Genomic DNA, 424,819 nt, shown 5'->3' on the forward strand with positions numbered 1-424,819 from the left:
TGATCCGCTATATCGACCGGTACCTCATGTTCTACGTCCGCACCGCCGACCGGCTGCAGCGCACCGCGCCGTGGCAGGAGGCCCTGGAAGGCGGCCTCGACTACCTGAAACAGGTCATCTGCGAGGACAGCCTCGGCATTGCCGCGGACCTGGAGGAAGCCATGGAGCGCCATGTCGCCGGGTACAAGGACGAGTGGGCCGCCGTGCTCGAGGACGAGGGCAAGCTGTCGCGCTTCGTGTCCTTCGTGAACGCGCCGGAGGAGGCGGATCCGACCATCGGATTCGACGAGAGCGGTGCGCGCAAGGTGCCCGTGCTGCTCGGAATTCCGGAGATTCCGGTCGGCGCCGCGGCGGTGAGCACCGACGCCGCGTCCGCCACGCACGGGAAATGACTGCTTAACCGCTTGGAAACAGGACGCCGGTACCAATAGGTAAGGCGTTCGGAGGAGAGTTACCGATGACCGTGATCGACACACCCGGCACCGCGACCAGCATCAGCGGTTGGACCCAGGCTTGCCGGTTGGACTATCTGATTCCCGGCCGCGGCGTAGCGGTACTGCTCAAGGGTGGCCGTCAGGCAGCCCTCTTCCTACTCACCGACGGCAGCCTGTACGCCGTCGGCAATATCGATCCGTTCGGTCGGGCGGCGGTCATGTCGCGCGGCATCGTCGGTGATCGCGGCGGGGTGCCCGTGATGGCGTCCCCGCTGCTCAAGCATGCTTTCTCGCTCATGGACGGGCACTGCCTCGACGACGGGACCATGTCGCTGCCGGTGTACGCCGTGCGGGTGGCGGACGGTGTGGTCGCGGTGGCCAACGAGCCCATGGTCTTCCCCGGCGGTTCGGCATGACCGAGATCGACGCGGGCACACCGCTTGCCGGATTCACCATCGGAATCACCGCCGCGCGCCGGGCCGACGAGCTCGGCACCCTGCTGGCGCGCCGCGGTGCGAATATCGTCTCCGCTCCGGCCATCCGGATCATTCCGCTGGCCGACGACACCGAACTGGAGCGGGTCACCCGCCAGCTGGTGGTCGATCCGCCGCAGCTCACCGTCGCCACCACCGGTATCGGTTTCCGCGGCTGGATGGAGGCCGCCGAGGGCTGGGGGCTGGCCGAGGACCTGCGCAATACCCTCGGATCGACCCGGATGCTGGCCCGCGGCCCGAAGGCCAAGGGCGCCATCCGCGCCGCCGAACTGCGCGAGGAATGGTCGCCCGCTTCGGAATCCAGCGCCGAGGTGCTCGATCACCTGCTCGCCCAGGGCGTCGAGGGCGTCCGCATCGCGGTCCAGTTGCACGGCGCCACCACCGAATGGGAGCCCGTCCCGGACTTCTGCGAGGTATTGCGCTGCGCCGGAGCCGATGTCGTGCCGGTGCCGGTGTACCGCTGGATCCCGCCGGAGGACCGCACTCCCATGGACCGGCTCATCGAGGCCATTGTGACCGCCGGAATCGACTGCGTCACTTTCACTTCCGCGCCCGCCGTGGCGTCGTTGCTGATGCGCGCCAAGGAGACCGGCCTGCTGGAAGCGGTGCTGCACGCGCTGCGCGGCCGGGTGCTCCCCGCCTGCGTCGGGCCGATCACCGCGGCTCCGCTGGAGGAGCTGGGCGTGGCCACCACTATGCCCGGCCGGGCCCGGCTGGGTGCGCTGGCCCGCCATGTCGCGGAGGAACTGCCGCGGCGCGCCAACCGGATTCAGGCCGCCGGTCACATTCTGAGCGTGCGCGGCGCGTGCGTCGTGGTCGACGGTCAGGTGCGGCAGCTCGCGCCCGCGCCCATGGCGCTCATGCGGTCGCTGGCCCGCCAGCCCGGCCGGGTGGTCTCCCGTGAGGACCTGCTCGCGGCGCTGCCCGGCGGTGGCGACGACACCCACGCCGTCGAGACCGCCATTGCCCGCCTGCGGGCGGGGCTGGGTACGCCGAAGGCGATCCAGACCGTGGTCAAGCGCGGCTACCGGCTCGCGCTGGACCCGGCGGAATGCATCGACAATCCGCATCCCGAACCGGCGCCCGCCCGGCAGCCGACGTCTCGTTCCGCGGGATTCGGTCCGCGCCAGGATCTCCCGGCTCGTCCGCAGTCCCCGTCGCGTCCGGTCTTCCCGCCGCGCAGTTCCGCCGATCTGCCCGCCGTGAACGCGCAGGCCCGCCCGGCCTTCCCGGCGAGCGCACAGCATGCGGCCGAGCTGCCCCCGGTCACCGGTTCCGGCGCGCCGGTGCGGCCGGTGCGCCCGGCTCCCGTCGCGGGGGCGTGGTGAGCGCCCCGGCCCTGGTTCTGGTCGCCCACGGCACCAGGAGCACCCGGGGCGTGCAGATGATCGCCTCCCTGGCGGAGGCCGTGGCGCGCGAACTCGGCGCCGCAGAGACAGGTGCCGGTGCCGCTTTCGGGGCCGCATCGACACCGTTGCGTGGATCCGCGGCAGCGGACGCCCCGCGCGTCCGCACCGCGTTCGTCGACGTCCTCGGACCGTCGCCGTCCGAGGTGCTGGGTGATCTGGATCCCGTTCCCGCCGTGGTGGTTCCGGCCTTCCTGGCCTCCGGCTTCCACGTCTATCAGGATGTGCCCCGAGAGGTGGCCGCGAGTGCCCATCCGGCGGTCGCGGTCACCCAGGCCATGGGGCCGGATCCGGCGCTGGCGGCCATTATGCGTATGCGCCTGCGCGCCGCGGGCTGGCGTCCCGGCGACGCCGTCGTGTTCGCGGCCGCCGGTTCCTCCGATCCCCGCGCCCGCCAGGATGTGCAACGCGCCACCGGCATGCTGGCCGAGCAGATCGGCGCGCCGGTCCGCCTGGCCTATATCGCCACCGGCGAGCCGCGCGTCCCGGAAGTCGTTGCCGCCGCCCGCGAGTCCGGCGCCGAATGCGTCTTCATCGCCTCGTATCTGCTGGCCCACGGCCTCTTCTACGAGCGCCTGCACGAGGCGGGAGCGGACGGCGTCGCCGAACCCATCGGCGTCCACCCGGCGGTCGTCCGCCTGATCGCCGACCGCTACCGCACCGCGGCCCGCACCCTCACCGAGGTCCGCGTGGCCTGACGACGCCCCGAAATTCGGTGGCGTGAACCACCGCTCGTTCGCCATGCTCGGGCGATGCAACCGAACATTCGAGAGCGATCGGCGGTGGTCCGAAGCCGTCTGACCCGCCTGCGCGCCACCGACTCCGCGCGGCCGGGCCGTTCGCGCCGCAACCATGACACCATCCAGCCCACCGACCGGTACCTGTTGTCCGGCACCGATCCTCACATGTACCGCAACTGGCCGCGATGACGCTGCCGATCAGGGCCGTAGCGTCGTGATGGCGATGTCGAGGAATTCGCGCACCAGTTTGTCGGGCTGATCGGCGGCGACGGCCAGGCAAGTCTCGGCCGTGGGGGCGTCGGTGACGGGGCGGTGGACGAGGTCTGGGCGGACGTAGGCGCGGGCCACGCTGAGCGGGGCGAGGATCAGGCCGTGGCCGGAGGCGATGAGTTCGAACTTCTCCTCCAGTGACAATGCGCGCCTGCCGTGGACGTCGAGCATGGGCTCGTCCTCGAGATCGGCGAGGGTGAGCTCGCGGCGCGCGGCCAGCGGATGGGTCGCGGGCATACAGGCCACCCGGGGTTCGAGACCGACGGGGATGATGCGCAATCCGGTGTCATCGAAAGGTTTTCTCAGGTAACCGATTTGAGCGCGGCCGTCGCGCAGCGGCGTGTCCCGCTCCCACCAGCGCGCCGGGACGACATCGGTTTCGACCTCCGGGTGGCGCCTGGTGAATTCCCGGATCGCCTCGGAGACATGCAATCCGGTGGAGAAGGCGATCACCAACCGGCGTACGCCGCGGTCGGCGTCGTGCACGCGCCGCACTGCCGCGTCGACGGCCGCGAGAATCCCCCGCGCCTCCTCGTAGAGCTGTTTCCCGGCTGCGGTCAGCTCCACGGTCCGGGTGGTCCGCTCGAACAGCACGCAATCCAATTCCCGCTCGAATGCCTTGATCTGACGGCTGAGCACGGGCTGGGCGATATAGAGCTTCTCCGCCGCCCGGCCGAAGTGCCGGTGCTCGGCCACTGCGGCGAAGTAGCGGAGCTTGCGCAGATCCAGATCCATACCCTCACGGTATCAATCTCCGGAAAGGGTCTTGGACGCCGCGAACATCCGTCCCGAGACTCGAAGCATGATCGTTCTCACCGCTCCCACCGGCCACATCGGCAGCCAACTCCTCGACATCCTTCTCGAAACCCCCACGCGCAGTGAGGAATTGCGCGTCATCGTGCGCGACCCCGCAAAACTCCCGGAAGAGATCCGCTCCCGCGTCGACATCGTCACCGGATCGCACGGCGATCCGGATGTCGTGGACCGCGCCTTCACCGGAGCGGACGCCGTCTTCTGGCTGGTCCCGCCCGACCTGCAAGCGCCGAACCTGGACACCGCGTTCTCCGGCTTCACCCGCGCCGCCGCCAAGGCCCTGACCACCCACGCCGTCGAACACGTAGTCAACGTCTCGGCCCTCGGCCGCGGCACTCCCGTCGCGGGCCGCGCCGGGCACGTGACGGCCTCCCTGGCCATGGACGACCTCCTCGCGAGCACGGGCGTCGCCTACCGCGCTCTGACGAACCCGTCGTTCATGGACAACCTGCTCTGGCAAGCGATCCCGATCCGCGACCACGGCGTGTTCACCGGCACCGCCCCCGCCGACCACGCCGCCCCCCTGGTCGCCACCCGCGACATCGCCGCAGCCGCCGCCCGTCTCCTGCTCGACCGCACCTGGTCGGGAACAGCCGAGGTCCCCGTCCTGGGACCGCAGGACCTCACTCCGAACGACATGGCGCACACCATGTCCCAAGTCCTGAACCGCCCCATCCACTACCGGCAGCAGTCCCTCGCCGACTTCCGAGCCGGACTGACCGCCCGAGGCGTCAGCGACGCCGTGGCGACCGCCTACGTCGATATGATGACCGCCAAGAACAACGGCCTCGACAACGCCATCCCGCGCACCCCGGCAACCACGAGCCTAACCACCTTCCGCGAGTGGTGCGAACAGACCCTCGCCCCGGCAGTCGGGGCCTAGTACCTCGACATCGCACTCGGCGCCGGTGGCACGGCGGACATCACCGGACCCGCCGTGCCCCGACCGGCGAGCGCCCCGCCCGTCAGGGCCGATCCGCCGACGAAGAGAGCGCCACCGATCAACACGACATTGCTGATCAGTTCGCCCGTGCGCTCCCGGACCGCCAGGGTGTCCTCACCGCGGGTGAATTCGCTCCCGTCCCATCTACCCCAACGGCATTCCTCCCGCGCGGGGTTGTCCCGATCCGCCTCACAGAACCAACCCAGATTCATTGCCTTTCGCGCAGAATCGTCACGCAAATCCTTCTGAGCCATGAAGCCGAAACACATCATCACAGCCCCGGCAACAACAACCAGAAGCCCGAATATCCCTGCGGCAACCCGCACGCGCAACCCCTCCCGAAACGATCTACGAACGCCGACATAGTAACGGCCACAGCGATGGCTATGCCCCATCCGCCTCGACACTCACCGGCGAACCTGTCACCGATGCGGAAGTGCTGGCTTGCATGGACATTCCGCCTCACGAACGCGGGGCGGCGGCCGGAGCGGCGTTCACGACGGACCCCGCCCTTGTGCGGCGCTGCGCCGAGGTTCGCGATGCCGTGTGGCAGCGAGCGCGCTGTCGTCGAGGGCATCAGCCCGCCAGCTTGGCCAGGTTGGGGAAATTGGAGAGTTCCCAGCCGCCGTCTATGACCATGTCTATGCCGGTGATGTAGGACGCGTCCTCGGAGGCCAGGAACAGGCAGGGGGCCGCTATCTGTTCGGGGGTGGCGGCGGCTCCTAACGGGATGCGGTCGAGGAACATTTGTTTGGCGGGTTCGTAGCCCATGATGGCGGCTACCAGGGGGGTGTCGACCAGGCCGGGGAGGACGGCATTGACGCGGATGCGGTGTTGGGCCAGTTCCAGGGCGGCGTTCTTGGTGAACATGACGACGCCCGCTTTGCCGGTGGCATAGGGGCTGCCGACGGGCATGGGGATGCGGCCGTCCAGGGAGGAGATGTTCACTATCGCACCGCCGCCTGTGTCGCGCATGAGGCGGGACTCGTGTTTGGTGCAGAGGAAGACGCTCTTCTGGACCAGGTCCACGGTGAAGTCCCAGTCGGCTTCGGCCAGGTCGGTGATAGCGCCTATGCGAGAGCCGCCCGCTACGTTGAAGGCAATATCCAAACGGCTGAAACGAGTTGCGGCGGTGGCGATTCCGGACTCGACCTGGGACTCGACGGTGACGTCTGCGACGACGGGAACGAAGGAATCGCCCAGTTCGGCCGACTTCTTCTGCAATCCGGGTTCGTCGATGTCCAGGCCGACAACCTGTGCACCCTCGGCGATCAGGGCGGTGGCTATGGCGGAACCTATGCCGGAGGCGGCACCGGTGACGACGGCTACTTTGCCGTCGAATCTGGCTGTGGTCATGGGAGTTCCTTGGAGATACGGGTCAGCGGTGACCGGCACGGAGGAAGCGGCCGGTGCGCTCCTTGCCGAGGACGGGGGCCTTCTCGCCGCGGCCGAAGACGTATTCGCCGTTCACCAGGACCGCGGTGACAGTCGCGTCATTGCGGTTGACCATGCGGGAGAGGTTGTCGAACACCGGAATCGGATTCTCGGCGTAGGCGTCGAGGCTCTCGTCGAGACGAGCCGGGTCGATGATGACCACGTCGGCGCGGTCGCCTTCGCGAAGATGACCGGCGTCGAGGTCATACCAGTCGGCCAGTTCGCCGGTGACGCGGTGCACGGCGTGTTCGACGGTCATGAAGGGGCGGCCGGATTGCTGGGCGCCGTGGACTCGCTTCAGCAGGCGCAGGCCGAAGTTGTAAAAGGCCATATTGCGCAGGTGCGCACCGGAATCCGAGAAGCCCAGTTGCACACTGGGATCGGCGGCCAGCCGATCCAGGACCTCGGGGCGATGGTTGGAAATGGTGGTGCGCCAGCGGACTTTCGAGCCGTGTTCTACGACCAGGTCCAGGAAGGCGTCCACGGGGTGGACGCCGCCGCGGTCCACGCCGACCTGGCCGAAGGTCTTGCCGATGACGGATTCTTCGGGGCATTCGGTGATTTCGGCATCGAAGAAGTCGCGGTGCCAGACGCGCGGGCCCCACTTCTTGTCGTAGTCCTTGCGGAACCAGAGGCGGTAGTTCTCGTCGGTGAGCAGCTCGCGGCGATCCTCGAGCTGATTGGACAGGTGCAGAGCGGCCGCGCCGGAACCGAACTCCTCGAATACGGGCAGATCGATGCCGTCGGAGTAGACCTCGAACGGGACGGGCAGGTGCTGCCAGCGGAAGTCGCCGCCCAGGCCATTGAGGATCTTGGCGATGAACGGGAATATCTTCACGATGCCCGGAATGGCCTTGATATCGGCCGCCGACAGCAGGCTCACCTTCAGATTCGGGCGGAAGATGCCGAGGCTGGAGGCGGCCATGGCGATCAGGCTCTGCGGGCGCGCCACATTCGGACCGCCCTGCAATGCCCGTTTGCGGTCGCGCAGAATCCGATTGAGGCGGCGGCGCTCCCGCGTGGTGGCATAGGTCGAGGGCAGCGTGCGCGAACGGCACACCTCGCCGTCCAGCTTGTCGAAGAGCAGCTGCTGGGAGGACATGCCGACGAAACCGGCATCGAGGGCCTCGGACAGCTTGTGCTCCATGGCTTTCAGCTCGGCCTCGGTGGGCTTGACATCCGGGCGGGTGGCGCGTTCCAGGCCCAGCTGGGACGCGCGAATATCCGAATGGCCGATGAACGCGGCGAGATTCGCGCCCAGCGGCAGGGACTCCAGCGCACTCACATAGCTGTGCGCGCTGTTCCAGGTCTTGAGATCGTCGACCGCCGCCACCACATGCTTGCGCGGAATGGCCTCCACCCGGCCGAACAGATCACCGGCATCCGACCCGCCCACATGCACGGTCGACAGCGAACAGGATCCGAGCAGGATGGTGGTGACGCCGTGCCGCACCGACTCCGACAGGGTCGGATCCAGCAGCACTTCCACGTCGTAGTGGGTGTGGATGTCGATCATGCCGGGCAGCACCCACTGCCCGGTGGCATCGATGACCCGGCTGCCGGATTCATCGAGCGGTTCGGCGCTGACGGTCACCACCCGCCCGTCCCGAATCCCGATATGCTGCATGGCCGATGGCGCGCCGGTGCCGTCGAACCAGCGCCCGTTCTTGATAATGGTGTCGTACATGGGTTTTCAGTCCCCTATGGAGAGTTCGCGGCGCAGCACCTTGCCGGTGGCATTGCGCGGCAGGGCATCTGCGGTGATCAGCCAGCGCGCGGGCACCTTGAAATAGGCGAGCCGCTGCGCCACGTGATCGCGCAACTCGTCCGCGGTCAGCGATTCCGGATCGGCGACCACGACAATGGCGGCCACCTCCTGACCGAGATCCTCGTGCGGCACGCCGATCACGGCGGATTCCAGAACGGCGGGATGCTCGTCGAGGGCGTTCTCGATCTCGGTTGGATAGACGTTCTCGCCACCCCGCAGAATGAGATCCGATCGGCGACCGGCCATGTAGAGCCGCCCCTCGGAGACGAACCCGAAATCGCCGGTGCGCAGCCAGCGATCCGGGTCGATGCTCGCGGCGGTGGCGGCCTCGTCGTTCCAGTAGCCGAGCATGACGTACGGGCTGCGGATACAGATCTCGCCTTCGGTGCCGTCCGCTACCATGGTGCCGTCCGGATCCCGGACCTCGACGGCGACGCCGATAATGGCGCGGCCCACCGTCTCTGGATCGGCGGCCAGCTCCATGGGCGTGGCGACGGTCGCCGCGGTGCCGCTCTCGGTGCAGCCGTAGCTGGTGGTCAGCGCCACCTGAGCGACCGGCAGCCGTTCCCGCAGCCGCTGTTGCAAGGCGGGTGAGGACGGTGCGGCATTGAGCGAGAAGGCGGCCAGCGAGCTCAGGTCGTACTGCGTCAGATCGGCGGACAGCAGGCGGCTGGCCATGGTCGGCACCGCGGCCCAGTTGGTAATGCGCTCGGATTCGATGAGCCACAGTACCTTGTCGGTCTCGAACGCGCCGGTCTGGAAGACGACGGTATCGCCGGTGACAATGCGCGGCACGGCCAGATTGTGCAGGCTCGCGATATGGAACAGCGGCGAGGTGGTGAGGTAGCGACGGCCCGCGGGCGAGCCGTCCCAGGGCAGGCCCCGGAATCCTGCCGCCAGCGCATCGGTGAAACGGTGATAGTCGCTGACCGCCACCATGTTCCGGTGCGTGTGTACCACGCCCTTGGGGCGGCCGGTGGTGCCGCTGGTGTAGAGAATGCAGGCCGGATCATCCTCGGCCAGTGCGGTTTCCGGATACTCGCCCGCGTATTCCGCGACCAGCGTGTGCAGATCGTGTTCCATGGTGAGCACCGGGATGCGCGTACCCGTCCGCTCGAGCAGCTCGGCGCGCTTGGCGTCGGCGATCACCACCACCGGCTGGGTGTGATCGAGTCCGTACACGATCTCCTGCGGCGCCCACCACGCGTTGTAGCCCACCGGAATCGCGCCCAGGCGCTGCGCGGCCCAGAAGGTCAGCACCCATTCGGGCGTATTGGCGGCCAGAATGCCGACCCGATCGCCCTTCCCGATCCCGTAGCGCTGCGCCAAGGACGCCGCCAGCGCACCCGCCGCCTCGTAGTGCTCGGCGAAGGTCATGCGCCGCTCGGCCGAGACCAGATAGTCGCGGTCACCGAGTTCGCGCGAGGCCTCCAGCAGTTCCAGCAGCGAGCGGCGCCGGTTGCGGAAGACCGGGATCTTCGCGCCCAGCACCTCGTCCACCGTCATCTCGAACGGTCCGCCCGGACCGGTGAGCTTTTCGGCGATCTGCGCGGCGAGGGCTTGGAGGTCAACAGCTTTCGTCATGATCAGATCCTTGATGATTAGTGGTGCTGCCGTACTGCTTTTTCGCCGAAGACGGCCTTCAGGTAGGCGTCGCAGCGTTCGGATCCGATCAAGCCGGGCGCCATATTGTTCATGGCGTAGGCGAAGGTGATCCGCCGATCCAGGTCATTGACGACCATGGATCCGCCCAGCCCGCCCCACCAGCACACCCGGCCGCCCGGAATGTGCGGGGCGGTCTGCGGCTGCGGCAGGCCGTAGCCCAGCCCGAAGCGCAGCGGCAGGAAGATGGCCAGATCCACGCCGTCGGACTGCTGCTCGAAGATGAGCTCGATGGTCTTGTCCGACAGGAACTTCCGCCCACTGAGCTCGCCGACATTGCTCACGATCGACTGGACGCGAGCAATGGAGCGAGCGTTCCCGTGGCCGTTGATGCCACCCAGTTCGGCCTGCCGCCAGCCGGGCGTGGCGCAGAACTCGAAGTCCAGCAGCGGCTGGAACAGCGTCTTGTAGAGCACGCTGTCCTTGGGGATCGCCGACTGATCGAACTGCGCGAACTCCGGCGGCACCAGGGTCGCGATGCGATCGAAATCCTCTGGGCCGGTGCCGATGTGGAAATCCGCGCCGAGCGGACCGGCGAGCTCCGCGCGGAAGAACTCGGCCAGTGTGCGGCCGGTGATGCGGCGGACGATCTCGCCGACCAGATGCCCGTAGTTGAGCGCGTGATAGCCCGATGCCGTGCCCGGCTCCCACCACGGTTCCTGCCCGGCCAGGCGCGCGGTGGACGCCTGAACATCGTAGATATCCGGAATCTCGATCGGCGCCTCCCAGCCCGAGACCCCGGAGGTGTGCGAAAGGAGATGGCGCACTTCGATATCGGCCTTGCCATTGGCGGCGAACTCCGGCCAGTAGTGCGCGACCTTCTCCCGCACGTCCAGTTCACCGCGATCGACCAGCAGCAGCGCGCACAGCGCCGTCATGGTCTTGGTGATGGAGAAGGTATTGACCAGGGTGTCCGCGCCCCAGCGAGTGGTCCGGGCGGGATCGGCCCAGCCGCCCCACAGATCCACCACCGGATCGCCGTCCACGGTCACGCACAGCGAAGCGCCCAGTTCGGTCCCGGACTCCACCTGTTCGGTGAAAGCCACACGGAGATCGGCGAATTTATCGGTACGGAAGCCTGCCACATTGCTGCGCCCACCCGTCGCCCGGCCACCACCCCTCACCGAATCGCTGCGCGATGCTGTATCCATCTGTTCCGCCTCACTTTCAAACGCTGGCCGCCGCGCGCGCCGGGACCGGCAGCGCATGGCCGTAGGTGGCGGCGCGCTTGGCGCCCTGCGCCAGCTCGCGCTGCAGATCTCGCACGTAGGGCTCGAATTCGATCTGGATGGTGTGCCGGGGCGAGTCGTAGTAGCGGCCGGTGCGGGTCCGCTCGGCCTGTTCGACGGTCTCGAGCATCTCCGTCTGCGAGGGCAGCCGGTAGTTGCCGGTCAGATAGGCGGCGACCAGCTTGGACTGCTGTTCGGCGAAGTTCACCAGCGTCGGGAGCGGCTGGGCCAGACCCAGATAGAAGAGGTTGTCGATGCCCGGCTTGACCATCTGCTTGAACAGCGGCAACCGGTTCTGGGCATCGGGCACCAGTTCCGAATCGGTGAAGAACGGGAAGCTGATGTGATAGCCGGTGGCGCACAGCACCACATCGACCTCTTCGTCGCTGCCGTCGGCGAAATACACGGTATTGCCGTCGAGCCGGGTAATGGCCGGTTTGAACGTGATATCGCCGCAGCCCGCTCGGTGCAGGAACTCCTCGCTGGCCGAGGGATGCGCCTCGAACGGCAGATGATCCGGCTTCGGCAGCCCGTAATCCTCCATATGGCCGCGATTCTTGACCACGAAGCGCTGCTTGAGTTTCAGGCCGAGTTTCGGCGGCATCCAGGCGGGCATGGACTGCTTGTCGCCGACCTTGCCGTTGACATACTTGGGCAGCACCCACACCCCGCGCCGCGCGGACAGATAGAACTTCGAGGCGATGAATCGCTGCGACGGCTCGGTCGCGATATCCAGGCCCGAATTGCCCATGCCCACCACGACAATTCGCTTGCCGCGCATATCGATCGGATCGAACGGATCGTTGTAGGCGTGCGAATGCATGAGCACGCCGTCGAATTCGCCCGGATAGTCGGGCAGCCGGGGATCCCAGTGGTGGCCGTTGCAGACCAGCAGCACATCGTAGGTCTCGGTGCGGCCGGTGTCGGTGGTGATCACCCACAGTCCGGCGTCATCGCGCTTGGCGCCGATCACCTTGGTATTGAAGATGATTCGATCGCGAATGCCGAAGTGCTCGACATAGTCGCGGAAGTACTCGTGCAGTTGTGAGTGATGCGGGAAGTCCGGCCACTCGTCCGGGGCCGGATAGTCCTCGAAGGCCAGGCGGAACTTCGACGTGTCGATATGCAGACTCTGATAGCAGGCCGACATCCCATTGGGATTCTTGAAGTACCAGTTGCCGCCCACCTCGTCGGAGGCTTCGTAGCAATCGAAGGGAATGCCGTATTCGGCGAGCCGTTTTGCGGCGGTGATGCCGGAGGGTCCCGCCCCGATGACGCACACCCGGGGCAACTCACGTGTATCCAATTCACTCTCCCTGTTCGGCGCCGGGAATCGATTCCCCGCCGGACGTGATCTGGCACACACGCTAACATTCACTAGACACAGTGTCTAGTGAATGAACGTACGTCTATTATCTAGCTCATGCAGACCGAACAGGCCCCCGACGCCGGGCGGCGCACCTCCCTGCGGGACGAGCAGAAGCGACTCACCCGCAGCCGCCTCATCGAGGCCGCCAAACAGCTGTTCACCACCCAGGGCTACGCGCCCGTCCGCGTCGACGACATCGCTGCCGCCGTCGGTTGCAGCCGCGCCACATTCTATCTGCACTTCACCGGCAAACCGGATGTGCTGCGCGCCATTGCCGAACAAGGCACGCTGCCCAGCGTCCAGCACTTCTACGAAGACCTGGACCACGTCCTCGATACCGGATCGCGCGAGGAATTCGCCGCCTGGATGCGCCGGGCCATCGAATGGTTCCAGGAGTACAAGGACCTGCTCCCGGCCTGGGACGAGGCCACCGCCCTCGAACCCGAATTCCGCGAGGTCGCACGCGAGGGCATCATGTCCCTCCCCAATGTGATGACCTCGTACCTGTCCCGCTGGCCCGCCGACCGCCAGGAGGAAGCCCGCCTGCGCATCGAGCTACTGGTAGCTCAGTTGGAACGCTTCTTCACCCGCTGGGCCATGCAGGGCACCATCGACGTCTCCGCCGAAGAGGCCGCAACCGTCCTCACCGATATCTGGTTCCCCGCCCTGCAAACCCCCGGAACCTGACGCCGCCGCGCGACGCCCCTCACCCGAGGGGCGTCGCCCGAGCCCGCCCCAACTCCCAGAACGCCCGCAACGCAACGATTTTGCCCTCCGCATTCACCCGATACGTGGCAACCAGATCCACCTCGACGGCAACCTCGCCCCGCACACTGCGAATCGACCCCGTGAACGCCACCTCGTCCCCGCACGCGAACGAGTCCGTCCACCGGAATTCGATCGCGCTCGCCGCAATGGCCTTGTCCCAGAACGCCGCAATGGCCTCCCGCCCGCAATGCCCTTCCCCCACCGGGTCATACGGCGAAACCCCGATCGGGTCCTCCACCCGGGCATCCGGGGCGAACAGCGCCAGCCACTCGTCCCTGTGCTTCCCGCGCACCGCGGCCTGCGAAGCGAGCCCGGCAATACGGGCAGGATGAGCGGCCGAAGTCATCCCGCCATCCTGACCCCCCGCCCGCCGCGCACCGGACCGGATTCCGGCTACCGGATGCCGGATTCGACTCACCGGCACCCGATCTTGCGGCCGATCAGAGGTCGAGCTCGGACCACGGAATATCGATGGGGAAAGGGAATTCGATCCGGATGCCGGTGGTGTCATTCGGTGACCACTCGTCGATGAGCACGTAGTTGGTCGGATGGAGGGGGTGCACCCCCTCCGGAAGTCCGCTCGATCCGGACATGAGGCCGTAGGCGCGAACCGTGTCGATGCCGTGTACCGGATCCGGTTGGCGAGACAGACTTACTTCCCAATACCACTGGATGCCCGCGGTGGCGTACTTGGCCTTCTTCGCCTCGATATCGGGTGGGCGATTGCTGGGTGACAGCACCTCACCCACGAGCAGTACGTCATCGGCGCGGATGTCCTGGTATCGGTCGGCGAGGCAGCGGTGGATCAGGAAGTCGGGCGTTACAAAGTCGGACTTTCCCGCGCGGCCGAAGAAGACGTCGGTTTCGGTCGAGACCCACCAGCACTGATCGGGGCGTTCGGAAATGAACTGCCGGGCGGAGCTCCGCAATGTGTTGCGGAGCTCGGTGGAGTAATCCTGATGTGCCGCCGGACCACGCCGGACCCACACCACGCGCCCCTCCCAGAGCTCGATCTCACCCGCGATCTCGTCGGGTAGCTGTTCGAGCTCCTCCCAAGTCATGTACTCGGGAAGGTTCGGACGTTCGGGATGCCACACGGACATGCGGTCATCGTAGGCGTGCTCGCCACCCGGCTGCCGGAGGTTCGCTGAAAACGGCTCAGATCGCGGAGCGAATATCGGTGTGGATGAAGTCGTTTCCCTGGTAGAGCAACGGCTGGTCGGTGAGAGTTGCCAGGGCGTAGGCGAAGCAGTCGGCGAAGTTCAGTTGGGCCGGGTGTCCGCTGCCCTTGCCGAAGTCGCGGTAGGCGGCGCGGGCGACGGCGGCTTGTTCGACCGAGACCGGCTGGAGAGAGATTTCCAGCTTCCGAACGAGTTCGTCGGCGCGGTGGGCGATGACCGGATCGGGGTGGCGGTCCGCTCTGATGGCCACTTCCAGATGGTTGACCAAGGACATGAATGGTGTCTCGGCTGCGCTTATGGCAGCGATGAAGTCGTTGCGCTCCGGCTCGCCGAGCACGATGGCGAGCAGAGCAGATGCATCGATGATCACGCAGGCATGCCTTCCTCGTCCCAAAGATCATCGGTGGACAGGAGTTTGCGAGTCTCGGGGGTCAGTCGGGCGTCGATGTCGGCGAGAATGGTCTGGATCTCCTGATATCGGATGTCGATCCTGATCTCGGGCCGTTCGTCGAGGTCCCGCAGCATTCGTTTCAACGCCTCCTCCACCACGCTGGTCTGGGACATGCCCGTACGTCGTGCCGCTTCGCGCACCAGGGCGTGTACTCGTTCGTTCTTGATGTTCAGGCTCATGGCGACTCCCCTTCAGCCGTTGCGACGGGCTTTCTACCATTCTAGTAGCATTGGGTAGAACATCTACCGGATCCGGCGAACATGCGCTCTACCGGGTGGAGTTCACCCGTTGTTCGCTTTCTCGCAAGATCCCGGCGGTTACCTGGATAGGTAGGTGCGTCCGCGCGCCGCCTGGAAACGAATCACCGAGTTCATCGGAGTCCGCGATGACCGAATCGCCTGTGGACAATGCCCGGAACGTTCGGGGGGAGCCGCCGCTCGATCAGAAGTTGGCCCTGGATGCGGCCGCTGCTCGACTCGAGCAGGAGTTCTCCGATCTGGCCGATCGGGCCACCATCGAACGGCTGGTGAAGTCGGCGTACGCGCACTTCTCCAGGGACGCGAAGGTGGAGACCTTCCTACCGCTGCTGGCGGAGCGGTCGGCTCGGGATCATCTCAAGGAGATGGCCGAGACCCGGACCTAGCGCAGGACCGGGAACGGGGAGACGGCGCTGCGGCCGGTGGCCGCCTCCAGCAGCGGCAGGGGATCGGCTGCGGCCAGGACGATTTCATTGGCGCGGGTGACGGCCGCGAGGGGAGCGGGAGCGCCGCCCACCGCGGCGATCAGGTCGAGCAGATGCACTGTCGCCTCGACCACCGCCACCTCGAGCACGGCGCCGATGCTGACCGGGCCGATGACGTAATCGATGGTGCCGTCGGTGATGTCGATGAACTCGAAGCCGTCGGCGAGCATGGCGCGCATATTGTCCAGCAGGTCGCCGGGGGGTGTGGGCGGCGGCTTCCGCGCGGGCGCGTTCGGCGACGGCGGGAGCGAGGGTTTCGGCGGGGCCGCCGGGCACATTGAGGGCGCGCAGGACCTCCCCGCCGCTGGTGGCGACCGGCGGTTTGTCGCCGTGGGTGGCGAGCAGTTTGCGGAAGGCGGTGCGGTCGGCCGCCATATGGGCGTAGAGGTCGGTGACCGTCCAGTCGCCCAGGCGGGTGGGGGCGGTCCACTGCTGCACGGAGAGGTTCTCCCCGCGCTCGACCCATGACTCGAACAACTCGCGAAGCAGCGTGCGGTCAGCCATGTTTCGAGCCTACCGCCGGTGCGGCGGCTAGCGGGGCGGCACCACCGGGGCGTCCCAGGCGCGGGCGAAGCGGCGCTTGTCGGCGGCGTTGTGCTCCTTGCTCCGGTAGACGACGTAGGGGCGCACGAAGTAACCGATGGGCGCGCTGAACATGTGGACCAGGCGGGTGTAGGGCCAGACGCCGATGAGGGCCAGCACGATGAGGCCGTGCGCCTGGAAGGTCCAGGGCGTGCCCACCATCAGCTCGGGTTCGGGGTGCAGGGTGAAAAGGCTACGGAACCACGGGGATACGGTCTCGCGGTAGTTGTAGGTGCCCCACAGCAGGTTGCTGCCGACGGTATTGAGCAGCCCGGTGATCAGCGCCTCGGCCAGCAGCGTGTACATGAACTTGTCATTGGTGGTGGTGGCCTTGCGGACCGCCGCCACCGTGATGCGGCGGTACAGCAGAATCGCGATGCCCACGATGACGGCGACGCCCGCCACCGTTCCGGCGGACACCGCGATCAGGTGATACAGGTGGTCGGAGATCCCGATGGCCGCCGTCCAAGAGGCCGGAATCAGCACGCCCAGTACATGTCCGCCGATGACGCCCAGCATGCCGAAGTGGAACAGCGGGCTGCCCAGGCGCAGCAGCCGGGATTCGTAGACCTGCGAGGACCGGGTGGTCCAGCCGAACTGGTCGTTGCGGTAGCGCCACAGGTGGCCGAGCAGGAACGAGGTGAACGCGATGTAGGGCAGCGTCATCCACAGCGTGGTGGTCACGGGGCAGCCATCCTTTCTGCATGCCCGGGAAGGGAATTCGTCATCGGCGGCCTTCGGATCCGGCGAAGGCCAGCGGATCCATGGCGAAGGGCTCCAGGCCGACCTCCTCCTCGGGCGGGCCCTGGGCGGCGAGTTCGGCAATGCGGCGGCGGTCGGCGGTGGTGACCGGCGGCAGCGTGGCGGTGACGGCGGCGAGCACGCCCGCATACGGAGAAGCGCTGTCGGACAGCGAGAGTCGCAGCAGCTCCAGCACCGGCACATGTTCGCCGAGCAGTCGTTCCCCGCCGATGGGATCGACGGTGGCGGCGAATTCCAGCAGCACCGCGAGGTGGTCGGGCAGTTCGCTGTCGTCGAGCTCGACCCCGGCGTGCCGGTAGGCGTGCTTGAAACGCAGCAGCGCCATACCGCGTTTGCGAGTGTCGCCGTAGGCGTAGAAGGTCAGGTGCAGGCTGGCCCGGCGGCGCATATCGAAGGTTTCGACGTACTGCTGGGCCAGCGCGATGGAGCCGGTGGCGCGCAGGTGGTCGAGGAAACCCTCCAGGTAGCCGCGCACCGGTTCGGGCAGTTCGGCGACCGCGCTGCTCAGCTCGTCGAGCATGGCGAGGGTCTGCTCGCCGGGATAGTCGAGCAGCAGTGCGGAGATCCGCCAGACCAGCCGCCGGTCGCGATCGTCCAGTGCGACAACGGGTTCGGGTCGGCGGCGCAGTTTCAACAGTCTCATCGCGCCGCCCCGGTGGGTTCGGGCGCTATCTCGACGGGCGCGCCGTCGCCCCCGGACCCGTTGTGCCCGTACGCGCTATTGCCGTGGTGGCCGTTGGCTCCGTTGGCTCCGTTGCCATTGGTAGGCAGCAGCCCCTTGGTGCTCTTGCCGTCCCAGTTCAACAGGTTGACCCGATTCGACTTCTCCTCCGGCGCCGCGCCATTGGCATCGGTCAGATGGAACTTGTCGGCCATGTAGTCGAAGGCCGTCATGCCCGGCCCGCCATCGGTGTCGAGGCTACATCCGGTGGCCAGCGAATCCAGTTCGTGCGCACGCGAAGTCGCTCCGGACGGAATCACGTACCGATGCTCGTACTTGGCGATGGCGAGCTGCCGGTACATGGCCTCGATCTCTTCCGGTTCCAGCCGCACCGACTCCGGAATCGACATATCCGGTTCCTGCCCGAGATTGATCGACCGCATGCCCGCCAGCCGCTGCAGCGACGCCCGCACGGGCCCGAGCTCACCGGCGGTGAACAGTTCGGCCAAGTACTCCAAGGGAATTCGCAGCGCGTCGATGGCCCCGAACAGGTTCGACACATTCTCGCCATCGTGCCCGGTCTCGGTGAGCACATCCACCACCGGCGACAGCGGCGGCACGTACCAGACCATCGGCATGGTCCGGTACTCCGGATGCAGCGGCAAGGCGATCTGGTAGTCGACGATCAGCTTGTAGACCGGCGAATCCTGCGCCGCCTGAATCCATTCCGGCGAGATTCCGGCGCGCTCGGCCTCGGCGATCACGCGCGGATCGTGCGGGTTGAGGAATACCCCGAGTTGCGCCGGATACAAATCCTTGTCGTCTCGGACCGATGCCGCCTCCAGCACCTTGTCCGCGTCGTAGAGCATGACGCCGATATAGCGCAGCCGCCCGACGCAGGTCTCCGAGCACACCGTCGGAATACCGACCTCCACGCGCGGGTACCAGAAGGTGCATTTCTCCGCCTTGCCCGTCTTGTGGTTGAAGTAGATCTTCTTGTACGGGCAGCCGGTCACGCACTGCCGCCAGCCGCGGCACTTGTCCTGGTCGACCAGCACGATGCCGTCCTCGGCCCGCTTGTAGATGGCCCCGGACGGACAGGACGCCGCGCACGACGGATTGAGGCAGTGCTCGCAGATGCGCGGCAGGTAGAACATGAAGGTCTCCTCGAATTCGAGTTTGACCTTGTCCGACAGCTTGGCCAGCAGCGGATCCTTGCCGACCTGCTCCGGGCCGGAACCCAGCGAGTCGTCCCAGTTGGCGCCCCAGGTGACCTTGGTGTCCTCGCCGGTGATGAGCGACTTCGGCTTGGCCACCGGGGTGGTGTCCATCTGCGGGGCTGACAGCAGATTGTCGTAGTCGTAGCTCCACGGGTCGTAATAGCCCGACACGGTGGGCAGATCCGGATTGGCGAAGATATTGAGCAGCCGCTTCATCCGGGACCCGGACTTCAGGGTGAGCCGCCCCTTCTTGTCGAGGGTCCAGCCGCCCTTCCACTTCTCCTGATCCTCGTAGCGCCGCGGATATCCCTGTCCCGGAAGGGTTTCCACATTGTTGAACCAGACGTATTCGGTGCCCGCGCGATTGGTCCACGCCTGTTTGCAGGTGACGCTGCAGGTGTGGCAGCCGATGCACTTGTCGAGGTTCATGACCATCGCCAGTTGCGCCATGACTCTCATATCAGTACTCCACTTCCTGCGAGCGCTTGCGAATGGTGGTGACCTCGTCGCGCTGATTTCCGTTGGGCCCGTGTTAATTCAGGGCGAAAGACTGCTGGGCGTAGCCGCCGATGAGACGTGAGGGCTTGATCATGATGCGGGTGAGCGCATTGTGGATACCGCCGCGCTTGCCCTTGCCCGCTGTGGTATCCGCGGCGCCTTCGATGCGCGGCACGTTCACGGCGCGGTCCTGCGCGTGGTACATGAACACGGTGCCCTCGGGCATGCGGTGCGACACGATGGCGCGGGCGACCACGATGCCGTTGCGGTTGATGGCCTCGATCCAATCGTTGTCGGCCACAACGATCTTGGCGGCGGCCACCTCCGACATCCAGATGGCCTGCCCGCCGCGCGAGAGCGTCAGCATGTGCAGGTTGTCCTGGTAGGCCGAGTGAATCGACCACTTGGAGTGCGGCGTCAGATAGCGCACGGTCACGCCGTTCTCGTTCACCGACCCGATGCCGGGCTCACTGAACAGCGCCGTCATATCCAGCGGCGGCCGGTAGATCGGCAGCTGTTCGCCGAGCTCGATCATCCAGTCGTGGTCGAGATAGAAGTGCTGCCGCCCGGTGAGCGTATGCCAGGGCTTGAGCCGCTCGGTATTGATGGTGAACGGCGAATACCGCCGCCCGCCGTTCTCACTGCCCGACCACTCCGGTGAGGTGATCACCGGCACCGGCCGGGCCTGGGTGTCGGCGAAGGTGATTCGCTTGCCCTCGTGCTCGGCGGCCAGATCGGCGAGCTGGGTTCCGGTGCGCTTTTCCAGGGCGTGGAAGCCCTCTACCGCCAGGCGGCCGTTGGTGGTGCCCGACAGCGCCAGAATGGCCTCGGCCGCGTGAACATCCTTGGCCAGCGACGGACGGCCCTGTGCGACACCGGAAACCACGGTCCCGTTGACGCCCTTCAGATACTCGACCTCGGCATCGGGCAGTGTGGTGACGCCCTTGGTGGTCACGCCCAAGGTATCGACGAGCGGCCCGAGTGCCGCCATCTTCTCGCCCACGCTCGGGTAATCACGCTCGACCACAACGAGTTTCGGCATGGTCTTACCCGGAATGGGCTCGCGTTCGCCCTTCTTCCAATCCAGCACCCGGCCACCGGCCTGGGCGAGCGCATCGGCCGTATCGTGCTGCAAGGGCACCGCGACAATGTCCTTGCGCTTGCCGAGATGCTTCTCCGCCATCCAGGAGAATCCGCGCGCGATCCGATGGAAGGCCTCGAAGTCGGTGCGCGCCTCCCACGGCGGGGAGATGGCCGAGGTGAAGGCGTGCACGAACGGGTGCATATCGGTGGAGGACAGATCGTGCTTCTCGTACCAGGTGGCGGCGGGCAGCACGATATCGGAGAAGAGCGTGGTGCTGGTCATCCGGAAGTCCAGGGAGAGCAGCAGATCCAGCTTTCCGGTGGCGGCCTCGTCCCGCCATTCCAGTTCCTGCGGCCGTACGCCGGTGGCCTCGGCGGTCTGCAGATTCGAGTCCGCGCCGAGCAGGTGTTTGTGGAAGTACTCGTTGCCCTTACCGGAGGAGCCGAGCAGATTGGCGCGCCAGACGGTGAGCACGCGCGGAAAGTTCTCCGGCGCGTCCGGATCCTCGCAGGCGAACCGCAGGTCGCCGGACTTCAGCCCGTCCACCACGTAATCGGCCGCCGATCGGCCCGATCGCTCAACCTCGTCGGCCAGATCCAGGGGATTGCGGTTGAGCGTCGGATACGACGGCATCCAGCCCAGCCGGGTGGCCAGCGCGATATTGTCCGCGGCGGTGCGCCCCGTGAAGCTGCCCTCGCCCAGCGGCGAGGCGAATGCCTCGGAGGTGAACGGGTCGTAGCGCCACTGGTCATTGGTGAGGTACCAGAACACGGTGTCCTGCATCTGGCGCGGCGGCCGCTGCCAGTCCAGGCCGAAAGCCAGTGTGGCCCAGACGGTTACCGGACGGCACTTCTCCTGTCCGACGTAATGCGCCCAGCCGCCGCCGTTCACGCCCTGGCAGCCGGTGAGCAGTGTGAGGGTGAAGAACGACCGGTAGATCTGATCGGAGTGGAACCAGTGGTTGGTGCCCGTGCCCATGAGGATCATGGACCGGCCCTTGGAATGCTCTGCATTGGCGGCGAATTCGCGCGCGATGCGTTCGGCCTGCTGGGCCGGGACGCCGGTGATGGCCTCCTGCCAGGCGGGCGTGTACGGCTCGCTCGCATCGTCATAGCCGGTCGGCCAGCTGCCCGGCAGCCCGGGCCGCGCCACCCCGTACTGGGCGAGCAGCAGATCGAACACCGTGGTCACCCGCTTGCCCGCGACCACGGTGGTCGGCACGCCGCGGGTGAGCACAGCTGCGCTTGCGCCCTCGGACCCGTCCACTCCGTCGAAACGGGGAAGCTGCACGGCCGTAGCAGCATCGGTGCGGCCGTGCAGGGTCAGCAGGGGGTCGACGCCCCCCCAGGTCCAGATTCCAGCGTCCCTTGCCCGCTTCGGTGAAGCGGTGTCCCAGTGAGCCATTGGGCACCCGCGGTTCGCCGAAGGCGTCCAGCAGCACGGTCTGGAATTCGACGCCCTCACCGGTGTGGCCGAGATCGGCCGCGGTGAGGAACTTGCCGGGCACGCAGACGCCGTCCTTCTCCTCGAGGGTGATGAGGTACGGCAGATCGGTGTACTTCTTGATGTAGTCGTCGAAGTACGCGGTGTGGCGGTCGACGAAGAACTCCTTGAGCACCACGTGCCCCATGGCCATGGCGAGCGCGGCATCGGTACCGGGGCGCGCGGGCACCCATTCGTCGGCGAATTTGGTGTTGTCGGCGTAGTCGGGGGAGACCACCACGACCTTCTGGCCGCGATAGCGGGCCTCGGTCATGTAGTGCGCGTCCGGGGTCCGGGTGACCGGCACATTGGAGCCCCACATGATCAGGTATCCGGCGTCGAACCAGTCCGCGGATTCGGGCACGTCGGTCTGATCGCCGAAGACCTGCGGCGAGGCCACCGGGAGGTCGGCGTACCAGTCGTAGAACGACAGCATGGAGCCGCCGATGAGCGAGATGAATCGCGCGCCAACGGCATGGCTGACCATGGACATGGCGGGAATGGGGGAGAACCCGGCCACCCGGTCGGGTCCGTACTTCTTGATGGTGCGCACGTGCGCCGCGGCCGCGATCTCGGCGGCCTCCCACCATTCGGCCCGGACGAATCCGCCCTTACCGCGCGCGGATTTGTACGTCTTCGCCTTGTCGGCGTCCTCGACAATGGACTCCCACGCCAGCACCGGATCCTTGAGCCGGGTCTTGGCCTCGCGGTAGAGCTCCAGCAGGGCGCCGCGCACGTACGGATACCGGATGCGCGCGGGCGAATAGGTGTACCAGGAGAACGACGCTCCGCGCGGGCAGCCGCGCGGTTCGTACTCCGGCTTGTCCGCGCCCACCGACGGATAGTCGGTCTGCTGCGATTCCCAGGTGATCACACCGTCGGAGACGTAGATCTTCCACGAGCACGATCCGGTGCAGTTGACCCCGTGCGTGGAGCGCACCACCTTGTCGTGCGCCCAGCGGTCGCGGTAGAACTCGTCCGCGCCGCGCCCGCCCACCTTGTGCAGGGTGCGCAGATCGGCCGACACCTCACCGCGGTGGAAATATTTGCCCAGTCGGAGCAGAGCCTCTGCGGACGAAGACCCGGTCTGCGAGTTAGCCATGACGCCCCAATCGAGTGCGGAAAACGGGCTGCTGCGTCGACTGTAAGGACGTCGTTGCGGGCGTCAAAACGATTCTCTCACAGTGCGCTTGCAATGACTGTGAGTTGTGAGATCGCCGCAACCTGCCGGTCACTACGGGATTGCGGCACCCGACCGGAGGTTCCCGACCGACCTGCGGTTACGCATTCCGATCGCGCGAAACAGGCCCTCGCCCGGAGGTTTCGGCGGGGTTCCGGTGATGCTTTGGAAACAACCGGTTCTCCGGCGCTTTACATTTGTTAACACGTTTCGGAAGGTTGGCTGTACGCGCTTATCCGCCAAACCGGCAAACCTGTGATGCGCGCCGCAAACACCTTCGTACCGTACTTATCCGGCATTAGCCAGGCGTTCGCGGGTGCAAATCCCCGGCTCAGTCGGGCGCGCCGAATATGGTGCTGTCATGCAGCGATTCGGGGGCGCGATCCACGCTGTGAACGGCGTCGGCGCGTATATCCCCATTCCGCTCCGGCCGCGAAAATGTGATCCATTTCATGTCCGTTTTGTCCGATTGCCGGGGGTTCGGGGACCGGCATGATGCCCAGCGCAAGGTCTCGATCACGAGGAAGGCTGGGTATGGACGACGGACGTGAGGTAGGGTCGTGGCGGGCCCTGGGGGGTTATTGGGGAGCGGTGGTCGTGCTGGCGGGCGGCGTGCTCGTCGGGGCGGTGAATATCTATCTGGCGGCCAGTCTGCTGCCGACCGCGGTCGAGGAGATCGGCGGTGAGCGGGTCTATGCCTGGGCCACGACGGTTTTCCTCGTGGCTCAGGTGATCGCGACGCTCTCGGTGGGCCGGGTGTTGTCCGCCCGGGGTGGCGTGGGCGCGTATCTGGTCGGCTTCGGGGTGTTCGCACTGGGGTCGGTGGTCTGCGCGGTGAGTCCGGCAATGCCGATATTGCTGGTGGGGCGCGGTATTCAGGGCTTGGGGGCGGGTCTGCTGATCGGCCTGGGGTTCGCGCTGATCTATTCGGCCCTGCCGCAGGCGCTGTGGGTGCGGGGGAGCGCGGTGATCTCGGCGATGTTCGGTGCGGGCAATTTCGCGGGGCCCGCGCTCGGTGGGCTGTTCGCGCAATTCGGTTCGTGGCGTGCGGCTTTCGCGGTGCTCGCGGTCGCGGCCCTGGCCATGGCGGTATTCGTGCCGCGGGCGCTTCCGGCCGGTGAAAGGCAAGCGGCGCAGCCGATTCCGGTGGCGTCACTGCTCCTGCTGGTGGCGGCCGCGGCCGGAGTGAGTGTGGCCGGGGTGCTGTCGGATCCGGTGGCGATGGCGGCCGCGCTGGCGGTATCGGCGGGGGCCGTGGTGGCCTTCGTCGCCGTGGAACGGCGGGCGCGGCAGCGGGTTCTGCCGCGCGCCACCTACCTGGGCGGGTCGCCGCTGCGGTGGGTCTATCTGAGCATCGTGCTGCTGGCCTCCGGCGTCGCGGTGGAGATCTTCCTGCCGCTGTTCGGCCAGCGGATGGCCGGGCTCGCGCCGCTGGTGGCAGGATTCCTCGGCGCGGCACTGTCTTTCGGCTGGTCGGTCAGTCAGATCGTGGTGTCGTCGGTGCGGTCGGAGCGGGTGATCGGCCGGTTGCGGATGGCCGGGCCGATACTGCTGGCGGGCGGATTCGCGGGGCTTGGCCTGCTCCAGTGGCAGGACCCGTCACTCGCGGTGGTCATTGCCTGGGCGGTGATTCTGATCGCCGCCGGTGCGGGGATCGGTATTGCCATGCCGCACTTGTCGGTTGGGGCCATGACCTGTGCGGGCGACCCGGAGGAGGGGCGGCGGGCGGCCGCGTCCGTGGCCACGGTGCTCACCATGTCGACGGCCTTCGGGGCGGCGATCGCCGGACTGCTGGTCAATCTCGGTGACGCCTCGATCGTTACCTCGGCGCGCTATCTGCTGTTCGGGTTCGCGGGCATTGCCGCCCTCGGGGTGTGGACCGCGGTGCGCGTCGATCGGTCGACGCGCACCGCGCCACCGGAGGCAGCCTACTCGGCGACCAGCTCGGCCTCCGAATCCAATGCTCGCTGAACCTCTTCCGGGACGCCGACGGCGCCGGGGGAGTAGGTGACCGCGCGCAGCGGGCCGGTGTAGTGGAAGACGCCTCGGCGCTCGCGCAGTTCCCAGGAGACGGGACCGCGGGCGTCGAGGCCGACCGAGATGCCGGTCCACGGGGCCATGCCGACGAGCTGGACCTGATCGGGGAGGTCGGCCGCGCGCACGCCGTCGATGCCGAGGGCGAAGTCCCAGCGCAGCCGCGGCCGGACCGTGGCGGAGAGGGTGAGATGGCGTGCGCCGGGCGGGATTTCGCCCGCATCGACGGTCGTGTAGCGGCCGTAGGCGTTGTAGCCGAAGAACAAACGGCCGTTCTCGACGTAGAGCAGATATCCGGCGAGGGTGTCACCGTGGGCGACCAGGACGCCTTCGTCGCCGCTTCGGTATTCGTCCAGTTCCACGGCAATCGTGAAGTCGCGGTAGCCGATGAGGCGTTGCGAGCGGTAACGCTCCAGTACGGGAGTGCCGGGCAGAATGCGGACGCGTTCGGTGAAGCGAGCCTCCTCCGGGCGGCGTCGCGCCAGATCCTGGCGGGTGATCAGCGGGAAAAACGTATTGCGCCAGGCGGCTTCGTCCCAGGCCGCCGCCAACTCGGCGACCTTCTCCGGGAACCGCTCCGACAGGTCGTGCAGTTCGGTGGGATCGGTGCGGACGTCGAAGAGCTGCCAGCGCGGATCGTCGACAGGGCGGCCGGGCTCGTGCAGGGCCAGCAGCTTCCAGCCGTCGCGGTAGAAGCCGCGGTGGCCGGTCATCTCGGAGTACTGCTCGGTGTGGCGGGAGACCGCCTGTGGGTCGCGCAGCACCTCGGCGGCGGATATCCCGTCGAAATCCTTGGCGGGCAAGCCGTTGCGGATGCTCGGCCGCTGTAGTCCGGCTAGTTCGAGCAGCGTCGGAGTCAGATCGGTTACATAGGTGTACTCCCGGCGGAGGCCGGTATCGGAATCGGTGCGGGGCAACCCCTTCGGCCAGGACAGGATGAAGGGGACCCGCACCCCGCCCGCGAAGGTCTGGCCCTTGTAGAAGCGGAATGGCGTATTGGAGGCTTGGCCCCAGCCGCGCGGATAGTGCACGCCGAGTCTGGCGGTGCCGATGAGCTTGTCGTCGTGCGGGACATCGCGTTCCCAGTCCGGCTCGTCGACCTGCGCGAACTGGGCGAAGTAGCTGCGGGTGCCCTCCGGGCCGCCCTCGGCGGTGCCGCCGTTGTCGGAGGTGAAAACGATAATGGTGTTGTCGAGTTCGCCGAACTGTTCCAGTGTGTCGACAAGGCGGCCCAGGCTCTGGTCGATGCTGTCGACCATGCCCGCGTAGACCTCCATATACCGCTCGAAGCGAGACTGCTGCTCGGGGGTGAGCGAATCCCATTCCTGCGCTTCATAACCCGGCTCGGTATTGCGCGGCTTCTGCTGCGTTCCCTCGGGGAACAAACCCTGGGCGAGCTGCGAGGCGAATCGGCTCTGCCGCAGTCGATCCCAGCCCCGCTCGTACTTTCCGCGATACTTGTCCCGATCCGCGGGCTTGGCCTGCAAGGGCCCGTGCATGGCGGTGTGCGCGAAGTAGAGGAAGAACGGCTTCGACGCGTCGTGGGCGCGCAGCTCCTTGATATAGCCGATCGCCCGATCGGTGTAATCGTCGGTGAGGTAGTAGCCCTCCGGATACTCCTCGGTATTCACCGGTGAGCTGTCGGAGATCAGCTGATTCGGATGGTAGAAGGAGTTCAGCCCCTCCAGCGACCCGTAATAGCGGTCGAATCCGCGCTGCGTCGGCCAGGAATCACGGGTGGCCGCCGGGTGCAGCGTGGCATCGCGCACCAGATGCCAATTGCCGACGGCATAGGTCGCATACCCATTGGCGCGCAGGATCTCCGGCAGCGTCAGCACATCGTCCGCCAACTCCAGCCGCAGCCCTGGATAGCCCGGATCCGCATTGGCCACGAACCCGAAACCCGCACGATGGGAATTGATCCCGGTCAGCAGCGCCGCCCGAGACGGCGAGCACAGTGGCGTGGTGTGAAAGTTGTTGAGCCGCAACCCGTTCGCCGCCAGTCGATCCAGCGTCGGCGTCTCGATCTCCGACCCGAACGGCCCGATATCGCTGAATCCCATGTCGTCGACCAGCACCACGATGATGTTGGGCGCGCCGTCCGGTGCGGTCGGCGGGTAGATCCATTCCGGCGACGACGCCGCGGTGGTGCGGCCGATATCGCCGGTGAAGTTCTCGTATCCACGAGCATGAGCGGGAACTGGCATCGTCTCAGCAAAGCGCCGGAAACGGCTGTCGGCGAGATTTTCACGCACGCTGCGGGAAATAGGTGCCCTCGGCGGCGACCCTGATTACCGTCCAGGCCCATGCACAATCTGGATCGTCGTCGCTTTCTCCGCAGCTCCGGCCTGGCCGCGCTCGCCATCTTCGGCGGGGGTGCGCTGGCCGCCTGCACCTCGGCGGTGAACCAGCAAAAGAGCGGCGGTGACGACAATGCGCAGCCGGTGCGCGGGGGCACCCTGAAGTACGGCGTGCTGAGTGATCTGGTGCCCGCGAATATCCTCACCAATACCGGCACCACTCCCTATGTGGTCGGGCTCGTCTTCGAAACGCTGGTCCGGTATCCGCACGACAAGCTGGAACCGCAACCGCTGCTGGCGAACAAGTGGACGCTGGCGCCGGACGGGCAGTCGATCACCCTCGAGTTGCGCGTTGACGTGAAGTTCCACAGCGGGCGGGCGTTCACGTCCAAGGATGTCGAGTTCTCGCTGCGGACCTACGCCGATCCCAAGTGGTCGGTGCAGCTCAAGAGCACGGCCGCGGCCATTACCGGATTCGACACCAGCGATCCGCATCGGATCACGCTGACCTTCGCCCATCCGCTGGGCAATATCTTCGACCTGCTGGATACCGCGCCGATCCTGGACAGCGAGTCCATCGAGCGGCTGGGCAGCGGTGAGAAGATCATCGGCACCGGGCCGTTCCGGTTCGTGCAGCGTATTCCCAACTCGCAGTTGATATTCGAGAGGAGTCCGGACTACCGGGTGCCCGAGCGCCCGTATCTGGACCGGGTCGAGTTCACGGTTATTCCGGATAACAACGCGCAGCTCAATGCCCTCAAGTCCGGTCAGATCCACTTCGCGGACGGGATCACCTATCGGGATATCGAGAACCTCGCCAAGACCGACGGCCATCGCGCCATCACCTTCGAGGGCTCCGAGTTGCAGGTGTACGTCGGTGCGAACGTGCAGGATCCGGCGCTGGCCGAGGTGCGGCTGCGACAAGCCATCGCCTACGCCATCGACCGTGAGCGCATCATCACCGAGGTCTTCCGCGGCTCGGGCTATCCGGCGAATCTGCCGTGGCCCAAGACCTCTCCCGCTTTCGACGCATCGCGCAACAGCCGCTACGCCCGGGATATCGCCAAGGCCGGGCAGATTCTGGCCCAGCTGCCGAAACCGCCGAAGCTGCCGCTGGCCTACAGCTCGAATACCGCCACCCACGAGGCCACGGCGCAGATCGTCCAGGCCAATCTCGCCGAGATCGGTATCGAGGTCGAGTTGGTGCCGACCGAGAGCGCGACCTTCGTCAAACAGCTGATCGGCGCGCAGTTCCCGGGCCTGTGGATCACCGATCACTCGTGGGCGCAGTTCGTGCCGTCCACGCTCACCGTCAGCGCCTACCCCTTCAATGCGCGCAAGAACGCCTCGCGCTACGAGTCGCCCGCCTATGTGGCGGCCGCCGATGCCGCCTGGAAGCTGCCGCAGGGCACCGGCCCGGATGCGGTGCGGGCCTATCAGGCGGTCAGTGATCAGCTCCTGGACGGCCTGTTCCTCATCGAGATCGGCGTCCGCTTCCCGCAGGGCGCGGCCAGCCGCGCCCTGCACGGCCTCACCTGGACCAAGCGCCGCGAAATCCAGCTCACCGAGGCCTTCCTGGCATGACCGCGTATCTGCTGCGCCGGGTGCCGTCCGCGCTGGCGGTGCTGTTCGGCGCGTCGCTGCTCATCTTCCTGCTGCTGCGGCTGGTGCCGGGCGATCCGGCCACCACGCTGGCCGGGCCCGACGCCACCCCGGAGACGATTGCCGCCATCCGCCATCAGCTCGGGCTGGACGCGTCGGTTCCCGCGCAATACCTGAGCTGGCTCCAGGGCGTGCTCACCGGAGATCTCGGGCGCTCTTACGTGATCGGCGGGCAGATCGCCGACCTCATCGGGCGCGGGCTCACCAATACGCTGGTGCTAACCTCCTCCGCGCTGCTGCTGGCCGTGACGGTGAGCCTGGCGGTGAGCGTGGCCGCCGTACTGTGGAACAAGCGGTGGTTGAACGCCCTTGTCGCCGCGGCCAATACGGTGGCCGTCTCGCTGCCGGTCTTCGTGACCGGCGTGCTGCTGGTGCTGGTGTTCGCCGTCGCGATTCCGATCCTGCCCGCGGGCGGGGTGCCGCCGGACGGGTTCATCGCCCATCCGGATATCGCGGTGCAGTATCTGCTGCTGCCCTCGATCTGCCTGGCGCTGCCGGTGACGGCGGCGCTCACCCGCTTCCTCACCGAAGCGCTGCGCACCGAATTGGGCAAGCCGTATGTGCTGACCGCGCGGGCGCTGGGGATCTCGCACCGGCAGATCGTCACGCGCGGGGCGCTGCGCAACGCACTGCCGACCATGCTGACGGTGACCGGCATTCAGACCGGGCAGCTGCTGGGCGGCGCGGTGCTGGTGGAGGCCGCGTTCGCGTGGCCCGGGATCGGGCAGCTCATCGAGCAGGGCATCAATCGGCGCGACTATCCGGTGGTGCAGGCGCTGCTGCTGTTCTCGGTGGCGGTCTTCGTGGCGATCCAGCTGACCACCGATGTGGTGCACGCCTACCTCGATCCGCGCATCCGGATCGGAGGCCGGTCGTGAGCGTCTCGGTACTGCGCAGGGGGCAGGGACTGGCCGGGATCGTGCTGGTCGGCGTGATCGCGCTGGCCGGGCTCACCGCCGGATTGCTCGCGAAATACGATCCGCTGGTTCAGATTCCGAACGCCAATCTGCTCGGGCCCAGCGCCGAGCACTGGCTGGGGACCGACAATGTGAACCGGGATCTGTTCTCGCGGGTGCTCAACGGCATCCGCGTCAACCTGCTCATCGCCTTCGTGGCGGTGCCCATCGGGGCGCTGCTCGGCTCGCTGGCCGGACTGCTGGCCAGCGTGAACACCATCGCGGATGTGCTCACTCAGCGGCTGTTCGACCTGATCCTGGCCTTCCCCGCGCTGATCTTCGCCATTGCGCTGGCCGCCATCACCGGGCCGGGCGCGCACGCGCTGGTCATCGTGATCATCGCGGCGGAGATCCCCATCTTCGGCAGGCAGATCCGCACCGCGGTCCTGGCGGTGCGGGAGCAGCCGTTCGTGGAGGCGTCCGAGGTGATCGGCGCGGGCACCTGGTGGACGCTGCGCAAACACGTGCTGCCCCATGTGCTCGAACCGCTGTCGGTGCAGCTGGCGCTGTCCCTGTCCATTGCCGTATTCGTCGAGGCCGCCATGAGTTTCATCGGTATCGGGGTGCGGCCGCCGGAGCCCTCGCTGGGCTCTATCATCGCCGAATCCACCGCCAATCTGGACGCCAATCCGGCCTTCGCGGTGGGCCCGCTGCTGGTCGTCTCCGGGCTGACCCTCGGATTCCTGTTGATCGCCCAGGCATTGGGCCGCGCCCGGAGGATCGGATGAGCGAGAACGACACCGCCGCGTTGCTGGATATTCGGGACCTGGCGGTGAGCTTCGGCGACCACACCGTGGTCGACCGGGTGACCGTGCGGGTGCGGGCGGGGGAAACCGTTGCGCTGGTGGGTGAATCGGGCTCGGGTAAATCGCTGACGGCGCGCGCGGTGCTGGGACTGCTGCCGGACGGGGCCGCGGCCACGGGATCCATTCGGCTCGGCGATACCGAAATCGTGGGCGCGCCGGAGGCGGAGTTGCGTCCGCTGCGCGGCGCCCGCGCGGCCATGGTGTTCCAGGAACCGCAGACCGCGCTGAATCCGGTGCAGAAGATCGGCACGCAGCTCGTCCAGGCGCTGCGGGCGCACGGCCCGATCGGCAAGGCACAGGCGCGGGCGCGCGCCGTCGAACTGCTTGCCCTGGTGGATATTCCGGAGCCGGAACAGCGCGTGGATTGGTATCTGCATCAACTTTCCGGCGGCCAGAAACAACGCGTCGTGATCGCGCTGGCGCTGTCGGGCGAACCGGATCTGCTGATTGCCGATGAACCCACCACCGCGCTCGATGTCACCGTGCAGGCGGAGATTCTTGAACTGCTGCGAGACCTACAGCGAAACAAGGGAACAGCCATTCTCTTCATTACCCACAACCTGGGCGTGGTGGCCGCCATAGCCGATCGGGTGGTGGTCATGCGTTCCGGGCGGGTGGTGGAAACGCGTCCGGTACACGACCTTTTCGCGAAGCCGCGGGATTCCTATACTCGGGCACTGCTCGATACCGTTCCGGTGCTGCCGGATTCGAGCGCGGCGACCACCCGTGCCGTGACCGAGCCCGAAGCGATTGCTGAACCGGTGCTGCGGATTACCGATCTCACCGTGGTTTATCGCCGCCACCGCAAGGAATTCCAGGCCCTGCGGCAGGTGTCGCTGACAGTTGGCCCGCGTGAGGTGATCGGCCTGGTCGGTGAATCCGGTTCGGGCAAGAGCACACTCGGGCGCACGGCGCTGGGGCTGGTCCCGGCCGCGGCCGGGGAGGTCGAGTTGCAGGGGCTGTCGCTGCGCGGGCTGGGCGCGCGCGAGCTGCGCGGTCTGCGCAGGCATGTGGCGCTGGTCCATCAGGATGTGACCGCCTCGCTGGATCCGCGCCGGACGCTGGCGGATTCGATCGGTGAGCCGCTGCTAGTGCACCGTGCCGCCTCCGGTGCGCTGCTCCGCGCCAAGGTCGGTGACCTGCTCGAATCCGTGCGCCTGCCGCGCGAATACGCCGAGCGGCGGCCCGGTGAGCTGTCCGGCGGACAGCGGCAGCGGGTGGCGCTGGCCCGGGCGCTCGCGCTGGCGCCGCGGCTGCTGGTGGCCGACGAACCCACCAGCGCGCTGGATGTCTCCGTCCAGGCGCAGGTGCTCGACCTGTTCGCCGACCTGCGCGCGGAGTACGGCTTCACCTGCCTGTTCATCAGTCACGATCTCGCCGTGATCAATCAGGTCGCCGACCGGGTGGTGGTGCTGCGGCAGGGCAGCGTGGTCGAGACCGGCCCGGCGGGCGAGGTCTTCCGCACCCCGCGCGCGGAGTACACCCGACGGTTGCTGGCTGCCGTACCGGCGCCTTCTCCCGTCCCGCGACCCCTGGCGCTGGGTGCGTGAGAGACTCCTGATCGGAGCCTTCACCAGCGAAAAGGATGCGATAGCCCCGGAAAAACTCGGCATGCATACCACTTGGTCTTATGGGACGATTTCTTGTACAGATACCGACAGGAGCATTCGGTGATACAGATAGGGACAGTCTTCGAGACCGGTCCTTCCTGTGCGTTGTGGAAGTATCCACCTCGAGTGTGAATGCGGCGGAGTCTCCAGGGGAGTTCGGGACTCGTTGCCGGAAATCTGAAGAAGGAGGACGGCGGTGGTCGCACATGCTGCGTACGGGCGTGATTCTCGGGGGCTGGAAGCGCCCACGTTCGGTAATCTGCTCCGCCGCCTGCGCGATGATCGCGGGGTATCGCGGGAACGGCTGGCCTTCAATGCCGGTGTAAGCGCAAGCTACATCACGCATTTGGAGAAAGGCGACCGTGGCAACCCGACCCGGGAAGTGGTCGAGGCCCTCACCCGATACCTGGATCGCCTGGATTCGCTCACCGGAGCCGATCGTCGGCAATTGAACGATCTGGCCGGTCTCGGGGTGGACGATCTGCCGTCGGTCGATCAACTGCGCGCCGCGATCACCCCCGATATGGCGCAGGCGCTCACCCTGCACCGGCCGAATCCGGCCGCGTATATCGATATCCGCGCGAATGTCCTGGCCTGCAACGACAGCTGGGAGGACACCTTTCCGGGCGCGGCCGACGACGGCAATCTGCTGCGCTGGTTCTTCAGCGGCGACACCGCCCGGCGCGTCATGGTGAACTGGGATTCCGATGTGCGGCAGGTGGTGCGCTGGATGCGCGGGCTGATGGGCCGCTCCGGCAATACCGCCGTATTCACCGATCTGATTCACGACCTCGGCCAGTTCCCCAGCTTCCGCCAGGCCTGGGCCGAGGGCGGGGTCGAATTCGCACCGCACGTGTGGACCCTGCACATGCGCAATCCGGTGACCGGACTGCGGCGCAAGATCTACGCCCAGGCCGGACGGCTGGACGGCATCGACTATCCCGGACAGCTGCTCGCGGTGCTGGGACTGCCCGCCTGAGCGAACTCGTCCGCGAGGGCTGTGCCCCCTTCGCGCAGCCCTCGCGGGAAGCAATCACAACATTCGGCGTTCGCGGGGGTAAAGATTCCGGACGCACGCCGTGCAGAGGGACCTCTGGCAGGTGGTGGATCGGCGAAGCGGCGGGATCCGCGCTCCCACTTGGGTTTCCGGGTGTCCGGCGTCACACTCGCCCGCGCCCCGGCAGGCCGCGGAGGGTATCGTGCAGGCCGTGAACGCTGGCCACTCTGCACCGGGGGAAATAGCGGCCGACCGATTGCTGGCCCCCAATCTCGCGGATTTCGTCCGCACCCACCGCACCGCCGCGCGGCCGGACCACCCCCGGGGCCTGAGCCGCCCGGCTCTGGCCGGTATCAGCGACGTCAGCGCCAGCTATATCTCCCAGATCGAACAGCGCGAGAAGACCGCGCCCAGCCCCGAAGTGGTGGACGCCCTGGCCCGCGCGCTGGCGCTCACGCCCGCCGAGCGGCAGCACATGCACAATCTGTCCGCCCCGAAGACGCCCGGCCCGCGCACCCACGCCCCGCTGCCGGTGGCCGGGATGCGCGAACTCGTCACCGCCGACCTGCGAGCCGCCGCCGACGATCTGAGCCCGCATCTGTCGGGATACGTGGACGAGCGCTGGAATGTGCTGTGGGCCAATCCCGTCTACGACCACGCCTACCCGCGACTACTCGAGGTCGTGAACATCCTGGTGTGGTTCTTCCTGGTCCCCGAGTCCCGCCGGGTGATGATCGAATGGGAGGACGAGGCCCGGCTCACGGTGAACTGGTTCCGCTGGCACATGGGCCGCTACCAGAATCCGCAGTGGGCCCTGGATCTGCGCGACCGGCTCAGCTCCTGCGCGGCGTTCCGCACCATGTACCTGGCCGAACGCGTCGATTTCGAGCGGCATCAGCCGCTCATGCATCTGCGGGATCCCGATACCCGCGAGCCCTACAGCGTGCGGGTGCGGATCACCGACGTGCCCGGCGTGGATGCGCCGTTCCAGTGGTTCATCGGCATCCGGCAGCCGTTCAGCGGGCCGCCGGGCTTGTCAGCCGGGTGAGGAATCCGCCGATCGCCTCATTGACGAGATCGGGATCGGTCCAGTTCGCGGCATGCCCGCTGCCCGGAATCGTCACCACCGGACCGGAGCCCGCCAGCCCCGCCGCCAGCGCCTCGGATTTCTCCGCTGTGCTAGCCGGATCGAATTCGCCGCGCAGCACGAGTGCGGGACAGGTGATCTCGGACAGCCGATCCTGCACCGACTCCCGCGCCATCAGGCAGTCGGTGGCCGCGGCGATGGCGTCGCGATCGCCCGCCGCCCATTTCGCCCGCCACGGCGCCTGATCGGGCGCTCCCGATCGGTGACGGTGGTGCCGCCGTGCCCGCGGGCATCCCAGCACAGCACCCGGAAACCCGTGGCCTCCAGGTATTCCGCCTGCGGTGCGAACATGGACAGATCCATGAAGAAGCCGTGGCCCAGCACCACGGCAGGCCGTGCCCGATCACCGGAATCGGTATAGAACACGCGGGCCCCATCGGTACTGACGTACGGCATGGGCCGTAGCGTAGCCGTGCCCTCACTCGGTTGTCGCGGCCCGGAGCACACTCTGTCCAGAGGTCGTCCGGGCCGGACGGCGCAATGCCCTAGTCGTATTCGGGATGGATCCAATGCGGGTGTGCCGCAGCGAGATGCGCGTCGGTCGCCGCCTCGACCCGCTGTCGCCAATCCGGATTCTCGAGCGTGGTGTTCTCATCGTGAAACCAACCGCATCCGGGTGTCGGGCACCGGAACCGGTAGGTGCCGAAATTGTCGATCCGGCCGCCGAGGCCGATGCGTTCGCGGCGGGCGCCACCGACGTCGCCATGTCCGGCGAAAGCTGAAAGTTCGTCTGCCACGCGAATACTCGATCACAATTCACCGCCCGCACGAAAATTACAATCCGCGTGGTACATGATCTTGTGACCGGCGCCACTATTTGCGGAGAGTCGTTCTTCATTGTGTTTCAGCGGATTTCATTGTTTTCACCAGCATCGGAAGTTGCGCGATGGCGGGGGTTTGGCCGTAAGATTCAGCCGGGCCCGCCCGTATACCCCCCCCCACGGCGCAGGCCCGTTGCGCGGTGGCCTGTTCCGGCTCAGCTGGTTTGCCGGTCGCCGATGGTGTCGATGTCGCCGGGCCAACTCCCCCCCCTTCGCCCGGCGGCATCGCTCATTTCCGGCGATCAGCCACGCAGCGGTACGAATTCGACATTCGCGCCATCGGCGGCGCCCGGGGGCACGATGACCAGTCCGTCCCGATCGAGCAGCCCGGCCAGGTGTGCCGTGCGCAGCTGCGGATCGCCGATCCAGCCGCCGCCGGGATGCGTGCGGGCCGGGACGATTCGCGGTGCGGGACCGGAGATTTCGGCGGCATTGTGCAGCGGGCCGGTGAGGGAGCGGGCGGGTGCGCCGCCGGTGAGGCCCGCCACCAGGGCGGGCGCCAGCGCCAGCAGGGTGGCGACGGCGGCGTAGGGATTGCCGGGCAGGCCGAGAACCACTGGGCCGGAGGACAGTTGGGCGGCGACCGTGGAGCCGCCGGGCCGCAGCCACAACCGGCCGATCAGGGGCCGGGCATCGGCGCGGTCGAGCGCGCCGCGCAGTTGATCGGCCGCGCCGCCGCCGGTGGCGCCCACGATGACCAGCAGATCGCAGTCGGTGGCGGCGGTGAACACCTCGTCGAAGGAATTGTCGGTATCGCGTAGATGCACCCGGTCGACCGTGGCCACGCCGTACCAGGCCAGCAGATCGGGCAGGATCGGGCCGAGGGAATCGCGGGTCTGCCCGGCGTGCAGCGGGCCCTCGCTGCGAATTTCGTCGCCGGTCATGACGATTCGCGCCCGCACCGGGCCGCGCACGGCCGCGGTGGCGGCCTCGGCGCTGGCGGCCACGGAGATGAGGGCGGCGGTCACGGGGGCGCCCGCGGGCGCCAGATCGCGGCCCGGCGGCCAATCCTCGCCTCGGCGGCGGACATCGTCGCGAACGGGGGTGTCCGGCAGGCGATACAGGCGGCCGTCGGCGCCGATCTCGACGAACTCGTCGCGAACGACGGTGCCGGTGCCGTCGGGCACGTGTGCGCCGGTGGCGATGCGCACCGCCTCCCCGGCCAGCAGGCCCACCGGGCGCTGCCCGCCCGCGAAGCCGATATCGCGGCGCAGCTGCCAGGGGCCGTCGCCGCTCACGGCATAGCCGTCCATGGCGGAGACATCGAAGCGCGGCAGGGCCTCGGCGGCGATGAGCGGCTCGGCCAGGGCCGCACCGCGCGCCGCCGCGAGCCGCAGGTGCTGGACCGATAGTCGGGAAATACTGCGGCGCAGGATGTCCCGGGCCTCGTCGAGCGGCAGCGGGGCCGCCGCCCGGCCCGCGGCCGCGCGGGCGTGCCGGACGTCGTCGGGGGTATCGCAATCGTCCACGCCCGCCAGCGGGACCATGACCGTATCGACCGGCACCAGCGCCTTCATCGGACGGTTCACCAGGGAGTCCAGATTGTTCAGCGCGGCGGTGAGCGCGCTGCGCCGCCAGACGCCGACCAGATACTGCGGGCGACCCGAGGCATCCGCGGAGAACACCGCGTCGCTACCGGATTCCTTTGCGTGCAGCAGCAATTCGCCGACGGTCCGGGCAGTGAGAAATGGCATATCGGCGGCCAGCACCACGATCAGCCCGGCCGGGAATTCGCAGCCGGACAACGTGTGCAGCCCCGCGGCAATCGCCGCCACCGGACCCGCGCCGGACGGTATCTCCTGTGCCTGACGAATTTCCGGCGGCAGCTCCGGCCGGTGCGGTCCGACCACCACCGTGCGGGCGCATTCGGCGACCGCGGTCAGTGCCGCATCCAGCATCGATTGCCCGCCGACCATGATGGCGGGCTTGTCCACGCCGCCCATCCGGCTGGCCCGGCCGCCGGCGAGGACGATCGCGTCGACAGTCGTCACGAGGTGGAAACAGCAGCGGGACAGTTCATGCTCGAAGATCGTAGTGGTGGATGTCCGGCAACCGTTCAGCTGGGCGCGCCGGAGCTGAATCCATGGCTTGCTAAGCAATTGCTCGCCTATGTGTCGTTATGACATGTGTCGCGACACATAGTAGAAATGATCATGTTTTGGACTTAGCTGCAAACACATATGGCAGTATCCGGAGCCAGAGACAGGCGTTCCAGCGTGTTCCACTGTCCGGTACCGGATGTACTGGATCGATGAAGGTTGGTTAGCTGAATGTTTGTGGAGAGGGAACGGCGTGGTGCTGATCGTGCAGCCTAATCGAGACTCGGATGAGCTCCAGCCACCCACATTCGGCCTGCTGCTGCGTCGGCTGCGGGATGCTTGGGGAGTATCGCGCGAAAGGCTGGCGTTCAATGCCGGAGTCAGCGCCAGCTACATCAGTCATTTGGAGAAGGGCGATCGCGGACACCCGACCCGCGAAGTGGTCGATGCGCTGGTTCGGTATCTGGACCGAATAGATCCGCTCTCCGCGGTCGAACGCAGGCATCTGCTCGATCTCGCCGGGCTCGGTGTGAGCGAATTCCCCACCGTCGAGCAACTGCGCGCAGAAATCACCGACGACATGCGCCGCGCACTGGATCTGCACGAACCCAATCTGGCCGCCTATGCCGATACCAGATGGAATGTGCTGGCCTGTAATGCCAGCTATCGGAAGGCCTTCCCCGGACTGGAGGAGGATGTCAATATCCTGCGCTGGTTGCTGGGTAACCCGCTGTCGCGCGAGGTCGTGCCGGAGTGGGACGAAGAGGTCCGGTTGACCGTGCATTGGCTGCGCGGACTCATCGCCGGATCCGGCGATACCACCTGGTCATTGGATTTCCTGTCCGAACTCGGGCAGTTCGCCTTGTTTCGCGAATTGTGGGACGAGGGCATCGCACTCTACGGCAGGCCCAATCCGACCATGCACGTGCGCGATACGGTCAGCGGTCGGTGCAGCGCCATCGCCGTGCAGATGTTCAGCGTGTTCTGCGCCGCCTACCCCACCCAGATCCAGATCTTCCTCGGCATTCCGACCTGGTGCGACGATGTGCACGGGCCCGGATCGCGGCGCCCGCCCCGGGACGCATAGGCCGCGCCCGACCGGGCACGGCCTGCCTACCGTGAACTACCGGGCGGCCTGGATGCCGCGTGCCGCGCGCGCCTCGAGCCACGGGGCCGACAGGGCCCGCGTCAGGCCGCTCGGGCGCGCCGTGGCCTGCCGCACCAGCTGGATCAGCAAGGGCGCCACCACGTCCGGATGCGTCCACGCCGCGGCGTGCCCGGCGCCCGGAATGGTGACCACGCCGTCCGCGCCGCTGAGGCCCGCGGCCAGGGCGTCGGATTTCTGGGCGGTGCTGGAACCGTCGTAGCTGCCCCGCGCCACCAGTGCGGGCGCGGTGATCTCGCCCAGTCGGTCCAGGACGGAACGGCGCTCCATCAGACATTGCGCTGCGGCCCGGATCCCCTGGCGGTCCGAGGAATACCAGCGGCTGGTCCAGGCGCGCCACTGGCGCGGATCGGTGCCGCCGATCAGTTGCGGGGCCAATTCGGCGACCAGCGGGGCCATCGGCTCCGAACCGCACCAGCGCTCGAAGAATTCGCGATACCACGCCAATTCCCCCGGTGTGCAATCGCCCGCCTCGGTATCCAGCAGGGCCAGGCCCTGCACTCGTTCGGGGGGCCAGCAGCGCCATTCGCAGTGCGGTGTAACCGCCTTGGCTCATTCCGCCGATGACGGCTTTCTCGACGCCGATCTCGTTCAGTACGGCCAAGCAGTCCGTGGCCATATCCCAATAGCTGAACTGTTCCCGATCCGGCGATCGAGTGCGTCCGTGGCCGCGCGCATCGACTGTTACGAGATTGATACCGGCCGCTGCCAGAGGTTCGCGCATCGGTTCGAACATGGATTCTTCCAGGAGAAATCCGTGGGCGAGGAGCAGGGTCGGACCGGCGGTTTCTCCGGTTACGAAATGAACTGTGGCTGAGCCGGATCGCACATAGGGCATGGTCAGACCGTAAAGGGTGGAACTGCTTGCTCCCTAACATTTGCCGCATCGGTGCCGGACACCCTTCCGTGCTGTTCCCGACGGGTACCAACACTGGCCAGTGTCAGTACTGCTAGGGGTTTGCTCCAGATTGCCTGAGAGCTGGACAACCCGATGGTTCGGCATTTGTAATCAGGTCGTGGCGCTATTGCGACCAGCGCAATTCCACAGGGAGGAAACAATTTTCGACGTCACCGCTGCGACCCGACCCAACGACATCCGAGTCGATCAAGGAGCCGTACTGCGAGATTCGCTGGAAGGGCTCTTACTGCACGACGGCGTCGGCCTGGATGCGCGTATGCGGCATGCCATCGCGGCGGTCGTTCATCTCGCCGTCGACGCTCCGCTCGGCCCGCCCGAAGATGCCGAGGAATTTCTCGGCCGACTCGACGCCTCGTGGCTTTTCGCCGCCTGGAACGACAGCGATACCGAATTGTCACTGCTCAACACTCTGGCATGCGGTGAGGTTCCCGCACTGTCGTGGTGCGAGCTCATGTTCACCACGGCATTGGCGCCGTGGTCCTCCACTCCCGCCGCGGTGCACGCGCGCCGCGTTTTCGTCTCCGGCGATCAGGCCCGGCTGGCCGCCGTCGGCAGTGATTGCTCGATGCTCGGCCGCGCTTAGTCCCTATTGCTACGTAGTGAAGAGGTGGACGACGTGAAACTGCTATTCACCAATTTCGACGCGATGTTCGAATCTCTCGCTCGCCCGGAGAGTTTCGAGCCGGAAGCCTGGCATCAGCGGGCGTTGTGCACCCAGACCGATCCGGAGGCGTTCTTCCCCGACAAGGGCGGTTCCACCCGTGAGGCCAAGCGGATCTGCGGGACCTGCGAGGTCAAGAAGGAATGCCTGGATTACGCGCTCACCCACGATCAACGCTTCGGCATCTGGGGCGGGCTCTCGCCGCGGGAACGGCGGCGAGAGCCCGATCCACTTGCAGGCGTTGATGATCCAGCGACCGGCTGGCCAAGTCCAGATGAATCCGATTCTTCGCGGACTTGGCCCGCCGGGAGGGTAGGAAGGTGAGCGCCACATCCAGGCCGTCCGGATCGGGCGCGGCCACGTCGACCTCGCCGGGCCGATCCACGGTGACCTCCCAGCCGAGCAATTCGGCCCAGAATCGGGCCACACTCCTGGGGGCGACCGCATCGAACACCACGCATGCCAGCCGGGTGGACATCCATCCACGGTAGCCGCCGTCCCGGTACCCGCGTGCCAGGTTTCGCGATCCCGGTCCGTGTCGGCCCTTCATCCGAAACGTGTGAGTCCGTGCTCGCCCGCGACTTCTACGGTCTGCGCTGATATCGATTCATTCGACGGACACGCTAGGAGAATCCGATGGCTGGGACCTTGACCGTGTGGAAATTCCCGACCGCATCCGGCGCCGACTCCGCGATCGCGACGCTGGAGGAACTACAGCGGGAAGAATTGATCACCGTGCGCGACGGCGCCGTCGTCAGCTGGCCCGAAGGCGCGAAGAAACCCAAGACCCGGCAATTGCGCACCCTCACCGGTGTCGGGGCGCTCGGCGGCGCCTTCTGGGGACTGCTGTTCGGGTTGCTGTTCTTCATTCCGCTGCTCGGTGTGGCGCTCGGCGCGGGCCTCGGCGCGCTGACCGGCGCCATGGCCAATGTGGGTATCGACGACGGCTTCATCAACCGGGTCAAGGAGCAGATCACCCCGGGTACCTCGGCTCTGTTCGCGCTCACCTCGGACGAGGTGACCGATCGGGTCAAGGAGCGCTTTCCGGGCGAGGAGGCGGAGTTGATCGCCACCAACCTTTCGCACGAGGAAGAGGAAACCCTGCGCGAGATATTCGCCGAGTAATGCCCACGGCGGCGCGGAAGGGGTTGCCGGAATGTCATTCTGGGAAGTGCTGTGGTCGGTGTTCCTGATTTTCTTGTTCGTCGCGTATCTGCTGCTGTTGTTCACGATCCTGAGCGATCTGTTCCGTGACCCCGATATGCGCGGGCTGGTGAAGGTGCTCTGGGTGATCTGCCTGCTGTTCCTGCCGTTCGTGACCGCACTGCTCTATGTGCTGGTGCACGGCCGGGCCATGGCCGAGCGGTCCGCCGACCGGCAACTGCGCGCCCGCTACGCGCGCGAGGACTACATCCGGGACGTGGCGCGCGTCGACGCGGCCTCGCAGATCGCGGCGGCGAAGCAACTGCTCGACCAGGGCGCCATCACCCGGTCCGAGTTCGAGCAGATCAAGCACACGGCCCTGCCTTGATCGCCGGGAAGGCACGGCCGTGACCACCGCGAAGCCGCGCGGCGACGCCCGGGTGGTGCTCACCGCGCTGGCCGCCGGGCAGTTCCTCATGACCCTGGACAGTTCGGTCATGAACGTGTCGATGGCGCACGTGGCCGCCGATCTCGGCACCACCATCACCGGAATCCAAACGGCCATAACGCTGTACACGCTCGTCATGGCCTCGACCATGATCACCGGCGGCCGCATCGGCATGCTGTGCGGGCAGCGCCGGGCCCTGGCCATCGGCCTGATCGTCTACGGCGCCGGATCGTTCACCACCGCCCTCGCGCCGAATCTCGCGATCCTGCTGCTGGGCTGGTCGGTGCTGGAGGGACTGGGCGAGGCGCTCATCCTGCCCGCCATCGTGGCCTTGGTGGCGGGCAACTTCCCGGCCGAGAAGCGGCCCGCCGCATACGGTTCGATCGCCGCGGCCGGTGCGACCGCGGTGGCGGCGGGCCCGCTCATCGGCGGGGCGGTCACCACCTACGCGTCCTGGCGCTACGTATTCCTCGGCGAGGTGGCGCTGGTGGTGATCATCCTGCTGGTGGTGCGCCGGATCGTGCCGGTCGCCGCCGCGCCTGGTCGGCTGGATCCGCTGGGATCACTGCTGTCGATGCTGGGACTGGGCACGATCGTGTTCGGTGTGCTGCGCTCCAGCGAATGGGGCTGGGTGCAGGCGAAACCCGGCGGACCGGCGTGGTTCGGGCTGTCACCGGTGATCTGGCTGCTGCTGACCGGACTGCTCACGCTCTACGGATTCCTGCGCTGGGAGACCCGGCTGACCATCGCCGGGCGGGCGCCGCTGCTGGACGTGCGGCTGCTGCGCAACCGGCAGCTCACCGGCGGGCTCGGAATGTTCTTCGCACAGTTCCTGATTCAGGCCGGAGTCTTCTTCGCGGTGCCGCTGTACCTGTCGGTGGTGCTGGAACTTAGCGCGCTGGAAACCGGCCTGCGGGTGCTACCGCTGTCCGTGGCGCTGGTGCTGGCGGCGCTCGGCATTCCCAAGGCGTGGCCGCACGCCGGTCCCCGGCGGGTGGTGCGAGTCGGCCTGACCCTGATGAGCGCCGGCATCGCGGTGCTGGTGGCCGGTCTCGATCCCGCGTCCGACGCACGGGTGGTGGCCGTCCCGATGGTGCTGCTCGGGCTCGGCCTGGGTGCGCTGTCCGCGCAGCTCGGCGCGATCACGGTGGGCGCGGTGCCCGACGACCGCAGCCCGGAGGTGGGCGGATTGCAGAACACGGCAACCTATCTGGGCGCCTCGCTGGGCACGGCGCTGATCGGATCGGTGCTGATCGCCACGCTGACCTCGGCCGTGCTATCCGGTATCGAGAACAATCCGGCGGTGCCCGATTCGGTGCGGCAACAGGCCACCACCCAACTCGCCCAAGGGGTTCCGTTCATCTCCACTACCGAGCTGAATCGGTCGCTGGCCGCCGCCGGGGTACCCGACGCCACCGCGACCGCCATCGTGGCGATCAATACCGACGCCCGCGTCGACGCCCTGCGCACGGCCCTGGCGGTCACCGCGCTGCTGTCGGTGTCGGCCCTGTTCGGGACGGGGCGGCTGCCGCGATTCACCCCGCACGGATGACGCCCGGGCGTACCGCCGGTGTCATCGTATTCCCAGTTCCGGCCCGAGGAAAGGACTTTGCTCGTGGACCATTACCCCGACCACTATCCGCCCATCGCCGACCACGGACTCATCGGCGATCTGCACACCGCCGCGCTGGTCGCCACCGACGGCACCGTCGACTGGATGTGCCTGCCCCGCTTCGACGGACCCAGCGTCTTCGGCGCCCTGCTGGACCACGACCGGGGCGGGCACTGCCGCATCCGGCCCGCCGAGCGCTATCGCAGTACGCAGATGTACTTTCCCGACACCGCCGTTCTCATCACGCGATTCATGACCGAATCCGGGACGGGCGAGATCGTCGACTTCATGCCGACCATTACCGCGCGCACCCCCACCGACACCCATCGGCTGGTGCGCATGCTGCGCTGCGTGCGCGGGCAGATCAGCTTCGAACTCGACCTGTTCCCCCGATTCGATTACGGCCGCAGGCCGCACACCACCCACATCGTGGAAGACGGCGCGGTCTTCGACGGCGGCGAGGGTTTCATGCTCACCATGCACGCCGTGCGCGAGCCCGAGGACACCCGGCTGGCCCATATCCAGGCGGTGGCCGGTGGACATCTGCGGGGCTCGATCACCTTGACATCCGGGCAGGTTCGCGGCCTGGTGCTGGAATCGGGCGCGGCAACGGCGCCGCGCTCGATCCGGGTGAGCGAGATCGAGGAGATGTTCGCCGAGACGGTGCGGTTCTGGCATTCGTGGCTGGCGCAGTCCACCTATCGGGGCCGCTGGCGCGAGATGGTGCACCGCTCGGCGATCACGCTCAAGCTCATGACCTACGCGCCCACCGGCGGTATCGTCGCGGCGCCCACCGCCGGACTGCCCGAGCAGATCGGCGGGACGCGCAACTGGGACTATCGCTACACCTGGATCCGGGATGCGTCCTTCTCGGTGTATTCGCTACTGGCCCTGGGGTTCACCGAGGAGGCCGCGGACTTCGCCGGGTGGCTGCGCGACCGCTACCGCTCGCACGGCGGGCCGCTGAAGATCATGTACCGGGTGGACGGCTCCTGGGAGCTGCCCGAGCAGACCCTCGGCCATTGGCAGGGCTATCGGGGCTCGGCCCCGGTGCGGATCGGCAACGACGCCTCCGGGCAGCTCCAGCTCGACATCTACGGCGAAATGCTGGACAGCATCTATCAGGCGGATCGGCGCGGGCTGCGCATCGGCCATCAGGGCTGGCACGATGTGGTCGAACTGCTCGGCTGGCTGGGCGAGAACTGGGACCGGCCCGAGGAGGGCATCTGGGAAACCCGCGGCGGCCGTGCCGATTTCACCTACGGCCGGTTGATGAGCTGGGTGGCCTTCGACCGCGCCGTGCGGCTCGCGGCCGAGCACAGCCTGCCCGGCCCGGTGGAGCAGTGGCAGCGCCATCGCAACCGGATCTACGACCAGCTGTGGGAGCGCGGCTGGAATCCGCACCGGCAGGCCTTCGTCCAGCAGTACGACTCGGATGTACTGGACTCCTCGCTGCTGCGCATGGCGCAGGTGGGATTCGTGGCCCCGCGCGATCCCATGTGGCTGTCCACCTTCGACGGGATCGCCGACGAACTGGTGACCGACAGCCTGGTGTACCGCTACGACCCGCTCGCCTCGCCCGACGGGCTGCGCGGTACCGAGGGCACCTTCTCGCTGTGCACGTTCAGCTATGTGAACGCGCTGGCCCGCGCCGGGAAGCTGACCCGGGCCCGGCTGGTCTTCTAGAAGATGCTGACCTACGCCAATCACGTCGGGCTCTACGCCGAGGAGATCGACCTCACCGGTGAGCAACTCGGCAATTTCCCGCAGGCGTTCACCCACCTGTCGCTCATCGACGCGGCCATCGCGCTCGATCACGCCATGGACAGCGGATCGGCGGCCGATGAGGGGCTGCTGGTCGGCGCCGGGTCGCCGCTGCGGGGCTGACGGGAGATCACGGCACGGCGAGCGCTCAGAGCAGGCCCAGGCGGCGCGCCCGATCCAGCGCCGCCGTCCGGGAATTCACGCCGAGCTTGCCGTAGATGCCGCGCAGATGGGTCTTGACGGTATTGACCGACACCCCGAGATCCGAGGCGATCTGCGCGGCCGTCCGCCCCGACGGAAGGCGTTGCAGCACGGTCGTTTCGGTGGCGGTCAGCGGTTGCTCCAGGCCGCCGTCCCGGCGCGCGCCTGGATGGTGCCGGATCCGCTCCACGAAATCGTCGTGGCGGCCGAAACTTCCGGCCCCGCCGTCCAGCAGTCCGATGGCCTCCGGGACGTTCAGGAACGGCCGGACCAGCTGATGCGGTGCGGCATGGGCGAGCGCCCGTTCCAGCGCCAGCCGTTGCCGGTGCGGGTTGTGGCCGGTATTGCGGGCCGCGTGCAACAACCACATGGTCACCCGGTCGACCGTCCCGAGGGTCGGCTCCCGCGCCAGCAGCGGCGCCAGCAGCGTGTCCAGCGCCGCCGCCCTACAGGTGCCGAGAGCCAGTGCCGCCCTAGACAATTCGACCTCCGGCGCGAAACCGAGCACGGTGCGGGCCCGCTCGATCAGCAGCTGCGCGGTGCGTGGTTCCCGCACCGCCAGCAGCGCCCACACCACATGCGGGAGCAGGGCGGCGACGGTCACCGGGAACGGGCCGCCCTGCTCCAGCGCCGCGAGCATGCCGTGCCGCAGCGCCTCCGCGGCCCGATAGCGGTCGGCGGCGGTGTCGAAGTCCAGCAACCGGCCGATGACGTAGGCGGGCTAGCCCGCGGTCGGCCGGATCGAACCATCGCCCTGTTCATCGGTGGTCAGCAGCGCCTCGGCTTGCTCGGGTCGCCAGCGCTCGCCGCGCAGATACGCGCCGAAGACCGCCAGGGCGGTGGCCTGACCGGTATCCGCGGAATCGGGCAGATCATGCTCGGCGGCAATGCCGAGAGCCTTGGCGGCGCGATCGTGCATGGCCGTCACATCGCCCGCCAGCCCCGCGGCCACCGCCAGCCGGGTCACCGACCGCAGGGTGAGCTGCGGCTGCCGCGTGGTCGCGGCCAGGGCCAGGCCGCGGTGCAGCTGCCGCTCGCCGCCCGCGCGGTCACCGCGCAACAGCAGTGCGGTGGCGCGCTGGGTGGCCAGATAGCAGTCGATATCGGGCTGCCCCGCCGGGACCGCCGGTGCGGGCACGGGCGGGTCAGGAATCGCATTGGAGAGCACCGACGCGTCCACCAGGGCGGCGCGCGTGAGCGGGGTGAGCCAGGAGGCGGGCACGATGTGATCACCGCCGTCGGTGTCGCCCTCGCGGCGGTGCGCCAGGCTCAGGTAGGTCATGGCATCCACGGTGTCGCCGCGGGTCAGCGCATCGATGGCGCGCAACAGCCAGACGTACGGGTCGTCGGCCAATGTCGTACGGGCGCTGTCGATCTGGTCGAACAGGGCCGCGCCGTCACCGCCCAGCACGATCGCCATCCCGTGCCGTCGCAGGAATTGCGCCAGCCGGTCGCGGTCGGAGGCGCCGAGCAGATGCGGCAGCGCCGCCAGCGGCAGCCGCGCGGCGTCGTACCAGGCGGCCGCCCGCAGATTCAGATCGTCGACCAATTCTGCTCCGGCGTACTGTATTTCGCCGCGGAAGTGGGAGCGCGGCAGCGGGTGGTAGCTGAGCCAGAGCTGATCGTCGCGCACCGAGCGGGTGATCGGGAAATTGAGGCGCTCGAGTTCGCGCAGCTGATGCCGCGCCCCGGGCCCGGCCAGCGCCTCGGCCAGCTGCGTGGTGAACGACTCCGGAATGCAGGTGTAGAGCAGGAATTGGCGCAATGGCGGGGCTAGCGCCCCGATCAGCTCACCGGCCAGGAAATCCGAGACCGCGTTCGACGGCCCGGCCAGCGTCGCCAGCGCGGCGGCCCCGTCGCCATTGTGGGCCGCCAGGTGGATGGCGGTGCTGCGGACCGCGCCCGCCCAGCCGCGGGTGAGCCGCACCACCTCCGCCAATGCGGCGCCGTCGAGCCGACATTCGTGCTGTTCGCAGAGTTGGCGCACCTGGGCGTCGGTCAGAGCCAGCTGATCGGGGCCGAGCCGCACGACCCGGCCGTTCAGCTCCAGCGCATGCCAGCGCACCGGGGGATCGGCGCGGGCGCACACGATCACCGTGACCGCGGCGGGCAGATGCCGCAGCAGATATTCCAGCGCGGCCAGTGCGAACGGATCGGTGATCTCGTGCGCGTCGTCGAGCACCAGCAGTACGGGTGCTGTCGTGGACCCCAGGGCGGCAATGAGATTCGCCGCGTGGGCGTCCGGCGCGAGGAGATCGCCCGGCCCGGCGGCAGCGGCGGCGGGCAGCCGCAGACTGTCGCGCACCGCGGCGCAGAATGCCGCCGCATCGTCGAATGCGGCTGTCACGGTGAGCCATCCGACCGTGGTGTCCGGCGGGCGCGGGCGCCGCCGGATCCAGTCGGCGACGGCCACGGTCTTACCGCTCCCGGCGGCCGCGCAGAGCAGCAGCACCCGCCCGCCGCCGCGCGCGGCGGCGTCGAGCCGGTCGTAGAGTTCCGGCCGATCGATCGGCGGAAACGACAATTCCGGAATTCCCAATGTCGACCTCTCCTGGGTTGGGCACCGGGCGCGGAGTAATCCGCTATGGGTGAGGCGCGCCGACGCTGGGCGGAGCACATTCGAACCCGGCTCCACCATCACCGAACAGATCATGAGTTGACAATGACCGAACATCCCGTGCGACAAGGTATTGCGGCCGGCACTTCGATCGGGGCGGCGATCCTGCTGATCACCGTGGGCGCGCTATCGGTGCTTTCGGGCATTTCCGCGGTGGTCGAGGACACGATGTATGTCGTCGGCTACGAATACGTCTACCAGTTCGACATCACCACCTGGGGCTGGATTCATATCGGGCTCGGCGCGCTGCTCATACTCGCGGGCGGCGGTTTGGTGGCCGGGACGACCTGGGGCCGGATCGCCGCCATCGGCATCGCGGCGCTGTCGATCGTCGCGAATTTTCTTTTCCTGCCGTACTACCCGTGGTGGTCGGTGCTCATCATCGCGCTCGACGTCATTGTCATCTGGGCCGTGACCACCTGGCGGAGCGGTCCAGCAGCAGCGGCGTGAACGGTGCGAAACTCTGCACGTAGCTGTCGATTCCGCTCCTGGCCCGACCGGCGTGCACCGCCGCCCCGGAGCGCAGCCACAGCCGCCAGCCGAACAGCGTCTTCTCCCACAGATTGCCGAAACGATCCCGGTAGAGGCCGTTCGCCAGGGGCTGGGTCGCCTCCGGATCGAGGACCTGATCCGGACTACAGGCGAGCACTGCATGATCGATCAGCCGGGCTATCGATTCCGCCAATTCCGCGAGTTGGCGTACGAGAACTGCGGTGATATCCCTGACGGTCACGGTGTCTCCTTTCGCGTGCGGGACTTTCCGGTCATCGGGCTGTTTCAGCAGCATCCGCGCCGCGACTTCTCGGTGACTTTCTCGCCCGCCGCGCCCACGACACGCAACACGCAAGTTCACCAAATATCCGGCAGATGGCTAATACTCAGCAATTGAATGGGTGGGTGGGCCCCGAAAAGCTGCGAGAGAGCGCATGAGCGAGCCGGTGTGGTGATGAGGAAGCGACAAGTGCGGATTTTGGGGCCGTTGCAGGTCGAGATCGACGGCGCCCCCGTCGAAATCCGGGGCCGGATTCAGCGCGCGCTGTTGGGGCGCCTGGCGATCGCGCAGGGACAGGTGGACTCCACCGGGCGGCTGGTGGACGATATCTGGGAGGGCGAGCCGCCGCCCAGCGCCGTGAGCGTGCTGCAGGTCCAGATCCATAATCTGCGAAGGGTTTTCGAACCGCAGCGGGCCCGCCGGGCGCCCGCCGCCGTACTGGTGTCCGAGCCGCACGGCTATGCCCTGCGGCTGGCGGCCGAGGATGTGGACGCCTGGCATTTCGAGGCGCTGCTCGCCGAGTACGAGAAGCGCGTTCGCGAACTGGCCGATGAGTTCGACGCCGTGCGGCGGTGCGATCTGCTCGATGTGGCCCTGGCCTGCTGGCGGGGCCCGGCGCTGGAATCGTTCCCGGATGCCCGCTGGGGGGAGGCGGAAGTGGCCAGACTGACCGATTTGCGCCTGCTGGCAGCCGAATTGCGGGCTCGGGCGGCCTTGGAGCTGGATCGGTCCACCGAAGTGGTGACCGGCCTGCGCCCGCAGGTGGAGCAGTATCCGCAGCGGGAGGAGAGCGCGCGGCTGCTGGCGACCGCCCAGTACCGGCTGGGGCAGCAGACCGATGCACTGGCGACGCTGCGGCGGGCGCGCGAATTCCTCATCCGGGAGATGGGCGTGAATCCGGGACGGCGGCTGCAGGAGCTCGAGACGGCCATCCTCACCCAATCCGATGCGCTGGAGCGCTGATCGAGCTCCCGGATTCCTCGGGGGTTCAGAAATGGAAGCGCGCGCCGCGCAGATCGACCCGGCCGTCGGTGATGGGGCAGCCTTCCTCGGCCAGCTTGCGCAGCTGCTTGCCCGCCAGATGCGGTGCGGGCGTGCCGTTCGCGCGCAGCACCCGGTGCCAGGGCAGGTCGGCGGCATCGGTGCGCATGATCCAGCCGACCGTGCGCGGGGTGGACAGGCCTGCGGCGGCCGCGATATCGCCGTAGGTGGCGACGCGGCCGGGCGGGATGGATGCCACCAGTTCGCGGACGCGCTCGATATCGGCTTCGGAGGTGGGCATGGCCGGAATCTCCCGGAATCGTCAGAGCGCGGAACGGACGAGGGCGGCGGCTTCGGCCGGGCGGGCCTGGGCCACCATGTGGTCGCAGTCGAATTCGTGCACGGTCAGATTGTCGCCGAGACGGGCGGCCAGCGCGGCCCGGAACGCGGGCGTGACGAAGGGCGGCTGCACCTTCATGGCCTGCACCAGGGTGACCGGCAGACCGGCGGGCGGGAGCACGAACGCGCGGGCGAGCTGGCCCCAGTAGGCGATGATCGCCGGGAAGGTCAGCCGCCACGCCATGCGCCCGTTCGGGGTGGGGATCAGGTGTTCGGCGAGTTCGGCTTCCAGGATCTCGAGGGCGACATCGGCCCAGGCCGTTTCCAGCTTGTCGAAGCGGGCCGCGTCGATATCGGCGTAGTCCGGGTGGTCCACCGTCGCCTGGGCGATGCGCAGCAGCAGGTCCGGATCCAGCGCGATGGCCGGATCCAGCAGGACCAGGCCGCGCACCAGCTCCGGATGCCGGTCGGTCAGGTGCAGCGCCGCGGCCGCGCCGAAGGAATGCCCGAGCGCCACCACCGGTTCGCTGGTCTCGGCGCGCAGCAGCGCCGCGAGATCATCGACGATGGTTTCGAAATCCCACGGCGGCGCGCCGGTCGACCTCCCGTGCCCCCGCAGATCCGGCGCAATAATCCGCACATCGGGCAGATGCTGCTCGGCCAGTGCGCGCCAGCGCCCGCCGTGACCCGTCAGCCCGTGCAGGGCCAGCACCACCGGACCGGTCGAAGGACCGAAATGATGAATATGAAGATCGGACACCCCGCCCATTCTGCTCATGCGCGCCGACAGCCGCGCGGCGCGTGCGGTGAGAGTCGTGTGCTCCGCACAGTGATCGGCGGCACGGTGAACTCATGGCAAACAAAGACTGTCGGGGCGGTCTGTTGAAATAGCTCCCGTGATGCGATCGGATAGCTCGGTGCAGCTGGTGCGCCGGGTCGAGGTGGTCTCCCGTCCGCGGGAGTGGGATGCCGCCATCGCACCGCTGCTCACCGACTTCGAGATCGATCCCGGCTGGCGGCCGTGGCAGGTGCTCGGCGGGCCGGGGACGGGCAAGACGGCGCTGCTGATCGATATCGCGGCGAACCGGATATTGGCGGGGGACGATCCGGAGTCGGTGCTCGTGCTCACCTACTCCAAGCGCGCGGCGAGCACGGTCCGCACCGCCATCACCGCCCGGATCGCGGAGGCCGATCCGGAACTCGGGGGCGTGCCCGGAGCCACCCGGGGTCCGCTGGTGCGCACCCTGCACTCCTATGCGTTCGGGCTGCTGCGCACCCTCGCCGCCACCCACGGCAATCCGCCGCCGCGCCTGCTGACCGGTTCCGAGCAGGACATCGTGGTCCGCGAGATGCTGCGCGGCGAGCTCGCCGACGGCGCGCCCGGCTGGCCCGAGCGCTTGCATCCGGCGCTGGGCGCGGCCGGATTCGCCGAACAGTTGCGCGATCTCATGCTCCGCGCCACCGAACGCGGTCTCGGCCCCGAGCACCTCATCGATCTGGGCCGCACCCACGGCCATGCGGAATGGGTCGCCGCGGGCCGCTTCTTCGAACGCTACGAGCAGATCATGCTGCTGCGCTGGTCGGTCGGCATGGACGTCCCCGAGGCCACCGCCCCCGCCCTGGACGCCGCCGAACTCATCGGCGCCGCCATCGACGCCCTGATCATGGACGCGGACCTGCTCACCGCCGAACGCACCCGCCTGCACAGCATCCTCGTCGACGACGCCCAACACCTGGATCCCCATGCCGCCCAACTGATCCGAGCCATCGGCAGCGGCCTGGCCACCACCGTCGTCGCCGCCGACCCGGACCAGTCCATCTTCACCTTCCGCGGCGCGGACTCCCGCTTCGCCATCGACCCGGACGCCCCGGCCGATCGCCGAATCATGCTGCGCCACAACCATAGATCCGCCCCGGTCATCCAGGAGGTCGCCGACCGCATAACCGCCCGCCTCCCCGGCACGAGCGCCCACCGCACTCCGGTCGGCGCCCGGTTCCTCGACGATGTCGAGCCCGGCGACGAAGCGGCTCGGCCCGGTGCGCAGTCCGAGGGTGAGGTGCGTGTGCAGGTGCTCACCACCCCGGCCAAGGAAGCGGCGCTCATCGCGGACCACCTGCGCCGTGCCCATCTCACGCACGGCGTGCCATGGTCGCGCATGGCGGTAATCCTGCGCTCCGTACCGCTTTCGCTCGCGCCCCTGCGCCGCGCATTGCTCGCCGCCGGTGTTCCGGTACGGCAGCCCCCGGCCGATGTTCCGCTGGCCCGCCGCCGCGGCGCGGCCTGGATGCTGCTCGCACTGCGGGCCGTCACCGCGGGCGACCCGACGCGGGTCCGCAACCCGCGGCCGATTCCGTTCACGGCCGACGATGCCCTGGATCTGCTGGCGGGTCCGCTCGGAGGAGCGGACCAGATCAGCCTGCGCCGCCTGCGTCGCGGTATTCGCCGCACCGTCATCGAATTCGGCTATCCGGACAACGCCTCGGACGAGGATGTCGACGAGCGCGCCGATGTGATTGTCGGAGAACAGGATACGGCGGATCGGTTCGCGGATCTGGATCGGTCGTCGGCGGAGATTTTGCGGGATCTGCTTGTGGGGGAGGGTAATCGGGCGATTCTGGGGCGGCTGACGGATGTGGAGGCCGCGCCCTTGCATCGGGTGTTGAAGGCGCTGGGGCGGGGGTGGAAGGCGCGGCGGGACGGGGGCGGGCTCGAGGATGTGCTGTGGGGGGTGTGGACCGGGTCGAATCTGGAGCGGCGGTGGGTGGGGCAGTCCGAGCGCGGGGGCGCGGTCGGGATGCAGGCCGACAAGGACTTGGACGCGGTGGTGGGGTTGTTCGAGGCGGCGGCCTCCTATGTGGATCGGCTGCCGCACGCCACCGTCGAGGGATTCGTGGAATACCTGGAGCAGCAGGAGATTCCGCAGGACAACGCGCCGCAGACCGATCCGGGGGAGGCGGTGACCATCTGCAGTGCGCACGCGGCGGCGGGGCGGGAGTGGGACACCGTGGCGGTGGCGGCGGTGCAGGAGGGGATCTGGCCGAATCTGCGGCCGCGCGGCACCCTGCTGGGCGTCGAGGATCTGGTGGATCTGGTCGCGGGCGTGCGGGGTGCGGGGGAGAAGGTGAGCCGGGCCGCGCCGCTGCTGGCCGAGGAGCGGCGGCTGCTGCTGGTGGCGTGCAGCCGGGCGCGGCGGTCGCTGCTGGTGACGGCCGTCGAATCCGTCACGGGGGACCAGGATCTGGTGCCGTCGCGCTTCCTGGCCGAGCTCGACGCCGACGCCGAGGACGGGCAGGCGGGGCGGATTCTGCCCGCCGTCGATCCGGGCCGAGCGCTGGCCATGCATGCGCTCATCGCCGAATTGCGCGGTGCGGCCTGCGATCCCGATTCGACGGCGGAGCGGCGGGCGCGGGCAGCGCACGAGCTGGCGCGCCTGGCCAAGGCCGGGGTGCGCGGCGCGCATCCCGCCGACTGGTACGGCACCGCCGAATTGTCCTCCGCCAGTCCGCTGTTCGACAGCGAGGACGGCACCATCAACCTGTCGCCGTCCACGGTGGAACAGCTCAAGACCTGCCCGCTGCGCTGGGCGTTGGAGCGGCACGGCGGCGGTGACGGCGAGAACCCGCACGCGCTCAAGGGAAATCTCGTCCACACCCTGGTGCAGGCCCTCGCCGGTCAGGTTGACGAGGAGCAGGTCAAACACGCCCTCGCCAAGGCGTGGAAGAAGGTCGATCCGAGCGCCCAGCACGGCGAGAACTGGCACTCCCGCGCCGAATTGCGCCGCACCGAGACCATGGTCGACACCTTCCTGGCCTGGCTGCGCAATACCCGCGACGAACTCACCGCCCTCGGCGTCGAGGTCCCCGTGGACTGCATCCTGCCCGCCCGGACGCCGGGCGAACTGCCGGTGCGGATCAGCGGCCGCATGGACCGCCTGGAACGAGATGCCCTGGGCCGCTTCGTCATTGTCGACGTGAAGACCGGCAAGACGCCCATCTCCAAACAGGCCGCGGAGGACCACGCCCAGCTCGCGACCTACCAGGTCGCCGCCGCGGCGGGCGCGCTCGGCGACGGCAAGCCCGGCGGCGCTCGCCTGGTCTACGTGGCCAAACCCTCCACCAAGGAGGGTGCGACCCAGCGCCTGCAGCACGCGCTCGACGACGACGGCATCGACGAATGGCGCGGCGTCATCCACGATGCCGCCGCGGCCTCCAAGGGCCCCAGCTATCTGGCCATGCGCAATGACGGCTGCCGCCACTGCAAGGTCTCCGGCAGCTGCCCCGTGCAGGACACCGGGCGGCAGGTGACCGACGAGTGAACGCCCCACCGCCCAGCGATTCCGAACCCGGGGGCGGCGAGGCGGCGGGTGGCCGCGTCACCCCGCGTCAGCTCGCCGACGCCCTGGGCTTGCCGCCGCCGACCGACGAACAGGCCGCGGTCATCGCCGCCCCCGCCGGACCGACCCTGGTCGTGGCCGGTGCTGGCGCGGGCAAGACCGAGACCATGGCCGCCCGCGTGGTCTGGATGGTCGCCAATGGCCTGGTCGAACCCGACCAGGTGCTGGGCCTCACCTTCACCCGAAAAGCCGCCCAGCAGTTGACCACCCGCATCAGCACCCGCCTGGCGCGGCTGGCGGGCGCGCCCCTGCTCCGGGACATCGACCCCACCGGCCGCCTGCGCGCCCTGCTCACCGGCTCGGAACCGGAGATCAGCACCTACCACTCCTATGCGGGCCGCCTGCTGTCCGAATACGGCCTGCTGCTCCCGGTCGAACCCACCGCCACCCTCCTCACGGAAACCCAGCTCTGGCAGTTGGCCTACCGGGTCGTCTCCACCTGGGACGGCGACCTCGACACCGACCGCACCCCGGTCTCGGTGACCGAAGCCGTCCTCGCCCTCTCCGGACAGCTCGCCGAACACCTGGTGGAACCCCGCCAGTTGGCCACGGCGCACCTGGAATTGGAGCGCCTGATCACCACGCTCCCGGCCGGTCCGCGCCAACGCGGCGGCCCCAAGAAGGCCCTGTTCGACATTATCGAGACCCAGCACGAGCGAGTCGCGTTGCTGCCCTTGGTGAACCGCCTCGCCGAAGAACTCAGCCGCCGCGGCGCTCTCGACTTCGGCGCCCAGATGTCCCTCGCCGCCCGCCTGGCCGCCCGCCACCCCGAGGTCGCCACTGCCGAACAAGCCCGCTTCCGCCTGGTCCTGCTCGACGAATACCAGGACACTGGCCACTCCCAGCGCATCCTGCTCTCCGCCCTCTTCGGCGCGGCCCGCCCGGTCGCGGACGACTCCCCGGCCGACACCGCCGGACAGCCGCTGGCGGTGACCGCGGTCGGTGATCCGATGCAGTCCATCTACGGCTGGCGTGGTGCGTCGGCGGCGAATCTGCCGCGGTTCGCCACCGACTTCCCCGAGGCGCCAGGGGTTCCCGCGCCGATTCTGCCGCTGCTCACCAGCTGGCGGAATCCGCCGGAGGCGCTCGATCTGGCGAATCTGGTGGCGGATCCGCTACGGCTTCGGGCGGCCGAGGGCGGCGGGGTGACGGTGGACGCGCTGCGGCCGCGGCCGGATGCGACGGCCGGGGTGGTGGCCTTGGCGCTGGCGGAAACGGTTGCGGCCGAGCGGGAGTGGCTGGCGGAGCGGATCGCCGCCGAATGGGAGGCCAAGGCAGACGCGGGGGAGTCGCCGCCCACGTCGGCGGTGCTGGTGCGGCGGAACGCCGATGCGGCCCCCCTGGCGGAAGCCTTGCGGGAGCGCGGGTTACCGGTGGAGATCGTGGGTCTCGGCGGGCTGCTGCACACGCCCGAAGTGGCCGATATCGTCGCGACGTTGCGATTGATCGCGGATCCGTCGGCGGGGAGCGCGGCGGTGCGGATTCTGACCGGGGCGCGCTGGCGGATCGGGGTGGCCGATATCGCGGCGCTGTCGAAACGGGCTCGGGAGCTGTCGATTTCGCGGCCCGGCGGGAGGAATCCGGAGATCGCGGATGCGGCCGGACTGGACGAGGCCCTGCGGGAGGTCGCGCCGGAACCGGCGGAGCGGGCGGGGCTCGGCGATGCCATCGCGGATCCCGGTGGGGCGGACCAGTATTCGGAGAACGGGTTCGCGCGGATCACCGCGCTCGGTGCGGAGCTGGGCGCCCTGCGGGAACGCGCCGGGCAGTCCCTGCCGGAGTTGGTGGCGGATGTGGAGCGGACCATCGGCGTGGGCGTGGAGACCCAGACGCGGCGGGCCATGGCCGCCGCCGGGCGCGAGCATCTGGACGCCTTCGCCGACGTGGTGGCCGGATACGCCGCCGACCATCGCTCCTCGCTGGCCGGTCTGCTCGACTTCCTCACTGCAGCGGAGGAAGTCGAGGGCGGTCTGGAACCGGGCGAGGTGGAGGTCGCGCACGATCGCGTGCAGGTACTGACCGTGCACGCGGCCAAGGGACTGGAATGGGAGGTGGTGGCCGTCCCGCACGTGGTGGACGGCACCTTCCCGTCCGGCACCGGAACCACTACCTGGATGGGCGCGCTCGCCGAACTGCCCACCACCCTGCGCGGCGACCGGCAGCAGGACGACGCGGGCGACGGCGTCCCCGTGCTCGATCTGTCCGAGGTGTACGACCGCGCCGACCTCGAACACGTTCTCGACGAACACAAGAAGGCCCTCGCCCGCCGCCGCCTCGACGAGGAACGGCGGCTGTTCTATGTCGCCCTCACCCGCACCGAGCGGGTGCTCTACGTCTGCGCGCACCACTGGGCGGAGACCGGGTCGAAACCCAAGGGGCCCTCGGACTTCCTGCTCGAGCTGAAGCAGGCCACCGAGATTCCGGGCACGGCGCTGTCGCGGGCGGTGCGCATCGACCGCTGGGACGATCCGCCGCCCCCCGACGCCGTGAACCCGTTCACCGACAATCCGCCGACGGCGTACTGGCCGCGCGATCCGCTCGGCGCGCGGCGCGAATCCGTCGAGCAGGGTGCGGCATTGGTGAACGCGGCCCTGCTGGCCCTGCGCGCCGCCGACCGGCCGCAACAGGCCGCATTCGACTTCGGCCCCGAATTCGGCGATCCGGCAGCGGATTCCGCCGAAGAGACGGATCCCGAGGGCTGGACCACCGACGTGGATGCCCTCATCGCCGAACACCTCGCCGCCGAACAGGCCGTCCGGGAGGTCGAACTGCCCGGCCAGCTCGCCGCCACCGCGCTCGTCGACCTGCGCTCGGATCCGGCGAAACTCGCCGCGCGCCTGCGCCGCCCGCTGCCGTACCCGCCCAGCCCGTTCACCCGCCGCGGCACCGCCTTCCACGCCTGGGTGCAGCGCTGGTTCGGCGCGGGCCGGTTGCTCGGCTTCGAGGAACTGCCCGGTGCGGCCGACACCAGCGATACCGACGCCGAACTCATGCGCCTGCAGGATGCGTTCCTGTCCTCCCCGTGGGCCGACCGCAATCCGATCGAGGTCGAGGTCTCCTTCGAAACCACCCTGGCGGGCACCGTGATTCGCGGCCGCATGGACGCCGTCTTCCAGGAGCCCGACGGCCGCTGGATCATCGTGGACTGGAAGACCGGCGGCGAACCCACACCCGCCGAAGAGGAATCGGTGGCCGTCCAGCTGGCCGTCTACCGCCTGGCCTGGGCCCGCCTGGAGGCCGCCCGCACCGGCCGCCCCGAGGTCGAACTGCTGGCCCGCACCGGCGCGGCCTTCCACTATGTCCGCACCGGCCGCACCATCGCCCCCGACCATCTCCCGGGTCCCGATGAACTGGCCCAACTCATTACGGCCGCCGCACCGCAGAGCCCGCCCGCGCCGGAACCGGAGGCGGACGAGACCGAGCCGCCACCGGATTTCGAGCCGCCACCGGATCCGGAATTACTGCCCCCGGATTCGTTCGAGTAGGGCGACGCGCCCTCGCCGAACTCCCGTTGCCGCGCGTCGCCGGGTACGCTCCGTGCCTGTGCCGCAGGTAGAAATCCCCGAAATGGCTGGTGATTCGCGTGTTCGGTGAACCATCGCGCCGACTGGGCCGGATCACCGACCGCCCGGACTTCGCGCTCGTCGGTATTCTGCGGATTCCGGCGCACGAGGCCAGCCCGTGGCGGCTACTGGTGCGCCGGGTGCTGCTGGCGGTCATGCTGCTGGTGCTGGCCACGCTGGTGGTGTTCGTGGGCCGCGACGGCTACCACGACAATGCGGGCGGCGAATTGTCGCTGCTGGACTCGGCCTACTACGCCACGGTGTCGCTGTCGACCACCGGCTACGGCGACATCACGCCGTTCACCCCGCGGGCGCGCCTGGTCAATATCTTCGTCATCACCCCGCTGCGGGTGCTCTTTCTCATCGTCCTGGTCGGCACCACCCTGTCGGTGCTGACCGAACGGTCCCGGCAGGCTCTCAAGATTCAGCGATGGAGGCGCAGCGTGCGCAATCACACCGTGGTCATCGGCTACGGCACCAAGGGCCGCACCGCCGTCGACGCCATGCTCGGCGACGGCGTGAAACCGGCCGACATCGTGGTGGTGGACACCGATCCGCAGGTGCTGGAGGCGGCGGCCAATGCCGGTCTGGTGACCGTGCACGGTTCGGCCACCCGCTCCGATGTGCTGCGGCTGGCGGGCGTGCAGCACGCGTCCTCCATCGTGGTCGCCGCCAATCGCGACGACACGGCCGTCCTGGTGACTCTCACCGCCCGCGAAATCAATCCCAAGGCAAAGATTTCCGCCGCCGTGCGCGAGGCCGAGAACACCCACCTGCTGCGCCAGTCCGGCGCCGATTCGGTGGTGGTCTCCTCCGAGACCGCCGGGCGCCTGCTCGGCATTGCCACCACCACACCCAGCGTGGTGGAAATGGTCGAGGACCTGCTCACCCCCGAAGCCGGATTCGCCATCGCCGAACGCGACGTGGAACCGGAGGAAGTGGGCGGTTCCCCCCGCCACCTGCGCGATATCGTGCTGGGCGTGGTCCGCAACGGCACCCTCGTCCGCGTCGGCGAGGAAGAGGTCGACGCCCTCGAATCCGGCGACAAGCTGCTCTACATCCGCCGCGTCCACGTCTGACCCGTCACCCGGCACGGCTAGTCTCGAACCGTGTCAGGTTTTCAGCTGAATGCGGTTCCGGTCCTTTCGCGTACGACTCTGGATCGGGCGGAGCATCTTCGCAGCGATGAGCAGGCCCTCAAAGAGGGCTGGGGGCAAGCCAAACTCGTGCGTATGACCAAGCGCGGGCAGGTGCGGATCGCGAACGGCACGGTCGTGCTGGACGCCGCCACCAGCCTCGCCGCGGAACCGGCCCCGGAAGCCGTATTCCTGGGTGTCGACGGTGCGACCCACCTGTGGGCGGTGCGGGACAACGACATCGACGGCGACCTGGCCGATCTGCGGGCCGTGGGCGTCACCCTGGACCTCGACGATTTCGGCACCGGCCTGCTCTCGACCGTCATCGCCCTGCTGAACTGGCACGACAAGGCCCGCTTCAGCGCCGCCGACGGCACCCCCACCGTGCCCAGCTCCGCCGGGTGGTCGCGCACCAGCGAATCCGGGTACGAGGAATTCCCGCGCATCGATCCGGCCGTCATCTGCCTCGTCCACGACGGCGGCGATCGGGTGCTGCTGGCCCGTCAGCACACCTGGCCGCAGGGCTTGTTCTCGCTGCTGGCCGGTTTCGTGGAGACTGGTGAATCCCTGGAACGCTGTGTGGAACGCGAGATTCGCGAGGAGGTCGGCGTCGATGTCGGCGAGATCCGCTATCTCGGCAGCCAGCCCTGGCCGTTCCCGCGCTCGCTCATGCTCGGCTTCACCGCGGTCGCGGATCCCGCGCAGCCGTTGACCTTTCACGACGGCGAGATCACCGAGGCGCACTGGTTCACCCGCGCCGAGGTGCGCGAAGCGCTGGCGGCGGGCTCCTGGGGCCGCGATGCCGCGGGCGAACTGGACGCGAATACCGAACGCCGCCTGTTGCTTCCGGGGTCCATTTCGATTGCGCGCACCATCGTCGAATCCTGGGCTGCCACTGATTGATTGATTCTTATTGGACAATTCGGGTTCTCTCGAGCAAGATCATGCATGGCTTCGTATTCGGAAGCCTTTTCTTGATGGGGAGATTCTCGATGTCTGTATGGCGTAAGGCCGCCGTCGTCGTCGCTTCTGCGGCGGCGCTCATGTCCCTGGGTTCGGCGGCGGCGAATGCCGAGCGCGGGCCCGACGGCCGCCTCTACGGCGCAATTGCCGTGAGCACCTTGAACAATGACAACAGCTGGGGCGCGGCCTGGAACTACCCGAACCAGGGTGAGGCCAATGGCAGCGCGCTCGACGAATGCGGCGGCAGCTGCAAGGTCCTCGTGGAATTCAACGAAGGCTGCGGTTCGGTCGCCTAGAGCGAGGACGGCCTGCGCTTCTACGGCGGCTACGGCAGCACCCCCGCCGCCGCCGAGCAGATGGCGCTGAACAGCCTGGCAGGCATCAAGCCGCAGCTGCCGTTCCCGTTCACCGGGTCCAGCCAGCCGGAGCGCGGCACCATCCTGGTGACCAAGTGCACCGACGGACACTGATCCGCTAGCAGTCGAAGAAGCCGCATCCGTCATGGGTGCGGCTTCTGTCGTTTCCGGACGCGAGGTCCCGGGGCTCAGCCGATGGCGGCGAGCGCTTCCTTCACCTGAACCAGGCTCGGATTGGTGGCGGTGGACCCATCCCGGTATTTCACCGTCGGCACCACATGATTGCCGTTGTTGACGCTGCCCACGAATTCGGCGGCATCGGGATGGTCTTCGATATCGATCACCTCGTACGTGATCCCGGCCTCATCGAGCTGCTTCTTGAGCCGTCGGCAATAGCCGCACCAGGTGGTCGAGTACATCGTCAGGTCCGTTGCAGTCACGGAGGGTGCAACGAGATCACCCGGGATCATGTTCCCGCCTTCGCCCGGATCTGCCACAGCAGCGCCCAGCCGACCAACGCGGCAATGGCGTATACCAGGATCACCGGGGCGATGCGGGGCGCGAAGAATCCGAGGGCGACCGCGATGAGCGCACAGGGGAGAAGATAGAGCGCGAATGGCGCGCAGATCGGCGCGTGCGTGCAGACCGGCCACGGCGGTGACGGCGAAATAGGCCGCCGCCCCACCGCACAACAGCCAGCCGATGCCCGCCGACAGATGGTGCGGCGCGTGGCTGATGGTCAGGCCCAGGGCGGCCGCCATGGTGACGATCGCGCCGGTAATGGCGCAGTGCGCGGCCATCACATGCTGCCAGGGGACGCGGTCACCGGAGTGGGTGTTCTCCAGGAGACGCGGGATGAAGCCGCAGGTCAGCGTCGATGCCCACAGCCCGGCCAGTAGTAGAAAGGCGCCGATGCCGAGGAGCACCACCGTGGCGGTCCAGGCGACCGCGCCCACCGCGCCGATGGCCGTGATGAAGCCCTCGCCGAGCACGATGATCACGTACAGGCCCAGCCGCTCGCCCAGGTGTTCCGGATCGGCGTGCAGCGCTACGAGTTTCGGGGTCTCCATACCGTCGAATCGCCGCCACCGCGGTCCCTGTCGCTCCTGCCGCCCCCGGCGCAACCTGCCTTCCAATGCCTGCTGCGCTCCGGCCAGCATGCGCTCGCCGCTGACCGCGAACATGAGCCACAGGTCCACCACCAGGCCCGCGGTCCACAGCCAGTACTTCCACGGCTCGGGCACCCAGAGCGAGACGATCCACGGCAGCACGCCCACGGTCAGCTGCGCGACCGGCCAGTCTACCACAATGCGCCCGCGCCCCCACACCTGCGCCGTGCCGATCCGCAGCAGCACATAGGCGGCCGCGAACGTGGTCGAGTGCCGGTCCGGAATCCCGGCCACGGCCGCGCCCATGACGCCCAGCCCGAACATGGCCGCCAGCATGAGCGGCTGCCGAGTCCGGTCTCGGGCAATATTGCTGTACAGCGTGATACATGCCCAAGCCGTCCAAAAGGCCAAGTAGAGCACCAGATAGAGCGCGAAATCCGGCAGCCCGGGCTCATCGTGCAGCAGATGGGCGAGCTGATTGATGCCCGCCACCGCCACCAGATCGAAGAACAGCTCCATCCACGTCGCGCGGCGGTCGTGGTTCGCGGGTGCTTCGTCGGCCACCGTCGCACGCTAACCGGTCCTGAACTCCGGATATGCGAGCGACGGCGAGTGTCGCCCGGTCGCGCCCAACTGGTTCGGCCACGGCGTGGCACTCGCGGCCGAATCGGCCAGCCGCACGGCCGTGCCGCGGTGGGGGCAGAGCTTCGCACTCGGGTCGATTGTTGTGGGCTCGAGGGGGTTGACCCGCCACCGACCCGCCGCGCACGGCAAGTACCTGTCCGGGCCGTCGCTGTCGGAGGTGGCTGTCATGATGGTGCGCGTGACTGCCGCGCCGACTGAGCCGAAGCTCGCGCTCGACGAACTCGATGCCGAGCAGGCGGCGGCCGTGCGCGCGCCGCGCGGGCCGGTCTGTGTGCTGGCGGGCGCGGGGACGGGCAAGACCCGCACCATTACTCATCGCATCGCGTATTTGGTGTCGGCCGGGCATGTGAAGGCCGATCAGGTGCTGTCGGTGACATTCACGGCGCGGGCGGCGGGGGAGTTGCGGAACCGGCTGCGGGCGCTGGGACTCGGCGGGGAGGCCGGGCAGGTGCAGGCGCGCACGTTTCACGCGGCGGCGCTGCGGCAGCTCAAATACTTCTGGCCGCAGGTCGTGGGGGATGTGCCATGGCGGTTGATCGACAGCAAGTTCCCCATCGTGGCGCAGGCCGCGAATCGGGCGGGTCTGTCCACCGATACCGAGACCCTGCGCGATCTGTCGAGTGAGATCGAATGGGCCAAGGGCTCGCTCATCGCGCCGGAGGATTACGCCGCCACGGTGGCCCGGCTCCAGCGTGACGCGCCGTACGAGGCGTCGAAGGTCGCGGCGGTGTACGCCGGGTACGAATCGCTGAAGACCAGCGCGGACGGACTGCTGCTGGATTTCGACGATCTGCTGCTGCACACCGCCGCCGCGCTCGAGGACTATCCGTCGGTGGCCGAGGAGTTCCGCGGGCGCTACCGGTGTTTCGTGGTCGACGAATATCAGGACGTCACGCCGCTGCAACAGCGCGTGCTCGACGCCTGGCTCGGCGATCGCGACGATCTGACCGTGGTCGGCGACGCCAACCAGACCATCTACTCATTCACCGGGGCCAGTCCCGCCTTCCTGCTGGATTTCTCGCGCCGCTTCCCGGAGGCGGCGGTGGTGCGGCTGGAACGCGACTACCGGTCGACCCCGCAGGTGGTGTCCCTGGCCAACCGGGTGATCGGGGCGGCGCGCGGGCGCATCGCCGGGACCCGGCTGCAGCTGATCGGCCAGCGCGCGGACGGTCCGGAACCGGTCTTCGCCGAATACGACGACGAGCCCGCCGAGGCCACCGCGGTCGCCAAGGCCATTGCCGAACTCCTGGGCCAGGGCGCGCCCGCCGCGGAGATCGCCGTGCTCTACCGCATCAATGCCCAGTCCGAGGCCTACGAGCAGGCGCTGACCGAGGCCGGGATTCCGTGCCAGGTGCGCGGCGGCGAAGGCTTCTTCGCGCGGCCCGAGGTCCGCCAGGCCGTCCAGGCCCTGCGGCAGGCGGCCGCCCGCGACGATCTGCCCGATGCGCGCGGCGCCGATCTGGTCACCCTGGTCCGCGCGGTACTGGCCAAGCTCGGTCTCACCAAGGAGGAGCCCGCGGGCGTGCAGGCCCGCGAACGCTGGTCCTCGCTGGTCGCGCTGGTGCAGCTGACCGAGGAGCTCACCGGCCACGATGCCGATCTCGAACTCACCGGACTGCTGAGCGAACTCGCCGCCCGCGCGGAGGCCCGGCACCCACCGACCGTGCAGGGCGTCACCCTGGCCTCGCTGCACGCGGCCAAGGGCCTGGAGTGGGATGCGGTATTCCTGGTCGGGCTGGCCGACGGGACGCTGCCCATCCAGCATGTGCTCGGCCCCGACGGCTCGGTGGCCGACGAGGCATCCCTCGAGGAGGAGCGCCGACTCCTCTATGTAGGCGTCACGCGCGCCCGCGAGCATCTGCACCTGTCCTGGGTGCTGGCCCGCTCCGAGGGCGGCCGCAAGGTCCGCCGCCGGTCGCGTTTCCTCATCGGCCTGGTGCCCGACGACTCCCCGGCCTCGCGCATCGCCCAGCACACCACCGATCGGCGCGGCCCCAAACGGGTGCATCCGACCTGCCGGGTGTGCGGCCGTCCGCTGCTGAACACCCAGGCCACCATGCTCGGCCGCTGCTCGCGCTGCCCGGCCGATGTGGATCCGGAACTGCTGACCGCGCTGCAGGAGTGGCGCAAGGACAAGGCCGACGAGCTGAAGCTGCCGCACTTCGTGGTCTTCAGCGATACGACGCTGACCGCCATTGCCGAGCAGCGTCCCGCCGATGACAGGGCGCTGGTCGCCATTCCGGGCATCGGCGCCAAGAAGCTACAGACCTACGGTGCAGACGTTTTGGCCATCGTCCGTTCTCGCATACGGGACCGGTAGTGCGCAAGACCGCAAAACTGCTGGTCAAAAATAGGTTGTGCGCATTCGTATGACTCCCTAGGGTGGTTGGCATGCACCCGGGAGGGTTCCCGGTGCGCATTTGACATAACGGCAAACGAGTACAGGAGGGAGGCAGACCCGTGTTGAACATTACGAGCACCGTATCGACGCACGCTATCCAGAGCGTTGTGGCGATGTCGCGCGCACTGTGCGATATGTCCGCCTCCCGGGGGATCCTCGCTTCGCAGCAGGGGATTCGTCTGTCCAGCGGTAGCGATCTGGGCGTTCAGGTCTTTGCAAGCAAAGTGCAAGCGCCCGAGCACAAGATCGTGATCAAGCAGGACGAGCCCATGGGGGCATGGCATCTGGCCGACGCATATCGCGCCGCCGGCGTCTCCGCAGCGGAATCCGGAACCAACCCGGCAGATCTGCTGACAGTCCGCCTCCGTAACACCCACCTAGCGACCGTGAACAGGAGTCGACACCGAAGTCGACTCAGGTAGGGACCTACTCCCAGGACCTCTGGCCACGGATCGCCCGAAAGCGAAACCGTGGCCATATTTGTATCGGCCTCCAGCCACCGGCAGCGGTTTCGCCAAACCGAAGTAACGACCGCTGCACGAGCTGAAGGAGACCGACGTGTCCACCACGGTTACCCGTGACCGCGTGACATGCCGCACCACCGTGGCCCCCGCTACCCGCGTTCGCCGGGGAGTCACCATGACCCTGCCTTGCCGAGTCGGCAACCCCGACCTGTGGTTCGCAGAGTCCCCGGCCCAGCTGGAAGAGGCTAAGGCGCTGTGCGCCAGCTGCCCGATCCGGCAGGGCTGCCTGTCGGCCGCCATCGATCGTGGCGAGCCCTGGGGTGTTTGGGGCGGTGAGATCTTCGACCAGGGTGTCGTGATCGCCCGCAAGCGTCCCCGTGGTCGCCCGCGCAAGATCGCGGCGGCATGAGAACCCCCGTAACGGGGGGATATGAAAAGAAGTACGAACCGGAACAACCCGCTTGCCTGACGGCAAGCGGGTTGTTTGCGTTATGGTGCGGTATGTTTCAGCTCGCGGTGCGGTATTCCTTGTAGCCGGGCACCCAGTCCTGCATGAGCTTCATGAACGGCAGTTCGGCATTGAGCTGGGCGCAGATGCCGATGGAGCCGCCCAGGACGCGGAAGATCATGACGTGCTCGGCCGGAAGCTGGAGCGCCCGAGCGGTTTTCATCATGTCCTGATTGGTGATGTCGGTGGCCTTGCCCGCCACGCGCTGCATCCACTTACGGGTGAAGTGGAAGGTCTCGGTGCGGATCGGATCGGTGAAGGGCCGCAGGTAGTCCTCGATCTCCTTGTGGCTCACCGCCTTACCGGGAATGACCCAGCCGTTGTCGTACATGAGCTTGGTCAGCTCGTCGTAGCGCTCCTCGACGCCGAGGGCCACCATCTGGCCGAGAATGGGTGGGAAACCATTCGGCAGTGGGGCGCAGGCGCCGTAGTCGATGACGGCGAGGCGGCCGTCCTCCAGATACATGAAGTTGCCCGGATGCGGATCGGCGTGCAACAGACCCGCGATGGCCGGTGAGCTGAAATGGAATTCGCCCATCAGCGCGGCCACCGCATTGCGTAGCTCGAAGGTGCCCTCCGGATCCTCCATACCGCGCTGGATGATCTTCGAGACCGGGGTGGCCTTGTCCAGCCATTCGGTCACGATGACCTTGGGCGCGCTGGCAACGACTTTCGGCACCAGGAAGCGCGGATGCCCGTCGAAGGCCTTGGCGAACTGACGCTGATGCCCGCCCTCGATGCGGTAGTCGAGCTCCTCCTCGGTGCGCTCGCTGATCTCGGCCAGAATCGGTTTGACGTCCGCGCTGGGAATCAGGGCGCCGATCATGCTCGCCATGCGATTGAGCGTCTTGAGATCGGCGCGCAGCGCCTCGTCCGCGCCCGGGTACTGCACCTTCACCGCGACAATGCGGCCGTCGGACCATTCCGCCTTGTGCACCTGCCCGATACTGGCCGAGGCGGTGGGCTCGTCGTCGAAATGCCGGAACCGTTGCCGGCAGCCGGTTCCCAGCTGCTGGTCGAGCTGGCGATGCACGGAGGCGGCGGGCATGGGCGGGGCCGCGGCCTGCAGTTTGGTCAGGGCCTCGCGGTAGTGCTCGCCGAACTCCTCGGGGACCGCCGCCTCCATGACCGACAGGGCCTGCCCGAACTTCATGGCGCCGCCCTTGAGCTCACCGAGGACCGCGAACAGTTGTTCCGCGGCCTTCTGATTGAGCTCCGCATTGATTTCCTGTTTGTCGCCCCCGGCAAGTTTGCGGCCGAACCCGACGGCCGCCCGCCCTGCGATGCCGAGTGGAATCTTGGCCAACTTGGCATTGCGGGAGGAGCGCTTGCTCACAATCTCTGACACGTTCCCATCATGCCGATGTCCCAGACGGTGCGGTAGGGGAATCGGGTGTTCTACCGGGTCAGGAGTGTGAGTGGGATCGGTCACAGTGGCCGGGTTCCGGCTATCTTCCGGCGCAATCGCAGCGCGGGTGCGGCATCCAGGGGCGGCGCTCGAGCTGGTGTGAATCGAGATTCAGCTCCAAGGTCGCGTTCAGGGTGGCGGGCGGTAGCGCGGCGCGGCCGTGGGCAATGCGCTCGATTTCGGTGAGCGCCAAGGCCGCAACGGTCGCGATGGCGGCGGGGGAGGCGTGGCCGACGCGGTCCAGCAGTTGCACGCTCAACTGTGGCCACGCCGGATCCCGATCGCAGCGGTGCAGATCGGCGCAGCGCAGGCAGCTGGTTTCGCCGGGCAGCACCAGCGGGCCGATGAGGCCGCGGCCGTCGCGCAGCCGGACCGATAGATGGGGGCGACGATCGCGCACGAGTTCGGCGACGAGGACCGGATCGGGCACCAGGGTATCGGCGAGGACGGTGAGCTCGGCCTGGGAACGGGTGGGGCGCAGCCCGATTCGGCGCAGGCCCGCGCCGAGCGCATCCGCGAGCGGACCGCGGCCGTGCACGCGCACCGTGCGCAGCAGCGGGTCCGGATCCGCGCTCGCCAGCAGGCCGGTGGCCGCCAGCTCGTCGAGCAGGTCGCCCGCCATATCGGCGCCGAAACCCAATTTCCGGGCCTGCCACAGGATTTGCGGGCGGGTCCGGCTACCGTCCAGCAGGCGCAGGAAGGCGGAGACCGGACCGGGTGCGGTGAGGATCCGCGCGTGCCCGGAGTTCCAGCCGAGCTGGACCGTGCCATCGGGGCGCAGCAGCACCGTGATTCGCGGATCGAGCAGCGGGCCGCGCGTGGACGCGAGTGTGGTCATTACCGCAGTATGCGTGCTCCCGACAATGCGAAAACCCGCGAAAACGCTGACTGATCAGCGCTTTCGCGGGTTGTCCACAAGCCGCACAGCGGGCTTGCCCGCAGCTCTGCTCGGAGGGTTCGCCCGAGGTCTTACGCGGAGGGCTTGTCCTCGTCGTCGCCCGGTTCCTCGGCCTTCTCCTTCTCCAGCCGCTCGCGCTCCACGGTCTCGGCGAGCTGCGCCAGCGGATCGTCGAAGGAGCTCGCGCCGCCGCCCAGCACCCCGTCGATGAAACCGGCGGGCGAATCCAGATCGGAGGAATCGGGCAGCAGATCCGGGTGCGCCCAGACGCCGTCGCGCTGCTCCGCCCCGGCGTCGGTGGTGAGTCGCCGCCACAGTGCCGCGGCCTCGCGCACCTTGCGCGGCCGCAGTTCCAGGCCGACCAGGGTGGCGAAGGTCTGCTCGGCCGGACCGCCGGTGGCGCGGCGGCGGCGCAGCGTCTCGGCCAGCGCGCCCGCACCGGGCAGCCGGTCGCCGACGGCGTCGGCCACCACGGTCTCCACCCAGCCCTCGATCAGGGCCAGCAGTGTCTCCAGGCGCTCCAGCGCGGCCTTCTGCTCCGGTGTGGTCTGCGGTTCGAAAGTGCCCTGGGAGAGCAGCTCTTCCAGCTTGGACGGATCCGCCAGCGCCATCGGGTCCAGGCCCTGGGCGGCCTGTTCGATGGCGGAGAAGTCCATCTTGATACCGCGCGCGTAATCCTCCACCGCGCCCAGCATCTGCGGCCGCAGCCACGGCACATGCGCGAACAGCCGCTGATGCGCGGCCTCGCGGGCGGCCAGGAAGACCATGATCTCGCTCTCGGGCTGCTCCAGGCCCTCGCTGAATTCGGAGATGGCCGTGGGCAAGAGCGCCGCGGTACCGGCCGGACCCAGCGGGAGACCGATATCGGTGGAGGTCAGCACCTCCTTGGCGAGCTGGCCCAGCGCCTGGCCCAGCTGCGAACCGAAGGCGAGCCCGCCCATCTGGCTCAGCATGCCCATCATCGGGGCCGCGAACTCCTTGGCCTCCTCGGGCAGGGTGGCGGTCCACATGCCCGAAACCTGCTGCGCCACCGGATCGCAGAGCCGCTTCCAGGTGGGCAGCGTCTCCTCGATCCAGTTATTGGCGGTCCAGGCCACGGTCTTGGTCGCACCGGCCGGGAAGGTGGTGGCGGCGTCCAGCCAGAGTTCGGCCAGGTGCGCGGCATCGGTGACGGCGCGCTGCGCGCCCTGGCTCACCGGCGTGACGCTGGCGCCGAGCTGCTGGCGGGCCAGTCGCTTGGCAATGTCGTAATTGACCGGACCGGCGGATGCGCCCGGCTGGCTCATGCTGGTGAACATCTGACCCAGCTGGGTCAGCATCTGACCCAGCTGCGAGGGATCGAATCCGCCACCGCCCGGACCACCCAGCCCGAACGGGTTGTTCGCACCGGAACCGCTGGACTGATCGCCGGGCTTGCGCTCCGGATCGTCGTCGCGATTCGAGAATCCGAACGGAAAGTCACTCATGTCATCTACGGTACTGGAGCCGCGCACCCAGCCCACCGGCGAGCGGAGCGCGGCAATCACGCACATCACCAGTACCCTTGCTGCCGTGACTCGCCGCATATTCACCCTGCTCGCCGCGCTGATCCCGATTCTGGTGCTCGGTCTCGTGGGCAGTGTCGTGACCGTTCCGTTCGTGGCGCTCGGACCTGGGCCGACCTTCAATACGCTGGGCGAAGTCAATGGAAAACAGGTGGTCGAGGTGCGGGATGTGCCGGTCGATCCGACCTCCGGCAATCTCAATATGACGACGGTCTCCGTTCGCGATCAGCTGAATATTTTCGAGGCATTGGGCTTGTGGCTGGACGGTGAGAACGGCCTCGTCCCGCGCGCCGAGGTGTATCCGCCCGGGGTTTCGCGTGACGAGATCGACAAATCCAATCAGCAGGAGTTCAAGGATTCCGAAGACAATGCGGAATTGGCGGCGCTGCATTATCTGAAGATGCCGACGGTGGTGCGCCTGCGCGCGGTCACCGAGGACGGTCCGGCCAAGGATGTGCTGCGGCAAGGCGACGAGCTCATCACCGTGGACGGCAAGCCCGTCACGACCACCAAGGATGTGGTGACGGCGGTGTCCTCGGCCAAACCGGGGGCCACGATTCCGGTGACGTTCCGCCGTGACGGCGTGGAACAGACCGCGGAGATCACCCTCGGCGCCCGCCCGGACGACGCCGAGAAGGGCTATCTGGGCATCACCCCGGGCGAATTTGCGGTGGGGCCGATTCAGGTCGACTTCAACCTGGCCGAAATCGGCGGTCCCTCGGCCGGACTCATGTTCACCCTGGCGCTGATCGACAAGCTGAGCCCCGGTGAACTGAGCGGCGGCAAGTTCGTGGCGGGCACCGGAACCATCGATCCCGACGGCAAGGTCGGCCCGATCGGCGGCATCCAGTACAAGATGATCGCCGCGCGCGAGGCGGGCGCCCAGACCTTCCTGATCCCGGCCGCCAACTGCAACGAGGCCAAGGCGCGCACCCCCGACGGCCTGCGCCTGGTGAAGGTCGAGAACCTCACCGGCGCAGTCGAAGCCCTGGACAACATCAATGCCGGTGAGGACGCGCCGTGCTGCGGTTAGAACTCGTCCGGATCGTTTTCCAGGGTGTGGCGCAGCGCCTCGACCAGATTGGGCGCGAGGTTCGGGGCGGTGCGCAGTTCCAGATCACCCCAGGGATCTTCCTCGTCCTCGGAGGGCCGAACCTGTAGCAGCGACAGCGAGGTGCCGTCGCGCAGCACGCCGACGAACAGCCGGGCATCGCGCCGCCCCGGATGAGTGACCGCGGCGCGGCGAGCGGCGCGATCGGCGGCCTCGCGATCGGCGAGCAAGGGCGCGATGGCATCGTCGAGGGCCGACTCGGCGGCGGGCGGCAGCACCACGATCTGCTGCACCAGCACGCAGCCCTCCACCGACGGCGGCCAACTGGTGGTAGCCAGGAATTCGTCGAGCGCCCTGGCATCGGCCTCACCGGCGATGTCCTCCGGGAACGGCTCCTGCGCAATGGGAGTCAGCGCGTCCCCGGCATCCACCTGATCCAGCAGCGACGGCTCCGCCGCGACCAGATCCGCGGTCGGGACCAGCGCGAACATCTGTGGCGGGCGATTCCAGCCCTCACCGTCGACATACTCCGCGACTTCGCGAATACAGCGATACAGGGCGGACGCGGCCCACTGCTCAGGGTTCACCGCTCAATCCTCGCACCGCCGCCGCGAGCAACCGATCGCGGGTGTTGGGCCCGACTCCGGGCGTTTTACGTAGAGTGGGGCGCGAACGGTCCAATGGGACCAACTCATCATCGGACTGCGGCGCGCCGGTCACTCCGGCAGCGCCGCCGGACCCTGGGAGAGTGGCATTGTGGGCATGCGCCCGTCGACAGGCTTACCTTCGCTGTCCCGCCGCAGTCGTGTGCTGTTGGTGACGGCCCTGGTGCTTGCGGCTCTATTACTCGTCGGGCCGCGTCTCGCCGACGCCTATACGAACTGGTTGTGGTTCGGGGAAGTGGGATTCCGCGGCGTCTACCACACGGTGTTGCTGACGCGGATCGTGCTGTTCCTCGTCGTCACGCTGGTGGTGGCGGCCATTATCTGGCTGGCGCTGCTGCTGGCGTATCGCTCGCGGCCGGTATTCGTGCCGGTGTCCGGGCCGGGCGATCCCATTGCCCGCTACCGCACCACCGCCATGAGCCACCTGCGGCTGTTCGGGCTCGGCATCCCGCTGCTCATCGGCGTGCTGTCCGGGCTGGTGGCGCAGTCGAGCTGGGTGACGGTGCAGCTGTTCCTGCACGGCGGCTCGTTCGGGGTGCAGGATCCGCAGTTCAATCTGGACGTCGGCTTCTACGCCTTCGATCTGCCCTTCTACCGCATGGTGCTGAACTGGCTGTTCGTCGCCGTCGTGATCGCGTTCTTCGCGAATCTGGTGACGCACTACGTCTTCGGCGGCGTGCGGCTGACCGGCCGCGAGGGCACGCTGAGCACCGCGGCGCGGGTGCAGCTGGCGGTGCTGGCCGGACTGTTCGTGCTGCTCAAGGCGATCGCGTACTGGTTCGACCGGTACGCGCTGCTGTCGAGCACGCGCAAGGAGCCGACCTTCACCGGCGGTTCCTACACCGATATCAACGCGGTGCTGCCCGCCAAGCTGATCCTGCTGTCCATCGCGGTCATCTGCGCGCTGGCGTTCTTCGCCGGAGTCGTACTGCGCGACTTGCGGATTCCGGCCATGGCGGCGGCGCTGCTGGTGCTGTCCTCGGTGCTGGTGGGCGCGGTGTGGCCGCTGCTGGTGGAGCAGTTCTCGGTGCGGCCCAACGCGGCCGACAAGGAGAGCGCGTACATCGAGCGCAATATCGAGGCGACTCGGGCGGCGTACGGGATCACCACCGACAAGGTGGAGTACATCGACTATCCGGGCACGGCGACCAAGGATCCGGTCACGCTGCCCGCGGACCGGTCGACCATCGAGAACATCCGCCTGCTCGACCCGAATCTGCTGCAGCCCACCTTCATTCAGCGCAACCTGCAGCTACGCAACTTCTACGGGTTCCCGGATCCGCTGGATATCGACCGGTACACCATCAATGGTGAGACCACCGATTTCATCGTGGCGGCACGCGAGCTCCAGCCGCAGAACCTGGCCGAGAACCAGAAGGACTGGATCAACCAGCACACCGTCTTCACCCACGGCAACGGGTTCGTCGCCTCCCCGGCGAACAAGGTGAACGTGGCCCCGCCCAAGGATCCGTCCAAGGCGCAGGAGACCGCGGGCACCGATACCGGCGGCGGCTACGGCTACCCGGTCTTCGAGGTGCCGGGCCCGAACAATACGACGCTGAGCACGGTCAGTGATCTGGGCACTCCGGCGGACAAGCAGGCCATCAAGGTCACCCAGCCGCGCATCTACTACGGCGAGCTCATCTCCAAGTCGGACTCCGACTACGCCATTGTCGGCGGCAACAACCAGGCGCCGCGCGAATACGACACCGACACTTCGCAGTACACCTACACGGGTGCGGGCGGCGTGCCGATCGGCAACTGGTTCAACCGGTTCGCGTTCGCGGCCAAGTACGCCGAGCGGAACATCCTGTTCTCCGGCGCCATCGGACCCGATTCGAAGATCATCTTCAATCGCAATCCGCGCGAACGCGTCGAGCATGTGGCCCCGTGGCTGACCCCCGACGGCGATACCTACCCGGCCGTGGTGGACGGGCGCATCGTGTGGATCGTGGACGCCTACACCACCCTCGACAACTTCCCGTACGCCCAGCACACCTCGCTGGACGGCGTGATCGAGGACAGCATCGACCAGACCACCGGGCGGCTGCTGCCGCGCAAGGAGGTCTCCTACATCCGAAACTCGGTGAAGGCCATCGTCGATGCCTACGACGGCTCCGTGAAGCTGTACGAGGTCGACAAGAACGATCCGGTGCTGCAGGCCTGGATGGGCGTGTTCCCGGATGCGGTCGAGCCGGAGAGCGAGATCAGCCCGGATCTGCGCGCGCACTTCCGCTACCCGGAGGATCTGTTCAAGGTGCAGCGCGAGATGCTGGCGAAGTACCACGTGGACGATCCGCGAGAGTTCTTCACCAACAACGCCTTCTGGTCGGTCTCCAACGACCCGACCCAGGAGGGCGCGGCCGCCGGGGCGCATCAGCCGCCGTACTACGTGCTGCTGGGCGATCCCAAGACCGGTAAGCCGTCGTTCAATCTGACCAGCGTCATGGTCGGCTACAAGCGGAACTTCCTGTCGGCCTACATCCAGGCCGCCTCGGATCCGGAGAACTACGGCAAGATCACCGTCTACAAACTGCCCGCCGATTCGCAAACGCCGGGTCCCGGCCAGACACAGACATCGATGACCACCTCCGATGAAGTGTCCCGCGACCGGAACCTGCTCACCGGCGGCAATGTCAACAAGATCAGGTACGGCAACTTGCTGACCCTCCCGGTCGGCGACGGCGGCATCCTCTATATCGAGCCCTGGTATCTGGAACGCAATACCGGCGGCACCAATGCCCCGTCCTACCCGCAGCTGGTCAAGGTCCTGGCCAGCTACCGCGACAAGGTCGGCTACGGCTCCACCGTCGAGGAAGCCCTGAACAAGGTCCTCCCCGGCAGCGGCAGCGCCGCCACCACCCAGCCCAACCAGCAGGGCACCACCCCGCCGAACCAGGGCACGACCCCACCCGAACAAGGCACGGTCACCCCGCCCACCATCGGCCGGGACGCCGCGGTCAAACAGATCGACGACGCCCTGCGCGCGGTCACGGACGCCCAGAAGTCCGGTGACCTGGGCGCACTGGGCAAGGCGCTCGAACAGCTCCAAGTAGCCGTCGACGCCTACGAGAAGGCAGGCGGCTGACGCCCCTTGAAACCAAAAGGCGCTGCCGTCTCCGTTGACGGCAGCGCCTTTTGCTTCTCCCGGTATGAGGAAGGAGTCTGTGGTGGGTCAGCGACCCCAGGATTCGATGAGCGCGGCGTTCTGCTCCAGCACCTGCTGGTACTGCGCCTGCACGCCGAACTGCTCGGCGTAATCCCCGGCCACCTGCTTGGCCTGGTCGATGAGCGCCTGGCGCTCGTTGGGCAGCGGGGCGGGCGCCACGGGAACGACCTCGGGCTCGGGCGCGGGTTCGGGCTCGGAAACGCCCGCGCGCAGGTACTGTCCGCAGTGCGGCCAGGCGCCGACGCCCTGGGTGGCGAGCACATTCTCGGCCACGCGGATCTGCTCTTCCTTGCTGGCATTGCTGGCCAGCCCGGTGCCGCCATTGGCGGTCCAGGTGCCGTGCGAGAACTGCAGCCCGCCGTAGTAGCCATTGCCGGTGTTGATGCCCCAGTTGCCGCCGCTCTCACACTGGGCGACGCCGTCCCAGTCGTGCGTCGGCGCGGCCGAAGCGGTCGCTGTGAAGCCGAACGGGACGGCAACAAGGGCGCCGGTGACGGCCGCGAGGCCGAGGACGCGGGTGTTGATCTTCCGGTTCTGTTTCATGTGGTGTCCCTCCCTGCACCCACCGGCCCCGGCGCCGATTGCTGCGCCGTGTCCCTGTCCTCAGGACTCGGGGTACCCGACCGCGGGACAGGGTCTCCGGTGCGCGGCGGTTCAGGTCGGAGCCCATCACAGGTTTGATCCGGGCCGCTCCTGACGATAACGATCAAATCTCGGCAGATCACGTCTTGATAACTTCGTAATTGCATGAAGCGCATAACCGTAAAAATACCGTTGATGCAGGTTGGCTATGCTGCATTTCGAAATTTTAAATGGTCTGTTATGCACTCGTGATGTGACCCAACTCACCATTAATTTGTGAGGTGGGTCACGTTTTCAATCCCCATGGACGGTCAACGCGCGCGCTAGCCCCTCGATCCGGGCCTCGCACCCCGCCTGACTCGCCCCACGCCCCGCCCGCCCACTCCCCAATGCGGGCATTAACACCCTCGAATACGCATCTGAACTGCCGATTTGGTGCATCTACGCAGCCGTGTGTAGTGTTGTCTTCACCGACGCGGGGTGGAGCAGCTCGGTAGCTCGCTGGGCTCATAACCCAGAGGTCGCAGGTTCAAATCCTGTCCCCGCTACTACGGGAAGTGGCCCGGAATCATCTGATTCCGGGCCACTTTCGCATTGATGGGGTGAGTTCACCGGATCCGGCTAGGCTGAGCGGCTATGCGCTTGGCGAAGGCTCTCGATCCCACCGAGTGCTGGATCGCCGCCGAGCGGTACCTGGGTGGGGGTACCCGTGGCTACAGTCGGTTCGCCGGGGTGTCCGAGGTCTCGGCGGAATACGATCCGCAGGGCGACTCGGAGTTGTTTCGGGTGCGGAGCGTGTGTGTGCCCGCGTCGCTGGGGCGAATGCTGAGAAGCGGGATCGCGTCGGAATTGCCGGAGTTGTACCTGGATGGCGATCGCTTGGTCCTGCCCGTTCATCCGGACACGACGACGCTGCCGGGGCTGGTCGGGCGCGAAGAACTACTGGCATGTGCGCCGGGGCCGACCTTCGACGTGGTGCCGTTGGCGAATGCGCGGACCGTGTTCGTGCGGGCCATCGACGGGGTTCCGGTGCGACCGCACCAACTCAAACTGCACTACCCGCGCCGTATTTCCCGCTTCACCCGGCGCATGCGCGCGCCCAGGATCGAGCTGGAGCTGTGGGTGGCGGGTGAACTCGCCGCGACCGGCGCCCCGATGCTCGCCGATGTGTGCGGCGGGATATTCGGATCGGGCAGTGACGCATGGGGATTCATCGTCCGGGAGGCGCCGGAACTGTGCGCTGACCGCTATACGGTTCCGCTTTTCGCCCTGTACGGCACCGACATTCACGCACCCGACGACCCGACTCTGCTCGAGCAGCTGGTCGATATCAGCGGCGAGCCCGCGCAGGACTTCATTATCGACCGCATCATCGTGCCGATGATCGACCTGTGGGTGCGCGCGGCCCTCGAATCGGGCTGCCTGCTGGAACCGCACGGCCAGAACACCCTCTTCCGCTTCACCGCGGACGGCTCCCAAACCGAACTGCGCTACCGCGATTGCGATGTGTTCATCGACCCCGCCGTCCGCGCGCGGCGCGGGCTGAACCGCGCACTGCCGCCCGTCAACGTCATCGGCAGCGACGTGGACATGCCCGCATCACACCTCGCCAGCCTGGTCTATGACAGCTCGATGGGCCATCACGCCCTCGACTACCTCGCGGCACTCGCCGAACGGCGCTGGCACGTGGATCCCGAGGCGCTGCGCAAGGCCGCGCGGTCGGCCTTCCACACCGCGATCGGCACCGACCCGTACGTCCTGTTACCCGCCACCACTTACTACTACGACGATCATGCCGCGCCTGGCACGTGGGCGCTGGTCGACACCGGTAACCCGCCACGCTGGCGATGAGGAGGCGGGATCGCGGTTACGGGGGGTTCGGGCGGGTACTCGCGCCGTGAAACCGTATGCGGGTTAGGCGATCGAGGGATTCGCTATGACGGAAAGCCAATGGAAGTTACGGATCGATGCGCGCCGAGCCATCAAGGAAGGGGCCGGTGGGATCTTCCGCAGGCAGCGGGATCGGCTGGGGGAGCAGGTGGCGTTCGCGCGGGCTCATTCGCCGTATTACCGGGAGGCCTATCGGGATGTGCCGGGGCGGGTGCGGGATTCGGCGGTATTGCCGGTGACGGACAAGAAGGGGTTGATGGCTCGGTTCGATGACTGGGCCACGGATCGGGAGGTCACGCTGGCGGCGGTGCAGGCGTTCGTCGATGATCCCGCGCTGGTCGGGCAGCGGTTCCTCGGGCGGTATCTCGTGGGCACCACCAGCGGGGCCAGTGGCAATCGGGGTTTGTTCGTTCAGGATGATCGGGAGTTGAACGTGCAGACCGTCATCGCCGGGCGCGGATATGCGGCTTCGCTGCGGCCGGGGGATTATTTTCGGATCCTGGCGAAGGGTGTTCGTGTCGCGCAGTTGGTGGCGACCGGCGGGCATTACATCGGGAACGCCGGATTCGTGCGTGTGACGGCGGACAGCTGGTGGCGGCGCAAGGTGATCCGATCGATGTCGGTGCATCGGCCGCTGCCCGAATTGGTCGCCGCCCTACAGGAATTCGACCCCGCCATGATGGTCGGCTACGCCAGCATGATCAAGGTGCTCGCCGACGAGCAGGCCGACGGGCGGCTGCGCATTCATCCCGTGCTCGTCGCGCCCGCCGGTGAAACCATGACGAGCGGCGACCTCGAACGGATGGCCTCGGCATTCCACGCCAAGGTCCACACCGTCTACGCCGCAACCGAATGCACCTACCTGACCTACGGCTGCTCGCACGGCTGGTACCACGTGAACAGCGACTGGGCGATCGCCGAACCGGTGGATGCCGACTACCGGCCGACCCCGCCCGGCGAGTGGTCGCATACGGTCCTGATCACCGATCTCGCCAATCGGGTCCAGCCGATCCTGCGCTACGACATCCAGGACCGGGTACTGTTCAATCCCGACCCGTGCCCGTGCGGCAGTCCCCTTCCGGCGCTCCGGGTGCAGGGCCGCTCCGGCGACACGCTCACGGTCCCGACAGCCACGGGCGAACAGCGCACCCTCACACCCCTGGCCGTGGCCACCCTGTTCGACCGCACACCGGGCATCGAGCTGTTCCAAGTCGTGCAAACCAAACCGGACACGCTTCGAGTGCGCTTGCGCGCGACCGGAGCCGTCGACTCCGACCACGTATGGCGGATGGTACGTGCGGAGCTCACGCACTTGCTGGTCGACGACGACCTCGCCAACGTCACCGTCGAACGCGCCGAGGAACCGCCGGAACGAGCGCCCGGCGGCAAGTACCGCACGGTTATCCCATTGCCCGCGTAGCGCTCTCGCCCACGGAGGGTTCCTCGGCGGTCAGCCGGGCGGCATTGGCGGCTCGGTCGTCGGCGGCTTGCTGGGCGGCGCGTTCGGCCTCGACTCGACGGGTGTAGTGGCGGACCTCCGCCTGCTCGCGCTCGGCGTCCCAGCCGAGGAGCGGCGCTGCCAGCGCGGCCGTCTCCGCCGCGGCCGCGAGTCCGCGGTCGGGTTGGTCGATGGAGATCCTGGTTCGGCGGACCAGGATGTCGCCCAGGCGAAGTGCGCCCTCGCGGGTGACCGCGTAGACCACCTCGGCCCGCAGGTAGTCGGGTGCTCCGGTGAGCGGTTCGGCCAGGTCCGGGCGCTCGGCAATGAGGTCGAACAGTTCGGTGACCAGCGCGCCGTAACGGCGTAGCAGGTGCTCGAGGGGCGCCGGGGCGAGCCCGGTGCGGGCCGCGAGACCGGCGCGGTCGAGCCACATTTCGTGATATCCGAGCACCCCGAGGAGCGGGATGTGTTCGGTCAGGGATTTCGGGGCGGCGCGGCCGAAGCCGCGGACTGCGGCGTCGACGACGTCGGCGGCCATGACCCGGTAGGTGGTGTACTTGCCGCCCGCGATGACGAACAGTCCGGGGGCGGGCTCGGCAACCGCGTGTTCCCTGGAGAGCTGGGCGGTTTCGGCGGATTCTCCGGCCAGCAGGGGACGCAGGCCCGCGTAGACGCCCTCGATATCGGCGGGGGTCAGGGGGTCCGCGAGGAAGGTGTTGACGCGGGCGAGCAGATAGTCGATATCGGCGCGGCTCACGGCGGGGTGGGCGCGGTCGAGAGACCAGTCGGTATCGGTGGTGCCGATGATCCAGTGCCGGTCCCACGGAATGACGAACAGGACGCTCTTCTCGGTACGCATGATCAGCCCGGTCCCGAGGTCGAGCCGGGCGCGGGGGACGAGCAGATGGACGCCCTTGGACATGCGGACGGTGAATGGTGCGGGCACACCGGCGATTTCGTGCATCTCGTCGGTCCACACGCCGGTCGCGCCGATCACCCGCCGGGCTGCCACGGTGAGTTCTGCGCCGGTCTCCGCGTCGCGCACCACGGCACCCGTGACCCGCCCCTCACTGCGGGTCAGTTCGATGACTCGCGCTCCGGTGAGCACGGTGGCTCCGTACCGGGCGGCGGTGCGGGCCAGTGTCATGGTGTGGCGTGCGTCGTCGACCTGCGCCTCGTGGAACGAGATTCCGCCGACCAAGGATCGGGGGTCCAGTCCGGGAGCCGTGCGCAGGACGCCCGCGCGGGACAGATGACGGTGCGGCGGCAGCTGTTTGGTCCGGCCGATCAGGTCGTAGAGCAGGACCCCGGCCCCGGCGTAGCCGCGCTCCCAGACCCGGTGCCGCAGCGGGAAGAGCAGCGGCACCGGGCGCACCAGGTGCGGAGCGAGCTTGTTCAGCAGCAGTTTTCGTTCCTTCAGGGCCTCGAAGACCAGCTTGAAGTCGAGCTGCTCCAGATATCGCAGGCCACCGTGGATCAATTTGCTGGACCTGCTGGAGGTGCCCGCGCCCCAATCCCGCGCCTCCACCAGGGCTACCGAGAATCCGCGCGACGCGGCATCGAGCGCGGCGCCCGCCCCGACCACGCCACCGCCGATGACCAGCACATCGAACTCCTCGGTGGCGAGCTTCCGCAGCGCGGTCCGGCGATAGTCCGGGCCGAGACGTGGGGCGGGCATTGCGTGTTCTCCTTAGGTAGCCGGGATGGGGTGCTCGGGGCGGAAGGTCAGTCCTCGACCCAGTCGAAGGTCTTGGTGACGGCCTTCTTCCAGTTGTGGAACTCGAGTTCCCGGCGGGCCTCGTCCAGGTCCGGCTGCCAGCGCTTGTCCTCGGCCCAGTTGGTCCGGATGGCGTCCTCGTTCTCCCAGAAGCCGACGGCCAGACCGGCCGCGTAGGCCGCGCCGAGCGCGGTGGTCTCCGCGACGACCGGGCGAATGACCTCGACGCCGAGGATGTCGGCCTGGAACTGCATGAGCAGTTCGTTGACGACCATGCCGCCGTCCACCTTGAGCGAGGTCAGTGCGACACCGGAGTCGGCGTTCATGGCCTCGATGACCTCGCGGGTCTGGAAGGCGGTGGCCTCCAGGACGGCTCGCGCGAGATGGCCCTTGTTCACGAAGCGGGTCAGCCCGAGAATCGCGCCGCGGGCATCGGAGCGCCAGTACGGTGCGAACAGTCCCGAGAAGGCGGGCACGAAGTACGCGCCGCCATTGTCCTCGACGGACCGCGCATGCTCCTCGATCTCGGCCGCCGAGCCGATCATGCCGAGATTGTCACGCAGCCACTGCACCAGTGAACCGGTCACGGCGATGGCGCCCTCCAGTGCGTAGACCGGCTTGGCGTCGCCGAGCTTGTAGCACACCGTGGTCAGCAGGCCGTTATTGGAGAGCACCTTGTCGGTACCGGTATTGAGCAGCACGAAATTGCCGGTGCCGTAGGTGTTCTTGGCTTCACCGGGCGACAGACAGGCCTGGCCGAAGGTGGCGGCCTGCTGATCGCCGAGAATGCCCGAGATGGGCACACCGGCCAGCGCGCCGCGGGCGCGCACCGAGCCGTAAACCTCGGAGGACGAACGGATATCGGGGAGCAGGGACAGCGGCACCGTCATCTCCGCCGCGATCTCGGCATCCCACTGCAGCGTCTCCAGGTCCATGAGCAGCGTGCGCGAGGCATTGGTCGGATCGGTGGCGTGCACGCCGCCGTCCGTGCCGCCGGTCATATTCCACAGGATCCAGGTGTCCATATTGCCGAAGGCCAGCTCGCCCGCCTCGGCGCGCTCCCGGGCGCCCTCGACATTGTCGAGGATCCACTTGATCTTCGGACCGGAGAAGTACGTCGCCAGAGGCAATCCGGTCTTGTCCCGATAGCGCTCCTGCCCGCCGCCGAGCTGACCCAGCTCGTCGGCGATGCGGTCGGTCCGGGTGTCCTGCCACACGATGGCGTTGTAGACCGGCTCCCCGGTGGCGCGATCCCAGACGACGGTGGTCTCACGCTGGTTGGTGATGCCGACCGCGGCGATATCGGCGGCGGTGAGATCGCCCTTGGCCAGTGCGCCCGCGACCACCGCGCGGGTGTTCTCCCAGATCTCGGCCGGATCGTGTTCCACCCATCCGGCGCGCGGGAAGATCTGGGTGTGCTCGCGCTGGTCGACCGCGATGACCGTGCCCGCGTGGTCGAAGATCATGGCGCGGGTCGAGGTGGTGCCCTGGTCGATCGCTGCGACGTATCGTGACATGGGGAGTTGCTCCTTTGGCGAAACTTGTTGGTGCTGGCCGTGATTCGATCAGAAAATAAGCTGTGAGACGAGACCGGCCGCCACGCCGCCGATAATCGGGCCCACCACCGGGACCCAGGAGTAGGCCCAGTCGCTGGATGCGGCCTCGGGCTCGGGGGCCGGTTCGGCGGCCGTGCCCAGGCTCGCGGAGTACGCGCGCGCCGGTTGGGTGCGGCGCAGCGGCAGTACCGCGTGCGCGATGCGCGGGCCGAGGTCGCGGGCCGGGTTGATGGCATAGCCAGTCGGGCCGCCGATCGAGGCGCCGAGGCCGACCACCAGCAGCGCGACCGCGAGCGGGCCGAGTCCGGAGGGCGTCTTGCCGAACGAGAGCACCACCAGGACCAGGACGAAGGTGGCGATCGCCTCGGTGGTCAGATTCCAGCCGTAGTTGCGAATGGCCGGACCGGTCGCGAAGACGGCCAGTTTCTTACCGGCGTCCGTCTCGGCGTCGAAATGCGTCTTGTACGTCAGGTAGGTCAGGCACGCGCCCAGGAAGGCGCCGAGTAGCTGCCCGGCCACGTAGACCACGGTCGATCCGAACGAGATCGCGACGCCCGGCGCGTACTCGTCGGCTCCGCTGGCCAGAATCCCCAGCGTCACCGCGGGATTGAGGTGGGCGCCGGATTTGAAGGCGACGTAGACGCCCGCCATCACGGCGAATCCCCAGCCGAAATTGATCAGGAGCCAGCCTCCGTCGGCTCCCTTGGACTTCACCAGCAGCACATTGGCCACCACTCCGCCGCCGAGCAGGATCAGCACGCCCGTGCCGAACACCTCGCTGACGAAAACCTCTGCGAGACCCACGATTTCTCCCATCGTTCCGTGGGGCGGTCCGCGCGGTTGCACCGGGGACCTCGGAAAGTGACCGGGACATTACGGTGACGTTTCACACACCCTCAATCACCCGCGTTCGACAATGCCGAACACCCCTCGTGGCGGGGCCTCTATACCGCGCGTACGCTCCGACGCACTATGGCCCAGATCACACTCGAGAAAACGCAGGTCACGACGACGGCGCAGGTCGGGCGGCGAAAGCCGTTTCGCGTTCGACATTGTCGGACCCGCTCGGTGAAATACGTTGTCCGCTATGCCAGGCCCGGTGCAGTCGATCGAGCGTGCGGGCGCGATCCTCCAGCTGATCGCCCGCAGCTCCACAGGTCTCGGCATCGGCGATATCGCCAATTCGCTCGACCTCGCCAAGGGCACCGCGCACGGCATTCTGCGGACATTGCAGGCCATGGGCTTCGTCGAACAGGACCGCACCGGCGGTAAATACCGGCTCGGCCCCGCCCTGCGGCAGTTGGGCACGGGGTACCTCGACGCCAACGAACTCCGTTCCCGGGCGATCAACTGGGCTGACGGGCTCGCGGCGCGCAGCGGTGAGGCCGTCCGGATCGGCACGGCCCTCGGGGACCGGGTTCTCGTGGTGCACCACGTATTCCGGCCGGACGACACCCCGCAGACCCTCGATGTCGGTGCGTCGCTGCCGCTGCACGCCACCGCGCTCGGCAAGATCCTGCTGGCGTACGACAGTGCGCTGGCGGCCCGCATCCACACTGTGAAACTCAAGTCGCTGACCCGCCTGACCGTGACCGATCCGGCACTGCTCACCCGGTCGCTGGCCGAGGTCCGCGAGAACGCGTGGGCCGGTGAGTACGGCGAGCTGGCGCCCGGCGAGGCGAGCATCGCGGCCTCGATCCGCTCGCACGGCGGCCTCGTGGTCGGTGCGATCGGCATCTCCGGAGCCGCCGAGAGGCTCTTCCCGACCGGCAGGCAACCCGACCCGGCGCTGCTGGGGTACGTGCGCGACGCCGCCCGCGCCGTATCGCGAGACCTGGTCGAAGACAGGTAATTCCGGGGTCCCGGCCGACCCCGACACGCTCTACCGCTCTACAGCTCTACCGCAGAAAGGCGCGCCCGATGACGCAGCGCTTTGTCATGGCCATCGATCAGGGAACAACCTCGACCCGCTGCATAGTGTTCGACTCCGCCGGACGGCTGGTCTCGGTGGCGCAGCGCGAACACCAGCACTATTTCCCCAAACCGGGCTGGGCCGAGCAGGACGCCATGGAGATCTGGCGCAATGTCGATCGCATCATTCCCCGCGCGCTGCGCGACGGGGGTATCGCCCGCGAGCAGATCGTGGCGCTCGGCATCACCAATCAACGCGAGACCAGCGTCGTCTGGGACCGGCCCACCGGAATCCCGGTGGGCAAGGCCATTGTGTGGCAGGACGTGCGCACCGCGGACCTGGTGCGCACCCTGAGTGATCGGCCCGACGCCCACCGCGTGCTCGAGCTGAGCGGGCTGCCCCTGGGCACCTACTTCTCCGCGCCCAAACTGCGCTGGCTGCTCGACTCCGTCCCCGGATTGCGGGCCCGCGCCGAACGCGGCGATGTCCTGTTCGGCACCATGGAGACCTGGTTGATCTGGAATCTGACCGGCGGTGTGGACGGCGGCATTCACCTCACCGATGTCACCAATGCCAGCCGGACGCTGCTGATGAACCTCGAGACGCTCGACTGGGACCGGGAGCTGTTGTCCTTCTTCGATATTCCCGCGGCCATGCTCCTGGAGATTCGCTCGTCCAGTGAAATCTACGGCGTCACCCGCCGCGTGGCGCCCGGTATCACCATTGCCGCGGCGCTCGGCGATCAGCAGGCCGCGCTGTTCGGGCAGACCTGCTTCTCCCGCGGGGACACCAAATGCACCTATGGCACGGGCGGTTTCCTGCTCATGAATACCGGCCGGACGCCGGTCCGATCAACACACGGACTGCTCACGACCGTCGGCTATCGCATCGGCGATGCCCCGGCCATGTACGCGCTGGAAGGATCCATCGCCGTCACGGGCTCGCTGGTGCAGTGGTTCCGCGACGGTCTCGGATTGATCTCCAGCGCACCGGAAATCGAAACCCTCGCGCGCACCGTGGACGACAATGGCGGCTGCTATATCGTGCCCGCGTTCTCCGGGCTGTTCGCGCCGCACTGGCGCAGCGAGGCCCGGGGCATCATTGTCGGGCTCACCTCCTATGTCACCAAGGGCCATCTGGCCCGGGCCGTGCTGGAGGCCACCGCGTGGCAGACCCGCGAGGTCGTCGACGCCATGAACGCCGACTCCCGGCTCCAGGCCACGGCACTCAAGGTGGACGGCGGTATGACCACCGACCATCTGCTCATGCAGTTCGTCGCCGATGTCCTCGACGTTCCGGTCAAGCGCCCCATGGTCGTCGAGACCGTCTCCCTCGGCGCCGCCTACGCCGCCGGACTGGCCGTGGGCTACTGGGCCGACCTCGAGGTCCTGCGCCGCAACTGGCACCGCGCGGCCGAATGGCAGCCGCAGGCCGATGCCGAACACGTGAAGGCCGAGTACATCAACTGGAAGCGCGCGGTGGAACTCACCTTCGGCTGGTCTCAGCCTCCGGGGTAGGCCGCCGGTCTTACAGCGCCTGAATCCCTTTCAGGACCGCGCGGAGCACCGACAGGTCATCGGCGGAACTCGCATCGGTGGCGGGAGAGCGGAAGTCGAGGACGCCGTCACCGATGAGATCCCCGACCAGGATCTTGGTCGCGGTGATCGGCAGGCGGAGCCGAGCGGCGATCTCGGCCACCGAGAGCGGCGAGCGAGTCAGCTCCACAATGGCCGCGTATTCGGGTTCGTGACGGCGCAGCCTGCCGAAGCTCGAGGTCACGACCCGGGTGACCATGTCCACATCGGTGCGGCGGGTTCCGGAACGGCCACGCGTCACCGCGTAGAGCCGCACCACCGGGCCCGCGTCCTCGTCGTACCACGACTCTGGTGAATCGTTCATGAGTACTCGGGTTGGGCCGGAATTCGGTTATGCCGCACGGGATCCGCCATACCCGCCTCAAGGGCGGCGGTGGTGAGAGCTCGCGGGATCAGCACGATGGCCTTCACGCCGCCGTAGTCGGACTCCGTGAGCCGCACCGTAATGCCGTGGCGGGCCGCCAGTTTCGCGACCACGAACAACCCGAGCCGGATATCTCCGGACAGGGTCGCGACGCTGAAATCCGGTGGCTGCGCCAGTAGTGCGTTGCGGGCGGCCATATCCTCCTCCGTCATGCCGAGGCCCTGATCGGAGATCTCGAGGGCGATGCCCTTGCCGACCGGACCGCCGGTGACCTCGACGGGTGATTCCGGCGGGGAGAACGCGGAGGCATTGTCGGCCAGTTCCGCCAGGAGATGGATGATATCGGTGACGGCGGATCCGACGATCTGCGTCTCCGGCAGCTTCCGGACGTGAATTCTGGTGTAGTCCAGTGATTCCGCGGCCGCACCGCGCACCACATCGACCAGCGGCACCGGATTGCGCCACTTCCGTCCCGGCTGTTCGCCGCCGAGCACGATGAGGTTCTCGGAATTGCGCCGGGCCCGGGTCGCCAGGTGGTCGAGCTGGAACAGCAGTTTCAGCCGCTCCGGTTCCGGTTCCTCCCGCTCGGCCTTGTCGAGCAGGGCCAGCTGGCGGTGCACCACGCCCTGGGACCGGTGGGCGATCTTCACGAATACGGCGTTCACGCCCGCCCGGGTCTTGGCCTCGGCCACCGCCGCATCCACCGCGGCCCGGTGCGCGCGGTTGAAAGCGTCGGCGACGTGGCCGATTTCGTCGGCTCCGAAATCCAATTGGTCGGCGTCCTGATCCAATTCCTCGCCCGCCGAGAGCCTGCGAATGGTGTCCGGCAGTCGTTCATCGGCCAGTTCGAGGGTTTCCCGGCGGAGTCGGCGCAGGCGTGCGATGAACTTGTTGGCCAGCACCAGCGCACCGAGGAAGGCCAGCAGTGCGAGCGTGAGAATGCCCGCTCCGGCGGTCAGCGAGTTCCGGTTCAGCCGATTGCCCTGTGCGGTCGCCTCGAAATGCGCGTCGACGCTCTGGGCCTCCCACAGGCCCAGCAGATCGCCCCGGACCTTTCCCGCGACCTGCTGCCATTCGGTAAGCGTCAGGGGCAGCGGATCGGCGGATTCGCCGGAAGCCCGACTGCCGGTGGCGGTTGCGGCGACCGGGCCGCGCTTGATGATCGCGTTCTCCATGGCGCGCAGCCGCTGCCACTCCGAGCTGGTGGTGATCGCCTTCCATTGCTCGAGGTGCTCACCCTGCAGCGCCGATCCGATGTAGGCCACCTCACCGCGTCCGTCGCCGATGTATCCGGCCAGCTCCACCAGCAGTTCCGGTGACAGCTGCCCGGTGAGCATGACCAGTGAACCCAAACCGCTGGTCCGCGAGATGGATTCGGCGGCCCGCAGCGCGTGGACCGACTTGTACAGCTCGACCGCGATATGGTAATCCGGCGCGACGTCCGCCGAGATCAGCCAGCCGTTGATAATGGCCGCGACCGCCATGCTGTAGGCGGTGAACGCGTCCGCCGCCGGAATCGTGCGGGCATCGATGGCGGCCCGCAGCGCGGGCACCTTCTGACCGACGCCGACCCGGAAGAAGCCTTCCTTCAGATCGGGTCGCAGTTCCGACAGTGCGTTGGCCTGGGCCACCACCGCCGCGTATCCGGCATCGGATTGCTTGCGCGCCGCGGGCAAGGCGAACCCCGCCGAATCGTCACCGGCCAGGAACAACAGGGAGAGCCTGCGCTCCTCCTGGAACGCCTCGATCATCATGATGGACGGCCCGGAGGTGCCGCGCGCCAGTTCGGCGAACCGATTGGCCTCGCGCCCGCTCTGCACCAGATAGGTGGATCCGCCGACCCCGATCGCGAGCAACACGATACTCGGAATGAGCACGATGACCAGCACTCTGGTCCGGACGCTGACAACCCGCCGCCACCGTGCCGAGGTCATATGGAGTAATTTGCTGCCGATCACCGAATTCTCGCCTACTCACAGATCTGGCTACCCGCCAGCGGTTCTCGCAAAGCTAGTCACTGAAACGCCACCCCCGCAACACTTTCGCAGATTACGGTCGTGAGCCCGGCCGGACCGGGTTCGCGAATCTCGGCTCGAGAAACGTTACTGAGTGCTATGTAATGTATGTGGATGCTCATGAAATTCCGGCTCGATTGCCGGAGGGATTCGATGTGACAGATCCGGGGCTGTGGGCGCGGCGGATACCGGACCGGGAGCTGGCGGAGCTGCGGGCGGTCGCACCGGTGTGGTGGAACCCGCAGTCGACGGCGGTCGGCGGGTTCGCGGATACGGGATTCTGGGTGGTGAGCAGGCATGCCGACGTCAAGGAGGTCTCGCGGCGCAACGATCTGTTCTCCAGTTACGAGAACACGGCTATTCCACGGTATTCCGACGATATGACGCGCGAATAGGTTGAGCTGCAGCGGCTGTCGATGATCAATATGGATGATCCGGAGCACGGGCGGATGCGGAGGGTGATCTCGAAGGGGTTCACGCCGCGGGCCGTGAACGGGTTGCGGGAGCGACTTTCCGAGCGCGCCAAGGACATTGTCGAGCGTGCGGCGGCGGCCGGGTCGAGGGACTTCGTCACCCAGGTGGCGTGTGAGTTGCCATTGCAGGCCATTGCGGAACTGCTCGGGGTGCCGCAGGACGATCGGCGGCGGTTGTTCCGGTGGTCGAACGAGGTGACCGGATACGACGATCCGGAGTACGCGCACATCGATCCCGTCGCCGCGGCGACCGAGATTCTCGGGTACGCCTGGAATATGGCCGAGCAGCGGCGGGCGTGCCCGGCGGGGGACATCGTGACCGAGTTGGTGCATGCCGATATCGACGGGGAGGCACTGACTTCGGAGGAGTTCGGGTTCTTCGTCATGCTGCTGGCGGTGGCGGGCAACGAGACCACCCGCAATGCCATCACCCACGGGATGATCGCGTTCCTGGATCATCCCGAGCAGTGGGAGCTGTTCAAGCGCGAGCGGCCGCGGACCGCGGCGGACGAGATCATCCGGTGGGCGACGCCGGTCAGCGCGTTCCAGCGGACCGCCGTGGCCGATACCGAACTCGGCGGGGTGACCATCCGCACGGGGGATCGGGTGGTCATGGCGTATCGGTCGGCGAACTTCGACGAAGAGGTCTTCGCCGATCCGTTCACCTTCGACATCCGGCGCGACCCCAATCCGCATCTGTCCTTCGGCGGTACGGGCGCGCATTACTGCGTCGGCGCGAATCTGGCGCGGCTGGAGGTCGAATTGATCTTCGATGCGATTGCCGACCACCTGCCCGATATGGCCCGGCTGGGTGATCCGCGGCGGCTACGATCCGGATGGCTCAATGGCATCAAGGAGTTTCGGGTGGATTACCGGACCGGGCGATGAAGGTCGACCTGCAACTGGACGAACGGCTGGAGGACGCCGCCGAGCGGGCCCGCGCCCTGGTCGGGCTCGGCGCCGACGGGCTGTTCACCTTCGAGGGGCCCAATGACGTATTCCTGCCGCTGGCGCTGGCATCCCAGGCGGTCACGGCGGATCTGATGACCAATATCGCCGTCGCGCTGCCGCGCAGTCCGCTGCATCTGGCGCATCTCGCCCACGATCTGCACACCCTCAGCCGGGAGCGGTTCCGGCTCGGCCTGGGGTCACAGGTCAAGGCGCACATCGAAAGACGGTACGGCAGTGCGTGGTCCGACCCGGTCGGCCGGATGCGCGAGACCGTGCTGGCGGTCAATGCCATCTTCGATACGTGGGAAGGCCGCGCCCCCTTGCGATTCGAGGGCCGGTACACGGAACACACCTTGATGCCGAAGATGTTCGACCCGGGCCCGAATCCGTACGGGCGGCCCGAGATCTGTCTGGGCGCGCTGGGGCCGCGCATGACGCGCATGGCCGCCGAAGTCGCCGACGGACTGCTGGTGATGCCGTTCAACAGCGCCGAGCATTTTCGTGAACGGACTCTTCCGGCCGTGGCGGACGGGCTGGCGCGCGCCGGTCGGGAACCCGCGCGGCTACGGATCTATCCGCAGGTCATCGTCGGCGTCGGCCGGACGCCGGAGGAATTGGAATCCGCCGCGCGCGGGGTGCGGGGGCTGCTGGCGTTCTACGGCTCGACCGCGGCGTACCGGCCCGTACTGGAGGTCGAAGGCCGCGCCGAGCTGCAACCCGAACTCGCCGCACTGGCCCGGCGCGGCGCCTACGCCGAGATGACCGCGCTGATCGACGACAAATTATTGGATACGCTGGCGGTGTACGGCACACCCGAGCAGTGCGCCGCAACGATTCTCGACCGTTTCTGCGAGCATGCGGATCGGGTGTGCTGCTACTTCCCGGGATACGACGTGCGCGATGAGCACATCGCGGACCTGATCCGGTTACTGCATGCGGCACAACCGATGTCGCCGCAGCGCCCCTGATTCGCGCGGTCTCAGGCTCGGGGGTGCAGCGCCATGGCGTGGAGTGCGTCCGCCAGCTTCTCGGCGAAGCCGTCGCGTACATCACCGCCACGGGCAAGTGCATGGAAAGTCGTTGTACCGGAGAGGATTTCGAACATCACCTCGGGATCGGCCCCGGCCGGGATCTGCCCGTCGGCGACCGCGTCGGCGAGCAGCGCGGCGAATGCCTCGCGGATCGGCGCGCCGATGGCCAGCAGCCGCTGGCGGGCCTCCTCGGTCTGGGAATCCGCCAGCAGGCCCGGGACGCCCGCGCGGGCGGCGGGGCTGGCCGCGCGCGCCAGGAAGATCTGCGCCCAGGTGCGCAGATCCGCGCGCAGATCGCCGGTCGGCTCCGGTAGCTCGTGCCCGCCCGGACCGTGCACCGCCTCTTCGAGCGGGGCCTCGCGGGTGGGCCAGCGGCGGTAGATGGCGGGGGTGTTGACCCCGGCCCGCCGGGCGATGGCGACCACGGTGGCCTGTCGATATCCGACCTCGGCCAGTAGCTTTCGCGCCGCCACGAGCACCGCCAGGTCCTTGTCGCCGTCACGAGGGCGTCCGGGCCGGGGTCGTTGGGCTGCGGTCATCGCTGCATCGTACGACCGTGCGCGGGGATCGACGGTTCCCGCCATTCGGTGCTCAATCGCGCCGACCATCGCGGCGGCCGCCGTTCGAGGAATGCCCGAACCCCTTCCGCGGCATCCGGACTTCCCATCACCAGCCGGTGCAGTTCGGTCTCGAGTTCCTCGACCTCCTCCGGGCCGAGATTGTGGCGCGCGGTATCCCACAACGCGCGCTTGCACAGGGCAGCGGACATCGGTGCCACATGCGTGGCCATATCGCGCGCCAGCTCCAGCGCGGCCGGGAGCACCTCCGCGGCGGGCAGTGCGAGGCTCGCCAATCCGAGCTGGACCGCCCGCGCCGCATCGAAAGTGCGTCCGGTCAGCATGATTTCGGCGGCGGCCGCCATCCCGGCCACCCGCGGCAGCGTCCAATGCGACATCGCGTCGGGTAACACCCCGAGCCGCACTTGCCGGACGGCGTAGTCGGACTCGGTGGCCATGATCCGAATATCGGCTTGCAGCGCCAGGGTCAGTCCGATGCCGATGGCGTGCCCATTGATGGCGGCGATCACCGGCTTGCGCAGCGCGAAGGCAGGCGGATGCACGGGGGAGGCGCTGAACCCGGGACTGTCCGCGGCTCGGAAGGTTTCGTCCCGGCCGGACAGGTCGGCGCCCGCGCAGAACGCCGGTGGCGCCCCGGTCAGCACGATCACCCGGACCGCGTCGTCGCTGTCCAAGGTGCGATAGTGCTCACCCAGCGCCCTGCCCATATCCGCGGTGAACGCATTGCGCCGCTCCGGCCGATTGAGCGTCAGCACCGCGACTCCGCGATCCACCTCGAGCAGCACCGCGCTCATGGAGCGCCTCCCCATCACCGAGAACAATTACGTTATGCAGTGTAATGAAATAGCGAGCGCGCCAGTGCCGCAACTCGATCGACGGCACGCTGTTACAAGGTCATGATCAGTGACGCCGTGGCAGAGTGAGGGCCGTGGTGGCTCGGCGATTGGCAGCGGCGAATGTGGTTCTGGCCGGAGTTCTGCTCACCGTCGATCTCGTCGCGGTGATTCTGGTGTGGCGCGGTGGCATGGCGGTCGCGTTTCCCGGTGCGGGGCACTCCGCCGTGCGGGTGCGGTTCGTGTGGGCCTCCGGTGGCGGGGCGTTGGGGGTGGCGGCGTATGTCGGCGCGCTGGCGGCGGTCGTGGCTCCGAGTGTGTTGTTGGCCAGGCGGTTCGATGACATTCGGGGCGTCACGCTGATCTGGCTCGGAGTGGTCGCGGTGCCTCTCGCCGGGGCGCTCGCACTGCTGAATTGGGTGCTGTATCCGTTGGTTCTGGACACCACGTGCGGCAGCTGCGATGCCATTGTCTACGAGGCCGCGCCCGGGCCGATCTGGTACCGGCCCGCGCGCACGGCCGTGCTCGCGTTGCTGGCGATCTGCCTGGCGGCCGCGGTGGCGCTGGCGTGCTCGCCCACCATGACCCGGCGGTTGCGCGCCGGGACCACGCCGGTGCCGCGCCGCCCGGGCGCCGCCACGGTGGCCGCGGCCGGACTGGCGGTGCTCGCGGTCTGCGCGACGCTGTTGGCGGCGACCGTCGTCCCGATCGCCACCTCGGCACAGGAGTACGAGCGCACCGGGGAACTCGTCCCGGTCGACGACGGCACCCAGGTGATGGCCTATGTCGTCGCGGTGCTGGCCGTCGTGTTCGCCATGGGGACCTTCCGGCAGGCGCAGGCCCTGTGGCGGGGCCGCGCCGCCGCCGCGCCGATGCTGACGCTCTCGGGGCTGAGCCTGCTGCTCTGGGCGGGCCTGCTGGGGATGCTGTTGTTGCTCACGCCCAAAGGCGGGATTCTGCCCACCGGTTGGCGGGTCGAGGTCGATCCGTCCTGGTTGCCGGAGGTGCACGGGGTGACGGTGTGCGCCGCCTTGGCCGCGCTGGCCGTCGCGGGGGTGGCCCTGCTCTGGCCCACCACATTGAGCTGGATCACCCGCCCGGATTCGCGCTGATCGCACCGCCCGCCACCGGCATTCGAACGATCATGTTCACGTCATGGTCGGCGGCGCGTCGCTCATGTGTCCATCAGGGCCCCTTGCCACGTTCATGAGACTGCCCTAGCCTCCGGTCTTCGTGAGGACTAGCGCGGAGATCGAATCGCGAAGAGACATACGCGTGTGGGGGGCGGTCACCGCGCTCGGAGTCGTCGCCGGATATCTGGCGGTGCTGCTGGCCGACGCTCGGCACTTCTACACCGATGACACCGAGGCGCAGTACGCGCCGATGTGGGTGCTGCTCGGGACGGAGTTGCGCGAGGGGCGATTCCCGGCGCTGGTGCCGTGGGAGTGGATGGCGGGCAACTACTCGCTCGAAGAGGCGGCGCTGCTGAATCCGCCGCAGCTGCTGGTCTATCTGATCGCGCCGTCGGTGGACGATCTGGCCGTCTACGCCACCGTCGTGAAGCTGGTCTTCTCGATGATCGCCGGGCTCGGGGTGTATCGGATCTGCCTCGCATACGGTGCGAAACCGGCATTCGGAGCGGTTGCGGGCGTGGCGTTTCCGCTGAGCGGCTGGTTCCTGTTCTTCGATCAGGCGAGCTGGTTCACCTCGCAGACCGGGACCACGTGGCTGCTGCACGCGTGGGCCTCGGCGGTGCTCTATGCGCGCGGCAAGAGCGGGCCGATTCCCGTTTTCGTCTTCCTCTGGCTCACGCTGACGATCCAGTACGTGTTTCCGGGAGTGGAAGCCGCGCTGATGATTCTGGCGGTGGTGGCCGGGGAGGTCATCCATCAGAAGGGCTGGGCGGGGCCGCTGCGGCTGGCGCTGGTGGCGCGCAATGGCACCGGCATCGACTCCATTGCCGGGCTGCGCGGTAAGCGCGTGGCCACGGCCTTCGCCTCGACCGCGCACTACAGCCTGCTTGCCGCCTTGGATCGGAACGGGTTGCGCGCCACTGACGTTCAGCTCGTCGATCTGCAACCGCAGGCCTCCCTGGCGGCCTGGGAGCGCGGCGACGTCGATGCCGTCTACACCTGGCTGCCCACCCTGGACCAGTTGCGCGCCACCGGCAAGACGCTGATCACCAGCCGGGAGCTCGCCACCGCCGGTAAGCCGACGCTCGATCTGGGCGTGGTGTCCAAGCGGTTCGCGCAGGACCATCCGGAGGTGGTCGACACCTGGCGCCGGATTCAAGCGCGCGCCCTCGACATCATCCACAACACCCCCGATGCGGCTGCCAAGGCTGTCGCGGCCGAAATCGGCATCACCCCCGATGTGGCCGCCCAGCAACTGAAGCAGGGCGTATTCCTCACGAAAACCCAACTGACATCGTCCGATTGGCTCGGCAGCGAAGGTTCCGTCGGCAATATCGCCGCCAACTTGCGCAGCGCCGCCGAATTCCTGGCCGCGCAGCAGCAGATCGACGCCGCCCCACCCGCACAGACCTTCCAGGACGCCATCTACGTGAAGGGCCTGCCCGGTGTCCTTGACCAGTGAGCTCGGCGCGAAACCCGCCAGCCGCGCCGGAAGCATTCGGCTGCACGATGTTTCGCACCGCTACGGGCGCGGCGCTGCCGCCGTGACCGCCCTGGGTCCACTGGATCTCGAAGTGCCGCCGGGTGAGTTCCTGGTCCTCGTAGGCGCCTCCGGCTGCGGCAAGAGCACCTTGCTCCGCCTGATCGCCGGATTCGAATCCGCCACCGAGGGCAGCATCGAGATATCCGGCGCCGCACCCCGCCCCGGTGATACCGCGGGCGTGGTCTTCCAACAGCCCCGCCTGTTCCCCTGGCAGACCGTAGGCGGCAATATCGACCTGGCCCTGAAATACGCGGGCGTTCCCCGGGATCAGCGCCCCGACCGCCGCGCCGAACTGCTCGCCAGAGTCGGCCTGGAGGGCACCGCGGCCCGCCGCATCTGGGAGATCTCCGGCGGCCAGCAACAACGCGTGGCCATAGCGCGCGCCCTGGCCGCCGAAACCTCCCTGCTCCTGCTCGACGAACCTTTCGCCGCGCTCGACGCCCTCACCCGGGAGCGCCTGCAAGACGACCTGCGCCAGGTCAGCGCCGAATCGGGCCGAACCAGCGTCTTCGTCACCCACAGCGCCGAGGAAGCCGCCTTCCTCGGCTCTCGAATTGTGGTCCTGACCCAGCGCCCGGGCCGCATCGCCCTCGACCTCCCCGTCGAATTACCCAGGGCCGGAGTGGATCCCGACGACCTCCGCGCCTCGAGCGAATTCCTGGACCTGCGCCGCGAAGTCGCCCGCGCCGTCAAGGCCGCAGCCGCCGCCTGAGAGCTGCCGCGTGGACGGCTAGTGCCAGTTCTGCCGCTGTGCCCATTCGGCGATGGTGGTCTTGCCGGGATGGAGGAGCTCGGCCGGTGGGGCCGGGGGAGGGGTGGTGGCCTGCTGGTCGTACATGGCGGCAATGGCCGCGGCGGAGGGGGCCCCGATCACGGGGGTGAGTAGTTCGCCGTAGGCGGCCGGGGTGATGGGGGTCCAGTGGACGTCGCGGCCGGTGGCGGTGGTGAACGCGGCGGCAATGTCGTGGCCGGTGAGCGGGGTTGGGCCGGTGACGAGGGAAAGCGGATTCGGTGACACGGACCCTCGACCTGGTCGGCAGTCGCTGGACGCCGTTGGTCGTCTATCACCTGCACACCGGAACCAAGCGGTACAGGGAGTTGCAGCGCGCGCTGCCGGGGATCAGTCCGAAGACCCTGGCGGAACGGCTGCGCTCCCTCGAACAGCACAATCTGGTGGTGCGGGAGGTGTATCCGGACAAGCCGCCGCGTGTCGAATACACCCTCACCGAGAAGGGCCGCCAGCTCGGCGACATCCTCCATTCGATCGCCGATTGGGCCGAAACCGCGGACGTCTAGTTCAGCGCGGCGGCGGACGGGACGACGACGCCGTAGAGGTCGGCGATCGTCGCGAGGGCGCTGTCGTGCAGTTGTCCGGCGGAGACCTCGGCGACGGCCGAGCGCAGCGGACGGGTCGCGGAGGCGTCCGCGACCACCGTCGGCCGGTTGCCGCGCAGGAACGCTCCCTCGCTGGTGAACAGCACGCACATGTGGGTCATGAATCCGGCGATGATCACGTTCTTGTTGCCCGCCTCGTCGACGCGCTCGGCGAGGTCGGTATTCACGAAACCATTGGGGACGGTTTTGATTACGACCGGTTCGCCCTCGATCGGGGCCACGCGCGGGTGGATCTGCCCGATCTCGGCGGTGATGTCGTACGGGGTCCCGGCCCCACCGTCGTTCTGCACGTGGATGATCTTCGTCCCGGCGGCGCGCGCCGCGGCGAGCAGCTCGGCGGCGGCATCGAGAGCGTGTTCCCACCCGGTCAGCTCCATCACGCCGCGGGTGTAGGTGTTCTGGTAGTCGATCAAGATCAGCGTCGCATCGGCCAGAGCCGCCGGGGTCTGATCGAATTCGCTGAGCTCGCGCAAGGTCTTCGTTGTCATGTTCTCCACGCTATGGTCCGCCAGCCGTGTCGGAAATGTCATATAGCATGCAGATTCGGACATCCCGGCGATACGGAGGCGCGGTGGGCGTGATCGAACGGCTCGTGGTCGTCGTGCTCTTCGATCGAGTGGACAGCCTGGACGTCGCGGGCCCGCCCGAGGTGTTCTCGCTGCTGGAACGTGAAATGGACGAGCCGACCGGCTATCGCGTGGTGCTGGCGGCGCGGACCATGGATCCGGTGACCACCTCGGCCGGGGTTCGCGTCCTGCCGGATGCGACTTTCGAGGAGATGGCCGCGCGCGGTATCGACACCCTTGTGGTGCCCGGCGCGGTCGAGGTCGACGAGCAGCGCCGGGTGCGTGCGGTCACCGATCCCGTGGTGGTCGACTGGGTGCGGCGGCTGTCCGCCACCGCGCGCCGCGTCGCCTCGGTGTGCGTGGGTGCCCATACGCTCGCGGCGGCGGGACTGCTGGACGGTAAGCGCGCCACCACCCACTGGTCGACGGCGCGGCAGTTGGCGGGCGACCATCCCGCCGTCGAGGTGGACGCCGACCCCATCTTCATTCGTGACGGCGACGTGTGGACCGGCGCGGGAATCAGCGCCGTGCTCGATCTCATGCTGGCGCTCGTCGCCGACGATTTCGGCGACGCGGCCGCCCTGCGCGTGGCCCGCCAGCTCGTCGTCTACCTCAAAAGGCCCAGTGGCCAAAGCCAATTCAGCGTTTCGCTGGAACCGGTGTCGACCACGCGGCGCATGGACGAGCTGCGTCACCACATCATGCGCAATATCGCCGCACCGCTCACCGTCGCCGATCTCGCGGCCAGCGCCCATGTGAGCGAGCGGCAACTGGCCCGCATCTTCAAGACCGAACTCGGCACGACCCCGGCCGCCTATATCGAAGCGGCCCGGGTCGAGGTGGCGCGCAATCGGCTGGAGACCACCGACGACACGCTCGAACGTATCTCCGCCGCAAGCGGTTTCGGTACGACCGACACCCTCACCCGGGCCTTCCGCCGTCAGCTCGACATCACGCCGACCGAATACCGCAACCGCTTCCGGATCAGGTGAGCGGCTCCGGGACCGGCTGCCGGTACTCCTCGTGAATCTCCTTGGGCCCGAACGGCCACACCTTCTCGAAGCGCGCCCAGATCAGGAAGGCCACAATGCCGAGCCCGACCCATGCCAGCGACCATTCGATCGGGTGCACACCGGGATTCGCCTTGTCGGCATAGCCGTAGATGATCAGCCAGCCGACCGCGGCCACAATACTGGGCAGCGGATACAGGAACATCCGGTACGGCCGCGGCAGATCGGGCTGCCGACGCCGCAGCACGGTCATCGCCGCGATCTGGGCGAAGGCCTGCACGATCACCATGACCGTGGTCAGCAGCGAAATCAGCACGGCCAGTGGCGGATGCGCGGCATCGGTGCCGATGTGCCGGGCCAGCAGGAACCCGGCCGCGGTGACCGCGCCCATGGCGGCCAGGCCCAGCATCGGGAACTGATGCCGCGGATGCAGCCGCGCGAACGACTTGAAGAACACCCCGTCCTTGGCGGCATTGAGCGGAACCCGCGAGCCGCCGAGCAATCCGGCCAGCACGGAGGCGAACGCGGTGATCAGGATGAGCACCGTCACGATCTTGGCCGCCGTGGCGCCCCAGGTGCTTTCGAGCACCGCCGAGGCCACCGAGCTGGCGGCGATATTGTCCGGGTCGAGCATGTCCTGCGATGGAATCACGCCCAGCACACCGGTTTGCATGAGCAGGTACACCGCCATGACCGCCAGAATCGAGGTCACGATGGCGCGCGGCAGCACCCGCCCCGGATTGCAGACCGCACCGCCCAGATAGGCGGCGGTGTTGTAGCCAAGATAGTCGTAGATGCCGATGGTCAGACCGGAGGCGAAGCCCAGCCAGAACGCGCCGGTCCCGATATCTAAAGCGCCCTCCGGCCAGGTGAATGCCATATCGGCGTCGAAGCTGGTGAAGGCGGCCAGGATGACGGCGGTCACCGACACGATCATGACCGACCACATGACGACCGCCAGCTTGCCGATGCTCTCCACCCGCCGCCACAGCAGCACCACGATGAGCGCGACCACCGCCACGCCGACGATATCTCCTTGTCCGCGTGTCATATTCGGCCACAGATAGCCCAGGTACTGCACCAGCCCCTGCACTCCGGTCGACATGATGAGCGGAATGAAAAGCATTGCGGTCCAGACGAACAGGAATGGCATGAGCCGTCCGGTGCGGTACTGGAACGCCTCGCGCAGATAGATGTAGGTGCCGCCCGCGCCGGGTAGCCCGGCGCCGAGCTCGGCCCAGATGAGGCCGTCGGCCAGGGCCAGCACCGCCCCGGCGAGGAATCCGATGGTGGCGTGCGGCCCGCCGAAGGCCGCGATCATGAGCGGAATGGTGACGAAGGGCCCGATGCCGACCATCTGGCTCATATTGATGGCGGTGGCCTGGAACGGGCCGATCTTGCGCGGGAGTTGCGTACTCGGGGGAAGGGGTTGAGCGCCGGACATGGCAGCCTCCGGGTGGAGCGGGCATGCGGGGCACGAGGTGGTTTAGTTAAGTTAAATTCCTTTACTATGTCCGTCAAGCGATCGGCGGAATCCGACTGCCTAGAGTTGGCGGCAGCACCCACCCGAGAACGGAAGGCGATGGACGAACCCACCTGGAATCGGCAACGCCTGCGCAGCAATAACGAATGGCTGCTGCTGGAACAGCTGCGCACCGCCGGACCCGCCAGCCGGGCCCAATTGGCCCGGGATACCGGACTTTCCAAGCCGACCGTGTCCAGTGCCCTTGCCGCCCTGCAACAGCACGGCCTGGTGCGTGAGGTGGGGACCATCGTGCCCGAGCGCGGGCGCACGGCGGTGCTGTACGAGCCGGACCCGACCGCCGGATACGCGCTCGGCGTCGATATCGGCCGGGCCCGCCTGCGGGTGGCCGTTGCGGATCTGTCGGGAAAGATCCTGGCGCGCAACGATATCGCCAACAAGGCGCGCACCGCCACGGCCGTCGCGGATATCGCCGCCGATACGGCGCGGGTGCTGGCCGACGCCGGGATTCCGATCGACCGGGTGGTGCACGCGGCGCTGGGCAGTCCGGGCGTCTTCGATCCCGAGGACGGGCGGGTGCATTTCGCGGTGAACCTGCCCGGCTGGGGTCGCACCGGGCTGCTCGACCATATTCGGCAGCGGCTCGGCGGCCTGGAGTTGTCGGTGCACAACGATGCCAATCTCGCCGCCCTGGGCGAGTACGCCTTCGGGGTCGGCCGCGGCAGCCGCCTGTTCGTCTATGTGCTCATCGGCACCGGCCTGGGCGTCGGAATCGTCTCTCAGGGTGAGCTTTTCACCGGTGCGCACGGCGCGGCCGGTGAAGTGGGCTTCCTGCCCGCCACCTTCGGCGCACCGGAGCCCTCGCGGCGCGGCGCGCTCGAGGAGGCGGTCTCCGCCGACGCGGTCGTACGCGCCGCCCGCGATCGCGGCATGGCGGGCAGACTCACCGCCAAGGGCATCTTCGACCGGGCGCGCGAGGGCGATCCCATCGCCGCGGAGGTGGTGCGTCAAGAGGGGGATCGAGTGGCGCTGGTGGTGGCGGCCGTGACGGCCGTCCTCGATCCGGATCTGATCGTGCTGGGCGGCGGCCTGGGGCGCAGCGCCGATCTGCTGCTGGAGCCGGTGCGCGCGGCCCTGGAACGCTCGACCCCGCTGCGACCCTCCGTCGCCTCCAGCGCATTGGGTGACGACGCGGTCCTGCTCGGCGCGATCGCCACCGCCCTGCGAATCGCCCGCCCGCAGGTCTTCGACCGCCGGACGCCGATCCGGCCCCCGCCGCCGAGTCCAATCTGAAGCAACGTCGACCGGGAACTGGTGGCGGCATTTCGCGAGAAGCCCCCGCCACCAGTTCCCGGTCGACGGCGTTCCACTCCCCGATTCACGGCTCGCCGGGGGGAGCGGCAAACTGGGCGGCAATGAAACTGCCTGAACTGCCCGATCTCCCGGTGCGCGCCGCCCTCGATGAGGTGTGCCAGACGCTGGCCGCGAACGGTACCGCGGTGCTGGTCGCGCCGCCGGGGACCGGGAAGACGACCCTCGTTCCGCTGGCCTTGGCTGCCGCGACGAATGGGCGGGTGGTGGTGGCCGAGCCGCGGCGGTTGGCTGCTCGCGCGGCGGCCGCGCGGATGGCCGCGCTGCTCGGTGAGCGGGTCGGGGAGACCGTGGGCTATGCGGTGCGCGGGGATCGGCGGGTGAGTGCGTGCACGCGGATCGAGGTGGTCACCTCGGGGCTGCTGGTGCGGCGGTTGCAGGGTGATCCGGAATTGGCCGGGGTCGATGTGGTGGTGCTCGACGAGTGTCATGAACGGCATCTGGATGCCGACTTGCTGCTCGCCCTGCTGCTGGACGCGCGGGGTGGGCTGCGACCGGATCTGCGAGTGCTCGCCACCTCCGCCACGGTGGCGGCCGAACGGTTGGCGGACCTGCTCGGCGATGGTGGTCCCGCACCGGTGTCGACCGTCGAAGGCCGTGCCTACCCGGTCGACATCAACTATCTCGCCCCGATCAAAGCCGAGCGAACCGAGGCGCATGTCGCCCGCGCGGTCCGGGCCGCACTGCACGGCGGCGACGGTGACGTCCTGGTGTTCCTCCCGGGCGCGGCGGAGATTCGCCTTACCGCGCAACAGCTTTCGGATCTCCGCGACGTGGACGTGCTGCCGCTGCACGGCCGTCTCTCGGCCGCGGCACAGGACACCGCCCTGGCTGCGGGCGCCCGCCGTCGCGTCGTATTGTCCACCGCCGTAGCCGAATCCAGCCTCACGGTCCCGGGCGTCCGCGCGGTGGTCGACTCCGGCCTGGCCCGAATCCCGCGCACCGACCACCGCCGCGGTCTCTCCGGCCTGGCGACGGTCCGGGTCTCGTCCGCCGTCGCCGACCAGCGCGCCGGTCGCGCCGGTCGCGAAGCGCCGGGCCGAGTGTGGCGCTGCTGGCCGGAATACGAGCACGCCACCCTTCCCGCCTACCCCGACCCGGAGATCCGCACCGCGGACCTGACCCGCCTGGAACTCGAACTCGCCTGCTGGGGCACCCCCGACGGCGAGGGCCTCACCTGGTGGGACGCCCCGCCCGCCGGTGCGCTGGCCGCGGCCCGGGAAGTACTCCGCGCCCTGGGCGCCATCTCCGAAGACGGCGCCGTCACCCGCCGCGGCAGACAAATGGCCGCCCTGGGCCTGCACCCCCGACTCGCCCGAGCCCTACTCGACGGCGCGACCGTGGTCGGCCCGAGAACAGCCGCGGAGGTGGTAGCCCTCCTCGACGACGACACCCTCGCCCCCGGAGTCGATGTCGTCGCCGCCATCCGCACCCTGCGCCGCGAACGCCCCCCCCGCGCTGGAAGCGAGAAGCGGACCGCCTCACCCGCCTGGTCGACACTGCTCCGCCGGGAGTCGGCACTACACCGACCACGACGGCCACGTCGCGGGACAGGGGAATTCCGCCGAGCACCGATACTCCGCCAGGCGTCGGCACTACATGGGATGACGATCCGGCTTTCGTTGTGGCGCTGGCACATCCGGAACGGATTGCTCGTCGGCGCGCACCGGGATCGGCGAGTTATCTCATGGCTGGAGGTACCGCGGTGACGTTGCCGCCCGGATTCGGCCTGGCCGATTCGGAATGGCTGGCTGTGGCGGTCGCGACGCGTGATCCGGGGCGCGCCGAGGGCCGAATCCGCTTGGCCGCCAATGCCGATCTCGAACTGGCTCGCCGTGCCGCCCCGCCCTGCTGGCCACCGCCGACGAGGTCGATTGGGTCAACGGGGATGTGGTGGCCCGCCGGGTCGAGCGCCTCGGCTCGATCGTGCTGTCGGAGAAGCCTTTACGTGACCCGGAACCGGAGCGGATCGCCGCCGCCCTGCGCACCGGCCTGGCCTCGACGGGCCTCGGTCTGCTGCGCTGGGATGCCGACGCCACCGCGCTCCGGCAGCGCCTCGATTTCCTGCACCGCAATCTCGGCGCGCCCTGGCCCGCCGTCGGAGACGAGGCTCTGCTCGCCGACCTCGACGCCTGGCTCGGCCCCGAATTGGCCACCGCCAGAAGACGAGCCGACCTGGAGCGCGTCGACGCCGGTCAAGCCCTCCGCCGCCTGCTGCCCTGGCCCGAGGCCGCCCGCCTCGAAGAACTGGCCCCCGAACGCCTGGAAGTCCCCTCCGGCAGCAAGATTCGCGTCGACTACACGGCCGAGCGCCCGGTACTCGCGGTCAAGGTCCAGGAAGTCTTCGGCTGGTCCGACACCCCCGCCCTGGCCGACGGCAAAATCCCCATCCTCCTGCACCTGCTCTCCCCAGCCCAACGTCCGATAGCCGTCACCGGTGACCTCGCCTCCTTCTGGCGCACCGGCTGGCCCCAGGTCCGCGCCGACCTCCGCGGCCGCTACCCCAAACACGCCTGGCCGGAAGACCCTGCCACCGTCCCAGCGCATCGCGGCACCGCCCGCCGCGCAACGCGCGGCTGACCGCGCAGTCGCTCGCCGGAAGGCCGATGGCCGATCATGGCGGGTATGAAGAGCACGGTGTTGCGGGTGACCACGGGTCGGACCGAGGTTGTGTACGACCTCACGCGGGAGTGCGCGGCCTTCGCGCGGGAGGTGGGCGGCGACGGGTTGCTGCACGTCTTCGTGCCGCACGCCACGGCCGGGATCGCGATCATCGAACTCGGTGCGGGCAGTGACGACGACTTGCTTGCCGCACTGCGCGATCTGCTGCCCCCCGACGATCGCTGGCGACACGCGCACGGCTCGCGCGGCCACGGCCGATCCCACGTCATGCCCGCCCTGATTCCGCCCTATGCCACCGTGCCGGTCCTCGACGGCGCCCTGGCACTCGGCACCTGGCAGTCGATCGCCCTGGTCGATCTCAACGTAGACAATCCCGACCGCGAGGTGCGCCTGTCACTCCTGGGTGCGTGAGGGTTCACACCCTTTCCACCCGGTTCACACCACCTTTTGGCGGCCGATATCGGGTGTGTACCGGGCCGAAAGGGTGTGGACGCTGGGTGAGCTAGTGGGGGAGCATCCGGTGCCAGGTGTCGCGGATGATGGATTCGATGGCGGGTGCTGTGGGGTCCAACCGGTTTCGGTGGTGATGCGGGTGGGGCCGCTGATCAGGGCGGCGGGTTCGGGGGCGGCGGGCTTGTGGCGCAGGGGGACTGGGCGACCGGTTACGTGTTCGACTGCGGCGACGATGTCCAGAATGCTTGTGCCGCACCCTGTTCCGAGATTGAAGCGGGTTGCGGCGCCGGGGGACGGGGTGTGATCGAGGCAGGCGGGGAAGGCGGTGGCGGCGTCGGTGACGTGGAGGTAGTCGCGGACCGCGGTGCCGTCACCGTTGACTTCGAGGGTGGTGCCGTTGGCGGCGGCGGTGAGGGTGCGGGGGATCAGACGGGTGGGGTCCGGGTCGTCGCCGCTCGCGATATTGGGTAGGCGCAGGATCGTCGCGGACAGCGCGCCGGTGCGGGCCTGGGCCGCGATGGCGAGCTCGGCGGCCAGTTTGCTGCTGGCGTAGGGGCGGGGCGTCGGGGAGGTCTTCGGTCATCGGTTGGCGATCGGGGGTGCCGTAGATGGCGCAGGTGGAGGCGAAGACCAGGCGCCGCACGCTCGCCTCGGCCATTGCGGAGAGGAGGCGCAGGGTGCCGGTGGCGTTGACCTCGAAGTAGCGCAGTGGATCGGTAAGCGATTCGCGGACCCGGGTCAGACCCGCCAGGTGGCACACGGCGTCGACACCGGTGAGGGCGTGGCGGAGAGTCCCGGTGTCGAGGAGATCGGCCGCACGGGTTTCGGCTGAGCCGGGAATCGGCCCGGAGCGATTGTGCGCCATGGCGATCGGGGTGTGACCCGCCGCGGCCAGGGCGGTGACGACCGCGCGGCCGAGATAGCCGCCCGCGCCGGTGACCAGTACTCGCACGAGTGCCCATGCTGCCAGGCGGGAATGGCGCACCGCCGCATCGGGTTCGACCTGGTGGATTCGGTGGCTTCGGTGCGGCGTCGGGGTGACAGTGGCGCTACTGCGCCGGGGTGGCTCGAGGCGGCGGGGGGCGGGGTGTCACAGGTGTGACATACGCTCCCGGGAGATCGGGATATGTGTGGCGGGACGGCGGGGTGCGGGGATGAGTAGGCGCGGGTGGGCGCTGTTCCTGGCGATGGGGGTTATCTGGGGTGTGCCGTACGCGATGATTCGTGTGGCGGTGGAGGATTTCGATCCGTTGTTCGTGGCGTTCGGGCGGACTCTGCTCGGGGCGCTGGTGTTGTTGCCGATTGCGCTGTACACCAAGGTTTTCACGGTGGCGCTGCGGCATTGGCGGTGGGTGCTGGTGTACACGCTGGTGGAGATCACCGTGCCGTGGCTCATGATCGGCATGGCCGAGACGAGGCTGAACAGTTCGACGGTCGGGCTGTTGATCGCGGCGGTGCCGCTGGTGGCCATGGTCATCGTGACGCGGATCGGGCACGAGCGCTTGGACACCCGCCGGATCATCGGCCTGTTCGTCGGGTTCGCGGGGGTGGCGGCGCTGGTGGGGCTGGATATCGACACCTCGAACGTCTGGGCGCTCGCCGCCATCGGCGTGACCGTGGTGGGGTACGCGATCGGGGCGATCATCATCGATCGCAAATTGTCGGACCTGCCGCCCATCGGCGTGGTGACAGCCTCACTGGTCATCGCGACCGCGATCTATCTGCCGTTCGCGGTCTTCCGCACCCCGGCGCACCTTCCGGCGGATGCCACCTGGTCGGTGGTCGGGCTCGGGCTCATCTGCACCGCACTGGCCTTCGTGGTGTTCTTCGCGCTCATCGGCGAGGTCGGCGCCGCGCGCGCCACGGTGATCACCTACATCAATCCGGCGGTCGCGCTCGCGGTGGGCGTCTCGCTGCTGGGTGAACCGCTCACCGCCGGTATGGCCATCGGCTTCCCGCTGGTCATCATCGGCTCCATTCTGGGCACCGCCAAGGCCAAGGCGGCGGTGAAGGAACCCACGCCCGCCTGATTCCGGCCACGCTCTCGCGTAATCCGGTTCAGCCCTGGCGTTTGGCCCGGGCCCGGCGCTTGCCCTCGTGCATGGCCTGGACCCGGGCCACCGGAATGGTGTGGCCCTCGGCCAGCAGATCCTCGGGAAGTCGTTGCGGCGCGGGCATTTCCTCCGCCCACGGGTCGCGGTCGCCGAGTAGTTTCGCGGCATTGCGAATGGTGAAATCACCGGGCGCGGCCGCCGCCAGATCGGCCCAGCCGACCGGAAACGACGCCGGGGCGCCCGGCCGGATGCGCGGACTGTACGCCGCGACCACGGTCGCCCCGCCCGCCCGGGTGGAGTCGATGAACACCTTGCCGCCGCGATCCTCGCGGATGAACGCGGTGGTGGCGAGTGCGGGATCGAGCCGTTCGGCGCGCACCGCGATGGCCCGGTTGGCCGCCGCCGCGTCCTCCATCGAAATTCCGGGCTCGACCGGCACGAATACGTGAACACCCTTGGCCCCACTGGTTTTCACCGCCCCCGCCAGCCCGTCGTCCGCCAGCGCCGCCCGCACCAGTTCGGCCGCGCGCACCGCCGCCCGAAAGTTCTCCCCGGGCGGCGGATCGAGATCGAGCACCAGATGCGTCGGCCCCGATTCGTAATCGCCCCGCAGCAGCCAGGTGTGGTACTCGATGGCCCGCTGATTCCCGAACCACAGCAGCGTGCGCACGTCATCGCAGACCGCGTAGGTCACTTCGCGTTTGGAGCTGTCGGCCCAGATGGTCACCCGCGGCACCCAGTCCGGGGTGTACTTGGGCAGATTCTTCTGCATGAACGGCTCCTGCCCGGGCCGCACCCGGATGACCGACAGCGGCCGCCCCCGCAGATTCCGCACCAGCCGATCGCCCACCGCCTCGAAGTAGCCGATCAGATCCCGTTTGGTGGCGTCGGCCCCGTCGAACAGCGGTGAGTCCAGACTGGTGAGCTTGACGCCGTCGCGAACCTCTTCGGTGCCCATCGCACCACCTTGCGCCGCACCCGGGACATGGTCAAGAACCGGGGGCGGCGGGCGGGCTCTCGGCCTCGGTCTCGGCCTCGCCCTTGTTCTTTCGATCGCGCCGGTCGATGCGCGGATCCTCGGTCACCTCGTAGCGCCTGACGTACTCGCCGAGGAAGGCCTGCAGCGTGGCGGTGGCCGGAATGGCGAGCACCGCGCCGACCGCGCCAAGCAGCGCCGCGCCGATCATGACGGCGAGCAGCGCCACCGCCGGATTCACGTCCACGGTGCGCGCGGTAATGCGCGGTTGCAGCACATAGTCCTGAATCCACTGGTACACCACCACGAAGATCAGGATCCACACCGCGTCGAGGGGATCGACGGTGAGCGCCACCAGAATCGGCAGAATGCCCGCGATATAGGTGCCCACCGTCGGCACGAACGAGGCGACCACGCCGAACCAGATGCCCAGGTCTAGCGCATTGGGTATGCCCAGCAGCGCCAGGAACGCGCCGTGCGCAATGGCGGAGATGACCGCCAGCAGCGCCCGGGAGTACAGATAGCCGCCGGTCTTATCGATGGCCAGATCCCAGGCGTGCAGGACCGCGCCCTGTTTGGCGGGCGGCAGCAGCGAGCACAGCGAGCGCCGCAGCTTCGGCCTGTCGGCGGTCATGTAGACGCTGAACAGCGCGATGGTCAGCACCCGCGCCAGCCCGCCGAGCACACTGCTGGACAGGCCCCAGGCATTGTCGGCGGCGCGTTCGGCGTATTCGGTGACCACATCGGAGTCCTTGAACAGCCGATCGCGCAGCTGGTGCACGGTGAAATCCTGGTGGAAGGTGTTGTTGACCCACACGATGAGCTCGTCGAGCAGCCGGGGGAGTTCGGCGGCGATATTGCCGACCGTCTCCACCGCGAGCACGCCCAGCGTGGCGATGAATCCGACCGTGCAGACGAACACGATGATGAAGACGGCGGCGACGGCGAGACCGCGGTGCATGCCCCGCGCGGCCAGCGCGTCCACCGCGGGTTCCATGGCCAGTGAGATGAAGAAGGCCACCGTGAGAATGATGCCGATATCGATGAGCCGGTAGGCCGCCCAGTTCGCGACCTCGAAGACGCCGATCAGGACCAGCGCCAGGATCATGGCGCGCGGCAGCCAGGACGGCATGCGGCCGCTGGCGGAGGTGCTCGCCGGGCTCTGCTCGGGTGCCGGGTTGTCGGGGGCCACGGGGTCAGTCTGCGCCACCGCCGGGAGTTTGCCCGTAATCGACGCACCGGTCGGTCTTTTGTTCCGAATTGTTCATCAGGCTGGGCGGTCGGTTAATTTCACGCGGACAGGCCGAGAAGCATTCAGGGATAAAGGTTTTGCCGCGATATTGTGCAGGTGTGGTGTCGGGCGGACAAGATATGCGGGTGCGGACGAAATTCTCCATCGAGCTCATGGCGTTGACCGATGAGCTGGCACATATGGCGCGGTTGACCCATGAGGCGGCCGAGCGCGCTGCGGCGGCCTTGGTGGGCAGTGATCTCACCGCCGCCTACGAGGTGTTCGCGCTCGAGGAACAGGTGCAGGTCGAGCACGCCAAGTGCGAGGACCGCTCGGTGATCCTGCTCGCACTCGAGGCTCCGGTGGCCCGTGATCTCCGGCACGTGGTGACCGCCATCCAGATTGCCGACGACTTGCTGGACATTGGCACCTCGCTCAGCCGGATTGCCGATATCGTCGTGCGCCGGTACCCGGAACCGGTTGCGCCGCAGCACGTCATCGAGCAACTCGACGGGATATCGACCGCCATAGCCGATTTGACCGACGATGTGGTGAAAGTGATTGCCGCGCAGAATCCTCCGCGCGACAAGGTGCTGATACCTCGGGACACGGCCGTGGATCGCCTGCGCGCCCAGGTCTCCGACGCCGTGGCCGATCCGGACTGGACACATGGTTCGGCCATGGCCACCGATATCGCCATGCTCGTGCACCACTACGGCCGCTGCACCGACCATTGTGTCCGCATCGGCCAGCTCATCCGGTTCTTCCACACCGGTATTCCGCTGTACGCGCAAGTGGAGGGGTAACCGCCACAAACGGGGATGTGCTGTCAGGGGTCCTGATCGGCACGGGTAAGCTGCCCGAATTGCTTCATGGTGAGGGTTTTTCGAGTAGCACCGCGTGTCCGGACAGCCGAAATCCGACAAGGGCCCCAAACATGACGAATGCCACCACATCTGCGCCGTCTGCCGCTTCGCCTTTCGACGAGGCCGGAAATGTGTTGTCGCACCGGCAAATCATGATCATCTTGTCGGGCCTGCTACTCGGGGTATTCCTGGCGGCCCTGGATCAGAACATCGTGAGCGTGGCGATCGTGCGGATCGCCAACAGCCTGCACGGATTCGACGATCAGGCGTGGGCGGCCACGGCGTACCTCATCACCGCGACCATATCCACCCCGCTATACGGGAAGCTGGCCGATATCCACGGGCGCAAACCGTGCTATCTCATTGCCATCGGGGTCTTCGTGATCGGGTCGGTCGCGTGCACCTTCGCCACCGATATGACGCAGCTCGCGGTCTTCCGAGCCATTCAGGGCATCGGCGCGGGCGGGCTCATGTCGCTGGCGTTCACGATTATCGGCGATATCGTGCCGCCGCGCGAAAGAGTGCGCTATCAGGGCTATTTCATGATGGTCTTCGGCATTGCCACGGTGCTGGGTCCGGTGCTGGGCGGGTTCTTCTCCAATGCAGACCGACTGGTCGGACTCGAGGGTTGGTGCTGGGTCTTCCTCGTCAATGTGCCCATCGGCCTGCTCGCCTTCCTGGTCGTCGCCAAGGTGCTGGACTTCCCCTTCCAGCGGCAGCCGCAGCGCACCGACTGGCCGGGCGCCATCACCTTCACCATCGGCACCGTGCCGCTGCTGCTGGTCGCCCAGCAGGGCCGCGAATGGGGCTGGCAGTCCGACCGCGCCATCATCTGCTACGGCGTCGCGGCGGCCGGGCTGGTGCTGTTCCTGCTCGCCGAATTCCTCATGAAGGACGCGGCGCTGATTCCCCTGCGGCTGTTCGGCAGCGGCAGTTTCAGCATGGCGATCCTGGGCGGAACCATTGTCGGCGTGGCCATGTTCGGCGCGATCATCCTGGTTCCGCTGTATTTCCAAGTGGTGCGCGGCTATTCGCCCACCAAGGCCGGGCTCATGATGCTGCCGTTGGTGGCGGGCATCATGATCGGGGCCCAATTGGCCGGGCTGGTAACCAAATTCACCGGCCGGTACAAGGTGCTGCCCATTCTGGGCTCGCTGGTCATCGCCGCCGGGTCGGTGCTGTTCGCCCTCGTCGAGTACGACAGCCCGATGTGGCAGCCGCTGTTGTACTGCGGCGTCATCGGATTCGGCCTGGGCGGCTGCATGCAGACGCTCATCATCGCCGCCCAGAACGCGAGCCCGCACACGGATATGGGCGTCTCGACGGCCGCGGCCATCTTCTTCCGGCAGATGGGCGGCACACTGGGCGTGGAGGTCTTCCTGACCGTGCTGTTCAACCTGTTGCCCGGCCGGATCATCGACGCCTTCGGCGGCGCGCTGCCACCGGAGTTCTCGCCCACCCAGCTCGCACAGGTCCAGAGCAATACCGGTGCTGTCGGGGAGCTGCCACCGCACCTGCAGACGCCCATCCTGATCGGCTTCACCGACGCCATGAGCGGGGTCTTCTACGTGGCCGCCGCGGTCGCCGTGCTGGCGGCGATCGTGCTCATGTTCATGAAAGAGCTTCCGCTACAGGAAATGCCGATGCCGGTCCTGGCCGAGGCGCCGGAGATCGGTTACGAACCCGAGCCGGAGCCCGACCCCGAGCCGGAGCCGGAGCCGGAGCCGGAACCGGAACCGATCGCCGACGACGCCCTGCGCGTGGTCTCGCCGCGCGGCCTGTCCATCGCCGGGTGGGTGCACCGCGAGGACGGGCATGCGGTCGCCGATGCCGTGCTCACCCTCATCGACCAACGCGGACGCCAGGTTTCGCGCGCCATCGGCGACGACGAGGGCGTCTACATCATCGGCGCGCCCCGCTCGGGCACCTACGTCCTCATCGTCTCGGCGGGCGGCTATCAGCCCAGCGCCGTCACCATCACCGTCGGGAGGCGACCGCATCAGCTGGATATCGTCATGACCGGCGCCGGGGAGATCACGGGCACGGTGCGCTCGGCGGTCCGCGGCATGCCGCTGCCGGAGGCCACCGTGACCCTCACCGATATGCACGGCGATGTGATCGCCGCCGCCACCACGACGCCGGACGGCGCCTACTCCTGCCGCGGCGTGCTGGCGGGCACCTACACCCTGGTGGCCGTCGCGGAACACATGCGCCCGTGCGCCACCACCCTGGTCGTGCCCGACAGCGGAATGCTGCGCCACGATATCGAATTGGCCCCGCGCGCAGTGCTGGCCGGATCGGCGTGCACCGATGCGGGACGGGTGATTCCGGATGCCCAGATCACCGTCCTGGACGAGGACGGCGATCTGGTCGCCATCACCCGCACCGACGACGCCGGTCGCTACCAGGTGCCGGATCTGGCGGAGGGCCGCTACACGGTCATGGCGCGCGGCTACCCGCCGGTCTTCAGCCGCGTCACGGTGTCCGACGGCGAGCTGTATCACGATGTGCTGCTCGGCTACGAGCGCGTCGAATCCGGGGACCGGGTGTGAGGCGGAGCCTGTCCGGGCTCCGGTGGACGGCCCGGTGGACGGCTGTTAGCTTGACCACCCGGAACTGGACTCGAGACCAGTTCTCGAATCCGGGGAGGGTCCACATGAGAATTTCACCTGCGCTACTGATGTCTGTGGCCATGGCGGCGGTCCTGCCTGCCGGGATCGCACCCGCCGAACCGGCCACCGGCCCGGCGTTCACCGAGTATGTGGCACTGGGTGATTCGTGGGCCGCCGATGCCACCATCATGCAGATCACCACCGAGTTCGCGCCGGTGAACTGCGTCCAGAGCGCCGGGAACTTCGCGCGCCAGGTCGCGGCGGCACTGGCCGTGCCCACCTTCCGCGATGCCTCCTGCGGTGGCGCGACCACGGCGAACATGACCGCGGAACAGCGCGGCAACGCACCGCAGTTCGACCGGCTCACGCCCGCCACCGATCTGGTGACCATCAGCATCGGCGGCAATGACGCGGGCCTGGCCGAGACCGTCATGGACTGCGTCACGGTCGATCCGGCGGTCAACCCCTGCCTGAGCAAGCTGGTGGCCGGTGACGTCGATCAGATGTCGGCCAATATCGCGAGCGCGGAATCGCGCGTGGTGGCCGTCGTGCAGGGCATCCGGGACCGCGCACCCAACGCCCGCATCCTGCTGCTCGACTACTTCGAAGCCGTCGACCTCGACGGCGGCTGCTATCCGGAGATTCCCATCTCCGACGCCGACGCCGTATGGCTCGGCGCCAAACTCCTAGAGCTGCACCATATGCTGGCCCGCGCGGCCGCCCGCACCGGCGCGACCTTCGTCGACACCTACAGCGGCAGCCATGGGCACGACGCCTGTCAGCCCGTCGGCACCCGCTGGGTGGAGGGCCTGATCCCGTTCTCCGGCAACCCGATCGGCCCGGCGGTGCCCTTCCATCCCAATCAGCTCGGGGCGGACTATCAGGCCCGGCGCGTGCTCGAAACGCTGGGAGTGCGCTGAGATTCGCTGTGCTGCGGCCGATTACTGGCCTTGGTACAGTTCTGTCAATTTCAGCCGGGGGAAATGGAGACGGCCCATGGTGCATATTCATCACCGCGGGGAAGCGGCGGTACCGGTCGAGTTCGCGTTCGAATACATGGCGGACATGGCGAACTGGACGGATTTCGTCTACGGCCTGCAGAGCTTCACGCTCGTCGGAGATGTGCCGCATCGGACGGTCGGCGCGCTGTACGAGGGCGCGATGAAGCTGGGGGTGGTGCTGAAGGCCACCGTCAAGCTGACCGAATACGTGGAGAACCAGGTGTTCGCCAGTGAGTCGGTGTCCGGATTCAGCAATCAATCCCGTTGGCAGTTCGAGTCTCTCGGGCCCGAGCGCGGCGCGGTCACCGTGGACGTGCACTACCAGCTGCCCGGCGGGCTGGCGGGGAAGGCGCTGGGCAAGGCCATCGAGCCGTTCGTCGCCATTGCCATCAAGCACACCGAGACCAAGCTGACGCACATTCTGGAGGAGCTGTACCGGCAATCGAAAGTCGACGTCTAACGGCGTGTCACGCGACACGCGCGTCGTGTCATGTGACGACACGCGGTCAAGGTGGGGTACTCTGCGCGCAGCTAACGAATGGCAACGGTGTTGCGGGGGGCGGAAGTGCGCGGTGGAAAGGGAGATTCGTGATCGCCCCCTACCTGAGGCTTGTCGTAGTGCTCGGCGGGGCCCTCGCCTGCGCGGCCGCGGCCGTGCTGTCCGGCTGTACCCGCGCGGATGACCCGGTGTCCGAGTACGAGGCCGCGGAGGCCCCGGAGATGCAGCGCAGCGCCTTCGTCACCGCCTGTGGCGGCACCTCGGCGGGCTGGCAGGCCGCCGGGGTGGTGAGCAATCGGGACGCCGTCGAACATCGCTATCTGGTCGTGGTGAGCTTCCTGACGCCGGAATCGGCGGTGCTGGAGCGCACCAGCACCGAAGTGGTGGTACCACCGGGCGCGACACAGGGCTTCACCACCGAGACTCGCCTCGATCCGGTGACCAGGCCGGAGACCGTGCAGTGCGTGCTGCGCGGGGTGGAGCAACTGTGAAAGTTGCGCGAGAGTGGCGGTGTGGGCCTACGATCGGAGCCGCCGGCCATGCTCCGTGGGCCGCACGAATCGAATGGCTGAGCGTTCGCTGACCTGTGCGGCGAGGGTGGTGCGCAATCTCCGGATGTGGATTTGTCGGTGCCATGGGGCATGCTCTGTGCACGCAGATGTCCAACCGTCCGCTCGGAGAGCCCCATGTCGTCCCGTACCACCAAGCCACAGCCGTTGTCGGAGACCGAGATTCGGCATATCGCCGCGGAAATCGACGCGGGCAAACCGCCGATGGTGTGGTTCACGGCGGCGGCGGTCGGCGTACCGGAAGGCCGTTCCGGCAAGGTGATCTCGCTCGGTGATCCGTCCGAGGGCGATTTCCTGCAGGTGAAGCCGACCGGTTCGAAGGACGTGCTGTCGTTCGGACCCACCGAGGTGACCTTGACCAAACCGGCCCGGAAAGACGCGGCCGGTGCGACGAAACAGAAAACGGCAACCAGGAAGGACTCCACAGTGACGATGCCGTCGCCCGTGACCGCCCCGCCGAGTGTCCCGATCGCGCCGCCCGCTCCGGCGGCGGCGCCGAAAGCCGAGGCGCCTCAGGCGCCCAGCGTTTCCGAGCCCGCGAGCCCCGACAAGGCCGCGGCCAAGAGCGCCTCGCGCCCCGCGCGCAATGCCGCCGCCGCGGGCGCCGCGGCTCGCAAGCCCAAGGCGCCCGAGGTCACCGTCACGCTCAGCGGCACCGCCGACGGCGAGTGGACCCTCGATGTGGTGAACGGCAAGAAGCGCACCATCAAGGGCCTGTCCGTGCCGAGCTCGGCGGTCTCGCAGGCCGCCAAGATCCTGCACCCCGAGGTCGCCGAGGTGGTGGACTCGATTCTGGATTCGGTGCGGGAACAGCAGCGCGCCAAGGTCGAGCAGCTCCAGGCGGAGCTCGAGAATGCCCGTCGGCTACTCGACGACTTGGCGGGCTGAACCCTAGATTCGCTCAGCGGCAGGCGATTCCGTCACCGGTGCGCTCCAGCCCCTCCGGGCAGGCCGGGAGTGGGCCGGGACGGAATCCCAGCGCGCGCATGAGCTGATCGATGCCATTGGCAATGGCGGGACCCATCTGGGAAATCTTGTTGCCGAGGCTGGCCGAGCCGGAGCCGGGCACCCCGCCGCCGGAACCGCTTCCACCCGAACCGGTTCCGCCGGAACCGGAGGACGAGCCGGTGACCGCGGCCTGCGCCGAGCCCGGATCGGCGGACAGCGAGGCCGAACCGGTACCACCCACGCCGACGATATCGTCCGTGCCCGCGGGCGCGGTGACATCGGTGGTGATGGCGGGTTCCAGGGGAATGGCGAGGGCCGTACCGGCCGACCCGAGAGTGAATGCGGCCGCGCAAGCAATGGTGGCGGCAGCGGTACGCGATGACACAGAGAACTGCATATTTACCCGAATATCCGTGCGGTGACAGAGATTATGACGTCAGACCGCGAACTCCCGGTGCCACGTGCGCGGTCCGGACTCCGGGTGGCCATGCCTGACATCGGCATGGAAAACGTACCCCAGGGAATATTCCTTCGCATGGTACATAGCCGAATTCGCCTCGCGCAGAAGCTCATAGACGGTCGTATCCGCGCCCCGCGGTCCGCTGCAGGCGATTCCGATACTGGCAGCAATGCGCACCTCGGCGGCGCTGAGTTCGAAGGGTTCGCCCAGCGCCGCGAGTAGCCGTTCGGCCAGCAGCAGGGCCTGCTGGCGGCCCAGCGGGGCGAGCACCACGAATTCGTCCCCGCCGTAGCGGGCGGCCGCATCGTCGCGGCGGATGATGCGGCGAATGCGGGCCGCGGCATTGGCGATGAGCTCATCGCCCACGGCGTGCCCGTAGTTGTCGTTGACCCGCTTGAAGCCGTCCAGATCGATGAACAGCAGCGCCAGTTGCTGATCATCCCAGCGGTCCCGATTGCGATGCAGCGCCCGCAGCAGGGCGGCGCGGTTCAGCAGTCCGGTGAGCATGTCGTGGTCTGCCTGATACTGCGCGCGCCGTTCGCTGCGGGCGCTGCGTTCGATGGCGCGTTCGGAGCGTAGGAGCACCCCGCCCAATAGCAGTGCGAACAGTGAGGACACCACGATCCGGTCCATCAGGTCCAGGCTGGAGCCCACCACCGGCACCAGCGCGGCCACGATCATGACAATGGCGATGATGCTGGCCCGCTGCCGGGAGCGGTGCGCGTGGATATCGCGCAGGCCGCCGAGCACCACCATGCTCGGATGCAGCGCCGCCGCGCCGATCAGCGTGTAGGCCAGTTGCAGTGGCATGAGCAGGATCTGGCGGCCCAGTTCGGCCGAGCCCGCGGTTTCGAGGGAATAGCCGAGATCACCGGCCAGGATGACCAGCATGGCCAGATACACCAGTCGCAACGAGGTTTCCGAGCGGGCGGAGGTCACCACCGAATGCGCGATCACGGTGAGCAGCAGCGCGTCCGCGACGGGGTAGGTGACGGCGGTGGCGGTGGTGAAGTTCAGGCCCGGGGCCTTGTGCAGAATCGGTGAGATGAGGAAGGTCCAGGACAGCAGGAGCGCGCCCAGGCCGATGAGGCCGGAATCGAGCAGTAGATCGTGGTCGGTGCTGTTCTGCCGCGGCCGCAGCCAGAGCACGGCGGCGGCGCCGATACAGCAGTAGCCGCTGAGGGTGAACAGATCGTCGAAGGGGTGGCGCTGCCAGTCGGTGATATCGCGCAGTACGGTGCCGATGGTGAATTGCACCGCCGAGGCGGAGAGTAGATACCAGGGCAGCGGATGGCGGGGTTTGTAGCGGTGCACGCCCGCGCCGATCATGACCAGGCTGATGGTGACCGACCCGAAGAGGGTGAACAAGGCCAGCGCGCGGGAGTCGATGACCAGCGGCAGCGCGAGGATCAGTATGCCGCAGCCGAACAACAGGCTGCGCCAGCAGGTTCTGCGCCGCCGCCAGGACCGACCGGCCGGTTGTACGTCTGTATCCACCCGCCCCCCCTTTGTCCGCTCCGTCCCCACTGACCGTGCCGCCTTCTTCGCTACCTCATCAACCACGAATACACGACCGCCGGCTCACCGAGCTGAGCTCGACGGGCACCGGTGATCGTGCACCGAGTATTGCTGTACGAGCATAGGTCCCGGCCCCGACAGCTCCGTCATCGAAGAGCACCGTCATCGAAGAGCACCGCCATAGAAAAGCGCCGCCATCGAAGAACGCCGTCACAGGAACGCCAACGCAAGAACGCTGCCAATCAGATAACGCGCCGTCGAGATCAGGGCAACCGAGTCGATCATGACACGAAATGCCGCCGTTCGTAGGGGAGTTGAGCGAACCCGCAGGATCGCTGTTTGCGAGACTCGCTATGCTCCCTGCGAATCGAACCGAACGGCCTGCACGACTCTTTCGGACAGGGGATACCAAAGCCGGTCGCTGGTTCGCCCCCGGGCGGGTCAATCTCATCGGTGAGCACACCGATTACAACGATGGATATGTGCTCCCGATGGCCGTGCCACTGGGTGTGACCTGCACGGCTGCGGTGCGGCCGGACGGCAAGGTGCGGTTGCGATCTCGGCAGGCGCCCTGTGACGAGGTCGAGGCGACGCTGTGCGCGCTGGGCGCTTCCGGATGGAAGGAGCTGCCCGGGTGGGCGCACTATCCGCTCGGCGTGATCCGCGAATTCGAGCGGCGCGGCTACGAGATTCCCGGCGTGGAGTTCGAGCTCGACGGCACCGTGCCCATGGGCGCGGGCCTGTCCAGCTCGGCGGCGCTGTCGTGTTCGGTGGCCATCGCCCTGCGTGACCTGTTCGCGCCCAGTGTGTCCGCGGCCGAGATCATCGAGATCGCGCGCCGGGCCGAGAACGTCTATGTGGGCGTACCGAGCGGTGTGCTCGACCAGTCGGCGGCCATGCTCTGCACAGCCGGGCACGTGCTGTTCCTGGACGTGCGCACCGGCGCGACCGAGCAGATTCCCTTCGACCTGCCGCGATTCGGTCTGGAGCTGCTGGTTTTCGATACCGGCAGCCCGCATCGGCTGGTGGACGGCGAATACGCGCTGCGGCGCGCCGAATGTGCCGCCGCCGCGGAAGAACTGGACGTTCCGTATCTGCGCGATATCGGCTCGGTCGACGCGCTGGACCGGTTGGCCGATCCCATCCTGCGCCGCCGCGCCCGGCATGTCGTCACCGAAAACGCCCGGGTGCTGGCGGTTACCGAACAATTGCGGACGGGCGCGGATCCCCGCGCCATCGGCCCGATTCTCACCGCCGGGCACCTGTCCCTGCGCGATGATTACGAGGTATCCGCGCCGCCCTTGGATACCGCCGTGGACGCCGCGGTGGCGGGCGGGGCCTACGGCGCGCGCATGGTGGGCGGCGGATTCGGCGGCAGCGTGATCGCGCTCGTCGATCACGACCGCGCACCCGCGATCACCGCCGCGGTGCGAGATGCCTTCGCCCACAGTGGCTTCGACGCGCCGCGCACCTTCACCGTCACACCCGCGGCGGGCGCGCATCGGCTCGAATGACCTCCGGCGGGGGCCGTCCGCGGTTAGCCTGGTACGGCAACGATCACCGCACCTCAGGAACGAGCGAGCCATGGTGAGTCTGTACGAGTTCGCCGGCGGCAATGACGCCCTGCACACACTCGAGGAAATCTTCTACGACAAGGCGCTGGCCGATCCCGTACTGCGGGAGCTGTTTCCGGTGCGCGTCCCCACCCATGTCGACCATATCACCTGGTTCACCGCCGAATCATTCGGCGGCCCAGCGCGTTTCACCCGAGAGCTCGGGTTCCCCTATCTGATCGACGCCCATCGCGGTCTGCGCATCACCGATGAGCAGCGGCAGCGGTTCGTCGACGTGTACCTGGAGTCGCTCGATGCGGCGGGGCTCCCGGCGGACGAGAAATTCCGGGCGGCCGTGCGCGAGCATATCGAGTTCGGCGCACAGGTCGCGCAGCAGAACTCGCATGCCGAAACCGATGAGCAACTGCATCCGCTGCGGGAAGTACCACACTGGACCTGGTGATCATCGGACACGCGTGAACCGCCGCGCCGAGCCTCCCGGACCGGAGCGAACTCGCGGCTAGTATTGCGCGTCACAGTCGTGCCCGACAGTCGTGCCCGCGTCATCTCGTGATCGCTTCGACAGGAGATCCGTATGCCGTTCGACTTCAGCATGCCTGCGGTCGATGTGACGGCCGCGGGGGAGATGCTGCGACTGGATGCCGATCCGATCGACTATGCGCTGGTGGCACTGTATTTCGCCGTCGTGCTCGGCATCGGCTGGCTGGCCCGCCTGCGGGTGTCCACCAGCGTCGACTTCTTCCTCTCGGGACGCTCGCTGCCCGCCTGGGTGACCGGCCATGTTGTTCCTGGGCATTGTCATGATGCCGTTCTACTACGGCTCCAAGGTGCGCAGCGTCCCGGAATTCATGCTGCGCCGCTTCGGGCCGGGCGCGCATCTGGTGAACGCGCTCAGCTTCGCGGTGGCGCAGGTGCTCATTGCCGGGGTGAACCTGTATCTGCTCGGCACCATCCTGAATGTGCTGCTGGGCTGGCCGCTGTGGGTGTCGGTGGTGGTGGCCGCAGTGATCGTGCTGTCCTACATCACCCTGGGCGGGCTGTCCGCGGCCATCTACAACGAGGTGCTCCAGTTCTTCATCATTGTCGCGGCGCTGCTACCGCTTACGCTCGTCGGTCTGCACAAGGTAGGCGGCTGGGACGGCCTGCGCGCCAAGGTCATGGCGGGGCCCGGCGGGGGCGAGCAACTGCACGCCTGGCCCGGCACGCAGCTCACCGGTTTCACCAGCAATGTCGCCTCGGTCATCGGCATCGTGTTCGGTCTCGGCTTCGTGCTGTCCTTCGGCTATTGGACGACCAACTTCGTGGAGGTGCAGCGCGCGCTGGCCACGCATTCCATCTCGGCCGCGCGGCGCACCCCGATCATCGGCGCGTACCCGAAGATGTTCATCCCGTTCATCGTGGTGATTCCGGGCATGATCAGCGCGGTGCTGGTGCCCCAGATCGCCGACTACAAGGCGCAACTGGCGGTGGATCCGGATTTCAAGGGTGATGTCACCTACAACCAGGCGCTGTTGTACCTGATGAAGGACGCGCTGCCCAACGGCCTGCTCGGCGTCGGCCTGGCGGGGCTGCTGGCGGCCTTCATGGCCGGTATGGCCGCCAATGTCTCGGCCTTCAACACCGTCTTCAGTTACGACCTGTGGCAGCGCTACGCGGTCCGTGATCGCGAGGACGGCTACTACCTGCGCGTGGGTCGCCTGGCCACCCTCGGCGCGACCCTGGCCGCCATCGGAACCGCTTTCATCGCAGGCAATTTCGGCAATATGATGGATTACCTGCAGACGTTGTTCAGCTTCTTCAACGCCCCGCTGTTCGCGACCTTCATCCTGGGCATGTTCTGGAAGCGCATGACTCCGGCGGCGGGCTGGGCCGGTCTGGTGGCCGGAACCGCTTCCGCCGTCCTGGTTTTCGTGCTGGGTGAGACCAAGGTCTTCGAATTGTCGGGCCAGGGTACGAGTTTCGTCGCCGCCGGAGCCGCGTTCGTGGTCGATATCGCGGTCAGCGTGGCCGTCACCCGGATATCGCGACCCAAACCGGCCGCCGAACTGGTGGGCCTGGTCTATTCGGAGACCCCGAAGGAGCAGCTCACCGATCCGGACGCCGCGGCCCTGCCCTGGTACCAGCGGCCCGCGCTGCTCGCCGGAATCGCCCTGATCCTCGTTATCGCTCTCAATGTATTTATCGGATAAGGAAGGGATGCCATGCTTTTCGATATTCGCACCATCGTCGGCGGGCTGCTCGCCTGCTACGGGGCGATCCTCATCGTGGTGTCGGTGACCTACGACCCGGGCATCCAGCGCGCCAAAACCGGTGGCATGGACGTGAATCTGTGGGCCGGTATCGGCATGGTGGTGGTCGCGGCCATCTTCTTCGCCTGGGTCCTACTACGCCCGGTCCGTGCCGACTCTCCCACGGACAAATCCGCGGGAGAGTAGCGGCGCGGATCGCCTACTTGGCGGCCGGTGTGAACGGCTGGTTGATGGTGGAGAAGTATTGTGCCGCGGCCAGAATGGCGACCGGGGCGGTGAAGAAGACCTGTCCGGCGAGGGTGCCCAGGAAGCCGAGGGAGGAGGCGCCGATGAGGCATCCGGCGAGGGGCCCGGCGCCGAACATGAGCGCCAGAGGACCGGTCAGCGCGGCTCCGGCGATGCCGCCGACGACGCAGCCGACGGCCGCGCCGCCGATGCCGCCGACCAGGGTGGCGATGGAGGCGCCCAGGGCGATGGTGCTGGTCATGCGGGACCAGGCGGCGACCTCACGGTCGTATTCGGACTTCCAGGGGGCCTTGTCCTAGTAGGGCAGGGCGACCGGCTTGTAGACGGCCTTGTCGATGTCGAGTTGCGGGGTCAGGGTCGCGGTCCGGCCGGAGATGTCGGCGGCGATCGGGAACTCGAACTCGTCGACGCGGAACTTCAGCTCGGTGCCCGCGACGGTGGTGCCGTTGGCGGCCTTGACCTTGAAGACGCCGTCCTCGACCACCAGGGAACCGGCATCGGTGCGGATGACGGTGTTGGTCTCACTGTTGGTGAGGGTGTAGTTGATCGCGCCCGCCTCCTCTGCCGGTGCGGCAATGGCGGTTCCGCCGGTCATGACGAGCGCGCTCGACACGAGAGCGACGGACAGGGCGATCTTGTTGATCTTCATCAGGGAGGGGTTCTTTCGTCGAAGGGCGGGATGGCAAAAGGGTAGAGGAGGTCGGCGGCACGGCCATTTGCCGTGTCGCTCAAAGGATTCGGGATCAGGCGGCGGTCTTCGTGCGGGTGTACAAACCCACCAGCACATCAACGATCAGGAAGCCCAGCAACGGGATTCCGAGCATCGGCGCGAACCAGCCGACCACCACCGCGACCAGCGCCAGCGGCACGATGATGTAGATCGGGCTCTGCGCCAGCGCGCGGCGAGGAGCCTTGCCGCCCACCGTCATCCGGCCCGCGTCCTTGGTCGGACGCCGCCGCCACCACATGAGGTAGCCGCGCACGATCACCGTGATCAGCCCGATCATGATGGCCAGCAGCACGATCTGGTTGATCCAGCCGAAGGTCACGCCCATGTGGAGGCCGATGCCGAGATTGGTGGCCTGGGCCATGAGCGGCCAATCGGAGAACCGCAGGATATCGGTGACGACGCCGGTCTGGCCGTTCACCGCAATGGCGTCCTGGGTGTAGACGAACGGGCGGCGCAGTTCCTTCGCCACGAAGGCGACGCCGTCCTTGGCCGGAATGGTGATCTCCAGCGGGCCTTCCAGGCCATTGGCGCGGGCCACGGCATAGACGGTGTCGACCCGCACACCCGCATTGGCGGCATCGGGCGCCGCCGCCGGGGCCGCCGCGCCACCGTGCCCGGCGTGCTCACCGGTCGCGGGGGCGGGTCCGGTCGCGCCGGGCAGCTTGGCGCTCACCGCGGGTGTGGTCCAGCTCATGGCCTTGTGCAGGTAGGAGACATTCTCACCGGCGTACTTCGACCAGGTCATACCGGTGGCCGACAGCAGCAGGATGACCGGCAGGATCCAGATGCTCACCACCGCATGCCAATTCAGCGTGCGCGCGCGGGGTCGGGAACGGTCCGGGCGCAACAGCCAGCCCGCCGAGCGCTTCTCGCGCCGTGCCCGCACGCGGCGGAACCACAGCACCAGCCCGGCCAGGGCGATCACCCACAGCCAGGAGGCGGCGAACTCGCTGTAGTAGCGGCCGATATCGCCGAGGTGCAGATCCCGGTGCAGCTTGTCGATCCAGGTGCGGGTGGGCAGCTGGCCCGAACTGCCGTAGACCACGCTCTCGCCCACGGGCTGCGCGGTGACCGGATCGACGAAGACCGCGCGCCGCTCCGACTCGCCGAGCGAGCTGTCGGCGAAGATCACGCGGGTGGTGTCGCCCGGATTCTGGCCCGGCGCGACGGCATTGAGCGGCAGGTCCGGCCGCAGCGCGGTGGCCGCAGCGATCTGCTCCGACAGCGGCTTGGCCGGACCGGTCGAATCGGTGTGCAGGATGCCGCGATCGACAATGTTCTCCAGCGTCGGGGAGACGGCGTAGAGCGCACCGGTGACGGCCGCGATGAGGATGAACGGCGCCACGAAGACACCGGCATAGAAATGCAGTCGCAGCATCAGCGCCTGAAAGGCATTGCCCGCACTGCGTTTGGTCGAAGCGGCCGACGGCGTGGATTCCGTCGATTGGGTAGCGGAGGGAGGCGACGCCGTCGTTTCGGCGCCGCTTTCTGTGATTGTCACGAGCGGTCTTTCTGATGTTCGAGGAAACCCCGGGTACGCCGAATACGCGAACTGGCACGGACATGAAAATCCGTGCGCGGGGTGTGGGATGAATTCAGCCTCGAACGAAGACGGGTGGACCGCGCGTGCGGAAGGCATCGGCCGCGAGAATGCGCAGCACCACCCGATCGCGATGCGCGATGGGCAGCTGCGGCGGCCCGGCGAGCACCGGGACAGCAACCGGCGCGGGCAGCACCCAGGCCAGCGCGGTGCTGGTGATCCGGTAGGCGGCCTCCGCGCCGAGAATGACAATGGCGGCCGCGACGGCCGCGGTGAGGTGCGCGGCCAGCATGGCCGGACTCCACATGGATGCCTGGTGATGGTGGTGGTGGCTGCTGCCCGGCGAACCCCACATCATGCTGAAGTGCCCGAGCAACTGGCCGCCGACCAGGGCGAGGACCAGCCCCAGCCCGGTGCTGCGCAGCGCGCCGATGCGGGGGACCAGCGCCCCCACGCCCATGGAGGCGAGCACCAGCAGGGTCAGCGGACCCGATTCCAGCGGCGCCGCTCCGGAGATCCAGCCGTGCGCGGCGACCGCCAGCGCGCCGGAAACCGAACCGGCCGCCCCACCGCGCAACACCGCAGCATCACTGCGGGCAGGCGCCGTGGACCGGCCGGACTCGAAACTCACGCGCTGATGATAACCGAGGGCCGTGGTCCGTTTTCACGGCCGCGGATTCCGGTTTCCATTCGGAATTATTCGGCGGGGACCGACATTTCGATCAGCGGCTTGCGCAGCAGCTTTCCGGTGGCATTGCGCGGCAGCTCGTCGAGGAAGATCACTTCGCGCGGCACCTTGTAGCGGGCCAGGTTCTCCTTGACGTAATCCTTGATCTCCTGCACGTCGCGCTTGGAATCCGGGCCCGGAACCACGATGGCGCGCAGCCGCTTGCCGAAATCGCGATCGTCCACGCCGACCACGGCCGCCTCCAGCACATCGGGGCGGTTCGACAGCAGGTTCTCGACCTCCTGCGGGAAGACGTTCTCGCCGCCGGAGACGATCATGTCGTCGTCGCGGCCGTCGATGAACAGCAGCCCGTCGGTATCGAAGTGGCCGACATCGCCGCTGGACATGAGACCGTCCACGTACTCCTTGGTGCGACCGTCGGTGTACTGCTTGAACGAGTGCCCGTTCTCGATGAATATCGTGCCCGTCGTATTCGCGCCGGTAATGCGCTTGCGGTTCTCGTCGTAGAGCGCGATGCGAATGCCGACCGGCGGCTTGCCCGCGGTGGTCGGGGCCTTGCGCAGCTCCGCCGGGGTGGCGACGGTCATGACGGCGCACTCGGTGGAGCCGTACACGTTGTAGAGGGAGTCGCCGAAGTAGTCGAGGGTGCGGGTGACCACGTCCGGCGGGATGGCCGAACCGGCGGCGAAGACGACCTTCAGGGTTTCGCCCGGCTTGTACTTGGCCAGGGTCTCCGGCGGCAGGTCGAGAATGCGCTGCAGTATGGTGGGCACCACGGTCAGGCCCTGCGCCCGGTACTTCTGGATATTGGCGAGGGTCTGCTCCGGATCGAAGCGGCGCTGCTGGAAGACGACGCGATTGCCCAGGGCCACCGAGATGGTGAACTGGGACAGGCCGGTGGCGTGGAAGATCGGCGCGGCCATGACCACGGTGCTGTTGCGCGGCAACGGGATCCGGTCCATGAACTGGGCCGTGATGAAGGGGCTGACCTTGTCGCGGGGCGCGCCCTTGGGGGTGCCGGTGGTGCCGCTGGTCAGGATGACCATGCCGCCCGGCTTCTCCGGCGGGCTCAGCGGGGCGGTGTCCTGCCCGGCCGCGACGGATTCGATGGTCGGGATGGACGGGTCGGCATTGTCCTGCTCGTCGACCCAGGTGAGGATGCGCGGGATCTCGGCCGGGATGGCCGACATGAGATCGAAGAACTCGCTGTCGTGCAGCACCGCCTTGACGTGCTCGCGGGCGGTCACGTCCGCGAACTGCGGCTTGGCGAAACCGGTGTTCATGAGCACCGCGCGCACGCCCAGCTTGCCCGCGGCCACGATGGTGAGCACCATGCCGCGGTGGACGCGGGCCAGGATGCCGATCACGTCGCCGGGCCGCAGGCCGCGCTCGGCCAGTCCCCGGGCCAGCGCGCTGGACTGCTGATCCAGCTGTTCGAAGGTCATCTCGCCGCGCTCGTCGACAATGGCGGCGGCCTTCGGATGCGTGCTCGCGGCATGTACGAGCGCACCCGCGAAGGGGCCGAACTTGAGCACATTGAGCGCCGACCGCACCGCGTGATCCGGGCGCAGCGGATTGAACAGACCCCCGCGAACCATGGCGTTGACGCTGAGCGCCGCATCGCCGGCCTTGCGCAGGACCGTGCCTGCCTTTGGAAGGGCTAGTGACATGGGTACAACCTTCCGCGATCCCCTGCCTGACGAGTCGGCTGTCGGACCGCAACCTCGAGATCCAGTGCGGTGCTAACCCTAGCAAGCAGGCGGCTTGCGGTTGTGGTGGGGGTCTCTGTTACCTGCGGTAGCGCATAGGGGGCCCACGTCGTGGTGGGGGTCGCACGTCAGGCTTCGTACTCGACCAGGACGCGGCGCAGGAGTTTGCCGGTGGCGTTGCGGGGGAGTTCGTCGAGGAAGAAGACGTCGCGGGGGACCTTGTAGCGGGCGAGGTTGTTCTTGACGTAGGACTTGATCTCGTCGGGGTCGAGGGTTTCGCCGGGTTCGGGGACTATGAAGGCGCGGAGGCGTTTTCCGAATTCGATGTCGTCGGCGCCCACTACGGCGGCGTCGAAGATGTCGGGGCGTTCGAGGAGGAGGTTCTCCACTTCTTGGGTGAAGACGTTCTCGCCGCCGGAGACGATCATGTCGTCGTCGCGGCCGTCCACGAAGAGCAGGCCGCGGTCGTCGAAGTGGCCGACATCGCCGCTGGAAATGTAGCCGTCGATGATCTGTTTGTGGCGGCCGTCGGTGTAGCCCTTGAAGGGTGCGCCGGAGCGGATGAAGATGCGGCCGGTGAAGTTCTTGGCGTGGATGCGTTTGCCGTCGTCGTCGAAGAGGGCCACCTCGCAGGTGATGGGGGAGCGGCCCGCGGTGCCGGGGGCGATGGCGAGGTCCTCGGGGCGGGCCACCGTGGCGACCGCGCATTCGGTGGAGCCGTAGAGGTTGTAGAGGACGGGACCGAAGACCTCGGCGGTGCGGATCGAGAGTTCCGGGGACAGCGCGGAACCGGCGATCACAATGGTCTTCAGGCTCGAGATGTCGTACTTCTCCCGGATATCCGGGGCCAGCTCCACCATGCGGTGCAGCATGGTCGGCACCGCCACCAGCATCTGGGCGCGATGATCGGCGATCAGGCGCAGCGTCTGCTCGGCATCGAAGCGGCGGGCCATCGCCACCTTGTTGCCCAGTCCGACGCCGACCAGCCAGGTGCCCATACCGGTGCTGTGGAAGATCGGCGAGACGATGACCATGGTGCCCTGGCGCGGAAAGTCGATGCGGTCCACCATCTGTGCGGTGGCCAAGGGCGAAACCTTCTCGCGGGGAGCGTCTTTGGGCAGACCGGTGGTACCGCTGGTGAGGATGATGACCCCGCCCGGCTGCTTCGGCGCGGGCAGCGGGGCCTTGGCGTTCGCGGCAATGAGGGTATCGAGAGTGGTTGTGCCCTCGAGCAGTTCGACACCCTCGTCCACCCAGGTGAGCACGCGCGGGAGGTCGGCGGGCAGGGCGTCGAGCAGGCCGAAGAATTCGCTGTCGTGCAGCACCGCCTTCACGCTCTCGCGCTCACAGACCTGCGCGAACTGCGGTTTGGCGAAGCCGGTGTTCATCAAGGCCAGCCGTGCGCCCAGTTTTCCGGCCGCGACCGTGGCCAGCAGCAGCCCGCGATGATCGCGGGCGAGCAGGCCGACCACCGTGCCCGGGGTCACGCCCATCCGCTGTAGCCCGCGCGCCACCGCATTGGAGCCCTCGTCGAGCTCCCGGTAGGTGAGCTCGCCGCGCTCATCGCTGACGGCGACATTGTCCGGCCAGCTGCGCGCGGCATGCCGGACGGCCGTGGCCGGTGGCCCGAAGACCCGGGAATCCCGGACCGATCGCAATGTCTCCATAGGATCGCGAGGATCGCTGATCCCCTTCTCCCGCAAGGTGCCGAGCGCCTTGAAGGCCTCGCCGGTGAGCGTCAGCTTCCGCTGCACGGTATGAAGAATCGAGGCCATCGCGCTACCTCCGAAAGAAAATACGCCGCGCCGCCCGGACCTACGGCTGGTCCCGCCACCGTAGCAGCGCGGTGTGATCCGCGTTACATAAATTCGGTCAGACCGGGCATTTGCCCGGCGTGTGCGACACGATCGGGCCGCATCCCGGCGCGCGCCGCCGCCACCAGCCCCTCCGGCGTCAGCTCGTCCAGCCGCAGACGCATGCGCGCCAGCAGATCCGCGGCGGTGGTATGCAGGCTCGCATCGTCCAAGGGACGCGGAGGTAACTCCAACTCCTCGGTCAGGACCGAATCGAGCAGTGCGTACAGATGCGCGGTCCCGGCCTCCCGAATGGTCAGCGACAGATGCACCGACGGCGCATCGCCGACCGCCGTGGCCGCATGCGCGTGACCGCGCGGCACGTACAGCACCTCGCCGGGCCGCACCACGACTTCCAGCAGCACCGGCCCGGGGTCCGCCACCCGGCTCGGCTCCCACGCGCCGTCGTCCGGACCGGCATGGATACGCCACAGCTTCGCGCCCGCGATCTGCACGACCAGCACATCGGCATCGTCGCGGTGCACGGGCCGGCCGCTCGTCCCGGGCGGAGTCACGAAGTAGAACGCCTCCACCTGCCGATCCAATTGCCGCGCAATCGATTCGGTGAGATCACGGACGCCCCGGTGCCAGTGGTCGACATAGCGCAGCAGCAGCGTGCACCCCTGTTCGCCGACCAGCCGCCGCACCTGAGGGGCGTCCGCATGGCCGGTCAGCACCCGGTCGAGAAAGATCCGTGGCGGGCAGAACCGCTCGGCCGGAACCGGACCCTCGTGGCGGACCACTTGCAGATAGGGGTGGGTGAGCAGACCGTCGTCGAGCCGGGCGAGCACCGTCGCCAAGGGCAACACGTCGACGGGCGGGTGCGGTGGCCGCAGCATGGCGGGAACTCGCCGCCTGAGCGTGTCCCGGAAGACGTCCGGATCGCCGACACAGCGGGTGAGACCGTCCATGTTCACGCCTCCCTGCTCGGCCGGGCGATGGCGCGCGCCGCGGCGACCACGGCCTCGGGAGTTATCGCGTTCAGTCGATCGCTCATATGCCCGATCAGGGCGCGCGCCGCCGCGGTCAGCGCCGTATCGGTCAGCGGCCGCGCGGGCAGCTGGATGCCGGTCGCCAGCATGCCGCGGGTCGCCGTCAGCAGGTGCTCGGTCCCCGCCTCCCGGATGGCCAGGGCCAGATGGGCCGACGGTGCGGCCGATTCGGTGGTGGCGTCGTGCGCGAAACCTCGTGGGACATAGAGCACTTCGCCGCGGTGCAGCACGGCGTCGAGAATGGGTGCACCGAGATCGCCGCCGGTCGGGCCGGGAACCCAGTGCCCGTCGGCGGGGCCCGGGTAGATGCGCCAGCGTTTCGCGCCGCTCACCTGAACGACCAGGAGATCGGCATCGTCGCGGTGGGCCGCGGTGGGTTGGCGGCTCGACAGCACGAAGAAGGCCTCGACCCGACGGTGTAGGCGCACGCTCAGGCCACCGATGAAATCCCGGATGCCGCGGTGCCATTGGCCGATATGCCGGAGCAGAACCGTCGCGCCGTGCATGTGCAGTAATTCGTGCACCGCGGCGGGATCGATGTAGCCCGGTACCGGTTCGCCCGACACCCAGCGCGCCAGGCAGTACCGGTCGGCGGGCACCCGGCCGTCCGCGGTGAACAGCCGCACGTACGGGCCGCCCAGCAGGCCATCGTCGAGTATGGCGAGAACATCTGCCACGGAGAGCAATTCGACCGGTGGGGCGGCCGGGCGCAGTACCGCGGGGGCCTGCCGCCAAAGGGTGCTCAGGAATGCCTCCGCACTACCGACACACTGCTCGAGTTCATCCACTGCGATCCTCCATATGGGGGACCCGATCTCTGCCCGGATCGGATCCCGGGTTCCCTCACCTGATGGGCGGGATGGGATCCGGCGTCAGATGACGTCCGGTTCGCAGTCGCCGCAGCCCGTCTTCACGGTGTTCGCGGCGGCCGCCGTCGGGGCGGAGAGGCCGACGACGGCCTGGGTGACGGGCGCGAATACCGCGCCGCCGCTGAGGGCGGCGACGGTCACGGCGTAGGCGGCGCTCTTGGTGAACTTCATTGGGGTCTCCTTTGTTTCGCCGATCGCGGATGCGATCGGTGCAGCAGAGTCCACTCCGGAGTCGACAGCGCCGGTAGCTCCGTTGACGGGGCCTTTACGGGCGGCCTCCCGATCTTGATGAAATCGGTCGCGGCAATTATGTGTCTTGACCTGGACTTTATGCAGAAATTATTGGTGCACAGTACCTTTCACGCTTCGTCGACACCGGTGGCGAGCCCCAGATGCGCGGTGGCGTCCAGATCGGCGGTGACGGCGGCCAGCTTGCCGCGAATCGCATCGACGGCGTCCGAGCCGAGCGCCAGCCGCAGGGGCGGGTTCGGCTGTCCGACCACGGCGAGCACGGCCGCGGCAGCCTTGTCCGTATCGCCCGCCTGCTGCTGATCGGAGGCGGGCAGCCCATCGCGAATGGCGCCGACGGTCGCGGTGTAGTCGGGGATCTCGGAGCTGATGCTCAGCGCGGCCGGTTTGGCGAAACCGGTTCGGAACGCGCCGGGTTCGACGATCAGCACCTGGATGCCCAGCGGATTCACCTCGGCGGCGAGGGCCTCGCTGGCCAGTTCCAGCGCGCCCTGGCCGCGCTGTAGATGCCGACACCGGCGAAGGACATGAAACCGCCCATGCTGCTCACCTGGACGATCGCGCCGCTGCGGCGTTCGCGCATCTGCGGCAGCACCAGCTGGGTCAGCCGCAGCGGGCCGTGGAACATGACCTGCATGGCATCGCGCACATCCGCCTCGGTGGTCTCCTCGATCGCGCCGACAATGCCGTACCCGGCATTGTTCACCAGCACGTCCACGTGACCCGCTTCCTTGACGGCCCGCTCGGCGGCCGCCGCGTCACGCACGTCCAGCTGTACCACCTGCACCCGATACGGTTGCGCGGCAACGATTTCCGCCATGGACTCCGGCTTGCGCACGGCGGCGACGACCTCGTCTCCGGCGGCGAGGGCGGCGCGGGTGAAGGCTGTGCCGAAGCCGCTGTTGGCGCCGGTGATGAGCCAGCGGCGCGGGGTCTTGTCTGCACTCATGGTCGATCCTTCTCGCTGTACCCCGGACGTTCTGTCCGGGCTCACGAATCAGCCTGCCGTCCGAGCGCCTGGCCCGGTATGGCCCGAAGGTGGAAGATTGATTCGTGACCGGCGCGCTGACCAACCCCTCCCGTCGACCCCGCCCGCTCCCGCCGGACGATCCGCTCTCGGCCGAGGATCATCGGCGGCTGGTCGGCGTGCTGGAGGCGGTCGATCAGGCCGCCGATCTGCCGGAATTCCGGGAGCGGCTGGTGCGCGCGCTACAGAGCTGGTTCGGATTCACCGGAGTGGCTGTGCTGCACGGCGATACGCTCGCCGATGCCGTACAGCAGGGCTGTGGCGTACAGGGCGGGTACTCCCGGGACTTCCTCGCCGACTACGCCGAACGCTGGGCCGAGAGCGATCCCTTCCGCGGCGCCGCCATGATCGAGGCGATACTGTCGCGCGGCGTCGTGCGCCTCGGCGAGATCGCGCCCGATTCCCGTTTCGTCCGAGAGTTTCTGCACCCCAACGGCATCAATGACAAGGCCGCCCTCGCGGTCGACGCCTGCCCGTCCGGTGTGCTGTTCGTCGGCATGGCCGTGGCCGATGCGCCCCGCGTCTCCGAGCGGGATATGGCTGTCCTGCAGGCACTCCGGCGGCTGCTCACGCCCCTGGTCGTGGAACAACTCGACCGCGACCGCGAACGCCGTGCCGCCACCGCGAATTGGCGTCTCACACCGCGGGAATGGGATGTCGCCGATCTGGCCGCGCAAGGCCTGACCAATCGGCAGATCGCCGAGCGCCTGTTCATCGGCATCGATACCGTCAAGAAGCACCTCACCCGCGTGCTCGCCGAAACCGGTTGCAGCACGCGCACCCAGTTGGCGCTGCGCTTCACCGCCGCCTGAGCATGGTTGTATCGAGGGGTGACTTCCTCGAACGGAATGACCTTCGGTATCTACGCGTCGGGACAGGTGAGCACGGTGATCGGTCCGCCCGATGATCGGATCGCCATCGACAGCCTGGTCCGGTTGCTCCAAGGCGACGCGCCGTTCCTCGTGCGCGAATACCTGCACTTCCTCGGCGATCCGCCGGATCCGGAGCGGGCGGCGGTACTGCACCCGGACCGTGTCGCCCGCGAACTGACCATGCCCGACGGGTGGTATCGCGAGCAGGGCAGGCAATTGGATCTGGTGCTGTGCTATCTGCCGGTGACGGCGGATATCGACGGCTGGCTCGCCTTCATCGACCGCGCCGTCGAACGCTACGGCGCCAGTGCCCGCTACCTGCAGATCACCCTGGAACCCAATTTCGACATCCCGTGGATCGACGGCAGCTCGCCCGGCATCATGGAGGCGCTGATTCGCGGTGTGCCCCATGCCCGTAAGTCCCTGGACGCCGCCGGATACGGTGACGTCGAGATCGGCTTCTCGGTGGCCGAACCGCAGGAGTGGAACGGCGGGGACGCCGCCTTCTGGAATCGCCTCGCCGAGGTTCCCCGGGCCGAATTCGCCGATTTCATAGACTATGTCGGGCTGGCATTGTATCCGGACGCCTTCTCGCCGGTCGCCCCGCACGGCGTGGCGGGCGATATCGATTCGCTCGTCGAGCACGGCATCCGGCATCTGCGTGAAAAGAGCTTGCCCGCAGTGTATCTCGGCGATGTGCCGATTCAAATCGCCGAGAACGGCAGTCCCACCGGGCCGGAACGCACTCCGGAGCATCAGGCCGACAGCATCGACCGCATCCTCCGCCGCATCATCGCGCTGGGCGAGGAGCTCCAGGTGACGCACTGTGAACTCTTCGGCCTGCGTGACGCGGATTCGAGTCGTCCGGAACCCACTGCGCAGCTTGGCATCACCACCAGCGATTACCATCCCAAACCCGCCTTCGAGGCGTATCGGGTGCTGATCGCCGAGCACGGATAGCGACTACGCCGGGACCGCGAAACGCTCGCCGGAGCGCGGGACGCCGATACCCGTCCAGGTGAACGGAATGCCGCGGGCACTGGTCGGATCGAGCGAATCCATGAGCTGGAAATGCAGATGCGGTTCGGTGCTGTTGCCGGAGTTGCCGACCCGTGCGATCGGCTGCCCGGCGCGCACGCGGTCGCCGGGCCGGACCAGGATGGAGTCCTCGCGCAGATGGCACAGCTCGGCGAAGACCCCGTCGGCGAGTTCGATGACGACGTGATTGCCGAAGACAAAGCTGTCCGGTGCGAAGGAGCGGACGATCTGCTCGACGACGAAGAAGTAGAGCAGGCCCAGCAGACTGGTGCGCGCGCGGTGATCGCGGCGCAGGTCGACGACCTTCACGACGGTGCCGTCGGCCGGGGCCAGCACCGGGCTGTCGAAGGCCGGGAACTCCTCGGGTCGGCGCAGTCGCCAGTAGCTGAAACTCGGTGCGGCGTCCGGGTTTCCGGTCAGATCGATGGCGTGGCTCTGGCCGCCCCAGTGCGTGCCGTGGCTGGGCACGCGGTCGGCCGGGCTGTTCACGGCGGTCCACTCGCCGGAGATCGGCGCGGCGAGCGGAACCGTCGCCCGCGGGGCCCCGCTGCGGTCGCCGGTGAGCGGAACGGCGGCCGCCGTCTCCTCGGCCTTCGCGCGGCGGCGGCCCGTCACGACGTTGTAGACCCATTCGATCAGGTAGGTCAGGAACAGCAGGGTGGCGGCCTCCCGAACCCAGCGCCACACTCCCGTCGGTTCGCCCCAGAAGGCCCAGGACCAGTCCAGCGGTGATATCCACAGGGCCAGATCCACGAGCACGACGGCGACGGCCGCCAGCCGGGTCCAGTGGAAGATTTGCAGTGCGATGATGCGGATCATTTATCCTCCCCAGGTTGTGATCCTTCAGCGCCGGGTCGTCGCCAGCGCTATGAGCAGCGGCACCACCCGCCCGCCGGGCACCGCGTAGCGCCCGCGTCCGGCGGCGTGCAGCCAACCGGCAGCGCTGAGCTGCCGGAGATGGTGGTAGATCTGACCGGAGGTGCCGAGCCCGTCGAGCTCGGTGAGCTCCGCGGCGGTGCGGCGGCCGCCGAGAATTTCGCGCAGTAGCCGTAGTCGCACCGGATTGCCCAGGGCAACCAGTGATTCCGCCGCCTCGGCAATATCGCCGTCGAGCAGGGTGTCGGTGGTGAAGGCCATCTGCCAGCCGTACTGCTCCTCGGTCGGCAGCCGCACCGAGCCGGTGAACAGGACGCCGCCATTGGCTACCCCGTCGACCGCGAGGTCCGACTGGAGCCGATTCAGCGCCCAGAAGTCGTCGTCGCCCGCCGCGGCCGGGATGTCACGCGGGGTGCGCGCATTCTCCAGTGCGGCGAGTCTCCGATCGATCTCTTCGAACCGCTGGTCAAGATCCACATTTCCGATAGTACGTAATTACGTAAATATTGACAACACGGTATCGGGGTCGGCGCGCTGTAGTGTGCGGTGGGTGGAGCTGGATCTGATCAAGACGTTCACCGCGGAGGAATACGCGAGCGGTCTGGAGTCCTGGGCCTGGCTCGGCCTGGAGGGGAAGACCCCCATGTGCTCCTCACTGTTCGGCGACGTCTTCTTCCTCGCCGACGACGGCGTGTGGTGGCTGGACACCATTACCGGCGAGCTGACCCACGAATGGGGCAGCGTCGACGAGGTCGAGGCCGCGCTCAACAGCGAGGAGGGCCAGGACAAATACCTGCTGGCCGGTCTGGCCCTCGCCGTCGCCGAAAGCGGTCTGGTCCCGGCCGAGAACCAGATCTACGATTTCTCGCACCCGCCGGTGCTCGGCGGCGAGCTCGAGGTCGCGAACATCGACGTCGCGAGCATGGACATGAGCCTCAATATGCTCGGCCAGATCCACGACCAGGTGCGTGGCCTGCCTCCGGGCACCGAGATCTCGGGCATCGAATTCGGTTAGTCAGCAGTCCCGCCGCCACGAGCGCCATCCAGAGGAAAGCCGTGGTGGCGGTGACGCGTTCGAAGAATCCGGCCCAGCGGCCCAGGCCATCCAGGCGTCCGAAACCGCGAAAAGACACCTGAGCGGCCACCACGAAAAGTGCTGCGGCCGCCGCCGATACCGCCGCCCACCCGCGTTCCCCACGTGCGAGGAACAGCCGGACGCACACACAACACCCGAGCACGAACCCCGGGAATCCGAATCGCACCGAAAGATTGTGCAGGAACCCGGCGGTCGTGGCCGCGGCCTCCGGAAACGGCACCGGACTGCCGGGCGGGTACCCGCTCTCCGGATCGGTCGCGAACACCCCCGCGACAATCACCCCCACCGCGAAAAGGCCGACCCCCGCCGGTCCCCACACGCCACCCGGACTGCCCCGGAACACCTTCCGCAATCCGATCGCGAAACCGAGCGTGAGCACCCCGCACACCAGGAAGTTCACCGACTGAACCCACCCCGACGGTCCGAGCGCCAGCGAGCTGACGGAATTGCGCATGGCACTGTAGTGCTCGCGCATCGCCCCCTCGACCGTGTACACGAGAGTGAACAGCGGTCCCGCGATCAGCCCGCCCGCCAGCAGCGCGGACGTCGCATTGAGCCGGGCGGCCGGAGGATTCGCACCCGCCCTCGATTCGATCGTCATGCCTGACAAGCATTCTCGGCGGCAGCCGTGCCAGGCATCCGCCGGTCGCGGTGTCCCGACTACGCAAATTCGCGTACGTCCGATCCGACCACGGACCGATCCGCCCCGCCCGCACCGGTCCTATCGTGGGGGAATGGCGGTGTGGCGGCGACGAGCGCTCCCGATCGGTGCGGTGGTCGCGGTGGGTGTGAACGTGTATCTGGCGCTGGGGTTTCCCTTGGGGCCGTTGCTGCTCGCCGAGGCGGTGGCCGTCTTCGCGGTGGTCTGTGCCGAGCCTGCTCGGCGCGCGCTGCCCGCGGTAGGGGCCGTGCTCGTGGTGGCGGCGGCCGCGCTGGTAGTTCGGATGGTTGCGCAGCCGGATCAGGGGCCGGACGCGATATGGACGGTCTTCGCTCGGATGGCCGGATTCCTGCTCGTCCCGGCGGTGTGCGGGATTCTGCTGCGCTTGTGGCGTGATGCGGCGGCGCGGGCGCGGGTGGCGGCGGCGCGGGTGGCGGCGGCCCAGGAGCGGTTGCGGGTGGCGCAGGATGTGCACGATATCGTCGGGCACGGGCTGGCGGTGATCGCGATGCAGTCGGGGATCGCGCTGCACGGACTCGATCGGGATCCCGGCAATGCGGGTGCGGCGCGCCGTGCGCTGGAGGCGGTGCGCACGGTGAGCACCCGCGCGCTCGGTGATCTCCGGGCCGAACTCGACCTGCTGCGAACACCTTCCGCGGACGGGCCGGACGGGCTGGACGGATTGCTCGAGCGGGTCCGATCCTCCGGACTCGCGGTGACACTGCATGCCGATCCGGAGTTCTATACCCTGCCCGGCGAGCTGGCTCGGGTCGTGAATCGGATCGTTCAGGAAGCCTTGACGAATGTGCGGCGCCACGCGGGACCCGACGTGACCGCGTCCGTCGAAATACGGTGCGATACAACGACGGTACGGATCCAGGTCTTGGATTCCGGTGCGGTGAACGATGATTCGGGAGATCGGGAAGCCGTGGGGAGCGCGCCGGTCCCGGGTGGCGCGCCCATCGCGGGCAATGGTCTGCGCGGTGTGCGGCGGCGGGTGGAGGCGCTCGGCGGCCGCTTCTCCGCGGGTGCGCAGCCCACCGGCGGGTTCGGTGTGCACGCCGACATCCCGATCATGCCCGCCGCGTCATGATCCGCGTCGTGCTGGTCGACGATCAACCCCTGGTGCGGACCGGTCTGCGCGCGCTGCTGGACCCGGAGGCGGATATGGGCGTCGTCGGGGAGGCCGGGGACGAGCGCGGGGGACTGGACATCATCCGGCGCACCGTCCCCGATGTCGTGCTCATGGATATCCGCATGCCCGAGGGTGACGGCCGGTCCGCTCTCCGAGCCATCACCGCGGATCCCGCCCTCACCGCCGTGCGCGTGATCATGCTGACCACCTTCGAGCACGACGACTACATCTTCGATTCGCTGCGCGACGGGGCGAGCGGATTCCTGCTCAAGGACGCCGAACCGGCCGATATGTTGCGCGCCATCCGCGTGGTCGCCGCCGGTGGCTCGATACTCTCGCCCGCGGTCACCCGCCGGGTCATCGAATGGTTCGCCGCGCGCCGCGCCGCCGACCCGCCCCCCGATCTGGCCGTGCTCACCGATCGGGAGCGCGAAATCCTGGCCTGGGTCGGCACCGGACGCTCCAATGAACAGATCGCCGCCGCCCTCGTCCTCAGCCCGGCCACGGTGCGCACCCATATCGGCCGCGCCATGATCAAACTGCGGGCCCGCGATCGCGCGCAACTGGTCGTCTTCGCGCTGCATGCGGGATTGCCCGGGCCTGGGACTCCGCTGCGGCCGGGCACGCCCTCGGGATGATCCGTCCAGCCGGACAACCCGCGATGCGGGAACAATCACCGTCGCTCGGACGCTGTTATATTCGATGTAGTCCAGTGCGCCGGGCGTAGACCGTGCGCTCACCCCGCACTCGCGAGGACGAACCCGTTGAAATACATTCCCCGTTTGATCCTGTTCCTGGCCATACCGGCCGTGCTGTTCCTGCTGCCGTGGTGGACGCTGATCGCGGCGCCCACCGACGGAACCGGTCCATTGTTCTGGGCGGGGTCGGCGCTGTTCGTGCTTGGCTATCTGACCTTGCCCGCCACCATGTTCCTGGGTCACGGTCCCCGGCAGTCCGATGCCGCGACGATCGTCGGCGACACCCTGCTCGGTGTGATGTGGGTGCTTTTCAGTTGGTCGGTCATCGGCAATATCGGCCGGTTGGCGCTCCTGGGTGTGGACGATCCGGCGCGCTCCCGCATTATCGCGGCCGCGGTCGTGACGGTATCGGCGATCCTGGTGGCGTACGGCATATTCGAAGCGCGCCGGTTGCCCCGGGTCCGCACCGTGGATGTCGGGATTCGCGGTCTCGCACCCGGTTTGGACGGGCTGCGCATGGTCGTCGTCACCGATACCCACTTCGCGGCGCTGGATCGGCTGCGCTGGTCGGAGCGGGTCGTCGATATCGTCAATGCGCAGAAGCCCGATATCGCCTGCCACGCAGGGGATCTCGCGGACGGTTCGGTGGCCGCGCGGCATCCGCAGGTGGATCCGCTCGGCAAGGTGGAGGCGCTGCTGGGCAAGTTCTACATCACCGGCAATCACGAGTATTTCGGCGACGCCCCGGGCTGGATCGAGCATATGACCTCGATCGGCTGGCAGCCCCTGCGCAATCAGCACGAGACGCTCGAGCGCGACGGCGACCGCCTGGTGATCGCGGGTATCGACGATCCGACCGGGACCGCGCTGCCCGGCCACGGGCCGGATCTCCCCGCGGCCCTCGCGGGCGCCGACCCGGAACTGCCGGTCATCCTGCTGGCGCATCAGCCCAAGCAGATCGCCGATGCCGTGAAAGGCGGTGTCGCCCTGCAGATCTCCGGTCACACGCACGGCGGCCAGATCTGGCCCTTCCACTACCTGGTGCGGCTCGACCAGCCGGTGGTCGCGGGCCTGAGCCGCCACGGTGAGCACACCCAGCTCTACACCAGCCGGGGCACCGGCTTCTGGGGTCCGCAGCTACGCGTGTTCGCGCCCAGCGAGATCACCGTCCTGGTCCTGCATCCGGAGTAGCTACCCGAGGATGCCGCCCAGCATCCCGCCGCTCTGCCCGGCCTGCTGACCGCCGCCGGTGCCGCCGAGGAAACCGCCCGGCGGCAGCTCGGAGGGCTGCACGATGACGAATCCGCGCCCCGAGAACGCCAGCGTGATGCCCTCCCCGGTGCTGCGGCCCATGAGACGGCCGAGCCCGAACGAGTCATTGCGCTTGATCCAGGTCTGCAGGCTCGACGACCAGGCCACCGCCGCCTGCGGATCGGCGTAGGTGGGCTGGTCGACATTGAGCACCACGGGCGCGCCGTGCGTCGTGATGGCAATGCGCCCGCGCCCGGTGAACACGCAGTTGAACAGTCCGGCATTGCTGGCGTATCCGGCCGCGCCCTGCACCCGCTTGATGCTGTAGGTGAGCGTCGGATCGAAGGCCAGCACATTGGAGCCGTTGATGGTCAGCCCATCGGTGCCGTCCAGATCGATGGTGTGCACATCGGCGGCCCCATTGGCCAGGAACAGATCACCGCGCCCGGTGACCTTCATGAGCGGCACGCCCTCACCGGTCAGGTGCTGCTGGATCGCGCGGCCGATGCCGCCGGAACCGAGCGCCTTGAACTGCATATCGCCCTGATAGGCGACCATCGATCCGGCCCGGGCCATCACCTCGCCATTGACGGCGACCTTGATCATCTTGCTGCCCTGCTTCTGAATCCCCATCCCGCTCACTTCGGCATGGCGGGGATCGAACAAATCGCTTTGCATGGGCTGGGCTCCTTGGTGCGCGGATGGCATGGGCGCGGGCGGCGAGTACGCGGGCGGCGGCGCGTAATTGGGCTGCGGCGGGGGCGCGGAATACGCGGGTGGAGGCGGTGCGGAATAGGCGGGTGGCGGCGCGGAGTACGGGGCCGGTGGCGGTGCCGCGCGCCCGGCCGGTGGCGAATACGACTGGGTGGCAGGGGTGCTCGTCGCCCCGGGCGACGGCGCCACCGGCTCCTCCGGCTCATCGTCGATATTCACGCCGAAGGCGCTGGCGATCCCCGCCAGCCCGTCGTCGTAGCCTTGGCCGACCGCGCGCACCTTCCACGCCCCGGACCGCCGATAGATCTCGACGCACACCACGCCGGTCTCGGTGGTCAGCCCGCTCATGGGAAAGGTGAGGGTCCCCGCATCGGATCCGATGGTCGCGGTCAGCGATCCCACCCCCGCGAAGGTGGCGGGTCCGCTCCCATCGAGGCTCGCGGTCACCACCACTTTGTCCACGGCGCCCGGCAGCGCGCTGGTCTGCACGTCCACCATGTCCCCGCTGCCGCGTCCCACCGTGATCGTCATCCGATCCCCGGGCGCGGGCCGGTTCTCCCCCCGAGCAAGCGAACTCACGCCTGATCACCCCCAGCGCAGAACATCATCCGATCCACCCTGTCGAGTCTGCCCCGCCACCGCCCGACACGCCACGACTACCCCGGCCGTGCCGGAATCAGCCGCGTGGATACGGGCTCTGCATCGACAGATAGTGAATCCCGAGATCCTCGGCGAGGTAGTCCATCCGCCGCTCCCAGAAATCCCGCATATGCGGTAGTTCCAGGTGCCGATCCAGGTCCTCCGCGGACCGCCACACCTCGTAGAACACGAATGTGGAGGGGTCGTCGGCCTCCTGGTGGAAGTGGTATTCGAGCGAACCCTCCTCGTCCCGGGTCGGCGCCACGAACGACAGGAGCAGCTCCCGGAGTTCGTCGGCGCGCTCGGGTTTGGGCCGGGCGAACCCCATCAGCGCGAAGGGGATCCGGTCGTTAGGTACGAAATCTGTCATACCTACGGACCGTAGCCACCGCTCAGGTACGATGCAAACCGTACCTAATGAAGGGATGGTGTGCTGTGTCCGCAGACGACGAACCGACCGTCGACGACCTGGACCTCGGCATCGTCCTCGCCGCGCTCGCGGACAAGCATCGCCTGGAAGTGGTGCTGGCGCTGGTAGCCGACCCCGCGGACACCGAGCGCACCTGCGTCTCCTTCGGCCTCCCCGTCTCGAAAGCCACTCGCACCCACCACTTCCGGGTGCTGCGCCGAGCGGGCCTGATCCGCCAGGTGAACCGCGGCAACAGCAATATGGCCCAGCTCCGCCGTGCGGACCTGCGGGCCCGCTTTCCCGCCCTGCTGGAACTACTCCGCGCCGAGAACGGCCGCCGCCTCGTCGAGTAATGCGAGGTGCACGCGGTTGTCGTGGAAGACCGCGCCGCCGCCGAAGTCGGAGTCGCGTTCGGCAATGGTGGCATTGACGGTGGCGCCGCCGGAGAGTTTGGCCCAGCGGCCCTTGGTGGTGGCGGCGACGCCGGGGCGCACTTTGTCGGAGACCTCGGCCAGGGCTTCGAAGGAACCGCGGGCGTTGTAGACGGAAACCTTTGCGCCATCGGGGATGCCGAGGGCGGCGGCATCCTTCGGGTGAATGGTGATGCGGGGTTCCCCGGCCCGGCGCAGGAGTTCCGGGTTCGCGCCGAAGGTGGTGTTGAGGAAGTAGTGGGAGGCGGCCGAGATCAGGACTAGGCCGTCACCCGGATCGCTGGGCGGGGTGTAGCCCGCGATCGGATCGTGCCCGGCGCGCGCGGCGCGCTCGGAGACGAACTGGAGCTTCCCGTTGGGCACGGGGCCCGGAGTGATCTTCAGGAAGCCCTCGGTACGCAGTCGCTCGACGTCGTAGGCCTTCAGCAGTTGTTCCACCAGTTGTTCGTCGGACTCGTGGAGCGCCGGGTCGGTGAGTCCCATGCGCAGCGCCAACCGGCGGAAAGTCTCCGTGGTGGAAAGACATTCGCCGGGCGGCTGCACCGCCGGTTCGTTCCACACCAGGTACAGATTCCCGTAGGCGGCCAGGACGTCCAGGTGTTCGGGCTGCATGGTGGCGGGCAGCACGATATCGGCGTAGTCGACGGTATCTGTCGGAAAGTGTTCCAGGACAACGGTGAACAGGTCCTCGCGGGCGAGCCCCCGGATCACGTTCGCCTGATCGGGATTGGAGCCGACCGGATTCGCGGCAATCACGAAGAGCGCCTTGACCGGTGGATCGTTCACCTCCAGCAGGCCCTCGCCGAGCCGGGTCATCGACAGCGTGCGCACCGGATGCGGCAGCAGGTCCGACCGCATCAGGGCGGGCAGATCGAGATCGAAGTGCCCGCTGGTCGAATAGTGCAGTCCGCCACCGGGAATCGCCCAATCGCCGGTGACGCCCGGCAGGCAGGCGAGGGTGCGCAAGGCCATCCCGCCGCCGTCGTGGCGCTGAATGCCCTGGGACACCCGGATGGCGGTGGGCCGGGTCCTGGCGATCCGTTCCCCGAGCGCCACGATCCGCTCCACCGGCAGTCCGGTGATCTCGGCGGTGCGCTCCGGGGTGTATTCCGCGACCCGCGCGCGGAACTCTTTCCAGCCCTCGGTGTGCTCGGCCAGATACGCCGTGTCCTCGGCCCCCATCGACACGATGACGTGCATCAACCCCAGCGCCAGCGCCGCATCGGTGCCCGGCAGCGGCGCCAGATGCTCATCGCACCGCTCGGCCGTGCGCGTCCGCACCGGATCGATGGCCACGGTGTACGCGCCACTGTCCTGAACGAACTTCCACCCGTGATGCCCCGACGTCAGCGGATTCGTCCCCCACAGCAGAATCAGCTTCGACTTGGCGAAATCCTCCGGATCCATCCCACCCGAGGTCCCGAGCGTGTACTTCAGCCCCGTAGTCCCCGCCACCGAGCAGATCGTCGGATCATGCAGTGAGGCCCCCAGCGCATTGAAGAACCTTCTCCCCGAAAACCCTTCCAGCCCTTGGATATACCCGAGGCTCCCGGTCCCGTGAAACGGCCACACCGCCTCCCCGCCGAACTCCTCGACAATCCCGCCCACCCGCTCCGCGATCTCCCCGAGCGCCTCCTCCCAGCTGATCCGCTCGAACCGCCCTTCCCCCTTCCGCCCCACCCGCCGCATCGGATACAAAATCCGCTCATCCGACCCCACCTGCTCCAAATACCGATTCACCTTCACACACAAGGCCCCCCGCGTAACCGGATGCTCCTTATTCCCCCGCAACCCCATCCTCCACAGTCACCACCCACGAGCAACCATCAGGACAATCCAGCGGGCAAGCACCCAGTACCTTCATCCCAGCAATCCTAATAGGCACGAAAAAAACCGGTACGGATCCTGCGGTCCGCACCGGTTTCCGTCGCCTGACGACCCTACTTCAGCTTGTCACTGCTCAGGTTGAGCACGCGGCGGGCCACGATGAGCTGCTGGATCTGCTGGGTGCCTTCGAAGATGTCGAGGATCTTCGAGTCGCGGCCCCACTTCTCCAGGAGGGTGCGCTGGGAGTAGCCGGTGGCGCCTGCCAGTTCGACGGCCTTGAGGGTGACGTCGGTGCCCATGCGACCGGCCTTGGCCTTGGACATGGAGGCTTCCAGGGAGTTCGGCTTCTTGTTGTCGGCCATCCAGGCGGCGCGCAGCGACAGCAGGTAGGCGGACTCGAAGTCGGCTTCCATGCGGAGGAATTCCGCGGCGGCGGCGTGCTGGTTGTTGGCGGGCTTGTCGTAGCTGATCTCGATGCCCGCGTCGGTGAGGACCTTGCGGAGCTCCTCGAGGGCGGCGCGGCCGACGCCGACGGCCATGGCGGCCACCAGGGGGCGGGTGTTGTCGAACGTCTGCATGACGCCCGCGAAACCCTTCTCCACATTGACCTCGGGACTGCCGAGGATGTTGTCCTTGGGGATGCGGCAGTCCTCGAAGCGGATCTCGGCGGTGTCGGAGGCCTTGATGCCCAGCTTGTGCTCGAGGCGGGAAACCGTGAGGCCCTTGGCATCCCGCGGCACCACGAAGGACTTGATGGCCGCGCGGCCCAGCGACTTGTCGACCGAGGCCCACACCACGATGTGGGTGGCGCGCGAACCGGCGGTGACGAAGATCTTGGTGCCATTGAGGACCCACTCGTCACCGTCGAGGGTGGCGGTGGTGGTGACGGCGGCCGAATCGGAACCGAAGGACGGTTCGGTAATGGCCATGGCGGCCCACACCTTGCCGAAACGCTCCAGCTGCTCATCGGTGGCCACCGCGGCGATGGCGGCATTGCCCAGGCCCTGGTACGGGATGGAGAGCATGAGGCCGACATCGCCCCACGAGGTCTCCAGGGCGTTCATGAGCGCGGACATATTGCCGCCATTGCTGTTTCCGAGCAGCTCGGTGGCGTGTTCGTCCTTCTCGCCCTCGGTCTTGCGACCGCCGGTGGCGCCGGAGACGTCACCGCCGGAGTCGGACAGGCCCTCCACCATGGCGGCCATGGTGTCCAGCTCGATGGGGTACTCGTGCTCGGCCAGGTCGTACTTGCGCGACGCCGGGCGGAAGATCTCCGCGGCGACCTGGTGGGCCTGGTTGGCGCTGGCCCGCAGCTTCTTGGGGAGTTCGAGATTGATCATTGTTGTCTCTCCGTTGAGAAGTCGGGTCAGAGGAGAACGACGCCCTCGGCAATGCCGATGGCACGTAGGTCGCGGTACCAGCGCTCCACCGGGTGCTCCTTGGTGAAGCCGTGGCCGCCGAGCAGCTGCACACCGTCCAGGCCGATCTGCATGCCCTTGTCGGTGGCCAGCTTCTTGGCCAGCGCCGCCTCGCGAGCGAAGGACAGCCCCTGTTCGGCGCGTGACGCACCCCGCAGGGTCACGAGCCGGAGACCGTCGAGCTCGATGGCCATATTGGCGACCATGAAGGCGACCGCCTGGCGGTGGGCGATGGGCTCGCCGAACGCCTCGCGTTCCTTCACGTACGGAATCACGTAGTCCAGCACGGCCTGACCGGTGCCGACCGCCAGCGCCGACCAGCCCAGGCGGGCGAGACGGACCGCATCGGCGTAATCCTCGGCGCGCTGCGCGGTCTCGGCATCGCCCAGCAGGGCGGTGGCGGGCACGGCGACATTGTCGAGAATCAGGCGACCCAGGCCCGCGGCGCGCAGACCCATGGACGGATCGGCCTCCACGACCAGACCCTTGGTGTCGGACTCGATAATGAAGAACGCCGGGCGGCCGTCCAGCTCGGCGGCCACGATGAACAGCTCGGCATCACCCGCGGCCGGAACCAGGCTCTTCACGCCATTGATGCGGTAACCGCTGGGGGAGCGGGTCGCCTTGGTCTTCAGCGCGAACGGATCGAACAGCGCCTGCGGCTCGGAGATCACGACCGAGGCCTGCGGCACGTTCTCACCCGTGAAAGCGCCCAGGTAGGTCTTCTGCTGCGCGTCGGTGCCCCACTGCGACAGCGCCACCGCGACACCGCTCGGCGCCAGGATCGGCAGCGCCAGGCCCATATCGCCGTGCGCGAGCGCCTCGGCGACCAGCGCGTTGGTGACCGCGCCGCGCTCGGAGGCCGCGCCGTCCAGCTCCTCGGGCACATTGATGAGCGTGATGCCCAGCTCCGCGGCCCGCTCCAGCAGATCGCGCGGGGCCTTGGTGGCATTGTCGGCGTCGCAGGCGGCCGGGCGCAGGATCTCGGCGGCGAACTCGCGGACCGTCTCGACGATCATCTGCTGCTCGTCGGTCGGGGTCAGGTCGAAGTAGTCCTTGCCCCGGGGCTCGTTGGCGGGCAGCCGCTTCGGCGCGCCGCCACCGGCGACCTTCTCGAACACCCGGGTGGCCGCGCCGAGAGTGCGGAAACCGGTCTTGGTGCCCTCGTAAGTGATCCGGTCGATCGGCTTGCGAAGGTTGTACTTCTCGGCGAGTTCCGACCCGGTAATGGTCGTCATGACCCGCATGGCAGCGCCCATCCAGTCGCGCTTGACCGGGTTCAGGCCCACGGCGGAAGTATCCGGACGTCGCGTCTTTGCGGTGTCTCGAGTGCTCATAATCACCAGTTTTCTTGAGTGTGGAGGGTGATCCTGCCCAGCAATATTACTCCAGAGTAAGAATATCTTACTTCAGAGTAATAACAGTAGTCGAGGGTTGTCGAATCAGCAGGTCAGGGCGGTGGTTCCTGTGGCGGGCGCGGGAGATCGCGGATAAGTGAAACAAATGCCCTTCAGATAAGGCTGAGGTGGGCTAGTTTGGCGGCACCATCCGCCCCCCGAATGGAGGTCTTGCATATGAAAACACTGGTTGGTACAACCGGCGCGTTGGCCGTCGCACTGTTCCTCGCGAGCGCACCGCACGCCGCGGCGCAAGGGATTCCGCTGCGGCCCGCACAACCCATCGAACTCGAGATCGGCACCGAGAGCGCCGCGCCCCAGGGCGGGATCAACCTGGGCTCCGGGCAAGCGGGCTCCAGCGGCGACACCGGATCGGGCGAGACCGGCTCCGGAATCGGCACCGGCTCGGCGCAGACCGGATCCACGCTCCCGATTCCCTTCTAGACCAGCACCGGCCGGGGACCGCAGCCCCGCGCCGGACCGCGCGCCTACATCCCGCGGGGTAGGCCCGGGTAGTCCCGGCGATGTATTTCGCCGCCAAAGCGATGCGCGCACACTGCGAGAATGCGAGGATTCGTGAGGAAGGGGAGGCACGAATACCCGGCGTTCACCGGAGTTCGACAGGGTGGCGAAATGTACTGGGTGGCAGCGGTCTTCGCAGTGGTAATGCTGGCCTTCTCCAATCGTTACGGCTATCACCGCGACAAGTTCTACTTCCTGGCCGCCGGGAGGCGGCTCGACTGGGGCTATCCGGATCAACCGCCGCTGGTGCCCCTGATCGCGCGCGCCATGTCCGCCATCGACGCGGATTCGCTGGTCCTGCTGCGCATTCCCGCCCTCGCGGCCGCCACGCTCGTGGTGATCTGCGCCGGGCTCATGGCGCGCGAACTGGGCGGCGGGCGATTGGCGCAGACCCTCGCCGCCGCGGCCGTGGCGTCCGCCGCGGTGCTCATGGGCGGGGGACATCAGCACGGCACCACCATCTTCGATCTGGCGGCCTGGTCGGTGATCGTCCTGACCGTCCTGCGCCTGCTCCGCCCCGACAGCGATCGCCGCTGGTGGCTGGTGGTCGGGCTCGCGGCCGGAGTCGGCTTGCAGAACAAGGCGCTGCTGGTCATCCCGATTCTCGTGCTCGCCCTGGTCCTGGCGGCGCTCGGTCCGCGAGAGATATTCGCGACCAAGTACTTTCCGCTGGCGATCGGTCTCGCCGCGCTCATCTGGGCGCCCTATCTGTGGTGGCAGGCGGCCAATGGCTGGCCGGTGTGGGAGCACAGCCGCGCCATTGCCTCCGGATCCTCCGGCACCTCCGACACCCCGCTCACCTTCGTCCTGCTGCAATTCGGTCTGATCGGCCCACTTCTGGTGCCGCTGTGGATCTTCGGTCTCTGGCGCCTGTGGCGGGAACGGCGATATCGCGCCTTCGCGGTCGCCTACGCCGTGCTGTTCCTGGTCTTCCTGGTCACCGGGGGCAAGGCCTACTACCTCGCCGGGATGTATCCGATCCTGTTGGCCGCCGGTGCGGTCGGACTCGAACCGCGTCTGGCCGAGAGCCGAGCATGGCGTGCCGCGGTGGCATCGGTCGTGGCGGTGAGCGCGGTCGTCTCGGCGCTGTTGTTCCTGCCGGTGCTACCGGTCGGCACACTGCGCGACTCTCCGGTGCTGGCGGTCAATTACGATGCGGGCGAGATGGTGGCCTGGCCGGAGTTCGTGGCTCAGGTGGCCGCCACCCGCGCCCGCGTCGCCCCCGACGCCGAGCTGCTGACCGCGAATTACGGTGAGGCCGGGGCGATCGAGTTCTACGGCGCACGGTACGGTCTCCCGGCTCCGCACAGCGTGCACAACTCCTACTGGTGGTGGGGCCCGCCCGCGGACGGCAAACCGGTGCTGCTGATCGGGATCGGCCCCGAGGATGCGGCGCGCGGTTGTATTGACGCAGAAACGGTGGGCCGCATCGACAATGGGCTCGACATCGACAACGAAGAGCAGGACCGGCCGCTGATCCTGTGCCGCACACCGCGTGCGCCATGGGCGGAAATGTGGCCTACGCTGCGGCGGCTCTGATGATCTTGTCGCTCAATGAGATTGCGTATGGAATGCGCGAAAGTGCTTGTGCGCACAGTGATTCGCTGCGTAGTGGATCTTGAAAATACGGGACTTGACTACTGTTATTTCGTTCCGATCACGCCAGCTGTCGAGGGTGCATACGGTTCTCGATGGAGACGAAAGGAGGAATGGTTATGTTGTCAGGACTCGTCTCGGTAGTAACAAGCCTGCTCAGTGGTCTCGTCGGGGTGCTCATCGGCACCCCCGGTGGCGGGGGCGGTGGCGGCGGCTCCGCCGGGTAATCGCGAAGCCTCTCGAAACCAGAACACCCCCCGTCGTCAACACGGGGGGTGTTCGTTGTTCGTGAGACCGTGATGTCGGACCGCGAACACTACGAGTATGTCAGGCCGCGAGCGCGGCGAGGACCTGATCCTGCAGATGACCATTGGTGGCCACGGCGCTGCCGCCGTGCGGTCCGGGCTCGCCGTCGAGCGAGGTGAAAGTGCCGCCCGCCTCCCGGATCAGAATGTCCAGCGCCGCCATATCCCACAGCGACAGTTCGGGTTCGGTGACGATATCCACCGCGCCCTCGGCGAGCAGCGTGTATCCGAAGAAGTCGCCGTATCCGCGCACCCGCCACACCTCATCGGTGAGCGTGAGCAGCTTGTGCCGCCGCCCCAGGGCCCGCCATCCGGACAGGCTCGAGATGGCCAGGCTGGCCGCACCCAGCTCCGCGACGGCCGATACCGAGATCGACCGCGCCTCGCCCCGCTCGAAACGGGTCCACGCGCCCGCCCCCGTCGCCGCCCACCAGCGCCGCGACAGCGCGGGCGCGCTCACCACGCCCACCACCGACACACCGTCCTCCAGCAGCGAGATGAGCGAGGCCCACACCGGCACGCCGCGCACGAAATTCTTGGTCCCGTCGATCGGATCGATCACCCACTGCCGCCCGGTGAATTCGGCATCCCCGCCGAACTCCTCACCGAGCACCAGATCCCCCGGCCGCTCCGTGCCCAGGATGGCCCGGATCTCCCGCTCCACCGCCAGATCCGCATCCGACACCGGCGTCAGATCCGGCTTCGAATCGATCTTCAAATCGAGCGCGAGAAACCGTTCCCGGGTAATGGCGTCGGCCGCATCGGCCAGCTTCAGTGCGAGTTCGAGATCAGCGGTGTATGCGGTCACCCGCAAAACGTTAGCCGTTCCCGATCACCATCGCGCGTCGGCAGCGAACTTCCGGCATTCCCCGCGCTGGTCAGGCGATCACCGGGAATCCGTGGCGGCATCGTACGAGTAGCTCCCGCCACCAGTTCCCGGTCGATGGGTTTTCGGATTTCAGGCGGATGCGGGAAGGGCGCGGGCGGCGGACAGGGCGGTCGCCCACCAGTGCAGCTGGTCGAGCATCTCCTGGGCGGCCTGTTCGAAAGCGGCCGGGTCGAGGAGGCTGCCGTCGGGGGCGAAGTGCAGGTAGAAGCGGGGGAAGGAGACGTATTCGCGGACGGTGTGGGCGTGCAGTTCGTTGAAGACCTGACGCAGGTGCTCGATGGCGAGCAGGCCGCCGCTATTGCCGCTGTAGCCGACGAAGCCGATCGCCTTGTGCTTCCACTGGGTGTAGTGCCAGTCGATGGCGGTCTTCAGCGAGGCCGGGTAGGAGCGGTTGATATCGGGCGTCACGACGACCATGGCATCGGCCGCGGCGAGCCGCTCGGCCAGCTCCTCGGTCCCGGCCGGGCGCACCGGATTCGGCTCCATGAGCGGGGACACCGCGGGCAGGGCGTGCGGCAGGGGGTAGTCGGCCAGATCGATCAGATCGATCTCGAACGCGTCGTGCGCGCGGGCCTGTTCGGCGTACCAGTTCGCGACCACCGGACCGAAGCGTCCCTCCCGGACGCTGCCGATGATCACCGCGAGGCGCAGAGGCGTGCTGGTCATGGGGGTCTCCTTCGAGTTCCGGGCGACCGGTTCGGCCGCTGTCGTCGACTCTGCTGTGTCCGGAAGGCGGTAGGGAGACCACGCTGAGCCTGGTAGTGGGAGGGCCACCCTAGATTCGCCGCCCCGCGTATTTCGGGTCATGGAAAGGTCATGATCCCTTCGGTAGCAATGGTTTTCATGTATAAACTGACCGGGTGCATTATCGCGGTGGCGACCCTGCTGACGGCGTGCACCGGCGGCGGGGCGCAACCGCCCGAAGAGCCGCCCACGACCGGAGCCATGTCATCGGATCAGGTCTTCGTCCAGGTGATGAAGGCCAAACGATTCCGCGTTCCCGTCGATGCGACCACACTGCTCGACGACACCTGCCGGGCGGTGGTGGAGGGGAAATCCATGGACTCGCTGGTCGAGCTGTTCACCGAGGCCGGTTTCCCATTGCCGCAGATCGCGGATTCCATTCGGATTGCCGTCGAATCGCATTGCCCGTCGCTGCGTGAGGACATCCCCCGCTAGCGAGCCGAAACGAGGCTGCGTTCATGAGGTGATCCTTGCTACGGTCGAATCGTGAGCGATAACGAGCTGGGTCTGTTCTTGCGCGTCCGGCGCGAGGCGGTCTCGCCCGCGCAGGTGGGCCTGCCCGCCGGTCCGCGTCGGCGCACCCCGGGTCTGCGTCGCTCCGAGCTCGCCACTCTGGCCGGGGTGAGCGTCGAATACATCACCCGGCTGGAGCAGGGCCGCGATCGGCATCCTTCTTCCGCGGTGCTGAGCGCGTTGGCCACGGCACTCCAGATGGCGCCGAGCGAACGCGTTCATCTGCATCGCCTGACCAAGGCCCAGTCGCCTGGATTCACCTGTACCGGCAGCCTGTCGCCCACGCGTGTGGTGCGCCCGGCCGTGCTGGCCATTCTCGAACAGCTCGAACCCGCGCCCGCCGCGGTGATCAACCGGCTCAGCGAGATCATCGCGTGCACCGACGGCTACCGCGCGGTCATGGGACCGACCGGCCTGTTCGACGAGGGCATGCCCGCCAACTACGCCCGCTACATCTTCACCGACCCCCGTGCCCGCGTGACCCACCCCGACTGGGACCACGCCGCCGACAAAATGGTCGCCACCCTCAAATTCGGCCCGTACCGCGCCGACCCGGTGGTCTCGCACCTCATCGACGAACTGTCCCTCACCGCCGGTGAGGAGTTCACCGGCCGCATCGAGCGCATCCCGGGCCTGCCCGAAACCAACGGCATCACCCGCATCCACCACCCCGAGGCGGGACCCCTGCGCCTGGCCCAGGAAACCCTCGAACTCTCCGCCGACGACGACCAGCACCTGATCGTCAAGCTCCCGGCGGACGAAGCCACCGCCACGGCCCTCGATCGCCTGATCGGCCGCAAGCCGGGCAGTCTCCGTGCCGTGGCTGGTTGAAGACCTGGCGGTCTGCTAGAACCGCCTGCCGCAGTCCCTCTCCGCGCCGCGCCCACCTGAGTGTGGCGGCATTGCCGCGTGTTCGATTTCCCCTTATTTCACCGACCTGGAGAGGAGCGGTAGCCTTGAACATCGTGCATCCTGACGTATCCGCTGATCTGGCCGAACTCGACACGACTCTGAAGACCATCGAGTCCGTGCTCGATATCGATGAGCTGGCTCGTCGCATCGACGAGCTGGAGCATCAGGCGGCGGATCCGGAGCTCTGGAACAACCAGGAGCATGCGCAGCAGGTGACCAGTGAGTTGTCGCATGCGCAGAGTGAGCTGCGCAAGGTCCAGGACCTGCGGCAGCGCTTGGAAGACCTGCCCGTGCTCTATGAATTGGCCGAGGCCGAGGAGGGCGAGGACCGCACCGCGGCGCTGGCCGACGCCGATGCCGAGCGGTCCGCGCTCCACGCGGACGTGGAGGCCATGGAAGTGCGCACCCTGCTGTCGGGTGAATACGACAAGCGTGAGGCGCTGGTCAATATTCGCTCCGGCGCGGGTGGCGTGGACGCCGCGGACTGGGCGCAGATGCTCATGCGCATGTACGTGCGCTGGGCCGAGCGGCACAAGTACCCGGTCGAAATCTACGACACCTCCTACGCGGAAGAGGCGGGCATCAAGTCCGCGACCTTCGCGGTGAAGTCGCCGTACGCCTACGGCACTCTGTCCGTGGAAATGGGTACGCACCGACTGGTCCGTATCAGCCCATTCGACAACCAGGGCCGCCGCCAGACCTCCTTCGCCGAGGTCGAGGTGCTCCCGGTCGTCGAGACCACCGACCACATCGAGATTCCGGAGAACGAGGTGCGCGTCGACGTGTACCGCTCGTCGGGTCCCGGCGGCCAGTCCGTCAACACCACCGACTCCGCGGTCCGCCTCACGCACATCCCGACCGGCATCGTGGTCACCTGCCAGAACGAGAAATCCCAGCTGCAGAACAAGATTTCGGCCATGCGCGTGCTCCAGGCCAAGCTGCTGGAGCGCAAGCGCCAGGAGGAGCGCGCCCAGATGGACGCGCTCAAGACCAATGAAGGCGCCTCCTGGGGCAACCAGATGCGTTCGTACGTGCTGCACCCCTACCAGATGGTCAAGGATCTGCGGACCTCGTACGAAGTGAACAACCCCTCGGCCGTGCTCGACGGCGATATCGATGCCTTCATCGAATCCGGAATCCGTTGGCGCATGCGGGAGAATACCAACTGATCCGCCGCTGGTACCGGGCGCGGACTCTTGATCTCGATACGGACTGCTGGGGTAACACGATATGACCTCGATCCTCGCCGCAAGCACGGGTTCGGAGCTCGGTAACTGGTTCCGGTCCAGCGGCCTCGAGATCGTTCTGCTGATCATCAGCGCGATGCTGTTCAGTCGCGCGGTGACCTATGTGCGCGACCGCATTACGCGCAGGATCGACGCCGGATTCCGCAGCAGCGACGCACTGGTGCGGACCGAGGCGGCCAAGCATCGGCACGCGCTCGCCCAGGTGGTCACCTGGGTGGTGCTGTCGCTGGTGTACTTCCTGGTCGGTTTGGAAGTCTTGAAGCGCTTGGGATTTCAGATCTCCGGCCTGGTCGCCCCGGCGGCCGTGCTCGGCGCCGCGCTCGGTTTCGGCGCCCAGCGCATCGTCCAGGATCTGCTCGCCGGATTCTTCCTGATCACCGAAAGGCAGTACGGCTACGGCGATGTCGTGCGCATCTCGGTGACTGGTTCCGCGGCCGAGGCCGAGGGTACCGTTGAGGACGTCACGCTTCGCATTACGACCTTGCGTAGCGCGGATGGAGAAGTCATCACGGTTCCGAACGGTCAGATCGTTAAAGTTACCAACCTGTCGAAGGATTGGGCTCGCGCAGCCATCGACGTGCCCGTGCCCGCGAGCGCCAATATCAACAGGGTCAACGAGATCCTGCACGATGTGGGCGCCCGGGCATTCGCCGATCGCAAGCTGAAATCGCTGCTGCTGGACGAGCCCACCGTCATGGGTGTCGAAGATCTCACCGTCGACCAGATGAATATCAAGATGGTGGCCCGGACGCTTCCGGGCAAACAGTTCGAAGTCGGACGTGAGCTGCGCGTGCGAGTCGCCGCGGCGCTCCGCCGGGAGGGTTTGAGTGAAACTGAGTCTGCGTAAGTCGACGGCTAAACCGCGTAAGTCCACGGCGATCCTGATCACAGTCTGGCTCGCCACGTTCGTTCTCTACTCGCTCGTCAAGCCGGAGACACCGAATGCCCCGGGCTATACGCCCGTTGCGAATACGGTGCTCAGCAACCTGGTTCCCGATGCCAAGGAGCCTGAACCGCGCTGACGTGCCACCGCGCGGTGCGATGGAGCGCCGCGCGGTCGTGGCTACACTGGCTCCCCGTGATTACCCTGCGGAACGTCACCAAGTCCTACAAGACCTCGACGCGACCCGCCCTGGACAACATCTCCGTCGATATCGGCAAGGGCGAGTTCGTCTTCGTCATCGGACCCTCGGGCTCCGGGAAGTCGACGTTCATGCGGCTGCTGCTCAAGGACGAGAAGCCCAGCACCGGCGAGGTGTGGGTGGCCGATTTCCGGGTGGACCGGCTCCCCGGGCGCAAGGTGCCCAAGCTGCGCCAGCGCATCGGCTGTGTCTTCCAGGACTTCCGGCTGCTGCAGCAGAAGACGGTCGAACAGAATGTGGCGTTCGCGCTCGAAGTGATCGGCAAGCCACGGCGGTTCATCGATCGGGCGGTGCCCGAGGCCCTCGACATGGTCGGGCTGGCGGGTAAGGCCGATCGGCTGCCGGGTGAGCTGTCCGGCGGTGAACAGCAGCGGGTGGCGCTGGCGCGCGCATTCGTGAACCGGCCGCTGGTGCTGCTCGCCGACGAGCCCACCGGCAATCTGGATCCCGACACCAGCCAGGACATCATGACGCTGCTGGAACGGATCAATCGCACGGGAACCACGGTGGTGATGGCCACCCACGACAACACCATTGTCGACGCCATGCGGCGGCGGGTGGTGGAGCTCGATCGCGGCCGGTTGGTCCGCGATGAGGAAATGGGTGTGTACGGGGTGGGCCGCTAATGCGATTCGGATTCCTCTTCGGTGAGGTCGCGCGCGGCCTCTACCGCAATGTCACCATGACCATCGCCATGATCCTCACCACCGCGGTGTCGCTGACCATGCTGGGCGGCGGTCTGCTGGCGGTGCGCATGGCGGACAAGATCCAGGACTACTACGTCCAGCGGGTCGAGATCCGGCTGTACCTCGACGACAATGTCTCGCGCACGGATCTGGACTGCACGCAGGAGCCGTGCAAAGCGCTGCTGGCGGATCTGAAGAAGCACGACCATGTGGCGAGCGTGCAGTTCGTCAACAGCCAGGAGGCGGTGCAGGAGGTCAAGGAGACGACCTTCAAGGATCAGCCGGGGCTGGCGGACGAGGTCAGCAAGGATGGGCTGCCCGCGTCGTTCCGGGTGAAGCTCGACGATGTGACGCAGTACAAGTCCATTTATGACGACTTCGCCAAGCGGGAGGGCGTCATGACTGTGCTCAATGACATGGACATCGTGGGCCGGCTGGTCAGTTTCTTCGTTGGATTGCGCAATGCGGCATTCGGTCTCGCGGCCTTGCAGGCGCTGGCGGCCCTGCTGCTGATCGCGAATATGGTGCAGGTCGCGGCTTTGGCGCGGAAGACCGAGGTGGGGATCATGCGCCTGGTCGGTGCGACGCGGTGGTACACGCAGTTGCCGTTCCTGCTGGAGGCGGTGCTGGCCGCACTGGTCGGTTCGGTGCTGGCGGTGGCCGGACTGTTCGTGGCGCAGCCGCTGGTGATCAATCGGGCGCTGGGCAGTCTGTTCAATGATCAGATTCTGCCCCGGATCACGAACGACGATATTGCGACGGTCGCGCTGATCGTCACTCCCGTCGGTGTCGGCTTCGCGGCGCTCGCCGCTTATGTCGCGCTGCGGTATTACGTCCGCGAATGAGATCGCGCGTGCCCGTTCGGCTCTCGCATCCCGCGTGTCGGGGTGCGAAGTTCGCGGGGAGGCTTGGAAGAGAGGACCGGTGTCGGGTGGTGTCCGTAGGATTGCCGTCGTGAGTGCACCGGAGGTGGAGACCGTCAGCGTCAACGAGTCCGTCGGCGATCCGGGAAGTGCTGCGGCACACCAGGTTCTGCGGAAGACCTTCGGGTACGACAGTTTCCGCGGGCCGCAGCGCGAGATTGTCGAACAGGTCATCTCCGGCGGGGATGCGCTGGTGCTCATGCCCACCGGCGGCGGTAAATCGCTGTGCTATCAGATTCCGGCGCTGGTGCGGCCCGGGGTGGGCGTGGTCATCTCGCCGCTCATCGCGCTCATGCAGGATCAGGTCGACGCGCTCAATGCCGTCGGGGTGCGCGCGGGCTTCCTCAACTCCACGCAGTTCCCCGATGAACGGCGCACCGTCGAGGCGCAATTCGTGGCCGGTGAGCTGGATGTGCTCTATCTCGCGCCGGAGCGATTGCGCCTGGAGTCCACGGCGCAACTGCTCGACCGCGGCAAGATCTCGGTCTTCGCCATCGACGAGGCGCACTGCGTCTCGCAGTGGGGCCACGATTTCCGGCCCGACTATCTGGCGCTGTCCATGCTGCACGAGCGCTGGCCGGACGTGCCGCGCATCGCGCTCACCGCGACCGCCACGGAGGCGACCCGCAAGGAGATCGCCGAACGCCTGGATCTGACCAAGGCCCGGCACTTCGTGGCCAGCTTCGACCGGCCCAATATCCAGTACCGCATCGAGGCCAAGAACCGGCCCGAACATCAGCTGCTGGCCTTCATTCAGAACGAGCACGCCGGTGACGCGGGCATCGTCTACTGCCTGTCCCGCAATTCGGTGGAGAAGACCGCGGCCTTCCTCACCGCCAATGGCATCGAGGCCGTGCCGTATCACGCGGGCCTGGACAATCGCACGCGTGCCCGCAACCAGTCTCGGTTCCTGCGGGAGGACGGCCTGGTGGTGTGCGCCACCATCGCCTTCGGCATGGGCATCGACAAACCCGATGTCCGCTTCGTGGCCCACCTGGACCTGCCCAAGTCCGTCGAGGGCTACTACCAGGAAACGGGCCGCGCGGGCCGCGACGGTCTCCCGTCCACCGCCTGGATGGTCTACGGCCTCAGCGATGTTGTGCAGCAACGCAAAATGATCGACTCCTCCGACGGTGACGCCGCCCACCGCCGCCAGCTGCAACTGCACCTCGACGCCATGCTGGCCCTGTGCGAAACCGTCCAATGCCGCCGCACCCAGCTCCTGGCCTACTTCGGCCAATCCGGCAAGCCCTGCGGAAATTGCGACACCTGCCTCAATGCCCCCGAGGCCTGGGACGGCACCGTCCCCGCCCAAAAGCTGCTGTCCACCGTCCTGCGCCTGAAACGCGAACGCGGCCAGAGTTTCGGCGCGGGCCATCTCGTCGACATCCTGTTGGGCAAGCGCAACCCCAAGGTCGAACAGCACGCCCACCACGAACTCAAAACTTTCGGCGTAGGCACCGAACTCCGCGATATCGAATGGCGCGGCGTGGTCCGCCAACTCCTCGCCCAGGGCCTGCTCGCGGTCCACGGCGACTACGGCGTCCTCACCCTCACCGAATCCAGCAACGAAGTCCTCTTCGACGGCCGCCAGGTCATGCTCCGCCGCGAACAGGAGCGCGCCAAGGCAGCCCGAACCCCCAAGCCCGCCAAGTCCTCCCGCCTCGCCGCCGCCGATATGGCCCCCGGCGATACGGACCTCTTCGAAAAACTCCGCGCCTGGCGCGCCGCCACCGCCAAGGAACAAGGCGTCCCCGCCTACGTCGTCTTCCACGACGCCACCCTCCGCGAAATCGCCTCCCGCAAACCCGCCACCATCGCCGACCTCGGCACCATCTCCGGCATCGGCGAAGCGAAGCGCGCCAAATACGGCGAAGGCGTCCTCGAAGTCATCGCCGGTGCGGCAACGGCGGAAAGTCCAGCCACTGCACCACCGTCGCCAGTTCGCCCGAAATCCACGGCGGCCACTCGCGAACCCGCAAGGCGGGCCCCGCCTCGCGCGTCAACAGCCGCACGGGGCGGAGACACATCTTCCGCCCAGCTCCACGATGTCCGCCCCCGCTCCACCCCTCCCCGGAATTCGAGATTCGAGGCCACTCCCGTCCCGTCGGCGTCGGCCGATGACATCCCGTGGCCGGACGAGGCCCCACCGGACTTCGACGAGCTACCGCCCGACTACGCCTGACGTCGGCCGAGCTGTGCCGACCTTCGACGAGCTGCCTCGACCCGAGAACTGATCTCGGGGCTGCTGGCAGCGGATTTGGTTGCTGGGCGTCGGCAGGATAAGCTTTCGGAGCTGCCGCGGTCCACGGATCGCAGCGAGTTCCTGGTCCCGTCGTCTAGCGGCCTAGGACGCCGCCCTCTCAAGGCGGTAGCGCGGGTTCAAATCCCGTCGGGACTACTGTGAAGGCCCTTCAACCACTGGTTGGAGGGCCTTTCTCGTGTTCGGGGCCATCTTGTCGGGGGCGGAAATTCGTTGGCGGGCGGGGGATGCGGTCGTTACCGTTGATCTCGGCCGTTACCAAGGGGCGCACCGGAATCTCCGGATCGCGTACCCCGTGTCGGGGCGGCACTTTCAACTGGTGACACGGAGCAATCCGTTGAGGTTCGAATCCTTGTAGCGATACGCCCTGCCCGGTCGCATGCAATGCCGTGGCTCTGCGGGCTCTCCGTCTTCGGGCGGCGGAGGCCCCCGCCGCGCCGTCGTGGCCGGGCAGGGCGTATCCGTTCGGGCCGGATGCCAAGCGGGGGAAGGAGATCGGGAATGTTCACGAAGACTTTGTTCACGAAGACCTACACGACGGTCATGGATTGGCAGCGCACCCTGCTGTACCGCGACGGCGCCTTGGAGAAGGTGCTGGCGCCGGGGCGGCACCGCTACGACGAGGAGCGCTGCATGCTGGTCTGCGTCGATATGCGGCCGCGACTGCTGCAGGTCACCGGCCAGGAACTGCTGACCAAGGACGGCTTGTCGCTGCGGGTGAGCTTCGCGGTGGACTGGGTCGTGACCGATCCGGTCGCCTTCACCACCGGCGCGCAGTACGCCGACAATGTGCTTTACGGCGCGGTGCAGGAGGCCGGGCGTGACATGGTCGCCGCGCACACCCTCGACGAGCTCGTCACCGATCGCGCACTGCTGGCCGGTGGGACCGCGCAGGTGGCGGCGGCCGTCGAGAATCTCGGTATTCGCGTGAACGGAATGCGAGCCAAGGACCTCATGCTCCCGGGCGAGCTGCGCAAGGCCGCCCTGGAGACGGTCCTCGCTCGTGAGCGCGGCCGCGCCGAGCTGGAGCGGGCGCGCGCCGAGGCCGCGGCCCTGCGCTCGCTGGCCAATACCGCCAAGCTGCTCGACGACAACCCGGTCCTGCTGCGCCTGCGCACCCTGCAGGTCGCCGCCACGCCGGGCACCCAGGTGGTCCTGGACCCGCGTGAGCGGGCGTGACCGGGGCCGCGATCGCCCGGAGGTAGCGGCCTCCGGGCGACTCCCGGAATATTCGGTTGGCACGGGCCATTAATGTTGAGCGTTATGAAGGCGGTGTCTGTATGAAAGAGAAGGGTCGCAAGGTTATCGCGACCAACCGCAAGGCGCGGCACCACTACGCGATCATCGACACCTATGAGGCGGGGATCGCGCTGGTGGGTACCGAGGTGAAGAGCCTGCGCGAGGGTAAAGCCTCACTGGTGGATGCGCACGCCAGCATCGACGACGGCGAGGTCTGGCTGCGCAACCTGCACGTCCCCGAGTTCTCGCACGGGTCGTGGACCAACCACTCGCCGCGCCGCACCCGCAAGCTACTGCTGCATCGCCGCGAGATCGACAAGCTGCTCGGCAAGACCAAGGAGTCGAGCTTGACCCTGGTCCCGCTGTCGATGTACTTCTCCGACGGCAAGGTCAAGGTCGAACTGGCCCTCGCCCGAGGTAAGCAGGACTACGACAAGCGGCAGGATCAGCTGCGCCGCACCGTCGAGCGTGAGGTCACCCGCGAGGTCGGCCGCCGCATCAAGGGCATGAGCGGCTGAGGTGTTTGCCCTGGTAGCGGATCCGCCGGTCGACCCGCGAATATTGGGATGATCCGACGTTTGCGCAGTGTTACCATTGGTGTCCCGGTGAAAGCCGGGATCGTTCTGAATCAGTGAACGAAGACGGGGCTGAACGGTTTCGACTGCGTACGTTGATTCAGGGGAAGCGTGTTGGTGCAGGCAGGAGACCACCGTATAAGCGTCGCTGTAACCCTATAAGCGCCGATTCTCATCAGCGCGACTACGCTCTCGCTGCCTAAGCAACGGAGCGTGTCTGTCAGCCCGGGTTCGCCCTCGACCCGGTCCCTGGCATCAGCTAGAGGGCTCCACTGTCCGTCGCGGCCGCGGCGGCGGACAGGACACCCAACAGCGGCTGGGATCGTCATCTCGGCTTGTTCGCGTGACCGAGAGATCCGAGCAGAGGCATAGCGAACTGCACACGGAGAAGCCCTGAAGATGCGGCGGAGGACCCGGGTTCGATTCCCGGCAGCTCCACTGAGGAGAGGCCCACACCCATCCAAGGTGTGGGCCTCTCCTCATTCTGCGGTATCTCCGGGTTTCGGAACCCGCCAAACGATCGTCGGCTGTGAATCGATCGGCTGGCCTGGAGCGCCCACAACAATGTGGTCCACAAGGTAGAGCAGTACAAGCTTCTGGGCGTGGTCGGACATATTCCGCCAAGTTTGGTCGGACACGCCCAGAACCTCTTGTACGACATTCTGCTGCTGCTCCAGGAAGTCGATCTCGTCCCGCAGCGAAGGATCTACTGTTGTTTCCGGAGCGCCTCGGAGCGCGTTGATCGACCGTGCAAGGATCGCTGGCTCCGAACGCAGACGCTGCAGGACCTGCTGGGACACAAACTCGTCGGCGAGGTCAGTGTCGATGCCATCGTGGGTATCCTCGTCGTCCATCCCTGCAATGTAGTTGCCGCGCAATGTATCCAACAATGTTCGCAAGAAGGTTTCGGGGCCAATCTCGGCGAGGGTTCGTAGATTGACCGCGATCCACTCCTCATCCGAAATGAGAGGTTCGTGCGGAAGCGCGAGGGACGGATCGATTTCGATGGCATAAATTGGGTTGATCATCAGCCGCGTGATGTCGTCCGGAACCCACTGGGTGCCATCGCCGCGGGTGCATTCGGGAGCGCCTGGATGGAGGATCAGCTCAGACAGGCCGTAGGTGCCGGTGTTGGCTGCCCGCCATAACGCTCGAAACCGATCGACCTCGATCTCTGGATGCCTCGGGTATACGCCGCAGACGGATACGAGTGCGCGCACCAGTGTCTCGAGAACCTGCCATCGGGGAATGGCCTTGCCATGAAGGATCTTTCGGACCTGTTCGTGACTGAGGGTACCTGGACCATCCACGTCGAGGCTGCTCAATCCCCGCAGTGATGGTGAGCCGGCTCGGCCATAAAGCTCATGGATGGCGACCAGTAGATCCCGGTGCGGCCCAGGAGGGACCGAAGCTTCCCCCGGAAGCGGTATCGGCGCCATTCCGAACACCTTTCGAAGTCAACTAACGTCAACCGGCGTGTCCCAACCAGGGATTTGCACCTGGCATTACGGGTAGCTCGTCATCAACTGTCTTCCTCGAGGCGCCAGCACTGACTATAGATCCATGCAAACAAACCCTCGGCTGGCGGTGAAGGCCAGTCGCTCCGTGCCGTCCGGCGGTCTGCGATGAGGCGCCCGAAGAACGTGCCAGCCAACCGCTTACGCCCTCGCATGATGCGAAGCAAGGTGAAACCGGAAGCAGCGTCGGCCGAGACCCGCTACGCCGATCGCGCACCGAACTCTCGGCTTGGGCTACTCGACACGGTGTTGACCGACCCTTGCCGGTTTCGCAGGGCTGCGCTATTGATCGTGCTCGTGGGCGTACTCGTGCTCGGGCTGATCGTCGTAGCGGGTCCGTTGGTTGTGGCTGCCGCAGCGGGTGCGATTGGTTCAGGCGCTGCGGTTGGGTCTCTCAAACGTGTGAGCAGAGGATGAGTCCTGGAACAAGGCTGCGAACACCAATGCGACGTCGATTAGCCCGCGCAGGTATTTATCGTTTCTTCTTTTTTCTTGATTTTGTTTTCGACTTGCCGCTCTTTTTTGACTTGCGAGTAGTTCTGCCTTGCTCTATCCATTCTATCTTCCCCTCTCCGATGGTTGCTGTCAGGCCGGTGCACAGCCATATCATTCCCGGAGCCAGGTCGATGTCGAAGAGTTCGTGCAGGTCGTTAAGGGTGAATTTCTTCCATGGCTTTCCGATCTTTTCCTCGAGTGTGGAGATCCCGGGGAGGCCCCAGATGGCCACTGCTACTGCGGCTGTAATGCCGCAGTAGTCGTCCTCGCCGAATTCTGCGTGTAACCAATGAATGGCCTGGGTTAGTTCGACTTCAGAGATTCCCCTTTGCTTCATCGAATTTAGCCAGATCAGAGGCTTTGTAACCAGCGTTTGTAGAATGACGGTCGTCTCTGGGTTGGCTTCGTCGATGTTGACCAAATTCTCAATGATTCTGCGCGGCGCTTCCGATTCCGCTGATCCGTCGAGTAACTCCTTGATTATGTGACGCCAGGTAAATGAGGCAAGTTCGACCGGGTTCATTTCTTGCAGCGCTCTGTGGTGCTCGACGGAAGCGTAAAATGCATCTTTCTCACTTTGGCTAAATAATTCTTGATTATCTTCCGTGACAAGGTATCCAACCTCGCTGGCCGCAAAGGCGAAAGATGATATCCGCGGGTCGGAGGCGTTCTCTGCGATAGATTGCAACATTTTGGACCAAGTGGTTTCCGCCATGGGGGTTGGAATCTCTTCGTCTGGGTCAAACAGTATCGGATCATCTGGATTTGGATCCCTTCCGAATTTTTCTCGGAAGAGTCTCCTAAGTTCTCGAAGGGCCTCTCTGGTTTCCGAATCCATTTGGACCATGCGTCCTGACCGGGTTCTCACCTGCTTGTGACCGAACTCGAAGGCGAGGGGTACGAGGTCGGTCCCAGGCTCGCTGTGCCAGCGTTTTGATTCGTCATCGACGCCAGTCATGAATTGGGGGAGTGCAAATAGGTGACTCAATGTCGTCGCAGGTTCGAGATCGTGCTCTGAAGCCAGCAGGATTGTATCTACAACGGCGGCAAATGGGGACTCCTGTTCGAGCCCGAGCGCCCATGCGTGGGCGCGGCCACCCAGATCATCGACGGGCTCCTCATCCGAGGCGCAAAGGGATACGAACAGCGCTATGAGAAACGTCCAGCTATCTGTTCGAACCGGCAATCCGATCAAGTCGAGAAGGTACAGCCCGTCGCGCAGCTGTTCGGCGCAGGTGTCGTCGCTCACGGTCGTGGCATCGAGCGTGTTCATGAAATCGATTGCCAGGTTCTGGGAGTGCTCTGAAATCTCCGGCAGCGAGTGGCTCGCCGGAGGACAGCCACGGACGAAGCGAGCTTCGGCGAGCGCGTTCTCTGGCCGAAGCTCGACGGGGATTTGTAGGTCGTCGAGGTGTGCGTCCTTCAGTGTGGAACACAGCGCGAGGAGAATTGAGCCGTCGTCTATCGGCATCCCATGGTGGTTGCTGAGATTCACCGCCGCGTCCACCAGTTCTCGGATCCCAGCCCAGAGCAATGTGTCACGGATGTGTCGTAACCAGGCCGTTCGGGCATTGCCGAACTCGCCGGCATCTCTGAACTCTTTCGGATATGTACACCCCAGGACAACGAGATCGACCGGGTCTGTGTCGTGGAACCACTCTGGTCCATCATCGTTGACCTGGGCCAGTCCGATCGTTGCGTATCCGGTAGCGTAAGCGCCCGCGATGGTCGTCCGAGCTGACGGATCTGAAATCAGCTGTGTCAGATCTCTCGCCGCCGCGTCCTGGTCCAGTCCGCGTGGGCCGTTGAACGTAACGTCGTACTCGGGTGTGTGTGCCTTCGCGCGCCTGCTGCGTCCATGGCGTGAGTTACCCACCGGCGAGACCCCTTGTGTCGAACCTGCTGAACAATGGCGTAGACGGCAGCTATCGTATTCCCTACGGGCACTGGGTAAGTCGGAGCTTCAGAAAAAAGGAGCTGAGGGGTTGGAGCTGCCGAGCGCGGATGATCGCGTTGAGCGTGATGCGGTCCGCAACACCGTCGACGGGCTTGTGCAGGGGTCAGTGGTGCAGGCCAACCACGTTGCAGGGTCGATCTATGTTGGCAATGATGAGTCGAGATCCGCTGCCTACTTGGGAGAGCCGGACAATTGGCCGCTGACGGCGGAGTGGGACCCTATCCAGGCTGGTGTGCTGCGATCACGTCCTGGCGCTGACGACCGAGGTATCCCGCCCTACGTCCGCCGGGATATCGATGAGCAGCTGCGTTCAAGAATGACGGCCGCTTGCGATCATGGGGGCTTGGTCTATCTAGTAGGTTGTTCGGCGTCGGGGAAAACTCGGACTGCCTTCGAAGCGATGCTTGCAACCATGCCGGACTACCGGGTTGCTGCCCCGGTCACCGGGGCCGATCTTCCGGCGGTTCTCGAAACGATCTTGCAGAGGCAGATTCACTGCGTGCTGTGGCTGGATGATCTCGAAAGGTTCTTTGGTCCAGGAGAGTTGGACGCTACGATGCTGGCCGCATTTGTCCGGCTCCGGGTGCCGATTGTTGGGACGATACGTACGCCTCAATACGACCTCCTCAACCCGGGCTCGCGCAGCTCCCTTGATACAGCTGTAGATTCTTCGCCTGGACCGCGAGCGGGCATCGGGGCGCGAGTGCTCGCCATGGTGGAGCCGATTCTGCTTCCGAGGCTCTGGACCCAGAACGAGGTCGACGGTGCTGTCGGTGAGGTCGACGAACGCATTGCCGACGCAGTCGAGCATCACCGGTCGTACGGCATACCCGAGTACCTTGTGGCCGGCCCTTCGATTTGGTCTGAATGGCGGCGAGCATTTGAAATCGGTGGGCTTCCGAGAGGTGCGGCCCTAGTGTCTGCAGCTGTCGAGCTGGAACGTGCCGGGTTGCCTGGGACATATTCTCAATCGTTGCTCGTCGACCTGCATGAAGCCTACCTAGAAGAGCAAGGTGGTTCACTGCTCCGCGCCGAGTCACTGCCGGATGCCTTCATGTGGGCGGCCGAGGAGAGATTCGGTATCACAAGTCCACTACTTCCCATCGAAGATGGCCGGTGGCTCGTGTTCCAGTATCTGGTGGACCGCACGGAACAATCGTCCCCACGGTCTCCCGTCAAGGATCTGGTTTGGCAGCGGGCCGTAGAGCATGCAGCGAACGATCACGATGCGATGGGTGTGGCAGTGCGCGCAGCGACAGCTGCCACGGTCGTGTCTCTTCAAGTGGCCGAGCAGATTTGGCTTTCGAAGACCAGACATCCTGCTGTCGAGATAGCCACAATCGCTGCATACAATCTAGGTGTTCTCTTGCTGGAGACCGATCGACCGACCGAAGCTCGGGCAATGTTTCTGCAATCCGCTGAGGGTGGAGAGCCCAGGGCTGCCTTCAATCTCAGCATTCTGCTCGATGAAGCGGGTGAGAAGGTCGAGGCGCTGGAATGGTGCCGGACGGCTGCGGAGGCAGGGTATACACAGGCTTGTTTCAGGCTTGGTTTCGAACTGGAGAGTCAGGGCGAAATCGAAGAGGCGGAGGCCTGGTATCGGCGAGGCGCTGAGCTGGGGGAGTACAGATGCGCAACCAACCTCGGAAATATCATGAGCGCCAGTGGGCGTCGTGACGAGGCGCAAACCTGGTATTCACGAGCGAACGAGCTCGGTGATTCTTATGCAACCTTCAATATCGGTCTCTTCCACCATGACTCGGGACGGCTGGACCTCGCCACCCAGTGGTACACACGCGCCTCTGAACAAGGTTCGGCTGAAGCCGCACTGAATCTCGGCGTAATGAGGAGTATGGGTGGTGACCTGCTCGAGGCTGAGAAGTGGTACAGGCTGGCAGCAGACCGAGGATTGGCGGGAGCTGCGTTCACCTGGGGAACCTGTTCAGCGGCCTGGGGCGGGACAGAGACGCTGAAGAGTGGCATCGAAGGTCAGCAGAGGGTGGCCACTTCATCTCCATGCGCATTCTGAGTCGGTCGGCTTATCAATCCGGTCGGGTGCCGGACGCTATCGACTGGCTGGAACAGGCTGCCGCACTTGGTGATTGCGATGCAGCGACGACGCTGGGTGAGATGTACATCGAGTTGGACAGGCTCGATGACGCGATACAACCCCTGACGATGGCCGCTGAGAGAGGCGCTCGTGACGCTATCTTCAACCTCGCGGTCTTGTATGCCAATCGCGGTGATGCTGAACAAGCCCAACGTTGGTTCCGGCAAGCGGCCGAGAATGGAGATATCGACGCAGTGGTTTCGCTTGCCCGCCTTCAGTTCGAGCGCGGCCGCGTGACATCGGCCATGTGGTGGGTTCGACGCGCCCGAACCTTGCGGTCCCGCGCGGCTATGGAGACCCCGTCGGCTAATGGAAGTTGATGTCGCCGTAGATTTTGCCAGTCTGAACGACATTTCCCGTCACCGATCCGGAGATCTCATTCGTGATGATGATCCCATCATCGGCAGACTGGATTGGTCCGGTGGCAGTTGTCTCTTGTGCACTTCGATCGTCTTCCATCCGGCGCTCCCAATCGCGAACCGATGGAGCTGGCTCCCCTGCCCATTGAGCCAATACCCGCCCGATAGCTGACAAGCGATCCAGGTCTCGGGGCAGAGACGCCCCTGTGGACCATGAGCTGATGGTCTGAGTCGGTACTCCGGATTGATCTGCGAGCCGCTTCTGGGAGATGGCTTTGCCCGGTGCATCCTCGTGTGCTGAGTGTGTCCCAGCCTGCTCCCACAGCCGTGCGAGTTCGGCTAGGACCATCGAGTTGATGTGTGGTCCATGTGTTGGTCGGAACGGCCGTCCCATGCGCTGCCTCCAGCTGTTCTACCGGATCCGAGCCGGACTACGTTGGATATGTCTATGACCAGCAGGATAGCGGTGGCGCCGCAGGTCGGATCCGACTTCCGTTGTGTCACATGGCCTTCTTCCCACTAATCGGTGACGTGCTGGTCGCGAGCATGCGACCGGTCTCGAGACACGAGAGGTCACCTATGATCCAGCTGAATGGATTCGTCTTCCACATCGCCCTGGCGAGTTCCTGTGCTGGAGCGCTGTACATCGTGACGGTTGCCGTTGTTTCCTTCGTTGCGGCGCTTTCGAGCGATCACCGACGCCGAGCCGACGCCCGCCGGGTTCTGGAGATCCTGCTGAGACGAACGCGTGGCTAGACGTGCTGGCACGGACCGTCCTTTCCCACAGCTCGGAGAAGTCTTGGAGAAGATCGCGTCCGTTTCGGCATCTTCCCGCGCCGTCCACCCGACCCCTTTAGTTGGGCCCAATTGATCGATTTGGCGTTACGCAACACCGTCGCGACTGTCCGCTTGGCCATCTCGTGCTCGGCTTTGAGCTGAGTCATCGATATGCCACCCTTCGTACTTGGCGATGATGGTTGCGACTTCCTCCGTCGTCAGCCGCTTCTTGGGTCCGCCGGATGCTCTTGAGCGTGATGGCTGTGGCCTGCGTGGTTCGCTAGTGCCAATCCGTTGCCAGAGTTCAGCGAAGTCTTCCAGTAAGCCGGTCCGTTTCGAGTAGGCTCCCGCCAAGTCCACCAAGAAGGCCCGGTCCGCCAGGACCGGGCCTTCGTTTGTCGGGGCTACGTTGGTAGCCGGATTGCCTGGGTGGTTTGGGTTAGCCGCCTGCGCGGCGGCGGAAAGTGCGTTTGCCGCCTGCTTGGGCGTGGGTGCCGCGGACCTTGGCGGTGTTTTGGGCGGCTGCGCTGGTGGAGGCTTGGCCGTTCTTTCGGGTGAGAGCTTCGCGGAACTTTCGTTTGGTTGCCTCTTCCGGTGACTCGGTGGTCTCCTCAGCGGGGTGTGTTGCTGGGGGGGTCTAGTTCATCGGGCATGGGGCCAGCCTGCCATCTCGGAGCCTCGGATGGGGTATTTGACTGATTTGCCGTTATGTTCGGGATCTGCCCGGTGGTGAATTATCATTCCGCTCAGGGAGATTCGAATGCGGGGTGAGTGCCTCTATCGGTGAGCGGGTTCACATTTGCGAGGGGGATGTTTAACTGCGGGTGAATTCGTCTCCAATGGGCGGGTGTTTCGAAATCATGTATATCTGGTATTGCGGCCGGTGAAACTGCCGATTTGAAAGATTCGGTGAGTTGGGGTGATTTATTCATTCGATCGGCCTGTTTGCGCTGTCTTGCGTACCGGGAAATCGGCGGTGATAGCTTTTCGGCGTCCTCAGCAATTCCTCTGCGATACAGGTGGTTTGGAAAATGGTTAGTTTCGTCAGTGGGCTCGGTGCGGGTTCCTCGGTGCTCGACAGCGGATCCGGTGTGCTCGGGAGTGGTCTGGATCTGGGAACCGCGATCATCGGGTTGATCAACACCATTTTCGGGGCATTCGCATAGTCCGACAGTGGGTGATGCGGCGGTGCGTCCTGTTGGGACGCGCCGCCGCATTCGTTTGCGGCGCTGGTCAGGCGAGATTCAGGCGGTGGCTTCGCCGTAGGCGGCGGCTATGTCTTTGGAGCTGCTCCAGCGGCTGTAGGTGGGGGATTGGGGCCAGCCTTCGGGGGAGTCTTGCCATTCTTCCTGGCGGCCGTAGGGGAGTAGGTCGATGAGGGCGAAGGAGTGGCTGAGTTGTTCGGTGCCGCGGCCGTTGGTGTGCCAGGTGCAGTAGACGGTGTTGCCGTCGCGGAGGAAGACGTTGACTGCGAAGCCTTCGCCGGGTGGGGCGCCAACGTCGGTGCCGAAGGGGCTGTTGGCGGTGGAGTACCAGGTCATTTTGTTGCCTACTCGGCGTTTGTAGGCGAGGGCCTCGTCGATGGGGCCCTGGGTGGCGATGACGAAGCGGGCGTCGTAGTTGTTCAGGAATTCGAGGCGGGTGAATTGGGAGGTGAAGCCGGTGCAGCCGCCGCATTGCCACTCTTTGCCGGGGAACCACATGTGGTTGTAGACGATGAGTTGGGTGGCGTCGCCGAAGATTTCGGCCAGGCGGACGGGGCCTTCCTCGCCTTCGAGGGTGTAGTCGGGCATTTCGACCATGGGGAGGCGGCGGCGCTGGGCGGCTATGGCGTCCAGTTCGCGGGTGGCGGCTTTCTCGCGGGTGCGCAGGGCGTCGAGTTCGCGTTGCCAGGTTTCGGCGTCGACGACGGGCGGCAGTGCTGTGGTGCTCATGGATCCTCCAGAACCGTGTTCACAGATTGCGTGCTGTAGGTGTAGACCCCGTCGGCACGCCGAATTCATCGGTGCCGGGCGTGAGGGTTGTGGCGGAGGACGCGGTGGCGCTGGAGGGTGTCGCGGATGGTGGTGTGAGGGACGCCGATTCGGTCGGCTATGCGGGCCAGGGGCTGGCCTTGGCGGTAGAGGGTGACGGCGTGGGCGATTTCGGTGTCGTCGAGGTCGCGGCGGGCGCGGGGGCGGGTGGGCGCGGGAGAGGTGACGGCGGGGTGCAGGGCGTGTAGTTCCGCGCGCAGGGCGGCCAGCTCGGCGAGGATCGCCGCGTGGGCGGCGGCGTCGGTTCGATCGGGCTGCTCGGCGGCGCGGACATCCTCTGCGGCGCTGACCATTACGGCGAGGAAGAGATTGAGGACCACGAAGGTGGAGACGAGGATGTAAAGGAGGAAGAAGATCCATGCGAGCGGCTTCTCGTCCATGACGGTGCGCGCGATATCCGGCCAGGCCTCGCCGGTCATGATCTGGAACAGCGTCCACATCGAGGTGCCGAGGCTGCCGAAGTATTCGGGGGTCACCGCGCCGAACAACTTGGTCGCCATGACCGCCGCCACGTACAGGACCAAGGCGAGCAGCCCCAGAATCGACCCCATCCCCGGCAACGCCGCGAGCAGGTTCGCCACCACCTTGCGCATGCTCGGGGTGGCCGACACCAAGCGAAGGACCCGCAGTATCCGGAATGCCCGCAAAACCGACAATCCGCCCGATGCGGGCAGCAGTGCCACGCCGATGACGAGAAAATCGAAGCAGTTCCACGGATCTCGGAAGTACTCGACACCGTAGGCATACATCTTGAGCAGCATCTCGACGACGAAGATGCCCAGGGCCATCGCATCGACGAGGTTGACCACCCCGCCCGCGACAGCCATGACCGAATCGGAGGTCTCGGCCCCCAGCACCACCGCATTGACCAGAATCACCGCGACGATGAACCGCTGGAATTGGGCCGATTCGACGAGTTTCCGAACACTTTCGCGTGGCAAGACGGACAGCCTCCTGATTCGTCACTGAGCGGTCACCGGTACGGCGCATCGAGCGGGGCGAAAATGGATCTCTGTTCCGCGCGACATCCTACGACGCCCGGTTCGTCAGGGCGGTCCTTTGTGTCCGATGCGGGTGATCGATGCTCCGCCGCTTGGCATTTCGCCGGAGCCGCCGGTCGATCCGACGGCCGCGCCCGGACGTCAGCTGCCCGTCGGGAGCTGGGCGGAACCGGTCGAGGGATTGCCCGGGCCGCCGGATCGCATCGAAACGCCGTCGAAGCCGGAGCTCGCGGGGACGCCGATAATGTCTGCGACGGTGGGGGTTATGTCGACAATGGTGTAGTCGGTGCGGGTGGCGCCGGGCGTGAATCCGGGGCCGCGCGCGATGACGAAATTCTCGGTCTCGGCAGTGGATTGCCCGCCGTGGCCGCCGGTCGGGGTGTGGCCGTGGTCGCTGGTCACGAGGATGGTCCAGCGCTCGGTGGTGTGGGATGCGGCGCGAGCATCCACGGCCGCGACGATCTTGCCGACCTGGGCGTCCACGCGGGTGATGGCATCCAGGTAGGCCGGGGAGGCGGAGCCGGATTTGTGGCCCGCGCCGTCCACCTGGTCGAGGTGGGTGAAGACGAAGTCGTCGCCATCGGCGATGGCGACGACCGCGCCGGAGGCGGTGTTCGCGTCGGTCTTCGATTCGTCGGTGTCACCGGGAACAGCGGGGGTGACGGTGTTGACATCGGCGTGAGGAGTCCCGCTACCCGCAATGGTGGCGATCTTGTTCCAGGTCGCGACCGAAGCCGTTTTCCTTGTGCTGTCGGCCTTTTCGATCTGCGTGAAGACACTCGGATATTTGTCGAACGGCGCCGCGGTGAAGTCGTTGTTCTTGACCCCGTGCTTGGTGTCCCACACCCCGGTCAGCACCGTGGACCATGACGGCCCGGAGACGGTGATATGCCCCTTGATCGAGGACCGGCTCAGCAGCCCCTGCGCCGCGAGGCCGGTGAGATTCGGCGCGGACGCGTCGAGCGCCCGGCTGTACATGAGCCCGTCGAGACCGATGACCACGACCTTGTCGACCACGGGATCACCGTGCGCGGGTGCGCCGATGGCGAATACCGAAGCGGCGACAGCCGTCACCGCAACCGGAAGTAGAGACCTGAATCTTGTCATGCTGGAGCCTTTCAGCAGCAGAAACCGGTTTGCCAGGCAGTCGCCAACCCCGGCGACGCCGGTCTAGACCATTCCACCGCCCCCGCACCCCAGCTACCCCGCCGCGACACCTTTCACCGGCTCTGCACCCGGAATTAATCTGCGCCCTACCGCCGTTCACAACCGCCCCCGGTCCTCCCGTTTGCCCGCAAATGACCATCTACCATCGGCAGATGTCCAACCAGGAGTTCATCGCCGAGTTCCGCGCCAACGCCGGAAAACTCAGCGGCCCGTTCGCGAACATCGACGTCCTACTGCTAACCACCACAACCCCCACCGCCGACCGCCGCACCGTCCCCCTCGGCTACGCCCGCGACGCCGCCCGCCTGATCGTCTTCGCCGCCGACGACGGCCGCGAAAACGGCCCCAACTGGTACCACGATCTCCTCGTCCACCCCCACGCCGAAGTCGAAGTAGGCACCGAAACCCATCAGGTGGTCGCATCGGTGGCCACCGGCGAAGAGCGAACCAGGATCTGGGAAACCCAACTCGAACGCTGGGATTTCCTGAGCGCCCTCCAATCCAAGGTCACGTGGCAGGTCCCGGTCGTGATCCTCGAAAACAACCGCCCCGGAACGTAGTAGAGCTGTAGTTGCGGGAAAGGTGCTCGGAAATAGCAATTTCAGCTCAGCGGCAGTGGAATCCGGCAATATCTTGCGTATTCCCTTGTGTCGTTCCAGTTGGATGGCACAATCCCGGCCGCGATGGCTGCCAGCGGTCGAAGGGCAGCGTAAGAACCTGTTGTGGCAGTGGAGAAGTTGGATTGGACAGTGCTTCGGCTGGTTATCCTCGTCTTATAGCTGAACTTAATCGCCCGCTCAGTCACCTCTCGGTGGAGGGCCTCCGTCGGCTCGAGACTTCGCGCACCGGACCCACCCCTTCGACCAGAGGGGCGCTCCAAGCTCCGAATGTGGATAGAGATGGGGCGATTCGCGACGCGGTTGCGGGCCGATCTGGCGTGGGTGAAGGCCAATGCCGAGGGCACGGTTGCCATTGCCCTTGCGGTAACCATGAGCGTGCTCGGACTGGCGGACCTGGTGCCTGTCGAGCTGGTAAGCAAGGTCATTCCGCTCACGCTCGCCGTCGTCGCCTTTGCGGTGCTGCGTGATCGGTGGCGGCAAGAGACAGCGAATACGCAGATGCTTCAGACCCTTAGCGCAGTCGACGCGGCACTGGTGCAAGTACGCGAGTGTGTCGAACGGGTCGCCCAGCTGGAAAGTCTGATGACGAGTACGCAGCGAGTAATGGAGCGGTTCGCGGCCGTGCGATTCGCCAGTGGATCCGAGGTTTCCATGGCGCTGGAACAGGCGAGAAAGGATACCGATCGCTGGACTTTCAAGGGCGGGACTGGTGCATTCACCCGAGTCGTGACCTTGCCGCATTGCGTTAGGCGGGCGGTTCGCGTCCGTCGGGAACTGCTGGTGCACATGGAGATCCTTGATCCCACCGACCTACAGGCCTGCGAACGATTCGCGAAATTGTACCGGTCGCTGGCCGACGGCGCCGACGACGATGCCCACACCTGGAGCGGTTCGGGCACGCAAATTGAGTCGTATGCAACGATTTTGGCGGCCTGTTGGTACAAGCAGCAATTTGCGCACGTGCTGGATATCGAGATCGGACTGACCTCGGTGGTCTCGATGGTCCGCTGGGATCTGTCCTCCCGATTCTTGATCGTCACCACGCGTGGACTGCGTTTCCCGGCGATGATCGTGGAAAACGGCCAGCCCTACTACGATTCCTGGAGCATCGAGCTGAAAACGAGCTTCGCTGAAGCTCGCAAGGTGCCGATGGATCGTGCCTTGACGGTGCCGATGGGGTCTGAACCTTGCGTCGACGAGGCGCGCAGCCTGTTCGAAGTGCTGGGTCTCCGGCTACCCGATGAATTCACCGATGCGGACGTCGAGATGATCATTGAAAAGGCACTCCACGACAACAATCCGTTCCTGGCCGGTGCCGGTGGTCATCCCAACACCTGAACCGCTCCGGTTCGGTGATCCGGGTTCGGATCGCCCGGGCGAATCGTACGGTCGCCGCTCGGTCGCACCGCATGCGGGGAATGGTGTGCGGAACAACGTCCAGACCGGCCAGCGCCAAGTCGACTATCCCCGGACTTCCGCGCCCGAACGCGAGAGTGGCAGCCGCACCGACCACCTCGGTGGTGTGAAATACTCCCGCCTCGAGACTGTAAGTCTCACCGCCCGAATATGATTCGGTGGTCAGAACGGTGCTGTCCACCAATCTCTCGGTGGGAGTGATGGTATCGATATCCCCGTTGCTGCGGATTTCGGCAATCCGGTATTCGGGTTGGGCCACATTGTCGCTGACTTTGATCGCCTTGTTGCACACCGTCCCGTAGACGACGTACGAGTCCAGATCCCACGAGTGCGAATGGAAAGGCGATGTGGTCAAGCTGGCGCGGGGGAGCCCCTGCCACAGATCCTCATCCCAGGCATGAAGGCACACGCCACTCACGCCATCGCGCTCCAGCGGGAAACAGATGAATCCCAATGGGTGCAGAAGGGCCGTGACCGAGGCAGGTTGTTCAGGGTCCTCCGGGTCCTCGATGATCTCGTCGAGGATGCGGATGGTCGTTTCCCACACGGAGTCTGTCGACATGGGGAGTCGGCTGCGGCCCTCGATGGTCACAAGGCACCCTAAAACAACACGGTTCAATACACCGGCGTACGCGCCGAGATCGCGCCGCGTTGCTCCGGTCGGGTGCGGCGGAAAGCGATCACCGCGGCGGAGGCGAGGGTGATCAGATAGACGAGTGAGTAAACATTCAGCAAAAGTGGGGCGATAGGCCACCAGGGAGGGAAGAGGAACAGGCCGATGGCTACATAGCCCGGGCTGAAGGTGTAGGTCCAGGCTGCGGTGGAGATGAAGAGGGTGAGGGCGGCTAGCCACCAGCGGGGGGCGGATTGGGCTCGGTGGATCAGGTAGACGAGTAAGGGGATGAACCAGACCCAGTGGTGGCCCCAGGAGAAGGGGGAGATGGCGCAGGCGGTTAGGCCGGTGAGGGTTACCGAGAGGAGGCGTTCGCCGTGTTGGTAGAGGCGGGTGGTGACGAACAAGCTCACGATTGTGACGGCAGCGGCGACTAGGGTCCAGAGCCAGATGGGGGCGGCGTTGCCGGTTAGGTGGGCGAGGGCGCCTCGGAGGGATTGGTTGGCGGGGTGGGTGTCGGGGGCTATGCGGCTGGATTCGAAGAAGGTTGAGGTCCAGTATTCGCGGGAGTCGGCGGGGAGGAGGATCCAGGAGCCGAGGACTGTGGATGCGAAGACGGCGGTGGCGGTGGCGGCAGAGCGCCATTGGCGGAGGGCCAGGAATTGGATGATGAAGTAGAGGGGGACGAGTTTTATGCCTGCGGCGAGGCCTGCGCCCATGCCGCGGAGGAGGCTGCGGTCGGCGCGGGAGTAGTCCCAGAGGATGAAGAGCATCAGGAGCAGGTTGATCTGGCCGAAGAAGAGGGTGGTGCGGACCGGCTCGAGGAAGATGCAGGTGGTGGCGAGGAGGACGCTGGCGAGGATCAGGCGGGGGGTGAGGCGGTAGGCGAGGATGCGCCAGCACATGAGGACGCAGGACACCAGGATCGCGAGGTTGATCCAGAGCCAGACGGTGTTCACCCAGGCCCAGGGGATCGCGTAGAAGAAGGTGAAGACGAGGGTGGAGAAGGGGGTGTAGGTGTACTGGAGGCCGCGGAAGGTGGGCTCGGTGTAGAGGGGGATGTCGTGCAGGATGCGGAAGGCGCCGTCGCGGTAGACGTGGACGTCCATACCGCCTACCAGGATGCCGACATTGGGGAGCCAGGGGTCACAGGTGACGGCCGTCAGGATCAGCGCCAGGGGTGCGGTGAAGGCCAGGACGAGAAGCGTTGTGCGACTGAGGGAAGGCTCCGACCGCTGATCGTGCACGCCAGTGGGCTCCCTTCGACCTTCACCATGCCGCGGTACATCGAACTCCAAGCGTGGTCACGGTACCTGCTCACGGGCCGCGTATGCCGAATTGGGGTGCGGTACACACTCGGGCCCCCGGACTCGGTGCAGTGAGTCAGGGGGCCTTCGTGCCGTCGACCGGGACCGGCGAGGTGTTCGGCTGCCCGGCGCGGACGTTGGGGGAGTTACTTGGCGGGGGCGGGGACCGACGGGTCCTTGCAGTAGGCCAGCTCCGGCGGGCAGGGCGCCAGGATGGTGCTGAAGTATTGGAAGGCGGAGAACAAGGCCAGGGGACCGCCGACGGTGACCAGGCCGACCATGGCGCCGACCGCGCCCAGGGTGGCCGCGCCGAGCACACAACCCGTGACGGCCGCGCCGACGAAGGGCAGCAGCAGAGCGATGACGGGGCTGGCGATGGTCGCTCCGGCCGCACCGCCGACCAGGCAGCCGACGCCGCCGCCGAGCACCGCGCCGACAATGGCGCTGATCGCGCTGCTGATGGTCAGCCGCTGGGCGAAGGTGCCCAGCGCCGACTGGTCACGGGGCGTGAAGGATTCGGCGATCGGCTGGGCGGCCTGCTCCACGGTGACGATCTCACTGGCGGCGATATCCGCGAGCGGCGTTCCGCCCTCCCGTGACGGCGTCAGAATCGCTGTGCCGTCCTTGATTTCGGCCGCGATCGGATAGGCGGCATTGTCCATCCGGTAGGTGAGCGGAATGGCCGCCACCGGGGTTCCCGCCGCATCGGTCAGCACGAGCTGGTCGCCGACGGTTCTCAAGGCGCCGTCGGTGGTCTTCAGGACGGCCGAATCCCCTTGGCGGCTCACCTCGAAGTGCACGTCGGTCTGCACGGGTTCGACGGCGGGCGCGGCGGTGCTGACGCCCGCGCCGATGGCGACGGTGAGGGCGGTGAGCGCGGCGGGCACAACGGTATTGCGGAACTTCATGGGTGATCCTCGTTGATCGGGGTTGGAACTCTTGTTATTTGCCGGTGTCGATGACCGCACCGACGTGGGCCCAGCGGTCGTTCTGGAATCGCTGGATCTGCACCGCCTCCATCGGGAAGGCGTCGCCCGCACCGGTTTTCAGCGTGATACCGGGCAGCAGGGTGTCGATGCCGACGCCGGACAGCGACCGCGCCGCATCGCGAAGTCCTTCGCGCGTCGGGCATTTCGCGGCCTCGAGGGTCTTGCGGAAGCTGTCGGCGGCCGCCCAGCCGATCAGGGTGTAGTTATTGGTGGGATCAGCGCCCGGCGCGTACTCGGCCAGCTTCTCCTTGTACAGCTTGATGGCCGGATCCTCGGCCAGCCCCGGATCGGCCGCGTCCTTGGTGAACGCCCCCGACACCACACCCTGCACGTTCTCGAACCCGACCGGCTTCAGCACGCTCACCGAATTGGCCACCATGGACACGATGTGCAGCGGATTCCAGTCCGGATTGCGGGCGTCACCGGCCAGCGCCTGGGAGGCGAACTTGGGCGTCGAGAAGTTCAGCAGCACATCGGCATTGGCATTGGCAAGATTGCGCAGCTGCGGATCGACGGTGGGATCGGTGACCTCGTAGGACTGTTCGGCGACCACCGAGACCCCGCTGCCCTCGACCGCCGTGGTGAAGCTGTCGCGCAGATCCTTGCCGAAGTCGTCGTTCTGGAACAACACCGCCACGGTCGCATTGGGCTTCTCCTTCTTCACGAATTCCGCGAAGGCCCGGCCCTCCGCCTGATAACTCGGCTGCCAGCCGATGGTCCACGGATGATCGGTATCGGACCCCCATTTGGTGGCCCCGCCCAGGACGAAGACCTGCGGCACCCGCCGCTGGTTCAGGTAGTCCCAGACCGCCGAGGAGGTGGAGGTGCCCAGCGTCGGGAAGATGGCGAACACCTGATCCTGCTCGACCAGCCGCCGCACCTCCTCCACCGTCTTGGGCGGCTGGTAGCCGTCGTCGCGCACCAGGTATTCGACTGTGCGGCCGTCGATTCCGCCCTGTTCGGCATTGAGGTAGTCGAAGTAGGCCCGCGCACCCTTGGGAATCTCGCCGAAGGCGGAGGCGGGACCGGACAGCGGATAGACCCCGCCCAGTTTGATACTCGTCTCGGTAATGCCGACGGTCTGCTGACCCTGGCAGTCGCCCTGGGCGACGGAGTCGCCGCTCTCGCCGCGCCCGCCGCAGGCGGTGGCCGTGAGCAGCACGGCCGCCGCGGCTCCGATGACGCGAATGGCCTTAGTGCGCATTGGTTCTCCCTTTCCGAACGAAACTTCCGATCCGGCGCGCCGCCCGCTCGGCCAGTCCGGCCAATCCGGTCGGCGCGAGGTACATGACGGCAATGAGCAGCAGCCCGAAGACCACGCCGGGCGCGGCCTGATTGACGTCCTGGGCGAGGCTGGGGACGTACATGACGAAGAATCCGCCCAGCAGCGGCCCCCACAGCGATCCCATCCCGCCGACCACCAGCCCGGCCAGCAGCGTGATGGACAGCCCGGTGGCGAAGGAGTCGGGTGAGACGTAGGCGATCACCCAGGTGTAGACGCAGCCCGCCGTGCCCGCGAACATGGCGCTCCAGGCGAAGGCGAGAGTCTTGTACCGCGCGGGCCGCACCCCCATGACCTCGGCGGCGGTCTCGTGATCGCGAATGGCATTGAGCGCCCGCCCGACTCGCGACCGCAGGACGCCCGCCACGAACAGGAAGCTCACCACCGCGACGGTCAGCGCCAGGAAGTACAGCCACTGGTCCTCGGCCAGCCCCGTCCACTCCGGCGCCTGCGGTTTCGACACCGTCAGCCCCATGGACCCGCCGGTCAGCGATTCGAAGCGCTTGAGCAGCGGCACCAGGAAGATGGCGATCGCGAGGGTCACCAGCGCCAGGTACAACCCGCGCAGCCGCAGCGCCGGAATCCCCAGTGCCAGAACGAGAACGAAGCTCACCCCCGCCGCGACCGGCAAGGTCATGAGATGCGGTGCGTCCCAGCGCTCCAGCAGGATGGCCGTGGTGTATGCCCCGACCGCGAGAAAGGCCCCGTGGCCCAGCGAGATCTGACCCGTCTGTCCCACCAGCAGATTCAGCCCCAGCAGCGCGGTGGCGTACACCAGCGCCATGGCCAGCTGGAAGGTGTGGAACGGCGCGAGCTGGAATGGCGCGTAGCAGGCCAGCGCCAGCAGTGCGGCAATGGCGATCGAATGCCGGTGATTCATACCCGTTCCACCACCGCTCGCCCGAACAGCCCCTGCGGCCGCAGCAGCAGGACGCCGAGAATGATCACCAGCGGCACTCCGATCTTGAGCTCGGTCCCGATGGCGTCCACGTATGCGCCGGTGAGGGTTTCGTCGACGCCGACAATGAGCCCACCGGCCACCGCGCCGCCCGGACTGTCGAAGCCGCCCAGGGTGGCCGCGGCGAAGGCGTAGATGAGAACCCCTCCCATCATGTTGGGTTCGAGGAAGAGCACGGGCGCGGACAGCACCCCGGACACCGCGCCCACCAGGGCGGACAGCCCCCAGCCGAGCGCCAGCACCAGGCCGACTCGAATGCCGGACAGCCGCGCCGAGGCCGGATTGCTCGCCACCGCCCGCATGGCCAGGCCGATCTTGGTGTAGCGGAACAGCAGATAGATGAGCGCCATCACCAGCGCGACGACCGCGATCACGCCGAGACTGCCATAGCCCGCGGTCAGGCCACCGGCCCGTAAAGCCCCGTCCGGGAACGGATTCGGGAACGATTTCACCTGATACGACCAGATCCACCCGGCCGCGGCATTGATGACGAAGTAGAGGCCGACGGTGACGATCACCAGCGTGAGTTCGGGTGCGCCCTCGACCGGCCGGATAATCACCCGCTCGATGAGCATGCCGCCGAGGAAGGACACCGCGAGCGCGGCGATCAGGGCCTGCCAGAACGGCATTCCCGCCTCGCTGCACTGCCAGGCCAGGAAGGCCGAGAACATGGCCAGCTCGCCCTGTGCGAAATTGACGATTCCGGTGAACCGGTAGATGAGCACCATGGCCAGGGCCAGTCCGGCGTAAATCGCTCCGGCGCTGAGCCCTTCGATGATCTGTTGCAGCAGTCCGGTCACCTCACACCCGGTATCCCAGGTAGGACCGCGCCACCTGCTCATCGGCCCGTATCTGGGCGGCGTTGCCGGACAAGACGATCCGGCCGCTCTCGATCACATGGGCGTGGTGCGCGACGTGCAGCGCCAGGTGCGCATTCTGTTCGACGACTATCACGGTGGTGCGCTCCTCGGCATTGATGGTGTGCACGATCTGGAAGAGCTTCTGGGTGACCAGGGGCGAAAGTCCCAGGGACGGTTCGTCGAGCAGCAGCAGCCGGGGCCGCAGCATGAGCGCGCGGCCGATGGCCAGCATCTGCTGCTGCCCGCCGGACAGGCCGCCCGCGGGTTCGCGCACCTTCTCCCGCAGGATGGGGAAGAAGTCGAAGACCCGGGCCAGATCGGCCTCGACGCGGGTGCGGTCGCGCTGGGTGTAGGCCCCGACTCGCAGGTTCTCCTCCACGGTGAGCGCGGTGAAGGTGCCCCGCCCCTCGGGGACGTGCGCGACGCCGAGCCGGGCCACCGATTCCGGTGTGCGCCCGCTGATTTCGGTGCCGTCGAGGCGAATCTCGCCGCGCGCTTTCACCATTCCGCACAGTGCGCGCAGCAGGGTCGTCTTCCCCGAGCCATTGGGCCCGAGAATGGCGCAGACCTCCCCGCGGCGCACCGCGAAGTCCACCCCGTGCAGGACCCGCGCGCCGCCGTATCCGGCATGCAGATCGTCGATGGTCAGGAACTGCGGTTCGCTCATGCGGCGCTCCCCAGATACGCCGCCACCACGGCCGGATCGCGTTGCACCGCTTCGGGTTCGCCATTGGCGATGACCCGCCCGAATTCGAGGCAGACGACGCGATCACAGGTGCCCATGACGAAGCCCATATGGTGTTCGACCACGATCACGGCGAGCCGGAAGTCGGTCCGCAGCGCCCGCAGCAGCGTCGCGAATTCGTCGACCTCACCGTGGCTGAGACCGTTGACGGGTTCGTCTAGCAGCAGCAGCCGCGGCCGCACGGCCAGCGCTCGCGCCAGTTCGATCCGCTTGAGCGTGCCGAACGGCAGCCCGGCCGCCGGATGGTCGGCCACCTCGGCCAGATCCAGCCGCTCCAGCAGCTGGTCGACCTCCGCCCGCAGTCCCGCCTCCACCCGGCGCACCCGCGGCAGGCGCAGTCCGGTGGACAGGAACCCGCCGCGCGCCCGGTGATGCGCGCCGACCAGCACATTGTCGCGCACCGAAAGCCGTTGGAAGAGACCGAGATTCTGGAAGGTCCGCGCGATGCCGAGGCCCGCCAGGGCATACGGCGGCTGCTCCAGCAGCGATGCGCCCTGGTACGCGGCCGTCCCGGCATCGGGTGTGTAGCTCCGGGTCAGGCAGTTGAACAGCGTGGTCTTGCCCGCGCCGTTGGGCCCGATGAGACCGACCATGTCACCGGCCGCCACATCGAAGCCCACGTCGTGCAGCGCGGTTATGCCCCCGAATCGGAGCGTGAGCTGGGAGATTTCGAGCACGCGCTGAGCGTAAATTCGCAGTTCAGGCCGCACATCGGACGCGAAGGACCAACTTGGCGCGCGGCATTTGTCCCCCGTGGACATGGTCAGCGCCCGCCGGTGCGCCCGCCTCGCGTTGACACGCCGGGGGTGACGTGGATTAATCCCCTCCCATGTATGGCGGATCACAGTCGGTCGCGATCGCGAATTACTCCGAGAGCGTTCTGGCCGCGCGCACCCGCATCGTCACCCGGCTCTTCGATCAGGTGAACGATATGGCCGATATCGGCGTCTCGGCCATCATGGGTCAGATTCCCGCCTATGCCGCGCGCGACGAGTCCTTCTACGCCGATGTGCACGATCAGCTCGCCCAGCTGTGCCGGGCCGGGCTGGGCGCGCTGCTGGAGGAGCGGAAGGTCACGGCGGGCGATTTCGCCCATATCCGGCGGGCGGCGGCGCGCCGGGCCCGGGCCGGGCTCACCCTCATGGACTACATCAATGCCTTCCGGCTGGGCCAGCAGGCACTGTGGAAATCGCTCATGAACTACGCGAGCGACTCCGAGGACGATCGCGAGGCCGCGCTCTCGATGGTGGTGCCGCTGAATCGGTACTGCGATCTGATCAGCACCCAGGCGGCCAATGCCTACCTCGAATTCCAGCAGTACCAGTCCGAAAACGGCACGGGCAGCCGCGAATTGCTGGATGCCCTGCTCACCGGCACACTGCCCGATCGCGGCCCGCAGCTGTCACTGGCGCACGGCTTCGGTATCGGCGTCGAATCCGGCGCACCCCTGGTGGTGATCACCGCCGCCGTCCTCGATCCGCACGGAACCGATACCGACGCACTACATCTCACCTCGGCCGCCTTGGCCCGGGTCGGCGTCAACGGCCTGCGCACCCTGGCCGGACAGCATCGCTCCGAGGTGGTCGCCATCCCGGCGCTGGGCCGCCACGGCAATACCGACGACCTGTGCGAACGCCTGCGCGCCACCCGCGAGAAACTCCTCGGCGCGGGCCTCCGCCTCGCCATCGGCGTCAGCCCCGTCGTACACCGCATCGCCGATCTGCCACGGGCGCACCAGGAATCACGCTCCGCCCTGGACCTGCTCCCCGAGGATGGTGGCGTGCTGTCGCTCCCGCACCTCACCCCCTTCCGCTACCTGATGCTGCGCGCCTACGACACCGCCCGCCACCTCGTCGACCCCCGCATAGCCGCACTGCTCACCGAGGACCGCTCCCGCGGCGGCGTCCTGGCCGCCACCATCCGCGCCTTCGCCGCCGCCGATATGAACCTGCGCGAAGCCGCCGATATCTTGTGCATCCACCACAACACCGCCAAGTACCGGCTGGGCCGCATTCAGGAGATGACCGGCCGGAACCCGCGCAGCATCAGCGATTTGGTCGATCTGCTGGTGGCCATCGAGTTGCAGGGGGAGTGCGCGGCGCGGCGGTGATCGGTAGCGTTCGGGCCGTCGGTGACGATGAAGCGGGAAGATCATCAACCGACGCAAGGGGTTTGCCATGTCCTACCGCAAGTTCGGCACGCTATCCGCCATTGCCACCGTCGGTGTCGCGGCGCTCATCGGGGCGAGTACGCCCGCGGCCGCCTCGAACTACATTCCGGTCAGCCTGCCGCTGACTTCCACCGGCGCCCACGGGCTCGGCTGCGCGGGTGAGGTGTGGGGCGAGGGCAATGTCTATCCCGACGGCGATGTGCCCGGAACCGTCATCTTGCAACTCAAGGGCTGGCTGAAGGTCTTCGGCGTCCCGGCGCCGTGGTGCGGGGTCACCGCGATCGTGGACTGGCACAACAACGACACCGGCGTCTCCGGATCGGAATCGGTCTTCCTGGGCACCGGAAATGGCAGTCCGTTCTGGTGGCTCAGCCCGCAGTTGGGCAACCTGCGCCTGGTCACCGGGCCTGGTCAGGTGACCTTCACGCTGAATACCGACCTACCGCACAGCCCCAGCGTCACCACCTTCACCGTGTACTGACGGCTCAGGGCTTGGTCTTGTCGGTGTAGAGGCTGAGCTGATTGCCGTCCGGATCGGCGAATTCGAAGAAGTCGATCAGGCCCTCGACCACGACGATCTCGCCGAGGGACAGGCCCAGGGTCGTCAGTCGTTCGTGCTCGGCGGCCACATCGGGCACCTCCAGGCGGAAGACCCAGGGCCCGCCGCCCTGCTCGACCTCCATGAGCTGGAGCCATGCCCCGCATACCTGGTACTCGGCCACGCCCGGGACCGGTTCGAGGTCGGGGGCGGGGAGTTCGAAGGTGCGCTCGTACCAGGTGCGGGCGGCCGCCAGGTCGGTCACAGGTACGCCCACGGTCACGCTCGTCGGTTTCATTTCGGGTCCTTTCGAGGAGATGCGACTACTCCTACCGTTCCGACGGATGGGGTGGGCGGAATTCGACAGCGGGTCGGCCGGGATGGGAAAGAACGGACCTGACGTGAGGTTTCTGATATAGAACTTGAAAGTTCGGTCTACCGAATATTAATCTTGGTTGATGAAGGTTTGGCTCCAACGCTCTCTCGGAGCACTGGTCGTGGGCACGCTGGCGTTCGCGATGACCGCGTGCGGGGGGCAGCGCCGGTGGCGACAATGGGAAGCCCACGGTGCTGACCACGTTCACCGTGCTGGCCGATATCGCGCGGAATGTGGCGGGCGATCATCTGACCGTCGAGTCGATCACCAAGGCGGGCGCGGAGATTCACGGCTACGAGCCGACGCCGGGCGATATCAAGAAGGCGTCCAAGGCCGATCTGATCCTGGACAACGGGCTGAACCTGGAGGCGTGGTTCACGCAGTTCCTGTCCGATGTGAAGGTGGACCACGTGGTGGTCAGCGAGGGCGTCACCCCGATCGATATCGGCGAGGACGCCTACCGGGGCAAGCCCAATCCGCACGCGTGGATGTCGCCGCTGAACGTGCAGACCTACGTCGACAATATGGTGCGCGCCTTCGGTGAACTCGCTCCCGAGCACGCCGCCGACTTCCGGGCCAATGGCGAGAAGTACAAGACCGAACTGGGCGCGGTGCAGACCGAACTGGTGAACAAGCTCAGCGGGCTGCCCGCCAATCAGCGGGCGCTGGTGACCTGCGAAGGCGCGTTCTCCTACCTGGCGCGCGATGCGGGGCTGACCGAGAAGTACATCTGGGCGGTGAATGCCGAGCAGCAGGCCACGCCGCAGCAGATCGCCTCCGCCATCGACTTCGTCAAGCAGAACCAGGTGCCCGCGGTCTTCTGTGAGTCCACGGTGTCGGATGCGCCCATGCAGCGGGTGGTCGAGGCGTCCGGCTCGACCTTCGGCGGTGTGCTGTACGTGGATTCGCTGTCGGAGGCCGACGGGCCGGTGCCGACCTATCTGGATCTGATCCGCCACGACGCCAAGACCATCGGCGCGGCGCTGACGGGACAGCGGTCATGACCAAGGCCATCGACGTCAGCGGCGTGAGCGTGCGCTATGGGGACGTGCTCGCGCTCGACAATGTCGATATGGCACTGGATCCCGGCCGCGTCTGCGGTTTGATCGGCATGAACGGCTCGGGCAAGTCGACGCTGTTCAAAACCATTATGGGCCTGGTCGAACCGGGCCGCGGCGCGGTCCGGATCAATGGCGACACGCCGAAATCCGCACGGCGCGCAGGCATTCTGGGCTATGTGCCGCAGGCCGAGGACGTGGACTGGACCTTCCCGCTGTCGGTGCGCGATGTGGTCATGACCGGCCGCTACGGGCAGATGGGCTGGACCCGCCGCCCCCCGCAAGGCCGATCGCGATGCGGTGGCGCACGCCCTCGAACGCGTGGAGCTCACCGATCTGGCCGACCGGCAGATCGGGCAGCTCTCCGGCGGGCAGAAGAAGCGCGCCTTCGTGGCCCGCGGCCTGGCGCAGGGCGCGACCATCCTGCTGCTCGACGAACCGTTCGCGGGCGTCGACAAGCGTTCGGAGGCGACGATCACCACGCTGCTGCGTGAGTTGGCCGCCGACGGCGCGACCATTCTGGTGTCGACGCACGATCTGCACGCCCTGCCCGGGCTGGCCGACGAGGCGGTGTTGCTCATGCAAACCGTGCTCGCCCACGGCGATCCGGACGAGGTCCTGCTCCCCGAGAATCTGGCCCGGGCCTTCGGCCTGGATGTGCTGAACCGGGTCTGAACCCGGCCGAGATAGACAGCGAGTGCGAACAATCCGATGAGCGTCACCGAAATCTTCATCGACCCACTGCGTTACGAGTTCATGGTGCGCGCGCTGGCGACCACCGTGACCGCGGCGGTCGTCTGCGCGGTGCTGTCCTGCTGGCTGGTGCTCATCGGCTGGTCGCTCATGGGCGATGCGGTCTCGCACGCGGTGCTGCCCGGTGTGGTGCTGGCCTACATTCTCGGCGTGCCGTTCGCGGTGGGCGCCATCGTCTTCGGCTTCCTGGCTGTCGCGCTCATCGGCATCGTCCGCGACACCAGCCGCATCAAGGAAGACGCCGCCATCGGCATCGTGTTCACCACGCTGTTCGCCTTCGGTCTGGTGCTGGTCTCGGTGACGCCCAGCCAAACCGACCTCAACCACATCGTTTTCGGCAATCTGCTCGGCGTCAGCCGCGGGGAACTGATCCAGATCGTCATCCTGGCGGCGGTCACCCTGGCCGTGCTGGTGCTCAAGCGCCGCGATTTCACCCTGTACGCCTTCGATCAGACGCATGCGCACGCCATCGGACTCAATCCGCGACTGCTCGGCACCGCCCTGCTCGGACTGCTGGCCTTGACGGCAGTGGTCGCCCTGCAGGCGGTCGGCGTGGTGCTCGTGGTCGCCATGCTCATCATTCCTGGCTCGACCGCGTACCTGCTCACCGACCGTTTCGGCCGCATGCTGGTGATCGCCCCCGTGGTCTCCGTCGCCTGCGCGGTGACCGGCCTGTACGTGAGCTACCACCTCGATACCGCCCCCGGCGGCATGGTGGTCGTCGTGCAGGGCGTGGTGTTCACCCTCGTCTACCTGTTCGCCCCGCGGCAGGGCGTCATCGGGCGTCGCCTCGCCGCCGCCCGGCACCGCCGCACCGGGGCGGCCGCGGCGCTCGCCGGTTAATCCGGCGCGGGCGTGCGCAGGATGGCAATGGCCACGGCGCAGATGTCCGGCGCCAGTCCGGGCAGATCCTCGGGCCCGGATGCGATGAGCTGCTGGCGAATTCGATCGTCGATCCCGCCGATCAGGAAGGCCAGCATGCCCTCGGAGGGCGTGCCGCCGAGTTCACCCTGTTCGACGCCCACGTGGTGCGCGCCGCGCATGCGGTCGACGAACACCCCGTTCATGCGCGCCCGGAAGTGCGCGATCTCCGGTCCGGCGGCGAGCGCCTCGACGTGCAGCGCGCGGGCCACATCGGGTTCGGTGGCGAGCAGTTCGAGATAGACGGTCAGGGAGCGCCGCACCAGCTGCTGCCAGTCGAGCCGGTCGGCCGGTGCGAGCGCCTCGTCCAGATGATGCTGGGCGACCGTGACGCCGCCTTCCAGCCCGGCCAGGGCCAGTCGCCCCCGCTGCGAGGCGAGCACTTCCTCCCGGCTCAAAGCGCTGGGACCCGGGCGAAGTCGCTGGGTGACCGGTGGATCGAGTTGCACCGCTTCACTGTATCGAGGCGCGCCGCCGGATTGGACTGATCGTTCGACCATCGACAAAACATACGACCGACCGTATAGTTTTGGAGCATGGATACACGAGTGCGGGATGTCGCGGGAATCGATACCGAGCTGCTGTTCGATGTGGTCATCGATCTGGAGCCGCCCTTGCCCGTCGGCGGCGGGCGGGTGTTGTTCCGCGCGGCCGGAGGGTCGTTCGAGGGCCCGAAGCTGCGCGGGGAGGTGGTGTCCGGCGGCGGGGACTGGGCTCGGTTCCGGCCGGACGGGAGCATGACCCTGGACGTCCGGCTGACCCTGCGCACCGAGGACGGGGCACTGGTGGAGATGACCTACGGCGGGCGGTGGATCATGCCCGAGGATGTGCGGGCCGAGCTGGGCGATCCCGCGACGCGGCATCTCGTGGATCCGGCCTTCTACTACTTCCGTACTTCGCCGCTGTTCGAAACCGGTGCGCCGCAGTACCTGTGGTTGAACGAGTTGGTTTGTGTAGGAACGGGATATCCGGTGCAAGGCGGGGTCGCCTACCGGGTGTTCGAAGTTCTGTAACCCTATTCGGGGGCGGTGAGCAGGGTGCCCAGAATGCGGTGCACCCTGCTCTCGGCATCCGTATCGTCCAGGCGCAGTGCGGTATTGGTCGCAGTGAGGACGGCCGCCAGCTGAAAGGCGGCGAGATCCGGGTCCAGCGGCGCGATCTCGCCGCCGTCGACCGCCGTGCGCAGTTCCGCCGCGAGCACCGCCACCCAATCCCGATGCTGTTGTGCGAGGGCATCGCGAATGACGCCGGGGCGGCTGTCGAATTCGGCGAGATTGGCCGACCAGAAGCACCCGCCCGGCAGCAGCGGTTCGCCCGCATAGCGGAGCCAGTGCTCGACCAGGGTCCGCACCCGCGCCGCACCCGCGGCCGCCGGGCTCGCCGGGCGGATGACGGCATCGATGAACACCGTGCGCGCCTCGTCCACCGTGGCCAGCTGGAGTTGTTCCTTGGTGCGGAACAGGGTTTGAATGCCCGCCTTGCTGATCCCCAGCTCATCGGCGAGACGGCCGAAGCTCAGACCGTAGAGGCCCTCGGCCGAGGCGATATCGACGGCGCGGCGGGTCACGGCCTTCCGGGAGCGCGCGCCGCGGCGCAGGCGGCGATCGGCGATATCCTCCGGATCGACGGGTTCGGCGGCTGAGCTAACCATACGGCCGATCGTATGCCAGCGTAGGCGCTACTGCGACAACGCCATGGCGGTGCGCACTTGCTCCGGATCGAGCGGCGCGCCGGGCAGCGGATGAGCCGCGCCGCTGCGCAGGCCGTCCAGGAAGATCGCCAGATGCCGCCGCCAGGCTTCCGGCGCCGCCGCCCGAATCCCTTCGGTGGCGCGCACTCCCGACCACAGCAGTAGCCCGATATCGGTCGTGTCCACATCGGCGCGCAGCGCACCGCTGTCCTGTGCGCGGCGCACCAGTTGCTGGAACAGGATGTGGCCGCGCGCCTTGGTCTGTTCGATCGGCGAGTCGGCGGGCAGGGAGCACACGCAGATATCGGTGAAACCCCGGTCCCCGGCCTGTGATTCGGCCAGCCACAGGAGGTGCTCGACGAGCCCGGTCCACGGATCGGGGGCGCGCAGTGCGGCTTCGGCGCGTTCGACGGATTCGGCCACCCGTTCGTGCAATGCCGCGTCGATGAGGGCGTCTCGGGTGGGGAAGTGGTTGTAGAGCGTTCCGATGCTGGCCCCGGCATCGCGGGCGACACCGGCCAGGGACGCCTTGAGGCCCTCGGTGCGGAAGCGCTGCCGGGCCGCGGCCAGGACCCGGTCCCGATTGTCCCGTGCGTCGCGGCGGCGCTGGCGCGGGGCGATGTCGGTGTGTCCGGGCATGGCTTGATCCTAACAACTTGAGAACCCACTCGACTTCGCGCTAAGTTGAGAGGGCACTCAAATTGAGTGGGTTCTCAACTTATCTGCGAAAGGATGCCCCATGCCGCATCTCGCCGTCTTCGGAGCCGGTCCCGCCCTCGGCCTGTCCGCCGCCCGCCGCTTCGGCAAGGCCGGGTACTCGGTCACGCTCATCGGGCGCACCGCCGCCACGCTGGACACCCTGCGCGACAGCCTGACCTCGGACGGAGTGGTGACCGACGGTCTCACCGCCGACCTCGCCGAGCCCGATCAGGCGGCTGCCGCCCTGCGGGATCTCGAGGCCCGGCACGGCCTGCCCGATGTCGTCGTCTACAGCCCGGGCGATGTCAGCAGGCTGCCGGTGAACGTGCTCTCCCTCGATGTCGACACCCTGCGGAGCTGGCTGCCGCTGCACCTGCTGACCCCCGTGCGATTGCTGCACGAGCTGGTCCCCGCCATGGCCGACCGCGGCCACGGCGCGGTGATCTTCGGGCACGGCTCCTCGATCCGCCAGCCCATGCCGGATCTGGCCAGCGTCAGCGTCCCGCAGGCCGGACTGGTGAACTACCTGCACGCCATCGACGCGCAGGTGCGCTCCCGCGGCGTGCGGGTCGGCAGCCTCCAGATCGGCCGGTTGATCCATCGCAGCGCGGTCGCGGCGCTGCTCGACTCCGGTCATTTCGACGGTGTCGACGCCGGGCAGATCGTGCGGGTGGATCCGGACGAGCTGGCCGAGCAGGTCTTCGAGATGGCCACCACCGATACCGCGGTCGAGCGGGCCGCCTGAGCATGGCAACTGTCATGCCCGAGAGGTGATGGTTGGCAGATTCGGCGGGGCCGGTGCGTCCGTAGCGTCAATTCCCGTAGCGCACAGTCGAATTACGGGAGATCCGATATGAACGTCACCACAGCGGCCGTCAGCGGCGCGGATCCGATCGCCGGATCGGCCGCTCCGGGTCGTCCGTCCCTGCTGCGGATGCTGGCCCCGATCATCCGCGACCTCGCCGTCCCCGTCGCCGCCTACTTCGCGCTGAAGGCGCTGGGCTACTCCGACTTCCTGGCGCTGCTGCTGGGCGCGGTGTGCTCGGCGCTCATCGTGGTCGTCGAGGTGATCCGGGCGCGGCGCATCGATCCGCTGGCGGCGATCGTGCTGGGCGGCTTCGTCATCGGGCTGATCGGTTCCATGATCAGCGGGGACGCGCGGACGCTCGTCATCCGCGATTCCTTCGGCACCGCTGCCGTCGGCCTCGCCTTCCTGATCAGCGCGCTGATCTCGCGGCCGCTGACCTACGCCGCGGCGCGCAAGTTCCTGGCCACGACCGATCCGGCGCACCTCCCGGCCATGGAGGAGGCCTATCGCACCGTCGCCGCCGTGTCCCGCGCGCACCTCCGGCTCTCGGTCATGTGGGGCGCCGGACTGCTCGGCGAGGCCGTGCTGCGCATCGTGCTGGCCTATCGGCTGTCGGTGTCCACCATGGCCTGGCTGTCGAGCGTGCTCATGGTGGCGACCATGAGTGTCTTGATGACCATCAATATCCGGGCCGTCAAGAAGCTGCGGCAGCAGAACCACGACACGAATTAAGCGGATGTGATTAACTCCGACCAGAGGGGTGGGCGCGGACCGGCGACGGTCCGCGCCCCTTCGGTCGTGGAGCGGAGTTGCGATGGGCGTGGCCGACGGGCCCGTCACCCAGATCGCCTGGGTGGTGGCCGATGTGGAGCGGGCCGCGAAGTATCTGGGCGCGGCACTGGGCGCGGGCGCGTGGACCCGCATGCCGGAGGTGGCTTTCGGACCCGAAAGCTGCACCTACCGTGGCGAACCGGCGGATTTCACGGCGCACATCTCGCTGGCCTACCAGGGGGATACGCAACTCGAGCTGATCCAGCCGGTGCGCGGGCGGTCGATCTACACCGAGTTCCTGGAGCGCGGCGGTCCGGGCCTGCACCACATCTGCCTGGAGCCCGCCGACTTCGACGCGGCGCTGAAAGACGCCGCGGCGCAGGGGATCGACATCGTGCAGCAGGGCGATATGGGCGGGCAGATGCGCTTCGCCTATCTGGACGGCGCGGCGGCCGGAGTGCCGTTCCTCGAGCTCGCCGAGATCGGGGCGAATATGCGCGTGTTCTTCGACCGGATCAAGAAGGGTGCGCGATGAGCAGCCAACTTCCCGAACTCGTCGCGGCGGAGTCGGTGACCGCGTGGGACGGCGAATTCGATGTGGTGGTCGCCGGATTCGGCATTGCGGGCGGCTGCGCCGCCGTGGAGGCGGCCGCCCGGGGCGCGCGTGCTGGTGCTGGAGAAGGCCGCGGTCGCGGGCGGCACCACGGCGCTCGACGGTGGGCATTTCTATCTCGGCGGCGGGACGGCGGTGCAACTCGCCACCGGGCACGAGGATTGCGCCGAGGAGATGTACCGGTATCTCGTCGCGGTGGCGCGGGATCCCGAGCGCGACAAGATCCGCGCCTACTGCGAGGGCAGTGTCGAGCACTTCGGCTGGCTGGAGGGGCTCGGCTTCGAATTCGAGCGCAGCTACTATCCGGAGAAGGCGGTCATTCAGCCGGGCACCCAGGGGCTGATGTACACCGGCAACGAAAAGGTCTGGCCCTACCGGGAATCCGCCATTCCGGCCCCGCGCGGGCACAAGGTGCCGGTGCCCGGCGATACCCAGGGCGCGGCGCTGGTGATCGAACTGCTGGTGAAGCGGGCGGCGGCGCTGGGCGTCGAGGTGCGCTACGAGACCGGCGTGACCAATCTCGTCACCGATGCCGAGGGAACCCTGATCGGGGTCAAATGGCGCAAACCCGGGAAAACCGGTGCGGTGCGGGCGACCTCGGTGGTGCTGGCCGCGGGCGGGTTCGTCATGAATACCGAGATGGTCGCCGCGCACGTGCCGTGGCTGGCGGAGAAGCCGTTCGTGCTCGGCACCACCCACGACGACGGGCTCGGCATTCGCCTCGGGGTGTCGGCGGGGGCCGCTACCCGGAATATGGAGCAGGCGTTCGTGACCGCGCCGGTGTACCCGCCGTCGCGGCTGCTGACCGGGATCATCGTCAATCGCGACGGTCGGCGGTTCGTCGCCGAGGATTCCTATCACGCGCGCACCTCGGCCTTCGTACTCGAACAGCCCGGGGCGGCAGCCTATTTGATCGTCGACTCGGCGCATATGGAGCGGCCCACGTTCCCGCTCGCGCCCTTCATCGACGGCTGGGAGACCGTCGCGGACATGGCCGCGGCGCTCGGAATGCCGACCGAGGCACTGCAATCCACTCTCGACCGGTACAACGACCACGCCGCCCGCGGCGAGGATCCGGACTTCCACAAGAGCGCGGAATGGCTGGAGCCGCAGGACGCGGGGCCGTGGGGCGCCTTCGACCTGGCCCTCGGCAAGGCGCTCTACGCGGGCTTCACCCTCGGCGGCCTGCGCACCTCGGTGGACGGAGAGGTATTGCGGGACAATGGCGCACCCATTCCCGGCCTGTACGCGGCGGGCGCGACGGCGGCGACGCTCGCCCAGGACGGCAAGGGCTATGCCAGCGGCACCCAGCTCGGCGCGGGCTCGTTCTTCGGCCGCCGCGCCGGTCGTCACGCCGCCAGCCGCTCCAGCTGACGCAGTAATTCGGAGGCGGCAATGGCATCCAGGACGCCGAAACGGCTGCTGTTGATCCGCACGGAGACGATGCGCTGCTCCTCGGCCTCGTACCGGTAGCCGCCCCGAAAGCCGGGATCGAGCGTGATCCGCACGCGGGTCAGCACGCCGAACGGGCGGCTGATATCCCCGTAGGACAGCTCCCAGCCGCGTTGCCGCAGCCCGTAGAGCCTGCGGGTGGGCACCGTGCGATCCGCGAAGCACGGCAACTCGTCCGCGGCCGCCTCGGCGTCGGTGAATCGGTATACGCCGCGTTCCAGCTGTTCGAACGGTTGCAGCAGTTCGTAATCGGCGAACACCTCCCGCCACCGCTCGACCGCATCGCCCAGGTGCAGCGGATGCGCCACCCCGGTCAGCGCCTCCTCGGGGAGCGTGAAAGCCTGGTCGGCGGCATCGGCGAGACTGCCGTCGGCATCGACGCGGAAGGCCCCGGTCACCGCGCCGTCGGCGTCGAACACCGCCCAGACCAGTTGCCGCACCAGCGGCCCCAGCGCCGGGTCCGCGATGAGGAGCGCGCGGTGCGCGCTCGCCCGCCAGCGGCGGCCGTCCAGCATGGCCGACTCCAAACGCCGGATCTGCTCGGTCGTCGCGGCCGTCCGCTTGCCTTCGGTCGTCATCTGCGCCTTTCGGGTCGACCTGTCCGATCTTGCCGGTTTCCACCGACAATTTCGTCGTCCGGCCGCGCTATGGTGCTTACGTCGCCTCGTTCGAGGCGCGGCCGCATGAACATTCAGGGGGAATGCCATGGGTGTGGAACGCAGCGCCGGGGGTTGGCGCAGTGCGGTGCCGGCCATGGTCCTGCTGCTCGTCGTGGCCTGCGGCGGCTCCAGTGCGGCCGCGGATCCGTTTCTGTGGCTGGAGGATTGGGACAGTCCGCGCGTGCAGACCTGGGTGGCCGCCGAGAACGCCAGGACGCTGGGCGTGCTGGAGCGGGATCCGCGCTACGCCGGGAATCTGGCCCAGGCCCTCGAATTGGGTGAGGCGCCCGATCGGCTGCCCATGCCGGAGTTCCAGGGTCGCATGGTCGGCAATTTCTGGCGGGACGACGCACACGAACGCGGTATCTGGCGGGAGACCACGGTCGCGGATTACGAACAGCCGCAACCGGCGTGGACCACTCTGCTCGATCTCGACGCTCTGGCCCGGGCCGAGAACCGCAACTGGGTGTGGAAGGGGTTCAGCTTTCGCCGGTGACCCGCAAACGGTGCCTGGTGTTCCTGTCCGAGGGCGGGGAGGACGCGGTCACCGTCCGGGAATTCGACCGGGCCACCCGGGAATTCGTGGCCGACGGGTTCGTGCTGGAGCGGGGTAAGCAGTTCGTCTCGTGGACCGACGACGATGCGCTGCTGGTATCGCGGGAATGGTTGCCGGGGGAGAAGACCGTCTCGGGCTACCCCTATGTCGTCAAGCGCTGGGAGCGCGGTCAATCGCTGGAGCAGGCGGTGGAGGTGCTGCGCGGGGATCCGGCCGACGGCCTGGCCACCGAACCGGTCCTGCTCGACGGCGGGAAACGCCGTCAGCTCAATCTGGTCGTCCGCCATTCCTCGTTCTACGACGCGCAGTTCGATCTGGTCGCGGAGGGGCGGACGGTGCGGCTGGCGTTGCCGCCCAAGGCCGATCTCGAGGGTCTGCTCGGCGATCGGGTGCTGGTCGCGCTGCGTCAGGATTGGACGACCGGCGGCGTCACCTTCACCTCGGGATCGCTCATCTCGCTGAATGCCGACGAGATGATCTCGGCCCCGGACCGATTGCGGGCCACCGTGGTCTTCGCCCCGGGTCCGCGGGAGGCGTTGCAGAGCATCCTGACCACCCGCGATCGGCTCGTCGTGACCTCGCTCTCCGAGGTGCGCGGGCGGGCCACGGTCTACACCCCGGAGGCCGACGGCACCTGGTCGGCGGCGCCGATTCCCTCGCCGGACAATGCGACCGTCGGCGCCGAGGACGCGGACAGCCGGGGGGACACCGTCTATCTGTCGGTGACCTCGTTCCTCACCCCGACCACGCTGTGGCGGCTCAATACCGCCGACGGTCGCTTGGATCCGGTGAAATCGGCATCGTCGCAGTTCGATTCGTCGCGATTCGTGGTGGATCAGCTCCAGGCCGGTTCGGCGGACGGCACACAGGTGCCGTACTTTCTGGTCCGCGCGGCCGATATGCCGTACGACGGCACGAATCCGACCATTCTCTACGGTTACGGCGGTTTCGGATCCTCCATCACGCCCACCTACGACGGTCTGCTCGGCCGACTATGGCTGGAACGCGGCGGCGTCTATGTCATCGCCAATATCCGCGGCGGCGGCGAATTCGGCCCGGCCTGGCACGAGGCCGCGCTGAAGACCAACCGGCAGCGCGCCTTCGACGACTTCACCGCGGTCGCCAAGGACCTCATCATTCGCGATATCACCACGCCGCGGCATCTCGGCATTCAAGGCGGGTCCAATGGCGGCCTGCTCATGGGTGTCCAGCTGACCCGGCATCCGGCGCTGTGGAATGCCGTGGACATCCAGGTGCCGCTGCTGGACATGGTGCGCTACGAGCAGATCGCGGCGGGCGCGTCCTGGGTGGGCGAATACGGGTCGGTGAACGATCCCGAGGAGCGCGGATTCCTCGAATCCATCTCCCCGTACGCGCAATTGCGGGACGGGGTGAAGTATCCGGAGCCCTTCATCTGGACCACCACCGAGGACGACCGCGTCGGTCCGCAGCACGCCCGCAAGTTCGCGGCCAAGCTCGCGGATCTGGGCAACCCGTACCTGTTCTACGAGGCCACCCAGGGCGGGCACGGCGCGGGCGCGAATATCGACGAGGAGGCGCACACCGCCGCGCTCGAATACACCTACTTCATGCGCCAGCTCATGTCCGAGCCGCGCTAGTCGGTGACGATCAGCGACACCGCAAGGGGGACGAGCACTTCCACCAGATCGCTGATCGGCGGTCGCGGCTCGGACAGCAGCCACTCGTGGGCGAGCCCGTTGATGGCGCCGATGAGCGCGCTGCCCGCGAGTTCGGGATTCATCCGGGTGCGCGCGCCGGGTCCGGCGAGCGGGCCCAGGGCGGCCTGGATGACGGCGATCCAGATATGGCGGCGGGCCCGGCGATGTTCCTCCATGCGCTCGCTGACGCCGACCACCTCGACGAAGGCGACCTTGGCGCGGTGCGGATCCGAGCCGACCGAGCCCAGATAGGCGGTCATGGCGCGGGTGACCTTCTCGGTGAGATCGGGATTGGGCGGCAGGTCGGTCAGGGCCTGCGCCAGCGCCGCCCCGGCCTCGTCCTGGATCCGGTCGTAGGCGGCGACCAGTACATCCTCGCGGGTGCTGAACTCCTCGTAGAACTGCCGTTTGGAGAGTCCCGCGGCGGCGCAGACATCCGACAGGGCGCAGTCGGCGTAGCCGCGCGCGCCGAAGATCTCGGTGGCGGCGTCCAGGAAACGCTCGCGGCGTTCGGCTTTCCGCTCGGTGACGGCGCGGCCGCCGTACTGTCTGCCGGTTATCGTCATGGTCCCGTCAACGGTAGTCGGGGTCGCCGTCCACTCGGCGACGGGGACGCAAACCGTCCAGCATGTAAGTAATGGTGTCGTCGAAGCGGCCCTCGATCTCGGCCTCCGAGACCAGCCCGGAACCGGCGAAGGACGCCAGGCCCTGCAGGGTGGCCAGCGCCGTCAGGCAGATATTGCGCGGATTCCCGGCGGCCACCTCACCGCGCTCCTTCCCGGCGACGATCATCTCGATGGGCGCGGCCAGGGTCCGGTTGACCACCTCGTCCATGGCGGGCGAGGGACTGTGCCTGCGCGCGAACATGACCGCCAGCAGGGCCGGATTGTCGATGGCGAAGCGCAGGTAGGCGCGGGCCATGCCGGTCAGCCGCTCCAGGAAACTGCCGCTGGCGGCCGCCTTTTCGATAATCCCCGCGAGCCGCTCGAATCCGGCCACCGCGAGCGCGTCCAGCAGCGCCTGCTTGTCCCGGAAGTGTCGGCTCGGCGCGGCGTGCGAGACCCCGGTATCGCGGGCCAGCTGCCGCAGCGACAGCCCGTCCACTCCGGCGCTGCGCAGGGTCGCCTCGGCGCTGCGCAGTAGTTCGGCCCGCAGATCGCCGTGGTGATAGGAGCGCGAACCGGCGCGACGTGCGATGGACATGGTGAGTGCAGGATATCGGACACACTTTTCAATGTTGGCGTTGACTACTTTGTAGTCGGTGCCTACATTGGCGAAGGCTATGACTGACGAAAGCGTGCCCGCACCGAAAGACGGTGCACCCCAAAGCGAGAAGGGCAGTGCGGTGGTGGAGGAGAACGGCAACGCGCCCCTGAAAAAGGACGGCGCATCCGTGGCGAGCGATGGTGCTCCCGTGGCCGAGGTCGAGGTATCCGCGCAGACCAGCGGTCCGCAGGCGGTGGCCGAACCGCCCGCGGTGGACAGCGCGCCCGCACCCGGGGTGGACAGCGCGCCTGCGCTCGCAGTGGAGAGTGCGCCCGCGGTGGAGAACGCGTCCGCGGTGGAGAACGCGTCCGCGGTGGAGAACGCGTCCGCGGTAGAGAGCACGCCCGCGCCCGAGGTGGACATTGCGCCCGCGGCCAACCCGCACGGACCGCGGGTGCCGCTGCGCGGTTGGGTCGCGCCGATCCTGGTGCTCACGGTGCTGGCGGCGCTCATGGGCACCATGTACCTGGGCTTCACCGCCGATCCGGACAGCAACCTGCACGATTTCCCGGTCGCCCTGGTCAATCAGGACGACGGCGATGTGGTGGACGGCAATCGGGTGAACATCGGCGAGCAGATCACCGAGGCGCTGGTCGCGCAGGTGCCCGCCGACAAGGTCGACCTGCGGCTGCTCGGCATGTCCGAAACGCATCGGCAGCTGCAGAACGGCGAGATCTACGGCGCCATCGTGATTCCCAGCGACTTCTCCAAACGCCTGTCCATTCTCGGCGCGTCCGCGGTGGTGCCCGGTGAGGTGGAGCGACCGGTCATCACCGTGCACACCAATCCGCGGGCGGGCACGTATGCCGCGCAGATCGTGCAGCGCATCAGCAATCGCGCCATGACCGAGGTCGACACCACCGTGGGCAAGCAGCTCACCGAGCAGGTGCAGGCCAAGATCGGAGCCACCCAGCTCAGCGGCGCGGCGCGCCTGCAACTGGCGCAGCCGATCGATGTCGTGGTGAGCCCGTATCACCCGCTGCCCGCGGGCACCGGGCAGGGACTGTCGGCTTTCTTCTACACGCTCGTGCTGCTGTTCTCCGGATTCAGTTGCGCGCTCATCATTCACACCATGGTCGACAATGTGCTCGGCTACGTGCCCGCCGAATACGGGCCCTGGTACCGGCATCTGCAGCCGGTGGCCATCAGCCGGTGGCGCACGCTGCTGGTGAAATGGGCCATGGCGGCGGTGACCGCACCGCTGGTGTCCGGCGTCTTCCTCGGCGTGGCGACCCTGCTGGACATGTCGGTCGACCATCCGCTGCCGCTGTTCCTCTACGGCACCCTGGCCATTGCCGCGGTCTCGGTGACCGGCCTGTCGGTGCTGGCGGCCTTCGGCTCGCTGGGCCTGCTGGTCAATATGATCGTGTTCGTGGTGCTGGGCCTGCCGTCCTCCTCGGGCAGCATTCCCATCGAGGTCACGCCCCGCTGGATCGCGGATCTGGCCGTCTTCGAGCCCATGCACCAGATGTATCTCGCGGTGCGCGCCCTGCTGTTCTTCGACGGGAATCTGGCGGCGGGGCTGAGCACCGGCATCTGGATGACCGTGCTGGGTATGGCCCTCGGCCTGCTCCTTGGCGCCATTGCCACCCACACCTACGATCTGCGCGGGCTCTACCGTCTCGGCGTGTCGCACCGGCCGGTGAAATCCACCGCCACGGCGTGACTTTCGGCCCTGTTCGTTGTGCCCTTGTGACGGCGATACTGGCTGCGGGGCACCGAATTACACATCGCGACGCGACGATGGTGGGGTTCGTTCGATGGCTTCTTCGCAGTTCGACCAACTGACAGGGCAGTTCCTGCACGCGGTGCGCGCCGCCGGTGGTGGCTTGCCGGCGGTGTGCGCGGCGTGCGTGCGGGTACTGCCGGTGCGCCGTGCCGCCATCCTGCTCGACGAGCACGCCGCGGGCATACAACCCTGGTGCGCCAATGACGATTTCGCCCGGCGGGTGGAGACCGCGCAGGCCACGGTGGGGGAGGGTCCGGCGGTCTCCGCGGTGGTCGACGGCGTCCCGGTGCTGATCACCGATTTCGACGTCGACTGCGAACGCTGGCCCGGCTTCGCCGAAGCGCTCTCGGGCACACCGATATCCGGCTCCCTGCTGGCGGTGCCATTGCGGATGGGCGAAATCCGGGTGGGCGCGGTGGATCTGTATCGCGAGCCGCACGGGCAGCCGGGGCCGCGATTCCATGCGGCGGCCCTGCATATCGCCGATCTGGTCACGGCCAGCCTGGTGCTGGCCGCGGGCAATGCGGCCCGCCAGTGGGCGCAGCCCGCCAGCAGCCGGTGGATCCATCAGGCGGCGGATATGACCAGCGCCGAACTCGGTATCGAGATGATCGACGCCTACGCCCGCCTGCGCGGATACGCCTTCCGGCACGGGCTTTCACTGGTGGAGGTGGCGCACGGGGTGGTGGACCGACGGGTGAGCATCGAACCCGAGTAGCGCGCTCAGTGCGCGGAGGTGGCGGTGAAACCGCGCGGCACCAGGATCACGGTGAGCACCGTGACCGTGAGGACCAGCCCCGCCGAGATCCACGAGGTGGTGGTGAGCGCGGAATCGTAGGCGTGCTGGGCGATCCGGAGAATTTGCGCGCCGGTCTCGCCGCCGATCTCGTGCGCCAGGTGGGCCGCGTCGCCGACCGATCCCCGTGCGGTGTCGAGTTGTTCGCCCGTCAGCGGCACATCGGTCATATGGGAGGTGAACAGCCGCCCGTGGATGCTGCCCAGCAGCGCCACCCCGAGCCCGATGCCGAGTTCGTAGTTGGTCTCCTCCACCGCGCCCGCCTGCCCGGCGCGTTCGGGCGGCACGGCGGCCATCACCACCGCGGCCGCGGTGGTGATGGCAATGCCGTCGCCGATGCCCAGGCACACCAGGATGAACGCGACCAGCGGATAGGTGGTGGTCGGAATGGCCGCCAGCACAAGGAAACCCACGGCCAGCGCGCCGAGGGCGAACCCCATCAGCGGCCGCACGCCCACCCGCCGCAGCAGCCACGGCGTGGACAGCGAACCCAGCAGGGTGGCGATGGCGGCGGGTACGGTGCGCAGTCCGGCCTCCGAGGGCGTGTAGCCGTGAATGTATTGCAGCCACAAGGAGATCAGGAACAGCGCCGCGCCGATGGCGAGCATGGCCAGCAGCGTGGCCAGCGCGGCGGCGGTGAAGGCGCGATTGCGGAACAGCCGCACATCCAGCAGCGGATCGGCGGAGCGCAGCTGCCGGTAGGCGAACAGCCCGAGCAGCGCGAACGCCGCCAGCAGGACGACCAGATCGAGTATGGCCGGATCGCCCTTGGCCACATGCTTGATGCCCCAGGCCAGGGCCACCACGCCGAGCACCGACAGCGCCGCGCTGAACCAGTCCAGGCCGCCCTGGGCGGGGGCCTTGTACTCCGGCAGTAGCCACAGGCCCGCCACCACGGTCACGACGACCACGGGCACGTTCAGCCAGAAGGCCGCCGACCAGCCGAACTGTTCCACCAGCATGCCGCCGACCAGCGGGCCGATGGCGGCGCCCGCTCCCGCGACGGAGGCCCAGATGCCGATGGCCAGGGTGCGCTCGCGATCGTCGCCGAAGATATTGCGAATGAGCGAGAGCGTGGACGGCATGACCATGGCGCCGCCGACGCCGAGCAGCGCCCGACCGGCGATGAGCTGCCAGGGCGTGTCCGCCGTGGCGGCGACCACCGAAGCCAGCCCGAACAAGACGAATCCGGCGATGAACAATCGCTTGCGCCCGTACCGGTCACCGATCGCGGCGCAGGTGATGAGCAGACCGCCGAGGATCAGCCCGTAGAGGTTGACGATCCACAGCTGTTCCATGGGGCTGGGATCCGTATGGTCGATGAGCGAGGGCAGCGCGACATTGAGGATGGTCGCGTCCATGGCGACCAGCAACAGGCTGGCGCACAGCACTGCGAGCATGGCCCAGCGCCCGCGCGGGCGGTGATGACTGTCGGAAGCGGCCGCATCTGATGGTGGTGAGAGGTGGTCGCTGCGACTGGCATCGGGCAATTTGCACTCCTCGGACCGGCAATTGGCTAACAGTCGGCAATGCTTTTGTCAGCACAATAGCGCCGGTCCGCGAGCGCGGTGAGATCCGCGCGGGCTCCAGTGGCGACTATTTCCGCAGTGCGTTGCCGTTGACGCCATCGGCCTCGAGCAGGTCGCTCTCGCCGGTTCCCGCCTGCCGGGCGAGCAGATCGCGGATCTCGGTGAGCAACTCCAGTTCGGTCGGGTCGGCCTTCACCTCGGTCGGTTTGGCCAGCCGCGACTTGAGGTGGTTCATCGGCAGGATGAGCACGAAGTACAGCACCGCCGCCACGGCCACGAAATTGATGCAGGCGCTGATGATCGGGCCGACCGCCACGAAGGTGGCGGGCTTATCGGACAGGATCTGGAAGCCAAGCCCGAATTCGGCATTACCGCCGAGCACCGCGAGCAGCGGCTCTAGCAAACCCTTGGTGATCGAGGTGACGATCGCGGTGAAGGCGGTGCCCATGACGACCGCCACCGCCAGATCGATGACATTGCCCCTCATCAGGAAGTCTTTGAAACCCTTGAGCATGACGCTGGAAAATCCAATCCGAAGACGATGTCGAGAATGTTCGCGCCGCAGTCTAAGGGCTAGCGGTGCTCGGCTCGGAACGTGCGTACCAGCGCGGCGCACATTGCGAGCATCACCACACTGAACGGCAGCGCGATGAGAATCGCGACGGTCTGCAGCGTGGTCAGCGCCTGCGTCCCGGTGCCGCTGGCCACCAGCAGCGCGACCGCCACCGCGCCCTGCGCACAGGTCCAGAAGGCGCGGCTCCAGGTGGGCGGTTCCGGATTGCCGCCCGAGGACAGCATGTTCACCACCAGCGCGCCGGAGTCGGCGGAGGTGACGAAGAACAGCACGATCACCAGAATCGCCAGGCCCGCGGTGATCGACCCGCCGGGCAGGGTGTCGAGCAGGGCGAACAGGGCGCTGTCGCGGTCGGGCCCGTCCGGGCCGACAAGGCCGCCGCCGCCGAACATTTCGCGATGCAGACCGGCCCCGCCGAACACCCCGAACCAGACGAAGGTCAGCACCGTCGGCACCAGCAGCACCCCGGCCACGAACTCACGCACCGTGCGCCCACGCGAGATTCGCGCGATGAACACGCCCACGAACGGGGCCCAGGAAATCCACCAGCCCCAGTAGAAGACCGTCCACTGATTGGTCCAGTTGGTGCCGGTCGGGCCCTCGGTGGCCCCGGTGTAGAGGCTGAGCTTGGGCAGCTGCTGGAGATAGGTGCCGATGTTCTGCACCAGATCGTTGACGATGAACAGCGTCGGCCCCGCGATCAGGACATAGAGCAGCAGTAGCCCGGCCACGCCCATATTCGCCTGGGACAGCAGCTTGATGCCCTTGTCCACGCCGGTCGCCACCGAGACGGTCGCCAGCGCGGTGACCCCGATGATGAGCACCACCTGCAGGCCCTTGCCCGGTTCGTGCAGCCAGCCTTGATGATTCAGCCCGGCCGAGATCTGCAGCACGCCCAGCCCCAGCGAGGTGGCCACGCCGAAGACGGTGCCGATCACGGCCACGATATCGATGACATCCCCGCGCCACCCGCGAATCCGGTCGCCGACAAGCGATTCCAGCGACCAGCGAATGGACACCGGCCGCCCCCGGCGGTGGATGGAATACGCGATGGCCAGCCCCACCACCACATAGATCGCCCACGGATGGATGCCCCAGTGCAGGAAGGTCTGCACCATGGCCGCGTCCGCGCGCTGCGCGGGCGTCGCGCCGACGCCGGGGCGCGGATCCTCGTAGTGGAACAGCGGTTCGGCCACGCCCCAGAACACCAGGCCGATGCCCATCCCCGCGGCGAACAGCATGGAAAGCCAGGCGCCCATGGAGTATTGCGGCCGCTCGCCGTCATTGCCGAGGGTGATGCCGCCGAACCGGCTGAACCCCAGCCAGATCGCGAACACCACGAACAGCGTGACAATGACGATGTAGTACCAGCCGAAGCCGCCGATCACATTGTCCTGCAGCGCCTTCGCCTGTCGCGCCGCCAGATCCCGGAACACGATGGCGTACACCGTGAATGCCGCCACCACGATCGCCGCGGGCCAGAACACCCTGGGCGCCACCGCCGCCCGGTGATGCACCGGAGTGGTCTCGGAGCCGTAGGTCCTGCTCGGTGCGCTCAAAGTGACGTCCTCCCCGTGAAATCCCGTATCGGAACGACGAGCAACCCCGATTCCGGGCCGCGGCCGTGGGACCGGAATCGGGGTTGTCCGCGCTACTTGCCGACCTTGTCCTTCATGGCGGTGACGATCTCGTTGACCGCCGCCATGACGTCCTGGGCGGCGTGCTCGAGATTCGCCCGGACCTGTTCGAGAGTGCCCTGCATATCGTCGGTATTGAGCTTGTCGGCGAACGCCTTCGCCATATCGGCGAGATCGGCGGCGGCGGTGCTGGCCCGGTCCGCGAGCTCGGCGGCCGCGCCGCTGGCCTTCTCGGCGAGCTGCCCCGCGGCGGCCTGGGCCTGGGCGGCCAGGTCGGTGGCCGTGCCGCTGATATCGGGCGGCGTGCTGGCGTTGTCATTCGTCGGCATGAGCGGTCCTCTACTTCGCGCCGCCGCCGAACTTGTCCTTGGCCTTCTGCATGGTGTCGTCGGCCATGTTCCGCATGTCCTGCCCGGCATCCTGCATCCGGTTCTTGGTGTCCTGGGTGGCGTCGTGGAACTTGTCCTCGAATTCGTCCGCCTGGTTCTCGATCCGCTGACCCATTCCCTCGGCCGACTTCTTGGCCTTGTCGGCCATTTCCTTGGCCTTGTCCTTCAGGGACATCGAAACCTCCCTAGGTGTGACACGCCCGGAGTCCGGGGTGCATGACGGGGTACTTCGACGAGCGGACTGCGAATGCAGCGATCTTTCAGCAACCGATACTAGTCGCTCGAGTCACATCACGCATGTGGGAACGTTCAGGCCACCGGTCCGAGCACCCGCTCGATATAGGCGTTGGTGAACCGGCCCTTGGGGTCGAAACGGCGGCGGACCTCGGCGAACCTGTCCCACTCCGGGTACCGGGCGCTGAGCGTCTCGGCGGTCTGGAAGTGCCGCTTACCCCAGTGCGGGCGGCCGTCGTAGCGATCGAAGACCCGCTCGCAGGCGCGGAAGTACGCCTCGTACTCCATGCCCTCGTACTGGTGCACGGCGATATAGCAGGTATCGCGGCCACCGTCGGGGGAGAGGAAGGCATCGTCGGGGGCGACCCAGCGCACCTCGATCGGCATGGCGGTGTCGAACCGCTTGGCGACGTCCTTGATCTCGCGAAAGGCGTCGGCCGAATGTTCGCGCGGGATGGCGTATTCCATCTCGGTGAAGCGGAACAGCCGGGGGCTGGCGAACACCTTGTAGGAGCGCTCCACCTGCCGCCGGTAGCTGCCCGCATAGGCCGCGCCGCGCTGCACGTACGGAATGAGGCTCGGGCGGCGGCGGGTCAGGCGGCACAGTGCATCGAAGGCGTAGTTGGTGACCAGGATGTCGGAGAACCAGTCCACGGCCTTGCCGCGCGGCTGTTCGGGCAGGTCGACGGCATTGTTGCACTTGGTCATGGCCAGTGGGCTGTGCGCGAACATGTAGAACTCGAAGTGCTCGTTGCCGTCGACATGGGTGTCGAGGTCGGCGAGGATCTCCTCCACCGGCACGGGCCGTTCCACGCCTTCGAGCACGAAGGACGGGACCATCTGCATGGTGACGGCGGTGACCACGCCGAGGGCGCCCACATTCACCCGCGCGGCGCGCCAGCCGTCCGGATCGGTCTGCTCATTGAGCTCCACCCGGCTGCCGTCGGCCAGCATGAGTTCCACCGAATGCAGTGCGGCGGAGAGGTTCTGCAATGTGGCGCCGGTGCCGTGGGTGCCGGTGGCGGTCGCGCCCGCGATGGACTGCACGTCGATATCGCCGAGATTGGGGAAGGCCAGGCCCATGGGGTGCAGCGCGGTGCTGGCCGCATTGAGGGTGATACCGGCTTCGGCGCGGACCAGGCCGGTCTCGCGATCCACCGAGAGGATCTTGTCGAGCTTGTTCAGCCGCATGAGCGTGCCGTCCGTGAGCACGGTCTCGGTGAAGGAGTGTCCGGATCCGGCGACGCGGACGGTGTGGCCGGATGCCTCGGCCCGGGCGAGCACTGCGGCGACTTCCTCGGGCGAGCCCGGTACGGCGATGGACGCCGGAGTACAGCTCTGATCTCCGGCCCAGTTAACCCATGAGTTGGTCATGCGACCAACTTTAAACCGCAAGTGCGAGGAGCGCTACCGTTTGCGGCCCGCGTACATGGCGGCTTTTGCGCCCTCGACCTCTTCTTCGGTGAGCGCGGGCTGGGGCAGCGGCAGACGCGCGATACGGTCGCCGCGCACGCCATTGAGGACGAGCGGCACATACCGCTTCCAGACCTCGGTATTGACCGGGCGCGCGAAACCGGCGACCGCGTCGACCATATTGACCATGGCGAAGAAATCGCCCGCCTCGATATCCGGCTGCAGTGCCCCCGCTTCCTGGGCGCGATTGATGACGGCCTGGAAGCCGGGCCGGATGGTGTCCTTCATGCACGCGAAACGTTCCATGCTGTCGTGCATTTCGAGCATGACCTCGCTGAAGCCGCGATTGGCCGCCATATGCATGCACGCGTGCTCGAACAACTGCACCAGACCGTCCCACGGGTCCGGGGCGGCGAGCGCCGCATCGATGGCCTCGCCGAGTTCGGTGACCATCTGGTCGAAGACCTCGGAGATGAGTTCCTGCTTGTTCGCGAAGCGCCGATAGACGGTGCCCACGCCGACGCCGGCGCGTTCGGCCACATCGTCGAGGGTCACCTCGAGGCCGCGATCGGCGAATAGCTCGCGCGCGGCAGCAATGATGCGCTGCTGATTGCGGGCGGCATCGGCGCGCAAACGCCGAGGTGGGGGCGCGGTAGTGACGTGATTCACAGCCCAATCCTAACAGGAGCCGGGATTAACCGGAGGCTATATCTCCGTTTAGCTGGTACCTTCGAACGGTAAGCGGAGACCGGTTCTCCGTTAAGTATAGGGGACGAGGAAACCAATGACGACAGCTCTGGAGAAAGATGTGGCCGCTCCGGCCGCGGCCGGGCGGCGTGGCTCCCACGCCCTCCGCTGGTGGGTGCTGGCCGTACTCGGCGTGGCACAGCTCATGGTCGTGCTGGACGCGACCGTCGTGAATATCGCGCTGCCCGAGGCGCAGCTGGATCTCGGGTTCTCCAATGCCGATCGACAGTGGGTCATCACCGGATACGCCCTCGCCTTCGGCAGCCTGCTGTTGCTCGGCGGACGGCTCTCCGATCTGTTCGGTCGCCGCAATACCTTCATTGCCGGTCTGGTCGGCTTCGCGGTCGCCTCGGCGGTCGGCGGTGCGGCCGCCAACTTCGAGGTGCTGGTCGGCGCACGCGTGGCGCAGGGCGTGTTCGGCGCGCTGCTGGCCCCGGCCGCGCTGTCGCTGCTGACCGTGACCTTCACCGAACCGACCGAGCGGGCCAAGGCCTTCGGCATCTTCGGCGCCATCGCGGGCGCGGGCGGTGCGCTGGGTCTGCTGCTCGGCGGTGCGCTCACCGAATGGGCCTCGTGGCGCTGGGGCATGTACGTGAACCTGGTCTTCGCCGCCGTGGCGTTGGTCGGCGCGGTCATGCTGCTGGCCAAGCATGTGGCCACCGAACGGCCGAAGCTCGATATCCCGGGCACGATCACGGTGACGGCCGCGCTGTTCGCCATCGTGTACGGCTTCTCGCACGCCGAATCCGACGGCTGGACCAACTCGGTGACCCTGGCCTTCCTGATCGGCGGCACGGCGTTGCTGGCGGCGTTCGTGACCAGCCAGCAGGTCGGCGGTTCCATCGGCACCGCGCTGCTGAGCACCCTGGCCGCCACCGCGTTCAACGACTATGTGGGCCAGCATGTCCCGCCGTCGCCCGCGGTGCTGGCGGAGGCCGCGGTGGAGAGCTACACCACCACCTTCTGGTGGGCGGCCGCGATCTTCGTGGTGGGTGCGGTGATCACCGGATTCATCATGCCGGACAAGGCCCCGGTGCCCGCCGAGGGCGAACCGGTGCTCGCGCACTGAGGTCTGGATGAAACGAGGCGGGCTCACTCACGAATGTGAGTGAGCCCGCCTCGTTTTCAGTAGTTACTAGCAGTTGGACGGTGCGGCCAGCCCCGCGAAGCGATCGGCCAGGTAGCCGATGGCATTGGCCGCTCCGGGGAAGATGGCGGTGCCGTGATCCGCGCCCGGAATGATCTCGAAGAGCACCGGGGTTCCGGAGGCGCAGTAGCGGCCGGTGGTGGCGAGGGCGAGATCCAGGGGAACCTGGTCATTGCTGCCGTGCCACTGGTAGAGGGGCGCGCGCGGGACGCCCGGATAGATCTCCAGCGCGTTCTCGTGGAAGATCCGGTAGAGCGTCGGATCGGTTTCCCGGCCCGGGTAGAAGACCTCGCTCAGGGTCTTGTTGGCCCCGGCCGAGATGATGTCGTCCACACAGGAATTGGCGATCCGGTCGCGCAGCGCGAAGCCCGCCGGAGTGAGCGACTCATCCATGAGCAGTGCGCCCGGATACTCCCGTTCCATGCCGACGCCGAGCGCGAAGCCGAGCCCGAACAGCGGATGCGGGGCATTGCCGTTGGCGATGGCGATCTTGCCCGGATTGACCGGCACACCGCCTTGCGCCACACCGACAATGGGGAGCTCGGGCGCGTAATCGGGGGCCAGCACCGCGGCGAAACCGGTGGACATCGCGCCGCCGGAGTATCCGGCCAGGCCGACCGGCGAATCACCCAGTCCCGTCGGCGGGAAGCGCTTGGCGGCGCGAATGCCGTCGAGGGTGATCTGGCCGCCTAGTCGAGCCGCACCGTAGGCGCTGGTCGGGCCCAGGTGGTCGGGTACGGCAATGGCCCAGCCGCGCGCCAGCAGCAGGTTCAGCGCGCCGGATTCCTTGAGTCCGCCGTCGAACAGGGCGTGCGACGGAGCGCATTGCATCCCCAGGGAATTCACGAACGGCTGATACGAGACCAGCGGCCGCGGCCCGCCGCCGCCGGGGACGATCAGGGTGGTGACGCCCATGATCGGGCCGTCGTGGGAGTTATTGGAGCGAAAGCCCAGCTGCCACACTGTCGCACCGGCGAATCCGTGCGCGGGCACGATGCGGGAGCGGACGATGTCGCCGGGTGCGAAGTCACCGATATTCGGTGGGGCGTAATAGAACCCGTCCGGATCTCCGATCGGGTAGATGGCGCCGTGGGCGGGTGGTGCGCCCGCCATCGCGGCCAGCAGTATCGCCGCGGTACTCAGGCTCTGGACCAGCATCCTTCTGATTCCTTGCCGGACCGCCAACTTGGCTCCTCGAGGCCGATGGGACAACTCTGGGCAAGCGGCACTATCCTCGCAGTTCCCGGGTGCTCTAGATCCTCAGCAACACGCCGAAAAGCAACTATTTAGCAAACTGTCGAGGAGGTGATGGCGGCGAAGACCGGAAGCATCGACGGACGGGTGCTCACCGCCATCGCCCTGGGCGGCGGCCTCGGCGCGGTACTGCGCTACTGGGTGAGCCTGGGCGTGCCCGAGGCGGCCGGGATACCCTGGCAGACCTTGGCGGTCAACGCGATCGGCTGTCTGGCCATCGGCGTCCTCATGGTCGGCATCACCGAGTTCTGGTCGGTGCACCGGCTAGTGCGGCCCTTTCTCGGCATCGGTGTGCTGGGCGGCTTCACCACGTTCTCCACGTATGCCGTCGAAGTTCGTAGACTGCTCGAATCGGGCCGAACGGTTTCCGCGTTCGGCTACCTCGGGGGCACGGTGGTGGTTTCGCTGGGAGCGGTGGTGCTCGGAATGGGCGCCACCCGGTGGGCAGTACGCACGGCACGACGATTGGGGGCAGGCGATGAATGAGGCGTATTCGCACCGGATACCTGCCTCCGGAGACGAGGTGCGGCGATGACGGCGGTGCTGGTGATCGTCGGCGGGATGCTCGGGGCGCCGACCCGTTATCTGGTGGATCGCGCGGTGGCCCGTCGATTCGATAGTGTCTTTCCACTGGGCACACTGGTGGTGAACGTGACCGGTTCTGCCCTGCTCGGCCTGTTGATCGGTGCGGGAGCAAACCATTGGCTGCTTGCGACCGCCGGAACCGGCTTCTGCGGGGCGCTGACCACGTTCAGTACGTTCGGATACGAGACGGTTCGATTGGCCGAGGAGGGCGCTTACAGCTATGCGGTGGCGAACATCGTGATCGGCGTTGCGGCAAGTCTGGCCGCGGCCTATCTCGGTGCCTCGTTCGGGCAGGGGGTGTGGCCGTGATCCTGATGACCAGCCGGGCACAGGCGATACGGAAGGGAGGCGCGAGCATGGCGCACGATCGAGCCGGGCGACCGGCACGCGCCACGGACCACGAGGACATCGCGCACCTTGTCACGGCCTACTACAGCCGGATTCCGGATCCGGCCGATCCCGCGCAGCTGGTGTCCTTCGGCACCTCCGGGCATCGCGGGTCGAGTCTGGACTGCGCGTTCAACGAATCGCACATTCTCGCCATTACGCAGGCGATCGTGGAATATCGCGCCACGCGCGGCATTACCGGGCCGGTGTACCTGGCGCGGGATACGCACGCGCTGTCCGAGCCCGCGTGGACGACGGCCCTGGAAGTGCTCGCCGCCAATGACGTCACCGCGATCATCGACTCGCGCGACAGGTACACGCCCACACCGGCTTTGAGCCATGCGGTGCTACGGCACAATCGCGGCGGCACCCGGCATCAGGCCGACGGCATCGTGGTCACGCCCTCGCACAATCCGCCGCGCGACGGCGGCTTCAAATACAACCCGCCGCACGGCGGCCCGGCCGACACGGTGGCCACCGACGCGATTGCCGCGCGCGCCAACGAGCTGCTGCGCGGCGGGCTGGCCGAAGTGCGGCGCACCAGCCTCGCGCATGCGCTCGCCACCAAGGTGGAGCGCTACGACTATCTGGACAAATACATCGGCGACCTACCCAATGTGCTGAATCTGGATGCCATTCGCGGCGCCGGGATTCGGCTCGGCGCGGACCCCATGGGCGGGGCGAGCGTGGACTACTGGGAGGAGATCGGGCAGCGCTACGACCTCGAGCTCGAGGTGGTGAACCCGTTCGTCGATCCCACCTGGCGCTTCATGACCCTCGACAGTGACGGGCGGATCCGGATGGATCCGAGCTCGCGCTACGCCATGGCCTCGCTGGTCGCCATTCGCGACGACTACGACATCTCCACCGGCAACGACGCGGACGCGGACCGGCACGGCATCGTGACTCCCGATGCGGGGCTGATGAATCCGAACCACTATCTGGCGGTGGCCATCGAATACCTGATCGCCAATCGGATGGGCTGGGACGCGCTCACCAAGATCGGTAAGACGGTGGTGACCTCGTCCATGATCGATCGCGTGGTCGGGGTGCTCGGGCGCGACGTGTACGAGGTGCCGGTCGGGTTCAAATGGTTCGTGCCCGGATTGTTCAGCGGCAGCCTGGCTTTCGGCGGTGAGGAATCGGCCGGGGCGTCGTTCCTGCGCATGGACGGCACCGTGTGGACCACCGACAAGGACGGCATTCTGCTCGCCCTGCTGGCCGCGGAGATCACCGCCGTCACCGGGCAGAGCCCGTCCACCCGCTATGCCGAACTGGAGAAGCGGTACGGCTCGCCCGCCTACAACCGGGTCGACGCCACCGCCACCGCGGAACAGAAAGCCCGGCTCGCGGCGTTGACGCCGGACATGATTACCGCGACCGAGATCGCCGGGGAACCCATTACCGGCATTCAGACCCGCGCCCGGGGCAATGGCGCCGCGCTCGGCGGTGTGAAGGTGACCACCGAGAACGCCTGGTTCGCCGCCCGCCCCTCCGGGACCGAGGACAAGTACAAGATCTACGCGGAATCGTTCCAAGGCCCCGAGCACCTGACCCAGGTGCAGGCGGCCGCGGAGGAAATGGTGGGACGGGCTCTGTCGGGTGAGTAGATCGAAGGCTCTACCGGTCGAGATCTGGGTGCTCGTCGGCTCGGCGTTCACCATCGCCATCGGATTTGGTCTCGTCGCGCCCGCCCTCCCACAGTTCGCCCGCAGTTTCGGCGTCGGCGTGGCGGCCGCCTCGTTCATCGTCAGCGCCTTCGCTCTCATGCGGCTGCTGTTCGCGCCCATGAGCGGGCGGTTGATGCAGAAGCTGGGGGAGCGCCCGGTCTACCTGACCGGTCTGATCATCGTCGCGGTGTCCACCGGCGCCTGCGCGTTCGCCCAAACCTATTGGCAGCTGCTGGTGCTGCGGTCGCTGGGCGGTATCGGCTCCACCATGTTCACGGTGTCCTCGCTGGCCCTGGTCATCCGCATGTCCCCGCCCGTGGAACGCGGACGCGTCTCCGGGGTGTACTCGACCAGCTTCCTCATCGGTTCCATCGGCGGCCCGCTGGTCGGCGGTGCGCTGGCCGGTTTCGGCCTGCGCGCGCCATTCCTCATCTACTGTGTGGCGCTGCTCATCGCCAGCCTGATCGTGTATGTGGCACTGAAGGATTCCCCGCTGGCGGTCCCCGAGTCCGCCAACGGCGCACCCCTCATGACCTTCCGCGACGGCCTGGCGCGCCCCGCCTACCGCGCGGCCCTGTGGGCCAACTTCGGCAATGGCGCGGCCGTCTTAGGTGTGCGCATGGCCCTGGTCCCCCTGGTCGTGGTCGAGGTCCTGAACCAGGACGCCAGGGTCGCGGGCATAGCCCTGACCGTCTTCGCCATCGGCAATGCCGCCGTCCTGTTCCTCTCCGGCCGCCTCTCGGATCGCCTGGGCCGCAAACCCTTCCTCATCTCCGGCACCTTGATCTGCGCCTTCGGCACCGCGGGCCTGGGCCTGGCTCCCAACCTGGCCTGGTTCCTGGTCGCCTCCGCCATCGCGGGTATCGGCTCCGGCATGTTCTCGCCCACCCTGCAAGCCTCCGTCGCCGATATCGTCGGCCCCCGCGCCCGCGGCGGTCCGGTCCTGGCCGGGTACCAGATGTCCGCCGACCTGGGCACCTTCCTCGGCCCGTACCTGATCGGCCTGCTGGCCGACAACGTCTCCTACGGCCTGGCCCTCGGCGTCACCGGCATCATCCTGGCCTCCGCCTCGGCCGTCTGGCTCTTCGTCCCGGAAACCCTGCCCCGCAAGGAACCCGTGGCGGTGGCATCGACTTAGCCCCCGGCAGGTGTGCCCTCGACCGGTTCGGGCAGAGTGGCGGTGTGAGCAACCCGACGTCGAAGCACACCCCGCAGCCGGTCTCCAGCAAAACCACCTATGCCCTCGGCGCCCTGGCCGTCGTGGTGGTGGCGGTGATCGTGTTCGCGCTCTTCCAGTGGAATCGTGGCGGCAGCACCGAAACTCGCAACGACGGGTACGGGCCCGCGCACGACCCCGCCCTGAGCGTCGCCATGGACTCCGATGGGGGAATCGTGCTGGGCAAGCCCGGTATCGCCAAAACCATTGATGTCTACGAGGATCCGCTGTGCCCGGCCTGCGGGCAGATGGAGCGCATCTACGGGCAGGAGATCGCGCAGAACCTGGACGAGGGGAAGTTCGCGGTTCGCTACCGCATGGTCAACTTCCTGGATCCGCGGTCGGGGAGCAAGGATTACTCCACGCGCGCCATCGCCGCGTTCGAATGCGTGGCCCAAACCGGCAGCGGCCCCGCCTTCGCCAAGTTCCACGACCGGCTGTTCACCGCCGAACAGCCCGAGGAGGGCGGTTCCGACCTGGACAACCAGCGGTTGGCGGCCATCGCGAAGGAATCCGGCGCGTCCGACGACGCGGTCACCTGCATCACCAAGGCCGACGGCATCGACACCGCCGGTAACCACGCCGAAGCGGCCATGAAGTCCCTGACCACCGTCCTGGGCGACCGCGCCGCCACCCCGACCGTGCTCCTCGACGGCAAGAAACTGGACGTCAACGACGACCAGTGGGTGGTCGACGCCGCCAAGTAGACCCGGAGAGGTTTGCTGAAAAGCCTGCCGGAGCAAACGAAAAGCGCGAGGATTGACCACGTTGTGGGAAATGGGGTGGGGTGCGGCCCGGAAGGACGACACCGGGCCGCACCCCTGGCAGGGAGTCGCGTGGGGCGCGGCTCCTTGGTCCAATCAGAAACCGCGGGTGGGGAATCCGTCATGACGAAGGGGTGCGGCCCGGTTCGAGGGTGTGGAACGGGCCGCACCCCGGTGGGAAACCGTGTGCAGGGCAAGGCTTTCCACGATGTGGGGGTGGGGAGGTCGCGCGGGGCGTGACCCGGGCGGGTCAGCGGTTGGCGGCGCGGGATTCGGGGATTTCGTTTTCCGGGGTGCAGCGCGCCAGCTGGGGGTGCAGCAAGACGTGGTCCTCCAGTGGGTAGGCGATATTGCCGGTGAAGCGGCGGGGCGGCGCCACGGGTTCGGTCGGTTCCGAGAGCGACCGGAAGGGGTGCGAGGGCTTGGGTGCGTCGATATCGGTGTGGGGGAAGAGGTATCGCGCGCCTTCGCGGATGGTTTCGTGGGGTTCGCCGGTGGGGTCGATCCAGCGCATGCGGTCGGAGTCGGCCAGGTAGACACGCCAGGGTTGTTTGCCGCTGTCGGCCAGGACCTTCAGGCGGTAGTGGTGGGAGCAGAGCACGGCGCGGGTGGCGAGCGACGGGTGCGTGCGGGCGGCGGCCGGGAGCGGATCGAAATGGGTGACAACGGTTTCCGCTGCGGGCATGGTGCAGCCCGGGAACCGGCAGAGGCCGTCGATGGCGCGGATCTCGCGTGGCGGGGCGGCGGCGAACGGACGCACATTGTCTGGAGCTGGAGCTGGAGCTGGAGCTGGAGCTGGAGCTGGAGCTGGAGCTGGAGCTGGAGCTGGAGTGGTGTCGTGTGCTGTCGTGAGGTCGCGATCGGGCGCGTGTGCCGCGAGAGCTGTTTCCTCATCCGCGGGCGCGGGTGTGTTCGCGTCGGCCGGGAAGTACTCCGGGATCACCTGGAAGCGGGCATGTTCGGCGAGCTTGCGGGCGAGGGCGGCGTCGATCGGGCCGTATCCGGCGAGGAAGGCCGGATCATCGCGCAGCCCCAGCAGGGTTTCGGCCGGAACGCCCACCTGAATGAGCGGACGCCGCGGTGTGCCCGGGGTCTCCGATTTCGGGCAGTACTTCGCGCGCCCGCACCCGCAGCGCAGCCGCCCCGACCCGTCGGCCAGCGCGACCAGGGCGTCGGCGCGCCGCTGCTGCATAGTGCGCGGATCGTCCTCGCACACTTGCAGACTCATCTCGCGCAACCGCATGGCCACGGTCTGCGCCCCCGCCGCGGGCAACTGCCCGTCGAAGACTGCCATCCCGTCCTGCACCGCGCGAATCCGAACATCCCGATCGTCCTCGCGCTCCTCGCGCCGCCGCTGTTCACCCTCCGGGTCCAGCCGCGTCACCCAGCGCCGCGCCGTCTGCCGCAGCCGCGCCGGATCCGACCGCGTAGCCGTCTCGATGAGCTTCGGTTCGAGCGTCTCCCGCAGTTCCTTCGACAGCCCCCGCATGCTCTTGGCAATAACCTGCACCCGAGGCAGATCGATCCGCCCCGACGCGAACGCCAGCCGAGTCTGCGGTAGCGAATCCAACGCCAGCCCGATATCGATCATCGCCGTCGCCACCGCCTCCGACACATGCGCCCCCACCGCGATCTCCGCCGCCGCGAACTCCCCCGCCCGCACCCCGTTCGCCCCCGGCTCCACATTCCCCGCGCGGTGTCTCCGATACACCTCCCGCACCGCTGTGATTTCCGCCGCCTGCGCGAACGCCGCTGCTCCGTGTGCCCGCCGCAGCGCGTCGATCAGCTCCTCGTCAGCCATCGCCTCCACCTCTCGGCTATCGAACATGTGTTCGACCATACTCCGAGAAGATCGCCTCCGCCAGCACAAATCCACCCCATTTCCAGGCGATTTGGTTTGTTCGACAGCAGTCGTGTAACTTCGTTCAAGCAAGCGGGGCACGCCCCGCGAACGAAAACTGAACACGGGGCTATGGCGCAGCTGGTAGCGCACCACACTGGCAGTGTGGGGGTCAGGGGTTCGAGTCCCCTTAGCTCCACAACACGCGAACCGCCCGTGACCTCCGAGGTCGCGGGCGGTTTGTTGTAGTTACGAGATGTTAGCCGGAGTGGCTCCATACCGCTCGGTACTGCGGGAGAATGGCCGGGTAAGACATTCGTTCCCGGAATCGAGTTGTCATGTCCGACAGCACACAAACTCTCACGGAAAACGGTCAGATCTCCGCTGGGGATGCGGAATTCGCAATGCAGGCAGAGGCTTTCGGCAATCGGATGCTGGGTGTGGTCAATGATGGCTTTCTGTGCCTCATGGTCAGCATCGGCCATCGGACCGGCCTGTTCGACATCATGATCGCCTTGCCGCCGTCCACCAGCTCGGAGATTGCCGCCGCCGCGCACTTGGACGAGCGCTATGTGCGTGAATGGTTGTCCGCCCTCACCGTCGGGCGGGTGGTGGATACGACGCCGGAAAGTCGACCTTCGCCTTGCCCGCCACGCATGCCGCGACCCTCACGCGGGCCGCCGGGCCGGAGAATTTCGCGTCGTTCGCGCAGTACATCGCGCTGGCGGTGAGTGTCGAAACCGATATCGTCGACTGTTTCGGGGCCGGTGGCGGGGTCCCGTACTCGAAGTTCGGCCGATTCCAGCAATTGCAGGCGGAGGAGAGCGCCGCGATCCACGATGTCGCGCTGATCGCGAGCACCATCACCGTGGTCCCCGGCCTACCCGAGCGGCTCCGCCGCGGCATCGATGTCGCGGATATCGGATGCGGGAGCGGCCACGCCCTCAATCTGCTCGGTCGCGAGTTCCCCGCCAGTCGGTTCATCGGCTTCGACTTCTCTGCGGAAGGCATCGCGGCCGCCCGGGCGGAAGCCGTCTCGATGGGGCTGACCAATACCCGGTTCGAGGTCCGCGACGTCACCGATCTCGGCCTGTCCGACAGCTTCGACCTCATCACCGCCTTCGACGCGATCCACGACCAAGCCCATCCCGCACAGGTTCTCCGTGGGATAGCCGAGGCCCTGCGGGAGGACGGCACCTTCCTGATGGTCGACATCCAGGCCTCCAGCGAGCTGGCGGAGAACATGGAGCATCCACTCGGACCGTGCCTGTACGCCGTCTCCACAATGCATTGCATGACAGTGTCTTTGGCGCTCGACGGCGACGGGCTCGGGACCATGTGGGGCGAACAGCTCGCCACCCGAATGCTCCACGAAGCCGGATTCCCCACCGTCGGTATCGAGCACGTCGACGCGGACATCCTCAACAGCTACTACGTCGCGACGAAGATGCCCGGATCGCCGTCGTAATACGGGCGTGCCATCCGAGAGCTGTTCGTCGCAGAACGGTTCCGCTGTCGGCAATCCGGCAGCGGAACCCGGTGAAACCGTGAGCTGCTACTTCACGCTGTTCTTGATGGCGGCGTCCTGCTTCGCGGCAATCGCGACCGCGACTTCGGCGGGGACGGGTTCGCCGGTCTTACTGTTGAATTCAATGATCGAGAAGGCTCCTCGCTCGGCGAACACCACGACGGTGGTTCCATTCAGGTCATTCAGGATGCCGCCGTCGACACCGATATCGATAGGCGTAAAAGCCGCACCCGCCTTCTGCGCTATATCATTCTTCGCCGCCGTAACGGCCGCGGCAGCGGTCGTGGCGTCCTCGCACACGATGATCGAGGTGGTGATCTTCTCGGTTCCGGCACCGTTGCCGTAGATGCCGGTGATGCCGTTCTGCTCCGCCTTGGTGGTCTTCAACGTCCAGTCGGAGTCGATATCGCTGGGCTTGATGAGAAGGTTCGCGTAATCGCTCGCGGCAGGTGACGAAGCGACAGTGGTCGACGCGACCGAGGTCCCGGTAGACGATGCCTCCTGGTCCGCACTACAACCGACGATTCCCACGGACAGCACCACTGCGGCACCGAGCACCACAGCCTTGGATTTCTTCATCGGCAGATGATGGCAGAAGCGCAAATCCGTCGCAAATTCTTGGATACCCGAATCGACTGCTATATCCGAAATGCTCGGTCGAATTCGAGGATTGGCGGCGGATTAGGGCATCTTCCCGATACTGCGTGGGGGTGAATGCGGCATAGAGTCGGGGGTTCGGGTGGTTGCTGGAGGGAAAGTGCCCCGCAGGTGTCCCACGCGGTACCTGACGTTCATGAATGTTCTAGATCAGGACCGCTGGGGGGCGGGGGGTGGAATACTGGGGTTTCTTATCGACCGTCCAGGAGGCATGGATGGGGGGCGACTGGCTGCTCGGGGTGGCGTTCGGTGGGGCGGGGACGGCTGCGGCGGGGTTGGATCTGGGTTCGCGGCGAGTGATGGCGATCGGATTGTCCGGTGTGGGTGAGGTTTTGCCGGAGCCGGATGATGTGGTGGGAGTGCTTCGGGTGGCGTTGGCGGCTGCGCGGGGCGACTGGGGTGGGGTGGAGCCGGTCGGGTTGGTGCTGGCTTGTCCGAAGGAGTGGGTCGGCGTGCACGCCGGGATGCTCGTGGCGGCGGCGGGGATGGTGGGGTATTCGGCGAATCTGGTACGGCTGGTACCGATTTCGTCCGCTGGTGCGCACGATACTGCCGGTCCAAGGGGTGGATCGGTTTCGGCGGCGGTGCGCATTGCACTGCTGGGGGCAACCGGACGGGCTGCTTATCGGCTTCCGGCGCAATCGGATTCGCGGCGGGCTCGATCGGCGAGGGTGTCGCGGCGGGCGCGGCGAGTACCCTGGTTCTGGGTGCCTGCCGCCGCACTGGCTGTTGTAATCGGCGGTGGGACAACGACAGCCGTCGTTGTGGCAACCCGTGGCGACAATGCGGCGAGCGCCGCGATGATGGCCGCCGCGCCGCAAACCACGGCGCCGCGGCCGACCATCAACTTCAGTCCCGCGGCGGGGGGCGCGCCGCCCGCGCAGCCCGGAATCACGAAACCGGATCTGCCGTCGGCGGCCCCGCTCCTACCGGAAGCCATTGAGCCGCCGACTGTTACGGAGCAGCCTCCCCCGGCGGTCACGGTGCAGCCCGCCCCGACCACAGCGAGGCCCGTGCAGCCCGAGCCCGAGCCCGAGCCCGAGCCGACAAATCCCGCGCCGCCCGAGCAGCCCGCACCACCGACGGATATGCGCGAGGCCACCGTTCGCGGGTTCTGTCGCGGAATCCTCAATCAGATGAACAACTTTCCGGGCGGGCTGGCGGCCATGCGGGCCTCGGTGCCGCCGCCGCTGTTCGCCTCGCCCGCCGATTGGTCGGAGGCATTCGACCGGGCGGCCAGCGGATCGTGCGGCTGACCGTCGGGTGCTACCACCAGACGACTACGACCTCCCAATGTTGCAGGGTGCCGGGTGTGTCGCAGTGGGCCCAGGATTGCTGGCCGTCCCACACGACGGGGCCGGGGCGTTCGTAGGTGGCCCAGCTGCTGCCGAACCAGCCCCACCAGTGGCGGCACTCGATCTTCACCTGGTGCCAGGTCGGAGAGTAGCAGGTCGAGAATGCCGCGCTGTTGTTGACCGGGTAGGCCGCGCAGTTCGTGTACCAGGGCTGTGCCTGGGCGGGGGCGGCGCCCAGTGCGGCGCCTGCGCCGAGTAGCGCGGCCGCGGCCGTGCTCACCAGCATTTTCTTGCCGAGTGACGTCATCACAACCTCCCACCGGCGTGAGGCTCGAACGCCCCCGACCCGGACAGCCCACGCGCTGTTCGAAATTCGGTGGCGCGCGGCGCGCGGCGGCGGGCCACCCTTACGTGACTTAAGTCACAGGGCGGGGGCTCCTCGTTGCAGTCATCGGCCTCCGCATTCCGGCTCGGGATCGGGCAGGTGGGACGCGCCGACGAGGAGGACCCGGTCGATCAGGTCGGGGGCTATGCCCAGGTAGCCCTCGGGGCGGAGCAGGTCGTCGATGTCGGCGGCGGTGAAGTGGTCGCGGACCAGGGCGTTCTCGGAGAGGACGGCAGCCAGGGGGGAATCGGTTTCCTCGGCTTCGAAGGCGGCGGATTGGAGGACCTTCTTGGCCGTGGTGCGGCCCAGGAGGGGAGTGAGCCGGATGGTGAGGCGCTCCGAGGCGAGTTGCCCGTGACTGGCGGCGAGGACCGCGGCCATGCGGTCGGCGTCGGCGTGCAGCCCGGCGGACAGTTCGGCGGCGGTGTGGGCGCTGCCGCCCACCGGCAGGAGGCAGTCGCGCAGCGGCTGCCATTCGGAATGCCAGGCGCCGGGTGAGCGCTCGTCCTCGGCCAGCATGGCGGTGAACAGCACCGATGACAGGGCGGGTACCTGGAGGTCCGCGGTGCGGATCATGTTGGCCAGCACCGGATTTCGCTTCTGCGGCATGGCGTAGGATTCGCCCCGGCCCGCCGCGGCCGGTTCGCAGACCTCCATGACCTCGGTGCGGGATTGCGAGATCACGTCCACCGCGAACTTGCCGAGCGCTCCCGAGGTGGTGGCCAGGGCGGCGGCCAGACCGGCGAGCGGGGTGCGCACGCTGTGCCAGGGCGCGGCACTGGGCGTGAGGGACAGTTCCGCGGCGAACTCGTCGGTGAGCCGGGCGTAGATCTCCGAGGGCGGCGCATCGGCGAGTGCACCGCCGCTGCGGCGCGCGCATTCGACATAGGACGCGAATGTGCCCGCGGCGCCGCCGAGTTGGACGGGCAGGCCGTGTGTGCGCACCCGGCGCAATCGGTCGGCGGCGTCGAGCAGGCCCTGGAGCCAGCTGGCCACGCGCGCGCCGAAGGTGGTCGGCACCGCGTGCATGCCCAGGGTGCGGGCGGCCATGAGGGTGTCCCGGTGCCGGTCGCCCAGCTGTGCCAGCGAGTCCACGGTCGCTTCCAGATCCGTGATGATCGCCGACAGGGCGCGACCGGCGATGAGCATGCTCGCCGTATCGAAGATGTCCTGGCTGGTCGATCCCCAGTGCACGTAATCCGCGCTGGCGGGATCGACCTCGGCCACCACCGCCTGCAACTGCTGGACGAAGGCCACGACGGGGTTCGCCGCGCCGCGCGCCGCCACCGCGATGGCCTCGGCGTCGAGGCGCCGAGTGCCCAGCGCGCCGCCACCGCCTCCCAGGAGATGATGCCCAGCCGCGCCTGTGCCCGGGCCAGTGCGAGTTCCACCTCGACCATGGCCTCGAGCCAGGCGTCATCGGAGACCAGGGCCGTCATCGGCACCCCGGCGCGGACCGGGGCGAGCAATCCCCTATCCATAGACATCCGCATGGTCCTTTCGCTGAAGTTCGTCCGCGTTCCGATGCGCGGCGAGGATGGAGCGGGCAATGCTGTCGCTGTCGGACAGCGTCACCGAGTTCACGCCCGGACGCGGTCCGGCGGCGGTGACCCAGTGCACGGCCTCGGTGGGCACGCCGACCGCGAAGCGGCGCGGGTGCGGGCGTCCGGTCCCGTCGAGCACGGCGTGCGAATCTCGCGCCACCTCGAGACCGCCGGTGCGGTAGTGACTGCCGTCCGGGTTCGTCAAGGATAACTCGCGGATCTCCTTGTCCTGCAACAGATTGCGCATCAGCGTGTCGCCGGTGTCGACGAGATCCGGCTCGGGCAGGCGGGCGTCGATGAGGACGCCCGCGGTGACCGTCGAACCGTCGACCATGGGTGAATCGGCCACGAAACACCCGGCCGCGGTATCGAGCCGGACGCGCATGCCCGGCCCGACGATCCGCACCACGCCCGCCCTGATCAGCGCCGACAGCTCGGCTATCCGCGTGGCGGGCGGGCCGATGGACAGGAAGGCGTTCAACGGCGTGTACCAGCCGTCGAGGTCGTCCCGGTAGGACCGGCCGGTTATGCCGCCGTGGTCGACGATCAACCGGACCTCGTTGAGCAGATCCCGCAGCACGTCCAGGGCGGTCTTGACCTGACCGTGCACATTGCCGAGCCGCGCATTGCGCACATCGGCGTCGAGATAGCCGAGCAGCCATTCGTGGAACTTGCCGACACCGCCGAAACGCCGTCCCCCGGTGGGGTCGCCGAGTACGGCCCAGTCCCAGCGCTGCCCCGGCTCGATCCCGAACTCGGTCAGCACCCCGGCGGCCGCGCCCTCGGTCGGGGCGGCCAGATAGCGGGCCCGGAAGCCGCGCAGTTCCCGCGGGCTGGTCCGGTCGGCGATCAGTACGGCGTAGTAGACCGCCTCGACCTCCCGGGCCACCAGCGGCCAGACGTCGCGCCGGAACGAGAGATCGCCGAAATGCTGGTCACGCCAGCGCAGTTCGGCGATCCGCGCGGGATCGAGCAGGGTGGGAACGTGCCTTTCCTCGACGGCCTTCTGATTCTCGCCGCGCGCGTGGTGGGGCACCCCGCGCCGACTACCGGCCACGATCAGCGGTTCGCGCCCGGAGGGGAGGTATTTCAGCATCCCCTCCGTATCGGTCTCCTGGAAAACCCCGCCCTGGCCGACCGTGAGCAGTGCGGCGTAGTCGAAGAAGGTGAGGCCGAGCCCGCGCACAATGGCCGTGGACCCCTCGGGCACCCGATCGACATCGACATCAGCGGCATTGACCGGCGCGATATGGATCAGCCGCGACCCGGGCCGCCCCGCCCCGTCGGGCTCGCCGACCGGCTGCCGCGGCGACACATGGCCCTGGGCGAGCACCACGGCGTGCAGCCCGCCGATGCGCTCACCCGTGCTCAGCGTGAGCTCCTGCAAACCCGCCGGATCGTCGCGGAGATCGGTTGCCGTGGCGGTGATCTCGTGGGTGCGCAGCCATGGGGCGTACCGGTCGCGCAGGTGCTCGTAGGCCCAGCGCAGGTAGTGGCCGTAGAAGGCGCGCGTCGGATACGTATTGGGCGCAGTCCGGCACGCCTCCGCGTACATGTCCTCGGGCAGATCGGCGAAATTGCCTATCTTCGCAAGGAAACTCGCCCATTCGTACAGGCTGGGGCCCGGCACCACGGGCCCTTCCATGGCCACGCTGTCGTCGGTGAATATGGTGACCTGTGCGGCAACGGTATTCATGAGCAGATGCCGGGATTGGCCGGTGCGCCAGACCGATCCGGTGCCGACCCGGGTCGAGTCGACGAGATAGATCTCCGCCTCGGCGCAGTCGCCGTCCCCCAGCAGATTCGCGCAGACGCGTTCGAAGAAGCTCAGCCCGCGCGGCCCCACGCCGACCACCGCGATGCGCAACGGCTCGTACCTAGACACGGGCGGCAACCGTTTCGACTCGGACTTCCGCGACGGGTTCGGCGGCCTCGCCGCGCGAGTTGACCGTGCGCAGTGCGGTCAGCGCCCCGAGGGCCGCGATGATTCCCGCGACCAGCAGCGCGCGCTGGAATCCGGACGTCATGGCATCCAGCGGCGGATGACCCTGTGCCAGCTGATCATTGGTGCGCGAGACGGACAGCGCCGTCAGCACGGCCACGCCCAGCGCCACGCCGATCTGCTGGGCGGTACTGAGCAGCGCCGCCGCCAGCCCGGCTTTGTCCGCCGGGACACCGGCATTGGCGGCGGTGGTATTGGCCACGAACACCGCCGCCGACCCGGCCGCCGTAATGATCAGCCCCGGGAGCAGATCGGCCAGGTAGGAACCATCGGTCGGGATGCGGGAGAGCAGCAGGATGCCGATGCCGGTGACGGCCGCGCCGACAATGGTCACCGGCCGGGTTCCGACGCGGGGCACGATCTTCGACGCGACGGCGGAGACCACGATGATGGTCGCGCTGAACGGGAGATAGGCACTGCCCGCCTTGATCTCGCCGTAGCCGAGCACCGACTGGGCGTACAGGGTGACGAAGAAGAACAGCGACATCATGCCCGCGGCCACCAGCGCCTGGGTGATATCGGCGGCGGCGAGCCCGCGAATGCGGAAGATCGACAGCGGCACGAGGGGATTCGAGATGCGGTGCTCATTGAGCACGAATCCGGCCAGCAGCGCCACGGCCACACCGAGTTCGAGGATGGTGCGGCCGCTGGTCCAGCCCTGATCCGGCGCCTCCACCAGCCCGTAGACCAGCAGCATGAGTCCGCCCGTGGCCAGTACGGTGCCGAGAATGTCGAAGCCGCCGCGGATGTCGTTGCGCCGGTCGCTGGGAATCAGCGCCGGGATGGCGGCGAGGATCAGCACGCAGACCGGCAGGTTGACATAGAAGACCCAGCGCCAGCCGAGCCCCTGGGTAATGATGCCGTCCAGCAGCAATCCGGAGGCCGCGCCCAGTCCGCCGACGGCGGCCCACACGCCCAGTGCGGTACTGCGGTCGGACCCCTGCCGGAAACTGGTGGTCAGAATGGACAGGGCCGCGGGCAGCATGAGCGCGGCCCCGATGCCCTGCGTGAAGCGGGCGGCGATGAGCAGTTCGCTATTGTCCGCCAGAACCGCTGTGGCGGAGGCGATTCCGATGATCGCGGTACCGGTCATGAGAATGCGCCGCCGCCCCAGCAGATCCGACAGCCGCCCGCCCAGCAGCATGAGGCCGCCGTAGGTCAGCAGATAGGCGGTGGTGACCCATTGCAGGGTCGAGACCGACAACCCCATCTCGTGCTGGATCGCGGGCAGCGCGAGATTGACGATCGAACTGTCGACGAAGTCGAGAAACACTGCCGTGCACAGCAAGACGAGCGTGAACTTGCCGCACCGGGTCGCCAGGAACGACGGGATCTCCGTGGATGTACTCATTGCGTCGTCTCTCTTTCACCAATCGAGGAGCGTGAGCCCCACCGCCATGCCGCCCCCGAATCCCGCCAGCAGGACCTTGTCCCCGGGGCGGATGGTGCCCGTGCGGGCGGCGTGGTCGAGGGTTATGGGAATCGATGCGGCGCCGGTGTTCCCGTAGCGGGCGACGGTCGTGTGCACGGTGGCGTTCGGCAGTCCGAGCTCCGCCTCGAGCAGCGCCAGCATGACGCTGTTGGCCTGATGCGGGATCAGGTGCGCGACCTCGTCGGGCGAGACGTCGGAGTCGTGCAGGAACTGTTTGACCAGCACCGGCAGCCTGCCCGAGACGAATTCGCGGACACCGCGGCCGTCCATGGCGAAGTAATGCGTGCCCAGGCCGTGGGGTAGGGTTGGCGGCTGCCGCCCGCCGGGACCCGGATGAGCGAGGACAGTTCACCGAAGGTGTGCAGGGCCGAGCGTTCGATGCCGCCGCTCTCGGCCGGGCCGACCACGACGGCTCCGGCCCCGTCGCCGAAGAGGATGGCGGTGCGGTGGTCGGCCGGATCGAGGATGCGCGAGTAGACGTCCGCGCCGACCACCAGCCCGTACCCGCCGCCCGCTCGGGCAATGGCCGCGTCCACGGTGGACAGCGCGAAGACGAAGCCGGAGCACGCCGCGTTCAGGTCGAAGGCCGAGGCGTCGTCGGCCGACAGATTGTGCTGTAGGAAGGCGGCCGTGGGCGGTTGGGGATGATCGGGCGTCGAGGTGGCCACCACGATGGCGGTCAGCTCGTGCGCGCCGATGCCCGCCGATTCCAGCGCGGCCCGCGCGGCGTGCGTGGCCAGATCGGAGGTGGCCTGATCCGGACGCGCCCAGCGGCGTTCCCGGATCTCGGTCTTGCGAATGATCCATTCGCTGTCGACACCGGCGCGTGACCCCACTTCATCGTTGGATACCATGCGGTCCGGAAGATAGGACCCGGTGCCGATCACCGCTATGCGTGTCATGTGTCATCCCTCCTCTCGTGAATTCCGTCCAGGGCCCCCGAGTACTCGGCGCAGGCGCATCCGCAATAGCAGGGTTTGCGACTGTCGGCGGGACTGTGCGCCAGTGCCAGATATTCGGTCGGCGCAATGGAAATAATTGAATGCCACAGCAATTCGCCATAGGAATGGTGCATGGTGATTCCGTCTATTCGGTGCGAGCGACCCGGCGGCCGGAGAAGCGTGTCATCAACGGCAGATCGACCCGGTAGTACAGCAGCGCGCCCGCGGCCGTCGAGGCGACCAGGGACAATCCGGCCCAGCCCAGCCAGCCCAGCCAGCCGAATTGATGCCCGCCGATGAACAATCGGGTGATCAGGACCATGACCGGGAACTGAATCAGGTAGAACGCGAACGACACATTGCCCAGCCACACCATGGTCTTGGACGAATTCAGCCCGCGAATGCCCGCCAGATCACGGGTGGCGAGCGTGGCCACCACGGCAGTCATGGGCGCCAGCAGCAGTGCCGACATCTTGTAGTTGACCGGGACCACCCAGGTCGCCGCGAAGGCCAGCGCCAGCGCGATCAGGGGCAGACCCATGCGGGTATTGTGCCACCGGCCCTCGAGCACCATCCGGGCGGCCAGCACGCCGACGAAGAATTCCGGCAGCCGGGACAGCGGGAAGGTGTAGCTCAGCCAGTAGGAAGTGGCGACCGGGATATCGGCCTGCGCGAACCACGCGGGCGAGGCGTGCAATTCGAACATGGGCGACGCGTCGCCGGGGACCAGACGCGGCGCGAAGGCGTTCTCGATGCCCTTGGGGCCGTCGACGAACAGGAAATACACGGTGTGCAGCGCGAGGATGAACAGGAACAGCACTCCCATCCAACGCAGCAGGTGCTCGGTGCGAATGCGCCGGATCAGCGGCAGGACAATCGGAAAACTCAGATAGAACAGCATTTCCGCGGCCAGCGACCAGGACGGCACATTGAGCCCGCCGACGGTCGTGGACTTGGGAAACCAGGTGTGGACCAGCAGCAGATTCGGCACTCACACCACGAGCCGGTGCAGCGGCACGCTCGCCACGATGATGAAGGCCGCGGCGGCCACCAGATGCGACGGCTAGATCTTCAATATCCGCCGCCAATAGAACCGCGCTATCGACGCGCCGGGGCGGAACGACCAGTAGATGATGAATCCGGAGAGCACGAAGAAGAACGTGACCCCGGCCGCCCCCAGTTGCATGGGGACGAAGTAGTGGATCCGGCGGAACAGTTCGGTCTTCTGGAACGGGTAGACCGGCAGGAATACCAGGGCGTGCAGGAGAAAGACGGCGAAGGCCGCCCACCACCGGGCCCCCGTCAGGGACGGCAGGGCCGGGCGGGTATGCGCAATATCGGGCGACACCGCGGTTGCCCGCGGTGTCGTTCGGGTGTCGGTCACGGCGCGACTCGATCTATGGCACGGGTCAGTAGCCGACGCGCGGATCGAAGCCCGGGTCGGCCAGGGTCGGCGGCGCCGGTTTCGGTGCGGGCGCTTGCGTTTCGGGCGCGGGCTTGGGCGCGGGCTTGGTCACCGGGGCCGGTTCCTGGGTCACCGGGGCCGGTTCCGGGGCAATGGGCGCGGCTTCGGTCACGGGCGCGGCGGGCGCGGGCTGCTCCTGCGGTGCGGGCGCGGAGGTCGCCACGGGCGCCGCGGGGGCCTCGGCCACGACCGTGGTGCTCGGGGTCACGGTGGCGGTCTCGGAGTCGCTGCCGCAGGCCGTCACGGCCGCCACGAGCGCCGCACCGCCGAGCGCCGCCATTGCGATACGAACTGGCAGAAGGGATTTCATCTCAACAACACCTCGAGTCGATTCGAACGGTGGGAGCGGGCGTCCGGTCAGCGGACGGATTCCAGCGCGGTCACCTGGGCCGTGCCGGTATCCGCGGCCTCGCGCGGTTCGCAGATGACGACCGGAATATCGCGGTCGGTGCGGGTCTGATAGACGGCGAAACCGTGTTACGCCTTAACGATTTTCGGCCACAGCACGGCCTTCTCCGCGGCGTTGGCGGTGCGCGCGGTCCACGGCGAGGTGACGCCGTCGATGGTCAGTTCGACCTCGGGCGTGGCCTTCAGATTGCGGTACCACTCCGGATCGCGGTCGTCACCCTCCTTGGAGGCTACCAGGATGACCTGTTCGGAGTCCCTGACCGGAACCCACAGCACGACGGTGCGCCGGGCGCCCGATTTGCGGCCGATGAAATGGAGTTCGATGGCCGCCATACCGAATTGCTTATTGCCCCACTTGCCGCCGCTGACCTTCAGCATGAGGTGGTGGATGTTCCGGATGAGCTTCAGCAACTGGTCGAAGACGAAGTTGCGCGGCTTGGCGAAACGTCCCTGCCGAATGCGCTGCTGCGCCTTGCGCGGTGAGGTCAGCGCGACCTCACCGATGCGCAGGACATTGCGGAACGCGGCCCCGAGCACCTTGAATCCGACAGTGCGCGTGACGAAGTCGCCCACGAACGGAATGGCGGCCGAGGCGGTGGTGGTCCACACGACGCGGGTGCCGCCCGGGACCTCGGTGAAGGTCAGCTCGGCGCCCTCGTGCCGCATGGCCGGAAAACCGCTCTCGATGACCCAGCCGAATTTCTGCCCGGCCGTGCGGGTGGTGATGCGCTCGGTGTAACTGCCGAACAGCCAGGTCATCCGCCGGACCGCGCCGACGCCGTAGGGCGCGTCGGAGGCGGGCCGAACGAGAGTGTTGCGCAGGAGAAATAGGGACGCCGCGTAGTTTCCGGAATCGGCGAACCAGTCGTAGACCTTGTCGATCGGCGCCGCGATGACGCGTTCCACCGTGAGTGTCTGCATTGTCAATCCTTATGGGTCAGGTCGAGCGGGAATTCAGCCGAGCTTGCGCAGCCGGGGCGCGAGGTCCCGGGCGAAGAGTTCGAGGAAGCGGGCCTGGTTGTGGCCCGGGGCGTGGAAGACCAAGTGGCGCATACCGGCCTGGATATAGGGCTCGATATGCGACACCACCTCGTCGGGATCGGTGCCGACGATCCAGCGCTTGGCGATCTGCTCGATGGGCAGCGCGTCGGCGGCGGCCTCCATCTCGATGGGATCGGAGATGCTGTGCTTCTGTTCTGGCGTGAGCGACAGCGGCGCCCAGAACCGGGTGTTCTCCAGCGCCAGCTCCGGATCGGTGTCGTAGGAGATCTTGATCTCGATCATGGTGTCGACGGATTCGACAGTGCGGCCCGCCTTTTCGGCGCCCTCGCGGACGGCGGGCATGAGCTTCTCGGTGTAGAGGTCCATACCCTTGCCCGAGGTGCAGATGAAACCGTCGCCGACCCGGCCCGCATACCGGGCGACCAGTGGCCCGCCCGCGGCGATGTACACCGGAACGCCCGCGGCGGGAACGTCGTAGATGGAGGCGCCGACGGTGCGGTAGTACTCGCCGTCGAAATCCACCCGCTCGCCGGTCCACAGGGCTCGCATGAGTTCGACGGATTCACGCAGCCGCGCGTACCGTTCCTTGAATTCCGGCCAGTCGCCGGTGAATCCGGTGGCGATCTCGTTCAGCGCCTCGCCCGATCCCACGCCCAGCAGCACCCGGTTGGGATACAGGCAGGCCATGGTGGCGAACGCCTGGGCGATCACGGCCGGGTTGTAGCGGAAGGTCGGCGTCAGCACCGAGGTGCCGATCTGAATTCGGCGCGTGCGCTCGCCCACCGCCGCCAGCCAGGCCAGCGAGAAAGGCGCATGCCCGCCGTTGTACCGCCAGGGCTGGAAATGATCGCTGATCATCGCGCTGTCGAAGCCGCTTTCCTCGGCCGATACCGTGAGCTCGACGAGTTCACGCGGTGCGAACTGCTCTGCGGATGCCTTGTACCCCAGTCGAAGTTCTGTCACGACTACTTCCCTCGATAATTCGATTGCATTGGCTTTGAATTGGCTTTGATTCGAGCCTATCGGCATTGCGGGACAATGAAATAGCAAGCATTTGTCATGAAATAGGCACTGCTACAGGGTGTTCCACGGTTTCGTGTTCGCCCTTCACCACCAGTGTGACATGCAGCCGCGAGGGGCAGTTCAGCTTGGCCATCACCTGCCGGAGATGGTTCACGACGGTCCATTCGGCGATCCCGAGCCGACTGGCGATCATGCGGTTGGTCAGGGCGTCGGCGACCAGCAGCGCGATCTCGCGCTGCCTGCCCGTCAATACCTCGAGCGGTGAATCCGGTTGCGCGGGAATGGGTGGTCCCGACAATGCGGCGGTGACCACATCGTGGAGATCCCTGGCGCTTTCCGGACGTATCAGATACGCGGTCCTGGCATCGTCGATATCGTCCGGCAGGGGAATCGCGTACACCGTGCGAATATGGTGCACCGCACCGAACAACAGCTCGGCCTGCTCGCCGAATTCGGGCCCGGCCGCGCGATACGCGTGCGCGCACCCCTCGACGGCCGCGAGCGTATCGAGGATGGGACGCCGGGATTCCGGAACTCGCAGTGCGCCACGATACGTTTCGAGGGCGCGGCGGGGGTCCGCCCGGTCCTCGGCGCGCGGGTCGTGCTGCGTGGAAACCCGGTGTGCCCCAGCGGTGTCACCGTTGCGGCGATACGCCTCGGCGGCCCGGGCGCGCAGGTCGATGGCCCGATGGGCGCGACGCGTGCGCACCGCCCACCGGCCGAGCAGTTCCAGCGCGGCGGGCACGGCCGGATCGGAGGTGGTATCGGGCTCGTCGTCGACGAACCGGGTCAGCATCCCCTCGATATCGGTGAGGCAGCCGAACCGGATCCAAATGTCTTCCAGCAGTTCACACATCCGGACGGCCTGCGCTGCCCGGCCCAGCTCGACGAGGCGGCCGACGGTGGCCCGGAAATCGGCCACGCGCTGCCCGGCCATGACCACGGCCCCCGCGTACCGGTCCGGCCGGTCCAGCTCGCGGGCGACGCGCAGCGCCAGATCGTGGCAGCGATCCACATGTGCGCGCCGGATCCGTTCGCCCCGCACGCCATCGGTCTCCAGCAGCCGGTGGCAGTAGTCGCGGACGGTGGCGATCACCGCGTAGCGGGGCTGACCGGCATCGGTCACCCGCCGCTCCAGCAGGCTGTGCCCCATCAGCGTGGCCAGGGCCGTGCCGACGGCGGTCTGCGCCAGATCGGCCAGGAGCGCCACGGTGTCCGGATCCACCGCCGATTCGCACAGCGACAGATGCAGCAGGACATCGACCGTGCCGTCGTCGAGCCGGTCCATACCCCAGGCCACCGCGTCGTACAGCGAACGGTGCCGCTCCGGCACATCGAGGTAGGGCAGCGGCGACAGGCCCGCTCCCGACCGGATCAACCGCAGCGTCTGCGCCGACCCGATGCTGTTGACGGTATTGGCGGCCAGCTCCAATGCCAAGGGCACCCCGTCGAGTTCGTGCGCGATCTCGTCCAGCACCGCCCGATTCGCCGCCGAACTGCGATAGCGGCTGTCGATACCGGCCAGCAAGAGCTGGGCGGCCGGTGACGAGCCGGGGCGGTAGGGCCCCGAATCCGACCGGCTGCGCAGCGGGCGGACGCCCACGACGTACTCCCGGTGCAGATTGAGCACGATCCGGCTGGTCACCATGACCACGAGCCGCGGGCACTGCCGCAGCAGCCGGGCGACGTCGTGTGCGATGAGGCCCGCGACCAGATCGCAGTTGTCCAGCAGCAGCAGGATGCGGTCGCCGCCGATTCCGGCCGCCAGCAGGTCCAAAGTCGTGTCCACATCGTGGATCTCGTGGTCTTCGGAGCGGTGCGCCGAGGCGGCGAGCGTGGCCGCCCAGACATCGAGGCGGGTGCTCGCCTCGACGAGATCCACCGTGAGATCGGGACCGGTGCGGAATTCGCCGCGGGCCAGGACCTCGTGGGCGAGCCTGCTCTTGCCCACCCCGGCGGGCCCGGTGAGCGTGAGCAGGCGGACCCGCGGATCATCGATCAGGCAACGGATATCGGCGACTTCCTTGTCCCGGCCCACCAGCCCCGGGAGCCGCAGGCTGTCGATATCGGTCGCGTCGTCGATGATCGGGTCGATTCCGGTGCTCGGCCACTGCAGACGTGTACTTCTTGTCACCTTGTCCTCCTTGCTGGCGGCCGGATGCTGTTACGCCGGAACCCTTTCGGTGGTTCCGGGTGCGATGCGGCGGCGGGTGGCGACCGCGGCGGCGAGGCGGTCGAGCTGGGCGGCGGTGGTGTGCCAGCCCAGGCAGGCGTCGGTAATGGACCGGCCGTAGGTGAGCTCCTCCGGACGGCCGAGGGTGAGGTCCTGGCGGCCCGCGACCAGGAAGCTCTCCATCATCAGGACGACCACCGAGTTCTCGCCCGCCGCAATGCGATCCGCGACATCGGTGACCACGTCGACCTGGCGGTTGTGGTCCTTGCCGCTATTGCCGTGCGAGGCGTCCACCACCACCCGTCGCGGCAACCCCGCCTGCTCCAGTCGGCGGACCGCCGCGGCGACGGTGGCGGCGTCGTAGTTGGGCCCGGTGCTGCCGCCGCGCAGGATGACGTGGCAGTCCGGATTGCCGGTGGTGCGGATGAGCGCCGAGCGGCCGTCGAGATCTGTGCCGGGGAAGACGTGCGAGGCCGCGGCCGCGCGCACGCCGTCGACCGCCACCTGCACATCGCCGTCGGTGCCGTTCTTGATGCCGACCGGCATGGACAGCGCGCTGGCCAGCTGCCGGTGTACCTGGCTGGCGGCGGTGCGCGCGCCGATCGCGCCGTAGGACACCAGATCCGCGATGTACTGCGGGGTGATGGGGTCCAGGAATTCGAATGCGACGGGCAGGCCGAGCGCGGTGATGTCGACCAGCCGCCGGCGGCCCAGGCACAGCCCGGTATTGATATCGAAGGTGCCGTCCAGGTGCGGGTCGTTGACCAGGCCCTTCCAGCCCAGTGTGGTGCGTGGCTTCTCGAAGTACACCCGCATGACCACGTGCAGGCGGTCGGCGAGGTCGGCGGCCTTGCCTACCAGGCGGCGGGCGTAATCCATTGCGGCGGTGGGATCGTGGACCGAGCAGGGGCCCACGATGACCAGCAGCCGGTCGTCGAGGCCGGTGAGCACCTCCACGGTGGCCCGGCGCCCGGCGCGCACGATGGCGGCGAGCGTGTCGTCGATCGGATGCGCGAGACGCACCTCGGCGGGGGACAGCAGCGGGCTGATGCCCAGCGTGCGGCGATCGTCGAGGTCGGAACGGGTGGGGGCGATCGCGATATCGGTATTCATTCGGTAAATCCTTCGGCCTGCAGAAATCCTCGGGAGAACGCCCGCGCGCCGATTCAGTTGGGGTGATCGACCGTGGTGCGATCCGAGTGCGGGCACAGCGGTGCCGCTCGAAAAGCGTGACAGCGCGGGTTATCGCGGGACGATCGGCGCGCAATTCCGGCGGCTTTGTTTCGCTATCGGCGCGCGATGGGCGCGGGAATTCGGCCGGGGCACAAGAAAAGGGAGGGGCGGCCGAATGGCCGCCCCTCCCTGTGTATTTCGATTGATTCAGTTCACGCGCAGGGCGTATGAGCCCGGGTCGATGCCGCGCAGGCGGCAGAACTCCGCGAGATGCCCGCCGAGCAGCACATCGGTCCGCGCCAGCGCGGGCACGCTCGGCGCGCCGAGTACCACCATCAGCTGTCGGATCTGGGTGATCCAGTCGACCAGGGTCGACACCAGGGCGTCGAGACCCTCGCCCTCGAGGATGGACAGGAAATAGCCCGACACCCCGACGGCCGTGGCGCCCAGGGCGAGTGCGCGCACCACATCCAGCGGATGCCGCACGCCGCCGGAGGCCAGCAGGGTCACCCCGCGCCGCTGTGCCGTCTCGGCGGCATCCACCAGGCAGGCGGGTGCGGATTGCCCCCAGTCGCCGAGATAGGCGAAGTCCTCGTGCGGTCGCCGGGCATTCTCGATGGTCGCGAAATTCGTTCCGCCCCGGCCGGATACGTCCACCGTCGTGACGCCGAGGTCGGCCAGGCGGGCCACCGCGGCGCGGGTCATGCCGAAGCCGACCTCCTTCACGATGACCGGCACGTCCACGCCCTGCACCAGGCGCTCGATCTGTCGCGGCCAGGCCGAGAAGTCCCGATCCCCTTCCGGCATGACGATTTCCTGGATCGTATTGATGTGGATCTGCAGGGCGTCGGCCGCGATCAGATCCACCGCCCGCCGCGCCATATCCGGTGTGGCATTGGCATTCACATTGGCGATGACGAACCCGTCCGGATTCTCCTCGCGCAGCACCCGATAGGTCGGCGCCACCGCCGGATCGGCCAGATAGGCGCTCATGGAACCGGAAGCGATCGCCACCCCGGCCTGCCGCGCCGCAATGGCCAGCCCCCGGTTCACCTCACCGGTGCGAATGCTGCCGCCGGTCATGGCATTGATGAAAAGCGTTGCGGGCCAGTCTATTCCGGCGATCTGCGTCGCCGTAGACACCGCCGCCTCGGAGGTCCCGGCCAGGGCGTGGTGGACGAAGCGCACCTCGTCGAACTGATTCGCCTCGTGACCGGCCCGGCGCCGGTGGTGCTGTTCCACCGCCAGCCGCACATGGTCGTCCTTACGACTGCCGTAGATCTCCGACACTGTTGTCACCGGTTCCGTCTTTTCACTGAAAACTGGTGGTGCACTTGCAGTCCGAGCGGCTCGACACCGACCGCGCGCCATCCCCGCCGCAATTGCGCGGCGGTGGCGGGGGAGACCAGCGCGATACCGCAGTCGCCGCCGCCCGCGCCGGAACTCTTGGCGACCGCGCCGAGGGTTTCCGCCACCCCGCGCAGGGCCGTCAGGGTCGCGGTTTCGACGGGCGCCCCCGCCAGCCCGCTCACCGCGCGCAACAATGCCCCGGCGGTGGCCACGGTCACCACGGCCGACGAGTCGTCCCCGGATTCGAGCCCCGCCACCAGCGTGGCTACGCAGGCATTGCTCCCGGCCACGAAACGCCCGTAGGCCGCGGTGTCACCGGCGACGCCCCGGCGCAACCGGTCGACCAGGCCGCTCGAGACGGCGGGCTGTCCCGACCACCCGACCTCGAGGCGAACCGCCCGGGGCGCGGGCAGGCGGCGCGCCGACAGCTCCGGCCACGGCTGCTCGAGCAGATCGGCGATTCGGGTATCCGGTTGCGCGAGCAGCCGGGTCAGCCGGGCTCGATCCGGCGCGCGGTAGGCCACCCAGCCGCCCAGCATCGAGGCCGCCACATCGCCGCCGGAGCAGTTGGGATCGACCGTGAAGGCGGTCAGCAGAGCAAGCCGCAGCAGGGCGTCCTCGTCCAGTCCGAACCGATACGCCTGCGCCAGCGCACGGATCACGCCGACGGTCACCGCACCCGAGGAACCGAGGGCGAATTTGCGACCGGTGGCGGCCTCGTCGAGATCGGAAAGAATCTCGACCCGGAAGCCGAGCAACTCGTCCCCGCGCTCGCGAGCAAGCCGCTCCACCAGGTCGACGGCGGCCAGCACGTGCCGCAGCGCCGAGGTGATCACCGGATCGGCTTCCGCGGCAACCGATGTCGCTCCATGCCGGACCAATTCGACAGCGCGGGAACCGGTGTGGGCGGTCATGACCGTCCGGCGCCCCGGAGCGTTCGCCGCGGCGGGGGAGAGTCGCACGGTCAGATAGCGATCCACGGCGACCAGCACCGCCGTGCCGCCGGGTTCCAGCACCGCGTATTCGCCCGCGACGTACAGCTTGCCAGGGATCTCAGCGGTGATCATGTCCACTCGATCCGTCGAGGCCGCCGCCGATCGCGCCGGGTCCGGGGGTAGCGACGAGGACCCGCCCCACGCCGGTTTCGGACAGTGCGGCGGCCACTGCGGCGTTGTCGCGGCGGTCGCACAGCACCTTGACATTGGGGCCCGCGTCCATAGTTGCGTAGGCGGCGACACCGGCGGCGCGCAGCGCGAGCACCCGGTCGAGGACCCGCATGGAGCCGGGCGAGAAGTAACGCACGGCTGGACGCGCGCCGAGCATGGTGGCATGCATGCCCAGGGCATTGCGCTCGGCGACCTCGCCCACCGCGGCCAGATCGCCTGCCGCGAGGGCGGTGTGCATATCGCGCAGATCCTGTGCGCTCGACTCCACCCACGGTTGGTAGAACGGCGAGGTGTCGACGGTGCTGCGCATGGCGGCCCGGCTGCCGATCGCCTTTTCCCGGGCATCGACCAGGGCGACGACGAGCGCGGGGTCCAGCCCCGGCGCCGCGATCGGCTCCGCGTAGCTGCTGAGATCGGCTGCCGCGCCCTCGCCTTCGCCGCGATGCCATTGGACGAAGCCGCCGTAGAGCGAGCGCGCCGCGCTCCCGGAACCCCGCCGCGCCAGCCGCGACAGGGCGCGGCGGTCGAGTTCGAGGCCGTAGGCTCCGGCCGCCGCTACCGCCAAGGCTGCGAATCCGGAGGCAGAGGAGGCCAGTCCGGCCGCGGTCGGTCCGGCATTGCCGGTGCGGACCCGGGCGTAGCGGCCATCGCCCGCCAGAACCCGGACCAGATCCAGGAACTCGGTGACCTTGGCGGAAAACGGCGGCGGCGCGGGGGCATCGGCGGCGTCCTCGGACGCGAACCGGACCTCGTCGCCGGTGAGATCGTCGGCTACCGCCACGGTCGTCACGGTCGGGAAGATATCGAGGGTGAGCGACAGGCTGCTGGTGACCGGCAGGTGCAGCGCCTCGTCGCGCTTGCCCCAGTATTTGATCAGCGCGATATTCGGATACGCCGTCGCGGTGACACCCGTGGCAGCGGCGACGGCGTCCGCCTCCGGCAGCACTCCGGTCATGGCGTGCCCCCTCCCGAATCCAACGCCACGGTGTGGCGGTAACCCAGTGCCACGGTGTGGCAGCGCAGCGCGCCCGCGTCGATGAGGGCGTCGCACACCTCCTGCGCGGCCTGGTCGTCTGCTGCCAATGCGATCACACAGCCGCCCAGTCCTCCACCGGATAGCTTGGCGCCCAACGCTTCTGCGTCGAGCGCCGCCGAGACCAGGGTTTCGATTTCCGGGCAGCTCACCCCGAGCCGCGCCAGGATGCGGTGCGCCTTGGTCATTTTCGTACCGATCTCGGTGAACCGCCCTGCGGCCAGATCCGCGGCGGCGGCGGTCGTGATGGCCTCCGCCCGATCCAGCAGCCCCGACCCGGTCGCGCCGAGTTCGGCGAGGCGGCGGTGCACCGTGGCCACCGCCTCGCGGGTGCTGCCGTACACGCCGGTGTCGGCCACCACCAGCACGGGGCGGACCGGTCCGGCGGCCACGGTCAGCGGTGTGACCGTGCCGTCCCGGAACCACAGCGGTCCGCCCGCGCTGACCACGGTGCGCGCGTCCACGCCGCTGGCCTTGCCGTGCGCGAGCGCCTCGGATCGCTGGATCAGATCGAACATGGTGTCGTCGTCCAGCTTTCGGCCCGACAGCGCGGCGATGGCCGCGATGATGGCGGCGGCGCTGGCCGCACTGGATCCGAAGCCGCGCCCGGCCGGGATGCCGCTGTGCACCGTGACGAACAACCCGTCGTCGGGCAGGCCGAGGTATTCGCACACTGCCGAGACGGCCAGCCGGGGCGCCGCCGTCCCGCTCTGCCCGGCGGGGACCGTGGCCCGCGCCCCGGTGTCGAGCTCTGCGGATTCGATGACCACTGGTCCGGGCCGCCTGCGGGCCCGGGCGGTCACCGGGAGCGACGGCACCGGGAGCGAGATGGCGGGCCGCCCGTACAGCACTACGTGCTCACCGAACAGGATGAGTTTGGCGCTCGCCCGTCCGGTGCCGACCTCGTTGTCGGCGAGTTCCGGATGGGTGAGCATACGGGTCACCGGGCCGCTCCGTAGATTCGCGAATGCCCGGCGATGGCGGTGAGCCGGGACGGATTCCGGCTCGTGACGGGCACCGACAGCTCGGACCCGTCCTCCGGCAATGCGAAATCGCGGACGGCGCGGTAGTTCTCGTACGAGATGGGTTCGCGGTCGGCGATGGCGGCCCGATTCTCGGCGGTCCGCAGTCGATCCCGGTATCCGGGCACCATGGTCACCGAGAACAGCTCGGCGACACAGCCCGAGCCATAGCTGAACAGCGCCACCGGCTGACCGCCGAGATCCTCGGAATGGTCGAGCAGGGACAGGAATCCGAGATACAGCGAGGCCGTATAGCTGTTGCCGATCATCCGGTTGTAGATCGTGGTCCGCGCCAGGTCCGCCTCCAGGCGCGCCGGGGTGGCCTCGATGCCCTTCAGCTCCAGCAACCGGTTGTGCGCCTTGTAGGCCATCTTGGTGAAGGGCTGGTGGTAGCAGAATCCGGCGAACTCGGAAACGCCACGCCCGCCGCGTGATTCGTAATCCTTCCAGGCGTGTTCGACCGCCTCCAGATACGCGCCGATGGACAGTTTGCCGTCGACCAGCGGGGTGGACCGATAGTTGGGCCGCCAGAAGTCCTGGACATTCGAGGTGTACAGCCCGGAGGGCTCGTCGATGACCGCGAGGTCCGGATGCGCCGTGACCAGCATGGCCACGGCGGCCGCGCCCTGGGTCGCCTCACCGCCGGAGTCGAGATCGTATTTCGCGATATCGCTGGCGATCACCAGGACGCGCTGACCGGGATCGCGGGCCACGATGCCCGCCGCCAGCTGCAGCGCCGAGGTGCCGCTGTAGCACGCCTGCTTGAGCTCCACCGCCCGGGTGGCGGCCGACAGGCCGATCAGATCCTGGACGTAGACCGCCGCGGCCTTGGACTGGTCGACACCGGATTCGGTGGCGAACAGAATGGTGCGGATGCCCTCCACGCCGTGCCGGGCCACGATCTGTTTGGCGGCCGTGGACGCCATGGTCACGATGTCCTCGTCCGGGGCCGGAACAGTCTGAGCGGTCTGCCCGAGGCCGATGTAGTACTTGTCGACGTCCGCGCCGGTGTGTCCGGCCAGTTCGGCCAGATCCATGGCGTAGTGGCCGGTGGCCAGGGCGATGTCATGGATTCCGATGGGCACGTTCATTGGCCCCGTCCTTCTCTGATCTTTCGAAGCGGAGGTGGGTCCGCATCAACTCTCCGGGATTGGTCTGCGCCGCGAGCAGCGACAGCTCCCCGCACAGCACGGCGGCGGTGATGACAGCGAGTCGCCGGGCATTCCCGCCGGGCTCCCGGCTCTCGCGGCAGCCCAGGCGCGCCAGATTCGCCTCGACGAAATCCAGGGACTTGCCATTGCCGACGGTGCCGACGATGAGATTCGGTAGCTGGCAGGAGAAATAGAGGTCGCCGTCGCGATCCTCGGCATGCGTGATGCCCTGCGAGCCCTCGACGATATTCGCCGCGTCCTGTCCGGTCGCCAGGTAGACGCCGAGCAGCATATTGGCGTAATGGGCGTTGGCGGAACGGATTCCACCGGCGAGCGTGGTCCCGATCAGGTTCTTGCGGACATTGAGCTGGGCCACCCGGGCGGCGGTGGTGTGCAGGCGCTGCTCCACCACCTCGCGCGGAATCAGCAGCTCGGTCACGACATTCTTGCCGCGCCCGAGGATTCCGTTGACCGCGGTGGCCTTCTTGTCGGTGCAGAAGTTCCCGGAGATGGAGCCGTAGCGCACCCCGGGCACCGCGTGCACGATGTACCCGAGGAGCGCATCGGCGGCGAGGGTCGCCATATTGTGCCCGGAGGCGTCGCCGGTGGTGAACTCGAAGCGCAGGAACAGCAGGTTGCCGACAATCTGATGGTGTAGCGCAATGAGATTCGCGTACCGGGAGCATTCGCCCACGATCTCGCGCAGCACCGATCGGGTCATCCGCTCGTCCAGCAGCGTGGCCACGATGCCGCGCTCGCACAGGGTGGAGATCTTGACCGGGCCCACCCAGCGCATGGGTACGGTGGCGGCGGAAAAAGTATTGTCGCTCATAACAATCCGTACTCTCGCTGGATCGCGGAGGACACCACCGCGTCACCGTGCACGGTCGGGTGGAATGGAATGCCGAGGAATTCGCCGGTCGGGTTGAAGTAACCGTTGATCCACGAATCGGCGGCGCAGGCGCCGTGCCCGGCCGTGACCGCCCGGGTGTCGAAGAAGTTCACCCCGAGGCTGTCGGCCGCCGCGCGCTGGGCGTCGTCGACCTTGTCCAGGAACTCGGTCATGGCCCCGGCGCGCGGCTGGCTGATCCGGCCGATCGGGCTGTCCCAGCACCACTCCGGATTGCCGCGCTCGGCAATGGTCGGATACCCGACCAGCACGATCTGCGCCTGCGGCGCATAGTATTTGACGTAATCCACCACCGGCTTGATCCAGTTGGCGTACTGGTCGCCGTTCACGCCGCGGGCGTCGGGCGCGCGCCCGTCCAGTGCCGCGTCGGGCCCGCAGCCCTGGAAGAAGTTGGTCAGGCAGGTGACCTCGGCCTCGAGCGTCCGCTGCTTGTTGTCACTGTTCCAGACGTCGTTCTGGCCCAACTGAATGGTGACCAGGCGGGTGTCGGAGCTGAAGGCGCCGGTGGCGGCGGCCTGCTTGGCCATATAGGCGGCGGTGAAGTTCGGCGGGGTCGCCAGCGAGGCGCCCAGGCAGGAGACGTCGACCAGATCGTCGTCGGCCAGGCCCATCTTCTGGGCCAGCTGCCGCGGCCAGGAGGTGTCCGAGCGCTGGCAGGATTTGTCGCCGCCGTAGCCGAATCCGAGCGAATAGATGATGTTGCCATTGGTCGAGTAGGAGTCGCCGATCGCCACGAAGGCCTTACCGCCGTCGGCTTCGTCGGCGGTGGCCGGTGCGGCGGCCAGCAGCGAGGCGGCGGCACAGGCCGAGGCGGCCGCCAGGACTCGGAATTGCTTGAAAATCTTCACGATTCGAATCTCTTTCTACAGTCCATGAACCTGGGTGAGAGCGCCGAGCGCGGTGTCCACGGCCGCCCACATGGCATCGATTCCGGCATCGGTGACACCGCGGGTGGCCGGATTCTGCAGGCCGAGGCCATTGGCCAGATTGGCGGCGTTGACCCCGAACAGCGCGGTCCGCAGCAACTGGCCCGAACCCACTCCCGGGCCCGTGATCAGATCCAGTCCGTCGCCGAAGAAGTAGAAGCGCCACAGCGGGCCGACATCGGCGTTGTAGGTGTCCTTCGTGCGCTGGACGAGCACGGCATTGTTGACGGCAATGCCGTCCAGAAACCGGAAGTAGTCGGCGGAGTTGTCGGTTCCGACACCGGATTCCGCGAGCGCCCAGGGGATGTCGACGCTCATATGGGCGTTGTATCCGACCATCGCCGCATACGCGTCGGAGGCCGAGCAGTCGGCGGCGAGGTCGAAGTAGCGCTCCCAGTGCGGGGGGACCGGCGCGCCGGTGAACTCGGCGTGGACGGCGCGCAGCCAGGTATCGAGGTATTCGACCACGAAGCGGGCATCGAACTGCGGATCGGTCAGCCCGGCCGCCGAGCGAATCATCGGCAGCACCGTCCCGCGCCCCGCGATATCCTCCATCAGCGCGAACAGGCCGCGCCGGTCACCGTGTGCGACAAGGGTTTCGGCGATCTGCTGATTGCGGGAGACCACCTCCTCCAGGCGCTGCAGCGGATCGTCGCCGGTCACCGTGTCGACATCGGACAGCTCCGTGATCGTCGCGATCGCACCGGCGTCCAGCGGGGTGCCGCAGGCCGCGGCCCGGACCGGCACGGCCGCGGTGGCGGCGGCGCCGGTGAATCCGGACCCGAGCACCGCGGCGCAGGCCATTGTCGCGACCATGAGTCGCCCATTGCGTAGCATCGCTGTGATTCTCTTTCTGATAATTTCTCGGGATTACCGCGATCGGATCAACCGCATATTCAGAGATTAGGGAGACGGCGCTGTCCGATTCCATAGCAGATATTTGTCACGGTCAGCCCCAGCGCAGTAGCAGACGGCCCACCGCGCGCGGTCCCGCCAGCCGCAGCGCGCGCAGCAGCGGCACATAGCGCGGCATGACCTCGACCGGCCGATGCCGGATGGCCGTGACGATCCAGGCCGCGGCTTCCTCCGGCGTCAGACCCGGTAGGCGCCGGTATTCCGGTGTCGGGGAACTCATTGCGGTGTGTACCAGCGGATAGTGCACCGTGGTCACCGCGATCCCGCGCCCGGACAGTTCGGCATCCAGGCACCGCCCGAATCCGGTGAGCGCCATTTTCGAACTGTGGTAGGCCGAGAACCGGGGCGAGGTGCCGGTGGGAACGGTCCACGTTCCGACATTAACTATATGGCCGCGGCCCGATTCCAGCATGGCCGGTAACAATCCGATGGTGAGCCGGACCGGGCCGAAATAATTGATGCTCATCGTGCGCCGGAAATCGTGCATACGGTCGAATGATTCGGTCAATGGCCGCCGAATGGATCGGCCCGCATTATTGACCAGCACGTCGACGGTTCCGACGTCCTCACGCACCCACCGCAGCAGGCCCTCGACCTCCTCGTCGTCGGTGAGATCGCAGGCGCGATGGATCGCCCGTCCGCCGGAAGCGCGGATCAGGTCCCGTAGTTCGAGCAGTTCCGGTTCCCGCCGCGCCACCAGCACGACCTCCGCACCGGCCGCGGCCGCCGCGCGGGCCGCGGCCCGGCCGATGCCCGAGGACGCGCCGGTGATGAGGATTCGTTTACCGGCGACGGGCTCCTCGACTCCTTTGTGCCGCACCGGAACCGGTGGGTTCAGCAGATCCGCGACCCGTCCGGCCGCGCGCCTGCCCCGGCTAGCCACGGGCGTTCACCGGCTCACCGGCGAGCGCGGGTGCGCGATCCGGGCGCTCCACGAATCGGGCGATCAGGTCCGCCAGCACCGACGGACCATCCTGCGACAGAATCGATTCGGCATGGAACTGCACCGAGGCGAAGCGCTCGCCGCGCAGGGCGTACACCTCGCCCGTCGCCGGATCGCGGCTCACCTCGACCCGGCCGGATACCGAGTCGAAGGAGTCGACGGCGCTGCGGGCGACGAAGGTGTTGTAGAACCCCGCCCGCACCGGCGTGCCGAACAGTGAAATCTCCCGGCTCACGCCCTGATTCGGCAGATCCAGTCGCGTGATGCCCAGACCCAGTGCGGCGCAGAGGATCTGATGGCTCAGGCAGACCGCCACGAAGGGCAGATCGGCGGCCAGCATTTCCCGGACGCGCCGCCGCATGGCCCGAATGCGGGGATCGTCGAGGGAACCGGGATCGCCCGGGCCCGGGCCGAGCAGGACGAGGTCGTAATCGCGCGGGTCCACCTCGGCATCGAAGCGCGCGATCGTCAGCGCGAACCCGAGCGAGCGCAACATGCTCGCCAGCATGGTGGTGAAATTATCGGCCGCGTCGATGAGCAGCACCGACCCCCGCGCCCGCGCGGCGCCGATACTCCGGGTCGCGGCGTCCGCGAACCAGAACTGGGAGGCGAGTGCGTTGCGGCGGCGCAAGGCCGTCGCGACGGCGGGCCGCACGGCCAGCGCGGGCCGGTCCGCGGTCGCCGAACCATTGAGCAGAGCCGCTGCCTTGGCGTGTGTTTCGTGCATCTCCGCCACCGGATCCGAATCGCGCACGCGGGTGGAACCCACGGTGATGCGGGCCGTACCCGCGGCATCGATGACGGCGGTCCGGATGAGGATGGCCGAATCCATGCGGACGGCCCCGCGCGGATCCCGGTCGATATAGGCGATGACGCCGCTGTAGTAGCCGCGCCCGCCCGCCTCGTAGCGTCCGACCACATGGGGCGCGCTCTCCAGTGGGCTGCCGACCACCGTCGGCGCGAACATGTTGGCGCGCAATACTTCCGCGACACCGGCCGTCGTCCGCCCCCGGAGCAGATACTCCGTGTGCGCCAGGTGCGCCATCTCTTTCAGGTACGGCCCGTTGACCGTTCCGCCCGCGGGGCACAGCGCCGACATCATCTTGAGTTCCTCGTCGACGACCATGAACAGCTCGCCGTTCTCCTTGGCGTCGCCGAGGAAATCCAGCAGTCCGGGCACCGTCGGCCCGGTCGCGGGATATCGGTAGGTGCCGCTGATCGGATTCATCGACACGGTCCCGTTTTCCAGCTGCGCGTGCGCCTCCGGGCTGGCGCCGATGAAGGTCCGGGTGCCGGTGTGCACGAGGTAGTTCCAGTACGCACCGCGCTCGCCGCGCACCAGCCTGCCGAACAAGCCCAGCGAGGTGCGCAGGTGGTCGGGCCCGAAGGATCCGATCAGCGATCGGCTGATCACGAAGTTCGAGCCTTCGCCGGTGCCGATCTCCTTGTCGATGACCGCGCGGACGATGGCGCGATAGTCCGCGTCCGAGACGTCGAAGTGGAAATCGGCGGCGTCGATCGAGCCCGGGTCGAGCAGATCCGGTCCGAGGGCGTCGAGCACCCGGTCCGGGTCGACGATCTCGTGTTCGCGCACCGCCATGGCCAGTAGCGGCGCGTGATCGTCGACGCAGGGAAAGCCGCGCTCGGTGATCTGCCGATACGGGACCAGCACCAGCAGATCCGATTCCCGTGCGGCAGTGCTCACCTCGTCGAGCTCGGTCAGTTCGGTGAAGGCGCCGGTCAGCAGATCGATGCTGCCGCCGGAGCGCTGCACCATGGCGAACGGTTGTCCCGGATCGGCGAGCAGGCGGTCGAGCAGTTCCGCACCGCGTGTGTCGTTGCTGCCCATATCAGACGCCCACTCTGGAATTCAACACGGCCGCAACGAGATCCGCCGTGCTCCGCACCATGGCGCAGCGCCCGGCCGCGTAGTCGAGGGTCAGCCGATGATCGGATTCGGAGAAATCGGCGATGGCATCCGCGGCGAGGAAGGTCTCGATATCGTGGGAGTAGGACTCGGTGGCCGTAACCAGCACTCCCACATGGGCGTACACCCCGCTGACGATCATCTGGTCGCGTCCGGTGGCGCGCAGCCGCTCGAGCAGGTCGGACCGATGGAAGGCGCTGTAGCGCCACTTGGTGAACACCTCGTCGCCGGGACCGGGCGTCAGCTCGGACACGATGGCGCGATCGGTGGCGTCCGTGGTCATACCCGCACCCCAGAGGTCGCGTAGCAGCCCGCGCTGGGTGGGCGTCACACCGCCCGGCTGTGCGGTATAGGCGACGGCCACCCCGGCCCGCAGGCACGCCTCGCGCAGCCGGGCGATATTGGCGACCAGCTCCGAGTACGGCGATCCGCCCGCCCGCAGCGGGCGCAGGAAATAGTTCTGCATATCGTGGATCAACAGCACCGCGCGCTGCGGTTCTATCTTCCAGTCGACAATATTCTCCGGCAATTCGGCCGGGGTCGGCATTTCATATGAAATGACGTCGGGGATTCCACCGAACATCATTGCTCCTCTACGAGGTCGAAAGAATTCTGCACTCAATTGCCGAGTGTCGCGCCACCGTCCACGGTGAGCTCTTGCATCGTGATGTGCCGGGCCCGGTCGGACAGCAGGAATTCGACGGCGTCGACAATGTCGTCGGGATCGGCGATACGGCTGAGCGGAATGCAGAGGCGGTATTGCTCCGGCACACCGGCGATGGTGGCCGCGGCGCGGTCCTCGTTCTCCCAGCTGGTCCGGAGCATGTCGGTGCGGGTCGAACCCGGCGAGACGACATTGCATCGGATCCCGTACTTCGCGACCTCCAGTGCGGCGCATTTGGCGAGCATGGTGGTGGCCGCCTTGGAGGCCGAGTAGGCGGACATGGCGGCGCGCGGGGTGCGCGCGGCATTGGAGGAAACGGTCACGATCGCGCCGCGTCGGCGGTCGATCATGCGGGTCACCACCTCGCGGATCATCCGGAACACGCCGGTCGTATTGACCGCGAACATCTCGTCCCAGTCGGCCTGGGAGAGTTGCACGACCTCGCCGACCCGCAGGATGCCGACCGCGTTGACCAGGTAGTCGATCGGTCCGAGATCGCGCTCGGTCTCGGCGACGATGCGCTCGACATCGGCCGGGTCGGTAATGTCGCCCTGCACGATCGACACCCGGCCGGGGATCGAGCGCAGGTCCTTGGAGGTGTCCGCCGCCAGATCGGCCGCGACCACGGTCATGCCCTGGGCTGCCAGCCGGTGCACGATCCGGTGCCCGATACCGCCCGCCGCGCCGGTCACCAGCGCGATCCGCGACGCCTCCGAATCCGAGTTCTTCTGCGGTCCTGTCATTCGATTCACCACACTTACTTCGAAGAAATATGCGTTTCGCAGCTCTTGAAATCTATCGCCGGGCGATAGCGCGCCGATATAGCAGGATGTTGCCACGGTCCGTGGCGGGCATTGTCATCGAATAATCGATCGCGGATTCCTACGATGAAATCATTCCCGGACCGTACGAACAATCGAGTGACACTATGACTCGCAATCACAAACTCATCTACGATCAACTGATAGAGATAGCGCCGAATGCGCGGCCGTGGATCGTCGATCATCGATCGGCCGCCGTGCCGGTGGTCGACGATCAGGTGAAACTGACCGATATCGCCGAGGCCGCGTCCCGCGCCGCTACACTGTTCGAGGGTACCGGAATCCGTCCCGGTGATTACTGCGCGGTCTGGCTGGACGCGCCGCTGGACGTCATGATCGTCATCGCGGCGCTCACCGCCGTCGGCGGTGTGCCGGTCCTGATCAGTCCGGCGATCGACGCGGAAACCCTGGCCCGCATGCTGGCGCCCGTGGCGATCGAACGCATCGTCACCACCGTTGATCGCCTGGCCAAATGCGAACAGCTCGAGGGCCTCCGGCAGGTCGACGACTGGGCCGAGCTCGCCGAGCGGCTGCCCGCCACGCCGCCGCGACGGACCTCCGCGGTCGCCATGCCGGGTACCGCGCCCTATGTGGTCACCCACACCTCGGGTACCACGGGCGTGCCGAAACTGGTGCAGTACACCCGCAAAGCCGCCGACCATCAGGGCTATGCCCAGGAGGTGTGGGCGATTCTCGGCCGCCTGCGCGGCTATGCCGCCGTGGCGGTGTCGCCCGTGCACTTCCGCACCGTGTCCGGTCTGCTCTGCGCGCTGCGCCGCAATGTGCCGCTGATCGTCCTGTCGGACCATTCGGCGGATTCGGTCGCGCGCTTCGTGCGCCGGTACCAGCCGATCTACCTCGAAGCGCACCCGAACACCCTCATGCAGTGGGAACACTTGGCCGACAACGGAACTCTCGCGTCGGTGCGCCACTACGTGAGCACCTTCGACGTCATCCACCCCGGCACCGTGCGGCGGCTGCTGGCCGGTAGCAGGTACCGGCTCGCGTCCTTCCTGGAGGCCTACGGGCAGTCCGAGCTCGGCAGGATCGCGGCCAAGGTGCACTTCAAGGGCTTCACCGGCCGCCGCCACCGGGCCCGGACCGGTGTCGACCGGACCCTCGCCGGGCATTCCGCCGGTTGGACCGCGCCCGGCTATTCGCAGGCCCGCATTGTCGGACCGGACGGCACCCGGGTGTCGGTGGGCACGCCCGGCCGGATCCAGGTGCGTTCCGAGGGACAGTTCCAGACCTATATCAACCGCCGCGAGGCCGCCGAGGCCAATCTCAGCCCCGACGGCTGGTGGGACACCGGCGATTGGGGCAAGCGGACCCGCTCGGGCCGGTTGATTCTCATCGACCGCCAGGTGGAGCGGATGACGGCCATCCCCAGCGGTATCGCCATGGAGGACGTGCTGCTGTCCCGGATGCCATGGCTGCTGGAAGCGATTGTGCTGGAAAAGGATCGGCGCGTGGTGCCGGTGATCGCGGTGCGCGACGCGGCCTTCGACGACGCGGCCTGGCGGGCGGCGGTGTCGGATCTGCCGCAGCTGACCACGCCGGTCGTGCTCGACTTCGCCGACTTCCCCCGCACTGCGACCGGAAAGATTCAACGCTCCGCCCTGGCGGAGCTGATTGCAGGGATTAGCGATGACCACTGACATTGTTCAGCCCACCCGGATCACGGTCGGGGAGAAGGCCATGGCCTACTTCCGGCTGGGGAAGCTCCGGGTCTACCACCACGTCTACGCCTGGCTGCTGGCCGTGCTGCTGCTGGCCCACGAGGGCATTACCCGTACGGGTATGGCCGCCGCCCTGCTGCTGGTGCTGGTGGGCATGTTCGCCATGAAGGTCGCGACCTGCGCCGCCGACGATGTGGTCGGATTCCGGGACGGCAGCGACGCCAAGAACTACGCCGACGGCGGCCATCTCCCGAAGTCCAACAAGCCGCTGCTGTCGGGCATGGTCTCCGAGCGCGAGGGGCATCCTCACCGGACTGCTCGCCCTGGGATCGGGCCTGGCGCTGCTGCTCCCGCTAGGCGGGGACGTGCCGCTGCCGTTCCTGATCGGCTGGTTCCTGGTGGTGGCCGTGGCGGTGCAGTACTCCTGGCTGTACCAGTTCAGTTACCGCCCCCGCGGTTTGGAGTTCGTGATCTTCCTGGTCAATGTGGCCGAGGTGCTCGGGCCCTACTGGCTCATCGCGCGGCACTGGTCGACCGACTCGGTGCTCATCGGCCTGCTGGTCGGTGTCTGCATGCTGCTGGTGGTGTCCTACGCCAACTTCGGCGACCGGGTCGGCGATCTGGCGGCCGGGCGGCGCACCCTGGAGGCGGTCGTCCCGCCGTCGATCTACCGTGGGCTGATCGCGGTGCTGTCGGTGTTGAGTCTCGTTCTGCTGGTCGCGCCGTTCGTCATCGGCTCGCTGAATCCGCTGCTGGTGATCTGCGTGGCGCCCGCGATCGTGTTGCGGGTCATGCAGATTCGCGCCGGTCTGGTCGAGGGCCAGGTGCAGCGCGCGGTGGTGCTCGGCTTCCGCAGCACCGATGCGGTCGGTCTGGGTCTCGCGCTCGCGCTGGTGCTGTCATGAGCCTCGAGCGCACCGGACAGGTGCTGAAATCGCTCGCGGTGCTCGTCAAGTGCGGCTTCATCCATCCCGGTCACTTCGGGGCGGATCTGCGCTCGGCCAAGATCGCCGCGCACTGCGGTCCCTTCCCCGCCATGATCAGTTATACGGCCCGGTACGACCCGAACCGGCGCGCCCTGTTCGACGCCCGCGGCAGCCTCACTTTCGGTGCGCTGGAACGGCAGTCGAACGCGCTGGCGCGCGGATTCGCCGCCGCCGGTATCGGACCCGGCGATACCGCCGAGGTGCTGGCTCGTGACCATCGCGGCCTGGTCGCCACCATGATCGCGACCGGGAAGCTCGGCGTCCGGCTGGTCATCATGAACACCGGCTTCGCGGGGCCGCAGGTGCGCGATGTGGCCGAACGCGAAGGCGTCACCGTCCTTTGCTACGACGACGAATTCGCCGACGCCACAACCGCTCTGCCGTCGAGCGTGCGGCGGTTCCGGACGGCGGCCGACGAGCGGCGGACGGGTGAGCTGCCGCCGACCGTGGACGATCTGATCGCCGCCAACTCCACCGATCCGCTCCCGCTGTCCGCCGAATCCGGCGGCCTGGTGCTGCTCACCAGCGGCACCACCGGAACGTCGAAGGGCGCTGTGCGGAAGCGTATTTCGCCACTACAGTCGGCCCAGCTGCTGGACCGCGTCCCGCTCAGCCGGGGCGGCGTCATGGTGATCGCCGCGCCGCTGTTCCACGCCACCGGTTTGGGGCAGTTCACGCTCGCCATGGCGTTGGGCAAGGCCGTGGTGTTCGGTCGCGGCAAGTTCGACGCCGAGGCCACGCTCGCGAGCGTGGCGCGGCACCGCGCCGACACCCTCATCGTGGTGCCCACCATGCTGACCCGCATTCTCGATCTCGGGCCCGGTGTCCTTGCCCGATACGATGTCTCGTCCCTGCGCATTGTCGCCAGCGGCGGGTCGGCCATCTCGCCGGGGCTCAGCGCCCGCACCGCCGCGGCCTTCGGCGACGTGCTCTACAACAACTACGGCGCCACCGAGGTCGCCGCCGTCTCGGTGGCCACGCCCGCGGAGTTGCGCCGGGCCCCGGGTACGGTCGGCCGCCCGCCGGTGGGCGTGCGGGTGGCGCTGTTCGATCCGGACGGCCGCGTGATCACCGAAACCGATACGCCCGGAATCATTTACGTCGCCAATGGCCTGAGTTTCGGCGGCTACACCGACGGCCGGGACAAGGACCGCCGCGCGGGCATGATCTCCACCGGCGATATCGGCCATTTCGATGCCACCGGCCTGCTGTTCCTGGACGGCCGCAGCGACGACATGATCGTGTCCGGCGGTGAGAACGTCTACCCGGTCGAGGTGGAGAATCTCCTGGCAGACCGGGACGATATCGCCGATGCGGCGGTGGTCGGCGTGGACGATCCGGACTTCGGCCAGCGCCTGCGGGCCTTCGTGATGCCGCAATCCGGCGCCGAGCTCGATTCCGACGAGATCCGCTCGCACGTCAAATCCCACCTGGCCCGCTACAAGGTGCCCCGCGATGTCGTCGTGGTGGCCGAGATTCCGCGCAAAGGCTCGGGGAAGATCGTGCGCGCGTAGCTGGCCGGGCACCCGTGACATCCGACAATGATTCGCTGAAAGGCGGTACCACGAACATGACCGTGGCAACCGAGATCGACGTTCAGACCGCTCACGACGACATGATGGCGAGCGCCGAGAAAGTAGCTCTGGAATTCCTGGAGCAGGAACACGCGCGCTGGTCCGGATTGGACAGCGAGGCCGGTGCGACCATCGAATCCATTGCCGATCTGATGCGTTCCGGCGGCAAGCGCATCCGGCCGGGGTTCTGCATCACCGGATATCTCGCGGGCGGCGGTGCGCCCGGTAACCCCGCGGTGGTCGCCGCGGCGGTCGCTCTGGAGTTCCTGCACACCAGCGCGCTCATCCACGACGACGTGTTCGACGACTCGCCGCTGCGCCACGGCGCTCCGGCGGTCCATGCGAAGTACGCTGCTCGCCATCGCGCTCTCGGTTGGCAGGGCGAATCCCGGCGATTCGGGGAGAGCGTGGCCGTGCTGGCCGGTGATCTCGCACTGGGTTACGCCGATTTCTTCATGGCCCAGGCGATTTCGGCCGCACCCGCCGTGGCGGGCGCCTGGAACGAGCTGCGCGCGGCACTGCAGATCGGCCAGCATCTCGATGTGGTGGCGGCGGCCCGTTTCACCGGTGATCCGAAGCTGTCGCGCACCATCGCAAATTTGAAATCGGTTAACTACACGATTCATCGGCCGCTGCTCATCGGTGCGCTGCTGGCCGGTCGCGCCGATCTGTCCGAGGCATTCGAGTTCTACGGTCTGGCGGTCGGCGAGGCGTTCCAGCTGCGCGACGATCTGCTCGATATGTTCAGCGACAGCGACACTCTCGGTAAACCTGCGCAGCTGGATCTGGAACGGCACAAGATGACGCCGGTGCTGTCGCTGGCCATCGAGCGGGATCCCGCGGTGCGGGCGCTGGTGGACGGGCCGGAGGCGGGCGGCGCGGAATTGCGGCGGCGGCTGCTGGACAGCGAGATGTCCGGCGCGGTGGAGAACCACATCGCCGGACTGGTGGTGCAGGGTGGTGCGGCGCTCGCCGATGCCGGTCTCGCACCGGAGCGGCGGGCGGAGTTGATCTCTCTGGCGCACGCCGTCGCCTACCGAGACAAGTGAGTCCCGGCCAGCAGCAGGGTGGCGAGGATCGCGAGATGCACCGAGTACTGGGTCACCATGAAGGCCCGGTACGGCAGGCGGCGGCCGGTGCGGGTGGCGGCGCGGCGGGTGGTGGCGCACAGGATGCCCACCGCCGCCGCGCCGAGCGCCAGGGCGATTGCCGAAGGCGCCAGCACCGGAGCGAAAACCATTGTGGCGCAGAGGTATCCACCGGAGATCAGGACGGCGTTGGAGCTCGCCAGCAGGCGCACGCGCCCCTCGCCCCAGACCACCACCGGGGTCCGGCGACCGGCCGCCGCATCGCCCTCGGCGTCGGACAGGTCCTTGACCAGCGCGCCCACTCCGGCCATCCACAGCGACATGGCGGTGCCGAGCACCAGCACGGGCAGCCCGCCCTGCTGGCCAGCGGCCGCCCAACCGGCCGCGTAGGTCAGCACGCCCATGCCCAGCACCAGCAGGGCGGCGGTGCTGCCTCGCCGCTTGCCGTAGATCGGGCCGCCGGAATAGGCGTAGCCGCAAGTCAAATGGGCGAGTACGAGAATGGGCAGCAGGCCGCCCGCGTCCACGACCCCGGCAATGGCCAGGGCGGGCGCACCGGCGCCGACCACCCCGCCCACGGCGATCGGGACCGGCAGCGAACCGCGGCTGATCGGCCGGGTCGAACCGTTCTCCCGGTCCTCGGTCACATCCATGACGCCATTGAAGACATAGGCGGCGAGGGTGGCGAACACCCAGGTCAGGGCCGCGATCCAGACTTGGCCGTCGAGCATGGAGGCGCCCAGGACGGCCGCGGTGCAGAAACGAATCAGACAGCTGATCTGAACCGAGATCCGGGATTCCTGCAGAAAGTCCTTCGAAAAGCGAATGACATCGGACCAAATCGTTTTTCCAGCGGTGAAATCAATTGCTGCAATATCCATCTGCATGGTGAGCAACGCTATTCTTGACTCGAGTCCTCGGATATTCCCCGAACCGGTACACCTACCGGACCGAATAGGGCTGTCCGACAGGTGAAAAGGAGTAGTGGTACGCCGTCGAACTGCTACTTTCGCAGCATTCCCGCCGCGGCCGGGTCGTTCGATCCCGGCGGTCGCGTAGGCTCGGCGCTCACGTGCGATCGGACAGTCGGGTGGTCATGGTCGTGACCCGACTTCTGTACTTTTCGACGAAAGGAGCTTGGCATGGAGAACGGGGGGAACCGGGTGGCCATCGTGACCGGCGCCGGTGGCGGCCTCGGAGCGGCGGTGGTAGGCAGGCTGGCGGCACGCGAGTTCGCCATCGCCCTGGTGGATTTGCGGGCCTCATGGTGTGACACCGCCCTGGACTCGGTGGGGCGGGGACGGGCGGGGCTGTGGGCATTCGGCGCCGATCTGGGTTATCTGCACGAGGCGGAGGCGACCGTGCTGCGCGTCGCCGAGCGGCTGGGACCACCCTCGCTGGTGGTGAACGATCCTTTTCCCGGTCGCGCCCAAGGTGTTTCGGAGCCACCGGACTGGGACGCATTGGTACAGGCCCGATTGCGGGCGCCACTGCTCGTCAGCCGCGCGGCCGAACGGTATCTGGTGGAATCCGGCGACAGCCGAATCGTCAATGTGGCGCAGACCGATATCTCGGCGCGACGTCCCGACGATCTGGTGGTCCGGGAGACCCTGCACGCCCTCACCGAGACGCTGTCCCAGGAGCTCGGATCGCACGGCGTCCGAGTGAACACCGTTGTCGCGGAGGTCAATTGCGGTCGGCAGGCCGCGCACAACAGCGGCCGGTCGCGGCCGGACTGCTGTCTCGCCGTGGAGGACGAGACGGCGTCCATGGTGGAATTCCTGGTCTCGGAGGCCGGGGCCGCCATCTCGGGACGGATGATCGAAACCCGGCATCCGGACCCGCACTCACTGCCAGGCGCGGGCGGTATCGGGTAATCCGGCCCGTTTCCGCGAGATCAGGGCCCGCTCGACCGCCCGATTGACGGCGTCGATGCGGGATACCGCCTCCAGCTTCGTGAAAATATTGCGCAGGTGGCGCTTCACCGTGGCCTCGGTGACCCCGAGCCGGGTGGCGATCTGGCGGTTGCTGAGCGCCTCGGCCACCAGCATGAGCACCTCGCGTTCGCGGGCCGAGAGCGTGCCCGGGTCCTCCGGCTCCTCGGCGCGGGCGCGCAGGCTCTCCGGGGAGACCGACAGCGTGACCGTCTGCTGGCCGTCGCCGACCGATTGCCGGATGGCCGAGGTCAGGGTGTGCCGTCCGGCGCCCTTGTGCAGATAGCCCCGGACCCCGAGCGACAGCAGCTGCTGCACCAGCTGCTGTTCGTCGTGCATGCTCAGCACGATGATCCGCAGCGCCGGATCCTGGGACAGCAAGCGCCGCACCGTTTCCGGCGGATCGCTCTCGGGCATTTCGAGATCCAGCAGCAGCACGTCCGGGCGATGCTCACCGGCCAGCTGTATCGTGCCGGTTCCGGTGGCGGCCTGCGCCACGACCTCGAAATCGGCTTCGGCCCGCAACAGATCGCACAGTGCCTCGCGGAGCAGGGTGTGATCGTCGGCCACGAGGATGCGGATCTGACTGGGACTCATACGGTCGGTTTCTCCTGAGCGATGGGAATCCAGAGGGTCGCCCGGGTGCCGCGGCCCGGGGCGGAATCGATATTCACCGTGCCGCCGACCAGGTCGGAGCGCTCCTGCAGAATGAGCAGGCCATTGCCGTGCCCGGAGGCACGCAGCGCGGGCACGTCGAAACCCTTTCCATTGTCGATGATTTCGGCATGGACCTCATGCGGTGCGATATCGATGTGCACGACGACGGTGGCGGCACCCGCATGGGTGTAGGCATTGCGCAGGCATTCCCGCACCATGATGAACAGCTCCTCGGTCACCGCACCCGGAATCCAGGCGTCGCTGCCGCGCACCCACATCTGCAGCGGCACCCCGGTCTGGCCCAGCGAGGCGGCGAATCCGCGCAGCGCGGTCTCCAGGGAGCCGGTGACGTCCGGGCGGCGCAGTTCGCTCACCAGCTCGCGGCTGCGGGCAATGGTCTCCAGGATCGCCTCCTTGGCGGCCCGCACGTGCCGGGACACCTCGGTGGGCTGTCCCGCCTCCGAATCCTTGCTCGCCCGTTCGCATTCCAGCTCGTAGAGCTCGATCTGGCGCAGCGCCAGACTGGCGGAATTGCCGATGTGGTCGTGGATCTCGCGGCCCAGGCGGCGCTGTCCCTGTTCGTGCGCCTCGCGCACCCGTTGCAACAGGAAGGCGTCGTAGCCGATGGATCCGGACTCCAGGCGCAGCCTGATGCCCTGCTGCATGGCGCGCACGGCGGCGATGAGAGCGGACTGGTCCGCGCGGAGTCGCGCGGCGCAGTCGGCGAGGGCGGTGGTGGTCAGATCGGTGAGTATGCTGCCCGCCTGGACCGAATGGGCGATGTGGGCGCCCTGCCGGACCCGTTTGCTGCCCAGGTCGAAGACGTCGGTGATGTGCGTGACGGTGGTCGCGCCGGTCGCGAGGCTGCGGGCGCAGTCGTCGAAGATCCGGCGCGCCTGCAGCTCGCATTGTTGCCAGGCCTCGGCATTGGAGACCAGCGGGCTGCCGATCTCGCCGAGGCGGGTTTTGTACGCCGCGACGAGATCGGGAATGCGGGCCTGGAACCGCTCGGAAAAATCGTTTGACACGGTGTCGCGGGGGTGGCGCCGGGCTGTGCTGGTTCACTGGCATTCCCGCCGACCACAACTCTCACCCCTGCCTCACTCGCCCGCCTCGGGATTCGGAACCCGAGACTCGGCTTCGAACTAGATCGAAGCCTACCCCAGCGTTCAGGGGACTTGCGGAATCTCGGACGGAAAGCTTTACCGCCCAGTACGGTTCGGGTGATTGCTGCCGGGTGACCCTCGTCGCGATCGAATGAAACCGGTCGGTTCTTGATTAGCGCAATCATCTTTTGGTCCGTTGGGAGCAGTCGAGTTCTCTTAGGGTGCAACCGTGTTGTCCGGTCACCCGCACCGTGCTGCTATCGAGACGGCACTTCGAATACTCCACGGCGGAGATTGGACATGATGTCTGACTACATTCCGGCGGGCCCGGCCCGATCGGACGAAATGAACCGCACTTTCCTCGCCCACCAGGACGGCGTGACCTGCTGGATGGAGCGGGTGCCGCCCGGCGAGTGCGGCAGCCTGCGCCGGGACACCGGCCCGTCGATCACCGTCGTGCTCGCGGGCGGGCCCGTCGAGTTGATCGACGAGAGCGATCGCGTACTGTGCCGGACGATGCTGTCCGTCGGTCGGGTGGTGCGCGGCGGCGAGCTGCCCCTGCCGTACCGTCCCGCCAATCTCGCGGACCGGGACCTGGTCCTGGTGGTCATCGAATTATCCATCGGTACTACTACTTTCGGTGCGGCCTCCTCCCATAGCACGGATTGGCGGGCCGGTGGCGGTCGACTTTGATTTCAAGGGTGGAAGCGACAAAGGCGTCGCTCGGGAAGTCCGGTCGATATGGATGGACACAGCATGGTTGGGATCAGAATTCTCGGTCCGTTGGAGATCGAAGGTCTTGTCGGAATACCGAGGCTCGACTCGTACCGCCAGCGCGCGGTATTGGGATCGCTCGCCTTGAACGCGAATCGCGTCACCTCGATGGCGAGTCTGACCGATGCGGTGTGGGAGGGGGAGCCACCGGCGACGGCCCGGTCACAGCTGCAGATCTGTGTTTCGGTGCTGCGTCGCGTCATTGCCGACAGTCGCTGCCCCATCGCCATCGAGACGCGCGCACCGGGATATCGGCTGGCGGTCGACGGTTCCGCCCTGGACAGCGCGCGATTCGACGAGTTGATCGCCCAGGCCCGGATGCACGAGAGCAATGGCAATCTCGCCGCGGCGCTGGGGGCGCTGCGTCAGGCCGCGGGGCTATGGCGCGGGCCGGTGCTGGCCGATGTGCCCAGCAGCCGCATTCAGCGCATTTCCTATTCGCTCACCGAGCGGCGAATGGCCGCCGAGCTGACCCGGTTTCGTATCGAGCTGTCGCTGGATCGGGCGTGGGAGATCATCCCGGATCTGCAGGCGCACATCGATGCTCATCCACTGGGGGAGGAAGCCTACGGGTATCTGATGCTGGCACTGTATCGGTGCGGGCGTCCGGCCGAGGCGCTCGAGGTCTACCGGCGGGTCCGCGCCACCTTGATTCAGCAGGTGGGGCTGGAGCCCTCCGACGAGCTGCGCGGACTGGAGCGCGCCATTCTCGAGGGCGGCGGCAGCCTGTCGCGGCCGTCGCTGTTCGAACCGGCCCGGCGGGCCGGGTGAGCCGTGCGCACGAAGGAAGCACGGCAATAGCTGGAAAGCTGTTGCCGTGCTTCGTGATTACTGGATGGAATCCGGTGCGCCGCGTAGTTCGAGGAGCTCGGCGAGGTCGTACTCGGCGCGGCCCGGTGTGCCGTAGCGGGTCAGCTTGCCCCGGCTGGCCCACTTCCGGATGGTCTCCTTCCGCACGCCCGCGGCGAGCGCCGCGAGCTCGGTCGGCACCAGGCGCCGCCCGGGAGGCGGGGTCCGGCGCCGACCGAGCGGCGGTGTCGTCATGCCACCGACTCGGCCCGCTGACTCATCCGGCGTCGGTGTCCCACACGCTGATTCAATGCCAGCCACTGATGTGGCTGCCAGCTGTGGCCCGCCGCGCAGCTGACCAGGCGGCTGGTCGCGCCCGAGCCGCCCAGGTGGGCGTACACCGGTTGACCGCACCCGTGCCGGTCGCAACGGCCGACCTCGATTCGGTCCGGTCCGGGTTCCACCGCCCCCTGGGCGAGCCCGTGCACCGCCACGAACTCCTCGATGGCGTCGACGATCGCCGGATGCGCCGCCAGCCAATTCTGTTGTGCGAGCAGGAATTCCACCAGTATCGGCACGGTCCGGCGCGGACGCCGCGGTGGGCGCGCCTCGTCGACCACCAGCGCCGCCCACGACGTCACCAGCGCCATGATCTCCGCCCGCGCCTCGACCGGCGGATCGGCCAGCACGATCCCCTCCCGCCGCCCGCCGTGCGCCCGCGGCAGCCCGCGAGTGCGCTCGCCCTGCAACAACTCCCCACATCGGGCGTACAGCACCGGCAATCGGCTCAAGGTCTCGCAGAACCGGGACAGGCAATCAGCGCATACGAACGCCCCATCGGTTGCGGCGCCGCCGCAACCCGGATTCTCACACAATGCCTCACTCAATGCCTCGGACATTTGTCTGCTCCTTCTGACGCTGTCGTCTAGGCATCTCCCACTCTCACAGCGCGGCGTATCTCCCTGGTATCCCACGCCTTTCGCGCGGCAATAGCGCATTCGGAAAATCGTTCCGAGGGCTGATGTGCGGGGGTGGGTCGGCGTCGTACGGTTGGCGGGTCTTGTCCGGGCGTGAGGGGAGGCGCTGTGCGGGATCTGCGGAACAAGGTCGCGGTTGTGACCGGGGCGGCCAGTGGGATCGGGCGGGGAATGGCGGAGGCGTTCCTCGATGCGGGAATGCGGGTGGTGCTCAGAGATGTGGAGGAGGATGCGCTCGCGAAGACGGCCGCCGAATTGCTGGCGGGCGGTGGGGATGTGCACGCCGTGGTGACGGATGTGGCGAATCCCGACGATGTCGCCGCGCTGGCGGCGGCGACGCTCGGGAAGTACGGGGCCGTGCACGTTCTGTGCAATAACGCCGGTGTGGCCGGGGGCGGTATGCCGGTCTGGGAGAGCACGCTCGACGACTGGGCCTGGGTGATCGGGGTCAACCTGATGGGGGTCGTCCACGGCCACCGCACCTTCCTGCCGATCATGATCGAGCAGGACGAGGAGGCGCACATCGTCAATACGGCGTCGGTCGCCGGTGTGGTCGGCGGCTCCGGGATCTACGGCGCGACCAAATCCGCCGTCGTCGCGCTGACGGAGACCATACATATGGAGCTGGTCGGCGGCGGCTTGAAACCCCGCATCTCGGTCCTCATGCCCGGCGTGGTCAACACCCGAATCCTGGATTCGGACCGCAACCGCCCGAGCCGCTTCCCCGACGTCGGCCCGAGCCCGCTCCCGGCCGACCTGGAAATGGATGCGGTGCGGGAGTATTTCACCCACGGCACCAGCCCGCGAGCCGTCGGTGATCAGGTACTACAGGCCATTCGCGAGGAACGCCTCTATGTGCTGACCCACCCCGAGTGGAAGGGCCACATCGAGCATCGAATGAAGGCCATCCTCAATGGCGAGAACCTGACCCCCTTGGAGCCGCCGGGCATGCAGTAGGCCGTATTCGCCCGTCCCGGTAGCGGATTCAGTTCGCGCTGACGGTGTGATCCCGGATGACGTCGTCGACCGGCCGCCCGGCCTTGGCGGGTTCGGCGCCGTCGAAGATGGCGGCCAGAATGGCGGCCCGGTCGAGCGTGGCCGGGACGACGTGGGTGGCGCGAGCACTGAGAATCACGGCGAGCAGAACGGTCGCGTAGATCCGCGAGCGCGGAACGGTCAACTGCCACCCACACCGTTCCCGGTCGCGCAGTCGGGTTTCGACGGTGTCGAGAACATCTTGGATGACTTGAAGCTCGATCTGATCGCGGTCCTCGGACCACTGGTCGTCGATGGACATGGCCTCAGCACACCACCGGCGACCAGTGCAGATGGGCAAAACTGAAGCTTCAGATCGAATTGCTTCAAATCGCCACGACGAACCACAGATCTGCGGTACACCTAGCTTCGGAAACCGGGCGCTGTCACCTTCACTTTCCGGGGAGACCTCATGAGTGACACCGGCAATCAACCCTCGACCCTGCCCCGCCGCCAACTCGGCCGGTTCCTTCGCGAAGCCCGCGAAGCGCTCGGGCTGACGCAGAGGATCGCCGCCGAAATGGTCGAACTGAGCGAGCCTGGGCTACAACGCATCGAGGCCGGGCGCGTGAAGAAGGTCCGAATTCGTGATGTCCGTGCCCTTTGCGAGATTTATGAGATCTCGCCCGAGAACACGGAGTGGGCGGTCGAATTGGCTGAACAGGCGAAGGTGACGAGTTGGTACCACGCGTTCGGCGGCCTGTTCAACGACACCTTCAACATGTACGTCGGCCTGGAGGCTTCGGCGCGCCAATTGATCACGTATCACGAACACGTCCCGGGTCTGGTGCAGACCGCGGACTACGCACGAGCGCTCATCAGTGCCTTCTACCGGGGCGACAGCAGCGACGCCATCGACCGTCGAGTGGAACTGCGTATGAAACGCCAGGCAATCGTCACCCGGAAGACCCGCCCACTGAAACTCGATGTGCTCCTGCACGAGTCGGCGTTGCATCGCGTGATCGGCAGCCGCGACATCATGGCGGCCCAGCTCCGGCACCTAGCGGAGATCAGCAAACCGGCGAATGTGTCTGTGCGTATACATCCGTTCTCGGCGGGTTGCACCTGGGGATTGCTGCATGGCCCGTTCGTCATTCTGTATTTCGGCACCGATGCCAAAGGCAGGCCGATCGAACCGCCCGTGGTCTACCACGAGATTCAGATGAGCAACGATGTCTACCTCGAAAAGCCCGATGATTTGCGGCGCTACCATGAATTGGTTGCGGCGCTGCGGGCGACTGCTCTCGACGAGGACACCACACGAGACCTGCTGCGGCGGGCAACAAGGAGTTACGAGCGGTGAAGATCGAGCTATCCGAGGCGAACTGGTTCAAGAGCAGTTACAGCGAAAGTAGCGGCGCGTGCGTGGAAGTCGCGTTCCTGGACGGGGGTGGGGTTGGCGTCCGTGACTCCAAGAATCCCGCTGGGCCCGCGTTGATCTTCAGTCCGGGTGAGTGGAATGCCTTTACCGCCAAGGTCATCGGCGGCGGCTAGGGGTTAGGTACGGGTGTGGGCGTGGACCCAGCGGCGGCTGGGTTCGAGGCAGCGTTTTCTGGCGTCGGCGAAGAGACGGACGCTGGCGGGGCCGGGCCAGTCGGTGGGGAGCATGGAATCGGGGAGGCCCGGGTCCAGGTAGGGGATTGTGCGCCATTCGTCCAGGAGCGGGATGAAGAGGCGGAAGGCTTGTTCGTCGGTGAGGGTGCCGAGTTCTGTTGTGGCGCTGTGGTTGTCGAGAAAGGCTTGGTGCAGGGCGGCCAGGGAGGGGAGGTTCCACCAGCGGGCGGCGGCGGCTCGGGGGTTGTCGGGTACTGCGAAATCGGTTGCGCGGAAGGAGGTTACGTAGTCGGCCAGGCCGAGGGCGGTGATTATGGCGGTGGCTTCTGCGGCCAGGTAGTGGGGGCAGATCCAGAGGCCGGGGGAGACGGTGCCGCAGCCGATGGAGGTGAGGCGGCGGCGGAGTTGGTGGCGGGCGGCGCGGGCGGATTCGGGGATGGTGAAGGAGATGAGGTGCCAGGGGTCGGATTCGGTCATTTGGCGGAAGCCGAAGATGCGGGGGTCGCCGCGGGTGTACATGGCTTCGGCGGCGGGGGTGAGGCGGTAGCCGCTGCGGCCGTTGCGGGTTTCGGGGTCCAGGACGCCTTTGCTTTTCAGGCGGGCTACGGTGGTGCGGGCGCTCTGTTCGGGTACGTCCAGACTGGCCAGGAGGGTGCTGAAGTCGGCGATGGCGATCCAGCCGCCGAGTTCGCGGACGTAGGCGCCCAGGATGGTGCGGGCCAGGGAGGTCACGCTGCCGGGGCGGGCGTCGATATCGTCGAGAATCGCGCTCGCCCCGGCGTCGTGGAGGTCAGCGGGCATCGAGTTCGTCGCGGATGGCGGTGATCCCGGTGAGGACCTCGTGGAAGGTGGTGCTCAGGGGGCTCATTCCAATGCGGATGCCGTGCGGCTGACGGAAGTCGGGCATCACACCACGATTCCACAAGCGCGCGGTGATCTCCCGGAATGCCGGGTGATCGATGGTCACGTGCCCGCCGCGGCGGGCCGGGTCGGCGGGAGAGGAGACCGTCACGCCGCGCGGCGCCAGCCACTCGTGCACCAGGTCGAGGGCGAATTCGGTGAGGGCCACGGACTTGGCGCGCACCGCGGGCATGCCCGCCTCCTCGATGAGATCGAGCATGTCCTGGATCGGAAGCATGCCGATAATTCCGGGGCTGGCGCTGAGCACCCTGCGGATTCCGGGGGCGGGGATATAGCCCTGGGCCATGTCGAACGGGTTCTCCCGGCCCATCCAGCCCCAGATCGGCTGCTGGAACCGCGGCAGCAGCTCGGCATTCACGTAGGCGAAGGCGGGCGCGCCGGGGCCGCCGTTCAGGTACTTGTAGGTGCACCCCGCCGCGAAATCGACGCCCCAGGAATCCAGTTCGATCTCCACCGAGCCGACCGAATGGCAGGCATCGAGCAGCAGCAGCGCGCCCGCGTCATGGGTGACGGCGGTGATGGCGGGCATATCGACGAGATAGCCGGAACGGTAGGCGACGTGGCTGAGTGTGACCAGGGCGGTGCGCTCGGAGACCACTCCGGCCAGGTCCTCGGCGGTGACGCCACCGGCGAAATCGGCCTCGATCCAGCGCAGCGTGAGCCCGAGTTCGCTCGCGATGGACTCCATCAGATACCGGTCGGTGGGAAAGTTGTCGCGATCGAGCACGATCTCGGTGCGTCCGGGCCGCGATGCGAGCGCGCCGCGCGCCAGCTTGTAGAGCAGCACGCTGGTGGAATCACCCACGGTGGTCTGCCCCGCGGCCGCGCCGAGCAGGCTCGCCCCGATCCGGTCGCCCAACCTCAGCGGCAGCTCGAACCACTGCTCGTCCCAGCCACGAATCAATCGCCCGCCCCAGGCGTCGGTCACGAAGGCGGCCATCCGTTCGGCGGTCCCGCGAAGGGGACGGCCCAGTGAATTGCCGTCCAGATAGGCGGCGATCTCCGGATCGTCGCTGCCGACGAAGCGGCGCGGGAAATCGCCCAGCGGATCCGCCGCGTCGAGCGCGCTCGCGCGGGTGGCGAAGTCGGTCGGTGCCGTGGTCATGATGTGAGATCCCCCGTTTCGGTGCGTACTGCGAACAATTCCGGAAAGAAGCTGAGATCGAGGGCGCGTTGCAGAAATCCCGCGCCGCTGGACCCGCCGGTGCCCTGCCGGGTTCCGATGGTGCGCAACACGGTGCACAGATGCCGGAACCGCCACAGCTGGAAGTTCTCCTCCAGATCGACCAGCTCCTCGAAGGCCTCGTACACCGGCCAATACTCCTGCGGCGCTTGATAAACGGCCTTGGCCAGCGGCAGCAGCTCCGGATTCAGCGCATAGCTCGCCGTCACATCCCGGTGCAGCGCCGACTCCGGCACCGCCAGCCCGGTCCGCGCCAGATGCCGCCAGAACGCGTCGTACAGGGTCGGCTCGGCCAGCAGCGCCTCCAGGTCGGCCCGCGCCTCGGCATGGTCGGCGAACACCGGCAGCATGGCCGGGTTCTTGATACCGAGCAGGAACTCGACAGCCCGGTACTGATGCGATTGGAATCCGGAGGACCGCCCGAGAAACCGCCGGAAGCGGGCGTATTCGGTGGGCGTCAGGGTCGCCAGCACCGACCACTGCTCGGTTAGCGTCCGCTGGATGTGTTTGACCCGCGCAATCGCCTTGAGCGCGACCTCCGGCTCATCCGTATCGAAAGCCGCTCGCGCCGCGTGCAATTCGTGCAGCACCAGTTTGAGCCACAGCTCGGTGGTCTGGTGCTGGATGATGAACAACATTTCGTCGTGCTGCGGTGGCGTTCTGACCGGATGTTGCGCGCCGAGCAGGGTGGGCAGCTCGAGATAGGAGCTGTAACTGAGAGTCATGGCGGATCCCCGGTGGTTCGGTGCTGTCCACTCCACGGTAATACATCATCGTGACGACCGGCAGGAAAATGTCATAAGAGAATCGTGGTTTCCGCCCAGCAGGTAATGTCACCTGTCATGGCATCGCCGCTACCTGCGCTTTCGACTCCGAGCACCCGCAAACTCGCGGATGCTCGCCGAGCCGATATCCCGGTGCTGACCAAGCGGCTGCTCTCGGCGATCTTCACCGACAACCCCGAATGGACCGATTACACCTCGGTGCCCAAGGCGCAGCTGCGCGACGGCTGTCGGCAGTACCTGACCCGGATTCTGGACCTGCTGGGCGGGGCGGGCGGCGATCCGGAGCACGACGATGTGGCGGCGGCCATCGGGAAACAGCGCGCCGAACAGGGCGTGCCGCTGGAGGCCATGCTGCGGACCTTCCGGCTCGGCGGCGGCATTGTCTGGGAAGCGTTGCTGGACAAGGCCGATGGCGTCGGACCGCAGGACATCCGGGAGGCCGGGACCGCCATGTGGGCGGTGGTCGACGGCTTGTCCTCGGCGCTGGTCACCTCGTATCGCAATACCGAACTCGACCAGGTCCGCCGCGACGAGCGCTACCGGCACGCGCTCATCGAGGATCTGCTGGGCGGGCGGGCGCAGGACGCCACCTTCGCGGCCCGGGCGGCCCGCGAACTCGAACTGCCCGTCCAGGGGGAGTATCTGGTGGTGGCCGCACAGGCGCGCACCGACGGGCGGGCCGTGCTCACCGGCGGCGAAACCGCGCTGGCCGCATGGGGAATTCGCTCGGTCTGGCACAGCCGGGTGGACACCACCATCGGGCTCATCTCGCTGGAGCGCTACGACCGCGACGCCGTGCTGCGGAGGCTGCGGCCGCTGGTACGCGGCCGGGCCGGGGTCTCGCCCGCCGTTCCCGGTCTGGCGCAGGTGAATTCCGCGCACGCGCTGGCCCTGCTCGCGCTCGCGACCCTGCCCGGCGACGCGACGGAACTGGTGGCGTTGGACGAGCGGTATCCCGAGGCGCTGCTGGTCCGGTCTCCCGATCTGCGCGATCTGCTGATCGAGCGCACGCTCGGCCCGGTGCTCGCGCTGCCGGTCAAGGAGCGCGAGGTGCTGCTGCGCACACTCGGGACCTGGCTGGCGGAGAACCGTTCGGCCGCGCACGCGGCCGGGCTTCTGCACTGCCATCGCAATACGGTGATCAACCGCCTGCAGCGCGTCTCCGAGCTGCTCGGGCGGTCGCTGGAGGGGCAGCGCGCCTATGTGGAACTGTCGCTCGCGCTCGCCGCGCTCGAACTCGACGGCCGCTGAACGGCGGCCTACCGGAGAGTTAACATTGGGCGCTGCGCCCAATCTCGAAGTGGGATTACTGGGCTTCGACGCGATTGATTGTGCAGTCCGTCAGGCCAAGACTCGACGTCAAATGACCCGCACCACATTCCGGGTGTGAGGAACGTCGACCGAGGAGCACCACGAGTGCCTGACTTGGAACTGCTGGTGATAGGTGGCGGCCCCGGCGGTTATGTGGCCGCCATTCGCGCGGCCCAGCGCGGCCTGTCCGTGGGCTTGGTGGAGAAGGAGCGCCCGGGCGGGGTCTGCCTGAACTGGGGCTGTATCCCGACCAAGGCCATGCTGCGATCCGCCGAGATCTACCAGACCATGACCGCCGCGGCGGATTTCGGTATCCACGCGGACAATGTCCGCTTCGATTTCGCCGTCGTGCGCCAGCGCAAGGACGGCATCGTCAAGGGACTGACCGACGGCGTCGCCGGGCTGCTCAAGGCCAATGGCGTGACCGTCATCGAAGGCCACGCCCGATTCACCGGCCCCACCACGGTGGAGGTGTACGAGGCGGGCCCGTCGCCGGTCTTCGAGGGCGGGCCGCGCTACGCCGCCGCGCCGACGGGCACGCGCGTCCGCGAGATCAGCGCCCGCGACATCATCGTCGCCACCGGTTCGACCCCGGCCCGGCTGCCGATCCCGGGCGTGGACCTGCCCGGCGTGATCAACTCCGACGGCGCGTTCGGGCTGGCCGAGGTGCCGTGTCGCCTGGTCGTGGTGGGCGGCAGCGCGGTGGGCGCGGAGTGGGCGAGCCTGTTCGCCTCCTTCGGCAGCGAGGTCACCGTCGTCGAACTCCAGGATCGTCTGGTTCCCTTGGAGGACAAGGAGATCGGCGTGGCGCTGGGCCGCTCGTTCGGCAAGCGCGGCATTACGGTGCTCACCGGTTCGACCGTCGAGTCCATCGCGCAGGCCGACTCGGGCCTGCGGGTCACCGTCGGCGGCCCCAAGGCGCGTGACCTGGACGCCGATATCGTGCTCATCGGTGTCGGCCGCCGCCCCAATACCGCGGATCTCGGCCTGGACGTCGCCGGAATCGACACCGATGCACGGGGATTCATTCCGGTGGACGAGCAGTTGCGCACCGGCGTCGAGCACGTCTACGCCATCGGCGACGTCACCGGCAAGGCGCTGCTCGCCCATGTCGCCTCACATCAGGGCCTGACCGCCGCCGATGTGATCGCCGGTCACCCGGCGCACATCGACTACAACGTCATTCCCGCGGCCACCTTCACCCATCCGGAGATCGCCAGCGTCGGCCTCACCGAGGACGCCGCGCGCGCCGCCGGTCACGAGGTGCTCACCGCCAAGTTCCCGTTCGCGGCCCTGGGCCGGTCCCAGACCTTCGGCGACACCGAGGGATTCCTGAAGATCGTGGCGGGCGCGAAGCACCGCGAGGTGCTCGGCGTGCACATCATCGGCCCCTCGGCCAGTGATCTCATCGCCGAAGGCGCGCTGGCCATTTCGCTGGAGGCGACGCTCGACGAGCTGGCCGACACCATTCATGCCCACCCCACCCTCGGCGAGATCGGAATGGAGGCCGCCCTGGTCGGGCTCGGCCTGCCGGTCCACGTAGCGCCGCGGAAGCGTTGAGGAGGCCCCGTGACCACGACCACCGCAGCCCGTAAGACCACCAGGTCGAAGACCGCCCGCGCGACCGCCGAGACCACCGGGGCCGCGGAGACCGCCGCGGTCGGGACGGCCAGCGCCGCCGACATCGAGACGGCAAGTGCCACAGACGATTTCGACGCCCGGGTGGCCGGGGAGGACGCCGCCACCCTGCGCGGCTACTTCCGCGACATGCTGTTCGTGCGCCGCTTCGAGGAGCGCACCGCACAGGCCTACCAGCAGGCCAAGATCGGCGGCTACTGCCACCTCAACCTCGGTGAGGAGGCCACCGTGATCGGCCTGGGCGCGGCCATGCGCCCCACCGACTACCTGTTCACCAACTACCGCGAGCACGGCTACGCCCTGGCCAAGGGCATCGAGCCCGGCCGGGTCATGGCCGAGCTGTACGGCCGCTCCACCGGCACCTCCAAGGGCTGGGGCGGTTCCATGCACATGTACGACACCGCGACCCGGCTGCTGGGCGGTTACGCCATTGTGGGCGGCCAGGTTCCGCTGGCCATCGGCGCGGCCCTGGCCATCGACTACCGCGGTGACGACGATGTCGTGGTGTGCCAGATGGGTGAGGGCACCACGAATATCGGCGCGTTCCACGAGTCGCTCAATATCGCGGCGCTGTGGCATCTGCCGGTGGTGTTCCTGGTGATCAACAATGGCACCGGCATGGGCACCACGGTCGAGATGTCCTCGGCCGAACCGGATCTGTGGAAGCGGGCCGCCGCCTACCGCATGCGCGGCGAACGCGTGGACGGCACCGATGTGCTGGCCGTGCGCGATACCGCCCGCGAACTCATCGAAGCCGCTCGCACGGAGGGCAAACCGGCGCTGCTGGAGGCCGTCAGCCATCGGCTGAAGGGCCATTCGGTCGTGGACCCGGCCAAATACCGGAGCTCCGAGGCCGTTTCGAGCGCTCGGGAGAACGACCCGATCGACCGCTGGCACACGGCGCTGGTCGCGGCCGGTGTGCTCACCGAGGAGGCTGTGGCCGAGATCGAACGGGAGGTCCGCGACAGCGTGGCGGCGGCGGTCGACTTCGCCGATGCCAGCCCGCATCCGGATCCATCGAGCCTGTTCGACTACAACTACGCCACCCCGGTGCCCGGCGATTCCCGCCGCCTGCCCGCCGACCCGCTCTTCACCGCCTGAGGATCGCTATGCCAGTCATGACTTACCGTGAAGCGCTGCGGGAGACCCTCCGCGAGGAGATGCGGCGCGACGAGGACGTCTTCCTGATCGGGGAAGAGATCGGCGTCTTCGAAGGCTCCTACAAGATCACCGCCGGGCTGCTGGCCGAATTCGGCGAGAAGCGGGTGCGCGACACCCCGATCGCCGAAGAGGGTTTCGTCGGCGCCGCGATCGGCGCCGCCATGCTCGGGCTGCGCCCGGTCGTGGAGCTCATGACGATCAACTTCTCGCTGCTGGCGCTGGACCAGATCGTCAATCACGCCGCCAAGATCTACGGCATGTTCGGCGGCCAGACCAATGTCCCCATGGTCATCCGCACCCCGGGCGGCGGCGGGCAGCAGCTGGGCGCGACGCATTCGCAGAACATCGAGCTGTACTACGCGTTCGTGCCCGGCCTGAAGGTGGTCGCGCCGTCCACGCCCGCCGATGCCCGCGCGCTGCTCAAGGCCGCCATCGACGACGACGATCCGGTGCTGTTCCTGGAGAACCTGTCGCTCTACAACACCAAGGGCGAGGTGCCCGAGGATCTGCCGCCCGCCCAGATCGGCAAGGCGGCGGTCACCCGCGAGGGCACCGACATCACCCTCATCGGCTATTCGCGCATGGCGACCGTGGCCACCCAGGTCGCCGAACGCCTTGCCGCCGAAGGCATCTCGGCGGAGGTCGTGGACCTGCGCAGCCTGCGGCCGCTGGATCGCGACACCATCGTGGCCTCGGTGCGCAAGACCGGCTGCGCGGTCATCGGCGAGGACGACTGGCTGACCTACGGCATCGGTGCGGAGGTGGCCGCGTCCATCTCCGACGGCGCCTTCGACTATCTGGACGCGCCCGTGCGCCGCGTCGCCATGGCCGAAGTGCCGCTGCCCTATGCCAAACCGCTGGAGCGCATCGCCCTGCCCTCGGCCGATTCGCTCTACACCGCGGCGCTGGAGACCCTGGCCGCCGTCGGCCGCCGCCGCTGAGGAGAAAGACTTCGATGCCTGAAATCACCATGCCCCGCCTCTCCGACACCATGGAGGACGGCGTCATCGCGGCCTGGCTCAAGAATGTGGGCGACCAGGTCACCGCCGGTGAAGTGATCGCCGAGATCGAAACCGACAAGGCCCTCATGGAATTGGAGGCCTACGAGGACGGCGTGCTGGAGCGGATCCTGGCCGAGGCCGGTACGCGCGTGCCCATCGGCGAGCCGATCGGCATTGTGGGCGACGGCAGCGGCGCGGCCTCCGCCGCCGCTCCCGCGCCCAGCGCTGCCGCCCCCGCCCCGGTGCCTGCCGTCAGCGCGCCCGCGCCCGCCCAAGGTGCGCCCGTGTCCGCCCAGGGTGCGGCCGCGCTGTCTTCCGGCGGCGACAATGCCGCTCCCGCAGCGACTTCCGTCGCCGACGGCGGCCGGAAGAAGTCGTCGCCGCTGGCGCGCAAGATCGCCCGCGAGCTGGGCATCGAACTGTCCGCCGTCATCGGTACCGGTCCGGGCGGTCGGATCACCCGCCAGGACGTCGAATCAGCTGCCGCCGCAACCGCTTCCGCTCCGGCCGCTTCCGTGCCTGCGGCTGCTCCGGCCCCGGCGACCCCTGCGTCCGCCTACGACGAGGTGCCGCTGACCACCATTCAGCAGGTCTCCGCCAAGCGGCTCACCGAGAGCAAGCAGCAGGCCCCGCACATCTACCTGACCAGCGCCATCGACGTCACCGACCTGCTGGAGTTCCGGGCGCAGCTCAACCGCACCCTGGACGAGGCGGGCAAGGGCAAGGTCAGCGTGAGCGACCTGCTGGTCAAGGCCGTCGCCACCACGCTGCGCACCGATCCGTCGGTGAATGTCAGCTTCGCCGGGGACAAACTGCTGCGGCACCAGTCGATCAACCTCGGCTTCGCCGTGGCCACCCCCGCGGGTCTGCTGGTCCCGGTGATCCACGACGCCGATCGCAAGAGCGTGTCGGAGATCTCCGCCGAGAGCCGTGACAAGGCCACCCGCGCCCGCGATCGCAAGCTGCGCGGCGACGATATGTCCGGTGGCACCTTCACCATTTCCAACCTGGGCATGTTCGGTATCGAACAGTTCACCGCGGTCATCAACCCGCCGGAGTCGGCGATCCTCGCGGTCGGCGCGGCGCAGGACGAATTGCGCCTCTCGGATGGTCAGGTGATCGCCCGCAAGATTCTGCGGGTCACCCTGTCCGCCGACCATCGCGCCATCGACGGCGCGGTCGCCGCGCAGTTCCTGCAGCAGTTGAAGGATCTGATCGAGCACCCGCTGCGCATCATCGCCTGAACGGATGCCGACCGCCGCCGGATCAGCGGCGGTCGGCGCGCCGGGCGCAGAGGAAGTCGTCGACGAGCCGGGCGCAGTCGTCACGGGTGAAGTGGCGCAGCCCGGTGAGTTTGGCGAAGACGATCGGCCCGAGCAGCTGGGACAGGGCGAGGGTGGTGTCGTAGTCGCCCAGCAGTTCCCGGGCCTCGGGGAGCTCCAGCAAGTCGTCGTAGGGCTTGCGGTACTGCTCGATAATGCGGTCGCGCAGGTTGGTGAAGGTCTGCGGAGGTTGATCCTTCGACTCCGGCGCGCCCATGGCCAGCCAGGCGACGGTGGTCAGATAGGTGGGGGCCTCGTCGATCAGGACGGTCTGACGGGCTATGAGCTCGATGAGCCGATCGCGCAGCGGACCGCTGTCCGGGGGCGGGGAGACCTGCGGGACAAGGTGTTCGAAGGTGGCGGCCAGCAGCTCGGCCGAGGAGTCGAAGTGCCGGTAGAGGGTGGTGCGGGCGACCTTCGAGAGCTTGGTGACCGCATCGATGGTGACCGCCTGCACCCCACCGGATTTCAGCAGGGTGGTGGCGGCGTCGAGCAGGCGGGCGCGGGAGCGGGCCCGGCGGGGGTCGGTGTCGTCCGGATCGATGTTGTCGCGCGCGGGGGACAACGGAATTCACTCCTTCCCAAGTTTCGATACCGGGAGTAGCGTAGCGATACTGTCAGTACTGTTCGTCGGGGAGGTCCCGATGGTATCCACCGGGCAGAGCGCGCTCGCGCCGCCGCGCCTCTCGCGCGCACAACGCTGGATGCTGACGGTGTCCTGCCTCTCCGTGGCGCTGGTGGTCGCGGCCATGGCCGCACTGTATTCCGCACTGCCCGCCATCGCCGCCGAAACCGGTGTCACACAACAGCAATTGACCTGGGCCGTGGACGGATACACCCTGGCGCTGGCCTGTCTGGTGCTCCCGGCGGGCGCGCTGGGCGACCGGTGGGGGCGGCGGGTGGTGCTCATTGTGGGCATGGCGGTGTTCACGCTCGGCTCGGCGGCTCCGCTGCTGTTCGACGGCCCGATCGGGCTGATCGCGGCGCGGGCGGTCGCGGGCGTGGGCGCCGCCTTCGTCATGCTCTCCACCCTGTCACTGCTCACCGTCGGTTTTCCGGAGGAACGCCGCGGGCAGGCGGTGGGCGTCTGGGCCGGAGTGGCGGGATCGGGCGGCGCACTGGGGATCATCGGCTCCGGACTGCTGCTGCAATGGCTGTTCTGGGAATCGGTCTTCCTCGGTATGACGATCATGGGCGCGCTACTGCTGGCCGCGGGCTGCACCGTCTCCGAATCCCTTGCCGCCGAACGTCCTCCGCTCGACCTGTGGGGATCGCTGGCCGCGGCCGCCGCCGTCGGCCCGGTCGTGGTGGCCGCCATCGAAGCGCCCGCGCGCGGCTGGCTGGACCCGCTGGTGCTCGGCACGCTCGCGGGCGGGTTGGTGGCGGCCGCGCTGTTCGTTCTCGTCGAATTGCGCACCGCGCACCCGGCTGCTGGACGTCCGCCTCTTCCGAGATCGCGGATTCGGTAGCGGCACCTTGTCATTGACCATGCAGTTCCTGGTGTCCTTCGGCCTGTTCATGCTGCTGGTCCAGTTCCTGCAATTGATCCTGGGCTATTCGCCGCTGCTCGCCTCGCTCGCCATGGGCCCGATGATCGTTCCCCTGGTGGTGGTTTCGCTGTTCACCCATCGCCTGGTGGATCGCTTCGGCCTGCGTGCGGTGACCTTCCCCGGCCTGGTCCTGGTCGGCCTCGGCCTGCTGGCCATTGCCCGGCTCGACCTGACCAGCGGCTACCTCGACGTCCTCGGTTCCCTCGTGATCATGAGCACCGGTATGGGCCTGTGCAGCGCCTCGGCGACGGCCGCCATTGTCGCCGGAACCCCCGTGGCCAAACACGGCGTGGCCGCCGCCGTCAACGATGCCGCCCGCGAGATCGGCGCGGCCCTCGGCATAGCCATTGCCGGTAGCGTCCTCGCCGCCGGTTACTCCCACCGCATAGCCCCGGCCCTGCCCCGACTCCCCGAAGCGGCCCGCGGCCCGGTCGGCGACTCGCTCGCCGCGACCCTCCAGGTCGCCGAGCGCGCGGGCCCGCAGGCCCAGCCGCTGGCCGACTTCGCCAAAACCGCCTTCCTGCACGGCTTTCAGCAAGCGGGCCTCGCTCTCGGCATCCTGATGCTGGTCGCGGCCGTGGCCATTGCGGCCTGGGCGCCCGGGCGCACCCGGCGCTGAATTACGGTGCGCTGCCCCCGGTGACATAGCGGGCGGCGAATCGTCGCAGGATCCGCATGGGTTCGGTGATCGTCTCGCGATGTCCGAGCTCGGTGAGATAGTCCGCCTCGTCCGGATCGAAATACCCTGCGTGCCGGTAGATTTCGATGCGCAGCGCGAGTCCCGTCCCATCCAGCTCCGGGTGGAACTGGGTGGCGTAGACATTGGTGCCGACCCGGACCATTTGAATGGGGCAGCTTGCGGATTCGGCCAGCAGGACCGCGCCCGGCGGCACCTGCTGACAGGATTCCTTGTGGCCCACGAAGGCTCGGAAGGCCGGTTCGATGCCGTGAACGAGGGGATCCTCGCGGGCGTGATCGGTCAACTCGATGGTGGTTGCCCCCGCGGTCTCGCTGTAGCGCCCGGTGCTCGCCACGCCGCCGAGGACATCGGCCAGAATGCCCAGGCCGTAGCAGGCGCCCAGATACGGGAAGTCGCGTTCGACGATCTCGGTGACGAGCTTCTTCAGTTCGGGCTCGAACACCCGCTGGTACTCGTACTTCCGCTGCTCGGGGCTGCTCACATTGCTGGGCCCGCCGCCCACGATGACCGCCGAGTAGTCGTCGAGATCAAGATCCGGATACCCCTGATCCATCTGCACCCGCGCCACCTCGCTCGCCGCGAGGCCGCCCGCGCGCAGGATGGCCTGGTACTCGTCGTCCGCGGCAGCCGCCTCGGGTCGCAACTGCAGGAGCAGAACGGGCTTGGGCATTCTCAGATTGTGAGAGATCAGCGGTCGCGGCAGTCGGGTATTCGCGCATTGGGCGAGTCGTGGCGGACACCGGCCACTACTCGACGCGGACCCGCAGGCCGGGATTCTCGCTCAGCACCGTGTGCAGGGGCTGGAAGTTGCTGACGTTCTCCGGGGTGCAGTAGTTGTTGCTGCCCGTGCTCACAATGCCCAGCGCCCGGGTTCCGGTGATTCCGGCGCCGCCGCTGTCGCCGCCGATGGTGCAGATGCTCGCGGCGAACATGCCCTCCAGCCTGATCCGGTCGTTCGGTCGCCCGGGCAAGCCGCCCGCGTACATGGTGCGATCGATCTCGATGATGGTGCCGCAGGTGAATCCGGTGGTCCGGCCCGCCTTGCAGACCGGCGCGCCGACGACCGGCAGGGCGACGCCGTCGAGGGCCAGGGGTTCGGCGAGCGTCGCGGCGGTCACCGAGTACGCGGCGGTTTCCGCAGCCGGGGGTGCGGTCGGGAGTCCGCGGGTCTCGGTGGACACCAGATTGTTCTCGAATCCGGGCCGGTATCGATCGTTGATTCGGATGATCGAGTAGTCGCGCGGCCCCATGATCGCCTTGACGAACCGGCCCATTTCCGCGCCGCGCTCGTCGTCGGCCGTCTCGAAAATGGGCTGGGATGCGCCCGTCCGGGCTTCCGGCCGCGCGAGATTGTTCGGATCGCAATGCCCCGCACTGATATTGACGACGCTGCCGTCGGCGGCCGCGGCGTGGAACCCGAGCGAGCACAGGGCATTCCTGCCGCTGAACTCCACGCCGTATTCGTGGCCGCCGTGAAACTCCCGCCCCGGATCGCGCGCCGCGATCTCCCCGGCCCGGGCGGGTCCCGCGACGGCGGGCCCGATCGGGGCCGCGCTACCCGCCGAGACCAGCGCCGGTCCCAAGGTCTCGGGCAGCATGGGCCGCCCGCTGGTATAGATGGCGACGGTATTGCGGGTGACATCGATGGCCGAGGCGACCAGACTGCCCGCGATATCGGGCTCCTGCGCGGCATACCACCGCTCCACCTCCGCCCGGCGAGCCCGCAGCGTCTGCGTACTGTGCAGGACCTGCGTCGTGCTGAATCCCGCCGCGAGCGCGGCCCGGCGCGCCTCGGGCTCGCCGGTCCCCGCGGTGAGGGCCACGATCGGCCGACCCTTGTCGTCCATGCGCGCACCCGCCCACACCTCGGTGAATTCCCGCTCCGCCCGGCGCTCGAACTGTGCGAGGCGCTGCGCCGCCTCGGCGCGCGCCAGATACCGTCCCGCATCGAGACCCAGATCCCGCTCGAGCGCCGCGACGAGCGGGCCCGGCAGCGCGGGGCGCGGCGGTTGCGGCCAAGCGGCCGGTACGGCGGTCACGGTGATCGCGAGCATGGTGCACGCGCCGAGAATCGTGCGGCGAACAGTGGTGGGACAGCCCATCGACCTGCCTCTCGCCCGAATCGATCATGACGATCGCCCCACTGTATGCCCGAAATGGGGCTTTACCTGGTATTGCCCGGCGCCCGGCAGGTCGGCCGGTGGGGGTGGCGCGTACCGGCGGGAGCGGTAAATTCGAGCGGATGGAGACCTCACAGCGCGCCAATCGAGGGCCGAAGGCCGCGGCGGGCAATCGGGCGGCGCTCATCCGGGCGGCCCGGGAGCTCTTCGCCGCGGACGGTTTCGATGTGCCGCTGAGCGCTATCGCGCGTGCGGCCGGGGTCGGTCAGGGGGTGCTCTACCGCCATTTCCCGACGCGGGAGAGCATCGCGCTCACGGTATTCGAGGAGAACATCGCCGAAGTCGAAGCGGCGGCGGCGAATCCGGAATCGACCGTGGACGACATTCTTGCGGTCATTGTCGGCCAGCTCACCGATTCGGCCGCCTTCATCGCCGTCCTCGATCCCGCCGACACCGAGGATCCGCGGCTGTGCGAGGTGGGCCGACGGCTGTTCGACCTGACCGAACGCAAACTCGCGGATCCGGACCGCCGCGGTGCGCTGCGGCCGGACATCGTCACCGGCGATGTGATGATGGCCGTGGCCATGCTGGGCGGGATCCTGTCGAAGACGCCCGTCGCCACCCGTGCGGACGCGGCGCGCCAGGCGTGGTCGCTACTGCGGCGCGGCCTGCACGGCTGAATCAGCTCGGGTCCATGGCTCCGCCGTGATACCGCGTCGCGGCATTCCAGAGGAAGAAGCTGTCGATGCCCGCGTCGCGGGTGGCGTCGATCTGGGCGCGCACCTCCGCATCGCCGTAGCTCACGCCGAGGCTGAAATCCTGGAGCCAGGGAACCACGTTCGCGCCGGTCCCCGCCGTGCGCGCGTGGAAGTCCTGTAGCGAGCGGAAGATGATGTCGTAGGGCTGGCCATTGGGATGCGCCACACCGTATTCGCCGGAGTTCCAGTGCGACGGGTAGAGCATGGGCGCGACGAAATCGACATTGCGGGCCATGAGCGGAATGTCCTGGGCGATCTCCTCGGGCCGGGTGGCGGCAATGCCGTAGACGGCGGCGCTCAGGTGCGCCCCGGCGTTGTGCACCGGATCACGGCTCTGCGCAAGGAAATTCGCAATGGCCACGGCGGGGGAGTCGGTCAGCCCGGTGAAGACCATGCTCGACAGGCTGCCGTCGGGACGGCGGATGTAGTCGTACATGACACCGTCGAAACCGAGCCGCGCCGCCTCCACCGCCAGGTCGATATTGTATTGGCGGACTTCGGGACTCGCGAAGTTGGTGAAGGCGATCGGCCCGTAGTGGCTCGAATACGGCTGACCGGACGGGTTCTGCAGAACCCAGCCGGGTCGGCCGCTGTGCCAGGCCCATTCGGCGAGGGTCGGATCGCGGAAGGCGACAATGCGGCCCACCACCCGCAAACCCATATCGTGCAACTGCCGCAGCGCGGCGGGCGCGTCGTAGATGCCTGTGGCCGCACCGGATTCCCGGGCGATCGCGACCTGCGAGTCGTAGCCGACGACGCCGTCCTCGTCCTTGATATCGAGCTGTACGGTGTCGATCCGGCCCTCGCGCGCCAGATCCAGCACCGCCTCGCGCAACCCCTCGTGCGACCAGGCGTGCGCGGTCACGTGCACAGCGCGCATGCGCGGCAGCGCGACGGTGGTGGCGACGGTGCGGCTGGTCTGATTGCCCGCCGCATCGGCCGCGACGACCTCCAGCGCGGGAGCCCACGGCGCGGCGATCTCGAAGGCCCCGTCCGGACCGGGCGTCACCGCCACCGTGCCCACCGAGACCCGGGTGGCGTCGATTGCCGTGCCGCGCAGCAGGACCGGGCCGCGATAGGAGGTCACGGCCGCGGGCGGGGTCACCTCCAGGACCGGCGGGGTGGTATCCGCCGCCGCTAGCGGACCGGAAGGTTTGCCGAGCGCGAATCCGACGAGTAGCGAGACCGCCAGAATGGCGAGGACAGCACCGAACGCGATGATCGCCAATCTCCGCCGACTGGTCGACCGGAGCCGCATGAGCAACGCGTACACCAACTTCCACCCGAGATGTGTCAGGGCCACTATCCCGCAGTTCCGCTGCGGACTGCGGGTTTTCCGAAGATCAGCTGAAAACCGTTGTTGGCGCGTAACGTTCCCTTGATGGTGCGGGGCTGGGTCACCGTCGGGCGGTTGGTTTCGGCGATACTGCTGGGTGCGGGACTCGCCGCCTGCGGCGCGGGCAACGACTCGGCTCCGGCCGGGCCGCCGGAACAACCCGGAACGGCAACGGAATCGACACGGCCGCTGCCGAACCCGGCCGAGATCGCCGCCAATGAGCTGGGCTCGGTCCCGGTGCTGATGTATCACCAGCTCGCCGCGCAGCCTGCCGGTGAATACGATCAGACACCCGCGGAGTTCCGGGACGAACTGGAACGGCTCTATCGCGAGGGCTATCGCCCGGTGACCGCCGCCGACTACATCGCCGGTCGTCTCGATCTGCCCCCGGGCACGCACCCGGTGGTGCTGACCTTCGACGACTCCACCCGCAGCCAGGTCGCCTTCACCGAGACCGGCGCCATCGAACCGGAGTGCGCCGCCGGAATTCTCGCCGAGTTCGGTACGCGCTATCCGGATTTCCGGCCTCGGGCCACCTTCTACATCAATAACGAGCCCTTCGGTGGCGACCCGCGCGCCGTGCCCTGGCTGGTGGCGCAGGGGCACGAAATCGGCGCGCACACCGCCGATCACGCCAATCTCGCCGGTCTGGACGCCGAGGGCGTCCAGCGCGAACTGGCCGAGAACGTGCGCGCCATTACGGCGGCCGCACCGGGAATCACGGTGCGCACCATGGCCTTACCGCTGGGCATCGCGCCCCGCGACCGCGCCCTGGCGGTGGCCGGGAGCTGGGGTGGCACCGCCTACGCCTTCGAGGCGGTCATGCTGGTCGGCTCCAATCCGGCTCCGGCCCCGTACGGCCCGGTCGATCCGGCCGGTGTGCCGCGCATCCGATCCGGTCGCGAGACCGTCCCGTTCGATTCGGCCTACTGGCTGGACTGGCTGGCCGCCAATCCGGCCGAGCGCTACACCGCCGACGGCGATCCGCAGCGCATCTCCTTCCCCCAGCGCCTGGCCTCCGACCTCACCGCCCGCTGGGCGACGCAGGCCAACCCGTACTGACAGGGACTTGAACTGCGCGGCGGCCCGTCCCGTATAGGTCGGCATGCGGGCCGATGAATCCGGCCGCGCCGTCGACGCGGGCCGACTGCCTCCCGGGCCGAGCGGGGTACCCCTGCTCGGCATGCTGCCGCAACTGGCCGCGAACCCGCTCGACACCTGCCTGCGGACGCGCGAGCGGTACGGCGATGTGGTCCGCATGCCCGTGCTGCGCGGCGCGGTCTTCGTGCTCGCGCATCCCGACCACATCGGCGAGGTGCTGGTCCGGCGCAATGCCAATCACTGGAAGGGCAGGCTGTTCCGGCGCGCGGACTTCCTCATGGGCAACGGCCTGGTGCTCAATGACGGCGACAGCTGGCACGAGCAGCGCCGCGTGATCCAGCCGGGCTTCCACGCCCGGCGGCTCGAACGGGCGGTACCGGCCATGGTGACGGTGATCGAGGACATGCTCGAGCGCTGGGACCGGCTGGGTCCGGGCGCGCGCATCGAGGTGGAATCGGAGATGACCACCCTGACCCTGGATCTGATGGCGACCGCCATGCTCGGCGTCCGGCTGACCGCGGGCGAATTGGCCACGCTCGGCGCGTCGTTCGGCACCGTGCTGAAACACCTGGGCCTGCGTTTCCTGACATTCACCCTGCCCGAGACCACCCGGATTCCCGGCGAGCGACGCGCCCGCCGAGCCGTGGCCGAACTGGACGCCCTCGTCGCGAATATCGAAGCTCGCCACGAACGGTCCGGCCCGGCCGAGGACGTGCTGCCCCTGCTGCTCGAGGCGGCCGATTCCGGGCGCATGACCCGCACCCAGCTGCGGGACGAGATCGTCACGCTGCTGTTCGGCGGCTACGAGGCCACCGCCCACGCGCTGTCGTGGGCCTGGTACCTCATGGACCGCCATCCCGAGGCGGGCGATCGCGTCCGCGCGGAGGCCGCCCGGACCGCACCGGGCGACTACGCGGGCCTGGAATTCACTCGCCGGGTGCTCGACGATACGCTGCGCCTCTACCCGCCGTTCTGGGAGGTGCTGCGCAGTTCCCGTACCGCACAGGAGATCGGCGGGTGCGATATTCCCGCCGATTCGTCGATCCTGTTGCTGCCCTGGCTGACTCACCGGCATCCGGAGTTCTGGCCGGACCCGGAGGTCTTCCGGCCCGACCGGTGGGCCGCCGCCCCGGCCCACCGCTACGCCTACTTCCCGTTCGGGGCCGGGCAGCGCCTGTGCATCGGGCGGCCGCTGGCCCTGCTGGAGATGCAACTCGTGCTCTCCCAGGTCAGCCGCCGCTATCGTCTGCGCGGCGCGGGCGAGGTCCGGGCGCGGGCGCAGAGCACGCTGCGGTCCCGCGGCGGTATCCCGATGACTCTCGAAAAGGCCGCGTGAACAAGGGCTTACGCGGTGAGCGGGTCCCGGGTGAGCAGATGTTCGCCCGCATCGTATTCGTAGAGTTCGGCATAGCGGCCCCAGTCCACGGCGGTGCGCAACTGCCGCAGCGCGGCGTCCTCGGTGAAGCCGCGGCGCAGCAGATCGAGGAAGAAGCCGTCGTGCAGCCGGTTGTTGGGCGCCGTGGACAGGGCGTGATCGATGGCCGCGACCAGGGGTGCGTTGGCGCGGGCCAGGCGGGCGAAAATCCGCTTGGCGGTATCGATGTCGGCCTCGGCGAAATTGCGGCCGTTGACGGTGAGCTCGAGATCGCCGTCCACGGTGCCCGCCAGGCCGAGCAGCGTCGCGGCATCGACCAGCGGCATGAGATCGTCGAGTTCGAAGCGCAGATCCCCGGCCAGTTTGGGCAGATCGGCCCGGCCGCCGTCGGCGGCGACCAGATCGAGCATGCCGCCGATGCCGTCCACGCTGGCGGCGGGCAGCGGGCGGGTGGCCGGGGTGGGCGCGATGGTGCGATCGCGGTCGAAGGCGTTATCGGTGAGCATGCGGTAGGCCTGATCCACGATATTGAGGAAGTGCCGCCCGCGGGTGTCGCGCGGATGCTCCAGTCCGACCCGGATCTCACCCTTGATCCGCCCGGGATTGGTGTCCAGCAACAGGATTCGATCGGCCAGCTGCACCGCCTCCTCGATATTGTGGGTGACCATCAGCACCGTTCGGGTGGGGAAGTCGCTCTGCGCCCAGAGCCGGATGAGCTCGCCGCGCAGGTTCTCGGCCGTGAGCACGTCCAGCGCCGAGAACGGCTCGTCCATGAGCAGCACCTCCGGCTGCACAACCAGGGCGCGGGCGAAGCCGACGCGCTGGCGCATACCGCCGGAAAGCTCCTTCGGATAGGCGTTCTCGAAGCCGTCCAGGCCGATCATGTCGATGGCGGCCATGGTGCGTTCGGTGCGCTCGGGCTCCGGGACGCCCTGGGCGCGCAGCCCGAGTTCGACATTCTGCTGCACGGTCAGCCACGGCAACAGCGCGAAGGTCTGGAAGACCATGGCGGTGCCGTCGTTCGGTGCGCTGATCTCGCTGTCGCGGTAGCGCGCCGCACCCGCGGAGGGCCGCACCAGGCCCGCGATAATGCGCAGCAGCGTGGACTTGCCGGAGCCGGATTTGCCCAGCTGCGCGACGATTTCGCCGTCGCGCAGCTCGAGACAGACATTGGAGAGCACCGGCAGTTGCTCACCCGAGGGGTTGGTGAAGTTCTTGGTGACACGGTCGACGGTGATGACGGGGGTAGTCATGGTCAGACCTCCTATTGGAGTTGGGGGGTGTGGGGGGCGCAGCCCCCCCCCACACACACACCCAGAGCAGCGCGAAGCGCTTTTCCGCGGTGAGTTGGAGTCGCCGCCAGATCAGGCGGTTGATGGTCACGGTCACGATGCTCATGACCAGCGTGCCCAGCAGGACCTTCGCGAAGTCGTTGTCCGCCGTGGCATTGGTGATGTACGCGCCCAGGCCGAACGCCTCGAGATGGGTGCCGCCGGAGTCGACGACCTCGCCGACCAGGGTCGCGTTCCATGCCCCGCCGAAGGCGGTGATCGCTCCGACCACGTACCCGGGCGCAATGGCGGGCAGTATCAACGACTTCCAGCGCTGGACCCCGCGCACGCCCAGATCGTCCATGGCCTCACGCAGATCGGTGGGTATCTGCCCGGCCGCCGCGATCACATTGAACAGCACGTACCACTGCGCGCCCAGCGCCATGAGCACGGTGCCGCCGATATTCAGCGAGATCCCGGTGTAGGTCAGCGCGGCAATGACGAAGATGTACAGGAACTGCGCCGGAAAACTCGCCATGACCTGCACGATCGGCTGGGCGAACCGGCAGATGCGCGGATTCATGCCGATCCACACGCCCACCGGCACCCAGACCAGGGTGGAGAACACCAGCAGCACGATCACGCGGCTGAGGCTGACCAGGCCCATGAGCGCCGTCGGCCCGAATTCCGCCAGCCCGACTGTTCTTTCGAAGTAGGCGGCCAGCGTCCAGATGCCCCAGCCGATGGCGCCGAACAGCAGCCCGAAGAACAGCACATCCCCGGCCGTGCTCGGATTGCCCCGGTCGTACGCGGATTCGGTGCTGCGCCCGAAAATCCGCATGCCCCGGTCGATCCCGTCGGCCACCGGTCGCAGCCGCCACCCGATGCGGGCCGGAACGGTGGTGCGCCGCAGCAGATCGAGCACCAGACTCCGTGGCGCCGAAGCGCTTTCGGTGTGCTCCACCCGGAACCGCTCCGACCAGGCCGTCAGCAGCCGCCAGAACAGCACGTTCACCAGCACGATGGTGACGACCATGACGGCCGCGCCCAGCAGCAGCTCGCCCACCGCCGCCTCGGAGGTGGCCGCGGCAATGAAGCTGCCCATACCGGGCAGCGCCTCGTCATTGCCCGCCACGGTGATGACCTCGGAGGAGGCGAGCATGAACCACGCGCCGCCGAAGCTCATCATGCCGTTCCAGATCATGGGCACCATGGCCGTGGGCACTTCCAGCCGCCACAGCCGCTGCCACCGGGTCAGCCGCATCATGCGGGTCGCCTCGTCCAGCTCGCGCGGCATATTGCGCAGCGACTGGTAGTAGGCGAAGGTCATGTTCCACGCCATGGCGGTGAAGACGGCGAAGACGCACGCCGCCTCCGCACCCAGGTAGGAGCCCTGGAACAGGGCCACGAAGGCGGTCACCGTAATCGACACCAGCGCCAGCACCGGCACCGACTGCAGGACGTCGAGCATGGGGATGAGCACCTTCTCCGCCCGCCGCGACCGCGCCGCCCACTGACCGACGATCAGGGTGAACACGATGGAGGCGACCAGGCCCAGGAACATGCGCAGGGTGGTCCGCGCCGCGTAGTAGGGCAGGTTGCTCGGATCGGTGGAAATGGTGTCGGAGCCGGTGCCCGGCGTCCAGGGGACCGACATATCGCGGAACAGCCGCAGCACCAGGATGGTCAGCGCGACGCCCGCGCCGATCAGCAGGTAGTCCGCCGGGCGCAGTCCGCGCCGCGCCCGCGCGCTGTCCGGGTTTACCTTGGGGTGGTTCGGAATTGCCAGATCGGCAGTCATTGTGAGTCCTCCTCTCGATGAGAGGCGTTGCCGCCCTTGCTCAGTCGTTCGCTTCCGGGGCGGGTGGCGCGTTCATGACATTGAAGAAGTGCACGGCCGAGGCAATGAGGGCGGGCACGCCGATCAGCAGGTTGAACACGATCACGCCCATCCCCGCGCCGGTGACCGCGCCGGTGAGACAGCCGACAATGGCGGCGGGCAGCGCCATGGCGCCCGCGGTCAGCACCGCGCCCCCGCCGAGGCCGAGCAGACCCAGGGCCACGCAGCCGATGGGTCCGCCGATGATCGCCCCGAGCAGGGTGCCGACCGCGAGGGCCACGGTGAGTTCGTTGTTCACATTGCCCATGGCGGTGTTGAACCGGTCCTCCGGGCCGTCCGCCGCCGCAATGGCCTGGGCCTCGGCAATCGAGTGCCGCTCCGCGTCGGTGAGGGGCCGAGCCCGATCCAGGCGCGGCGTTAGGGTGGCGTCGCCGCCGTCGATGTGCGCGTCGATCGGATAGGCGGTATCCCCGCGCGTGATCGTCAAGGGGATCGCGCCGACCATCGTGCCCTGCGGGTCGAGGATCTGCAGTTGCTCGCCGGTGCCGCGCAGGGTGCCGAGTTCGGTGTGCAGCACCACCTTTCGATCGACGATGCGCGCCTCGCCGCGCACCGATCCGATATCGGCGGCGGCGGGCTGCGGAGATTCGGCCAGGCCGGTGGCCGAACCGCCGAGTACGGCCGCGACGGTCGTCGCGGCGGTCAGCAGGATCGTGCGAATTCTCATTGGGTTGTTCCCTCTGAATACTGCTGCCCGTGCTGTTCTCGGGCAGGCTCGATTACCGTCGGCGCACGATGGTGCGGACGGCAGCATGGATCGGCGAAATTCGAATTCAGCGCGAATTTCGCACGCGGGAATTCCGGCAGCGCACGGCGCTGTCGAAAGAGAGGTGAATTATTGTTCGGTGACTATCGGACCGAGCCGGAGCGGCGGGGCCGGTCCGGAGACTCCGGACTATCAGCGGGCGTCATATGGCTGCCCCGACCTCCTCACTACGGCTACGCGATACGTCGGCGCACAAGGGGGAGAAGGCCCGGTGGAACGGGATTCGGGCGGACACCCCTCTCGTCAGAGCTTCGGCACTGCACGACGTGTTCCACTAGGGGAAAGCCACTTTGGATAACCCCTTAATCCGGAGCTATCTGTCCTAACCTTGGGCGTCTCTCGACGTCGTCAGATCAGTGGCCTGTGTTCGTGAAGGAGCCTCGCCTATCGAGGTGCATAACTCAAACTAGAGACGCCCCCGTGGAAAGTCAATTCGCATTCCGCAACGTGACGTCTTTCACCGTGGATCCGGCGGCGAAGGGCACCGCATTCGCGCCGAGCAGGTCGGCGATATCGGCTGCGCTGGTATCGATGTCGTGCCGATAGCACCCCGTGGCCGCGGGTGGCTGCGCGGTGGCGTGCGCGCAGACCACCTTGTCGGCGTACTCGGTGAGCGTGTGCAGGGCCTGATAGCTACCCACCGGCACGGCCACCACGATCCGGATGGCGCCCTGTACGCGCGCGATGCGACAGGCATTGCGCAGCGCGGTGGTCTCGGTGAGGCAGTCGTCGACCAGGACGACCGTGCGATCGGACAGCTCGATGCGGCGCTGATTGCCGCGATAGGCGGCGGCCTCGCGGCGCAGGCGCAGGGCCTGCGCCGCTTCGGCATAGGTGCGTTCGGGCGCGCCGAGGCCGCCGCCCGACAGCGCCGAGGTATCGATGATGCGGGCGGAGTCCTCGCCGAGAATGCCGTAGACCAGATCGGGGCGGCGGGTCACGGCGAGGGCGCGAATCAGCATGACATCAAGGCGCACATGCAATTCGGCGGCAATGGCGGAGGCGACCCGCACCCCGCCGCCGGGCAGGGCGAGCAGCACCACGTCCGGGCCGCGAAAGGCCGTGAGCAGCCCGGCCAACTGCCGGCCCGCCTCGGCGCGATCGGTGAACGGCGGCATCCGCATCCCCGCCCCCGTTCGTCAACTCGATCCGGGGCGTACGGTGCGACGGTCGCGCCAAGGGGAAACCGTAGACATCGCATGCCCTCTCCGGTGAGCTGCCGCGGAACGAGCCGAAGACCACGCTCAGCTGGGCAGAACCCCAGTGTAGCGCCGTCCGACCTGGTGTTTCGGCGCTTCGCGCAGGTCCGAAATCCATTGCGCCGCGTCGTGATCGCCCGGGCGTGTCCGATTAGGCCCGCATGAATGTGGCCGCGATATTCCAGAACCTCCTCCGGTCGACCGATTGGAAATCCCACGTCTCGGCGATATTGCGGGTCGCGGCGACGATGCCGGTCACGTCGAAGTCATCGCGCGTGGCGGTGCCCTTCTCTTCCAGGGCGGCGATGACGTACGCGGTCGCGGTTTCCACGGAGTGGGACACCAAGGCTCCAATCGGTCGTCCGGATAGGGATATGGATCAGTGCTTTTCGGTCAGTACTTCCTCGTAGCGGTACTCGGTGGAGATTGGTGTGCCCGCGTTGTGCGCCTGCTCCTCCCGATGGCGCAGGTCGACGCGGCGGATTTTCCCGGAGATGGTTTTCGGCAGCTCGGCGAATTCCACGCGGCGCACCCGCAGATAGGGGGCGAGGTGATCGCGCGCGTATTCGAGGATGCTGCGGGCGGTTTCGGCATTGGGCTCCCAGCCGGCGGCCAGGGCGACATACGCCTTGGGCACGGCCAGGCGGGTGTCGTCCGGCTGCGGGACCACGGCGGCTTCCACCACGGCCGGATGTTCGATGAGGACGGATTCCAATTCGAACGGAGACACCTTGTAATCCGAGGATTTGAAGACGTCGTCGGTACGGCCGATATAGGTGATGTAGCCGTCGTCGTCGCGGGAAGCCACGTCGCCGGTGTGGTAGTAGCCATCGGCCATGACGGCGGCATTGCGTTCCGGGTCGCCGAGATAGCCGGTCATCAGGTTCACTGGTGTGGAGGAAAGGGCGAGACAGATCTCCCCTTCATCGCTGATCTTACCCGTAATCGGGTCCACGAGCACTACCGGTACGCCGGGCGCCGGACGGCCCATGGAACCGGGCTTGATCGGCTGGCCGGGTGTATTCCCAACTTGCAGTGTGGTTTCCGTCTGCCCGAACCCATCACGGATGCTGAGACCCCAGGCTTTCTCCACCTGCGTGATGACATCGGGGTTGAGTGGCTCACCGGCGCCCAGGATTTCGCGCAGCCCGGCGGGGCGCTCCCCGAGATCGGCCTGAATCAGCATGCGCCACAAGGTCGGCGGGGCGCAGAAGGTGTTGACCTGTGCGCGGCGCAGCTGATCCAGCAGGGCGGCGGCATCGAAACGCGCGTAGTTGTAGACGAAGATGGTGGCCTCGGCCAGTCAGGGCGTGAAGAAGCACGACCAGGCGTGCTTGGCCCAGCCCGGCGCGCTGATGGCCAGGTGCACGTCACCGGGGCGGACCCCGATCCAGTACATGGTCGACAGATGGCCGACCGGATAGCTGACCTGGGAATGCTGCACCATCTTGGGCTTGCTGGTGGTGCCGGAGGTGAAGTACACCAGCAGCGGATCCTCGACCTCGGTGACCGCGGCGTACGGTCCCGCCGACATGGTCATGGCGGCCTCGGCGTAGGAATGCCAGCCGGATACCCGCTCGCCCACCACGATTCGGGTGTAGTCGCCCGGCACGCGGTCGAATTTGGCGGTGTCGGCGGTATTGACGATGACGAAACCCGCACCGCCGCGCTCGATCCGGTCGGTCAGATCCTCCGGGCCCAGCGCCGCGGTGGTCGGCATGATGACCGCGCCCAGCTTGGCCACCGCCAGCATGGCCTCCCACAGCTCGACCTGATTGTTGAGCATGAGCATCACCCGGTCGCCCTTGCCGACGCCCAGCCCGGCCAGCCAGGTGGCGACCTGATCGGAGCGCTGCGCCATGGCGTCGAAGCTGACGCGCTGTTCGCTGCCGTCCTCCTCCACGATCCACAGTGCCGGGCGGTCGTTGCCGCGGGCAATGGTGTCGAACCAGTCGGCGGCCCAGTTGAATACACCGGTCAGCCGCTGGCCATCGGAAGGTGGCCAGCGCCGCGTCGTAGTCGGCGCCCACGGCTAGTAGGTCGTCGCGCGCCGCGCGATAGGCGGCGATATTGTCGGGGACTGTCATCGGTGCCCCTCGGACAGGCCGAGCAGGCGCGCGCCGAGCTCGCGCATCTCGACCTTGCTGATCTTGCCGGTCACCGTCATCGGGAACTCGTCGACGACGTGGACATAGCGGGGAATCTTGAAGTGCGCCAGCTTGCCGAGGCAGAACTCGCGCAGGGTCGCGGCGGTCAGGGGTTCCGCGCCCTCGCGCATGCGCAGCCAGGCCATGAGCTCCTCGCCGTATTTGGCGTCGGGCACGCCGATCACCTGGGCGTCGAGGATGTCGGGGTGGGTGTAGAGGAATTCCTCTATCTCGCGCGGGTAGATGTTCTCGCCGCCGCGGATGACCATGTCCTTGATGCGGCCGGTAATGGCGATGTACCCGTCGTCGTCCATGGTGGCCAGATCGCCGGTGTGCATCCAGCGGGCGGAATCGATTGCCTCCGCTGTCTTCTCGGGATCGTTCCAGTAGCCGAGCATGACCGAATAGCCGCGAGTGCACAGTTCGCCGGGCGCGCCGCGCGGGACGGTCAGGCCGGTGACCGGATCGACGATCTTGATCTCGATATGCGGTCCGGCCCGGCCGACGGTGGCGGTGCGCTGCGTCAGGGTGTCGTCGGCGCGGGTCTGGGTGGAGACCGGCGCGGTTCCGGTCATGCCGTAGCAGATGCTGACCTCGCGCATGCCCATGCGTTCGATGACCTGCTTCATCACCTCCACCGGGCACGGCGATCCGGCCATGATCCCGGTGCGCAGTGCGGACAGGTCGAAGGTATCGAACTCCGGGTCGGCCAGTTCCGCGATGAACATGGTCGGCACCCCGTACAGCGAGGTGCAGCGTTCCGCGGCAACGGCTTCCAGAGTGGCCCGCGGATCGAAGGACGGGGCCGGGATTACCATGGCGGCGCCGTGACTGGTGGCGGCCGGATTGCCCATGACCATGCCGAAGCAGTGATAGAATGGCACCGGAATGGCAATGCGGTCCTGTTCGGTGTAGCCGCACAGCTCGCCGACGAAGTAGCCGTTGTTGAGGATGTTGTGGTGCGACAGCGTCGCGCCCTTGGGGAAACCCGTGGTGCCCGAGGTGTACTGGATATTGATCGGATCGTCGGGCGACAGGTTCGCCTGGGCGCGCGCCAGATCCGCCGGATCGGCCACCCGGCCGGTTTCGAACAGCTGCCGCCACTCGGCGCTGTCGAGCAGCACCACCTGCTCCAGCTTCGGGCATTCCGGGCGCACCGCGCCGATCATGGCTGCATAGTCGGAGCCCTTGAACTCCGGTGCGGCAATCAGTGCGCGAATCCCGGCCTGCTGCAGGACGTATCGCAGTTCGTGTGCCCGATACGCCGGGTTGATATTCACCAGAATGGCGCCGACCTTCGCGGTCGCGTACTGCGTCAGCGTCCACTGCGGACAGTTCGGCGCCCATACCCCCACTCGATCACCTTTACCCAGACCGGCCGCCAGCAAACCCTGCGCCAGCGCGTCCACCTCCGCCACGAACTCGCGGTAGGTCCAGCGCACCCCGGAGGTGTAGTCGATCAGGGCCTCGCGGTCCGGGTGCGCGGCCGCGGTGCGATCCAGATTGGCGCCGATGGTGTCCCCGAGCAGCGGTGCGTCCCAGACCCCGAAGGTATAGCTCGCCGACCCGAGCCGGCCCGTGCTTGTGCTCACTTCGATAGGATCCACGTCACACTCGCCCGTAGCCACCCCCGGAAAGGGGTAGTCGATGATTCCGCCCTCCGACGGCCTGCTTCGACCGCGCGATGCCGACGCACTGCGGGCGGAACTACGGCACATCGCCGCCCTGTCCCGCGTGCCCGTGGTCTTCGGCGGGCAGGTTCACCAGGGCACATTGGTGCTCAGCGAGTTCGTGGGCACCCGCACCAACGGGATGCGCGGCCTGGCGGTGGCGCCGCGTTCCGGGCTGGGCGGGATGGTGGTGGCCGATCGCAGGCCCACCTCCGTGGCCGACTATCGCTCGGCGTCGACGATTACACATCACTATGACGCCCCCGTCCTGGGCGAGGGCCTGCGCGCGGTGGTGGCGGTGCCGGTGGTGGTCGGCGGCGAGGCGCGCGCCGTGCTCTATGCCGCCAATCGCGAGTCCGGTCCCATCGGGGATCGCATTGCCGAGGAGATGGTCCAGGCGGGCCGCCGACTGAGCGTGGAGTTGGCCATCCGTGACGAGGTGGACCGCCGCCTGCGCATGCACGAGGCCCGCGATGCCGTGGTCGCCGCGGATGCGATTGTCGCCGAACAGCTCCGGGACCTGCACGCCGAACTGCGCGGCATCACCCAGGGCATCTCCGACGCCCACGCCCGCGCCAAACTGCGCGAGGTCTCCGACAAGCTGGCGCGCGTGGTATCCGGTGTGATCGATGCCGACGAACCGGTGAAACTCGCACCCCGCGAACTGGACCTACTCACCCAGATCGCCCTCGGCTGCACCAATGTGGAAGTGGCCCTGCGCCTTTCGCTGCGCGCCGAGACGGTCAAGAGCTATCTGCGCAGCGCCATGACCAAGCTGGGCGCGCACACCCGTCACGAGGCCGTCGTCCGCGCCCGACGCCTCGGCCTACTGCCCTGAGTTCTTTGCCGGAGCGGGCCGGGGACGCATACCGCTCGATCGTGCGGGGTGAACCTTTCACGCCGACCTGGTAGGAACGTGAGGGGCCTGCGTCACATCGGGGTCCGGCTATCAAGGCGGAAAGGCGGTCCCCGACCGATGCGAACCCTCCGTGCCACCACCGTGGCGCTCGCGGCAGTTCTATGCGCGGCCGGTGCCACCGGCGCTGCGGCGCGGGCCGAGGAGGCGGACCCGGATGGGGCGCTGGCCGTCCGGCATCTGGATCAGATCACCTTCGCGGACGATCTCACCTTCGGCGGGCATCGCGTGGGCGGGCTGTCGGGGATCGACTACTGGGCGGATGGGGACGCCTATCTGGCCATCAGTGACAACCGGGGCGAGAACGGCCCGGCGCGGGCGTACACGCTGAATATTCCGGTCCGGGAGGACGGGCGGCTCGGGGTGCCCGAATTCCGCAGTCTCATCGAGCTTCTCGACAAGGACGGGTCGCCGTACGCGGCGCGGACGCTCGATCCGGAGGCGATCCGGTGGACGCCGGATCATCAGGGGTTCGTCTACACCAGTGAAGGCGAGGCCAAGTCCGGGCAGCCCGGGTTCATCCGGGAGGCGACCCTCGACGGCGCGTTCGTCCGCGAGGTGCCGGTGCCGAACGCGTACACACCTGCCTCCGATGCCGCCGGACAACAGGTTTCGGGAATTCGGGACAATCTCGGCTTCGAGAGCATGGATCTGGCCGATGGCGGTTCGACCGTGGTCGCGGTGAGCGAGAACGCCCTCGTGCAGGACGGACCGGCGGCCGCCATGGATGCGGAGAGCCGGTCGCGCCTGGTGCGGATCCAGCGCGGCAGCGGGACTGCGTTGGCGGAGTACATCTATCCGGTGAGCAAGGTCGCGCTCGGTGAGATTCCGTCCACCACCGGGGTTTCCGAGGTGCTCGCCGTCGGCGGCGACCGGTATCTCACCCTCGAGCGCAGTCTGGTCCCGGTGCTGGGCTTCACCGCCCGCATCTTCGAATCCTCCACCGCGGGAGCCACTCCGGTCACCGGGCTGGCGTCGGCCCCGGCCGATGCCGTGCCCATGAGCAAGCGCCTCGTATTCGATTTCCGGGCCGCGGGCATCGACCCGCAGTGCGTGGAAGGCATGACCTGGGGGCCGACGCTGGCGGACGGTTCCCGATCGCTGATCGTCGTGGCGGACAACAACTTCGGACAGGCCGGACGCACCACCTTCCACCTGCTGGCGGTCGGCGGGGCCTGAGTCCCGGGCCAGTCAGCTCGCGCAGAAGGCCGCCGCGGTCGTGGCGTACAGGGTCGGCAGATCGTCGGATGGAGCCGAGGCGATGGCCATGGTCATGGTGCGCCCGGCGGGGGAGCGGTAGGCGTAGGTGAGATAGCCGAGCAACTCGCCGCTGTGCCCCCAGAGCGGGCCGCCGCAGGGCGGGTCGAAGCGCTGGATGCCGAGTCCGTAGTGGAAGCCCTGGCCCATCGGCACGGTGCGCGTCATCTCGGAGAGTGCGCCGGGGCTGGTGAGCTTTCCGGACAGCAGCGCGTTCAGGAAGACATCGAGATCGCCGGTGGTGGAGATCATTTCCCCGGCGGCCCAATCCAGGGACGGGTTCTGCTCGGTCACCTCGACCGTGACGCCGTCGTCCAGGGTGCGCTCGGCGCGCAGGGCGGGTGCGGGGATACCGGCGTCCTGGCCTGGCGCCAGGGTGTGCGCCAGACCGAGGGGCCGGAGGATGCGGCGGGCGATCTCGTCGCCGTAGGCGTTGCCGGTCAGCCGTTCGACGAGCGTGCCCAGCACGATGTAGTTGGTATTGGAGTAGCGGAATCCCGCGCCCGGTGCGAAATAGGGTTCGTGCCGGAATGCGTTGTCGAGCAACTGATCCGGGTGATTGCCGAGCAGTCGGTCGTCGCCGCGCCACCGATTCGTCGACATGCCGGGCTCCTTCATGTAGTCGTAGAGTCCGCTGGTGTGGTTGAGCAGCTGCCGCACGGTGATCCGTTGCCCGCCGGGCACCACGGACGGCAGGTGCTCGTCGATCGGGTCGTCGAGCCCGACGCGGCCCTCGTCCACCAGTTGCAGCACCACCGTCGCGACGAATGTCTTGGTGACGCTCCCGATCCGGAACCGGCTGTCCGCGCCCTCCCCGCCGGGCTGATCGAGGCCGGTGCCGCGGGCCGACCACAGCTGCGCGCCCGCCGCATCCGATACGGGCAGCAGCACATCCGCGCCCGCGGTGGCGGCTGCTCGGTGCACGACAGCGTCGAGTACATCGTCCCGTGGAGTTGCCAGCGTCTGTGTGGTCGAGACCACGTCCGCGGTGAGCGCCGCGCAGCCCAGCGCAAGGGTTCGGACAAGTGTGTTCCGCATGGACTTCGACGCTACGAGGCGGCGCGCTGCCCGGCGATGAGGTTGCACGCAGCATCGACCTGCGGAAAACCCCACCCCGGGCGGTGCGGTCGCACCCGGTGAACCGGGTGGCTGACCGCATGGTTCGGCGTCGGCGGTCTCCATAGCGTCGAAATCATGGATACGACAACGGATTCGGCCGTGAGCGAGCTCGACGGCATCGCCGGGTGGGCGGCCGATTTGATGGAACGGCTGGGCGGGGCGGGCGCGGGCCTCGCCATTGCCCTGGAGAACCTCTTCCCGCCGCTGCCGAGCGAGGTGATCCTCCCGCTGGCCGGGTTCACCGCCAGCCGCGGCCGATTCAGCCTCGCCGAGGTGCTGCTGTGGACCACCGTCGGTTCGGTGGCCGGTGCGCTGGCGCTGTACGGGCTCGGCGCGCTGCTCGGCCGCGAGCGTTTGCGCGGCATTGTGGCGCGGGTGCCGCTGCTGCGGGTCTCGGATATGGACCGCGCCGAGGCATGGTTTGCCAAGCACGGCGCCAAGGCGGTGTTTCTCGGCCGGATGATCCCGATCTTCCGCAGCGTCATCTCGATTCCGGCGGGCATCGAGCGCATGGGCGTGATCAGGTTCACCCTGCTCACCACCGCGGGCAGCCTGACCTGGAACTCCGTGTTCGTGCTCGCGGGCTATCAGCTGGGGGAGAACTGGTCGCAGGTGCAGCGTTATTCGGATGTGCTGCAGAAACTGGTCATCCTGGTCGTGGTGATCGCGGCGGCGATCTTCGTGGTGCGGCGGCTGCGGCCCGGCGTCCTGACCAGGCAGGAGAGAATCGGACGATGATGCGCGGCACCGGCTCCCGACCCAGGATCGCCCGGCGCGCGGTGGCCGTCACGATGGGGTTGTCGCTCGGCGTGCTGACGGTGCCCCTCGAGCTCGCGGCGGTGGCCGCGAGCCCGTTCTCACCGCGACCGGTGCGCGCCGCGACATCCTTCGCGGGGCGGCGTCTGCGGACCTGGTACGGCGTGGAGCTGCCCGCCGGGCCGACCGGTCATCGCGCCGCGGCGTACCTGGCCATCCGGGCCATGCTGGGCGTGCTGACCGCGATCATCGCGGCGCTCATCGGAGCGGGTGCGGTGGTGGTCGCGGGAATCGTCATCGGCGCCGCGACCGGCGGCGCGGTACCGGTCTTCGACGCTCCCGAACCCGGCCGGGTGACCTGGACGACGGTCGCGGTGCTGGCCGCGCCCGGTGTGGTGCTCGGCTATCTGGCCGTCCAGGGACTGTTCGGTGTGCTGAGCCTGGAGATCCGGCTGTGGAAGTTGTTCGCGCGGCCGGGATCCGACGTGCTGGAACAGCGCGTCGTGCAGCTCACCGCGACCCGGGCCGATGTCATCGACGCCATCGACGAGAAACGCCGCCGCATCGAACGCGATATCCACGACGGCGTGCAGCAGCGGGTGGTTGCCCTGTCGATCCTGCTCGGCCGCGCCGAACGCGAGACCGATCCGGCGGGGCAGGCCGAGCTGCGCCGTCGCGCCATTGCCGAAACCGGCCATATCCTGGCCGATCTGCGCGAGGTGTCGTGGCGGATCTATCCGGTCATGCTGGCCCGCGACGGGCTGCGCAGTGCGCTGGAGGCGCTGGCCGATCGCACGCCGGTGCCCACGCATCTCGACTACCGGATGCCCGGCCGCCCGCCGCGGCTGGTGGAGTCCGCGTGCTACTTCACCGCCAGTGAGGCGGTCACCAATGTGATCAAATACGCGGCCGCGCAACGCATCGACATCACCGTCAGCGAGGCGGAGGGCAGGCTGCGCCTGCTGGTGCGCGACAATGGCCGCGGCGGGGCGGACCCGACCGGTACCGGCCTGTCCGGAATCGCCTCGCGCATTACCGCACTCGACGGCACGCTGTCGGTCGACAGTCCCGCCGGGGGTCCGACGATCATTCGAGTGGAGGTGCCGTGCGCATAACCCTGGCCGACGATTCCGCCCTGCTGCGCGAGAGCCTTGCCGGACTGCTCACCGCCGAGGGCCACGAGATCGTCGATTCGGTCGGCACCGCCACCGAACTGCTTGCCGCCGTGCGGGATCGGCAGCCGGACCTGGTCATCGCCGACGTGCGCATGCCACCGGACCATATCGACGAGGGCATCCGCGCCGCCCTCGAAATCCGCCGGACCTGGCCCGGTGTGGCGGTTCTCGTGCTCTCCCAGTACATCGAACGCCGCTACGCCAGCGAATTCCTCACCGGCACCGGCGGAATCGGCTACCTGCTCAAGGACCGAGCATCGGCCATCGCCACTTTTCTCGATGCCGTGGAGCGAGTCGCGTCCGGCGGCACCGCGTTCGATCCCGAAGTGGTGCGCCAACTGCTGCTCCACAGCCGCGCCGAATCACCCCTGCACCGCCTCACGGCGCGAGAACGAGAAGTGTTGACGCTGATGGCCCAAGGCCACAGCAACACCGCCATCTGCGACGAACTCTTCATCACCCGCAGCGCAGTGGAGAAACACATCAACGCGATCTTCACCAAACTCGAGCTCCCACCCGGCGCCGCCCACAACCGCCGGGTGCTCGCCATTCTCGAGTACCTCCGGGCCGACGCCGCTCACGAATGAGCTTGCGGCCCAAGAGCTAATCCGCGTGCAGATAGCGGATGGACTCGCCGCCCTTGGTGTGGTGCAGCCGCCCGAAGCGGCTGTCCAGTAGATGGGCCATGCTCTCCGCGGCGCCGAGATAGGCTTCCTCGGCGGTCGGGGCCTTGTGGTTGGTCGCGACCGGGGGCTGGCCCTTGATGCGCGCTTCGAGGTTGCACTTCTTGTCCTCCGATCCGCCCTTGTGTCCGTTCACGTCGGTGATGTGGGCTTCGACCCGGGTGAGCTGGTCGTCGAAGCGGTCGAGGATGGATCCGATGGCGTCCTGGGCCTGCTCGATGAGTGCCGCGCCGCCGCCGATGTGCTTGTCGGCGAAGACCTGGATTTGCATGGCACATCTCCAATCTCTCGGAATAGCCGAGATTTTGCTGACACCCCCGACACTACCTCCGATCCGAAGCGCGCGCTGGTCGGAAATGTCACCGTCGAGGTGGGAACCGTCAACCCGCCCCGACGCGTTGATAAGGGGTCGCGGTGAGTTCGCGACCGGTGTCGGCCAGGTGATGTCCATTGGCGCAGCACAGCGTGGCGCGCACCGGAGCGCCACACTTGGCGTGGGTGGCCGCCAACGGCGGACCGTCCGGTCCGGCCAGGTGCTTGTCGCCCCATTGCATGAGCGCGGTCAGCACTGGCTGTAGTTCTCGCCCGGCCTCGGTGAGCCGGTACTCCTGCCGGGTCCGCGCGCCGGGTTCGCGATAGTCGCGCCGTTCCAGCACGCCCGCATCGACCAAACTCTTCAGCCGCTTGACGAGCACCGCGCGCGGCGCACCCGTGGCCTCCTGGATCGCATCGAAACGGCGCACACCCAGGAAGACCTCGCGCAGGGCGAGCAGCGCCCATTGCTCCCCGACCACCGCGAGCGTGGCCGCCACCGAACAGTTCCGTGCCATGCGACCATTCTATCTGGATTCACAATGTGAACTCAGTTGGTTATGGTGATCGATATGACGACTTTCGACGCGCCCGCCGCCTGGGGTGAACCGCGCACCAAGACCGTGACCTGGTACGACCCCAAGATCGGTCTGGAGGCGCTGGCGAGCGGGATGACCGGTCTGGAGTACCTCACCGGCATGCTGGAGGGGCGGATCCCGGGCGCGCCCATCGCGGGTCTGTTCGGCATGCGGCCCGTGAGCGTCGAGACCGGCGACGTCGTATTCGGCTGCACCCCGGACGAATCCATGTACAACCCGATCGGCACCGTGCACGGCGGAACCGCCTGCACCCTGCTGGATTCCGTCATCGGCTGCGCGGTGCAGACCACGCTGTCCGCGGGCGTCGGCTACACCTCGGTCGAGATCAAAATCAACTACCTGCGGCCCATCACCGCGCAGACCGGCGAGTTCTTCGCCCATGGTTGGGTCACCAAGCCCGGTAAGCGAGTCGCCTTCGCCGAGGGCGATATTCGCGATGCCGACGAGGCAGGTGCTGCTGGCCACCGCCACCAGCACCTGCCTCGTCATCGGCGGCTGAGACCCGCGTACCGGCGCGTCAGCGCACCGCCAGATCCAGGACATTGAGCGCGAGTTCCTCGGCCGCCTGCGGATGACCCATGGCGCGCGCAGCCTCCGAAACCGATTGGCGCGCGGCCGGATCGGTGAGCAGTTCGAACAGTGCGGTGCGCAGATTGGCCGCGGTGGCGTCGTCGTCCACCAGGGCGCGGGCCCCGCCCGCCTCGGCCAGGATGCGGGCATTGCGGGTCTGCTCGCCGCCGACCGAGTGCGGGTAGGGAATGAGGACCGAGGGCTTGCCGAGGGTGGTGAGCTCGGCGAGAGTGCCCGCGCCGGAACGGGATGCGACGACATCGGTGAGGGCCAGCACATCGGGCAGTTCGGCGCCGAGGAAGTCCCGCACGAGGTAGCGCCCGCGCAGTTCTTCGGGCAGGCCCGCGGCGGCCCGGCTGACCGCGTCGTAGTTGTTGCGGCCGCACTGGTGGATCACATTGGCGACGGTCAGCAGTTCCGGCAGTAGTTCACCCACGAGATTGTTGATCTGGACCGCGCCCTGGGCCCCGCCGGTCACGTAGACCAGCGGGAGATCGGGAGAGTAGCCGGGCCAATCCAGTGCTGGGACAGCCGCTTTCGGATCACCCGCGGTGAGCGCGGGGCGGATCGGATTGCCGGTCACGGTGGCGCGGGCGCGCAGCTTGGCGGGCAGCAGGTCCAGGGAGGCGGCGGCGCTGAGCACAATGCGGTTCGCCATGCGGTCCAGCAGCTGATTGGCCTTGCCGAGCCCGGTGGTCTGCTCGTGAATGAGCAGCGGGCGGCGGCGCAGCGCGGCGGCCATGCCGATGGGCGCGCAGACATAGCCGCCGGTGCACAGCACGGCATCGGGGCGATACCGCCGCACCAGGCCCTGCGCCTCGACCACGCTCATCGGAACACGCAGCGCGTCTTTGGCATTGGCGGCATTGAGCATCTTGAGCGGATTGCGATCGCGGCGCAGCTTGCCCGCTTTGATACCGCTGAAGGCGATGTCGTTCTCCGCGGCCACCCGCTGTTCCAGGCTGTCCGGGGTGCCGACCCACAGCACCTCGGCCGTCGCACCCGCCTCGTCCACCAGATCGCGCAGCGCCCGCACCGCCGATACGGCCGGGTAGGTGTGCCCACCGGTGCCGCCGCCCGCGACGATGGCGCGGACCTGGCCGCGTGCGGCGACGCGCTTCAGGATCGCGGCGCGATCGAGGTCGGAACTGGGCATGGGCGAGCCTCCTGCGATGGGTGCGGATGTCGTGCCCCAGGCTATCGCGCGCCGGGCCGAATGGGTCGCGCCGAAGGTACCGGTCGGTCGTAGGCGATTGCGAGGTGTTGGCTATCGGCCAATGGGCCTTTACCATTGGTGTGACGCTGATCACGTTGTTGTACGCCACGCGAATTCCACGTCTCCAGCGAGAGGGCACCCATGCAGCCCTTCCATTTGCCCGACTTCTACCTCCCGCATCCCGCCCGCCGCAATCCGCATCTGGACCACGCCCGCGCGCATGCGGCGGCCTGGGCGAAGGACGTGGGGATTCTCGACGAACCAGGACCCAGCGGTGAGCTGGTCTGGGATGCCGACCGATTGGATCGGATGGAAATCGCGCTGCTGTGCGCCTACACCCATCCGGACTGCGATGCCGAGGCGCTCGCGCTCATTACCGAGTGGTACATGTGGGTGCTGTTCTTCGACGACGACTTCCTCGCCAAGTTCAAGAACACCGGCCGCCGGGCCGAGGCCGTGCGCCATCTGGAGCGCCTCGAGCTGTTCATGGCCGAACCGGGTTGTGCCGCTCCCGAACCCGGCAACCCCGCGGAAGCCGGGCTGGCCGATTGCTGGGTGCGCACCATCGTGCACATGTCACCGGACTGGCGGCGGCGCATGCGACTCAGCACCCACAATCTCATGGTCGAATCCCTCTGGGAGCTGGACAATATCGCGCGCGAGCGGGTGGCCAACCCGATCGAATGCATCGAGATGCGGCGGCGGGTGGGCGGTGCGCCGTGGTCCGCGAACCTGGTCGAATACGCCTGCGGGGCAGAGGTTCCCGATCGACTCGCCGATGAGCGGCCGCTGCGGGTGCTGCTGGACACCTTCTCCGACGCTGTGCATCTGCGCAACGACCTGTTCTCCTACGACCGCGAAGCGGGGCCGCTGGCCGCGACCGGTGTGCGGATGCCCTACACCGCCCACGCCAACCCGCATTTCGGCGAGGTGTGTGCGGAACTGCCGGGCTGGCTCGCGGACCTGCGTCAGTTCGAACACCTTGTGGGCGAACAGCTTCCGGTGTTCTTTGCCGATCATGACCTGTCGGCGGCGGAGCGCGTGGCGATACTCGCCTACGCCGGACGCATGCAGGACCTGATGTCCGGCCATCTGGCCTGGTTCGACCGCACCGGCCGCTATGCCGAAACCGCACTGCGGGAACGGCATTCGAAGTCGCTGTGCACCGGCCCCACCGGCCCCTTCGTCAGTGTGCTCGCCGCCGCGGCGGGCATCCGGTCGCGGCCGGGAGCCGCATTGTCCTGAGTCATCGACCGAGAGCACTGGAGTCCGCGAGTCACTGGAGGTTGGTCATGAGTTCGTCGGCAGCGGCCGAGCCCGCATTCGGCATGCCATGGGAGGGCGGGAACCACACGGGCAACGGGCGATCGGCGGGATCCCGGGCGGAGCAGATCATGGCCCGGGCCCAGCAGCTGACCCAGCCGCTGCTACGCGCGGCGGTCGACACGCTGCCCGATGAGCTGGCGCTCATGGCGGGCTATCACCTGGGCTGGCGGGATCCACACGGCATCGCGGTGACCGCCGAGCCGGGGAAGGGCTTGCGCCCCGCGCTGGTCCTGGCCGCCGCGCGCGCCGCCGGATGCCCGCCGGAGGTCGTCCTGCACGGCGCCGCGGCGGTCGAGTTGGTGCACAATTTCACGCTCATCCACGATGACGTCATGGACGGCGACACCGTGCTGCGCGGGCGTCCGACGGTCTGGCGGGTGTGGGCCGTCGAGGACGCCATCCTGGCCGGGGACGCCCTGCACGGACTGGCCATCTGGACTTTGGCCGCTGCACCCGTGGCGGCGCTGTCCGGTATCGCGCGGCTCGAGGACGCCGTCATCGAGCTGTGCCTGGGCCAGCATCACGACTGCGTCTTCGAGACCAGCGACGATGTCACGCTGCAGGAATGCCTGCAAACCTTGCGGCACAAGGGAAGCGCGCTGCTCGGGTGCGCCTGTGCGCTGGGCGCGCTGGCCGCGGCCGCACCCGCCGATATGGTCGAGGCCATGGATCGGTTCGGCCGCGAACTCGGCATCGCCTTCCAACTGGTCGACGATCTCATGGGGATCTGGGGCGATCCCGCCCGCACCGGCAAACCGGCGGGCAGTGATCTGCTGCGGCACAAGCGGAGTCTGCCCGTGGTGGCGGCGCTGGAATCGCCGACCGCCGCCGGTCGCGAGTTCGCGGATCTGTACTGCTCGGGCGAACCGCTGGACGGCCCGGCCCTGGCGCATGCCGCCGATCTCATTGCCCGCGCGGGCGGGCGGGATTGGGCGCGCACCGAATCCGCGCGGCATGTGCGCGCCGCCAAGGCGTGCATTGCCGGATATCGCGGCGCGCACGATCTGATGGAGCTGGCCGACAGCGTCGTGCAACGCGACCGCTGACGCTCACGGCAGATGCGCGACCGCCCCGAGCATGGAGACGGCGGCGGCGCGGGGATGCGCGCGCCATTCCTCCGGCCGCCATTCCGTGACCGCCGTAATGCCCGGCGGCACGAACTCGAAGCCTTCGAAGAATTTGGCGAATTCGGCGCCCGAGCGGAGCTGGAAGGGCACGCCGCTGCGCTGATTGGCCTCGGCGGTCTTCTCGACGTCCTCTTCCTCGAGGTAGTCGTTGGTCGCGTGCGACATGACCAGATAGCTGCCCGCGGGCAGGGCCTCGCACAGCGTGCGCACGATGTCGTACGGCCGCTGATCATCGGTGATGAAATGCATGACCGCGACGAGCATGAGCGCCACCGGCTGCGTGAGATCGAGGGTGGCCAGCAGATCCGGATGGGTGAGAATGCGCTGCGGATCGCGCAGATCGGCATCCAGATAGGTGGTCGCGCCTTCCGTCGAGCTGGCCAGCAATTCCCGCGCGTGCAGCAGCACGATCGGATCGTTGTCCACGTAGACGATGTGCGATTCCGGCGCGATCTGCTGGGCGATCTCGTGCACATTGCCCGCCGTGGGCAGCCCGGTGCCGATATCCAGGAATTGGCGAATACCCGCCTCACGGGCGAGATAGCCTGTCACGCGCCGCAGGAAATTGCGGTTCTCCACCGCGGCCAGCCGCACGGTGGGGAATGCCTCGGCCACCGCGTCCGCCGATTCCCGGTCGGCCGGATAATTGTCCTTACCGCCCAGTCAATAGTCGTAGCGCCGGGCCTGATGTGGTTTGGTGGTATCCACCCGCGCTGCCGCTGAATCCGAGTTCACAACGCCCCCAATCCATCTCGACTACTGTTTCATCATGTCAGCCCGAGTTGCGAACCGGTAGCGGGGGGCCGCTGCCGGATCCGGTCCTCAATGCACGTCCTGGAAGGCCTGTCATGCAGTTGAGCTATAGCCCGTACGATTTCCAAGTGCACGCCGATCCGTACCCGTACTATGCCAGGTTGCGGAACGAGGCCCCGGTCTACCGGAACGAGACCGACGATTTCTGGGCGCTGTCACGACATGCGGACGTATTGGCCGCGCTCCGGGACTCCGAGCGGTACTCCAGCGTGAACGGCATTCGGATGGAGCCCGCCTTCTGGGGGCCGCAGGCCGAGCGGTTCTTCTCCTTCGTCGCCATGGATCTGCCCAAGTACACCCGGCTGCGCGGGCTGGTCACGCGGGCGTTCACCGCGCACCGGGTGCAGTCGCTGGCGCCGCGGCTGCGCGAGATCGCCCAGGGGCTGCTGGAACCCTTGCTGGCGCGCGGCAGCTTCGGTCTCATGGCCGATTTCGCCGGGCCGTTCCCGACCGAGGTGATCTCGGAACTGGTCGGGGTGCCCGCGGCCGACCGGGACATGATCCGCAAGCTCGGCATGGAGATCATGTACACCGAGGAGGAGTCCACCGATCTGCGGCCCGAGGCCATGGCCGCCATCGGCGCGCTGGTCGGGTACTACACCGAGCTCACCATCGAGCGCGCCCAGCGGCCGCAGGACGATCTGCTGTCCGGGCTGCTCGGCGCGGCCGACGGGCCGGATCGGCTGATGCCCGAGGAGGTCGTGGGCGTGGTGATCCTGCTGGTCGGCGCGGGCATCGAAACCGCCATGCTCACCTTCGGAAATGCCTGGCATGCGGGCTGGCTGCATCCGGACGCGCGGCGGCAGGCGCTGGGCGGGCGCATCGACGACTGGATTGCCGAGGCCATGCGCTGGGATCCGTCCACGCAGACGGCGTTGCGCACCACCACCGCGGAGGTGGAACTGCACGGCGTCACCATTCCGGCGGGTTCGCGCATGCTGCTGCTGCCCGGGTCGGCCAATCGCGATCCGGAGGTCTTCGCCGAGCCGGATACCTTCGATCTGGATCGCGACACCGGGGCCTCGCTGGTCTTCGGCAGCGGTCGGCACCACTGCCTCGGGTCGAATCTGGCGCTGCTGGAATTGCGGATCGCATTGGGCGAGATCGCGGCCGCCGTTTCCGATTACGACGTCGACGGCGACGAGCTGGTGCGCATCCACGCCTCCAACAACCGCGGCTTCGCGAGCCTGCCCACGACCGTCACCCCGCGCTGAGCCCTGCGCGGGGAGTTCAAGGAGTGCGGCCATAAGCCTGGGCGTCGAATCCTTCGGCGCCCAGGCTTTTCGGGTGATCAGCGCCAGAACTGGGCGCGGCGGCGGGTATTGGTGCGTGACTCGAGGGGTTTGAGAGGCGTGGGTTCGGCGGCGGCGGGGTCGAGGACCACGAGGGTGGCGATGCGGCGGGGGAGGTCGAGGCGGGTGCGGAGGTGGGGCCAGGCGGGTTCGAGGGCGGAGGTCAGGTCGGCCGGGTCCAGGTCCAGGGCGGCGGTGGCCTCGAGGAGGGCGAAGGGGTCGATATCGCGGTGCCGGGCGGCCGCGGCGAGGAGGGGGGCGAGGCGATTGCGGGGGGTGCAGGCCAGGACCTGGTGCAGGACCGCCGGGCCGGTGGGGGCGTGTGAGTGGTCGGCCATACAGGTGGCGACGAAGTCGATATCGGAATCCATTGCGGCGCGGAGGAGTTCGAAGTGCTCTTCGACCGCGCCCGGATCGGTGGCGGCGGTGTGGAAGACGGCGGAGACTTCGGCGCGGGTCCAGGCGGCGCGACGGGATCGCTGGAAGGGGGTGCGGGACAGGCGGAATCGGCCGGAGCGGTCGGCCTGGCCGTCCGGATCGGCGGTGGCGTCGAGGACGGCGAGCGCTTCGATGGGCTGCGGTAGGTTCAGGAAGGCGCGCAGGGTCGTCCAGGCGGGGCGTAGCGCCGCCACCAGCTCCTCGGGTTCGGCGCGGGTCAGGGTGAGCGCCTTGAGCAGCTCGGCGGCGTCGACGGCGGGGTAGCGCGCGCATTCGGCGAGCAGGGCGGGCAGGCGCTCGTTGGGGGCGCAGGCCAGAAGTTGTTCCAGCACATAGCGATCCCGTGCCACGCCGGAGACATTGACCATGAACTGGGCGAGGATGGGCAGCTTGCTGTACATGGCCGTGTGCAGCAGGCGGCTGCTCGCGGCGTGCACGGCCGGATCATTGATCTCGGCGCGGATGGTCTCGTAGACCAGGAAGCGGTCGTGCGTGCCGATGGCGAGATCGCGCAGCGCCCGCTGCCGTTGCAGATGCCGGATGAGCCGGTCGCGCTCCTGGGCGTCACCGGTGGTCCAATCCTGGTGCAGCCGCGGCCAGATGGCCTCGGCGTCGGTCGCCGACAGCGTGCCGGTGTCCAGGCGCTGCCAGGCGACGGCGACCGCCACGGCGGTGAGATCGAAACCGAGTTGCTCGGCGACCTGGGTGGCGCGGGCGCGGTCCCGGGTATCGGCCGTGATGTGCTCGGTCAGGGCCTGTTCGAAATGGGCGCGCGTACTCGGGTAGTGGTCGAGTTCCGCCAATGCCCGTGCGACACCGGGGCGTTCGAGGGCCAGGCCGATGGCGCGGCGGGCGACGAGGTCGTCGGTGAACCAGTCCGCGGTGAGATCGGGATCGGTGAGGACCTGGGTGAGCTGGGCGTCGTCGAGCAGCATCGGGTCGACGGTGCGCAGATGCTGGTGATAGCACCAGTCGCGGATCTGGTGCACGGTGGCGAGCTGGTCGGGCAGGACGATTCCGGCGCGGCGGTGCTCCACGATGGCGCGGCCGAGGGCCGGATAGGTGTCGTTGCCGTCGGCGGCGCTGTCCGGCGCGATGAGATGGCGATCCGGCGGCGGGACGGCGTCGCCGCCGCGCACGGCGGCGATCGCGGGAGTCTCGGGGGAGTACGGCTCACTGGTGGCGAAGGTCAACTCGCGCAGGGTGTTTCGCGGCAGGATGCCGTAGAGCGCCTTCAGCATGGTGACGGCGTCATCGGTGTGCTCGACATGCAGGGCGATGGCCGGGCCCTGACCGGCGAGATAGGCGAGCGCCGCGCCGATGAGCGTGGGTAGCCACGGCTGGGCGAGCATGGCGTCGGCGGTGGCCGCGCAGGTGTCGCCGTCGGGGGGCGTGGCAGGCTGCCAGTGTTCGGTGGGGGAGAGGGAGTCGTCGAGCGCGGTGCGGAAGCCGCCGGTCTCGTGGAGCATCAAAGCCGTTGCGCCATCGAGTGTTCCGGGCTCACCCGCGATCAGATGCGTCACGCAGGTGCCGGGGCGGGCGGTGGAGGGCGTCTTCAGTCCGGCCACCGCGACCCCGTTGGCGAGGGCGAATTCCAGGGCGAAGCTGTCGGCGGTCTGCTCGCCCAGGGGCGGGCCGACCAGCGCGCCGAGTTCACGCGAGGTGAATCCCAGTGCGGCAGGCCAGTTTCCGGACCGCGCCACCACTCCTACTCCCGCACCCGAGGATTCCAGGTTGACGAACGCCCAGCCGCACAGCAGCTGCGGGAATCCGGTCATCGGTGCGCCTTGAGTTCGTCGATCATCTCCAGCATGTAGATCACCGGGTCGGCCGCGCCGTAGGGCTTGAAAACGGGATACGTTCCGTCATCGCGCTTTCCGCAGCCGACCGCGGAGACCGGGAAGTACATGTTCCACGGGAAGTGGATGGACAAGGTGGTGTCGACGAGCGGAAAGGGCTTGCGCACCAGGTTCTTCGTGGCCTGGGAGCGATCCATGATGAGCGGCGGATCGTAGGCGTTGCCGGAGCCGTTCGCGCTGATCGGGCTGTCGGCCCAGGTGGACGGCGGCGCAACCGATCTCACCTCGGGCAGATCGATGAGCGAGAGCAGATCGGACTTGGCGATAATGGTCGACACGTGCACGCGCGGCGGTTCGATGGGCAGGCGTTCGGGATAGCTGTTGGCGGCGCGCCACAGTTTGGCGATCTGATCGATCATGAGATTGGTGCGGCCGATGGTCTGCGAATGCTCGACGGCATTGCGCAGGCTCTCCTGCACCTCCGGTTCGGCGTACTGCTGCATATAGGCGAGGTACTGCTTGTTCAGTGTCGAGGGCACCACGAACCACAGGAAATCCGCGACCGCCAGATGCGGGCTGACGCGGGCGGCGACCGCGCCGTCGGTAATGTCCTCGCCCGCCACGTCCACGAAGGCGAGGTTCACCGCGCGGGTGGACTGGAGCGAATAGACGGTCACCACCAGCGGTTTGCGCTGCTCCAATCCGGCCCAGGCGTGGCCCTGGGATTGGGCCTGGTGCTGCTGCGGCACGGCGATGCCATTGGGGCGGACGGTTTGCGTCTGCGCGACCGTCACCCGGCGCGGACCGGTGGCGTCGAGCGCGCGACGGTTCAGCAAACGGGCCTCCAGGGAGGTCCACAGGCTGGCCGATTTGGGAGAGACGATGAACGAATACCGTCCGGCGAGATGCGGGTCGTTCATCATGGAATGGATCATCGACACGATGAGATGGCTTTTCGACGAGGCCGATTCGCCGACGAACCCGATGACCTTCGTCGGGTGGTCGAGCGTCACCGGGTCGATATCGCAGCCCTTGGGGCAGCGCAGATTCAGTTTGTCGAAATAGGTTTCGATCTGCTTGGCGTAGCCGCCATTGCGCTGGCGGATGACGGTGTACCAGCGGTCGCGGTCGCGGTCGAAGCGGAATTCGGTGAGGCAGTTGAGGCAGACGGTGCGCATTCGGCGGGCCTCAGGTCAGCACGGCGAAGGTGAGCAGGACCAGGGTGCCGAGGAAGAATCCCAGGCCGACCTTCCACGCGATCCGCAGCCAATGCGATGCCCGAGAGCCCGGATGCACATACAGCTGCCAGGCCCTGCCGGTCGGTCGATCATTCATTTCCGCACCTCACCACAGTTCCGCGAGCTGAACCATCACCCATGTGAGCACCAGGAACGCCAGTCCGCCCAGCAGCATCCCGGCCGTGGCCGCGGTGGTGAGCAGAATGGCGATATGCCTGGGACTGTTGTGATGCAGTCCGGCCAGGAAACGCTGGCGGGTACCGATCATCGGCTCCAGGTAGAAATCCTTCGTCGACGCGTACGCCAGCGGGGGCGGCGGGGGTTCTGGGTCGTGAATGGGGAGGTCGGCGCGGGTCATGCGGACGGTCGGCATGGGCGCGGGGCGCGGCGGCAGCCCGCCCGGCGCGGGCTGGTGCACCGGGGTCTCGGCCTGGGCGATGGCCTCGCGGAACTGGTCCTGGAATTCCTCGGCCGACGGGTAGCGCAATTGCGGATGCGGTGAGAGCGCGCGATCCAGGACGGCTTTCACCCGGCCCGGGATGGGCATGGGCGCATACGCGCATTCGAGGACTTCGGCGCACACCACGGCGAGGGAGTAGACATCGCTGAGATTGGTGCACTGCCCGTACTTCAGGTATTCGGGCGCCGCGTACTGTTCGGCGCCCAGGGCGCGATGCTCGCGGGTGAGGCGTTGAAAGTTCTCCCGCAGCTCGATGGCGATCCCGAAATCGGTGAGCTTGGCGGTGCCGTCGCGGCAGATCATGATGTTCTCGGGCTTGATGTCCCGATGCACGACCTGCTTCGAATGCGCGTACACGAGTCCGGCGAAGGCATCGTCCAGGACGCGCAAAAGTGCGGGTAGCGCCCAGTTCTCACGGTTCCTGAGGTGTTCGCGCAGATTCTGCCCGTGAATGAACTCCATGACCAGGAACGGCGATCGCCGCCCGTTCTCGACGAATACCCCCGCGTCGTGCACGGTGACGATATTCCCGCAGCTCATCTTGCCCGCGATATACGCCTCGTTCTGGAACCGCTTCTGCGCGATCTGCTCATCCTACTGCCCGACCGGCAGGATCCCGGCATCCAGCACCTTCACAGCGACCTGCCGCCGCAGCTGCCGATCCCAGGCGTCCCACACCTCGGCCATCCCCCCGCGGCCCACGAGCCCCCGAAGCTCGTAACGCCCATTGATCAGCCTCAACTGCGCGAGATCCCTTCAAACCGATGGCACGTCCCGATCCGCCCACCCCGGACCTTCCGAATCACCGCCGAGTCTACGCGCGCGATTCCACTGCGCACGTCTCGATTTCACCCGCCCCCGACCCCCCTCACTGCCCAACCGGTTGGTCGGCCCCCTCCCTCACCGCCCCCTCCAAGATCGCCCCCGGCCACCAAAACACCTGCACCACCCCCGCAATCAACACCACCCCCGTCCCCAGCAACGCACCCCCCACCACATCACTGAGCCAATGCACCCCCAAATACAACCGAGTCACCGACATCACAACAACGGTCACAACGGCCGCTCCCACCGCAAGAGTGGCCCGCACCCGCCCCGGCCGAGAAGTGAGATACACCAACACCACAACCCCCACCAGCGCCGCCGTAGCAGTCGCATGCCCCGACGGATAAGACATATTGCTCTCCACCACCAACCGCGTCCCCACCGGCGGCCGCTCCCGCCCCACCAGCGCTTTCGTCACCGTACTCACCCCCGCCGCCCCCAACACGGTGCCCCCCACCAACACCGCAGGCCGATAATCCCGAAACCGCCACCAAACCACCCCCGCCACCCCCACCGTAATCACGGTCGCATGCCGAGGATTCCCAAAAAACGTGATCCCCTTAGCCACCCCGGTCCACCCCACCCCCCGATGCTCCACAAACCACCCCAACACCCCCACATCCCACCCCGTAACCCACCCCGCCGCAACCACCCACCCCGTCCACCCCAAGAACAGCGCAACCCCAGCAATCGCCCCCACCACCCGCCCCCAACCCACAGATCCCGTAATCCCAGCCATACCAACCATGATCACCCACCCACCCACGGCCCCTCCAGCAGCCACCCTCCAGCAACCATCACCCCCACCCGCGATTTGCCCTCCCCCGCCCCCAATGGTGTAACTTCATCCACGCACTCGGACACCCGAGAGCAACCATCCGGGGCTATGGCGCAGCTGGTAGCGCACCACACTGGCAGTGTGGGGGTCAGGGGTTCGAGTCCCCTTAGCTCCACTTGAAGGAAGGCCCGACGGCGACGTCGGGCCTTCTTTGTCTCTATGTGGTGATTTCGCGGTGAATCCGATTGGCGGCCTTTCGGTCTGATCAGTGTTCGGGGTTCGGGGTTTCCCAGAGGGCGCTGACGGGCATGGCGAGCATTTTGGGTCCGAAGGGCAGTGTTTGTTGGCCGGTGTGGAGCACTATGCCGGTGAGGAAGTCGTCGCCCAGGCGTTCGGCGAGGTGGTGGAGGTGGCGGAAGTCGTTCGGTCCGACTGTGGAGGCGGCTTTGATTTCGATGGCGACGACTTCGCCGCGGCGGTTCTCGAGAACGGCATCGACTTCGACCCCGTCCTTCGTGCGGTAGTGGTACATCTGAACGTCTTCGGCGGACCAGGTGCGCTGGCGTGCGAGTTCCATCAGTACGAACCCCTCCAGTAGCGGACCGAATGGACCGTTGGGGCGCAGGAGGTTACGTGCGTCGGCTCCGAGTAGGTTCGCGGCTATGCCGGAGTCGACGAAGGCTACCTTCGGGATCCGCGTTGCGCGGTTGCTCAGGTTTCTGGACCAGGCCGGTATTCGCTTGATGAGGTAAACCTCTTCGAGCAGCGTCAAGTAGCGTTTGACCGTCGAGGCTCCGAGCGCCAGGTCGCTGCTGAGCGAGGTGTTCGCGAGCAGTTGACCGGACCGGGCTGCGACCAGTTGCAGGAGGGCGCGCATCTCGGAGGTGCGCTCGATCTCCGACAGTTGGCGGATGTCACGGGTGATCAAGTCGCCGACATAGGAATCGAAGAACGCCCTGCGCCGCTTGTCGGTACTCCGCGCGATGGCTTCGGGGAAACCGCCGCGGACTATCCGCTCGGCGTAGTCGGCTCGCGGCACGGTCGTGGTGTGACGCAACTTGTCTCGGTGTGTGAAGACCGCGTCGATGAAAGCATCAGGCGTGCCATCCACCTCGCCTTGAGAAAAGGGCCACAGCTCGATGGTCTCCATCCGGCCGACCAGGGTGTCCGGCAGCGCCCGCAGCCCGAGTACGCGCGCGGAGCCCGTCAGCAGGTATCGGCCCGGGCGGCCGTCTGCGTCGACTTGCGCCTTGATCGCCAGCAGCAGTTCGGGTGCCCGCTGAATCTCGTCCACCACCATCAGGTTCGGCGAGTCGACGAACCCGTCCGGGTCGTTGAGTGCGGCCTGCCTGGTCAGTGTGACGTCGAGGTCGCGCCATTCTGCTTCGCGGCCCTTCGCGACGAGGCGGACCAGAGTGCTCTTGCCGCATTGCCGTGCTCCATTGACGAGGACGACGCGAGTATCGGCCAGCGCGTCGGCGACCGCTGATTCGGCACGTCGGGGGATGACTGGTCCATGTCGGGTCTGCATGGTCATCCGCTCCGTTCGCCGAGTGTCAACGCCTGACTACGGTCGCCCTTATGCCTGATCATAACTGGTTCTCGATCCACAGCTGGTCGATTCGTCGCTCTCCGTCTGGTTGATTCGTCGCTATCGGTGTGGTTGATTTGTCGGAACTCGTCCGGTCGATTGGTCGCCAGGTGCGTGGTTGATTCGTCGCACCGGGCTCGATGGATTGGTTTCGCGTCCGTCGCTCTCGCACCGCACAGGAAGGCAAAGGCACAGGTCAATGACCTGCGTCTTTGTTGTATTCATGGCAGTGTGCGAACCGGTGACGATCAGGTGCCCTACGCGGTACCCTACGTTCATGAAGGCCAAGACCAGCGTGTATCTCGATCCCGAGCAGGCCGCTCGTCTGAAGGAGGCCGCTGAGGCGTCAGGGCGATCTGAGGCCGACCTCATCCGGGAGGGTATCGATCTCGTATTGCTGCGGGCGCACAAGGTTCGGCGCACTCGGCCGTGGCCGTCGTTCGATTCCGGTGATCCAGGGTTCGCGGCCAGTAGTGAGGAGCTGCTGGGCGAGGCATTCGGCGAGTGAGCTTCTTCATCGCCGACACCTCGGCCATCATCGCCGCTTACGACCGCGCCGCGGAACTGCACGAGCGGGCGCGTGAATTCCTCTCCACTTCGGTTGCGGTTGTCTCGCCGCTCGTGCTGGATGAGGTCGATCATCTGCTCGTCGTGCGGTTCGGAAAAGACCGCCGCACAGCCGATCTGGTCCTCGATGACCTGCTCACCTCGGCCGAGGAGGGTGCGGTGCTCGTGCCACCGATCGACCGTGACGACCTGCGGGTCGCGCGGAAGATCATCGAGCAGTATCGCGGCCGTCGGCTCGACCTGGCAGACGCGGTCACCGTCGTGCTCGCCGAGCGCTACCTCACCAATGACATCTTGACGTTGGACGAGAAGGACTTTCGCGCCGTGCGGCCCCTGACGCCCGCTCATCCGTCGTTCCGGCTTCTACTCCAAGGCGACTGAGCCGCTGACAACCGCGGCCGGGTTCACCGAACAATAGAGCCGCGGGTCGATGACCTGCGGCTCTAGTGGTTGCAGTCGATGTCGCGAGACCGGTGTCCGCGGTTTCGAGGTGCGGGTGTTCTAGGCCGGGATCTGCGCGCCGATCGCGGCTCCGGCTCCGGCGCCCAGCCCAGCGCCGATGACGCTGCCCGCGACGGTGCCGATGCTGACACCGACGACCGCGCCGAATGGGCAGACGGGTGCTGTGGCCGCGCATGCGATGGCGCCGCCCGCGACGGCGCCGACGCCGACGCCGATGACCGTTCCGACGACGGTGCCGACCTGCTGGCCGACGAGGGATTGGGTCTGTCCCGCGGCGACCGGCTGGACCGGTAGCACGGCGACGGCCGGTTGGATGGCTGCTTCAGCGGCGGGGGTTTCGGCTTGTGCGAGACCGGCGCTGGCGCCGATGAGTGCGGTGGCTATGGCTGCGGTAGCCGCTATTTTGCGAATCATGGTGCCCTCCTGGGGTTTCTTCCAAGTCCCCGATTCTCGTCCGAAAACAGACCGCACATATAGGGATTCGCAATTTGGAGCGGTCAGGGGGTGGGTGGGGTGGTGGCTGGGCGGAGTAGGTAGTTCAGTTCGGGGCCGGTGCGGCCCAGTTTGGTTTTGGTGACGAATTTGGCGCCGAAGGCTTCGTAGAAGGGGATGTTGGCGTCTTTGCAGATGCCGCCTACGGTGGCGCCTTGTTGGTCGGCTTCGGCTATGGCCCATTGGGCGAGGGTCAGGCCTACGCCTGCTTGTTGCCAGTGGGGGGTGGCGGCCAGGTAGACGAGGGTGGTGTGGGGTTGGGGTGGGGAGACTTGGGCCAGGGCGGCGTCTACTTGGATGCCTCGGGGGGGCGCCCATGGCTTTGAGGAGGAGGGGGCCGGAGATCATTTCTCGGAGGGGGGAATTGCGGTAGTGCGGGGGGTACCAGAGGAGGGCGGCGACGATTTTGTCGTCGACGGTGGCTACCGCGGCGCCGTTGGCGGGTAGGAAGCGGTATTTGATCATGATGCGCACCATGTCGGAGGCACGGCGCAGGCGCGTTGCCGGATTGGGGAAGAGGTACTCCTCGATGGGGTCGTCCTCGTCGAAGGCTTCGGCGATTACTCGGACGATGTCTTCGATGTCGTGCTCTGTGGCTCGGCGGACGAGGGGGGTGACCTCACGGTTCGGGGTGGTCGCGGTGTCGTTCGACGAGCCGGTTGCGATGGCGGCCAGGCGGGTTGCGATTCGGCGCTGCTCGGCGAGTTGTTCGTGGATGTGGGTGGCGAGTGTGGTGGGGGTCGGGTGTTTGAAGGCGATGGCGGGGGAGAGGGACAGGGCGGTGGCGGATTGCAGGCGGTTGCGGAGTTCGACTGCGCCCAGGGAATCGAAACCGTGGTCCGCGAAGGAGTGGTCGGGGTCGATGGTGGACGCACTGTCGTGACCGAGTACGGCGGCGAAATGGGTGACGACCGTATCGAGGACCGATAGCAGCTGGGTCAGGTCCGGCGCTGCCGCCGGGGTGATTGCCGATTGGCGGGGTGTCCTGGGGCGACGGTTGGCGGCGGGGACCAGGTTCCGCAGTACCGGCGGCAGTAGTCCGCTGTCGGCCTGGGAGCGGAGTCCGGCGGTGTCCACCGCGGCGATCACCGTATGGGCCGCGCCTCGTGCGAGTGCCGCGCGCCAGCCGGTGAACGCCTGCTCATCGGGCATGGCGAGGAAGCCGCCGCGACCGATGCGGGCCCTGTCGGCCGCGACCAGCCCGCCGGTCATGCCGCCGGAGCGCGCCCACAGACCCCACGCCAGGGACTGACCGGCCAGCCCTTGGGCTCGGCGGTGGGCGACCAGGGCGTCCAGGAAAATGTTCGCGGCGGCGTAGTTGGCCTGTCCGGGACCGCCCACGGTGCCCGACACCGATGAAAACACCGTGAAGGCAGCCAGATTCAGATGCGCGGTCGCTTCGTGCAGATACCAGGCGGCGTCGGCCTTCGGCGCCAGGACCGCGTCCAATCGCTGCGCGGTGAGTGATCCGATGGTTCCGTCGTCGAGTACGCCCGCGGCATGGATGACACCGGTCAAGGGCTGCTGCGATGGTATGTCGGCCAGGAGGGCGGCTACCGCGGCGGCATCGCCGACATCGCAGGCCATTGCCCGCGCATGCGCGCCGAGTTGCTCGAGTTCGGCGATCAGCGCCGTCGCGCCGTCGGCCCGCGGGCCGCTGCGGCTGACCAGCAGCACCGAGGTCACGCCGTGCTCGGCGACCACGTACCGTGCCACGGCCGCGCCCAAACCTCCTGTGCCGCCGGTGATCAGCACCGTTTCGGCGCCGAAGGCGGGGGCGGTGTCGGGCTGGGGGGACGAGGCCACGGGCCGGACGAGCCTGGCGGTGTGCGCGATTCCGGCGCGCACGACCAGTTGGGGTTCGGCCACGGCCGCGGTTCGGGCCGCGAGGCGCTCATCGACGCGAGTATCCGTGTCCACCAGGATGATCCGGCCCGGGTCCTCCGCTTGCGCGGCCCGCACCAGACCCCAGACGGCGGCCCCGGGTAGGTCGATGACGTCCGCGCCGGGCAGGGTGACCGCGCCACGGGTGGCGATCACCAGGGTGCTCGCGGAGAACCGGTCACCGGCCAGCCAGGTCTGCACCACCTCGAGAATCCGCGCGACCTCGGCGTGGGTGGCGGCCACCACGTCTACAGCGGCGTGCTCGCTCCACCCGCACCCGGCCTCGATCACCACCACCGGGGGTACCGGTGCGTCCGGAGCCAGCCGATCCCACCAGCCGATGCTCGAATCACCTTGTCCATCAACGTCTATCGGGTCGATGGGGGACCATACGAGTTCCAGTACCGGATCGGCCGTGCCGCCCGCCGCAACGAGCTGCCCGAGTGGCATCGGCCGACTCGTCACCGTGCCGGACAACACCGGTTGTCCCTTCTCGTCGGTTACCCACAGCGACGCCGACGCTCCGTCGGCGGTCAGCCGGGCCCGCAATGCCGATGCTTCGGTCGCATACAGCGACACCGACTCCCACGAGAACGGCAACACGACATGCCCCGCCGGGATCTCGAACGCACCGGCCAGCAGCCCGGCCTGAATGACCGCATCCAGCAGGGCCGGATGAATCCCGAATCCTGCACCGTGCACGCCGGTCTCGGGATCGAGGGAGATGTCCGCGAACACCTCCTCGCCGCGCCGCCACAGCGCGCGTACGTTCCGGAAGGCCGGTCCCATGTCGTAGTCGGGCGTCAGGAATGCCTGTGCCACACCGATTTCGGTTGCCGCGGCAGGCGGCCACGCCTCCGCGTCGGGCACGGTCTCCTCGGCCGGGTCGGCCAGCAGGCCTTGGGCGTGCAGGACCCACTGTCCGTCGCGGTCGTGCTCGGCACGGGAGTAGATCGATAGGGGCCGTTGCGGGGATCCGGCCCCGACCACGACCTGGATACGAACACCGACGTCCGACGGAAATACCAGTGGCGCTTGCAATGTCAGCTCTTCGACCACCGGGCACCCGGTCTCGGAACCGGCGCACAGCGCCAATTCCACGAACCCGGTCCCCGGCAGCACCATGACCCCGCCGATGGCATGGTCGGCCAACCAGGGCTGCGACACCGCTGACAGGCGCCCGGTGAGGACGAATCCCCCGTCCGCCATGGGCAATACCGCATCCACCATGGGGTGTTCGAGCACGTTCAAGCCCGCGGCTTCGACACCGGCGGTGCTGCGCGAGGGTGCGAGCCAGTAACGACGACGCTGGAAAGCTTAGGTGGGCAACGACACCCGGGAGACCGCGCGACCGGCGAAGCACACCCCCCAATCGACATCGGCACCGGCGGTGTATGCGCGCGCCAGACAGTTCAGGAACTGGTCGACCTCGCCGCGCCCCCGCCGCGCCGCGGCGACCACCAGCGACTGCGCCGCCGCATCCGCCGGGAGGTTCTGCTGGGCCATGGCCGTCAGCACCGCATCCGGGCCGATCTCCAGGAATCGCCGCGCACCCCAGTCCACCAGAGTGTCCATGCCCCGGGCGAATTGCACAGTCGCGCGAATGTGCTGAACCCAGTAGTCGGGCTCCAGCACCTCGTCCCCGGCGATCCGTCCGGAGACATTCGACACCAGCGGAATCTGCGGACGCAGGTAGGTCACTTCCCATGCGACAGCGGCGAACTCGGCGAGGATCGGGTCCATCCGGTGGGAATGGGAGGCGATCGATATCCGCAACCGCGAGGTCTCGCGCCCGCGGTCACCGAACCACCGCTCGACCGCCGCCACCGCATCCTCGTCACCGGAAACCACCACGGCGTCAGGCGCATTCAGCGCGGCAATGGACACCCGTTCCGCGTGGTCGGCGATCGCCTCGGACACCTCGCGCTCGTCCGCCGCGACGGCCAGCATCGCGCCACCATCGGGCGACAGCCCCATGAGGCGACCGCGCGCGGCGACCAGCTTGCACGCATCCGGCAGCGACCACACCCCGGCGAGGTACGCGGCGGCCAGCTCGCCGGTCGAATGCCCCACCAGGACATAGGGTGTCACGCCGAACGACTCCAGCAACCGGCAGAGCGCGACTTCGTAGGCGAACAGCGCGGGCTGGGAGAAGTCGATCCGATGCAGCACGCTCGCACCAGCATCCGCACGAGCATCGGCATCGGCGGAGCTGCCGTCGGCGAGCTGACCGGTGAACATCAAATGCTTCAGCGAACCGCCCAGCAGGGGATCGAACTGCGCGCAGATCTCGTCCAACGCGGCGGCGAACACCGGAAACGCCTCGTAGAGTTCACGTCCCATACCGACGCGCTGCGCGCCGCCCCCGGTGCACAAGAAGGCCGTCTTCCGGGTGACCGCCTTCCCCACCGCCACTTCGGCGGAGCCGGAGGGTTCGGCCAGCGTCGCGAGTCCGGCGAGCATGGCGTCCCGGTCCGTCCCCACCACCGCGCCCCGCCAGTCCAGCCGGGCCCGGGTCGTCAACAGCGAGTGGCCGATGTCCTCGATTGTCAGATCGGGGTCATTGCTCACCCAGTCTCGCAGTTTGGCCGCCTGCGCCCGCAGCGCGTTCTCGGTCTTCGCCGAGAGCAGCCACGGGACGGCCTCGATGGGAGCGGGAGCCTGTGCGGAATCGGGGGTCTCGACCGGAGCGGGAACCGGCTCCGGGATCGTCGCCGAGGCGGGAGTTCCCGCCGGGGCGGGAGCCTCCTCCAGAATCACATGCGCATTGGTGCCACTCGCCCCGAAGGAGGACACGCCCGCGCGCCGCACCAGCTCACCCGCGGGCCACGGCTCGGCCGCGGTGAGCAATCGCACCGTGCCCGCCGACCAGTCCACCTGCGGGGTCGGTGCATCGACATGCAGTGTCGGGGGCAGTATTTCGTGCCGCAGCGCCTGCACCATCTTGATCACGCCGCCGACCCCGGCCGCGGCGGAGGTGTGCCCGATATTCGACTTGAGCGAGCCGATGCGCAGTGGTTCGCCGACGCGATCGCGTCCGTAGGCGGCGATGAGCGCCTGTGCCTCGATCAGGTCGCCGAGGGTGGTGCCGGTGCCGTGGGCCTCGACGGCGTCGATATCGGCGGGGGTCAGACCGGCATTGGCGAGAGCCGCCGCGATGACCTTCTCCTGCGACGGGCCGTTCGGGGCGGTGAGCCGGGCGCTGGCACCGTCCTGATTGATCGCGCTGCCGCGAATGACCGCGAGGACCTGATGGCCGTGCCGCCGGGCATCGGACAACCGCTCGACCGCGAGCATGCCGAGGCCCTCGGAGAATCCGGTCCCGTTCGCTCCCGCCGCGAAGGCCCGGCACCGTGCGTCGGGGGACAACCCGCGCTGGCGGCTGAAGGCGATCAGCAGGGTGGGGTCGGACATGACGGTGACCCCGCGGACCAGGGCCAAGGAGGTCTCGCCCTGCCGTAGGGCCTGACAGGCGAGGTGCAGCGCGACCAGCGACGAGGAGCACGCGGTGTCCACCGAAAGCGCCGGGCCCTTGAAACCGAAGGTGAAGGAGACCCGTCCGGCCAGCACGCTGGCCGAAATACCCGGGTAGGCATGGCCTTCCGCTTCGGCGCTGAGCCCCGGCGAACCCACGCGCGGACCGTAGTCCTGGTGGATGACGCCCGCGTACACCCCCGTATCGCCGCCGCGCAGCGACGCCGGGTCGATACCGGCGTCCTCCAACGTCTCCCACGCGGCTTCGAGGAACAGTCGCTGCTGTGGATCCATCGACTCGGCGACACTGGGCGGGATCGAGAAGAATCCCGCATCGAAATCGCCTGCGGTATGGAGGAATCCACCCTCCCGGGTGGAGATGGTCCCCGGCACGTCCGGATCGCTGTCGAACAATCCCTCGAGATCCCAGCCGCGATCGGTCGGGAACGGCCCGACGGCATCGGTACCCGAGGCGACCAATTCCCACAGCCGCGCCGGAGTGTCGGCGTCGCCCGGAAACCGGCAGCTCATCCCGACGATCGCGAGCGGTTCCCCGGCACGATCTTCCAGCTGCTGGATGTGCTTCTTGGCGGTGCGGAGCTCTCCGGTGACCTTCCGCAGATACCGGCTGAGACGTTCCTCGTTGCTGGTGCTGGGACTGCTCATGCTGGGGCCAAACTCCTCGTCGATCAGGTCCAAATGTTCATTCGAGGCCGGTCGCGCTCAGACCGCGGCCGCGTGCTCGGGAATCCGCGCGGACTCGGCAATCGTCTCCGCCAGCAGGTCCGCGGTCGACATGAGTTGCCGCTCGGTGTGTTCCGAGGTGACGAAGAACCGCAGCCGCTCCTTGCCGACCGGCACCACCGGGGCCGAGATCGCGCCCGCGTACACCCCGCGCTGCAGCAGCGTCGCCGAGACGAACCCGGCGCGCATCTCGCCGGGCACGATCACCGGGCAGATCGGAGTCCCCTGGGACACACAGAGATCGATGCCGCGCTCCCGCAGGGCCGCATTGAACAGGGCGGTGTTGTCCCACAGCCGCGCGACCCGCTGCGGTTCCTCGATGAGCACCTCGAGCCCGGCCAGCGCGGCCGCGATGGTCGACGGCGCAGGCCCGCCGGTGAGCATGGCGACCCCGGGGGCGCTGGCCTTCATGGCCCGGATGAGATCCGCGTCGGCCGCGATGGAGCCGCCGCAGCTGCCGAGCGCCTTCGACAGGGTGCCCATCCAGATGTCGACATCGGCGCCCGCCATATCGAAATGCTCCCGCATGCCGAACCCGTGCGCGCCGAACACGCCGAACGAATGCGCCTCGTCGACCATGACGGCACAGTCGTATTCCCGTGCCACAGCGGCCAGTTCGTCGACTCGGCCCACCGTCCCGTCCATGCTGTAGTGCCCTTCGAGCACCACCAGGGCCCGGTCGAAGCCGGACCGCGACATGCGCAGCACCGAACGCAGCGACTCGGGATCGTTGTGCCGGAAGTTGATCCGGCGGCATCCGGCCCACTGCGTACCGGAGACGACGCTGCCGTGAATCAGCGAATCGCAGATGGCCACATCGCGCTCGCCCAGCAGGAACCCGATGACGCCCGCATTGGTCAGATAACCGCTCGTGGTCACCATGGCGTCGCCGACCTGGTAGATCTCGGCCAGCCGCCGCTCCAGCTCGCCGTACAGCGGAATCTCGCCTGCCACAATGCGACTGGCCGCAGCCGACGCACCGTACTGGTCGAGACCACGCTTGGCCGCCTCAACGACCCGGGGATGGTTGGCCAGCCCCAGGTGGTTGTAGGCGCTGAAGTTCACCAGCTCGCGGTCCAGCGCCCGGATCACCGTGTCGTTGGGGCTGTTCCGCGGCAGGAACAGCGGGTTCGCCATATCCGACTGTGCGGTAATCGCATCGATGGCAGCCCACTTCCGCACGGTGGCAGCCACTTCCGGATGATCGGCGAACTGGCGGCCGGGGCCGCGGCGCACCTTCGGGGCCGCCGCGGCCGGTGGCGCGGAGACCGCCGGGGTAGCGGGATGCTGTGCCACGGTCGCACGGGCCGGGCTCGCCCCGGCCGTGGCCGGTGTCGCATTGCCCGCCAGCAGTTTCCGGGCCAGATCCCGGGCCGACTCGGTCATGCGATCACCTCTCCCTGCTGGGCTCCGGCCGCGGAGGTTCCCGCGACGAAGAACTCGGCGACCTGCGCGCCCGCCTGCGCCAGGGTGAACACCCGCCCCAGCTTCAGCGTCGTCAGGTCGACACCGAGCGCCTTGGTGACCAGCGCGCTGAACTCGACCGCCATGAGCGAGTCGAGACCGAGCTCCGGCACCGGCACGGTCAGATCGATGGAATCCGCCGCGACACCCATGACCACCGCCAATTGCTCGGCGAGCATGTGCGCGACCACATCCCGGCGTTTGCCCTCGTCGAGCTCACGCAACGCGGCAACCAGCTGCGATGCCGCCGAATCGTCCTCGGCCGAGGCCGCGATCTGCTCGATCATGCGGCCGGTCCGCGCGAAGTGCGGTCCACCGGCGACCACCTTGCCCCAGTCGACCGGAATGATCGCGGCCTGATGGTGCAGGCCGAGAGTCAGTGCGGCCTCCAGGTATTCGGTGCCCTCGTCCATATCGATGGTGTCGAACCCGGCGGTGATCAGGTAGCGCGCCAAGTGTTCTTCGGCCGCGGCCATACCGCCGCCGGACATATGCCCCCAGCCGACGGCGAGCGCGTTTCCGCCGTCGCGGACGACCCGGTCGGCCACGACATTCAAGGCGAGATTCGCCGCGGTGTAGGAGTACTGCCCGATGCCGCCGAAGATCGCGCTGCCCGAAGAGAACAGCACGAACAGGTCGAGTTCGGCTCCGGCGGACTCGATTCCGTGCAGCAGCGCGCGCACGCCGTCGATCTTCGGACCGAACACCGCGGCCAGGCTGTCTCGTTCCATGACCGAAATACGCTTGTCGTCAACGATTCCCGCGGTGTGGAACACGCCCTTCAATGGGTGCTGCGGATGGTGCGCCCGGCCGACGACCGCGGCCATGGCCGCCTCGTCGGTGACGTCGACCAGTTCGGTGACGACCTCGACGCCCATCTCCTGCCACGCCGCCAGCTGCTGGCGGGCCGACTCGGTCCGCGCGCCGCCGCGACCCAGCAGGGTCAGCCGCGTCGCGCCCTTGCCGACCAGCCAGCGGCCGATCGCCAGGCCGAAGCCGCCGAAGCCGCCGGTGATGAGGTACTGCGCCCCGGGATCGACGGTGACCTCGGGAATCTGCGGACGCACCAGCGGCGCCTCGCTTTCCAAGCTCACCACAATGCGGCCGAGCTGGCTCGAACGCGCGACATCCTCGAATGCCCGTGCCACGTCGTCGGTTTCGTACAGTTTGTACTGCAAGCGGCGGTAGACGCCCGCGTCCAGCTTCTCGTTGACCCGCTGCCCGAGCGCCACGGTCGCCTGCCGTCGCAGCGCCAGCATGCGATCCAGATCGAAGGAGTGATAGGAGACGTTCTTGTCGAAGTTGCGCATATCGAGCATGCCGCCCGTGTAGATATCGGCCTTGCCGATCTCCACGATGCGCCCGAATTCGGCCACGGCCTTGAAGTTCTGCCGCAGGATCTCCCCGGGCGCGGTGCTGATCACCACATCGGCCCCGCGGCCGTCGGTGAGGGCGAGCACATCGTCGGCGAAGTTCAGCGATCGCGAGTCGAGCACGTGATCCGCGCCCTGGGCGAGCACGTACGCGCGCCGTTCGTCGGTGCTGGCCGTGCCGATCACCTCGGCGCCGTGCAGCTTGGCGATCTGCACCGCCGCCGTGCCGACGCCGCCCGCCGCGCTGTGCACCAGCACGGTGTCGCCCGGCTGCACCCGGGCCAGCTCGAGCAGCGAGTACTCGGAGGTGGAGAAGGCGGTATTGCTGCTGCAATGGCCGGGCTCCGCATCCGCGCCGACCCGGAAGAGCAGATCGCTCGTGGTGGTGTGGAAGCGGCTCATCAGGCCCTTCGACACGAGGATGACCTGCTCGCCGACGGCGAGATCGGTGACGTCCGCACCGACCCGGACCACCGTGCCCGTGCCCTCCATACCGGGCGTGGTGTCGAAGAACGTTCCGGCCAGGTCGCGTTCGCCGAGGACGCTGAGCACCTTGAGCGGGTCCTTGTAGTTGAGGCCGACGGCCCGCATCCGCACCTCGACCTCACCTGCCTCCGGGGCGCGCCGATCGCAGCGGCGCCAGCCGAGCCGGGAGAGCACCCGTGATTTGGGGACCTCCAGGGTGAAGTTCGCCTCGGGATCGGTCAGCGGGCTGGCCTGATCCAGCGCGTCGATCCGGCCGGGCAGTGAGGCGTCCACCACGGTCACCCAGCGCAGACCGTTGCGCAGGAACACCTTGTCGGAGTTGTCGTAGGTGAACGCGCCGGGGATGGCGAGTTCGGCCGCGAGATCGGCGTCGGTGACCTCGGATTCGACATCGACGAGCCGCCAGCGCAGCCGCAGTTGCTCATTGAGCAGCACCCGGCGCGCACCGGCCAGCGCGGCATGCGCCGGATTGGGCGGGGCATCGCCCTCGGGATGGGCGAAGGCCTGCTCGGTGAGCAGGGTGATGTGGATCGACCCGTCGCCGGTCATGGCGGTCTCGGCGCCGCGCTCGTCCAGACACGCGTTCAGGAATTCCTCCGCGGTGACGGCCAGCCTGCGCAGCGTCCACAGATTGTCCATGTCCGTGTATTCCGAACCGGCCACGAAGACCACGTGCACGCGCTCGATGCCCTCGAGCCGTGCGGCGGTCCGAAGCCGTTCGCGCAGCACGTCTTCCAGGTCGGTACGGGACGGATCGCCGACCGCGAGCACCTCCGCGCGGGCAGCCGTCCGCGCCACCTGCGCGGCGCGCTCCCCGGGCGCGGAACCGAGTTCGACGATCAGCGTGAACGCGGTGTCGGCGGCGGGCAGCCCGGTGGTGTCGACCGGATCCCGCAGCTCCCAGCGGTCTTCGTAGAAGAAGTCCGACATTCGCTGCAGCGCAACGCGTCCGGGCACGATCGAACCGAATCGCATGCCGAGGATCTGCAGGACGACATTGTGCTCGGCATCGAGCAGATCGATATCGGCGGTGGGCGCCGCGCCGGTGGCATCCAGGCGTGCCACCACCGTCACCTCGTCCGGAATGGCCGCGAAGGCGCGCACCGCGGCGACGCCGACCGGCACCATCGCGCCGTCCTGAGCGCTGCCCGCGCCCGCCAGCAAGGCGGCGACGCTCTGCAATGCGGCATCCACGACGCAGGGGTGCGCGAAATGGCCGGAGTCGCGGGCAATGCTGCCGTCCAGGGTCGACACGACCGTGGTTCCGGAGACGCGCACCGAGGTCGCGCGCTGGAATGCGGAACCGTACCGCAGATCCCGGGCTGCCAGGCCGGTGTAGAACGCGGCCGGGTCGATCTCCAGCATCTCCTCGATATCGGGCACGTCGACCTTGGTCGGCTCGTAAGTGCCGATGATCAACCGCCCGGTGGCGTGCACCGTCCACACAGTGCCTGCCGCGCCCCGGGAGCGAATGGTGAACCGCTCCGTCGATTCCTCCACCCGGAGCTCGACGATCGGCGCCTCACCCTCGTCGATGACGAGCGCCGCGACGAAATCCACATCCTCCAGGGCGGCCCGGGTGGCATCCGTGCGCAGCGCCACCGCGCTCAGCGCGGCATCCAAATAGGCTGCGCCGGGCAGGATTCGGGCGCCACCGACCACGTGATCGTCGAGCCACGGCAGCGATGCGACGCTCAGCTGCACCGTCCACGTCGTCGACGGGTTGTCCAGATCCGGATCCCCGAGCATGGGGTAGCTGTCCGGGGTGCCGTACCGGCGCTGCTGATACTCCGGCAGCTCGTTGCGCAGCCGGGTGCGCTGGCACGGGTAGCGCGGCAGGCCGATGTGCGGGGTGACCGGGTTTCCGGCGAACAGCGCGTCGATGTCGAGCACGCCCGCGGTGTAGAGCCCGGCCACGGTCTGCCGGATGCTGTCGGCGTCCGCCTGCTTGCGGTTGAGCGTGCCGATGCTGGTGCCGGTCTCGCCCGCGCCCAGCAGGATCTCGCGAATATTGGCGCCCAGCACGGGATGCGGGCCGACCTCGAGGAAGACCCGGTGGCCCGCACCGACCAGCGCGGTGAGCGCGTCGGCGAAGCGAACCGGTCGGCGGACGTTCCCGCACCAGTACTCGGCGTCCCAGTCCGCCTCGGTCACCGGTACGCCGGTGACCGTCGAGTACAGCGCGACGGTCGGCTTCGACACGGTGAGATCGGCCAGCGCCGTACGCAATTCGTCGAGAATCGGCTCCATCAGATAGCTGTGATAGGGCACCTCGACGTGCAGCCGCTTGGCGAAAACGCCTTGCGCGGTAAGTGTTTCCGCAATGCGGTCCAGTTCGTGCTCGTCGCCCGCCAGCGTCACCGCGGTCGGGCTGTTGACCGCCGCGATATCGATGCGGTCGTCGCCGTCGATCAGTTCCCGCGCGGCCGCCTCGGACAGCCCGATGGCGAGCATGCCGCCGGTGCCCGCGGTGGTGGCCTGCAGGCGCGCGCGATGGTAGCTGACCAGCAGTGCGTCGCGCAGGGAGAGCATGCCGGTGACGTAGGCCGCGGACACCTCGCCCACGCTGTGGCCCACCACCGACGCCGGTTCCACCCCGAGCTCGCGGAGCATGGCGAACAGCGCGACCTGCACCAGGAAGTTGGCGGGCTGGGCGACCGCGGTCTCGGTGACCCGCGACTCCTCCTCCGATCGCAGCAGCTCCTCGACGATCGACCAGCCGGAGATCTCCCGGAACACCGCGTCGATCCGGGCCGCCTCGGCGGCGAAGGTGCCACCGGCCTGGAGCAGTTCGCGTCCCATGGCCCACCACTGCGGGCCCATACCGGTGAACACGAAGACCGGTTCGGCGACCTTGCCGCCGAGCACCCGGGTCGCGCCGCGCCCGGCGCCGGTGGCGTAATCCACCAGGGCGCGAACCAATTCGGCGTCGTCGCCGAAGGTCACGGCGGTGCGCACCGGATGGTGCTGGCGGCGGGTCCACGCCGCCTCGGCGAGGTGACCGGGATCGGCGCCCTCGGCGATCAGCTCGGCGAAGCTGCGCGCCAGTTCGCGGGTCGCCTGCTCGGGCCGCGCCGAGATCGGGAGCACGCCGAAGTGCTTCGGCCGGTGTTCACCCACCCCGTCCCCTGCCGTCCCCGCGAGCTCGGAACCGGCGGGCACGTACTCCTGCAGGATGGCGTGCGCATTGGTGCCGCCGTAGCCGAATCCATTGACCGCCACCGTCATTCGCTCGACCTCGGGGCCGACCGGCTGTAGGTCCAACTGGAGCTCGATGCCCAGTTCGTCGAACGGGATATCCGGATTCGGCTCGTTCAGCCAGCCCTGCGGGGCGATCGTCCGCTTCGAAATGGCGAGGGCGGACTTGATGATGCTCGCAATGCCGGACGCCGCCTCGGTGTGCCCGAGCTGCGCCTTCACCGAGCCGACACCCACCGGCGTCGTCCGGCCCGGGACGGAGCCGTAGGCCCGGCCGATGGCCCGCAGCTCCAGCGGATCGCCGACCGGCGTACCGGTTCCGTGCGCCTCGACGTAGGTGACCTCGTGCGGTTCGATGCCCGCGCGGTGGGTCACCGTCTTGGCCAGTTCCTCCTGCAGATCGGCATTGGGCACGGTGATCGCGGTGGTGCGCCCGTCCTGGTTCGACCCGGTCGCCTTGATCACGGCGTAGACCCGGTTGCCGTCGCGCTCGGCGTCGGCCAGCTTCTTCAGCACCACCATGCCCGCGCCCTCACCGCGGCCGTAGCCGTCGGCCGCGGCGTCGAAGGGCTTGCTGCGGCCGTCGGCGGCCAGGAAGCCGCCCTTGCACATGGATACGAACGGTTCCGGCTGCAGCAGCATGGTGACGCCACCGGCCATGGCGACCTCGCAGTCGCCGCTCTCGATCGCCTGACATGCCAGATGCAGGGCCACCAGCGACGACGAGCACGCGGTGTCGACGGTGATCGCGGGCCCGATGAGGTTGAGCACGTAAGCGATTCGATTCGACAGCATGGTGTACGACGCGCCGACGGCGGTGTGCATGTCGACGTGCGGCAGGGCGGCATCGGCCACCGAGACGGCGAGCTGATCCAGCGTGAACGCGCCGACGAAGACCCCGAGCGGCGTCCCCGCGACCCGGCCCGCGACGCCCGCGTCGTCCAGGGCTTCCCAGGCCACCTCGAGCACCACCCGCTGCTGCGGGTCCATGGCGGTCGCCTCACGGGGCGAGATGCCGAAGAAGTCGGGATCGAATTCCCACGGGTCGCCGGTCAGGAAGGCCGCGCGTTTGGTGTACATGCGGCCGGGCGTCCGCTTGTCGGGATCGTAATAACGCCGGTAGTCCCACCGCTGCGCCGGGATGTCCACGACACCGTCGCGCTTCTCGGCGACGAAGTTCCAGAAGGATTCCGGTGAATCGATGCCGCCCGCGTACCGGCATCCGATACCGACAATGGCAATGTCAGACAAAGAGTCTCCTCGGTAAACTCGAATCCCCCCGAGAAGTGACCTGCGGGATCGCGCCCCGCGATTCCGTTACGACACGAAACCCCACACCGGTTCGCGCGCAACACCATTCATTTCGGGCTCGGTAACGCCGATGCGCCGGGGACACGGGGTCTCGATCGGGTTCCAGAACGCGAAGGCTCCAGCGGCAGCCCGCACCATCTCACCGATATCCCACCGCGTCGCACGTCCCTCTACCCTGCCTTGCCCGGACCGGCTCATCCGCCGGACCGTCCTTCGAACGCATGCTCATCCGTCACCGGACAACCTACTGGCGGGTAGATTACCCGAGGGTACGAACCTGGCAACTGGACAGCTTTGTGTCATATCGCATTTCGCCTCGCCATTGCTTTGTGACAGCTCATCGCCTAAGCTGCCTCCGCGACAGTCGTTGCTGTCCAAGGCAATTGAACTTCGGCCAATCGGAGCGATCGAGGATGGGCTCGCAACGGCGCTCCGAGCCGCTCGTGGCGCAAGTGGATCGGCTGGCCAAAGCGGTCGCCGGTAGTCACGCCGTGATCAGTGAGGGCGGCATCTCCGTCGATGTGCGGGCCGATGGCCGCATCGTGGCCATCCATTTCGACGAGGGCCGTGTTCCCGATGGCGGTCGGCTCGGCGCGGTGCTCACGGACATGATCAATAGAGCTCGTGCACAGGCGCAGGCTCGAGTCGGCGAGGTCGTGCGCGAGGTCGGGTCCGACCCGCGGGTGACGCGCATGGTCGAGCAAATCCACGATTCGCCCGACCTCGCGGTGCCCGAACCGCTCGCATCGGCTGCCGATGGGTACGAGCCGGACAGCGAATTCATTCGGGGCAGGTCGCGGATCGCCGACCTCGACTGGTAGGCCGGAGTCGGCCGCGCAGGGGTGTGCGGCTCTCGGGTTCCGGGTTCGGTAACGGGATATAGTCGGACCTGAGATCGGTTGTGTGTCAGGGGGAATCATGTCATTCAAGGTCGATCCGGAAGCGCTGCGGGCATGGGCGAAATGGCTGGAAGGGCTGGCCGATGATGTCCGCGACGTCGGGGACAAGGCGACGGCCGACGCCGCCGCGGCATTTCCCGGAACCGCGCTGGGCGCCAGCCTGACGAGTGCGCGCGACGGGGTGCGGTCGGCATTGGGGAGTTTCGCGTCGCGGCCGGACGAGATGGCCGAGCTGGCTCGGGGCGCGGGGGACACCTATGAGATCACCGATGCCGACCTCGCCGCGGGGTTCGCGGCAATGGGTGGTGTGCAGTGAGCGCTGAGCCGTCGAATCTGCTGATCTCGCAGGTCGAGCAGTGGAATCCGGATGCGCTCGGCGCCGACGCCACCAATTTGACCACGGTGGTGACCGAGGGGAGGTCGCTGCTGCAGTCGATGCTGACCGAGCAGGACGATCTGGCCGAATCATGGACCGGGCCCGGCGCGAGCTCCGCCGCCGCGCGGGTGGTGCGGGAGAACACCGCCGGGAGTCATATTGTCGACGAGATCGACAGCATTCGACAGCTCTACGCCCTGCACGAGACACAGCTGTCCACTGCCAAGGACACTGTCCTGAATACGCGCACGAACATTCGGAACATGGGTTTCGACGTCTACGACGACGGCAATGTCAATGCCGAAACAATGCGAAACGCACTTATCGCAACGGCTCGGGACAATGGGCAGGACGAGGGCGTGCCCGGGTACGTGGCCGCCGCGATACTGCAACTCGACTATGCGGCGGCAGAGCAGCGCCCGGTCATGAAGGCGGCGCTGCAGAACGCGGGCAATGTCGCGCTCACCGCCAAGACCGCGATCGATCTGGCGATTTCCCAGATGTCGCGGCTGGTGCTGACCGAGGCGCCGAACAAGGTGGTGCGGACATTGTTTTCCGGATTGCTGAATCCGGAGACCGCGCGACCGTCCGAACTGCCGCCGGAATTCGGCCCGCTCGGCGCGATGACGTCATTGCAGAACGGGATTCCGGTGACGACCACCCTGGCGGACGGATCCGCGCAGACGATCACCCCCAACCCCGATGGCACGCTCACCGTCAGCACCACGACGAAGGAAGCGGACGGATCGACCATCAGCACCGCGACGATCAATGGAGGGCCCGCGACCACGACAGTGTCGATTCCCCGGAACGACGGGTCCGGCGTCACCGATGTGAAGGTGACCGGACCGGACGGGAAAACGCTACGGCTGCAGACGATCTCGACGGGCGCGGGCCGATCGGTGACGCGGGCGGTCAAGGACGACGGCTCGCTCGGTGCGGTGGTGTCGGAGACCTATCCGCAGAACGACGGTGTGGTCACCGACGTGTACGGGGAGAACGGCGTGATCGACCGCCAGTGGGAACGACCGGACGGCTTCCGATCCTTCGAGCAGTACGTCCCCGGTCCGGACGGGCAGCCGACTCTGGTCGGGACCTCGAATTCCGCAGGGATGCAGGAGAACAGAGAGTTGCAGGTGGCCGAGGCCGGAACACCCGCCGCGAATACGGTTGCGACAGTCGGGGGATGGGCCGGAGCGGCCGCGGGCGCCGCGGCGGGTGCGTGGGCGTGCGCGCCGACCGGACCGATCGGCTCGGCCTTCTGCGCGGGAGCCCTCGGTGCGGCCGCGGGTCTTGGATTGGGGTCGTTCGGCTCCTGGGCCGCGGAACAGCCGTCCAAGTAGTCGCTAGGGAGTCGGAGTGCGGAACAGTCGCTCGGGTATCGAAGCCCCCTTACTGCCGTGGCCGGTCGAATGGGGCAGGGAAAGGCTGCCCGGAACACTCATCGCCGCCTTGGCGGTCTTCGCCGTCGGCGCGCTGATTTCGATTCCCTACACCATCGCTTTCGCCACCGAAGGCCGTACGCTCAGAACGGCATACGGCGCCGTCGGCGGGCTCATGTTCCTGTCCTTCGCCACCTTGCTGGCACGACAACTCCGGGTCCGGCGGAGAAGGCTGCCCGGCAGACTCGGGGTCGATGATTCCGGCGGATTGCAAGCGGGACTTCGTATCTGCTTCATACCCTCCTGGCGTCAGCTGGTACTGGTCTGGCTGGCCGCTGCCGCTGCCTTCCTCGTGCTTCAGGGCCTGTTGTTCGTCGTCGATTCGTCCATCGACGGCATTGCCGTCGTGGTCGCCTTCCTGGCGATGATCGCCCTGCTGATTCGTCATCTGCTGTCCGACGACAAGCACCGGAACTACGTTCTCCTCCGCAAAGAAGGAATCCATCAGTCGATGGTCGGCGGCTGGAAATCCATCATGTGGTGCGACATAGCCGAAATCTCCCCGTGCGTCGTGATCAACTCCCACACGGTCCGTATCGTGCCGCACCTCGGAGCGCACATCGACGTGGCCTCGGGCTCGAGCCCGATCGACCACTGGCAACGCGCTCTCCTCCAGCAGCACATGGACTTCCAGCCCTGGGTCCTGGGCATCGACCCCGCCCTGTTCCTCCACCTGGTCCGCTACTACTGGCAGCACCCGGGATCCCGCGACGAGCTGACCTCGAACGCAGTGATCGATCGCATGAGCCGCGGCGACCTCCACCCGTCCCCGGCGAGGTGAACGCGGCCGAGCTGGTCAGAGATGGGGTTGCAGGTCGCGGCGGGAGGTGACGTCGAGTTTCCGGAATACCTTGCGCAGGTGGTACTCCACGGTGGCGGTGCTGAGGAACAATTCCGCGGCGATCTGCTGGTTGGTGATGCCGGTGGCGGCCAGGTGCGCGATCTGGAGTTCCCTGGGGGTGAGTGCCCGGGCGGTGGCGGGGGTGCGTTCCCGCGCCGTTTCACCGGTTCCCGCCAATTCGGTGCGGGCGCGGTCGGCGAAGGTGGTGGCGCCCATGCTCTCGAAAAGGTCCAGGGCAGTTCGTAATTGGTCGCGGGCGTCGCGGCGGCGACGGCGGCCGCGTAGCCATTCGCCGTATGCCAGCCGGGTGCGTGCCAGTTCCGTACGCAGCGGCGTCGATTCGAAATGGTCGAGTGCTTCGAGATACAGCGGCTCGGCGTCGTCGGCGGCGAGCAGGGCGCGACTGCGCGCCAGTGCGCCCAGCGCCCACGGGGTTCCGCTGGCGGTCGCGCGGGCGGTCAGGCGGTGCAACGCGCGTTCGGCGGCGGGGGTGTCGTTGTTGCGGACGGCGGCCTCGACCAGGTCCGCCAGCACCATGCCGCCGAAATGCGGTGGGTCCTCGTCGAATACGACGGTGGCGGCGGCCTGCGCGGCCGGGTATCGGCAGCGTCCCAGGCGCAGGGTTACCAGTGCGCTGCGGGCGAGCTGCACCTGTAGCCCGCCGGGGCGTTCGGCGTCCGGTCCGGCCTGCGCGGCCACCGCCGCCAGGGTGCGGTCCTCGTCGCCGGTCCAGCCGTGGATCACGGCGTCACTGGTGTCGGCGTAGCGCAGATCCGCGCCGCTGGCCGCCGCCACATCCTTGAAATCGGCGAAATAGGCCGCGGCGGTGGTGAATCGGCCGCACAGCAGGGCGTGGGTGGCGAGCCCGTGAGTACTGGCCTGGAGGATGCGCAGCGAGCCGTGGCGGCGCGCGGTCGCGGCGTAGCGGCGGGAGCATTCGCCGAGGGCGTCGATATCCCAGAGTTCCAGGGCGAGAAGCACTCCCAGCAGGAACCAGCGGGCGGCGTCGGTGTCCTCCGCGCCATCGGCCAGCATGGCCGTCAGGGCGCGCCGCATATGCGGCACCGCCGTCGTGTAGTCGCCGCCCACCAAGTGGGCGTGCGCGTCGAGCAGCAGATCGCCGAGCGTGGGCTCGCCCGGCGGTCTCGGCAGGTCGAGCGCGGCCTCGGCAATGCGCCGGGCGGTCATGCCGCCGCCGATGCGGGCGACGACGGCGACGGCGTCGAAGGCCTCCAGCAGGGTGTCGCGGGCGGTGCGAATATCGGTGCCCGCGAAGACCATCGCGGCGTCGTACAGCAGCGGCACGGCGCCCTCGCGGCCGAGCATGACGTTCATGAAGCCGCGCAACCGCATCGCGTGGGCGTCCAGGACCGCGATGCCCAGATCCGGTGTCAGCGCGTCGAGCAGTTGTTCGGCCAGATACGGGGCTCCGGCCGTGAGGGCCGCGCCGGTCGCGGCGAACAGTCGCGCATTGTGTTGCGGGGCAGCCGAAGTCAGCTCGGCGGCCGTGCGCAGGAAGGTCGCCTGCGCCAGATGGCCGCCGCGTTCGCGGGCGCGGTCGGCGGCGGCCACCAATTCGGCGGCCACCGTCTCGTCGGGACCGTCGGTGGCGGCGGCGCGATGCCAGGCGTGGCGATCGCGGTCGGCGACCGGGTCGACGGCGGCGGCCAGTGCGGCGTGCGCCTGCCGCCGCCGGGCTGTGATCGCGCCGCCGTAGACCGCGGAGCGAATCAGCGGGTGACGGAAACGCGGTGCGGCGGAACCAGTTCCGAATTCGATCAGATCGGCGCGGTGGGCGGCGTCGAGGGCCGCGGTAATGGCGTCGGCGGTGGCCGAGGTCAGGATCGCGGTCGCGTGCCGCAGAACGGTGCGATCGCAGCCGGAGTCGGCCGCGAGCACCAGCAGGAAATCCTGTGCGGTGGTGTCGAGGCGGTGGACCAGTCGCAGGAAGCGCGCCTCCAATCGGCGGTCCAGCGGCACCGGGTCCCCGGCTCCGGGCTCCAGGTCCAGGGGTGCGCCTTCGTCCAGCCTGCGCGCCAATTCCAGGATCGCCAACGGGTTTCCGCCGGTTTCCGAGAGCAGGTGCGCGGTGATCACGGCGTCGATCCGGGTGTGCAGTTCGGCGTCGAGGAGGTTCGCGGCATCGGTGTCGGCGAGTCCCGCCAGCGGTAGGGCTGGCAGCCCGGCCAGCACATCCTCCTCGGTGTCGTGGTCGCGTACGCCGAACAGCAGCACGATGGCCTCCGCGTCCAACCGGCGCGCCACGAACCCCAGCACCCGCACCGATTCCCGATCCAGCCATTGCGCGTCGTCGCAGACCACGAGCAGTCCGCGATCGGCCGCGGCATCGGCCAGTAGCGAGAGCGTGGCCAGTCCGACCAGGAACAGATCCGGTGGGGCGGAGGCGGGGAGCATGCCGAATGCGGTCTCCAGTGCGTCGCGTTGCGGACCCGGCAGTCGTCCGCGCTCGCCGAGGAAGGGCAGCAGCAGGGCGTGCAGGCCCGCGAATCCGAGCTCCCGCTCGGCCTCGATGCCGGAGCCGCGGCTCACCCGCAGACCGCTCGCGTCGGCGACGGCACGATCCAGCAGCGCCGTCTTCCCGATACCCGCCGCCCCCGAAACGACCAGGACTCCGCTGAGACCGGATTCCGCCCGCTCGATCAGCCCCGTGATCTCCCCGAGTTCCGCCTTGCGACCACGCAGCACCATGGTCACAACCTAACTGCGGGGTCGCGGGGGCTACCAACGACTAAGGACGGTCAAGGATTCGAATCCGGCCGGATCGGCGGATTGTCGACCGCGCAATCGAATCCGATCCGGGAGGTCCGTTATGAGCAAACCTGTTCTGGAACCGGCGGCTCAGGCTTTCGTCGAAGCCACCGCCAATCCGCCCTATCTGTTCGACCTCGGGCCCGTCGCGGGCCGCAAGGCGGTCGACGAGGTGCAATCCCCGGAGATCGAGGTGCCCGGCGCCGAGCGTGCGGTGATCACCGAACCCGATCTCACCGTCTTCCGTCCCGCCGGGGTGTCCGGTCCGCTGCCGGTGATCCTCTACATCCACGGTGCGGGTTGGGTTTTCGGCAACGACCACACCCATGGTCGGCTCGCCCGCGAGCTGGCCGTCGGTGCGGGCGCGGCGGTGGTGTTCGTGAACTACGACCTGTCGCCCGAGGCGCGCTATCCGGTCGCCGTCGAGCAGGCGTTCGCGGCATTGCGGTGGATCACCGCTCACGGCGCGGACCACGATCTCGACCCGAGCCGGATCGCGGTCGCCGGAGACTCCGTCGGCGGCAATATGAGCGCGGCGCTGACGCTGCTGGTCAAGCAGCGCAATGCCACCCCCTTGGCCGGGCAGGTGCTGTTCTACCCCGTCACCGACGCGTCCTTCGACACCGGCTCCTACCGGCAGTTCGCCACCGGCTACTTCCTGCGCCGCGACGCCATGGAGTGGTTCTGGGATCAATACCTCACCGATCCCGCCCAGCGCGCCGAGATCACCGCATCGCCGCTGCGCGCGACCAGCGAACAACTGGCCGGACTGCCGCCGGCGCTGGCGATCACCGCCGAGGCCGACGTACTGCGCGACGAGGGCGAGGCGTACGCCGACAAACTGCGCGAGGCGGGTGTTCCGGTCACCGCGGTGCGCTACGGGGGCATCATCCACGACTTCGTCATGCTCAACGCCCTGCGCGACACCCACGCGGCCGCGGCCGCCATCGCCCAGGCCGCCGCGTTCCTGCGTGCCGTCCTCGCCGGGAAGGAATCGGAATGAGCTTCACCGAGCACGACATCCAACAGGTTCGGCAAGCCAATGAAACAGGCCGCGTCCCGGTAGTTTTCGTACACGGCCTCTGGTTGCTGCCCTCCAGCTGGGACCGCTGGGCCGAGGTGTTCCGCGCCGCCGGATTCGCCCCGGTGCTGCCCGGCTGGCCCGACGACCCGCACACCGTCGCCGAGGCCAACGCACATCCGGAAACCTTCGCGGGCAAGACCGTAGGCCAGGTAGCCGACCACTTCGCCGACCTCATAGCCCGATTGACCACCAAGCCCGTCCTCATCGGCCACTCCTTCGGCGGCCTACTGGCCCAAATCCTGGCGGGCCGTGGCCTTTCCACCGCCACCGTGGCCATCGACCCCGCCCCCTTCCAGGGCGTTCTCCCCCTACCCATCTCCTCCCTGCGCGCCGCCGCCCCGGTCCTGACCAACCCCGCCAACCGGCACCGCGCCGTCCCGCTCACCTTCGACCAGTTCCGCTACTCCTTCGCCAACGCCGTAGACGAGCCCGAAGCCAAACACCTCTACGAGCAATTCGCCGTCCCCGCCCCCGGCGCCCCCCTCTTCCAAGCCGCCACCGCCAACCTCAACCCCTGGACCGAGGCCAAGGTCGACTCCCTCAACCCAGCACGCGGCCCCCTCCTCCTCATCTCAGGAGAGAAGGACAACACGGTCCCCTGGGCAATCACCAACGCCGCCTACAAGAAACAACACCGCAACGAGCACTCCATCACCGAGATCACAGAGATCCCCCACCGCGGCCACTCCCTGACCATCGACTCCGGCTGGCGAGAAGTCTGCGACATCGCCCTCCACTTCACCCAGCGCTTCGTCACACAAGAGCAACCATGACCAGGCCGAACACGCCCAAATGGGAGGGTTTGGGCACGTCCGCGTAATCCGTGAACACACGTTCGAATGGACGGTTAGCTTTTTCGCGTGCCGTCCATTCGTCACGAGATCCCCCTGCACCTACTGCGTCATCGCCCCGAGGTCGCCCCTCGGATCGCTCGCACCGTGCTCGGTTTGCCGATTCCCGACCTGCCGTGCTGGCGGCCCGGTCCCGAGACGGTCACATTGCTGTCGCCGGGCGAACTACATTTGGACCTCGTGCTGGTCGGTACGAGTACCGACAAACCGGAGTTCGCGATCATTCACGAGGTTCAGAACTCGTGCGGTAGACAGGAACTCGAACGCATCGCGATGAGCTGGCCAGCCTACGTCACGCATGTGCGTCAGCGGCTGGGTTGTCCGGTGGTGCTGCTGGCGTACTGCCCCGATGAACGGACCGCGCGAGGGGTCGCTGCTCCGGTGGAAACCGGTCACCCCGATTTCGTGTTCCGGGCACGCACGTAGTGGCCGGGAATGCTGCCCGCAATCACCACGGTCGCAGAGGCCGACCAGTGGCCGGAATTGGCCTTGCTGTCGGCGCCGGGGCACCTGGGCGATTCGGAGCGCCACGTCGTTCTAGCCATGGCGCTGGAGGCGATGCAACGCCTCGGTCCGGATTGGCGGGTCCACTACCATGACTACATCAGCAAATGCGTACCCGCCCGGTACCGGAAAGAGTGGGAGAGGCTCGTGGCAATGGCGATCGAGAACTACCACTGGGAGAGCGATTTCGCCCGCGAGCATCAGGCCATCGGCCGTGCCGAGGGTAAGGCCGAAGGCAAGGTGGAGGCGCTGGCGGGGTCTGTATTGCGGATTCTGGATCGGCGGGGAATCGCAGTTGATGAGGCTGTTCGAGCGCGGGTTACCGGTTGCTCGGATTTCGATCAGTTGACGCGGTGGCTGGATCTGGCGCTGGTGGTGGAGTCTGCCGAGCAGATCTTCGACCTCGATACCCGCGCGTAGACGGCCCGGTCACTCGATATGCCTGCTCGATCAGATCGGTGACTGTGTCGGGGTGGCTGAGCATGACCGCGTGGGTGGAATCGACCTCGGTGATGTGGGCTTCGGCGCGGTCGGCCATGAATCGCTCGAGGCTGGGGGTTATGGCGTGGTCCTTGGTTGGGATCAGGGCCCGGGATGGGATGGTTTGCCGGTGAGACTGGTGTCACCACCACCTGGCACGGTTGCTGCGCGGTGGCCGATCATGGACGGCGTGACCGCAACCCTCTCTCGACGTACCGAGCTCGCCGCGTTCCTGCGCAGCCGCCGCGACCGCATCACACCGGCCGAGGTGGGGATGCTGCCGGGATTGCGCCGCCGGACACCGGGTTTGCGGCGGGAAGAGGTCGCCCAGCTCGCTGGGGTCAGCATTACCTGGTACACGTGGCTCGAGCAGGGGCGGCCGATCAATGTGAGCGGTCAGATCCTCGACGCCATAGCGCGCACGCTGCGGCTCGATACCGCCGAGCGAGATCACCTGTATCGGCTGGCCGAGGTGCCGATTCCCGAGGTGGCGACCAGCGCCGACCGGATCAGTCCCACCGTGCAGTCGATCCTCGACAGCATCACCGGTTTTCCGGCGGCAGCGCTCAACAGTCGCTGGGATCTGCTGGGCTGGAACGCATCCTGCGCCGCGGTGTGCCCGGGGCTCATCGCGCCGGGCAGCTCCCGCAATGTGCTGTGGGAGCTGTTCGTCACCCGGGAATGCTGCCGCTGCTTCGTGAATCGGGATATCGGCCTGCCGCATCTGGTCGCCTCGTTCCGGGCGACGTTCGGACAGCATCTCGACGACCCGGCCTGGATCGATATGATCCGCGGACTATCCACCGCGAGTGCGGAATTCGCGCGACTGTGGGCCAATCACGATGTTGCCGCCCCGCCCAGCCAGACCATGACCTACCGGCACGCCGCGGTCGGGGAACTGTCGTTCTCCATGACGAGAATGGATCTCGCCGCGACACCCGAAACATTCATCACGGTGTGGACGCCGGTCGACGACGAAAGCCGTCGACGCATGGATTGGTTGCTCGCCCATCCGGATACACCCGCCGTGGATCACACGCACTGATCGAGCGCGCTCAGTAGCCCGCGGCCGTGAGGCGGTGGTCGGCTTCGAGGAGCATCCAGCCGCTGAGCTGGACCGATAAGTCGTGGGGTAGGTGGTTGGGGTGGGTTATGGGGCGGGTCCAGTCGGTGCCGAAGAGGGGGAGACCGTCGACTTCGGCGCGGTGGTGCCAGGCGGCTCGGGCGGAGGCGTGGACCAAGTGGGCGGCGGTGGTGTCGCCGAGGGTGAGGGCGGCTTCGGCGAGGTAGCGGGCACAGATGCCCATGAACAAGCCGCTGTCCGATTCGCCTGCGCCGGGGATGACGCCGTCGATGCAGAGTTCGGCGGCGGTGGCGGCGATGAGGGCGGCGGCGCGGTCGTGGTGGGCGGATGTGCCGGTGCGGGCGGCCAATTCGGTTTCCAGGCCGATGGTCACGCCCTGGCAGTAGGTGAGGATGGTGGTGTCGCGGCGGCCGCCGGGTTCGTGGATGCCGTCGAGGATGAGGCCGGTATCGGGGACGCGGAGGCGGGTGTGGAGGAATTCGGCCAGCTCGCGAGCGCGGGGTAGTTCGCCGGTGCGAGCCAGGGCGATGGCGGTGGGGCCGATTGCGGGGGTGTTGTAGTAGTCGCTGCCGATGCGCCAGGGGACCGCGCCGACGGACGGGTTCCAGCCGTCGAGCAGGGCGGTCCGCAGGGTGTCGGCGGCATAGCCGAAGCGGATGTCGAGGAGTCGGCCGGTGCGTTCCACTGCGACTGCGAGCCAGCCCATATCGTCGTAGTAGCGGTTGGTCCAACCGGTGAGATTGCGGGTGCGGATGCTCTGGGCGAGGGCGGTCACCCGGTCGAGGCGTTCGGGGGTGCGGGCGCGGTGCGCGGCATCGACCGCGCAGTCGAGCAGGTGCGCCTGCCACCAGTAATCCCATTGGGCGAAGGACAGATCCACCATGGAGTACGGCCAGCGGATCGCGCCCAGCCGTGCCGCGCGCATGCCCCACAGGGGGCGCACGTGCCGCGCCAGGATCGCCCGCTCGGTCAGATCCGCGCGTTCGCCGGGGTCGGCGGGGCCCGGAGGCGGATTCAGCGTGATCGACCCCGCGTCCGTGGGCGCCGCCAGCACGGTGAGCGGAAGCCCGACTCCGGTCGCCAGCAGAAAACGGCGGCGACTCATGCCTGTGCTCCGGCGGTGGGCTTCACTCGGATCCATGTGTCGGTCACCGTGGGGGAGCGGTTGTCGCGTTCGGCTGCACGGCCTTCGTCGTGGACAGCAGTCCGCCTGCCACGAAGATACCCAGTATCGCGAGTGCCGATGCCATTGTCGTGGTGAGACGTTGGGACCAGATCACGTACAGCGAGACCGCCGCGAGCAGCGCGCCGAGTATGGACGCCGGGGTGGTCGCGCGGGGTTCGTATCTGGCGCAGAACACATCCCAGCGGGTCACCACCTGGACCACGACCAGCAGGACCACACCGGCGACGGCGATCCAGGCCGGGCGGAACAGCCACCAGGTGCCCGGGTCGTGGGGGAGCAGCAGGGCGGGGGACAGCAGGGCGAGGCAGGCCAATGCGGCGATGACCGGGATGTGCCACAGGTAGATCGTCATCAGATTCGTGGTCACGACATCGAGGACGGGGCGCAGGGCCGGAGGCGGTTTCCGGCCCGCCAGCCGCCGGTCGGCGAGCACCAGCACCATCAGTTGAACCACGGCGAGAACCGACAGGGCGGTGGTCGGGGGGGAACAGATTCGAGACGGGGGCGTCGGCGAGCCCGTACATGACCGGCGGATACGGACCGGCGAAGACCATGGCGGCCAGTACGGCGATGGCGATCGAGCCGATGGCGACCACACCCGCATCGGAGACCGGGCGCAGCTGTCCACGCGTGAAAACGATGCCGAGCTGATGGCAGAACAGCCAGACGAACAGCATGTTCAGATCGCCGATTCCGTTGTGCGCGAAGTTGAGCGCGTCGACGACCGCCGACAGGGCGAGCAGTGCGACCGGCGCCGCCCACGCGTGCCGATCGTGCAGTGCGACGGCCACCGGCGCCGCGATGACCGCGATCAGATACACGGCGAGAAACCACAGCGGGCTGGCCAGCACATAGGCCGCCTCCTTCGCCTCCTTCCCCGATACGGCGCGCAGCGACCACACCACCGCCGTGAGCACCGCGACCAGCGGGATGGCGGGCACGATCAGCCTGCGCGCCCGCGCGCCGAGATACCCGCCGTAGCCCGTGCCCTCGCTCCGCCATCGATCGATCCGGCGCGTATTGGCCGGCCACCGGCGATGAAGAACAACGGCATCACCTGGATCAACCAGCTCAGCACCCACAGCGGCTTCCCGTGCAGCGCGGGATCACCGCGAATGACGTCGTCGGTGACGGTCACCCGCACCGAGATCCAATGAATGACAACGACCACGGCGATGGCGATCACCCGAGCAAAGTCGATCGTCCAGTTCCGCCGCGGCTCGCTCCCGCCCGGTTCGTTCACACTGGAGAATAGTCCGATGCGCTTGAATGCCGGGTAAACGCAGAGCGCGTAAACAATCTCGAATACGCGACTAATTCGAATCGGGCGATGTCGGCGGGCGCTGGCCAGATGGCATTCCCCAGGAAATGTCAAGTCTTGGTTGGTTGTTCGATTCCGGGGTAGCGTTATTTCCCACCCGGCTCCTATATCCGAGCGGGTTTCGTGCTGCCTTTTTCCGCTGTCGAACCGGAGGGTGAACCGCGTTGAACTCCATGATGATCCAAGTCGGCGACATCGAGCTGTGGACCGAAAGTCTCGGCGGGACAACCGATCCGGCTCTACTGCTGCTCGTCGGGGATACGTTGTCCTCGACCGGCTGGCCGCAGCCGTTGGTCCAGCGTTTCGTGACCGCCGACCGCCGGGTGATCCGCTTCGACTACCGAGATACCGGAAGGTCGACGTGGCGGGAATTCTCCGCGCACCCCCACACATTCGGCGACCTGGCCTCCGACGCGATCGCGGTATTGAACGCGTGGAAGATCGATGCCGCGCACATTGTGGGTTTCGGCATGGGCGGCGGGATAGCCCAGTTGCTGGCGCTCGACCACGCACCCCGGATGCGAACCCTCACCCTGAGCAACTGTTTCGCCCTCGGCGTCGACTTCTTCGGCAACTGGGACCGAGCGCTGACCGGCGAGCCCACCCCGGACGGCCTCCCAACCCCCGACCGCCGATTCGTCGAGTCCGCCTTCGGAATGAGCTCCTCCGACACCACCATCGATCAGATGATCTCCGGTGACTTCTACGACGAAGCCGAGATCCGGCACGCGGAACTCACCGCACTCGAGCACGCGGGCCGAACCCAGCCGTGGGAACAGCACCCCCACGGCGAAATCCACAACGACCTCGACGAACGCGGTCCCGAACTACCCGGCATCACCACCCCGACCCTGGTAATCCAGGGCATGCGCGACCCGATCAACCCACCACCCCACGGCCGCCACCTCGCGACCCTCATCCCCAACGCCCGCCTCGTCGAAATCCCCGGCATGGGCCACTCCCTCCCCGCCCCCATCCACCCCGAATTCGCCACCGCCGTCCTCGAACACACGCGTCCTCGTTGACAACAACCGACGGGAATCCCAGCGCAGCGATACCGTCGAGGCATGGCGCAATATCAGCACATCCTGGTTGACCGCACCGGTGACACCGTCCGGATCACCATGAACCGCCCCGACCGGCGGAACTCGCTGTCGGAGGGTCATCTGGCGGAGTTGCTCGATGCGTTCCGAGCAGCGGGGGAATCCGATGCGACGGGCATCGTGCTCGCAGGCGCCGGGCCGGTGTTTTCCGCAGGGCACGATTTCGGCGATGTGGCGGCGCGGGATGTGGAGGGCGTGCGGGATCTGTTGCGGGTATGCACCGATTTGATGCAGACCATCCAGTCAGTCCCGCAGGTAGTGGTGGCACGGGTGCACGGGCTCGCCACGGCGGCAGGGTGCCAGCTGGTGGCAACCTGTGACCTGGCGGTCGCAGCCGAGTCGGCGGGTTTCGCCTTGCCCGGCGGTAAAGGCGGCTGGTTCTGCCACACCCCCGCTGTCCCCGTCGCCCGCTCCATCGGCCGTAAACGCCTGATGGAGTTGGTACTCACAGGCGATGTCGTCCCCGCCGACGTGGCATTGGCCTGGGGCCTGGTGAACGCAGTCGTACCCGACAACCAACTGGACGACGCGGTCACCGCCCTGCTCGCCCGCGCAACCAGGGGCAGCCGAGGCAGCAAGGCCCTCGGCAAGCAAACCATCTACGCACAACTGGATCGCCCCGAAGCCGACGCCTACGAGATCGCCCTCGAGGTAATGGCCACCGCCTCACAACTCCCCGCCGCCAAGGAGGGCATGGCCGCCTTCCTGGAAAAGCGCAAGCCCAACTGGACCGACTGAATCCCCATCCGCCGCTTGTTATTTCACGATCGCTGGCGGGCGGGCAGGAGAGCCTGCCAGGGGAGGGTGGCGGTGTGGCGGAGGAGGCGGGTGAGGGGGACGGTGAAGATGCCTGCCAGGCGGGTGTAGGGCCAGATTGCTATGAGGAGCATGAGGGTTAGGGCTCGGGATTGGTAGATGGTGGGGGCGTGGTGCATTACTTCGGGGGTGGGGTGGAGGGTGGCCAGGGAGCGGGCCCAGGTGAAGAGGTGTTCGGCGGTGCGGTAGCGGGTGTCGGTGGAGTAGGGGTCGAAGGTTATGAGGACTGCGGTGAGGAGGGTGGTGGCGAGGACGGGGAGGGTTATGCGGTCTATGGGGGTTATGCGGGGGCGGGGGTCGGCGGCTATGATGGGTGGGATGAGGATCAGGCAGGCGCCGGTCATGGCTAGGGGGATGGCGATGAGTTGGCCGGTGGTGATGAGCAGGTGGATGGGGGCCGGGGGGCGGGAATGGGGGCCGGAGGCAAGGGCTTCGGTGATTCGGGTGGCGAACAGTAGCGGGACGCCGATGCGGAAGGCTCGGCTGCCGAAGTGCTGGGCGCGGTCGGTGTGGGGGCCGTAGAGATAGCCGAGGAAGCGGTCGTGGCGGTAGCGCCAGATATGCCCGGCTACGCAGGAGGTCAGGGCGGCGGCGGGCAGGGCGACCCACAACACGTACATCACGGTGCGACTTCCTCGTACGATCCGGTCCCGCGGTTGGGCACCACTCTTGCACGGCGGAGGAGGTTGCGGAAGGGGCGAAAGGCTTCGCCCCGTGGCGAATTTCAGGGTTGCACGGTGACCTTGATGGCCTCGCCCCGCTCGACGATCGAGAAGGCGTCGAGCACGTTGTCCAGCGAGATGCTGTGCGTGATCAAATCCTTGACCGGAACCTGGCCGGTTGAGATGTATTCCAGCGCCCGCCTGTTGTGTTCGGGCGCGGAGCCATTGGCGCCGTGAATGTGCAACTGGCGGTAGTGCACGACATTGGAATCGCAGGTGATGGTGGGATCGGTTTTGGGCAGACCGCCGAAGAACGAAATCCGGCCATTGCGCGCGGCCATGGCGATGGCCTGCTCCTGGGTGATATTGGCGGCGGTGGCGGTGATGATCACGTCCGCGCCCCGGCCGCCGGTCAGCTCCATGACGCGCGCCACCACATCGGTCCCGGAGGCGTCGATGACCTCGTCCGGGTGCACCGCATCGGCCGACATCTTCAACCGGTCGGCATTGACATCCACGAGATACACCGGCCCGCACCGATGCACGCCCCGTGCGATGCGAATGTGCATACACCCGATCGGCCCCGCGCCGAAGACGACCACCGTATCGCCCTCCTCGATGCCGAGTAGTTCCTGCGCATTGATGGCGCAGGCGAACGGCTCGGCCGCCGAGGCCTCGGCGTAGCCGACATTGTCGGGAATCCGATTCAGCCCGTCGACCCGCAGCACCTGGCTGGGCACGATCATGTACTCGGCGAACCCGCCGTCGTACTGGTAGCCGACCGAAGTCTGGTTCTGGCACACCGCCATCCAGCCCTTGCGGCATTCGTGGCACTGCCCGCACGGCACCGCCGCAATGACCTGCGCGCGATCGCCGACCTGCCACGCCGTGCCGTACAACTCGTGCACCGCCGCGCCCACCTCGACCACCTCGCCCGCGATCTCGTGACCGAGAGTCCTTGGCGGCGTGAGGTTCTGGTGCCCATTGTGCCGGATTTTCACATCCGTCCCGCAGGTCGAGCAGTTGCGCACCCGGAGCTTGATCTCGTCCGGACCGCACTCGGGCTCGGGGATCTCCTCCAGGCGGATGTCCTCGGGTGCGTAGTAGCGCAGGGCCTTCATGGGATCGGTATTCCTTCCGCCGTGGCCGACCAGGTGGGCTCGACCGCTCGAATCCACCGTAACGGCCATTCGGGCGTAAAGCCACACAAATTTGTGCCCATTTCTGCCTGATCTATTGTCATCATGCCCGATTCTGAGGTCTACTACTGCAAGAGGTATGGCCGTGGTCACATATCTGATCGAGTTGCTCAGAGGAAGTTCGAAGATGTCTGTCTCCCCACCGGAAGCCCGCGGCGGCACGCGAGTGCGAATCCAGCGAGTCGGTACGTTCCTGTCCAGCATGGTCATGCCCAATATCGGCGCCTTCATCGCCTGGGGCCTGCTCACCGCCCTGTTCATCGAAAAAGGCTGGATAACCTCGATTTTCGGCACCATGGCCGACAACAGCTGGGTCGCCGATATCGGTGGCTGGGGCGACTACGACGGCGGCGGCATCGTCGGCCCGACCATCACCTATCTGCTGCCGATCCTCATCGGCGCCACCGGCGGCCGCATCGTCTACGACACCCGCGGCGCGGTCGTGGGCGCCATTGCCACCATGGGCGTGATCGCGGGCGCGGACGTGCCCATGTTCCTGGGCGCCATGATCGTGGGCCCGCTCGGCGGCTGGGTCATCAAGAAGCTGGATGCGCTGTGGGAAGGCAGGATTCGCCCCGGCTTCGAAATGCTGGTCGACAATTTCGCGGCCGGTATCGCGGGCGCGGCGCTGGCCGTGTTCGGCTTCTTCGGCATCGGCCCGGTGGTCTCCGGATTCAGCCGCCTGGCCAGCAATGTGGTGGATTTCCTGGTCGATCAGAGCCTGCTGCCGCTGACGTCGATCTTCATCGAACCGGCCAAGGTGCTGTTCCTCAACAATGCGATCAACCACGGCATCCTGACCCCGCTGGGCACCAATCAGGCCAGTGAGACCGGCAAGTCGATCCTGTTCCTGCTGGAGGCCAATCCGGGTCCGGGCCTTGGCCTTTTGATCACGGTCGCCATATTCGGCCGCGGCGCCGCCAAGACCACCGCACCCGGCGCGGCGATCATCCACTTCCTCGGCGGCATTCACGAGATCTACTTCCCGTACGTGCTCATGAAGCCGAAGCTGATCATCGCCATGATCGCCGACGGCATGACCGGCGTGTTCATCAATGTGGTCTTCGGTTCGGGCCTGCGCGCCCCGGCCGCGCCCGGCTCCATCATCGCGGTGTACGCGCAGACCGCGAGCGGCAGCTATCTCGGCGTGACGCTGTCGGTCTTCGGCGCCGCCACGGTCGCCTTCCTGGTCGCGGCCCTGCTGCTGCGCACCGACCGCGCCGCCGACGCGGGCGATCTGGCCGAGGCCACCGCCGCCATGGAGCAGATGAAGGGCAAGCGTTCCGCGGCCGCCGCCGCGCTCGCCGCACTGTCCGGCTCCGGGGGAACTCCCACTTCGACCGGACCGGAGACGATTTCGAGCATCGTCTTCGCCTGCGATGCCGGGATGGGATCCTCCGCCATGGGAGCCTCGGTGCTGCGCAAGAAGATCCGGGACGCGGGCTTCGCCGATGTCAGCGTGGTCAACAAGGCGATCGCCAACCTCACCGACAGCTACGACCTGGTCGTCACCCATGCCGATCTGGCCGAGCGGGCGCGCGAACGGACGCCTTCGGCCATCCACGTGCCGGTCGACAACTTCATGAACAGCCCGGAATACGACGAGATCGTCGCGCTCATCGCCCGCGCCGCCACGGCCGGAGCCCCGGCCGAGGCCGAACCGACCGCCCCGGAATCCGAGGCGACCAGCTCGCCCTCGAGTCGATCGTGCTCTCCGGCAGCGCGCGGACCAGCGCCGACGCCATCGACGAGGCGGGCCGCCTGCTGGTCGCCGCCGGAGCGGTCGACGCGCCGTACATCGCCGCCATGCACGAGCGCGAGCTATCGGTATCTACTTTCATGGGAAACGGCCTGGCAATTCCGCACGGCACCAATGACGCCAAGGGCAGCATTCGCCGCACGGGCATCTCGGTGGTGCGCTATCCGGACGGGCTGGACTGGAACGGCAACCCGGTCGAGTTCGTCATCGGCATCGCCGGGGCCGGGAACGATCACCTGCAACTGCTGTCCTGCATCGCCCAGGTGTTCATGGCCGCGGATCAGGTCGAACGCCTGCGGGTGGCGCGCACGCCCGAGGAGGTCCGCGAGGTCCTCGGCAGCGTGCACGCCTGAGCCGATACCGCACAATGTCCTTCGTGGATTCGGATTCGCGGCAGTCGCAGATCGTGGAGTACGCCCGCACGCGCGGCCGGGTGGACGTACTCGGTCTCGCCGACGAACTCGGCGTGGCCGCGGAGACCATTCGCCGCGATCTGCGCCTGCTCGCCGATCGCCGCTTGGTCAAACGCGTGCACGGCGGCGCCATCCCCTTGGAGAGCGCGGCCTTCGAATCCAGCCTGGACTACCGCAGCCGCGTCGATCTGGCGCAGAAGCACCGGATCGCCGCGGCCGCCGCGGATCTGCTGCACGGCGCCGAAACCGTCTATCTCGACGAGGGATTCACCCCGCGCCTGATTGCCGAGAAACTCGCCGACCGTGAGTTGACGGTCGTCACCTCCTCCTTGCTCGCCGCCGAAGTGCTCGCCGACAGCGATGGCATCACCGTCCTGCTGCTCGGCGGGCGCATGCGCGGACGCACCCTCGCTACCGTGGACCACTGGGCCCTGCGCATGCTGGGCGAGCTGGTCATCGACCTGGCCTACCTCGGCACCAATGGGGTCTCGCTGGAACACGGCCTCACGACACCGGATCCGGCGGTCGCCGCGGTGAAGGGACTGGCGGTCCAGCGCGCGCGGCGACGGGTGCTGGTGGCCGCGGACAGCAAGTTCGGCATGTCGAGCTTCTGCCGTTTCGCCGAGATCTCCGATTTCGAGGCCCTGGTGACCGGTGCGGAACTGGAACCGGCGCAAGCGCGGCGTTTCGAGGCCCTCGGACCCGCCGTCATTCGCGCCTGAGCGGCATTGCGAAGAATGTTACGGACTGCCCGAATCTCAACGCAGGGCGCGTATCTCGGCTTCGACCTGGTCGAGCAGACTGCTCGGGCAGCCCCAGTAGTCGTAGATGTCGCCGCGTTCGCGATTGCTACCGCAGACGACGAACACCCCGGTGCCGAGGGCATTCTTGAGATGTGTGGCCAGCCAGCCGACGAAGCCGCTGTTGTCCAGGCCGGGCGGGAAATGGAAGGAGAAGACGCCGAATCGTTCCACACCGGCGAGATCCTCGTCGGTGAGCGGGACGAGCGCGCTCCAGCTCGCACTGTCGCGCACCACGGCCAGCGTGTGTTCGGTCAGCTGCGGCGGATTCGCGAGCGGGGTCTCGCGGAAGCACCATTCACCCTCGTGCACAACGAGATCGGCGGCGGCGATCACGCCCTTGAGCCGCTGGGATGTCTGCTCTGGCGTCTCGTGACTGATATCGACCACATGGCCACCGTAACCGGTTGATCAGTGGCAGCAGTGATCGGCGGGGGCGTCGTCGGTCACCGCGGACAGGCGGCAGAAGCAGGAAGCCTGGATGGGGATATCGGCCAGGGCGGTGGCCATTGTGAGCTGCTGGGCGACTATCGCGGCGGCTTCGGACTTGCCCAGGCGGACCAGGCATTCGTGGTAGCCGTGCAGACTCCAGACATTGCCGGGGTGCTGGGAGGCGCGGGGGAGAGTGGCGTCCAGACCCAGGTCGGCTCGGTAGACGGCTTCGGCCTCGGGGATGCGGCCCTGTTCCAGCAGGAGAGCGCCGTAGGCGTGGCGGGTGGGTTGCATCCAGCCCCAGGGTTCGTCGTAGGGAAGGTTGTCGTCCAGGTGGATGGCGCGTCTGAGGGCTTTGAAAGCCTTGTCGTAGTCGGCCTTTCGGTAATGGAGCTCGCCTTCCAACATGGCGGCGGCAATGGCGAGGATATCGCGGCAGGTGTTGTTGAACAGGGTGCGCGATTCCGGGACGCGGGCATAGGCGGCCCGGAAGAGCTCCTGTTCGCGAGCGGCCTCGTCGGGCCGGTTCGTCGCGGCGTAGGCAATGCCCTTGGCGTAGTGGCGCATTGCCGTGGTGACGCAGTAGAGGTCGCGGTCCTCGGGGAGGGGCAGGTCGAGGATCTGCTGCCAGCGACCGAAGCGAATGAGGGCGTGCACGCGCATGGACAGCAGGCCCTCGAGCCAGTCGGCCATGGGCGGCGACTCGACGCGCAGCAACTCTGCGGGAATTGATTGCTCCAGTTGCGCAACGGTTTCCAGGGCGGTGGCGGACTGGCCGAGGAACATGGCGCCGTAGATCTTGAAGTGGTAGTTGTGCGCGCGGTAGAGGGTGTAGAAGTTGACCTCGCCCGAGCGCCGCACGAATTTCCGGTCGGCGGCAATGGCGGCGGAGTTGGTGGCGACCACGCTGCGGTAGTCGCCGCAGAGCACGTCCAGGTGCGAGGGCATGTGCTCGAGGTGGCCGGAGTCGGGCACCAGACCGCGCAGGCGATCCGCGACGGGGAGTGCGGATTCCGGGGTCGGCGACATCTCCATCAGATGGATGTACAGGTGCAGAATGCCCGGATGGGCCAGGCCCGCCGCGGTGGCCAGGGCGCGATCCAGGATGGCCTTGGCCTCCACGGTGCACGAATCGGCGGCCGGTTCGCCGGTGCGCTGATCCCACAGCGCCCACGGCGTGAGATTCATGAGCGCGTCGGCGCACAGGGTCGCGACATCCAGATCATCGGGAAACCGCTCGTAGACGGTGCGCATGGCCTGCGCGTAGTCGCTGTTCCACGCCGAGCCGTCGCCCTCGGGCGCACTCCGCGGATACCGGGCGCCCAGCGCCTCGACGAGCGCGCGTTCCACCGGTGTCGCGCCCTCCGCGAGCGCCATGGCCCGCTGGACCGCGTCGTGGGTGGCGGCCACCGCGGTCGCCAGCTCCTTCTCGTCGAAGAACTCCCAGGGCTTGTTGTAGTTCGGCCCCAGCGCGTAGGCCAGGCCCCAGCAGGCCATGGCGCAATCCGGGTCCTCGGCCAGGGCTCGGGAGAAGCACTGCGCGGCCTCTTCGTGATTGAAGGCGTAGGCCCAGACCAGTCCCCGGTCGAACCACGTCTGCGCGGTCGCCGACGTGGTCGTGACACGCCTGGTGTGAGTACCGAGATCGTAATAGTCGGCGGTCATTCGATGATCGTCTCACCGCCGCGCGGGCTCGGCAGCGTAAATCGAACACTCGATTGCCCGGGATTGTCCCACGCGGATTGGAGTACCTCGGTACTCGCTCGGTTCCGGTTTGTCCTGACTAGATTGAGGGTAGTGCTCGGGCCATATGGCGAAGGGAGTCATGGTGCCTACCGCGAATTTCGGGACGAAAGACGAGCCCGGCTTCGAACTCGAGCAGAGTCCGGATCTGATTGTAGTGCGCGCGAATCGAGGGCGCGGCGTGCCGCGCAAGATCGGGTCGGTGCGCACCGCCGTCGCCGGTGAACTCGATGACGCGACGCTGGTGCAGGCCCACCCGGAGGTGGTTGTCGAGGTGTACCGGGTGCCGCCCGGCTCACCGTCGGTCGAGGAACGCAAACCCCGGATCGATGCCGCGCCCGAGGTGCGGTTCGCCGGGAGCGTGCTGGTGGATCCGGGCACGGACGAACCGGTGCTCTATACCGAGAACATCTTCGTGAAGTTCGTCGACGACGCCGATCCCGAGCGGTGTCGGGCGGTGCTGCGCGAGGCCGGACTGCGGGTCAAGGAGGAGGTGGACTACGCCGACAATGCGTACTTCACCGCCGCGCCGGAGGGCACCGGCCAGCGGGTGTTCGAGATCGCGAACACGCTCCTGCGCCGCGCCGATGTGGAGTACTGCCATCCGGAGCTGATTCGACGGCGCTCCCGCAAGGCGATCTTCCCCGGGCAATGGCATATGAGGAAGACCGTCATCGGCGGTGTCACCGTCGACGCGCACGCGAATGTCGAAGCGGCGCATGCGCTCACGCGCGGCAGCGGGGTGACGATCGCCATTATCGACGACGGCGTGGATATCGATCATCCAGAGTTCGCGGGCCCCGGCAAGGTGGTCGCGCCGCGAGACGCCACGCTGCGCACCGCGGACCCGCGCCCGAAGGACAGCTTCGGCACCGGCCCCGACAATGGGGATAACCACGGCACCGCCTGTGCCGGTGTGGCCTGTGCGAACGGTACGGCCGGAGCATCCGGGGTGGCGCCGGAGGCCGCGCTCATGCCCATCCGGCTGGCCTCCGGGCTCGGCTCCCAGGCCGAGGCCCAGGCGTTCAAATGGGCCGCCGACCAAGGCGCGGACGTCATTTCGTGCAGCTGGGGTCCCGCCGACGGCGCGTGGTTCCGGCCCAATGATCCGGCGCACGACCAGGTGGTGCCCATGCCCGCCAGCACCCGGCTGGCCATCGAGCACGCGATCACCAAGGGCCGCGACGGAAAAGGCTGCGTCATCCTGTTCGCCGCGGGCAATGGCAATGAATCCGTCGACAACGACGGCTATGCCAGCTTCCCCAAGGTGATCGCCGTCGCCGCCTGCAACGACACCGGAAAGCGCAGTGTCTACAGCGATTTCGGCAAGGCCGTCTGGTGCGCGTTCCCCAGCAACGACTTCGGCCACGCGCCGTTCCAGCATCCGGAACCCCGCACCACCGGCATCTGGACCGTGGATCGGCACGGCGCCGACGGCTACAACCCGGGCGATCCGGAACTCGGCGACGCCGCGGGCGATTTCACCAACAGCTTCGGCGGCACCTCCAGCGCCTGCCCGGGCGCGGCGGGCGTGGTCGCCCTGGTCCTGTCGGTGAATCCCGACCTGACCTGGGACGAGGTCAAGAATCTGCTGAAAGGCTCGTGCGACAAGATCGATCCTCAGGGCGGCTCCTACGGCGCGGACGGCCGCAGCAGCAAGTACGGCTTCGGTCGGCTCAATGCCCTGACCGCGGTCCGAGCGGCCCGAGCCGCGGCGGTGAATCCACTGCCCGTCGGCTGACCGGCGCGCACGCGTACTCGGGCAGCGGCGATTTGGCACAGGTGAACTGCATGACGTCGATATGGCCCGCGCGGAAATGGTGCGCACAGCCGGTGAGGTAGCGCATATAGGTGTCGTAGGTGTCCGCACCCGCGAGGGCGATGGCCGCGCTGCGGTGTTCCCGCAGCGCGGCCGCCCAGTGGTCGAGCGTGGTCGCGTAGTGCAGCCGCAGCGGATGGATTCGGGAGACGGTGAATCCGGCCTCCTGCGCGTATTCGCGCACGCCGCGCGGGATCGGGCCCCACGGCAGCGCCAGTTGTCCGCCGGGGAAGATGGCGGTGCGGATGAATCGCATGAAGCCGATGTCCTCGCGGGTGAGCGGGATCTCGTTGGCCCGCAGATGGTTGAGCCCGTACATGACGATGGTGTGCAGCAGCATGACGCCGTCGGTGGGCAGGGCGGCATGGGCGAATTCGAAGAAGTCCTCGTAGCGCTCCTGCCGGAAGTGCTCGAACGCGCCGATGCTGACGATTCGATCGGCGTGCCCGTCGAACTCCTCCCAGCCTTGGAGCCGGACTTCCGCGCGGCGGCCGCGGAATTCGCGCTTGTCCAGCTGGGCCCGGATGTAGTCGTGCTGATTCCGGCTCAGGGTGAGCCCGATGACGTTCACGTCGTAGGCGTCCAGCGCGCGCAGCATGGTGGAGCCCCAGCCGCAGCCGATGTCGAGCAGCGTCATACCGGGCCGCAGATCGCATTTGCCCAGCGCCAGATCGATTTTCGCGATCTGCGCCTGTTCGAGTGTGCTGTCCGGCCGGTCCCAGTACGCGCAGCTGTAGGTCCGGGTGGGGTCGAGGAAGAGGGCGAAGAAGTCGTCGGAGAGGTCGTAGTGCGCTTGTACCTCGGCGTAGAAGGGGGCGTGACGAGTCATGCGGGCAACCTCCGGGCGGCATCGATGGCTGGGCGCTAGCGGTTGCCAGTTGGTCGTTGTGCGCGCGGCCGCGGTTTGGTCCATGGAATGTGATGTGGATCATACAGTCGGAATAACTCCGCCGGTGACCAAACCGGAGCAGGATCCGTCGCGACTAGTGGGTATCTGCACTCGATCAGCTGGAGGAGACATCTGGTGGTTGCCGTCGAGAACGCCCATTGTGACGACCTGCTCGAGCCGCCCACGGCGGCGGTTCCGGACATCGACGAACGGCTCGTCGAGCTACGGTCGATGGTCGGCCGCAACTACCGGCTCCGTGACGATTACGAAGTCGGCCGCGAACAAGTCCGGGCCTTCGCGCGCGCCGTGCAGAACGACCATCCCGCGCATTTCACCGAAACCGCCGCCGCCGACCTCGGCTGCCGGGGCGTCCTGGCCCCGCCCACGTTCGCGGCGCTGCTGGCGGGCGCGACCCAGCAGGCCCTGGCCGGGCTGCTCACCGGCTGCGATCTCACCACCGCCGTACAGACCCAGCAGGTCATGGACTACTACCGCCCGATCGTGGTCTGCGACCGCCTCACCAGCACGGTCGCCGTGCAATCGCATCGCGAGGCATTCGGCGGCGATCTGCTGGTGGTCACCAACACCATTACTGATCAGGACGACGAGATCGTCCTCGTCGGCAACACCAGCATTATCGCCCGCACGGGCGCGGCGGAGCTGGGCCTGCGTTTGGCGGAACTCAATGCCGATGTGCTCCGGCACGATGTCCTCACCATCGCCCCCCGGCCGTCGACGAGGTCCCGGGCCATGCCAAAACGGCTGTCGTCCAGCAGTTCCCGCTGCGCAGCCGCAGCCGCGACCGCCTGGCCGTCGGCGATCCGCTGCCGACGCACGGCTACCGGCTCACCCTGGGCGATCTCGTGCACTACGCCGGTGTCGCCGGGGATCCCAATCCGATCCACTGGTTCGAGCCCACCGGCGCGCTCGTCGGCCTCGGCCCCGGCGTCGTCGCCCACGGCATGCTGACCATGGGCCTCGGCGCGGGCTATCTCGCCTCCTGGGTCCAGGATCCGCGGGCGCTGCGCCAGTACAGCGTCCGCATCACCGGCCCGGTCTACGTGGTCCCGGGCACCGCGAGCACCATCGAGTTCGGCGGCAAAATCATTGCCCTGCATCGCAATAGCGGCACCGCCACGATCGCCCTCACCGCCACCCAGGACGGCCGCCGCATCTTCGGCCGCGCCACCGCCGTGGTCGCACTCGGCTGATTCCCGTTCAGCCCAGCGGTATCGCCACGATCGGGTCGGTGGTGGGTTGTGCCGACCCGCCTACCGGCTCGATCGAAACCGCCAGGGCGCGTGCGTCTCCCGGGCGCATCAGCAGTGGTGCGCGTTCGGTGGGCAGGGTTTCGGGTACGCCCGCCGAGCGGGGCGGGCCGCCGTCCGGGATGAGCCACAGTTGATAAGCGTGGCCCGGCGGTGGGGCGGGGACGGCATCGAAGAACACCAGCGCGGCGTTCAGCAGCCGGGAGGTGTCCACGGTGACGGTGCCGCCGCCGGACAGGGCATCGGCCTCGGTGCGCACTTGCTCGGCGGTGATCGTCTCCGGATCGCGGTGCTGGGAAAGGTCTTTGACGATCAGTCCGCCGATCACGAGGGCGGCGACGGCCGCGGCCGCGGCGATCCAGGTCAGGGCCCGTCGGTGGCCGAGTGTCGCGGTGCGCGCCGATGAGGTCGCCCGGGGCGGGGTCGCCGAGGGCGCGGCGTCGAGCTGTCGATCGAGGGCGCGCTGGATCGACGCCTCGAGGCCGGGTGGGGCGTCGTGGGCGTCCACGATGGTCATATCCGCCAAGGTGTCGCGGATATCGCGGACGGTGTTCCGGAACGCGGCTGCCTCGGCATCGGTTGCGCGGCTCAGTAATTCGTCGACCGCCTGCCGCTCGACGGCGGTGAGCGCGTCGAGGGCGTAGGGCTGGGCGAGGTCGCCCAGGTCGGCGGGGCGCGAGAGGTCAGGCATCGGTCACCGATCCTGTCAGACAATGACGCAGACGCCGGAGACCGTCGCGAATGCGGGTCTTCACGGTCGAGAGGGGTACGCCGAGTCGCTCGGCCACCTCGGCATAGGTGTGGCCGCCGTAGTAGGCCAGGGCGATGGTCTCGTGCTGGGTGTCGGTCAGGGTGGCGAGGCAGTCGATGACCGCCCGTTCGTCCGAACGCTGGTCGACGGTCTCGGCGACGATATCGTGGTCGGTGCCGAGCTGGCGGTGACCGTAGGCGGAATCCCTTGTGGCCGCGGACCTTTCGATACGGACGCGGTCCACGGCCCGGCGGTGGGTGAGCATCATGAGCCAGCCGATGGGGCTGGCCAGGCGCTGGTCGTAGTGTCCGGCGGCATTCCAGACGTACAGGTAGACCTCTTGGGCGATCTCCTCCGCGGCGGCCGGGCGGCGCAGGATGCGCAGGGCCAGCCCGAATACACGGTGCTGGGTGGCGCGGTAGAAGTCGGTGAACGCGTCCCGATCGCCGTCGGCGATGGCGGTCAATAGATCGGTGAGCCCGGGCGGCACGTCCGCTGCGATCGGCAACGGCGTGATGGGGCAGGCGTCGTGGTCCTCGAGGTGTGGCGAGGTGACCACGGGCAGGCGTGGTTTATCGGCCATGCGGTGCGTCTTCCGTGAGAAGGGGTTGCTCGACGGTGACTCGTGTGCTGCGGCTCCCCGGGACAATAGCCGCGGACCACCGGATACGGGTGCAACTTCGCAATGTCCGGGGGCGTTGCCGACGGTTTCACCCTCGGCAAGATCGTCAACCTGTGATTGACTCTTGCTTGATCGTCAACTAATAGTTGACGAGTGGACATGGGAGTGAACGCTGCGAAGCGAGCGGTTGTTGTCGGCGCGGGAATCGCGGGTCTGGCCGCCGCACTGCGGCTGCACCGGGACGGCTGGGGCTGCTGCCCGCGCTGGCGCCGCGCGATATCGGGTTCTTCACCTCGGTGCTGGTGCACGCCGACGGGCGGGAGAAGCTGACGGTGCCCGCGGCGGTCGCGCAGGCGGCGGTCGGCGATCGGGCGCTGAGCGTGTTCCGGGGCGATGTGGAAACGGTGCTGTACGAGGCGATTCGCGATGTCGTCACCATTCGATTCGGCACCACCGTCGAGTCGATCGAGCAGGATGCGGACGAGGTGCGGCTCCGGTTGAGCGACGGCACGCCCCTCGAGGCCGATCTGCTCATCGGCGCGGACGGGTTGCACTTCCGGGTCCGGGAGCTCGTCTTCGGTTCCGGGACGGACTGTCTGGTGAACATGCGGAATATGGTCGGCGCGTTTCCGCTGGCCGAGATTCCGGAGCAGGTACCGCAGGGGGTCGGCACGACCTTCCTGGGGCCGGGGCGGACGGCGGCGGTCATGAATCTGGGCCCGGGACGGTCCTCGGCGTTCTTCACCTACGGCAGTGCGGATCCGGAGGCCGAGCTGGCGCTCGGTCCGGTCGCGGCGCTCACCGCGGCCTTCGGCGATCTGGGGCGCGGTGTCGCGGATGCGCTGGGGCAGTTGGAGGCCGATCCGGCGAGCGCCTACTTCGATTCGGTGACCCAGGTCGTGCTGGGGGAATGGAGTCGGGGCCGGGTGGTGCTGGTCGGCGACTCGGCTTGGTGCGTCACGGTTTTCGCCGGATACGGCGCGGCGCTCGCCCTGGACGGGGCCGACCGGCTCGGTGCGGCGCTGGCGGCGGATGAGATCCCGGCCGCGCTGGCCGCGTGGGAGACCGCCTTGCGCCCCGAGGTCGCCAAGCGGCAAGCCTTGGCCCGCAAGGGAATGGCCCGCTTCGTGCCGCCCACCAAGGCGCATGTGTGGGTGGGGGAGATGATGCTGCGGGCCATTCAATTGCCGGGCATTCGCGGTCTGGTGCAGCGGGCTGTTCGGCGAGTCAACAACTAGCGGGCGGTGCGGGCGGGCGGGAAACCCGTGCGAGCGGCCAGGATCACCAGCAGGGTCGGGACGAGCAGAACCAGGACGCTCCAGGGGAATACGCGCGGGCCGAAGGCATCGAGCAGGACGCCGCCCGCGATGCCGCCGCCCGCCATGGCCGCGTTCCACAGTGTGACCAGCATGGCCTGCGCGGTATCGGCGGCGTCGCCGCCCGTGACGGCCGCCGCGGTCTGCAAGAGGGTGGGCACACCACCCCAGCCCAGGCCCCACAAGGCCGCGGCCACGAAGACCAGGGGTGCGCTGCCGGACATGGCGGCCAGGAGCGCCACCGCGAGGGCGACCAGAATTGTTGCGGCAATGGTCAATCCGCGCAGATTGCGATCGATGCGCACACCGGTGAGCCAGATGCTGACCATGGAGGCGATGCCGAACACCAGCAGCACGGCATCGACGTGATCGCTCAGCTCGACCTCGTCGAGGAAGGTGGCCACGTAGGTGTACAGGATGTTGTGCGCCAGTACGAATGTCAGGGTGACGAACAGCACCGCGCCGACGCCGGGCAGCTTGGCCGTCGCCAGCAGCGGGATCCGGGAAGCGCGGCCCTGGCCCGGGAAATCGGGGACGGACGCCATGATCCAGGCGATGAGCACGACCGCGAGGACCGACATCAGGCCGAAGGTGAGCTGCCAGCCGACCGCTTTGCCCAGGAAGGTTCCCATGGGAATGCCGAGCGACAGGGCGAGGGGGATGCCCGCCATGGCGATGGCGATCGCCTTGCCCTGCAAGGGTTCCGGGACCAGCCGCCGGGCGTATCCGGCCAGCAGCGCCCAGACCACTCCGGCCGCGATACCGGCGACGAAGCGGGCGACGAGGGTCAGCTGGTAGGACAGGGATAGCGCGGTCGCGGTATTGGCGAGGAGGAAGCCTGCCACCCCGACCAGCAGCAGTTGCTTGCGCCGCCATCCGGCCGTGGCGACCGAGAGCGGAATCGCGGACAGGGCGGTGCCGATGGCGTAGACGGTGACCAGCTGTCCGGTCGCGGCTTCGCTGACGTGTAGATCGGCGCTCATGGCGGGGAGTACGCCCGCGGGGAGCGCCTCGGTCAGGACGGTGAGGAAGGCGGCGGTCGTCAGGGCCAGGAGGGGTGAAAGCGGTAGTCGTGGGTCGCTTTTCGCTGCGGGGGCGACGTTGTGTTCGGAGGTTTGATTGACCATGTACGTATGCTGGAACCCTCACATAAGTGTGAAGGTCAACCCGAAGTCCTGTGAGGGATCCCATATGCGCATCGGAGAACTGTCAGCTCGCACCGGGACGTCGCGGCGGCTGCTGCGGTATTACGAGGAGCAGGGACTCATCGTGTCGGAGCGGGCCGGGAACGGGTACCGCGAATACGATGAGGTGTTCGTGGATCGAGTGCAGCAGATTCGTGGGTTGCTGGACGCGGGGCTGCCTACGCGGATCATCAGGCAGATCCTGCCTTGTCTGGACAAACCGCGCATCATTCACTTTCCCGATGCCACGCCGGAGATGATGGCGACGCTTGAGTGTGAACGGGATCGGATGACCACACGGATAGAAGTCCTCATCCGCAATCGTGACGCGATTAGCGATTACATCGAAGCCGTGCTCGAAGGCGATCGGCGGCGAGCCGGGAAGGCGCCGACAGCGGGGTAGTCGAGATCGGTAGTGATGGGGGTTGCGGGCGTTATTGGATGCGGTCCAGGAGCCAGGAGGGGCCTACGGTTGTGGCGCCCAGTGGTTCGACGCGGGCGCGGAGGCCGCGGTCTGCTGTCACTACTGTGATGGGGCGGTCGCTGGTCTGTGCGAGGGCTGCTGTCACCGTGTCGACGATGGCGTCGTCGCCGGAACCGGGTGCCAGGACTACGCGTGGGTGGCTCGGGTCCGGGGGCTGGTGACTGCCGCTTTTGCCGCGCCTTCGAGGATGACGACCACTTCGGCTGGATATTCCAGTCGCTGGTCGAGCGTGGACAGCGCGAGGAGCAGGCGGCGGGCGGCGGCGGGGCGGTCGCGCCACCAGCCGGGCTGCCCGGTGCTGCCGGGGGCGGTGATATTCGCGATGCCGACGGTCCACCGGGCGGCGGCCATGGCGACGGGGGCATTGCCCTCGTGCACCACGGCCAGTCCGAGTCGCGGTCCCGCGGCGGCGAGCAGCGGCCAGGTCCAGGTGGCGCGAAATCCGTTGGTGCGGATGAATTCCTCCCACCAGACGGGTTCGGGATCGCGGCCCGGGGTGAATGTCTCGATGGTCATCGCGGCCGCCCGAGTCCGAGCAGGGCCGCGGCCGCGAGGGCGCCGTAGGAGGCGACCAGCACCCACAGTGCGGCGGCGGGCCCGTGGGTGGGCACCAGTAGCGGGGCGAGCACGGCGACCGAGGCGAATTGGCTCGCGGCGGCAGTGGCGGCGATGGTCAGCTCGTGGTCCCCGGTGTTCTCCAGCAGGAACAATGCGAGGCTGACCACGGCGTGCAGCGGTATCTCGCAGCCCAGCAATATGGCCAGAAGCGCTGTGGTGGAGAGCGATTCGGCGATGACGGCCACCAGCGCGCAACCGGAGCCGACCGCGAGCAGCGCGGTGGCGAAAAGTCTTCGTGCGACTGCGATGCCGGTGCGCGCGCCCGAACCCCGCAGGCGCAGTGACGATGCGGGCTGGTAGATCCGCAGCAGATAGAGCAGTAGCGAGCCGATGACGCTCGATACCAGCAGCGTCAGATACAACGTGGTGCTGTCCCGGTGCTGCCCGCCGACCGTGAGCACCGCGTAGAGCAGCCCGACCGAGGCGGCGGTCAGTGGCTCGTACAGACCCAGCAGCACCTCGCAGCGCAGGACCGCCGTCACGGTGCCGCGCCGTGCCCGGACGAAAATCTTTCCGGCCGAATCGATTCCTCGGGCCGACCATGCGGCCGCACCGGCCGTCATCGCGGCGAGCGCGATCAGCTGACCGGCCGGGCGCAGGATCGCTCCCGCACCGGCTGCCATTACCAGAAGCGCGGTGAGCAGCAGAAAGCCGCGGCTGTCGCGCTGTGGCCGTCCGGTCGCGCGATGGACCGCGACCACCACGGTGAGCAGGCCGAGCCCGGCGCTCCACGCCGCCGCCAGGGGATAGACGACCGCCGCCGAACCGGCCAGGGCCACGGCGCAGAGTGCGGCGATCGCCAGTGGGACGGCCGCGGTCAGCAGCGCGGTGCGCACCACGGCGGGCGCGGTGCGCGGCAACCGCGGAACCAGCTTGAGCACGGTCTTCTCCGGTCCGGAGCTCAGCAGCGCGAGCCATGCGGTAGCACCGACCGCACCGGCGTAGATCCCGAAGACCTCGGCACCCCACCACGCCAGCAGAACGAGGGCCAGTGCGTGGTAGGCGATCCGGAACGCTCCGCGCCCGGCGAGCAGCGACAGCACCGTGCCGAGGGCGGGCAGCGCCACCCGGTCCGGGGCCGCGACCATCAGCGGGTCCGGGTCCGGGTGCGCACGCGTTGCCGCACCGCGCCGCTCGCCCGCTGCCACACCCGATCCGGCAGCAAGACCACCACCGCCGCGACGATCAGATGGACGGCGATGAACACCAATGCCTCGGTGCGGCTCGCGATATGGCCGAGCACCACCGTCATGTGGTCGGCCCAGTCCCACTGCTCGGCAATCGAGCTGTCCCGCAACAGCTGGAATGTCAGATCCTCTATGCCGGACAGCATGATGAGGATGCCCGCATAGCCGACCCGCCGCACCGTGGCGGCCCCGGCGCCGCCCAACCGCAGCGCGAAGACCAGGCACAGGATCACCGCCGGAACCAGAATCCGCATCCACGCGTAGTGCCGGTCGGCATCATTGTCCATGGCCGCCGCGAAGATCTTCGGCACCAGAAAACAGAACACGACGACGAAGGCCGCCAGCGCCGAAGCCTCCACCCACCGACCGCGGCGAAACCACTCGGGCCGCATACTCGCGATCGTCTCGGTGGCGAGGACGAAGGGAATCAACGGCACCAGCAGCGCCCACAGATTGCGCAGATCCTGCTCCTGCCCGCCCGTCAGCTACACGACGCCCGCAGACGCCACCGCGAGCACCCCGAGCACCGCACAGCGCATGACAGCACTCACGCGGCACCGCCGATCCCGACGTGCAGTGCATCGTGAGCACGCGAATCGGAAACGATCGCGACCGGCGCCGGGATGCGCGCGGGCACCAATCGATCGCGGTGCGGGTGGTGGCGCTCACGCGGTGCCACCGATTCCGCCGTGCGGTGTGGAGCGCGCTTGGGAGGCCCGGGCGGCGACCGGCCGCCGTGAATCGGCCGCGACCGTGGCCCGCGGCCGTTGTGATCAAGAGTGTTTCGGGCGGTGCGCTGGGGATTGTGGTGTTCATGCGGCGCCGCTCAGCTCGATACGCAGCAGGTTGCCCACTCGTTCGGCCGCGGCCGCGGCTTGCCGTGGTGAGTCGGCCGCGATGACGAAGTGGCCCAGTTTGTTCGCCGCATTGTCGTAGGGCAGGGCGGGGTGGCCGGGGCGGGCGAATACGGTGAGCTCTACCAATTCGGGGGTGGTTATGGCGGTGTCGGCGCCGAGGACGCGGGTGATCGTGCCCGCGCGTTCGGAGAACAGGATCTGGGCGACGGCGGCGCGGGCGCAGGTTCGGGTCACCTGCGCTGCCCGGCCGGTGGCCGCGGCAATCGACGCGCCGATGAGGTCGACGCCGTACGCGTGCCGGATCAGTTCGCCCAGGCCGTTGCCGCCGACGCGGGCGCCCATTTCTATCAGGTGGATTCGGCCCGCGGGGTCGATCAGGAGGTCGACGGTCAGGGGACCGCGGCGGTAGCCCAGTTCGGCGACCAGGGTATCGAGCAGGTGGGTCAGCTCGCGCAGTGCGGCGGGGTCCAGATCGGCGGGAACGCGATGGGCCGTGGTCACGAAATGCGGGGGCGGTGTGAGCGTTCGGGCGCTCACACCGACGAACGCGATCCGGCCATCGTCCACGAATGCCTCTGCACTGTAATGCTTTCCGGTCAACAGCTCCTCCACGATCACCCTCCCGTCGCTGGCGTGTCCACCGGCCCTATTCGCGGCCGCCGCCACCTGGGATGGGTCGGTGCACGCCCGGATGCCCCGGCTGCTCTGCGCGTCGAGCGGCTTCACCAGCACAGGAAAGCGCAGGGCCGCGGCCCGGATCGACAGCTCCGCGTCGGCGGCTCCCGCGACATAGCCGTGGCGGGCGAAGCCGAGCCGGTCGCACACGGCGCGGAAATACGATTTCGCCCCCGATGCGCGCACCACCGCGGCGGCCGGTGGCTCCGGCAGCCGCCACCGGCGGATGAGCGCGCGCTGGGCGGGCAATCCGGTATCGCTGGCCGGAGACAGCACCCCCGCGATATCGGCGCGTCCGTCGAGTACGTGCGCGATTGGCCCCGGATCGTGAATGCTGAGCCGCACGAACTCGTCGGCGAACGGCCGCGCGAGCGCATCGGGTCGCCGATCCACGCAGATGGTGCGATAGCCGAGCTCGCGGGCGCGCCGGTAGGTGGGGAGCGAACCGTCCGCACCGCCGAGAATCACCAGGGTACGGGTCATCGTGCGCCGCCGCTGATCTCGGCCCGCTCGAGCGACAGCCGGTCCGAATGCTCGATGGGCAGATCGGATTTGCGCACGTAGTACAGGGCCGGGCCGTGGCGGCGCGCCGCCAGGGTCGAATGGCGCAGCAGCAGAGCAGCGGTCGGCAGCAGCGCCAGCTGGGCGATGAGCAGGGCCGTCAAGGCGACGCCGTACCCGGTCGCGCCCAGCAGCGCCAGGGCCGCGAGTGCGGTGATCGTGGCGGCTGCCGAGAGCGCCGTGGCGACCGCGCCGGGCACGGTGGAGTGCGCCACGTACAGGTCGAGCGCATGTCCGGCCAGGCGGGCGACGGTGAACTTCGAGCGTCCGGCCCGGCGCGGGCGGTGCGGGGTCCGCACGGTCACGTAGCGGCTGGTTATCCGCGGCAGCGTTGCCATGAAATATGGTGCGGGACGCCGTAATTCGACAACGCGGCGTGCGACTCCGGTGCGGACGAGCCGGAAGGTGGTCCCGCCCCGCGGTAGCTCGATGCGCAGGAGCCGCCGGGCGATGAGTTCCGACAGCGTCGATCCCCAGCGCCGCACCGGTGGATCGGCGCGGTGGTCCCGCACGCCGAGCACCGCGTCCACATGATCGGATGCCGCGGCGATGAGCCGGTGCGCCTCGGCCGGATGGCCCTGCAGGTCGGCGTCCACGTACAGCACCCACTCCTTGGCCGCGTACTTGTAGCCCGCGGCGAAGGCGGCTTCGAAACCGAATCGGCGGGCGAACGAGATGTAGTGCACTCGTGGGTCTTTCGCCGCCAGCTCGCGCATGAGGTGCAGCGTCGCGTCGGTGCTGCCGTCGTCGACGAACACCATCTCCAGATCATGGGCTCCCAATTCGGCGGCAATGGCCTGATGCGCGGTGCGGAGGGTGTCCGCCTCGTCGAGGCACGGCACGACCACGGTGAGGCTCAGCATGGCGCACGACCTCACACGGTGGCCGCGGGAACCGGCGCGGGTTGCGGAATCCAGTGGCTGCCCCGGGTTTCGATGAACCACTCGATGGTGGCGCGCAGGCCGTCCGCCAGTGGGCGCAGCGAATCCGGATCGATGCCGACGGCGGGCAGCGTCGACGGATCGGCGGATACGGTGGCGCCGGGCACCTCACCGGGGCGCATCGGTAGACCGATGATCGGGACCCGGGGGAATCCGAGCTCGACGCACTGATCGATGATCAACTCGGCGACCGATCGCACCGACATGGACTGTGCGGGACCGACTTCCACGACGGTATCGGGGACCGTTCCGCGCGCGGCCGTCTCGAGCGCCGCGACCAGCGCCCGTGCCACATCGCCCACCCACACCATGTCGGAGCGCTGTACGCCGCCGCCGTACAGCTCCACCGGCCAGCCGGACAGGGCGCGGCAGATGACCGCCGGGGTGAACTTGCGGACCTTGCCCGCGCCGAACGGCGCGGCGGCGACCTGGCGGGGACCGTAGGCATTGACCACCCGCACATTCACCACCCGGGTGCTCCGATACGCGTTGTACATGTGCACGAAGCGCTCGACGGCGTTCTTGGAGATCGAATAGCTGTTGTTCATCCAGTGATTGCCGACGCAGATGTAGACGCCGGGCAGATCGTATTGCGCCACGGCCTCCAGGAAGTTCAGGCCGCCGGTCAGATTCGTCTCCGCCGCCGGTTGCGGATGGCGGATGGTCTCCTGGGTGCCGAGGACCGCGGCGAGATGAATGATGCCGTCGCAGTGCGCGGCCAGCTCGGTCATGGCGGTCGCGTCGCGGATATCGCCGAGCATCACCTCATATGGTTGCGCGCCCGCGCGGCGCCTGTGGTCGAAGATCACCGGTTCGTGATCGCGGTGTACGAGTTCCTCACACACGTAGGAGCCGATGAATCCCGACCCGCCCGTGATGCCAACTCTCATCTGCCGACCGCCTCGCATATTATCCGGCTATTCGCTGGTTATTCCGGCAGATTGCCTGGCTTGTGGCCGCATCCACCGGATTAATCTCGGATCTGCGTAGTTTAGGCATGCTGCGGTATGAAAGGCCCGGTTTCCTCGAGCTTCTCCACAGATGCGCTGACAAGACCCCTTCACACGGTTAGTGTGCGAACACATTCCGACGTGATCGGGCGGGGCCGCGGCGAACCCGCGTGTCGCGCACGATCACTCACGTGCCCCGAGGACGGGAGAGGGCCCTTGAGATTGCTACGAGTTGGTGCGCTGGCCGCGGCGGCGGTGCTGGCCACGAGCCTGGCGCTGACCGGTTGTTCGTCGAGCGAGAGCGGCAGCGGGGAGGTGGTGACCGTCAATGGCGGGGAGCCGCAGAATCCGCTGGTGCCCACCAATACCAATGAGTTCTTCGGCGGACGGGTGGTGGATCGGCTGTTCGCGGGGCTGAAGTACTACGACGCCGAGGGGGTGGCGCACAACGAGCTGGCGCAGTCGATCGAGACGACCGATCGGCAGTTCTACAAGGTCACCATCAAAACGGGGTGGAAGTTCATCGACGGCACCGCCGTGACGGCGAAATCGTTTGTGGACGCGTGGAATTACGGGGCGCTCGGGACGAACGGGCAGTTGCAGAGCTGGGTGTTCACCTCCATCAAGGGGTATGACGATGTGGCGGCGGAACCGCCTGTGGCGCAGACCATGTCGGGGTTGAAGGTGATCGACGACCGGACCTTCACCATCGAGCTGGAGCATCCGTCCATCGATTTCGAGCTGTCGCTGGGGTTCGCGCCGTTCTATCCGATGCCCGAGGTGGCGTACAAGGATATGGAGGCGTTCGGGAAGAACCCGATCGGGAACGGGCCGTACAAGTTCGCGGGACCGGATGCCTGGGAGTACAACGTCAAGATCGATCTGGTGCCGAATCCGGATTACCAGGGGGGTCGCCCGCCCAAGAACAAGGGCTTGCAGTTCAAGATGTACCAGTCCTTCGATACCGCGTACGCCGATCTGCTGGCGGGCAATCTCGATGTGCTGGACACCATTCCGGATACCGCGCTGAGCACCTACAAGCAGGATCTCGGGGATCGGTCCATCACCAAGGCGACGGCGCAGAACGAGCATCTGGGCATTCAGCCGAACCTGCCGCACTTCGGCGGTGAGGAAGGGCTGTTGCGCCGCAAGGCCATTTCCATGGCGATCAACCGGCAGCAGATCTGCGACACCATCTGGAACGGGACCAAGATTCCGGCGACCGATTACACCGCCGCCACCCTGCCCGGGTTCCGGGAGAATCTGCCCGGCTCGGAGACCTTGAAGTACAACCCGGACGAGGCCAAGAAGGTGTGGGCGCAGGCCAATGCGATCGCGCCCTGGTCGGGCAAGTTCGAGATCGCCTACAACTCCGACGGCGGGCATCAGGCCTGGATCGAGGCGGTCGCCAACAGCATCAAGAACACCCTCGGCATCGAGGTCGTCGCGACGGCGTTCCCGACCTTCAAGCAGATCCGGGATCAGATCCATTCGCGGTCCATCGGCAAGGCGTTCCGGTACGGCTGGCAGGGCGACTACCCGTCCATGCTGGAATTCCTGGTCGCGCTATACCTCTCGGATTCCGATACCAATGACATCCAGTACGCCAGTCCCGAGTTCGACACCCTGCTCGCGGCCGCGCAGGCCGCACCGACACCCGAGGCGTCCTACGAGAAGATCGCCCAGGCGCAGACGGTGCTGATCAAGGACATGGCCGATATCCCGATCCTCAACTACATTTCGAGCGCGGGCCGTTCGGAGCATGTCAAGGAGGCGGCGCTGACCTGGGCCGGGCTGTTCGATTTCGAGAACATCGTGAAGTAGGTCGGCTACCGGCTGTGGCGGAACAGGTTGTCCCAGCGGTGATCCAAGCGCCGCTTCGCCTCGGGCAGGGGCGCCACGCCCAGCCGGTCGTCCGCGTCCTCGATCAGCAGATCCAGTTCCCGTAGCTTGCGCAGACCGTCGCGGATCTCGAAGTCGAAGCCGGTGTCCCAGCGTTGCCGGAACCACCCTTCGATGCGCTCGTCGAGTTCCGCGGCGGTTGGCGGCCGGTCGGCCGTGGCCAGGAAGTGATAGGCCAGCAGCGTCTCGTTGACCTCGGATTCCTCTGCGGCGCCGAGCAAATGGTGGAAGACGCCCGCGTCATTGTCGAGGTTGCGGAAGTACAGGTGCTCCGACAGCGACTTCATGAGTTTTATCTTGCGATTCTTGAACTTGGCGAACTGCCGCCACAGATACCCGCCGAAGGCCGCCAGTCCCGCACCCAGCGTGACCAATGCGGTCTGATCCAATCGGACGGATTCTTCGCGCAGCCCGATCCAGAAGGCGAACAGCAAGACCAGTAGCCCCAGCGAGGCAATGAGTTTGGTGACCAGCACAATGATCCCGGACACCACTGCGGGCACCCCGATCAGCAGTTTGTCCAAGGGGCGCATGCGAACTCGAGCATTCGGGTACAGCATCTCCAGATCATTGCGCGGCACATTCTGGAACAACTTCAGCAGCACCGCCCCCGCCTCGGCGGGCCGATCCCCGGCATCCTCGCGGAACGCGATGTACACCAGCACCTTCGCATAGTTGGTGAATTCGACGGTCCGCCGCCGCAATCCGAGCAGCGACTTCACCTCCTGCGTGCGCTGCGACGCCCCTCGCCGGAAGAACATCACCGTCTCGATGCCCTCGTCCTCGACCGCCAGCCGCACCTTCACCAGCGAGTCCTCGGCAAAAGCCCGCTCGATCTCCGCCGCCTCGATCCGCGTGAAATTGGCCGCCTCCGCGAGCGCGACCAGTTCCGCCTCCACCACCCGCCGCGCGACCTCCCGGTCCTTCGACGTCACGTTCCCGACGGTCCGCACACCCTCGGACGGATCCACCAGGTGGTAGGCATCGAGCACCGCGTCCCCGCGCACCTGAAACCCGTGATGCGTCAACGCCGCCAGTAACCGGGCGAACTCCTCGAACGACTCCCGCTGCTGTTCCGGAAGTTCCCCCGCGCACAAGGCGATCACCGCGCTCTTGCGAAACGGCAGATAGTGTTCGACGTCCATCGCCAACTCCTCTCGGCGGGCAAGCCCGATGTCTCATCGGGTACCACATCGCGAGCCCCGGAGCCAGGTCGAGCCTTGCCCTTATGCCACGCCATGGCGCTGCCTACCGTCCCCAGATATGAGAAAACATTCTGCAATCGTTGTGACAGGCTGCGCCGCAATGCTTTAGCGGGCAATGGAATGGCGGCGGGTTCCGATGTCGACCCGCCGACGCCGGGGGGACCCGCTCCCGTATCCGAGGCCACGGTCGCCGGTCCGGTCAATGTGGACGCGCTGGCGGTGACCGTCCGCCCCGATCGCGGCTACCTCACCGGCGTGACGGTCGAGTTCGATCGCACCAGCCACACCGAGTCCGGCGAGAAGCCCGCGGCCGCAACACAGTTCGTCTTCCTCTTCGACAAATCCATCCGCATCAACGCCGACCGCTTCCCCACCTGCGACCGAGCCGACCTCGCTCGGGGCGGTCCGGCCGCCTGCCCGGCGGGCTCTCGGGTGGGAGCGGGCACGGCCGATATCCACCCCGGCACGACCGCCGACGTCCTGGTCTTCAATGCGCGCTACGCCAGCGGCGAGCGCGGCGTCCTGATCACCATTCCCGCCACGGGCGCGATCCTGGAGAACACCCTCGAACCGGTCACCGACGCCTATCGCGCCGACTACGCCTCCGCTCTCGACGAACTCCTGCCCTCCGCCCTCCCGCCGCAGAACCGCGCCGCCACCACCCGCTTCCGCGTCGAATTCGGCGCCGTGCACACCGATCACCTCGGCGCCCACAGTTTCCTTGAATCCTTTGCCCTCCCAGGTCAGCCGCTGAAATTCGGCCTTTGGAGCCGCTTCGTCACCGGGCAGACCATTGCTCCGGTCGCCGCGGCGATCCGGTCGCCGCGGTGAATTGATACCCGATTCACAGACCCTGATCAGGGCTAGTTGCACGGCTTGTCTTTGTAGTTCGGTATGCGCTTTATTGGTGCGGAAGTGGCTGCCGCGGGGATTGGAGCGCGGCGGCCACGTTCGTTTCACCTGGCGATGCCGTGGCGGGGACGGCATCGCCAGGGGGAGACTGGGGGCATGGACGGCGCGGATCCGGGTCTCGAGATCAGGGTGGTGCTGCTGGACGGGTTCGCCGATGACGATGTCGTGGTGACCGTCGGGGACGACCGGCGCACGGTGCGGGGTGTGACGACGAAACTGCTGACCGGATTGGCCGAGCAACTGGTGTTCGCGGCGGTGGGGGAGACGCGGGTTCGGGTCGAGGTTGCCGCGCGGGGAGCCGAGGATCAGCGGATGGTGCGGGGCGGGCGGACCTTGCTGGTGTCGATTTCAGGGAGTGCGTTGAAGGTGGTCGAGGTGGATGGGGCGCCCGGATTCGGCTAGGGGCGAGGGTGGGCCTCGAGGAATTGCCAGATGTGGTCGCGGAGGTCCTGTCCGGTTTCGCCGCTGGGCCAGAGGTGAGTGACGTTCTTGTAGGTGCGCCACCAGATCGAGGCGCCGGTCTTGCCTGGTTCGTACTTCTTCAGCGTCGCGTAGGCGGCGGTGGTGATCTGCGGGGTGGGGTTGTTGTAGTCGCGGGCGAGCCATTTCTCGACATTGTTCTGGCCGACGGCGGCGGTGGAGCTGAAGTCGTGCTCGCCCTGGAAGAGGCCGATGGCGATGGGACGGCTGGGCGTGCAGGGCGTGGAGCGCGGGCCCGAGCCGACATTGGGGTCGGTGGGGTCGAAGCCCGCCCAGGAGGTGGCGGCGGCGAAGACGTCGGGGGCGTCGCAGGCCATGCGCTGGGACATGATCGCGCCACTGGAGAACCCGTCGCTGAAGATTCGGCGGGGGTCCACGCACCAGGTGGCGCTGATATCGGTGACGACATCGCGCAGGAATGCGACATCGGGTGAGTCCTGGTCGAAGTTCCAGTACGTGGTGGGTGCTTCGGGGTAGGCGACGATGAAGTGGTGCTCGGCCGCGTAGGGGGTCCAGCCCGAGACCAGTTCGTGTACGGCCGCCGTGTTTCCGCCACCGTGGTTACTTATCAGCAGCGGCGCGGACTTCGCCGTCAAGCCGGGCGGGACGTGCAGTTGATAGGACCGTGCGCCCAGCGGGCGCAAGATCGTTCCGGCGGTCGGTTCCAGTACGCAGCCAGATGCTACTGGCGAGGTGGAAGCGGGTGCGGCCAGGCTGATCAAGGTCAGCGCCGCGATTCCGGCAAGGCCTGTGCAGACGTACCGCAGCGCCATCGGAGCCATACTCCTTCGGTAGCGACAATCCGGGCAGACAGAGGGGTCGGCACACGATACAGCGACTGCGTAGCTATCGGTGCGGCAGCATGCCGTCGAGTAGTGGCGGGAGCGGATACGGGTAGCGAGTACTCGCGTGTCGGGGGAGCGGCGGTGAAATGATTGATCGGGCCCGCAGTCCATCGCGGCGCACCAGTTTCACACCGTCTTGGGGGAATTCATGACTGAGCACAGTGACCCGTCCGATCCGCTCGCCCTGCAGCGCGGCCCGGTCAGTGGCAGATACGAGGGGTTCGGCACCGAACTCGGCACCCGCACGAGCCTGCTCGACCTGCGCATCGATATCGATACCCGCTACTCGGGCGACTCGCCGGTCATGAACCGGGTCAGCGGTGACTTCTTCCAGCTGCTCGGCGGTAATCCGCCCCCGGCGCCGCCCGCGCAGCCCGTCTATATCGAATCCTGGATCGTCGACACCCCCGCCGTCGCCTGGTCCGCCGACCGGGTGGTCGTCACCGGTGCGGTCCGGTATTGGCAGCGCACTCCGAATCCGCCTGTGCAGGCGCGGATTACGGTGCCGTGGTCGGGTGCGGCCATCGGCCCGGCCATGGTGGAGTTCAGCACGGGCGGCACCACGACCGCCGCGTACCTGTGCAACTTCCGCTCCGACGATTTCCGCAGCATGGAGCTCGAAATCGACTATGCCGCCTCGGTGGATATCGCACCGCACGTACCGGTGTACGACACGCACAGCCACACCAATCGGTCGGGCGGCACCCGGCGCCGGATCCTGACGCTGGAGGCCGCGTACAAGGAGGCGGGCGTCGGGCTGGCCGTCAATCCGGAGCGCACCGTAATCGACGACAGCGCACCGGGTTTCGCCAGCTGGAGCCCCGCCGAACTGCACGATGCCATGGAAGTCGCGTTCAGCCGCATAGGCGGCGCCTGGCCCGCCTGGAGCATGTGGAGCCTGTAAGCCGGTGTATTCGAGAACTCCGGCGTCGGCGGCATCATGTTCGATGCCGACGCGGGCTTCGGCGGCGCGGGCCGCTCCCCGGAACGCCAGGGGTTCGCGGTCTTCCGCAATCACACCTGGTTCGACGATCTGGTGACCGGCCCGCCGCAGAATCAGGCGCAGGCGCGCGCCATGCGGCATTTCCTCTACACCTGGGTGCACGAGGCGGGCCACGCCTTCAACTTCCTGCATTCCTGGAACAAGGCGCGGCCGAACTCGCTGTCGTGGATGAACTACGACTGGCGCTACGACATGATCAATGGTCCGGACAAGTTCTGGGCGGATTTCCGATTCCGTTTCGACGACGAGGAACTCGTGCACCTGCGGCACGGCGATCTCACCTCGGTCGTCATGGGCGGCGGTCCGTGGGCCTCCGGCGGGCACCTGGAATCCCCCGGCCTTCGCGCCACCCGCCTCGGCCCCCCGCAGTCGCTGGAACTGCTACTGCGCGCCCCCTCCTACTTCTCCTACATGGAACCGGTCGATATCGAATTCCGGCTCCGCAACCTGCTCCCGACCCCGCAACCGGTCGACACCCGGCTGTCCCCCGACTACGGGACGACCACGGTGCTGGTGCGCAAACCCGACGGCACGACAGTGCAATTCAGCTCGGTCATGTGCCTCTACGGCCTGCCGGAGATGAAGGTGCTCGCCCCCGCGGCCACCGGCGTGGAGGGCCCCGACCGCTACAGCGAACTGGTCCCCCTGACCTTCGGCAAACGCGGCTTCGTCTTCGACGAGCCAGGCCATACCAACTGCGCGCCATCTACACCAGCGGCGACCAATACGCCGTCTCCAACACCCTCACGGTCCGCATCGGCCAGCCCGCCACCAAGGAGGAGGACCGCTTCGCCGCCGAATTCTTCGACCGCCAAGTAGGTCTGGCCCTCACCCTCGGCGGCTCCATGTCCCCCCACCTCGCCACCGGCATGCAAACCCTCACCGAAGCCGCAAACCGCTTCGCCCACGACGTTTTCGGCGCCAAGGTAGCCGCCACCGTCGCCAAAACCGTCGGCAAGAACTTCTACGCCCGCACCCTCTCCGACACCGAAGACAAAATGGTGCAACGCCACAAAGCCGACCCCGCAACCGCCCTGGCAGTCACGGACCCCGGCTTACAGCACTACCGCAAATCCGACGACCACTCCACCAACATCACCTACAACGACCTCGTAACCCTCCGCGCCCCCCTCCACATCGCCAACGGCGACCCAGACCTCGCCCGCCAGGAACTGGTCACCCTCGCCGAAGACCTGTCCACCCGCGGCGTCAACCCCAATGTCCTCAAAGACATCCGAGCCAAAGCAAAGTCCGTCCCCTCCAAGAAGCGCTCCGCCAACTAACAAGTGCCGGTTCACACCCCTTCGCGTGGGTTCACACCCTGTATAGGGGGTGTGGACCACCGGAAAGGGGCGTGAACCGGGCGGGGGTTAGGGCCAGGTCACCGTTGCGCCTGCGCAGTGGAGGGCGCCGATTTGGGTGTGGAAGCGCTGGGTGGTGTTGCCGCCGCGGCGGATGGTGGACAGGACCGTGGCCTCGTGGCGGGCGGCGTCGGCGTTTTCGCGGACGGGGTGCACCAGCAAGGGGTGGGGGGACAGTTCCACGAAGATGTCGTGGCCGTCGGCGAGGGCGGCGCGGACGGCGGCGCCGAAACGGACTGGGAGGCGGAGGTTGTCCACCCAGTAGGCCGCGTCGAAGGGGGCCGCGGTGCGTGGGTCGGGCAGGACGGTCGAGTAGACGGGGGTGCGGGCGGGGCGGGGGCGTAGGTCGGCGAGGGCGGTGGCGATATCGGCGAGGATGGGATCGACCTGCGGGGAATGGGAGGCCACTTCGACGGGGACTATGCGCGCCATCAGGTCTCGTGCCGTCCAGGAGTCGACCAGGGCGTGGACGCGGGCGGTGTCACCGGCGACGACGGTGGAGGTCGGGGCCGACAGGGCCGCGATGGTCACCTCGGGGATATCGGTGAGTTCGGACTCGACGATATCGCCGGGGAGGGCGACCATGGCCATGGCGCCCGCGCGCTGAGCCGCCGCATGAGGCGGGAGCGGCGGCAGATCACGGCCACACCGTCCGCGGCGGACAGTGCGCCCGCCACGACCGCGGCGGCCGTTTCGCCCATGGAGTGGCCGATGACCGCCGCCGGTTCCGAGCCGTAGGAGCGCCAGGTGGCGGCCAGGCCCAGTTGCATGCCGAAGACCGTCGGCTGCACGTGATCGATGCGATCGATTGCCCCGGAAAGTGCTGTGCGCAAGGAGAATCCGCTTTCCGCCGCGATGAGGGGTTCGAGGCGGTCGATCTCGGCGGCGAAAGCCGGTTCGGCGGACAGGAGCTCGCGGCCGATGCCCGTCCACTGGGAGCCGTGGCCGGAGAAGACCCAGACCGGTTGCGTCGTGGCGCGGGCTCGGCCGACCGCGATGCCATTGCCCGGTTCGTCCGCGGCCATGGCGCGGAGCCGGGCGGTCAGGGTGTCCCGGTCGGCGGCGACCACGACGGCGCGGTGCGGTCCGTGCGGGCGGTCCGCCAGGTCGGCGGCGAGCGATGACAGTGGCTCCGTGGATGATTCGACCTTGCTCGCGAGGGCCGCGGCCTCGGTCGCCAGGGCTGCCGCCGAATCGGCGGAGAGCGGGAAGAACATGGTGTCACCTCAGCGAATTCAGTGGATGTACCGGCTGGCGAGCGCCTTCTTGTCGACCTTGCCGACCGCCGTCGACGGCATCTGCTCGATGATCTGCAGGCGGTCGGGGACCTTGTAGGCGGCCACCTCGCGATCGCGGAAGAAGGCTTGCAGGGCAGTGGTTTTGGGTGGCTCGCCGGAGCAGATGACGAAGGCCACCGAGCGCTCCCCGAGGACGGCGTCGGGTTCGGGCAGCAATGCGGCGGAGATGATTCCGGGATAGGCCAGCAGATGGCCCTCGACCTCGGTGGCGTCGATCTTCTGCCCGCCGCGATTGATCTGATCCTTGGCCCGGCCGACGACATTGACGTGACCGCTGGGCAGCAGTTTGACCAGATCGCCGGTGCGATAGAACCCGTCGGCGGTGAAGCCGCGGGCATTCTGCTCGGCGGCGCGATAGTAGCCGCGCAGGGTGTACGGGCCGCGGGTGAGCAGTTCGCCGATCTCGCCGAGGCCGACCTCGAGGCCGTCGGCATCGACCACGCGCAATTCGTCGTCGGCCGAGATGGGCCTGCCCTGGGTGGTGTGCACGAGATCGTCCGGATCGTCGACCCGGGTGAGGCACAGCAGCCCCTCCGCCATGCCGAATACCTGCTGTAAGCGGCAATCCAGGGTCTTGGTGACCATGGCGGCCAGATCGTCGGCGAGCCGGGCGCTGCCCACCTGGAGAATCTTCAGGCTGGACAGGTCCGCCTCCCCGTACTCGTATTCCGCGAGCCAGTGCGGTACGAGCGGGGGATTGATGGCCGCGATGGTCACCCGCTCGCGGGCAATGAGCTCGAAGGCCGTCTGCGCGCCGGGCAGCGGCGCGATGACCACGGTGCCGCCCACGCAGAGAATGCCGAGGATGCCCGGGCAGGCCATGGTGTAGTTGAACGCGATCGGCAGGACCGCGAGGTACACCGAATCCTCGTCCAGCTCAAAGATTTCCGCCGCGAGCCGCGCGTTGTAGGCGTAGTCGTCGTGCGTGCGCGGCACCAGCTTGGGCATACCGGTCGTACCGCCGGACAGCAGCAGTAGTGCGAGGTCGCTCGCCTGCGGCAGGTCTGCCGGGTCGGGTCCGGCCGGGGTGGCCAGCAGCTCGTCGAAGGTCGCGAAACCCTCGTGTTCACCGCGCTCCCCGATCACGATGACGTGCCGCACCACGGCATCGGCGCGGACCTGGGCGGCGAGCTCGCGGTAGTCGAATCGGCCGTCCCGATCGGCCACGATGTATCCGGCGGCCTCGGACAGCTGCGCCAAATGCGTGATCTCGGTGCGGCGATGGGCGGGCATGGCGTGTACGGGCACGATGCCGAGCCGCACCAGCGCGAACCAGATCAGCACGAATTCGGCGCGATTGGGCAGTTGCACGATCACCCGGTCGCCGCGGCGCAGACCGAGCGCGGTCAGGCCGCTCGACAGCCGCCGCGCATCGGCCTCGAGTTCGGCGTACGTCCAGCGCCGGTCGCCGTCGACCAGCGCGGTCCGGCCGCCGAACTCGACCGCCTATCGGCTCAACTGTGCGCCGAAGGTCTCCCCGCGCCAGTGGCCCGCCGCGCGATAGCGCGCCGCGTCGGCCTCCGGCCAGCCGGGCCAATCCCTGTTCTGCTCCACGCTTTTCAGCCCTTCCGTCCGTTCAGGACCAATTCATGGATCTCACCGAGCGACTGCACCTTGCTGATCTGCGCATCCTTGAGGCGAACCCCGTAGCGCCGCCGGATCTGGGCCGACACCTCGAGCAGCATGAGCGAATCGACGCCCAGATCCTGGGACAGATGCGCCTCGTCGGTCAGCTCGTCGACATCGACCTCGAGCACGCGCGCCACCAGCGTCCGCAGATCGTCCAGCTCCGGCTCGACCACTTCGTTCTCGATCACGTTCTCCCTCTTCTCATTCCGAATTGGTGCGGTGCGGCGCGGTGAACACCATGGCCGCCGCCGCGGCGCCGGGCAGGCGGCAGGACGTGGCCAGTGCGGCGCCCGCGGCACGGGAACGGGCCGAGATCTCGAAGGCCGCGCACGCGGCGACGCATTGCAGCACCCCGAGCGCGCCCGACTGGCGGCCCGCCCACGCGGCCAGGTCGATGACCTCTTCGGTCCGAGAGTCGCCCTCCGCCAGCAGAATCGCCGACTGATCCGCGGGCAGTACTGCGACGGCCGTATCGACATCGTCGGCGCGCCGGTACGCGCCGAGGCCGAGCCGGATTCGCGCCCCGCGCCGCTGTGCCGCCGCGCCCGATTCGACGACGACCGCCGCCGCGACATCCGGCCACGGCTGTTCGCCATTGTCGCCCAGCAGTGTCCGCACGGGCTCGTTGTCCGGCTCCACCCCGGTCACCACGACGGTGTCCGCGCGCCCGGCCCGAATCAGCCGTCGCGCCCAGTGCAAGGCGTCCAGACCGCTGGTCGGCCCGTTCGACACCGTCAGGTTCGCCGCCCGGAACCCGTGCTCGATGGCGATCCAGCCCGCGGTGACATTGCTGGAGGTATTGGGCAGCGCGGTCGGATTGAGCGCCTCGGCATCCTCCTCGGCGATCGTGTCCAGAAATGAGCAGATGCTGTCGAGATTGCCGAGATTCGTGCTCACCACCGTGGCGGTCCGCTCGGATTCGCCTAGGTAGGAACGGTTTTCGCCGAACAGCCCGGCCTCGGTCAGGGCCGCCTCGACGGCCCGGGAGGCGAGCCGCGACGCCCGGTCGCGGTGCCGCAGATGCTTGCCTCGCAAACCGGTCTCCGGATCGAACCCGCCCTCGTGCCGCCGGTACGGCGCGAGCAGATCGGCCGGTCCGCGCAGCCCGTCCACGGCCGTTCCGGCGCCGGTGACGACGATGTCGGTCATGACGCAACCTCCAGAATCGCGACGGCATTGATGCCACTGAGGCCGAAGGCATCCACCTGTGCCATGCGCATGGGCCCGATCCGCGGTTCGCCGCGGACCAGATCGAGGCCTTCGGCCTCCGGCATCGGTTCGGTCAGCCCGCGAATCGGCGGCACCCGGCGTTCCCGCAGCGAGATGGCCGCCATGATCAGGCTGAGCAGCCCGGAGCCGCCGAGCGTATGCCCGGTCGACGCCTTGATGGCGGTGAGCATGGGCTTCGCATCGGCGAAAACCTCGTGCAGTACCGCGGTTTCGACCACGTCGTTGCGGATCGTCCCGGTGCCGTGGCACAGCACCAGATCGATCTCGCCCGGAGCGACCGCGGCGCGCTCGTGCGCCTGCCGCACCACCCGGGCCACGCTCGCCGGTTCGGGCACCGTGGGATGGTCGGCATCGCAGTTCAACGCCACCGACCGCAGCCTGGCCCGCACCGGACCGCCGTGCCCCGCCCGGCGCAGCACCACCGCGGCCGCGCCCTCGCCCATCATCATGCCGTGCCGTTCCGCGGCGAAAGGCCGTACCTCCGTGGGGTTTCCGGTCTGCACCCGGTCGAAGATGCCGAAGGTGGCCTCGGTCAGGCCGTCGGTGCCCGCCACCACGACGGTGTCGCAGTCACCGGCCTCGATCATGTCCGCCGCCAGCCCCAGCACCGTCAGCGAGGCGGCGCAGGCATTGGCGAAGGTGAAGGTGTCCACCGCGCCGAAGCGTTCCCGGATGGCGGTGCCGAAATGCAGGTCGCCGAAGTTCGCGGCGGCCTCGCCGCGCCACCACAGCTCCATCGACCGCTGCTCGCGATGGGTGGTGCCGACCAGCACCGGGCAGCCGTCCGGCAGTTCGGACAGCCCGGCATCGGCCAGCGCCTGCGCGATGGCGTCGAGGAGCCATGTGGTCGATCGGCGCGGTTCGTCCCGGTCCGGGTCGGTTCGGTCGTCGATCTCGTACGCCACACCGGAGTGGAACTTACTGGTGTCGAAGACACGCAGCGGGCCCACGCCGGTCCGCCCGGCGCACAGGGCGTCGTGAATCGTCGCGGGATCGCCGCCGATACACGAGACGGCGCCGAATCCGCAGATATCGAGCTGCAACAGCGCTCCTTCCAGAGAACGGGCGTCAACGGAATCGCTTGACGTCCATGAACGAGTAGTCGATGCGCGGCGCCTGCCCGGTCGCGAGATCGGCCAGCAGCTCACCGATTCCGCTGGCGTGTTTGAAGCCGTGGGCGTTGTCGCCGCCCGCCACCACCACATTCGGGGCCTCGGGCAGTGCGCCGAGCACGAACTGGTTGTCCGGGGTGAGGGTGAGCATGCCCACCGCCACCCGGGACGGCTCCGGTCGCAGACCGGGCAGCCGCTCGGCGAGTACGGTGCACAATGTCCGCCAATCGGCGCTGGTCACCGAACGATCGGAATCGGTGGGATCGAAAGGCACCGCCGCAGAACCGAACTGCTCCAGTCCGAGCTTGACGTCGTAGGGCGGTTCCGAGCCGCAGCCCCACAGAATCGTGCTGCCGCCGATCTGGCGCATGAATACCGGAAAGTCCGTCAGCCGGAACCGATCGTCGTCGCCCTCCGGCCGGAACCAGGTGACCGGCATGCGCACCACGCGCAGATCGGGCAGCGCCACCATGGACGGCAGCCAGGATCCGACGGCCACCACCACGCGGTGCGCACGCAAGGTTCGCGCCGCGGTGTGGACCGCGACCATAGTGCCGTCCGGTTCGATAGCGGTGACCTCGGTGCCGGTGAACACCCGCGCCCCGGCCGTCTCGGCCGCGCTCAGGGCCGCGCGGATGGCCGCCTCCGGACGCAACAGCCCCGCGGAGGGCTCCCAGACGCCGATATCGTCCGGGGACAGCCCGGTGTGCTGCGGGAACTGCTTGGAAAGCTGTGTCCGAGTGAGTTTCTCGACCTCGATGCCGTGCTCCCGCGCGGCGGTGAGGGTGCCGCCCACGACCGCCGAGTAGGGCGCGCCGATGAGCAGCCCGCCGTGCCGTGTGAGCAGCGAGGTCCCGGTTTCGCGTTCGCGCTCCACCCACAGTTCGGCGGAGCGGCGGGCCAGCGGCACCAGCCCGGGATGTTCCAGACAGGTGATCCGGAACATCCGGCTGCCGCCGTGCGAGGCGCCCAGGGCATGCCCGCGGTCGTAGCGCTCGATGCCCAGGGGCCGCAGACCGCGTTTCGCCAACTGCCACAGCGTCATCGCGCCCCAGGCGCCGAGGCCCACGACAATGACGTCGGCGTCGAGCTCAGGCATCGAAGCGCGGCATCACATCGGCGGCGAACAGCTCGAGCGCGCGCACCGCGTGCTCGTGTTCCAGGTAGCCCGGGCTCAGCTGCACGCTGACCTCGAGATCCTTGCCGAACGTGTGTGCCACCCAGGCGATCTGCTCGGCGACGTCGTCCGGGGTACCGGCCAGCACCTTGTGGTCGGCCAGGGACTTCCCGAAGCCGTAGCCGCGCACCTTGTCGATGAGCTTCTCGTAGCCCTGATAGGCCTGCGAGGTCGTCGACGCCCAGGACGCGATGGCGGCGGTCATCTGCTCGATGTAGTTGTTCTCGTACTTCTCGCCCCAGGCCAGCGCGGTCGCGCGGTCCTCGGCGATATAGCCGGTGTACTTGATCTGGATGCGGTGCCCGCCCTCCGGCCAGCCAGCGGCGTCCCAGGCCGCGCGATACCCGGCGAGCATCTCCGCCAGGGTCTCGTGACTGACGATCGACGGCACCACCTGGAGGTGGTACCCGGCGGTGCCCGCCGCCGCACACGACTCCGGATTCGACGCCGACGCGACGAAGATCGGCGGATGCGGCTGCTGCACGGGCCGCGGCAGCAGGGTCGCCGGGCCGAAACTGTAGAACTCGCCCTCGATTTCGACATCGCTCTCCGACCACAGCCGACGGCAGGCGGAAATGCCCTCGTCGAACCGGCGGCGGCTCTCGTCCATGGGCACGCCGAACCAGTCGAATTCGTCCGGCAGGAAGCCGCGCCCGAAGCCCGCGTCCAGGCGGCCGTCGGAAATGTTGTCCAGCATGGCCAGCTTGCCCGCCAGTTTGAGCGGGTGCAGGAAGGCGGGAATCACCGCGCCGGTGGTGATGCGAATGCGTTCGGTGCGGGCGGCGATGGCCGACAGCAGCGTCACGGGATCGGGGCTGTAGCCGCCGTAGGCCGAGCCGTAGTGCTCGACGGTCTGTACGTGATCGAATCCCGCCTTGTCGGCGCGTTCGGCCAGGTCGATGACCTCGCGGTAATACTGTCCCGCCGACTTCCGATCGGGCGTGAAGACGGGGAAGAAGTTCAATCCGAATTTCACCGGTACTCCAGGGTGTCGAGAAGGTGTGTCGGGTCAGGAATTTCGCGGGGCGGCGGGATTGCCGCCGAGGCCCCAGCGATGGGCGGGTACGGGATCGAGCACGACCCACACGTGTTCGCGAATCTCCTCGCCGTAGGTCTGCACCACCGCATCGGTAATGGCGGCGATGAGCTTGGGCTCGGTTTCCTCGGTGAGCCGCTTTTCCAGGATCTGGACGTGAATGAAGGGCATGGTGGAACGTTCCGATCAGCTCAGGCTCAGCACGCGATGGCGGCCGAAGACTTCGTCGAGGCTGCTCCGCAGGGCGGAACACAGCAGGGCGATCTGGGTTTCGGTGAGACTGGGGTGGCACGGCAGGTTCATGTGCTCGGAGAACCACAGCCGTTCCGCGGTCGGGCATTCGCCCGGGCCGTGGCCGCGGGACTGCCATTCCGGTGTGAGATGCAAAGGGAAATAACGCAACTGGACTTCGACTCCCCGTCGATCCAGTGCCTGCACCAGGGCGTGCCGAGCGTCCGCGCCCGCGGTGACGAAGAACGTGTACAGGTGATAGGCGTGTTCGTCGCCGGGCGCCACGACCGGCAGCCGGATCTGCGGGTGCTCGCCGAGCGCCTCGTCCAGCCGGGCCGCGATGTGCTGGCGCCGCCGCACCAGCTCGGGCAACTTCCGCAACTGCACCGTCCCGGCCGCGCTGGCCGCCTCCGAGAGCGTGGCATTGGTGCCCGCGCCCAGGATGGCGGCGCAGGAACCGCCGTAGACGCCGTCGGAGAACTTCATCCAGGGCAGTATTTCCGGTGGCGGACCGAGGATTCCGGTCTCGGGCCCGAAGGTCATATCGACCTCGTTGTTGCGAATGCGGTCCACCCGCGCCGCCCAGTCCTCGCGATCGAAGGTGATCATGCCGCCCTCACCGAGGGTGGTGATGTTCTTCGAGGAGTGGAAGCTGAAGGTGCCGATATCGCCCAGCGCGCCGGGCCGGACGCCGCGATAGCACGATCCCAGCGCGTGCGCGCAGTCCTCCAGCACGAGCACGTCGTGCCGCGCCGCGATGGCGCAGATCTCTTGCATGGCAGCGGGATTGCCGCCGTAGTGCACCAGGATGATGGCCCGCGTGCGCGGCGTGATCAGGGCTTCCAGCTTGCGCGGATCCATATTGAGCGTGTCCGGGTCGATATCGCAGAACCGAACGGTCGCAGGCGAATCCAGTAAGGGCTGGATGGAGGCCTGGAAGGTCTGCGGCGTCGCCACCACCTCATCGCCCGGGCCCAGGTCCAGCAGCCGGATGGCGATCTCGAGGGCCACGGTTCCGCTGGTCACCGACATGGCGTAGCGGGTCCCGGCGTAGGCGGCGAACTGGGCCTCGAATTTGTCCCGCCACGGCCCGCCGGACAGCGTCGGGTCGTGTTGCAGGACGTTCTTGAGCACCGTGAACTCGTCGTCGTCGAGCACGGATACTCTTCGTGCGTAAGGAATCTGGTATCTGGCCGCGGTATGGCCACCGACTGGGTTCACGCAGAGCACCCCAATTTTGTGGATGAGGGAAGCCTCGAAACAGGTGCAGTCGCCGAGATGTGCGGACGATCTCCGGCGGCCCCGGCCCGTGCATGGCGGGCAGTCGAACGAGGCGTAAGTTACCTAGAACGGACAGCAGTCAACCTAACAGCAGATGTATGACTAGCGCAACAGCCCATGTTTCTGTAAATCTTTCCACATGGAAGGTCTATCCGTTCGGGCTCATCCAGGGTGGCGCTATCGGTCCAGGCGCGAACCTCACTTGTCCGGCAACGGGTTTGGAGTGCGCAAATGCCGTTGAACAGATGCGCGAGGGGCTTCACCCGGCGTGGATTTCTCGCCGCCACGGCCGGGCTCGCGCTCGGAGGGTGTGCGTCCGGCCCGGCCGCCGATACCGCGGCGGGCGGCGACTTCGACGTCACGGTGGACGGCAAGCTCGGCCCCGCGGTCCTGAATCGATTGCCGCAGCGCGTGATTGCGCTGAGCTTCGGTCAGGACGCCGATGCCGCCGTCGCGCTCGGCGTGGTCCCGATCGCCATGGCCCGGGGCAGTTCGACGCCGAGCGGCATCCAGCCGTGGGTGGAGCCGCTGCTCGGCGGCGCGCACCCGGAACTGTTGCGGCTGAGCGAATCCGTGCCGCTCGAACAGGTCGCCGCGCTCGAGCCCGATCTGTTCCTCGCCGTCGGCGACCACCACCTTGAGTCCTACCACGACACGCTCGGCAAGATGGCCCCGGTGCTGAGCTATGTCACCGGGCCGAACCTCGACCAGTGGCCGGAGACGACGCGGCGCGTCGGCCGGGTGCTCGGCCGGGAGGACCGTGCGGCACAGGTGATTTCCGAGACCGAACGGAAAATCGCCGAGGCGCGCACCGGCGCCGCGCTGGGCGACCGCACCTTCACCTTCAGCTCGGTCGGCGGTGGCCAGGTCTTCACGAAGAACGACCCCGCCGATGTGCTCGCGGTTTCCTTGGCGCAGTACGGAATCCGGCTGTCGCCCGCCGTGACCTCGCTCCCGGCGACGGGCACCAAGGGCATTGCCGGTGTCAGCCTGGAACGGCTCGACCTGCTCGATGCTGATCTCGTCCTGGTCAGTTACCAGACGGCCGCGCAGCGGCAGACCTTCGAGGCCGAACCGCTGTTCGCCGGACTGTCCGCGGTCCGGCGCGGTTCCTATGTGGCCCTCGACCAGGCCGAGGCGCAGGCCCTGGCCTTCCCCTCCGCGCTCGCGGCCGCCTACACCGCCGAGCACACCGTCCCGAAACTCGCCGCGGCGGCGAAATGAACCGCGGCTCACCGGGAACCGCCCGCCTCGGCCGCCGGTTCCCGGACCTGGACCACCACCGGCGTCCGGCCGGACCGCGGTAGCGCGATGGCCCCGACCGCCGCGGCCGCCGCCACACAGCCGCCCGAGACCAGGAATGCCGCGTCGTACCCGGTCACCAGCGCCTCCGCCCCGGCGGCCCGGCCCGCCGTCACCGCCGCCGCGACGGCGCTCATGACCGCCAGCCCGACCGCTCCGCTGTTCTGCCGCACCGTATTCAGCACCGCCGCCGCCACCCCGCTGTGCGTGGCCGCGACCCCGCTCGTCGCGACAACGGTCAGGGGAGTGAACGCCGAGGCGGTGCCGAACCCGAACACCACGCTCGGCACGGCGACCGTCCATATATAGGAGCCATCGGTGTCCAGCAGTACGGCCAGCGCGAGGAAGCCGAGCGCCCCGATCACGCAGCCGAGCACCGCGGCGCGCCGGGGTCCGAGCCGCACGGTGAGCGGTCCGGCCGCCTTGGCAGCGGCGAACATGGCCAGCCCCGCGGGCAGGAAACCCGCGCCCGCGGCGAGCGGGCCGAAGCCGTGCACATATTGCAGGGCAAAGGAAATGAAGACCGGCGCACCGAAGAACCCCAGGCCGAGCAGGAACATCACCACATTGGCGCTGCCGACCGCGCGGGCTTTGAACAGCTGCAACGGCACCAGCGGATCGGCCGCCCACCGCGCCTGATGGGCCAGGAACGCCGCGCCGAGCGCCACCCCGGCGAGCAGGGGACCGGCGACCAGCGGTGCGGTCCAGCTCGCGGACTGGGATTCCATGACCGCGTACACGATTCCGGTCAGTCCGGCCGTGGCCAGCAGCGCGCCGACGATATCCAGCCGTGGTCCCGCCCCGGACCGCGTCGCGCGGGGCAGCAGCCGCACCGTGCCGACCATGGCGATCAGGCCGAGCAGCACATTCACGAAGAACACCCAGCGCCAGCTGCCCAGCTGCGTGAGCACCCCGCCCGCGATCGGGCCGGAGGCCGCACCCACCGCCCCGACCGCGCTCCAGGTGCTCAGGGCCCTGGCGCGCCGCGCGCCCTCGGTGAACGTGCTGGTGAGCAGGGACAGGATGGTCGGCATGAGCAGTGCGCCACCGAATCCCTGCACGGCCCGCGCCGCCAGCAGCACCGGCGCCGCCGGGGCCAGCCCGGCCGCCAGGCTGGCCGCGGTGAACAAGCCCATGCCCGCCAGCAGGATCCGGCGCAGCCCGAACACGTCCGCGCAGCGCCCGCCGAGCAGTAGCGCACCGGCGAAGGCGAGGGTGTAGGCATTGACGGTCCAGGGCAGCGTGCTCGTCCCGAAGCCCAGTTCGCTCCGAATCCGGGGCAGCACAACCGAAACGATCGTCGCGTCCAGCACCACGACAAACGAACCGAGACAGGCGAGCGCCATGATGAGCCGATCGTGGCGGGGGTCGGTCGACTGCGTGTCCATGGCTGTGCGCCGCCCTTCTCTCGCTGACTTGGTTAGGGTCACCTTGCCTCCTCAACCCGAGTTGAGGTCATACTGGCAGATGTTCAAACATCTGATGTTCGACAGAGCGGTTGTTTACTGCTAACCTCAAAGACGTTCCGCGCGCGCGATATTCGATTGATCCCGCCGACTGCCGGAACCATCTCCCTCTGCCGAAATCCCCGCGCCCTGTGTGTGGCGTGCCGGGGAAAGGACGACGAACGTGACCGAAACCTTCCAGTCCGACATCGAGCTATCCGTTGCCGATCCACTCACCGAGCCCCCCGATCGGACGGTGGCGCTGACCCGATACCCCAGGCTGCGGGAGTTCGCGGCCCGGCTGGGCGACACCCCGCTGGTGGAAGTCCCCGGCCCGCCGAGTGGGGCCCGGGTCATGGCGAAGTACGAGTTCACCAATCCGTTCGGCTCGGTCAAGGACCGCACCGCCTTCGCGCTGGTGTGCCGGGCCATTGCCGCGCATACCGGGCCCGAACCGCTGCGACTGCTCGACGCCTCGGCCGGGAATATGGCTCGCGCGCTGGCCGGACTGGGTGAACTCGCCGGGATCCCCATGCGCCTGGTGGTACCGGCCGTCATTCCGCCGAGCCTGTTGCAAGCCATCGAAAAGACCGGCGCCGAAGTGGAACTCGCCGATCCGGCGGGCGGCCTGCTCGGCATGATCAAGGTGTGCGAGGGCATCGCCGCCGGTGATCAGGGCCTGACGCCGCTGGTGCAGCACCGCAATATGGCCAATATCGCCGCGCACGAATTCGGCACCGGCGCAGAGATTCTCCGGCAGTTAGGCGAGGCCCGCCCGGCCGCCTGGGTGGGCGCCATCGGCACCGGCGGCACCCTGGCGGGGGTGTATCGCGCCCTGCGCGACCGCGCGCCCGAGCTGATCGTCGCCGGGGTGACGCCCTCGGAAATGCCCTACGGCACCGATCGCGCACCGCACTCCGAACCGCGCTTCGCCGGTGCGGGCGGCTTCGGCAACGGCTTGCGCCAGCCGTTCGTGGAGACCCAATTGCCCGATGCCGGGCACTATTACGTCACCTATGCCGAGGCGCTGCAGGGCATGCTCGAATATCGCAGGCAGACCGGCACATCCATCGGCGCTTCGGCGGCGGCTGCCTGGCTGAGTGCGAAAAAGGTCGCCGCGCAGCTCGATCCGGACCAGATCGTGGTCACCCTGTTCGCCGATGCGGGCCCGGAAGAGGACTGGCAGCGAGCCGAACAGTCGGCGTCCTGACGTGCGGCGAGTCATGGCGCGCCTGCGCGAGGACATTGCCACCGCCACCGCCCGCGACCCCTCCATCAAATCCGGCCCGGAGGCCCTGTGCCATCCGGGACTGGGCGCGGTCTGGTGCCACCGGATCGCACACCGGCTCCATCTGCGCGGCCACCGGATCGCCGCGCGCCTGCTGTCCAATATCGCGAAAGCCCTGACCGGCGTGGAGATCCACCCCGGCGCGCGGATCGGCAGGCGGTTCTTCATCGACCACGGGGACGGCGTGGTGATCGGCGAGACGACCGTAATCGGCGACGACGTCACCCTCTACCAGCAGGTCACGCTGGGGGCCATCGGGTTCTGGCGGGACAATGCCCGGCCCGACGGCGAGGCCCGGCATCCGCGGCTGGGTGACCGCGTGGTCATCGGCGCCAAGGCGACGGTGCTCGGTCCCGTGACCATCGGGGACGGCGTCACGGTCCCCGCCCACAGTCTGGTGCTCACCCCCATCGAATCCGGACAGAGATTCCACCGCAGCCGTGTGGACGGCCTCGAGACAGGAACTGAGAATGGGCAACGAACTCATGGCGAGCATTCGCTTCGGCGAGGATGAACTGCGCGGCCGGGTGGCCCGGTTCGCCGAACTCGTCGGCACCGACGGCGGCGCGCCGGATGCCGCCCTGGACCGGTGCGCGCGAGTCATGTTGAACGTCATCGGCTTCCGGCCACCGGAGCGCACCACCGACGATGAACGGGTCATCTCCCCGATCGGGGCCAAGAGCTCCGGGAACGCGCCGATCAATATTGCCGAGGGCCTCAATATGGCCTACATCCGGACCCGGCCGGGCAATGGCACCATCCTGCACAACCACGACACCAACGAGACGTTCATCCCGATCAGCGGCAGCTGGCGATTCCGGATCAATGACGAGGACGACCTGTATGTCGACCTCGGGCCGTTCGACGTCATCTCGCTGCCCGCCGGTCTGCAGCGGCGGTTCACCAATCTGGCCAGCGATTCGGGCCGGGACGAGGAGAGCCTGATGATCGTCATCGTGGCCGGTGACCGGCCGAAATCCGTTATCTACCCCGAGGTGCTCGAGGCCGCCCGCGCCGAGGGCAGCTACACCCCGGCCGCCTTCGCCTGAGGGCGGCCGAATTCATAAGGGACACGATCATGAACGACACCCCCGTCCGGGCCGATCTCTGGTTCGACCCGATCTGCCCGTGGGCCTGGGTCACCTCGCGGTGGCTGCTCGAGGCCGCCGGAGTCCGCGATATCGACCTGCGCTTCCACGTGATGAGCCTGTCGGTGCTCAACGAGGGCAATACCCTGCCCGAGCAGTACGAGGTCATGATGCGCGAGGGCTGGTATCTCTCCCGCGTGCTCACCGCCGCCGTGCAGGGGCACGGCGAGAAGGTGCTCGAACCGCTGTACACCGCCATGGGCACGCGCATCCACACCGGCGGTGACGCGAACTATCGCGCGGTCATCGCCCAGGCGCTGGAGGCCGTCGGCCTGCCCGCCGAACTGGCGCTGGCCGGATCGGACAGCGCCCTGGATGCCGCGATCCGCGAAAGCCACAGTGCGGGAATGGCTTCCGTCGGATCCGAGGTTGGCACCCCGATCGTGCGCATCGACGGCAAGGCCTGCTTCGGGCCGGTGCTGTCGCGCATTCCGCGCGGCGAACAGGCGGGCCGGATCTTCGAGGGCGCTCGGCTGCTCACCGGTTTCGAGCACTTCTTCGAGCTGAAGCGGAGCCGCACCGAAGAACCCGCGTTCGACTGACTATCTGGGAGAGACAATGTGCGGAATCACCGGCTGGATCTCGTTCGAGGACGATCTGCGTAACCACCGCCCGGAACTCGATGCCATGACCGCCACCATGTGCTGCCGCGGACCCGATGCGGGCGGCGTCTGGTCGAGCCGCGAGGCCGGACTGGGGCACCGCAGGCTCGCGGTGATCGACCTGCCCGGCGGTGCGCAGCCCATGACGGCCGACACCCCCGGCGGCCCGGTCGTCCTGGTATACAGCGGCGAGGCCTACAACTTCGCCGAACTCCGAAAGGAATTGGAGGACAAGGGACATCGGTTCCGCACCGACAGCGATACCGAGGTGGTCCTGCGCGGCTACCTGGAATGGGAAGTCGCGGTCGCGGAACGGCTCAACGGCATGTACGCCTTCGCCGTCTGGGACTCCCGCACTCGCAAACTGGTGCTCATCCGGGACCGAATGGGGGTGAAACCCCTGTACTACCAACGGGTTCGGGGCGGGCTGCTGTTCGGTTCGGAGCCCAAGGCCATTCTGGCCAACCCGCTGGCGACCCGGACCGTCGACGCCGACGGGCTGCGCGAGCTGATCGCGTTCACCAAGGCGCCGGGCTGGTCGCTGTGGAAGGACATGGCCGAGGTCGAACCGGGCACCATCCTGACCTTCGACGCCGATGGGATCCGGTCCCGGACCTACTGGAAGCTCGAGACCATCCCGCACACCGACGACCGGGACACCGCGGTGGCGCGGGTGCGCGAACTGCTGACCGATACCGTGCACCGCCAGCTGGTCTCCGATGTGCCGCGCCGCGTATTGCTCTCGGGCGGACTCGATTCCAGCGCGGTCACCGGGATCGCGGCGGCGCACCTGGCCGGGCGCGGGGAGACGCTGCGCACCTTCTCGGTGGACTATCTCGGCCAGGAGGAGAACTTCCAGCCCGACGAGATGCGCGACACCCCGGATTCGCCGTTCATTCGCGATGTCGTCGACCGGGTCGGTTCGGCGCACGACGATGTGATGCTCGATCCCGCCCAGCTCACCGATCCGACCGTGCGCCGGGCCTGTGTGGCGGCGCGCGATATGCCCTCCGGGCTGGGCGACGTCGACACCTCGCTGTACCTGCTGTTCAAGGCCATTCGGCAGCAGTCGACGGTGGCCCTGTCCGGGGAGGCGGCCGATGAGGTGTTCGGCGGCTATCGCTGGTTCTTCGAGGAGGAGTCGCGGAACGCGAAGATGTTCCCCTGGTTGGTGTTCCGCAATGCGGTCACCAGCGATCGGGAGGATCTGCTGCGCCCGGACGTGCGGCGGCTGCTCGATGTGCCCGCCTATGCCGCCGACCAGTACGCCACGGCCGTGGCCGCGGTGGAGCAGCTGCCCGAGGCGGACGACTTCGAGCGGCGCATGCGAATCATCAGTCACCTCAAACTGACTCGCTGGGTGCGGATCCTGCTGGATCGCAAGGACCGGATGTCCATGGCGGTCGGGCTGGAGGTGCGGGTGCCGTTCTGCGATCACCGGCTCGTCGAATACGTCTACAACACGCCCTGGGCGCTCAAGACCTTCGACGGGCAGGAGAAGAGCCTGCTGCGCCAGGCCGCCCGGCACGTCCTGCCGGACTCGGTCGCCCAGCGGCTCAAGAGCCCGTATCCGTCCACGCAGGATCCGGGCTACGCCGTGGCGCTCCAGTCGCAGGCGAAAGAGGTACTCGTCGAAAGCGATTCACCGGTATTCCAACTGGTGAGCCGGGATTGGCTGCACGAGGCCGTGCAGGCCGACGCCGCCACCCTCAGCGGGCAGACCCGGCACGGACTGGATCGCGTGCTCGATATGTATCACTGGTTCGATCTGTATTCGCCACAGCTGCGGCTGGATTGACGAACCGGCCCGGGCCGGGCGGCGCGCCTTACACTTCCTCGGCGCGGTTCTGCACTTCTGTCAGCAGTGCGACCGCGGCGTCGATAATCTGGGCGACCGCCTGCTCGGCCCGGTCTCCGTCACCCGCGGTGATCGCATCGGCGAGTTTGTCGTGGTCCGGAAAATCGATGTGCTCACGGCGCAATTCGGCCGTCACCGCCGCCACGCCCACACTCAGCGCGTAGCTGAGCCCCTCCCACAATTCGATGAGGACGGAATTGTGCGTGGCGGCGATGATCGCGCCGTGGAATTCGTGATCGGCGGCGAGGAACGCTTGCTCGTCGCCCGCCGCGCGGGCGGCGTGCTGATTGGCCAGGGCAGTGGTAATTCGGGCCAGGTCCGCCTCGGTCCGCCGGGTGGCCGCGGCCCGGGCCGCCTGGCGTTCGATGCTGTTGCGTACCTCGAGAATCTCCAGCACATTCGCGGCCTTGGTGCGCCGCAACAGGGCCGCGGACAAACCGTGGCGGGCGCGGACATAGGTGCCGTCGCCGCGGCGGGGTTCGAGCAGCCCGGCATGCTCGAGGGCGCGCACGGCCTCGCGGACGGTGCTGCGCCCGACGCCGAGTTGCTCGACCAACTCTTGTTCGGGGGGAATTCGAGAACCCACCGGCCATTCGCCGCTTTCGATCATCTCCTCGAACTGTTCCACCACCGTGGAGGAAAGACGCGCCGTGTTGGCAGCCCGAAGTGGCATGTGGAACTCCTCGGTCCAGAAACGGCGGAATATCAGCCCAGAAGATTGGTATGACGTATTAATACCCGCTGAATATTACATGACGCAATGTGTTTCGCCTACATTCGCCTCGGGTGTTCTGGACCGCAGCGGCGGACATGCTCGCATTGTGTTTGCGCGCCAAGGTGTTCGGTTCCGCGCCGCCGATCGGATCGCAGACGATGAGCATGGCCGCCTGGCGGGCGCTCAGCACCACGTTCACCCCGGCGAGGTCGATCACATGGCCGGAGGCGGGAGTGAGGGTCAGCAGTGCGCCCGGAGTGAGCCCGGCGGCCAGCAACTTTCGCAGGAAGACGGCATCGTCCTGGATGCGCTCGCTGATCCGGTACAGCTGCACCACCTGGCGGCCGCTGCGCCCGGCCTTCGAAAGCGTCTGTATCGCACGGGGTACGGGCGGCGCGGGGGCATCGGTCACGCCGAGTTCGGCCAGACCCGGAATCGGCGCGCCGTACGGGCAGTGGCGCGGCCTGCCGCACAGCTCGAAGATGCGGCGTCCGGCATCGGCGGAGATCACGTGCTCCCAGCGGCACGCCTCGGCGTGCACCCGCGTCCAGTCCAGCCCGATCACGCGGTGCAGCAGGACCTCCGCGAGCCGGTGCTTGCACATGACCCGCACCGCGAGGCGTTTGCCCTCCGGCGAGAGTTTCAGATGCCGATTGAGGGTGACCACCAGCAGACCCTCGCGCTGCAGGCGGGCCACGGTCTGGCTCACCGTCGGCGCGGTGTGCCCGAGCCGTTCGGCAATGCGGGCGCGCAGCGGGACGACGCCGTCCTCCTCCAATTCGTAGGCTGCCTTGAGGTACATCTCGGTGGTATCGACGAGGCCTTGGACGGTCATTCGCCAGAGTCTGGCTGCTCAACCCGACTCGAGGTCAAGCGCAGCTGGTGTCGGAATCCGGTTCGGCGCCGGGCAATTCGACGGTGGAGCGGAACTCCGGGCACTGCTCGAGGGCGTTCTCGCGCTGGCATTCCAGCAGATGGGTGAGGTAGGCGCGGGTGGTGGCCAGCTTGCGCAGCTGGGAATCCACTGCATCGATGCGCGCCGCCACGGTATCGCGCCAGTCGTGGGTCGCGGTGCGGCCCGCCAGCACGGTGGCGATCTCGTCCAGGCTGAGCTGCCCGGTATCGCGCCACAGCTGGATCAGGGCGATCCGATACAGCTGATCGCGGTCGTAGTAGCGCCAGCCGGAGCGGCGGTGCGGTGTGATCAGCCCTCGGCGGTCCCAGTAGTGCAGCGTCGAAACAGGCAGGTCGAACCGGGTGGTGACGTCCCTGATCGAGGTGTACTCCATCGCGTCATTTGAACTCAACCCAGGTTGAGAAAGCAAGCTGAGGCTAATCAAACACTTACGGGAGGTAATGGACGTGACGATCGACGACATCGACCGGACGGCCCCCGCTGTCCTCGGCCTTGCCGCGGTCGGAAACGACATGCGGGAGCTGGCGGGCGGTAAGGCCGCGAACCTCGCGGATATGCTCGCGGCCAGATTTCCGGTGCCCGGCGGGTTCTGCGTGACGACGGCCGCCTACCGGGCGGCGGTATCGGCGGACGAACTGCTCGACGCCATCGCGCGGACACCGGCCGAGGATGCCGAACGGCTGGGCGAGCTCGCCGGGCAGCTGCGGGAATTCATCCTCGCCGCGCCCATGCCGCCCGGCTTGGAAGGCGCCATTGTCTAAGCCTACGAACAGCTTTCGGGTCCGGAATGGGTCGCGGTCGCGGTGCGGTCGCCGTCCACCGCCGAGGATATGCCCGATGCCTCGTTCGCCGGGCAGTACGACACCTACCTCAATGTGGTCGGCGCCCAGGATGTGCTGGCCGCGGTACGCCAATGCTGGGCGTCGCTGTGGTCGGAGCGGGCGACGCGATACCGGGCGGCGCACGACGCCGACCACGCCCCGGCCATCGCGGTGGTGGTGCAGCGCATGGTCGACGCGGCCAGTGCCGGAGTGCTGTACACCGCGAATCCGGTGACCAGCAAGCGTTCCGAGATTCTGGTCGAGGCCACGCCCGGGCTCGGGGAAGCGGTCGTCTCCGGGACCGTCACACCCGACCACTACCGGCTGAGCGTGGACGGCGAGCCCCTGGAAGCCCCGGCGGACGGCTGCCTGACCGCGCCGCAGCAGGCCGAACTGGTGGCCATGGGGCGGAAACTGGAGCGGCACTTCGGTGTTCCGCAGGATGTCGAGTGGGCGTTCAATGGTGACGGCGAACTGTGGCTGACGCAGTCCCGGCCGATCACCACCTTGTTCCCGGTGCCGGTGTCCAGTCATGCCACCCCGCGCGCGTACTGGTCGGTCAATGTCTATCAGGGCATCAGCCAGCCGTTCACGCCCATGGGCGCGGATATGATTCGCGAACGCCAGCGCGGCATGGCGAATTACATGGGCACGCTGGGGTTCTCGGCCTTCATCACCGATGTGGACGGGTGGCTGTTCTGGGACATCACCGACGGGGTGCGGAGTCCGGCCAAACGGCCGAAGATGGCGGCATTCGTGGACAGCCTCGCCGCGCCGTCCGGCCGCATTGTCGAGCAACTCGGCCGTGACCCGCGATTCCCGACGCTGCTCGCGGATGCGGATGTCGCCGCCCCGCCGCAGCCGCGGCGGCGGCGCTGGGAACGCATGATCCCGGCCTGGCTGTGGCCGGATGCCGCGCGCGCCAAGGTGATTCGGGATACGGAGCGGCGCCTGCGCGCCTTCGCCGGTCCGGTCGAGGCGAGTGCCCGGGAACGACTCGCCTTCGTGGAATCGGTGCGCCGCGATGTCTGCCGCATCGAGGCCGATATGCCGCGTGACGCCAATACCGCGGGGCATGTGGGTGCGCAGGTCGCGGGCGACCTGCTGCGCGGCTATGCGGATCAGACCGAGATCAATGCCGTGTTCCGCGGTGTGCCGCACAATCCCACCACCGAAATGGATCTGGTGCTGTGGCAGTTGGCGGGACGCGTCCGTCGCGATGCGGCCGCCTGCCGCCTGCTGCTCGAGACCGCTCCGGACGAGCTGGCCGCCAGGCAGCTGGCGGGCGCGCTGCCCGATATCGTGCAGCGCGGCGTGGCGAGCTTCCTGCGCGACTACGGTTGCCGCGCCACCGCCGAGATCGACTTCGGGGTGCCGCGCTGGTCCGACGATCCGGAGCCGATCTTCGCCATCCTGGCCGACTACCTGCGCGCCACCGATGCGGAGCAGGATGCCGAAGCCCGCTTCGCGGCGGCCGAGGCCGCCGCCGAGGCCACGATCGCGGAACTCGTCGCTCGGGTGCCGAAAACCCGTGCGCCCCAGGCGATGCTGGCCGGATTCCTGCTGCGCCGCTCCCGCGCGCTGCGCGGCCTGCGCGAATTCCCCAAGCTCTGCCTGATGCGCGGCTTCGCCCTGCTGCGGGCGCAGCTGCTGCTCGTGGGCGAGGACATCGTCGCCGCCGGGCGGCTGGACCGCCCGGACGATGTCATGTTCCTCGAACTCGCCGAAGTCCGTGCGGCACTGGACGGCCGGGACTTCCGCGCGCAGGTGGCCGAGCGGCGCGCCATCCACGACTGGGAATCCCGGCGCCTGCGCGTTCCCTCCATCCTGATCTCCGACGGCACCGTGCCCGAACTCGAAACCGGCTCCGCGGCAAGGAATGCCGATCTCACCGGCCTGGCGGCGGCCGCCGGTGCCGTGACCGGCCGGGCGCGCGTCGTCGCCGATCCGACCGGCGCACGGATCGAGCCGGGCGAGATCCTGGTCGCAGCCACCACCGATCCCGGCTGGACCCCGCTGTTCCTCACCGCCGCGGCCCTGGTGACCGAGACCGGCGGCATGATCTCGCACGGCACCACCGTCGCCCGCGAATACGGAATCCCCGCCGTGGTGGGCGTTCCCGATGCCACCCGGCGCATTCGCACCTGCCAGGTGATCACCGTCGACGGCTCCGCGGGAACCATCACCTTCGATGCGGACGACCTACCGGAGGGAGACGACCGATGACCATGATCACCTCGCCGCTCACCGGCGCGTTCAACTTCCGCGACACCGGCGGCGGCCGGATCCGCCGGGGTCGGCTGTTCCGCAGCGACACCCTGCAATCCCTGACCGACACCGACCGCGAACTCCTGATCGAATGGTTCGGCGTCCGTTGCGTTCTCGACCTCCGCTCGGAGACCGAGACCCGCGCCGAAGGCGTGGCGGACCTCCCCGGCATCCGCTACGCCCACGTCCCGCTGCGCACCGTGCAGAGCGGCCGCTCCTCCCGCCTCGAGGACATCTACGTCGACCACCTGCGGAACGACGTCAACCTCCCGCTGGCCATCGAAACCCTGTCCGCCCTGCTCCCACGCCCCACCGTCGTGCACTGCGCCTCCGGCAAGGACCGCACCGGCATCGTCACGGCGATCACCCTGGGCCTGGCCGGTGTCCCCCGCGAAGCGATCATCCGCGACTACCTCCGCAGCGCCGACAGCATGCCCCGCGTCATCGAACGCTTCCGCCACTACCGCCTACCCGAACCCCTGTTCCGCTGCACCGAATCCGCGATCGCCGCCCTCCTCGACACCATCGACCGCGACTTCGGCGGCTTCGCCGGTTGGGCCACCTACGCGGGCCTGTCGAACGCCGCCATCCTCCGCCTCCGCCGCAGCCTGATCGTCACCATGCCGCCGGGCTAGGACCGCGGTTCGGATCGGACCCCGGTGGCGGGGCTCAGAATTCGGAGTCGATGGTCGATCCGAACGGCTCGGGGAGCGCGATCGGCATGCCGAACGCATGCGGGCCGTCGACCTCGGAGTACCCCAGATCGTGCGGGTCGGTGAACAGTGTCCATTCACGGGATTGCCGATCTACCAACAGGTAGATCGGCGCCCCGTACTGTGCGTACCGCTTGCGCGTCACTTTTCGGTCGGTCTCGGCATTCGACTCCGAAGTCACCTCGACAACCAGCAGGGTTTGCTTCGGCAGGAGGGCACCGGCGCCGTCGGCCAAGGCCGCCGGGATCACCGCCAAGTCCGGGATGAACCAATTCGGGGAGCCGGGTAGATCGAGGTTGCCGGAACCCATGATGCAGTCCAGTTCGTCGACTCTTTCGTCGAGTTGACGACGAATCCGGGCGATCACCTTCTCGTGATCCCACATCGGCGACACCAGTACGATCCGCCCCTCGATGACTTCAGCCCGTTGACCTTCAACGAGTTGCACCGCGTACTTGAGGGCCGCCTCGTGATCCACGCTGTCATAGGCGATCGGTTGCGCCATGACCCGTTCACCACCTTTCGTCCGACCCAGACACATCTCCCCTGGTCACTGGCATTGTATGCGATCGGACCGTGTGACGAGGGCCTCATCAAAATGCAGTTTCTGAAAAATTGCAGTTTCTGCTAAATTTTGGGGCATGGGCATGGGCATGGGCATGGGCGATGGGAAGGACGGGGGGCCGGAGATCGGGCTGCGGGAGCGGAAGAAGCGGCAGACTCGGCTCGATCTGTGTATGGCGGCGCGGCGGTTGACCGTGGAGCGGGGGCTGGACGCGACTACGACCGATGACATCGCGAAGGCGGTGGGGGTGTCGCCGCGGACGTTCTTCAATTATTACGAGACCAAGTTGGATGCGGTGGTCGGGCCGGTGACCGAGATCGGGACGCCGCAGGCGCGGGCGGAGTTCATCGCGGGCGGGCCCAGTGGGGTGCTGATCGATGATCTGATCGCGTTGTTCGCCTCCGACTATGAACCGGAAGACGAAGTGCGCGAGAGCATTGCGCTGGTCGCGGAGATCATCAAGACCGAGGGGCGGGTGCTGGCGGCGTTCTACGCGGCCGGTGCGCGGCACGAGGCCGCCGTGCGGGAATTGCTGTCCGCGCGGCAGGGGGAGGAGGTCTCGGCCGAATTCGCTGGTTTCACCGCAGGACTCATGTCGACGCTGACCACCCGGGCCGCCATGTCGCTGGCCAACGACCCCGACCGGTCCCTGGCCGAGGCGCTGCGGGCGCACTGCGCCATGGCCGCCGAGCTGTTTCGCGAACCCGACAAGAGATGAGGAGTACGACCGATGACCACGACGGCTGATTCGCCGCCTACACCGATTGTCCTTACCCAGAAGCGCATTTGGCTCATTTTCTCCGCGTTGATCGCGGGCATGTTCCTGGCCAGCCTGGATCAGACCATTGTGGGCACCGCCATGCCGACCATTGTGGGCGAGCTGGGCGGCGTCTCCGAAATGGCTTGGACCGCAACGTCGTATCTGCTGGCCACCACCATGGTGATGCCCATCTACGGCAAGTTCGGCGATCTGTTCGGGCGGCGCTGGCTGTTCCTGTTCGCCATCGGCATCTTCACGGCGGCCTCCATCGGCGCGGCGCTGGCGACCGGATTCTGGGAGTTCATCGCCTTCCGCGGCCTGCAGGGCGTCGGCGGCGGCGGTCTGATGATCCTGGCGCAGGCCATTATCGCCGATGTGGTGCCCGCCAAGGATCGCGGTAAGTACATGGCGCCCATGGGCGCGATCTTCGGCATCACCTCGGTGGCCGGACCGCTGCTGGGCGGCTTCTTCGCCGATCACGTCGGCTGGCGCTGGTGCTTCTGGATCAATGTGCCCATCGGGCTCGCGGCCATGGTCATCGCGTTCAAGTACCTGAGCATTCCGAGCCATCGGCCCAAGACCAAGCCGGATTACCTCGGCGTCGTGCTCATGTCGGCGGCGACCACGCTGCTCATTCTCATTACCGACTGGGGCGGCAAGCGCTACGACTGGGATTCCTCGGTCATCCTGTCGATGGCCGCGGCGCTGGTGCTCGTGGTCGGTGTGTTCATCGTGGTGGAATCGCGCGCCGAGGAGCCCACGCTGCCGCTGTGGCTGTTCCGCAACCGGACCTTCGTGCTCACCTCGGCCATCGGCCTGGTGGTCGGCCTGGTCATGTTCGCGGCGCTGGCCTTCATTCCGACCTACCTCCAGATGGCCAGCGGCGCTTCGGCTTCGGTCTCGGGCCTGCTGCTGATCCCCATGATGGTCGGCATGATGGCGACGCTCATCGCCTCCATGGGCGCCATTACCAAGACCGGGCAGTACCGGATCTATCCGCCGATCGGTGCGCTCATCATCAGCGCGGGCATGCTGTGGATGACGCAGTTGAACGCGAACACCCCGATGTGGGTGGTCTCGGCCATGTTGCTCGTCATGGGCGCGGGCCTCGGCCTGATCATGCAGATCATCGTGCTGGTGGTGCAGAACGCGGTCACGCCCGATCAGATCGGCACCGCGACCAGCGCCAACAACTACTTCCGGGAAATGGGCGGCGCCATCGGCGTGGCGATCTTCGGGTCGATCTTCACCAATCGCCTGACCGAAGGGCTCACGGCGGCGGTCGAGGACAACTGGCAGGAGGCGTCGGCGGCCGGGCTGGATCCGAGCGGGCTGGTGCCCTCGGTGGTCAAGCATCTGCCCGAGCAGTTGCACGATGCGATCGTCGGCGCGTACGTCGACGCGCTGGTCCCGGGCTTCTGGTACCTGCTGCCCGGCGTGGCGCTGGCCTTCCCGCTGGCCCTGTTCATCCCGCATCTGAAGCTCTCCGACGAGGCGGGCATGGTCGCGCGCGGCGAGGCGGTGCTGGAGGAGGACCTGCCGAAGGCTTGATCTGATCTCCGAGTAGCTCTATGGTTCATTACATCAGTAATGAACCATAGAGCCGTAGGGGAGTGTCGTGTTCGACGATCGCAGCCCGATCTATCGGCAGATTGCCGAGCGGATCCGGGCGGATGTGCTGCACGGCGCGCTGGAGGAGGACCAGCAGATCATGTCCACTACGCAGTACGCCGAAATGTTCCGGATCAATCCGGCCACGGCGGCCAAGGCCTTTCAGGAACTGGTCACCGAGGGGGTGGTCTACAAGCGCCGGGGCGTGGGCATGTTCGTCGCGCCGGGCGCGCGCGAGCTGCTGGCCGGGCGGCGCCGGGAGCGCTTCTTCGCCGAGATGGTCGATCCGATGATCGCCGAGGCGCGGGCGCTGGGGATTCCGCTGGATCAGGTGATCTCGCGGATTCGCAATGGGGAAGGGGGTTCCCGGTGACCGCCATCGCCATCGAGCGGCTTTCGCTGCGCTATCCGCACACCGGGGCGGACGTCCTGCACGAGGTGTCGCTGCACCTGTCCGAGCCGCGCATTGTCGGGCTGTTCGGCCGCAATGGCGCGGGCAAGACGAGTCTGCTCTCGGTGCTGGCAGCCTTCCGCAAACCCACTGCGGGACAAGTCCTGCTGGATGGTGCGCCGGTCTGGGAGAATTCCGAGAACACCCGGCGGATCTGCTTCATCCGCGGCGGCGGGGACACCGTCGAGCACAATTGGCCCGAGGATCGGGTCGCGGACGCGCTGGCCGTCGCGAATATGCTGCGGCCGAACTGGTCCGCGGAGCGCGCCGCCGAGTTGATCGCGAAATTCGGGCTGCCGCAACGGACCCGGTTGAGCGAGCTGTCCACCGGGCAGCGTTCGGCGCTCGGCGTCGTGCTGGGATTGGCGGCCCGCGCGCCCGTCACCATCTTCGATGAATCGCATCTGGGCATGGACGCACCGTCGCGGCGGATGTTCTACGACGAGCTGCTGCGCGAATATACCGAGAACCCGCGGACATTCATCCTGTCCTCGCATCTCATCGACGAAGTGGGGCCGCTGCTCGAGGATGTGGTGATCCTGCACGAAGGCCGCATTCTGCTGCACGAGGAGGCGGAAACGTTGCGCGGCCAGGGCGCGGCGGTCACCGGTCCGGTCGATCGGGTCGATGCCTTCGTCGCCGGGCTGCGCGTGCTGGATCAGCAGCAGCTGGGCTCGACCAAGCGGGCGACGGTGCACGGTGCGCTGGACGACGGCCATCTCGGCGCAGCCCGCGCCGCAGGGGTCGTCGTTGAGCCACTTGCCTTGCAGGACTTGTTCATTCATCTCACCGCCAGCGAAGGGGACCGGAAATGAACCTGGCGTCCTACTCCATCCGCGACAGTCGCTTCACCATTGCCCGGCATCTGTGGCACAGCAGCGGGGTGCTCGTGCTGTGGGCCGGACTGCTGATCTTCAGCGTGGTGCTGACCCTCGTAGTCAGCCTCGTGCGCGATATCGAGATCAGCGGCTTGAGCGCGGCCGATGCCATTCCCCCTGGTACATGTTCGGCATGGGGATCTACGTGACCGCCGTGTACCTGCCCCTGTATCTCGCACACGGCATCACCCGGCGTGAATTCGGCAAGCAGGCACTGCTTTTCGGGGCAGCACTGGTGACGGCCGGTGCGGCATTGATGACGCTCGGATTCGCGATCGAACGCCTGGTGTACGCGGTCGCGGACTGGCCACAGAAACTGGATTCGGGTGCCCGGGGCTTGTATTCGTCCACCCACCAGTACGGCTGGATGTTCCTCTCGTTCTGGCTCACCTTCGCCGTCTATCTCGCGGTGGGAGCGGCCATTGCCGCGGCCTTCTACCGCCGCGCCTGGGGTGGACTGGGCGGAGTCCTGCTCATTCCGGTGGGATTGCTGCTGATCGCCTCGACCGCGCTGACAGGTATCACCAGCGTGCCGGTCGGGGACCTCGCGAACACCCTCGCCGGTGACGCCGGGCCCGCGGTGACCATTATCGCCTGCGCCGCATCGATTCTGCTGGCGCCCGCCGGGACCTGGGCGCGGGTCCGCGATACGCCGGTGCGCACCGGCGGCGACTGACCTACTTTGTCACGACACAGAACAAACTTTGTGCGAATTCATCGAAAGTCAGGACAGGGAGCGACAAAGAGGCGTTGAATCGCGGTATCCGTAGGAAAGAAGGACCCGATGCGGATCGCGGCTCGACCCGAAAACGCCCACCAGGTACGGCTATTGCGGCTATTGCGGCTGTTGCGGGCCGCAATCGCGGTCGGAGCTCGGGCATCCGATGGAGCTGTCGCGTTCCAAGCTCGCGGTGGAACTCGATCGGCTGGCCGAGCTCGGGTTGGTGGAGGCGGGCGGGCTGGCGGCGTCCAGAGGCGGGCGGCGCTCGGCCATCGCGCGGCTGGCCTCCGGATTGCGGTTCGCCGCGGTGGATATCGGGGCGACCTCCATCGATGTCGCGGTGACCGACGGCGAATTGCGGGTGCTCGGAAAGCTTTCCGAGCCGTGCGATATCCGGCAGGGTCCGGCTGCGGTGCTCGAGCGGGTACTGGATCTGCTCGGCAAGCTGCGGGCAGAGCATGCGCCCGACGGGCGTTTGCACGGGGCCGGAATCGGGGTGCCCGGGCCGGTGAGTTTCCGCGACGGCATTCCGGTGACACCGCCCATCATGCCCGGGTGGCATCGATTTCCGGTGCGCGAGGCGGTCGCGCAGGAGCTCGGGTGCCTGGTGCTGGTCGACAATGACGTCAACATCATGGCGCTGGGCGAAATACACGCCGGGTCGGCGCATTCGGTCGATGATTTCCTGCTCGTCAAGGTCGGGACCGGGGTCGGCTGCGGAATCGTCGTGGGCGGCGGCATCTATCGAGGGGTATCCGGGAGCGCCGGGGATATCGGGCATATCCGGATCAACGATGACGGGCCCGTATGCGCCTGCGGCAATGCCGGTTGCCTGGAGGCGTATGCGGGCGGGGCGGCGCTGGCGCGGGAGGCGACGGCCACGGCGCGGGTTGGGCGGTCGGCCTTCCTCGCCGAGCGGCTGGCCGCCGCGGGGACGCTGAGCGCCGCCGATCTCGCCGATGCCGCGGCGGCCGGAGATCCGGTGGCGGTGGCCATGATTCGCGAGGCGGGCGGGCATCTGGGCACGGTGCTGGCGGGTCTGGTCAGCTTCTTCAATCCCGGGTTGGTGGTGATCGCCGGGGGCGTCACCGGCTTCGGGCATCCGCTGCTCGCGGAGATCCGCAGCGTCGTCTACCGGCGGTCGCTGCCGCTGGCCACCGGCAATCTGCCGATCGTGCTGTCCGAACTCGCCGGGGTCGGCGGGCTGATCGGCGCGGCCCGGCTCATCAGCGATCACGTTTTCAGCGTCGCCTGATTCGTGGCGTCGGCGAGGAGACCGGCCATGGACACCGTGCTCACCACGGAGACCGTGCTCGAAATGCACGGCATCGTCAAGGAATTCCCGGGTGTGCGGGCCTTGGACCACGTCGATCTGGAGGTGCGGGCGGGGGAGGTGCATTGCCTGCTCGGGCAGAACGGGGCCGGGAAGTCGACCTTGATCAAGGTGCTGTCCGGGGCGCATCAGCCCGACGAGGGCGAAATGCGTTGGCGCGGTGCACCGGTGCGATTGTCCGGACCGGCGGCGGCGACGCGGCTGGGGATCGCCACGATCTATCAGGAACTGGATCTGTGCGATGGGCTGAGCATTGCGGAGAACATCTATCTGGGGCACGAGTTCTCGCGTGCCGGGTTCACTCGCCGCACCCCGGCCGCTCGGGCCGCCACCGAATTGCTCGGCAGGCTGGGGCATGCCGAGTTGCGGCCGGATGCGGCCGTCGGGTCCTTGCCCGCCGCGGCCAAGCAGGTGGTGAGCATTGCGCGGGCGCTCTTGCACGACGCGCGGCTGATCGTCATGGACGAGCCCTCGGCGGCGCTGGGCAATGACGAGGTGGCCAATCTGTTCCGGATCATCGGGCAGCTGCGGGCCGAAGGTGTTGCGGTCGTTTATATTTCGCTTCGGCTGGAGGAGATCCGGGCGATCGGCGATCGGATCACCGTGCTCAAGGACGGGCGCACCGTCGCCGCGGGGCTGCCCGCGCGCACGACCGGCACCGCGCAGGTGGTGTCGCTCATGACCGGGCGCGGTGATCTGCAAGCGGCGGCTCGCTCGGCTTCCGTGGCGGGCGAGCCTGTGCTGCGGGTCGAGGGCCTGGCCCTGGCGGGGCGGTTCCACGATATGTCGTTCACGGTGCGCGCCGGGGAGATCGTAGGACTGGCCGGGCTGGTCGGCTCGGGGCGGTCGGAAGTGCTGGAGACCATTTACGGTGCGCGGCGGGCGTCGGCCGGACAGGTGCTTGTCGACGGGCGGCGGATCCGGTCCGGCAGTATCCGCGCCGCCGTCGCCGCCGGGCTGGGGCTCGCGCCGGAGGAGCGCAAATCGCAGGCGCTGTTCCTGCTGGAATCGTTGGGGCGCAATATCTCCGCCGCCTCGCTGCCGCGCTATTCGCGGCTGGGCTGGTTCGGCCGGCGGCGCGAACGCGCCGATACCCGCGTCGCGCTGGGCCGGGTCGGGGTGCGCCCGGCCGATCCCGCGCATCCGGTGCGGGAATTGTCCGGCGGCAACCAGCAGAAGGCCGTGCTGGCGCGCTGGCTGCTCGACGATGCCCGGGTGCTGCTGCTGGACGAGCCGACGCGCGGCGTGGATGTCGGTGCGCGCGCGGATGTCTACGCGCAGATTCGCAGGCTGGCCGAGCAGGGCGTGGCGGTGCTGCTGGTGTCGAGCGATCTGCCGGAACTGCTGGCGCTGTCGGATCGGGTGCTGGTGCTGCGCGACGGCGTGGTGATCCACGCGGCCGCGGCGGCGGAACTCGGCGAACACGACATCATCGCCATGATCATGGAAGGGAGCGCCTTGTGAGCGAGGTGCAGGCGAAAACGGCGGCCCCGCCCGGTGATCGACCGGTGACGGCCGTGCCGGGAAAGGCGCGCCGGGAGATTCGCAAACACGCGACGCTGGTGGCGGCGCTGCTGGCGCTGCTCGCGGTCGGGGCGGTGACCAAGGGCGAGGACTTCCTCAGCACGAGCAATCTGATCACCATCCTGACGCTGGCGTCGGTCATCGGGGTGGTGACCGTCGGGATGACGTTCGTGATCATCGGCGGGGGCATCGATCTGTCGGTGGGCGCGATCATCGCGCTGGCCTAGGTGTGGTGCACGACCACGGCGACGCAGTCCTACGGTGTGGCGGGAATGGTGTTCAGCGCCTTGGCCGTCGGCGCGGCCTGCGGGTTCGTGAACGGCGCGCTCATCGCCTACGGCAAGCTGGTGCCGTTCATCGTGACGCTGGCCATGATGGTGGCCGCGCGCGGGCTGGCCGAGGAGATCTCCGGACGGCAATCGCAATTGGTGACCACCGATCTGCTGGCGCTGGCGCAGGAGCGGGTGCTGGCGATTCCGCTGCTGGTGTACCTGTTCCTCGTCGTGGTGGCCATCGGCTGGATACTGCTGGAGCGCACCACCTTCGGGCGGCGCAGCTTCGCGGTCGGCGGCAATCCGGAGGCGGCCCGGCTGGCGGGCATCGATGTGCGGCGGCACACGCTGCTGCTGTACGTGATCTCCGGGGTGTGCTGCGGTATCGCGGCCATCATGCTCACCGCGCAGACGACCACCGGGGCCAGTACCAACGGCCAGCTCTACGAATTGGACGCCATCGCCGCGGTGGTCATCGGCGGCACGCTGCTCAGCGGCGGATTCGGCACCATTACCGGGTCGATCCTCGGGGTGCTGGTCTTCACCGTCATCGAGGATCTGTTCATTCTCAACAACCTGGCACAACCCATCCAGGCGATCGGCAAGGGCGCGATCATCGTCGCGGTTCTGCTGTTCCAGCGCTTCGGCCGCGCGCGGGCCGTCTCCACTCTCACTTGAGAACTGTTGATGCACAAAGGAATACCATGAGTACCACCCATATCCCCTCCCGTCGCGGCGTACTGCTGGGCGGTCTGGCCGCGGGCGCGGGCCTGTTCGCGGCCGCTTGCACCTCCAATGAGAGCACCTCCAATACGCAGGTCGCGGGGGTCACCGGCGACAATGCGGCGGCGGGGCAGGAGGTGAATATCGGATTCTCCGCGCCCGCGGCCGATCACGGATGGACGGCGGCCATTACGCGCAATGCGCGGGCGCAGGCCGAAGGGCTCAGCGATGTGCGACTCGACCTGACCGAGGGCACCAATGACGTGGCCCGCCAGATCGAGCAGGTGCAGACGCTGATCAATCAGAAGGTCGACGTGCTGGTGATCCTGCCGTTCGACGGCAATGCGCTCACCGAGGTCGCGAAAAACGCCATGTCGGCGGGGATTCCGGTGATCAACCTGGATCGGGTGTTCGCCTCGGCGCTGGCCTATCGCACCTGGATCGGCGGCGACAACTACGGGATGGGCATCAATGCGGGCAATTTCATCATTGCCCGGATGCGGGAGAAGAACATTGCCGATCCGGTGATCGTGGAGATCGCCGGGATCGACAATCTGCAGCTCACCCAGGAGCGCAGTCAGGGGTTCCGGGATGTGCTGGGGGCGGCCGGATTCCGGATCGAGGCGCGGCAGTCGCCCGATTTCACCGCCTCGGGCGGGCAGCAGGTGGCGAGTCAGATGCTGCAGGCGGTCAAGAAGATCGACGCCATGTGGAATCACGACGACGATCAGGGCATCGGGGTGCTCGCCGCCATTCGGCAGGCCGATCGCACCGGGGAATTCGTCATGGTCGGCGGGGGCGGTTCGACGCAGGCCATGACCGAGATCAAGGGCGGGAACTCGCCCCTGCAGGCGACCGTGCTCTACAGCCCCGCCATGGCGTCCTCGGCGGTGGCGCTGGCCCGGCTGCTGGGGCAGCGCAAGGCGCTCGGTGATCTCGCCGAACACGATGTGCCCGCGAAGATCACGACCTTCTCCGCGGTCGTCACCAAGGACAACGTGGATCAGTACGTGGCCAACGGTTACTGACACCCGACCCGAACGGAGCCCGATGAGCTCGACACATCGACCGACGCTCGGCATCGGCCTGGTCGGCCGTGCCTTCATGGGGCGCGCGCACTCGCACGCCTGGCGCAGCGTGGACGCGTTCTTCGAACTGCCTTGGGAGCCGGTGCTTTCCGTGCTCGCGGGGCGCGATGCCGGGCGGGCGGGGGAGGCGGCCGCCCGGCTCGGGTGGGGGAGTGCGGTGGGGGACTGGAAGCATCTGCTCGAACGTGAGGATGTGGATCTCGTCGATATCTGCACGCCGGGGGACAGCCATGCCGAAATCGCGGTCGCCGCACTGGAAGCCGGGAAGCATGTGCTGTGCGAGAAGCCGCTCGCCAATACCGTGGCCGAGGCGGAGGCCATGGCGGCCGCGGCCGAGCGGGCCGCGCGTCGCGGGGTGCGGTCCATGGTCGGCTTCAGCTACCGGCGGGTGCCCGCGCTCTCGCTGGCGCGGAAGCTGGTGGCGCAGGCGCGAATCGGCATGATCCGGCATGTGCGGGCGCAGTATCTCCAGGACTGGCTGGCCTATCCGCTGACGCCGCTGAGCTGGCGGCTGGAACGGGAGCGCGCCGGGTCCGGGGCGCTCGGGGATATCGGTGCGCACATTGTCGACGCCACCCAATTCGTGACCGGGGAGATGCTCATCGGGGTCTCGGCCCTGCTGGACACCTTCGTCACCGAACGGCCGCTGCCCGATGGTGCGGGCAGCGGGCCCGTCACTGTGGACGATGCCGCGCTGTTCCTCGGGCGGCTGTCCGGCGGCGGGCTGGCCTCCTTCGAGGCCACCCGGGTGGCGACCGGCCGCAAGAACTCACTGCGCCTGGAGATCAATGGAACTCGCGGCAGCCTGGCCTTCGATCTGGAGGCCATGAACGAGCTCTGGTTCCACGACAACACCGGTGACGCCGAGACCGCCGGATTCCGCCGCATCCTGGTCACCGAACCCCAGCATCCCTACGCGGGGGCCAGGTGGCCGCCCGGACACGGTCTCGGCTACGACCACACCTTCACCAATGAGGTCGCCGACCTCGTCATCGCCATTGCCGCGGGCAAGGATCCCGAACCCACCTTCGCCGACGGCCTCGCCGTGCAGCGCGTCCTCGCCGCGGTCGAGGCGAGCGCGGCCGACGCCGGACGCTGGACCGCAATCGGAGGAGACCCCTCATGAGACCGATAACCCTCTTCACCGGCCAATGGGCCGACCTGCCCTTCGAGCAAGTCTGTGAACTGGCCGCCGGGTGGGGTTACGACGGACTCGAAATCGCCTGCTCCGGTGACCATTTCGAGGTCGACAAGGCGCTGTCCGACCCGAACTACGTCACCGCGAAGCGAAAGACCCTGGAACAGTACGGCCTCGGGGTCTTCGCCATCTCCAATCACCTGGTGGGCCAAGCGGTCTGCGACCACCCCATCGACGACCGCCACCGCGCCATCCTCCCCGCCCGCATCTGGTCCGACGGCGATCCGGAAGCAGTTCGCCGACGAGCCGCCGCCGAAATGGCCGACACCGCCAGAGCCGCAGCCAAGTTGGGCGTAACCACCGTCGTCGGATTCACCGGCTCCTCCATCTGGCACACGGTGGCCATGTTCCCCCCGATCTCCCAGTCCGCCATCGACCGCGGCTACCAGGATTTCGCCGACCGCTGGAACCCTATCCTCGACGTCTTCGACACCGAAGGCGTCCGCTTCGCCCACGAGGTCCACCCCAGCGAAATCGCCTACGACTACTGGACAACAGTCCCCACCCTGACCGCCATCGACCACCGCCCCGCCTTCGGCCTCAACTGGGACCCCTCCCACTTCATCTGGCAAGACCTAGACCCCGTCGGCTTCATCCTCGATTTCGCCGACCGCATCTACCACGTGGACTGCAAAGACACGAAACTCCGTCTCGGCGACGGCCGCCGCGGCCGCCTCTCCTCCCACCTCCCCTGGGCCGACCTCCACCGCGGCTGGGACTTCGTCTCCACCGGCCGCGGCGACGTCCCCTGGGAGGACTCCTTCCGCGCCCTCAACGCCATCGACTACACCGGCCCCATCTCCATCGAATGGGAAGACGCGGGCATGGACCGCCTCGCAGGCGCCCCCGAAGCCCTGGCCTTCATCCGCCGGTACAACGCCCTCACGCCCCCGTCCGCCGCCTTCGACGCCGCTTTCACCGACAACCGCTGAGAGTCATCGGGCGTCGAGCCACGGAATATCGGCGGCCTGGTAGCGGTAGGCGCGGAAGATGGCGTTGGAGACGCCCGGGAAGAGCGCGGCGGTGTCCGGGTCCGGGTATTCGGTGAAGTGCGTCACCACGTATTCCCAGCAGATCTGCTGTGCGGGAGTCACTTCGAAGATGCGGCCGAAGGCGGCTTCGGTGATGACGGTGTTGCCGTTGGGGAGGCGTTGGGCGCCGCCCATGTAGGGGGTGAAGAAGGCTTCGCGAGGGGAGTCCTGGTACTTCTACGCGATATCGCCGGTGGCGGTGTCGATTTCGAGGACGCGGCTGTAGGTGACCGATTCGCCGGTGCGGAAGGTGCCGTTGTCGAACACCAGGATTCTGCCGTTGTCGAGCGCGGTGGCGTGGTGTTGCTGCGCGATGGTCGCGCGGTCCAGCAGGGGTGTGACCTTGCCGGTGGCGCGGTCGATGCGGATGACCGCGGAGACGCTGCGCAGACTGGCGATGACGGTGTCGTCGTCGAGCGGGAAGACGCTGTTGATCAGCGGCCAGTGCTCGCGCCAGTAGTGGGATTGCAGGCCGAACTCGGCCGGATCGAGGTGTTCGAACGCGCGCCACTCCCACAGTGAAGTGCCATCTGCTGCAACCTCTTTGATGACATCGGCCCACACCACGCCATCGGCCTCGGTGCCCGGCACTCCGCCCCGGATGCGGTCCGCGTCGGCGCCGCGGAGCGGTTCCACACCGGTGTAGAGGATGCGCCGTCGTCGTAGTGATGCGCGTCGTGATGCTGATAGTCGTCCCGAACCTCGTGCAGCAGTCCGCCCTTCGGGTCGTACTTGCCCATCGATCCGCCACTGTATTTGCGCCACATGGCGAACAGCGGCGCGATCCCCAGCGTCGTCCCGTTGTAGGCGAGGGTCCCATCCGTGAGCAGCCGCGCATGCCGCCCCGGCCGATACGGCAACCGCCACCGATGCACAACCTCCCCCGCGAGATCCACCAGATCGACCACCCCGCCCCCGGCCAACGGCGCATAGAGCGTGTACCCCGGCGAGGCGAGCTCCGGCTCGCTCCCGATCAGCCCCGTACCCCGCCGCTTCAGCGTGTTCTGTTCCACCGCACCTACTGAAAATTCAACACCACTGAATATTCAGTAGGCTCCTCGAAGCCGGAACCCTTCGAATCACGCTGAAGCAAACGCTGTGGCAACCGGCCCCCGCTCCGACAATGAGCGTGACTAATGAAAGGTGGCCGAACGCGTGGAACAGAGACTGGCGCTGGGCGATGTCGTCCATCGCCGCAGACTCGAGGCCGGACTGACGCTCGCACAGCTGGCCGCCACGGCAGCCCTTTCCCAGTCCTTCCTGAGCCAACTCGAGAACGGCCGCACCAACACCAGCCTGCGCTCCCTCCAGCGCATAGCCGACGCCCTGCACACCACGGCCACCGACCTCCTGGCCGCCGCCGACACCACCCCCGGCGACGCCGTCGTCCGCGCGGCCGCCGACACGACCCTCCCGCAAGCCGACCACGAAACCGACGGATCCGTCCGCTCCCTCTCCCGCGGCCCCCGCGACCTCCGCGCCCTCGAATTCACCGGCGGCACCCACCGCGGCGACCGCGAATTCACCCACCCCAACGACGAACTGATCTACGTGATCACCGGAACCATCACGGTCATAGACGACAATCGCGAACTCACCCTCGCCACCGGCGACACCTACTACTGCACGGCAGGCGTGAAACACCGCTGGTGGGCCCACACCGACGACACCAGAACCCTCGTTGTGGCCGTAGCCGACGGCCGCACGGTGCGCCGCGCCCCGCACAAGCCGCGCTGAACTCCGGTATTCGAAAAGCAAAGCCCGGCAATCGGAGCGCTCGCGGAGGATACTGCTATCCACGCTGTTCCAGGGGTCCGGGAGGGTGACCATGAAGCGCCTGGTGGTCTGCTGCGACGGTACGTGGAGCGCCGAATCCAGCAGTACGGTGTCGAATATCGTCAAACTCGCGCAGACGATTCGATTGGATACCCCGACGCGCACCGGCGAGTCGGTTCGCCAGTCCGTGTTTTACGTCTCGGGTCAGGGTGCGCGCGGGTTTCTCGCCGACCGGCTGCTCGGTACGGTGTTCGGGCTCGGGCTCGATGCCAATCTCGCCGCGGCGTATTGGCATCTGGCGGCGAACTGGGAGCCGGGCGACGAGATCTACCTCTTCGGATTCAGCCGCGGGGCGTATACGGCACGCCGGTTGGCGGGGATGATCGACCGGATCGGAATCATGCGGTCCGATGCCGTGATCGACGGCCGGTTTCCGCAGGCATTCCGGATCTACCAGAAGGACAAGCGGTCGAGCTGGGATCTGGATCCGCCGGAATGGCGAGACTTCCGGAACGCGCACTGCCACTATCCGGTGAAGGTCGATTTTCTGGGTGTGTTCGAGACGGTCGGAGTGCTCGGAGTACCCGGGCGACTCCCGCGGCGGCGGCACCGATTCAAGAGTGCGCGATTGCCTTCCGCCGTGCGCTGCGCGCGGCAGGCGCTGGCCATCGACGAAAGGCGACGCAGCTTCGAGCCGAATCTGTGGGAGATACCGGTCGAACTGGACGTGAAGTATCGCGCCGGATTCGAGCGGGTCAAGCAGGTGTGGTTCGCGGGCGTGCACAGTGATGTCGGCGGCGGGTATCGCGAGAGCGGACTGTCGGATGTCGCATTGCGGTGGATGGTGTCCGAGGCGGAGGTGGTTGGCCTCGCATTCGACTGGGAGCGTTTGGAGGCGCTCGGCAACCGTGCCCTCGTCGAGGGCGAGCGATACTACGCCCGGCACGACTCCCTCGGTCTGACCTATCGGATCCTGAATCTCATACGGATGCTTCGCAATCCGCGCAATCCGCGCAATCCGCGGTTCTACCCGGACTCCTCCCGGAGGCTGAGCAACCCGAACGACGAAGCGGTGCGCCTGGCCTCCAGCGTGCTGGACCTGCCCGACTATCAACCGATGAACCTGCGGCGCTGGCTGGCCGAGCACGGCGGGACGCTGCCCGAATCCCTCATCGAGAAGACCGAATCCGTTCTGGCCGGTGCGAGCCACCGGCCGCCGCATCCGACGCCCGCCGCGGATACTCGGGCGGAGACGGACGTCGAGTTCATGGACGATCGCAAGGTCCGCGTCTGGCGTCCGTCCGATGATCCGGTCCTGGTCGGCAGATCGACGCAGGTCTCCTTCGCCATCGTGCCGCAGCAGGAGACGCCGCCGTCCGGCCACGATCTGCTGCCGGAACCGGTCGAGCTCCGGGTGTTGCTGGAATCCGATGAGGCTCGGGTGTTTCCCTTGACCCGGATGGTGGTGCTCGGTGTCGATCGCACCAGTGCGCCCGTCGGATTCGATGTGGTACCGCATCGGCCGGGCGTGGTCCTGCTGACGTTTCTCGTCTATCGGGAATCGGATGGACAGTTCCTGCAGGAGGTCCGGGCGCAACTCGCGGCAACCGGGCAGGAGCGGAAGGCGCGGCGGGCATGACTCGCGGTGATCTGAAAACAGAGGTCAGGGCCGACAACTCCAGTGCGCTACGACGGGTTGGCGATCGTTCGTACAACCGGCCTCGCACCGTGTACATCCGCTTCAGCAAAGAGAGCAATCGATACACGGTGCAAGCGTGGGGTAGCGCCTTTCCCCAGGACGGGGGCGGCGGCTATCAAGGTCGGCCGAGCGCCACGCAAACCGACGTGGAGGCCTCGATCAGGAACCTACGCGAGGAATGGCAGCAGAATGTCATAGGGCACAAGGAGAAGCGCGACGGCAAACTGCGGCACCCATTCGCCGACCGATGGGACCTGTCCGGCCCAGCCGACCATGATCGGCTCGATCAGGTCGGTCCCGGCTTGGCTCGGAAGGGTGCGTCGCTGTTCCGCCTGCTTTTCCAGGGCGGCGATCCGGGGTTGCAGGAAATAGGTGAGCATTTGGTGTACGCATTGCGCCGCGGCGATCAAGTGATCACCATGGAATCCGACGATCTCTTCGCGCCGTGGCCGATGCTGTACGTGCCGCCGGATAACCCTTCGGAACTGTATGGGGCCAGCAGAAGTTGGTCGATGTCGGGATTCCTGGGGTACCGACATCTTGTCGAGCACAGCTTGTCCCGTGCGCAGGGATTCGACAGCCGGATCATGATTCCTCCGGGACGCGCAGTGATCGGGCTCCATGTCGATGAGGGCGTGGACAAAGATCCGCCACCCACACCATTCATCGAACCACTGATCAAGTTCCTCGACGGCAAGGCTGTCACCACGATCCGGCGTAGCAGGGACGACCTCGCCGTTGCGCTGCTGGACCAGCAGTTCGGTGAACACATCATGTTCTTCGGCTGCCATGGCGTAGTCGGCAGCGGCGAACCGGGGGGATCGTTCCTGATGCTCGGCGACGGCGAGAAGATCTATGCCACCGAGATTCTCTCCTGGCTGTCGGCAGGCTCGTTGCGAAGCAAGCCGGTCGTATTCATCAGCGCGTGCCAGGGAGGTCAGATGACCTCCCAGTTCTTCTCGGGGTTCGGGCACTACTTTCTGAGGAAGGGTGCACGTTGTTTGGTGGGACCGCAGGTGGACCTGCCTCGTGCGTTCGCGTTGGAGTACGCGACCAGGTTGTTCAGCAAGTTCCTGCAGCCAGAGAACCGCCTGGGAGACGTCATGCTGAAGCTGACACGACAATTCGCTGACGAATACCGGAACCCGCTCGGTCTGATGATCTCCCTCTATCGCGGGATCGATGTTCACCTGTGGGAGGAAGAGCTGCCGTGACGAGCGCCAACGACCGATGCTGTGACGAGCATGTCATCCTCGATCTCGACGAGAACGGTGATTTCCTCGATCCCGACACCGGTGCGCGGGTGGAACCGAGATATCACCGCGGCTTCCTGGAAATGCAGCTCGACGTGCCTGAAGATGCCACCGACATAGTCGTTTTCGTCCACGGTTGGCGGAATTCGCGGGCGCGGGCCGCCGCCTCCGGGCACCAGCTCTTCACCATGCTGGAGGCCGCCCGGCACGATCATCCGGACCGGTATCCGGACATCGACTCGTGGTCCGGTCATTACGTGACGGTGCGGTGGCCCTCGATGAGCAATCCCATGCCGTGGGGGTATCGCCGTATTCGCGATCGCGCGCATGCGATGACGACCGAGGGACATGCCTCGGAAGCCTTGGCCGCCCTGCTCGGCTATATCGACGAGGCTCGCCGTCTGCCAGGCTCGCCGCCCGTGCTGCAGACCGCCGGAGGACAGTATCTCCATTGTGTCGGCCACTCCTTCGGCGGCCGGTTCCTGGTCGAAGCCGTGCAGGCCGCCGCGGACAGTCGTCCGACCACCCTGAGCTGGAATCGTTCCAATCCGAACTACCCCTACACCTTGGACACCCTGCTGGTCTTCCAGATGGCGGCGTCACCGGCGATATTCGCCGATCGCGTGCCCAGAATCCTGAGCGACGCGCCCATCAATGGGCCCATCGTGCTCACCCACTCCACCGCCGATCGGGCGAACGGACTCTGGCACTGGATCGCCGAGCGCCACACCGGCATCGGCTACAAGGGCGTGCGCGAACCGGCCGGTGAACTCCAGTGGACGGCGCTGCGCCCGGTGGACGAGGTGTACGACTACAAGGACTTCGAGGCTCGAATCGTGAATGTGAACGCGGACCGGCTCTACCGGCGCGGTCGCTTCCTGCGTGTCGAGGGTGCGCACTCGGACTTCTGGTACCCGGAATCCGCGCATTTGCTGTTGTCCTTGGCGGATCTCGCGCGGTAGCCGCGGATACGGCCGAATCGGTCGATGGATCGGTTGGGGCGGTCCCGGCGGGGGTGTGCTCGGGTACGTTGCGGCGCATGGGTTTTCTGGGTGGGGTCTTCGGGTCCAAGGAGCGGGTGCGGTTCGGGGATCAGGCGTTGGCCATGGTGCGGGGGCAGCGGTCTGTGGCGAGCGCGGAGTTCGATGCCAAGGAGTTCGTGATCAGGTATTGGACTCAGGGGGGGAGTGGGGGCTGATCAATCTCCGGACGGTGTTCAAGCGGTGTCAGGGGGCTTCGCTGGAGGCGGCGGCCCGGATGTTGTTCGACTTCGTGGCTTTGGGGCCGGAGACCGTTGGGGCGGAGCGGGTTACGGGGTGGGAGGGGACGGCGGGGCGGTTGCGGCCGTTGGTGCGGCAGGCGGGGAGTCTCGATATGCGAATGGAGGGGATGCGCGTTGGGGACCATACGGTGTGGCGGCCGGTGCTGCCGTGCTTGATGGAGACCGTTGTGGTGGATCAGGCGACGTCGATGCAGAACCTGGATCCGGGGCAGGTGGCGGAGTGGGGGCTCGATTTCGAGGCCGTATTCGCTACCGCGCGAGCCAATATGGGGGAACTCGCGCTCGATACCGTTGCGCGCTACGAGCCGGGCGCGCAGGGCGGGATGATGTACATCCCCGATGTCGACGGGAATCTGTACGCGGGGTCGCTGCCGCTGGTGGACGGGTGGCTGGCCGGGATCGGGCGGAAGGCCGGTGCGCGGCCGATTGTATTCATAGCCCAGAACGTCGGGGTGCTGGTGGGCGCGGAGTTCTCCGACGAGCATGTGCTGCGGTTGGTGCGGGCGGCGCGGGAGTTGTACGACGAGGCCGTGCGTTCGGTGTCGCCGGTGCCGTACACGATCGACGAGGCGGGACGGTTGACGCCGTATCAGGTGCCGCGCGATCACAGTGCCTGGCAGGAGATTCGCGCTGCGGAGTCGACGCTGGCCGCAGCGGTCTACGGGCAGCAGTACGGGCATCTCCGAGCCGATCTGGACGCGTATCTGACCGAGGACTACGCCGCGAAGCTCATGCATGTGCGCAGGCCGGACGGGGTGGAGACCACGCTGTCGCCGTGGACCGATACCGTGCCCACGCTGCTGCCCAGGGTGAACAATGTGACCCTCACCAATGTCGAGACCGGCGATACCTTCGGTGTCACCTGGGAAACCCTCTCTGCCGCAGTGGATCTACGGCCTGTCGAGGGCATCTATCCGCCTCGGTACCGCGTCGAGTACCACCCGGACGAGGAGGTCATGGCATGGCTGCGGGCCTCGGCGGGGATGCAATGAACTCTGGACGATCGCATATGTGGGTGAGGCTTTCGGCGATGGTTGGAAGGCGTTGTGGCGGCTTGAATTGAGTCATGACAAACAACGCGAACAACATGGCAGCGCAGACCATCCTCGTTACCGCGGGGACCGGCAAGGTGGGACGGCGGGTGGCGGATGGGCTGACTGCCAAGGGATTCCCGGTACGGATCGGCTCCAGGTCGGCGGACATCCCGTTCGATTGGGAGGATCGGGGCACTTGGGGAGCTGTGCTCGAGGGGGTGCGGGCGGCGTTCGTCATGTACACGCCGGATATCGGGGATCCCCGTGCGGGGGAGACCATTCGGGCGTTCAGTGAGTTGGCTGTCGCCAGTGGGGTTGAGCGGCTGGTGCTGTTGTCGGCACGGGGTGAGGATCAGGCGGGTCCGGCCGAGGACGCGGTGCGCGCCAGTGGTGCGAAATGGACCGTGTTGCAGGCGGCGTGGTTCAACCAGAACTTCGACGAGGGTGTGTTCACGGAGATGATTCTCGGTGGGGCGCTGGCCTTTCCGGCGGGGCAGGTGCTGGAGCCGTTCGTCGACTCGGGGGATCTCGCGGATGTCGCGGTGGCGGCGCTGACCGAGGACGGTCACGCGGGGAAGAACTACGATCTGACCGGGCCGCGGCTGCTGACGTTCGGGGACGCCGTGGCGGCCATTGGCGGGGCGCTGGGGCGGGAAATCCAATACATCCCCGTCACCGGTGCGGAATTCGGTGCGGTGCTGACCGCCGAGTTCGGGATGCCCGATGCGGAGGTCGCCGCCATGCTGGATATCTTCGCGACCCTGCTCGACGGCCGCAATGCCACCGTGACGGACACTCTCGCCACCCTGCTGGGGCGCGCACCCGTCGATTTCGCGGATTATGTTCGCGACGCGGTCGCGGCGGGCGCTTGGAAGTAGAGGACCCGGGAACGGGTCAGGAATCGAGAAGCGGCGCGATTCGCCTCGCGCCTAGCGTGAACGCATGTGCATCAACAGCCTGCAACGCGCTTATCTCGCCCTCCGGGTCGGCGCTGATCCGACCCGGGACGGCGAGCCCGACGACCCGCTCTCCTGCTGCGCGCAGGACGATCAGCGGGTCGTCGTGGAACTGCTCGCCGCGGCCGGAACCTCCGGCTAGCGTGTGGTCGTCGTCGGCAACGACTGGTTCGTTGTCGTCGGCCACGACTGGTTCGTCGTGGTCGGCCAGGACTCGTTCGTCGTGGTCGGCAGCGGCGGATTCTTGGTGGTCGGCAAGGGTGCCACGGTGGTGGTGCCACAGAAGACGGTCGAATCGCAGCCGTCCGTGCCGCAGTAGGGGATGCCATCCGGGCAATCGCTGGTCGAGGTCGGCACATTCCCCTGGTCCGCACCGCCGCCACCGTTTCCGCCGCCACCCGGCTGCGTCACGTCCTGTCCGCCGGAGCCGCCCGGATTCCCGTGCGGCGCTCCCGAACTCGTCGGCGTCACCGTCTTCGAGACCGACGTCTTCGACACCGTGCTCGAGGCCGGAGCCCCGGAGCCGGATTCCTTGGTCGAGCAGGCCGACACCACCAGCACCAGCGCGAGCAAACCCAGCAGTACACCTATGACCGCGCGCAGCCGACTACCCGTCCGCATCATCCGAACTCCTCCTCCTGCTGCCGTGGCAGCCCACCCCGACCCGTTTCCGAGGCTAAAAGCCCGCCGCGGCAGCGGGTATCGGACAGACGCCCTATTCGGGTCAGGGTTGATCGATGGCGAGCGCGTTGTAGGAGGTGGTCGGCTCCGGCGTCGTGGTGAAACGCGCATTGGGCAGATACAGCCGACCGCCGAAGGCCCCGAAGGTCGTCGGCACATCGAACCGCGGATCGGTCACGCGCCGCTCGACCCGGCCCGTCGTGCCCGCGTCATCGAGGGTGATCACGGCAATGGCATTGAGCCGGTTCTGAACGACCAGGAGTTTGTTGCCCTGCAAGAGCAGTCCGTCGCCGTCGATCAGGCTCTCGGCCCCGATATCGACCCGCCGCGCCGCGCCCGTCGCCGGATCGACGCGGAACAGCTGCCCGGTATCCGACTGCACGATGATCAGGCCGGAACCGTCGGGCGTGCGCACGATTCCATTGGCATTGAAAGCATTCGGCCCCGGCACATATTTGATATCGCCGGTCAACGGGATGCGCACCACCGCCTCCTGCGACGGCAGCGCACCGTCCGGGCCGATGGGCAGGTGGTAGAGCACCGGGCTGCGCGAATCGGTGAACCACGCGCCCGCCGCCGTGAGCACGATGTCATTGACGAATGTGTCCGGCGCCGTGCCGAACTGGTAGCTGGCCAGCACCGCACCGGTCAGCGTATCGACGACGCGTGCGTCACCCGCCGTGCCACCGGCCACGAACAGCCGCCCCCGATCGTCGAGCTGAAGCCCGAGCGATTGCGTACCGGGACCCTGGCTGAATACCCCGCCCCGACCGGTGATCAGATCGGCGCGATAGATGGACCCGTCCGCCATCGACCCGATGTACGCCACCGGAAGCGCGCCGATCGCAATGCCTTCCGGCCGGAACCCATCGGGCAGTTCGATGGTGGTGGGGAACAACCCCTGCGCCGCAGCCTGATTCGCGGGCGCCGCGACGGCGAGACAGGCGAGCGCGAGGGAGATACCGAGAAAGCGTTTCACAGGCATCAGTGTCGATCCGCCCGATCGATGAGTCCAACACATGTTTGTCACCGCATCGATCGTGATTCACGATTGATCCATGGAACTCCAGCAGATGCGCTATGTCGTCGCCGTCGCCGAGACCACCAGCTTCACCCGCGCGGCCGAGCGCTGCCTGGTGGTGCAGTCCGCGCTCAGTCACCAAATCGCCCGCCTGGAACGGGAACTCGGCGCGAAGCTGTTCGAGCGCACCAGCCGCCGGGTGCGGCTGACACCGGCGGGCGCCGCCTTCCTGCCCGCCGCCCGCCAATGCCTGGAGGCCGCCGAGCGCGCCGCCGCCGAGGTCGCCGCGGCCGTCGGGGAGATCCGGGGCCGCCTCGCCGTGGGCCTGATTCCCACCGTCGCCGCGGTCGACGTCCCCGGCGCCCTGCGCCAGATCCGCGCGCAGTACCCGCACGTGCGCATCGGCCTGTGCGTCGGCGCGAGCGACAACCTGGTGGAGAAGGTCAAACAGGGCGCCCTCGACGTGGCCTTCCTCGGTCTGCCGACAACGGCCCGCCCGCACGGCGTGGCCGCTCACGAACTGGCCCGCGGCCGCCTCGTCGCCGTGGTGGCCCCCGAACATCCGCTGGCCGCCGAACCCGCGATCGACCTGCGCCGCCTCGCCGAGGAGGTTTTCGTGGACCTCCCCACCGGCACGGCCGGGCGCATCCAGACCGACCAGGCCTTCGCGACGGCCGGTCTCGTGCGAGATGTCGCTTTCGAGGTGAGCACCGCCGACTACATGGCCCGCCTGGTTGAGCAGAACCTGTGTGTGGCAATGGTTCCCGCCACCTACGCCCCCCCAACTCACCGGCGTGGTCACCCTCGAACTCACCGACGCCCCGGACCGCATCGAATACGCCATCTGGAACCGCACCGCCCGCACCCCCGCCGCGACCGCCTTCCTGACCGTCCTCGGCATCCCCTGCTGATCGCGCGTGCGCATCCGCCGGAATCTGGTAGGCATGGTGGATGACGACGCTCGGTGCTGTATTCCGTCCAGAGAATCCGCCGCAGACAATGCGGGAAGTCGTTCGCGCGGCCGAAGATTCGGGCCTCGAGGAATTGTGGCTGTGGGAGGACTGCTTCCAACTCGGCGGCATCGCGACCGCCGCCGCACTCGCATGGAGTGAGCGAATCCGCGTAGGCGTCGGCGTCATGCCCGTCTCGCTGCGCAATGTCGCCCTCACCGCCATGGAAATCGCCACCCTCGAAGGCATGTTCCCCGGCCGCGGCCTCTGGGGTGTAGGCCACGGCGTCCTGGACTGGATGGGCCAGGCGGGCGTCCGCGCCGCCTCCCCCCTGACCCTCCTCCGCGAATACCTCGACGCCCTCCGCGGATTGCTCGCAGGCAACCGAATCACCGTGAAGGGCCGCTACATTCAACTAGACGACGTAGCCCTCGACTACCCGCCCGCCACCACACCGCCCATCCTGTCCGCCGCAGGCGGCCCGCGCACCCTGAGCCTGGTCGGTCAAGCGGCCGACGGCGTCATCCTGACGAGCGCGAACACCCCCGCCAATATCCGCGCCGCAGCAGAAACGATCAAAGCCGCCCGCCCGGAAACAACCGCGACCGACCCGTACCCGATCGTCGTCTACCTCCTGGCCGCGACCGGCCCCGGCGCAGCCGACCGCCTGGCCGCCGATCGCCGCAAGAACAACTACAGCGACGAGGTAGGCGCAGCAGGCGATGCCCACGCCATCGCCGAAGCCATCACCCGCCGCATCGACGCGGGCGCAACGAGCGTCATCCTCGAACCCACCGCCGACGACCCCGACCCAGCCGCCTTCGTCCGCTTCGTAGCCCACAAAGTCCGCCCCCTCATCCCCTAACCGTGGAGCAGGTACTGGTGCAGGGAAATTCGGACATTTCCCTGCACCAGTACCTGCCAGCGGGTTACAGGTAGCCCGCTGAGGTGGCGGGGGGTGGGGGTGGGTCGGATTGGATGCGGGTGCGGTTGTCGCGGGCTTCGATGAGTTCGGCCAGGGTCATCCCGTCGGGAGACATTGGCGGGTGGGGGCGGTCGGGGAGTTCGCGGGTCAGCCAGGTGGTCGCTTCCGTGGGGGAGAGGGGGCCTACCTCGAGTTGGGCCAGGCAGCGGCCGGGGCGGATGACGGCGGGGTGCAGGCGGGAGAGGTGTTCGTTCGTCGTGATGGCTACCAGGACGTCGCGGCCCTGGCCGAGCATGCCGTCGGTCAGGTTGAGCAGGCGGGACAGGCCCTGGCCGGTGGATTCCTTCGCGGAGCCGCGGATCAGCTCGTCGCAGTCCTCGAGGACGAGCAGGCGCCAGCGGCGCTTCTCCTCGTCGTAGGTGTCCACGCCCATGGCGACTTCCATGAGGTAGCCGGGATTGCTGAAGAGGACTTCCGGGTCGAGTACGCAGTCGACCTGGCACCAGTCGGTCCATTCGCGGGCGAGTGCGCGCAGGGCGGAGGTCTTGCCGGTGCCGGGCGGGCCGTGCAGCAGGAGCAGGCGGCCGGTGACGCCGTCGGCGCGGGTCGCCATGAGTCTGCCGATGGCCTCGCCGACCGCACCCGCGTAGTTCCGCTCGACCTCGGGCCAGGCGGCGGCGGTAATGGTGCGTTCGCGGCGCTGCGGGCCGTGCGTGCCGTAATGCCAGAAGCCCATGGAGACATGGCTGGCGTCCGCTTCGGGTTCCACCGTGGCATCGGCGGTGCAACTCTCGAGGATGTCGCGGGCGAGGGCCTCGGTCGTCGCGCAGACATGCAGGGCGGCATCGCCATTGGTGCGGCGGACCACGCGCAGGGTCCAGCCGTCGCCGGTGGACAGCGTGGCCCGCAGGCCGTCGTCGTCGCAGGTGCGCAGTACGAGCGCGTCGGCGGGCTGGAGCGGCGCTTCCGGCTTCACGTGTTCGAGTTCCTTCGAAACCGCGTGCGGCTGTTCACCACTGAGATACCGCGCGATACCGAGCGCGTCGATGATGTCGCGGGGTGAATCGGAATCGTCGATGTTCATCACCCACGAGAGCGCCTCGTGGGCGGCGGTCGGCTGCTCGCGACCGACCAGCCTGAGGCGTTCCTGGGGAGTCGAGGTCATTGGACGATCATCCGGACATACCGGGAGGCGGTCCAACGAATTTCCACTCTCTACGGCGCGCGTAGTAGGCCGAATTCGGCGGCGGCTATGGTCGAGGAAGTTGTTGGATCTGTGCTGGAGGTAGTGAAGATGGCTCGTATTCCCACGTCTGCACTGGTGGCCGGTGGTCTCACCGGCGGCTTCGCGCTCGCTCAGGCGACGAAGAAGCGGCAGCTGGGCGGAGCGGTATTCGCGGCGGGCACCCTCGCCGCCGTGCCGCAGTGGTACAAGACGGTCGGCGCTGGCGGCGCCGCGGCACTGACCGGCGTCTCGATCGGCGCGATGGGCGCCTCGCATCCGCTCGCCAAGAAGATCGGCGCCTGGCCGTCGGTCGCGGTCGTCTCCGGCGTCGTGGCCCTCGCCGCCTGGGCCGCCGTGGATCGGCGCGCCTGAGACACCCGGCCGGAGCCGGTGTGCGACACCGGCTCCGGCGCAGCCGTGCGGCGCTTCGCGTGACTCGCGAGTCCGGTCCCCTGGACACGAACCCTATGGAAACTGTCTCAGACTATTTATCCTGAGATCGACACCGACGTCGATGAAGGACTCGCGATGACAGAACCCTTGTCCACTGCTGTAGCGCGCGAGCTCGAGGTCCTGCCGGATACCCGATTCGATATCGGGCCGGTCAGGTACTCGAAGTTGTTTGCGCGCAATACGGTTCCGATCGAGATGTCGGACGGGGTGATTCTCACCGCGGATATCCTGCGACCGGGGGATGCGGGGGGCGCGACCGCCGAGCCTTTGCCCGCGATTGTGAACTTCACGCCGTACAACAAGATGTTCAATCGGCATTCGATGCGGGCGAATCGGGTGTTGCGGCGGCTGGCGGGGCAGGTGCGGGCCTCGGATCGCACGCGTATGACCGCGCGAGATGTGTTGCGCACGCCCGCCGGTGGGGTGCTGGAACCGTTCGCCATCAATCGCACCGCGGTGGCGCGGGGGTATGTGGGTCTCATGGTCGATGTGCGCGGGACCGGAACATCCATGGGCGCCTGGGATTTCTTCAGTCCGCGGGAGCAGCTCGACTATGTCGAGGTGTTGCGGTGGATACGCGAGCAGCCCTGGTGCAATGGGGATATCGCGGTGATGGGGCTGTCCTACGGCGCGATCTCGGCATTGCATGCGGCGGCGCAGCGGCCGGAGGGGTTGAAGGCGGTCTTCGCCATCGAGGCGGGGGAGAACCCGCCGCGCGAACTCGGTCTCACGGGAGGGGTGCCGACGCCGGGCATGCTGCTGTGGATCCTGGCGGTCAACAGCGGCAAGATGGTGCCCGCGCTGCCCGGTCTGGTGCGCGCCGGGTTGACGCGAGAGTTCGTGCGGGACAGGATGACCGCTCGCTCCGGTTGGCTGGGACGCGCGGCGCGCATCGGTCTCGCGGACGGGCCCGACGGGTATCTCAACGAGATGTGGGCGGCGAAACTGCCGCAGCTGGAACAGATCGACGTGCCCACCTGGATTCACGGCGGTTGGCACGATGTCTACAACCGGTCCAACTTCCGTATGTACGACCGCATTCCGGTGAGCGGCGGCGGCAAGCAGGTGCTGGTCGACGATTCCTATCACCTCACCCCGGGTGCGGGGTTCGGTGATCCGGGCAATCCGCAGGCTCTCGACGAGTTGCAGTGCGCCTTCTTCGACCGCTGGGTCAAGGGCATCGACAATGGCATCGATCGGTACGGGCCCGTCACCGTGCGCCGCCAGGGCGACGGCCGCTGGGTCCGGCGCGCGCAGTATCCGGATCCCGCCGCACAGCTTCGCAGGCTGTACCTCACCGCCGAGAACACCGGCACCGCACCGCATGCCGCCACGGACGCGGGCTTGTCGGCCACACCCGGTGATACCGTCGACCGGCTGCGGGTGCCCGCCGGGCGGGTCAGCGCGGCCTCCGGCAACAGCGCCGTCATGAGCATGGGCGTGACCCTGCTCTTCGGTCCCGAACACGGCAATGACGACCGCCGCAGCGAGGCTACCGCCGTCACCTTCACCAGCGTGCCCATGGACGCCGAACTGGCGCTCACCGGGCCCATGAACCTGCGCCTGCGGGCGGTCGCCGACGGGACGGACGCCTTCTGGTCGGTCACCGTCTGCGATGTGCATCCCGACGGCGTCTCGGTGCCGATCACGCGCGGGGCGCTGCTGTCCTCCCTGCGGCACACCGATTCCGACGACAGTTACTACGTCGACGGCGAACTGCTGTTCCCCATGCACCCGCTCACCGCGGCTTCGGCGCAACCGGTGAAACCGGGTGAACCCTTCGACCTGGATATCGAGATCAACCCGACCGAGGCGCTGCTGTGCACGGGGCATCGTCTCCGGATCGCGGTGAGCCGCACCAGTTTCCCGCGCCACCTCATCCCGCGCTGGAAGCAGCGCGAGATCACCGGGCAGAGCATCGTGCTCGATCCGGCCGAGCCGGGTTACCTCAGTTTCCAGGCGACCGGGAGCCCGACGGCGGTGCAGGTCAGGTAGCCGGGGCGGTCCGGGCCCAGAATGACGGTCTGGCCCTTGACCTTCCGGAGTTGCGGCAGGCTCAGCAGATGGCGGGGGAACCCGGATCCGCTGACGGTGACGCGCAGCCGGTGCCCCGCGTACAGGATCGCCTCGGTGGCATTGATGTCGATATCGAGCTCGAACGGTTCGCCCGGCGTGACGGGCAGCACGGATTCCGCCGTGAGCGGATGTTCCGGGGCCACCAATTCGCCATCGGCATAACCACTTCGGGCCTCGTCGACCGCGCGCAGCGAGGACAGCAGCGCACCCCGGGTAATGGCGGCCGAGGCGCCGTCGGGGCCGACATCGGTGACCGTGACCGACCAGAACGCCTTGGCGCCCGCGGCTTCCACCCACAGATGCAGGTTCATGGGCCCGGAGAGCACGACATCGGTGTCGAACGGTTCGGTCGTGAAGGTGAGCGCGGCGGCCTCGGCCCAGCGGTCGTCGGAGCCGAAGCGACGGCCGAGCAGGGTGGACAGACCCATGGAGATGACGGCGGTATTGCTCGACGCCAGGCTGGGGCGGGCATCGGGCACCGGCAATCGCCGTGTGGCGGTGGGCGGTTCGGGCCCGAGTCCGGCCGCATCTGGCGTATCGGCGTTCAGGTAGAGCCGATGCACGGTCGCGTCGGCGGCGGGGAACTCCGCGCGCGCGATCCACTCGCCGCCCAACTGCCGCAACGTGATCGGGTCGTAGCGGTCGATGCCATTGTCGATGCCCTTGATCCAGCGATCGAACCACGCGCACTGCAACTCGTCGAGGGCCTGCGGCGCATCGGCCGCGCCGAGTCCGGAGCCGGGCGTGAGGTGATAGCCGTCATCCACCACCAGCTGCTTGGCCCCCGGATCGGTCGAAATACGGTCGTACATACGGAAATTGGAGCGTGCGTACAGATCGCGCCAGCTGCCGTGCAGCCAGGTCGGTACCTTGATCTTCGCCAGGTCCGGGAGCTTGGCGTTCCAATTGTCGTTGAGGTACGCGTCGTCGTGCCGCTCGGCCAGGGCGATGCCCAGCGATCGAACCAGCCAGCTGGCCGGATCGGCGAGCCGGTCGCGCAGGAAGTCCCGCACCGCGCCGGACGCCATGAGCCCGCCGATCGAGGGCATCCATTTGACGGTGTTCACGCCCACGAGCCAGACGCCCAGCCCGGGCGTCGGCGCGCCGCCGGTCAATCCGACCTCGCGCGCCGGGTTCTCACCGGCCTCGACCGCGAAGACGGCCTGCACGCCGTCGGGCTCCCGGCCCGCGGCCAGCAGGGCGGCAATGGCGTTGTAGGAGATGCCGGTCAGCGCGATCTGCCCATTGCACCAGGGCTGTTCGCGCGCCCACCGCAACACCTCCAGATAGTCCAGTTGCTCGTCCTCGCCGAAGAAGTCCCAGCGGCCGGTGGAGGTGCCGGTGCCGCGCACATCGACCATCAGATACGCGTAACCGCGGGTGACCAGGGTCCGGCTCACCGCGAGCACGTCGAAAACGCCACCCGCCAGGGTGTGCAGCGCGTCGCGGCCGGTGAAGCGGCGGCGGTCGGACGGCCCGACCCAGCGGCCGAAGGCCCGGATGCGGGGCCCGCCGAATTCGCGGAAGAGCTTCTTGTTGTAGGGCGTGAAGTTGACGACCACGGGCAGCGGTTCGGGCACCGGGCCCGACGCGCCCGCGGGGCGGGTCAGATCGGCCGAGAGCACGACGCCGTCTCGCATGCGAATCGGTATATCGGGCAGCCGATGGACGCGATCGTGCAATTCGGGGCCGATATCGAAACGGGCGGTGGGCCCCAGCGATTCGGACGGGGGCATCGGAACGGCCATGACGAATAACGCTACTGCTGTAATTCGTTGGTGCACAGCATTTTACATTCTGCGCCCACCCCTACGCGCCCCCTATCAGCCGAGATTGCGCGGGGTTCGCGTCATCTGAAATCCCTTCATTCCAGCGGGGTGCATTCCGGGTTGCTGCACCGAATCGCCCCGCCGCCGTGCGGGATCGAAACCCGAAGTCCCGATGATCGAGATTGTTACCGTGAGGAACGAATTCATCGGCGAATGAAGCAGGAGGGGCGCGTCCATGACCATCGACCTAGAGGAACCTTCGGATGCCGTGACCGCGGCGGTCGTGACCCTGCGCCTGGCCGTCGAGAGCGAACCGGGGGACCGCGGGCCGTTGCTGCCTGGGGAGGACCCGTTCTACACCGCGCCGCCGGAGCTGGCGTCCTACGCGCCCGGTGAGATCATCCGGTTCCGGCGGGTCGAACTGGGTCTGCTGGGCGTGGTGCCGCAGCAGGTCAGCGCATGGCAATTGCTCTATCGCAGCAATGATCTGAACGGGGAACCGGAGGCCGTGGTGACCACGGTGCTGCGGCCCTGGAATGCCGATCCGGCGACGCCGCGCCCGCTGGTGTCCTATCAGTGCGCCATCGACGTGGTCGTCGATCGGGGGTTGCTGTCCTACAACCTGCGGCAGGGCGCGAGCGCCTTCGGCTCGTTCCCGCAGTTCGAGCTGTTCCTGTTCGCCAATGCGCTGGCGCGCGGCTGGACGCTGTCGATTCCCGATCACGTCGGCACCGATGGTCATTTCGGCGTGCCCCGCGAGCCCGGACATCGCATCCTGGACGGTATTCGGGCCGCCCTGTCCTTCGAACCGCTCGGCCTGGGGGAGCGGACGCCGGTGGCGCTGTGGGGATATTCCGGCGGCGGCCTGGCCACGACCTGGGCGGCGGAGCTGGCCGCGGAGTACGCGCCCGAGATCGATATTGTCGGCGCGTCCGCCGGATCGCCCGTCGGCGATCCGCAGAGCGCGGTGTCGAAGCTGAACGGCACGGTGCTGTCGGGGCTGATCCCGCTGGTCATGGCCGCCCTGTGCCGCGCCTACCCGGAGCTGGACCGGGCCGTGCGCGCCCATTTCGACCGGCCGTTCCTGGATCTGATGGCGCATGCGGAGGCGAACACCATCTTCCCCATTCTCTTCCGCAATATCGGTCGCGATATCGGCAAGCACACCAATATGGGCGTCGCCGAGTTGATGGCGCGTCCGCAGTTCCGTTCGGTCTTCGAGGAGTTGAAGCCGGTCCGCACGGCGCCGACGTTCCCCATGCTGGTCGTGCAGGCCACCAATGACATCGTGGTCCGCGTCGAGGATATGGACGAGCAGGTGTGGCGGTATCGGGCGGAAGGCACTCCGGTGCAGTACATTCGCGTTCGGCTCAGCGGGCATGTGACGCTCGCGGTGATCGCGCTGCCGATCGTGGTGGACTGGCTGGCCGATCGGCTGGCGGGCGTCCCGCTGATGCCGGAGGGACCGAAAACCGTTTGGTCGGTCGGGTTCTCGGGGCGTTCGCTGCGCGGTTACCGCAGACTGTTCGGTATGGCCGGGCGGGTCGTCACGGGACGGCCGCTCACCGAGCAGATTCCGGGGTGAACGGTCAGGGCTTGATGAAGGTGGCCGCCACATTCCAGAACAGGGACCGGTCCACACTGTGGAAATCCCAGGTGTCGGTGAGCGTATGGGTGACGGTGACGATCGCCGGAATATCGAAATCCTCGCGGGTGGCGGTGCCCCGGGCCTCGAGGGCAGTGATGACGTAGGCGGTCGGGGTTTCCGCGGTGTGGGGCATGGGACAGCTCCAATCGAGTACCTGGCCGGACGAGAGCACCGAAGCAATGCGTGGCCGAGGACGTCGTCGGCCACGGCCACGCATCTCGAACGCCTGCTCCGCTCGGCGCGTGGCGGCGCAGGCGTTTCCGTCCAGTTTCATTCCGGCGAACCATGGCGGGGAGTGCCGAACACGCCAAACCGCCTCCACACACGACAGTTCCGCCTCCCCGGGACTTTGGCGCACGGCTGGGAGCCGTTCGCCGTCGAGGACGCGTGGCGGCGGTTGGGAGCCGCGCCGATTTTGGGGGTACCCGGTGAGTTACCCGGACCTTGCGAGATCAGTTGTCGCCTTGGGATTCCGGGGTGTCGGAGTCGAGGGCGCGCCAGCGGGATACCGCGCGGCGGAGGCTGGCCGGATCGGCGTAGCCGAGCAGTTCGGCTTGTTGGGTGCGGGGGAGGTGGGTGGCCTGGTCGTAGCGGCGGAGGTGGGTGGCCTGGTCGTAGCGGCGGAGGCGGGCGCGGTCGAGTTCGGTGCGCCAGCTGGTGCCGGATTCGGTGAGGCGGCGTTGCAGAGAGCGGGGGGAGGTGTGGAGGTGTCTGGCGATCGAGTCGAGGGTGGCGGTGCCGGTGGCGAGGGCGTCGTCGAGAACGGTTGCCAGTCGGTCGATCCAGGATACGGTCAGTTCGGGGGTGGCGGGGAGGGTGGCGGCGTAGCCGCGCAGGACGGCCGACAGGTCGGGGTCGGCGGTTTTCATGGGGAGGGCGAGATCGCCGAAGCGCAGGGTGACGGTGTCGGCCGGGGCGGCGAAATCGAGGGTGGTGGTGCCGAAGAACTCGATGAAGTCATCGGTCGCGGTGGGGGCTGGTTGGCGGAAGGTTACGCGCGTGGGGACTATCGGGTAGCGGGTGGCCCAGCGGGCCCGGCCGAGCAGGAGGGCGAAGGCGGCGTGCACGAGCAGTTCGCGGCCGCGGCCCTCCTCGGTGGCGGTGAGCAGTTCGAAGGTGGCCTCCTGCGCGGTGCTTTCGGCGATTCGCACGCCATAGCTGGTGGTCAGGCAGCCGGAATGCCGGAGCACGGCATCCAGGGCGTCGCCGACGGTCTCGGCGGACAGGAAGAGGTATTCGAGCAAGCCCAGCTCGCCGACGGCGCTCCGATCCGCGCAGCGCAGGGCGATGCCGGGATCGTTCGACTCCGCCTCGGCCAACTCCCAGAGCCGAGGGCAGTAGCGATGGGCAACCCGGGTGGCTTCGCCGCCATGGCGCCAGTTCGGCAATCCGGCGCGCCGGGCCAGCCGATCCGGATCGAGCCCGGCCTGCGCGGCGCGCGCGAGGACGAAGCGCGGCATGAGAATGCTGTCGGCGGGCTCGGATCTGCTGTTCACGGATCCACCTCACTGCGCCCCGGGCCGGTCGGCCGGGGTGAGTTCTTCGAGATGCCGTTTGCGGGCGCGCTCGACCTCCAGCTTCCAGGCGGTGCCGGATTCGGCCAGGCGGCCTTGCAGGGTGCGCGCGCTGGTGAACAGGCGGCGGGCCACCTGATCGAGGGAGGGTTCGCCGTCGTCGATGAGCTGCCCGAGCACGGCGGCGACCCGGTCCGGCCATTCGGTGGCGCGGGGCGGGGGCGGGGGCATGGCGGCGGCGTAGCGGCGCAGCACCGCCGCCAGCATGGGGTCGGCGGTGACGTGACGCAGTTCGAAGTCGGCCAGGCGGTAGGTCATGCTGTTCACCGGAGCGCTGAAATCCAGTGTGGCCGTGCCGAAATGCTCGGTGAATGCGTCATGTTTGGGCGGGGCCTGCTGGGCGAAGGCCACGCGCACCGGATCGATGGGACGGCCGGTCATCTGGCGGATGCGCGAGACCAGGATGCCCAATGAGGATTGGATGCTCAGCTCGCGGCCGCGTCCCTCGGCATTGATCATGTACAGGTTGAAGGTCGACTCGGTCTCGGTCTGCTCGCCCGGATCCATGCGGAAATTGGAGCTCACCGCGCCGACTTACGGGCCGACCACCTCCAGCCCTTCGCCCAGGGTGTCGGCGGTGGAGATCAGGTAGTCGAACAGACCGAGTTCGCCGACGCGATAGCCGCCCACCACGCGCAGCGTCGAATTCGGGTCGCCCGTTTCGTGTTCGAGCAGCTCCCACAGCTTCGGGTAGTAGTCGCTGGGCACGCGGGCCTTCTTGTCGGCCAGCAACCAGGTCGGCATACCGGCCTCGCGCGCCAGCCGATTCGGATCGATGCCCGCCGCTGCCGCGCGAGCCAGGATGAGCCGGGGCATCAGAACGGTGTCGGAGGTGTGCATCAAGCAATGGTGCGGCGAAACCGGCGGCGGAAACCGGGAATTCGCCGAACTGTGAGATCGGTTGCCGGTCCTTGTTTTTCTGCGGCCGGGGCGATTCGGACGAATCTCGGGATTCGGGTCGCCTTGCCGGTCTCGGCGGGCTACTGTGCCAGACAGTCGATTCCAAATTTCCTGTGGGGGGAAATCTTGTTCACAGCAGTAGATTTCGTTGCGCGGCTCATTGATCCGCAGGCCATCAAGGCCGCCGGGCATATCGCGGTGCTGGTGTACGTGGCGCCGAGTCGCCCCGGCGCCGACTTCGGCGCCAAACCGGTGACGAAGGAGTACGCGGAGGCGCTGACGGCCGCCGGATTGCAGATCGTCAGCTGCTACCAGTTCGGCAAGCCCGGCGATGCGCGATCGCCCTCGGACTGGACCCTCGGCTACGAGGGCGGGCATCGAATGGGCTTGCAGGCCAGGGAGAATCATCAGGCCGCGGGCGGGCCGGGCTGGAGCCCGATCTTCTTCGCGGTGGACGAGGACATCTCTATCGACGAGTGGAACGAGACGGCCGTGCACTTCTTCCGGGGTGTGAACGACGCCGTCGGGCGGGAGTGGACCGGCATCTACGGGCATTCCCGGGCATGCGCGTGGGCCATCGAGGACGGCGTCGTCGGCCGCACCCGGGAGGGGAAGTACTGGGCCTGGCAGACCCGCGCGTGGAGCCGCGGGGAGCGGGAGGACCGGGCGGTGCTGTTCCAGCGGGTGATCGATACGCCCGGCAATCCCGGACCGTTGATCGACGGCTCCAGCGTGGAGGTGAACGATGTGCTCGCCAGTGATTTCGGGCAGTGGAGCATCGATCGGGCGCCGTCGCGGTCGGGGCGGCCGGATTTCACCGAACTGGATCTGACCGGTGATTCCCGTCAGTCCCGGCACGGCGCGCGCGTCACCAACTTCCTGCTGCACACCCAGGAGGGGGACGGCACCGCGGAGAGTCTCGCGGCTTACCTCAATAATCGGGCGAACGGGGTGTCCTATCACTACACGCTGCGCGACGGGGTGCTGTGCCGGGTGGTGCCGAACGACCGCGCCAGCTGGAGTGTGCTCGACGCCAATTCCTACACGCTGAACCTGTGTTTCGCGGGCAGCCGCGGGGCCTGGAGCCGGGAGCAGTGGCTCGAGCGCTCGGCCGAACTGCGGATCGCCGCCTGGATCGCGGTCCGCGATGCCCGCGACTGCGGCTTCGAACCGGTGGTCATCGCGCCGCCGTACAGTCGCCGCGACGGGATCAGCGACCACAACTATGTGACGCAGGTGCTCGGGTTCGGCACGCACTGGGATGTGGGGCCCAACTTCCCATGGGATGTGTTCGCGGAGTACGTCGACGAGTTCGTCGGCGGGATGGAACCGGCGCACAATGCCATCGACGAGAAGGCGGCGCAGTCGCCATGGCTCGGGAATCGAATCACACAGGGCGAGAACACATGCCCCGATGGTGAAGGGCGGTTCGCCGAGTTCGAGCACGGTTTCGTGTATTGGCATCCGCGCACCGAGGCGCATCCGATTCCCGCGGTGCTGTGGGAGAAGTTCGCCGAAATGAAGCACGAGACAGGCGAATTGGGTTACCCGGTGAACGATCACACGGTACTCGAAGAGGGTGTCGTTCAAGGCTTTCAGCACGGCGCCATCTATCGCCGCAATGGCAAGCCCGCCTTCGTGCTGCGCGGTGCGGTGCGCGAGTGCTGGAATCGCTCCGGCTTCGAGAACGGTCCGCTCGGCTGGGACGAAGGCGATGAAATCCCTTGTGAGACAGGGGTGTATCAGCGGTTCGAGCACGGCACCGTCTATTGGACCCGCCAGCCGACGCTGGTGGTGCTCGACGGCGCCGTGCAACCGCTGAACGTTACGGCCTGACCCGCGACGGGTGCTGCGGCCGCCGGGCGATGACCTCGGCGGCCCGTACCACTCCGGCCGCCACCTTGGGATCCTCCTCGCGATCGGCCACTTCGAGCAGGGCGCGCGCCCAGCGGCGGCGCGCGAACTCGGCGCTGTGCACGCCGGAACCGACGCGGGTCAGCGGCGTGCCCTGAATCCCCATGAGCAGCAGCACTATCGAGATGAGAAACAGGGCCGCCGTGCCCGCCTGATTGCCGGAGACGAAAACGGCGACCACGCCGGTCGTTCCGGACGCCATGCCGAGGGTGAGCGCCACGGCCCGCTCCCGATGCGTCAGGGGCGCCCACGGTGGTTCGGCGTTCCCGAGTTCGTCCTCCCGCTGAGCGTTCGGTGGCTGGGACTGCTGTGGTTGTGAATTCGACTGCGGCACAGGCGATTGCTGTGCGGTGGGTAATTGCTGGACGTCGGTGATCTGTGCTTCCGGCATGAACCGCTCCCCTCGGTTGCGCATCCCCGTGCCCTGCCGCGGAATGCCTCTGAAACCTTATCGGTTCGCGGGCCCGCGGGCGTTGCCAGCGGCGTTGACAGATCGGCCGGTCGCCGCCGGGTGTGCTTGGATGTGGGCGTGGGCAATGGTCAGGCGGTCGGTTCGGCGGTCGATCGCGTCTTCGCCCTGGCGACGGCGGGGGAGTCCAGAAGCCTGGATGGGTTGGTGGCGGCCGTTTTCCGGTTCCGTGGACGGCCGTTGCGGGTGGTCGAGGATCCGGGGATGCCGCCCGGCGTGTTCGGGCAGTGGATTCACTACCGCGATCACGATGAGGTGAGCTTCGCGTCCTGGGTGCAGACCCGGGATCGGACCGTGGCGCACGAACTCGGACATATCCTGCTGGGCCATCGGGGGCGTCCGGTGGTCGACCTCGCGCAGGCGGTACTGCCATCGGAGGTCCACGATATGGCCGCGCTCATGCTGCGCCGCGAATGCGGGAATTCCGGTGTTGCCGAAGAGGAAATGGCCGCCGAGCAGTTCGCGAGCCTGTTGTTGAATCGCCTGCGGAGCATCGGCCGCAAGGAGCCGCGGTTACGATCGCGCTGGGGTGAGGCGCTGGGTTGATCGCAATGGTTTTGGCTCCCTTGATGTGGGTTGCCGTGGTCAGCCGCGCGTGGCGGTGGTGGTGGTCGCGCGGGTGGGTGCTCGGGAGTACGACCGTCGCGCTCGCGGTGGTCGCCACACATTTGAGTCTGAGCATTCCGGTGGTGGAGACGTGGGTGCAGGGCGCGGCGCCGGTGACGAACCTGGCCATCGGGCTGCGCATGGTGGTGTACAACCTGATCGCCGCCACCTCGGGCGTGCTGGCCTTGGCGGTGACGAGTGAGGCCGAGCGGGTGCGGCGCGGGGCGCGCGTGCTGGGGGTGATCGCGGTGCTCGCCTCCGTCGTGGCGATCGCGATCTTCTTCGGTGCGCCGCCGATTCCGCAGGCGGCGGGCGGATTCGACTTCGATACGACCTACGGGCATCTGCCGGGATACGCCGAGGCCGGTATTGCCGCGGCGTTGTTCCCGGCCCTGTTGTGCCCGGTGTTGATGGTGATCACCGCCCGCGGCGCCGATGTGCGCAGCGTGACCGGGTGGAGTTTGACGCTGCTGTCGGCGGGGCTGGCGGCCGCGACCGTATGGGCCTGGCTGCGGCTGCTGTACTTCGTGGCGGTGCGGTATTTCGGCGCGGCGCCCGCGCCCGGGGTGTTCGAAGTGACCCGGGGTGTCTCCGCCATCGGTGTGCTGGTGATCTTCGCGGGCATGATGCTGTCGCCCATCCTGTCCCGGGTGCGCGCGCAGCGGGTGCTGTGGGCGATCGGGCCGATGCACCGCGAACTGGTGTCGCGCTGGCCCGGGGTGCGGCGGGCCTCGCGGCGGGGTGCGGGTGCGGATGAGCGGGCCGGTGATCGGATCACCGAAATGCTGGACGCGCTGAGTATGGAGGCCGCGAGCAAGGCTCCGGCGCAGGGCTCCGCCGCCGCGGCGCCCGGAGTGGCCGCGGCGGTGGCGGAATGGTTGTTGTACGGACGGCGGGCGCCCGCATTGAGCGCCGCCGGTATTCGATCGGCCGCGCTCGCGGCGGGTATGGATCGGAGCTGGGCGCTGGTGCTGGCGCGCGAATATCGAGATGGACGACGGAGGATTGCGGCGTGACGGAAACCATGCGGGAGCAGGCGGTGCATCCGGTGCGGGCGCGGGCGGCGCGGGTGATCACCGAGCTCGGGGCGCCGTGGGTGATCAATATCGTCACCTCGGCCATTGCCGGAATCGCTGTCGGCGCTCTCGGCTGGGGGCTGTTCGTCGCGGCGATCACGGGCGGGATTCCGATGGTCATCATTCTGGCCGGGGTGCGGCGCGGGATCGCCAGCGATCACCATGTGACCGATATTGATGGGCGGCGCTGGGTGATTCCGGCGATTCTGGCGGTGTGCGGGGTGGGTCTGGTCGTGCAGATCGTGGGTGGCGGGCCGCGGGAGCTGATCGCGTGGACGGTGGCCGGGTTGGTGGTGCTGCTGGGGATCGGGGTGATCACCGTCATCGGCAAGTGGAAGGTGAGTGTGCACACCGCGGTCGGCGCGGGGACGACGATTCTGCTGGCGTTGATCGCCTCGCCGTGGTTTCTGGTCGCCTTGCCGCTGACGGCGGTGAACGGATGGTCGCGGGTGTAGCTGGGGGGCCATACCCGTGGTCAGGTGACCGTCGGGGCGTTCCTGGGTGCGGCGCTCGCGGCGGGTGCGTACCTGCTGGTGGCGTGAATTCTCAGCGGTCCCCGGTGTTTTCGCCGGTGCCGCGGCGCAGTTCGCGGAAGCCGACCTGGAATACCCGGGTCGGGTCGTAGCTGCGCGCCGCCACCTGTTCGGCGCCGGAATCGCGCAGGGCGGCCATCCATTCGATGTGCCGCCGGATTTCCTCGTAAGCCTCGGTCGACCCGAAATAGTCGATGGGGACGTGGAATACGGCCGCGATATCGGTCACCGTCGGCAGGGTGGGCGCGCGCCGTTTTCCCGACAGCAGCTGGGACATGTAGCCCGTGGTCATCCGGCCGCCATTGGCTCGGATCTTGTCCACTATCTCGGTCTGGGTATACGGCCCCCGCCCGCGCGGGTGCACCGTGTCGAACAGGAATCGCAGCCGATCGGCGAACACCGTATCCACCTCGGCTTCGGCTGGTACATCGTGAATTTCGCGTTCCGGCATCCCCTCGCCCCCTTCTTTCGCAGCATCCGACCATCCGCCCGATCGGCTGATCTTGATAGCTACCCTAACGACCCCGCAACTTGCTTCTGCAACTTGCAGTAGCAAGTTGCAGTGGCTTAGGGTCACTGTAGCCGTACCTCGGTTCGCTCGCGAAGGGGGCGAGCGAACCGAATACGGTCTGCCGCAGGTCAGCCCGGATCGGTAATCAGGTGGTGGTACGCGGTATCGAGGGGGAGGTCGACCGCAAACCAGGCCGCGGGTCGATCGTCATCGCGCGGCGACCACGCGGTCGCAATGCACAATCGAACCGCCTCCTTGGCCGCCAGCCCCGGCAGATGCCATGCGATCCGCGCCGGATCCCGGTACCGCACACCGTATTCGCCATCGCCCGCCCCCTCCGGCAGCAACTGCGCCCACCCGAACGGCATCAGCCGCCCGTCCGCGGCCTGCATGGCGAGCAACTCGGTATCCGGGCCCCCGACCGACACCATGAAGTGATCGTTCTCCACACTCACCGCCGCCAGGCAGTCACCGGGATCCGGCCCCCCGAGCGCATCCGCGGGCAGATCCGTCACCTCGGCCGAAACAACAACCCCCGAAACCCCCGCCTGCACCTGCCAGATCCCCGCCCACATGGGAACCGCCGCCCCACCATCCCACGCGGGCACGTCGATACTCCCGATCAGCAAATCCACCGTGGCCGCCCGATGCCGCCACCGATGCAACTGCGACCCATTCTCCAACCGCCACAACGCATCAGCCTCCCCCGCCAGCACATCCGACCCGATCGCAACGGAGAACCCGACAATCCCCAACGGCGTATCGATCACCGCCCGCCGCCGCTCACCCCGAGCCAAATGGTCTGTCGAAAGCATGCGCCCATCATCCAATCCCCACCCCCGCCCCAGACACCCGGGCCATCCTGTTGGACGACTGATCAGCGGGAACTGATGGCGGCATTCCCCGAGTAGCCCCCGCCACCAGTTCCCGGTCGACGAGTCGGGTCTGTGGTGCGGGGCCAGTTGGGGGCTTCGTGGTCGGGGTCGGCCGGTCTCGACGGTAGGTCGAAGTCGGAGCGGTCGTCGAGTTCGGCCAGGCCGACCAGGACGATCAGCATCATGGTGACCATGGTGACGATGAGGATCAGGGGGCCGATCAGTTGCATGGGGTCGACGCCGGTGGCGGGGGCGTCCATGGCGTGGGCGCGCATGGAAGCCATTCCGGTGTAGTGCATTCCGCAGACGGCCAGGCCCATGATGAGGGCGGCGCCGAGGGTGGCGCGGAAGCCGCGGACGTGGAGCATGAACCAGAGGGCGGCGGTGGCGGCGACTACGGCGATGACGATGGACAAGGCCACCAGGGGAGTGCGGTATTCCATGTGCGCGGAGGAATGCATGGCGTACATGCCGAGGTAGTGCATGGTGGCCACGCCCAGGCCGGTGATGGTGCCGCCGATCGGGAGGGCGATGAGTTCGCGGCGGACGCGGACGGCGATGGAGAGGCCGATCCAGACGACGACGATGGCGATGGCCGCGCTGAGGGCGGTCATGGGGACGTCGTAGCGGATGGTGGCGTCGGTGATGGCGAAGCCGAGCATGGCGGTGAAGTGCATGACCCAGATGCCGCAGCCGCCGAGGGCCACGGCGGCGGCGATGAGCCAGCCTGCGGGCCAGCGGGAGTCGCGGGCGTGGGCGGCGCAGCGGAGGCCGAGGACGGATCCGATGACGGAGATGGCGTAGGCCAGGACGGGGGTGATCCAGCCGTTGTTGAAGTGGGCGAGTTCGAGCAAGGGTACTCCGATAGAGATTGCGTTGCGGCAGAACGTATTTGCGGGTCAGCCGAGGAGATGGGCGGGGGTGCCGCAGGGGCGCGCCTTGTGCACGAAGTTGTGCCGTAGGCGGTGGTAGGGCTCGTCGGCGCCGTAGAAGTTCCGCCATATGTGCGCCAATTCCTCGGCGCGGTAGGCGGATAGGGGTTTGACGGCCTCGTCGGCGGCCAGGCGTTCCTTCTTGGCGACGAGGCGGTCGGACAGCTCCGGTTCGGCGGCAAGGGATTCCGCTTCCTGGCGGACCCAGCTCCAGAAGTCGCCCGCGCTGCCGGGGACGACGCGGTCGACCAGGCCGATGCGGGCGGCGGCCGGAGCGCCGAGGGGCAGCGGTTCGCTGGTCAGGCGGTGGGCCAGGGCGGGGCCGACGCGGGGG

General features: G+C 67.7%; 388 protein-coding genes, 4 tRNA genes, 1 other RNA gene, 24 pseudogenes and 1 riboswitch (1 of these 418 running past the window's edge). Of the genes and pseudogenes, 204 read left to right on the forward strand and 213 right to left on the reverse strand.

Features of this window, described 5'->3' with window-relative positions:
- The 4 genes from nirB to NC4_RS09175 all read left to right on the forward strand — a co-directional run.
- Positions 1–392, forward strand: the 3' end of a protein-coding gene (gene nirB / locus NC4_RS09160) for a nitrite reductase large subunit NirB (protein ID WP_067534967.1). 2,179 nt of this gene lie to the left of the window's left edge; only the last 392 of its 2,571 coding nucleotides appear in the window; its start codon lies off the left edge, out of view; it ends in the stop codon at positions 390–392.
- A 65-nt stretch (positions 393–457) separates the two neighbouring features.
- Positions 458–850 carry a nitrite reductase small subunit NirD gene (gene nirD / locus NC4_RS09165; protein ID WP_067534970.1) on the forward strand — a complete coding sequence of 131 codons (393 nt, stop codon included), beginning with the start codon at positions 458–460 and terminating at the stop codon, positions 848–850.
- Entirely contained in the window at positions 847–2,256 is a 1,410-nt protein-coding gene (locus tag NC4_RS09170) for a uroporphyrinogen-III synthase (protein WP_245721573.1), read from the forward strand. The genes nirD and NC4_RS09170 overlap by 4 nt, the downstream gene beginning before the upstream one ends.
- Positions 2,253–3,032, forward strand: a complete 780-nt coding sequence (locus NC4_RS09175; protein WP_067536064.1) for a sirohydrochlorin chelatase — start codon at positions 2,253–2,255, stop codon at positions 3,030–3,032. The genes NC4_RS09170 and NC4_RS09175 overlap by 4 nt, the downstream gene beginning before the upstream one ends.
- Before the next feature lie 240 nt (positions 3,033–3,272).
- Here the strand turns inward: NC4_RS09175 and NC4_RS09180 are convergent, their stop codons facing one another.
- Positions 3,273–4,079: a LysR family transcriptional regulator gene (locus NC4_RS09180; RefSeq protein ID WP_067534973.1), complete on the reverse strand. Its 807-nt coding sequence runs from the start codon at positions 4,077–4,079 to the stop codon at positions 3,273–3,275.
- 67 nt (positions 4,080–4,146) lie between these two features.
- Between NC4_RS09180 and NC4_RS09185 the strand changes: the two genes are divergently transcribed.
- Positions 4,147–5,040 carry an NAD(P)H-binding protein gene (locus tag NC4_RS09185; RefSeq protein ID WP_067534976.1) on the forward strand — a complete coding sequence of 298 codons (894 nt, stop codon included), beginning with the start codon at positions 4,147–4,149 and terminating at the stop codon, positions 5,038–5,040.
- Here NC4_RS09185 and NC4_RS09190 read toward each other — a convergent pair.
- From NC4_RS09190 to NC4_RS09215, 6 genes are all read right to left on the reverse strand, one after another.
- Positions 5,037–5,426 (reverse strand): hypothetical protein, encoded by a 390-nt coding sequence (locus NC4_RS09190; protein ID WP_157554414.1) that lies wholly within the window; start codon positions 5,424–5,426, stop codon positions 5,037–5,039. The two genes, NC4_RS09185 and NC4_RS09190, sit on opposite strands and share 4 nt — an antisense overlap.
- 250 nt (positions 5,427–5,676) lie before the next feature.
- Positions 5,677–6,456 (reverse strand): SDR family NAD(P)-dependent oxidoreductase, encoded by a 780-nt coding sequence (locus NC4_RS09195; protein WP_067534981.1) that lies wholly within the window; start codon positions 6,454–6,456, stop codon positions 5,677–5,679.
- A gap of 22 nt (positions 6,457–6,478) precedes the next feature.
- Positions 6,479–8,221 carry an N-acyl-D-amino-acid deacylase family protein gene (locus tag NC4_RS09200; RefSeq protein WP_067534983.1) on the reverse strand — a complete coding sequence of 581 codons (1,743 nt, stop codon included), beginning with the start codon at positions 8,219–8,221 and terminating at the stop codon, positions 6,479–6,481.
- A gap of 6 nt (positions 8,222–8,227) precedes the next feature.
- Positions 8,228–9,886 (reverse strand): steroid-24-oyl-CoA synthetase, encoded by a 1,659-nt coding sequence (casG, locus tag NC4_RS09205; RefSeq protein ID WP_067534985.1) that lies wholly within the window; start codon positions 9,884–9,886, stop codon positions 8,228–8,230.
- Positions 9,887–9,903: 17 nt separating this feature from the next.
- Positions 9,904–11,115 carry a serine hydrolase domain-containing protein gene (locus tag NC4_RS09210; RefSeq protein ID WP_084528717.1) on the reverse strand — a complete coding sequence of 404 codons (1,212 nt, stop codon included), beginning with the start codon at positions 11,113–11,115 and terminating at the stop codon, positions 9,904–9,906.
- 16 nt (positions 11,116–11,131) lie between these two features.
- Positions 11,132–12,499 (reverse strand): flavin-containing monooxygenase, encoded by a 1,368-nt coding sequence (locus tag NC4_RS09215; RefSeq protein ID WP_067534987.1) that lies wholly within the window; start codon positions 12,497–12,499, stop codon positions 11,132–11,134.
- Between the two features lie 117 nt (positions 12,500–12,616).
- Between NC4_RS09215 and NC4_RS09220 the strand changes: the two genes are divergently transcribed.
- The gene (locus NC4_RS09220; RefSeq protein WP_067534989.1) at positions 12,617–13,249 is read left to right on the forward strand and encodes a TetR/AcrR family transcriptional regulator; all 633 of its coding nucleotides are present in this window, start codon (positions 12,617–12,619) and stop codon (positions 13,247–13,249) included.
- Between the two features lie 19 nt (positions 13,250–13,268).
- Here NC4_RS09220 and NC4_RS09225 read toward each other — a convergent pair whose 3' ends face one another.
- The 4 genes from NC4_RS09225 to NC4_RS09240 form a co-directional block, all read right to left on the reverse strand.
- Positions 13,269–13,676 (reverse strand): nuclear transport factor 2 family protein, encoded by a 408-nt coding sequence (locus NC4_RS09225; protein ID WP_067534991.1) that lies wholly within the window; start codon positions 13,674–13,676, stop codon positions 13,269–13,271.
- Between the two features lie 94 nt (positions 13,677–13,770).
- Positions 13,771–14,433, reverse strand: a complete 663-nt coding sequence (locus NC4_RS09230) for a Uma2 family endonuclease (protein WP_067534992.1) — start codon at positions 14,431–14,433, stop codon at positions 13,771–13,773.
- A 55-nt stretch (positions 14,434–14,488) separates the two neighbouring features.
- Positions 14,489–14,881 (reverse strand): type II toxin-antitoxin system VapC family toxin, encoded by a 393-nt coding sequence (locus NC4_RS09235; protein WP_067534995.1) that lies wholly within the window; start codon positions 14,879–14,881, stop codon positions 14,489–14,491.
- Positions 14,878–15,141, reverse strand: coding sequence for a type II toxin-antitoxin system VapB family antitoxin (locus NC4_RS09240; RefSeq protein WP_067534997.1), 264 nt, complete (start codon positions 15,139–15,141; stop codon positions 14,878–14,880). The genes NC4_RS09235 and NC4_RS09240 overlap by 4 nt, the downstream gene beginning before the upstream one ends.
- Positions 15,142–15,347: 206 nt before the next feature.
- Here NC4_RS09240 and NC4_RS09245 point away from each other — a divergent pair, with 206 nt between their 5' ends.
- Entirely contained in the window at positions 15,348–15,605 is a 258-nt protein-coding gene (locus NC4_RS09245) for a three-helix bundle dimerization domain-containing protein (RefSeq protein ID WP_067535000.1), read from the forward strand.
- Here the strand turns inward: NC4_RS09245 and NC4_RS44440 are convergent.
- The 6 genes and pseudogenes from NC4_RS44440 to NC4_RS09275 form a co-directional block, all read right to left on the reverse strand.
- Positions 15,602–15,736 (reverse strand): hypothetical protein, encoded by a 135-nt coding sequence (locus tag NC4_RS44440; protein ID WP_369690707.1) that lies wholly within the window; start codon positions 15,734–15,736, stop codon positions 15,602–15,604. The genes NC4_RS09245 and NC4_RS44440 overlap by 4 nt on opposite strands.
- On the reverse strand, positions 15,690–16,208 hold the full coding sequence (locus tag NC4_RS44445; RefSeq protein WP_084528719.1) for a maleylpyruvate isomerase N-terminal domain-containing protein: 519 nt from the start codon (positions 16,206–16,208) through the stop codon (positions 15,690–15,692). Before NC4_RS44445 ends, NC4_RS44440 begins: the two co-directional genes overlap by 47 nt.
- Before the next feature lie 27 nt (positions 16,209–16,235).
- Positions 16,236–16,970: a respiratory nitrate reductase subunit gamma gene (narI, locus tag NC4_RS09260; RefSeq protein ID WP_067535012.1), complete on the reverse strand. Its 735-nt coding sequence runs from the start codon at positions 16,968–16,970 to the stop codon at positions 16,236–16,238.
- Positions 16,971–17,010: 40 nt separating this feature from the next.
- The gene (narJ, locus tag NC4_RS09265; protein WP_067535015.1) at positions 17,011–17,691 is read right to left on the reverse strand and encodes a nitrate reductase molybdenum cofactor assembly chaperone; all 681 of its coding nucleotides are present in this window, start codon (positions 17,689–17,691) and stop codon (positions 17,011–17,013) included.
- Positions 17,688–19,379, reverse strand: coding sequence for a nitrate reductase subunit beta (gene narH, locus NC4_RS09270; protein ID WP_067536072.1), 1,692 nt, complete (start codon positions 19,377–19,379; stop codon positions 17,688–17,690). The genes narJ and narH overlap by 4 nt, the downstream gene beginning before the upstream one ends.
- A 10-nt stretch (positions 19,380–19,389) precedes the next feature.
- Positions 19,390–23,095: pseudogene (locus tag NC4_RS09275) on the reverse strand (nitrate reductase subunit alpha).
- Between the two features lie 612 nt (positions 23,096–23,707).
- Here NC4_RS09275 and NC4_RS09280 point away from each other — a divergent pair.
- Positions 23,708–25,144, forward strand: a complete 1,437-nt coding sequence (locus NC4_RS09280; RefSeq protein ID WP_067535018.1) for an MFS transporter — start codon at positions 23,708–23,710, stop codon at positions 25,142–25,144.
- Here the strand turns inward: NC4_RS09280 and NC4_RS09285 are convergent.
- Complete coding sequence (locus NC4_RS09285) at positions 25,102–27,414, reverse strand: arylsulfatase (protein WP_067535021.1); 2,313 nt, start codon at positions 27,412–27,414, stop codon at positions 25,102–25,104. The genes NC4_RS09280 and NC4_RS09285 overlap by 43 nt on opposite strands.
- Positions 27,415–27,513: 99 nt before the next feature.
- On the opposite strand from NC4_RS09285, the gene NC4_RS09290 reads away from it, so the two are divergent.
- From NC4_RS09290 to NC4_RS09315, 6 genes are all read left to right on the forward strand, one after another.
- Positions 27,514–29,091, forward strand: a complete 1,578-nt coding sequence (locus NC4_RS09290) for an ABC transporter substrate-binding protein (protein WP_067535024.1) — start codon at positions 27,514–27,516, stop codon at positions 29,089–29,091.
- Positions 29,088–30,047, forward strand: a complete 960-nt coding sequence (locus NC4_RS09295; protein ID WP_067535027.1) for an ABC transporter permease — start codon at positions 29,088–29,090, stop codon at positions 30,045–30,047. Before NC4_RS09290 ends, NC4_RS09295 begins: the two co-directional genes overlap by 4 nt.
- The gene (locus NC4_RS09300) at positions 30,044–30,853 is read left to right on the forward strand and encodes an ABC transporter permease (protein WP_067535030.1); all 810 of its coding nucleotides are present in this window, start codon (positions 30,044–30,046) and stop codon (positions 30,851–30,853) included. The genes NC4_RS09295 and NC4_RS09300 overlap by 4 nt, the downstream gene beginning before the upstream one ends.
- Entirely contained in the window at positions 30,850–32,481 is a 1,632-nt protein-coding gene (locus NC4_RS09305; protein ID WP_067535033.1) for a dipeptide ABC transporter ATP-binding protein, read from the forward strand. Before NC4_RS09300 ends, NC4_RS09305 begins: the two co-directional genes overlap by 4 nt.
- 256 nt (positions 32,482–32,737) lie before the next feature.
- Positions 32,738–33,520 (forward strand): helix-turn-helix transcriptional regulator, encoded by a 783-nt coding sequence (locus tag NC4_RS09310; protein WP_084528721.1) that lies wholly within the window; start codon positions 32,738–32,740, stop codon positions 33,518–33,520.
- A gap of 229 nt (positions 33,521–33,749) precedes the next feature.
- The gene (locus NC4_RS09315) at positions 33,750–34,586 is read left to right on the forward strand and encodes a helix-turn-helix domain-containing protein (protein WP_169814751.1); all 837 of its coding nucleotides are present in this window, start codon (positions 33,750–33,752) and stop codon (positions 34,584–34,586) included.
- Here NC4_RS09315 and NC4_RS42320 read toward each other — a convergent pair.
- From NC4_RS42320 to NC4_RS09335, 4 genes are all read right to left on the reverse strand, one after another.
- Complete coding sequence (locus NC4_RS42320; protein ID WP_067535035.1) at positions 34,555–34,800, reverse strand: alpha/beta fold hydrolase; 246 nt, start codon at positions 34,798–34,800, stop codon at positions 34,555–34,557. The two genes, NC4_RS09315 and NC4_RS42320, sit on opposite strands and share 32 nt — an antisense overlap.
- A complete protein-coding gene (locus NC4_RS42325) occupies positions 34,800–35,081 on the reverse strand; it encodes an alpha/beta fold hydrolase (RefSeq protein WP_067535037.1) in 282 nt (93 codons plus the stop codon). Before NC4_RS42325 ends, NC4_RS42320 begins: the two co-directional genes overlap by 1 nt.
- Positions 35,082–35,170: 89 nt before the next feature.
- Positions 35,171–35,422, reverse strand: a complete 252-nt coding sequence (locus tag NC4_RS09330) for a hypothetical protein (protein WP_067535040.1) — start codon at positions 35,420–35,422, stop codon at positions 35,171–35,173.
- Positions 35,423–35,748: 326 nt separating this feature from the next.
- Positions 35,749–37,497 (reverse strand): NTP transferase domain-containing protein, encoded by a 1,749-nt coding sequence (locus NC4_RS09335; RefSeq protein WP_084528724.1) that lies wholly within the window; start codon positions 37,495–37,497, stop codon positions 35,749–35,751.
- A gap of 313 nt (positions 37,498–37,810) precedes the next feature.
- Here NC4_RS09335 and NC4_RS09340 point away from each other — a divergent pair, with 313 nt between their 5' ends.
- Positions 37,811–38,632 (forward strand): MmyB family transcriptional regulator, encoded by an 822-nt coding sequence (locus tag NC4_RS09340; RefSeq protein WP_245721575.1) that lies wholly within the window; start codon positions 37,811–37,813, stop codon positions 38,630–38,632.
- A gap of 36 nt (positions 38,633–38,668) precedes the next feature.
- Here NC4_RS09340 and NC4_RS42330 read toward each other — a convergent pair whose 3' ends face one another.
- Positions 38,669–39,211: an alpha/beta fold hydrolase gene (locus NC4_RS42330; RefSeq protein ID WP_067535043.1), complete on the reverse strand. Its 543-nt coding sequence runs from the start codon at positions 39,209–39,211 to the stop codon at positions 38,669–38,671.
- Positions 39,212–39,272: 61 nt separating this feature from the next.
- Positions 39,273–39,548 (reverse strand): annotated as a pseudogene (locus NC4_RS44450) (alpha/beta fold hydrolase); the annotation flags it as partial.
- Between the two features lie 178 nt (positions 39,549–39,726).
- On the opposite strand from NC4_RS44450, the gene NC4_RS09350 reads away from it, so the two are divergent.
- Complete coding sequence (locus NC4_RS09350) at positions 39,727–40,212, forward strand: hypothetical protein (protein ID WP_067535045.1); 486 nt, start codon at positions 39,727–39,729, stop codon at positions 40,210–40,212.
- A gap of 63 nt (positions 40,213–40,275) precedes the next feature.
- Positions 40,276–40,509, forward strand: a pseudogene (locus tag NC4_RS38815) (WhiB family transcriptional regulator); the annotation flags it as partial.
- On the opposite strand, the gene NC4_RS09355 reads toward NC4_RS38815, so the two are convergent.
- Positions 40,451–40,840: a VOC family protein gene (locus tag NC4_RS09355; protein WP_439957491.1), complete on the reverse strand. Its 390-nt coding sequence runs from the start codon at positions 40,838–40,840 to the stop codon at positions 40,451–40,453. The pseudogene NC4_RS38815 and the gene NC4_RS09355 sit on opposite strands and share 59 nt — an antisense overlap.
- A gap of 86 nt (positions 40,841–40,926) precedes the next feature.
- Here NC4_RS09355 and NC4_RS09360 point away from each other — a divergent pair, with 86 nt between their 5' ends.
- From NC4_RS09360 to NC4_RS09375, 4 genes and pseudogenes are all read left to right on the forward strand, one after another.
- Positions 40,927–41,415: a DUF1269 domain-containing protein gene (locus NC4_RS09360; protein ID WP_067535047.1), complete on the forward strand. Its 489-nt coding sequence runs from the start codon at positions 40,927–40,929 to the stop codon at positions 41,413–41,415.
- 31 nt (positions 41,416–41,446) lie between these two features.
- Positions 41,447–41,821, forward strand: a complete 375-nt coding sequence (locus NC4_RS09365) for an SHOCT domain-containing protein (protein WP_067535056.1) — start codon at positions 41,447–41,449, stop codon at positions 41,819–41,821.
- Positions 41,822–41,840: 19 nt separating this feature from the next.
- Complete coding sequence (locus NC4_RS09370; RefSeq protein ID WP_067535058.1) at positions 41,841–43,433, forward strand: MFS transporter; 1,593 nt, start codon at positions 41,841–41,843, stop codon at positions 43,431–43,433.
- Positions 43,434–43,496: 63 nt separating this feature from the next.
- A pseudogene (locus tag NC4_RS09375) lies at positions 43,497–45,380 on the forward strand (glycoside hydrolase family 15 protein).
- A 25-nt stretch (positions 45,381–45,405) separates the two neighbouring features.
- Here the strand turns inward: NC4_RS09375 and NC4_RS09380 are convergent.
- Positions 45,406–46,158, reverse strand: coding sequence for a response regulator transcription factor (locus NC4_RS09380; RefSeq protein ID WP_067535061.1), 753 nt, complete (start codon positions 46,156–46,158; stop codon positions 45,406–45,408).
- Positions 46,159–46,179: 21 nt separating this feature from the next.
- Complete coding sequence (locus tag NC4_RS09385) at positions 46,180–47,997, reverse strand: winged helix-turn-helix domain-containing protein (RefSeq protein WP_067535064.1); 1,818 nt, start codon at positions 47,995–47,997, stop codon at positions 46,180–46,182.
- A 123-nt stretch (positions 47,998–48,120) separates the two neighbouring features.
- On the opposite strand from NC4_RS09385, the gene NC4_RS09390 reads away from it, so the two are divergent.
- Entirely contained in the window at positions 48,121–48,525 is a 405-nt protein-coding gene (locus NC4_RS09390; protein WP_067535066.1) for a DUF7144 family membrane protein, read from the forward strand.
- On the opposite strand, the gene NC4_RS09395 is transcribed toward NC4_RS09390, so the two are convergent.
- The gene (locus NC4_RS09395; protein ID WP_157554416.1) at positions 48,476–48,808 is read right to left on the reverse strand and encodes a hypothetical protein; all 333 of its coding nucleotides are present in this window, start codon (positions 48,806–48,808) and stop codon (positions 48,476–48,478) included. The genes NC4_RS09390 and NC4_RS09395 overlap by 50 nt on opposite strands.
- Positions 48,809–49,036: 228 nt before the next feature.
- Here NC4_RS09395 and NC4_RS09400 point away from each other — a divergent pair, with 228 nt between their 5' ends.
- Entirely contained in the window at positions 49,037–49,810 is a 774-nt protein-coding gene (locus NC4_RS09400; protein ID WP_067535071.1) for an AfsR/SARP family transcriptional regulator, read from the forward strand.
- A gap of 25 nt (positions 49,811–49,835) precedes the next feature.
- Here NC4_RS09400 and NC4_RS09405 read toward each other — a convergent pair whose 3' ends face one another.
- Complete coding sequence (locus NC4_RS09405; protein ID WP_067535074.1) at positions 49,836–50,129, reverse strand: MGMT family protein; 294 nt, start codon at positions 50,127–50,129, stop codon at positions 49,836–49,838.
- A gap of 21 nt (positions 50,130–50,150) precedes the next feature.
- The gene (locus NC4_RS09410) at positions 50,151–50,936 is read right to left on the reverse strand and encodes an alpha/beta hydrolase (protein WP_067535077.1); all 786 of its coding nucleotides are present in this window, start codon (positions 50,934–50,936) and stop codon (positions 50,151–50,153) included.
- A gap of 130 nt (positions 50,937–51,066) precedes the next feature.
- Between NC4_RS09410 and NC4_RS09415 the strand changes: the two genes are divergently transcribed.
- From NC4_RS09415 to NC4_RS09435, 5 genes are all read left to right on the forward strand, one after another.
- Positions 51,067–54,483, forward strand: a complete 3,417-nt coding sequence (locus NC4_RS09415; RefSeq protein WP_067535079.1) for an ATP-dependent helicase — start codon at positions 51,067–51,069, stop codon at positions 54,481–54,483.
- Entirely contained in the window at positions 54,480–58,046 is a 3,567-nt protein-coding gene (locus NC4_RS09420; RefSeq protein ID WP_281186260.1) for an ATP-dependent helicase, read from the forward strand. Before NC4_RS09415 ends, NC4_RS09420 begins: the two co-directional genes overlap by 4 nt.
- Positions 58,047–58,144: 98 nt before the next feature.
- Positions 58,145–59,203 (forward strand): potassium channel family protein, encoded by a 1,059-nt coding sequence (locus NC4_RS09425; protein ID WP_067536088.1) that lies wholly within the window; start codon positions 58,145–58,147, stop codon positions 59,201–59,203.
- A gap of 30 nt (positions 59,204–59,233) precedes the next feature.
- A complete protein-coding gene (gene nudC, locus NC4_RS09430; protein WP_067535081.1) occupies positions 59,234–60,163 on the forward strand; it encodes an NAD(+) diphosphatase in 930 nt (309 codons plus the stop codon).
- Positions 60,164–60,252: 89 nt separating this feature from the next.
- On the forward strand, positions 60,253–60,519 hold the full coding sequence (locus NC4_RS09435; protein ID WP_169814752.1) for a DUF4189 domain-containing protein: 267 nt from the start codon (positions 60,253–60,255) through the stop codon (positions 60,517–60,519).
- Positions 60,520–60,767: 248 nt separating this feature from the next.
- On the opposite strand, the gene NC4_RS42345 is transcribed toward NC4_RS09435, so the two are convergent.
- Both NC4_RS42345 and NC4_RS42350 read right to left on the reverse strand, forming a co-directional pair.
- A complete protein-coding gene (locus NC4_RS42345; RefSeq protein ID WP_281186269.1) occupies positions 60,768–61,019 on the reverse strand; it encodes a mycoredoxin in 252 nt (83 codons plus the stop codon).
- A 234-nt stretch (positions 61,020–61,253) separates the two neighbouring features.
- Positions 61,254–62,207: pseudogene (locus NC4_RS42350) on the reverse strand (low temperature requirement protein A); the annotation flags it as partial.
- 295 nt (positions 62,208–62,502) lie between these two features.
- On the opposite strand from NC4_RS42350, the gene NC4_RS09445 reads away from it, so the two are divergent.
- The 3 genes from NC4_RS09445 to NC4_RS09455 all read left to right on the forward strand — a co-directional run bounded on the left by NC4_RS09445 (position 62,503) and on the right by NC4_RS09455 (position 65,607).
- Positions 62,503–64,653 carry an ATP-dependent DNA helicase UvrD2 gene (locus tag NC4_RS09445; protein ID WP_157554543.1) on the forward strand — a complete coding sequence of 717 codons (2,151 nt, stop codon included), beginning with the start codon at positions 62,503–62,505 and terminating at the stop codon, positions 64,651–64,653.
- Positions 64,654–64,793: 140 nt separating this feature from the next.
- On the forward strand, positions 64,794–65,156 hold the full coding sequence (locus tag NC4_RS09450) for a hypothetical protein (protein ID WP_067535088.1): 363 nt from the start codon (positions 64,794–64,796) through the stop codon (positions 65,154–65,156).
- A gap of 217 nt (positions 65,157–65,373) precedes the next feature.
- Entirely contained in the window at positions 65,374–65,607 is a 234-nt protein-coding gene (locus NC4_RS09455) for a WhiB family transcriptional regulator (protein ID WP_084528866.1), read from the forward strand.
- Positions 65,608–65,704: 97 nt separating this feature from the next.
- Here NC4_RS09455 and NC4_RS09460 read toward each other — a convergent pair whose 3' ends face one another.
- From NC4_RS09460 to NC4_RS09470, 3 genes are all read right to left on the reverse strand, one after another.
- The gene (locus NC4_RS09460; RefSeq protein WP_067535091.1) at positions 65,705–67,054 is read right to left on the reverse strand and encodes an ABC1 kinase family protein; all 1,350 of its coding nucleotides are present in this window, start codon (positions 67,052–67,054) and stop codon (positions 65,705–65,707) included.
- Positions 67,055–67,154: 100 nt separating this feature from the next.
- Entirely contained in the window at positions 67,155–67,952 is a 798-nt protein-coding gene (locus NC4_RS09465; RefSeq protein ID WP_067535093.1) for a TOMM precursor leader peptide-binding protein, read from the reverse strand.
- Between the two features lie 131 nt (positions 67,953–68,083).
- Positions 68,084–69,478, reverse strand: a complete 1,395-nt coding sequence (locus NC4_RS09470) for a zinc-dependent metalloprotease (RefSeq protein ID WP_067535096.1) — start codon at positions 69,476–69,478, stop codon at positions 68,084–68,086.
- An 85-nt stretch (positions 69,479–69,563) separates the two neighbouring features.
- Here NC4_RS09470 and NC4_RS09475 point away from each other — a divergent pair, with 85 nt between their 5' ends.
- The gene (locus NC4_RS09475) at positions 69,564–70,589 is read left to right on the forward strand and encodes a YlbL family protein (protein WP_218020967.1); all 1,026 of its coding nucleotides are present in this window, start codon (positions 69,564–69,566) and stop codon (positions 70,587–70,589) included.
- Here NC4_RS09475 and NC4_RS09480 read toward each other — a convergent pair.
- A complete protein-coding gene (locus NC4_RS09480) occupies positions 70,586–71,194 on the reverse strand; it encodes a PPA1309 family protein (protein ID WP_067535099.1) in 609 nt (202 codons plus the stop codon). The two genes, NC4_RS09475 and NC4_RS09480, sit on opposite strands and share 4 nt — an antisense overlap.
- Before the next feature lie 169 nt (positions 71,195–71,363).
- Between NC4_RS09480 and NC4_RS09485 the strand changes: the two genes are divergently transcribed.
- Positions 71,364–74,360, forward strand: a complete 2,997-nt coding sequence (locus NC4_RS09485) for a UPF0182 family protein (protein ID WP_067535102.1) — start codon at positions 71,364–71,366, stop codon at positions 74,358–74,360.
- A gap of 87 nt (positions 74,361–74,447) precedes the next feature.
- Here the strand turns inward: NC4_RS09485 and NC4_RS09490 are convergent, their stop codons facing one another.
- On the reverse strand, positions 74,448–74,984 hold the full coding sequence (locus NC4_RS09490; RefSeq protein ID WP_067535105.1) for a transglycosylase family protein: 537 nt from the start codon (positions 74,982–74,984) through the stop codon (positions 74,448–74,450).
- Between the two features lie 513 nt (positions 74,985–75,497).
- Here NC4_RS09490 and NC4_RS09495 point away from each other — a divergent pair.
- The 3 genes from NC4_RS09495 to NC4_RS09505 all read left to right on the forward strand — a co-directional run bounded on the left by NC4_RS09495 (position 75,498) and on the right by NC4_RS09505 (position 78,333).
- Positions 75,498–75,571, forward strand: a tRNA-Met gene (locus tag NC4_RS09495).
- Positions 75,572–75,659: 88 nt separating this feature from the next.
- Positions 75,660–76,874: an IucA/IucC family siderophore biosynthesis protein gene (locus NC4_RS09500; protein WP_067535108.1), complete on the forward strand. Its 1,215-nt coding sequence runs from the start codon at positions 75,660–75,662 to the stop codon at positions 76,872–76,874.
- Positions 76,875–76,959: 85 nt separating this feature from the next.
- Positions 76,960–78,333 (forward strand): CoF synthetase, encoded by a 1,374-nt coding sequence (locus tag NC4_RS09505; protein WP_067535111.1) that lies wholly within the window; start codon positions 76,960–76,962, stop codon positions 78,331–78,333.
- Here NC4_RS09505 and NC4_RS09510 read toward each other — a convergent pair.
- The 3 genes from NC4_RS09510 to NC4_RS09520 are packed head-to-tail and all read right to left on the reverse strand — an operon-like array spanning position 78,314 to position 82,431.
- A complete protein-coding gene (locus NC4_RS09510; RefSeq protein WP_067535113.1) occupies positions 78,314–80,032 on the reverse strand; it encodes a glycerol-3-phosphate dehydrogenase/oxidase in 1,719 nt (572 codons plus the stop codon). The two genes, NC4_RS09505 and NC4_RS09510, sit on opposite strands and share 20 nt — an antisense overlap.
- A 47-nt stretch (positions 80,033–80,079) precedes the next feature.
- A complete protein-coding gene (gene glpK / locus NC4_RS09515; protein ID WP_067535115.1) occupies positions 80,080–81,588 on the reverse strand; it encodes a glycerol kinase GlpK in 1,509 nt (502 codons plus the stop codon).
- Between the two features lie 48 nt (positions 81,589–81,636).
- Complete coding sequence (locus NC4_RS09520; protein WP_369690710.1) at positions 81,637–82,431, reverse strand: MIP/aquaporin family protein; 795 nt, start codon at positions 82,429–82,431, stop codon at positions 81,637–81,639.
- Positions 82,432–82,714: 283 nt separating this feature from the next.
- Here NC4_RS09520 and NC4_RS09525 point away from each other — a divergent pair, with 283 nt between their 5' ends.
- Together NC4_RS09525 and glpK (NC4_RS09530) are read left to right on the forward strand one after the other, a co-directional pair.
- Complete coding sequence (locus NC4_RS09525; protein ID WP_067535121.1) at positions 82,715–83,479, forward strand: IclR family transcriptional regulator; 765 nt, start codon at positions 82,715–82,717, stop codon at positions 83,477–83,479.
- Positions 83,480–83,547: 68 nt separating this feature from the next.
- Positions 83,548–85,056 (forward strand): glycerol kinase GlpK, encoded by a 1,509-nt coding sequence (gene glpK / locus NC4_RS09530; protein ID WP_067535124.1) that lies wholly within the window; start codon positions 83,548–83,550, stop codon positions 85,054–85,056.
- 10 nt (positions 85,057–85,066) lie between these two features.
- Here glpK (NC4_RS09530) and NC4_RS09535 read toward each other — a convergent pair whose 3' ends face one another.
- Together NC4_RS09535 and NC4_RS09540 are read right to left on the reverse strand one after the other, a co-directional pair.
- On the reverse strand, positions 85,067–85,438 hold the full coding sequence (locus NC4_RS09535; protein ID WP_067535127.1) for a DUF742 domain-containing protein: 372 nt from the start codon (positions 85,436–85,438) through the stop codon (positions 85,067–85,069).
- The gene (locus NC4_RS09540; RefSeq protein ID WP_084528736.1) at positions 85,435–87,432 is read right to left on the reverse strand and encodes a sensor histidine kinase; all 1,998 of its coding nucleotides are present in this window, start codon (positions 87,430–87,432) and stop codon (positions 85,435–85,437) included. The genes NC4_RS09535 and NC4_RS09540 overlap by 4 nt, the downstream gene beginning before the upstream one ends.
- Positions 87,433–87,617: 185 nt before the next feature.
- Between NC4_RS09540 and NC4_RS09545 the strand changes: the two are divergent.
- Positions 87,618–88,874 (forward strand): annotated as a pseudogene (locus tag NC4_RS09545) (cytochrome P450).
- Complete coding sequence (locus NC4_RS09550; protein ID WP_067535132.1) at positions 88,871–89,905, forward strand: TIGR03617 family F420-dependent LLM class oxidoreductase; 1,035 nt, start codon at positions 88,871–88,873, stop codon at positions 89,903–89,905. Before NC4_RS09545 ends, NC4_RS09550 begins: the two are co-directional and overlap by 4 nt.
- Before the next feature lie 11 nt (positions 89,906–89,916).
- On the opposite strand, the gene NC4_RS09555 is transcribed toward NC4_RS09550, so the two are convergent.
- Positions 89,917–90,507 carry a TetR/AcrR family transcriptional regulator gene (locus NC4_RS09555; RefSeq protein WP_067535135.1) on the reverse strand — a complete coding sequence of 197 codons (591 nt, stop codon included), beginning with the start codon at positions 90,505–90,507 and terminating at the stop codon, positions 89,917–89,919.
- Entirely contained in the window at positions 90,504–91,340 is an 837-nt protein-coding gene (locus NC4_RS09560) for an enoyl-CoA hydratase/isomerase family protein (protein WP_067535138.1), read from the reverse strand. Before NC4_RS09560 ends, NC4_RS09555 begins: the two co-directional genes overlap by 4 nt.
- A gap of 134 nt (positions 91,341–91,474) precedes the next feature.
- Here NC4_RS09560 and NC4_RS09565 point away from each other — a divergent pair, with 134 nt between their 5' ends.
- From NC4_RS09565 to NC4_RS09575, 3 genes are all read left to right on the forward strand, one after another.
- Entirely contained in the window at positions 91,475–92,491 is a 1,017-nt protein-coding gene (locus NC4_RS09565; RefSeq protein WP_157554422.1) for a hypothetical protein, read from the forward strand.
- A 163-nt stretch (positions 92,492–92,654) separates the two neighbouring features.
- A complete protein-coding gene (locus tag NC4_RS09570; RefSeq protein ID WP_245721579.1) occupies positions 92,655–93,974 on the forward strand; it encodes a taurine ABC transporter substrate-binding protein in 1,320 nt (439 codons plus the stop codon).
- The gene (locus tag NC4_RS09575) at positions 93,964–94,767 is read left to right on the forward strand and encodes an ABC transporter ATP-binding protein (RefSeq protein ID WP_067535142.1); all 804 of its coding nucleotides are present in this window, start codon (positions 93,964–93,966) and stop codon (positions 94,765–94,767) included. Before NC4_RS09570 ends, NC4_RS09575 begins: the two co-directional genes overlap by 11 nt.
- Before the next feature lie 18 nt (positions 94,768–94,785).
- Here the strand turns inward: NC4_RS09575 and NC4_RS09580 are convergent, their stop codons facing one another.
- Positions 94,786–95,073, reverse strand: coding sequence for a hypothetical protein (locus tag NC4_RS09580; RefSeq protein ID WP_067535145.1), 288 nt, complete (start codon positions 95,071–95,073; stop codon positions 94,786–94,788).
- Here NC4_RS09580 and NC4_RS09585 point away from each other — a divergent pair.
- Positions 95,067–95,351, forward strand: coding sequence for a winged helix-turn-helix transcriptional regulator (locus NC4_RS09585; protein WP_067535148.1), 285 nt, complete (start codon positions 95,067–95,069; stop codon positions 95,349–95,351). The genes NC4_RS09580 and NC4_RS09585 overlap by 7 nt on opposite strands.
- Here the strand turns inward: NC4_RS09585 and NC4_RS09590 are convergent.
- Positions 95,348–95,938, reverse strand: a complete 591-nt coding sequence (locus NC4_RS09590; RefSeq protein ID WP_067536096.1) for an isochorismatase family protein — start codon at positions 95,936–95,938, stop codon at positions 95,348–95,350. The two genes, NC4_RS09585 and NC4_RS09590, sit on opposite strands and share 4 nt — an antisense overlap.
- Before the next feature lie 89 nt (positions 95,939–96,027).
- Between NC4_RS09590 and NC4_RS09595 the strand changes: the two genes are divergently transcribed.
- Positions 96,028–97,008, forward strand: coding sequence for a GlxA family transcriptional regulator (locus NC4_RS09595; protein WP_245721580.1), 981 nt, complete (start codon positions 96,028–96,030; stop codon positions 97,006–97,008).
- Here NC4_RS09595 and NC4_RS09600 read toward each other — a convergent pair.
- Positions 97,001–98,470, reverse strand: a complete 1,470-nt coding sequence (locus tag NC4_RS09600; RefSeq protein ID WP_067535152.1) for an APC family permease — start codon at positions 98,468–98,470, stop codon at positions 97,001–97,003. The two genes, NC4_RS09595 and NC4_RS09600, sit on opposite strands and share 8 nt — an antisense overlap.
- A gap of 138 nt (positions 98,471–98,608) precedes the next feature.
- On the opposite strand from NC4_RS09600, the gene NC4_RS09605 reads away from it, so the two are divergent.
- From NC4_RS09605 to NC4_RS09615, 4 genes are all read left to right on the forward strand, one after another.
- Complete coding sequence (locus NC4_RS09605; RefSeq protein WP_067535155.1) at positions 98,609–99,802, forward strand: ROK family transcriptional regulator; 1,194 nt, start codon at positions 98,609–98,611, stop codon at positions 99,800–99,802.
- A gap of 122 nt (positions 99,803–99,924) precedes the next feature.
- The gene (locus NC4_RS09610; RefSeq protein WP_245721581.1) at positions 99,925–101,589 is read left to right on the forward strand and encodes a helicase-related protein; all 1,665 of its coding nucleotides are present in this window, start codon (positions 99,925–99,927) and stop codon (positions 101,587–101,589) included.
- A 184-nt stretch (positions 101,590–101,773) separates the two neighbouring features.
- The gene (locus NC4_RS44455) at positions 101,774–102,460 is read left to right on the forward strand and encodes an ATP-dependent helicase C-terminal domain-containing protein (RefSeq protein ID WP_245721582.1); all 687 of its coding nucleotides are present in this window, start codon (positions 101,774–101,776) and stop codon (positions 102,458–102,460) included.
- A 45-nt stretch (positions 102,461–102,505) separates the two neighbouring features.
- Positions 102,506–102,913 carry a YjbQ family protein gene (locus NC4_RS09615; protein WP_067535158.1) on the forward strand — a complete coding sequence of 136 codons (408 nt, stop codon included), beginning with the start codon at positions 102,506–102,508 and terminating at the stop codon, positions 102,911–102,913.
- Between the two features lie 24 nt (positions 102,914–102,937).
- On the opposite strand, the pseudogene NC4_RS44460 reads toward NC4_RS09615, so the two are convergent.
- Positions 102,938–103,940, reverse strand: a pseudogene (locus NC4_RS44460) (NAD-dependent epimerase/dehydratase family protein).
- 169 nt (positions 103,941–104,109) lie between these two features.
- Here NC4_RS44460 and NC4_RS09630 point away from each other — a divergent pair.
- Positions 104,110–104,985, forward strand: coding sequence for a DMT family transporter (locus NC4_RS09630; protein ID WP_067535166.1), 876 nt, complete (start codon positions 104,110–104,112; stop codon positions 104,983–104,985).
- Between the two features lie 28 nt (positions 104,986–105,013).
- Here NC4_RS09630 and ligD read toward each other — a convergent pair whose 3' ends face one another.
- Positions 105,014–105,967 carry a non-homologous end-joining DNA ligase gene (gene ligD / locus NC4_RS09635; protein ID WP_067535169.1) on the reverse strand — a complete coding sequence of 318 codons (954 nt, stop codon included), beginning with the start codon at positions 105,965–105,967 and terminating at the stop codon, positions 105,014–105,016.
- 31 nt (positions 105,968–105,998) lie between these two features.
- Positions 105,999–107,195: an AI-2E family transporter gene (locus NC4_RS09640; protein ID WP_067535171.1), complete on the reverse strand. Its 1,197-nt coding sequence runs from the start codon at positions 107,193–107,195 to the stop codon at positions 105,999–106,001.
- A 167-nt stretch (positions 107,196–107,362) separates the two neighbouring features.
- Here NC4_RS09640 and NC4_RS09645 point away from each other — a divergent pair, with 167 nt between their 5' ends.
- The 6 genes from NC4_RS09645 to NC4_RS09670 all read left to right on the forward strand — a co-directional run bounded on the left by NC4_RS09645 (position 107,363) and on the right by NC4_RS09670 (position 113,651).
- Complete coding sequence (locus tag NC4_RS09645; protein WP_067536100.1) at positions 107,363–108,022, forward strand: phosphate signaling complex PhoU family protein; 660 nt, start codon at positions 107,363–107,365, stop codon at positions 108,020–108,022.
- Positions 108,023–108,153: 131 nt separating this feature from the next.
- Entirely contained in the window at positions 108,154–110,634 is a 2,481-nt protein-coding gene (locus NC4_RS09650) for an MFS transporter (RefSeq protein WP_067535174.1), read from the forward strand.
- Positions 110,635–110,738: 104 nt separating this feature from the next.
- Positions 110,739–111,614, forward strand: a complete 876-nt coding sequence (locus tag NC4_RS09655) for an SGNH/GDSL hydrolase family protein (RefSeq protein ID WP_067535177.1) — start codon at positions 110,739–110,741, stop codon at positions 111,612–111,614.
- Between the two features lie 76 nt (positions 111,615–111,690).
- Positions 111,691–112,155 carry an SRPBCC family protein gene (locus NC4_RS09660; protein ID WP_067535179.1) on the forward strand — a complete coding sequence of 155 codons (465 nt, stop codon included), beginning with the start codon at positions 111,691–111,693 and terminating at the stop codon, positions 112,153–112,155.
- 128 nt (positions 112,156–112,283) lie between these two features.
- Complete coding sequence (locus NC4_RS09665; RefSeq protein WP_157554424.1) at positions 112,284–112,685, forward strand: hypothetical protein; 402 nt, start codon at positions 112,284–112,286, stop codon at positions 112,683–112,685.
- A 195-nt stretch (positions 112,686–112,880) separates the two neighbouring features.
- Positions 112,881–113,651, forward strand: a complete 771-nt coding sequence (locus tag NC4_RS09670) for a DUF6319 family protein (protein WP_067535185.1) — start codon at positions 112,881–112,883, stop codon at positions 113,649–113,651.
- A gap of 13 nt (positions 113,652–113,664) precedes the next feature.
- On the opposite strand, the gene NC4_RS09675 is transcribed toward NC4_RS09670, so the two are convergent.
- On the reverse strand, positions 113,665–114,096 hold the full coding sequence (locus NC4_RS09675; protein ID WP_157554426.1) for a hypothetical protein: 432 nt from the start codon (positions 114,094–114,096) through the stop codon (positions 113,665–113,667).
- A gap of 51 nt (positions 114,097–114,147) precedes the next feature.
- Positions 114,148–115,668, reverse strand: coding sequence for a GGDEF domain-containing protein (locus NC4_RS09680; RefSeq protein ID WP_067535191.1), 1,521 nt, complete (start codon positions 115,666–115,668; stop codon positions 114,148–114,150).
- A gap of 374 nt (positions 115,669–116,042) precedes the next feature.
- On the opposite strand from NC4_RS09680, the gene galK reads away from it, so the two are divergent.
- The 4 genes and pseudogenes from galK (at position 116,043) to NC4_RS09700 (ending at position 119,698) form a co-directional block, all read left to right on the forward strand.
- Entirely contained in the window at positions 116,043–117,203 is a 1,161-nt protein-coding gene (galK, locus tag NC4_RS09685; protein WP_084528739.1) for a galactokinase, read from the forward strand.
- 70 nt (positions 117,204–117,273) lie between these two features.
- A complete protein-coding gene (locus tag NC4_RS09690) occupies positions 117,274–117,705 on the forward strand; it encodes a group II truncated hemoglobin (protein ID WP_067535194.1) in 432 nt (143 codons plus the stop codon).
- A 183-nt stretch (positions 117,706–117,888) separates the two neighbouring features.
- Positions 117,889–119,452, forward strand: a pseudogene (locus NC4_RS09695) (sodium:solute symporter family protein).
- Between the two features lie 12 nt (positions 119,453–119,464).
- Positions 119,465–119,698, forward strand: coding sequence for a hypothetical protein (locus tag NC4_RS09700; protein ID WP_067535197.1), 234 nt, complete (start codon positions 119,465–119,467; stop codon positions 119,696–119,698).
- 13 nt (positions 119,699–119,711) lie between these two features.
- Here the strand turns inward: NC4_RS09700 and NC4_RS09705 are convergent.
- From NC4_RS09705 to NC4_RS42365, 10 genes and pseudogenes are all read right to left on the reverse strand, one after another.
- A pseudogene (locus tag NC4_RS09705) lies at positions 119,712–120,407 on the reverse strand (DUF8020 domain-containing protein).
- A gap of 94 nt (positions 120,408–120,501) precedes the next feature.
- Complete coding sequence (locus tag NC4_RS09710) at positions 120,502–121,866, reverse strand: PepSY-associated TM helix domain-containing protein (RefSeq protein ID WP_245721583.1); 1,365 nt, start codon at positions 121,864–121,866, stop codon at positions 120,502–120,504.
- 217 nt (positions 121,867–122,083) lie between these two features.
- The gene (locus NC4_RS09715; protein WP_067535202.1) at positions 122,084–122,659 is read right to left on the reverse strand and encodes a hypothetical protein; all 576 of its coding nucleotides are present in this window, start codon (positions 122,657–122,659) and stop codon (positions 122,084–122,086) included.
- Between the two features lie 65 nt (positions 122,660–122,724).
- Entirely contained in the window at positions 122,725–124,386 is a 1,662-nt protein-coding gene (locus NC4_RS09720) for an acyl-CoA synthetase (protein ID WP_067535205.1), read from the reverse strand.
- 167 nt (positions 124,387–124,553) lie between these two features.
- Positions 124,554–126,200 (reverse strand): acyl-CoA synthetase, encoded by a 1,647-nt coding sequence (locus NC4_RS09725; RefSeq protein ID WP_067535208.1) that lies wholly within the window; start codon positions 126,198–126,200, stop codon positions 124,554–124,556.
- An 83-nt stretch (positions 126,201–126,283) separates the two neighbouring features.
- On the reverse strand, positions 126,284–127,189 hold the full coding sequence (locus NC4_RS09730; RefSeq protein WP_067535211.1) for a JmjC domain-containing protein: 906 nt from the start codon (positions 127,187–127,189) through the stop codon (positions 126,284–126,286).
- Between the two features lie 2 nt (positions 127,190–127,191).
- Positions 127,192–128,058 carry a JmjC domain-containing protein gene (locus NC4_RS09735; protein WP_067535214.1) on the reverse strand — a complete coding sequence of 289 codons (867 nt, stop codon included), beginning with the start codon at positions 128,056–128,058 and terminating at the stop codon, positions 127,192–127,194.
- Between the two features lie 84 nt (positions 128,059–128,142).
- On the reverse strand, positions 128,143–128,310 hold the full coding sequence (locus NC4_RS40030; protein WP_157554428.1) for a hypothetical protein: 168 nt from the start codon (positions 128,308–128,310) through the stop codon (positions 128,143–128,145).
- Between the two features lie 188 nt (positions 128,311–128,498).
- Positions 128,499–128,840 (reverse strand): Rossmann-fold NAD(P)-binding domain-containing protein, encoded by a 342-nt coding sequence (locus tag NC4_RS42360; protein ID WP_245721584.1) that lies wholly within the window; start codon positions 128,838–128,840, stop codon positions 128,499–128,501.
- Complete coding sequence (locus tag NC4_RS42365; protein ID WP_245721585.1) at positions 128,837–129,337, reverse strand: SDR family NAD(P)-dependent oxidoreductase; 501 nt, start codon at positions 129,335–129,337, stop codon at positions 128,837–128,839. The genes NC4_RS42360 and NC4_RS42365 overlap by 4 nt, the downstream gene beginning before the upstream one ends.
- A gap of 104 nt (positions 129,338–129,441) precedes the next feature.
- On the opposite strand from NC4_RS42365, the gene NC4_RS09745 reads away from it, so the two are divergent.
- Together NC4_RS09745 and NC4_RS09750 are read left to right on the forward strand one after the other, a co-directional pair.
- Positions 129,442–130,227 carry a helix-turn-helix transcriptional regulator gene (locus tag NC4_RS09745; protein ID WP_084528745.1) on the forward strand — a complete coding sequence of 262 codons (786 nt, stop codon included), beginning with the start codon at positions 129,442–129,444 and terminating at the stop codon, positions 130,225–130,227.
- A gap of 18 nt (positions 130,228–130,245) precedes the next feature.
- A complete protein-coding gene (locus NC4_RS09750; protein WP_157554430.1) occupies positions 130,246–131,247 on the forward strand; it encodes a hypothetical protein in 1,002 nt (333 codons plus the stop codon).
- A gap of 3 nt (positions 131,248–131,250) precedes the next feature.
- On the opposite strand, the gene NC4_RS09755 is transcribed toward NC4_RS09750, so the two are convergent.
- Both NC4_RS09755 and NC4_RS09760 read right to left on the reverse strand, forming a co-directional pair.
- The gene (locus NC4_RS09755) at positions 131,251–132,144 is read right to left on the reverse strand and encodes a M23 family metallopeptidase (RefSeq protein WP_067535219.1); all 894 of its coding nucleotides are present in this window, start codon (positions 132,142–132,144) and stop codon (positions 131,251–131,253) included.
- A 24-nt stretch (positions 132,145–132,168) separates the two neighbouring features.
- Positions 132,169–132,678: an ArsR/SmtB family transcription factor gene (locus NC4_RS09760; RefSeq protein WP_067535222.1), complete on the reverse strand. Its 510-nt coding sequence runs from the start codon at positions 132,676–132,678 to the stop codon at positions 132,169–132,171.
- Positions 132,679–132,751: 73 nt separating this feature from the next.
- On the opposite strand from NC4_RS09760, the gene NC4_RS09765 reads away from it, so the two are divergent.
- Positions 132,752–133,216 (forward strand): T6SS immunity protein Tdi1 domain-containing protein, encoded by a 465-nt coding sequence (locus NC4_RS09765; RefSeq protein WP_169814755.1) that lies wholly within the window; start codon positions 132,752–132,754, stop codon positions 133,214–133,216.
- On the opposite strand, the gene NC4_RS38825 is transcribed toward NC4_RS09765, so the two are convergent.
- Entirely contained in the window at positions 133,137–133,898 is a 762-nt protein-coding gene (locus NC4_RS38825) for a DUF998 domain-containing protein (RefSeq protein WP_084528747.1), read from the reverse strand. The genes NC4_RS09765 and NC4_RS38825 overlap by 80 nt on opposite strands.
- A gap of 133 nt (positions 133,899–134,031) precedes the next feature.
- Here NC4_RS38825 and NC4_RS09775 point away from each other — a divergent pair, with 133 nt between their 5' ends.
- From NC4_RS09775 to NC4_RS09785, 3 genes are all read left to right on the forward strand, one after another.
- Positions 134,032–135,051 carry a sensor histidine kinase gene (locus tag NC4_RS09775; protein ID WP_067535230.1) on the forward strand — a complete coding sequence of 340 codons (1,020 nt, stop codon included), beginning with the start codon at positions 134,032–134,034 and terminating at the stop codon, positions 135,049–135,051.
- An 8-nt stretch (positions 135,052–135,059) separates the two neighbouring features.
- Positions 135,060–135,731, forward strand: coding sequence for a response regulator (locus NC4_RS09780; RefSeq protein ID WP_369690712.1), 672 nt, complete (start codon positions 135,060–135,062; stop codon positions 135,729–135,731).
- 126 nt (positions 135,732–135,857) lie between these two features.
- Positions 135,858–136,982, forward strand: a complete 1,125-nt coding sequence (locus NC4_RS09785; protein ID WP_157554434.1) for a metallophosphoesterase — start codon at positions 135,858–135,860, stop codon at positions 136,980–136,982.
- On the opposite strand, the gene NC4_RS09790 is transcribed toward NC4_RS09785, so the two are convergent.
- Both NC4_RS09790 and NC4_RS09795 read right to left on the reverse strand, forming a co-directional pair.
- Positions 136,983–138,287 carry an AIM24 family protein gene (locus NC4_RS09790; RefSeq protein ID WP_067535236.1) on the reverse strand — a complete coding sequence of 435 codons (1,305 nt, stop codon included), beginning with the start codon at positions 138,285–138,287 and terminating at the stop codon, positions 136,983–136,985.
- A 145-nt stretch (positions 138,288–138,432) separates the two neighbouring features.
- On the reverse strand, positions 138,433–138,765 hold the full coding sequence (locus NC4_RS09795; RefSeq protein ID WP_067535239.1) for a putative quinol monooxygenase: 333 nt from the start codon (positions 138,763–138,765) through the stop codon (positions 138,433–138,435).
- A 65-nt stretch (positions 138,766–138,830) separates the two neighbouring features.
- Here NC4_RS09795 and NC4_RS09800 point away from each other — a divergent pair, with 65 nt between their 5' ends.
- Positions 138,831–139,157, forward strand: coding sequence for an ArsR/SmtB family transcription factor (locus NC4_RS09800; protein WP_245721586.1), 327 nt, complete (start codon positions 138,831–138,833; stop codon positions 139,155–139,157).
- Here NC4_RS09800 and NC4_RS09805 read toward each other — a convergent pair.
- The 3 genes from NC4_RS09805 to NC4_RS09815 form a co-directional block, all read right to left on the reverse strand.
- Positions 139,119–140,915, reverse strand: coding sequence for a molybdopterin-containing oxidoreductase family protein (locus NC4_RS09805; RefSeq protein WP_245721587.1), 1,797 nt, complete (start codon positions 140,913–140,915; stop codon positions 139,119–139,121). The two genes, NC4_RS09800 and NC4_RS09805, sit on opposite strands and share 39 nt — an antisense overlap.
- 260 nt (positions 140,916–141,175) lie before the next feature.
- Positions 141,176–142,402, reverse strand: a complete 1,227-nt coding sequence (locus tag NC4_RS09810) for an acyl-CoA dehydrogenase family protein (RefSeq protein ID WP_067535244.1) — start codon at positions 142,400–142,402, stop codon at positions 141,176–141,178.
- 26 nt (positions 142,403–142,428) lie between these two features.
- Complete coding sequence (locus tag NC4_RS09815) at positions 142,429–143,823, reverse strand: acyl-CoA dehydrogenase family protein (protein ID WP_439957492.1); 1,395 nt, start codon at positions 143,821–143,823, stop codon at positions 142,429–142,431.
- Between the two features lie 231 nt (positions 143,824–144,054).
- Between NC4_RS09815 and NC4_RS09820 the strand changes: the two genes are divergently transcribed.
- The gene (locus tag NC4_RS09820) at positions 144,055–144,321 is read left to right on the forward strand and encodes a hypothetical protein (RefSeq protein ID WP_157554436.1); all 267 of its coding nucleotides are present in this window, start codon (positions 144,055–144,057) and stop codon (positions 144,319–144,321) included.
- 189 nt (positions 144,322–144,510) lie between these two features.
- Complete coding sequence (locus tag NC4_RS09825) at positions 144,511–145,938, forward strand: glycosyltransferase family 39 protein (protein WP_067535253.1); 1,428 nt, start codon at positions 144,511–144,513, stop codon at positions 145,936–145,938.
- Between the two features lie 384 nt (positions 145,939–146,322).
- Here NC4_RS09825 and hisN read toward each other — a convergent pair whose 3' ends face one another.
- Both hisN and NC4_RS09835 read right to left on the reverse strand, forming a co-directional pair.
- Positions 146,323–147,108: a histidinol-phosphatase gene (gene hisN, locus NC4_RS09830; RefSeq protein ID WP_067535255.1), complete on the reverse strand. Its 786-nt coding sequence runs from the start codon at positions 147,106–147,108 to the stop codon at positions 146,323–146,325.
- Between the two features lie 150 nt (positions 147,109–147,258).
- Positions 147,259–147,855 (reverse strand): NADPH-dependent FMN reductase, encoded by a 597-nt coding sequence (locus NC4_RS09835; RefSeq protein WP_067535258.1) that lies wholly within the window; start codon positions 147,853–147,855, stop codon positions 147,259–147,261.
- 177 nt (positions 147,856–148,032) lie between these two features.
- Between NC4_RS09835 and NC4_RS09840 the strand changes: the two genes are divergently transcribed.
- From NC4_RS09840 to ssrA, 12 genes are all read left to right on the forward strand, one after another.
- Entirely contained in the window at positions 148,033–148,368 is a 336-nt protein-coding gene (locus NC4_RS09840; protein WP_169814756.1) for a DUF732 domain-containing protein, read from the forward strand.
- 51 nt (positions 148,369–148,419) lie between these two features.
- Entirely contained in the window at positions 148,420–149,277 is an 858-nt protein-coding gene (locus tag NC4_RS09845) for a helix-turn-helix transcriptional regulator (RefSeq protein WP_067535265.1), read from the forward strand.
- A gap of 134 nt (positions 149,278–149,411) precedes the next feature.
- Positions 149,412–150,527, forward strand: a complete 1,116-nt coding sequence (gene prfB, locus NC4_RS09850) for a peptide chain release factor 2 (RefSeq protein ID WP_067536108.1) — start codon at positions 149,412–149,414, stop codon at positions 150,525–150,527.
- 61 nt (positions 150,528–150,588) lie between these two features.
- Positions 150,589–151,452, forward strand: a complete 864-nt coding sequence (locus tag NC4_RS09855) for a mechanosensitive ion channel family protein (protein WP_067535268.1) — start codon at positions 150,589–150,591, stop codon at positions 151,450–151,452.
- Positions 151,433–151,627: an Rv3103c transmembrane domain-containing protein gene (locus NC4_RS40035; protein ID WP_157554440.1), complete on the forward strand. Its 195-nt coding sequence runs from the start codon at positions 151,433–151,435 to the stop codon at positions 151,625–151,627. Before NC4_RS09855 ends, NC4_RS40035 begins: the two co-directional genes overlap by 20 nt.
- A gap of 56 nt (positions 151,628–151,683) precedes the next feature.
- Positions 151,684–152,373 (forward strand): cell division ATP-binding protein FtsE, encoded by a 690-nt coding sequence (ftsE, locus tag NC4_RS09860; protein WP_067535271.1) that lies wholly within the window; start codon positions 151,684–151,686, stop codon positions 152,371–152,373.
- The gene (gene ftsX / locus NC4_RS09865) at positions 152,373–153,278 is read left to right on the forward strand and encodes a permease-like cell division protein FtsX (RefSeq protein ID WP_067535273.1); all 906 of its coding nucleotides are present in this window, start codon (positions 152,373–152,375) and stop codon (positions 153,276–153,278) included. The genes ftsE and ftsX overlap by 1 nt, the downstream gene beginning before the upstream one ends.
- Positions 153,279–153,402: 124 nt before the next feature.
- Complete coding sequence (gene recQ / locus NC4_RS09870; protein WP_245721615.1) at positions 153,403–155,541, forward strand: DNA helicase RecQ; 2,139 nt, start codon at positions 153,403–153,405, stop codon at positions 155,539–155,541.
- A gap of 143 nt (positions 155,542–155,684) precedes the next feature.
- Positions 155,685–155,757: transfer RNA gene (locus NC4_RS09875), tRNA-Glu, on the forward strand.
- A 363-nt stretch (positions 155,758–156,120) separates the two neighbouring features.
- On the forward strand, positions 156,121–156,798 hold the full coding sequence (locus tag NC4_RS09880; RefSeq protein WP_169814757.1) for a slipin family protein: 678 nt from the start codon (positions 156,121–156,123) through the stop codon (positions 156,796–156,798).
- Between the two features lie 101 nt (positions 156,799–156,899).
- Positions 156,900–157,376, forward strand: a complete 477-nt coding sequence (gene smpB / locus NC4_RS09885; protein ID WP_067535275.1) for an SsrA-binding protein SmpB — start codon at positions 156,900–156,902, stop codon at positions 157,374–157,376.
- 125 nt (positions 157,377–157,501) lie between these two features.
- Positions 157,502–157,874, forward strand: a transfer-messenger RNA (tmRNA) gene (gene ssrA / locus NC4_RS09890).
- Positions 157,875–157,912: 38 nt separating this feature from the next.
- On the opposite strand, the gene NC4_RS40040 is transcribed toward ssrA, so the two are convergent.
- Both NC4_RS40040 and NC4_RS09900 read right to left on the reverse strand, forming a co-directional pair.
- A complete protein-coding gene (locus NC4_RS40040; RefSeq protein WP_157554444.1) occupies positions 157,913–158,758 on the reverse strand; it encodes a hypothetical protein in 846 nt (281 codons plus the stop codon).
- Between the two features lie 664 nt (positions 158,759–159,422).
- Positions 159,423–161,321, reverse strand: coding sequence for a hypothetical protein (locus tag NC4_RS09900; protein WP_169814758.1), 1,899 nt, complete (start codon positions 161,319–161,321; stop codon positions 159,423–159,425).
- Between the two features lie 109 nt (positions 161,322–161,430).
- Between NC4_RS09900 and NC4_RS09905 the strand changes: the two genes are divergently transcribed.
- A complete protein-coding gene (locus NC4_RS09905) occupies positions 161,431–163,431 on the forward strand; it encodes a tetratricopeptide repeat protein (protein WP_169814759.1) in 2,001 nt (666 codons plus the stop codon).
- Positions 163,419–163,832 (forward strand): tetratricopeptide repeat protein, encoded by a 414-nt coding sequence (locus NC4_RS09910; protein WP_084528755.1) that lies wholly within the window; start codon positions 163,419–163,421, stop codon positions 163,830–163,832. The genes NC4_RS09905 and NC4_RS09910 overlap by 13 nt, the downstream gene beginning before the upstream one ends.
- Before the next feature lie 1,255 nt (positions 163,833–165,087).
- Here NC4_RS09910 and NC4_RS42370 read toward each other — a convergent pair.
- Positions 165,088–165,234 (reverse strand): annotated as a pseudogene (locus tag NC4_RS42370) (DUF5302 domain-containing protein); the annotation flags it as partial.
- 445 nt (positions 165,235–165,679) lie between these two features.
- Here NC4_RS42370 and NC4_RS43860 point away from each other — a divergent pair.
- Positions 165,680–165,814, forward strand: a complete 135-nt coding sequence (locus tag NC4_RS43860) for a hypothetical protein (RefSeq protein WP_281186261.1) — start codon at positions 165,680–165,682, stop codon at positions 165,812–165,814.
- A gap of 78 nt (positions 165,815–165,892) precedes the next feature.
- On the opposite strand, the gene NC4_RS09920 is transcribed toward NC4_RS43860, so the two are convergent.
- From NC4_RS09920 to NC4_RS09930, 3 genes are all read right to left on the reverse strand, one after another.
- Positions 165,893–166,582 (reverse strand): DUF899 domain-containing protein, encoded by a 690-nt coding sequence (locus NC4_RS09920; RefSeq protein ID WP_067535298.1) that lies wholly within the window; start codon positions 166,580–166,582, stop codon positions 165,893–165,895.
- A gap of 65 nt (positions 166,583–166,647) precedes the next feature.
- Positions 166,648–167,622 (reverse strand): ion transporter, encoded by a 975-nt coding sequence (locus NC4_RS43865; RefSeq protein WP_067535300.1) that lies wholly within the window; start codon positions 167,620–167,622, stop codon positions 166,648–166,650.
- 201 nt (positions 167,623–167,823) lie between these two features.
- Complete coding sequence (locus tag NC4_RS09930; RefSeq protein ID WP_067535302.1) at positions 167,824–168,789, reverse strand: alkaline phosphatase family protein; 966 nt, start codon at positions 168,787–168,789, stop codon at positions 167,824–167,826.
- 212 nt (positions 168,790–169,001) lie between these two features.
- Between NC4_RS09930 and NC4_RS09935 the strand changes: the two genes are divergently transcribed.
- Both NC4_RS09935 and NC4_RS09940 read left to right on the forward strand, forming a co-directional pair.
- Positions 169,002–169,409, forward strand: a complete 408-nt coding sequence (locus tag NC4_RS09935) for a nitroreductase/quinone reductase family protein (RefSeq protein WP_169814760.1) — start codon at positions 169,002–169,004, stop codon at positions 169,407–169,409.
- Between the two features lie 339 nt (positions 169,410–169,748).
- Positions 169,749–170,807: a hypothetical protein gene (locus tag NC4_RS09940; protein ID WP_067535306.1), complete on the forward strand. Its 1,059-nt coding sequence runs from the start codon at positions 169,749–169,751 to the stop codon at positions 170,805–170,807.
- Here the strand turns inward: NC4_RS09940 and NC4_RS40045 are convergent.
- From NC4_RS40045 to NC4_RS09975, 8 genes are all read right to left on the reverse strand, one after another.
- Positions 170,740–171,477, reverse strand: a complete 738-nt coding sequence (locus tag NC4_RS40045; RefSeq protein ID WP_157554450.1) for a hypothetical protein — start codon at positions 171,475–171,477, stop codon at positions 170,740–170,742. The two genes, NC4_RS09940 and NC4_RS40045, sit on opposite strands and share 68 nt — an antisense overlap.
- A 23-nt stretch (positions 171,478–171,500) precedes the next feature.
- Positions 171,501–172,745: a glycosyltransferase 87 family protein gene (locus tag NC4_RS09945; protein ID WP_067535309.1), complete on the reverse strand. Its 1,245-nt coding sequence runs from the start codon at positions 172,743–172,745 to the stop codon at positions 171,501–171,503.
- Between the two features lie 206 nt (positions 172,746–172,951).
- Complete coding sequence (locus NC4_RS09950) at positions 172,952–173,713, reverse strand: DUF8020 domain-containing protein (RefSeq protein WP_067535311.1); 762 nt, start codon at positions 173,711–173,713, stop codon at positions 172,952–172,954.
- 34 nt (positions 173,714–173,747) lie between these two features.
- On the reverse strand, positions 173,748–174,998 hold the full coding sequence (locus tag NC4_RS09955; RefSeq protein WP_067535313.1) for an ABC transporter substrate-binding protein: 1,251 nt from the start codon (positions 174,996–174,998) through the stop codon (positions 173,748–173,750).
- Positions 174,988–175,956, reverse strand: a complete 969-nt coding sequence (locus NC4_RS09960) for a branched-chain amino acid ABC transporter permease (RefSeq protein ID WP_067535316.1) — start codon at positions 175,954–175,956, stop codon at positions 174,988–174,990. The genes NC4_RS09955 and NC4_RS09960 overlap by 11 nt, the downstream gene beginning before the upstream one ends.
- On the reverse strand, positions 175,953–176,834 hold the full coding sequence (locus NC4_RS09965) for a branched-chain amino acid ABC transporter permease (protein ID WP_157554452.1): 882 nt from the start codon (positions 176,832–176,834) through the stop codon (positions 175,953–175,955). The genes NC4_RS09960 and NC4_RS09965 overlap by 4 nt, the downstream gene beginning before the upstream one ends.
- Position 176,835: 1 nt before the next feature.
- Positions 176,836–177,561: an ABC transporter ATP-binding protein gene (locus NC4_RS09970; protein WP_067535321.1), complete on the reverse strand. Its 726-nt coding sequence runs from the start codon at positions 177,559–177,561 to the stop codon at positions 176,836–176,838.
- Positions 177,558–178,316, reverse strand: coding sequence for an ABC transporter ATP-binding protein (locus NC4_RS09975; protein WP_067535323.1), 759 nt, complete (start codon positions 178,314–178,316; stop codon positions 177,558–177,560). The genes NC4_RS09970 and NC4_RS09975 overlap by 4 nt, the downstream gene beginning before the upstream one ends.
- A gap of 152 nt (positions 178,317–178,468) precedes the next feature.
- On the opposite strand from NC4_RS09975, the gene NC4_RS09980 reads away from it, so the two are divergent.
- Both NC4_RS09980 and NC4_RS09985 read left to right on the forward strand, forming a co-directional pair.
- Positions 178,469–179,749, forward strand: a complete 1,281-nt coding sequence (locus tag NC4_RS09980) for a PucR family transcriptional regulator (RefSeq protein WP_067535326.1) — start codon at positions 178,469–178,471, stop codon at positions 179,747–179,749.
- Between the two features lie 67 nt (positions 179,750–179,816).
- On the forward strand, positions 179,817–180,290 hold the full coding sequence (locus NC4_RS09985) for a hypothetical protein (protein WP_067535329.1): 474 nt from the start codon (positions 179,817–179,819) through the stop codon (positions 180,288–180,290).
- A 4-nt stretch (positions 180,291–180,294) separates the two neighbouring features.
- Here NC4_RS09985 and NC4_RS09990 read toward each other — a convergent pair whose 3' ends face one another.
- Entirely contained in the window at positions 180,295–180,645 is a 351-nt protein-coding gene (locus tag NC4_RS09990) for a VOC family protein (protein ID WP_067535330.1), read from the reverse strand.
- Positions 180,646–180,896: 251 nt separating this feature from the next.
- Between NC4_RS09990 and NC4_RS09995 the strand changes: the two are divergent.
- The 3 genes and pseudogenes from NC4_RS09995 to NC4_RS10005 form a co-directional block, all read left to right on the forward strand.
- Positions 180,897–181,727, forward strand: a pseudogene (locus NC4_RS09995) (metal ABC transporter substrate-binding protein); the annotation flags it as partial.
- A pseudogene (locus NC4_RS10000) lies at positions 181,724–182,456 on the forward strand (metal ABC transporter ATP-binding protein). The pseudogenes NC4_RS09995 and NC4_RS10000, both read left to right, overlap by 4 nt.
- A 36-nt stretch (positions 182,457–182,492) precedes the next feature.
- Positions 182,493–183,377, forward strand: a complete 885-nt coding sequence (locus NC4_RS10005) for a metal ABC transporter permease (protein ID WP_067535334.1) — start codon at positions 182,493–182,495, stop codon at positions 183,375–183,377.
- On the opposite strand, the gene NC4_RS10010 is transcribed toward NC4_RS10005, so the two are convergent.
- Entirely contained in the window at positions 183,374–183,904 is a 531-nt protein-coding gene (locus NC4_RS10010; protein WP_157554454.1) for a hypothetical protein, read from the reverse strand. The genes NC4_RS10005 and NC4_RS10010 overlap by 4 nt on opposite strands.
- Positions 183,905–183,991: 87 nt before the next feature.
- Between NC4_RS10010 and NC4_RS10015 the strand changes: the two genes are divergently transcribed.
- Positions 183,992–184,468: a DUF3237 domain-containing protein gene (locus NC4_RS10015; protein WP_067535340.1), complete on the forward strand. Its 477-nt coding sequence runs from the start codon at positions 183,992–183,994 to the stop codon at positions 184,466–184,468.
- A gap of 2 nt (positions 184,469–184,470) precedes the next feature.
- On the opposite strand, the gene NC4_RS10020 is transcribed toward NC4_RS10015, so the two are convergent.
- Positions 184,471–185,106, reverse strand: a complete 636-nt coding sequence (locus NC4_RS10020; protein WP_067535341.1) for a TetR/AcrR family transcriptional regulator — start codon at positions 185,104–185,106, stop codon at positions 184,471–184,473.
- A 27-nt stretch (positions 185,107–185,133) separates the two neighbouring features.
- Positions 185,134–185,784 carry a TetR/AcrR family transcriptional regulator gene (locus NC4_RS10025; RefSeq protein ID WP_067535344.1) on the reverse strand — a complete coding sequence of 217 codons (651 nt, stop codon included), beginning with the start codon at positions 185,782–185,784 and terminating at the stop codon, positions 185,134–185,136.
- Positions 185,785–185,884: 100 nt separating this feature from the next.
- Between NC4_RS10025 and NC4_RS10030 the strand changes: the two genes are divergently transcribed.
- The 4 genes and pseudogenes from NC4_RS10030 (at position 185,885) to NC4_RS10045 (ending at position 189,410) form a co-directional block, all read left to right on the forward strand.
- Positions 185,885–186,589 (forward strand): SDR family NAD(P)-dependent oxidoreductase, encoded by a 705-nt coding sequence (locus tag NC4_RS10030; RefSeq protein ID WP_067535345.1) that lies wholly within the window; start codon positions 185,885–185,887, stop codon positions 186,587–186,589.
- A 108-nt stretch (positions 186,590–186,697) separates the two neighbouring features.
- The gene (locus tag NC4_RS10035; protein WP_067535348.1) at positions 186,698–187,384 is read left to right on the forward strand and encodes a VC0807 family protein; all 687 of its coding nucleotides are present in this window, start codon (positions 186,698–186,700) and stop codon (positions 187,382–187,384) included.
- An 82-nt stretch (positions 187,385–187,466) separates the two neighbouring features.
- The gene (locus NC4_RS10040; protein WP_067535351.1) at positions 187,467–187,958 is read left to right on the forward strand and encodes a VOC family protein; all 492 of its coding nucleotides are present in this window, start codon (positions 187,467–187,469) and stop codon (positions 187,956–187,958) included.
- Positions 187,955–189,410 (forward strand): annotated as a pseudogene (locus NC4_RS10045) (FAD-binding protein). Before NC4_RS10040 ends, NC4_RS10045 begins: the two are co-directional and overlap by 4 nt.
- Here NC4_RS10045 and NC4_RS10050 read toward each other — a convergent pair.
- Positions 189,386–190,066, reverse strand: coding sequence for a DUF4132 domain-containing protein (locus NC4_RS10050; protein WP_067535353.1), 681 nt, complete (start codon positions 190,064–190,066; stop codon positions 189,386–189,388). The pseudogene NC4_RS10045 and the gene NC4_RS10050 sit on opposite strands and share 25 nt — an antisense overlap.
- Positions 190,067–190,193: 127 nt before the next feature.
- Between NC4_RS10050 and NC4_RS43870 the strand changes: the two genes are divergently transcribed.
- Together NC4_RS43870 and NC4_RS43875 are read left to right on the forward strand one after the other, a co-directional pair.
- Positions 190,194–190,643: a hypothetical protein gene (locus NC4_RS43870; RefSeq protein ID WP_281186262.1), complete on the forward strand. Its 450-nt coding sequence runs from the start codon at positions 190,194–190,196 to the stop codon at positions 190,641–190,643.
- Entirely contained in the window at positions 190,640–192,322 is a 1,683-nt protein-coding gene (locus NC4_RS43875; RefSeq protein ID WP_281186263.1) for a prolyl oligopeptidase family serine peptidase, read from the forward strand. The genes NC4_RS43870 and NC4_RS43875 overlap by 4 nt, the downstream gene beginning before the upstream one ends.
- On the opposite strand, the gene NC4_RS10060 is transcribed toward NC4_RS43875, so the two are convergent.
- Together NC4_RS10060 and NC4_RS10065 are read right to left on the reverse strand one after the other, a co-directional pair.
- Positions 192,319–192,948: a TetR/AcrR family transcriptional regulator gene (locus NC4_RS10060; RefSeq protein WP_067535356.1), complete on the reverse strand. Its 630-nt coding sequence runs from the start codon at positions 192,946–192,948 to the stop codon at positions 192,319–192,321. The two genes, NC4_RS43875 and NC4_RS10060, sit on opposite strands and share 4 nt — an antisense overlap.
- Before the next feature lie 7 nt (positions 192,949–192,955).
- Positions 192,956–193,585, reverse strand: a complete 630-nt coding sequence (locus NC4_RS10065) for a TetR/AcrR family transcriptional regulator (protein ID WP_067535359.1) — start codon at positions 193,583–193,585, stop codon at positions 192,956–192,958.
- Between the two features lie 79 nt (positions 193,586–193,664).
- Between NC4_RS10065 and NC4_RS10070 the strand changes: the two genes are divergently transcribed.
- Complete coding sequence (locus tag NC4_RS10070) at positions 193,665–195,314, forward strand: ABC transporter permease (RefSeq protein ID WP_157554456.1); 1,650 nt, start codon at positions 193,665–193,667, stop codon at positions 195,312–195,314.
- 94 nt (positions 195,315–195,408) lie between these two features.
- On the forward strand, positions 195,409–196,095 hold the full coding sequence (locus tag NC4_RS10075; protein WP_067535361.1) for a GAF and ANTAR domain-containing protein: 687 nt from the start codon (positions 195,409–195,411) through the stop codon (positions 196,093–196,095).
- Positions 196,096–196,100: 5 nt separating this feature from the next.
- Here the strand turns inward: NC4_RS10075 and NC4_RS10080 are convergent, their stop codons facing one another.
- From NC4_RS10080 to NC4_RS10110, 7 genes are all read right to left on the reverse strand, one after another.
- Complete coding sequence (locus tag NC4_RS10080; RefSeq protein WP_245721588.1) at positions 196,101–197,663, reverse strand: MFS transporter; 1,563 nt, start codon at positions 197,661–197,663, stop codon at positions 196,101–196,103.
- A 106-nt stretch (positions 197,664–197,769) separates the two neighbouring features.
- On the reverse strand, positions 197,770–198,216 hold the full coding sequence (gene mscL / locus NC4_RS10085) for a large conductance mechanosensitive channel protein MscL (RefSeq protein ID WP_067535367.1): 447 nt from the start codon (positions 198,214–198,216) through the stop codon (positions 197,770–197,772).
- 59 nt (positions 198,217–198,275) lie between these two features.
- On the reverse strand, positions 198,276–199,835 hold the full coding sequence (locus NC4_RS10090) for a BCCT family transporter (RefSeq protein WP_067535371.1): 1,560 nt from the start codon (positions 199,833–199,835) through the stop codon (positions 198,276–198,278).
- Positions 199,836–199,927: 92 nt separating this feature from the next.
- Positions 199,928–200,242: a hypothetical protein gene (locus tag NC4_RS10095; protein WP_067535373.1), complete on the reverse strand. Its 315-nt coding sequence runs from the start codon at positions 200,240–200,242 to the stop codon at positions 199,928–199,930.
- A gap of 10 nt (positions 200,243–200,252) precedes the next feature.
- On the reverse strand, positions 200,253–200,477 hold the full coding sequence (locus tag NC4_RS10100; protein WP_067535375.1) for a hypothetical protein: 225 nt from the start codon (positions 200,475–200,477) through the stop codon (positions 200,253–200,255).
- Positions 200,478–200,611: 134 nt separating this feature from the next.
- Complete coding sequence (locus tag NC4_RS10105; RefSeq protein WP_067535377.1) at positions 200,612–201,910, reverse strand: D-arabinono-1,4-lactone oxidase; 1,299 nt, start codon at positions 201,908–201,910, stop codon at positions 200,612–200,614.
- Between the two features lie 33 nt (positions 201,911–201,943).
- On the reverse strand, positions 201,944–202,618 hold the full coding sequence (locus tag NC4_RS10110; RefSeq protein WP_067535380.1) for a TetR/AcrR family transcriptional regulator: 675 nt from the start codon (positions 202,616–202,618) through the stop codon (positions 201,944–201,946).
- Between the two features lie 115 nt (positions 202,619–202,733).
- On the opposite strand from NC4_RS10110, the gene NC4_RS10115 reads away from it, so the two are divergent.
- Complete coding sequence (locus tag NC4_RS10115; protein ID WP_067535382.1) at positions 202,734–203,765, forward strand: MFS transporter; 1,032 nt, start codon at positions 202,734–202,736, stop codon at positions 203,763–203,765.
- A gap of 66 nt (positions 203,766–203,831) precedes the next feature.
- Here the strand turns inward: NC4_RS10115 and NC4_RS10120 are convergent, their stop codons facing one another.
- Positions 203,832–205,001, reverse strand: a complete 1,170-nt coding sequence (locus NC4_RS10120; protein WP_084528761.1) for a lipase family protein — start codon at positions 204,999–205,001, stop codon at positions 203,832–203,834.
- 150 nt (positions 205,002–205,151) lie between these two features.
- On the opposite strand from NC4_RS10120, the gene crcB (NC4_RS10125) reads away from it, so the two are divergent.
- Genes crcB (NC4_RS10125) through NC4_RS10145 form a run of 5 tightly spaced genes read left to right on the forward strand, consistent with a single transcriptional unit; the run spans position 205,152 to position 209,662 of the window.
- Positions 205,152–205,583: a fluoride efflux transporter CrcB gene (crcB, locus tag NC4_RS10125; RefSeq protein WP_067535385.1), complete on the forward strand. Its 432-nt coding sequence runs from the start codon at positions 205,152–205,154 to the stop codon at positions 205,581–205,583.
- Between the two features lie 45 nt (positions 205,584–205,628).
- Complete coding sequence (gene crcB / locus NC4_RS10130; RefSeq protein ID WP_067535387.1) at positions 205,629–205,991, forward strand: fluoride efflux transporter CrcB; 363 nt, start codon at positions 205,629–205,631, stop codon at positions 205,989–205,991.
- 47 nt (positions 205,992–206,038) lie between these two features.
- Positions 206,039–207,679, forward strand: a complete 1,641-nt coding sequence (gene pgm / locus NC4_RS10135) for a phosphoglucomutase (alpha-D-glucose-1,6-bisphosphate-dependent) (protein ID WP_067536122.1) — start codon at positions 206,039–206,041, stop codon at positions 207,677–207,679.
- Complete coding sequence (locus tag NC4_RS10140) at positions 207,672–208,877, forward strand: MFS transporter (protein ID WP_067535389.1); 1,206 nt, start codon at positions 207,672–207,674, stop codon at positions 208,875–208,877. The genes pgm and NC4_RS10140 overlap by 8 nt, the downstream gene beginning before the upstream one ends.
- A gap of 44 nt (positions 208,878–208,921) precedes the next feature.
- Positions 208,922–209,662, forward strand: coding sequence for a DsbA family protein (locus NC4_RS10145; RefSeq protein ID WP_067535391.1), 741 nt, complete (start codon positions 208,922–208,924; stop codon positions 209,660–209,662).
- Positions 209,663–209,969: 307 nt separating this feature from the next.
- On the opposite strand, the gene NC4_RS10150 is transcribed toward NC4_RS10145, so the two are convergent.
- On the reverse strand, positions 209,970–211,520 hold the full coding sequence (locus NC4_RS10150; protein WP_169814761.1) for a DUF222 domain-containing protein: 1,551 nt from the start codon (positions 211,518–211,520) through the stop codon (positions 209,970–209,972).
- Positions 211,521–211,685: 165 nt separating this feature from the next.
- Here NC4_RS10150 and NC4_RS10155 point away from each other — a divergent pair.
- Positions 211,686–211,758: transfer RNA gene (locus tag NC4_RS10155), tRNA-Ala, on the forward strand.
- Positions 211,759–211,963: 205 nt separating this feature from the next.
- Positions 211,964–213,027: pseudogene (locus NC4_RS10160) on the forward strand (class I SAM-dependent methyltransferase).
- 87 nt (positions 213,028–213,114) lie between these two features.
- Here the strand turns inward: NC4_RS10160 and NC4_RS10165 are convergent.
- Positions 213,115–213,666 carry a hypothetical protein gene (locus NC4_RS10165; protein ID WP_157554458.1) on the reverse strand — a complete coding sequence of 184 codons (552 nt, stop codon included), beginning with the start codon at positions 213,664–213,666 and terminating at the stop codon, positions 213,115–213,117.
- An 842-nt stretch (positions 213,667–214,508) separates the two neighbouring features.
- Between NC4_RS10165 and NC4_RS41500 the strand changes: the two genes are divergently transcribed.
- Positions 214,509–215,000, forward strand: coding sequence for a hypothetical protein (locus NC4_RS41500; protein WP_067535400.1), 492 nt, complete (start codon positions 214,509–214,511; stop codon positions 214,998–215,000).
- Positions 215,001–215,010: 10 nt separating this feature from the next.
- Here NC4_RS41500 and NC4_RS10175 read toward each other — a convergent pair whose 3' ends face one another.
- The 24 genes and pseudogenes from NC4_RS10175 to NC4_RS10285 all read right to left on the reverse strand — a co-directional run bounded on the left by NC4_RS10175 (position 215,011) and on the right by NC4_RS10285 (position 241,337).
- Entirely contained in the window at positions 215,011–215,346 is a 336-nt protein-coding gene (locus tag NC4_RS10175; protein ID WP_067535403.1) for a hypothetical protein, read from the reverse strand.
- Positions 215,347–215,487: 141 nt separating this feature from the next.
- Entirely contained in the window at positions 215,488–216,711 is a 1,224-nt protein-coding gene (locus NC4_RS10180) for a lyase family protein (RefSeq protein ID WP_218020970.1), read from the reverse strand.
- Positions 216,712–216,897: 186 nt separating this feature from the next.
- Positions 216,898–218,853 (reverse strand): FAD/NAD(P)-binding protein, encoded by a 1,956-nt coding sequence (locus NC4_RS10185; RefSeq protein WP_067535406.1) that lies wholly within the window; start codon positions 218,851–218,853, stop codon positions 216,898–216,900.
- Complete coding sequence (locus tag NC4_RS10190) at positions 218,846–220,321, reverse strand: MFS transporter (protein WP_067535408.1); 1,476 nt, start codon at positions 220,319–220,321, stop codon at positions 218,846–218,848. The genes NC4_RS10185 and NC4_RS10190 overlap by 8 nt, the downstream gene beginning before the upstream one ends.
- 15 nt (positions 220,322–220,336) lie before the next feature.
- Positions 220,337–220,627 carry a 3-oxoacyl-[acyl-carrier-protein] synthase III C-terminal domain-containing protein gene (locus tag NC4_RS42390; RefSeq protein ID WP_245721589.1) on the reverse strand — a complete coding sequence of 97 codons (291 nt, stop codon included), beginning with the start codon at positions 220,625–220,627 and terminating at the stop codon, positions 220,337–220,339.
- On the reverse strand, positions 220,567–221,304 hold the full coding sequence (locus tag NC4_RS10195) for a ketoacyl-ACP synthase III (protein ID WP_245721590.1): 738 nt from the start codon (positions 221,302–221,304) through the stop codon (positions 220,567–220,569). Before NC4_RS10195 ends, NC4_RS42390 begins: the two co-directional genes overlap by 61 nt.
- A 184-nt stretch (positions 221,305–221,488) precedes the next feature.
- Positions 221,489–222,727, reverse strand: a pseudogene (locus NC4_RS10200) (acyltransferase family protein).
- 25 nt (positions 222,728–222,752) lie between these two features.
- Positions 222,753–223,118, reverse strand: coding sequence for a hypothetical protein (locus NC4_RS10205; RefSeq protein WP_157554460.1), 366 nt, complete (start codon positions 223,116–223,118; stop codon positions 222,753–222,755).
- A gap of 167 nt (positions 223,119–223,285) precedes the next feature.
- The gene (locus NC4_RS44465; RefSeq protein ID WP_369690713.1) at positions 223,286–224,137 is read right to left on the reverse strand and encodes a nitroreductase/quinone reductase family protein; all 852 of its coding nucleotides are present in this window, start codon (positions 224,135–224,137) and stop codon (positions 223,286–223,288) included.
- 33 nt (positions 224,138–224,170) lie between these two features.
- On the reverse strand, positions 224,171–225,181 hold the full coding sequence (fgd, locus tag NC4_RS10215; protein ID WP_067535412.1) for a glucose-6-phosphate dehydrogenase (coenzyme-F420): 1,011 nt from the start codon (positions 225,179–225,181) through the stop codon (positions 224,171–224,173).
- A gap of 94 nt (positions 225,182–225,275) precedes the next feature.
- Entirely contained in the window at positions 225,276–227,375 is a 2,100-nt protein-coding gene (locus NC4_RS10220) for an ATP-binding protein (protein WP_067535415.1), read from the reverse strand.
- A 30-nt stretch (positions 227,376–227,405) separates the two neighbouring features.
- A complete protein-coding gene (locus NC4_RS10225) occupies positions 227,406–228,527 on the reverse strand; it encodes a 3-deoxy-7-phosphoheptulonate synthase (protein ID WP_067535418.1) in 1,122 nt (373 codons plus the stop codon).
- Between the two features lie 267 nt (positions 228,528–228,794).
- The gene (gene fni / locus NC4_RS10230; protein WP_369690716.1) at positions 228,795–229,886 is read right to left on the reverse strand and encodes a type 2 isopentenyl-diphosphate Delta-isomerase; all 1,092 of its coding nucleotides are present in this window, start codon (positions 229,884–229,886) and stop codon (positions 228,795–228,797) included.
- A complete protein-coding gene (locus NC4_RS10235) occupies positions 229,883–231,004 on the reverse strand; it encodes a phosphomevalonate kinase (protein ID WP_067535419.1) in 1,122 nt (373 codons plus the stop codon). The genes fni and NC4_RS10235 overlap by 4 nt, the downstream gene beginning before the upstream one ends.
- Positions 230,991–232,058: a diphosphomevalonate decarboxylase gene (mvaD, locus tag NC4_RS40975; protein ID WP_067535422.1), complete on the reverse strand. Its 1,068-nt coding sequence runs from the start codon at positions 232,056–232,058 to the stop codon at positions 230,991–230,993. Before mvaD ends, NC4_RS10235 begins: the two co-directional genes overlap by 14 nt.
- On the reverse strand, positions 232,055–233,071 hold the full coding sequence (gene mvk / locus NC4_RS10245; protein WP_067535425.1) for a mevalonate kinase: 1,017 nt from the start codon (positions 233,069–233,071) through the stop codon (positions 232,055–232,057). The genes mvaD and mvk overlap by 4 nt, the downstream gene beginning before the upstream one ends.
- A 5-nt stretch (positions 233,072–233,076) precedes the next feature.
- The gene (locus NC4_RS10250) at positions 233,077–234,249 is read right to left on the reverse strand and encodes a hydroxymethylglutaryl-CoA synthase (RefSeq protein WP_067535428.1); all 1,173 of its coding nucleotides are present in this window, start codon (positions 234,247–234,249) and stop codon (positions 233,077–233,079) included.
- Positions 234,224–235,141: a hydroxymethylglutaryl-coenzyme A reductase family protein gene (locus NC4_RS10255; RefSeq protein WP_067535431.1), complete on the reverse strand. Its 918-nt coding sequence runs from the start codon at positions 235,139–235,141 to the stop codon at positions 234,224–234,226. The genes NC4_RS10250 and NC4_RS10255 overlap by 26 nt, the downstream gene beginning before the upstream one ends.
- Positions 235,138–236,067 (reverse strand): SGNH/GDSL hydrolase family protein, encoded by a 930-nt coding sequence (locus NC4_RS10260; RefSeq protein ID WP_067535434.1) that lies wholly within the window; start codon positions 236,065–236,067, stop codon positions 235,138–235,140. The genes NC4_RS10255 and NC4_RS10260 overlap by 4 nt, the downstream gene beginning before the upstream one ends.
- A 15-nt stretch (positions 236,068–236,082) precedes the next feature.
- On the reverse strand, positions 236,083–236,982 hold the full coding sequence (locus tag NC4_RS10265) for a DUF5995 family protein (RefSeq protein WP_067535437.1): 900 nt from the start codon (positions 236,980–236,982) through the stop codon (positions 236,083–236,085).
- A 112-nt stretch (positions 236,983–237,094) separates the two neighbouring features.
- Positions 237,095–237,943 (reverse strand): SDR family NAD(P)-dependent oxidoreductase, encoded by an 849-nt coding sequence (locus tag NC4_RS10270; protein WP_084528771.1) that lies wholly within the window; start codon positions 237,941–237,943, stop codon positions 237,095–237,097.
- Entirely contained in the window at positions 237,936–239,852 is a 1,917-nt protein-coding gene (locus NC4_RS10275; protein WP_067535440.1) for an anthranilate synthase family protein, read from the reverse strand. Before NC4_RS10275 ends, NC4_RS10270 begins: the two co-directional genes overlap by 8 nt.
- Before the next feature lies 1 nt (position 239,853).
- Positions 239,854–240,516 carry an isochorismatase family protein gene (locus tag NC4_RS10280; RefSeq protein WP_067535443.1) on the reverse strand — a complete coding sequence of 221 codons (663 nt, stop codon included), beginning with the start codon at positions 240,514–240,516 and terminating at the stop codon, positions 239,854–239,856.
- Between the two features lie 32 nt (positions 240,517–240,548).
- Positions 240,549–241,337: a 2,3-dihydro-2,3-dihydroxybenzoate dehydrogenase gene (locus NC4_RS10285; RefSeq protein ID WP_067535445.1), complete on the reverse strand. Its 789-nt coding sequence runs from the start codon at positions 241,335–241,337 to the stop codon at positions 240,549–240,551.
- Between the two features lie 185 nt (positions 241,338–241,522).
- On the opposite strand from NC4_RS10285, the gene NC4_RS10290 reads away from it, so the two are divergent.
- Positions 241,523–243,073 (forward strand): AMP-binding protein, encoded by a 1,551-nt coding sequence (locus NC4_RS10290; RefSeq protein WP_067535448.1) that lies wholly within the window; start codon positions 241,523–241,525, stop codon positions 243,071–243,073.
- Here the strand turns inward: NC4_RS10290 and NC4_RS40065 are convergent.
- Entirely contained in the window at positions 243,057–243,341 is a 285-nt protein-coding gene (locus tag NC4_RS40065; protein ID WP_157554466.1) for a hypothetical protein, read from the reverse strand. The genes NC4_RS10290 and NC4_RS40065 overlap by 17 nt on opposite strands.
- Positions 243,342–243,459: 118 nt before the next feature.
- Here NC4_RS40065 and NC4_RS10295 point away from each other — a divergent pair, with 118 nt between their 5' ends.
- Genes NC4_RS10295 through NC4_RS10305 form a run of 3 tightly spaced genes read left to right on the forward strand, consistent with a single transcriptional unit; the run spans position 243,460 to position 246,703 of the window.
- Entirely contained in the window at positions 243,460–243,999 is a 540-nt protein-coding gene (locus NC4_RS10295; RefSeq protein ID WP_067535451.1) for a UbiA prenyltransferase family protein, read from the forward strand.
- On the forward strand, positions 243,996–245,594 hold the full coding sequence (locus NC4_RS10300) for an AMP-binding protein (protein ID WP_067535454.1): 1,599 nt from the start codon (positions 243,996–243,998) through the stop codon (positions 245,592–245,594). The genes NC4_RS10295 and NC4_RS10300 overlap by 4 nt, the downstream gene beginning before the upstream one ends.
- 56 nt (positions 245,595–245,650) lie before the next feature.
- Positions 245,651–246,703 carry a polyprenyl synthetase family protein gene (locus tag NC4_RS10305; protein WP_067536131.1) on the forward strand — a complete coding sequence of 351 codons (1,053 nt, stop codon included), beginning with the start codon at positions 245,651–245,653 and terminating at the stop codon, positions 246,701–246,703.
- Here the strand turns inward: NC4_RS10305 and NC4_RS10310 are convergent.
- Positions 246,688–247,629: a UbiA family prenyltransferase gene (locus tag NC4_RS10310; RefSeq protein ID WP_157554470.1), complete on the reverse strand. Its 942-nt coding sequence runs from the start codon at positions 247,627–247,629 to the stop codon at positions 246,688–246,690. The genes NC4_RS10305 and NC4_RS10310 overlap by 16 nt on opposite strands.
- Before the next feature lie 255 nt (positions 247,630–247,884).
- On the opposite strand from NC4_RS10310, the gene NC4_RS10315 reads away from it, so the two are divergent.
- Positions 247,885–248,619: an SDR family NAD(P)-dependent oxidoreductase gene (locus NC4_RS10315; protein ID WP_067535457.1), complete on the forward strand. Its 735-nt coding sequence runs from the start codon at positions 247,885–247,887 to the stop codon at positions 248,617–248,619.
- Here the strand turns inward: NC4_RS10315 and NC4_RS10320 are convergent.
- Together NC4_RS10320 and NC4_RS10325 are read right to left on the reverse strand one after the other, a co-directional pair.
- Positions 248,590–249,273 carry a response regulator gene (locus NC4_RS10320; protein WP_067535460.1) on the reverse strand — a complete coding sequence of 228 codons (684 nt, stop codon included), beginning with the start codon at positions 249,271–249,273 and terminating at the stop codon, positions 248,590–248,592. The two genes, NC4_RS10315 and NC4_RS10320, sit on opposite strands and share 30 nt — an antisense overlap.
- Positions 249,270–250,361, reverse strand: coding sequence for a sensor histidine kinase (locus NC4_RS10325; protein WP_067535463.1), 1,092 nt, complete (start codon positions 250,359–250,361; stop codon positions 249,270–249,272). The genes NC4_RS10320 and NC4_RS10325 overlap by 4 nt, the downstream gene beginning before the upstream one ends.
- A 378-nt stretch (positions 250,362–250,739) precedes the next feature.
- Between NC4_RS10325 and NC4_RS10330 the strand changes: the two genes are divergently transcribed.
- Together NC4_RS10330 and NC4_RS10335 are read left to right on the forward strand one after the other, a co-directional pair.
- Complete coding sequence (locus NC4_RS10330; protein WP_067535466.1) at positions 250,740–251,132, forward strand: hypothetical protein; 393 nt, start codon at positions 250,740–250,742, stop codon at positions 251,130–251,132.
- Between the two features lie 63 nt (positions 251,133–251,195).
- The gene (locus NC4_RS10335; protein ID WP_281186264.1) at positions 251,196–251,984 is read left to right on the forward strand and encodes an AfsR/SARP family transcriptional regulator; all 789 of its coding nucleotides are present in this window, start codon (positions 251,196–251,198) and stop codon (positions 251,982–251,984) included.
- Between the two features lie 57 nt (positions 251,985–252,041).
- Here the strand turns inward: NC4_RS10335 and NC4_RS10340 are convergent, their stop codons facing one another.
- Together NC4_RS10340 and NC4_RS10345 are read right to left on the reverse strand one after the other, a co-directional pair.
- Complete coding sequence (locus NC4_RS10340; protein WP_245721591.1) at positions 252,042–252,203, reverse strand: transcriptional regulator; 162 nt, start codon at positions 252,201–252,203, stop codon at positions 252,042–252,044.
- 50 nt (positions 252,204–252,253) lie between these two features.
- On the reverse strand, positions 252,254–252,901 hold the full coding sequence (locus NC4_RS10345) for a hypothetical protein (protein ID WP_157554472.1): 648 nt from the start codon (positions 252,899–252,901) through the stop codon (positions 252,254–252,256).
- A 186-nt stretch (positions 252,902–253,087) separates the two neighbouring features.
- Here NC4_RS10345 and NC4_RS10350 point away from each other — a divergent pair, with 186 nt between their 5' ends.
- Positions 253,088–253,936 carry an SDR family NAD(P)-dependent oxidoreductase gene (locus NC4_RS10350; protein WP_067535478.1) on the forward strand — a complete coding sequence of 283 codons (849 nt, stop codon included), beginning with the start codon at positions 253,088–253,090 and terminating at the stop codon, positions 253,934–253,936.
- Between the two features lie 28 nt (positions 253,937–253,964).
- Here NC4_RS10350 and NC4_RS10355 read toward each other — a convergent pair whose 3' ends face one another.
- A complete protein-coding gene (locus NC4_RS10355) occupies positions 253,965–254,276 on the reverse strand; it encodes a hypothetical protein (protein ID WP_067535481.1) in 312 nt (103 codons plus the stop codon).
- A gap of 150 nt (positions 254,277–254,426) precedes the next feature.
- Here NC4_RS10355 and NC4_RS10360 point away from each other — a divergent pair, with 150 nt between their 5' ends.
- A complete protein-coding gene (locus NC4_RS10360) occupies positions 254,427–255,317 on the forward strand; it encodes a helix-turn-helix domain-containing protein (RefSeq protein WP_067535484.1) in 891 nt (296 codons plus the stop codon).
- The gene (locus NC4_RS10365) at positions 255,314–255,508 is read left to right on the forward strand and encodes a DUF397 domain-containing protein (protein WP_067535487.1); all 195 of its coding nucleotides are present in this window, start codon (positions 255,314–255,316) and stop codon (positions 255,506–255,508) included. The genes NC4_RS10360 and NC4_RS10365 overlap by 4 nt, the downstream gene beginning before the upstream one ends.
- Before the next feature lie 3 nt (positions 255,509–255,511).
- Here NC4_RS10365 and NC4_RS10370 read toward each other — a convergent pair whose 3' ends face one another.
- From NC4_RS10370 to NC4_RS10380, 3 genes are read right to left on the reverse strand one after another with little or no spacing between them, the layout of a single operon-like run.
- Entirely contained in the window at positions 255,512–256,369 is an 858-nt protein-coding gene (locus tag NC4_RS10370) for a PaaX family transcriptional regulator (RefSeq protein WP_067535490.1), read from the reverse strand.
- Entirely contained in the window at positions 256,359–257,594 is a 1,236-nt protein-coding gene (locus tag NC4_RS10375) for a kynureninase (RefSeq protein WP_174566840.1), read from the reverse strand. Before NC4_RS10375 ends, NC4_RS10370 begins: the two co-directional genes overlap by 11 nt.
- On the reverse strand, positions 257,591–258,439 hold the full coding sequence (locus NC4_RS10380; RefSeq protein ID WP_369690722.1) for a tryptophan 2,3-dioxygenase: 849 nt from the start codon (positions 258,437–258,439) through the stop codon (positions 257,591–257,593). Before NC4_RS10380 ends, NC4_RS10375 begins: the two co-directional genes overlap by 4 nt.
- Positions 258,440–258,514: 75 nt before the next feature.
- Between NC4_RS10380 and NC4_RS10385 the strand changes: the two genes are divergently transcribed.
- From NC4_RS10385 to NC4_RS10405, 5 genes are all read left to right on the forward strand, one after another.
- Positions 258,515–259,708, forward strand: coding sequence for a PucR family transcriptional regulator (locus NC4_RS10385; RefSeq protein ID WP_084528775.1), 1,194 nt, complete (start codon positions 258,515–258,517; stop codon positions 259,706–259,708).
- A 165-nt stretch (positions 259,709–259,873) separates the two neighbouring features.
- Positions 259,874–261,328: a dihydrolipoyl dehydrogenase gene (gene lpdA / locus NC4_RS10390; protein ID WP_067535497.1), complete on the forward strand. Its 1,455-nt coding sequence runs from the start codon at positions 259,874–259,876 to the stop codon at positions 261,326–261,328.
- 9 nt (positions 261,329–261,337) lie between these two features.
- Entirely contained in the window at positions 261,338–262,507 is a 1,170-nt protein-coding gene (gene pdhA, locus NC4_RS10395; RefSeq protein WP_067535500.1) for a pyruvate dehydrogenase (acetyl-transferring) E1 component subunit alpha, read from the forward strand.
- 17 nt (positions 262,508–262,524) lie between these two features.
- Positions 262,525–263,508: an alpha-ketoacid dehydrogenase subunit beta gene (locus tag NC4_RS10400; protein ID WP_218020972.1), complete on the forward strand. Its 984-nt coding sequence runs from the start codon at positions 262,525–262,527 to the stop codon at positions 263,506–263,508.
- A 14-nt stretch (positions 263,509–263,522) separates the two neighbouring features.
- A complete protein-coding gene (locus tag NC4_RS10405) occupies positions 263,523–264,812 on the forward strand; it encodes a dihydrolipoamide acetyltransferase family protein (protein ID WP_174566841.1) in 1,290 nt (429 codons plus the stop codon).
- A 22-nt stretch (positions 264,813–264,834) separates the two neighbouring features.
- Here the strand turns inward: NC4_RS10405 and NC4_RS10410 are convergent, their stop codons facing one another.
- Positions 264,835–265,461: a TetR/AcrR family transcriptional regulator gene (locus NC4_RS10410; protein ID WP_067535508.1), complete on the reverse strand. Its 627-nt coding sequence runs from the start codon at positions 265,459–265,461 to the stop codon at positions 264,835–264,837.
- Positions 265,462–265,534: 73 nt separating this feature from the next.
- Between NC4_RS10410 and NC4_RS44470 the strand changes: the two are divergent.
- Positions 265,535–267,059, forward strand: a pseudogene (locus NC4_RS44470) (MFS transporter).
- A gap of 1 nt (position 267,060) precedes the next feature.
- Here NC4_RS44470 and NC4_RS10420 read toward each other — a convergent pair.
- Positions 267,061–267,810 (reverse strand): glutamine amidotransferase, encoded by a 750-nt coding sequence (locus NC4_RS10420; protein WP_067535510.1) that lies wholly within the window; start codon positions 267,808–267,810, stop codon positions 267,061–267,063.
- 76 nt (positions 267,811–267,886) lie between these two features.
- Entirely contained in the window at positions 267,887–269,242 is a 1,356-nt protein-coding gene (locus NC4_RS10425) for a S1 family peptidase (protein WP_067535513.1), read from the reverse strand.
- A gap of 140 nt (positions 269,243–269,382) precedes the next feature.
- Here NC4_RS10425 and NC4_RS10430 point away from each other — a divergent pair, with 140 nt between their 5' ends.
- A complete protein-coding gene (locus NC4_RS10430) occupies positions 269,383–269,940 on the forward strand; it encodes a TetR/AcrR family transcriptional regulator (protein ID WP_067535516.1) in 558 nt (185 codons plus the stop codon).
- Between the two features lies 1 nt (position 269,941).
- Here the strand turns inward: NC4_RS10430 and NC4_RS10435 are convergent, their stop codons facing one another.
- On the reverse strand, positions 269,942–271,246 hold the full coding sequence (locus tag NC4_RS10435) for a putative glycoside hydrolase (RefSeq protein ID WP_245721592.1): 1,305 nt from the start codon (positions 271,244–271,246) through the stop codon (positions 269,942–269,944).
- Between the two features lie 153 nt (positions 271,247–271,399).
- Between NC4_RS10435 and NC4_RS10440 the strand changes: the two genes are divergently transcribed.
- Positions 271,400–272,416 (forward strand): polysaccharide deacetylase family protein, encoded by a 1,017-nt coding sequence (locus NC4_RS10440; protein WP_067535517.1) that lies wholly within the window; start codon positions 271,400–271,402, stop codon positions 272,414–272,416.
- 43 nt (positions 272,417–272,459) lie between these two features.
- Positions 272,460–273,791, forward strand: a complete 1,332-nt coding sequence (locus NC4_RS10445; protein WP_067535520.1) for a cytochrome P450 — start codon at positions 272,460–272,462, stop codon at positions 273,789–273,791.
- A gap of 8 nt (positions 273,792–273,799) precedes the next feature.
- Here the strand turns inward: NC4_RS10445 and NC4_RS10450 are convergent, their stop codons facing one another.
- The 3 genes from NC4_RS10450 to NC4_RS10460 are packed head-to-tail and all read right to left on the reverse strand — an operon-like array spanning position 273,800 to position 277,668.
- Complete coding sequence (locus NC4_RS10450; RefSeq protein WP_067535523.1) at positions 273,800–275,083, reverse strand: ABC transporter ATP-binding protein; 1,284 nt, start codon at positions 275,081–275,083, stop codon at positions 273,800–273,802.
- On the reverse strand, positions 275,022–276,902 hold the full coding sequence (locus NC4_RS10455; protein WP_067535526.1) for an ABC transporter permease: 1,881 nt from the start codon (positions 276,900–276,902) through the stop codon (positions 275,022–275,024). Before NC4_RS10455 ends, NC4_RS10450 begins: the two co-directional genes overlap by 62 nt.
- Positions 276,903–276,942: 40 nt before the next feature.
- Entirely contained in the window at positions 276,943–277,668 is a 726-nt protein-coding gene (locus NC4_RS10460) for a DUF8020 domain-containing protein (protein WP_067535529.1), read from the reverse strand.
- 29 nt (positions 277,669–277,697) lie between these two features.
- Between NC4_RS10460 and NC4_RS40070 the strand changes: the two genes are divergently transcribed.
- Positions 277,698–277,835 (forward strand): hypothetical protein, encoded by a 138-nt coding sequence (locus tag NC4_RS40070; RefSeq protein WP_157554474.1) that lies wholly within the window; start codon positions 277,698–277,700, stop codon positions 277,833–277,835.
- A gap of 160 nt (positions 277,836–277,995) precedes the next feature.
- Positions 277,996–278,166: riboswitch (M-box (ykoK) riboswitch) on the reverse strand.
- A 29-nt stretch (positions 278,167–278,195) separates the two neighbouring features.
- Here the strand turns inward: NC4_RS40070 and NC4_RS10465 are convergent.
- From NC4_RS10465 to NC4_RS10480, 4 genes and pseudogenes are all read right to left on the reverse strand, one after another.
- Complete coding sequence (locus tag NC4_RS10465; RefSeq protein WP_169814765.1) at positions 278,196–278,885, reverse strand: phosphoribosyltransferase family protein; 690 nt, start codon at positions 278,883–278,885, stop codon at positions 278,196–278,198.
- Positions 278,886–279,117: 232 nt separating this feature from the next.
- Positions 279,118–279,309 (reverse strand): hypothetical protein, encoded by a 192-nt coding sequence (locus NC4_RS10470; RefSeq protein WP_067535534.1) that lies wholly within the window; start codon positions 279,307–279,309, stop codon positions 279,118–279,120.
- A gap of 36 nt (positions 279,310–279,345) precedes the next feature.
- A pseudogene (locus NC4_RS10475) lies at positions 279,346–281,053 on the reverse strand (AMP-binding protein).
- Positions 281,050–282,705: an AMP-binding protein gene (locus tag NC4_RS10480; protein WP_067535537.1), complete on the reverse strand. Its 1,656-nt coding sequence runs from the start codon at positions 282,703–282,705 to the stop codon at positions 281,050–281,052. Before NC4_RS10480 ends, NC4_RS10475 begins: the two are co-directional and overlap by 4 nt.
- Before the next feature lie 55 nt (positions 282,706–282,760).
- On the opposite strand from NC4_RS10480, the gene NC4_RS10485 reads away from it, so the two are divergent.
- Positions 282,761–283,621: a helix-turn-helix transcriptional regulator gene (locus NC4_RS10485; RefSeq protein ID WP_067535540.1), complete on the forward strand. Its 861-nt coding sequence runs from the start codon at positions 282,761–282,763 to the stop codon at positions 283,619–283,621.
- A gap of 138 nt (positions 283,622–283,759) precedes the next feature.
- On the forward strand, positions 283,760–284,878 hold the full coding sequence (locus NC4_RS10490) for an esterase-like activity of phytase family protein (protein ID WP_067535543.1): 1,119 nt from the start codon (positions 283,760–283,762) through the stop codon (positions 284,876–284,878).
- A gap of 12 nt (positions 284,879–284,890) precedes the next feature.
- Here the strand turns inward: NC4_RS10490 and NC4_RS10495 are convergent, their stop codons facing one another.
- Positions 284,891–285,994, reverse strand: a complete 1,104-nt coding sequence (locus NC4_RS10495) for a serine hydrolase domain-containing protein (RefSeq protein ID WP_067535547.1) — start codon at positions 285,992–285,994, stop codon at positions 284,891–284,893.
- Positions 285,995–286,150: 156 nt separating this feature from the next.
- On the opposite strand from NC4_RS10495, the gene NC4_RS10500 reads away from it, so the two are divergent.
- Genes NC4_RS10500 through NC4_RS10510 form a run of 3 tightly spaced genes read left to right on the forward strand, consistent with a single transcriptional unit; the run spans position 286,151 to position 288,593 of the window.
- A complete protein-coding gene (locus NC4_RS10500; RefSeq protein ID WP_067535550.1) occupies positions 286,151–286,813 on the forward strand; it encodes a DedA family protein in 663 nt (220 codons plus the stop codon).
- Complete coding sequence (locus NC4_RS10505) at positions 286,810–287,946, forward strand: sensor histidine kinase (protein ID WP_084528781.1); 1,137 nt, start codon at positions 286,810–286,812, stop codon at positions 287,944–287,946. Before NC4_RS10500 ends, NC4_RS10505 begins: the two co-directional genes overlap by 4 nt.
- Complete coding sequence (locus NC4_RS10510) at positions 287,937–288,593, forward strand: response regulator transcription factor (RefSeq protein WP_067535553.1); 657 nt, start codon at positions 287,937–287,939, stop codon at positions 288,591–288,593. Before NC4_RS10505 ends, NC4_RS10510 begins: the two co-directional genes overlap by 10 nt.
- Positions 288,594–288,609: 16 nt before the next feature.
- Here NC4_RS10510 and NC4_RS10515 read toward each other — a convergent pair whose 3' ends face one another.
- Entirely contained in the window at positions 288,610–288,960 is a 351-nt protein-coding gene (locus NC4_RS10515; protein WP_067535556.1) for a ribosomal subunit interface protein, read from the reverse strand.
- A gap of 109 nt (positions 288,961–289,069) precedes the next feature.
- Positions 289,070–289,519: a winged helix-turn-helix transcriptional regulator gene (locus NC4_RS10520; protein ID WP_067535559.1), complete on the reverse strand. Its 450-nt coding sequence runs from the start codon at positions 289,517–289,519 to the stop codon at positions 289,070–289,072.
- A gap of 54 nt (positions 289,520–289,573) precedes the next feature.
- Between NC4_RS10520 and NC4_RS10525 the strand changes: the two genes are divergently transcribed.
- Positions 289,574–290,146 (forward strand): PaaI family thioesterase, encoded by a 573-nt coding sequence (locus NC4_RS10525; RefSeq protein ID WP_369690718.1) that lies wholly within the window; start codon positions 289,574–289,576, stop codon positions 290,144–290,146.
- On the opposite strand, the gene NC4_RS10530 is transcribed toward NC4_RS10525, so the two are convergent.
- Entirely contained in the window at positions 290,118–291,326 is a 1,209-nt protein-coding gene (locus NC4_RS10530) for a UDP-N-acetylglucosamine--N-acetylmuramyl-(pentapeptide) pyrophosphoryl-undecaprenol N-acetylglucosamine transferase (RefSeq protein WP_067535562.1), read from the reverse strand. The genes NC4_RS10525 and NC4_RS10530 overlap by 29 nt on opposite strands.
- A gap of 201 nt (positions 291,327–291,527) precedes the next feature.
- Here NC4_RS10530 and NC4_RS10535 point away from each other — a divergent pair, with 201 nt between their 5' ends.
- Complete coding sequence (locus NC4_RS10535) at positions 291,528–292,631, forward strand: terpene synthase family protein (protein ID WP_067535565.1); 1,104 nt, start codon at positions 291,528–291,530, stop codon at positions 292,629–292,631.
- Positions 292,632–292,678: 47 nt separating this feature from the next.
- A complete protein-coding gene (locus NC4_RS10540) occupies positions 292,679–293,758 on the forward strand; it encodes a polyprenyl synthetase family protein (protein WP_218020976.1) in 1,080 nt (359 codons plus the stop codon).
- A gap of 3 nt (positions 293,759–293,761) precedes the next feature.
- On the opposite strand, the gene NC4_RS10545 is transcribed toward NC4_RS10540, so the two are convergent.
- On the reverse strand, positions 293,762–294,502 hold the full coding sequence (locus NC4_RS10545; protein ID WP_281186270.1) for an SAM-dependent methyltransferase: 741 nt from the start codon (positions 294,500–294,502) through the stop codon (positions 293,762–293,764).
- A 218-nt stretch (positions 294,503–294,720) separates the two neighbouring features.
- Here NC4_RS10545 and NC4_RS10550 point away from each other — a divergent pair, with 218 nt between their 5' ends.
- Positions 294,721–295,866: a cytochrome P450 gene (locus NC4_RS10550; protein ID WP_245721594.1), complete on the forward strand. Its 1,146-nt coding sequence runs from the start codon at positions 294,721–294,723 to the stop codon at positions 295,864–295,866.
- Between the two features lie 77 nt (positions 295,867–295,943).
- Here the strand turns inward: NC4_RS10550 and NC4_RS10555 are convergent, their stop codons facing one another.
- From NC4_RS10555 to NC4_RS44475, 6 genes are all read right to left on the reverse strand, one after another.
- The gene (locus tag NC4_RS10555; protein ID WP_067535570.1) at positions 295,944–298,160 is read right to left on the reverse strand and encodes a GAP1-M domain-containing protein; all 2,217 of its coding nucleotides are present in this window, start codon (positions 298,158–298,160) and stop codon (positions 295,944–295,946) included.
- Positions 298,157–299,359: a hypothetical protein gene (locus NC4_RS10560; RefSeq protein WP_067535573.1), complete on the reverse strand. Its 1,203-nt coding sequence runs from the start codon at positions 299,357–299,359 to the stop codon at positions 298,157–298,159. Before NC4_RS10560 ends, NC4_RS10555 begins: the two co-directional genes overlap by 4 nt.
- 10 nt (positions 299,360–299,369) lie before the next feature.
- Positions 299,370–299,516 carry a hypothetical protein gene (locus NC4_RS40075; RefSeq protein ID WP_157554476.1) on the reverse strand — a complete coding sequence of 49 codons (147 nt, stop codon included), beginning with the start codon at positions 299,514–299,516 and terminating at the stop codon, positions 299,370–299,372.
- Positions 299,517–299,525: 9 nt separating this feature from the next.
- Positions 299,526–300,464: a serine/threonine-protein kinase gene (locus NC4_RS41505; RefSeq protein ID WP_281186271.1), complete on the reverse strand. Its 939-nt coding sequence runs from the start codon at positions 300,462–300,464 to the stop codon at positions 299,526–299,528.
- A gap of 9 nt (positions 300,465–300,473) precedes the next feature.
- Positions 300,474–300,620 carry a hypothetical protein gene (locus tag NC4_RS40080; protein ID WP_157554478.1) on the reverse strand — a complete coding sequence of 49 codons (147 nt, stop codon included), beginning with the start codon at positions 300,618–300,620 and terminating at the stop codon, positions 300,474–300,476.
- Between the two features lie 127 nt (positions 300,621–300,747).
- Entirely contained in the window at positions 300,748–301,452 is a 705-nt protein-coding gene (locus tag NC4_RS44475) for a phosphatase PAP2 family protein (RefSeq protein ID WP_369690723.1), read from the reverse strand.
- 132 nt (positions 301,453–301,584) lie between these two features.
- Here NC4_RS44475 and NC4_RS10575 point away from each other — a divergent pair.
- Positions 301,585–301,657: transfer RNA gene (locus NC4_RS10575), tRNA-Ala, on the forward strand.
- 90 nt (positions 301,658–301,747) lie between these two features.
- Here the strand turns inward: NC4_RS10575 and NC4_RS10580 are convergent.
- The gene (locus NC4_RS10580) at positions 301,748–303,019 is read right to left on the reverse strand and encodes an ATP-binding protein (protein WP_245721595.1); all 1,272 of its coding nucleotides are present in this window, start codon (positions 303,017–303,019) and stop codon (positions 301,748–301,750) included.
- 331 nt (positions 303,020–303,350) lie between these two features.
- Here NC4_RS10580 and NC4_RS10585 point away from each other — a divergent pair, with 331 nt between their 5' ends.
- Together NC4_RS10585 and NC4_RS10590 are read left to right on the forward strand one after the other, a co-directional pair.
- Complete coding sequence (locus NC4_RS10585) at positions 303,351–303,581, forward strand: ribbon-helix-helix protein, CopG family (RefSeq protein ID WP_067536147.1); 231 nt, start codon at positions 303,351–303,353, stop codon at positions 303,579–303,581.
- Positions 303,578–304,021, forward strand: coding sequence for a type II toxin-antitoxin system VapC family toxin (locus NC4_RS10590; RefSeq protein WP_169814767.1), 444 nt, complete (start codon positions 303,578–303,580; stop codon positions 304,019–304,021). Before NC4_RS10585 ends, NC4_RS10590 begins: the two co-directional genes overlap by 4 nt.
- 120 nt (positions 304,022–304,141) lie before the next feature.
- On the opposite strand, the gene NC4_RS10595 is transcribed toward NC4_RS10590, so the two are convergent.
- The 4 genes from NC4_RS10595 to NC4_RS10610 all read right to left on the reverse strand — a co-directional run bounded on the left by NC4_RS10595 (position 304,142) and on the right by NC4_RS10610 (position 318,468).
- A complete protein-coding gene (locus tag NC4_RS10595) occupies positions 304,142–307,723 on the reverse strand; it encodes a type I polyketide synthase (RefSeq protein WP_245721620.1) in 3,582 nt (1,193 codons plus the stop codon).
- 72 nt (positions 307,724–307,795) lie between these two features.
- Entirely contained in the window at positions 307,796–310,618 is a 2,823-nt protein-coding gene (locus tag NC4_RS10600; RefSeq protein ID WP_067535585.1) for a type I polyketide synthase, read from the reverse strand.
- A 57-nt stretch (positions 310,619–310,675) separates the two neighbouring features.
- The gene (locus NC4_RS10605) at positions 310,676–312,082 is read right to left on the reverse strand and encodes an aminotransferase class I/II-fold pyridoxal phosphate-dependent enzyme (protein ID WP_067535588.1); all 1,407 of its coding nucleotides are present in this window, start codon (positions 312,080–312,082) and stop codon (positions 310,676–310,678) included.
- Complete coding sequence (locus NC4_RS10610; protein ID WP_067535591.1) at positions 312,079–318,468, reverse strand: type I polyketide synthase; 6,390 nt, start codon at positions 318,466–318,468, stop codon at positions 312,079–312,081. The genes NC4_RS10605 and NC4_RS10610 overlap by 4 nt, the downstream gene beginning before the upstream one ends.
- 473 nt (positions 318,469–318,941) lie before the next feature.
- On the opposite strand from NC4_RS10610, the gene NC4_RS10615 reads away from it, so the two are divergent.
- The 4 genes from NC4_RS10615 to NC4_RS10630 all read left to right on the forward strand — a co-directional run bounded on the left by NC4_RS10615 (position 318,942) and on the right by NC4_RS10630 (position 322,026).
- Positions 318,942–319,349: a hypothetical protein gene (locus NC4_RS10615; protein WP_067535594.1), complete on the forward strand. Its 408-nt coding sequence runs from the start codon at positions 318,942–318,944 to the stop codon at positions 319,347–319,349.
- 97 nt (positions 319,350–319,446) lie between these two features.
- Complete coding sequence (locus NC4_RS10620; protein ID WP_067535598.1) at positions 319,447–319,743, forward strand: type VII secretion target; 297 nt, start codon at positions 319,447–319,449, stop codon at positions 319,741–319,743.
- On the forward strand, positions 319,740–321,146 hold the full coding sequence (locus NC4_RS10625) for a WXG100 family type VII secretion target (protein ID WP_067535601.1): 1,407 nt from the start codon (positions 319,740–319,742) through the stop codon (positions 321,144–321,146). Before NC4_RS10620 ends, NC4_RS10625 begins: the two co-directional genes overlap by 4 nt.
- Before the next feature lie 16 nt (positions 321,147–321,162).
- Entirely contained in the window at positions 321,163–322,026 is an 864-nt protein-coding gene (locus tag NC4_RS10630; RefSeq protein ID WP_157554483.1) for a hypothetical protein, read from the forward strand.
- 15 nt (positions 322,027–322,041) lie between these two features.
- Here NC4_RS10630 and NC4_RS10635 read toward each other — a convergent pair whose 3' ends face one another.
- Positions 322,042–324,795, reverse strand: coding sequence for an ATP-binding protein (locus NC4_RS10635; RefSeq protein ID WP_067536153.1), 2,754 nt, complete (start codon positions 324,793–324,795; stop codon positions 322,042–322,044).
- Positions 324,796–324,916: 121 nt separating this feature from the next.
- Between NC4_RS10635 and NC4_RS10640 the strand changes: the two genes are divergently transcribed.
- The 5 genes from NC4_RS10640 to NC4_RS10660 all read left to right on the forward strand — a co-directional run bounded on the left by NC4_RS10640 (position 324,917) and on the right by NC4_RS10660 (position 328,819).
- The gene (locus NC4_RS10640) at positions 324,917–325,858 is read left to right on the forward strand and encodes an alpha/beta hydrolase (protein ID WP_067535607.1); all 942 of its coding nucleotides are present in this window, start codon (positions 324,917–324,919) and stop codon (positions 325,856–325,858) included.
- Positions 325,855–326,712, forward strand: a complete 858-nt coding sequence (locus NC4_RS10645; RefSeq protein WP_067535611.1) for an alpha/beta hydrolase — start codon at positions 325,855–325,857, stop codon at positions 326,710–326,712. The genes NC4_RS10640 and NC4_RS10645 overlap by 4 nt, the downstream gene beginning before the upstream one ends.
- A gap of 87 nt (positions 326,713–326,799) precedes the next feature.
- Entirely contained in the window at positions 326,800–327,216 is a 417-nt protein-coding gene (locus NC4_RS10650; RefSeq protein ID WP_067535614.1) for a hypothetical protein, read from the forward strand.
- 9 nt (positions 327,217–327,225) lie between these two features.
- On the forward strand, positions 327,226–327,714 hold the full coding sequence (locus NC4_RS10655; protein ID WP_067535617.1) for a hypothetical protein: 489 nt from the start codon (positions 327,226–327,228) through the stop codon (positions 327,712–327,714).
- 250 nt (positions 327,715–327,964) lie between these two features.
- Positions 327,965–328,819 (forward strand): helix-turn-helix transcriptional regulator, encoded by an 855-nt coding sequence (locus tag NC4_RS10660; RefSeq protein WP_218020981.1) that lies wholly within the window; start codon positions 327,965–327,967, stop codon positions 328,817–328,819.
- Between the two features lie 10 nt (positions 328,820–328,829).
- Here the strand turns inward: NC4_RS10660 and NC4_RS10665 are convergent, their stop codons facing one another.
- From NC4_RS10665 to NC4_RS44480, 3 genes and pseudogenes are all read right to left on the reverse strand, one after another.
- Complete coding sequence (locus tag NC4_RS10665; RefSeq protein WP_084528791.1) at positions 328,830–329,963, reverse strand: glycoside hydrolase family 76 protein; 1,134 nt, start codon at positions 329,961–329,963, stop codon at positions 328,830–328,832.
- Positions 329,964–330,006: 43 nt separating this feature from the next.
- The gene (locus tag NC4_RS10670) at positions 330,007–330,498 is read right to left on the reverse strand and encodes a hypothetical protein (RefSeq protein ID WP_157554485.1); all 492 of its coding nucleotides are present in this window, start codon (positions 330,496–330,498) and stop codon (positions 330,007–330,009) included.
- A 139-nt stretch (positions 330,499–330,637) separates the two neighbouring features.
- Positions 330,638–331,126: pseudogene (locus NC4_RS44480) on the reverse strand (acyltransferase family protein); the annotation flags it as partial.
- A 412-nt stretch (positions 331,127–331,538) separates the two neighbouring features.
- On the opposite strand from NC4_RS44480, the gene NC4_RS10680 reads away from it, so the two are divergent.
- Positions 331,539–332,390, forward strand: coding sequence for an alpha/beta fold hydrolase (locus NC4_RS10680; RefSeq protein WP_067535628.1), 852 nt, complete (start codon positions 331,539–331,541; stop codon positions 332,388–332,390).
- Between the two features lie 42 nt (positions 332,391–332,432).
- Positions 332,433–333,206, forward strand: a complete 774-nt coding sequence (locus tag NC4_RS10685; RefSeq protein ID WP_067535631.1) for an enoyl-CoA hydratase-related protein — start codon at positions 332,433–332,435, stop codon at positions 333,204–333,206.
- A gap of 23 nt (positions 333,207–333,229) precedes the next feature.
- On the opposite strand, the gene NC4_RS10690 is transcribed toward NC4_RS10685, so the two are convergent.
- Entirely contained in the window at positions 333,230–333,904 is a 675-nt protein-coding gene (locus tag NC4_RS10690; protein ID WP_245721621.1) for a respiratory nitrate reductase subunit gamma, read from the reverse strand.
- A 104-nt stretch (positions 333,905–334,008) separates the two neighbouring features.
- Positions 334,009–335,067, reverse strand: coding sequence for a zinc-dependent dehydrogenase (locus NC4_RS10695; protein WP_067535636.1), 1,059 nt, complete (start codon positions 335,065–335,067; stop codon positions 334,009–334,011).
- A 205-nt stretch (positions 335,068–335,272) separates the two neighbouring features.
- Between NC4_RS10695 and NC4_RS10700 the strand changes: the two are divergent.
- Both NC4_RS10700 and NC4_RS10705 read left to right on the forward strand, forming a co-directional pair.
- Positions 335,273–337,257: pseudogene (locus tag NC4_RS10700) on the forward strand (PTS mannitol transporter subunit IICBA).
- 23 nt (positions 337,258–337,280) lie between these two features.
- A complete protein-coding gene (locus NC4_RS10705) occupies positions 337,281–338,039 on the forward strand; it encodes a DeoR/GlpR family DNA-binding transcription regulator (RefSeq protein WP_067536164.1) in 759 nt (252 codons plus the stop codon).
- A 36-nt stretch (positions 338,040–338,075) separates the two neighbouring features.
- Here the strand turns inward: NC4_RS10705 and NC4_RS10710 are convergent, their stop codons facing one another.
- On the reverse strand, positions 338,076–338,507 hold the full coding sequence (locus NC4_RS10710) for a DUF6196 family protein (RefSeq protein WP_067535638.1): 432 nt from the start codon (positions 338,505–338,507) through the stop codon (positions 338,076–338,078).
- Positions 338,508–338,528: 21 nt separating this feature from the next.
- Positions 338,529–340,214, reverse strand: coding sequence for a tetratricopeptide repeat protein (locus NC4_RS10715; protein WP_067535641.1), 1,686 nt, complete (start codon positions 340,212–340,214; stop codon positions 338,529–338,531).
- Between the two features lie 160 nt (positions 340,215–340,374).
- On the opposite strand from NC4_RS10715, the gene NC4_RS10720 reads away from it, so the two are divergent.
- Positions 340,375–342,033 (forward strand): S8 family peptidase, encoded by a 1,659-nt coding sequence (locus NC4_RS10720; protein WP_067536166.1) that lies wholly within the window; start codon positions 340,375–340,377, stop codon positions 342,031–342,033.
- Here NC4_RS10720 and NC4_RS10725 read toward each other — a convergent pair.
- Positions 341,969–342,940: a cyclopropane mycolic acid synthase family methyltransferase gene (locus tag NC4_RS10725; RefSeq protein WP_084528793.1), complete on the reverse strand. Its 972-nt coding sequence runs from the start codon at positions 342,938–342,940 to the stop codon at positions 341,969–341,971. The two genes, NC4_RS10720 and NC4_RS10725, sit on opposite strands and share 65 nt — an antisense overlap.
- Before the next feature lie 195 nt (positions 342,941–343,135).
- On the opposite strand from NC4_RS10725, the gene NC4_RS42395 reads away from it, so the two are divergent.
- Positions 343,136–343,969 carry an FAS1-like dehydratase domain-containing protein gene (locus NC4_RS42395; protein WP_084528795.1) on the forward strand — a complete coding sequence of 278 codons (834 nt, stop codon included), beginning with the start codon at positions 343,136–343,138 and terminating at the stop codon, positions 343,967–343,969.
- Positions 343,864–344,211: a MaoC/PaaZ C-terminal domain-containing protein gene (locus NC4_RS10730; protein ID WP_245721596.1), complete on the forward strand. Its 348-nt coding sequence runs from the start codon at positions 343,864–343,866 to the stop codon at positions 344,209–344,211. The genes NC4_RS42395 and NC4_RS10730 overlap by 106 nt, the downstream gene beginning before the upstream one ends.
- 7 nt (positions 344,212–344,218) lie before the next feature.
- Here the strand turns inward: NC4_RS10730 and NC4_RS10735 are convergent, their stop codons facing one another.
- Entirely contained in the window at positions 344,219–344,959 is a 741-nt protein-coding gene (locus tag NC4_RS10735) for an anti-sigma factor (protein WP_067535646.1), read from the reverse strand.
- Entirely contained in the window at positions 344,952–345,602 is a 651-nt protein-coding gene (gene sigK / locus NC4_RS10740; protein ID WP_067535649.1) for an ECF RNA polymerase sigma factor SigK, read from the reverse strand. The genes NC4_RS10735 and sigK overlap by 8 nt, the downstream gene beginning before the upstream one ends.
- A 185-nt stretch (positions 345,603–345,787) precedes the next feature.
- Between sigK and NC4_RS10745 the strand changes: the two genes are divergently transcribed.
- Positions 345,788–346,879, forward strand: coding sequence for an FAD-dependent monooxygenase (locus NC4_RS10745; RefSeq protein ID WP_218020982.1), 1,092 nt, complete (start codon positions 345,788–345,790; stop codon positions 346,877–346,879).
- Here NC4_RS10745 and NC4_RS10750 read toward each other — a convergent pair.
- Positions 346,876–348,084: an MFS transporter gene (locus tag NC4_RS10750; protein ID WP_067535652.1), complete on the reverse strand. Its 1,209-nt coding sequence runs from the start codon at positions 348,082–348,084 to the stop codon at positions 346,876–346,878. The genes NC4_RS10745 and NC4_RS10750 overlap by 4 nt on opposite strands.
- Before the next feature lie 64 nt (positions 348,085–348,148).
- On the opposite strand from NC4_RS10750, the gene NC4_RS10755 reads away from it, so the two are divergent.
- The gene (locus NC4_RS10755) at positions 348,149–348,544 is read left to right on the forward strand and encodes a MerR family transcriptional regulator (protein ID WP_067535655.1); all 396 of its coding nucleotides are present in this window, start codon (positions 348,149–348,151) and stop codon (positions 348,542–348,544) included.
- 207 nt (positions 348,545–348,751) lie between these two features.
- Here the strand turns inward: NC4_RS10755 and NC4_RS45080 are convergent, their stop codons facing one another.
- From NC4_RS45080 to NC4_RS10785, 6 genes are all read right to left on the reverse strand, one after another.
- Positions 348,752–349,141, reverse strand: coding sequence for a hypothetical protein (locus NC4_RS45080; protein ID WP_439957493.1), 390 nt, complete (start codon positions 349,139–349,141; stop codon positions 348,752–348,754).
- Entirely contained in the window at positions 349,138–350,331 is a 1,194-nt protein-coding gene (locus tag NC4_RS10765) for a hypothetical protein (protein ID WP_157554491.1), read from the reverse strand. Before NC4_RS10765 ends, NC4_RS45080 begins: the two co-directional genes overlap by 4 nt.
- The gene (locus NC4_RS10770) at positions 350,331–350,867 is read right to left on the reverse strand and encodes a hypothetical protein (protein WP_084528797.1); all 537 of its coding nucleotides are present in this window, start codon (positions 350,865–350,867) and stop codon (positions 350,331–350,333) included. The genes NC4_RS10765 and NC4_RS10770 overlap by 1 nt, the downstream gene beginning before the upstream one ends.
- A gap of 375 nt (positions 350,868–351,242) precedes the next feature.
- On the reverse strand, positions 351,243–352,445 hold the full coding sequence (locus tag NC4_RS10775) for an ATP-grasp domain-containing protein (protein ID WP_067535661.1): 1,203 nt from the start codon (positions 352,443–352,445) through the stop codon (positions 351,243–351,245).
- Complete coding sequence (locus NC4_RS10780) at positions 352,442–353,386, reverse strand: glycosyltransferase family 2 protein (protein ID WP_067535664.1); 945 nt, start codon at positions 353,384–353,386, stop codon at positions 352,442–352,444. Before NC4_RS10780 ends, NC4_RS10775 begins: the two co-directional genes overlap by 4 nt.
- A gap of 11 nt (positions 353,387–353,397) precedes the next feature.
- Positions 353,398–354,354, reverse strand: a complete 957-nt coding sequence (locus tag NC4_RS10785) for an NAD-dependent epimerase/dehydratase family protein (protein WP_067535667.1) — start codon at positions 354,352–354,354, stop codon at positions 353,398–353,400.
- A 276-nt stretch (positions 354,355–354,630) separates the two neighbouring features.
- Here NC4_RS10785 and NC4_RS10790 point away from each other — a divergent pair, with 276 nt between their 5' ends.
- Positions 354,631–356,238 (forward strand): peptide ABC transporter substrate-binding protein, encoded by a 1,608-nt coding sequence (locus NC4_RS10790; RefSeq protein ID WP_245721597.1) that lies wholly within the window; start codon positions 354,631–354,633, stop codon positions 356,236–356,238.
- A gap of 5 nt (positions 356,239–356,243) precedes the next feature.
- Here the strand turns inward: NC4_RS10790 and NC4_RS10795 are convergent, their stop codons facing one another.
- On the reverse strand, positions 356,244–357,461 hold the full coding sequence (locus NC4_RS10795; protein ID WP_067535670.1) for a TMEM143 family protein: 1,218 nt from the start codon (positions 357,459–357,461) through the stop codon (positions 356,244–356,246).
- 180 nt (positions 357,462–357,641) lie between these two features.
- Here NC4_RS10795 and NC4_RS10800 point away from each other — a divergent pair, with 180 nt between their 5' ends.
- Complete coding sequence (locus tag NC4_RS10800; protein WP_084528801.1) at positions 357,642–358,352, forward strand: hypothetical protein; 711 nt, start codon at positions 357,642–357,644, stop codon at positions 358,350–358,352.
- A gap of 177 nt (positions 358,353–358,529) precedes the next feature.
- Positions 358,530–358,835, forward strand: a complete 306-nt coding sequence (locus tag NC4_RS10805) for a hypothetical protein (RefSeq protein ID WP_067535673.1) — start codon at positions 358,530–358,532, stop codon at positions 358,833–358,835.
- Here the strand turns inward: NC4_RS10805 and NC4_RS10810 are convergent.
- Positions 358,832–359,686, reverse strand: a complete 855-nt coding sequence (locus NC4_RS10810; RefSeq protein WP_169814768.1) for a CE1 family esterase — start codon at positions 359,684–359,686, stop codon at positions 358,832–358,834. The genes NC4_RS10805 and NC4_RS10810 overlap by 4 nt on opposite strands.
- Before the next feature lie 220 nt (positions 359,687–359,906).
- Between NC4_RS10810 and NC4_RS10815 the strand changes: the two genes are divergently transcribed.
- Genes NC4_RS10815 through NC4_RS10825 form a run of 3 tightly spaced genes read left to right on the forward strand, consistent with a single transcriptional unit; the run spans position 359,907 to position 362,044 of the window.
- On the forward strand, positions 359,907–360,662 hold the full coding sequence (locus tag NC4_RS10815; protein WP_157554493.1) for a hypothetical protein: 756 nt from the start codon (positions 359,907–359,909) through the stop codon (positions 360,660–360,662).
- Positions 360,663–360,698: 36 nt separating this feature from the next.
- Complete coding sequence (locus tag NC4_RS10820; protein ID WP_067535679.1) at positions 360,699–361,580, forward strand: hypothetical protein; 882 nt, start codon at positions 360,699–360,701, stop codon at positions 361,578–361,580.
- Positions 361,581–361,606: 26 nt separating this feature from the next.
- Positions 361,607–362,044: a hypothetical protein gene (locus tag NC4_RS10825; protein WP_067535682.1), complete on the forward strand. Its 438-nt coding sequence runs from the start codon at positions 361,607–361,609 to the stop codon at positions 362,042–362,044.
- A gap of 87 nt (positions 362,045–362,131) precedes the next feature.
- On the opposite strand, the pseudogene NC4_RS44485 reads toward NC4_RS10825, so the two are convergent.
- From NC4_RS44485 to NC4_RS10875, 10 genes and pseudogenes are all read right to left on the reverse strand, one after another.
- Positions 362,132–363,339: pseudogene (locus NC4_RS44485) on the reverse strand (acyltransferase domain-containing protein).
- Between the two features lie 18 nt (positions 363,340–363,357).
- Positions 363,358–363,813, reverse strand: a complete 456-nt coding sequence (locus NC4_RS43885; RefSeq protein ID WP_369690724.1) for an AMP-binding enzyme — start codon at positions 363,811–363,813, stop codon at positions 363,358–363,360.
- A pseudogene (locus NC4_RS10840) lies at positions 363,787–364,848 on the reverse strand (AMP-binding protein); the annotation flags it as partial. The pseudogene NC4_RS10840 and the gene NC4_RS43885, both read right to left, overlap by 27 nt.
- A 131-nt stretch (positions 364,849–364,979) precedes the next feature.
- Entirely contained in the window at positions 364,980–365,237 is a 258-nt protein-coding gene (locus NC4_RS40985; protein WP_169814770.1) for an acyl carrier protein, read from the reverse strand.
- Between the two features lie 13 nt (positions 365,238–365,250).
- Positions 365,251–366,198: a beta-ketoacyl synthase N-terminal-like domain-containing protein gene (locus NC4_RS10850; RefSeq protein WP_067535690.1), complete on the reverse strand. Its 948-nt coding sequence runs from the start codon at positions 366,196–366,198 to the stop codon at positions 365,251–365,253.
- Positions 366,195–367,322 carry a beta-ketoacyl-[acyl-carrier-protein] synthase family protein gene (locus tag NC4_RS10855; RefSeq protein WP_067535692.1) on the reverse strand — a complete coding sequence of 376 codons (1,128 nt, stop codon included), beginning with the start codon at positions 367,320–367,322 and terminating at the stop codon, positions 366,195–366,197. The genes NC4_RS10850 and NC4_RS10855 overlap by 4 nt, the downstream gene beginning before the upstream one ends.
- 25 nt (positions 367,323–367,347) lie before the next feature.
- Positions 367,348–368,490, reverse strand: a complete 1,143-nt coding sequence (gene solA / locus NC4_RS10860; protein WP_067535695.1) for an N-methyl-L-tryptophan oxidase — start codon at positions 368,488–368,490, stop codon at positions 367,348–367,350.
- On the reverse strand, positions 368,483–369,544 hold the full coding sequence (locus NC4_RS10865; RefSeq protein WP_067535698.1) for an LLM class flavin-dependent oxidoreductase: 1,062 nt from the start codon (positions 369,542–369,544) through the stop codon (positions 368,483–368,485). Before NC4_RS10865 ends, solA begins: the two co-directional genes overlap by 8 nt.
- Positions 369,545–369,577: 33 nt before the next feature.
- Entirely contained in the window at positions 369,578–369,775 is a 198-nt protein-coding gene (locus tag NC4_RS10870; protein ID WP_067535700.1) for a tautomerase family protein, read from the reverse strand.
- A 15-nt stretch (positions 369,776–369,790) separates the two neighbouring features.
- Entirely contained in the window at positions 369,791–370,993 is a 1,203-nt protein-coding gene (locus NC4_RS10875) for a DegT/DnrJ/EryC1/StrS family aminotransferase (protein ID WP_067535703.1), read from the reverse strand.
- A 354-nt stretch (positions 370,994–371,347) separates the two neighbouring features.
- On the opposite strand from NC4_RS10875, the gene NC4_RS10880 reads away from it, so the two are divergent.
- Positions 371,348–372,340, forward strand: coding sequence for an ABC transporter substrate-binding protein (locus tag NC4_RS10880; protein WP_067535706.1), 993 nt, complete (start codon positions 371,348–371,350; stop codon positions 372,338–372,340).
- An 8-nt stretch (positions 372,341–372,348) separates the two neighbouring features.
- Here the strand turns inward: NC4_RS10880 and NC4_RS10885 are convergent, their stop codons facing one another.
- The gene (locus NC4_RS10885; RefSeq protein WP_067535709.1) at positions 372,349–373,806 is read right to left on the reverse strand and encodes a DHA2 family efflux MFS transporter permease subunit; all 1,458 of its coding nucleotides are present in this window, start codon (positions 373,804–373,806) and stop codon (positions 372,349–372,351) included.
- 241 nt (positions 373,807–374,047) lie between these two features.
- Here NC4_RS10885 and NC4_RS10890 point away from each other — a divergent pair, with 241 nt between their 5' ends.
- From NC4_RS10890 to asnB, 5 genes are read left to right on the forward strand one after another with little or no spacing between them, the layout of a single operon-like run.
- Complete coding sequence (locus tag NC4_RS10890) at positions 374,048–375,073, forward strand: pyridoxal-phosphate dependent enzyme (protein WP_169814771.1); 1,026 nt, start codon at positions 374,048–374,050, stop codon at positions 375,071–375,073.
- A gap of 13 nt (positions 375,074–375,086) precedes the next feature.
- Positions 375,087–375,665, forward strand: coding sequence for a serine O-acetyltransferase EpsC (gene epsC / locus NC4_RS10895; RefSeq protein ID WP_067535712.1), 579 nt, complete (start codon positions 375,087–375,089; stop codon positions 375,663–375,665).
- Positions 375,622–376,200: a cupin domain-containing protein gene (locus tag NC4_RS10900; protein ID WP_157554497.1), complete on the forward strand. Its 579-nt coding sequence runs from the start codon at positions 375,622–375,624 to the stop codon at positions 376,198–376,200. Before epsC ends, NC4_RS10900 begins: the two co-directional genes overlap by 44 nt.
- Before the next feature lie 29 nt (positions 376,201–376,229).
- Positions 376,230–376,841: a mycothiol-dependent nitroreductase Rv2466c family protein gene (locus NC4_RS10905; protein ID WP_067535718.1), complete on the forward strand. Its 612-nt coding sequence runs from the start codon at positions 376,230–376,232 to the stop codon at positions 376,839–376,841.
- A gap of 16 nt (positions 376,842–376,857) precedes the next feature.
- A complete protein-coding gene (asnB, locus tag NC4_RS10910; RefSeq protein WP_067535721.1) occupies positions 376,858–378,699 on the forward strand; it encodes an asparagine synthase (glutamine-hydrolyzing) in 1,842 nt (613 codons plus the stop codon).
- Between the two features lie 28 nt (positions 378,700–378,727).
- Here the strand turns inward: asnB and NC4_RS10915 are convergent, their stop codons facing one another.
- From NC4_RS10915 to NC4_RS10925, 3 genes are read right to left on the reverse strand one after another with little or no spacing between them, the layout of a single operon-like run.
- A complete protein-coding gene (locus tag NC4_RS10915; RefSeq protein WP_067535724.1) occupies positions 378,728–379,432 on the reverse strand; it encodes a FadR/GntR family transcriptional regulator in 705 nt (234 codons plus the stop codon).
- Positions 379,433–379,490: 58 nt separating this feature from the next.
- A complete protein-coding gene (locus NC4_RS10920) occupies positions 379,491–380,309 on the reverse strand; it encodes a metal-dependent transcriptional regulator (RefSeq protein ID WP_067535726.1) in 819 nt (272 codons plus the stop codon).
- Positions 380,310–380,343: 34 nt separating this feature from the next.
- Positions 380,344–380,763: a MerR family transcriptional regulator gene (locus tag NC4_RS10925; RefSeq protein WP_067535729.1), complete on the reverse strand. Its 420-nt coding sequence runs from the start codon at positions 380,761–380,763 to the stop codon at positions 380,344–380,346.
- A 139-nt stretch (positions 380,764–380,902) separates the two neighbouring features.
- Between NC4_RS10925 and NC4_RS45280 the strand changes: the two are divergent.
- The 3 genes and pseudogenes from NC4_RS45280 to NC4_RS10935 form a co-directional block, all read left to right on the forward strand.
- Positions 380,903–382,798, forward strand: a pseudogene (locus tag NC4_RS45280) (PEP/pyruvate-binding domain-containing protein); the annotation flags it as partial.
- Between the two features lie 120 nt (positions 382,799–382,918).
- The gene (locus tag NC4_RS42405; protein ID WP_245721623.1) at positions 382,919–383,437 is read left to right on the forward strand and encodes a PEP-utilizing enzyme; all 519 of its coding nucleotides are present in this window, start codon (positions 382,919–382,921) and stop codon (positions 383,435–383,437) included.
- Positions 383,434–384,114, forward strand: coding sequence for a tyrosine-protein phosphatase (locus NC4_RS10935; protein WP_067535732.1), 681 nt, complete (start codon positions 383,434–383,436; stop codon positions 384,112–384,114). Before NC4_RS42405 ends, NC4_RS10935 begins: the two co-directional genes overlap by 4 nt.
- 34 nt (positions 384,115–384,148) lie before the next feature.
- Here NC4_RS10935 and NC4_RS10940 read toward each other — a convergent pair whose 3' ends face one another.
- Entirely contained in the window at positions 384,149–384,697 is a 549-nt protein-coding gene (locus tag NC4_RS10940; RefSeq protein WP_067535735.1) for a Uma2 family endonuclease, read from the reverse strand.
- 136 nt (positions 384,698–384,833) lie between these two features.
- Here NC4_RS10940 and NC4_RS10945 point away from each other — a divergent pair, with 136 nt between their 5' ends.
- The 13 genes from NC4_RS10945 to NC4_RS11000 all read left to right on the forward strand — a co-directional run bounded on the left by NC4_RS10945 (position 384,834) and on the right by NC4_RS11000 (position 396,248).
- The gene (locus NC4_RS10945) at positions 384,834–385,475 is read left to right on the forward strand and encodes a TetR/AcrR family transcriptional regulator (protein WP_067535738.1); all 642 of its coding nucleotides are present in this window, start codon (positions 384,834–384,836) and stop codon (positions 385,473–385,475) included.
- 12 nt (positions 385,476–385,487) lie between these two features.
- Positions 385,488–387,068 carry an MDR family MFS transporter gene (locus NC4_RS10950; protein ID WP_067535741.1) on the forward strand — a complete coding sequence of 527 codons (1,581 nt, stop codon included), beginning with the start codon at positions 385,488–385,490 and terminating at the stop codon, positions 387,066–387,068.
- Positions 387,069–387,135: 67 nt separating this feature from the next.
- A complete protein-coding gene (locus NC4_RS10955) occupies positions 387,136–387,501 on the forward strand; it encodes a GntR family transcriptional regulator (RefSeq protein WP_067535744.1) in 366 nt (121 codons plus the stop codon).
- Positions 387,498–388,394, forward strand: a complete 897-nt coding sequence (locus NC4_RS10960; RefSeq protein WP_067535746.1) for an ATP-binding cassette domain-containing protein — start codon at positions 387,498–387,500, stop codon at positions 388,392–388,394. The genes NC4_RS10955 and NC4_RS10960 overlap by 4 nt, the downstream gene beginning before the upstream one ends.
- Positions 388,391–388,606: a hypothetical protein gene (locus tag NC4_RS10965; RefSeq protein ID WP_067535748.1), complete on the forward strand. Its 216-nt coding sequence runs from the start codon at positions 388,391–388,393 to the stop codon at positions 388,604–388,606. Before NC4_RS10960 ends, NC4_RS10965 begins: the two co-directional genes overlap by 4 nt.
- A complete protein-coding gene (locus NC4_RS10970; RefSeq protein WP_157554501.1) occupies positions 388,591–389,133 on the forward strand; it encodes a hypothetical protein in 543 nt (180 codons plus the stop codon). The genes NC4_RS10965 and NC4_RS10970 overlap by 16 nt, the downstream gene beginning before the upstream one ends.
- A 208-nt stretch (positions 389,134–389,341) precedes the next feature.
- A complete protein-coding gene (locus NC4_RS10975) occupies positions 389,342–390,433 on the forward strand; it encodes an ROK family protein (protein WP_067535754.1) in 1,092 nt (363 codons plus the stop codon).
- Positions 390,434–390,460: 27 nt separating this feature from the next.
- Entirely contained in the window at positions 390,461–391,975 is a 1,515-nt protein-coding gene (locus tag NC4_RS10980) for a sugar ABC transporter ATP-binding protein (RefSeq protein WP_218020984.1), read from the forward strand.
- Positions 391,972–392,262 (forward strand): hypothetical protein, encoded by a 291-nt coding sequence (locus NC4_RS41510; protein WP_218020986.1) that lies wholly within the window; start codon positions 391,972–391,974, stop codon positions 392,260–392,262. Before NC4_RS10980 ends, NC4_RS41510 begins: the two co-directional genes overlap by 4 nt.
- The gene (locus NC4_RS10985; RefSeq protein ID WP_218020987.1) at positions 392,263–392,985 is read left to right on the forward strand and encodes an ABC transporter permease; all 723 of its coding nucleotides are present in this window, start codon (positions 392,263–392,265) and stop codon (positions 392,983–392,985) included.
- 26 nt (positions 392,986–393,011) lie between these two features.
- A complete protein-coding gene (locus tag NC4_RS10990; protein ID WP_067535757.1) occupies positions 393,012–394,058 on the forward strand; it encodes a substrate-binding domain-containing protein in 1,047 nt (348 codons plus the stop codon).
- Between the two features lie 22 nt (positions 394,059–394,080).
- Positions 394,081–395,244, forward strand: a complete 1,164-nt coding sequence (locus tag NC4_RS10995) for a Gfo/Idh/MocA family protein (protein ID WP_067535760.1) — start codon at positions 394,081–394,083, stop codon at positions 395,242–395,244.
- Positions 395,241–396,248, forward strand: a complete 1,008-nt coding sequence (locus tag NC4_RS11000) for a sugar phosphate isomerase/epimerase family protein (RefSeq protein WP_067535765.1) — start codon at positions 395,241–395,243, stop codon at positions 396,246–396,248. Before NC4_RS10995 ends, NC4_RS11000 begins: the two co-directional genes overlap by 4 nt.
- A gap of 3 nt (positions 396,249–396,251) precedes the next feature.
- On the opposite strand, the gene NC4_RS41515 is transcribed toward NC4_RS11000, so the two are convergent.
- Both NC4_RS41515 and NC4_RS41520 read right to left on the reverse strand, forming a co-directional pair.
- Positions 396,252–396,482: an arylsulfotransferase family protein gene (locus tag NC4_RS41515; RefSeq protein WP_218020989.1), complete on the reverse strand. Its 231-nt coding sequence runs from the start codon at positions 396,480–396,482 to the stop codon at positions 396,252–396,254.
- A gap of 42 nt (positions 396,483–396,524) precedes the next feature.
- A complete protein-coding gene (locus NC4_RS41520; protein WP_218020991.1) occupies positions 396,525–396,983 on the reverse strand; it encodes an aryl-sulfate sulfotransferase in 459 nt (152 codons plus the stop codon).
- 519 nt (positions 396,984–397,502) lie between these two features.
- Between NC4_RS41520 and NC4_RS11010 the strand changes: the two genes are divergently transcribed.
- The 8 genes from NC4_RS11010 (at position 397,503) to NC4_RS40095 (ending at position 404,489) form a co-directional block, all read left to right on the forward strand.
- A complete protein-coding gene (locus tag NC4_RS11010; RefSeq protein WP_218020993.1) occupies positions 397,503–398,084 on the forward strand; it encodes a helix-turn-helix domain-containing protein in 582 nt (193 codons plus the stop codon).
- 91 nt (positions 398,085–398,175) lie between these two features.
- Positions 398,176–399,762 (forward strand): T6SS phospholipase effector Tle1-like catalytic domain-containing protein, encoded by a 1,587-nt coding sequence (locus NC4_RS11015; protein WP_084528886.1) that lies wholly within the window; start codon positions 398,176–398,178, stop codon positions 399,760–399,762.
- On the forward strand, positions 399,759–401,036 hold the full coding sequence (locus NC4_RS11025) for a CHAT domain-containing protein (RefSeq protein WP_084528817.1): 1,278 nt from the start codon (positions 399,759–399,761) through the stop codon (positions 401,034–401,036). The genes NC4_RS11015 and NC4_RS11025 overlap by 4 nt, the downstream gene beginning before the upstream one ends.
- Complete coding sequence (locus NC4_RS11030) at positions 401,033–402,037, forward strand: alpha/beta hydrolase (RefSeq protein WP_218020995.1); 1,005 nt, start codon at positions 401,033–401,035, stop codon at positions 402,035–402,037. Before NC4_RS11025 ends, NC4_RS11030 begins: the two co-directional genes overlap by 4 nt.
- Positions 402,038–402,114: 77 nt before the next feature.
- Complete coding sequence (locus tag NC4_RS11035) at positions 402,115–402,273, forward strand: hypothetical protein (RefSeq protein WP_157554503.1); 159 nt, start codon at positions 402,115–402,117, stop codon at positions 402,271–402,273.
- A gap of 59 nt (positions 402,274–402,332) precedes the next feature.
- Positions 402,333–403,349 carry a hypothetical protein gene (locus NC4_RS11040; protein ID WP_157554505.1) on the forward strand — a complete coding sequence of 339 codons (1,017 nt, stop codon included), beginning with the start codon at positions 402,333–402,335 and terminating at the stop codon, positions 403,347–403,349.
- Between the two features lie 74 nt (positions 403,350–403,423).
- Positions 403,424–404,269: a Rossmann-fold NAD(P)-binding domain-containing protein gene (locus NC4_RS11045; protein ID WP_067535786.1), complete on the forward strand. Its 846-nt coding sequence runs from the start codon at positions 403,424–403,426 to the stop codon at positions 404,267–404,269.
- Positions 404,270–404,333: 64 nt separating this feature from the next.
- Positions 404,334–404,489, forward strand: coding sequence for a hypothetical protein (locus NC4_RS40095; RefSeq protein WP_157554507.1), 156 nt, complete (start codon positions 404,334–404,336; stop codon positions 404,487–404,489).
- On the opposite strand, the gene NC4_RS40100 is transcribed toward NC4_RS40095, so the two are convergent.
- Together NC4_RS40100 and NC4_RS11050 are read right to left on the reverse strand one after the other, a co-directional pair.
- Entirely contained in the window at positions 404,486–404,971 is a 486-nt protein-coding gene (locus NC4_RS40100) for a hypothetical protein (RefSeq protein ID WP_169814773.1), read from the reverse strand. The two genes, NC4_RS40095 and NC4_RS40100, sit on opposite strands and share 4 nt — an antisense overlap.
- Before the next feature lie 100 nt (positions 404,972–405,071).
- The gene (locus tag NC4_RS11050; RefSeq protein ID WP_067535789.1) at positions 405,072–406,013 is read right to left on the reverse strand and encodes an SMP-30/gluconolactonase/LRE family protein; all 942 of its coding nucleotides are present in this window, start codon (positions 406,011–406,013) and stop codon (positions 405,072–405,074) included.
- 73 nt (positions 406,014–406,086) lie between these two features.
- Here NC4_RS11050 and NC4_RS11055 point away from each other — a divergent pair, with 73 nt between their 5' ends.
- Positions 406,087–407,004 (forward strand): LysR family transcriptional regulator, encoded by a 918-nt coding sequence (locus tag NC4_RS11055; RefSeq protein ID WP_245721599.1) that lies wholly within the window; start codon positions 406,087–406,089, stop codon positions 407,002–407,004.
- Complete coding sequence (locus tag NC4_RS11060; RefSeq protein ID WP_067535792.1) at positions 407,001–407,864, forward strand: LLM class flavin-dependent oxidoreductase; 864 nt, start codon at positions 407,001–407,003, stop codon at positions 407,862–407,864. The genes NC4_RS11055 and NC4_RS11060 overlap by 4 nt, the downstream gene beginning before the upstream one ends.
- Before the next feature lie 64 nt (positions 407,865–407,928).
- Here NC4_RS11060 and NC4_RS11065 read toward each other — a convergent pair whose 3' ends face one another.
- A complete protein-coding gene (locus NC4_RS11065; RefSeq protein ID WP_067535794.1) occupies positions 407,929–409,089 on the reverse strand; it encodes a DUF5925 domain-containing protein in 1,161 nt (386 codons plus the stop codon).
- 129 nt (positions 409,090–409,218) lie between these two features.
- On the opposite strand from NC4_RS11065, the gene NC4_RS11070 reads away from it, so the two are divergent.
- On the forward strand, positions 409,219–409,521 hold the full coding sequence (locus NC4_RS11070) for a hypothetical protein (RefSeq protein WP_067536187.1): 303 nt from the start codon (positions 409,219–409,221) through the stop codon (positions 409,519–409,521).
- A gap of 156 nt (positions 409,522–409,677) precedes the next feature.
- A complete protein-coding gene (locus NC4_RS11075; RefSeq protein WP_084528819.1) occupies positions 409,678–411,597 on the forward strand; it encodes a CocE/NonD family hydrolase in 1,920 nt (639 codons plus the stop codon).
- On the opposite strand, the gene NC4_RS11080 is transcribed toward NC4_RS11075, so the two are convergent.
- Complete coding sequence (locus NC4_RS11080) at positions 411,546–413,426, reverse strand: CocE/NonD family hydrolase (protein WP_067535797.1); 1,881 nt, start codon at positions 413,424–413,426, stop codon at positions 411,546–411,548. The two genes, NC4_RS11075 and NC4_RS11080, sit on opposite strands and share 52 nt — an antisense overlap.
- A 256-nt stretch (positions 413,427–413,682) precedes the next feature.
- Here NC4_RS11080 and NC4_RS11090 point away from each other — a divergent pair, with 256 nt between their 5' ends.
- Positions 413,683–415,032: a lipase family protein gene (locus NC4_RS11090; RefSeq protein ID WP_084528821.1), complete on the forward strand. Its 1,350-nt coding sequence runs from the start codon at positions 413,683–413,685 to the stop codon at positions 415,030–415,032.
- A gap of 4 nt (positions 415,033–415,036) precedes the next feature.
- On the opposite strand, the gene NC4_RS11095 is transcribed toward NC4_RS11090, so the two are convergent.
- The 3 genes and pseudogenes from NC4_RS11095 to NC4_RS11105 all read right to left on the reverse strand — a co-directional run bounded on the left by NC4_RS11095 (position 415,037) and on the right by NC4_RS11105 (position 417,761).
- Positions 415,037–415,228 carry a hypothetical protein gene (locus tag NC4_RS11095; RefSeq protein WP_067535802.1) on the reverse strand — a complete coding sequence of 64 codons (192 nt, stop codon included), beginning with the start codon at positions 415,226–415,228 and terminating at the stop codon, positions 415,037–415,039.
- Positions 415,229–415,547: 319 nt separating this feature from the next.
- Positions 415,548–416,591: an AraC family transcriptional regulator gene (locus NC4_RS11100; protein WP_084528823.1), complete on the reverse strand. Its 1,044-nt coding sequence runs from the start codon at positions 416,589–416,591 to the stop codon at positions 415,548–415,550.
- A 9-nt stretch (positions 416,592–416,600) separates the two neighbouring features.
- Positions 416,601–417,761, reverse strand: a pseudogene (locus NC4_RS11105) (AraC family transcriptional regulator ligand-binding domain-containing protein).
- On the opposite strand from NC4_RS11105, the gene NC4_RS42410 reads away from it, so the two are divergent.
- The gene (locus NC4_RS42410; RefSeq protein WP_245721601.1) at positions 417,696–419,405 is read left to right on the forward strand and encodes a glycoside hydrolase domain-containing protein; all 1,710 of its coding nucleotides are present in this window, start codon (positions 417,696–417,698) and stop codon (positions 419,403–419,405) included. The pseudogene NC4_RS11105 and the gene NC4_RS42410 sit on opposite strands and share 66 nt — an antisense overlap.
- On the opposite strand, the gene NC4_RS11120 is transcribed toward NC4_RS42410, so the two are convergent.
- Positions 419,395–419,874 (reverse strand): hypothetical protein, encoded by a 480-nt coding sequence (locus NC4_RS11120; protein WP_067535812.1) that lies wholly within the window; start codon positions 419,872–419,874, stop codon positions 419,395–419,397. The genes NC4_RS42410 and NC4_RS11120 overlap by 11 nt on opposite strands.
- Before the next feature lie 138 nt (positions 419,875–420,012).
- Here NC4_RS11120 and NC4_RS11125 point away from each other — a divergent pair, with 138 nt between their 5' ends.
- From NC4_RS11125 to NC4_RS11135, 3 genes are read left to right on the forward strand one after another with little or no spacing between them, the layout of a single operon-like run.
- On the forward strand, positions 420,013–420,498 hold the full coding sequence (locus NC4_RS11125) for an ImmA/IrrE family metallo-endopeptidase (protein ID WP_245721602.1): 486 nt from the start codon (positions 420,013–420,015) through the stop codon (positions 420,496–420,498).
- A gap of 5 nt (positions 420,499–420,503) precedes the next feature.
- Positions 420,504–421,574 (forward strand): hypothetical protein, encoded by a 1,071-nt coding sequence (locus tag NC4_RS11130; RefSeq protein ID WP_157554513.1) that lies wholly within the window; start codon positions 420,504–420,506, stop codon positions 421,572–421,574.
- Positions 421,571–422,089 (forward strand): hypothetical protein, encoded by a 519-nt coding sequence (locus NC4_RS11135; protein WP_245721603.1) that lies wholly within the window; start codon positions 421,571–421,573, stop codon positions 422,087–422,089. The genes NC4_RS11130 and NC4_RS11135 overlap by 4 nt, the downstream gene beginning before the upstream one ends.
- Before the next feature lie 91 nt (positions 422,090–422,180).
- On the opposite strand, the gene NC4_RS11140 is transcribed toward NC4_RS11135, so the two are convergent.
- The 4 genes and pseudogenes from NC4_RS11140 to NC4_RS40995 form a co-directional block, all read right to left on the reverse strand.
- Positions 422,181–422,618: a helix-turn-helix domain-containing protein gene (locus tag NC4_RS11140; protein WP_067535821.1), complete on the reverse strand. Its 438-nt coding sequence runs from the start codon at positions 422,616–422,618 to the stop codon at positions 422,181–422,183.
- Positions 422,619–422,806: 188 nt separating this feature from the next.
- Positions 422,807–423,493 (reverse strand): hypothetical protein, encoded by a 687-nt coding sequence (locus NC4_RS11145; RefSeq protein WP_157554515.1) that lies wholly within the window; start codon positions 423,491–423,493, stop codon positions 422,807–422,809.
- A 62-nt stretch (positions 423,494–423,555) separates the two neighbouring features.
- The gene (locus tag NC4_RS11150) at positions 423,556–424,407 is read right to left on the reverse strand and encodes an MHYT domain-containing protein (RefSeq protein ID WP_067535831.1); all 852 of its coding nucleotides are present in this window, start codon (positions 424,405–424,407) and stop codon (positions 423,556–423,558) included.
- 45 nt (positions 424,408–424,452) lie between these two features.
- Positions 424,453–424,819, reverse strand: a pseudogene (locus tag NC4_RS40995) (hydrogenase maturation protein); the annotation flags it as partial.

The organism is Nocardia crassostreae (genome assembly GCF_001613405.1).
GTDB classification, from domain to species: Bacteria; Actinomycetota; Actinomycetes; order Mycobacteriales; family Mycobacteriaceae; genus Nocardia; species Nocardia crassostreae.

What these genes read in the sequence shown, in the direction of transcription:
- nirD (WP_067534970.1), top strand. Translation starts at nt 458, where the DNA reads ATGACCGTGATCGACACACCCGGCACCGCGACCAGCATCAGCGGTTGG.
- NC4_RS09170 (WP_245721573.1), top strand. Translation starts at nt 847, where the DNA reads ATGACCGAGATCGACGCGGGCACACCGCTTGCCGGATTCACCATCGGA.
- NC4_RS09180 (WP_067534973.1), bottom strand. Translation starts at nt 4,079, where the DNA reads ATGGATCTGGATCTGCGCAAGCTCCGCTACTTCGCCGCAGTGGCCGAG.
- NC4_RS09185 (WP_067534976.1), top strand. Translation starts at nt 4,147, where the DNA reads ATGATCGTTCTCACCGCTCCCACCGGCCACATCGGCAGCCAACTCCTC.
- NC4_RS09195 (WP_067534981.1), bottom strand. Translation starts at nt 6,456, where the DNA reads ATGACCACAGCCAGATTCGACGGCAAAGTAGCCGTCGTCACCGGTGCC.
- NC4_RS09200 (WP_067534983.1), bottom strand. Translation starts at nt 8,221, where the DNA reads ATGTACGACACCATTATCAAGAACGGGCGCTGGTTCGACGGCACCGGC.
- casG (WP_067534985.1), bottom strand. Translation starts at nt 9,886, where the DNA reads ATGACGAAAGCTGTTGACCTCCAAGCCCTCGCCGCGCAGATCGCCGAA.
- NC4_RS09210 (WP_084528717.1), bottom strand. Translation starts at nt 11,115, where the DNA reads ATGGATACAGCATCGCGCAGCGATTCGGTGAGGGGTGGTGGCCGGGCG.
- NC4_RS09220 (WP_067534989.1), top strand. Translation starts at nt 12,617, where the DNA reads ATGCAGACCGAACAGGCCCCCGACGCCGGGCGGCGCACCTCCCTGCGG.
- NC4_RS09225 (WP_067534991.1), bottom strand. Translation starts at nt 13,676, where the DNA reads ATGACTTCGGCCGCTCATCCTGCCCGTATTGCCGGGCTCGCTTCGCAG.
- NC4_RS09230 (WP_067534992.1), bottom strand. Translation starts at nt 14,433, where the DNA reads ATGTCCGTGTGGCATCCCGAACGTCCGAACCTTCCCGAGTACATGACT.
- NC4_RS09240 (WP_067534997.1), bottom strand. Translation starts at nt 15,141, where the DNA reads ATGAGCCTGAACATCAAGAACGAACGAGTACACGCCCTGGTGCGCGAA.
- NC4_RS09245 (WP_067535000.1), top strand. Translation starts at nt 15,348, where the DNA reads ATGACCGAATCGCCTGTGGACAATGCCCGGAACGTTCGGGGGGAGCCG.
- NC4_RS44445 (WP_084528719.1), bottom strand. Translation starts at nt 16,208, where the DNA reads ATGGCTGACCGCACGCTGCTTCGCGAGTTGTTCGAGTCATGGGTCGAG.
- narJ (WP_067535015.1), bottom strand. Translation starts at nt 17,691, where the DNA reads ATGAGACTGTTGAAACTGCGCCGCCGACCCGAACCCGTTGTCGCACTG.
- narH (WP_067536072.1), bottom strand. Translation starts at nt 19,379, where the DNA reads ATGGCGCAACTGGCGATGGTCATGAACCTCGACAAGTGCATCGGCTGC.
- NC4_RS09280 (WP_067535018.1), top strand. Translation starts at nt 23,708, where the DNA reads ATGGACGACGGACGTGAGGTAGGGTCGTGGCGGGCCCTGGGGGGTTAT.
- NC4_RS09285 (WP_067535021.1), bottom strand. Translation starts at nt 27,414, where the DNA reads ATGCCAGTTCCCGCTCATGCTCGTGGATACGAGAACTTCACCGGCGAT.
- NC4_RS09290 (WP_067535024.1), top strand. Translation starts at nt 27,514, where the DNA reads ATGCACAATCTGGATCGTCGTCGCTTTCTCCGCAGCTCCGGCCTGGCC.
- NC4_RS09295 (WP_067535027.1), top strand. Translation starts at nt 29,088, where the DNA reads ATGACCGCGTATCTGCTGCGCCGGGTGCCGTCCGCGCTGGCGGTGCTG.
- NC4_RS09305 (WP_067535033.1), top strand. Translation starts at nt 30,850, where the DNA reads ATGAGCGAGAACGACACCGCCGCGTTGCTGGATATTCGGGACCTGGCG.
- NC4_RS42320 (WP_067535035.1), bottom strand. Translation starts at nt 34,800, where the DNA reads ATGGCGCGGGAGTCGGTGCAGGATCGGCTGTCCGAGATCACCTGTCCC.
- NC4_RS42325 (WP_067535037.1), bottom strand. Translation starts at nt 35,081, where the DNA reads ATGCCGTACGTCAGTACCGATGGGGCCCGCGTGTTCTATACCGATTCC.
- NC4_RS09355 (WP_439957491.1), bottom strand. Translation starts at nt 40,840, where the DNA reads ATGAAGGGCCGACACGGACCGGGATCGCGAAACCTGGCACGCGGGTAC.
- NC4_RS09360 (WP_067535047.1), top strand. Translation starts at nt 40,927, where the DNA reads ATGGCTGGGACCTTGACCGTGTGGAAATTCCCGACCGCATCCGGCGCC.
- NC4_RS09365 (WP_067535056.1), top strand. Translation starts at nt 41,447, where the DNA reads ATGTCATTCTGGGAAGTGCTGTGGTCGGTGTTCCTGATTTTCTTGTTC.
- NC4_RS09390 (WP_067535066.1), top strand. Translation starts at nt 48,121, where the DNA reads ATGACCGAACATCCCGTGCGACAAGGTATTGCGGCCGGCACTTCGATC.
- NC4_RS09405 (WP_067535074.1), bottom strand. Translation starts at nt 50,129, where the DNA reads ATGCCCACCTCCGAAGCCGATATCGAGCGCGTCCGCGAACTGGTGGCA.
- NC4_RS09410 (WP_067535077.1), bottom strand. Translation starts at nt 50,936, where the DNA reads ATGGGCGGGGTGTCCGATCTTCATATTCATCATTTCGGTCCTTCGACC.
- NC4_RS09415 (WP_067535079.1), top strand. Translation starts at nt 51,067, where the DNA reads ATGCGATCGGATAGCTCGGTGCAGCTGGTGCGCCGGGTCGAGGTGGTC.
- NC4_RS09435 (WP_169814752.1), top strand. Translation starts at nt 60,253, where the DNA reads ATGTCTGTATGGCGTAAGGCCGCCGTCGTCGTCGCTTCTGCGGCGGCG.
- NC4_RS09445 (WP_157554543.1), top strand. Translation starts at nt 62,503, where the DNA reads ATGGTGCGCGTGACTGCCGCGCCGACTGAGCCGAAGCTCGCGCTCGAC.
- NC4_RS09455 (WP_084528866.1), top strand. Translation starts at nt 65,374, where the DNA reads ATGACCCTGCCTTGCCGAGTCGGCAACCCCGACCTGTGGTTCGCAGAG.
- NC4_RS09465 (WP_067535093.1), bottom strand. Translation starts at nt 67,952, where the DNA reads ATGACCACACTCGCGTCCACGCGCGGCCCGCTGCTCGATCCGCGAATC.
- NC4_RS09470 (WP_067535096.1), bottom strand. Translation starts at nt 69,478, where the DNA reads ATGAGTGACTTTCCGTTCGGATTCTCGAATCGCGACGACGATCCGGAG.
- NC4_RS09490 (WP_067535105.1), bottom strand. Translation starts at nt 74,984, where the DNA reads ATGAAACAGAACCGGAAGATCAACACCCGCGTCCTCGGCCTCGCGGCC.
- NC4_RS09500 (WP_067535108.1), top strand. Translation starts at nt 75,660, where the DNA reads ATGCGCTTGGCGAAGGCTCTCGATCCCACCGAGTGCTGGATCGCCGCC.
- NC4_RS09505 (WP_067535111.1), top strand. Translation starts at nt 76,960, where the DNA reads ATGACGGAAAGCCAATGGAAGTTACGGATCGATGCGCGCCGAGCCATC.
- NC4_RS09510 (WP_067535113.1), bottom strand. Translation starts at nt 80,032, where the DNA reads ATGCCCGCCCCACGTCTCGGCCCGGACTATCGCCGGACCGCGCTGCGG.
- glpK (WP_067535115.1), bottom strand. Translation starts at nt 81,588, where the DNA reads ATGTCACGATACGTCGCAGCGATCGACCAGGGCACCACCTCGACCCGC.
- NC4_RS09525 (WP_067535121.1), top strand. Translation starts at nt 82,715, where the DNA reads ATGCCAGGCCCGGTGCAGTCGATCGAGCGTGCGGGCGCGATCCTCCAG.
- glpK (WP_067535124.1), top strand. Translation starts at nt 83,548, where the DNA reads ATGACGCAGCGCTTTGTCATGGCCATCGATCAGGGAACAACCTCGACC.
- NC4_RS09535 (WP_067535127.1), bottom strand. Translation starts at nt 85,438, where the DNA reads ATGAACGATTCACCAGAGTCGTGGTACGACGAGGACGCGGGCCCGGTG.
- NC4_RS09540 (WP_084528736.1), bottom strand. Translation starts at nt 87,432, where the DNA reads ATGACCTCGGCACGGTGGCGGCGGGTTGTCAGCGTCCGGACCAGAGTG.
- NC4_RS09550 (WP_067535132.1), top strand. Translation starts at nt 88,871, where the DNA reads ATGAAGGTCGACCTGCAACTGGACGAACGGCTGGAGGACGCCGCCGAG.
- NC4_RS09555 (WP_067535135.1), bottom strand. Translation starts at nt 90,507, where the DNA reads ATGACCGCAGCCCAACGACCCCGGCCCGGACGCCCTCGTGACGGCGAC.
- NC4_RS09560 (WP_067535138.1), bottom strand. Translation starts at nt 91,340, where the DNA reads ATGAGCGCGGTGCTGCTCGAGGTGGATCGCGGAGTCGCGGTGCTGACG.
- NC4_RS09590 (WP_067536096.1), bottom strand. Translation starts at nt 95,938, where the DNA reads ATGACAACGAAGACCTTGCGCGAGCTCAGCGAATTCGATCAGACCCCG.
- NC4_RS09600 (WP_067535152.1), bottom strand. Translation starts at nt 98,470, where the DNA reads ATGTCCGGCGCTCAACCCCTTCCCCCGAGTACGCAACTCCCGCGCAAG.
- NC4_RS09605 (WP_067535155.1), top strand. Translation starts at nt 98,609, where the DNA reads ATGGACGAACCCACCTGGAATCGGCAACGCCTGCGCAGCAATAACGAA.
- NC4_RS09610 (WP_245721581.1), top strand. Translation starts at nt 99,925, where the DNA reads ATGAAACTGCCTGAACTGCCCGATCTCCCGGTGCGCGCCGCCCTCGAT.
- NC4_RS09615 (WP_067535158.1), top strand. Translation starts at nt 102,506, where the DNA reads ATGAAGAGCACGGTGTTGCGGGTGACCACGGGTCGGACCGAGGTTGTG.
- NC4_RS09630 (WP_067535166.1), top strand. Translation starts at nt 104,110, where the DNA reads ATGAGTAGGCGCGGGTGGGCGCTGTTCCTGGCGATGGGGGTTATCTGG.
- ligD (WP_067535169.1), bottom strand. Translation starts at nt 105,967, where the DNA reads ATGGGCACCGAAGAGGTTCGCGACGGCGTCAAGCTCACCAGTCTGGAC.
- NC4_RS09650 (WP_067535174.1), top strand. Translation starts at nt 108,154, where the DNA reads ATGACGAATGCCACCACATCTGCGCCGTCTGCCGCTTCGCCTTTCGAC.
- NC4_RS09655 (WP_067535177.1), top strand. Translation starts at nt 110,739, where the DNA reads ATGAGAATTTCACCTGCGCTACTGATGTCTGTGGCCATGGCGGCGGTC.
- NC4_RS09660 (WP_067535179.1), top strand. Translation starts at nt 111,691, where the DNA reads ATGGTGCATATTCATCACCGCGGGGAAGCGGCGGTACCGGTCGAGTTC.
- NC4_RS09670 (WP_067535185.1), top strand. Translation starts at nt 112,881, where the DNA reads ATGTCGTCCCGTACCACCAAGCCACAGCCGTTGTCGGAGACCGAGATT.
- galK (WP_084528739.1), top strand. Translation starts at nt 116,043, where the DNA reads ATGCTCCCTGCGAATCGAACCGAACGGCCTGCACGACTCTTTCGGACA.
- NC4_RS09690 (WP_067535194.1), top strand. Translation starts at nt 117,274, where the DNA reads ATGGTGAGTCTGTACGAGTTCGCCGGCGGCAATGACGCCCTGCACACA.
- NC4_RS09700 (WP_067535197.1), top strand. Translation starts at nt 119,465, where the DNA reads ATGCTTTTCGATATTCGCACCATCGTCGGCGGGCTGCTCGCCTGCTAC.
- NC4_RS09710 (WP_245721583.1), bottom strand. Translation starts at nt 121,866, where the DNA reads ATGCTGCGACTGCATTTCTATGCCGGTGTCTTCGTGGCGCCGTTCATC.
- NC4_RS09720 (WP_067535205.1), bottom strand. Translation starts at nt 124,386, where the DNA reads ATGTCACTAGCCCTTCCAAAGGCAGGCACGGTCCTGCGCAAGGCCGGC.
- NC4_RS09725 (WP_067535208.1), bottom strand. Translation starts at nt 126,200, where the DNA reads ATGGCCTCGATTCTTCATACCGTGCAGCGGAAGCTGACGCTCACCGGC.
- NC4_RS09730 (WP_067535211.1), bottom strand. Translation starts at nt 127,189, where the DNA reads ATGGACGGTCTCACCCGCTGTGTCGGCGATCCGGACGTCTTCCGGGAC.
- NC4_RS40030 (WP_157554428.1), bottom strand. Translation starts at nt 128,310, where the DNA reads ATGAAGTTCACCAAGAGCGCCGCCTACGCCGTGACCGTCGCCGCCCTC.
- NC4_RS42365 (WP_245721585.1), bottom strand. Translation starts at nt 129,337, where the DNA reads ATGAGTGCAGACAAGACCCCGCGCCGCTGGCTCATCACCGGCGCCAAC.
- NC4_RS09755 (WP_067535219.1), bottom strand. Translation starts at nt 132,144, where the DNA reads ATGATCCGCATCATCGCACTGCAAATCTTCCACTGGACCCGGCTGGCG.
- NC4_RS38825 (WP_084528747.1), bottom strand. Translation starts at nt 133,898, where the DNA reads ATGACGATCGAATCGAGGGCGGGTGCGAATCCTCCGGCCGCCCGGCTC.
- NC4_RS09775 (WP_067535230.1), top strand. Translation starts at nt 134,032, where the DNA reads ATGGCGGTGTGGCGGCGACGAGCGCTCCCGATCGGTGCGGTGGTCGCG.
- NC4_RS09790 (WP_067535236.1), bottom strand. Translation starts at nt 138,287, where the DNA reads ATGACGATCACGGTGGGACGCGGCAGCGGGGACATGGTGGACGTGCAG.
- NC4_RS09795 (WP_067535239.1), bottom strand. Translation starts at nt 138,765, where the DNA reads ATGACAGATTTCGTACCTAACGACCGGATCCCCTTCGCGCTGATGGGG.
- NC4_RS09810 (WP_067535244.1), bottom strand. Translation starts at nt 142,402, where the DNA reads ATGATCAATCTCGAACTCCCCAAGAAGCTGCGGGCCAGCGCCAACCAG.
- NC4_RS09820 (WP_157554436.1), top strand. Translation starts at nt 144,055, where the DNA reads ATGAAAACACTGGTTGGTACAACCGGCGCGTTGGCCGTCGCACTGTTC.
- NC4_RS09825 (WP_067535253.1), top strand. Translation starts at nt 144,511, where the DNA reads ATGTACTGGGTGGCAGCGGTCTTCGCAGTGGTAATGCTGGCCTTCTCC.
- NC4_RS09835 (WP_067535258.1), bottom strand. Translation starts at nt 147,855, where the DNA reads ATGACCAGCACGCCTCTGCGCCTCGCGGTGATCATCGGCAGCGTCCGG.
- NC4_RS09840 (WP_169814756.1), top strand. Translation starts at nt 148,033, where the DNA reads ATGTATAAACTGACCGGGTGCATTATCGCGGTGGCGACCCTGCTGACG.
- NC4_RS09855 (WP_067535268.1), top strand. Translation starts at nt 150,589, where the DNA reads ATGACCTCGATCCTCGCCGCAAGCACGGGTTCGGAGCTCGGTAACTGG.
- ftsX (WP_067535273.1), top strand. Translation starts at nt 152,373, where the DNA reads ATGCGATTCGGATTCCTCTTCGGTGAGGTCGCGCGCGGCCTCTACCGC.
- NC4_RS09880 (WP_169814757.1), top strand. Translation starts at nt 156,121, where the DNA reads ATGTTCACGAAGACTTTGTTCACGAAGACCTACACGACGGTCATGGAT.
- smpB (WP_067535275.1), top strand. Translation starts at nt 156,900, where the DNA reads ATGAAAGAGAAGGGTCGCAAGGTTATCGCGACCAACCGCAAGGCGCGG.
- NC4_RS09910 (WP_084528755.1), top strand. Translation starts at nt 163,419, where the DNA reads ATGCGCATTCTGAGTCGGTCGGCTTATCAATCCGGTCGGGTGCCGGAC.
- NC4_RS43860 (WP_281186261.1), top strand. Translation starts at nt 165,680, where the DNA reads ATGGTTAGTTTCGTCAGTGGGCTCGGTGCGGGTTCCTCGGTGCTCGAC.
- NC4_RS09920 (WP_067535298.1), bottom strand. Translation starts at nt 166,582, where the DNA reads ATGAGCACCACAGCACTGCCGCCCGTCGTCGACGCCGAAACCTGGCAA.
- NC4_RS09930 (WP_067535302.1), bottom strand. Translation starts at nt 168,789, where the DNA reads ATGACAAGATTCAGGTCTCTACTTCCGGTTGCGGTGACGGCTGTCGCC.
- NC4_RS09935 (WP_169814760.1), top strand. Translation starts at nt 169,002, where the DNA reads ATGTCCAACCAGGAGTTCATCGCCGAGTTCCGCGCCAACGCCGGAAAA.
- NC4_RS09940 (WP_067535306.1), top strand. Translation starts at nt 169,749, where the DNA reads ATGGGGCGATTCGCGACGCGGTTGCGGGCCGATCTGGCGTGGGTGAAG.
- NC4_RS09950 (WP_067535311.1), bottom strand. Translation starts at nt 173,713, where the DNA reads ATGAAGTTCCGCAATACCGTTGTGCCCGCCGCGCTCACCGCCCTCACC.
- NC4_RS09955 (WP_067535313.1), bottom strand. Translation starts at nt 174,998, where the DNA reads ATGCGCACTAAGGCCATTCGCGTCATCGGAGCCGCGGCGGCCGTGCTG.
- NC4_RS09960 (WP_067535316.1), bottom strand. Translation starts at nt 175,956, where the DNA reads ATGAATCACCGGCATTCGATCGCCATTGCCGCACTGCTGGCGCTGGCC.
- NC4_RS09970 (WP_067535321.1), bottom strand. Translation starts at nt 177,561, where the DNA reads ATGAGCGAACCGCAGTTCCTGACCATCGACGATCTGCATGCCGGATAC.
- NC4_RS09980 (WP_067535326.1), top strand. Translation starts at nt 178,469, where the DNA reads ATGTATGGCGGATCACAGTCGGTCGCGATCGCGAATTACTCCGAGAGC.
- NC4_RS09985 (WP_067535329.1), top strand. Translation starts at nt 179,817, where the DNA reads ATGTCCTACCGCAAGTTCGGCACGCTATCCGCCATTGCCACCGTCGGT.
- NC4_RS09990 (WP_067535330.1), bottom strand. Translation starts at nt 180,645, where the DNA reads ATGAAACCGACGAGCGTGACCGTGGGCGTACCTGTGACCGACCTGGCG.
- NC4_RS10005 (WP_067535334.1), top strand. Translation starts at nt 182,493, where the DNA reads ATGAGCGTCACCGAAATCTTCATCGACCCACTGCGTTACGAGTTCATG.
- NC4_RS10015 (WP_067535340.1), top strand. Translation starts at nt 183,992, where the DNA reads ATGGATACACGAGTGCGGGATGTCGCGGGAATCGATACCGAGCTGCTG.
- NC4_RS10020 (WP_067535341.1), bottom strand. Translation starts at nt 185,106, where the DNA reads ATGGTTAGCTCAGCCGCCGAACCCGTCGATCCGGAGGATATCGCCGAT.
- NC4_RS10025 (WP_067535344.1), bottom strand. Translation starts at nt 185,784, where the DNA reads ATGCCCGGACACACCGACATCGCCCCGCGCCAGCGCCGCCGCGACGCA.
- NC4_RS10030 (WP_067535345.1), top strand. Translation starts at nt 185,885, where the DNA reads ATGCCGCATCTCGCCGTCTTCGGAGCCGGTCCCGCCCTCGGCCTGTCC.
- NC4_RS10035 (WP_067535348.1), top strand. Translation starts at nt 186,698, where the DNA reads ATGAACGTCACCACAGCGGCCGTCAGCGGCGCGGATCCGATCGCCGGA.
- NC4_RS10040 (WP_067535351.1), top strand. Translation starts at nt 187,467, where the DNA reads ATGGGCGTGGCCGACGGGCCCGTCACCCAGATCGCCTGGGTGGTGGCC.
- NC4_RS10050 (WP_067535353.1), bottom strand. Translation starts at nt 190,066, where the DNA reads ATGACGACCGAAGGCAAGCGGACGGCCGCGACGACCGAGCAGATCCGG.
- NC4_RS43870 (WP_281186262.1), top strand. Translation starts at nt 190,194, where the DNA reads ATGGGTGTGGAACGCAGCGCCGGGGGTTGGCGCAGTGCGGTGCCGGCC.
- NC4_RS10060 (WP_067535356.1), bottom strand. Translation starts at nt 192,948, where the DNA reads ATGACGATAACCGGCAGACAGTACGGCGGCCGCGCCGTCACCGAGCGG.
- NC4_RS10065 (WP_067535359.1), bottom strand. Translation starts at nt 193,585, where the DNA reads ATGTCCATCGCACGTCGCGCCGGTTCGCGCTCCTATCACCACGGCGAT.
- NC4_RS10070 (WP_157554456.1), top strand. Translation starts at nt 193,665, where the DNA reads ATGACTGACGAAAGCGTGCCCGCACCGAAAGACGGTGCACCCCAAAGC.
- NC4_RS10075 (WP_067535361.1), top strand. Translation starts at nt 195,409, where the DNA reads ATGGCTTCTTCGCAGTTCGACCAACTGACAGGGCAGTTCCTGCACGCG.
- mscL (WP_067535367.1), bottom strand. Translation starts at nt 198,216, where the DNA reads ATGCTCAAGGGTTTCAAAGACTTCCTGATGAGGGGCAATGTCATCGAT.
- NC4_RS10095 (WP_067535373.1), bottom strand. Translation starts at nt 200,242, where the DNA reads ATGCCGACGAATGACAACGCCAGCACGCCGCCCGATATCAGCGGCACG.
- NC4_RS10100 (WP_067535375.1), bottom strand. Translation starts at nt 200,477, where the DNA reads ATGTCCCTGAAGGACAAGGCCAAGGAAATGGCCGACAAGGCCAAGAAG.
- NC4_RS10105 (WP_067535377.1), bottom strand. Translation starts at nt 201,910, where the DNA reads ATGACCAACTCATGGGTTAACTGGGCCGGAGATCAGAGCTGTACTCCG.
- NC4_RS10115 (WP_067535382.1), top strand. Translation starts at nt 202,734, where the DNA reads ATGACGACAGCTCTGGAGAAAGATGTGGCCGCTCCGGCCGCGGCCGGG.
- NC4_RS10120 (WP_084528761.1), bottom strand. Translation starts at nt 205,001, where the DNA reads ATGCTGGTCCAGAGCCTGAGTACCGCGGCGATACTGCTGGCCGCGATG.
- crcB (WP_067535385.1), top strand. Translation starts at nt 205,152, where the DNA reads ATGGCGGCGAAGACCGGAAGCATCGACGGACGGGTGCTCACCGCCATC.
- crcB (WP_067535387.1), top strand. Translation starts at nt 205,629, where the DNA reads ATGACGGCGGTGCTGGTGATCGTCGGCGGGATGCTCGGGGCGCCGACC.
- pgm (WP_067536122.1), top strand. Translation starts at nt 206,039, where the DNA reads ATGGCGCACGATCGAGCCGGGCGACCGGCACGCGCCACGGACCACGAG.
- NC4_RS10150 (WP_169814761.1), bottom strand. Translation starts at nt 211,520, where the DNA reads ATGGCTGACGAGGAGCTGATCGACGCGCTGCGGCGGGCACACGGAGCA.
- NC4_RS10165 (WP_157554458.1), bottom strand. Translation starts at nt 213,666, where the DNA reads ATGAAGAAATCCAAGGCTGTGGTGCTCGGTGCCGCAGTGGTGCTGTCC.
- NC4_RS10175 (WP_067535403.1), bottom strand. Translation starts at nt 215,346, where the DNA reads ATGACGTCACTCGGCAAGAAAATGCTGGTGAGCACGGCCGCGGCCGCG.
- NC4_RS10190 (WP_067535408.1), bottom strand. Translation starts at nt 220,321, where the DNA reads ATGAGTACATCCACGGAGATCCCGTCGTTCCTGGCGACCCGGTGCGGC.
- NC4_RS10195 (WP_245721590.1), bottom strand. Translation starts at nt 221,304, where the DNA reads ATGACACGCATAGCGGTGATCGGCACCGGGTCCTATCTTCCGGACCGC.
- NC4_RS10205 (WP_157554460.1), bottom strand. Translation starts at nt 223,118, where the DNA reads ATGAAATCCCTTCTGCCAGTTCGTATCGCAATGGCGGCGCTCGGCGGT.
- NC4_RS44465 (WP_369690713.1), bottom strand. Translation starts at nt 224,137, where the DNA reads ATGCAGACACTCACGGTGGAACGCGTCATCGCGGCGCCGATCGACAAG.
- NC4_RS10225 (WP_067535418.1), bottom strand. Translation starts at nt 228,527, where the DNA reads ATGAATACCGATATCGCGATCGCCCCCACCCGTTCCGACCTCGACGAT.
- NC4_RS10235 (WP_067535419.1), bottom strand. Translation starts at nt 231,004, where the DNA reads ATGATCACCGCTGAGATCCCTGGCAAGCTGTACGTCGCGGGCGAATAC.
- mvaD (WP_067535422.1), bottom strand. Translation starts at nt 232,058, where the DNA reads ATGACCGGAGTGCTGCCGGAGGCGGACGCCGTCGCCGCTGCCACGGGT.
- mvk (WP_067535425.1), bottom strand. Translation starts at nt 233,071, where the DNA reads ATGCTCACCCATCCGGAACTCGCCGACAACGAGGTCGGCACCGGACGG.
- NC4_RS10250 (WP_067535428.1), bottom strand. Translation starts at nt 234,249, where the DNA reads ATGAACGTGCCCATCGGAATCCATGACATCGCCCTGGCCACCGGCCAC.
- NC4_RS10255 (WP_067535431.1), bottom strand. Translation starts at nt 235,141, where the DNA reads ATGAGCGACAATACTTTTTCCGCCGCCACCGTACCCATGCGCTGGGTG.
- NC4_RS10265 (WP_067535437.1), bottom strand. Translation starts at nt 236,982, where the DNA reads ATGCTACGCAATGGGCGACTCATGGTCGCGACAATGGCCTGCGCCGCG.
- NC4_RS10275 (WP_067535440.1), bottom strand. Translation starts at nt 239,852, where the DNA reads ATGGGCAGCAACGACACACGCGGTGCGGAACTGCTCGACCGCCTGCTC.
- NC4_RS10280 (WP_067535443.1), bottom strand. Translation starts at nt 240,516, where the DNA reads ATGATGTTCGGTGGAATCCCCGACGTCATTTCATATGAAATGCCGACC.
- NC4_RS10285 (WP_067535445.1), bottom strand. Translation starts at nt 241,337, where the DNA reads ATGACAGGACCGCAGAAGAACTCGGATTCGGAGGCGTCGCGGATCGCG.
- NC4_RS10290 (WP_067535448.1), top strand. Translation starts at nt 241,523, where the DNA reads ATGACTCGCAATCACAAACTCATCTACGATCAACTGATAGAGATAGCG.
- NC4_RS40065 (WP_157554466.1), bottom strand. Translation starts at nt 243,341, where the DNA reads ATGGCCGCCGTCGGCGTAGTTCTTGGCGTCGCTGCCGTCCCGGAATCC.
- NC4_RS10300 (WP_067535454.1), top strand. Translation starts at nt 243,996, where the DNA reads ATGAGCCTCGAGCGCACCGGACAGGTGCTGAAATCGCTCGCGGTGCTC.
- NC4_RS10305 (WP_067536131.1), top strand. Translation starts at nt 245,651, where the DNA reads ATGACCGTGGCAACCGAGATCGACGTTCAGACCGCTCACGACGACATG.
- NC4_RS10310 (WP_157554470.1), bottom strand. Translation starts at nt 247,629, where the DNA reads ATGCAGATGGATATTGCAGCAATTGATTTCACCGCTGGAAAAACGATT.
- NC4_RS10315 (WP_067535457.1), top strand. Translation starts at nt 247,885, where the DNA reads ATGGAGAACGGGGGGAACCGGGTGGCCATCGTGACCGGCGCCGGTGGC.
- NC4_RS10320 (WP_067535460.1), bottom strand. Translation starts at nt 249,273, where the DNA reads ATGAGTCCCAGTCAGATCCGCATCCTCGTGGCCGACGATCACACCCTG.
- NC4_RS10330 (WP_067535466.1), top strand. Translation starts at nt 250,740, where the DNA reads ATGATGTCTGACTACATTCCGGCGGGCCCGGCCCGATCGGACGAAATG.
- NC4_RS10335 (WP_281186264.1), top strand. Translation starts at nt 251,196, where the DNA reads ATGGTTGGGATCAGAATTCTCGGTCCGTTGGAGATCGAAGGTCTTGTC.
- NC4_RS10345 (WP_157554472.1), bottom strand. Translation starts at nt 252,901, where the DNA reads ATGTCCGAGGCATTGAGTGAGGCATTGTGTGAGAATCCGGGTTGCGGC.
- NC4_RS10355 (WP_067535481.1), bottom strand. Translation starts at nt 254,276, where the DNA reads ATGTCCATCGACGACCAGTGGTCCGAGGACCGCGATCAGATCGAGCTT.
- NC4_RS10360 (WP_067535484.1), top strand. Translation starts at nt 254,427, where the DNA reads ATGAGTGACACCGGCAATCAACCCTCGACCCTGCCCCGCCGCCAACTC.
- NC4_RS10370 (WP_067535490.1), bottom strand. Translation starts at nt 256,369, where the DNA reads ATGCCCGCTGACCTCCACGACGCCGGGGCGAGCGCGATTCTCGACGAT.
- NC4_RS10375 (WP_174566840.1), bottom strand. Translation starts at nt 257,594, where the DNA reads ATGACCACGGCACCGACCGACTTCGCCACCCGCGCGAGCGCGCTCGAC.
- NC4_RS10385 (WP_084528775.1), top strand. Translation starts at nt 258,515, where the DNA reads ATGGCATCGCCGCTACCTGCGCTTTCGACTCCGAGCACCCGCAAACTC.
- NC4_RS10400 (WP_218020972.1), top strand. Translation starts at nt 262,525, where the DNA reads ATGACTTACCGTGAAGCGCTGCGGGAGACCCTCCGCGAGGAGATGCGG.
- NC4_RS10405 (WP_174566841.1), top strand. Translation starts at nt 263,523, where the DNA reads ATGCCTGAAATCACCATGCCCCGCCTCTCCGACACCATGGAGGACGGC.
- NC4_RS10420 (WP_067535510.1), bottom strand. Translation starts at nt 267,810, where the DNA reads ATGCCCAAGCCCGTTCTGCTCCTGCAGTTGCGACCCGAGGCGGCTGCC.
- NC4_RS10425 (WP_067535513.1), bottom strand. Translation starts at nt 269,242, where the DNA reads ATGGGCTGTCCCACCACTGTTCGCCGCACGATTCTCGGCGCGTGCACC.
- NC4_RS10430 (WP_067535516.1), top strand. Translation starts at nt 269,383, where the DNA reads ATGGAGACCTCACAGCGCGCCAATCGAGGGCCGAAGGCCGCGGCGGGC.
- NC4_RS10440 (WP_067535517.1), top strand. Translation starts at nt 271,400, where the DNA reads ATGGTGCGGGGCTGGGTCACCGTCGGGCGGTTGGTTTCGGCGATACTG.
- NC4_RS10445 (WP_067535520.1), top strand. Translation starts at nt 272,460, where the DNA reads ATGCGGGCCGATGAATCCGGCCGCGCCGTCGACGCGGGCCGACTGCCT.
- NC4_RS10450 (WP_067535523.1), bottom strand. Translation starts at nt 275,083, where the DNA reads ATGACTACCCCCGTCATCACCGTCGACCGTGTCACCAAGAACTTCACC.
- NC4_RS10455 (WP_067535526.1), bottom strand. Translation starts at nt 276,902, where the DNA reads ATGACTGCCGATCTGGCAATTCCGAACCACCCCAAGGTAAACCCGGAC.
- NC4_RS10460 (WP_067535529.1), bottom strand. Translation starts at nt 277,668, where the DNA reads ATGAGAATTCGCACGATCCTGCTGACCGCCGCGACGACCGTCGCGGCC.
- NC4_RS10465 (WP_169814765.1), bottom strand. Translation starts at nt 278,885, where the DNA reads ATGCCGCCGTTCACCGATCGCGCCGAGGCGGGCCGGCAGTTGGCCGGG.
- NC4_RS10485 (WP_067535540.1), top strand. Translation starts at nt 282,761, where the DNA reads ATGATTCCGCCCTCCGACGGCCTGCTTCGACCGCGCGATGCCGACGCA.
- NC4_RS10490 (WP_067535543.1), top strand. Translation starts at nt 283,760, where the DNA reads ATGCGAACCCTCCGTGCCACCACCGTGGCGCTCGCGGCAGTTCTATGC.
- NC4_RS10495 (WP_067535547.1), bottom strand. Translation starts at nt 285,994, where the DNA reads ATGCGGAACACACTTGTCCGAACCCTTGCGCTGGGCTGCGCGGCGCTC.
- NC4_RS10500 (WP_067535550.1), top strand. Translation starts at nt 286,151, where the DNA reads ATGGATACGACAACGGATTCGGCCGTGAGCGAGCTCGACGGCATCGCC.
- NC4_RS10505 (WP_084528781.1), top strand. Translation starts at nt 286,810, where the DNA reads ATGATGCGCGGCACCGGCTCCCGACCCAGGATCGCCCGGCGCGCGGTG.
- NC4_RS10515 (WP_067535556.1), bottom strand. Translation starts at nt 288,960, where the DNA reads ATGCAAATCCAGGTCTTCGCCGACAAGCACATCGGCGGCGGCGCGGCA.
- NC4_RS10520 (WP_067535559.1), bottom strand. Translation starts at nt 289,519, where the DNA reads ATGGCACGGAACTGTTCGGTGGCGGCCACGCTCGCGGTGGTCGGGGAG.
- NC4_RS10525 (WP_369690718.1), top strand. Translation starts at nt 289,574, where the DNA reads ATGACGACTTTCGACGCGCCCGCCGCCTGGGGTGAACCGCGCACCAAG.
- NC4_RS10530 (WP_067535562.1), bottom strand. Translation starts at nt 291,326, where the DNA reads ATGCCCAGTTCCGACCTCGATCGCGCCGCGATCCTGAAGCGCGTCGCC.
- NC4_RS10535 (WP_067535565.1), top strand. Translation starts at nt 291,528, where the DNA reads ATGCAGCCCTTCCATTTGCCCGACTTCTACCTCCCGCATCCCGCCCGC.
- NC4_RS10540 (WP_218020976.1), top strand. Translation starts at nt 292,679, where the DNA reads ATGAGTTCGTCGGCAGCGGCCGAGCCCGCATTCGGCATGCCATGGGAG.
- NC4_RS10555 (WP_067535570.1), bottom strand. Translation starts at nt 298,160, where the DNA reads ATGACCGGATTCCCGCAGCTGCTGTGCGGCTGGGCGTTCGTCAACCTG.
- NC4_RS10560 (WP_067535573.1), bottom strand. Translation starts at nt 299,359, where the DNA reads ATGCGCACCGTCTGCCTCAACTGCCTCACCGAATTCCGCTTCGACCGC.
- NC4_RS40075 (WP_157554476.1), bottom strand. Translation starts at nt 299,516, where the DNA reads ATGAATGATCGACCGACCGGCAGGGCCTGGCAGCTGTATGTGCATCCG.
- NC4_RS44475 (WP_369690723.1), bottom strand. Translation starts at nt 301,452, where the DNA reads ATGGTTGGTATGGCTGGGATTACGGGATCTGTGGGTTGGGGGCGGGTG.
- NC4_RS10580 (WP_245721595.1), bottom strand. Translation starts at nt 303,019, where the DNA reads ATGACCATGCAGACCCGACATGGACCAGTCATCCCCCGACGTGCCGAA.
- NC4_RS10585 (WP_067536147.1), top strand. Translation starts at nt 303,351, where the DNA reads ATGAAGGCCAAGACCAGCGTGTATCTCGATCCCGAGCAGGCCGCTCGT.
- NC4_RS10600 (WP_067535585.1), bottom strand. Translation starts at nt 310,618, where the DNA reads ATGAGCAGTCCCAGCACCAGCAACGAGGAACGTCTCAGCCGGTATCTG.
- NC4_RS10605 (WP_067535588.1), bottom strand. Translation starts at nt 312,082, where the DNA reads ATGACCGAGTCGGCCCGGGATCTGGCCCGGAAACTGCTGGCGGGCAAT.
- NC4_RS10615 (WP_067535594.1), top strand. Translation starts at nt 318,942, where the DNA reads ATGGGCTCGCAACGGCGCTCCGAGCCGCTCGTGGCGCAAGTGGATCGG.
- NC4_RS10620 (WP_067535598.1), top strand. Translation starts at nt 319,447, where the DNA reads ATGTCATTCAAGGTCGATCCGGAAGCGCTGCGGGCATGGGCGAAATGG.
- NC4_RS10635 (WP_067536153.1), bottom strand. Translation starts at nt 324,795, where the DNA reads ATGGTGCTGCGTGGTCGCAAGGCGGAACTCGGGGAGATCACGGGGCTG.
- NC4_RS10640 (WP_067535607.1), top strand. Translation starts at nt 324,917, where the DNA reads ATGAGCAAACCTGTTCTGGAACCGGCGGCTCAGGCTTTCGTCGAAGCC.
- NC4_RS10645 (WP_067535611.1), top strand. Translation starts at nt 325,855, where the DNA reads ATGAGCTTCACCGAGCACGACATCCAACAGGTTCGGCAAGCCAATGAA.
- NC4_RS10655 (WP_067535617.1), top strand. Translation starts at nt 327,226, where the DNA reads ATGCTGCCCGCAATCACCACGGTCGCAGAGGCCGACCAGTGGCCGGAA.
- NC4_RS10665 (WP_084528791.1), bottom strand. Translation starts at nt 329,963, where the DNA reads ATGAGTCGCCGCCGTTTTCTGCTGGCGACCGGAGTCGGGCTTCCGCTC.
- NC4_RS10680 (WP_067535628.1), top strand. Translation starts at nt 331,539, where the DNA reads ATGATGATCCAAGTCGGCGACATCGAGCTGTGGACCGAAAGTCTCGGC.
- NC4_RS10685 (WP_067535631.1), top strand. Translation starts at nt 332,433, where the DNA reads ATGGCGCAATATCAGCACATCCTGGTTGACCGCACCGGTGACACCGTC.
- NC4_RS10690 (WP_245721621.1), bottom strand. Translation starts at nt 333,904, where the DNA reads ATGTACGTGTTGTGGGTCGCCCTGCCCGCCGCCGCCCTGACCTCCTGC.
- NC4_RS10695 (WP_067535636.1), bottom strand. Translation starts at nt 335,067, where the DNA reads ATGAAGGCCCTGCGCTACTACGCACCCGAGGACATCCGCCTGGAGGAG.
- NC4_RS10715 (WP_067535641.1), bottom strand. Translation starts at nt 340,214, where the DNA reads ATGACCGCCGACTATTACGATCTCGGTACTCACACCAGGCGTGTCACG.
- NC4_RS10720 (WP_067536166.1), top strand. Translation starts at nt 340,375, where the DNA reads ATGGTGCCTACCGCGAATTTCGGGACGAAAGACGAGCCCGGCTTCGAA.
- NC4_RS10725 (WP_084528793.1), bottom strand. Translation starts at nt 342,940, where the DNA reads ATGACTCGTCACGCCCCCTTCTACGCCGAGGTACAAGCGCACTACGAC.
- NC4_RS10735 (WP_067535646.1), bottom strand. Translation starts at nt 344,959, where the DNA reads ATGCCTGACCTCTCGCGCCCCGCCGACCTGGGCGACCTCGCCCAGCCC.
- sigK (WP_067535649.1), bottom strand. Translation starts at nt 345,602, where the DNA reads ATGGCCGATAAACCACGCCTGCCCGTGGTCACCTCGCCACACCTCGAG.
- NC4_RS10750 (WP_067535652.1), bottom strand. Translation starts at nt 348,084, where the DNA reads ATGGTCAATCAAACCTCCGAACACAACGTCGCCCCCGCAGCGAAAAGC.
- NC4_RS10755 (WP_067535655.1), top strand. Translation starts at nt 348,149, where the DNA reads ATGCGCATCGGAGAACTGTCAGCTCGCACCGGGACGTCGCGGCGGCTG.
- NC4_RS45080 (WP_439957493.1), bottom strand. Translation starts at nt 349,141, where the DNA reads ATGACCATCGAGACATTCACCCCGGGCCGCGATCCCGAACCCGTCTGG.
- NC4_RS10765 (WP_157554491.1), bottom strand. Translation starts at nt 350,331, where the DNA reads ATGGTCGCGGCCCCGGACCGGGTGGCGCTGCCCGCCCTCGGCACGGTG.
- NC4_RS10775 (WP_067535661.1), bottom strand. Translation starts at nt 352,445, where the DNA reads ATGACCCGTACCCTGGTGATTCTCGGCGGTGCGGACGGTTCGCTCCCC.
- NC4_RS10780 (WP_067535664.1), bottom strand. Translation starts at nt 353,386, where the DNA reads ATGCTGAGCCTCACCGTGGTCGTGCCGTGCCTCGACGAGGCGGACACC.
- NC4_RS10785 (WP_067535667.1), bottom strand. Translation starts at nt 354,354, where the DNA reads ATGAGAGTTGGCATCACGGGCGGGTCGGGATTCATCGGCTCCTACGTG.
- NC4_RS10795 (WP_067535670.1), bottom strand. Translation starts at nt 357,461, where the DNA reads ATGGACGTCGAACACTATCTGCCGTTTCGCAAGAGCGCGGTGATCGCC.
- NC4_RS10800 (WP_084528801.1), top strand. Translation starts at nt 357,642, where the DNA reads ATGGCGGCGGGTTCCGATGTCGACCCGCCGACGCCGGGGGGACCCGCT.
- NC4_RS10805 (WP_067535673.1), top strand. Translation starts at nt 358,530, where the DNA reads ATGGACGGCGCGGATCCGGGTCTCGAGATCAGGGTGGTGCTGCTGGAC.
- NC4_RS10810 (WP_169814768.1), bottom strand. Translation starts at nt 359,686, where the DNA reads ATGGCGCTGCGGTACGTCTGCACAGGCCTTGCCGGAATCGCGGCGCTG.
- NC4_RS10815 (WP_157554493.1), top strand. Translation starts at nt 359,907, where the DNA reads ATGACTGAGCACAGTGACCCGTCCGATCCGCTCGCCCTGCAGCGCGGC.
- NC4_RS10820 (WP_067535679.1), top strand. Translation starts at nt 360,699, where the DNA reads ATGTTCGATGCCGACGCGGGCTTCGGCGGCGCGGGCCGCTCCCCGGAA.
- NC4_RS10825 (WP_067535682.1), top strand. Translation starts at nt 361,607, where the DNA reads ATGTCCCCCCACCTCGCCACCGGCATGCAAACCCTCACCGAAGCCGCA.
- NC4_RS10850 (WP_067535690.1), bottom strand. Translation starts at nt 366,198, where the DNA reads ATGACCGACATCGTCGTCACCGGCGCCGGAACGGCCGTGGACGGGCTG.
- solA (WP_067535695.1), bottom strand. Translation starts at nt 368,490, where the DNA reads ATGCCTGAGCTCGACGCCGACGTCATTGTCGTGGGCCTCGGCGCCTGG.
- NC4_RS10870 (WP_067535700.1), bottom strand. Translation starts at nt 369,775, where the DNA reads ATGCCCTTCATTCACGTCCAGATCCTGGAAAAGCGGCTCACCGAGGAA.
- NC4_RS10880 (WP_067535706.1), top strand. Translation starts at nt 371,348, where the DNA reads ATGCCGTTGAACAGATGCGCGAGGGGCTTCACCCGGCGTGGATTTCTC.
- NC4_RS10885 (WP_067535709.1), bottom strand. Translation starts at nt 373,806, where the DNA reads ATGGACACGCAGTCGACCGACCCCCGCCACGATCGGCTCATCATGGCG.
- epsC (WP_067535712.1), top strand. Translation starts at nt 375,087, where the DNA reads ATGGCGCGCCTGCGCGAGGACATTGCCACCGCCACCGCCCGCGACCCC.
- NC4_RS10900 (WP_157554497.1), top strand. Translation starts at nt 375,622, where the DNA reads ATGGGCAACGAACTCATGGCGAGCATTCGCTTCGGCGAGGATGAACTG.
- NC4_RS10905 (WP_067535718.1), top strand. Translation starts at nt 376,230, where the DNA reads ATGAACGACACCCCCGTCCGGGCCGATCTCTGGTTCGACCCGATCTGC.
- asnB (WP_067535721.1), top strand. Translation starts at nt 376,858, where the DNA reads ATGTGCGGAATCACCGGCTGGATCTCGTTCGAGGACGATCTGCGTAAC.
- NC4_RS10915 (WP_067535724.1), bottom strand. Translation starts at nt 379,432, where the DNA reads ATGCCACTTCGGGCTGCCAACACGGCGCGTCTTTCCTCCACGGTGGTG.
- NC4_RS10920 (WP_067535726.1), bottom strand. Translation starts at nt 380,309, where the DNA reads ATGACCGTCCAAGGCCTCGTCGATACCACCGAGATGTACCTCAAGGCA.
- NC4_RS10925 (WP_067535729.1), bottom strand. Translation starts at nt 380,763, where the DNA reads ATGGAGTACACCTCGATCAGGGACGTCACCACCCGGTTCGACCTGCCT.
- NC4_RS42405 (WP_245721623.1), top strand. Translation starts at nt 382,919, where the DNA reads ATGTTCCTCGAACTCGCCGAAGTCCGTGCGGCACTGGACGGCCGGGAC.
- NC4_RS10935 (WP_067535732.1), top strand. Translation starts at nt 383,434, where the DNA reads ATGACCATGATCACCTCGCCGCTCACCGGCGCGTTCAACTTCCGCGAC.
- NC4_RS10940 (WP_067535735.1), bottom strand. Translation starts at nt 384,697, where the DNA reads ATGGCGCAACCGATCGCCTATGACAGCGTGGATCACGAGGCGGCCCTC.
- NC4_RS10945 (WP_067535738.1), top strand. Translation starts at nt 384,834, where the DNA reads ATGGGCATGGGCATGGGCATGGGCGATGGGAAGGACGGGGGGCCGGAG.
- NC4_RS10950 (WP_067535741.1), top strand. Translation starts at nt 385,488, where the DNA reads ATGACCACGACGGCTGATTCGCCGCCTACACCGATTGTCCTTACCCAG.
- NC4_RS10965 (WP_067535748.1), top strand. Translation starts at nt 388,391, where the DNA reads ATGAACCTGGCGTCCTACTCCATCCGCGACAGTCGCTTCACCATTGCC.
- NC4_RS10970 (WP_157554501.1), top strand. Translation starts at nt 388,591, where the DNA reads ATGGGGATCTACGTGACCGCCGTGTACCTGCCCCTGTATCTCGCACAC.
- NC4_RS10975 (WP_067535754.1), top strand. Translation starts at nt 389,342, where the DNA reads ATGGAGCTGTCGCGTTCCAAGCTCGCGGTGGAACTCGATCGGCTGGCC.
- NC4_RS10980 (WP_218020984.1), top strand. Translation starts at nt 390,461, where the DNA reads ATGGACACCGTGCTCACCACGGAGACCGTGCTCGAAATGCACGGCATC.
- NC4_RS10990 (WP_067535757.1), top strand. Translation starts at nt 393,012, where the DNA reads ATGAGTACCACCCATATCCCCTCCCGTCGCGGCGTACTGCTGGGCGGT.
- NC4_RS10995 (WP_067535760.1), top strand. Translation starts at nt 394,081, where the DNA reads ATGAGCTCGACACATCGACCGACGCTCGGCATCGGCCTGGTCGGCCGT.
- NC4_RS11000 (WP_067535765.1), top strand. Translation starts at nt 395,241, where the DNA reads ATGAGACCGATAACCCTCTTCACCGGCCAATGGGCCGACCTGCCCTTC.
- NC4_RS41515 (WP_218020989.1), bottom strand. Translation starts at nt 396,482, where the DNA reads ATGGGCGGCGCCCAACGCCTCCCCAACGGCAACACCGTCATCACCGAA.
- NC4_RS11015 (WP_084528886.1), top strand. Translation starts at nt 398,176, where the DNA reads ATGAAGCGCCTGGTGGTCTGCTGCGACGGTACGTGGAGCGCCGAATCC.
- NC4_RS11025 (WP_084528817.1), top strand. Translation starts at nt 399,759, where the DNA reads ATGACTCGCGGTGATCTGAAAACAGAGGTCAGGGCCGACAACTCCAGT.
- NC4_RS11035 (WP_157554503.1), top strand. Translation starts at nt 402,115, where the DNA reads ATGGGTTTTCTGGGTGGGGTCTTCGGGTCCAAGGAGCGGGTGCGGTTC.
- NC4_RS11040 (WP_157554505.1), top strand. Translation starts at nt 402,333, where the DNA reads ATGTTGTTCGACTTCGTGGCTTTGGGGCCGGAGACCGTTGGGGCGGAG.
- NC4_RS11045 (WP_067535786.1), top strand. Translation starts at nt 403,424, where the DNA reads ATGACAAACAACGCGAACAACATGGCAGCGCAGACCATCCTCGTTACC.
- NC4_RS40095 (WP_157554507.1), top strand. Translation starts at nt 404,334, where the DNA reads ATGTGCATCAACAGCCTGCAACGCGCTTATCTCGCCCTCCGGGTCGGC.
- NC4_RS40100 (WP_169814773.1), bottom strand. Translation starts at nt 404,971, where the DNA reads ATGATGCGGACGGGTAGTCGGCTGCGCGCGGTCATAGGTGTACTGCTG.
- NC4_RS11050 (WP_067535789.1), bottom strand. Translation starts at nt 406,013, where the DNA reads ATGCCTGTGAAACGCTTTCTCGGTATCTCCCTCGCGCTCGCCTGTCTC.
- NC4_RS11055 (WP_245721599.1), top strand. Translation starts at nt 406,087, where the DNA reads ATGGAACTCCAGCAGATGCGCTATGTCGTCGCCGTCGCCGAGACCACC.
- NC4_RS11060 (WP_067535792.1), top strand. Translation starts at nt 407,001, where the DNA reads ATGACGACGCTCGGTGCTGTATTCCGTCCAGAGAATCCGCCGCAGACA.
- NC4_RS11065 (WP_067535794.1), bottom strand. Translation starts at nt 409,089, where the DNA reads ATGACCTCGACTCCCCAGGAACGCCTCAGGCTGGTCGGTCGCGAGCAG.
- NC4_RS11070 (WP_067536187.1), top strand. Translation starts at nt 409,219, where the DNA reads ATGGCTCGTATTCCCACGTCTGCACTGGTGGCCGGTGGTCTCACCGGC.
- NC4_RS11075 (WP_084528819.1), top strand. Translation starts at nt 409,678, where the DNA reads ATGACAGAACCCTTGTCCACTGCTGTAGCGCGCGAGCTCGAGGTCCTG.
- NC4_RS11080 (WP_067535797.1), bottom strand. Translation starts at nt 413,426, where the DNA reads ATGGCCGTTCCGATGCCCCCGTCCGAATCGCTGGGGCCCACCGCCCGT.
- NC4_RS11090 (WP_084528821.1), top strand. Translation starts at nt 413,683, where the DNA reads ATGACCATCGACCTAGAGGAACCTTCGGATGCCGTGACCGCGGCGGTC.
- NC4_RS11095 (WP_067535802.1), bottom strand. Translation starts at nt 415,228, where the DNA reads ATGCCCCACACCGCGGAAACCCCGACCGCCTACGTCATCACTGCCCTC.
- NC4_RS11120 (WP_067535812.1), bottom strand. Translation starts at nt 419,874, where the DNA reads ATGCCGGAAGCACAGATCACCGACGTCCAGCAATTACCCACCGCACAG.
- NC4_RS11130 (WP_157554513.1), top strand. Translation starts at nt 420,504, where the DNA reads ATGGTTTTGGCTCCCTTGATGTGGGTTGCCGTGGTCAGCCGCGCGTGG.
- NC4_RS11140 (WP_067535821.1), bottom strand. Translation starts at nt 422,618, where the DNA reads ATGCCGGAACGCGAAATTCACGATGTACCAGCCGAAGCCGAGGTGGAT.
- NC4_RS11145 (WP_157554515.1), bottom strand. Translation starts at nt 423,493, where the DNA reads ATGCTTTCGACAGACCATTTGGCTCGGGGTGAGCGGCGGCGGGCGGTG.